At 37.8% G+C, this 365673-nt stretch carries 324 protein-coding genes, 6 tRNA genes and 2 pseudogenes (1 of these 332 cut by a window edge); 171 read left to right on the top strand and 161 right to left on the bottom strand.

Going from position 1 to position 365673, the window contains the following annotated elements; genetic code table 11:
* Window positions 1–247 (top strand): transposase (locus tag ACFFUE_RS05275; RefSeq protein WP_376833272.1); only part of this gene is annotated, 247 nt, incomplete at its 5' end.
* Window positions 248–721, top strand: coding sequence for an IS30 family transposase (locus tag ACFFUE_RS05270; protein WP_376833270.1), 474 nt, complete (start codon window positions 248–250; stop codon window positions 719–721). It begins immediately after the preceding gene.
* Between the two features lie 160 nt (window positions 722–881).
* Here the strand turns inward: ACFFUE_RS05270 and ACFFUE_RS05265 are convergent, their stop codons facing one another.
* On the bottom strand, window positions 882–1124 hold the full coding sequence (locus tag ACFFUE_RS05265; RefSeq protein ID WP_376833268.1) for a hypothetical protein: 243 nt from the start codon (window positions 1122–1124) through the stop codon (window positions 882–884).
* 263 nt (window positions 1125–1387) lie between these two features.
* Here ACFFUE_RS05265 and ACFFUE_RS05260 point away from each other — a divergent pair, with 263 nt between their 5' ends.
* From ACFFUE_RS05260 to hemE, 7 genes are all read left to right on the top strand, one after another.
* Window positions 1388–1645, top strand: coding sequence for a FeoA family protein (locus tag ACFFUE_RS05260; RefSeq protein WP_376833266.1), 258 nt, complete (start codon window positions 1388–1390; stop codon window positions 1643–1645).
* Window positions 1646–1664: 19 nt separating this feature from the next.
* On the top strand, window positions 1665–3674 hold the full coding sequence (gene feoB / locus ACFFUE_RS05255; protein ID WP_376833264.1) for a ferrous iron transport protein B: 2010 nt from the start codon (window positions 1665–1667) through the stop codon (window positions 3672–3674).
* A 21-nt stretch (window positions 3675–3695) separates the two neighbouring features.
* A complete protein-coding gene (locus ACFFUE_RS05250) occupies window positions 3696–3842 on the top strand; it encodes a hypothetical protein (RefSeq protein WP_327983618.1) in 147 nt (48 codons plus the stop codon).
* A 75-nt stretch (window positions 3843–3917) separates the two neighbouring features.
* A complete protein-coding gene (gene hemA, locus ACFFUE_RS05245; protein WP_376833260.1) occupies window positions 3918–5192 on the top strand; it encodes a glutamyl-tRNA reductase in 1275 nt (424 codons plus the stop codon).
* The gene (gene hemC / locus ACFFUE_RS05240; protein WP_376833258.1) at window positions 5179–6087 is read left to right on the top strand and encodes a hydroxymethylbilane synthase; all 909 of its coding nucleotides are present in this window, start codon (window positions 5179–5181) and stop codon (window positions 6085–6087) included. Before hemA ends, hemC begins: the two co-directional genes overlap by 14 nt.
* Before the next feature lie 32 nt (window positions 6088–6119).
* Window positions 6120–6806: a uroporphyrinogen-III synthase gene (locus tag ACFFUE_RS05235; protein ID WP_376833256.1), complete on the top strand. Its 687-nt coding sequence runs from the start codon at window positions 6120–6122 to the stop codon at window positions 6804–6806.
* 3 nt (window positions 6807–6809) lie between these two features.
* Window positions 6810–7835: a uroporphyrinogen decarboxylase gene (gene hemE, locus ACFFUE_RS05230; RefSeq protein ID WP_376833254.1), complete on the top strand. Its 1026-nt coding sequence runs from the start codon at window positions 6810–6812 to the stop codon at window positions 7833–7835.
* Between the two features lie 502 nt (window positions 7836–8337).
* Here hemE and ACFFUE_RS05225 read toward each other — a convergent pair.
* From ACFFUE_RS05225 to ACFFUE_RS05200, 6 genes are all read right to left on the bottom strand, one after another.
* A complete protein-coding gene (locus tag ACFFUE_RS05225) occupies window positions 8338–9615 on the bottom strand; it encodes a DUF6080 domain-containing protein (RefSeq protein WP_376833252.1) in 1278 nt (425 codons plus the stop codon).
* Between the two features lie 64 nt (window positions 9616–9679).
* A complete protein-coding gene (locus ACFFUE_RS05220) occupies window positions 9680–11221 on the bottom strand; it encodes a protein adenylyltransferase SelO (RefSeq protein ID WP_376833250.1) in 1542 nt (513 codons plus the stop codon).
* Between the two features lie 65 nt (window positions 11222–11286).
* Window positions 11287–13671 (bottom strand): penicillin-binding protein 1A, encoded by a 2385-nt coding sequence (locus tag ACFFUE_RS05215; RefSeq protein ID WP_376833248.1) that lies wholly within the window; start codon window positions 13669–13671, stop codon window positions 11287–11289.
* A complete protein-coding gene (locus tag ACFFUE_RS05210; protein WP_376833246.1) occupies window positions 13661–14137 on the bottom strand; it encodes a gliding motility lipoprotein GldH in 477 nt (158 codons plus the stop codon). The genes ACFFUE_RS05215 and ACFFUE_RS05210 overlap by 11 nt, the downstream gene beginning before the upstream one ends.
* Window positions 14130–15401, bottom strand: coding sequence for a PSP1 domain-containing protein (locus tag ACFFUE_RS05205; protein WP_376833244.1), 1272 nt, complete (start codon window positions 15399–15401; stop codon window positions 14130–14132). The genes ACFFUE_RS05210 and ACFFUE_RS05205 overlap by 8 nt, the downstream gene beginning before the upstream one ends.
* Window positions 15402–15586: 185 nt before the next feature.
* A complete protein-coding gene (locus tag ACFFUE_RS05200) occupies window positions 15587–16522 on the bottom strand; it encodes an IS30 family transposase (RefSeq protein ID WP_376833242.1) in 936 nt (311 codons plus the stop codon).
* Between the two features lie 182 nt (window positions 16523–16704).
* Here ACFFUE_RS05200 and ACFFUE_RS05195 point away from each other — a divergent pair, with 182 nt between their 5' ends.
* Window positions 16705–16983, top strand: a complete 279-nt coding sequence (locus ACFFUE_RS05195; protein ID WP_376833240.1) for a hypothetical protein — start codon at window positions 16705–16707, stop codon at window positions 16981–16983.
* A 158-nt stretch (window positions 16984–17141) separates the two neighbouring features.
* On the opposite strand, the gene ACFFUE_RS05190 is transcribed toward ACFFUE_RS05195, so the two are convergent.
* Window positions 17142–18029 (bottom strand): GLPGLI family protein, encoded by an 888-nt coding sequence (locus ACFFUE_RS05190; protein WP_376833238.1) that lies wholly within the window; start codon window positions 18027–18029, stop codon window positions 17142–17144.
* 62 nt (window positions 18030–18091) lie between these two features.
* A complete protein-coding gene (locus ACFFUE_RS05185; RefSeq protein ID WP_376833236.1) occupies window positions 18092–18847 on the bottom strand; it encodes a Rossmann-like and DUF2520 domain-containing protein in 756 nt (251 codons plus the stop codon).
* A 277-nt stretch (window positions 18848–19124) separates the two neighbouring features.
* On the opposite strand from ACFFUE_RS05185, the gene ACFFUE_RS05180 reads away from it, so the two are divergent.
* The 4 genes from ACFFUE_RS05180 (at window position 19125) to ACFFUE_RS05165 (ending at window position 22095) form a co-directional block, all read left to right on the top strand.
* Window positions 19125–20186: an endonuclease gene (locus ACFFUE_RS05180; protein WP_376833234.1), complete on the top strand. Its 1062-nt coding sequence runs from the start codon at window positions 19125–19127 to the stop codon at window positions 20184–20186.
* A 277-nt stretch (window positions 20187–20463) separates the two neighbouring features.
* Window positions 20464–21015, top strand: a complete 552-nt coding sequence (locus tag ACFFUE_RS05175; protein WP_376833232.1) for an RNA polymerase sigma factor — start codon at window positions 20464–20466, stop codon at window positions 21013–21015.
* Window positions 21016–21025: 10 nt separating this feature from the next.
* Window positions 21026–21577 (top strand): hypothetical protein, encoded by a 552-nt coding sequence (locus ACFFUE_RS05170; RefSeq protein ID WP_376833230.1) that lies wholly within the window; start codon window positions 21026–21028, stop codon window positions 21575–21577.
* A gap of 11 nt (window positions 21578–21588) precedes the next feature.
* Complete coding sequence (locus ACFFUE_RS05165) at window positions 21589–22095, top strand: hypothetical protein (protein WP_376833228.1); 507 nt, start codon at window positions 21589–21591, stop codon at window positions 22093–22095.
* A gap of 53 nt (window positions 22096–22148) precedes the next feature.
* Here the strand turns inward: ACFFUE_RS05165 and ftsZ are convergent, their stop codons facing one another.
* The 15 genes from ftsZ to mraZ form a co-directional block, all read right to left on the bottom strand.
* Window positions 22149–24008: a cell division protein FtsZ gene (ftsZ, locus tag ACFFUE_RS05160; RefSeq protein ID WP_376833226.1), complete on the bottom strand. Its 1860-nt coding sequence runs from the start codon at window positions 24006–24008 to the stop codon at window positions 22149–22151.
* 89 nt (window positions 24009–24097) lie between these two features.
* Complete coding sequence (gene ftsA, locus ACFFUE_RS05155; protein WP_376833224.1) at window positions 24098–25465, bottom strand: cell division protein FtsA; 1368 nt, start codon at window positions 25463–25465, stop codon at window positions 24098–24100.
* A gap of 49 nt (window positions 25466–25514) precedes the next feature.
* The gene (locus ACFFUE_RS05150; protein WP_376833222.1) at window positions 25515–26276 is read right to left on the bottom strand and encodes a POTRA-like domain-containing protein; all 762 of its coding nucleotides are present in this window, start codon (window positions 26274–26276) and stop codon (window positions 25515–25517) included.
* Window positions 26277–26321: 45 nt separating this feature from the next.
* Window positions 26322–27671 (bottom strand): UDP-N-acetylmuramate--L-alanine ligase, encoded by a 1350-nt coding sequence (gene murC, locus ACFFUE_RS05145; protein ID WP_376833220.1) that lies wholly within the window; start codon window positions 27669–27671, stop codon window positions 26322–26324.
* Entirely contained in the window at window positions 27668–28660 is a 993-nt protein-coding gene (locus ACFFUE_RS05140; protein WP_376833218.1) for a virulence RhuM family protein, read from the bottom strand. The genes murC and ACFFUE_RS05140 overlap by 4 nt, the downstream gene beginning before the upstream one ends.
* A 6-nt stretch (window positions 28661–28666) precedes the next feature.
* Window positions 28667–29773 carry an undecaprenyldiphospho-muramoylpentapeptide beta-N-acetylglucosaminyltransferase gene (gene murG / locus ACFFUE_RS05135; RefSeq protein ID WP_376833284.1) on the bottom strand — a complete coding sequence of 369 codons (1107 nt, stop codon included), beginning with the start codon at window positions 29771–29773 and terminating at the stop codon, window positions 28667–28669.
* A 240-nt stretch (window positions 29774–30013) separates the two neighbouring features.
* Entirely contained in the window at window positions 30014–31258 is a 1245-nt protein-coding gene (locus ACFFUE_RS05130; protein WP_376833216.1) for an FtsW/RodA/SpoVE family cell cycle protein, read from the bottom strand.
* Window positions 31259–31285: 27 nt separating this feature from the next.
* Window positions 31286–32617 (bottom strand): UDP-N-acetylmuramoyl-L-alanine--D-glutamate ligase, encoded by a 1332-nt coding sequence (gene murD / locus ACFFUE_RS05125; RefSeq protein ID WP_376833214.1) that lies wholly within the window; start codon window positions 32615–32617, stop codon window positions 31286–31288.
* Window positions 32618–32668: 51 nt separating this feature from the next.
* A complete protein-coding gene (gene mraY / locus ACFFUE_RS05120; RefSeq protein WP_376833211.1) occupies window positions 32669–33907 on the bottom strand; it encodes a phospho-N-acetylmuramoyl-pentapeptide-transferase in 1239 nt (412 codons plus the stop codon).
* A 45-nt stretch (window positions 33908–33952) separates the two neighbouring features.
* On the bottom strand, window positions 33953–34327 hold the full coding sequence (locus ACFFUE_RS05115) for a four helix bundle protein (protein ID WP_376833209.1): 375 nt from the start codon (window positions 34325–34327) through the stop codon (window positions 33953–33955).
* Window positions 34328–34395: 68 nt separating this feature from the next.
* Window positions 34396–35856 (bottom strand): UDP-N-acetylmuramoyl-L-alanyl-D-glutamate--2,6-diaminopimelate ligase, encoded by a 1461-nt coding sequence (locus tag ACFFUE_RS05110; RefSeq protein WP_376833207.1) that lies wholly within the window; start codon window positions 35854–35856, stop codon window positions 34396–34398.
* Window positions 35857–36184: 328 nt separating this feature from the next.
* Window positions 36185–38173 carry a PASTA domain-containing penicillin-binding protein gene (locus ACFFUE_RS05105; RefSeq protein ID WP_376833204.1) on the bottom strand — a complete coding sequence of 663 codons (1989 nt, stop codon included), beginning with the start codon at window positions 38171–38173 and terminating at the stop codon, window positions 36185–36187.
* Complete coding sequence (locus ACFFUE_RS05100; RefSeq protein WP_327983636.1) at window positions 38163–38525, bottom strand: FtsL-like putative cell division protein; 363 nt, start codon at window positions 38523–38525, stop codon at window positions 38163–38165. Before ACFFUE_RS05100 ends, ACFFUE_RS05105 begins: the two co-directional genes overlap by 11 nt.
* A 51-nt stretch (window positions 38526–38576) precedes the next feature.
* Window positions 38577–39473 carry a 16S rRNA (cytosine(1402)-N(4))-methyltransferase RsmH gene (gene rsmH / locus ACFFUE_RS05095; protein WP_376833201.1) on the bottom strand — a complete coding sequence of 299 codons (897 nt, stop codon included), beginning with the start codon at window positions 39471–39473 and terminating at the stop codon, window positions 38577–38579.
* Between the two features lie 49 nt (window positions 39474–39522).
* Window positions 39523–39978, bottom strand: coding sequence for a division/cell wall cluster transcriptional repressor MraZ (gene mraZ, locus ACFFUE_RS05090; RefSeq protein ID WP_376833199.1), 456 nt, complete (start codon window positions 39976–39978; stop codon window positions 39523–39525).
* Between the two features lie 251 nt (window positions 39979–40229).
* Here mraZ and ACFFUE_RS05085 point away from each other — a divergent pair, with 251 nt between their 5' ends.
* The 3 genes from ACFFUE_RS05085 to ACFFUE_RS05075 all read left to right on the top strand — a co-directional run bounded on the left by ACFFUE_RS05085 (window position 40230) and on the right by ACFFUE_RS05075 (window position 42132).
* On the top strand, window positions 40230–40991 hold the full coding sequence (locus tag ACFFUE_RS05085; protein ID WP_376833197.1) for an alpha/beta fold hydrolase: 762 nt from the start codon (window positions 40230–40232) through the stop codon (window positions 40989–40991).
* Window positions 40992–41060: 69 nt separating this feature from the next.
* Window positions 41061–41684 carry a ribosome biogenesis GTP-binding protein YihA/YsxC gene (gene yihA, locus ACFFUE_RS05080; protein ID WP_376833195.1) on the top strand — a complete coding sequence of 208 codons (624 nt, stop codon included), beginning with the start codon at window positions 41061–41063 and terminating at the stop codon, window positions 41682–41684.
* Window positions 41665–42132: a GNAT family N-acetyltransferase gene (locus tag ACFFUE_RS05075; protein WP_376833193.1), complete on the top strand. Its 468-nt coding sequence runs from the start codon at window positions 41665–41667 to the stop codon at window positions 42130–42132. Before yihA ends, ACFFUE_RS05075 begins: the two co-directional genes overlap by 20 nt.
* 27 nt (window positions 42133–42159) lie before the next feature.
* Here ACFFUE_RS05075 and msrA read toward each other — a convergent pair whose 3' ends face one another.
* The gene (gene msrA, locus ACFFUE_RS05070) at window positions 42160–42714 is read right to left on the bottom strand and encodes a peptide-methionine (S)-S-oxide reductase MsrA (RefSeq protein WP_376833191.1); all 555 of its coding nucleotides are present in this window, start codon (window positions 42712–42714) and stop codon (window positions 42160–42162) included.
* A 162-nt stretch (window positions 42715–42876) separates the two neighbouring features.
* Between msrA and ACFFUE_RS05065 the strand changes: the two genes are divergently transcribed.
* Both ACFFUE_RS05065 and ACFFUE_RS05060 read left to right on the top strand, forming a co-directional pair.
* Window positions 42877–43467, top strand: a complete 591-nt coding sequence (locus ACFFUE_RS05065; RefSeq protein ID WP_376833189.1) for a 50S ribosomal protein L25/general stress protein Ctc — start codon at window positions 42877–42879, stop codon at window positions 43465–43467.
* A 130-nt stretch (window positions 43468–43597) separates the two neighbouring features.
* Window positions 43598–44101, top strand: a complete 504-nt coding sequence (locus ACFFUE_RS05060) for a superoxide dismutase family protein (protein WP_376833187.1) — start codon at window positions 43598–43600, stop codon at window positions 44099–44101.
* 372 nt (window positions 44102–44473) lie between these two features.
* Here the strand turns inward: ACFFUE_RS05060 and ACFFUE_RS05055 are convergent, their stop codons facing one another.
* From ACFFUE_RS05055 to rpiB, 9 genes are all read right to left on the bottom strand, one after another.
* Window positions 44474–44845, bottom strand: a complete 372-nt coding sequence (locus ACFFUE_RS05055) for an HU family DNA-binding protein (RefSeq protein ID WP_376833185.1) — start codon at window positions 44843–44845, stop codon at window positions 44474–44476.
* A 12-nt stretch (window positions 44846–44857) separates the two neighbouring features.
* Entirely contained in the window at window positions 44858–46687 is a 1830-nt protein-coding gene (locus ACFFUE_RS05050) for an autotransporter outer membrane beta-barrel domain-containing protein (RefSeq protein ID WP_376833183.1), read from the bottom strand.
* Between the two features lie 887 nt (window positions 46688–47574).
* On the bottom strand, window positions 47575–47946 hold the full coding sequence (locus ACFFUE_RS05045) for a YraN family protein (protein WP_376833181.1): 372 nt from the start codon (window positions 47944–47946) through the stop codon (window positions 47575–47577).
* Between the two features lie 24 nt (window positions 47947–47970).
* On the bottom strand, window positions 47971–48912 hold the full coding sequence (locus ACFFUE_RS05040; RefSeq protein ID WP_376833179.1) for a S66 peptidase family protein: 942 nt from the start codon (window positions 48910–48912) through the stop codon (window positions 47971–47973).
* The gene (locus ACFFUE_RS05035) at window positions 48902–49597 is read right to left on the bottom strand and encodes a LysE family translocator (RefSeq protein ID WP_376833177.1); all 696 of its coding nucleotides are present in this window, start codon (window positions 49595–49597) and stop codon (window positions 48902–48904) included. Before ACFFUE_RS05035 ends, ACFFUE_RS05040 begins: the two co-directional genes overlap by 11 nt.
* A gap of 62 nt (window positions 49598–49659) precedes the next feature.
* Window positions 49660–49950: a type II toxin-antitoxin system RelE/ParE family toxin gene (locus ACFFUE_RS05030; RefSeq protein WP_376833175.1), complete on the bottom strand. Its 291-nt coding sequence runs from the start codon at window positions 49948–49950 to the stop codon at window positions 49660–49662.
* The gene (locus ACFFUE_RS05025) at window positions 49940–50173 is read right to left on the bottom strand and encodes an addiction module family protein (RefSeq protein ID WP_376833173.1); all 234 of its coding nucleotides are present in this window, start codon (window positions 50171–50173) and stop codon (window positions 49940–49942) included. The genes ACFFUE_RS05030 and ACFFUE_RS05025 overlap by 11 nt, the downstream gene beginning before the upstream one ends.
* A 107-nt stretch (window positions 50174–50280) precedes the next feature.
* Window positions 50281–52440, bottom strand: a complete 2160-nt coding sequence (gene rnr / locus ACFFUE_RS05020) for a ribonuclease R (RefSeq protein WP_376833171.1) — start codon at window positions 52438–52440, stop codon at window positions 50281–50283.
* Window positions 52441–52624: 184 nt separating this feature from the next.
* Window positions 52625–53056, bottom strand: a complete 432-nt coding sequence (gene rpiB, locus ACFFUE_RS05015; protein WP_376833169.1) for a ribose 5-phosphate isomerase B — start codon at window positions 53054–53056, stop codon at window positions 52625–52627.
* Between the two features lie 659 nt (window positions 53057–53715).
* On the opposite strand from rpiB, the gene ACFFUE_RS05010 reads away from it, so the two are divergent.
* Window positions 53716–54906: a phosphoglycerate kinase gene (locus ACFFUE_RS05010; RefSeq protein ID WP_376833167.1), complete on the top strand. Its 1191-nt coding sequence runs from the start codon at window positions 53716–53718 to the stop codon at window positions 54904–54906.
* Between the two features lie 71 nt (window positions 54907–54977).
* Here ACFFUE_RS05010 and ACFFUE_RS05005 read toward each other — a convergent pair whose 3' ends face one another.
* Both ACFFUE_RS05005 and rho read right to left on the bottom strand, forming a co-directional pair.
* Window positions 54978–55574: a superoxide dismutase gene (locus ACFFUE_RS05005; protein WP_376833165.1), complete on the bottom strand. Its 597-nt coding sequence runs from the start codon at window positions 55572–55574 to the stop codon at window positions 54978–54980.
* A gap of 84 nt (window positions 55575–55658) precedes the next feature.
* Complete coding sequence (gene rho / locus ACFFUE_RS05000; RefSeq protein ID WP_376833163.1) at window positions 55659–57467, bottom strand: transcription termination factor Rho; 1809 nt, start codon at window positions 57465–57467, stop codon at window positions 55659–55661.
* Between the two features lie 141 nt (window positions 57468–57608).
* Here rho and ACFFUE_RS04995 point away from each other — a divergent pair, with 141 nt between their 5' ends.
* Together ACFFUE_RS04995 and ACFFUE_RS04990 are read left to right on the top strand one after the other, a co-directional pair.
* Window positions 57609–57998, top strand: a complete 390-nt coding sequence (locus ACFFUE_RS04995; protein ID WP_376833161.1) for a DUF4293 domain-containing protein — start codon at window positions 57609–57611, stop codon at window positions 57996–57998.
* A gap of 135 nt (window positions 57999–58133) precedes the next feature.
* On the top strand, window positions 58134–59972 hold the full coding sequence (locus ACFFUE_RS04990) for an ABC transporter ATP-binding protein (RefSeq protein ID WP_376833159.1): 1839 nt from the start codon (window positions 58134–58136) through the stop codon (window positions 59970–59972).
* A gap of 62 nt (window positions 59973–60034) precedes the next feature.
* Here the strand turns inward: ACFFUE_RS04990 and ACFFUE_RS04985 are convergent, their stop codons facing one another.
* Window positions 60035–62494, bottom strand: a complete 2460-nt coding sequence (locus tag ACFFUE_RS04985; RefSeq protein ID WP_376833157.1) for a hypothetical protein — start codon at window positions 62492–62494, stop codon at window positions 60035–60037.
* 78 nt (window positions 62495–62572) lie between these two features.
* Window positions 62573–63367 carry a DUF2797 domain-containing protein gene (locus tag ACFFUE_RS04980; RefSeq protein WP_376833155.1) on the bottom strand — a complete coding sequence of 265 codons (795 nt, stop codon included), beginning with the start codon at window positions 63365–63367 and terminating at the stop codon, window positions 62573–62575.
* 215 nt (window positions 63368–63582) lie between these two features.
* On the opposite strand from ACFFUE_RS04980, the gene ACFFUE_RS04975 reads away from it, so the two are divergent.
* Window positions 63583–64413, top strand: coding sequence for a GLPGLI family protein (locus ACFFUE_RS04975; RefSeq protein ID WP_376833153.1), 831 nt, complete (start codon window positions 63583–63585; stop codon window positions 64411–64413).
* A gap of 302 nt (window positions 64414–64715) precedes the next feature.
* Here the strand turns inward: ACFFUE_RS04975 and ACFFUE_RS04970 are convergent, their stop codons facing one another.
* The 7 genes from ACFFUE_RS04970 to ACFFUE_RS04940 form a co-directional block, all read right to left on the bottom strand.
* Complete coding sequence (locus ACFFUE_RS04970; protein ID WP_376833151.1) at window positions 64716–65624, bottom strand: class I SAM-dependent methyltransferase; 909 nt, start codon at window positions 65622–65624, stop codon at window positions 64716–64718.
* On the bottom strand, window positions 65624–66256 hold the full coding sequence (locus tag ACFFUE_RS04965) for a YiiX/YebB-like N1pC/P60 family cysteine hydrolase (RefSeq protein ID WP_376833149.1): 633 nt from the start codon (window positions 66254–66256) through the stop codon (window positions 65624–65626). The genes ACFFUE_RS04970 and ACFFUE_RS04965 overlap by 1 nt, the downstream gene beginning before the upstream one ends.
* Window positions 66257–66339: 83 nt before the next feature.
* Window positions 66340–68202 carry a tRNA uridine-5-carboxymethylaminomethyl(34) synthesis enzyme MnmG gene (mnmG, locus tag ACFFUE_RS04960; RefSeq protein WP_376833147.1) on the bottom strand — a complete coding sequence of 621 codons (1863 nt, stop codon included), beginning with the start codon at window positions 68200–68202 and terminating at the stop codon, window positions 66340–66342.
* 60 nt (window positions 68203–68262) lie between these two features.
* On the bottom strand, window positions 68263–68850 hold the full coding sequence (locus ACFFUE_RS04955) for a Uma2 family endonuclease (RefSeq protein ID WP_376833145.1): 588 nt from the start codon (window positions 68848–68850) through the stop codon (window positions 68263–68265).
* Window positions 68851–68852: 2 nt separating this feature from the next.
* The gene (locus ACFFUE_RS04950) at window positions 68853–69479 is read right to left on the bottom strand and encodes a hypothetical protein (RefSeq protein WP_376833143.1); all 627 of its coding nucleotides are present in this window, start codon (window positions 69477–69479) and stop codon (window positions 68853–68855) included.
* Between the two features lie 6 nt (window positions 69480–69485).
* Entirely contained in the window at window positions 69486–70319 is an 834-nt protein-coding gene (gene dinD / locus ACFFUE_RS04945) for a DNA damage-inducible protein D (RefSeq protein WP_376833141.1), read from the bottom strand.
* A 13-nt stretch (window positions 70320–70332) separates the two neighbouring features.
* Window positions 70333–70701 (bottom strand): helix-turn-helix domain-containing protein, encoded by a 369-nt coding sequence (locus ACFFUE_RS04940; protein WP_376833139.1) that lies wholly within the window; start codon window positions 70699–70701, stop codon window positions 70333–70335.
* Between the two features lie 99 nt (window positions 70702–70800).
* Here ACFFUE_RS04940 and ACFFUE_RS04935 point away from each other — a divergent pair, with 99 nt between their 5' ends.
* The 17 genes from ACFFUE_RS04935 (at window position 70801) to ACFFUE_RS04855 (ending at window position 87636) form a co-directional block, all read left to right on the top strand.
* A complete protein-coding gene (locus ACFFUE_RS04935) occupies window positions 70801–71799 on the top strand; it encodes a hypothetical protein (RefSeq protein WP_376833137.1) in 999 nt (332 codons plus the stop codon).
* A gap of 378 nt (window positions 71800–72177) precedes the next feature.
* Window positions 72178–72849 carry a DUF6261 family protein gene (locus ACFFUE_RS04930; RefSeq protein ID WP_376833135.1) on the top strand — a complete coding sequence of 224 codons (672 nt, stop codon included), beginning with the start codon at window positions 72178–72180 and terminating at the stop codon, window positions 72847–72849.
* Window positions 72850–72958: 109 nt separating this feature from the next.
* Complete coding sequence (locus ACFFUE_RS04925) at window positions 72959–73984, top strand: GDP-mannose 4,6-dehydratase (protein ID WP_376833133.1); 1026 nt, start codon at window positions 72959–72961, stop codon at window positions 73982–73984.
* Window positions 73985–74141: 157 nt separating this feature from the next.
* On the top strand, window positions 74142–74363 hold the full coding sequence (locus ACFFUE_RS04920; RefSeq protein WP_002662059.1) for a DUF2795 domain-containing protein: 222 nt from the start codon (window positions 74142–74144) through the stop codon (window positions 74361–74363).
* A gap of 122 nt (window positions 74364–74485) precedes the next feature.
* A complete protein-coding gene (gene secA, locus ACFFUE_RS04915) occupies window positions 74486–77560 on the top strand; it encodes a preprotein translocase subunit SecA (protein ID WP_376833121.1) in 3075 nt (1024 codons plus the stop codon).
* 206 nt (window positions 77561–77766) lie between these two features.
* Window positions 77767–78732 (top strand): ROK family protein, encoded by a 966-nt coding sequence (locus ACFFUE_RS04910; protein WP_376833119.1) that lies wholly within the window; start codon window positions 77767–77769, stop codon window positions 78730–78732.
* A 40-nt stretch (window positions 78733–78772) separates the two neighbouring features.
* Complete coding sequence (gene ypfJ / locus ACFFUE_RS04905; protein WP_376833117.1) at window positions 78773–79627, top strand: KPN_02809 family neutral zinc metallopeptidase; 855 nt, start codon at window positions 78773–78775, stop codon at window positions 79625–79627.
* 80 nt (window positions 79628–79707) lie between these two features.
* Window positions 79708–80646, top strand: coding sequence for a ribose-phosphate pyrophosphokinase (locus ACFFUE_RS04900; protein WP_376833115.1), 939 nt, complete (start codon window positions 79708–79710; stop codon window positions 80644–80646).
* Between the two features lie 150 nt (window positions 80647–80796).
* Complete coding sequence (locus tag ACFFUE_RS04895; RefSeq protein ID WP_376833113.1) at window positions 80797–81174, top strand: DUF3127 domain-containing protein; 378 nt, start codon at window positions 80797–80799, stop codon at window positions 81172–81174.
* 65 nt (window positions 81175–81239) lie between these two features.
* Window positions 81240–81881 carry a leucyl/phenylalanyl-tRNA--protein transferase gene (gene aat, locus ACFFUE_RS04890; protein ID WP_376833111.1) on the top strand — a complete coding sequence of 214 codons (642 nt, stop codon included), beginning with the start codon at window positions 81240–81242 and terminating at the stop codon, window positions 81879–81881.
* A gap of 263 nt (window positions 81882–82144) precedes the next feature.
* Window positions 82145–83272 (top strand): hypothetical protein, encoded by a 1128-nt coding sequence (locus ACFFUE_RS04885; RefSeq protein WP_376833109.1) that lies wholly within the window; start codon window positions 82145–82147, stop codon window positions 83270–83272.
* A gap of 3 nt (window positions 83273–83275) precedes the next feature.
* Entirely contained in the window at window positions 83276–83812 is a 537-nt protein-coding gene (locus ACFFUE_RS04880; RefSeq protein ID WP_376833107.1) for an adenine phosphoribosyltransferase, read from the top strand.
* A gap of 137 nt (window positions 83813–83949) precedes the next feature.
* Window positions 83950–84651: a tetratricopeptide repeat protein gene (locus ACFFUE_RS04875; protein ID WP_376833105.1), complete on the top strand. Its 702-nt coding sequence runs from the start codon at window positions 83950–83952 to the stop codon at window positions 84649–84651.
* 3 nt (window positions 84652–84654) lie between these two features.
* Window positions 84655–85176: a 6,7-dimethyl-8-ribityllumazine synthase gene (gene ribH / locus ACFFUE_RS04870; RefSeq protein ID WP_376833103.1), complete on the top strand. Its 522-nt coding sequence runs from the start codon at window positions 84655–84657 to the stop codon at window positions 85174–85176.
* Window positions 85163–85633, top strand: a complete 471-nt coding sequence (locus ACFFUE_RS04865) for a YdeI/OmpD-associated family protein (protein WP_376833101.1) — start codon at window positions 85163–85165, stop codon at window positions 85631–85633. The genes ribH and ACFFUE_RS04865 overlap by 14 nt, the downstream gene beginning before the upstream one ends.
* Before the next feature lie 94 nt (window positions 85634–85727).
* Window positions 85728–86324, top strand: a complete 597-nt coding sequence (locus tag ACFFUE_RS04860; protein ID WP_376833099.1) for a SprT-like domain-containing protein — start codon at window positions 85728–85730, stop codon at window positions 86322–86324.
* Between the two features lie 91 nt (window positions 86325–86415).
* Complete coding sequence (locus ACFFUE_RS04855) at window positions 86416–87636, top strand: aminotransferase class V-fold PLP-dependent enzyme (RefSeq protein ID WP_376833097.1); 1221 nt, start codon at window positions 86416–86418, stop codon at window positions 87634–87636.
* Between the two features lie 251 nt (window positions 87637–87887).
* On the opposite strand, the gene ACFFUE_RS04850 is transcribed toward ACFFUE_RS04855, so the two are convergent.
* Together ACFFUE_RS04850 and ACFFUE_RS04845 are read right to left on the bottom strand one after the other, a co-directional pair.
* Complete coding sequence (locus tag ACFFUE_RS04850) at window positions 87888–88052, bottom strand: hypothetical protein (RefSeq protein WP_376833095.1); 165 nt, start codon at window positions 88050–88052, stop codon at window positions 87888–87890.
* Between the two features lie 14 nt (window positions 88053–88066).
* Window positions 88067–89587, bottom strand: a complete 1521-nt coding sequence (locus tag ACFFUE_RS04845; RefSeq protein ID WP_376833093.1) for a GH3 auxin-responsive promoter family protein — start codon at window positions 89585–89587, stop codon at window positions 88067–88069.
* 334 nt (window positions 89588–89921) lie between these two features.
* On the opposite strand from ACFFUE_RS04845, the gene ACFFUE_RS04840 reads away from it, so the two are divergent.
* The 4 genes from ACFFUE_RS04840 (at window position 89922) to ACFFUE_RS04825 (ending at window position 94701) form a co-directional block, all read left to right on the top strand.
* Window positions 89922–92048 carry an outer membrane beta-barrel protein gene (locus tag ACFFUE_RS04840; RefSeq protein ID WP_376833091.1) on the top strand — a complete coding sequence of 709 codons (2127 nt, stop codon included), beginning with the start codon at window positions 89922–89924 and terminating at the stop codon, window positions 92046–92048.
* A 12-nt stretch (window positions 92049–92060) separates the two neighbouring features.
* Window positions 92061–92888 carry a TraB/GumN family protein gene (locus tag ACFFUE_RS04835; RefSeq protein ID WP_376833089.1) on the top strand — a complete coding sequence of 276 codons (828 nt, stop codon included), beginning with the start codon at window positions 92061–92063 and terminating at the stop codon, window positions 92886–92888.
* Between the two features lie 440 nt (window positions 92889–93328).
* Entirely contained in the window at window positions 93329–94003 is a 675-nt protein-coding gene (locus ACFFUE_RS04830) for a sensor histidine kinase (protein ID WP_376833087.1), read from the top strand.
* Between the two features lie 2 nt (window positions 94004–94005).
* Window positions 94006–94701 carry a LytR/AlgR family response regulator transcription factor gene (locus tag ACFFUE_RS04825; RefSeq protein WP_376833085.1) on the top strand — a complete coding sequence of 232 codons (696 nt, stop codon included), beginning with the start codon at window positions 94006–94008 and terminating at the stop codon, window positions 94699–94701.
* 107 nt (window positions 94702–94808) lie between these two features.
* Here ACFFUE_RS04825 and ACFFUE_RS04820 read toward each other — a convergent pair whose 3' ends face one another.
* Window positions 94809–96209 carry a spore maturation protein gene (locus ACFFUE_RS04820; protein ID WP_376833083.1) on the bottom strand — a complete coding sequence of 467 codons (1401 nt, stop codon included), beginning with the start codon at window positions 96207–96209 and terminating at the stop codon, window positions 94809–94811.
* A gap of 183 nt (window positions 96210–96392) precedes the next feature.
* On the opposite strand from ACFFUE_RS04820, the gene ACFFUE_RS04815 reads away from it, so the two are divergent.
* Complete coding sequence (locus tag ACFFUE_RS04815) at window positions 96393–98516, top strand: elongation factor G (protein ID WP_376833081.1); 2124 nt, start codon at window positions 96393–96395, stop codon at window positions 98514–98516.
* Window positions 98517–98637: 121 nt separating this feature from the next.
* Here the strand turns inward: ACFFUE_RS04815 and ACFFUE_RS04810 are convergent, their stop codons facing one another.
* On the bottom strand, window positions 98638–99834 hold the full coding sequence (locus tag ACFFUE_RS04810) for an endonuclease/exonuclease/phosphatase family protein (protein WP_376833079.1): 1197 nt from the start codon (window positions 99832–99834) through the stop codon (window positions 98638–98640).
* A 215-nt stretch (window positions 99835–100049) separates the two neighbouring features.
* Between ACFFUE_RS04810 and ACFFUE_RS04805 the strand changes: the two genes are divergently transcribed.
* The 5 genes from ACFFUE_RS04805 (at window position 100050) to ACFFUE_RS04785 (ending at window position 108056) form a co-directional block, all read left to right on the top strand.
* Window positions 100050–102917, top strand: coding sequence for a carboxypeptidase regulatory-like domain-containing protein (locus tag ACFFUE_RS04805; protein ID WP_376833077.1), 2868 nt, complete (start codon window positions 100050–100052; stop codon window positions 102915–102917).
* A gap of 23 nt (window positions 102918–102940) precedes the next feature.
* The gene (locus tag ACFFUE_RS04800; protein WP_376833075.1) at window positions 102941–104314 is read left to right on the top strand and encodes a M949_1556 family lipoprotein; all 1374 of its coding nucleotides are present in this window, start codon (window positions 102941–102943) and stop codon (window positions 104312–104314) included.
* Between the two features lie 106 nt (window positions 104315–104420).
* On the top strand, window positions 104421–106217 hold the full coding sequence (gene lepA / locus ACFFUE_RS04795) for a translation elongation factor 4 (protein ID WP_376833073.1): 1797 nt from the start codon (window positions 104421–104423) through the stop codon (window positions 106215–106217).
* Window positions 106218–106252: 35 nt separating this feature from the next.
* A complete protein-coding gene (locus ACFFUE_RS04790; protein ID WP_376833071.1) occupies window positions 106253–107521 on the top strand; it encodes an AAA family ATPase in 1269 nt (422 codons plus the stop codon).
* Window positions 107511–108056: a hypothetical protein gene (locus tag ACFFUE_RS04785; RefSeq protein ID WP_376833069.1), complete on the top strand. Its 546-nt coding sequence runs from the start codon at window positions 107511–107513 to the stop codon at window positions 108054–108056. Before ACFFUE_RS04790 ends, ACFFUE_RS04785 begins: the two co-directional genes overlap by 11 nt.
* Window positions 108057–108532: 476 nt before the next feature.
* Here the strand turns inward: ACFFUE_RS04785 and rodA are convergent, their stop codons facing one another.
* The 6 genes from rodA to ACFFUE_RS04755 all read right to left on the bottom strand — a co-directional run bounded on the left by rodA (window position 108533) and on the right by ACFFUE_RS04755 (window position 114769).
* Window positions 108533–109762, bottom strand: coding sequence for a rod shape-determining protein RodA (gene rodA / locus ACFFUE_RS04780; protein WP_376833067.1), 1230 nt, complete (start codon window positions 109760–109762; stop codon window positions 108533–108535).
* A gap of 6 nt (window positions 109763–109768) precedes the next feature.
* Complete coding sequence (locus ACFFUE_RS04775) at window positions 109769–111829, bottom strand: peptidoglycan D,D-transpeptidase FtsI family protein (RefSeq protein WP_376833063.1); 2061 nt, start codon at window positions 111827–111829, stop codon at window positions 109769–109771.
* Window positions 111826–112332 (bottom strand): rod shape-determining protein MreD, encoded by a 507-nt coding sequence (locus ACFFUE_RS04770; protein ID WP_376833061.1) that lies wholly within the window; start codon window positions 112330–112332, stop codon window positions 111826–111828. Before ACFFUE_RS04770 ends, ACFFUE_RS04775 begins: the two co-directional genes overlap by 4 nt.
* Window positions 112325–113176 (bottom strand): rod shape-determining protein MreC, encoded by an 852-nt coding sequence (gene mreC, locus ACFFUE_RS04765; RefSeq protein ID WP_376833059.1) that lies wholly within the window; start codon window positions 113174–113176, stop codon window positions 112325–112327. The genes ACFFUE_RS04770 and mreC overlap by 8 nt, the downstream gene beginning before the upstream one ends.
* 28 nt (window positions 113177–113204) lie before the next feature.
* Window positions 113205–114230, bottom strand: a complete 1026-nt coding sequence (locus ACFFUE_RS04760) for a rod shape-determining protein (RefSeq protein WP_376833057.1) — start codon at window positions 114228–114230, stop codon at window positions 113205–113207.
* Between the two features lie 134 nt (window positions 114231–114364).
* The gene (locus ACFFUE_RS04755; RefSeq protein WP_376833055.1) at window positions 114365–114769 is read right to left on the bottom strand and encodes a hypothetical protein; all 405 of its coding nucleotides are present in this window, start codon (window positions 114767–114769) and stop codon (window positions 114365–114367) included.
* Between the two features lie 130 nt (window positions 114770–114899).
* On the opposite strand from ACFFUE_RS04755, the gene ACFFUE_RS04750 reads away from it, so the two are divergent.
* The gene (locus tag ACFFUE_RS04750; protein ID WP_376833053.1) at window positions 114900–116699 is read left to right on the top strand and encodes a DUF885 domain-containing protein; all 1800 of its coding nucleotides are present in this window, start codon (window positions 114900–114902) and stop codon (window positions 116697–116699) included.
* 244 nt (window positions 116700–116943) lie between these two features.
* Here ACFFUE_RS04750 and nth read toward each other — a convergent pair whose 3' ends face one another.
* Entirely contained in the window at window positions 116944–117558 is a 615-nt protein-coding gene (nth, locus tag ACFFUE_RS04745; protein WP_376833052.1) for an endonuclease III, read from the bottom strand.
* 33 nt (window positions 117559–117591) lie between these two features.
* Here nth and bcp point away from each other — a divergent pair, with 33 nt between their 5' ends.
* Both bcp and fabG read left to right on the top strand, forming a co-directional pair.
* Window positions 117592–118041 (top strand): thioredoxin-dependent thiol peroxidase, encoded by a 450-nt coding sequence (gene bcp, locus ACFFUE_RS04740; protein WP_376833051.1) that lies wholly within the window; start codon window positions 117592–117594, stop codon window positions 118039–118041.
* A 145-nt stretch (window positions 118042–118186) separates the two neighbouring features.
* Window positions 118187–118930 (top strand): 3-oxoacyl-[acyl-carrier-protein] reductase, encoded by a 744-nt coding sequence (gene fabG / locus ACFFUE_RS04735; RefSeq protein WP_376833050.1) that lies wholly within the window; start codon window positions 118187–118189, stop codon window positions 118928–118930.
* A gap of 83 nt (window positions 118931–119013) precedes the next feature.
* Here the strand turns inward: fabG and ACFFUE_RS04730 are convergent, their stop codons facing one another.
* The 3 genes from ACFFUE_RS04730 to rsfS all read right to left on the bottom strand — a co-directional run bounded on the left by ACFFUE_RS04730 (window position 119014) and on the right by rsfS (window position 122668).
* Window positions 119014–120210, bottom strand: a complete 1197-nt coding sequence (locus ACFFUE_RS04730) for a glycosyltransferase (RefSeq protein WP_376833049.1) — start codon at window positions 120208–120210, stop codon at window positions 119014–119016.
* A gap of 64 nt (window positions 120211–120274) precedes the next feature.
* On the bottom strand, window positions 120275–122278 hold the full coding sequence (ftsH, locus tag ACFFUE_RS04725; protein WP_376833048.1) for an ATP-dependent zinc metalloprotease FtsH: 2004 nt from the start codon (window positions 122276–122278) through the stop codon (window positions 120275–120277).
* A 21-nt stretch (window positions 122279–122299) separates the two neighbouring features.
* Entirely contained in the window at window positions 122300–122668 is a 369-nt protein-coding gene (gene rsfS / locus ACFFUE_RS04720) for a ribosome silencing factor (protein WP_376833047.1), read from the bottom strand.
* Window positions 122669–122758: 90 nt separating this feature from the next.
* On the opposite strand from rsfS, the gene ACFFUE_RS04715 reads away from it, so the two are divergent.
* On the top strand, window positions 122759–123472 hold the full coding sequence (locus ACFFUE_RS04715) for a biotin--[acetyl-CoA-carboxylase] ligase (protein ID WP_376833046.1): 714 nt from the start codon (window positions 122759–122761) through the stop codon (window positions 123470–123472).
* Here the strand turns inward: ACFFUE_RS04715 and ACFFUE_RS04710 are convergent.
* From ACFFUE_RS04710 to ACFFUE_RS04695, 4 genes are read right to left on the bottom strand one after another with little or no spacing between them, the layout of a single operon-like run.
* Complete coding sequence (locus ACFFUE_RS04710) at window positions 123466–124560, bottom strand: LptF/LptG family permease (RefSeq protein ID WP_376833045.1); 1095 nt, start codon at window positions 124558–124560, stop codon at window positions 123466–123468. The genes ACFFUE_RS04715 and ACFFUE_RS04710 overlap by 7 nt on opposite strands.
* A 52-nt stretch (window positions 124561–124612) precedes the next feature.
* Entirely contained in the window at window positions 124613–125749 is a 1137-nt protein-coding gene (tgt, locus tag ACFFUE_RS04705; RefSeq protein WP_376833044.1) for a tRNA guanosine(34) transglycosylase Tgt, read from the bottom strand.
* A gap of 4 nt (window positions 125750–125753) precedes the next feature.
* On the bottom strand, window positions 125754–126149 hold the full coding sequence (locus ACFFUE_RS04700; RefSeq protein ID WP_376833043.1) for a DUF4296 domain-containing protein: 396 nt from the start codon (window positions 126147–126149) through the stop codon (window positions 125754–125756).
* Complete coding sequence (locus ACFFUE_RS04695) at window positions 126146–126862, bottom strand: polyprenol monophosphomannose synthase (protein WP_376833042.1); 717 nt, start codon at window positions 126860–126862, stop codon at window positions 126146–126148. Before ACFFUE_RS04695 ends, ACFFUE_RS04700 begins: the two co-directional genes overlap by 4 nt.
* A 243-nt stretch (window positions 126863–127105) precedes the next feature.
* Here ACFFUE_RS04695 and ACFFUE_RS04690 point away from each other — a divergent pair, with 243 nt between their 5' ends.
* The 3 genes from ACFFUE_RS04690 (at window position 127106) to ACFFUE_RS04680 (ending at window position 130275) form a co-directional block, all read left to right on the top strand.
* Window positions 127106–128653 (top strand): sensor histidine kinase, encoded by a 1548-nt coding sequence (locus ACFFUE_RS04690; protein WP_376833041.1) that lies wholly within the window; start codon window positions 127106–127108, stop codon window positions 128651–128653.
* 35 nt (window positions 128654–128688) lie between these two features.
* Window positions 128689–129375, top strand: a complete 687-nt coding sequence (locus tag ACFFUE_RS04685) for a response regulator transcription factor (RefSeq protein WP_376833040.1) — start codon at window positions 128689–128691, stop codon at window positions 129373–129375.
* Between the two features lie 189 nt (window positions 129376–129564).
* Complete coding sequence (locus tag ACFFUE_RS04680; RefSeq protein ID WP_376833039.1) at window positions 129565–130275, top strand: helix-turn-helix domain-containing protein; 711 nt, start codon at window positions 129565–129567, stop codon at window positions 130273–130275.
* 51 nt (window positions 130276–130326) lie between these two features.
* Here the strand turns inward: ACFFUE_RS04680 and ACFFUE_RS04675 are convergent, their stop codons facing one another.
* A complete protein-coding gene (locus ACFFUE_RS04675) occupies window positions 130327–131553 on the bottom strand; it encodes a phage tail-like protein (RefSeq protein ID WP_376833038.1) in 1227 nt (408 codons plus the stop codon).
* A 307-nt stretch (window positions 131554–131860) separates the two neighbouring features.
* On the opposite strand from ACFFUE_RS04675, the gene ACFFUE_RS04670 reads away from it, so the two are divergent.
* The 3 genes from ACFFUE_RS04670 (at window position 131861) to ACFFUE_RS04660 (ending at window position 133664) form a co-directional block, all read left to right on the top strand.
* Window positions 131861–132562, top strand: coding sequence for a YczE/YyaS/YitT family protein (locus ACFFUE_RS04670; RefSeq protein ID WP_376833036.1), 702 nt, complete (start codon window positions 131861–131863; stop codon window positions 132560–132562).
* 8 nt (window positions 132563–132570) lie between these two features.
* Window positions 132571–133269 (top strand): 3'-5' exonuclease, encoded by a 699-nt coding sequence (locus ACFFUE_RS04665; RefSeq protein WP_376833035.1) that lies wholly within the window; start codon window positions 132571–132573, stop codon window positions 133267–133269.
* Window positions 133270–133334: 65 nt separating this feature from the next.
* Entirely contained in the window at window positions 133335–133664 is a 330-nt protein-coding gene (locus ACFFUE_RS04660) for an SUF system Fe-S cluster assembly protein (protein ID WP_376833034.1), read from the top strand.
* Between the two features lie 61 nt (window positions 133665–133725).
* Here the strand turns inward: ACFFUE_RS04660 and ACFFUE_RS04655 are convergent, their stop codons facing one another.
* A complete protein-coding gene (locus tag ACFFUE_RS04655) occupies window positions 133726–134574 on the bottom strand; it encodes a hydroxymethylglutaryl-CoA lyase (RefSeq protein WP_376833033.1) in 849 nt (282 codons plus the stop codon).
* Between the two features lie 215 nt (window positions 134575–134789).
* Here ACFFUE_RS04655 and pepT point away from each other — a divergent pair, with 215 nt between their 5' ends.
* Window positions 134790–136049, top strand: coding sequence for a peptidase T (gene pepT / locus ACFFUE_RS04650; RefSeq protein ID WP_376833032.1), 1260 nt, complete (start codon window positions 134790–134792; stop codon window positions 136047–136049).
* A 57-nt stretch (window positions 136050–136106) separates the two neighbouring features.
* Here pepT and bioB read toward each other — a convergent pair whose 3' ends face one another.
* On the bottom strand, window positions 136107–137195 hold the full coding sequence (bioB, locus tag ACFFUE_RS04645; RefSeq protein ID WP_376833031.1) for a biotin synthase BioB: 1089 nt from the start codon (window positions 137193–137195) through the stop codon (window positions 136107–136109).
* Between the two features lie 396 nt (window positions 137196–137591).
* Between bioB and ACFFUE_RS04640 the strand changes: the two genes are divergently transcribed.
* Window positions 137592–138449, top strand: coding sequence for a GLPGLI family protein (locus tag ACFFUE_RS04640; protein ID WP_376833030.1), 858 nt, complete (start codon window positions 137592–137594; stop codon window positions 138447–138449).
* A gap of 89 nt (window positions 138450–138538) precedes the next feature.
* On the opposite strand, the gene thiL is transcribed toward ACFFUE_RS04640, so the two are convergent.
* Window positions 138539–139591 (bottom strand): thiamine-phosphate kinase, encoded by a 1053-nt coding sequence (gene thiL, locus ACFFUE_RS04635; RefSeq protein ID WP_376833029.1) that lies wholly within the window; start codon window positions 139589–139591, stop codon window positions 138539–138541.
* Between the two features lie 2 nt (window positions 139592–139593).
* Window positions 139594–140121 (bottom strand): acyl-CoA thioesterase, encoded by a 528-nt coding sequence (locus ACFFUE_RS04630; protein ID WP_376833028.1) that lies wholly within the window; start codon window positions 140119–140121, stop codon window positions 139594–139596.
* A gap of 564 nt (window positions 140122–140685) precedes the next feature.
* Between ACFFUE_RS04630 and ACFFUE_RS04625 the strand changes: the two genes are divergently transcribed.
* Entirely contained in the window at window positions 140686–141096 is a 411-nt protein-coding gene (locus ACFFUE_RS04625; protein ID WP_327983591.1) for a BrxA/BrxB family bacilliredoxin, read from the top strand.
* A gap of 119 nt (window positions 141097–141215) precedes the next feature.
* Window positions 141216–141573: pseudogene (locus tag ACFFUE_RS04620) on the top strand (transposase); the annotation flags it as partial.
* Window positions 141574–141735: 162 nt separating this feature from the next.
* Here ACFFUE_RS04620 and ACFFUE_RS04615 read toward each other — a convergent pair.
* Entirely contained in the window at window positions 141736–142116 is a 381-nt protein-coding gene (locus tag ACFFUE_RS04615; protein ID WP_376833027.1) for a helix-turn-helix transcriptional regulator, read from the bottom strand.
* A gap of 123 nt (window positions 142117–142239) precedes the next feature.
* On the opposite strand from ACFFUE_RS04615, the gene ACFFUE_RS04610 reads away from it, so the two are divergent.
* Window positions 142240–142731 carry a hypothetical protein gene (locus ACFFUE_RS04610; RefSeq protein ID WP_376833025.1) on the top strand — a complete coding sequence of 164 codons (492 nt, stop codon included), beginning with the start codon at window positions 142240–142242 and terminating at the stop codon, window positions 142729–142731.
* A 148-nt stretch (window positions 142732–142879) separates the two neighbouring features.
* Window positions 142880–143173, top strand: a complete 294-nt coding sequence (locus tag ACFFUE_RS04605) for a hypothetical protein (RefSeq protein WP_376833024.1) — start codon at window positions 142880–142882, stop codon at window positions 143171–143173.
* A 45-nt stretch (window positions 143174–143218) separates the two neighbouring features.
* Here the strand turns inward: ACFFUE_RS04605 and rsmI are convergent, their stop codons facing one another.
* The 3 genes from rsmI to ACFFUE_RS04590 are packed head-to-tail and all read right to left on the bottom strand — an operon-like array spanning window position 143219 to window position 146446.
* Window positions 143219–143890, bottom strand: a complete 672-nt coding sequence (gene rsmI, locus ACFFUE_RS04600) for a 16S rRNA (cytidine(1402)-2'-O)-methyltransferase (RefSeq protein ID WP_376833023.1) — start codon at window positions 143888–143890, stop codon at window positions 143219–143221.
* A gap of 23 nt (window positions 143891–143913) precedes the next feature.
* A complete protein-coding gene (locus ACFFUE_RS04595) occupies window positions 143914–145290 on the bottom strand; it encodes a UDP-N-acetylmuramate--L-alanine ligase (RefSeq protein ID WP_376833022.1) in 1377 nt (458 codons plus the stop codon).
* Between the two features lie 34 nt (window positions 145291–145324).
* The gene (locus ACFFUE_RS04590; RefSeq protein ID WP_376833021.1) at window positions 145325–146446 is read right to left on the bottom strand and encodes a DUF8457 domain-containing protein; all 1122 of its coding nucleotides are present in this window, start codon (window positions 146444–146446) and stop codon (window positions 145325–145327) included.
* Window positions 146447–146507: 61 nt separating this feature from the next.
* On the opposite strand from ACFFUE_RS04590, the gene ACFFUE_RS04585 reads away from it, so the two are divergent.
* The 9 genes from ACFFUE_RS04585 (at window position 146508) to meaB (ending at window position 159684) form a co-directional block, all read left to right on the top strand.
* Complete coding sequence (locus ACFFUE_RS04585; RefSeq protein ID WP_376833020.1) at window positions 146508–147095, top strand: thymidine kinase; 588 nt, start codon at window positions 146508–146510, stop codon at window positions 147093–147095.
* Window positions 147096–147109: 14 nt separating this feature from the next.
* Window positions 147110–149554 (top strand): bifunctional UDP-N-acetylmuramoyl-tripeptide:D-alanyl-D-alanine ligase/alanine racemase, encoded by a 2445-nt coding sequence (locus ACFFUE_RS04580; RefSeq protein WP_376833019.1) that lies wholly within the window; start codon window positions 147110–147112, stop codon window positions 149552–149554.
* A 1-nt stretch (window position 149555) separates the two neighbouring features.
* Complete coding sequence (locus tag ACFFUE_RS04575; protein ID WP_376833018.1) at window positions 149556–151718, top strand: patatin-like phospholipase family protein; 2163 nt, start codon at window positions 149556–149558, stop codon at window positions 151716–151718.
* A gap of 142 nt (window positions 151719–151860) precedes the next feature.
* Complete coding sequence (locus ACFFUE_RS04570; protein ID WP_376833017.1) at window positions 151861–152133, top strand: hypothetical protein; 273 nt, start codon at window positions 151861–151863, stop codon at window positions 152131–152133.
* 161 nt (window positions 152134–152294) lie between these two features.
* Complete coding sequence (gene prfA / locus ACFFUE_RS04565; RefSeq protein ID WP_327983728.1) at window positions 152295–153380, top strand: peptide chain release factor 1; 1086 nt, start codon at window positions 152295–152297, stop codon at window positions 153378–153380.
* 163 nt (window positions 153381–153543) lie between these two features.
* Entirely contained in the window at window positions 153544–155109 is a 1566-nt protein-coding gene (locus ACFFUE_RS04560) for a carbohydrate-binding domain-containing protein (protein ID WP_376833016.1), read from the top strand.
* A gap of 156 nt (window positions 155110–155265) precedes the next feature.
* Window positions 155266–156405 (top strand): polyphosphate kinase 2, encoded by a 1140-nt coding sequence (gene ppk2 / locus ACFFUE_RS04555; RefSeq protein WP_376833015.1) that lies wholly within the window; start codon window positions 155266–155268, stop codon window positions 156403–156405.
* Between the two features lie 108 nt (window positions 156406–156513).
* On the top strand, window positions 156514–158637 hold the full coding sequence (gene scpA / locus ACFFUE_RS04550) for a methylmalonyl-CoA mutase (protein WP_376833014.1): 2124 nt from the start codon (window positions 156514–156516) through the stop codon (window positions 158635–158637).
* A gap of 57 nt (window positions 158638–158694) precedes the next feature.
* Complete coding sequence (gene meaB, locus ACFFUE_RS04545) at window positions 158695–159684, top strand: methylmalonyl Co-A mutase-associated GTPase MeaB (RefSeq protein WP_376833013.1); 990 nt, start codon at window positions 158695–158697, stop codon at window positions 159682–159684.
* Here meaB and ACFFUE_RS04540 read toward each other — a convergent pair.
* Complete coding sequence (locus tag ACFFUE_RS04540; RefSeq protein ID WP_327983725.1) at window positions 159677–160204, bottom strand: DUF4251 domain-containing protein; 528 nt, start codon at window positions 160202–160204, stop codon at window positions 159677–159679. The genes meaB and ACFFUE_RS04540 overlap by 8 nt on opposite strands.
* 117 nt (window positions 160205–160321) lie before the next feature.
* Here ACFFUE_RS04540 and ACFFUE_RS04535 point away from each other — a divergent pair, with 117 nt between their 5' ends.
* Window positions 160322–161128 (top strand): M48 family metallopeptidase, encoded by an 807-nt coding sequence (locus ACFFUE_RS04535; protein ID WP_376833012.1) that lies wholly within the window; start codon window positions 160322–160324, stop codon window positions 161126–161128.
* A gap of 78 nt (window positions 161129–161206) precedes the next feature.
* Window positions 161207–161512, top strand: coding sequence for a hypothetical protein (locus tag ACFFUE_RS04530; protein WP_376833011.1), 306 nt, complete (start codon window positions 161207–161209; stop codon window positions 161510–161512).
* A 72-nt stretch (window positions 161513–161584) separates the two neighbouring features.
* Here the strand turns inward: ACFFUE_RS04530 and ACFFUE_RS04525 are convergent, their stop codons facing one another.
* The 8 genes from ACFFUE_RS04525 to ACFFUE_RS04490 form a co-directional block, all read right to left on the bottom strand.
* Entirely contained in the window at window positions 161585–162241 is a 657-nt protein-coding gene (locus ACFFUE_RS04525; protein ID WP_376833010.1) for a phosphatidylserine decarboxylase family protein, read from the bottom strand.
* A 5-nt stretch (window positions 162242–162246) separates the two neighbouring features.
* Entirely contained in the window at window positions 162247–163113 is an 867-nt protein-coding gene (locus ACFFUE_RS04520; RefSeq protein ID WP_376833009.1) for a phosphatidate cytidylyltransferase, read from the bottom strand.
* A 22-nt stretch (window positions 163114–163135) separates the two neighbouring features.
* Window positions 163136–163717 (bottom strand): LUD domain-containing protein, encoded by a 582-nt coding sequence (locus ACFFUE_RS04515; RefSeq protein ID WP_327983723.1) that lies wholly within the window; start codon window positions 163715–163717, stop codon window positions 163136–163138.
* Between the two features lie 187 nt (window positions 163718–163904).
* Complete coding sequence (locus ACFFUE_RS04510) at window positions 163905–165230, bottom strand: 4Fe-4S dicluster domain-containing protein (protein WP_376833007.1); 1326 nt, start codon at window positions 165228–165230, stop codon at window positions 163905–163907.
* Window positions 165231–165258: 28 nt separating this feature from the next.
* Entirely contained in the window at window positions 165259–166206 is a 948-nt protein-coding gene (locus ACFFUE_RS04505) for an MlaD family protein (protein ID WP_376833006.1), read from the bottom strand.
* Between the two features lie 149 nt (window positions 166207–166355).
* Window positions 166356–166429: transfer RNA gene (locus tag ACFFUE_RS04500), tRNA-Asn, on the bottom strand.
* Between the two features lie 81 nt (window positions 166430–166510).
* Complete coding sequence (gene rseP, locus ACFFUE_RS04495; RefSeq protein WP_376833005.1) at window positions 166511–167992, bottom strand: RIP metalloprotease RseP; 1482 nt, start codon at window positions 167990–167992, stop codon at window positions 166511–166513.
* 117 nt (window positions 167993–168109) lie between these two features.
* Window positions 168110–168550: a DUF6646 family protein gene (locus ACFFUE_RS04490; RefSeq protein ID WP_376833004.1), complete on the bottom strand. Its 441-nt coding sequence runs from the start codon at window positions 168548–168550 to the stop codon at window positions 168110–168112.
* A gap of 108 nt (window positions 168551–168658) precedes the next feature.
* Here ACFFUE_RS04490 and ACFFUE_RS04485 point away from each other — a divergent pair, with 108 nt between their 5' ends.
* Window positions 168659–169411: an amidohydrolase gene (locus ACFFUE_RS04485; RefSeq protein ID WP_376833003.1), complete on the top strand. Its 753-nt coding sequence runs from the start codon at window positions 168659–168661 to the stop codon at window positions 169409–169411.
* 12 nt (window positions 169412–169423) lie between these two features.
* On the opposite strand, the gene ACFFUE_RS04480 is transcribed toward ACFFUE_RS04485, so the two are convergent.
* The 4 genes from ACFFUE_RS04480 to ACFFUE_RS04465 form a co-directional block, all read right to left on the bottom strand.
* On the bottom strand, window positions 169424–169795 hold the full coding sequence (locus tag ACFFUE_RS04480; protein ID WP_376833002.1) for a hypothetical protein: 372 nt from the start codon (window positions 169793–169795) through the stop codon (window positions 169424–169426).
* A gap of 72 nt (window positions 169796–169867) precedes the next feature.
* Window positions 169868–171940 carry a S9 family peptidase gene (locus ACFFUE_RS04475; protein ID WP_376833282.1) on the bottom strand — a complete coding sequence of 691 codons (2073 nt, stop codon included), beginning with the start codon at window positions 171938–171940 and terminating at the stop codon, window positions 169868–169870.
* An 83-nt stretch (window positions 171941–172023) separates the two neighbouring features.
* A complete protein-coding gene (locus tag ACFFUE_RS04470) occupies window positions 172024–172764 on the bottom strand; it encodes a uroporphyrinogen-III synthase (protein ID WP_376833001.1) in 741 nt (246 codons plus the stop codon).
* A gap of 11 nt (window positions 172765–172775) precedes the next feature.
* Window positions 172776–173417, bottom strand: coding sequence for a DUF4271 domain-containing protein (locus tag ACFFUE_RS04465; RefSeq protein WP_376833000.1), 642 nt, complete (start codon window positions 173415–173417; stop codon window positions 172776–172778).
* 113 nt (window positions 173418–173530) lie between these two features.
* On the opposite strand from ACFFUE_RS04465, the gene ACFFUE_RS04460 reads away from it, so the two are divergent.
* A complete protein-coding gene (locus ACFFUE_RS04460; RefSeq protein ID WP_376832999.1) occupies window positions 173531–174604 on the top strand; it encodes a calcium:cation antiporter in 1074 nt (357 codons plus the stop codon).
* A gap of 33 nt (window positions 174605–174637) precedes the next feature.
* On the opposite strand, the gene ACFFUE_RS04455 is transcribed toward ACFFUE_RS04460, so the two are convergent.
* From ACFFUE_RS04455 to glmM, 3 genes are all read right to left on the bottom strand, one after another.
* Window positions 174638–175015: a group III truncated hemoglobin gene (locus ACFFUE_RS04455; RefSeq protein ID WP_376832998.1), complete on the bottom strand. Its 378-nt coding sequence runs from the start codon at window positions 175013–175015 to the stop codon at window positions 174638–174640.
* Between the two features lie 21 nt (window positions 175016–175036).
* A complete protein-coding gene (locus ACFFUE_RS04450; protein WP_376832997.1) occupies window positions 175037–176407 on the bottom strand; it encodes a tetratricopeptide repeat protein in 1371 nt (456 codons plus the stop codon).
* Window positions 176408–176504: 97 nt separating this feature from the next.
* Entirely contained in the window at window positions 176505–177887 is a 1383-nt protein-coding gene (gene glmM / locus ACFFUE_RS04445) for a phosphoglucosamine mutase (RefSeq protein ID WP_376832996.1), read from the bottom strand.
* Between the two features lie 291 nt (window positions 177888–178178).
* On the opposite strand from glmM, the gene ACFFUE_RS04440 reads away from it, so the two are divergent.
* The 14 genes from ACFFUE_RS04440 to ACFFUE_RS04375 all read left to right on the top strand — a co-directional run bounded on the left by ACFFUE_RS04440 (window position 178179) and on the right by ACFFUE_RS04375 (window position 194032).
* A complete protein-coding gene (locus ACFFUE_RS04440; RefSeq protein ID WP_376832995.1) occupies window positions 178179–178994 on the top strand; it encodes a GLPGLI family protein in 816 nt (271 codons plus the stop codon).
* Window positions 178995–179104: 110 nt separating this feature from the next.
* On the top strand, window positions 179105–179290 hold the full coding sequence (locus ACFFUE_RS04435) for a hypothetical protein (protein WP_376832994.1): 186 nt from the start codon (window positions 179105–179107) through the stop codon (window positions 179288–179290).
* Window positions 179291–179366: 76 nt separating this feature from the next.
* Complete coding sequence (locus ACFFUE_RS04430; RefSeq protein WP_327983576.1) at window positions 179367–179828, top strand: hypothetical protein; 462 nt, start codon at window positions 179367–179369, stop codon at window positions 179826–179828.
* Window positions 179829–179952: 124 nt separating this feature from the next.
* Complete coding sequence (locus tag ACFFUE_RS04425; RefSeq protein WP_327983575.1) at window positions 179953–180414, top strand: hypothetical protein; 462 nt, start codon at window positions 179953–179955, stop codon at window positions 180412–180414.
* An 82-nt stretch (window positions 180415–180496) separates the two neighbouring features.
* The gene (locus tag ACFFUE_RS04420; RefSeq protein ID WP_327983574.1) at window positions 180497–181183 is read left to right on the top strand and encodes a MotA/TolQ/ExbB proton channel family protein; all 687 of its coding nucleotides are present in this window, start codon (window positions 180497–180499) and stop codon (window positions 181181–181183) included.
* Entirely contained in the window at window positions 181183–181581 is a 399-nt protein-coding gene (locus tag ACFFUE_RS04415; RefSeq protein ID WP_376832993.1) for an ExbD/TolR family protein, read from the top strand. The genes ACFFUE_RS04420 and ACFFUE_RS04415 overlap by 1 nt, the downstream gene beginning before the upstream one ends.
* The gene (locus ACFFUE_RS04410; protein WP_376832992.1) at window positions 181581–182495 is read left to right on the top strand and encodes a ferric siderophore ABC transporter substrate-binding protein; all 915 of its coding nucleotides are present in this window, start codon (window positions 181581–181583) and stop codon (window positions 182493–182495) included. Before ACFFUE_RS04415 ends, ACFFUE_RS04410 begins: the two co-directional genes overlap by 1 nt.
* 12 nt (window positions 182496–182507) lie before the next feature.
* Window positions 182508–183758, top strand: a complete 1251-nt coding sequence (locus ACFFUE_RS04405; protein WP_376832991.1) for a bifunctional folylpolyglutamate synthase/dihydrofolate synthase — start codon at window positions 182508–182510, stop codon at window positions 183756–183758.
* A gap of 46 nt (window positions 183759–183804) precedes the next feature.
* Window positions 183805–183882: transfer RNA gene (locus ACFFUE_RS04400), tRNA-Val, on the top strand.
* A 28-nt stretch (window positions 183883–183910) separates the two neighbouring features.
* Window positions 183911–183988, top strand: a tRNA-Val gene (locus ACFFUE_RS04395).
* Between the two features lie 115 nt (window positions 183989–184103).
* Entirely contained in the window at window positions 184104–189125 is a 5022-nt protein-coding gene (locus tag ACFFUE_RS04390; protein WP_376832990.1) for a translocation/assembly module TamB domain-containing protein, read from the top strand.
* 19 nt (window positions 189126–189144) lie between these two features.
* Complete coding sequence (gene tamL / locus ACFFUE_RS04385; RefSeq protein WP_376832989.1) at window positions 189145–191475, top strand: translocation and assembly module lipoprotein TamL; 2331 nt, start codon at window positions 189145–189147, stop codon at window positions 191473–191475.
* Between the two features lie 125 nt (window positions 191476–191600).
* Window positions 191601–192548, top strand: a complete 948-nt coding sequence (locus tag ACFFUE_RS04380; RefSeq protein ID WP_376832988.1) for a YihY/virulence factor BrkB family protein — start codon at window positions 191601–191603, stop codon at window positions 192546–192548.
* A gap of 272 nt (window positions 192549–192820) precedes the next feature.
* Window positions 192821–194032: a BaiN/RdsA family NAD(P)/FAD-dependent oxidoreductase gene (locus tag ACFFUE_RS04375; protein ID WP_376832987.1), complete on the top strand. Its 1212-nt coding sequence runs from the start codon at window positions 192821–192823 to the stop codon at window positions 194030–194032.
* Here ACFFUE_RS04375 and ACFFUE_RS04370 read toward each other — a convergent pair.
* The 3 genes from ACFFUE_RS04370 to mnmA all read right to left on the bottom strand — a co-directional run bounded on the left by ACFFUE_RS04370 (window position 194029) and on the right by mnmA (window position 196925).
* The gene (locus ACFFUE_RS04370; RefSeq protein ID WP_376832986.1) at window positions 194029–194355 is read right to left on the bottom strand and encodes a tRNA-binding protein; all 327 of its coding nucleotides are present in this window, start codon (window positions 194353–194355) and stop codon (window positions 194029–194031) included. The two genes, ACFFUE_RS04375 and ACFFUE_RS04370, sit on opposite strands and share 4 nt — an antisense overlap.
* Before the next feature lie 14 nt (window positions 194356–194369).
* Entirely contained in the window at window positions 194370–195635 is a 1266-nt protein-coding gene (locus ACFFUE_RS04365) for a M64 family metallopeptidase (protein WP_376832985.1), read from the bottom strand.
* Window positions 195636–195737: 102 nt separating this feature from the next.
* Window positions 195738–196925: a tRNA 2-thiouridine(34) synthase MnmA gene (gene mnmA, locus ACFFUE_RS04360; protein ID WP_376832984.1), complete on the bottom strand. Its 1188-nt coding sequence runs from the start codon at window positions 196923–196925 to the stop codon at window positions 195738–195740.
* Window positions 196926–197043: 118 nt separating this feature from the next.
* Here mnmA and ACFFUE_RS04355 point away from each other — a divergent pair, with 118 nt between their 5' ends.
* Window positions 197044–197592 (top strand): hypothetical protein, encoded by a 549-nt coding sequence (locus ACFFUE_RS04355; RefSeq protein WP_376832983.1) that lies wholly within the window; start codon window positions 197044–197046, stop codon window positions 197590–197592.
* A 37-nt stretch (window positions 197593–197629) separates the two neighbouring features.
* Here ACFFUE_RS04355 and ACFFUE_RS04350 read toward each other — a convergent pair whose 3' ends face one another.
* The gene (locus ACFFUE_RS04350; protein WP_376832982.1) at window positions 197630–197818 is read right to left on the bottom strand and encodes a hypothetical protein; all 189 of its coding nucleotides are present in this window, start codon (window positions 197816–197818) and stop codon (window positions 197630–197632) included.
* A gap of 105 nt (window positions 197819–197923) precedes the next feature.
* Between ACFFUE_RS04350 and ACFFUE_RS04345 the strand changes: the two genes are divergently transcribed.
* Complete coding sequence (locus ACFFUE_RS04345) at window positions 197924–200050, top strand: prolyl oligopeptidase family serine peptidase (protein WP_376832981.1); 2127 nt, start codon at window positions 197924–197926, stop codon at window positions 200048–200050.
* Between the two features lie 290 nt (window positions 200051–200340).
* Window positions 200341–200898 (top strand): hypothetical protein, encoded by a 558-nt coding sequence (locus tag ACFFUE_RS04340; protein WP_376832980.1) that lies wholly within the window; start codon window positions 200341–200343, stop codon window positions 200896–200898.
* A gap of 40 nt (window positions 200899–200938) precedes the next feature.
* On the opposite strand, the gene ACFFUE_RS04335 is transcribed toward ACFFUE_RS04340, so the two are convergent.
* Window positions 200939–201334 carry a helix-turn-helix domain-containing protein gene (locus ACFFUE_RS04335; RefSeq protein WP_376832979.1) on the bottom strand — a complete coding sequence of 132 codons (396 nt, stop codon included), beginning with the start codon at window positions 201332–201334 and terminating at the stop codon, window positions 200939–200941.
* Between the two features lie 288 nt (window positions 201335–201622).
* Between ACFFUE_RS04335 and ACFFUE_RS04330 the strand changes: the two genes are divergently transcribed.
* The 9 genes from ACFFUE_RS04330 to ACFFUE_RS04290 all read left to right on the top strand — a co-directional run bounded on the left by ACFFUE_RS04330 (window position 201623) and on the right by ACFFUE_RS04290 (window position 213566).
* Window positions 201623–202498, top strand: a complete 876-nt coding sequence (locus tag ACFFUE_RS04330; RefSeq protein ID WP_376832978.1) for an RHS repeat domain-containing protein — start codon at window positions 201623–201625, stop codon at window positions 202496–202498.
* Window positions 202499–202534: 36 nt separating this feature from the next.
* Entirely contained in the window at window positions 202535–204796 is a 2262-nt protein-coding gene (locus tag ACFFUE_RS04325) for a dynamin family protein (protein WP_376832977.1), read from the top strand.
* A 2-nt stretch (window positions 204797–204798) separates the two neighbouring features.
* Window positions 204799–205275 (top strand): hypothetical protein, encoded by a 477-nt coding sequence (locus tag ACFFUE_RS04320; protein ID WP_376832976.1) that lies wholly within the window; start codon window positions 204799–204801, stop codon window positions 205273–205275.
* On the top strand, window positions 205268–208222 hold the full coding sequence (locus tag ACFFUE_RS04315) for an ATP-binding protein (RefSeq protein ID WP_376832975.1): 2955 nt from the start codon (window positions 205268–205270) through the stop codon (window positions 208220–208222). The genes ACFFUE_RS04320 and ACFFUE_RS04315 overlap by 8 nt, the downstream gene beginning before the upstream one ends.
* Window positions 208223–208227: 5 nt before the next feature.
* The gene (locus ACFFUE_RS04310) at window positions 208228–208740 is read left to right on the top strand and encodes a hypothetical protein (RefSeq protein WP_376832974.1); all 513 of its coding nucleotides are present in this window, start codon (window positions 208228–208230) and stop codon (window positions 208738–208740) included.
* 6 nt (window positions 208741–208746) lie between these two features.
* Window positions 208747–209676 carry a hypothetical protein gene (locus tag ACFFUE_RS04305; RefSeq protein WP_376832973.1) on the top strand — a complete coding sequence of 310 codons (930 nt, stop codon included), beginning with the start codon at window positions 208747–208749 and terminating at the stop codon, window positions 209674–209676.
* Window positions 209677–209817: 141 nt separating this feature from the next.
* Window positions 209818–210342: a phospholipase D-like domain-containing protein gene (locus ACFFUE_RS04300; RefSeq protein ID WP_376832972.1), complete on the top strand. Its 525-nt coding sequence runs from the start codon at window positions 209818–209820 to the stop codon at window positions 210340–210342.
* An 83-nt stretch (window positions 210343–210425) separates the two neighbouring features.
* Entirely contained in the window at window positions 210426–211382 is a 957-nt protein-coding gene (locus tag ACFFUE_RS04295) for an AAA family ATPase (protein ID WP_376832971.1), read from the top strand.
* Window positions 211383–212024: 642 nt separating this feature from the next.
* Window positions 212025–213566, top strand: a complete 1542-nt coding sequence (locus ACFFUE_RS04290; protein WP_376832970.1) for a glycine--tRNA ligase — start codon at window positions 212025–212027, stop codon at window positions 213564–213566.
* 87 nt (window positions 213567–213653) lie between these two features.
* On the opposite strand, the gene ACFFUE_RS04285 is transcribed toward ACFFUE_RS04290, so the two are convergent.
* The 5 genes from ACFFUE_RS04285 to ACFFUE_RS04265 all read right to left on the bottom strand — a co-directional run bounded on the left by ACFFUE_RS04285 (window position 213654) and on the right by ACFFUE_RS04265 (window position 217117).
* Window positions 213654–214127, bottom strand: coding sequence for a DUF6702 family protein (locus tag ACFFUE_RS04285; protein ID WP_376832969.1), 474 nt, complete (start codon window positions 214125–214127; stop codon window positions 213654–213656).
* Window positions 214128–214191: 64 nt separating this feature from the next.
* Window positions 214192–214950, bottom strand: coding sequence for an LOG family protein (locus tag ACFFUE_RS04280; RefSeq protein WP_327983811.1), 759 nt, complete (start codon window positions 214948–214950; stop codon window positions 214192–214194).
* 22 nt (window positions 214951–214972) lie between these two features.
* Entirely contained in the window at window positions 214973–215686 is a 714-nt protein-coding gene (locus ACFFUE_RS04275) for a nucleotidyltransferase family protein (protein WP_376832968.1), read from the bottom strand.
* Between the two features lie 3 nt (window positions 215687–215689).
* The gene (locus tag ACFFUE_RS04270) at window positions 215690–216100 is read right to left on the bottom strand and encodes a RapZ C-terminal domain-containing protein (RefSeq protein ID WP_376832967.1); all 411 of its coding nucleotides are present in this window, start codon (window positions 216098–216100) and stop codon (window positions 215690–215692) included.
* A gap of 15 nt (window positions 216101–216115) precedes the next feature.
* The gene (locus ACFFUE_RS04265; protein ID WP_376833280.1) at window positions 216116–217117 is read right to left on the bottom strand and encodes an aminoglycoside phosphotransferase family protein; all 1002 of its coding nucleotides are present in this window, start codon (window positions 217115–217117) and stop codon (window positions 216116–216118) included.
* 54 nt (window positions 217118–217171) lie between these two features.
* Between ACFFUE_RS04265 and xrtF the strand changes: the two genes are divergently transcribed.
* The 9 genes from xrtF (at window position 217172) to ACFFUE_RS04220 (ending at window position 226941) form a co-directional block, all read left to right on the top strand.
* Window positions 217172–217696 carry an exosortase family protein XrtF gene (xrtF, locus tag ACFFUE_RS04260; RefSeq protein ID WP_376832966.1) on the top strand — a complete coding sequence of 175 codons (525 nt, stop codon included), beginning with the start codon at window positions 217172–217174 and terminating at the stop codon, window positions 217694–217696.
* A complete protein-coding gene (locus ACFFUE_RS04255) occupies window positions 217689–218135 on the top strand; it encodes an exosortase F system-associated membrane protein (RefSeq protein WP_376832965.1) in 447 nt (148 codons plus the stop codon). Before xrtF ends, ACFFUE_RS04255 begins: the two co-directional genes overlap by 8 nt.
* A 4-nt stretch (window positions 218136–218139) precedes the next feature.
* Window positions 218140–219756 (top strand): L-aspartate oxidase, encoded by a 1617-nt coding sequence (gene nadB, locus ACFFUE_RS04250; RefSeq protein ID WP_376832964.1) that lies wholly within the window; start codon window positions 218140–218142, stop codon window positions 219754–219756.
* Between the two features lie 51 nt (window positions 219757–219807).
* Window positions 219808–220683 carry a carboxylating nicotinate-nucleotide diphosphorylase gene (gene nadC, locus ACFFUE_RS04245; protein WP_376832963.1) on the top strand — a complete coding sequence of 292 codons (876 nt, stop codon included), beginning with the start codon at window positions 219808–219810 and terminating at the stop codon, window positions 220681–220683.
* A 193-nt stretch (window positions 220684–220876) separates the two neighbouring features.
* On the top strand, window positions 220877–223429 hold the full coding sequence (locus ACFFUE_RS04240; protein WP_376832962.1) for a TonB-dependent receptor: 2553 nt from the start codon (window positions 220877–220879) through the stop codon (window positions 223427–223429).
* Window positions 223430–223521: 92 nt separating this feature from the next.
* Complete coding sequence (locus ACFFUE_RS04235; protein ID WP_376832961.1) at window positions 223522–223965, top strand: hypothetical protein; 444 nt, start codon at window positions 223522–223524, stop codon at window positions 223963–223965.
* A gap of 162 nt (window positions 223966–224127) precedes the next feature.
* Entirely contained in the window at window positions 224128–225138 is a 1011-nt protein-coding gene (locus tag ACFFUE_RS04230; protein WP_376832960.1) for an aspartate-semialdehyde dehydrogenase, read from the top strand.
* A gap of 113 nt (window positions 225139–225251) precedes the next feature.
* Entirely contained in the window at window positions 225252–225848 is a 597-nt protein-coding gene (locus ACFFUE_RS04225) for a DUF3575 domain-containing protein (protein WP_376832959.1), read from the top strand.
* A 91-nt stretch (window positions 225849–225939) separates the two neighbouring features.
* Window positions 225940–226941, top strand: coding sequence for a cation diffusion facilitator family transporter (locus ACFFUE_RS04220; RefSeq protein ID WP_376832958.1), 1002 nt, complete (start codon window positions 225940–225942; stop codon window positions 226939–226941).
* Here the strand turns inward: ACFFUE_RS04220 and rnhA are convergent.
* From rnhA to ACFFUE_RS04185, 7 genes are all read right to left on the bottom strand, one after another.
* Window positions 226938–227420, bottom strand: a complete 483-nt coding sequence (gene rnhA, locus ACFFUE_RS04215; RefSeq protein WP_376832957.1) for a ribonuclease HI — start codon at window positions 227418–227420, stop codon at window positions 226938–226940. The genes ACFFUE_RS04220 and rnhA overlap by 4 nt on opposite strands.
* Before the next feature lie 119 nt (window positions 227421–227539).
* Entirely contained in the window at window positions 227540–229141 is a 1602-nt protein-coding gene (dnaB, locus tag ACFFUE_RS04210; protein WP_376832956.1) for a replicative DNA helicase, read from the bottom strand.
* Window positions 229142–229248: 107 nt separating this feature from the next.
* Complete coding sequence (locus ACFFUE_RS04205; RefSeq protein WP_376832955.1) at window positions 229249–229956, bottom strand: AAA family ATPase; 708 nt, start codon at window positions 229954–229956, stop codon at window positions 229249–229251.
* 131 nt (window positions 229957–230087) lie between these two features.
* Window positions 230088–231479, bottom strand: a complete 1392-nt coding sequence (locus ACFFUE_RS04200) for a T9SS type A sorting domain-containing protein (RefSeq protein ID WP_376832954.1) — start codon at window positions 231477–231479, stop codon at window positions 230088–230090.
* 27 nt (window positions 231480–231506) lie between these two features.
* The gene (locus tag ACFFUE_RS04195; protein ID WP_376832953.1) at window positions 231507–232058 is read right to left on the bottom strand and encodes a hypothetical protein; all 552 of its coding nucleotides are present in this window, start codon (window positions 232056–232058) and stop codon (window positions 231507–231509) included.
* 66 nt (window positions 232059–232124) lie between these two features.
* A complete protein-coding gene (locus ACFFUE_RS04190; protein ID WP_376832952.1) occupies window positions 232125–233627 on the bottom strand; it encodes a GH3 auxin-responsive promoter family protein in 1503 nt (500 codons plus the stop codon).
* A 108-nt stretch (window positions 233628–233735) separates the two neighbouring features.
* Entirely contained in the window at window positions 233736–234092 is a 357-nt protein-coding gene (locus ACFFUE_RS04185; RefSeq protein ID WP_327983828.1) for a hypothetical protein, read from the bottom strand.
* 172 nt (window positions 234093–234264) lie between these two features.
* Between ACFFUE_RS04185 and mfd the strand changes: the two genes are divergently transcribed.
* The 4 genes from mfd to ACFFUE_RS04165 all read left to right on the top strand — a co-directional run bounded on the left by mfd (window position 234265) and on the right by ACFFUE_RS04165 (window position 240306).
* Window positions 234265–237654, top strand: coding sequence for a transcription-repair coupling factor (mfd, locus tag ACFFUE_RS04180; protein ID WP_376832951.1), 3390 nt, complete (start codon window positions 234265–234267; stop codon window positions 237652–237654).
* Window positions 237655–237936: 282 nt separating this feature from the next.
* Window positions 237937–238500, top strand: a complete 564-nt coding sequence (gene pth / locus ACFFUE_RS04175) for an aminoacyl-tRNA hydrolase (RefSeq protein WP_376832950.1) — start codon at window positions 237937–237939, stop codon at window positions 238498–238500.
* Window positions 238501–238570: 70 nt separating this feature from the next.
* Window positions 238571–239332 (top strand): rhomboid family intramembrane serine protease, encoded by a 762-nt coding sequence (locus ACFFUE_RS04170; protein ID WP_376832949.1) that lies wholly within the window; start codon window positions 238571–238573, stop codon window positions 239330–239332.
* Window positions 239323–240306 (top strand): endonuclease/exonuclease/phosphatase family protein, encoded by a 984-nt coding sequence (locus tag ACFFUE_RS04165; protein ID WP_376832948.1) that lies wholly within the window; start codon window positions 239323–239325, stop codon window positions 240304–240306. The genes ACFFUE_RS04170 and ACFFUE_RS04165 overlap by 10 nt, the downstream gene beginning before the upstream one ends.
* Before the next feature lie 2 nt (window positions 240307–240308).
* On the opposite strand, the gene ACFFUE_RS04160 is transcribed toward ACFFUE_RS04165, so the two are convergent.
* The 3 genes from ACFFUE_RS04160 to ACFFUE_RS04150 form a co-directional block, all read right to left on the bottom strand.
* Window positions 240309–241295 (bottom strand): acyltransferase family protein, encoded by a 987-nt coding sequence (locus tag ACFFUE_RS04160; protein ID WP_376832947.1) that lies wholly within the window; start codon window positions 241293–241295, stop codon window positions 240309–240311.
* 145 nt (window positions 241296–241440) lie between these two features.
* Window positions 241441–241986, bottom strand: a complete 546-nt coding sequence (locus ACFFUE_RS04155) for an RNA methyltransferase (protein WP_376832946.1) — start codon at window positions 241984–241986, stop codon at window positions 241441–241443.
* A 4-nt stretch (window positions 241987–241990) separates the two neighbouring features.
* A complete protein-coding gene (locus tag ACFFUE_RS04150; protein ID WP_376832945.1) occupies window positions 241991–242863 on the bottom strand; it encodes a bestrophin family protein in 873 nt (290 codons plus the stop codon).
* Between the two features lie 97 nt (window positions 242864–242960).
* Between ACFFUE_RS04150 and mutS the strand changes: the two genes are divergently transcribed.
* Both mutS and ACFFUE_RS04140 read left to right on the top strand, forming a co-directional pair.
* A complete protein-coding gene (gene mutS, locus ACFFUE_RS04145) occupies window positions 242961–245546 on the top strand; it encodes a DNA mismatch repair protein MutS (RefSeq protein WP_376832944.1) in 2586 nt (861 codons plus the stop codon).
* 609 nt (window positions 245547–246155) lie between these two features.
* Complete coding sequence (locus ACFFUE_RS04140; RefSeq protein WP_376832943.1) at window positions 246156–246992, top strand: GLPGLI family protein; 837 nt, start codon at window positions 246156–246158, stop codon at window positions 246990–246992.
* 55 nt (window positions 246993–247047) lie between these two features.
* Here ACFFUE_RS04140 and ACFFUE_RS04135 read toward each other — a convergent pair whose 3' ends face one another.
* Complete coding sequence (locus ACFFUE_RS04135; protein ID WP_376832942.1) at window positions 247048–249183, bottom strand: S46 family peptidase; 2136 nt, start codon at window positions 249181–249183, stop codon at window positions 247048–247050.
* Window positions 249184–249497: 314 nt separating this feature from the next.
* Between ACFFUE_RS04135 and hflX the strand changes: the two genes are divergently transcribed.
* The 6 genes from hflX (at window position 249498) to ACFFUE_RS04105 (ending at window position 252234) form a co-directional block, all read left to right on the top strand.
* Window positions 249498–250715, top strand: a complete 1218-nt coding sequence (gene hflX / locus ACFFUE_RS04130) for a GTPase HflX (protein WP_376832941.1) — start codon at window positions 249498–249500, stop codon at window positions 250713–250715.
* A gap of 12 nt (window positions 250716–250727) precedes the next feature.
* Complete coding sequence (locus tag ACFFUE_RS04125; protein WP_376832940.1) at window positions 250728–251444, top strand: DNA alkylation repair protein; 717 nt, start codon at window positions 250728–250730, stop codon at window positions 251442–251444.
* Window positions 251444–251797 carry a DUF6122 family protein gene (locus ACFFUE_RS04120; RefSeq protein WP_376832939.1) on the top strand — a complete coding sequence of 118 codons (354 nt, stop codon included), beginning with the start codon at window positions 251444–251446 and terminating at the stop codon, window positions 251795–251797. The genes ACFFUE_RS04125 and ACFFUE_RS04120 overlap by 1 nt, the downstream gene beginning before the upstream one ends.
* Before the next feature lie 158 nt (window positions 251798–251955).
* A tRNA-Leu gene (locus ACFFUE_RS04115) sits at window positions 251956–252037 on the top strand.
* A 5-nt stretch (window positions 252038–252042) separates the two neighbouring features.
* Window positions 252043–252115 (top strand) — tRNA-Gly (locus tag ACFFUE_RS04110).
* Between the two features lie 35 nt (window positions 252116–252150).
* A tRNA-Leu gene (locus ACFFUE_RS04105) sits at window positions 252151–252234 on the top strand.
* A gap of 149 nt (window positions 252235–252383) precedes the next feature.
* Here the strand turns inward: ACFFUE_RS04105 and ACFFUE_RS04100 are convergent.
* Window positions 252384–252926, bottom strand: coding sequence for an SPOR domain-containing protein (locus tag ACFFUE_RS04100; protein WP_376832938.1), 543 nt, complete (start codon window positions 252924–252926; stop codon window positions 252384–252386).
* 188 nt (window positions 252927–253114) lie between these two features.
* Between ACFFUE_RS04100 and ACFFUE_RS04095 the strand changes: the two genes are divergently transcribed.
* The 12 genes from ACFFUE_RS04095 (at window position 253115) to ACFFUE_RS04040 (ending at window position 266398) form a co-directional block, all read left to right on the top strand.
* A complete protein-coding gene (locus ACFFUE_RS04095) occupies window positions 253115–254476 on the top strand; it encodes a c-type cytochrome (protein ID WP_376832937.1) in 1362 nt (453 codons plus the stop codon).
* Window positions 254477–254499: 23 nt separating this feature from the next.
* Window positions 254500–257613, top strand: a complete 3114-nt coding sequence (locus tag ACFFUE_RS04090) for a TAT-variant-translocated molybdopterin oxidoreductase (protein WP_376832936.1) — start codon at window positions 254500–254502, stop codon at window positions 257611–257613.
* Window positions 257614–257637: 24 nt separating this feature from the next.
* Window positions 257638–259032, top strand: a complete 1395-nt coding sequence (gene nrfD / locus ACFFUE_RS04085) for an NrfD/PsrC family molybdoenzyme membrane anchor subunit (protein WP_376832935.1) — start codon at window positions 257638–257640, stop codon at window positions 259030–259032.
* Complete coding sequence (locus ACFFUE_RS04080) at window positions 259019–259540, top strand: DUF3341 domain-containing protein (RefSeq protein WP_327983462.1); 522 nt, start codon at window positions 259019–259021, stop codon at window positions 259538–259540. Before nrfD ends, ACFFUE_RS04080 begins: the two co-directional genes overlap by 14 nt.
* Window positions 259533–260207, top strand: a complete 675-nt coding sequence (locus ACFFUE_RS04075) for a c-type cytochrome (RefSeq protein WP_376832934.1) — start codon at window positions 259533–259535, stop codon at window positions 260205–260207. Before ACFFUE_RS04080 ends, ACFFUE_RS04075 begins: the two co-directional genes overlap by 8 nt.
* Before the next feature lie 18 nt (window positions 260208–260225).
* Window positions 260226–261557 (top strand): quinol:cytochrome C oxidoreductase, encoded by a 1332-nt coding sequence (locus ACFFUE_RS04070; RefSeq protein WP_376832933.1) that lies wholly within the window; start codon window positions 260226–260228, stop codon window positions 261555–261557.
* Between the two features lie 97 nt (window positions 261558–261654).
* Window positions 261655–262356: an RluA family pseudouridine synthase gene (locus ACFFUE_RS04065; protein ID WP_376832932.1), complete on the top strand. Its 702-nt coding sequence runs from the start codon at window positions 261655–261657 to the stop codon at window positions 262354–262356.
* 127 nt (window positions 262357–262483) lie between these two features.
* A complete protein-coding gene (locus ACFFUE_RS04060) occupies window positions 262484–263371 on the top strand; it encodes an EamA family transporter (protein ID WP_376832931.1) in 888 nt (295 codons plus the stop codon).
* Window positions 263372–263575: 204 nt separating this feature from the next.
* On the top strand, window positions 263576–263833 hold the full coding sequence (locus tag ACFFUE_RS04055; RefSeq protein ID WP_376832930.1) for a hypothetical protein: 258 nt from the start codon (window positions 263576–263578) through the stop codon (window positions 263831–263833).
* A gap of 93 nt (window positions 263834–263926) precedes the next feature.
* Window positions 263927–264658, top strand: a complete 732-nt coding sequence (locus ACFFUE_RS04050) for a GLPGLI family protein (RefSeq protein WP_376832929.1) — start codon at window positions 263927–263929, stop codon at window positions 264656–264658.
* Window positions 264649–265437 carry a GLPGLI family protein gene (locus ACFFUE_RS04045; RefSeq protein WP_376832928.1) on the top strand — a complete coding sequence of 263 codons (789 nt, stop codon included), beginning with the start codon at window positions 264649–264651 and terminating at the stop codon, window positions 265435–265437. Before ACFFUE_RS04050 ends, ACFFUE_RS04045 begins: the two co-directional genes overlap by 10 nt.
* Before the next feature lie 112 nt (window positions 265438–265549).
* Complete coding sequence (locus ACFFUE_RS04040; RefSeq protein ID WP_376832927.1) at window positions 265550–266398, top strand: GLPGLI family protein; 849 nt, start codon at window positions 265550–265552, stop codon at window positions 266396–266398.
* A gap of 440 nt (window positions 266399–266838) precedes the next feature.
* Here the strand turns inward: ACFFUE_RS04040 and mutL are convergent, their stop codons facing one another.
* Window positions 266839–268614: a DNA mismatch repair endonuclease MutL gene (gene mutL, locus ACFFUE_RS04035; protein WP_376832926.1), complete on the bottom strand. Its 1776-nt coding sequence runs from the start codon at window positions 268612–268614 to the stop codon at window positions 266839–266841.
* A gap of 129 nt (window positions 268615–268743) precedes the next feature.
* Between mutL and ACFFUE_RS04030 the strand changes: the two genes are divergently transcribed.
* From ACFFUE_RS04030 to ACFFUE_RS04010, 5 genes are all read left to right on the top strand, one after another.
* Window positions 268744–269232 (top strand): YkgJ family cysteine cluster protein, encoded by a 489-nt coding sequence (locus tag ACFFUE_RS04030; protein ID WP_376832925.1) that lies wholly within the window; start codon window positions 268744–268746, stop codon window positions 269230–269232.
* Window positions 269233–269554: 322 nt separating this feature from the next.
* The gene (gene miaB, locus ACFFUE_RS04025; protein WP_376833278.1) at window positions 269555–270988 is read left to right on the top strand and encodes a tRNA (N6-isopentenyl adenosine(37)-C2)-methylthiotransferase MiaB; all 1434 of its coding nucleotides are present in this window, start codon (window positions 269555–269557) and stop codon (window positions 270986–270988) included.
* 34 nt (window positions 270989–271022) lie between these two features.
* Window positions 271023–272306, top strand: a complete 1284-nt coding sequence (locus ACFFUE_RS04020; RefSeq protein ID WP_376832924.1) for a sigma-54 interaction domain-containing protein — start codon at window positions 271023–271025, stop codon at window positions 272304–272306.
* Window positions 272307–272308: 2 nt separating this feature from the next.
* Window positions 272309–272872 carry an LPS assembly lipoprotein LptE gene (lptE, locus tag ACFFUE_RS04015; RefSeq protein ID WP_376832923.1) on the top strand — a complete coding sequence of 188 codons (564 nt, stop codon included), beginning with the start codon at window positions 272309–272311 and terminating at the stop codon, window positions 272870–272872.
* Window positions 272872–274479, top strand: a complete 1608-nt coding sequence (locus ACFFUE_RS04010) for a DUF8458 domain-containing protein (RefSeq protein WP_512699038.1) — start codon at window positions 272872–272874, stop codon at window positions 274477–274479. The genes lptE and ACFFUE_RS04010 overlap by 1 nt, the downstream gene beginning before the upstream one ends.
* A 75-nt stretch (window positions 274480–274554) precedes the next feature.
* Here ACFFUE_RS04010 and ACFFUE_RS04005 read toward each other — a convergent pair whose 3' ends face one another.
* From ACFFUE_RS04005 to ACFFUE_RS03995, 3 genes are all read right to left on the bottom strand, one after another.
* Window positions 274555–275469, bottom strand: coding sequence for a DUF3078 domain-containing protein (locus ACFFUE_RS04005; protein WP_376832921.1), 915 nt, complete (start codon window positions 275467–275469; stop codon window positions 274555–274557).
* Between the two features lie 120 nt (window positions 275470–275589).
* Complete coding sequence (locus ACFFUE_RS04000) at window positions 275590–277311, bottom strand: phage tail-like protein (RefSeq protein WP_376832920.1); 1722 nt, start codon at window positions 277309–277311, stop codon at window positions 275590–275592.
* 670 nt (window positions 277312–277981) lie between these two features.
* Window positions 277982–279097 (bottom strand): DUF3078 domain-containing protein, encoded by a 1116-nt coding sequence (locus ACFFUE_RS03995; RefSeq protein ID WP_376832919.1) that lies wholly within the window; start codon window positions 279095–279097, stop codon window positions 277982–277984.
* A gap of 160 nt (window positions 279098–279257) precedes the next feature.
* Here ACFFUE_RS03995 and ACFFUE_RS03990 point away from each other — a divergent pair, with 160 nt between their 5' ends.
* From ACFFUE_RS03990 to gdhA, 3 genes are all read left to right on the top strand, one after another.
* Window positions 279258–280031: a rhomboid family intramembrane serine protease gene (locus tag ACFFUE_RS03990; RefSeq protein WP_376832918.1), complete on the top strand. Its 774-nt coding sequence runs from the start codon at window positions 279258–279260 to the stop codon at window positions 280029–280031.
* A 26-nt stretch (window positions 280032–280057) separates the two neighbouring features.
* Window positions 280058–281170, top strand: coding sequence for a DNA-processing protein DprA (dprA, locus tag ACFFUE_RS03985; RefSeq protein WP_376832917.1), 1113 nt, complete (start codon window positions 280058–280060; stop codon window positions 281168–281170).
* Window positions 281171–281353: 183 nt separating this feature from the next.
* Window positions 281354–282712 carry an NADP-specific glutamate dehydrogenase gene (gene gdhA, locus ACFFUE_RS03980; RefSeq protein WP_376832916.1) on the top strand — a complete coding sequence of 453 codons (1359 nt, stop codon included), beginning with the start codon at window positions 281354–281356 and terminating at the stop codon, window positions 282710–282712.
* Window positions 282713–282838: 126 nt separating this feature from the next.
* Here gdhA and ACFFUE_RS03975 read toward each other — a convergent pair whose 3' ends face one another.
* From ACFFUE_RS03975 to ACFFUE_RS03835, 29 genes and pseudogenes are all read right to left on the bottom strand, one after another.
* A complete protein-coding gene (locus tag ACFFUE_RS03975; protein WP_376832915.1) occupies window positions 282839–283570 on the bottom strand; it encodes an energy transducer TonB in 732 nt (243 codons plus the stop codon).
* A gap of 31 nt (window positions 283571–283601) precedes the next feature.
* Window positions 283602–284801, bottom strand: a complete 1200-nt coding sequence (lysA, locus tag ACFFUE_RS03970) for a diaminopimelate decarboxylase (RefSeq protein ID WP_376832914.1) — start codon at window positions 284799–284801, stop codon at window positions 283602–283604.
* A gap of 210 nt (window positions 284802–285011) precedes the next feature.
* Window positions 285012–286238, bottom strand: a complete 1227-nt coding sequence (locus ACFFUE_RS03965; protein WP_376832913.1) for a 3'-5' exonuclease — start codon at window positions 286236–286238, stop codon at window positions 285012–285014.
* 14 nt (window positions 286239–286252) lie between these two features.
* Entirely contained in the window at window positions 286253–287791 is a 1539-nt protein-coding gene (locus ACFFUE_RS03960) for a helicase HerA-like domain-containing protein (protein WP_376832911.1), read from the bottom strand.
* Window positions 287792–287821: 30 nt separating this feature from the next.
* Window positions 287822–288082: pseudogene (locus ACFFUE_RS03955) on the bottom strand (IS30 family transposase); the annotation flags it as partial.
* 398 nt (window positions 288083–288480) lie between these two features.
* Complete coding sequence (locus ACFFUE_RS03950) at window positions 288481–289176, bottom strand: carbonic anhydrase (protein WP_376832910.1); 696 nt, start codon at window positions 289174–289176, stop codon at window positions 288481–288483.
* 49 nt (window positions 289177–289225) lie between these two features.
* Window positions 289226–290833: a SulP family inorganic anion transporter gene (locus tag ACFFUE_RS03945; protein WP_376832909.1), complete on the bottom strand. Its 1608-nt coding sequence runs from the start codon at window positions 290831–290833 to the stop codon at window positions 289226–289228.
* 135 nt (window positions 290834–290968) lie between these two features.
* Window positions 290969–291271 carry a hypothetical protein gene (locus tag ACFFUE_RS03940; RefSeq protein ID WP_376832908.1) on the bottom strand — a complete coding sequence of 101 codons (303 nt, stop codon included), beginning with the start codon at window positions 291269–291271 and terminating at the stop codon, window positions 290969–290971.
* 157 nt (window positions 291272–291428) lie between these two features.
* Window positions 291429–291977, bottom strand: a complete 549-nt coding sequence (locus ACFFUE_RS03935) for a serine acetyltransferase (protein ID WP_376832907.1) — start codon at window positions 291975–291977, stop codon at window positions 291429–291431.
* A 29-nt stretch (window positions 291978–292006) separates the two neighbouring features.
* The gene (locus ACFFUE_RS03930; protein ID WP_376832906.1) at window positions 292007–293083 is read right to left on the bottom strand and encodes a glycosyltransferase; all 1077 of its coding nucleotides are present in this window, start codon (window positions 293081–293083) and stop codon (window positions 292007–292009) included.
* A gap of 168 nt (window positions 293084–293251) precedes the next feature.
* Window positions 293252–294154 (bottom strand): glycosyltransferase family A protein, encoded by a 903-nt coding sequence (locus tag ACFFUE_RS03925; protein ID WP_376832905.1) that lies wholly within the window; start codon window positions 294152–294154, stop codon window positions 293252–293254.
* A 31-nt stretch (window positions 294155–294185) separates the two neighbouring features.
* Complete coding sequence (locus ACFFUE_RS03920) at window positions 294186–295349, bottom strand: glycosyltransferase (protein ID WP_376832904.1); 1164 nt, start codon at window positions 295347–295349, stop codon at window positions 294186–294188.
* Between the two features lie 8 nt (window positions 295350–295357).
* A complete protein-coding gene (locus tag ACFFUE_RS03915) occupies window positions 295358–296428 on the bottom strand; it encodes an acyltransferase family protein (protein ID WP_376832903.1) in 1071 nt (356 codons plus the stop codon).
* A complete protein-coding gene (locus ACFFUE_RS03910) occupies window positions 296418–297437 on the bottom strand; it encodes a glycosyltransferase family 2 protein (RefSeq protein WP_376832902.1) in 1020 nt (339 codons plus the stop codon). Before ACFFUE_RS03910 ends, ACFFUE_RS03915 begins: the two co-directional genes overlap by 11 nt.
* Window positions 297437–298255: a glycosyltransferase family 2 protein gene (locus ACFFUE_RS03905; protein ID WP_376832901.1), complete on the bottom strand. Its 819-nt coding sequence runs from the start codon at window positions 298253–298255 to the stop codon at window positions 297437–297439. The genes ACFFUE_RS03910 and ACFFUE_RS03905 overlap by 1 nt, the downstream gene beginning before the upstream one ends.
* A 156-nt stretch (window positions 298256–298411) precedes the next feature.
* Window positions 298412–298801: an HU family DNA-binding protein gene (locus ACFFUE_RS03900; RefSeq protein WP_376832900.1), complete on the bottom strand. Its 390-nt coding sequence runs from the start codon at window positions 298799–298801 to the stop codon at window positions 298412–298414.
* 46 nt (window positions 298802–298847) lie between these two features.
* Window positions 298848–299432: a Uma2 family endonuclease gene (locus ACFFUE_RS03895; protein WP_376832899.1), complete on the bottom strand. Its 585-nt coding sequence runs from the start codon at window positions 299430–299432 to the stop codon at window positions 298848–298850.
* A gap of 126 nt (window positions 299433–299558) precedes the next feature.
* Window positions 299559–300860 carry a nucleotide sugar dehydrogenase gene (locus ACFFUE_RS03890; RefSeq protein ID WP_376832898.1) on the bottom strand — a complete coding sequence of 434 codons (1302 nt, stop codon included), beginning with the start codon at window positions 300858–300860 and terminating at the stop codon, window positions 299559–299561.
* Window positions 300860–301540, bottom strand: coding sequence for an NAD-dependent epimerase/dehydratase family protein (locus ACFFUE_RS03885; protein WP_376832897.1), 681 nt, complete (start codon window positions 301538–301540; stop codon window positions 300860–300862). The genes ACFFUE_RS03890 and ACFFUE_RS03885 overlap by 1 nt, the downstream gene beginning before the upstream one ends.
* Before the next feature lie 12 nt (window positions 301541–301552).
* Complete coding sequence (locus ACFFUE_RS03880; RefSeq protein ID WP_376832896.1) at window positions 301553–302560, bottom strand: hypothetical protein; 1008 nt, start codon at window positions 302558–302560, stop codon at window positions 301553–301555.
* A 6-nt stretch (window positions 302561–302566) separates the two neighbouring features.
* Window positions 302567–303655, bottom strand: coding sequence for an acyltransferase family protein (locus ACFFUE_RS03875; RefSeq protein ID WP_376832895.1), 1089 nt, complete (start codon window positions 303653–303655; stop codon window positions 302567–302569).
* A 1-nt stretch (window position 303656) separates the two neighbouring features.
* Window positions 303657–304808 (bottom strand): glycosyltransferase family 4 protein, encoded by a 1152-nt coding sequence (locus ACFFUE_RS03870; RefSeq protein WP_376832894.1) that lies wholly within the window; start codon window positions 304806–304808, stop codon window positions 303657–303659.
* A gap of 71 nt (window positions 304809–304879) precedes the next feature.
* On the bottom strand, window positions 304880–305791 hold the full coding sequence (locus ACFFUE_RS03865) for a capsular polysaccharide synthesis protein (protein WP_376832893.1): 912 nt from the start codon (window positions 305789–305791) through the stop codon (window positions 304880–304882).
* Window positions 305781–306722 carry a glycosyltransferase family 2 protein gene (locus tag ACFFUE_RS03860; RefSeq protein WP_376832892.1) on the bottom strand — a complete coding sequence of 314 codons (942 nt, stop codon included), beginning with the start codon at window positions 306720–306722 and terminating at the stop codon, window positions 305781–305783. The genes ACFFUE_RS03865 and ACFFUE_RS03860 overlap by 11 nt, the downstream gene beginning before the upstream one ends.
* 18 nt (window positions 306723–306740) lie before the next feature.
* A complete protein-coding gene (locus ACFFUE_RS03855; RefSeq protein WP_376832891.1) occupies window positions 306741–307748 on the bottom strand; it encodes a glycosyltransferase family 2 protein in 1008 nt (335 codons plus the stop codon).
* Window positions 307741–308754, bottom strand: a complete 1014-nt coding sequence (locus ACFFUE_RS03850; RefSeq protein WP_376832890.1) for a WaaS/CpsH family glycosyltransferase — start codon at window positions 308752–308754, stop codon at window positions 307741–307743. Before ACFFUE_RS03850 ends, ACFFUE_RS03855 begins: the two co-directional genes overlap by 8 nt.
* Before the next feature lie 4 nt (window positions 308755–308758).
* The gene (gene glf, locus ACFFUE_RS03845; RefSeq protein WP_376832889.1) at window positions 308759–309865 is read right to left on the bottom strand and encodes a UDP-galactopyranose mutase; all 1107 of its coding nucleotides are present in this window, start codon (window positions 309863–309865) and stop codon (window positions 308759–308761) included.
* Window positions 309866–309966: 101 nt separating this feature from the next.
* Window positions 309967–311760 (bottom strand): ABC transporter ATP-binding protein, encoded by a 1794-nt coding sequence (locus tag ACFFUE_RS03840; RefSeq protein ID WP_376832888.1) that lies wholly within the window; start codon window positions 311758–311760, stop codon window positions 309967–309969.
* A 5-nt stretch (window positions 311761–311765) separates the two neighbouring features.
* A complete protein-coding gene (locus ACFFUE_RS03835; RefSeq protein ID WP_376832887.1) occupies window positions 311766–313085 on the bottom strand; it encodes a UDP-glucose dehydrogenase family protein in 1320 nt (439 codons plus the stop codon).
* 207 nt (window positions 313086–313292) lie between these two features.
* On the opposite strand from ACFFUE_RS03835, the gene rimP reads away from it, so the two are divergent.
* The 13 genes from rimP (at window position 313293) to ACFFUE_RS03770 (ending at window position 335245) form a co-directional block, all read left to right on the top strand.
* Window positions 313293–313760, top strand: a complete 468-nt coding sequence (rimP, locus tag ACFFUE_RS03830; protein ID WP_376832886.1) for a ribosome assembly cofactor RimP — start codon at window positions 313293–313295, stop codon at window positions 313758–313760.
* Between the two features lie 65 nt (window positions 313761–313825).
* On the top strand, window positions 313826–315061 hold the full coding sequence (nusA, locus tag ACFFUE_RS03825) for a transcription termination factor NusA (RefSeq protein WP_327983867.1): 1236 nt from the start codon (window positions 313826–313828) through the stop codon (window positions 315059–315061).
* Between the two features lie 65 nt (window positions 315062–315126).
* Window positions 315127–317955, top strand: coding sequence for a translation initiation factor IF-2 (gene infB / locus ACFFUE_RS03820; protein ID WP_376832885.1), 2829 nt, complete (start codon window positions 315127–315129; stop codon window positions 317953–317955).
* Between the two features lie 289 nt (window positions 317956–318244).
* On the top strand, window positions 318245–321199 hold the full coding sequence (locus ACFFUE_RS03815; protein ID WP_376832884.1) for a SusC/RagA family TonB-linked outer membrane protein: 2955 nt from the start codon (window positions 318245–318247) through the stop codon (window positions 321197–321199).
* A 32-nt stretch (window positions 321200–321231) separates the two neighbouring features.
* Window positions 321232–322659, top strand: coding sequence for a RagB/SusD family nutrient uptake outer membrane protein (locus ACFFUE_RS03810; RefSeq protein ID WP_376832883.1), 1428 nt, complete (start codon window positions 321232–321234; stop codon window positions 322657–322659).
* A 279-nt stretch (window positions 322660–322938) separates the two neighbouring features.
* Entirely contained in the window at window positions 322939–325797 is a 2859-nt protein-coding gene (locus ACFFUE_RS03805; protein WP_376832882.1) for a SusC/RagA family TonB-linked outer membrane protein, read from the top strand.
* A 23-nt stretch (window positions 325798–325820) separates the two neighbouring features.
* Entirely contained in the window at window positions 325821–327215 is a 1395-nt protein-coding gene (locus ACFFUE_RS03800) for a RagB/SusD family nutrient uptake outer membrane protein (protein WP_376832881.1), read from the top strand.
* A gap of 61 nt (window positions 327216–327276) precedes the next feature.
* Window positions 327277–329187, top strand: a complete 1911-nt coding sequence (locus tag ACFFUE_RS03795; RefSeq protein WP_376832880.1) for a putative porin — start codon at window positions 327277–327279, stop codon at window positions 329185–329187.
* Window positions 329188–329327: 140 nt separating this feature from the next.
* Entirely contained in the window at window positions 329328–330908 is a 1581-nt protein-coding gene (bshC, locus tag ACFFUE_RS03790; RefSeq protein WP_376832879.1) for a bacillithiol biosynthesis cysteine-adding enzyme BshC, read from the top strand.
* Window positions 330909–331526: 618 nt separating this feature from the next.
* Complete coding sequence (locus tag ACFFUE_RS03785) at window positions 331527–332486, top strand: hypothetical protein (protein ID WP_376832878.1); 960 nt, start codon at window positions 331527–331529, stop codon at window positions 332484–332486.
* 18 nt (window positions 332487–332504) lie between these two features.
* Window positions 332505–333659 (top strand): phage tail-like protein, encoded by a 1155-nt coding sequence (locus ACFFUE_RS03780; protein ID WP_376832877.1) that lies wholly within the window; start codon window positions 332505–332507, stop codon window positions 333657–333659.
* Between the two features lie 152 nt (window positions 333660–333811).
* On the top strand, window positions 333812–334330 hold the full coding sequence (locus ACFFUE_RS03775) for a hypothetical protein (RefSeq protein ID WP_376832876.1): 519 nt from the start codon (window positions 333812–333814) through the stop codon (window positions 334328–334330).
* A 201-nt stretch (window positions 334331–334531) separates the two neighbouring features.
* A complete protein-coding gene (locus tag ACFFUE_RS03770) occupies window positions 334532–335245 on the top strand; it encodes a DNA-binding domain-containing protein (RefSeq protein ID WP_376832875.1) in 714 nt (237 codons plus the stop codon).
* Window positions 335246–336119: 874 nt separating this feature from the next.
* Here ACFFUE_RS03770 and ACFFUE_RS03765 read toward each other — a convergent pair.
* On the bottom strand, window positions 336120–337034 hold the full coding sequence (locus ACFFUE_RS03765; RefSeq protein WP_327985238.1) for a dimethylarginine dimethylaminohydrolase family protein: 915 nt from the start codon (window positions 337032–337034) through the stop codon (window positions 336120–336122).
* Window positions 337035–337203: 169 nt separating this feature from the next.
* On the opposite strand from ACFFUE_RS03765, the gene eno reads away from it, so the two are divergent.
* The 3 genes from eno to ACFFUE_RS03750 all read left to right on the top strand — a co-directional run bounded on the left by eno (window position 337204) and on the right by ACFFUE_RS03750 (window position 340537).
* Entirely contained in the window at window positions 337204–338496 is a 1293-nt protein-coding gene (gene eno / locus ACFFUE_RS03760; protein WP_376832874.1) for a phosphopyruvate hydratase, read from the top strand.
* 222 nt (window positions 338497–338718) lie between these two features.
* Window positions 338719–340005, top strand: coding sequence for a citrate synthase (locus tag ACFFUE_RS03755; RefSeq protein ID WP_376832873.1), 1287 nt, complete (start codon window positions 338719–338721; stop codon window positions 340003–340005).
* 112 nt (window positions 340006–340117) lie between these two features.
* Window positions 340118–340537 (top strand): OsmC family protein, encoded by a 420-nt coding sequence (locus tag ACFFUE_RS03750; RefSeq protein ID WP_376832872.1) that lies wholly within the window; start codon window positions 340118–340120, stop codon window positions 340535–340537.
* Between the two features lie 63 nt (window positions 340538–340600).
* Here ACFFUE_RS03750 and ACFFUE_RS03745 read toward each other — a convergent pair whose 3' ends face one another.
* Window positions 340601–343210, bottom strand: a complete 2610-nt coding sequence (locus ACFFUE_RS03745) for an MGH1-like glycoside hydrolase domain-containing protein (RefSeq protein ID WP_376832871.1) — start codon at window positions 343208–343210, stop codon at window positions 340601–340603.
* Between the two features lie 135 nt (window positions 343211–343345).
* On the opposite strand from ACFFUE_RS03745, the gene ACFFUE_RS03740 reads away from it, so the two are divergent.
* Window positions 343346–343690 (top strand): hypothetical protein, encoded by a 345-nt coding sequence (locus tag ACFFUE_RS03740; RefSeq protein WP_376832870.1) that lies wholly within the window; start codon window positions 343346–343348, stop codon window positions 343688–343690.
* Between the two features lie 64 nt (window positions 343691–343754).
* On the opposite strand, the gene metK is transcribed toward ACFFUE_RS03740, so the two are convergent.
* Together metK and ACFFUE_RS03730 are read right to left on the bottom strand one after the other, a co-directional pair.
* The gene (gene metK / locus ACFFUE_RS03735) at window positions 343755–345035 is read right to left on the bottom strand and encodes a methionine adenosyltransferase (protein ID WP_376832869.1); all 1281 of its coding nucleotides are present in this window, start codon (window positions 345033–345035) and stop codon (window positions 343755–343757) included.
* A gap of 232 nt (window positions 345036–345267) precedes the next feature.
* Complete coding sequence (locus ACFFUE_RS03730; RefSeq protein ID WP_327985247.1) at window positions 345268–346215, bottom strand: hydrogen peroxide-inducible genes activator; 948 nt, start codon at window positions 346213–346215, stop codon at window positions 345268–345270.
* A gap of 87 nt (window positions 346216–346302) precedes the next feature.
* Between ACFFUE_RS03730 and ACFFUE_RS03725 the strand changes: the two genes are divergently transcribed.
* From ACFFUE_RS03725 to ACFFUE_RS03705, 5 genes are all read left to right on the top strand, one after another.
* The gene (locus ACFFUE_RS03725) at window positions 346303–347790 is read left to right on the top strand and encodes a catalase (protein ID WP_376832868.1); all 1488 of its coding nucleotides are present in this window, start codon (window positions 346303–346305) and stop codon (window positions 347788–347790) included.
* A 92-nt stretch (window positions 347791–347882) separates the two neighbouring features.
* A complete protein-coding gene (locus ACFFUE_RS03720) occupies window positions 347883–348644 on the top strand; it encodes an enoyl-CoA hydratase-related protein (RefSeq protein ID WP_376832867.1) in 762 nt (253 codons plus the stop codon).
* 7 nt (window positions 348645–348651) lie between these two features.
* Window positions 348652–349077 carry a deoxycytidylate deaminase gene (locus ACFFUE_RS03715; protein ID WP_376832866.1) on the top strand — a complete coding sequence of 142 codons (426 nt, stop codon included), beginning with the start codon at window positions 348652–348654 and terminating at the stop codon, window positions 349075–349077.
* Between the two features lie 37 nt (window positions 349078–349114).
* A complete protein-coding gene (xerD, locus tag ACFFUE_RS03710) occupies window positions 349115–350032 on the top strand; it encodes a site-specific tyrosine recombinase XerD (protein WP_376832865.1) in 918 nt (305 codons plus the stop codon).
* 121 nt (window positions 350033–350153) lie between these two features.
* Window positions 350154–350669, top strand: a complete 516-nt coding sequence (locus ACFFUE_RS03705; protein ID WP_376832864.1) for an NUDIX hydrolase — start codon at window positions 350154–350156, stop codon at window positions 350667–350669.
* Window positions 350670–350717: 48 nt separating this feature from the next.
* On the opposite strand, the gene ACFFUE_RS03700 is transcribed toward ACFFUE_RS03705, so the two are convergent.
* Entirely contained in the window at window positions 350718–351173 is a 456-nt protein-coding gene (locus ACFFUE_RS03700) for a heme-binding domain-containing protein (protein ID WP_376832863.1), read from the bottom strand.
* Window positions 351173–352831: an Ig-like domain-containing domain gene (locus ACFFUE_RS03695; protein ID WP_376832862.1), complete on the bottom strand. Its 1659-nt coding sequence runs from the start codon at window positions 352829–352831 to the stop codon at window positions 351173–351175. Before ACFFUE_RS03695 ends, ACFFUE_RS03700 begins: the two co-directional genes overlap by 1 nt.
* 132 nt (window positions 352832–352963) lie before the next feature.
* Between ACFFUE_RS03695 and ACFFUE_RS03690 the strand changes: the two genes are divergently transcribed.
* Window positions 352964–353458, top strand: coding sequence for a hypothetical protein (locus ACFFUE_RS03690; RefSeq protein WP_376832861.1), 495 nt, complete (start codon window positions 352964–352966; stop codon window positions 353456–353458).
* 40 nt (window positions 353459–353498) lie between these two features.
* On the opposite strand, the gene ACFFUE_RS03685 is transcribed toward ACFFUE_RS03690, so the two are convergent.
* The 4 genes from ACFFUE_RS03685 to ACFFUE_RS03670 all read right to left on the bottom strand — a co-directional run bounded on the left by ACFFUE_RS03685 (window position 353499) and on the right by ACFFUE_RS03670 (window position 357085).
* The gene (locus ACFFUE_RS03685; protein WP_376832860.1) at window positions 353499–354743 is read right to left on the bottom strand and encodes a serine hydrolase domain-containing protein; all 1245 of its coding nucleotides are present in this window, start codon (window positions 354741–354743) and stop codon (window positions 353499–353501) included.
* Between the two features lie 48 nt (window positions 354744–354791).
* On the bottom strand, window positions 354792–355730 hold the full coding sequence (locus ACFFUE_RS03680; RefSeq protein ID WP_376832859.1) for a 2-hydroxyacid dehydrogenase: 939 nt from the start codon (window positions 355728–355730) through the stop codon (window positions 354792–354794).
* Between the two features lie 96 nt (window positions 355731–355826).
* Entirely contained in the window at window positions 355827–356342 is a 516-nt protein-coding gene (locus ACFFUE_RS03675) for an acyl-CoA thioesterase (protein WP_327985259.1), read from the bottom strand.
* Complete coding sequence (locus tag ACFFUE_RS03670; RefSeq protein WP_376832858.1) at window positions 356303–357085, bottom strand: hypothetical protein; 783 nt, start codon at window positions 357083–357085, stop codon at window positions 356303–356305. The genes ACFFUE_RS03675 and ACFFUE_RS03670 overlap by 40 nt, the downstream gene beginning before the upstream one ends.
* Before the next feature lie 238 nt (window positions 357086–357323).
* Here ACFFUE_RS03670 and ACFFUE_RS03665 point away from each other — a divergent pair, with 238 nt between their 5' ends.
* Together ACFFUE_RS03665 and pncB are read left to right on the top strand one after the other, a co-directional pair.
* Window positions 357324–357800 (top strand): Dps family protein, encoded by a 477-nt coding sequence (locus ACFFUE_RS03665; RefSeq protein WP_376832857.1) that lies wholly within the window; start codon window positions 357324–357326, stop codon window positions 357798–357800.
* A gap of 100 nt (window positions 357801–357900) precedes the next feature.
* Window positions 357901–359079 carry a nicotinate phosphoribosyltransferase gene (gene pncB, locus ACFFUE_RS03660; protein WP_376832856.1) on the top strand — a complete coding sequence of 393 codons (1179 nt, stop codon included), beginning with the start codon at window positions 357901–357903 and terminating at the stop codon, window positions 359077–359079.
* Between the two features lie 176 nt (window positions 359080–359255).
* On the opposite strand, the gene ACFFUE_RS03655 is transcribed toward pncB, so the two are convergent.
* From ACFFUE_RS03655 to tsf, 8 genes are all read right to left on the bottom strand, one after another.
* Window positions 359256–360122 carry a pirin family protein gene (locus ACFFUE_RS03655; protein ID WP_376832855.1) on the bottom strand — a complete coding sequence of 289 codons (867 nt, stop codon included), beginning with the start codon at window positions 360120–360122 and terminating at the stop codon, window positions 359256–359258.
* A 49-nt stretch (window positions 360123–360171) separates the two neighbouring features.
* Complete coding sequence (locus ACFFUE_RS03650) at window positions 360172–360564, bottom strand: hypothetical protein (protein ID WP_376832854.1); 393 nt, start codon at window positions 360562–360564, stop codon at window positions 360172–360174.
* 176 nt (window positions 360565–360740) lie between these two features.
* Window positions 360741–360974, bottom strand: coding sequence for a (4Fe-4S)-binding protein (locus ACFFUE_RS03645; RefSeq protein WP_376832853.1), 234 nt, complete (start codon window positions 360972–360974; stop codon window positions 360741–360743).
* 40 nt (window positions 360975–361014) lie between these two features.
* Window positions 361015–361209, bottom strand: a complete 195-nt coding sequence (locus ACFFUE_RS03640) for a hypothetical protein (protein ID WP_376832852.1) — start codon at window positions 361207–361209, stop codon at window positions 361015–361017.
* Between the two features lie 40 nt (window positions 361210–361249).
* Window positions 361250–361930 (bottom strand): tRNA (guanosine(46)-N7)-methyltransferase TrmB, encoded by a 681-nt coding sequence (trmB, locus tag ACFFUE_RS03635; RefSeq protein ID WP_327985231.1) that lies wholly within the window; start codon window positions 361928–361930, stop codon window positions 361250–361252.
* A gap of 26 nt (window positions 361931–361956) precedes the next feature.
* On the bottom strand, window positions 361957–362763 hold the full coding sequence (locus ACFFUE_RS03630) for a hypothetical protein (RefSeq protein WP_376832851.1): 807 nt from the start codon (window positions 362761–362763) through the stop codon (window positions 361957–361959).
* A 105-nt stretch (window positions 362764–362868) separates the two neighbouring features.
* Window positions 362869–365517 (bottom strand): T9SS type B sorting domain-containing protein, encoded by a 2649-nt coding sequence (locus ACFFUE_RS03625; RefSeq protein WP_376832850.1) that lies wholly within the window; start codon window positions 365515–365517, stop codon window positions 362869–362871.
* Between the two features lie 96 nt (window positions 365518–365613).
* On the bottom strand, window positions 365614–365673 hold the 3' portion of the coding sequence (tsf, locus tag ACFFUE_RS03620) for a translation elongation factor Ts (protein WP_327985228.1). It continues 909 nt past the right edge of the window; the window shows 60 of its 969 coding nt (coding positions 910–969); its start codon lies off the right edge, out of view — the gene reads right to left on this strand; it ends in the stop codon at window positions 365614–365616.

Genomic DNA, 365673 nt, shown 5'->3' with positions numbered 1-365673 from the left:
CAAAGACTTCGATATTCCTCCCAATATTGCACTGATAAATATTCCACCATACAGTCCAGAATTGAATCCCGGTGAACAAGTTTGGCAATACATAAAAAAACGCTTTAAAAACAAGACTTTTGAAAATATGGAGCTTCTCAAAGAATGGCTCTATGAAACCTTAAACGTTATGGACAATCAAAAAGTAAAATCCATCACCTCTAATCATCATTATCTTAAAATATTTACGAGTATTTTTATGATTTAAGTGGTATTAAGCAATGAAGAATTTGGTCATTTTGAAGTAGATTTAATCATCGGGGCAGAACATAAAGAAGCGATTTTTACCATCGTAAAAAGAAAGACAAAATTTTTAATAATGAGGAAGTTAAGTAGTAAAAATGCCAAAAATTTAGCCCAAGCAATGGTAGAGGCTTTGCTTCCTTATAAAGATTTTGTAAGAACCATTACAAGCAATAATGGATTAGAGTTTTATGAACATCAGTGTATTAGTGAAAAATTAGAGTGTGATTTTTATTTTGCCCATCCTTATTGTTCTTGGGAGCGAGGCTTGAATGAAAATACCAATGGACTTATTCGGCAATACATTCCGAAAGGTACTTATTTTGAAAAAGTTAGTAAAGAAACGATAAAAGAAATTCAACATAAAATTAACCGTAGACCAAGATTAACATTAGATTTTGAGGAGCCTAAAAGTTTATTCTATAAATTTGTAATCTAAAAATTGCACTTGGGGGCTGAATCAGCCCTTGTTCGAGATTATTAATTTTTTATCAGAATTTTCAAAGGAAGATTTATATTTAAAATTTTCTATTTTTAGTTCTTTGTTTTCAGAATCTAATAATAGATAATTTTTTAAAATCTTATCAAAATCTTCAATATTAGTTTTTTTTTATTCTATTAAGTAATGCTTTGCACTCTCTTATAAAGTCAAAAACTCTATGAACATTTATTTTCTCTGAATCTTTTTGATTTGAATTATATTCATCAAGAAAGTGTTTATAATCTTCTGATTTTGAAATTATATCCTCTAAATAACTTGTAAATCCCATTTGCTTTAAATTACGACCAACGGAAAAAGCCTTACGAAGCACGAACTGCTTTATCCAATTTTCAAAAGGCAACCAAATCTGAGTTAAAACCTTTTTCGGTGCCTAAATTACAAAAAAATGGGAGCAAAAACTTTTTTTATAAAATTTTCAATGAATTTTCTAAAATATCTTTCAATCCTCAATCCCGCATTTAGAGGTGTTGCCAAATCATAATCAATAAGAGGGCGTAAGGAGTCGCACTTATTTTTTTATCAAACCTTGCTATTTATCAGTACTTATTTTTATTTAGATTTATTTTAAATAATGTATCTTTGCAGTTTACAAAAAATATTGCTTTGAAAAAAAATAACACCGATAAATTGTCTGGCTTTCCGCTCAATCAATTGGGAGAAATTGTAGCCTACGATGATGAGCAACTGGCAATGCCTCAGAAGATTATAGAAATGGGGTTATTGCCCAATACTTCTTTCAAAATTCTTTACAAAGCACCATTTGGAGGGCCTTTGTATATAGAGTTTGGGGCAGAAAAAAGACATATCGCCCTTAGGGTAGAAGAAGCTAATTACATTGAAGTGAAAGCTGTTACAGTTTAATTGTTCTTGGGAAATATTTATGCAAAATCATACACATTATAAACAAATTCTTCTGGTAGGTAACCCCAATGTAGGGAAATCTACCGCATTCAACGCATTATGCAATACCACGCAAAAGACTGGAAACTATGCGGGGGTAACGGTCGCTAGCCATTCGGGGAATTATACCTTCCAAAATGAGCAGGTAGAGGTGATAGATTTGCCAGGTTCGTACAGCATTTATCCCACTTCTGAAGATGAAAATGTTTTCATTAAATATTTGAAAGACAACCGAGAACGCTATGCTGGCGTGGTTTATATTTTAGATGCACTTAGTGTGAGGCGAGGGCTATTGCTTCTGAATCAGATTCAAGATTTGGGTATTCCTACTTTGCTGGTGATTAATCAGATGGATGAAGCTGAAAAACGAGGAGTTCACATAGATACAGCAGCATTACAGCAGCATTTGGGCGTAGATGTTATTACCATTAGTGCCAAAGAAAAGCAGGGAATAGATGCCTTAAAGCAAGCTATTTTTGAAAATCAATTTAAAACCTCTGAAACCCCTTTTTTTGAAATTCCATCGGAGCAGAAATCTTTGCTAGCAGAGTCAAATTACGAAGCGTGGGCATCACTTTTATTGGGTGAAACTAAAGCCCAAGGTATTGTTCCTAAAAGGTTTCAAACCCAAGAAACCATCAGACGCTATCAGAGTATTGATGCTTTGGTAACGAAGGTGGTGGTGCAAAAAGCTCAATTCAAGCAACTTTTAACGGAGCAATTGGACAAGATATTGGTGCATCCTGTATGGGGATATATTGTTTTTGGCGTTTTGATGCTCTTGATGTTCAATTGTATTTTTTTCTTGGCAGAATATCCTATGGTGTGGATAGAAACGGCTTTCTTGGGAGATGGTGAAGATTTTGCGGGCTTAGCAGGTTGGGTAGGAGAGCGGCTTCCTGAAGGTCCTCTCAATAGTCTAATGGTAGATGGTATCATCTCTGGGATAGCTGGTATTGTGGTATTTGCACCACAGATTTTCATTCTTTTTTATTTCTTATACATTTTGGAAGACTCTGGCTATATGGCAAGAGTGGTTTTTCTAATGGATAGATTTCTAAGACCTTTTGGGCTTAGTGGCAAGAGTGTAGTGCCTTTGGTTTCTGGGGCAGCCTGTGCGGTGCCTGCGGTAATGGGAGCGCGTAATATAGAAAATGCCAAAGAACGATTGCTTACCGTTTTGGTAACGCCGTTTATGACTTGCTCTGCAAGATTGCCTATTTATAGCATTCTCATTGCTCTGATTATTCCTAATGGGTATATTTTGGGAATTAATTATAAAGCATTAGCACTTTTAGGAATGTATCTTTTGGGGTTAATCGTAGCTTTGATGTCTTCTTTTGTTTTGAAAAATCTGATGAAAACCAAAGAGAAGTCTTACCTAGTGATGGATTTGCCTACTTACAAAATGCCATTATGGAAAAACGATGTTATGCTTACTCTGGATAAAGTATGGGACTTTGTTTCCAATGCAGGGAAAATCATTTTTGCCGTGAGTATTATTCTGTGGGCATTGTCTTACTTTGGACCAAAACAAGAAGCAGAGCAGTGGGTGGCAACAGATGTGGAGATGAAAGACTCTTATCTATCCATTGTAGGAGAGGCGATAGAGCCAGCAGTAGCACCCCTGGGCTATGATTGGAAAATGGGGGTAGGCATCATTACGAGTTTTGCAGCGAGAGAGGTTTTTGTGGGGACAATGGCGATTCTCTATGGCTTAGATGAAGAATTAGACCCAGAATCCGAAGAAGGCGAACGACAAATTTTGAGTAAAATGAGAGCTGATACCAAACCAAATGGAGAGAAGGTATTTAGTCTTGCTACGGGCGTTTCACTTTTGGTGTTTTACGCTTTTGCGATGCAGTGTATTGCCACCATTGCTACGGTGTATCGGGAAACCAGAAGTTGGCAGTGGACGCTAGGGCAACTGGTGGGGATGTCTGGATTGGCATATATTTTGGCATTTTTAGTAAATCAAATTCTGAAATAACCCTCTTTAAAGCAGATTAATATGGATTTTCTATTACAATACATTATCGTAGCCGTATTGGTATCGGTTGCTTGCTATTCTATTTTTAAAACACTGAAAAAGAACTTTTCTCCAAAGAAATTCAGCAGCAAGCGTACCCATTGCGATAAAGACTGCGGATGCTCTTAGAAGGATTCACTTGGGCTAAGCCATCTCATTTAGGTTTTAAAGTTTCCAATAAAAAGCTTAAATTTGCAGTTGCTTATGCCACAAAATTCCAACATACACCAGACTTCCAATTTTGCCGTGTTGAGTGTCAGCTATGAGAAAGCCGATGCAGAGACGCGTGGGAAGTTCAGCTTTTTTGAGGAACACATTAAGGACTTTGTCAGTCGTGTTCAATCCGAAAACTTAGGAGATGCTTTTGTGGTGTCCACTTGCAATCGTACGGAGATTTACACCACTACGCCCAATTATCTTCTCATTGCAGAAGAATTTTGTAAAACCGTGGGTGTTAATCTGATGGACTTTATGCAATACGCTAATATCCTGAAACAAGAAGAAGCACTCAACCACCTCTTTCGTGTATCTGCAGGATTGGAAAGCCAGATTATCGGTGATTTTGAAATCATTGGGCAGATAAAAAATGCCTACAATCGTTTCAAAAGAGAAAGAAAAAATGCCAATCCTTATTTGGAGAGAGCCATTAACTCTGCCATTCAGGTTTCCAAAAAAATAAAAACAGAAACCGCTATTTCCAATGGAGCCACTTCGGTAGCTTACGCTGCGGTTCATTATATTTTAAGCTCACAAAAACAGCTTTCGGATAAAAATATCCTTCTTTTAGGTGTAGGCGAAATAGGACAAAATACGGTAGAAAACTTGGTAAAACATCTTTATAACCCTAAGGTGAAAATTGCCAACAGAACTGCCGAGATAGCTGAAAAAATTGCAGAGAAATACAATATTCCATCTGTTCCGTTTGAGGATTTCCAAGAAGAACTAAAACACACAGATATCCTCATTGTGGCAACGGGAGCTCCAAAGCCCATCATCACGGCAGAGCATTTTACCGATGGCAAAGAACGCCTTGTGATAGACCTCTCCATTCCTAATAATGTGGATAAATCCGTAGGAGAAATTCCTAATATAGAGTTGGTAGATGTAGATGCTCTTTCGCAGCGTATCAATAGCACAATGGAGCAAAGAAAAAAAGAAATTCCCAAGGCAGAAGAAATCATTAAAGAAATGTCAAAAGATTTTGCAGATTGGGAAAAGAAAAGAAAATTTGCCCCTAATATCCATCATTTCAAAGCGGTACTGAAAAATATGGAACGCAACGAAATGCACAATATCTACAGAAAACACCGCTACATCAAAGTAGATGATATGGAGCTTTCGGATAAGATGATACAAAAAATTACCAATCGTTTTGCGAAATACATCATTGATAATCCTCTGAGAGCTGAGGAAGTGAGCAGACTGATGCACGAGATTTTAGTAGAACAACCCAATAAAGAGTTCAATGAAAAGCATTAAAATCGGAACCCGAAATTCCCCTCTTGCCCTTTGGCAAGCCGAAGAAGTAGCACAGCAATTACAGCAATTGGGACACGCTACAGAGATTATTCCTATTGTCTCTTCGGGGGACAAGCAGCTGAATCTTCCACTTTATGCTATGGGGATTACGGGCGTTTTCACAAGAGATTTGGATATTGCATTGCTCAATAAAGAGATTGATATTGCAGTCCATTCTCTTAAAGATGTGCCTACCCAAATGCCGCAAGGCATTGAGCTTATTGCTTACCTCGAAAGAGATTTTCCTAAAGATGTCTTGGTAAGAAGCCAATCTGCTAAGCATAAGGATTTGAAAGATTTAAAAATCGCTACCAGCAGCCTTAGGCGAAGAGCTTTTTGGCTAAAAGAATTTCCAAATGCGGAGTTTACCGACATCCGTGGTAATGTGCAGACCCGCCTTAGCAAATTAGAAAACGGCTTGGCAGATGCCACTATGTTTTCGCAGGCAGGCTTGGAACGCCTTAACCTCAATATCGAATTTGAAGAACTTCCAATGATGCTCTCTGCCCCATCTCAAGGCGTAGTGGTGGTAGCTGGATTGTCTGAAAATAAAGACATTAATGCCGCGGTGAAAGCCATCAACCATACCGCTACCCAGCAATGCGTAGAGATAGAACGGGATTTCTTGCAAACCTTAGAAGGCGGTTGTACGGCTCCTATTGGAGCTTTTGCAGAGATAATGGATGGCAGTATTCACTTTGTAGGGAGATTGTGCTCCTTAGATGGGAAAGAATGTATAGAAGTAGAGGAGACCATTGCTCTTCCTACCTCCGAATCTATTGGAAAAACGATAGCTGAAAAAGTTTTACAACAAGGAGGAAAGGCTCTGATGGCTTCCATCAAAGAACAATTGTAATACGCTTTCCCAAAAGCATAAAAAACAGTCCAATGAAAATTCTATTCACAAAAAAAAATATCGATAAAAAACTCATTTCTCAGCATTTTGGTGAGCAGATGAGCTATGACGCTTTGGATGTGATTAGAATACACCATTTGGAAATGTCGCCTTTTGATTTAAAAAACAAATCGCTGATTTTTACCAGCATCAATGGTGTAGAATCTTTTTTCAAAAATGGATTTAAACCCAATGAAAATTTTACGGAGGTTAATTACAATAAAATCTATTGCGTAGGACAAAAAACCAAACACGCCCTTAGGAAACACGGTTTTGGAACTTTCAAAGTGAAAAAACACGCCAAAGACTTGGCAGACTTCATTATCCAAAATTCTCAGGGTGAGAAGTTTTTGCATTTCTGTGGCAATCTCGCTTTGGATATATTAGACAAAACCCTGCCTTTGCAGAATATCAATTATAAGAAAGTGGTGGTCTATGAAACTGAGCTTACTTATCCCTCTCTCAATGCAGATAATTTTGATGCTTTGGTATTCTTTAGCCCAAGCGGCGTCAAGAGTTTTTCCAAATACAATTCTTTGGAAGGGAAGGTTTTATTTTCTATAGGACAAACCACTGAAAGCGAACTGAAAAAACATACTAAAAATAAAATATACACCAGCACAGAAAGCAATATGGATGATTTGCTAAGCCTTATCGTTCGTGTACTTTCTAAAAATTAAATTATGATTAAAAACGATTTATATTTACGAGCCTTAAAAGGAGAAACGGTGGAACGCCCACCCGTTTGGATGATGAGACAAGCGGGAAGATACCTCCCAGAGTTTATCGCCCTAAGAGACCAATACGATTTTTTCACACGATGCCAAACTCCTGAGCTGGCATCAGAAATCACGGTGCAACCCATTAGACGCTTTCCGCTAGATGCTGCCATCTTATTCTCGGATATTTTGGTGGTACCGCAGGCAATGGGGATTGATTTTAAAATGAAAGAATCCGTAGGGCCTTGGCTAGACCATCCCATCCGTACAGCGGAGCAAGTGGAAGCCATAGAGGTACCAGATGTTAACGATACTTTGGGCTATGTTTTTGATGCCATTGAAATGACTTTGGAAAAAGTAAATAATGACATTCCATTAATTGGTTTTGCAGGCTCCCCTTGGACTATTCTCTGCTATTGCGTAGAAGGGAAGGGTAGTAAAGCTTTTGATATTGCTAAATCGTTCTGTTTTACCCAGCCACAAGCCGCTCATCTTTTGCTCCAAAAGATTACAGATACCACCATTGCCTATCTGAAAAGAAAGGTGGAAAAAGGGGTATCTGCCGTTCAGGTGTTTGACTCTTGGGGCGGAATGCTCTCGCCAGAAGATTACAGAGCGTTCTCTTGGCAATACATCAATCAGATTGTGGAAGCCCTTAGCGAAGTAGCTCCTGTGGTGGTTTTTGGCAAAGGTTGTTGGTTTGCATTAGAAGAAATGGCACAGTCTAAAGCTGCTGCGTTGGGGGTAGATTGGACCATTACCCCAGAAATGGCAAGACAACTGACCCATAATAGCATTACCCTGCAAGGTAACTTTGACCCCGCTCGCTTACATTCTTCGCCAGAAACCATCAAAAAAATGGTAACGGAGATGATTAACCGCTTTGGGAAGGATAGATATATTGCCAATTTAGGGCACGGTATCTTACCTAATATCCCTGTGGAAAACGCCGAAGCCTTTGTACGAGCCGTGGTAGAATGGAAAGCGTAGAGATTTGATTTAAAACATTATATAAGAATCCCTTTCTCAGACCGAAGAAAGGGATTTTATTTGATATTATTATAACTGAAAATCAAAAGAAAGAGGGGGGAATCTTTACACAAAAATAAATTTTAGAGATTTTATCTTATCAAAGTTGATGGTCTATCCCTACTATTGCATTTTATTTCAAACAATTTGCGGGGCTTTACATTCGCTTGCATTTTATGACAAACATCATTGTTTGGGCTTTCCTGCAGTTGCATTTTGTTTCAAACAATTTGCGGGGCTTTACATTCGCTTGCATTTTATGACAAACATCATTGTTTGGGCTTTCTTGCAGTTGCATTTTGTTTCAAACATAATGCGTGAAACAAAATGCAATTGAAATTACTTTGAAATAACTTGATTTGTGATGATTTTACAATGTTTTTAAAGTTTAATATGCTGACTGTTTAATTTCGCGTTGTACATTAGCATTGATTCCGCTCAGGCTGACATCTCAAAGCTGGCTTTAAACACGATAATACCGCTCCAAAAACTCAAAAAACTCTTGCATTCTAATGCCATTATTAAAGCCTAAGTAAAGCGTTAGTAGCAATAAAATCCCTGAGAGGATGGATAGAGCAGTGCGGTGCTTTCGGTAGGCAAATACCAGCCACCCTATCAGTAAAGGATAGACATACACAAAATGCCCTCCGTAAATATAGGAAGTGTGTAAGCCGAATTTTAAAACACAATGGATGAGAATATCAAAAAAGAAAGAGAGTAAAAGAATCTTCACCAAAGGATTTTTAAAATTTTTAATCCCAGACCAAACGACTAATCCCAATACCATCGCTACAAAAACATAAGGTACCCAAGAGGAATATACATCCATAAATAACGCTTTGTATTCAAAGCCTTTCGGGCTTTTGTAATCCCTCGTGATGAAATTGGAAAACAAAATGTTACCCCCAAAAAACCAAGATGCAATCATATCCCAAAGTGGCGTTACTTTTGGCTGAGAAAACTTCTCGTATTGTTCTCCCGTTTTGGTGATGATTTTAGTATAGTCAAAATTTAATCTGTTGAGGAATAATAATACAAAAATGCCTACTGCCATAACGCTCCTTCCCAAAGCATTGAATAAGTTTTTAAAGCTTTTGAAAAGATTCTTTTCAAACAAAATAGGAATGAAAACCTTAGCCGCATTGGTGATGGTAAGTCCACCGATGGAAACCGTTGCCAAAGTAAGTGCTGTGGCAGGGATAGGCTGTTCTTTCTTTATTTTTATCGCTGCATAATGATTGAACAACATCAACAGAAACAAAGTATAGGTATAAGTCTCTGGCGTGAAAGACAATAGTATATTGGTAGAAAACAATGAAAAGAAGAGAATAATACCATAGCTCCAGCTCAAAGGCAAGGCAATGATGTTTCGGAGGTATTTGAATACCTGCACCATACTCATACTGATGACACTTGCACTCAATGCCGATAAAGCCCACCGAAATGAAGCATCCATTTTCCCTCCAGAATACCATAGTGCCAACGTCCTAATACCATCAAAAAAGTAATTGGACAAAGGGTGTCTTTCAAATCCGCCTCCTGTAAGGACAATGGCTCTATTATCAAAGCTGAAATAAGCATCCCAAGGGATTCTATTATCAAAAACAATGTGATAGTCCAATGCGATAATGTGGGCTAAGCTTCCGTATCCTAAAAGGAAAAATAAAAACAAAAACCACTCGTGTCCCGTAGATGGGAAAATGGTTTTCAGGGTATCTATTGCTTTCTGTTTAAACTTCAAAATCTTACTTTTTTAGAGTGCAAAAATAGTTTAAAATTAAGAGACTGAATAAAAATAGTCAATTCTAAGAGCTGCAAGAAAGAGAAGTGCAACCCCATTGCTCACCGTACTCAGATGGTCTTTTAACGCACAACTCTGGATAACGCATTTCATAAGGATGTTGTAGTGCGGAAAACAATTGGTTAAAAAGTTCCATTCTTCCATTTTCTACCTCCTGAATACATTGATAAAGCAAATAATTCCTTAGAATAAACTTAGGATTATGGCGGTTCATTTTATCCAGAGATGCCTCTTTGGAAATGGTATTTTGAGCCATTCTCTGGGTATAAGCGTTTAGCCAACGGTTGAGTAGCGTGGTATCCTCTTCGGTTATATTTTTGTAAGATACCGTTTTAAAGCTGTTGTTATCAGAGTGTTGCATCCAAGATGCCAACTGTGAGAAGAATAGCGTATAATCCATTTTCAGCTCTTGCATCAGATGTTGCCACTCTGTGAATAGTTCTACATCGCCATCTTTTAGAGCATCAAAGCCCATTTTATTGGCTAGCATTTCATCGTGCCACTTCCAAAACACATCACTGAATTGGTTGAGAACCTCTTGCAGAGCTTCACTATCGCCTATCAATGGGAATAGAGCATTGGCGAGTTGCCAAAGATTCCATTGGGCAATTTTTCCCTGTTCCCCGAAGGCATATCGCCGTCCGGGTAAGTCTGTGGTATTGGGAGTAAAGCTTAGGTCATATTCATCTAGCATAGAGAAGGGGCCGTAGTCTATGGTTTGTCCTAAGATGCTCATATTATCGGTATTCATTACCCCGTGGGTAAAGCCTACACGATACCATTCTACCATCAATTTTGCGGTGCGATGGGCGATATTCTGAAACCAATCCATATATTTTTGTTTTCCTTCAGAAGTTATTTCAGGGAAGTATTGGTCTATGGTAAAATCTGCCAACTGCTTCAGTAAATCATATTCTTTTTGAGCTGATATCAATTCAAAATGTCCAAATCTCAAAAAACTACTGGCGGTACGCATCATCACGGCACCAGACTCTGGCTGAGGATTTCCAGAATACTGAATATCCCGAAGTACGCTTTCTCCTGTAAAACTAAGGCTTAATGCTCTGGTGGTCGGGATATTCAGATGGTGCATAGCTTCGCTCATCAGGTATTCTCTGATGGTGGAACGCAATACGGCTCTTCCATCTGCTGTTCTAGAATAGGGCGTAGCACCTGCCCCTTTCCATTGCAATTCTGTAGTCATTCCCTCGGCATTAGAGATTTCTCCGGCAAAGATGGCGCGCCCATCTCCCAGCTGCCCTGCCCACTGTCCAAACTGATGTCCCGCATAAGCCGTAGCATAGGAGGTGATATGCTGGGGCAAGGCTGTGGCATTGAGGAAATCTTTATCTTCCGAAGTTTCTATTGTTCCTAATCCAATTTCTTTGGATAGCATTTCATTGAAGTGAATCAACCTCGCTTTTGGGAAACCAGCGATATCTACTAAAGCGGATAAAACCTTCGGCGTTATCCTTTGATAGGTGTTTTTACTGCTGTCGGTAGGGAAGAGGTGAAGGTATTTTTGGGTGATGTTATTAAGGTGCATTGTTTTAGTGTCATTAAATAGGTTCAATGAAAAAACCTCCCAGCCATTGGAAGGTTTTTAAAAAATTATTGATTAAAATCTACCTCCGAATCTTTATTCAGGTTCTCATTGAGATTTTCTTCTTTTCGTGTGGCATTATTTTGTTTATTGCCACTGCTTTCTTTCGGTTCGGCAGGCGTTGGATTTTTCAGTTCGTCCAGTGTTCTTAGTCCACCATCATCGCCGTAGCCACCGCCTAAGCCTTGCAGGTCAGAGCAATCACCCGTCCAGCCAGATGGTTTGATGAACTTGTCTTCTGGAGTAATTCCTAGCGTTTTATCAGCATAGACCTTCTTCATAAAGATAGCCCAAATAGGAAGTGCCATTTTCGCCCCTTGCCCTTCACCGGTACTCCAGAAGTGGGTGGCTCTGTCTTCCCATCCTACCCAAACGCCAGTGGCTAAGTTGGGCGTCATCCCGATAAACCAACCATCTGAGTTGTTTTGGGTAGTTCCTGTTTTGGCAGCAATTTCAGTTCCTTTCGGAATGCCTCTTCGTCCTAATTCCCCTGAAGCAGTACCATAATCTGCTACGCCTTTCATTATATCTATCATTGTATAGGCGTACATTTCGTTCATCACTTCTCGGGTTTCAGATTTTATTTCTTTGATTACTCTATTGTTAGCATCTTCAATACGCCAAATCATCTCGGGCTTGATGTAGTTCCCGAAGTTAGCAAAAGTACTATAAGCACCTAGCATTTCATAGATGGTAATATCTGAAGAACCTAAAGCCACAGGATAGTCATTCGGGATGTCTTCTGTTACTCCCAAATCTCTAGCCAGTTGGATAACTTTTTTAGGTCCAGTCATTTCTATCAAACGCACCGCCACGGGGTTTTTAGAATGTGCCAAAGCATCTCTCAGAGTAAGGTGTCCACCAGAGCCAGCTACGCTCCAAGACCCTTTGGTATAGGTGGCGTTGGAAATGGTAGAACAAGGCGTAAGCCCAAGGTTCATAATGGCTGCAGCATACACAAATGGCTTAAAGGTAGAGCCTACTTGTCTTTTTCCTTGCTTAATGTGATCGTATTTAAAGTGTTGCCAATTGATGCCTCCTACCCACGCTTTGATTTCGCCAGTTCCGGGTACCATAGACATTAGCCCTGCTTGTGCAATCTGCTTGTGGTATCGGATGGAATCATAAGGGGACATTTCCACTTCTTCCTCTCCATTCCAAGTAAACCTTGTGGTCTTGATGGGTGTTTGGAAATCCATCATAATGGAGTCTTCTGATACGCCCGCAGCTTTCAATTGCTTGTATCTTCCTGTACGCTTCATTGCCTGAAGCATAATGTTGTCTATTTGTTTCTGAGAAAGATGGTAGAATGGTCTTTGCTTTCTGCCTCGTTGCTCATTATCAAAACTTTTTTGAAGCGAAGTAAGGTGTTCTTTAATGGCTTCCTCTGCATATTTTTGCATTTTGGAGTCTAAGGTAACATAAATCTTCAATCCATCTTTGAATAGGTTGAGCGTTTTTCCTGTTTTCTTTTCGTACTCCTTAAGGTATTGGTCTATTTCTTTTCTTAGATAAAATTTATAGTAAGCAGAGTAACCTTCATCAATGGATTTGATAGGCTGATAATCAGTCTTAATAGGCGTGTCTATGGCTTGCTGATAGGTAGCCTCATCAATATAGCCATTATCTCTCATCAGCTGTAGAACAACATCTCTTCTGGATTTTGCTCTTTCTTTATTCCTTAGAGGGTTGTTTTTTGTTGGGTTTTCTAGCATTGCCACAAACATTGCCGATTCTGGCAAGGTCAGTTCGCTGGCTTTTTTGTTGAAATAGATTTTAGATGCCATCTGGATTCCATTGGCATTGTAGATAAAATCAAACTTATTGAAGTACAAAGTAATGATTTCTTCTTTGGTATAGCGTTTTTCCAAGCTTACGGCAACTACCCATTCTTTTAGCTTTTGGAAAGCTCTTTGGACTTTGTTTTGAGACGCCGTTCCTGTAAAGAGCAACTTGGCAAGCTGCTGGGTAATGGTAGACCCCCCTCCTCTCTCTCCACGGAACCAAATGGCTCTTCCTATAGATTTTAGGTCTATTCCAGAGTGTTCTTTGAAACGCTCATCTTCCTTTGCTTGAAGGGCATAGACCAGGTGTGGTGGCAATTGGCTATAGGTAACGGGGTCTGTTTTTTCTTTCTCGAATTTTCCAAGAAGAACACCATCAGAAGAATAAATCTCTGAGGCTACATAGATGTCTGGATTTTCAAGATCTTTCACATCTGGCATCTCTCCGAGAAAGCCTTGGGAAACGGCAAAAAATAATGTCGAAATACCAAGTACTAATGCGATGAGAGACATCCAAACAAGTCTAATCCAACGCTTTACTCCTTTGTTTTTTTTCTTTTTAGGAGGCAGCGGAAAAGTGCTTTTGGTGGTTGTTTTCTTATTTTCCATTGTAGGTTTTAGCTGGTTCTATTTTTATTCCCAAATCTTCTATTCCTTTCAGGGTATCTTGTCTCATCGCGTGTTGTATTTCTATGGTATAAGTTCCATTTTTCGGAAACTGATAATCCATTTTATACTGAAACAAGGTCTCCTTAGTATCTCCAAAACCGCTGCCTATCCACGCACCATTGGGCTGTGCAAGGATATAATTGAGCGTATCCACTATTGGATTTTTTTGGTTTTTCTCATACAATCGGCTGAAAAGACGCAGATTACTATAGGGATAATCGTTGTTATTTCTTACAACAAAGATAATATTTTTAGGATTTTGGACATCAGTGATTTCAAAATTAAATTTTTGAATAGCCTTCTGTTCCCAAACGCCATTGAGGGAATGGATGTACACATCTTCCTCTGTCAGCTGGCAGCTCACAAGCAAGCATAACGGCATCAGTAACGCTAATACTTTACTCATTATTGTTGGATTTAGGTTTTGGTTTCCGATAGTTTTTTCGGTTTTTCTGCTGTGGTTTTCCGCCTTCTGCGTTGGGTTTTCTGTCTTGTTTGGGTTTGGTATTTTTTTCAGGTTCGCTTTTTCGGGTATCTCCAGATTTTGCTTCCCGTTTAGGTTTCCTATTGTTCTTTTTCTTTTTATCAAACCTATTAGGATTGTTCTCCTGAATCAAATCTACCGTTTTTAGAACCGATGCGTTTTCGCTAACCAACTCTTCTAGGGAGGTGGTTTTTTGTCCTTTTTTATTTTTCTGAATTTCTTCTTTTACTTTCTGAATGTCAATACCGTGCCAAGCAATAGGGTTATCAGCATAAGCAAACCACATTTTCTTTTTGAAGACATCTATTTTTATACAGAAGGCTTTTCCTTTTTCGGTATCCAAAGTGGTATTGGAGGAAGGAAAATCCGCCAAAGTATCGAGATAGCTATCCAGCTCAAAATTGAGGCAACACTTGAGTTTGCCACATTGACCTGCCAGTTTCTGAGGGTTGATGCTGAGCTGCTGATATCTGGCAGCGTTGGTATTCACTGATCTGAAGTCTGTAAGCCAAGAGGAGCAACACAACTCTCTACCGCAAGAGCCAATACCGCCAATTTTCGCGGCTTCCTGCCTGAAACCAATTTGTTTCATATCAATCTTGGTACGAAAAATATTGGCAAATTCTTTGATTAGCAATCGGAAATCCACACGGCTATCTGCGGTATAATAAAAAGTGGCTTTTCCGCCATCGCCTTGGAACTCTACATCGGTAATTTTCATTTCTAACCCGAGTCTTTCCGCAATGGCTCTAGCATCTTTTTTTACGCTGTCTTCTCTTTTTCTGGCTTCTTGCCAAGTTTCAATGTCTTTTTGATTGGCAATTCTGTATATTTTCAAGGCTTGGTTTTCGGGAAAGTTTTTTTTCTTCATTTGGATTTTTACCAAACTTCCCGTAAGGCTTACTACGCCCACATCGTGCCCAGGGCTAGATTCTACCGTTACAATACTACCGATACCGAGGGAAAGCTTATTGGTATTCTTAAAGAAACACTTTCTCTCATTCTTAAATCTTACCTCTACATAATCTTCCTCGTTGCTTTTGGCAGGGCTTTTCACATTAGAAAGCCAGTCAAAAACGCTTAATTTATAGCTATTGCCACAGGTATCTACACTGCTGCATCCCGTGGCGGATTTAGTACCGCAAGAATGGGTAGAATCGCCGGATGTTTTGCATCCACAACTCATATTTATTTAATTTTTAAAAAAGTTTATTCCTGCAAATTTAATATAATTTTTTACAATACGCTTGGTAAGTGAGGTAATTGCTATGTGAGGCACATTCAACCCCCAAGTGCAATTTTTAGATTACAAATTTATAGAATAAACTTTTAGGCTCCTCAAAATCTAATGTTAATACTCACTTTTTATTGTTATTGAAATAAGGTGTTCGTGATGTGCTTCGCAGTTCTAGGTCTACGGTTAATTTTATGCTGTATTTCTTTTATTGTTTCTTTGTTAACTTTCTCAAAATAAGTACCTTTCGGGATATATTGCCGAATAAGTCCATTGGTATTTTCATTCAATCCTCGCTCCCAAGAGCAATAAGGATGTGCAAAATAAAAATCACACTCTAATTTTTTACTAATATACTGATGTTCATAAAACTCCAATCCATTATCGCTTGTAATGGTTTTGACAAAATCTTTATAAGGAAGCAAAGCCTCTACCATCGCTTGGGCTAAATTTTTGGCGTTTTTACTACTTAACTTCCTCATTATTAAAAATTTTGTCTTTCTTTCTACGATGGTCAAAATCGCTTCTTTATGTTCTGCCCCGACGATTAAATCTACTTCAAAATGCCCAAATTCTTCATTGCTTAAAACAATCTCTGGACGCAAATCAATGCTTTTTTTGTTTTTAATCACTTCGTGCTTGCCTGATACAGGGCGTTTTCTATGCTTGAGCTGATGGCGAAGATTTTGGTACAAATTCCCCCCTTCTTTCTTGTCTTTTCGGATGTATTGATAAATTCTTTCAATACTTACCATATTGATATTATGTCTTTTACAATACCCCACAATCTGCTCTGGCGACCATTGTTCCTGCCTTATTTTTTCTTCTACAAAAGCTTTTATTTTTGGGGTAAACTTTCGGTTTACGGCAAACCTCTCTTTACGAATGTTGGCTTGTTCTTGGGCTTTTTCTGCATTGTAACCTCCTCTTTTGAGTTTATTACGCCGAAGTTCCCTGCTGATGCAACTTTCGGACACCCCCAATTGCTCGGCAATAAATTTTTGAGATTTATTGCATTTCAGATAAGCTTTTATTTCATACCTTTGCTCCAAAGTTAAATGTTTGTATCCCATTGTTTTTTGTTGTTATTGAACTAAGATATAACATTTTCTTCAAGAGAGAAAGTTTTTCTACTTTCTCTCTTTTTCATTTCGACTACGCCTACATTCAAAAGAGAGAAAATCTATCCCAAAAATTGCACTTACTAATGGAATTTAGGATGAAATCAGGAATCTAAAAAGCGAAATCGCAAGTTATGAAGAAAAAAAACGAAGACATTCGTAAATTACAAGAAAACGAACATATAAATCGTAAAGAATTTGAGAGCATGATTGATAATAGATATAGAAACATATATCAAAATGAAATTAAAGAAGTTGAGAAAGAACTTTCAGATTTTAGATTTACAGTTTCTGAATGTTTAGACGAAATATCAAACATAATAGGACAACAATCCCTGAATAACGAACAAAATAGTAGGATGAAAACTTTAATAAAAAATTTAAAATCACAATGTAATCAAAATTACCAATAACACTAGTAGTATATGGTTTTCCTTTCTCAGCACTACCTTCAAAACAGAAAAAATATTCTTCTTTAAGCTTTGATGCTATCTCCAAAGCCCTCCAATAAAAAAAGAGACAGGAAACAATTTTCCCATCTCTTTCCATTTATAATTTATGAATATGAAATCTATTTTTTCCCTTTGCCTTTAGGAGAGGTACGCTCTACAGGATTGTTATTCTCATTGAGGTATTGTTTTAGCTTCGCTTCTTGGTCTTTCAATAGCTGAGCCATAGAAGTTCCATCTGGCATTTTAGCTTCCGCTGGAATCTGAGCAATCTGGCTTCTGATGCTTCCAAAAGGGTCCTTCTTGTAGTTTTCATACAACTGCTCAAAGCGTTCTCTGCTCACATTCAAGGCATTGCCTTTGCTTCCATAGAATTGCTTCATCATCTTCTCAGAGTAAGATTCTTCTTCATAGTTAGCCTCTTTTTTATTACCTTTCAACTCCCAAGAGTAGTGTTTTTCGCTATCTTCCACTTTTACGATAAGCCCTGGCAATCCGTGAAATTTATATGGCCCATCTTGAAACGGAATATCCGTAGAGAACCACGCCGTCCATTCTCTTCCTCCAAATGAAGTGGTAGCCTTTTGTGCCTTATACTCTCCTATCTGAGCTTTTTCTGGATTCACTTTCCAATCTAGTTTCAATTGCTCTTGATAAGACACTTTATCTTGTAGAATATTTTCGGTGTAAGTAACCTCCATATTAGGATAAGTCTTGGTAACTTTGTATGCAAATTTAGGCTGCTTGATGGTTTTAGAAAGGTCTTTGAAAGCTCCAGATTTCATCATCTGCTCCACCTCTGCTTTTAAAAGAGAATCTTGCGAAACCATTAGATAATCTTGGTAGATAGATTTATCTTTCACTACATCTAAGATGGTCATTGTTTTATGAATAGAATCAGATTCCTTACCAGGTTTATAAGTCAGTTCATAGAAGAATCTATTAGCCGTTGTTTGTGCATTAATAAGAAATGCCATAGCCAAAAAACAAGCTGCAAATATTTTTTTCATAACAGATTTTTCTCTATTAGTAGCTTGTAGTTTTACTTTGTTACACTTTTTTTGAAAAAAAATTATTCCAACCGATACATTTTCTGGATGGAGGCATTCAGCATTTGGTATAGTTCCAAGTATTCTGAATCTGCTAACAATACTTCGTGAAGTGATAGAACGCGTTTATCATTTCTTACTGCAGGTCCCGTTTGAGCCTCTTTAGGATGAAGATGATGGATTTTCTCCACCGTTTCATCAATCAATGGAAGAAAAAAATCAAAAGGAATCTGCTGGGAATCTGATATTTCCTTAGCGATGGAAAACAGATGATTTACAAAATTGCAAGAGAATACCGCTGTAAGATGGATGTATTTTCGCTTTTCATAGTTGGCTGCCATCACCTTCTCAGAAATACTCCTCCCTAACTTTTCCAATAGGTTGAAATCGGTTTCTGATTCGGTTTCAATGAAGAAAGGAATTTGGCTATAATCCAAATCTTTCGTTTTTGAAAAAGTCTGCAAAGGATAGAAAGACGCTTTACGATAGTTACCTTGTAGCACCTCTTTAGGCAAAGAGCCAGAAGTATGAGCCACAAGACAATCTTCTTGGGTAATATAGCGAGAAACTTCCTCTACCGAAGCATCGCTAACGGCAATAATATACAACGCCGCCGATTCTAACCTCTCGTGAGAAGAAGGAATTTGAAACTCTTGCGAAAACATTTCCAAAGCCTTTTCATTTCTTCCAAAGATTTGTTTTACAGGGATTTTATTTTGAATTAAAGCCTTGGTTAGATGATAGGCTACATTGCCCGTCCCGATGATGATGATTTCCATTCAGCAAAGATAGATAATAAAAATAGCTGGATAAATTTAGCTTTAAATACAATTCTTTCCAATATTAAACATTTTTACAAAATAATCATTTAATTATATTCTAAATAATTAAAAAACATTATCCCAATGTTAAATTTATAACAATCAATCAAATCATAATTTCATTAATCCTATTTCAGAATATGATTTTTAACCATTAATTAATATTTAGACGTTGGTTTTACCTCTAATTCTTAGATAATGTTTGTAAATTTGCCCATATAAAAACTTGAAAATTATGACCAGAAATTTATTATTTTTACTTTTCTTACCATTTTCATTATTGGCTCAGATTCCTCAGTATTATAACGAGGTAAACTTCCGAGAAAACAAAGAATTGATAAAACAACAGATTGCCTATCTTATTACTAGGACACATAATGAGATTGGTTATAAAAAAGTATGGGATGTATTAGACAGAGCAGATGAAGACCCAGAAAATCCTAAAAATGTTTTGCTGCTCTATGGCTATGAAACAGGTAATGAATCTTCTAAATTTAGTAGAACCAGAAGTAAAGAAAGTAAACATCGAGGAGGTTCCAGCAAAGGTAAATGGAACAGAGAACATGTCTATGCAAAATCATTGGGCACACCGAAATTGATAGGGGAAGGAGATAAAGTAGATGCAGGCTCAGATGCACATAATCTTAGAGCATCAGACGGCTCGTTCAACTCTACCCGCAGAGATAAAATCTTTGAAGATGCCCAAGGTATTGCCAGAAGCCTCTCTAATAACACTTGGTATCCAGGAGATGAGTGGAAAGGCGATGTGGCAAGAATCATTATGTATATGTATATGCGTTGGGGAACTAGAACAAAGGCTAACAATATTTCAGCAAGTGGAAACACAATCTACAAAGTACCAGATATGCCAGACCTTTTTCTAAAATGGAATATAGAAGACCCCGTATCTGATTTTGAAAGAAATAGAAATGAACAAATTTTTTATACCCAGACCAATAGAAATCCATTTATAGACAATCCTTATTTAGCAACTTTGATTTGGGGTGGAGATAAGGCAGAAGACACTTGGGGATTAGAACAAATACTTTCTACAAATGATATTTTTGCTAAGGAAGAGACATTGGCAATCTATCCATCGGTAGCGTTCCCAAGCGAAACGATTTCTATAAGCCAAAAGGTTAATCATATCGGTATTTTCAGTATGGAAGGGAAATTGGTTCATCAGGCAACTAATACTCAGCAATTTCCAGCACCATTGCAAAAAGGAGTTTATATTGTGAAAATGCTTTCAGCGGAGAACAATAAACCTATTACCAAAAAAATGATTGTAAAATAATTTACGAATAAAAAATCATTGAGATATCCTTGAAAAAGTTTTGTGAATCAGATTCATAAAACTTTTTTTCATTATCATTAGTTTGAATTAATCCACGATATTATTAATTCATACAAAAATATTTATAACTTTGTTTTACAAACCAAAGGCAATATTTGAATAACCTTTTTAATTTCACAAATCAAAATATTTTCTATTTCATTCATTTAGGTTAAATTTAAAGCGAATTTAATTTAACCTTAGTACAAAAATCTAATCCAACCAACGATAGCATCCTATGAAGGTAAAAGACGCAGAAATAATTGCAATGATGGCGGATGAACGAAGCAAAGAAAAAGGGCTTCGTGCAATGATGGATGCCTATCAGAGTAGATTGTATTGGCATATTAGGAGGCTTCTGGTGGTGCAAGATGTCTCGCAAGATGTGCTTCAGGAGACCTTTATCAAAGCGTACCAAAATTTTCATCAGTTCAAGCAAGACAGCCAGCTTTACACTTGGCTTTATAGAATCGCTACCAATGAAGCTCTGCAACAGCTTAACAAGATGAAAAAAATGCAAAAAAGCGATAAAGATGCAGCATATTATATGCAAAATTTGGTAGCAGATAATGCAATGGCAGATGCAGAGGATATTCAGATTTTATTGCAAAATGCCATACAAAGCCTTCCAGAAAAGCAGAAACTGGTCTTTACTATGCGGTATTATGATGAACTTCCTTATGAAGAAATGAGCCAAATATTGGATATGTCGGTAGGTACTCTGAAAACCAATTACCACTATGCCAAACAGAAGATAGAAGATTATATTAAACAAAATTATAAAGATTAATTTTTTGAAAATGAATCATTTTGATATAGAAAAATTAAATCGTAAAAACATTTATAAAACCCCTGAACAGCTTTTTGAAAAGGTGCAAGACAATGTACTGAAACAAACTGTTGATGCAGAGAAAACCACACACACTATTGGCGGTAATAGAACGCTGTGGTACGCTATAGCCGCCGCGGTAGTCTTACTTTTTGGTATAGGATTATTCATTACATCCATCAGTGATACTCTGCCCAACGATGCCTTGGCTCAAACAGAGGGTACCGATACTGCCTACAAAAGTAATGTAAAGCAACCCTATCACAAGATTTCCCCTGAAAATGATGCCAAAACCGAACTTTCGGAAATCAATCCTATTGTAGAGAATGAACCATATCTTGCTCAAAACGAAACCTCAACCAAGATACAGTCTCCAGTCACCAAAACAACCAATACAAAAAGAAATAACAACGCTACGAAAACAACGGAAAATGTAGAGCAGATTGTAGCGTCATTTACCTCAGCAGACATTACCGAACTATCCAAAGAAGCAGAGGTAGATGTTTATCTAGACCTTTACTAAAAATATACCATATGAAACAGATATCATTAGCCTTTATTTTCGTTTTGCTTTCATCTTCACTAATGAATGCCCAGTTTAGAAACGATTTTAATAATCCTAAAACAGATAAGGATACCAAAACCGTAAGAGAACTTCCTAATGAGGAGAGAAAAGCAATGATGAAACGCTTGCACGAAGAAGCCCTTTTGGAAAGCCTGAAAATCTCCGAAAGTAACAAAGAAGCATTCAAAGCTCTCTATGGAGAGTATTATGATGCCCAAAGCAAAATAAAATCAAACTTCAATAATAATTTTGACCCTGAAACTCTTAGTAACGATGAAGCTAAACGAAAGCTGGAGGAAAGCTTTAATTTGGGACAAAAATTAATGGATAATAGAAGGGAATATGCTAAAAAAATGCAAACCATTTTATCCCCTCAGCAAATCTTAAAACTCTTTCAAAACGAGGGTAAAATGCGACATAAGGTGCTAGACCGAAAGGTAGAAATGCACGGAAATAAACCTCCTCATAAAGAATAATGCAATAATAAAATAGCCGTCTTACAAAGTGTAAAACGGCCATTTTTTTAATATTAATCTACATCTTTATTCAAAAAACGATTTTCTCTCAGTTGTGTTCTTCCATCTTTTTCTGAAAGGAAAGTACTGATATTCTGTTCAGAAGCGTTAATATTATTGATTTCAATATTTTTTCTTCTGAAAGCAGGAATGGTTTCAAACTCATTGTTATCATCAAAGTTTTGATAACGAGAATTGAACTCCTTCAGCTTATTCCTTCTCTCGTTCACCTTTTCCATATTGGTAGGTTTGCTGATGAAAGTAAAGGTTTCCTTGGTTTCCTCCACCTTCACTTCTTTCACTTCTGGAATCTCTACAATGGCTTTAGGAGCTTCTATTTCCTCCTCTTTCACCTCTGGAGATTCTATTGTTTCCACCTTAAATTCAGGTGCTTTTTCTGTTTTGAAAAAAGGCAGATTTTCCTCTGGTTCATTAACCGCAAAGCTAAATTCAATTGGCTTTTCTTCTATCAAAGAAGATTTAGGGGTCTCCTCTACTATTGGTTTTTCAAACTCAAAAGAGAAAGATTGAGTATCTTGTTCTTCTTCAAAAGCTGCATAATTGAACAAATCTGGTTCTACAACCGATGTTTCTTCATAAGAAAACTCTGGCTCTCCATTGTCTTCATCCAAGTACATTACTTGGGTATCCACCTCCTCTACTATCTTGGCTTGTACAGGTATTACTGCTTTAAACTGCGGTGCCGCATCTTCCTCATCATCTAGTCTGAAGACATTTTTAGGCTTAAATTCACCTGCCGTGCTGTGCTCTCTTTCTTCCTTAGTAAGAAACGGCGAGCCTTTATGAGCGGGCTTTTTTTGAGAAGCATCTTGCAGATTGTAATTGATTTTTTCAGTAGTTCCACTATGGATAGGTGCTTCCTTTGCAAAACCTGTTGCAATCACCAATACTTTAATGGCATCTCCCAACTCTTCATCTGTTCCCACACCAAAGATAATATTGGCATTATTATTACCTCCAGCTTCAGTCTGTACATAATCGTTGATAAGTCCTATTTCATCCATTGTTGCTTCGTGAGCCTCATCTGAACCACTTAATATCAATAGAAGGACATCTTTAGCCCCCGTGATTTTATTATCGTTCAATAGTGGGGAGTCTAATGCTTTTCTTACCGCCTCTTCTGCTCTTTTCTCACCTGTAGCAATCCCTGTGGACATTAGGGCAGTACCAGAGTTTTGAAGCACAGATTTAGCATCTCGGAAGTCGATATTAATAGCAAACGGAGCGGTAATCACCTCTGCCATACCTTTGGCAGCATTGGTAAGCACTTCATCTGCTTTGGAGAAACCTTGCTTGAAACCAAGATTTCCAAATTGCTGTCTCAATTTATCATTATTGATAACAATAAGAGAATCTACATTGTTTCTTAGTTTTTCTAATCCGCTTTCGGCTTGCTCCAATCTTCTTTTGCCTTCAAAAGTGAATGGTACAGTAACGATACCCACGGTGAGGATGCCCATTTCCTTGGCTACTTTGGCTACTACAGGTGCAGCTCCCGTCCCAGTACCACCTCCCATTCCTGCGGTAATGAAAACCATTTTGGTATTTTGTCCCAAAGCAGCTTTGATGTCATCTATACTTTCAATTGCGGCTTTTTCTCCCACTTCTGGGTCTGCACCAGCACCAAGTCCCTCTGTAATGGAAACGCCAAGCTGCACTTTGTTGGATACGGGATTATTATTCAATGTTTGAGCATCGGTATTGCATATCACGAAGTCCACCCCGTGTATTCCTTTCTCATACATATGTTTCAGGGCATTATTACCACCGCCACCTACGCCGATAACTTTTATGATTGATGAATTACCCTTTGGTAAATCTAATGTAAATCCTTGCATTCCTATGTTGTCCATTTTATATATTTCGTTGAAAAATCTAAATTACTATTTTTTTTCGCTTTTTGATGAAAAATTTTGTGTTTTTTATTTTTTTAGAGCGATTTTTATTCTTCTACTTCCTCAAAAAATTTTTTTACTCTATCCAATAAGCCTTGTCCCAGAGTAAGTTTTTTTTGATTTTTAGCTTTTGCCACTTCCTCAATGGTAGGTTCTTCCTTTTGAATCGCCTCCTCTATTTCTGCATTTACTTTTTCTACTGCTGGTTGTTCTGGCGATATATTATCTTCCTCCTCCTGAGGGAGTTTTTTATCTCTAATTTTCAAACTCTCCATTAGAAGTCCTATACCTGTGGCATATTCTGGACCTCTAAGGTATTGATTTTTATCGTTAGAAATGTATTCATTAGCATAGCCTAGTCTGCTATCAAACCCTGTGATATAGTTGGTGAGCTGTCGGATATGCTTCAGGTTGGTTCCCCCTCCTGTGAGTACAATCCCCGCAATGAGTTTTTTCTTCTGCTCAAAAGCACCATAAGCCTTAAGCTCTGTATTAATCATCTCTAAAATCTCCTCTACTCTTGCCTTGATGATTTCTGCTAAAGTCTTCACAGAGATTTCTTTATCTGGTCTGCCGTGCAAGCCTGGAATGGTAACGAAGGTATTTTCTTTCTCCATCTCTGGCATTGCCGAGCCGAATCTCACTTTCAGTTGCTCTGCGTGCTTTTCTATGATGGAACATCCTTCCTTAATATCTTCTGTAATGATACCACCTCCATAAGGAATGACACAAGTATGGCGAATGATATTATCTTTAAAAATGGCAATATCTGTAGTACCGCCTCCAATATCTACAATAGCAACACCTGCTTCTTTTTCTTCTTTAGTAAGTACAGCTTCTGATGAGGCTAATGGTTCTAGAGTGAGGGCTTCCATCTCCAAGCCTGCTTCACGCACGCATCTTGCTATATTTCGGATGCTTCCCATCTGCCCCACTACCACGTGGAAGTTGGCTTCAAGGCGTTTACCGTGCATCCCAATGGGCTCGTGGATTTCCCCTTCAGAGTCTATTTTATATTCTTGAGGTAAGACGTGGATGATTTCTTCCCCAGGCAGCATCACCAATTTTTTCACTTGGTCTTTAAGGGCTTCTATATCATCTTCATCGATAAACTTGTCTGGATTTTCTCTCATAATGTAATCCGAATGTTGCAACGAGCGAATGTGCTTCCCTGCAATCCCTACCGTTACTTTGGTAATGGATACACCTGCACTTTTTTCGGCTTCGCTCACAGCGGTACGAATTGAAGCAATGGTCTGCGAGATATTATTGACAATACCTTTGTGCACACCAAGGCTTTTGGTTTTACCTACGCCCAACACTTCTATCTTCCCGTGGCTATTCCTACGCCCAACGATGGCTACAATCTTCGTTGTTCCGATATCTAACCCTACTGAATACTCCTGATGCTGCATAATCTGACTCTGATTTTAACTGATTATAATTCCTTAGTGTTTTTTTATATTAATTTTTAGATTCTTCTTTTTCTTCTTTTTGATAATGTGGATTGAGGGTTGTTACAATCTGATTATCAAATTTTACGGAAACTTTGATATATTTTTTTGGATTCTGATATATCAAAAATTTTTCAACAAATGCTTTAAATCCTTTTATTTTAAACTCGAGGTTTTCCAAACTTCCTATTTCCACATCAAAATTTCCATCGGTAGTAAGTAGATAATAGTCGTTTTTTATCTTTTTTATTCCAATAAAGAATTTTTTACTAAAATCATCTTGATGAATGATATTAACAAACGCTATCAAATCCTGATACTCGCTGCGTTTTACATCACCTACCACCAGCATTACAGGATGAGAATAGTTTTTAGAAATCCTAAACTCATTAGCCTTCTTATCTACATAGAAAGTTTCTCCATTTCTACTAAGTCTAAACGCTGGTATCTTCTGCGATATATCCACATTGAGATGTCCATTGAGATTAAGATAGACATTGGCACTATCCACAGACGGAAAGCCATTCACTTCTCTCTCTAGTTCTGGAATGTTGATATCTCCAATCTTTCCCGTAGGATTAGATTTTTTGATGAAATCTTTCACATCTTTTTCATCTATGAAATAGACTTTCTCCTCTGGAGTTGGGTAGAGCATATTGACTGATACGCTACTCAGTTCTGCCTCATTAAACCGTTGCAATGAAAAACTCAGTAAAAATCCGAAGATGATTACTGTACTTAATATTTTTAATATTCTGTATTTGTTTTTCATTAATTTATTTTATTCAAACGGTTTATCTTTCAATTATTTAAATCGTTACTTCTCTCCAAGCCATTCCACAATTGGGTCGTATAGGGTATCTATATTTCCCGCTCCTACGGTAAGGAGAATATCAAAATGTTTACTTTTAATTTTCCCAAATGCTTCCGAAAGGGTAGAAATTTCCTTATTCTGCAAAGTTACTTTTTTTAGCAACCAATCGGAAGTAATTCCTTCAAAATTTTCTTGTAATTCTCTTGCTGGGTAAATATCGAGCAAAATGAGTTCATCGGCTTGGGACAAACTCTCTGCAAAGCCCGCTGCAAAGTCTTTTGTTCTACTAAACAAATGTGGCTGAAAGGCAACCAAAAGTTTTTTATCTGGGTAAAAAGTTCGGATAGAGCCTATCACCGCATTGAGCTCCGTTGGATGGTGGGCATAGTCATCTATATAAACCTTTCCATTGGAAAATGTATGCTTGGTATAGCGTCTTTTAATGCCTTTAAAATTTGCCAATGCTTTTTTCAAAACTTCTATTTCTACACCCAAATTATGCAATATTGCCAAAGCTCCTGTGGCATTTTCTACATTGTGAATCCCCGGTATTTCCCAAGAAAAGCGATGAATTTCGCCATTGGGCAAATGAAAATCGAAGGAAATCTGGTCGCCCTCCATTTTGAGATTATCCGAAAAATAATCTGCCGCTTCATTCACCACATAGGTCTTTGCATTTCTGTGAATATCAATTCCTTTTCTTACAAAAAGTTGTTGGTCAGATGGTACTAAGTTTGCAAAATCATTAAATCCTTGCTCTATGGTAGAAGTATCTCCGTAGATGTCCAGATGGTCGGCATCGGTGGAAGTAATCAACGCCCAATCTGGAGAGAGATTGAGGAAACTTCTATCATACTCATCGGCTTCTAGGACGGAATATTCATTACCATTGAATAGGAAATTAGACCCAAAATTCTCTGAAATACCTCCTAAAAATGCTGAAAATGGTAAATTGGCTTCCTTACAAAGGTGAGCTACAAGGCTGGAAGTGGTGGTTTTGCCGTGTGTCCCTGCTACTGCAATACATTGAGTATTTTCAGTAATCATTCCCAAGACTTTGGCTCTTTTCAGAACTTCAAATCCTTGGTTTTGAAAATAATCCATTATGCCCAACTGCTTAATGGCAGGGGTAAAAATCACCAAAGTATCCTCTTTTTTTAGTTGTTTAATTTCATCGCTGATTTCATCTTCAAACGCTATGGCAATGCCTTCGGCTTGAAGTTTTTTGGTAAGTTTGGTTTCGGTTTTATCGTAGCCCAAAACTTTCTTCCCAAGAGAGTGGAAATATCTTGCTAATGCGGACATCCCAATCCCTCCGATACCGATGAAATAGAAATTATTATACTGTTTCATTTTTTAGTTTTTTTCATTTCTTTTTGTAAAGTGTTGATGACATTAAGATATTCTCTTTCTACATCTACAAGCATTTTTGCTTTGTATTTTTTATATTCCTTCACAGCCTTATCTTCTGCTTGCTTACTTGATATTCTTCCTGCATTATCTAATACTTTTCTACCAGCCGATGAAAGAATATTATCCAATTCTTTCACAAAATCTTCCATCTTCATTTCTCTTTCTTCAATAGCGTTGAGTTCTACCAAATCAAAATAAGCCGAAACTAAATTGTTCAATATCCTCAACTCTTGCTCTGTGAGATAGTTTTTTGCGATCATTGCTTCTGCTTGTGTAGGCTGATTTCCCTTAAAGTTGGTAAGTCCTGCAAAAGGTTTATCGCTATCAACTCTAAAATAAATTACTTCACTTGCGGTATTTCCGTGTGCTGCATAGTGTAATTTATTCTGAACCATCTTAAAAAAAATAAGACTTGTTTCACTTTTAGGATTATAATCCACAGCTGTTGTATATAACTCCAACACCTGTCTGTACATCACCTTTTCGCTTGACCGAATTTCTTTAATCCTCGCTAATAACTCCTTCCAATAGTTCCCTCCTCCCAGATTTTTCAATCGTTCATCATTTATCGTAAAACCCTTTACAAGATACTCTTTGAGTCTTTCTGTTGCCCAAATTCTAAATTTAGTCCCTTGAATAGATTTTACACGATAGCCCACTGAAATAATAACATCAAGATTATAATAATCTACTTGATAAGTTTTATTATCCGAAGCAGTTGTTGCAAAATTTGCAACAACTGAATCTTGTTGTAATTCTCCTTCTTCAAAAATATTTTTAATATGCCTAGAAATGGTTGATTTATCTCTACCAAAAAGTGTCGCCATTTGATCTACGGAAAGCCAAATACTCTCTTCTTCTAGCTTTACATCAATCTTTATAATGCCATCTTCGGTTTGATAAATCAATATTTTACTCTTGTAATCCATTTTCTTCTATATCCTTAGCTTAAAAATCTCATCTACAATTTCCTTTGTGGCATTTGGTCTGGCAAAATAACCTAAATTTTCGCCCATCTCTTTTCTCAACGTTTCGCTTTCGCAAATTTCCATCAAAGTTGCCCAAAATTTCTCTTTCATTTCTACATCTTTCACCATTTTGGCAGCGTTTTTATTCACCAGCGTTAGAGCATTCTGTGTCTGATGGTCTTCAGCTGCAAAAGGAAACGGTACCAGCAATATTGGCTTTTGAGCCACAGAGAGCTCCGAAATGGCAATGGCTCCTGCACGAGAGACAATAACATCCGCAGCAGAATACGCCAATGGCATATCTGAGATGAACTCACTAATTAGTTGATGGTTGATGGTTGATGGTTGATGGCTTATCTTCTCATTGCTCGGTGTTTCGCTTCCTTTAGAAGACAGAACACTCTGCTTCCCTGTTTGCCATATTAGCTGAATATCTTTTTCTGCTAACTGAGGAAGATGCCTACTCCAAGCGTCATTCAAAGTTTTTGAACCCAATGAACCACCTACAGAGAGGATGGTGAGCTTATCTTTATCTAAACCTAATTTTTCCTTCGCCAAAGCGGCATCTACTCTATCGGTAATGATGTTTTCACGGATGGGATTTCCCAGAAAAAAGGTCTTTGCTCCTGAGAAAAACTTCTCCATATCAGGATAGGCGGTGAAGACGGCTTTTGCTTTTTTAGCCAAGAAAAGATTGGTCTTCCCTGGCAAGGAATTTTGTTCTTGAATGAAAATAGGTACGCCCATCTGCGAAGCAACAAACAACGCTGGTCCACTGGCAAAACCTCCCGTTCCTACCGCAAAATCAGGTTTGAACTGCTTGATGATTCTCCTTGCTTTTAATAAACTGGAAACAATTTTGAAAGGAAGTTTAAAATTAGCGAAAAGATTTCCTCTATTAAATCCTGCAATGTTTAGCCCCTCTATTTTAAACCCTGCCTGAGGCACTTTTTCCATTTCCATTTTGCCATTGGCTCCTATGAATAGAAACTCGGCATTGGGAAATCTTTTTTTAATTTCCTGAGCAATCGCCACCGCTGGGAAGATATGCCCTCCCGTGCCGCCACCGCTCATCAGAACACGAAGACCAGCCTGTTGTCCTCCGAGATGGGAATGTTGATTAGAAGATGTTTTTATATCCGTTTGCATATTTTGTTTATACATTATTAAATCTTATTCTAAAAAAGCTCTAAAGGTTTTGGCAAAAAGCCCGCCACCTTTTTCAAAAAGCAGGCGAGGTTTTAAGCAAAAGCAGGCGGGCTTTTTTCTTCCTAGTAAAAATCTATTCCAACTTTAAACCTCGAGGAAAAATCATTACGCAATATCATTAATCTCTTCTATACTTTGCTTCTTCCCTATCCCTTCTTCATCTAATACTTGGATTCTAGAGCTTACATTGAGAACAATACCCAATTGTATATATGTTACCAACATAGAAGTTCCCCCATAGCTTATCAATGGTAAAGGTTGCCCCGTAACAGGGATGAGATTGACCGCTACGGCAATGTTTACCGATAACTGTACGAAAAACATTAATCCCATTGCTAATACCAGCAAAGAACCAAAGAAAGCAGGCATTTTACTGGCAATAATCACAATCCGAATAATCATTATGAAATAAGCCCCTATAAGGAACACCGCCCCTAGCAAACCGTATTCTTCTATAATAATGGCGAAAATAAAATCTGATGCCGACTGCGGAAGCATCTGTTTCAGGGCACTTTTACCTGGCCCTATGCCCGTAATACCTCCGTGAACAATGGCTGCTTTTGCCTGCATCACCTGATAATTTTTGGCTTTCATTACCTCGGTCTCTACTTCTGAAGTGGATTGTTTAGACGAAGTAAAGGTTTCTATACGACTCATCCAAGTATGCACACGGTTGCCTCCCAGCATATTGGTATTGAGTGCTATCAAGATAAACATTCCCCCTGCCATTACTGCTGTAGCAATAAACCCTGTAATGTATTTCCAATTGAGCTGGCCAAATGCTAAAACAGCAATGGAAACCGCCATAATCATAACGGCTGTGGAGCCATTGTCTTTTCCTACTAAAAGAAAAACCAACAATATAGGACCAAATATATACATTACATTCTCTATTGGTAACCTCTCTCTCTCTATTTTCTTGGTTAGATACCTGCATAGATAGATAATAAGTGTAAGAAAAGCAAAGGATGAAGGCTGGAAAGAAAATGGCGTTCCAGGAATCTTAAGCCAGCGGGAAGCACTAGCACCATCTATAGTCTGCCCAGAAAACATTGTGATAAGGAGGAATACAACAGAAATGAGAAGGAAAATGATACTAAACTTACCGATATACTCATACTTAATAATTCCAATGCCCCGTACCAAACCTAGCCCTAAGATGATGAAAAATATATGCTTGAACAAATGACCTATTGTAGTGCCATTGTTCACGATATACTCCAAATTGGAACTTGCCGAATATACAGGCATAATGGAAAATCCAGAGATGATGATAATCAAAATCCAGAGGACTTTATCTCCTTTTAGAAACTCATTTTTTTTATTTTCTTTTACTTGGATACCGCTCATTGTTGTGGTAATATTTTCTTTTGTTTTTTATATTGATTTCAGCACCTCTGCTTTAAATTTTCTGCCTCTATCCTCGTAGTTATCGAACAAATCAAAACTCGCACAGCACGGGGATAGCAATACCGCATCGCCTTTTTCGGCTACGGTTTTGGCTATTTTTACGCATTCTTCCAGAGTAGAAGTGTTATAAATCAGTTCTTTCTTATCTCGGAAAAATTCGATAATCTTATCATTGTCTAATCCTAAACAAACAATGGCTTTTACTTTTCGTTTTACCAAATCTTCTATCTCCGTATAATCGTTACCTTTATCCACGCCACCTACAATCCAAACCGTTGGGGTTTTCATACTTTCAAGAGCGTAATAAGTGGCATTTACATTGGTTGCCTTGCTATCATTGATGTATTTCACACCATCAATCTCTGCAAACTGCTCCAACCTATGCTCCACCGCCTGAAATGTCATCAAGGATTTTCTAATACTTTCATTACTGATATTGAGCAATTTACCCGCAATACTCGCTGCCAAACTATTGGCAACATTGTGTTTTCCTACAATGGATAGCTCCTCTATTTTCATAGAAAACTCCTCTTGTAACTTTACAAAAATCTTATCTTCTGTAGCATAAGCTCCTTCATCTAGTTTTTCATCTAATGAAAAAGGCAGTTTTTTGGCTTTAATTTCTATTTTTTCGAGAAGGCTTCGGCTCATTTCATCATCTTTATTATAGATGAAAAAATTATCATTTTCCTGATTTTCAGCAATTCTGAATTTGGCTAAAGCGTATTCCTCGTAGTTGTAATTGTATTGGTCTAGGTGGTCTGGCGAAAGATTGAGCAAAAGCGAGATATACGGACGGAAATTCTGAATATCATCTAACTGAAAGCTACTGACTTCCAATACATAATAATCATAATTTTCCTCTGCAACCTGCTTGGCAAAACTGGTACCGATGTTACCGCCTAAGCCAACATTCAATCCGTCATTTTTTAATATATGATAGATGAGCGATGTGGTGGTAGTTTTCCCATTACTTCCCGTGATGGCAATGATTTTGGCATCGGTAAACTCTGCTGCAAATTCTATCTCGGAAGATAAGCGAATGCCTTTTTGCTTGATTTTCTGAATCAAATCTGCCTTTTTAGGAATTCCAGGACTTTTGATGACCCAATCTGCAGAGAGAATGCGGGTTTCATCGTGAGAGCCTTCTTCAAATTCTATATCGTGCATTTGCAATAGCGTTTTGTACTGAGGGCGAATTTCTCCCTTGTCCGAAAGAAAGACTTCCAGACCTTTTTTCTTGGCTAAATAAGCTGCTCCAAATCCGCTTTCTCCACCGCCTAAAATTGCTATTTTCATTTTATTAAAATTTAATGATTGAAAATTTTTATTTCATCTTTAATAGACCCCTTACCTCACTTTCAAAGTTATCAAACAAATAATAGCCAGCATTACCCCGATGATAATCATTCTATTCACAATCTTACTCTCGTGATAACCACTTTTCTGATAGTGATGATGTAGAGGCGACATCTTAAATAGACGGTTGTTCTGAGCGTATTCCAAACCGTATTTTTTCTTTCTGTATTTGAAAACCGCTACTTGCAATACCACCGAAAGATTTTCTATCAAGAAAATACCACAAAGCACGGGGATTAGCAATTCTTTTCTCAGAATAATCGCCAAAACAGCAATCACTCCACCGAGCATTAAACTCCCCGTATCGCCCATAAATACTTGTGCTGGATAGGTATTGTACCAAAAGAACCCTATCACCGCTCCCACCATAGCCACTACGAAAATGGTGGTTTCTCCCATATTGGGAAGGAACATTATATTGAGATAATCTGCAAAGATGATGTTCCCCGAAACATACGCAAAGAACGCCAGCGTAAGCAATATTACGGCACTGGTTCCTGCTGCCAGACCATCTATACCATCGGTAATATTAGCTCCATTGGACACCGCCGTTACAATGAAAATAACGATCGGGATAAAGACCACCCACGCCCATTCTTCGGCTTCTTGCTCATCCATCCAAAAGAGGATTTTGCTGTAATCAAACTCATTGTTTTTCACAAAAGGAACGGTAGATATTACCGCCTTCTCTTCGGAAGAGAATTTTTGAACCGCCGTAGTCTGAGGTGTAGCATTATCCAGATACTCACGCTTAATGGTAACATCCTTGTGAAAGTACATTGTTACACCTACGATAAGCCCTAAACCTACCTGACCAATCACTTTAAACTTGCCACTCAAGCCATCTTTATTCTTCTTAATTTTCTTCAGATAATCGTCTATAAAGCCTATTGCTCCCATCCAAATTACGGAAACCACCAAGAGAATGATATAAATATTGGTGATTTTGGTGAATAATAAAACAGGAACCAATGTGGCAATGATGATGATAAGCCCTCCCATAGTAGGTGTACCTTCTTTTTGCTTTTGCCCATCAAGACCGAGGTCTCTTACCAGCTCTCCCATTTGTTTTCGTCTAAGGAAAGTGATGATTTTCTTACCATACACCAAGGCAATCCATAATGAAAATAGAACCGCCATCCCCGCACGAAATGAGATGTATCTCAATAAATTAAGCCCTGGAATATGGATTCCGTTAGCCGTTAAATATTCATATAGATAGTATAACATTTTTAATTTAACTTATTTAATGATTCAACTTATTTTTTTCAATTCTTATTTTTTTCTTTCCAAATTATCGCCTAAATATTTTATAAAGTTTGATAATTGTATCGATATTTTTATTGTTTCGTTTATAATGTTTTCTCGCAGTTCATTTTCTCCCCACTTTAGTCTTTTGCTAATTAGCATTAAGTTTCTTGCTTCTCCACAACTCCCTTTTGCTATCTTTAAAAATCTAATAAACTGACGATTATTGTTATATTCCGAGCCTTCTGCTATATTATTTGTAATAGATATCACTGCTCGTTTTAATTGATTAACAAATTCAAATTCTGTCTTAAAATCCGATTGATTTAAAAACTCAAATACCTTTTCTACCAAATCCATTGATTTCTGATAAACAGGAAAATCTTCAAAGTTTTTAGTCATAAGATTTCATTTTAAATTTCTAAAACAAAAGAATTTTAAATCTTTTAATTATTTAAATCATTCAATCATTACTTACTCATCGCTTTCCAAAGTTCCTCTATCACTTCCTTATCATCAAAATGGTGTCTTACACCGTTGATTTCCTGATAGGTTTCGTGACCTTTTCCTGCTACGAGGACAATGTCCCGAGGTTCGGCAAATTTTATTGCCATCTTTATCGCCTCCTTTCTATCGGGAATAGTGGTGTATTTGCTAAAATTCTGAGCTTCCACACCTGCTTCTATCTCCTTAATAATCACCGTTGAGTCTTCCGTTCTTGGATTATCGGAAGTGATAATGGCAAGGGTAGATTTCTGAGTGGCTACTTTTCCCATTTCGGGGCGTTTCTCACGGTCGCGGTCGCCACCACAACCAAATACCGTGATGAGCCTTTCGTTTTTGGTTCGGATTTCGTTGATGGAATCCAAAATATTTTCCAATGCGTCTGGCGTGTGGGCATAATCTACTACGAAGACAATACCTCCATCAGACTTAAAGGTTTCAAAGCGTCCATTTACGCGTTTTAATTTAGAAATAGCGGTAAGGATTTCCGTTTCTTCAAAGCCTAATTCTTGGGCTATCGCAAAAACCAAAAGCAAATTATAAACATTGAACTTCCCCGTAAGCGTTGTCCAAACTTCTTTTCCATTAAAGTTAAGGAGCATTCCGTTGAAATCCACTTCCAAAAGTTTCCCGTGGTAATCTGCCAAAGTTTTTTGGGCGTAGGTTTTCTTAGTGGCTTTAGTATTTTGCAACATTACCAGTCCGTTTTTATCATCAATATTGGTGATAGCAATGGCAGTTTCTGGCAAATCATCGAAGAATTTCTTTTTGGTATTGAGGTATTCCAAAAAGGTTTTATGGTAGTCGAGATGGTCGTGTGTGAGGTTGGTAAATCCTGCCACTTTGAAATTTAGCCCATTGATTCTCCCCTGATGGATGCCGTGCGAACTCACCTCCATAAAGGCATATTCACAACCTTTTTCCACCGCTTGAGCTAAGATTTTATTCAGTGTGATGATGTCTGGCGTGGTATGCGTGGAAGGCAAAACCTCATCTACGATGCGATATTCCACCGTGGAAATGAGTGCCGATGGATAGCCCAAATTTTTGAACACCTCAAACAACAGCGTGGATACAGAAGTCTTCCCATTAGTCCCTGTAACGCCTACCAAACTCAATTTCTCGGAAGGATTTCCGTAGAAATTACTGGCAATTTGCCCCAATGCGTGGTTGGAATCTTTCACTTGAATATATGTGATATTTTCCACCAAAACCTCGGGAAGCGTTTCGCAAACCACCACTTTGGCTCCGCTTTCTATTGCAGAAGAGATGAACTGATGCCCATCGGTTGCGGTGCCTTTCACAGCGATATAAAGCCCATCTGTGGTTATCTTTCGGCTATCAAAAGCGATGTTGGAAATTTCTATATCCAACAAGCCAATGACTTCCAGTAATGGTATTTTATTTAATATGATATTGAGGTTCATTTTTTTTATTTTAATTTTTTCAATACTTAATATGTATTGTACCTATTTCATTTTACATTGTACCGACACGATGTTGGTCTATACCTACTCTATTTTGCCTTATACCGAGGCGATTTCGCTCTGTACCTACTTCATTTTCTATTGTACCGACACGATGTTGGTCTGCACCTACCCTATTTTGTCTTGTCCCGAGTCGATTTTGCTCTGTACCTACTTCATTTTCTGTTGCACCAAAATGATTTTGGCTAAAGCCTTTTGTTTATTTCTCTTTTGTGAATGGGCTAAAGCCCAATCTTATTGATTCCACCAACAACCATCAAACCATTCATTAATTCTGTAATTTTAAATAAATTTTTTGGTCTTTCTTGATGACCGTTCCAGCCGATGGAAACTGCTCCATCACTCTTCCTACTCCTTTATAATCTACTCTATAGCCTGCATTTTCCAACTGAGGTACCACATCTCTCCCCACCAGTCCCATCACATTAGGCATTTTCCCATTATTCACTTTAATCTTCGGAGTAGCTTTGGTAAGGGCTGATAAATCCACCGATTTGTTTTTCAATAAATCTTTATCAATATTCTGAGGGGTTTTCAGGAAGGTTTTTCCTGCAATTTCCTTGAATACAGGGGCGGCTACAGTACCGCCATAAAAGCCTTTGTTGTTATCTGGCTGATTGACCATTACAATGCAGGTGTACTTAGGATTATCCGCTGGATAAAACCCTGCAAATGAAGCTTGATATTTCATAGGCCCTAGTTTCCAATATTCAAAACGGGCTGTACCTGTCTTCCCTGCCATTTTAAGATTGGGCGTAAAGATACTTCTTGCCGTTCCTTTTTCTACCGCTTTGGTAAGGGCATCTGTCATCATTTTAATAGCTTTATCCGATGCCATTTTCTTCACCATTACTTCTGGTTGGGCTTCGTAAGTGATTTTCCCATCTTTCATTATTTTATCAATGAAAAGTGGTTTTACCATCGTTCCTTTATTAGCAATACCATTATAGAATGTGGTGAGCTGCAATAGACTGATATTAGACGAGTAGCCGAATGATAATGATGCTAAGGTAGCCCTGTTCCATCTCTTACTTTCAGGAGTTTGAATTCTTGGTTTAGCAATACCTGGCAACTCTATATCCATTTTATCAAAGAGTTTCCACCTTCTCCAATGGTCAAGAAAAATCTGTGGTTTCTCACCATAGTATTTAGTAATGAGTTTTGCAGTTCCCACATTGCTAGATTTAGCCAAAACATCACTAATATCATAGGTGCCACCCCCGTGTCCATCGCTAATGGTTTGCTTGGCGTATGTCCAAGAGCCACCGCCTACATTCACCGTAGTATTTTCATCGATAAAACCATCATCCATTGCCGCCAATAGAGAAATGACTTTAATAGTAGAACCATTTTCTATGGCATCTTTTAGGGCATAGTTGTAGGCATCTACATATACACCTGGTTCGGTTCTGCGGAGATTAACCATTGCACGGACTTTGCCTGTTTCCACTTCCATCACAAGGACACTACCGTGGTCTGCATCAAAATTGATTAACTGTTTTTCCAATGCCGAATGGGCAATATCCTGAATTCTAAGGTCTAAAGTGGTATAAACATCTTGTCCATCTATAGGGTCTATATTATTCCAATAATCTATTGGTTTCCATTGAGAAGAGTTGACTCTTTGCTCTACCCTCATTCCATCAGTTCCTGTAAGGTATTTGGAGAAAGCAGCTTCTAGACCAGATTTTCCTCTTTCATCATCCATACCAATGGTACCTGCACCTATCTCTGTAGTGGAAAGCTCTCTGCGGTATTTTCTATCTACAATGAACCCTCCTTTGTTTTTTCCTCTCTCGAAGATAGGAAACTTTCGGATTCTATCGTATTGGTCAAAATCTAATCCTTTTATCAAGGAATAATATTGATTCTTTTTAGCTTTCTGAGCATCAAATTTTTGTCTGAAATAGCTGCGAGGCTTCCCAAACATTGCACTAAGAGAATCTGTAAGAGCCCCGATATTCTTATTATAAATAGTGTCTTTAATGACTTTAAAATCAATATAAATATCGTACCTCATCACAGTGGTTGCCAAGATGGAACCATCTGAAGCATAAAGATTTCCTCTAGCTGCTTTTAGAGTGGCTTCTCTATAATTTTTGCTGATATAATCTTCTTTAATGGTTTCTACATTGGTATTTTGCAAACGAACAATTTGAAGTATAAAAATACCAAATAAAATGAATGCTACCATAGTAAAACCTCTCCCCCACCATAAAGCTCTTTTTCTCTTGATATTGTATTCGTTATTTTGCATTGGTACTATCTAGTTTTATAAGCAATTTATGTGGGTGGCTTTCTAAGGTCATTAGAGAATCGGTTATCATTTCTTTACCTAATTCTGATTCCATTTTTACTTTAATCAATCGGCTTTGTGCAAAGGCATTTCTAGATTTATATTCTTCAAACTGTTCTTTCAAAGTATTGATTTTTACCATCTTCTGGCTTACAAGATGAGAACAGTAAATCATAACCATCAACCCGAATATGATTAATAAAAAAAACTTATAATGTGCCCGAATCTCATCTCTATACAAAAAATTTCCCTTTACGATGTCTTCTATCGTAAGTTTCTTTCTTTCAAATTGTGTTTTTTTTCTTTTCGCCATTATTTTAATAAGCTGTTATTATTTGTTAATGGTTTTATTCATCATTTTTAATCAACCCGCCTTAATACCCACTCTCATTTTTGCACTTCTGGCACGGGAGTTTTCTTTTATTTCCTCATCTGTAGGCACTGTTGCTTTACTTTTCACAAGTTCAAAAGCCTTTTGATAATTACCATAGATGTCTCGTTCTGGCTCTCCTTCAAACATTCCGTTTTTCAAAAAGCGTTTTACCAAACGGTCCTCCAAAGAATGATAAGAAATCACCACCAATCTTCCCTCTGGTTTCAAAATTCTATGGGCTTGCATCAGCATTTCTTTCAGCACTTCCAACTCCTGATTCACCTCTATTCTCACCGCCTGAAACACTTGAGCGAAGAATTTATTTTGCTTATGAGGTGGAATATAGGTAAAAAGCTGTTTCAGATCTTCGGTGGTCTCTATTCTTTTTGTTTTTCTATGGTGTACGATTTCTCTTGCCAATTTTCTTGCCTCGCGAAGCTCTCCATAATGGTAAAAAATATCGGCTAGCTCTTCTTCTTCATACTCGTTGATCACCTTCTTAGCATCCAAACTTTGAAGAACATTCATCCTCATATCCAGAGGAGCATTGCTTCTAATGGAAAACCCTCTGTCAGCCTCGTCAAACTGATGAGAAGACACACCCAAATCTGCTAAAACACCATCTACACCATCTACACCATACATCAGTAAAGAATTTTCTAAAAATCTGAAATTCTGATTAATCAGTGTAAACCGTTCATCTTCTATTGTATTATTCAAAGCGTCTAAATCCTGATCAAAACTATACAAACGCCCTTTCTCCGAAAGCCTACTGAGAATCTCTCTAGAGTGTCCACCTCCTCCAAAGGTACAATCTACATAAACACCATCTGGATTGATGACCAAATCATCTACGCTTTGTTTCAATAAAACAGGATTATGATACATTTTTTTTCGTTATAAATAATTAATGATTGATTTGATAGCAACAACCAGACTAGCCTTCGTTTTCCTTCATTACCTCCTCTGCAAGCTGAGCAAAACTATCTTCAGAGTCTGCTATCACGGTTTCATAGCTGTCTTTATCCCAAACTTCAAAAAGCTCACCAGCACTGGTAATAACGATTTCCTTCTCAAGTAATGCATACTGAATTAAATCTTTGGAAATCTGTATCCTACCCGCATTATCCAGTTCAATGGTTTTTACCCCAGCGGTAAAGACCCGTATAAAATCTACATTTTTCTTTTGGAAACGATTGAGCCCATTGATTTTTTCCATCAACCTATCCCAATGTTTAATGGGATAAACCTCCAAACACTTTTGGAACACGGAGCGTTTTACCACAAAAGCCTCGTCCCCAAAGTCCTCCATCTGCTTCGCTAAGGAAGCTGGCACTTTGATACGACCTTTGTCGTCCATTTTACACTCGTATGTTCCAATAAAATTTTTCATTTGAGGCAAAGTTATATAAATTAATTCTAAATTTTCCCACTTTCTCCCACTTTTAAACTTATTGTGAATAACTTTTTCCTTTTCAAGTTAAACAATTGATTTAAAAACAATTACCAAACACCTATCAGCACTGAGTTTTTATATAATTTTACCTCATCTTTTCAAAATTCAATTAATTTTCATTTTATAACCCATATTTAGTGTTTTGTAATTGTTTAATTTGTATTTTTGCGATTGCTATACGGCATTTTATGTTATTCAAATCCAAAAAAGAAAAAAAGTTTAAGTTCATTTCGGAAGGCGAAGGTCGTCCCATTGTCCTATTGCAAGGACTTATGGGAGGATTGAGTAACTTTACCAAGCTGATAAGTTTTTTTTCAAGCAAAGGGTATAAGGTTTACTTTCCAGAACTTCCGATATATGATTTATCGGTTCTCAATACCAATCTGACTTCTTTGGCAAAATTTGTAGCCAGATTTATAGAGGAAGAGGTAGGAGAGCCTGCCATTGTAGTAGGCAATTCTATGGGGGGACACATCGGGCTGATTCTTACCTTATCCAGACCTGAGCTGGTAACACATCTTGTCCTTACAGGAAGCTCTGGACTCTACGAACGCTCTTTTGGTGATAGCTTTCCAAGAAAAAACGACAGAGAATATATTAAGAAAAAAGCCCAAGAGGTTTTTTTTGACCCTAATGTGGCTACAGAAGAATTGGTAGATGAAGTTTTTTCTATTGTGAATGACCGAGGGAAAGGCATTAAAACCGTGATGCTAGCAAGAAGTGCCATTAAACATAATATGCAAAAGGAATTGCATAAAATAAAAGCACCTACCTGCATCATTTGGGGAAAACAAGATAATGTAACCCCTCCCGAGGTTGCCGTGGAAATGGATCGATTGATTCCTGATTCGGAGTTGTTCTGGATAGATGAATGTGGACACGCTGCAATGATGGAGAAACCAGATGAGTTTAATGACATCTTGCACCGCTGGCTAGAAACCAAACTATAATTCTTTAACAAAAATATTCTCGCTGGTAACATCCATCAGCGAGATTTTTAATATCAAAAACCTAACCTTATGCAAATCAAATCTGCCAACTTTGTTAAAAGTTCTCAGAAATGGCAAGATTGCCCAGAAGCCAACCTGCCAGAATATGCCTTTATAGGGCGTTCTAATGTGGGAAAATCATCGCTCATCAATGCAATGATGAATAAAAAAGACTTGGCAAAAACTTCCCAAACTCCTGGAAAAACTCAACTTATCAATCATTTTTTGGTAAATGAAGAATGGTATCTTACCGATTTGCCAGGCTATGGCTACGCCAAAGTCTCTAAAGTGCAACGCAAAGATTTTGAAAAACTGATTACCAACTACATTCTCAATAGAAAAAATTTGGTAAACCTTTTTGTATTGATTGATATAAGACATACGCCACAAAAAATTGATATTGAATTTATAGAATGGTGTGGTGAGCACGGCATCCCATTTTCTATTATATTCACAAAAGCAGATAAACTAAAACCCAATGCTGCCATTAAAAATGTGGAACATTACAAAAACGAATTGCTAAAAACTTGGGATGGACTGCCTGAAATCTATGTAACTTCGGCTGAAAAAAAAGAAGGTACAGAAGAAATTCTTGATTTCATCACCATTACCAATGATTTTCTAAAACAAAACAATGTACAATTCAATGAATAAAAATACCATCACTTGGACAGTGAAACCCTTTGAAAAACTCTCTACCAACGACCTCTACCGCATTGTCCAAGCAAGAGTGGAAATTTTTGTGATAGAACAAAATACACCTTATCAAGATTTGGATAATACCGACCAGAAAGCCCTGCATCTTTGGGCAGAACAAGATGGAAGAATCCTTGCCTACTGCCGATTGTTCAATAGAGGAATTAAATACAATGAAGCCTCTATTGGTAGGGTGTTAACTACAGAAGGGGCTAGAGGAACGGGGCTTGGAAAACAGCTGATTGCCCGTGCCATTGAAGTGATAGAAAAGGAATACCAAACCTCTGAAATTAGAATTTCTGCACAAGATTATCTCATTAAATTTTACTCTGATTTTGGGTTCCAAGACACAGGAAAAAAATATCTGGAAGATAATCTACCCCATACCGAAATGATTAGGCGATGAGTTTCAACCCATCGCCTTTATAATATCTTATTTAAGCCAACCTTTCTCCCCGAAATAAGCCTTGAATTTCTGTATTTTAGGTCCTACAACTGCAGAACAATAAGGCTGGGTAGGATTCTCCAAATAATAGCCTTGATGGTAATCCTCTGCTGCCCAAAATTTTTTAAATTCTGCTAACTCTGTTACATATTTACCATTCCACTTTCCAGAAGACTCAGACATTTGCAAAGCTTTCAATGCCTTAATCTTCTCTTCCTCACCATTATAGAAAATCACCGAGCGGTATTGGGTACCTATATCTTCTCCCTGTCTATTAAGCTGGGTAGGATCGTGAAGGAAAAAGAAAACTTCCATCAGCTGTTCATAGGAAATTACCGTGGCATCATAAATGATTTTCACCACCTCTGCGTGCCCTGTTTCACCAGTGCAAACTTCTTGATATGTAGGATAGTCTTTGTGCCCACCAGAATAACCAGAAATGGCTTTTTCTACGCCTTCTAGCATATTAAAACAACTTTCTACGCACCAAAAACATCCTCCACCAAAGACCAATTCTTTTAATTGTTTAGATTCTTTTTCCATTCTTTAATTGTGTGAAATACTAGACAAATTTAGAAATAAAAATGAAAAAAGAGACCTATCTAAACTTTTTCGGAGCCAATGCAGAGAAAAAATCATCCATTTATTTATCTATTCAATAAATAGTTGTATATTTGCCACCTCAAAAAATAAATATTTTATACAATGAAATCTATTACAATTCAAGGTACAAAAAGAGAAAGCGTGGGCAAAAAGTCTACAAAAGCTTTACGTGATGCTGATTTAGTTCCTTGTGTTGTTTATGGAGGAAAAGAACCTTTGAACTTCTCTGCAGAAGAGAAAGCTTTCAAAAACTTGGTTTACACTCCTGAAGCACACACGGTATCTATTGAAGTGGATGGTCAAACAATTCCTGCTGTTCTTCAGGATATCCAGTTTCACCCTATTACCGACAGAATTTTACACGTGGACTTCTACCAATTGGCTGATGATAAGCCAGTAATTATGGAAGTTCCTGTGAAGATTACAGGTCGTGCAAAAGGGGTTGTTGCTGGCGGGGTTTTGCGTCAATCTTTCAGAAAATTGAAATTGAAAGCTATCCCTGCTAATTTACCAGATGAAATCGTGGTGGATGTAACGCCATTGAGAATTGGTAACAAACTCTACATCGGTGATATCAAAAATGATGCATACACCTTTATGCACCCAGACAATGCAGTAGTAGCTGCTGTGAAGATGTCTAGAAATGCAATGAAGAACGGTGCTGCAGCTGTGGATGACGAAGATGAAGAATAAACCCTTTATCCAATGAATACTTAAAGAGACCTTTTTTGGTCTCTTTTTTTGTAAATATTATTTGAAATTTAATAACATCATAAGAGAAAAAGTCTTTAAATTTGAGCTATCATTTTTAATTGAATTTTCTATGAAAACAATTCTTTCTACTTTGGGAGTCGCTGCATTGGTGCTTGCCTCTTGTACCACTACCAAAACCTATGTGATTAAAGGAAAAAGCAATACCGAAACCCAAGGTACTGCTAAGTTTACCCAGAAAGGGAAAACGGTAGAACTGGATATGAATGTTTACAAACTAAAATCCTACGGATTGCACGCTGCTCATATCCACGAAAATGGAGACTGCTCCGCAGCTGATGGAAGCTCTGCAGGTGGACACTGGAATCCTACTCAAGAAAAGCACGGCAAATGGGGACACGGTGAGCATCACGCTGGAGACCTCGGTAACCTAAAAGCGGATAAAGATGGTGTGGCTAGAATGATAATGACAACCGATAAATGGTGCTTGGGCTGTAAAGATGAGAAGAAAAACATCATCGGAAAATCCATCATCATTCACGCTAAAGCAGATGATTTTAAAACCCAGCCTACTGGAGATGCTGGAGGAAGAATAGGATGTGTAGAGATAAAATAATACACTTAGGCTAAAATATTAATAACCAATATTTGGTTGTCGGTTGATAGTTGTCGGCTACCGTCTATTTCTTTCAATAGGGTCGGGTTTTAACCCGACTTTTAATATGTCTTATCCTAAAGGCTTTAGCCAAATTCTTAAATTTGGTTGACAGTTGTCGGTTGATGGTAAAAACTCAACACTTAAAATTGGTTGATAGTTGATAGTTGACAGTTGATAGTCTTTTCTCTTTTTTCTTTTCTCTTTTTTCAAAAAAAACTCAGCACTCAAAACTCAAAACTATAAAAAGAGCCAACCTCCGAAAAGATTGACTCAATTTTTGAAAAGATCGAGTCGATTTTTAAAAAGATTGACTCGATTTTTTTTTACGCTTTAGTCTCGCTCAAATTTTACCGTAGAAAGGGCGTTTTTGAAAAGCGTGCCTGGGGTAAATACCACCTTTACATTTTTTATCATCGCTGTGTTAAACTCCTTCTCCGTAGCGGCTCCTTCTGAGCTTAGTGTAAGGCGAAAGCTCCCAAAATCACCAAGTTTTACGCTCTTGCCTTTCAAAAGTTCTTTGGGGATTTCTTGCAAGAGGTTTTCTATCACATTGGCTATATCTCCCGTGGTAAGCGAGGATTTCTCTGCAATGTTACCTGCTATTTCTCTTTGCCCTACCGTACCTTGGTTTACGGCGTTGGCATACCATTTTTTGCTATCCCTATCTTGGGGATTGGCTTTTTCTATCAGTTTGTATTTCATATTTTTAGGATTTTAGTTTAGTTTAAGAATAGTAACTTTATTAATAAACCTAGTATTAGTATAATCTCCTACTTTTTTATAAAATTCAGGAGAAGGGTTACTTAAAGGATCATCCATAGAGGTAAATCCTATTAAGTCAAACCCTATACTATCATTAATATCCAAATTTAATAAGAATGATGTGTTTAGCCATTCTCCGTAATATGTAGTATAAACAATTGCACTATTAGATTTTCTTTTTACTCTAAACAAACAATATTCTGGACCATACACATCATGATTAATAAATACAAGATATTTACCTGCTGTAAGATTAATATATTGGTTGTTATAACTCAGTCCTATTTCATTCAATTCACTTGTTACAGTTGTGGCTATTTCATTGGTAAAAGGAAATGGAGTTTCAGAATGATAAGAAGCTGTATTAAAGCTTGCAGAATTATTTTGGAATGTAATCACACTTGTCTTGTTTCCAATGGATAAAGCTTGCCAACTCGCAACCCCATTGGCGTCAGAAGTAAGTACTCTACCCGCTTGTTGTGTGCCATCAGTTACTTTTAACTTTCCTGCTATATCTAACTTAGCTTGTGGAGCATTCGTTCCAATACCTACATTACCCGTTCCTGTAAATAATAGGTTGTTTCCATTCATATTTACCGTTCTTGCTCCTGTTAAGGTGCCATTATTAGCATAAATACTCGTATCTGCCGTATTAGCATCCGCCGCTGGTGCCCACGCTGTTCCGTTCCATTTTAATACTTGCCCATTGGTTGGGGCAGTATTGGCGACGGCTCTACCTTGTATCCTTGCTACGGTAGTGGCATTGCTATTGGCTGTAGCTGTTACATCTCCTGTTAATGCGGCTCTTTGGAAACTATTTCCACTTAAGGCAACAGAAGTAGAACCTGTGTAAGTGGTATTATCATTAGCATCCGCTGCGGGTGCCCACGCGCTACCATTCCATTTCAGTACCTGTCCATTGGTAGCTCCCATTTGGTTGAGATCGGCGGCTACTATAGACTTGTCTACAATCTTAGAAGAGTCCACTGAGTTTGCTGCTAAATCTGCTAAAGCCACTTGTCCATCGGCTATCTTCGCACTAGTAATCGCGTTATCTGCAATTGCCAAGGTGACATTTTTCAGCGTTGCGCCAGCACCGTTACCCACGGTAATACCCGTACCCGTAAGATTGCCTGCCCCACTAATGGAAGTCGCTGGTAATGTTCCTGCTTTCAATACCCCTGTAGCATCGGCTAATACTACTCTATCGCCCGTACCAGCTAAAGATGTTATTCTTGCTCCTCCTGCTACATGTAATTTTTCAGAAGGAACTCCTCTTGAACCTAATCCAATCCCTAAATTACCATTATCCGTCAATAGCATTTTAGAACCTAAGTTAGGTTGGGTAGTAGAGTAAGAATAGTTCCAAAAATGAAGACCTGGTGTATATGTTGTGCCAGCTTGCTTATCCGTCATATTATAAAGTCTCCATCTTGCTCCTTCTGTATCACCTGTTTTTAAAGTATTTTCTATATCTAAATAACCTCCTCCGTTACTACTTCCCGTAGATCTAATACCTCCTACTACATTCAGTTTTTCTGCTGGTGCATCTGTTCCAATTCCTACATTCCCATTATCCAATACAGTTACCATCTTGGTTCCATTGGCATTTTCCAATTCAAAATTTTTAGTAGTAGCATTTGTTCCTGTTAAAGATTTGATGTTGAGTGTAGCACTTGGCGTCATTGTATTAATCCCTACTCTGCCTTCATAAGGGTCATTGCTTTGGGCACTGGCAAAGCCTACTGCCAGCAGTCCTACTAAAATAAACTGTTTTTTCATTTGCGTTTACTATTTATTTGTTATACTTTTTAGTTTTGAGTTCTGAGGGTTGAGTTTTGAGTTGCTCACCACCAACCGACAACCAACAACTATCAACCTCTTTTAAGTGTTGAATTGTTCACCATCAACCAATAACCAACAACTGTCAACTATCAACTAATTTTCAGTTTTGAGTTTTGAATCAGCCCCCTGTCCCCCGAAAGGGGCAAAGACGCTAATACTATTATTTTTTTAGTTTGTTTATAATTGCCCATTAACAACTAATCAACAACCATCTATCCTCCTTAAAAAAAACTCTTCTGACTGGGTCTTATAACACACACTTTTTAGAATTTTAAGTAAGTTGCTTTTCTAGAAGATGAAAAAATCAAATGATTAATGATTTTAAAAGATTCAACTTACATCCCAGTACAGAAGAGTTAGATTGTTTTACCGCTCGCTCCCTCTTTGGGAGACAAGGGGAATAAAAAAAGCCCAATGCAGTTTTCAGAGAAAACCACATTGGGATAGCATAGTTGTCCAAAAAATATTTTTTGGACTTATTTTTTATTTCAAAATTATTTTTGTAAAATACGCACAGGCACGCGTCTATACTAAGGTATAGCGACGGTGAGTCTGTGTGTGTGTGTGTGTGTGTGTGTGTGTGTGTTTACACAATTATCCGAAACTACCAAATAATTGAGGTAGTTTTTTGCATTTTTTTGCTGTAATATGTGGATATTGTGCAACATAGAGTGGGGCAAAGGTAAGACTTTTTTGGAAATGAGCAAATTAAATTTTAGTTTTTAGTCATTGAAGAAAGAGGAAAGAACAAAGAGAAAAGACTTTTTTTCTAACCTCTAACTTTCTAACAATTTCACCATCAACCAGCAACTGTCAACCAAACTCTAGTTGGCATCAAAACTTTCAAAAGCGTTTTCTATATGCTGTATTTTGAGTTGATTTCCCTCTCCTCTAATGATGGAAACAATATCAAAACGCACTTCATTTTCATACGGATTTTCCCTCAAAAAAGCATCTGCTGCGGAGACAATCAGTTTTATTTTTCGCTTGTCCACCGCTTCGTATGGCTCTATGAATAAATTATTGGCTCTCGCCTTTACTTCAATGATGATAAGAAGATTTTCGTACTCTGCAATGATGTCAATCTCCGCTTTCTGATACCGAAAATTCTTTGCCACAATGCGATAACCTTTGCTTTCAAGGTACTCTACGGCGCACTGCTCTGCTTGCTTCCCAAAATCTGTATGCTCTGCCATTAGGGATAAAACTTAAAGGTTAATCTATGCTCTCTTCTGAATAAAAGAAACGCTTTTTCCTATATTGATTTCCGTTTCTGCTCCTATAATTATCGGCTGGTTTTCAAATATATGACCATTAGGAAATCCGAAGATTACAGGAAAGTTGTACCGCTCTATTCTATTATAAATCAGTTTATAAGCAAAATTATCAAAGCTGAATTCATAATCTTTGTTATCTTTTTCTTTTCCCATATTAATCATCCCGCCTACAACCAATCCAGCAATCTTCTTGAAAACACCTGCCATTTCCAGACTCATCAGCATCCTATCTAAGGCATAAAAGTTTTCTCCAATCTCTTCGATGAATAATATATTATCCTTAAAATCAAAAGAATATCGTGTTCCTAAAAGGGCATAAACCAACGCTAAATTTCCACCTACTAATCTACCTTTGGCTTTACCTTTTCTATTCAACGAATGAGGTTTTAAGGTGTGCTGAATGTCTTTTCCTTCGAGGAGATTGAAAATCATATCATAACCTTCTTCGCATACACCAAAGCTTGAAGTTTTGATGGTTTGTCCGTTCACAGAAGCCAATCCTTTTTTTAGTAGAAAGCTATTAATCACTGTGTTATCAGAATATCCTATATACCATTTTGGATATTTTTTAAAGTTTTTTAAGTTCAGATGTTCCAAAAGATGCTGGCAACCGTAGCCGCCTCGGGTTGCCCAGATGGCTTCTATTTCGGTATCGTTCAAAGCCCAATTAAGGTCTTCTGCTCTTTCTTTCTCGGTTCCTGAATACGGATAACCATAGTCAAACCTTCCCAAGGCATTTTTCCCCAAGATGGGGGTGTAACCTTTCTCTTCTATCAGTTTTAGGGTGGATTCTAGTTGAGAGGCTTCCACAGCTCCTGCGGGCGAAATAATGCCTATTTTCGCTCCTTTTTTTATGGCTGGGGGAATTATCAATTTATTTATCATTTATGTTTTTTTGGTACTTTATTTCTTGTTTTTCTGCCTCCTCTAATCTCTTGTCAAACTGATTAAACTTCTTAAAACTCTGCATAAAAATTCCCACACTGAAAAGGATAAGAACCACGCCTACCCCTCTTCGTATGGCATTGGCAAGGTTTTGTGTCAGTTTACAATGAAATTGCTTAGCCAAGAGAATTTTAGCAATATCAATGAGCAGATAAGTGGCAATTACTATTCCGAGGTAAAGGAAAAAGGAAGAATTATCGGGATACTGATTGCGAACGGAAATCACCGTAACCAGCCAAAAGAGAATAACGCCTACATTCAAAAGGTTGAACAAAAAGCCATTGAAAAAGGTTTTGAGATAATTTTGGCTGATGATTTTCTTCTCCCCTGCGATGTGCATTTTGGTTTTGGTGATTAACATAAAAATACCATAAACAAAAATAATAAATGCTGTAATTCTATAAAAACCAGGGTATTGGTCTATAAGATGTACAATATCTTTACTGGCATAATAAGCTACAACGATGCACAAAATATCTGCCAAAACTACGCCTATATCCAATGCCAATGCGTGGCGTGCTCCGCGAGAGAAACTAGTCTCTATGAGGAGAAAAAAGATAGGGCCTATAAACACCAAACTAAGCATAATGCCCAACCCTATGGCTGAAAATATCAGTTCTAACATTCTACAAATTTACAGAATATTTTACTTAGGTTAAGATGGGAGGTTAAGGCTCAATTTTAAAATTATCTTTGAAGTTTTGAAATATCTTCTTTTGCATTTAGAATTGCTAAAACCGTTATTATCTCTTCTTCAAATATATAATAAATTCCAAAGTGAAATCTTTTGGTAAAAATCCCCCTCACCTCTCCATAACGTTTTTGATAATGCAATGGATTTTCCTGAATTTTTTTTAGATAATTTTCAATTTCTAAGAAAACTTCATAACCTAAATTTTCTCTTTTAGCATTATATAAATCAATTTTACTTTCCCATTCTTGTTTTACCTTCGGTAATAAAACTAACTCAAAAGCCATATTTTTCCTTTATTGAATGGATAGTTTCTTCTAATGCTACACTCTGATTTTTATCTGTTCTATATTCAGTAATACGCTCATTTATAATACTTTTATGCTCATCAGAAAGTTGTTCCATTTCCTTCTCTTCGGAATGTATAATTGCCGAAAAAATTCTTAAAATCCTCTCATCTGCTCTATCTATAAAAGCGTGAATTTTATTTCTATCAATAGCGGTATCCATAGCGGTTACTTTTCTACAAATTTACAGAATATTGTTGAGATTAAAAGTCAATATCTATTTTTAAAATATCATTTCAAAATTCTAGCTTCTTAATTCTGTTATTCTCCCTATTCCACAATCTTGAAATCCAATTGTTTTTGAATCAAATTAGCCTTAGTAACTTTTATTTTTACAACATCACCCAGTTGGTATTGTTTGCCCGTTCTCATACCATATACCGCGTGGGTTTTAGCATCGTAGAGATAAGAATCATCGGTTAAATCTCGAAGTTTGATAAGTCCTTCTGCTCCATTTTCGGGGATTTGCACCCAAAATCCAAACTCTGCCACGCCAGAAATAACGCCTTCAAAAACTTCTCCAAGGTGTTTTTCCATAAATTTTACTTGCATAAACTTGATAGAGTCCCTCTCAGCATCGCTCGCTAAGCGTTCCCTTGCAGATGAATGCTTCGCCTGTTCTTCCACTTCCATTTTGTTGGGCGATTTGCCACCATCTAAATAATGCTGCAATAGACGATGAGCTATCACATCGGGATACCTTCGGATAGGCGATGTAAAGTGCGTATAATACTCAAAACCTAAACCATAATGCCCTATAGGCTCTGTGGAATAGACTGCCTTGCTCATAGAACGCATTGCCAAAGTTTCTATCATATTTTCCTCACCTTTTCCTTTTACATCTTTTAAGAGTTTATTCAAACTTTGTGTGGTTTGCTTCGTATTGGCAATATTCATTTTATATCCGAAAGTGCTTACAAACTCCTTTAAAGCTTCTAATTTTGCTGGATCTGGGTCTTCGTGAATTCTGTAAATAAAGGTATTATTGGTGCGTTCATTTTTCAGATTTAGAGAGATATATTCGGATACTTTTCTATTGGCAAGGAGCATAAATTCTTCTATCAAATGGTTGCTATCCTTACCTACCTTCATATAAACGCCAATGGGTTCATTGTTTTCATCGAGGTTAAAACGCACTTCCATTCTATCGAAAATAATTGCCCCATTATGGATTCTTTCCTCCCTCATAATTTTTGCCAATCGGTCTAAGACTAATATTTCTTCCGCCAAATCGCCTTCACCTGTTTCTATACGCTCTTGGGCTTCTTCGTAGGTGAATCTTCTGTCGGAATGCGTTACCGTCCTTCCAAACCATTGATTGATAATTTCCGCTTTATCATTCATCTCAAAAACTGCTGAAAAAGTGTATTTATCCTCATTAGGACGCAAGGAACAAACGCCATTACTCAGCACCTCTGGTAGCATTGGCACCACTCTATCCACCAAGTACACCGAGGTGGCTCTGGCATACGCCTCATCATCTAGCAGGGTGCCAGGTTTCACATAATGCGATACATCTGCAATGTGAACGCCCACTTCCCAATTGCCATTTTTCAATTTTCGAAGAGAAAGGGCATCATCAAAGTCTTTGGCATCTTTCGGGTCTATGGTAAAGGTGAGAATATCTCGCATATCTCTACGCTTTTTCACCTCTTCTTCGCGGATTTCGGTATCCAAGTTTTTTGTCTCTTGTTCTACCTCTTCTGGAAACTCGTATGGCAAACCATAATCTGCCAAGATGGAATGAATTTCGGTTTCGTGCTCACCTGGACTTCCGAGTACGCGGATAATTTCTCCCTCCGGATTTTTATCCCCTTTCTTCCATCCCAGCATTTTTACCACTACTTTGTCATTTGGTTTCGCTCCATTGAAGTTTTCTTTTTTAACGAAAATATCGGTGTTAAAGTTTTTCTTATCAGAAACCACAAAGCCAAATCCTTTGTGAGCGATATATTCTAAACTGCCTACAAATTCGGTTTTATTTCGTTCCAAAACTTGCACTACAGTACCTTCTATGTTTTTATTTTTGTAAGAATAGGTAATGATGAGGACTTTATCGCCCTGCATAGCATCTTTTACATTTTTAGAATGCACAAAGATATCATCTTCTCTACCTTCTACTTTCACATAGGCATTCCCTGCTTGGTTAAAATCTATAACCCCTGTGAATGTCCCTGAAATTTCTAGATTAACGGTATATTTTCCTTTTTCTACTTCTTTTATCTTGTCTTCGGCTTTCAGCTTGTGCAGAGCTTGTATCACTTGTTCTCTTTGGCGAGGATTTTTATATTCTATACCGTCTGCAATTTGTTTATAATTATATATTTTATTGGATTTTTCTTTCATAAATGCCAAAATAATACGCCCTATCTCGTTGAGTTTATGAGTATTTTTTTGACTGATATATTTACTTTTTTTCTTTTTTGCCATAATATTGATTTTTAAACGAATGAAACTCCGTTTCTTTTTTTATTTTCTAAAATTGTTTTATACCCACTAAATGTATCAAAAAAAGTTCCATTCTGCAAGTTAAATTATTGTTACGCCATTATTTTTCAAAAAAAATCTCCACCAAATAGGGTAGAGATTAATATTTTTTGGATGGTATATAAACCTACACGCAACCGATTTTATTTACACGACCTTCGTGTCTGCCTCCCTCAAATTCAGTAGTAAGAAACTTTTCTACAATTTCTAAAGCCAATTCTTTTGCGATAAAACGGGCAGGAATTGCTACCATATTACAATTATTATGCTGTCTTGCCAAGGCTCCTAGCTCTGGCATCCAACACAATGCACAACGCACCCCTTGGTGCTTATTGGCTGTAAGCTGTACCCCTTGCCCACTGCCGCAAATTAAAACTCCAAATTCATTTTCTCCGTTTTCCACAGAGGCTGCTGCAGGATGTACAAAATCTGGATAATCCACAGACTCTGTAGAGTGCGTTCCATAATCTGTCACCTCATAATGTGCTGAAAGTTGCTGTTTTAGATATTCTTTGTATTCAAAACCAGCGTGGTCGCAAGCGATAGCTATTTTTTTCATTTTTAGTTGATTATTGAGTTATTTCGGATACAAATTTAGGGTATTAATTTCACATAAATAGACTTATCCACAATAGCTTTTAAAAATTTTAATCGGTATATCCATTTTAATCTATTGAAAACTAAGAAATTGATTTTTTGATGAAATTCATTAACATTCTGATACAATGAAGATTATCATCATCACTAAAAAATGTGGATTTCCTAGATATTGTCTGTGGATAAATTATGTCAAATTTCTATAGTTTTATGTCTATAAAATGCTTATTGAGAAAAAAAACTGGAATAATAAAACGCATTTTGAAAAAACTTTACCATAGAAAATGGAGGGGTTTTCAAGAGTAAAGTTGTACAGAAAAGCATTCTGATGAGAATTATCCACATTTGTGGAAAAAAAATATAATACATTACATATCAAAATATTATAATATGAATAAGTATGAGGATAAAGCTTAGAGTAAATGTCTAAAAATAATCTAAAAATGTTATCCCCAAAATTCACAATACATAACAATATACAACACTACTTTTTTTTAATTAATAATAAAAATAATGATAACTGTTGTGAATGTGTTGTGGACATTTTTTGTGCCTGCAAATTTTTTTTACGGTTTTAAAATCTTAATTTTGTAGGAGATTATAACAAAAGAAATAAATCTTATGAAAACCATCAATGATTTTAATTTTAAAGGCAAAAAAGCCTTGGTAAGAGTCGATTTCAATGTACCACAAGATGCAGACAAAAAGGTGACAGATAATACCCGCATCGTAGCGGCAAAACCAACCATAGATAAAATACTTGCCGATGGCGGCTCGGTGATTGTAATGACCCATTTGGGCAGACCTAAAGGAACGGTAAATCCAGATTTTTCCCTTTCCAGCATTGTAGATGAAGTGGCTAAGGTATTGGGCGTAACGGTGAAGTTTGCAGAAGACTGCGTAGGTGAGGCTGCAGAAAAAGCCGTAGCCGATTTAAAGGAAGGAGAAGTATTACTTTTGGAAAATCTTAGATTCCACAAAGAGGAAGAAGCAGGGGATGTTGCTTTTGCAGAGCAATTGGCAAAATTAGGAGATGTTTATGTAAACGATGCCTTCGGAACGGCACACAGAGCCCACGCTTCTACAGCTGTTATTGCTCAATTTTTTCCTTCAACTAAATTTTTCGGTTTACTGATGGCTCAGGAATTACAAGCCATAGATAAGGTTCTGAATAGTGGTGAAAGACCTATAACAGCCATTCTTGGAGGGTCTAAAGTTTCTACTAAAATTACCATTATCGAAAATATTTTACCTGCAGTAGATAATTTGATTATTGGAGGAGGTATGGCATTTACTTTCATCAAAGCTCAAGGCGGACAAGTGGGAAGTTCCCTAGTAGAGGAAGATAAAATGGACTTGGCATTGGAAATTTTAGAAAAAGCAAAAGCTCAAAATGTGAAAGTCATTATCCCAGTAGATGTGGTGGCTGCTGATGCTTTTAACAACGATGCTGAACGCAAAGAAGTACCTGCTGATGAAATCCCTGAAGGATGGATGGGATTGGATGTAGGTGAAAGAACCAGAGACCTAAATCATGATGTGATAATGAACTCTCGTACCATTCTTTGGAACGGGCCGCTTGGAGTTTTTGAAATGTCTAACTTTGCTGATGGAACTAAATCTTTAGGAGATAGCATTGCTGAATCTACCAAATTGGGAGCATTCTCACTTGTAGGTGGAGGAGATTCTGTGGCATTTGTGAAGCAGTTTGGCTATGCAGATAAGGTTTCTTATGTTTCCACAGGCGGTGGAGCAATGTTGGAAAGCTTAGAAGGTCTAGAGCTTCCAGGCGTTGCAGCGATTAACAAGTAAAGTTTTAATAACATAGAAATAAAAAACTCGGCGAAAAGTTTCACCGAGTTTTTTTATTTGAAAAAAAGTTATTACTTATTGTAAAGCTCTTCTACTTTATCCCAATTGATTACTTCAAAGAAGGCAGAAACATAATCTGGTCTTCTGTTTTGATAATTAAGATAATAAGCGTGCTCCCATACATCAAGTCCTAAAATAGGTGTACCCTTGCAATCTGCCACAGGCATTAGAGGATTGTCCTGATTTGGAGTAGAACATACCGCCAATGAACCATCTTCTTTTTTGCAAAGCCAAGCCCAGCCAGAACCAAATCTGGTTTTAGCCGCCTCTGAAAAATCTGTTTTGAATTTTTCAAAACCACCAAATTTTTCAAGCTCTTCTTTTACTTTTCCTACAGGCTCTTTGCTTCCCCCTGGAGTAAGAATTTCCCAGAATAGAGTATGGTTAAAGTGACCTCCACCATTATTTCTCACCGCTGGTTTGTCAGAACCTGTTTTACAAACTTCTTCTATGGTTTTTCCTTCAAGTTCTGTGCCTTCAATGGCTTTGTTTAGATTATCTACATACGCCTGATGGTGCTTGCTGTGGTGGATTTCCATAGTTTTTGCATCAATAACAGGCTCTAATGCATCGTAGGCATAGCTGAGTTTAGGTAATTCAAATGACATAATATTTCGTTTTAATGTTTTCCAAAAATACTGTTTCTTCAGTATATTATTTATTAAAATTATTATAATTTTTATTTACAGAATCTATTTATTCATAGACATTAGAAATTCTTCGTTATTCAGAGTACCTCTAATGCTTTTCTCTACAAATTCCATTGCTTCTACGGCATTCATATCAGAGAGGTATTTGCGGAGAATCCACATTCTTTGCTGGGTAGTTTCATCGTGTAATAAGTCATCTCTACGCGTGCTAGAAGCAACAAGGTCTATTGCAGGATAGATACGCTTATTGGCGATTTTTCTATCCAATTGTAGCTCCATATTTCCTGTGCCTTTAAATTCTTCAAAAATCACTTCATCCATCTTAGAGCCAGTATCTATCAATGCTGTTGCAATGATGGTGAGAGAGCCTCCGCCTTCTATTTTTCTTGCAGAACCAAAGAATCTCTTCGGCTTGTGAAGTGCATTGGCATCTACCCCACCAGAAAGTATCTTTCCTGATGCTGGAGTCACAGTGTTGTAAGCCCTTGCTAAACGGGTAATGGAGTCTAAAAGAATTACAACATCGTGCCCACATTCTACCATTCTTTGAGCTTTTGCAAGAACCAGATTGGCAACTTTCACGTGTTTTTCTGCGGCTTCATCAAAGGTAGATGCGATGACCTCTGCATTTACGCTGCGTTCCATATCGGTAACTTCTTCAGGTCTTTCGTCTATGAGTAATACCATCATATAAGCTTCTGGATGGTTGGCAGATATGGCATTAGCAATATCTTTCAGCAGCATCGTTTTACCTGTTTTAGGCTGTGCCACAATCATTGCTCTTTGCCCTTTACCGATGGGTGCAAATAAATCTACAATTCTGGTAGAAATGGTAGATCCTTTTTCTGTAAGATTAAATTTTTCTTCGGGGAAAAGTGGTGTAAGATATTCAAATGCTACACGGTCTTTGATGAAATCTAAATCTCTGCCATTCACCTCTATTGGCTTTTGGAGGGAGAAATATTTTTCACCTTCTTTTGGTAATCTAACAATCCCTTTTACAGTATCACCCGTTTTTAAACCATAATTTCGGATTTGGGCTGTGGAAACATAGACATCATCTGGTGAAGAGATGTATGAGAAATCCGATGAGCGAAGGAAACCATAATTGTCTGGTAATATTTCTAATACGCCCTCTATGGTTACAATGCCATCAAAATTGAATTCTTTTTTAGGCTCTGGGGTTTCCTGTGGTGTAGGATTTTGATTTTTTTGCTGGACATTCTGATTTTGTCCGTTTTGTTTATTGTTTTGCCCTCTTTGGGTTTTCTTTTGTTTTTTAGAAGATTGTTGTTCTTCTTTAGAAGGTTCTTCAGCTGTCTCTATGTTATCCGTAGGAAATTCTATTTCTGTAGCTTCTTCAGCTGAAGTCTCTTCGTTGGTTATAGTTTTCGCAATTCTTTTTCTTTTTGCTCTGGTTGGTGTTTCGTCCTTTTGCTCTGGCGTTTCAGCCTCTTGCTCAGGAAGAGTTACCAGCTCAGTTTTTCTTTTTCTACCTCTTTTAGGGGTGTTATCTGCAATGTGTTCCGTTTTGCTATCTCCTGCATTGGTTTCTATCTCTGTTACAGTTTCGGCAGATTCTTTTTTAGGTTTCGGTCCACGCTTTGCCGCAGTTTTTCTTGTTGTTGCTTTTTTTTCTGTTTCGTCTTTTATGGGAGATTCTACAGTTTTAGTTTGCTCTGTGGCGTTAAAATAATCTTTTGCAATTTTAGGATTAGAAGCCTGAAAGTCAAGAATTGCAAAGATTTTATCATTGTCGGTACTGGTTCTTGGAACTTTAATACCAAACTCTTTGAGTATAAGATTCAATTCCTCTTGGGATTTTGATCTTAACATTTCAATGTTAAACATAAATTATGTATGTAAAAAGTATTTTTAAATGTTTGTGAATAAGAAAGTTGAGCAGGATGCTCTTTTCTTTGTTGGGTCATTTATGATGCAAATCTACATTATTTTTTGAGAAATGCAAAAAAAAATGGTAATTTTGCGGTTATGTTACAGAGGATACAAACAGTTTGGATGTTTTTGGCGGTATTAGCTCCCGTGTTTCTGTTTATTACCGCACAAGATGTGGAAGCTTTAGAAGGCTTTCCCATTGTGGATATTCTTTGTGTAGTTTTAATCCTTTTGGGAGGATTGGGTATCTTCAGTTTCAAAAATAGAAAAAGACAAATCTTGCTGAATACCATCAGCATTATGATAAACGCTTTGTTGATTGGTGTATTGGTGTATTGGTTACTAAATTTATCCGGAGGAATTGATTTTCCTGAGAAGGGTATTGAGCCGATTTTTCCATTGATTGCGATGATTAGTTTGCTGATAGCGAATGGATTCATCCGCAGAGATGAGAGGCTTGTAAAATCTGTGGACCGACTCCGATAGCCTTACAACGATTTTTTTTGAGTGTAAAACAGTCCTTTCTCTGAAGGGGCTGTTTTTCTTTTATGCTATGGATTTCATCAAAACTAATGGTGAACTGCGATAAATTCTTTATTTTTGCCTTTCAATTCATACTAAATGAAACCTTTACAACGCATTCTAAATTTTGCAAAACCCCATCAGAAATACCTCTACGGAAGTATAATTTTCAACATCTTATACTCTGCTCTTAATATTTTTTCCGTTGCCACAATGTTGCCTATTTTAGGGCTAATGTTTGGTACTATGGAACGGATAGATACCTCGAAGGAACCCGTATATAGTGGTAAATTTGCAGAGGTCTTTTCCTATGCCAAAGATTGGGCTTACTATGAAATCCAAAAAAGTATAGATGTCTATGGTGCTGCCAAAATATTGGCGATTCTCTGTGGTGTAACGGCTTTTGCTTTTTTGCTTCGCAATTTATTCCGCTATTTGGGAGCCTTCTTGCTGGTAAACTATCGTGTAGGTATTACCAAAGACCTCCGTACAGCAATGTATAATAAGTTCTTGAAACTCCCCGTTTCTTTCTTTACAGAAAAAAGAAAAGGCGATATGATGTCTCGTATTTCTAATGACATTGGAGCCGTAGAAAGTGGCATAATGGGAAGCTTGGTAGATGTAGTGAATGCCCCTTTTATGATTATTTCTTCACTTGTTACCCTGTTTCTACTCTCCCCAAAACTCACTTTGTTTTCACTATTGGTATTTCCTGTAATGGGTTGGCTTATTTCTGCTGTAGGAAAGAGCCTCAAACGCCACGCTACCTCTGCACAAGAAGAATTAGGCAATCTATTTTCTCTGGTAGATGAAACTTTAAAATCTTCCAAAGTCATCAAAATTTTTAACGCCGATAAAATCTTAAAAAACCGATTCAATAGCACAACAGACAACTGGAAACGCTATTCCATAGCGATGAGCCGCCGAAGAGAAATGGCATCTCCTATGAGTGAATTTTTAGGCTCCGTTACCATTCTACTAATCACTTGGTTTGCAGGGATACAGATTTTAAACGAAAAAACAATGGACCCAGAAACATTCTTGGTATTCATTGCAATGTTTTTCCAGATATTGGAACCTGCTAAAAAACTATCCAATGCCTTTTCTTCCATACAGGGCGGAATGGCGAGTTTAGACAGAGTTTCCGAAGTTTTAGATTATGATTTAAAAGTGGAAGAAATAGCCTATCCTAAAGCAATATCAGGATTGAATGATAAGATTGAATTTAAAAATATCGGGTTCTACTATGATAAAGATAATGTGATTTTAAAAGACTTTTCCCTTACCCTTCCCAAAGGGAAAACCATCGCCTTGGTAGGGCAGTCGGGGAGTGGTAAAACCACCATTGCCAACCTTCTTACCAGATTTTATGATGTTTCCGAAGGCGAAATCCTTGTAGATGGTGTGAATATCAAAGAACTTAGCTTAGAACAATACCGAAATCTTCTGGGAATGGTAACCCAAGAATCGGTTTTGTTTAATGATAGCGTGTATAACAATATCCTGATGGGTAAACCTGATGCCACCCGAGAAGAGGTAATCTCTGCTGCAAAAGTGGCCAATGCAGATGCTTTTATTTCTCAACTTCCAGAGGGCTATGATACCACCATAGGGGATGATGGTAACAAACTATCAGGCGGACAGAAACAACGCGTTTCCATCGCAAGAGCTGTACTGAAAAACCCTCCGATAATGATTCTAGATGAGGCTACCTCTGCACTAGATACAGAATCTGAACGCTTGGTACAACTTGCCTTAGAAAATATGATGGAAAATAGAACTTCTCTCATCATTGCGCATAGACTTTCCACCATACAAAAAGCTGATTTAATTGTCGTGATGGAACGCGGCAATATCGTAGAACAAGGCACACATCAAGAATTATTAGCCCAAAATGGCATCTATAAAAAACTGGTAGATTTGCAAAATTTTGGGTAAAAAGTAAGCAATAGTTTTGTATGCTAAGTTTTGATTTTTAGACCATTAATTACCAACTAATTCTAAATTAAACTCTTTTTTAATCCTGCCAAAATGCCATTCCAGAAGAAATTGAAAAACGATTTCGTATGGTCGCGTTCTACATTTTCTACCTTTATATCAGAATTGTTTGGTTTAGAATTACTCTTGATGAAAATATTGGCTACCGAAGATAAAAATTTGTTTTTCTCCCCATCTTGGCGAAGTATTTCCACCTTCAAATCTCTATGGTCCATTTTGAAATTGCCGTTTAAAAGGTTTTTATTTCCGCGAAAATCAAAAGCCAAATAATCGATATCTCCCTCGGTTTTTACCTTGAGATATGGCTCTGTAAAGGCGTTGATTTGCGGTGCAGGCAGGTTTTTGATATTACCTCGGATGTGGAAGGCATCGTCCATACTCGCCGTGTTGATATTCCAATCGACCTCCATAGGCGAAATTCCCATAAACAGGCACCGAATGGCAATCGGAATAGGGGTAGGTTTTCCTTTTATCTTGTTTGAATTAAGGTTTTTAGCATGCAACTGAAGATTTGTAAAAGTCAGTTTTCCAGGGCCTTGGCTTTTTTCTGTATCTTCTTCATATACCAAAGTAGCGTTTTGAATATTCGTATTTTGAATAACCATCGGAAACTTTACGGAGCGAAGCAATTCCGAATACATTGGCTTTCTGGTGAGGTCGTCAGTTGGCAATTTACTTCTGAAAATGTTGACATTAGCTCCCGTTATCGTCAGTTGATTGGCAAGAATGCTCGGGTTTGCCGAAAGCAACTGAAGATTGCCCTGCAATTGTAATTTATTGAAATAAATCGTGTATAAATCCTTTTCCGTAGGAATCATTCGGATGAATTGTGCTCTTGAAACAAGAGGTTTCAATGCAAACTGATGGACTTCTATGTTTTGGTTGCTCACCTTTAGATTTCCCGTGCTCAGTTTGTAAAAACGATTGATTTGCAAAGCGTAATTGTTTGCGGTAAAGGTGTAGTTTTCAGCCATAAACGGGAGATTTTCTTTGACCGTTTTTTCGTTAAACTCTATATTTTTAACTTTCAAGTTGAGCTGATTGATCTGATGTTGGGCAGTTCCTTTTTGGAATTTTAGATTTGAATGTTCTACGCGGAAATTTCTCACCAAAAGCGGAAATTGGATACCGTTCCACGAGTTTTTTTTCTTCGATGAAGGCTTTTCTGGAGCGTTAATACTTCCATTAAAATTCTGGATTGCTACACTTTCTGCATCTAATTGCAATCGGTTGTTTTTTAATGCCCATTGATTGATTTTTAGATTAATACGCTTTATAAAACCGTCAACTAATGTTTTTGAAGCCTTGCCTGCTGTTGGTTTTATTTGAAGATTGAGCAAGTCGGCAGTATGCGGATTTACGGCGATACTTGCTACTTTTATCTCTTGATGATCAGAATTGTATTGCAATTGCTTTCCTTTTAATAGAAATTTGTCATACTGAAAAGGAATGTTTCCTTTAGCGGTTTCTTCGTTCATAGCCAGTTTTTGGAGATTCATATCCAAAGATTGAGCAGAGAAGAGTGGATTGCCATTGGGTTTTAGAATTTGAATTTTAGCATCATTCATCATCACTTCTTCTAATTCTACCAAATATTTAAATGATTTTTCCTTTTCATTAGGTTTTGCAGAAGTAGTGTGCATTTTGATTTCGGGGGTATTAAAATCCACTTTAGACAAGGTGATTTTATGGTCTTTCAGTGCGATATCCTTAAAAGTAACTTCCTTTGCTTTTACCTCCAGAAGGTTTCTCTTCTTTGGAAATTTCTGTACAAACTCTTGATACGAAAGCAGTGGTTTTAGATGAAACTGAAGAATATTCATCTGCGTACCATCGGTTTGTATCTTGTTAGCATTCAATTCATAAACATCATCTGGGCGGAAGTAAAAATCTTCTCCATGAATGCTATATGCATCAAAAATCACGGGGAATTTTTTCTCCACATCTTTCTCGGTAAGTCTGAGATTGGCAACTTGCAGATAAAGTTTTTTCACTTCCAAAAAGCGTTCTTTGGTGTGTTTTAAGATACTGATATTGCCATTTCTGATGTGGATATTTTCAAATTCCAGAGGTTTAGATGCTTTTTTCTGGTCTTTAGGTTTAGCTAAAACAATGTTGAGATTAGGATTTCCCAGCGAAATTTTACTCGGACTGATGGTTTTATTCACGATGGCATCATAGATTCCCAATCGGTTGATTTTTAGCATATCGATGGTGCCATCGAGCCTTGTAATGTTTTCGTTTTCAGGTTTTAAACTGCTGATTTTAATCCCTGTAGAAAGGATGTTTCCCGTGCCCAAATCCACATTGAGGGTTTGGTAGGAGATTTTATAGTCGGTATTATTCTGTATATAGCGGGGGAGGTAAAAATGGAGAAGAAAGTTGATGGCGAGGTTGGCAATAATAATCAACGCCGCCAATATTCCTACTCCGATGAGGATTTTTTTCGTTATTTTATTCATTCACTTGCTTTTAAGATTGCAAAGATAGATGAAATTTTGAGGGCTATTTTATAAATTCTTTTCTTAATATTTCAAAATTTAGCCAATGCTAAGCTCTATTACATAGCCTTCGTGGCTGCGGACATTCATCATCTGTCCTCCTTCAAAGGCGAGGTATTGCCCTTTGATACCACAGAGCACTCCCTCAAACTCTGGTTGCTTTTCTAAGGTGAAAACCGACACTTTTTCAGGTTTTTGGTAGGGAAAATCCAGTTTTTGGATTTCGCCATCTAAGGTGTAAAACTGTTTCAACTCTTCGGGGAAGTATTGTTCTATTTCATTACGGAAAGTAGCCAAATCTACTTCGCCTTCAAAATCGTTTTCCAGCATTTTTTTATAATTGGTTTTGTCTGGAAGGTATTGTTTTAGAGCTACTTCTATCACGCCTGCCTCATAGCGGTTATTGGTTTTAGCGATGGGAAGGGCAAAGGTAGCTCCTTGGTCTATCCATCTGGTAGGCACTTGGTGTGCTCTGGTAACGCCCACTTTTACATCGCCCGTATAGGCAAGATAGACAATGTGTGGCACCAGTTGTATTTCTTTTTCTACCTCCAAATCTCTTTCTTCCTCGCCGAGGTGAGCACGGGAAAGCTCTGGGCGGATGATGCTTTCACTGGCATAGGGACTTTCAAAGAAGCATTTTTTGCAGAATCCCATTCGGAATAATTTTTCATCACTATCGCAATTGACGCATTGATAGCCAATGTGTTTTATTCTGATGGTTTTCCCTATCAGGGCATTGATGTGGAGCAAATCATTAGAAAGATTCAGATAATATTGTATAGGCTCTGCTAGTTGGGTAGACATTTTTAATAATTGTCCTCTGAAAGTCATTTTTCGTATTTTTTGTAAAAGTAGGGAATAAGATTGTAACTGCCAACAGCTTTCATTGAGTAAAAAAGCAAAAAAATATTGTATATATGATTTATTTCATATAATTTTATGCGATAAAAATCAATAATAGCATTAAGAATATCAAAAAATTCTCATCCATTGATAAAAACGTTTTATTAGAAAAATAAATTTTTAACCCAAATAAAATAAATTCAATGAAAACAAAGTTTCAATTTTCACTCGTATTAGTGTTTGTATTTGTTGCTTTTACATTTGCACAGACCCATCGTTTGTATTATTCTGTTTTTTCTAAACGGTATAAAGGGATGGAAGGTTATTACAAAGAGATGATTGTAACGGATATTAATAAAGACAATATAAAGTCTTATGCCGCAGATTATATTAAATATGATTCCATCAATAAAAACTCCAAAACGGGAGATGTGTTTTTTGCTACACCAAGGTTCGTAGAGCGGTTTTCAAAGGATTTAAAGTCGGGGATTACTACTAACTATGAAGCGAATCTAAATGATGTTTTCTCCTACGAAACACAAGATGAGATAAAATGGGAATTGCATCAAGAATCTAAAGAAATTAGTGGTTATAAAACTCAGAAGGCTACCACTACCTTTGGGGGAAGAAATTGGGTGGCTTGGTTTGCTAAAGATTTGGATATTCCCTATGGACCTTATAAATTCTACGGATTACCAGGGCTTATTTTGGAAATACAAGATGAGAACAAGGAGTATATTTTTCAGTTTTTACAGAATAAAGTCTTGGACGAGGTATATGATACCAGTAATTTTTTGGAAACTTACTATGGAAAAACACCAATAAAGCTTTCCATAAAGAATATTCATAAGCTGAAAACGAACTATTACTTAGACCCATTTAAGGAATTTAAGGCAGGAAAAAGACCCAACGAGCACTTGGGAGAGGTAGGGGAGAGGATTAATTATAATGCGGAAACGCTGGAAATTCAAAAAAGGCTAAGAGCAGAGAATCCCATAGACCTGAAAAACGCTGTGAAATACCCAGAGAAATGAAATGATACTAAAAAAGCACCAACTGAGATGGTGCTTTTTTGTTTTAAACTAAAAGTTTAGTTTTATTCATTAATATCTTCAAATGTTAATGTATTTTTGGTTTTGCTTATGGAAATTCTTCTGAAAGTAGGTGCCCAGCCTTCCCTGCACTGGGTTCAAAATATTCTCTAACAAAGTCAACTCTAAAAGTAAAAAAATAAAATTTCCATAGCTTTTGGTTTGTATTACAAATTTACTTTTTACCATAATTTTCAAAAATCACTCAAAAATCGACCTTCAGAAATGTGTCAAAAATCCATTTTCTAAATTTTTCCGACTGTATATATCAAACTGGAAAATTCGCCCGTTTTTAACGCTTTAAAATTAGAAATCGCTCCGTGAACTCCTCCAAAAAGCCAAAAAAGTGGATTTTTTCTGTATTTTTCACTCAGCATAGAGATATAATAGGAGTCGAGTAGGAGAGGGGCAATATTTTCTACTTGCCAATCTTTATTGTTCATCAGGCGGAGCATTCCCTCTCTAGAAAAATGAAAAATATGTCTTGGCACATCATACGCTGCCCAGAATGCTTTATACTTTTGCCCATCATACGAGGTATGGTTGGGCACAGCAATGATGAGTTTTCCATTAGGTTTTAGTTTCCGATGAAATACGGAAAGCATTTCTGATTGATTTTCTATATGTTCAAAAACATGCCAAAGGGTAATGAGGTCTAGACTTCCATCTTCTATTTCCGAAAGGGTAGGGGAGGAGAGGAAAGTGGTTTTAGGAGATTTTTGTTGGGCAAATTTTCGGGCATTTTCATTGGGTTCAAATCCGAAGGTTTTAAAATCTTCGGCAATAAACTTCACAAACTCTCCCGCACCACATCCGTAATCTAATACGAGCTTCTGTGTCCCCCCATCCCCCGAAGGGGGAATATTATTGTTATTCTCATCAATATGATGTTCTTTGGCGTTTTTACCCCCTTTGGGGGATAGGGGGAATGCTTTCTGTACAATATTTTTCTTATACTTCAAGTTGAATTTTTGAAGAAGTTTGTAGAGTTGTTCTTTAAGGCTTCCGCTATCTTGGTGGTGAGATATATAATCTTTGCTTTCGTAGTATTTCCCTATATTCTCCGGGATAGGATAGGTTTTTAGCACACCAGGAATGTTGGTTTCTTGGAGTTCAAATTCTTCTTGTGTAAGGAAATGGTCTTTTATTTTCATTACGGTTTTAGCATTTGTATTTTTTCTATTTTGTTAGATTGGGAAAGTCCGTTGGGATTGCAACCTAGTTCTCCTTCGGGAACTTTGAGGTGAAGTTCATCGTAAAATTTTTGCCAATAGTCATCGGTTTTCTGTGTTTTAGGGTTAATGAAAGTCATTGGCTGAAGTTCAAAAATCTTACAATCTCTAAAGGTTCTTTCCACAAAATCGGAGCAATAATACGCATTTTCATTTAAAATGTAAGCGGTATTATAAGGTTTTCCCAGCATTGTATTAGCTTTTTCAATGGCTGATGGGATGCAATGTTGATGGTTTTGTTTCAGGCGGTAAAGGCTTTGGGTTCTATTTTCTTTTTTATTGGCTTTGATAAAGCTTTTTAAAGGGATTTTCTCCGAACCATTTTCAGGGGCAGCGTGTAGGATGTATTTATTCTTGCCATCGGTTTCCACGAGTCCAAGATGGTCGTAGGATAATACATTATCGTTCTTGGCTGTAACACGGCTAATGGCTCCTGATAGTTTTTCTTTTTGAGCTTCTACGAAGATTAAATCTCCATTTTGAGCGTGTTTATAGAAAGATTGCGTGTTACAACTAAAGAGTGCTAATAGGAATAGTGGCGTTATTTTATTCATTGTAAAAGATGATGTTTCACGTGGAACATTTGGTTTGTTTTATAAAAGAGGTATAATGAAAATTCAAAATACCTCTTAATAGATTATCTTCCTAAGTATATCAATAAAACATTGATGTCTGCTGGGGAAACACCACTGATGCGTCCTGCTTGGGCAATGGTTTTAGGTTTTACCAAATTGAGTTTTTGTTTGGCTTCCGCAGATAAACTTGAGATTTTAGAGAAATCAAAATCTTTTGGAATTTTAATATTTTCCAATCTTTGGAGTTTGGCTACATTTTCTTTTTCTTTGTCGATATAACCTTTGTATTTAATGTTGATTTCCGCTTGTTCTCTCACTTCATCAGAGTATTTAGAACTTACTTCACTGATAATCTCTAATTTATCCAATTTACTTAAAGTAATATTTGGACGGGTGAGAAACTGAGATGCACGATAAGCCTGATCTACAGGGTTAGACTCTATTTCTTCTAAAATAGGATTGATTTGTTTTGGCTTTAAAGATGTTTCGCGGAGGAAATTTTCTAGCTCTTCGCTTTGTTTTATTTTTTCTTCTACTTTCCTCATTCTCTCATCGTTAGCTAGCCCTATTTGATGTGATTTCTCGGTTAATCGGATGTCAGCATTATCTTGTCTTAGTAAGAGTCTATACTCTGCTCTGGAAGTAAACATACGATAAGGTTCTTCGGTTCCTTTCGTGATGAGGTCGTCTATTAGTACACCGATATAGGCTTCATCTCTGCTGAGGATGAAAGGTTCTTTCCCGTGAACTTTATTGTGAGCGTTAATTCCCGCGATGAGACCTTGTCCTGCGGCTTCCTCGTATCCAGTGGTTCCATTGATTTGACCAGCGAAATAGAGGTTTTCTATTAGCTTGGTTTCTAAGGTATGGTTGAGTTGGGTAGGAGGGAAGTAGTCGTATTCAATAGCGTATCCTGGACGGAAAACTTTGGCGTTTTCAAACCCTGGGATTTGTCTCAAAGCTTTGATTTGAATATCTTCAGGTAGGGAAGAGCTGAATCCATTGATATAATATTCTATGGTTTTCCAGCCTTCTGGTTCCGCGAAAATCTGATGTCTGTTTCGTTCTGCAAAACGATTGATTTTATCCTCAATACTTGGGCAATATCTCGGGCCTAAACTTTGAATAGTTCCGTTGAACATTGGGCTTCTGTCGAAGCCTTCACGGAGAATTTCGTGTACCGTTTCGTTGGTATAGGTGATGTAGCAAGAACGCTGTTGGGTAAGTTTTGGTGTATCGAGGTAGGAGAATTTTTGTGGATTTTCATCGCCTTTTTGTTCTTCCATTTTAGAAAAATCAATACTTCTACCATCCACACGCACGGGTGTTCCAGTTTTCATTCTTCCAGCATCGAAGCCTAGAGATACCAGTTGTTCTGTAATTCCAAAGGCTCTAGGTTCGCCCATTCTACCACCGCCAAGTTGTTTTTCCCCGATATGGATAAGTCCATTAAGGAAAGTTCCATTGGTAAGCACAACGGATTTTGCTCGGAATTCTACTCCAATGGAGGTGATAACTCCCGCAACGCGATTGTTTTCTAGGATAAGGCTTTTTACCATATCTTGAAAAAAATCCAAATTAGGCGTGTTTTCTAATGCAAGACGCCATTCTTCAGCGAAGAGCATACGGTCGTTCTGGGTTCGTGGTGACCACATTGCTGGACCTTTGGAGAGGTTGAGCATTTTAAACTGAATGGCAGATTTATCCGCAATAATCCCTGAGTATCCTCCTAGGGCATCTATTTCTCTTACGATTTGTCCTTTGGCGATACCTCCCATTGCGGGATTGCAGCTCATTTTTCCGATGGTCTCCATATTCATCGTGATGAGGAGGGTTTTAGAACCGAGGTTAGCGGCTGCGGCCGCGGCTTCGTTTCCTGCGTGTCCTGCACCTACTACGATGACATCGTATGTTTCGTTTATCATTTTATAGTTAAAAAGTTTAATGTTAAAAGTTAATGTTTCACGTGAAACATCGTATTGGTTTTACACTTTAAAAACTTCATCGGTATGGATTTTTATCTCTGGAAAAATTTCCGAATGAATGTAATCATCTGTGATAGGAAATGCACCTTTGTATTTTCCGTTTTCCAAAGTATGGATATAAACCACCTCATCAAGAGGGTTTACAATCCAATATTCTCTTACACCAGATTCTTCATAAAGTTCAAATTTATTTTTGAGTTCTTTTTTAGAATTTCCAGGGGAGAGGATTTCCACAATCAAATCGGGGGCACCGATGCAACCTCTATCGTCCAATTTGTTTTCATCACAAATAATACAAAGGTCTGGCTGAACTACGGTATAGATAGTTTCGTTTTCGGTGGTTTCTTTTGGAAATCTTACATCAAATGGAGCATAGTATAATTTGCACGGCTGCCTATTGAATAAAGTGAAAAATTTTCTGTAAATATTTCCAGAAATATCCTGATGTTTCCTGCTGGGAGCGGGAGACATTCTGAAAATTTTGCCTTTTATGAGTTCTATTCTTTCCTCAAATTTCCAAAGGAGATAATCGGCATAGGAATAAACTTTATTTAAATCTAATTGGTTGATGTCTGTTATTTTTTCCATAATTAAAATGATTTTGATTGTAAAGATAAAATTTCTTCTAATAACTTTTGAGAATAATCTGTGATTTCAGGATTTTTATAAATTAAATTTCCTTCCTCAAAAATGAATTGCTCCTGCATTGCTGTAAATCCAAACTCTTTGGAATTATCCCAAATTGTAGCTTTTTTGAAATTCGGAAGATAGGTTATAAAATTTTTGAAAGATTGACGAAAGGATTTTTCAATGGATTTTCCTTGTGAAGAATGTCCTCCGAGAAGTTCCCGTTTATTGGCTCTATCTCTCAAAATTTTCAAGTCATTTACTGCAATGAAATGAGCTGCAAAATTAAACCTATTTTTATATTGATGAAAGTAGGCGTTGATTTGGCTCAATTGTTCATTAGTAAAATGAATCTGCATCATAAAATCCTTGTCATTCTCTAAACTATCTTTTATGGCATTATTCAGAGCGTGGCCAAGATTCAGGTCACTTATTTCTTTTTTATCAGGAGCGTAGAGGTGTATCATCAGTTTAGCTTGGTCGTGGTCGAAAAAATTGCACTGATGATGATTCCCATTATAGAGTTTCTTTTCCATAAAGGTGGTTTTGCCAGCTGCTATTGCTCCTACGACAAAAATAAATTTGCTCATTTTGCTTTATTTCTTCTTTCCTTTTGGGATAATTTTTTTCTCTTCACTTTTGTGTTTTCTTTCTACCTTTTTTACATCTTCGGCTGGAGGAAGGTTTTCAGGGATAATTCCTCTTTGCGTGAGCATATTTCTCACAGCTTTATTATTGTCAATGTGTTCTTTTTCTATTTTGGGTTGCCCAGATAAATCTTTGGATTGAACATTAAGTCCTGTCATTTCGGCGGCTAAATCTTTTGCTTTGATATTGATAGTGGGTAAGAAATCCGCAACGGGTCTTTTTTCAGGAACGCCCAGTTTTTTCTTTAATGCCAAAGTAGATAAATTAAACAACGCTTGGTCACCTTTGCTTCTAATGACGGCAAATCCTTTACTATCTATTCCTCTTTGGTACAAAATTCCCGAGAGTTGAGTTTCTGTTTGGCTGAGTTTTTCTCTTGCTTTTACGCGTTCGTATTCCAAAAGTCGCTCTTCTATAATTTCAGCTTTTCTTGTCTGAACTGCAAAATAATTCTGTGCAAACGAAATTTCAGGTTTTCGGCTATCGCCATTTTGTGCGATAAGGTAGCAAGCGTAGCGTGTGAGGAGAATATCATCTATTTCTTTTTCAGCACCTTTGGGCATTGCTATCGTTTTGCTGACGCCAGCAAAATGATAGGTTATTTCTTCTCCTGCATTTTCGCAAGCTGTTTTTGCTTTTTCTATGGCAGTTTCAAAATTTCTCCATTGAGAGTAGCCTAATAATTTCTGCAATTCTCTTGCACTCCAGCATTCCACATCTTCTATGGTAGAAGATGCGTTTTCAAATTGCTCAAAAAGCTGTTTTATTTCTTCTGTTTTCATTTTTCTGTGATTTTTATTGGTTATTCTTCAATCTTTCAATCTCTTCTTCTGCTTTGCTTAATAGTTTTTCTAATAGAGCAATTTTGTCTTCATACAATTTTCTAATAAGATTAATATCTTGGTCGTTATAATTTATGTTTCCGCTGTTGTTTCCTTTTACATTATTAATGCTATTTAAAACCTTTTTATTATCAAAATCGGTTATATCTTCTGGATTGACTTCTAAAACTTCTGCAATTTTATGGAGTTTATCCTGTGAGATTTTGGTAGTACCTTTCTCTAATTTGGAATAAGCCGCTTGGGAAATATCTAGTTTCTCTGCCATATACTCCTGTGTCAGATTTTTTAGCTCTCTGATGCTTTTTATTTTATATCCTATCATAAATTATAACTTTTTTATTATATATTATAACAGCAAAGGTAAGATATTTATTAATAATGAGAATACTTTTGCATCAAAATTTATATACAGGAAAAAATTATGAAAGTAACTTTAAAAATGAGTGTTTTGTCCCTTTTAGGCTTTGGTACAATGGCATACGCACAAGATTATGAGGGTAGAGTAGGGATAAATACAGAAACTCCTGCGGCGACTTTGGACATTAAATCTAAAACAGGAACAACTTCTGCTACCAAAAATTTGGAACTCCAAAATGCAAATGGAACCAAACTTTTAACAGTGTTAGATGATGGTAAAATAGGAATTTCTACTCCTGCGGAAAAAATAAGTGAAGCTTTACTGACACTAACAAGAACTTCTGAGAATATGGGAGGAGGTTCTATCATTCAAATGGTAGATAATAGATATGATATGACAGATAATGCTTTGACCAATTCTATTAGTTTTGTTGATAAAAATAAGAAGAGTTATGGAGTAATAGGAGAAACTTCTAGGTCTTCAAAAAGATTTGGTCTAAATACTTATGATGATTACGATGCATATTTAAGTACAGGTGCATTGAAGTATTCACCAAATGGTACAGCTACTGGATATACTTCATCAAGTTTTATATATTTAAGCAGTACAGATACTAAAGATAGAAGATTTAGAGTAGAAATTAATAATTATAATCCTACTCTTACTACGGAAGAATTCTTTATAAATTCTAAAGGAAATGTGTATATTGGAAAACAACTTGAAGTTGGAAAAGAAGTTCAAGAAAAATTAGAAGTAGTAGGAAATATAAAATCTACTAATCTTGCTGGTTCAGGCGATAGAGCCGTTTTCGCTGATGAAAATGGAGTGCTAAAAACAGGAACTTTCACTACAAAAGGTTCTACGCCAACGGATACAGAAACTTGCTCTACTACTAATGAGGGTACAATGTATTACAAACTGGTGGATAAAGATGGTAAGCAAGTCGGTTTGTTTGGGTTCTGCACTCGTGATGCTAATGGAGAATTTCTATGGGCTTATCAGTTAGGAGGAAACAATCTGTTTTCTGTATCAGGAAATCAGGCTTTTGGAACAGGGCTATAATTTTAAATGAATGTAAAAGAGCGGAGATTTTTCCGCTTTTTTCATTGTTAAAATTCTCCTTTCCGTTTTCGGGCGAAGGTCTATTTGTGTTAAAAAACTAATCTCCCACCACAATCAGAGGTTTCCCCCAAAGAAAATAAGACTTCTGACTGCAATCGGAAATCTTAACCTATCTAAATATAATCTCCGACTACAATCAGAGGTTTCCCCCAAGAAAATTAAGACTTCCGATTATAGTCGGAGGTTTGTTTTTTATTAAAATAGAATAAAATACTGAAAAATAATGCTTAATTTAATTAATTTTTTTATTTTTGGAAGGAAAATTTACGATAAATCCTTAAATAACTAAAAAAAGAAACCATAAAAACCATTCATAAAATGAAAATAAATATTGCAAGACTCAAAACCACCACGCTTGCTGCCCTTGCAGAGCGTGTAGTAGTGGCTTCCAAAAGTGGAAAATACACACTATCAGTAAGCGAGCATCCTCTTCTGAATGCCGTAGAGGTAGAAAAGAACAACTATAATCTACTCCTTAATAAGCAGGTTTATAGTGGAAAAGGCGAGAAAGTAGCAGAGCTAGACGAGGCAAGAGATAAGAGCTACAATGCAATGAAAACCTATCTAAAAAGCTATATAGGAATGCCTACATTGCCCAATTATGAAGATGCCGTAGCCTTGTATGATGTTTTTAAACAAAACAATCTGAGTTTAGACAAAAAATCCTATGCAGACCAGTCGGTACTTTTAGATAAGCTTATTGCGGATTTAGACAAAACTGAAAACAAAGAAAGGCTAACGAGATTGAACCTAGCAACTGCCTTCGCTGATTTGAAAACCAAGCAAGAGACCTTTTCGCATTTAATTTCTGAACAGACAGAAGCCAATGCAGAACTGAGATTGACCAAATCTGCCTCTGCTGTGCGAAAAGATTTGGAAAGGGTGATAAGGGATTATCTAGGGTTTATCACTGCAATGAAATCTCAACCCGATTGGAGTGCCCTCTACACCGAGCTAAGCGAGGTAGTAAAGGGAATAAGAAATTCATAACCAAAGGGCGAAAACACTCGCCCTTTTTCTTTTGATAGACAATATAAAAACCTCTCATTCCCTCACAAAAAACTGTATCTTTGCAAAGATTTTATTTAAAAGCTGAAAAATGACTTATCTTATCACAGGAGGAAGCGGTTTTATTGGGTCGCATTTGATAGAACAACTTCTGAAAAACGGACATTCTGTCATTAATATAGACAATTTTGACGACTTCTACGATTACAAAATCAAGATTAATAACACGCTGGAGTCCTTAGGACAAGAAAAACAAACCGTATTTTCAGATAAAGATACCGATATTAAAAACCTTATCCAATCCACAGAATCGGCTACTTATAGACTTTATTATCAGGATATAAGAGATAAAGAAGGTTTGGCAAATATCTTTAATAGTTATCAGATAGATATGGTGGTTCATTTGGCTGCTTTGGCAGGGGTACGCCCGTCTATAGAACGCCCAATGGACTATGCAGAGGTTAATATTCTCGGCTCTATGAATCTATGGGAACTTTGCAAGGATTTTGGTGTTAAAAAGTTTGTTTGTGCTTCTTCTTCAAGTGTTTATGGTAATAATGAGAAAGTGCCATTTTCTGAAGAAGATAATGTGGATAGACCTATTTCCCCATATGCTGCCACCAAAAAATGTGGTGAAATTTTAGGGCATACCTATCACCACCTTTACGATATCGATATGATTCAGCTGAGGTTTTTTACCGTTTATGGGCCTCGCCAAAGACCAGATTTAGCCATTCATAAGTTCACAAACCTTATTTCTGCGGACAAAGAAATTCCGTTTTATGGTGATGGTTCTACGGCAAGAGATTATACTTTTATAGAAGATATTATAGATGGTATTACCAAGTCTATCAGGTATTTAGAGGAAAATGACAAGGTCTATGAAATCATAAATCTGGGTGAAAATCAAGTGATTAATCTGAAAGAAATGCTTGCCACCATAGAAACCGAAATGGGAAAATCTTCCATCAAAAACCAACTGCCAATGCAGCCTGGCGATGTACAAAAAACCAACGCAGATATTACAAAAGCCAAATCACTTATAGGCTATCATCCTACCACCAACTTCCAAAATGGCATAAAAAAATTTGTGGAATGGTTTTTGAGAAAAGGGTAGAGGTAGTAGAAGTATTAACTTTATTTTAAATGCTGATTAAAGAAGTTTATCTTCGGAAATGATATTCCTACTTTTTAGTATTTAAATCATAAACTTTAAGCATTTAAGATTTTGATATTTCACTCAAATTTTTAAATTTGCAAAAAATACAAATATTATGTACTGGACATTAGAATTAGCGTCATATTTGAGCGATGCGCCTTGGCCAATGACAAAGGCTGAGTTGATAGATTATGCCATCAGAACAGGTGCCCCAATGGAAGTAGTAGAAAACCTACAAGCCATAGAGGACGAAGGTGAAATCTACGAATCCATAGAGGAAGTTTGGAGTGATTATCCTACGGATGAAGATTTCCTTTGGAACGAAGATGAATATTAAAATGCAACAGGCTTTAGGCATTATGCTGTAAGCCTTTTCTGTTTTTTAGTTATAATTTAAACAGCACTTTAGGTGCAAGTAGCTTTGGTACTGATAACCAAAAGCATAAAGCAAAAATATTTATGAGTTTTTTAGACAAGATTCTAAAAGGGTTCCTTGGTGATAAAAATGCCAAAGACCTGAAAGAAGTAAAAAAAGTAGTAGCAAAAATAAAAGCCGTTGAAGCCAGCATTCAGCAGCTTTCCGATGATGGATTGAGACAGAAAACCGCAGAGTTTAAAGAAAAACTAAAAACTGCTACTGCTGGTATCTCTTCCCAAGTAGAACAGCTGAAAGAGCAAATTAAAACCACGGCTAATATAGACGAGAAAGAAGCTCTTTTTGGGAAAATAGATGCCCTAAAAAAAGAATCCTATCAGATTGAAGAAAAAATCCTTGCTGAAGTTTTGCCAGAAGCTTTTGCCTTGGTGAAAGAAACGGGTAGAAGATGGGCAGAGAACGGAGAAATCCGTGTAACAGCTACCGACTGGGATAGACAGTTGGCAGCCGCAGGGAAGGATTTCGTATCCATAGAAGGAGAGCAAGCCGTTTGGAAGAACAGATGGAATGCCTTTGGGACAGATGTGGTTTGGGATATGGTTCATTACGATGTACAGTTCATCGGTGGGGTAGTACTTCATTCAGGGAAAATTGCAGAGATGCAAACTGGGGAAGGTAAAACCCTTGTAGGAACCTTGCCTATCTATCTTAATGCTCTTCCAGGAAGAGGGGTGCACGTGGTTACAGTGAATGATTACCTTGCGAGAAGGGACTCCGCGTGGATGGGACCACTCTATCAGTTCCACGGATTATCTATTGATTGTATTGATAATCATCAGCCTAACTCCGATGGAAGAAGAAAAGCCTACAACTCTGATATTACCTACGGAACCAATAACGAATTTGGTTTTGACTATTTGAGAGACAATATGGTTACTTCGCCATCAGAATTGGTACAGAGAGAACTCAATTTTGCTATTGTAGATGAGGTGGACTCTGTATTGGTAGATGATGCCAGAACGCCACTCATCATTTCTGGACCTGTACCACAAGGTGACCGCCAAGAGTTTGATGTGCTAAGACCTTCTGTGGATAGAATTGTAAATGTTCAGAAACAAACCGTTACGCAGATTTTTAACGAAGCCAAAAAACTCATCGCCGCAGGTAATACCAAGGAAGGTGGTTTTAAACTACTTCAGGCGTATAGAGGTTTGCCAAAATCTAGACAATTAATCAAATTCCTTTCAGAATCAGGAAATAGAGCTTTGCTGCAAAAGGTAGAAGCCCAATATATGCAAGATAACAATCGCGATATGCCAAAGGTAGATAAAGACCTTTACTTCGTGATTGATGAAAAAAATAATCAGATAGACCTTACCGATAAGGGGGTAGAGTATATGTCTGCAGGGAATGAAGATAAAGACTTCTTTGTGCTACAAGACATCGGGACAGAAATAGCCGAGCTAGAAGCTAAAAACCTTCCAAAAGAGGAGGAATTTGCAGCGAAAGAAGAACTTTTCAGAAGTTTTGCAGAAAAGTCTGAACGCGTGCATACCCTCAATCAGTTGCTCAAAGCCTATACCCTCTTTGAAAAAGATGATGAGTATGTGGTGATAGATGGAGAAGTGAAGATTGTAGATGAGCAGACAGGGCGTATTATGGAAGGACGCCGTTATTCTGACGGGTTACACCAAGCTATTGAAGCCAAAGAAAATGTAAAAATAGAGGCCGCTACCCAAACTTTTGCTACCATCACTTTGCAAAATTATTTCCGTATGTACAATAAGCTAGCGGGGATGACGGGTACAGCAGAGACCGAAGCGGGAGAACTTTGGGAAATTTATAAATTGGATGTGGTGGTCATCCCTACCAATAGACCTATCCAAAGACACGATAGACACGATTTGGTGTACAAAACCAACCGTGAGAAATACAATGCCGTGATAGAAGAAATAGGAAGGCTTACCGCAGCAGGAAGACCAGTATTGGTGGGGACTACATCGGTAGAGATTTCGCAGTTACTATCCAGAGCATTACAACTTAGAAAAATTCCACATCAGGTGCTCAATGCAAAACTTCACAAGAAGGAAGCCGAGATTGTAGCAGAAGCAGGAAGACCAGGGCAGGTAACTATTGCTACCAATATGGCAGGGCGTGGTACAGATATCAAGCTTTCCAAAGAGGTGAAAGAAGCAGGAGGTCTAGCAATTATCGGTACAGAAAGACACGATTCCCGAAGAGTGGATAGACAGCTCCGTGGGCGTGCCGGAAGACAAGGAGACCCAGGAAGTTCGCAGTTTTATGTGTCATTAGAAGATAATCTGATGAGGCTTTTCGGCTCTGAAAGAATTGCCAAAATGATGGATAGAATGGGGCATAAAGAAGGCGAAGTCATTCAGCATTCAATGATTACAAAATCTATTGAAAGAGCTCAGAAAAAAGTAGAAGAAAACAACTTCGGTATTCGTAAAAAACTCTTGGAATATGACGATGTGATGAATAAACAGCGTGATGTGATTTATAAGAGAAGAAAGAACGCTTTGTTCGGAGACCATCTGAAGTTTGATATTGCCAATATGATTTTTGATGTTTCTCACGCTATTGTGAGCGATGCCAAAGCTAGTGGAAACTTTAAGGATTTTGAATTTGAAATCATCAAAAACTTCACAATGGAGTCGCCTGTATCTGAGGTAGATTTCAAAAACAAACAAATCCCAGAGCTTACCAAGATTGTATTTGCAGCAGCACAAGAGGATTATAAAAACCGCATTGAACTGATGAAACAAAAGGCATTCCCTATCATAGAGAATGTTTACCAAAACCAAGGTTCGATGTTCAAAATGATTCAAGTGCCATTTACCGATGGACAAAAGACCATCACCATCGTTACGGATTTGAAGGAAGCTTATGAAACGCAATGCCAAAGCTTGGTAGATGATTTTGAAAAGAATATCTCCCTCAGCATCATTGATGAAAACTGGAAACTTCACCTTCGTGAAATGGATGATTTACGCCGCTCTTCTCAGGGTGCTGTTTATGAGCAGAAAGACCCATTGGTAATCTACAAACAAGAGTCTTTCCATCTCTTTAGCGAAATGGTGGATAAAGTAAATAAAGAAACCATTTCTTTCCTTTACAGAGGAGAAATACCAGCGTAAAACGCTTTTTAAAATAGAACTAAATTAGTAGCAGTTGCGGGCAAATCGTAGCTGCTATTTGTTTTTAGAGCTTATAGCTTACCGCCTAAAGCCAACTGCGTATTGTTAATTTCTATAAAATGACAAATGATAGCAAAAATAATCTTAAAATACCCAAGGAAATGATTAATTTAGACGACTGAAAAATATAAATAAACAATTGTGCTATGGCATTAGTAGATTTATCAAAGCAAGTGGCTTTGGGGATAGATATAGGCGGTACCAATACCAAATTTGGTCTAGTGAATCACCGTGGGGAAATTTTAGCGAAAGGTTCCATTAAAACCGCTACTCATCAGAATGTAGAGGATTTTGTGGACGAGCTTTATAGCGAGATTAAACCGTTGATAGACTTGCATTGTTCAGACAAGCAGTTTGAAGGGGTAGGAGTAGGGGCTCCCAATGCCAACTATTATACGGGAACCATTGAGCAAGCGCCCAACCTCCCTTGGAAAGGCTCTATACCATTTGCAGAACTGATGGAAAAAAAGTTTGGAAAGCCTTGTACTATGACCAATGACGCTAATGCAGCGGCGTTGGGCGAGATGCAATATGGTGCCGCAAAGGGAATGAAAAACTTCATTATGATTACCTTAGGAACAGGGGTAGGTAGTGGAATCGTTTGCGGAGGCAATTTGGTCTATGGGCACGATGGTAATGCTGGAGAACTAGGTCATACTATTGTAAAACCAGGAGGTAGAAAACATTGGAGTACAGGATCCGAAGGAAGCCTAGAAGCCTACGCATCTGCCACAGGAATTGCCATTACAGCAAAGAAAATGCGTGCAGAGTTTCCAGATTCTATGCTTAATGAATTTTCTGAGGAAGAAATCAATTCCAAAACGGTTCACGAATGTGCTCTAAAGGGTGATCCTACCGCAATAGAAGTTTTTAGATACACTGGGCAAAAGTTAGGAGAAGCGTTGGCAAACTTTGTGATGTTCTCTTCGCCACAAGCTATTCTGTTGTTTGGAGGGGTTATCAAGGCGGGAGATTTTATTTTAAAACCTGCAAAACTCCATATGGAACGCAATCTATTCCCTATTTTTAGAGGGAAAGTTCAGTTGGTATTCAGTGAGCTGAATGAAGCAGATGCTGCCATTCTAGGAGCTAGTGCTTTGGTTTGGGAATAATTATTGCATTTACAACGAAGTTTAAAAATCAATTGAGCCTATGAAATGGACTGAAAACAGAAGCGGTAATGTAGAAGATCGCCGTGGAAAAGGTGGCGGTGGTGGACTCTTGGGAGGTGGTTTAGTGAGTTTGATTATTGCAGCAGTTGTTTTCTTTTTAGGAGGTGATCCATCAGCCATATTATCCTCTGGGATAGGGGCTAATATCCCACAAACCGAACAAAGAGAACCGACTTCCGAGGAGCTGAAGACCAGAGAATTTATGGAAATGCTTACTGCTGAAAGTGAAATCACTTGGACGAAAATTTTTCAAGAAAATGGAATGCAATACCGCCCTGCCAAGGTGGTAATGTTTAGCGATGTTACCCAGTCGGGCTGCGGTACGGCACAGGCAGCAATGGGGCCATTTTATTGCCCAAGTGATGAAACCATTTATATGGATTTAAGTTTCTTTCAAGAGCTTCAATCTCGCTTCGGAGCAAGAGTTACCGAGTTTTCTGTGGCTTATGTTTTGGCTCACGAGATGGGACACCACGTGCAAAATATCTTGGGAACTTTACAGAAAACAGAGCAGCTAAGACGCAGTGGGAGATATTCCCAAGCACAGCTCAATAAAGTATCGGTAGCTACAGAGCTTCAAGCAGATTTTTATGCTGGACTTTGGGCAAGATATACCGATGATAGAGCTAGAATTTTGGAACCAGGAGATATAGATGCTGCCATTAGTGCAGCAGAGGCTGTTGGGGATGATAATATTATGAAGAGAAGTCAAGGTTATGTTAATCAAGAGGCTTTTACACACGGTAGCTCTGCACAAAGAAAAGAATGGTTTATGAGAGGGTTTAATTCTGGAGACATCAGGCAAGGGAACACTTTTGATGAACTTTTGAAATAATTAAGAGAAATACATTTTTTGGAATCCTTCACATATTGTGAGGGATTTTTTTTAAATTTGCAATCATTAAAAGAGTAAAGATGAGCCAACAATTAAGTTACCTATTTTCAACCAGAACCAGCAAAGATTTAGCAGAAAAAATTGCTCAGCACTATGGGCAAGAACTTGGAAAGATTAATTTTCAACAGTTTAGTGATGGTGAATTTGAACCTGTTTTAGACCAATCGGTAAGAGGTGGAAGGGTTTTCCTGATAGGTTCCACATTTCCGCCTGCGGACAATCTATTGGAACTTCTATTGATGATAGACGCTGCAAAAAGAGCTTCTGCAAAGAGCATTACAGTGGTTATTCCTTATTATGGTTTGGCAAGACAAGACAGAAAAGATAAACCAAGAGCACCTATAGGGGCTAAGTTGGTAGCCAACCTTCTTACAGCAGCAGGAGCTACTAGAGTGATGACAATGGATCTCCACGCGGATCAAATCCAAGGCTTCTTTGAAATCCCAGTAGATCATCTCTATGCTTCTACCATTTTCATAGAATATATTCAGTCTTTAAATCTTGATAATCTTACCATTGCATCACCAGATATGGGCGGTGCAAAAAGGGCTAAGAACTATGCGGGACACCTTGGTGCAGAGGTGGTGATTGCATACAAAGAGCGTAAAAAAGCTAATGTAGTAGAGGAAATGTTCCTCATTGGAGATGTGAAAGACAGAAATGTTATTCTTATAGATGATATGATAGACACCGCAGGAACGCTTTGCAAAGCAGCGGATATTCTGATGAAAAATGGAGCAAAATCTGTAAGAGCCATCGCTACACATCCCGTACTTTCTGGTAAGGCTTATGAGAATATAGAAAATTCTAATCTATTGGAAGTTATTGTTACAGATACCATCCCTGTGAAAACAGAGCTTTCTTCTAAGATAAAAGTGCTGTCTTGTGCTGCTCTTTTTGCAGATGTAATGCAGATGGTACACGAGCATAAATCTATTAGTGATAAATTTATTATCTAGTATCCCTTTCTAAGGGGAGAAAATCTAAAAAAATCCAATGGTGGTTGCCCTATATACCGCCGTTGGATTTTTTCATTTTACGGAAAACGACACTTTTTTTTTCAGTTTTTCAATTAGAATTACTATTTTTACAAAATCAATTTTTAGACTATGGAATTACAAGGTACAATAAAAAAGTTATTTGAAACCCAGACCTTTCCAAGCGGTTTTCAGAAAAGAGAAATGGTATTGCTTACCCAAGAGCAATATCCACAGCCAATAAGCATCGAGTTTTTATCCGAAAAAATCTCTCTTTTGGATAATGTTTCTGAAGGTGATGATGTAAAAATCGGAATTAATATCAGAGGTAGAGAATGGACTAATCCTCAAGGTGAGGTGAAATATTTTAACTCAATCACTGCGTGGAGATTGGAGAAAGTTACTGGTGGTAGTCAGTTTAATGAGCCTACCGAAGCTCCTGCAAGTAGCACGCCTGCTCCTGCGGATAACCCTTTCGCAGATGATGAGGAAGATGATTTACCATTCTAATGATTTTAGATTTTTTTTAATAGATAACCCTAAATGCAATCCTACTTTTAATGGTAGGATTTTTTATGATAGAATTACATCCTACAGAGCTATTTTTTCCAGATCCGAAGCATTACCATCCGCTATCGGGGTTGGTGGCGTGTGGAGGAGACTTATCTCCTGCCCGTTTGTCTTTAAGCTATGATTTAGGCATTTTCCCTTGGTATAATCCAGGAGAAGAAATCTTATGGTGGTGTCCAGACCCTAGATTTGTTTTATTCCCTGAACGGCTGAAGATATCAAAATCGATGAGAAAAATTCTTAAAGCCGAAACTTTTAGTTTTACGGAAAATCAATGTTTTGAAGGAGTGATGAGAAACTGTATGATGATACCTAGGCGAGAGCAAGATGGGACTTGGATTTCGGAGGAACTGATTGCAGGTTTCCTACAACTTCATAGAGAAGGGAAAGCAAAGAGCATTGAAGTGTGGCAAAGCGGAGCGTTGGTAGGTGGCTTTTACGGCGTTGAGGTGAATAAGGTATTCTGTGGAGAAAGTATGTTTTCTAAGGTGAGCAATGCTTCCAAAGCGGGATTTATCCACTTTGTGGAGCAATACAAAAACCATTTTACATTGATAGATTGCCAAGTATATTCTGAGCATTTAGAAAGTTTGGGAGCAGAGATGATTTCAAAAATGGACTATTTAGAGGTGCTATCAGATAAGTAGAATGCAGGCTTGGAGTATTTTGTTTCTTAGTGTAAAATAAAACCTAGCTTCCTTTTATCCAAAACCACGCTAGATTTTTTTGAATTGGAAGGCAAGAGTTTTTAAGTATCTTGTTATGTTTTGAAAACCAGTAGATTTCATCTTGTTTATGAGATTGTTTTTGGGATACAGGAATTTTAAATAGGACACCGTATTCCTAGCTTTTTAATCTCTAAATAATATGTAACATTTTTCTTATTTTTGTGAATCATATTTATTGAGCAATGAGAAACTTAATCTTATCCTTATTCGTTCTCCTGTTGGTCGCTACGAGTTGTAAAAAAGACGCCGTAGATGCTACCAATACCAAGACCTTCCAAGCCAGCATTAATGATATGGCATCTAGCCTCAATACTCTGGGGCAAGTAAAATTCAACGAAGCGCTTTATATCCTTAAAACCTTTGGTGTAGAAGGCGAAACGGAAGTGGAAAAATTGGCCGCTTTGGGTAAAAAACTACACGGACTGAAGGTACCACAGATTTTAGCATTGGCAGATGAGGTTGCCCAGAGCAATGGCATCGCTTGGACAAGTACAGGGCCGCCATCTTTGGGGGAGATGAATATCTTTGCCGTGGAAGAAGCCACCACTTTTGACCCCAACGACATCAAAGCCTCATCTCTTACCATTACCACCATTGAAGTGATGAAAGATTCTATTTTAGGTGCTAAAGGAATACAAGTGATTCCAAGGCTGGTAGATGCGTCTGGGAAACCAATAGAATTTTCTGGGGCAGCACTAGAAGCTGTAATGGAAGTGTATAGTGAAGGTACTAAAATCAGTACCACCAAAAATCTGATGTTAGATAATGATTTTAAAGGGTTTACCATTAAATTGGCTTCTATTCCAATGCAGAAAGTTCCCAATGGAAATATAGATGTTACCGTAACGGTGAATACCACTCATAAAAATTATAAAATGTCTAAAGTGGGCATTCCTGTGAATATTAATGCCTTGAAGCCAATGCCAGTACTGACTGGAACTGAAGAGCCTTCGGGGGCGGAAACACCTTCTGAAACAGGAGAGGCAACTGCTAAAAACGACCCTAAAACCACAGTAACCAGATTTTTGAATCATCTGGGGTCGCAAAATTTGAGAGGGGCATTTGAAGCTTCGGAAAATCCCAATTGGGGCTCTTACGAGCAGTTTTCTAATCCTACCTCTGGCTTCGGTGGTGTGAAAAACCTATCCGTTAAAAACATTTCTACCAATAGCACTAGTGATAATACAGCGAGTGTTAATGCCACTTATGATGTTACGGGGCAAGATGGTAAGGTAACCGCTCTGCAGGTAACTTTCGGATTGAAAAACATCAATGGAAATTGGAAAATAACCAGCTATAAAATCAATTAAGCAATGAACGATTACGCTCTAAAAAAACAGTTAGAAGCCACTATTGAAACCATTCCCAACTTTCCAAAAGAAGGGATACTGTTTAGAGATATTTCTCCTATTTTTCTCAATCCCAAGCTGTACGAAGCCGTTATTGCAGATTTCGTTCAGTTTAGCAAAGGGAAAATAGACGCTGTATGTGGCATAGAAAGCCGAGGATTTCTCTTTGGGATTGCCATTGCCACAGCTTTGGAAGTTCCTTTTATCTTGGTTCGTAAAAAAGGAAAATTACCACCACCCATTATCTCCGAAGCCTATGATTTGGAGTACGGTTCTGCTGTGATAGAAATGTGTGAAGGGCAGCTGAAGCCAGGGCAAAGAGTTTTGATACACGATGATTTATTGGCTACGGGTGGAACTACGGAAGCTGCTGCGAAGCTGGTAAAGAAACAAGGTGGTATTGTGTCGCAATTCAGTTTTTTAATTGGACTAAAGGATTTACAAGGAGAAGAGCGTCTTCGCTCGTTTGGTGCCGAGATTTATAATATTTTGGAATATTAGGAGGGGTAGGCTGTAGCGTTCATTTCTACGCACACTAAGGCTTATGGTCTAATATCTGAAAATTGAGTATATCATCTTTAAAAAATTTTGCAAATAATTCAGAAACAATTAAATTTGCAACTTATTCAGAAATAATTATGTCAAAGCAAAACAATAAAACAGAGATTGAAGGAAAAGAAACCGTAGAGTTTTTCAAGGAATTGGATAGAGAAGCATTGCAAACAGAGCGTTTCCTCGAAAGAAATGCAAAATTGCTATCCATTATCTTCATAAGTTTGGTAGTGGCTGTTTTAGCTTACTTTGCCTACAAGCAATTCATTGTAGCTCCTAAAAACGAAGAGGCAACCAAAGGTTATCTGTCTGCAATTGCCAATTTAGAAAATGGAAAAGATGCAGAAGCTTTGGGTGGTAAATCTGCTGCTAACCCAGGTTTTATGGGAACTTATAACAATTTCTCTAATACCGATGCCGGGAAACTCTCTGCATACAACGCAGGACTTTTGAAATTCAAGGAAGGGAAATACCAAGAAGCGTATGATTTGTTGGATAAATTTTCTTCTGATAACAAAGTGTTGATGGCTCTGAAATATGGTGCAATGTCTGATGCTTCAGCTAATTTGAACAAAGCAGAAGATGCTTTATCTCTTTTGGAAAAAGCCATTTCCGCATCAGATGACCCATACACCTCTTACTATTTTACAAGAAAAGCGGGGCTTATGGCATTGGCGTTAAAGAAAAATGCAGAAGCTAAAAAATATTTCACTACAATAGACGAACAGTATAAGGAGTATGACAACGGAATGTCTGACTCTTATATAGAAATGGTAAAATACTACTAAAATATGGCAACAATTAATCTTTCAGATTATAAGCCACTTCATATCACCAATGCCGATGAATACACCATCGGCATTGTGTTTTCTGAGTGGAATGATTTCGTTACTTACAACCTACGAGATGCAGCATTAGAAATCTTAGAAAAAGAAGGCGTGAAACCTTCTAATATTAAGCTATTTCCCGTACCAGGAGCATTTGAGCTATCTTTTGCAGCAATGCAACTATGCAAGAGTAAGCAGTACGATGCAGTCATCGCTATTGGCTGTGTCATTCGTGGGGAAACCCCTCACTTTGACTATGTCTGCTCGGCGGTAGCACAAGGCATCAAAGATTGTAATATCCTTACAGACATTCCTGCCATCTTCTGCGTTCTTACAGATGATACCAAAGAGCAATCCATCGCCAGAAGTGGCGGCAATCTAGGGAATAAAGGCGTAGAAGCTGCCGTTACCGCTTTGAAAATGATTGACTTCAAAAAGCAGGTAAGAAGACAAAATGAAGCTTTCGGTAAAGATGGAGGGAATTAAATTCACGGGGGTGATTACCCAAAATGGCACCCAAAATGCCGCTTATGTTGTGTTTCCGTTTTCCACTTTGGAACTGTTTGGGAAGAAAGGGCAGGTGAAGGTAAAAGCCCTCTTTGATGGGACGGTGGTGTACCGCGGTAGCCTTGCCAATATGGGGCAGGGCGTACCCGTATTGGGACTGACGCAGGCGGTAAGGAAAGCACTTGGAAAAGGCTTTGGCGATGAGGTCGCCGTAGAGCTTTGGGAAGACCGAGAGGAACGCATCGTGGAGATTCCAGAGGATGTAGCAACGCTATTCCAGCAGCATACCGCAGCCAAACAATTATTTGACGCAATGAGCTACACCCACCGCAAGGAATACATCCGATGGATAACCGAAGCTAAAAAAACCGAGACCCGAGAGCGGAGAAAGGAGAAAATGATAGAGATGATTCTAGCAGGGAAAAAGGGCATCTAAGGAATTTATCTTAAACGATAACGCAGGTATTATCATACCTCTGTACCATTGTGCCAATGCAATCCCTATACAACGCATACTATATATAGAACCAATGCCGGTAGAGTTACTACAAAAATATATGCCAGAAAGTGGCTTCTCATTTCTCAAAGACTGGTTTGGGAAGCATTACATCCATATCAAAATCACAAGGGAGCGAAGCAGCAAACTGGGGGACTACCGAAAGATGCCAGATGGTAGCCATCAGATCACGCTGAATGCCACTTTGCCGCCACAGCTTTTTTTCTTCGTCCTAACGCACGAGTTGGCTCATCTCATCGCCTTTGAAAAATACGGGCGTAGGATAGCACCCCACGGAGCCGAGTGGAAATACACTTTTGCCCAGATGATTTTGCAAAGCATTACCGTATATGAAGACGATTTGAAGCCCATTCTGCTGAGATTCGTTCGGGCACCGAAAGCCAACTTTATGGCGAGCCCAGAGCTGGTGAGGTACTTCCGATTAGAATCCCTACCAGAGCATCTTTCCTTTGTGGAAGATTTACCACTCAATACCGAGTTTATCTACCGAAAAGAACGCTATCTTTTGGTTTCCAAGCTTAAGAAAAATTACCTCTGTAAGCATCTGGACACAGGTAGAGACTATCGGTTTAGCAGTATGGTAAAGGTGGAGAGGGTGGTAGATAAGTAGGCAGCCCAGCTTCCTTCGGTGCCGAGAAAAAACTCAATCATTAGACAGTAGAAAATATTTCCTTAACTTTGAACCATTCTAAACAAAGCCTATGTTTGATTTACATAAAATCCGTTCACAATTTCCTATCCTTAGCCAAGAAATTAATGGTAAGCCCCTCGTTTATCTGGACAATGCTGCCACTTCGCAGAAACCTTTATCCGTGATTGAAGCGTGGGAATCCTACTATAAAACCCTCAATGCCAATGTGCATCGCGGTATCCATACGCTGAGCCAATTGGCAACGGAGGAGATGGAGCTCTCCCGAAAGAAAATCCAAGCGTTCATTAATGCTAAGCACGATTATGAAGTGATTTTTACCCGAGGGACTACCGAGGGCATCAATTTGATAGCCTATGCCATTACCCAGCAGATAAAGGCAGGCGATGAGATTATCATCTCGCATCTGGAGCATCACTCCAATATTGTACCGTGGCAATTGCTCTGCGAAAGAACGGGTGCTATACTGAAGGTGATTCCGATGGATGAGAACGGCGTATTGCAACTGGACTTTCTGGATGAAAACCTGAACGAAAAAACCAAGATAGTCTCTGTAAACCAAGTCTCTAATGCCTTAGGAGTGGTAAACCCTGTGGAAGAGATTGTAGCAAAAACGCGAAAGTTATCCTCCGCTCTTATTGTCATTGATGGGGCTCAGTCGGCTCCGCATTTCAAGATAGATGTACAGGCAATGGATTGTGATTTCTTCGTATGCTCTGGGCATAAGATGTACGCTCCAATGGGCGTGGGCATCCTATACGGCAAAGAAGCGGTGCTGAGAACCTTGCAACCTTTCCACGGTGGCGGTGAGATGATAGCGGTATGCTCTTTTGAGAAGACCACTTATGCTGATTTGCCATTTAAGTTTGAAGCAGGAACGCCCAATGTGGGTGGCAACATAGCCCTAGGGGCAGCCATAGATTTTATAGAAAGTGTAGGGCATCAGGCACTACAAGCCCACGAAAATGCTTTGCTCAATTACGCCCAACAGCAGCTCCTAACCATTGATGGGCTGAAAATCTATGGCGAGAAAGCTGAAAGGGCAGGGGTAGTTTCGTTCACTTTGGAGAATGCAGGGATTGCTTCGGATACGGGAATGATTTTGGATAAGATGGGCATCGCTGTTAGAACGGGGCACCATTGCACCCAGCCTATTATGGATTTCTATGGCATAGCGGGGACTGTGCGTGCTAGCTTTGCAGTGTACAATACTTTTGAAGAGATAGATGCTCTGGTGGAAGGCGTGAGAAAAGCCCAGCGAATGCTGATGTAGCGTAAAGTCTTAGGTGGTGTAGCCTAATGCGAATATCTATCCCTATTGAACTTGGTTTAATAGGGATTTTTGTTTCTTTCCGATGCAATGAAATGCTGAACAGTAGCGTAGTATTTACGCTGTAGGCGTGGAGAAAAATTTCCAGACCGACGGAAATTTATTTCCACGCCTATCGAAGAAAATTTCCATAGGGGCGGAAAAATATCTGCGTAAGGAGGGAGTGAAATAGATGCAGTTTTACAACTGTTTATTTACCTTCTTTTCCAATATAAGATACAAGCCCACGCCATTATAGCGGAATATAGAACACCGAATATGATGTCCGAAGTTTCGAGTGGGTCGTTTAGGAAACGAACGGCGGCGTTTATAGTCATTGAAATGATGAAGATAATGAGGAAAGTTTTGTTTTCAAACATTGCTGTTGCTGTTGTTATCCTTTCGCGTTAAGCTTTAATAGAGGGTCTATAAATTCTCGCTCGTTGCAGAGTCTTGGTACCTTATTCTGTCCGCCCAATTTTCCTCGCTGAGCCATCCAATCGTAGAAAAGGTTTTCTCTGGCGATGTGTACCAATGGGCGTTTTAGGGTCATATCGTTGTAGCGTTTGGCTTCATAGTCAGAGTTGATGGCTTTCAAAGTGTCATCAAAAACTTGGGTAAAGGTTGCCATATCATCGGGAACTCTACTGAACTCAAACAGCCATTCGTGCGAGCCGCTTTCGCCTTCTTTCATATACACGGGAGCTCCCGTATAGTCTTTTACCAAAGCATTGGTAGCGTGGCAAGCCTTTGCCAGTGCCGTCTCTACATTGTCTATCATCAGTTCTTCTCCAAAGGCATTGATGTAGTGCTTGGTTCTCCCTGAAATTTTGATTCTGAAAGGGTCTAATGAGGTGAACTGCACCGTGTCGCCAATGAGGTAACGCCATAGCCCGCCATTGGTGGTAATGACCAAAGCGTAGTTCTTTCCTATTTCCACCTCTTCTAAGGTGAGTACCCTAGGATTTGCGGAGCTGAAGTCTTCCATTGGGATAAACTCATAGAATATACCGTAGTCTAGCATCAGTAGCATCTCGCTACTATTACTGCGGTCTTGTATGCCGAAGAATCCTTCGGAGGCGTTATAAATCTCGTAGTAGTTGATATCCTTACCAATGAGCTGGCGGTATTGTTCCCGATACGGCTTGAAACTGATGCCCCCGTGGAAGAAGACTTCCAGATTGGGCCACAGCTCGGCGATGCTTCCCTTGCCCGTTTCTTGTAAGACTCTTTGCAGTAGTACCATCATCCAGCTTGGTACCCCCGTGATGCTGCCCACATCTTCGTTTTTCACTTCGGAGACAATGGCTTTCAGCTTAGATTCCCATTCGCTCATTAGGGAGATTTTCTTACTAGGCACGGTGGTAAGCTCTACCCAGAATGGGAGGTTTTCAATAAGGATAGCAGAGAGGTCGCCGTATTTGGTGTTAAAACTTTCATAGAGCTCTGCACTACCGCCCAACCGCAGGTTTTTGTTGGAGAATAGTTGGTTATCTGGGTGGTTATTGGCATAGATGGAGATGAGGTCTTTCCCTGCTTTGTAGTGGCAGTCTTCCAAGCTTTCGTTGGATATAGGGATAAATTTGCTTTTGGCGTTGGTAGTGCCAGATGATTTGGCGAAGTGTTTTATCGCACCACGCCAGATGATGTCTTTCTCTCCCTTTCTCGCTCGTTCTATATAAGGTTCAAAATCTTCGTAGGTAACGATGGGAACTTGATTTTGAAAGTCTTTAATAGAGGCGATGTCCTTAAAGCCAAACTGTTTCCCATAGAGGGTATTTTCAGCTTGATACAATTGTGAGAAAAGTACACCCCTTTGGGTATCAATGGGATACTTAATGAAATTCTTGATTTGGTCTATTCTCTGTTTGATAAACCAATTGACCACGGTGTTAAACAATGCCTTAGTTGCCATACCTAGCAAAAGTATGAAAAAAAACGGAAAAAGGCGAATGTTCTATTTGAGACTGTTGTTAGCTCTCGATAGGGTAGAGTATTTCAATCTCATCTTTAGGAAAAAAAATTCATCAAAAACGGAGAGGATGATATCGTTAAAGATAACAACAAAAATATGAGAATGCGTGGTCTTTACTGAGAATAATTCTTGAAAACGGTGCAAATTAGACCTATAAAAGATGATGAATATAACGGCAAAAATAGTTTTCATATAGAGAAAAAGAAGATACAAATAATATTTTTTTAGAAGATAAGATTTCATAGCAAATTTGCATCATCAAAAGCAAACAACTATGAACAAGTCTATAAAAGCATTAGTAATATTGAGTCTTTCTTTTGGAGCGGTTGCTATGGATGCTCAAGAAAAGGAAAAGCAGATTGAGGAAATTTCGTTGAAAGGAAAGAGCGAATATATTGTTCAAAAGGCGGATAAGATAAGTATTAATGTCGGACAAAATACAATAGCATCAAACAGCAATGCTTATGATATTTTACTTCAGTCGCCAGGTGTTGTGGAGCAAGGAGGAAACCTGACTTTTCGTTCAAAAACAGTAACGGTTTTAATCAACGGGAGATTATCTAATCTCAGTGGAGAAGAATTGAAAAGTATGCTTACTTCTATGCAAGGGAGTAATATAGATAAAGTGGAAATTTTGCAAAATCTATCATCTAAATATGATGCTAATGGAGGGGCTATTATCAATATAAAATTAGCAAAGAGTAAGAAAAGTGGTTTTAATGGTTCGGTGGCAATGAGGACTGCTTACGGAAATAATGTTAATACTTATCCATCATTAAGCTTTAACTATAAGAAAAAAGGGTTAAACATAACTTCAAATTATAGCTATGAAAGCTCTAATCAATATTACAGAACTGATATTGACCAAGATTTATCTTTGAATACAAAGTTGTTCCAAAATGAAAAAATGGATTTAAAGAAATCTAATCATTTGTATAACATAGGTGTAGATTATGATATCAATGAGAATAATGCAGTAGGAATGTTATTTAGAGGAATGAATAACGATAATAGAATTGAGTCAATAAATCATTTGGTGCTTAGAAATGGGGCAATATCAAATTTATCAGATGTTATAAGTAAAGGAAAAACACAGATAGAAAATCCATCAGTTAATGTTTATTATAAATCTGTGCTGGATTCTTTGAATAGAACATTGACTATTAATGCTGATTATTTTGATTATGATAAATACCAAAATCAAAGATTTGAAAGTGTAAATAGTGGATTATCAAAGTTTTTGAAAAATGAAATGGGAGGAAAAAACCGAGTGTATTCAGTATCAGCGGATATGGAGTATCCTACGAATATGGTAAAAATAGAATTCGGTTTGAAAGGACTATTCACAAAAACAGATAATAATGTTATTTGGAAAAATTATATAGCAAATGAGTGGCAAAATGATTTACAGAAAAGCAATCAGTTTATATATAAAGAAAACATATTGTCAGGATATGTGAATTATAATAAAGAACTGGGAGAGCATTGGCAAGTGAATTTAGGATTGAGAGGTGAACATACCAATAGCGAAGGTATATTGATAGGAGGAGAGGCTACAAATAGGAATTACTTTAATCTATTTCCCAATGTAAGTATTCAGTATTTGAAGAATATTAAAAACATATTTAATCTCAGTTATAGAAAGAGTATTCAGAGGTTTGGTTTTGAGGTTGTTAATCCTTTTATTAGATATCAAAGTGAATATTCATATTATCAAGGAAACCCGAATATCCGCCCACAAATAAATCATTCAATTGATTTGACTTATATGTATAACCAATCTTTAACGATAGGATTAAGTGAAACCCATTCCATAGATGCCCTGGGGCCGTTATATATAACAGATGGAAATACAACCATAAGCACATATACCAACTTTAAAAGTTCGGATTTTTATTACGCATATGTTAGTTGGAGAAAGAGATTTTTTAATGTTTGGACAAGCAATTTAATTGGGGGTATAGGCGGTTATAGGTTCAATACATCTACGGATAATTATCAGTCTGCTAAGGGTAATAATACTTGGGCGTATCAAGCACAAAGTATCAATCAATTTTCTTTCAAAAAGGGATGGTCGGCAGATTTTAATATGATGTATCAAAGTGATATAGCTTTTGGTATATTCAAACAAAAAGGATACTTATCTTCAAATGTAGGTGTTGCAAAAAACTTATTTGATAATAAAGCAACGATAAAACTATCAGTATCAGATATTTTTAATACAATTAAAATTAACAGAATCGTAGATTATAATGGAGTGGATTTGAAACATAACAGAAAACAAGAAACTAGATTCGTATCATTAGCTTTTTCATATAAATTCGGAGAAGGGACATCAAAGACAAGAAGCAAATCAAAGACAGCAAGTGAATTACAAAACAGAATGAAAGTTGAACAATAAATAAATTTAATTATGAAATTAATAACATTGGCGTTTTCGCTACTATCAGGAATGTTTTTCTCTCAATCATCAATGATTTTTAAGGTAGAAAAAGATAATGTAAAACCATCATATATCTACCTAAATAGTGTTACTTGTGGAGAGAGTAAGTACTTAAAAAAATTAGAGGAAAAAGTATTACCCAATATTGAAAGTATTTCAGTAGAAAGTAATGTGAATTCTGATAAAAACAGGGATATATTACAGAACTCAATAGGGGTTTCAGATAATGAGCAGAAAATGAAAAATGTTTTGTCGGCATCAGATTATCAAAAACTATTGGAATATGTAAAAGAAAAAATGGGAGTAAGTGAACAGATGCTCAATATGTTCAAGCCGTTTTATGTAAGTGCAGTTTTTACCTCTTTGGATAATCCTTGTGGAAGTGGTGTTAAAGGAGAAAATATCAATCTCGTATTAGAAAAATATGCTCATAAAAAAGGAGTGAAATATTCGGAATTATTATCCGTAGCTGAATATGTTGAACTTTTAGATAGATTACCCAAATCGTATTGGAAAACCAATATTTCCTATACTCTGAATAACCCTGATGAGTTGAAAATTGCAGTTAGGAAAAAAAATGCGGCGTATGAAAGTGGTAACATAGCAACACTGAAAAGTATTTATAATGAAGAGCCGTACTTTAAAGGTAAGAACATAGATGCTTTTGTTGAGATAGTTTTGCCAAAGATGGAACATCAGATGGAGCAAGCTTCAAGTTTATTTACGATAGGCGTAGAGTATATGGATATTATTAAGATGCTTGAAAATAAAGGATATACAATAACAGAGATAAAATAGAATAAGGATGGCATAGATATGAAATAATGAATATTTTTGCGTCTAAAAAATAAAATAGATTGAAAAGCAAATGCATAAATAATAAGGTTATACAGCATATTATTGGCTGGGCTGTATATGCGGGGTATATATATTTACTCAACTTACTCACGAATCACAATGTGAATATAATAGCTGTGATGATATATATACTCCCGTTTATAGGCTTGTTTTATGTGTTTTTATATTTTCTTAGAAAATATAGATTTAATAAGGTAAAAGGAGCATTAGCTATTCTATGTTTATTTGTAATATTTTCTTTTGTAGCGTATGTGCTGCTTACATATATAACACCTATTATTGGGATAAATATACTGAAAAGTAATTTTAAAGTACAGGGATTTTTACAAGAAATAATCAGGTACTTTATACAGTTTTTGGTGTATGCAATTTTATTTTTTATGGTAGAAGAACTTTTAGAGAAGGAAAGAAAAGTTTCAGAATTGGAAAAAGAAAAGCACAAATTAGAGTTAGAAAAAATCATATCTCAAAAAGAAAAGATACAATATCAATATGCTTTTTTAAGAGCTCAAATAAATCCTCATTTCTTGTATAATACTTTGAATGTCTTGTATTCTCAGGCACTTTCATTGTCTGAAAATATGGCAGAAAACATAATGAAAGTAAGTGAATTAATGAGATATTCTTTGGATAATTTAGAAATGGAGAATATGAAAATTCCTGTGCATAAAGAAATTAAGCATTTGGAAATTTTATTATCCATATACAGATTAAGATATGCAGACTCAATATATTATGAAATGGAAACATCAGGCATAGAAGAAGGACATTATATACCACCATTATCATTGATAACAGTCGTTGAGAATGTTTTTAAATATGGAGATTTATCAAGCCAAAATCACCCAATGTTATTAAGTATTGATTATCGAGAAGATTGTTTAGTTTTTATTTGTAAAAATAAGAAGAAAAAAAACTATACCAATGCCATATCTCACAATATAGGATTATCTAACTTGAAGCAGAGATTAGATTTTGCATTTCAAAACAAGTACCATATAGATATCCAAAACGATGATAATTTTTATATGTTTAAACTTAAAATATTCAAGTAGTTATGTTAAAATGTATTGTTATAGATGATGAGCAACCAGCCATTGACATAATGAAGCATCATATCAATAAAGTTTCAGAGTTAGAGTTGGTAGGAACATTTACCAATCCCATCGAAGCAATCCAATTCATTAAGAATCACAGGGTAGATCTCTTGTTTTTGGATATTCAAATGAATGAAATGACGGGTATCGATGTGATGAATATTGTCGATGAAAATATTAAAATAATATTATGCACTGCTTTTTCTGAATATGCCATAGATGGATTTAATAATAACGCTGTGGATTATTTATTAAAGCCAATATCTTTTGAAAGATTTACAAAGGCTATTAAAAAGGTAATGCCAAATGTATCAAAAGAGGACAAAGAACAAGATTATATTTATATAAAAACCGAACAAAAGGGTAAGTTCATAAAAGTGTATTATGATGAAATAGACTATGTAGAAGCAATGGGAAATTATATTTCCATACACAAAGGGAAGGAGAAAGTACTTGTGTACTCTACAATGAAAGATATGGAAAATGTTTTGCCTAGCAATTTATTTATGAGAGTTCATAAATCCTATATTATATCAATGGATAAAATATCAATGATAGAAAATGGATTTGTATTATTAAAAAGCGGAGCAAAGATATCTGTAGGAACTAATTACAAAGACAGTCTTATGCAAAAAATAAAACAAAATTTGTTATAAGCTCATTCCTTGAACGAAGAAAAAACGGAAAAAGGCGAATGTTCTAATCGCTAACCTCCAAATTCTAACTTCTAACCTCTAATATCTAAAATCTAAAACCTCCTCACCTACCCAAAGAATAGGTACGCCAAAATAATAGAAGTGATAACGCCCACCAAATCTGCCAAGAGCATTGCCCCTACGGTATATCTTGTATTTTTGATGGCAACAGAACCGAAATACACCGCTATCACATAGAAAGTAGTATCAGAGCTGCCTTGCAGCACTCCCGCTAAACGAGAAGGGAAACTATCTGCCCCGAAAGTAGCCATTGTATCCACCATCATTCCCCTCGCTCCCGAGCCCGAAAGCGGTTTAATGAGAGCCGTGGGCAGTCCATCTACAAATCTGGTATCAAGATGAGCGGCATTGGCTAAGAATTTCATTCCATCAATAATGATTTCAAAAACGCCCGAAGTTCTAAGCAGAGAAATAGCAATGAGCATTCCTACCAGATAAGGAATAATCTTCACCGAGGTAGAAAAACCCTCTTTAGCCCCATCAATAAAGGAACCGAAGACATCTATCTTTTTATAAATAGCTCCTAAAACAATCGCAAAGAAGATTAATAGAATGATGCCATTACTCAGGGCTTTAGAGAAGTCGCCCAATTCCTGTTGATTAAGCTGTACCAAAAACACCACCAAGGCGGCTATAATAGCAGAAATTCCCCCGATATATGCTAAAATTATCGGTTGAAAGAGATTGATTCTTTGCTTGATAGAGACAATAACCATTGCGGCCATAGTTGCGGCAAAGGTGGCAATAAGGCAAGGTAAAAATATATCCGTAGGATTCTCTGCCCCCATACTTGCACGGATGGCGATGATGGAAACAGGAATCAGCGTAAGCCCCGATGCGTGCAAACACAGAAACATAATCTGAGCATTGCTAGCGGTATCTTTGGATGGATTTAGCGTTTGTAGGCTTTCCATTGCTTTGAGACCAAAAGGAGTAGCGGCGTTGTCTAGTCCCAGAAGATTGGCACTAAAATTCAGCATCATATGTCCAAAAGAAGGGTGGTTTTTAGGCACTTCGGGAAATAGTTTTGAAAAGAAAGGTTGAATCAATCTTGAAAGTAAATTGATACCGCCTGCTTTCTCAGCAATACTCATAAATCCCATAAACAGCGTCATAATCCCGATAAGTCCCAAGCAAATTTTCACAGCCGTTTCTGAAGTTCCAATAACGCCATCGGTGGTCTGCACCCGATAGACGGATACTTCTTGTGTTTCATTCATTTTGTATCCCAATGCTCCATCGGTATAGTGGGAAGAGGCCAAAAGAGAGTCTTTCACCACGGGAGACATTGCTGTAAGGGGTTGTGTAGCAATGGCAATGGTATCTCCACCTTTGCCTACCACCATATCATTAAAGATGGCTTTGTAATTGGGAGAAAACAAATATTTAATACTAGCGACTACAATGGCTACAATGATGAATGCAGACCAAATTCTACTTAATACCATTCTTTGAAAAATTTGAGTAAAAGTAATGAAAACCGATGAAATGACCACAGTTTTTTTTAGAACCTATCATCGCAGAAAAATATTATGCCAAAAATCATTTGAAATAGTCTTTGTTTTCTCAATATTGAATGGAAATCTTTTGTAATTTTATTATCTCAAAATAACAATTAAAAATTATACACTATGAGTACGCATACTAAAGACCTAAGAAATGTAGTGATGCTTGGACACTCGGACAGTGGCAAAACTACTTTGGTGGAAACAATGTTATACGAAGGCGGGGCGATTAACCGCCGTGGTTCTATCCAAGGACAGAATATGGTGGGCGATTTTACAGACATAGAGCACGAGAAAGGTAAAACCATCTACTCTCATCAGATGTTTGTGAACTGGAAAAACAATAAAATCAACCTTATTGATACACCAGGGTTTGATGATTTTGTAGGTGAGGTGGTGTCTTCGCTCAAGGTAGCAGATACAGCCCTCATTGTGCTCAATGCCGCGGCGGGGGTAGAAGTAGGAACGGAGTTGGTATGGGAATATGTGGAAAAATATCAGACGCCTGCCATTTTTGTTATCAATCAGATGGATCATCCAAAGGCAGACTACGAGAAAACATTGGAGCAAGCAAAAGCCCGTTTTGGAAGTAAATTGCTCCCGTTGCAATATCCATTGAATTCGGGGGAGGGCTTTAATCAGATTGTAGATGTGTTGAGAATGGTGATGTACGAGTTTCCGAAAGAAGGAGGCAAGCCAGAGAAAAAGCCAATCCCTGAGTCTGAACTAGAAAGAGCTAATCAAATGCACAATGCTCTGGTGGAGATTGCAGCAGAGAATGAGGAGGGACTGATGGAAAAATACTTTGAAGAAGGGCAACTTTCCGAGGAAGAATTAGCCAAAGGAATTACTATCGCATTGGCTCATCAGCAGTTTTTCCCAGTCTTTATTGCTTCGGGGCTCAAAGATATGGGTAGTGGTAGAATTATGGGCTTTATAGATGATATCGCACCATCTCCATCGGATAGACCTAAAAGAGTAATGGTAGATGGCAGCGAGGTGGCCTATGATGCTAATGACAAGACTACGATTTTCATTTATAAAACAGCTTCTGAACCTCAGGTAGGTCTGATTTCTTACTTCAAAGTTTTAAGTGGTACACTGAAAGCGGGAGATGAGCTGGTAAATGCAGATAATGGCGAGGTGGAGAGAATATCTCAACTCTTCGTGGCAGAGGGCAAAGAGAGAATTCCTGTAGAGCAATTGGAGGCAGGAGATTTGGGGGTTACAGTGAAACTTAAATCGGCTCATACCAATAATACCCTTAATGCAAAAGGTTTGGACAGAAAAGTGCGACCAATGGAGTTCCCAGAGAGCAGAATAAGAAAAGCTGTAACTGCGGAAAGCAGTGCCGAAACAGAAAAACTATTTGCAGCTTTGCACAAAATCCAAGAAGAAGACCCTACTCTGAAAGTGGAAATAGATGCTGATACCCACGAGGCTATCTTGGGCGGACAAGGGCAACTTCATTTGGATTTGATAAAACAACGCTTAGAGAAAGAATTTGGCGTGAAGATGGAGATGAAGAATCCGCGTGTATCGTACAGAGAAACCATTACAGGAAAAGCAACCGCCGACTATCGTCATAAAAAACAATCTGGAGGAGCAGGGCAGTTTGGTGAAATTCATCTTCAGATAGACAACTATTATGAGGGAATGGAAGAGCCACAAGGTTTCAGCATCCGTCAGAAAGAGATAGAAGATTTACCTTGGGGCGGTAAGTTAGCGTTTTATTGGTGTATTGTAGGTGGTGCTATTGATAGCCGATATATAGGAGCCATTAGAAAAGGAATTATGGCACAGATGAAGAATGGTCCACTTACGGGAAGTCCTTGTCAAAACATTAGGGTAGTGGTGTTTGATGGAAAGATGCACAGCGTGGATAGTAATGATATTTCTTTCCAATTGGCGGCGTCAGGTGCTTTTAAAGAAGCGTTTCAAAATGCGAAACCTCAATTATTAGAACCGATGTACCGTGTAGAAATTCTTTGTCCAGATGAGGCTACGGGCGATGTGATGGGCGACCTACAAACCCGAAGAGCCATTATCTCTGGTATGGATACAGAGGGGCATTATCAGAAAATCATTGCAGATGTTCCTTTGGCAGAGCTAGATGATTATGGTTCTACGCTTCGTTCTATCACAGGAGGTAAAGCCAAGTTTACAATGGCATTTTCTGATTATCAATTGGTTCCTGGAAATGTTCAGCAAGAGTTGATAAAACACTATGCCGAGCAGGTGGAGGAGTAAATATTTGATAGAGATTGTGTAATGAAAAACGGCTGACTCTATGGAGTTGGTCGTTTTTTTGTTTTAAAAAAAGAAGCTGCCCAATAAGAACAGCTTCAGAAAAAAGTAAAGTAACTTTCTTTTACTCCAAATCTTTTGCTAAGATGGTAAATACAGGGAAGTGGTCGCTATAACCGCCAGTGAAAACATCACCATTCCAAGAGCGAAGCGGATACCCTTTGTAGTTTCCAGATTTGTTTACCAAATAGGGCGGAGAATAAATCTGGGTGGTAAAGATGGAATATTTCTTAGGGTCTTTATTTTCAATTAAATTTTTAGAAACGATGATTTGGTCAAAGAGGTTGGGAGCATCTCGGTATGCCAAGGTTGCAAATCCTTTTTTATAGAGCGGGAACATCAGGTTGAGATAAGGTGTTTGCTCAGAAAGCTCTTTTTCGCTGCCCACGGCTTTTAGATTTTGCTTAAAACTTGGGCTAATAGGGTCGTCATTAAAGTCACCCATTGCAATGAGTATTCTGTTGGGTTCTGCCGTTCTGATGCTGTCCATTTGTTCCCTTAGCATTGTAGCGGCGGCTTTTCTTTTAGGCATAGAAACTGCTTCACCTCCTCTTCTAGAAGGCCAGTGATTAACGAAAAATGCCACTTCCTCACCATCTAAAACCCCCGAAACCACCAAAATATCTCTGGTGTATTCTCTTCTTCCAGTTTCTACATCAAAGATTTTCACTTCTTTCTTGATGGTATTGGTAGGGGTGAATCTTCTTTTTTGATAAATTAAAGCCACATCTACACCTCTATAATCTAATGAATTGTAATGGGCAACACCAAAATCAAACCTTGCCAAAGCAGGTTGTTTTACGAGGTCTTCTACCACTTGGCGGTTTTCGATTTCCAAAAGACCTACCACCACAGGTACCGATTTGGTGTATTGGCTTCCCAATTCTGAAATCACTTTGGAGGCATTTTCCAGTTTTTTGTTGTAGATTTTTTCATTGTAGTTCTTGGCACTTTTCGGGGTAAACTCTGTTGCCGAGCCTTGGAAGCGTACGACCTTTTTACCCTTGATGGCTTCGGGTGTCCAAGGTCCTTTGAAAGAAGCATCGTACTCTAGGTATTGTAGAGAATCTACAGGAACACTTCGGTGGTATTTAGGGCTACTAGTAGGCAAGGTGCCATCTATATAATCTGCAGATTCGTGAATATCAAAAAGGTTTTCCACATTATAAAATCCAATGGTGGCTACGCGTTTTGGTTTCTGAGCCTGAAGTGCAGTAGAAGTAAGCAAACTGGCACAAAGGGCAAATATTATCTTTTTCATAATTGTTTAAAATTAACGATTACAAAGTTACATTTTTTAAGTTGATTGATGGGTGTATGTGGGAGAAAATCATTTTGTGGAATATGAACGGTATATTATATTTTGCTTTGTATGAAATACATCAGTAGAAAAAAAGGAATCTTTTTAAGAGAGTTGTTTTAAATTGTGCTAAATTTGTATCCCCAATTTTTTTTTAAAACTAAAATTTAGTAATTATGACCAAAAAGTTAACATTAATTCCCTTTTTAACGGTCTTATCTACTGCTGCTTTTTATGCTCAGACTACGGTGTTTGGGTATTTGAAAGATAGCAATGGAGCGATTGTGGAAAGAGCCGAAGTGGAGCTAAAGGGCGTTGGTGGTTCGCAAACGGCAGATAAAATAGGCTACTTCCAGTTTGTGGATGTGATGCCTGGGAACTATCAGCTTGTTATTACAAAACCCAACTATGAGACTAAAGTAATTGATTTCGCCGTGTCCGAAGATGAAAAAAGGAAAAACTTAGGCGTGGTTTCTCTATTGTCTTCGCTTTCTTCTGCGGATCTAGGTGTTGCCTTGCTGGACAATACAGTTACAGATGATGAGGCAACTACGCAATCTTCATTAAGCGTACTTCAATCTTCTAGAGATGTTTTCAGTAGCTTAGCATCGTATGATTTAGGCTTCTATTGGTTCCGCCCTCGTGGTATTGATGGAAGACTGAGTGAAACGATGATGAACGGAATATCAATGGCGAAGCAAACCAATGGTTTCATCGATTTTGGAAACTGGGGCGGTCTTAATGAGATTACCCGATATCCAGAGATTGCTGTGAACCACGCACCTTCAGAATACGCTTTCGGTGGAGTAGGTTCTGTGATTTACAAAAATACCAAAGCCAGTGAATACCGTAAAGGCAGCCAACTGACTTACTCGCTTACCAATAGAAACTATAGGAATCGTCTTTCTTATAGATTTTCCTCTGGAATGAGTAAAAGCGGCTGGGCATTTACAGGGATGATTGCCAGACGATGGGCGGAAGAAGGCATCCAAGAAGGTACATTCTATGATGCTTATGGTGCTTATCTAGGAGTAGAGAAGAGGGTGAATAGCAATAGAACGCTTACCTTTAATGTTATTGGAGCGCCTTACAGACGCTCTACCGCAAGTCCTAATACTCAGGAAGTGTATAACTATAGAGGTGTGCATTACAACTCTTATTGGGGATATCAGAATGGTGAGAAGCGAAGCGAAAGGGTAAGAGAAAACTTCCAACCGATGTTCCAGTTATCAGACTATTGGAAAATCAGTGATAAAACCAGCCTTTGGACCAGTGTTTCTTATCAGTTTGGTAAGAATAGAAGTTCTAGATTAGATTGGTTTAGAGTGCAAAATCCATCGCCTACCTATTACAGAAGATTACCAAGCTACTTCCTAAGTCAATTGGAAAATGTACAGACCGATAATCTTACAGATGCAGAGCTTCTCAATCTAAGAAGTGCTTATAATCAGGCGGTTGATGCTTGGTCTTCAGGAGATCCATCGGTAACGCAGATCAATTGGGATTTGCTTTATCAGAGAAACCAATTGCAGCCAGAAGGTGAGTACTACGGCGTTACAGGAAGAAGAGCTTTGTACTTTATGGTAGATGATGTAACCGATGATAAAATCTGGAATGTCAATACCCATTTAACCCACGATTTTAGTGATAGAACTAGATTCTTCCTTAATGTTGCTTATCAAAATTATTTCTCCAATCAGTATCGTGAAGTGAAAGACCTCTTGGGAGCAGATTTTGCCTTGAATATAGACCCTTTTGCAGCGACTAACAACCCAGGAACATCGGGACAGTTTAATGAAGGAGAAACCAATGTAACCAAACGCGTAGGCGATAGAATAGGCTACGATTACAACTACGGAAGACAAGAGGTGAGAGTGAATCCAGCGTTGAAGGTTAATCTCAATAAATTCGATGTATTTGTTTCTGGTTTATTTGGTTATTCTACTTCATACAGAGAAGGAAACTTCAAGCATTTCCTCTATCAAAGAAGTGGACAAAGAAGCAAAAACCACGAGTTTTTGGATTATGGTTTAAAAGGGCAAGTCACCTATAAAATAGACGGAAGAAACTTCCTTGTTTACAATGGTGCATATTTCTCCAAAGCTCCTTTCTTGGAAGACTTATTTATCAACCCACGATTGAGCAATACCACAGCACCGAACATCAAGAATACGGTAGTAAATGCCAATGACTTGAGCTATGTTTTAGCATCACCTTTCGTGAAAATGAGATTAACAGGGTTCCTTGTTGATACTCAGAATGATACCACAACACAAAGATTCTTTGCCGATGGTATTCAGCTGACCAATGTAGCGGAAGATGGTACTGCGGGAATAGTGCAGAGTGCCTTCGTTACCGAAGTGATGTCTAATGTAGAAAAACGCAATATGGGTGCAGAGCTTGGATTGGAAGTGAAAATTACACCTACGCTAACATTCCAAGGGTTGGCCAACTACGGGGAATACACTTATAGAAACAATCCTAATGTTTATTTCGTATCCGAAGCGGTGGCCAGATATAAAGATGGCTTGGCTTATGAAGAGTTTGGCAAGTCTTATCTTAAAGGTTACAGACAAGGTGGAACGCCACAGATGGCTTTCTCAGCAGGACTTCGCTATAATTCACCTAAATACTATTGGCTAGGTGTTAATTGGAATTATTTAGACCACAATTATCTAGATCCAGCGGCATTGCTTAGAACCGAGAACTTTGTAAACAGTGCCTATACAGGAACGCCTTACGCTAATATTACAGAGGCAGAGCTGAGAAGAGTGCTTGCACAGTATCAGTTGCCATCTGCACATTTTGTGAATGTTAATGCAGGTAAATCTTGGCTTATTGGCAAGTATTATGTATTGGTTTCCGCTACGGTAAATAATGTTTTGAATAATAAAAACTATATCACCAGTGGCTTTGAACAGACCAGAAATACAAGCTATCAAACTTATGTACAAGATTTTGACAGAGAGAACTCACTATTTGCACCTAAATTTTGGTACACTCAGGGGCGTTCTTATTTCGTGAATTTACAATTCAGATTTTAATTTAATTTTTAAAAACAATCAAAATGACAATATCTAAATTTTTAAAAACGGCATCAGTATTAGCATTATTTGCTGTTTCTACACAGTCTTGTGTGCAAGATAATGAATGGGATATCCCACCGATTGCTTGCGAGAATAAATTCAACGCTGCTACAATCACTTTAGCAGATTTTGTGAAAAAGGCTCCACTATTTGGTACTTATACCATCCCTGCCGATAGTGCAGAGGTTATCGTGGAAGGATATGTAGTTTCTTCAGATGAGCACGGTAATTTTTACAATACCATTTCTATCCAAGATAAACCAGAAAATCCAACAGTTGGTCTGCAGATAGAAACCAGAAAAGTGAACAATTACTCGGATATGCCGGTAGGAGCAAAGATTAGAATCCGTGCCAATGGATTGGTATTGGGTACAGATAGAGGTGTGAAAAAACTCGGTTCTGTGGATCCAAGCTATGCCATCGGAAGAATTCCAGACATTCAGTTCAGAAATTATGTATCTGGTGTATGTGAGAACGGAAAAATGGTAGTAGAACCTATAGTTCCGCTTCAGTTGCCTAGCCTTTCAGCAGCTCAGGATGTTAAGTATATCAATATGCTTGTTTCTGTGCCTAATGTACAGTTTGCTAATTCTGAAGTAGGTAAAACTTTTGTAGAACTCAACCCAGCTACGGATACAGACAGAGTAATAGAAGATATTACGGGAGGAACTAGCGTGCTGAGAAATTCAGGATATTCTACCTTTGGTGCTACAAAAATCCCAGAAGGCAATGGTACACTTACTTTTGTAGTGAGCAGATACAACACCAGCTGGCAAATGCTTATCAGAAGCTTAGATGATGTTCAGTTCACAGGAAATAGAGTTTTGATAAGGCTTTTGGGTGGAAGTAATCTAGAGTATAAAACCAGTTTTACGGAAAACTTTACATCTTATGATTTGGCAAATCTTAATAACCCTACTTACTATAATTATGCCGTAGAAGGCAATAGACATTGGGCGGTGAAGAGTTTCCAAAGTAATAAATACTTAGAACTATCTGCTTATCTTGCAACTTCTAATGTTATCACATATTTTGGTATTCCAGCAGAATTTACAGGAAGCTCTAAATTGTCTTTTAAAACTAAAGATGGCTTCAATAATGGTGATGTTTTGAAGGTTTATTATAGCACAAGTTATACACCAGGCAGTTTTGTAGATCCTTCTAAGTTTGTGGATATTACGGGTAAATTTACCATTGCAAAAGGCTCTACTGCTACCTACGCTAGTAGTTTCACAGATAGTGGTGAGTACACTATTCCTGCTACGGGTAAAGGTTTTATCTTCTTTGAATACAAAGGCAAAGGAAGTAGAACACTTACAACCACGATGCAGCTAGATGATATTAAGTTACAATAATCCCTAAAATTTAAAATATCCTAAAATGAGACTGTGTTTGCAGTCTCATTTTTTTATTATATTTTTCCATAAAAAAACTTAAATTTGCACACTATACGCAATTTCAATGAAAAACATACGCAATTTTTGCATTATCGCACATATCGACCACGGAAAATCTACCCTTGCGGATAGACTTTTGGAATATACCAATACCGTGAGCCAAAGAGAGTTGCAAGCACAAACTCTTGATGATATGGACCTAGAAAAGGAAAGAGGAATTACCATAAAATCTCACGCCATCCAAATGGACTATGAGTACAAGGGCGAAAAATATGTCCTCAACCTCATCGATACGCCTGGGCACGTGGATTTCTCCTATGAAGTTTCCCGTTCTATTGCAGCGTGCGAGGGAGCATTGCTCATCGTAGATGCTGCACAAAGCATTCAGGCACAGACCATTTCCAACCTTTATTTGGCATTGGAAAACGACTTGACGATTATTCCAATTTTGAATAAAATAGACCTTCCTTCTGCCAATCCAGAAGAAGTAACCGATGAGATTATGAACCTCCTCGGATGCGAGTACGAAGATGTTCTTCGCGTTTCTGGAAAAACAGGAGAGGGCGTTCACGAGCTTTTAGAACAAATCGTAGAGCGTATTCCTGCACCGAAAGGTAACCCAGATGGACCACTTCAAGCCTTGATTTTTGACTCCGTGTTCAATCCTTTTAGAGGAATTGAAGCCTACTTTAAGGTGGTGAATGGAAGCATCAAAAAAGGTGAAAAGGTGAAGTTTATGGCAACAGACAAAACCTATGAAGCCGATGAGGTAGGAACGCTTAAACTGAAACAAGCTCCTAAAAAAGAAATCACCTGTGGCGATGTGGGATACATTATTTCTGGGATTAAAGACGCCAGAGAGGTAAAAGTGGGCGATACCATTACCAGTGTAGAAAAACCTGCCGATGCTCCTATTGAAGGATTTGAAGAGGTGAAACCAATGGTTTTCGCGGGGATTTACCCTGTAGAGTCAGAAGATTTTGAAGAGCTGAGAACTTCTTTGGAAAAATTGAGATTGAACGATGCTTCTTTGGTCTTCGAGGCAGAAAGTTCTGCCGCCTTGGGCTTTGGTTTCCGATGTGGTTTCCTAGGGATGCTTCATATGGAAATCGTTCAGGAACGCTTGGACAGAGAGTTTAATATGAATGTCATCACCACCGTTCCCAATGTATCTTACCACGGCTATTCTAAGAAAGACCCAGAAACGCCTATTTTGATTAACAACCCATCGGAGATGATAGACCCTACGCTTTTGGATAGGGTAGAAGAGCCTTACATCAAAGCTTCTATCATTACAAAATCCGATTTTGTAGGAGCCGTAATGACGCTGTGTATCGAGAAACGAGGGGAAATTGTGAATCAATCTTACCTAACTTCCGACCGCGTGGAATTGATTTTCAATATGCCACTATCAGAGGTAGTATTTGATTTTTACGATAGGCTGAAATCCATTTCCAAAGGTTATGCCTCGTTTGATTATCACCCGATAGGTTTCCGTGCTTCCAAACTGGTGAAGATGGATATCCTCATCAATGGCGATATGGTAGATGCTCTTTCATCATTAATCCACGATAGTAATGCCTATAGCATTGGTAAAAAGATGTGTGAAAAGCTTCGTGAACTGATACCAAGACAGCAGTTTGATATTGCTGTACAGGCAGCTCTCGGAACGAAGGTTATCGCCAGAGAAACCATCAAAGCCCTAAGAAAAGATGTAACGGCAAAATGTTATGGTGGGGATATTTCTCGTAAACGAAAACTCCTCGAAAAGCAGAAAGAAGGAAAGAAAAAAATGAAGCAAATCGGGCGAGTAGAAGTACCGCAATCAGCATTTATGGCGGTGTTGAAACTGAATGATTAGAGCAGCCGGCAACCAATAAATATAAAATTTAAGCTATGTCTTCAAATGTAAGAATTAATATAGAAAATTTCCGTGCCATCCGTAAGGCGGAAATCAAAATAGATGGGATAACTCTTGTAGCAGGAGAAAACGGAAGTGGTAAGAGTACGCTTTCTAAATTATTATACTTTTTGTATAAAACGGTTTCTAATTATGAGTCTATAGTAGATAACCAGTTAATAGGTAAATTAAATTCTATATTACTTTATCTTGAAATTCTCATACAAGAAAGTAAACTACCCCAAAGAGATAGAAGAGAAATAAGAGAAGATATTAGAAAGATAAGAAGAAATACTTCATATCAAGATTGGGTGAGCTTAATTGATAAAATTGAGCACTTATTCACAGAGTATAATGTTCTAGATGTAGATAATCCTAGATGGAATAGAATAATCAAGATTACAGAAGATGTACTAGGAGATAATATATCTGAAGAAAAAGGGTTTGAAAAAATACAAGAATTTATTACAAATCAATTTAAGGAAGCTGATGGTAAAAAGCAATCTAGACCTATTTCTTTATTCATCAATGAACTTTCTAAGGAGTTTTCAGGCAGTAAATTACCTAGTCGGTTTGAGGTTCTTGAGTTTAATGATATTATCGTCTCTTTGAGTAAAAGTAATTTATCGATTCCTTATACTATAAGAAATTGTGTATATATAGATACACCTATGAGTATTACTGTGGAAGATAAAAATACACATTGGGATGATTTGAATATATTATTAAGTGATAGTAATAAAAATAATATTAGTGAAGATATAGAGGATATTTCTAAAATTATCAATGGAGATGTTTATATAGAGGATGATTTATTTGATGATGATTTCAAGTATAAAAGAATAGATGGAAAAACTTTTGACTTATTGGATGTAGCCACAGGGATTAAAGCCTTTTCTATTTTGCAATTATTATTGAAAGGGGGGCATCTCACTAAGAATACTTTGCTTATTATAGATGAACCAGAATCCAACCTGCACCCTCAATGGATTGTAGAATATGCAAGAATTATTGTAAAATTGAACAAACATTTGGGCGTGAAATTCGTTTTAGCAAGTCATAATCCTGATATGGTGAGTGCTATTCGCTATATCTCCGAAAAAGAAGGAATATTAGATAATGTTAATTTCTATCTTGCCGAAAGAGAAAAAGAGACATTTACTTATAATTATAAGGATTTAGGAAAGGAAATTGATCCTATTTTTGGCTCATTTAATATTGCATTAGATAGAATAAACCAATACGGAGGAGGAGATGAAGTATGATAAACAGAAAACAATAAATCATCCTGTTTCTACTACTTATCCTTGTTGTATTCAAGATTTTAATGAAGTAGTGAAGAATGAAGATAAATCTTTATCGCAAATACCTAATTTATTGAATGATGTAGATGTTTTGAATTTAGATTGTGCTAAGGATAAAAAATCAATAGAGGTAGGAGAAGAAAGACCAAAATCAATGGATATTACTTTTGCTATATCTGAGAATAATAATAGTGAAATGGTTTTGGTGGATTTCAAACTTAATTTCATAAATCCTGATAATTTAAGTAGAGAAAACTTAGTAAAAAAAGTAAATGATTCTATTGTTTTTTTAGGTAATTCAATTCCTATACATAATGAACATATTTTTGTATTTCAGCATAATAAAGTGCAACAAGCAATAAACAGATTGCAAAGAATGATTCCTAAAATACCTAACAACTATGTTGCAATGGATTTGCAAGACCTGATAAATAACTATTTTAAGAAATATCAAAGTACCACAATCAGCATTTATGGCGGTGTTGAAACTGAATGATTAGAGATTCATTACATTGATAAATTTAAAAAATCCATAGAAGTTTTTCTGTGGATTTTTTGTTTTCATTACTTATTTGTTTTCAAAAGGACGTTGTTCTAAATAAACCTTATGATTTAAGCTTTCCTGCAATTGCATTTTGTTTCAAACAAGTTGTGGGGCTATACATACGCTTGCATTTTATGACAAACATCATTGTTTGGGCTTTCTTGCGGCTGCATTTTATTTCAAACAAGTTGCGGGGCTTTACATACGCTTGCATTTTATGACAAACATCATTGTTTGGGCTTTCCTACAGTTGCATTTTGTTTCAAACATAATGTGTGGAATAAAATTCAATTGAAATTACTTTGAAATAATTTTATTTGTGATGATTTTTCAATATTTTACATTGTATATTGAATATTCATTGATTTATTAGAAATAATCAATATATAAATCTTGCTAAAAAGTGCACAATAAAAAATTACTCCTTTTTACACTAGGCTGTTTTTATCGGCGTAATTGAGCTTGAAGAAAATAGCCGTCATTATGGAAAATGCCAAAAGGGAACTTCCACCATAGCTGAAATACGGCAATGGAATCCCTACCGTAGGGAAAAGCCCCATCACCATCCCAATATTAATGGTAAAATGCAACAGTAAAATAGAAGCGAAAGAATAGCCAAACACCCTATTGAAAACGGTTTTTTGGGTTTCGGATAAATAATAAATCCTACCGATATAGATGGCATAGGCAATAATCAGGATAGTACTTCCTAAGAAGCCCCACTCTTCGCCCACGGTGCAAAAGATATAGTCGGTCTGTTGCTCTGGCACAAATTTCCCCTTCGTTACAGAGCCTTGCTGATAACCTTTTCCAAAGAAGCCACCAGAGCCTATCGCCGTTTTAGAATACAAAAGATTATACCCCGAAGTATCTCTAAACGCTTTTTCACCTTTATAAAGGACCTCTATTCTTTCTCGCTGATGTTTCGGAAGCTTTTCTAATACCGTAGGCGTAGCCAATGCCAAAGCAGATAGCACGCCCACTACCCCCACAATGGAAGATATGGTAATAATATTCCAACTGATTCTACTTTGATTGAATAAAATCAAAATTCCAACTAATGATACCATCCCTAAAATCACATACCACGGATTAATAGCAATGGAGGTAAGAAATACCGCTGCAAAAATGGCAACTACACCAAAGACCCAGCCACTCAATCCTTCGCGATATAAAGCAATAACAAACGCCCCAAAAACCAATAGAGAACCTACATCTGGAATGGCTAATACCACCACCGCAGGAATCCCAATGATGAGAATGGAGGTCCATAGTGATTTTTTATACTTTAAATTAAAATCTGGATTGGCAACATAGTTGGACAACATCAGGGCGGTACCTATCTTCGCAAACTCTACAGGCTGCATTGTAATACTCCCGAATTTATACCAGTTTTTCTGTCCAAGAATTTCAGTTCCGAAAGGAAATAAACCCACTAAAAGCAATACGCCACCAATGTAAAAAATTCCCGCAAGATTCTCAAAAAACTTAGTTCTCGTTACGAAAATAATGAACCCTACCACCAGAGAAATACAGAAAAATATCAATTGTTTTTTTCCGAGCTCTGCCTCCACACTGTAGATATTTGCAATCGCGAAGATGCAAATCATCATATACAGCCCAAGTCCCAATTTATCCAATCCTTGTGTCCAGTTCATTGTTTTTTATTGGCGTTTATTATTATTTTTGATTGGGGTTATCTTATTATTCTTCAGCAATATTTTTAGAGAATCTCTTCTTTTGATGAGGTTTTCTCTTTTCTTTTGGTCTGTTACCATTTTCAGGCTATCCTCTATGGAAACTATTTTTAGAGAGTCTTTGTTAGGTTCTTTATAAAGCCCCTTTCTCTTCTGGTCTGCAATCCATTGTCTGCGGTATTCAGGCATAAAGCTGGCATTCACCATTTTTTTATAAAGATGCTCACGCTTCAAGGTTCCCGTTAGATACTTTTCTGCAATTACCGTACTGGCAGGTCCCGCCCAAGTTGCTCCAAAACCAGCGTGTTCCATCAGTGCTACAACGACTATTTTAGGCTTATCCGCAGGAGCTATTAATACAAACACCGAGTTGTCTTTCCCTTGCGGCACTTGTGCTGTACCCGTCTTTGCCAATTGAGTAAACTCTGTGGAGCGAAGCCCCCTTGCGGTTCCTGCTAAGACCACTTGTTCCATTCCTTTCAATACAGATTCATAATGCTTGGCATCTACCAATGTTTTTTTCTTTTCTTTAAAGCGAGGGTCAGGATTTGGTTTTCCATCAATAGATTTCACTATGTGAGGCGTATAAAACCATCCTCTATTGGCAATAGCGGCCACGCCATTGGCTAACTGAAGTGGTGTAAGCATCACATCGCCTTGTCCCATTCCATTAAAAACAGCTCCTGTGGTGAGAGGATTCCATTTTTTAGGGTCTGCTTTTGAGCCACTTGCCTTATAGATGGCAGCCATTCTTTTTTCATAAAACTCCCCATTAGGGATTCTTCCCTTCACGCCCGTTGCAAGGTCGTTGTTCAAGTATGTTCCGAAGCCGAAACTTTCCATTATTTTTTTCCATTCATCCACACCTTTGGACGGATTGCCAGGGTATTTATTGACCATCGCCAAGAAGGCATATGAAAAGTAACAGTTGCTGGATACTTTAATGGCGGGTATCAGCGGGTCTGCACCACCGTGCCCTTTGATTCTAAGTCCTTGGTAATTAAATCCTCCACCGCAAGGGAAAATGGTTTTATCCGTCATTACACCCATTTGCATTCCTGCCAAAGCGGTAAACATTTTGAATGTAGAACCAGGCATATGGGCAGATTGTGTAGAGCGGTCAAACATTGGAGTATTAAAATCATCTCTCAGCAATTGATTGATATGTTTAGATTTATCTGGCCCTGCAAAGAGATTAGGGTCTATATCTGGTCCTGTTGCCAAAACAAGAATCTCCCCGTTATTAGGGTCTAATGCTACTATGGCTCCTCTTTTGTTCACCAGCATTTCCTCTGCCATCTTCTGCAAATCATAGTCTATGGTAAGGGTAATGTCTTTACCAGAAACCACTTCTCTATCCAATTCTCCATTTTTATAAGAGCCGATGCTTCTCAGTTTGATATCTTTCTGAACATACTTTACGCCTTTTATCCCTCTCAGTTCTTTTTCGTAGGATTTTTCCACCCCAGATTTCCCGATGTTATCACCAGGGAGGTAATAGAGGGAATCTTTTTTGATGTCATTTTCTCCCACTTCATTGGTATAGCCTAGTAGGTTTCCAGAGGTGGAAACTTCGTATTGTCTCTGAGGGCGTTCTACGATACTGAAGGCAGGATATTTAAAGATGATTTCTTGGATACGGGCAATCTCCTCTCGGGTGATGTTTTTCATAAAAGTCATCGGGGTGACGCGAGAGTAGTATTTTTCTTTTTTAATAGTCTTAATCCTTTGAATAAAATCCTCTTTGCTGATGTTCATCAGTTTACAAAAACCAATGGTATCAAAATCTGGTTTTAATAAAGCTTGGGTAAAGGATATTTCGTATGAAGGCATATTACTCACCAAGATTCTTCCATTTCTATCCAAAATAATCCCACGCTGTGGGATAGTGTACTCTATTTTGATGGAAGTATTGGCGGCATTCAGGGCATATCGGTCTGTGAACAGCTGTAAATAAGCAAGCCTTGCGATAAAGATTACAGCAAGGACGGATAAAACGATGGTAATTTTAAGATACTGAGATTTCACACTTTTTGCTTGATTTTAAATGCTAAGGCATAAACCAAAATAAACACAAATGATATAAGACTAGAGGCTAAAATATTGAAAAAGACTTCAAAAAATCGGCTAAGTTTAAAAAACTCAATATACTGTACAATCATTTGATGCAAAAAAATACTGGAAAGTATGAAAAATAAAAACTGAGACCATTGCAAAGTAAGAAAAGAGAAAAAATCTGTGGAGGTATCCGTAGATGTTCTGAAAATAATGGTTCTAAAATACGCAATGGCTGTGGTAGCAAAGGCGTTGATTCCCCAAGTTCCAAGAAAAGCATCAATGCTTAGCCCTAAAACAAAACTTAAACCTAAGAATACAAATCTATTTCTGAAAAAAGGGTAAAACATCACAAACGCAGGATAAAGCACGGGGGTGTACTTCCCAAATAGCGTAATTCTATTGAGAACAAATATCTGTAACGCTACCAAGACAGCGATTACCAATAGGTCGGTTGCAATATTTCTGCTAATCATTTTTCTTCAATGCGGCGTTTAGGGTATCTTGTATTTTATCAATCTCTTTTTTCTTTAGGTTTCTCACAACATAGACTTTGCTAAGGTTCCCCATAGACTCGCTCAGTTCCACCGAGATATCCCAAAACCCTGTCTTGCTATCCACCTGATAACCGGCTACTTTACCTATCATAATGCCTTGTGGAAAGATGGAAGACTTACCATCTGTAATCACAGTATCACCTACTTTTAGAGGAACATATTTGGGAATATCGGAAAGGTGCATCAATCGAGCATCATCTCCTCTCCAAGTGAGCGTCCCGAAATGCCCAGAGTTTTTCAGTGCGGCATTGATTTTTATCTTATTGGTACTTAGTATAGACTGTACCAAGGCATAGCGTTCTGTATGATTAACCACAATTCCTGCTATTCCCCTAGGAGAAATAACACCCATCTGAGGCCCTACACCGTGAAGTTTACCTCTGTTGATGGTGAAATAATTGTCCTTCCTATTGATACTGTTATAAACAATCTCTCCATCAATGATATTAAACACCTGTCCACCTCCTATAGTATCGTGCACATTTCTTATTACAGCTCTTCCTCCACCTTGTTTTCCATAGAGTTGCTCCATCAGCTCCTTATTCTGTACTACCAATTGTTCATTGATTTCCTTCAATTTCAGATAAGATGTTCCCTCATCTATATAGCCTGAAACGGTGGAATTGAACGCTGCCGTTTGCCCAGCCATCCAACTCTGCTGCATAGAATTTCTACTGAAAATGAGCAACAATGCTACAAGCTGTAAGAAGATGAAGAAAACAAACAATGCATTCTTTGAAAACAATCTCAACAGAAAACCCATCCCAAAAACCGTAAGCCGTTAAAAAAAATTATTTAATCAAGAAGTTGAATTTATCAATATTTTTAAGAGCAATACCCGTACCTCGTACTACCGCTCTTAGTGGGTCTTCCGCTACAAATACCGGTAAATCTGTTTTTCTGCGAAGCCTTTCATCCAAACCTCTTAGCAAGGCACCACCTCCTGCAAGATAAATCCCTGTTTTGTAGATATCTGCAGCCAGTTCTGGCGGTGTAGATGCCAATGTTCTCATCACAGCTTCTTCTATTCTGCTGATGGACTTATCTAATGCTTTGGCAATTTCTTTGTAGCCTATTGTGAGTTCTTTCGGTTTACCCGTAATCAAATCCCTACCTTGTACAGAGATGTCTTCCACTTCTATATCCAACTCGCTCATTGCAGAGCCTACTTCTATCTTGATTCTCTCCGCTGTTCGCTCTCCCACATAGAGGTTATGCTGCTCTCTAAGATAGTAGGCAATATCATCGGTAAATACATCTCCTGCAATTTTTACAGATTCATCACAAACAATACCACCCAAAGATACCACAGCAATCTCCGTAGTACCACCACCTATGTCAATAATCATATTTCCCTCTGGTTTTTGCACATCTATACCCACCCCAATAGCGGCTGCCATTGGCTCATAGATAAGACGCACCTCTTTGGCATTTACTTTTTGGGCGGAATCTCTTACTGCTCTCTTTTCCACCTCGGTAATTCCTGATGGAATACAAATCACGATACGAAGTGCAGGTTGAATCAATTTTCCTTTAATTCCTGGAATTTGTTTAATAAATTCCTTTATCATATGCTCCGAAGCGTGGAAGTCTGCAATCACTCCATCTTTCAGTGGGCGAATGGTTTTAATATCCTCGTGAGTCTTCCCTTGCATATGCTTTGCCTGCTCTCCTACTGCAATAGGCTTGCCTGTAGAACGCTCTATTGCCACAATAGAAGGCTGGTCTATAACGATTTTATTGTTGTGTATAATCAGTGTGTTAGCTGTCCCTAAGTCAATTGCAATCTCTTGCGTGAACATATCAAATAATCCCATTTTTGTTCGAAGTTTATTAAGTTTACAAAGATATAAATTTAGATTTTTCTGAAAAAACTATCTCCTAATATTTTTGGTTAAAATTTTTCCTTGTGGTAAAGATGTAGAAAAAATCCACTGAATTTTCAGTAGATTTATAAAAATTTTGTTAGTATATGTTTTTTCTGCTTTTGTAGTAGGAAAGTGCTTAATGTATTGAAGTTTTGTGAGTTGAATGTTACAGAATATAAGTCAGTCAATAAACTAAAAAAGTGTTCAGTCTTTTCTTTGGACTTGTCTTCCAAAATCATAAAGTCATAATCATATATTCTTTGACTACTTTTATCTTTTGAGTTGATTTTAATGGAATCGTGCTCAAATTGATTTTCAGAAATAAATAGCGTTTTATCTTTTTCTACCAGCAATACCATATTTTTCTTCACGAGTTGTTCGTTTGTAGAATCTCTCTTGTATTTCATAGTATAAACCATCTTGTGATTTTGACTAAATAAAATATTACAAATCAAAACCAAACTCATTAATAACAACTTTTGTTTCATAATTCCGTATTTTTAGATATTATAATGTTACTAAGTGCTTGTAAATATACTTATTTCTAAAATAACTCACAATCCAAGCACGGAAACTTTCCAAATTATCCTTATTTTCGCTTTTTAAAAATCTTTACCGATGAAAAATAAAACATTACTACACACATTGCTCTTGTTGCTGATGGCTTTACCCTTTGTATTGGGATGCAAAAAGAAAGATTACCCCATCACCAAAGCAACTCCTGTAGAGATAGACTCTATTGCAGCACATTACTACGAGCAATATCTGAAAATGTTCCCTTTGGAAGCTACCAATCAGGGAGATGCCCGATACAATGATTTGCTACCCATAGACATTGATAAAGATTTTATCTCGGGCGAAATAGCCTTCTACAATGATGTTTTGAACCAAATGAAAAATGTAGATTATGCCAGCCTTCCCGATGATAAAAAAGTAATCTACGATGTTCTAGAAAACACTCTGAAAGATAAGATAGAAAAATACAACCACCATCCAGAGTACATCCCCTTTACGCAGTTTGGAGGGTTGCCATTAGATTTTCCTCTGTTGGGAAGCGGCGAAGGTTCACAGCCTTTTAACAATGAGAAGGATTATGAAAACTGGCTCAAAAGAATGCAACAATTCCCCCTCTGGATGGATGCTGCAATAGAAAATTTCCGCGAAGGAATGAAAAACAACATCGTCCTTCCCAAGACACTTGTTGTAAAAATGATTCCACAGATGAGGGCTGAGGAAGTAACATCCAAAAACAGGGAGACCAATATTTTCTACGGTGCTATCAGAAAGTTTCCAAAATCAATATCTGCGGCATCTCAACAAAAATTAACCAATGAATACCGTGCCACTATTGAAGGGAAAATTATCCCCGCCTATCTCAAAATGGCAGACTTCTTGGAAAAAGAATATTTACCAAAAGGGAGAGAAACCTCTGGCTACAACGCCCTACCTAATGGGAATGATACTTACCGATACTATGTAAGAAGCTGGACCACCACCAAAAAATCTCCAGAGGAATTGCACCAAATAGGTTTATCTGAAGTTGCCAGAATCCGAAAAGAAATGGAAGCTGTAAAACAGACCTTAGGCTTTAAAGGTAGTTTGGAAGAGTTTTTAATTCACATCAAAACCGACCCCAAGGCAATGCCTTACATCTCTTCTAAAGAAGTATTAGACGCTTTCCAAGGGATTCTTGCTAAGATTTCGCCAAAGGTAAAAACAATGTTTACCAACCTGCCCAAAACCAGCTTTGAAATAAGACAAACCGAAAAGTTTCGTGAAGCCTCAGCAAGTGCAGAATACAAACCTGGAACTCCAGACGGTAAACGCTCAGGTATTTTCTACATCCCTTTGCCAGACCCTGCTAAATTTAACATCACTTCTGGTATGGAATCCCTCTTCCTGCACGAAGCCATTCCAGGGCATCATTATCAGGTTTCTTTGCAACAAGAAAATGAGGCGTTGCCTAAATTTATGAGATTTGGATGGATAGGAGCTTATGGCGAAGGCTGGGCATTGTACACAGAATCTTTAGGTAAAGAGCTGGGACTCTACAAAGACCCCTACCAAAAAATGGGAGCTTTGAGCGATGAAATGCTACGCTCTGTAAGGCTGGTGGTAGATACAGGATTGCACACAGGAGAGATGACAAGAGAAGAGGCAATAAAGTATTTCCTTAGCAATATTGCGTACGAAGAAAGTGCTGCCGTAGCGGAAATAGAACGCTATATGGCAATGCCAGGGCAAGCACTAAGCTACAAGACAGGTGCTATAAAAATACGAGAGCTGAGAACCCAATATGAAAAGTCATTAGGCTCTAAATTTAAACTATTCAGCTTTCACGATGAATTGCTCAACCAAGGTTGCTTGCCTCTAGAAGTACTAGAACGCAAAATGGCAAACTGGGCAAAGAAACAATAAAGCATATCGCTTAATGTTACAAACGAGGAATACCACAGAGTATTCCTCGTTTTTATTTCTTAATAACCTATTAGCCTCTTAATCTTTTAATCTCTTAGCTTTTCAATTGTCAATATAGTCGGGTTAAAACCCGACTTTTCCCAAAAGGCTTTAGCCAAATTAAAAAAATTGCAGGGTCTAGCACCATTCCAAGCGGGAAATAAAATCATTGTTTACAGCTTAAAGTCTATTATTGCGATTTGGATTAATCAAAAAGCATTGGTGTAATAAAATCATTTCCCTTCCCTCTTGCTGGGGAATATTCTCTGCCGTAGAAGATGATTTGAAGATGGAGTTTATTCCACGCTGCTTTGGGAAAGAGTTTTTTAGCATCTTTCTCAGTTTCCACTACATTCTTTCCAGAGGTCAGTTTCCATTGTGTCATCAGTCTATGGATATGCGTATCCACAGGGAATGCAGGAAATCCAAACGCTTGGCTCATTACTACAGAAGCCGTTTTATGCCCCACACCTGGCAACGCTTCCAAATCTTCGTAAGTCTGAGGAACAACTCCCTGATGCCGCTCCACCAAAAGCTCTGCCATAGCTTTTAGATTCTTAGCTTTGGAATTGGATAGTCCAATTTCCTTAATCAATTCTTTGATTTCAGCAGCATCTAATTTTGCCATTTTTTCTGGTGTATCTGCTACTTCAAAGAGCTTTGGTGTAATCTGGTTTACTTTCTTATCCGTACTCTGTGCAGATAGAGCCACGGCTACCAAAAGCGTATATGGGTCTTTATGATCCAATGGAATGGGAACCTCAGGGTAGAGTTTTTCCAGTTCCCGCATTACAATTTCCGCTCTTTGCTTTTTTGTCATAATAGATGTAAATTTGGACAAAAATACAGAAATATGATTAACATTGGAGATCAACTGCCAGATTTTGTAGCGAAAAATCAAGATGGAACAGAGGTAAAATCATCCTCTTTTTTAGGGGAAAAATTGGTGATTTTCTTTTACCCTCAGGCAAGTACCCCTACTTGTACCGTGGAGGCGTGCAATTTTAGAGATGGCTATGCAGAGCTTAGAGCGGCGGGGTATCAGATTTTGGGCATCTCTGCCGATGGAGAGAAAAAACAGAAAAACTTTCACGCCAAGCACGGCTTCCCATTTGATTTGATAGCCGATGAAAACAAAGAACTCGTGGAGCTATTTGGCGTATGGAAAGAAAAGAAGAACTTTGGTAAAACCTATATGGGGATTGTGAGAACCACTTTTGTTTTTGATGAGCAGGGCATTTGTGTTAGAATCATAGACAAAGTAAAATCCAAAGAAGCCACGGCACAGATTCTGGAAGGATAAAATATTTTGTTTCTTTATAGAAAAAAACTTCCCCAAAGAGCGTTTCTAACATTGCAAAAGGAACAAGCCTCCTTGAAAGGGAAAAAGTAAAAGATTATTTCCTTAAATTTGTAACCAATAGATACAATTAAAACAACAGTAATAAATGAAACTATTAGAAGGAAAAGTGGCCCTTGTTACCGGTGGAACTAGAGGCATCGGGAAAGGTATTGTGGAGGTTTTTGCAGCACAAGGGGCAAAGGTAGCATTCACTTATGCAGGGTCTGCGGACAAAGCAAAGGAAATAGAAAATGCTTTAAGTGGTATCACTCAAGTGAAGGCTTATCAGAGCGATGCATCAGATTTTGAAGCTTCTCAGAAATTGGTAGATGATGTCTTGGCAGAATTTGGTCAGATAGATATTTTGGTGAACAACGCTGGGATTACCAAAGATAATCTAATGCTCCGTATGTCCAAAGAAGATTGGGATACTATCATTAAGGTTAATTTGGATTCGGTGTTTAACCTAACCAAAGCAGTGATTAAGCCAATGATGAAGGCAAAAAGTGGTTCTATCATCAATATGACCTCTGTGGTAGGAGTGAAAGGTAACGCAGGGCAGGCCAACTATGCAGCCTCTAAAGCGGGGGTTATTGGTTTTACTAAGTCTATTGCGTTGGAGCTAGGTTCGCGAAATATCCGTTGCAATGCCATAGCACCAGGGTTCATAGAAACTGAAATGACAGCCGCATTAGATGAGAAAACCGTACAAGGATGGCGAGATGCGATTCCTCTAAAACGAGGTGGTCAACCAGAAGATGTAGCGAATGCGTGTGTATTCCTTGGTAGTGAGATGTCTTCATACATTTCGGGACAAGTCCTCAATGTAGATGGTGGAATGCTTACTTAAAGTTATTATAATATAGAAACGGAGATACTTTTTTGCATCTCCGTTTTTGTTTAAAATATAGCTAATGTTTTATTACCACTTATTTACACCTCATCTATAATTTGCATTATTTCTTTCACAGAATTGTTTAGCTCAAAAGGCATTTCATAGTTTTTCAGTTTTTCTTGATACACTTCAAAACTCTGTGGTTGTGTTAGAGCTTGTTTCATTCCTTGATAAATTCCTTGTTCGGAATTTTCTACAATGCATCCTAAATCTCCGTCTAACAACATTTCCCGAACGCCTGAAACATCGGTAGCGATGATGTTTTTCTTTAGTGTAATCGCCTCAAAAAGAACGGTAGGAAAACCCTCATATCGAGAGCTTAAAATATAGAAATCTGCTTTTTTGAAATAAGGATAAGGATTGTCTGTAAAGCCAAGCATTGTGGCGGTATCATCTACCCCCAGCTCGGATTTTAGTTTCTTAATATTCTCAAAATCATAACCATCGCCTGCGATAACTACCTTATGCGGAAAACCTTCATCTAAAAGCCTTTTGTGAACTTTCAGAAGCCTATCAAATCCCTTTTGTGGAAAAACAGTCCCTACAGAAAGGAAGGTTGGTTGAGGGTTGAGGGTTGAGGGTTGAGGGTTGGTAGAAAGTTCAGCATTTCGTTCTTCTTTTCCATCAGCGGACATCACCGATTTTTTCAAAATTTCATCGGTATCCAAAGGGTTATATATTCTTACAATGCGTTGTTTTTCATCTTCATTCTGAGCAAGGGTTTCAAAATCTTTTTGAATATGTTCAGAAATCACCATTACCCTATCGTATCCAAAGAATTTCCTTATTTCTTCATCGGTATAATTATGGAACTCTGTCTTTCTCAAGTCATTATGTATCCACACGATTTTTTTAGAGCTCTTCAATGGAGAATTGAGAATCTCATCTCGAAAACCGTGGATGGCAGCAAATTCTACATCGTATTGTTTTCCTTTTAGGATGCCATTATACAGTAGTTTGGGAAACTTTTTCAGCAAAGCTTGATAAAGCACCCGAAAGGCTTTTTTAGGAATATCCTGCGGTCTATTGGTGGTAATCATTTCCCCTTTGTTCAGGTAAAGAACATTCACCCACTTCGGAACTTCATTCAAATATTTTCCAGAATAGAGGTTGAGCAAAAGGTCTATATCATACTTCTCCGCAGGGAGGTTTTTCAAAAATGTCACCAAGACTTTCTCGGCACCTCCGTGTCTTAGAGAGCCTATTCTGATGAGTATTTTTTTCTTTATTGCCATTTTATTCTAAAAAAGAGACTTTTCAATACTGATAAAGAAAAGTCTCTTGTTTTTAATTATTCAATTATGAATTGTTGGTTTCGTTTGAAACATCTTCTTCTTTCGGTGCTGTTGCCATAGGCTCTTCGGGAGCATTCTCCTCTACCACCGTAGAAACTGGGGTTTCTGTCAGCTCTGGGTCCCAAGCTCTTTTTCCAAAAATTTCTTCCAAATCTTCTCTGAAAATCACCTCTTTTTCCAAAAGTTTATTCGCCAAAGCGTCTAATTTTTCACGGTGAGAAGATAGTATCTCTATCGCTCTTTGGTATTGCGTTTCGATGATTTTAGAGATTTCTTCATCTATGACTCTTGCCGTCTGTTCAGAGTATGGTTTTCCGAAGCTGTATTCGCTTTGTCCAGAGCTATCGTAGTAAGAGATATTCCCCAGCTTATCATTCAGACCATAGATGGTAACCATTGCCTGAGCTTGTTTGGTAACGCGTTCCAAATCTGACAATGCCCCTGTAGAGATATTTCCGAAGACCACTTGCTCTGCCGCTCGCCCTCCTAGTGTGGCACACATCTCATCTAGCATTTGCTCAGTAATGGTAAGCTGTCTTTCTTCTGGCAAATACCAAGCGGCTCCCAAGGAACGCCCTCTCGGTACGATAGTTACCTTCAAAAGTGGTGCTGCGTGCTCTACAAGCCAAGAGATGGTAGCGTGCCCCGCTTCGTGATAAGCCACTCTTTTCTTCTCCGAAGGTTTGATGGCTTTATTTTTCTTTTCTAGTCCACCGATGATTCTATCCACCGCATCCAAGAAATCTTGTTTGGTAACGCTTTCGTGTCCTTTTCTGGCTGCCACAAGCGCGGCTTCATTACACACATTGGCAATATCGGCACCACTAAAGCCAGGGGTTTGTTTCGCCAAAAATTCTCTATCTACAGAGTCATCCAATTTAATTTTGGATAAATGCACATCAAAGATTTGTTTTCTCTCGTGCAATTCTGGTAAATCTACATAAATGGAACGGTCAAAACGCCCTGCTCTCATCAAGGCTTTATCCAAAATATCGGCACGGTTGGTAGCCGCCATTACAATCACATTGGTATCTGTGCCAAAACCATCCATCTCGGTAAGAAGCTGATTGAGCGTATTTTCTCTCTCATCATTCCCCCCCGTGATATTGCCTTTTCCTCTGGCTCTACCAATGGCATCTATCTCATCAATGAAAATAATCGCTGGAGATTTTGCTTTAGCCTGAGCGAATAAATCTCTTACTCTAGACGCGCCTACCCCTACAAACATTTCCACAAAATCTGACCCTGATAGGGAGAAAAACGGCACTTTTGCCTCTCCTGCTACGGCTTTCGCCAGAAGGGTTTTACCCGTCCCCGGAGGCCCTACTAATAATACCCCTTTCGGAATTTTACCTCCCAGCTTGGTATATTTTTCAGAGTTTTTAAGGAAATCTACCACTTCTTGTACTTCTTCTTTTGCACCTTCTAGCCCTGCTACATCTTTAAAAGTAACTTGGATGTTATTTTTTTCATCAAAGAGTTTTGCTCTAGACTTTCCTACGCTAAAAACTCCGCCACCGCCAGAGCCACCTCCTGCCATTCTTCTGAAGAGGAAAAAGTAAAATAGACCTAACATCGCCACCCAAATGAAAATGGAAAAGAACATCTCTGTAAGAGGGTTTTTCTCTTGACCGAAGTCCATCTTAGTTGTGATATTAGGATTATTTTTTTTAATCTCGTTATAACGCTCCTGGAAAAGTTTCAAATCCCCGAAGCTAAGAGAATAATCTGCTGTAGCCTGAGCAAAATCTAACGCTTTGAATGGCGAATTGTCTTGCTTTGAGGCATTAACGGACTTACTTTTTGCTTCTTGGGTAAGGTAAACATCAGCCTTATCGGTGTCTTTGTACACCATTACTTCTTTCACACTGCCAGACTGTACCAACTCATAAAACTGGTCTTCATCTATCTTCTGTCCCTCCGAGCCAGATAACATCGGCTGCAAGAATAAAAACAGCACTACGATGATGGCTATCGGGAAGAACCAATTAAATCCTTTATTGTTCATTATTATTTAGTTCAAAATTAGTTATAATACATCTTCTATGGTGGTGATTTTAGCATCGCCCCACAGCTCTTCTATTTCGTAATAATCTCGGGTTTGTGTCTGGAAAATGTGTACCACTACGGAGACATAGTCCATCAGAATCCACAAGGCGTTATCGGTACCTTCTACGTGCCAAGGGCGTTCTTTGAGCTCGTTTCTTACTTTTTTTTCCACATTCCCCGCAATGGCATTCACCTGTGTATTGGAGTTTCCACTACAGATGATAAAGGTCTCTGCCACGGAGTTTTCAATGTTTGATAAATCAAAAATTTTGATATCTTCACCTTTAGTATCTTGTATCGCTTCCACGATTTTTTCTATCAGTGCTTGTTTCTGTAAATTGCTGTTCATTTAAAATTGAGTATAATTTGCAAATTTATTGTTTTTTTGTGTATTTATCGTTGTTATTTGTATCTTTAAAGTCTTAAAAATTTCTTAAAAATGTTTCCTATCCACCATCTTGAAAGCTGTACTTCTACCAATGATGAAATCATCCCTTTGGTTGCTGCATCCCAAAAGTCAATGGCTGTTTACACCTTTCATCAGACCCAAGGGCGTGGGCAATATGGCAATGTTTGGAAATCCTTTAAAAACCAAAACTTAGCATACAGTTTAGCTTTGGACATCGCATTTTTTCCACACTCGGGTAGTTTATTCAATTTTCATACCGCTTGCGTATTGCGAGATATTCTTGCCAATTTGACCCAATTTGAGATAGAAATTAAATGGCCCAATGATATGATTATCCTCGGAAAAAAGGTTTCTGGAATGCTCATTGAAAAACAGAAAATCGGAGAGCGTTACTATTATATCATTGGCATAGGCATCAATGTTTTACAAACCGACTTTTCAGATTTGCCAAAGGCAAGTTCTATAGCTGTGAAGACCCAAAAACATTATGACTTAAACCACTTTACCACAACATTTCATAAGGCTTTTTGTGAAGCGATTATAAAGCCTAAAAGCGAAAACGATATTTTGGAAAACTTTAATCATCACTTGTTCCGAAAAGGAATTATTTCTGTCTTTGAAACAAAAGAAATGCGACAAAATGGCATAATTCAATCCGCCAGTAGTGATGGTAAACTTTGGATAGAACTAGAACACGAGGGACTAAAATCCTTTGCAAACAAGGAAATCCAATTGCTCTACTGATTGGCTCTTTTGAAATATAAAACCGCTGCAATAGGAGCAAATACAATATTAGGCAACCACATTGCCAAAAGTGGGGAAATCACTTGGTTCTCTGCTACTACTTTGAGAGCCTCAAACGAAAACACAAAGACAAATGCCAAAGCAATCCCAATGGCAAGATTAGCCCCTAAGCCTCCTCTCTTTTTCTGGGAGGATAGCGATAGGGCTAATATCGTTAAAATAATGATAGACACTGGCATAGAAGTACGCTGATGGAGCTCACTAAGGAACATAGCAAGATTATGATTGCCTTTCGCTTTTTCTAGATTGATAAGATTCACCAGCTCTGGTGTGGTCTTGGTCTGTGCCAATAGCTGATCTGGAAACAATTCCTCTGGAGCGTGTCCAAAATCCATTTCCTTAACATCGCCATTAGATAGCACTTCTGTATCGTTTTTTGCCGTCTTTCTGTGCAGGTATCCCGTGAGGATAAATTTCTTTTTCTTGGCATCCCAAGACATTTCATTGGCTACAATTTGCTCTTGAAGTTTTCTATTTTTATCAAATTTTTGGTATTTGAAACTAGAGCCACGCTTTTCTTTTCTGTTGTAATTACTAATGAAGATAAACTCCGTAGGCGAAAGTTGTGTAGCAATTTCTGCATTTCCCAAAACCTTTTCCCTATCCACAGAATTATAGGTATAAACCTCTAATTTATTCTTCTGGATATTAGCCCAAGGCAAAACAAAATGATTGGTAGCCAACGCCATCACCGCAAGAATACCCGAAGCTAAAAAATAGGGACGGGCGAAACGGTGAAAACTAGCTCCACTGCTGATGATGGCTACAATCTCTGTATTATTAGCCATACGAGAGGTAAAGTAAATCACCGAAATAAACACCAAGATGGACATAAAGGTAATCACCAAATACACCATCCAAAATGGGTAAAAGTAAAGTAAAAAATATCCCACGGAAAAACCATTGCCTTCTATCCTCGGCGACTTTGCCTGCACATCTATCACTACTACAATGATGGAAAGTAGCAATAGCATAAAACTCAGCGTCCCGAGGAATTTTCTTATGATATATCTGTCAATGATTTTCATTAGCAACAGTGATATTATTTTTCTACCTAACTTTTTGTTCTTTTAACCTAAATCAAAGTCTTTGTTTCAATATAGGTACAATGCTGTTTTTCCATTCATAAAAATCGCCTGCTAAGATATGCTGCCTTGCCACTCTTACCAAATCTAAGTAAAATGCCAAGTTATGCACTGAAGCAATTTGCTTGCCCAGATATTCTTTTGCTACAAAAAGATGGCGTACATAGGCTTTGGAATATTCTTTATCTACAAAGCTAACCCCCGTTTCATCCAATGGAGAAAAATCATTTTTCCATTTTTCGTTCTTGATGTTCATCACCCCTTGCCAAGTGAAGAGCATTCCATTTCTGGCATTTCTGGTTGGCATTACGCAGTCCATCATATCCACCCCAAGCCCAATGCTTTCTAAGATATTCCAAGGCGTGCCTACCCCCATCAGATAACGCGGCTTCTCCACAGGTAAAACATCCGTTACCTCGTTGGTAATGCGGTACATTTCTTCTTCTGGCTCTCCCACAGATAAGCCACCAATAGCGTTTCCATCTGCATTTTGCTCTGAAATAAACTCTGCCGAAATCTTTCTCAAATCTGAATAAGTAGAACCTTGTACAATAGGAAATAAATGCTGCTTATGTCCGTAAATTTCAGGATTTTCCTCGCACCAATTGATGCAACGCTTCAGCCACCTGTGCGTCATTTCCATTGAAGCCTTCGCTTGATTGTACTCACAAGGGTAGGGCGTACATTCATCAAATGCCATAAAAATATCTGCTCCTATCTGCCTTTGGATTTCCATAGATTTTTCTGGGGAAATGAAATGATAACTGCCATCGATGTGAGATTTGAATTTTACACCTTCCTCTGTCATCTTTCTGCTATCCGATAGAGAAAACACCTGATAACCACCAGAATCCGTAAGGATTGGTCTATCCCAGTTCATAAATTTGTGCAGACCACCTGCCTCTTGCATCACTTCCATTTTAGGTCTTAGGTAAAGGTGATAAGTGTTTCCTAGGATAATCTGAGCTTTGATATCGTCTTTTAACTCTCTTTGATGCACTGTTTTCACGGAAGCCACAGTCCCCACAGGCATAAAAATAGGGGTTTCTATGGTACCGTGGTCAGTGGTAATTACCCCTGCTCTGGCTTTACTTTCGGTGGTTTTTACTATATTAAAAAATTGATTTTTCATTGATCTATTGCTTTAATAATGGTGCTGACTCCTCTGTCTTTTCATTTCGGGGCTTCAGCTGTTGTTCTATATATTGTTCCGCTCCTGGGTCTTTTTGCTTGATGATGTCTTGAGCCTCTTTCAAGATGCTTTCCAACTTTCTAGGGCTAGAAAGGTAATATTGGTAACTTTCTGAAAACTGCTGTGCCGTTACCTGATGTTGTTTCAAGATAAACCTTGTACTCTGCTCCATATTTCCCTTAGCATTGAGGGTATGTAGCTGGTCATTAACTGCAAATTCAGCAATGAGTGCTGCCATCTTATCTTGAGAAATCAATTGCTGAGGAGCATTGACAGGTTTGGACTCTCGGCAAGAGCCAAGCACCAACATTATAACCAGAAAAAAAGATATCAGTTTCATAATTTTCCGATGAGTGATTTCCATCTAAGATTTAATATTCCAAAAATAGCTTCACCTATGATACCGCCATTCATCTTGCTTTCGCCCAGCATTCGGTTGGTAAAAATAATAGGAACTTCCACTATTTTCAATCCTTTTTTGAAAACTCTATATTTCATCTCTACTTGAAAACCATAGCCTTTTAGTTTTATCTTATCCAATCCTATTTGTTCTAAAGTTTGTCTTTTAAAACAAACAAAACCAGCGGTAGTATCGTGTACGGGAATGCTCAAAATCAGCCTCACATATTTGGAAGCAAAGTAAGAGAGCAATACCCTACCCATAGGCCAATTGACCACATTAACCCCTTGTGAATACCGTGAGCCTACTGCCATATCCGCAAATTGACAAGCTTCAAAAAGGCGAGGTAAATCATTGGGATTGTGAGAAAAATCCGCATCCATCTCAAAGATATAATCATACTGATGCTCCAATGCCCATCGGAAACCGTGGAGGTATGCCTTGCCCAGACCATCTTTGACAGTTCTCACCGTAAGGTGCAAATTCTGAGAATAACGCTGTTGTAAGGCTCTTACAATATCCGCAGTGCCATCTGGCGAGGAATCATCTACCACTAAGATATGAAAATCTTGCTCCAATCCTAATACGGCGGAGATGATGGCTTCTATGTTTTCCCTTTCATTGTAAGTAGGAATGATAACGAGTTTCTTCATTTCGGGTGCAAAGATAGGATTTTAGATTGAGTTTTTATTTCTAAAAAACTTGACTCTCTTGGCTTTCACAAGATGTGAGACTTCCCTATACAATCATTTTACAAAACGCTTTTCACTTTGAATTAAAATTAATTTCTTAAAAAACATTCTTTTAAGAAAAACCGTATAATATTTTTATTCTTTTTTTGTTTTAATAATGTTAAAATAATTACTTTTGTTTCTTAAAAAAGAAAACAATTTACAATGAACCAGCGTTTTATTCCTATCATTTCTATTCTGATGTCCATTTCTGTAGTAGTCTTTGTCACACTGCAAATCAAATGGCTAAAGGAATATTATGGAGCATTAGATCAAGATTTTTCCAATAAAGTAAATATTGCTTTAGAACAATCTGTGAAACGCATAGGCGATATTGAAATCAATCAACTCCTGAATGAAACATATAAAAACTTCGGTAAAACCGTTGTTTCAAGCAATGATATGCCCAGCTCTACCGTGATCCAGCAGACCGAAGATTCTGCCACCAAGCGTACCATTACCTATCAAAAAAATATTATAGAGAGAGAAAATCTCCCGATTTCTAACACAGGTGATAGCATCAATAGAATCAAACTTTGGACGGATGAAAACCTCATCAAAATGCAACTGGACCCATCTAAACGCCAAACATTAACCTCTGCCCTCAATACTTCCATCAATACAGGAGAGTTCAGCCTTAGAGAATTTGTCCGAGTGGAAGGCAACCAAAGACCCATTGAAAAAAGAGTCTCCCCACAAACCATTGATTCTGTGGTAACAACCGCCTTGAAAAGCAATGGTATTACCAGCCCTTTTGGCTATGCGGTATTCAATAAAAACCAACTCCCAACTTCCATTATCAACGAAAATTATAAGAAACAAGAAGGCAATACAAAATACAACTATACCCTCTTCAAAGACAGTAAAGACCGCCCTCTTTACACCCTTTCTCTCGTATTTCCAAGAAAAAATTTCTCTTTGATAAAAAATAATCTCCCTATGCTTTTAGGAACATTTTTATCATTGCTCACCATCTTGGGTATCTACATCACTTCTATCAACTATATGATGCAACAAAAACGCATTGCCGATGTAAAAACAGATTTTATCAACAATATGTCCCACGAGTTCAAGACGCCATTAGCAACCATATCCGTGGCAACCGACTCCTTAGCCAATGATAAAATCGCTACCAATCCAGAAAAAGTAAAGTACTATTCGCAACTCATTAAGCAAGAAAACTTGCGTATGAAAAAACAAGTGGAAAATGTACTCAATATGTCCAAATTAGAACGCAATGAAGTACAGCTTTTCTTGAAGGAAACCAATATGAGGGAGCTGATAAACAGCATCACGCAATCTTTTCAGCTTATTGTAAATGAGAGAAATGGCACACTGTCTAAGGAGTTTACCGCAGAAAAATTCATTGTAAAAATAGATGAGTTCCACTTCTCCAATATGCTGATCAACCTTCTGGACAACGCCAATAAATACTCTCCCGAAACGCCAGAAATTAAAATAAAAACCAAGAATGAAGGCAATTGGTATGTGATTGCCATCTCTGATAAAGGCATTGGAATGGACGCCGCCAATAAAAATAAAATTTTTGAAAAATTCTTCCGCGAAGAAACAGGCAACATTCACAATGTAAAAGGACAAGGCCTAGGATTGTCCTATGTGAAAAAAATTGTAGAACTTCATAAAGGACAGATTTCCGTGGAATCCATCAAAGGACGCGGCTCCACTTTTGTCATCAAACTGCCAATGGCATAGATTTAATAGTAATTAATAACAAAAAAGACAACAATATGAGCAATAGAATATTATTAGTAGAAGACGACCAAAGTTTCGGTGCTGTACTAAAAGACTATCTGATGATTAACAACTTTGAAGTAACCCTCGCTACCGATGGTGAACAAGGTCTGAAAGAATTTACCGAAAATGAATTTGACATCTGCATTTTTGATGTGATGATGCCCAAAAAAGATGGGTTTACCCTAGCCGAAGAGGTGAAAAAAATTGATAAAAACATCCCCATCATCTTCCTTACTGCAAAAAACCTAAGAGAAGACATCCTAAAAGGCTATCAAATAGGAGCCGATGATTATATCACCAAACCATTTGATACCGAATTGCTTTTGTATAAAATCAAAGCCATTTTGCAGAGAAGTGCCACATTGGAAAACGAAGAGCAAGAGCAGTTTAAAATTAGTAATATCTTCTTTGATTCTTTGCTAAGACAACTCCGCGTAGGCGATAACGAGTACAAACTCTCTCCTAAGGAAAACGAACTCCTCAAGTTGCTATGCCTCCACCGAAATGATTTTATGCCGAGAGACTTAGCCCTAAGAAAAATCTGGAAAAAAGAAAACTATTTCACCGCAAGAAGTATGGATGTTTACATCGCCAAACTTCGCAAACTCTTGAAAGATGATGACGGATTAGAAATCATCAATGTACACGGCGAAGGGTTCAGGCTTTTGGTAAAAAACTAATTCTAATACACACATTATAGGCATCGGATTTTCGGTGCCTTTTTTACACATTACTCATCACTATAATCTCCCCCCTTCAAAAAAGCAATTTCCTTTTGCAATTGCTCTATCAGTTGGTCTTTTGCTTTGATGAGTTGCTCTGTGATATTATTAAACCTTTTTATTTCACTTATTTTCGTATATTTGTATATGGGAAGAAAGAGAGCATTTGAGATAAAAGAGAGCCTAGCAGAGCTTAAGAGTTACATACCTAAGATGAGAGGATACAAACCGTCTAAACGCTTAGAAAGTTTGATTCTTATCAAGTCAGACCAATATAAAAAATTGGAAGAAGTTGCCGCACACCTTGGTGTGACGAGAAAAACCCTGCTCAATTGGATTAAGGAATACAAACAAGGTGGTGTCGCTTTGCTGCTCTCCCCTGCGAAGCGTAACAGATCATCAAAACTGATTACTCCAGAAATACACGAGGAATTAGAGAAAAGATTTCTGAGCGATAAAAATCCCTTTTCAAGTTATGTGGAGGTGAAAGAGTGGCTTTTGAAGCAGTACGGCGTTGAGATAGAATACCAATGGCTGTGGAAATATATGCGAACGAAGTTCAAATCGGTCTTGAAGGTTCCTAGGAAAACCAATGTCAAGAAAAATTCAGACAAAGACTTCGATATTCCCCCCAATATTGCACTGATAAATATTCCACCATACAGTCCAGAATTGAATCCCTGTGAACAAGTTTGGCAATACATAAAAAAACGCTTTAAAAACAAGACTTTTGAAAATATGGAGCTTCTCAAAGAATGGCTCTACGAAACCTTAAACGCTATGGACAATCAAAAAGTAAAATCCATCACCTCTAATCATCATTACCTTAAAATAGTTACGAGTGTTTTTATGGTTTAAGTGGTATTAGAAGTTTATAAATTTCGTGCGTTTAGCCTAGTATGTATCTAATTAGTCTCCTATAGAATTAGTTTGGTTATTTAACTGTTGCCAGCCTTTTGAAGAAGTACAACCCCAGAAAGTATCATTTACATAAGTAATTGTCCCTGGGTTAGAGCAAGCACTTCCTATAGAAATAGTTTCATTGGCATAGTTAGTACCTCTTACTTTTATAGAGCCATTTACATCTAATGCTTCTGTAGGAGCTAATTGACCAGCATTGATGCCCGTTTTACCATCACGCATAATAACTAAAGCGTTAGAGGTAGTTTTAGAAGATGTTGTGTTCATTCCATTTCCTACAGAAAATAATTGAATATTACTATCTTGGTTATTAGCAGTAGTTGTAGATGAGGTTCCGACAGTGTGATTATTAAAACCAAAAGATGCTTCCCCTCCGCTTTGAGCCTTTGTGGAAACTCCTGCAGCAAAAGAAGAAACTCCTTGTGCGAGAGTTCTATTATTTATTGCAAAACTTTCGTTTCCATTAGCTTTTGTACTTTCACCAAATGCAGCGGAATAGCTTCCAAATGCAATAGAATTGTTATTTGCAGCAAAAGATTTATCTCCTGAAGCAGTGGTGCCATAGCCAGAGGCAAAAGAAGAGTCATTAGATGCGGTAGTGCTTCTACCAAAAGCAACTGAAGCTCTTTTGGAAGCAATAGTTTTATGACCAGCCGCAAAAGAAAATTGACCTGTTGCTCCATTAGTACTAGCAGCATCTTGGATACTAAAATCAATAGCTCTATCTCCTATATTTCCATAATTAGCGTCTGCAATGGTTCCATCTGTACCTAAAACTCTATATCCAGTATTAATTCCTTCGGTAACTTTATCAACAAATTCAGATTTTATTACATTGTCTGTACCAATGGTTTGGATACCAACTCCCGCAGTATAAACACTACTTGAATTTAGTTTTTGCCATAGAGTACCATCAAAATAATAATATCCTACTGCACTTACATTTATAGTAGAACTTGCCAAGGTGCCAGTAGAAATATCATTAATATATATTAAGGTAGATTCTAAAGGTTTTTCTGTTTGTGAATTCCCCATTGTTTGAGCGGCTAATCTGCTAATTCTTGGGATTAGAAGTCCTTCTATTTTGCTGCCATCTGTAGTGGTAGCAGAAATATCCAATGTGGCTTGTGGAGTAGAGGTATTAATACCAACTTTTTTGCTATAATCTGTAGTTTGGGCAATCGCTGTAAATCCTGATAGGATAGTAACAGACAAAAATATTTTTTTCATTTCTTAACTAAATTTCACAGAGCCGTATTCTACCAATAATTATGCCACAGGTATATCTCTGTAATTGTTTTCATGAATTGATTAATGTTTTTTGTATAATTAATTCATAATTAAATATTTATGATTAATATTAGCTAGATGAAAAAATGGGCAATAATAATATATTGTAAATTGGTGTGTTTTTTATAATGATGAACCTGTTGTGTTAAATACACAATAGATTATATGTTTGTTTGAGAAATGAAAATTTGCCTTTTTAGAAAACGCTAAATTTTAATATCTTTGTGACTGTATGAATTCTAAATTAGCAAACAATCTAATGGTGATTGCTGTGGGCGTTATAATGGCGTCCATTGCTACTTGTCTAATGATAAAGGCAGATATAGGCTTGGGAAGTGTAGATTCTATGCTACTCAATATTTCTAAAAAAATGAACATCCAGATGGGTACCATTACCGCTATCGTTTATATCTTAGCAGTGGGGACTCAAGTATTGATTTTAGGCAAAGGCTTTAAAATCCGTCAGTTGCTTCAGATTCCTATTGCCTTTATCATCGGGGTTGTTATCAATTTTGGTTTAGCTCTTTTAGAAGGTTATGAAGTATCTCAATATTGGCTACGGGTTGTTTTTCTACTTTCTGGGACGCTTTTAGCATCCATAGGCGTGGGGGCTATCTTAGCTTTGGGACTGGTACACCTTCCGATAGAAGGAGCCTGCTTGGCTTTATCCGAAAAAAAGAAATGGAACTTTGGTGTTATCCGCTGGACAATAGATATTTTCGCCATTGCCACCACATTGGTATTTTATTTTTTCTTTAATGGCTATCTTACCATCCGAGAAGGTACCATTCTCAATATGCTCATTTTTGCCCCTATTCTCAATTTCTTTTATAATTACTTTAAAAAGCATCCTTTCATTAAAAGCATTATGATTGAAAATTCGGCAGAGGAAATAGAGCATTACGAAGAAGAAATGAAAAATACCCATATTTAAGCTTTAAAATGATACATCAGATACCCATAGAACGCGTTTTATTTTTAGATATTGAAACCGTACCTCAATACGAACATTGGCAAGAGCTGTCTGATGCAGAAAAAAAACTTTGGGAAAAGAAGACCGCTTTTCAGCGAAAAGATGATGTGAGTGCCGAAGTATTCTATGGAGAGCGAGCGGGGATAATGGCAGAGTTTGGGAAAATCATCTGCATTTCTATTGGAATGATAGACAAAGCGGGAAAACTCCAAATCAAAAGCTTTGCAGGTGATGATGAGAAGACACTACTGTACGACTTCGGAACGCTCTTTAATCATCCCAAAATCAGTCAGGCAATTCTTTGTGCTCACAATGGGAAAGAGTTTGATTTCCCGTGGATAGCACGCCGATTTTTGATTAATGGAATGCAACCTCCCGTGCCGTTTCAGCTTTATGGTAAGAAGCCTTGGGAAATTCCTCACATTGATACAATGGAACTCTGGAAATTCGGGGATTATAAGAGTTTTATCTCCTTAGAACTGATGGCACATATCTTCGGTGTCCCCACACCTAAAGATGATATTGATGGTTCTATGGTGGCATCTATTTTTTATATAGAAAAAGATTTATTTAGAATCGTTAAATATTGTGAAAAAGATGTCTTAACTTTGGCAAATATTTTTAGAAGAATGAGGCAAGAAGAGTTTTTGGAAAGAAGTGGAGATTAGAATTTTGATTTTTAAGTCTTTACGCATCATTCTCTTCTTTAATGATTTAACTTAATTTTTTTTCAATGAAACTAACAGACGAACAAATAGCCCATATTGGCGATAACATTATCCAAGCTTTAAAAACGGTTTACGACCCAGAGATTCCTGTAGATATCTATGAACTGGGATTGGTCTATGATGTACAAATATCCGATGAAGGAAGTGTAAAAGTGGTGATGACGCTTACCACACCCAATTGCCCCGTAGCTGAATCGCTCCCCGCAGAAGTGAAAGAAAAAGTGGCAGGGGTAGAAGATGTGAAAGATGTGGACTTACAACTGACCTTTGAACCATCTTGGACAAAAGATATGATGAGCGAAGAAGCCAAATTTGAATTGGGAATATTGTTTTAGCTAAAAAAAAGACCTCTCCTTCGGAATGTTCCAAAGGAGAGGTTTTATTATAATCAAAATTTTAAAAATGAAAAATATCTTTTGCTTTGTTGTAAGCACTTTCAAAATGTAGCAAATTAAGCCTATGCTCTATTGGCTCCGAAGCCATAAAATTAATCACTTGTTCCGTAGGCATATTTCCCACCAAATCATCTTTTGCCATTGGACAACCACCAATTCCTTTGATGGCACTATCAAACCTACGGCAACCTTGGTCATAAGCAGCTTTTAGTTTGGCGTAAGATTCCTCGTATCGGTTATGAAAATGAGCTCCAAAATCTACTTCAGGATATTGATGAGGAATTTTATTAAATAATAAAGAAATGGTATCAGCAGTGGCTACACCAGTAGTATCCGAAAGCAAAATATGCTTTATGCCTATATCTGCAAAGCGTCTTGCCCAATAGTCTACATCTTCCCATTTCCAGCCTTCCCCGTAGGGATTCCCGAACGCCATAGAAAAATAAAGGTTCAGTTGTTTATCAGCCTCTTCCGTCATCTTCAATATTTCTTTGATTTGGCGGAACGCTTCCTCTTGGTTTTTATTGGTATTGCGAAACTGAAATGTTTCCGATATAGAAAAAGGAAATCCTAGAATATCTACTTTGCTATGGGCTATGGCACGCTCACTTCCTTTGATATTGGCTACAATTACAGATAGCTTGGTATCCGAAATGGTTTTATCAATACCATCCAGCACCTCTGCGGTATCAGCCATCTGTGGAATTGCCTTAGGGGAAACAAAACTGCCACAATCTAACACATCAAAGCCTACATACATTAGGGCATTAATGTAGTCTATTTTCTTCTGAGTAGGAATCATCTCCCCCCAGCCTTGCATTGCATCTCTTGGACATTCGGTAAGAAACATTTTACTTTTTTAGATTTTCGTAAAGATAAATATTTTTTAGTAGCAAACAAAATAAGCCTTATCATAGGTTTATAATGCTTATTATCAGATTGTTTTGATTTTAAAATATCTTTTTTATCATATTCTGAACAGTACTTTAATAGGTGATAAACATCAGTTTTAAGGCATAAATCTGTAAAATCCTTATCTTTGTTAAAAATCAAAACATTCATAAAATGCAGACAATAGAATTCAACCTTGAATGGAAATTGAAGCTACAAAACCGCTTCATTAATTATGCTAAAATATACTCCACCAGCGACCCAGAAAGTGAAAGCTGCCCATCTTCTCCACAGCAATGGAACATTGCAAAATACATTTTTGAAGAACTCCAATCTTTGGGGTTAGAAAATGTACAGCTGGACGAGAATGGCTACATCTACGCTTATATCCCTTCCAATCTGGAACAAGATGATGAGCCTACCGTTGGATTTATCGCCCATTATGACACTTCTCCAGATTTCAACGGAGAAAATGTAAAACCTCAGATTTGGGACGATTACAACGGTGGAGACTTAGTACTTAATAAAGAAACAGGTTTCACGCTTTCCCCTAACCGATTTGAAAGCCTAAAAGACTATGTAGGAAAAACCCTTATCACCACAGATGGTACTACGCTATTAGGAGCAGATGATAAAGCAGGTGTAGCAGAGATTGTAACTGCAGCAGAATACCTTTTGGCTCATCCAGAGATTAAGCACGGCAGAATCGCTATAGGATTTACACCTGATGAAGAAATAGGACGCGGGGCCCACAAGTTTGATGTGGAAAAATTCGGGGCAGAATGGGCGTACACTATGGATGGTGGCGAAGTAGGAGAATTGGAATACGAAAACTTTAATGCCGCTGGTGCTGTGGTGAAAATCCACGGCCTGAGCGTACACCCAGGTTACGCCTACGGAAAAATGGTGAACGCGGCTCTATTGGCTGCTGATTTTATCCAAGCCCTACCAGCTAACGAAACGCCTGCTACTACAAGAGGTTACGAAGGTTTTTTCCATCTAATGGAAACCACTGCAGATATTTCCGAAGCTAAACTTCAGTACATCATCCGCGACCACGATGAAGCTAAGTTTGAAGCAAGAAAACAATTGATGTTGGATACAGTGGATGCAATGAACCAAAAGTATGGTGCAGGGACTTTTGAAGTTGAAATCAAAGAGCAGTATCGCAATATGAAACAGCAGTTTGAAGGGAAAATGCACATTGTAGATATTGCAGCACAAGCAATGAAAGATGCTAATATAGAACCGAAAATAAAAGCCATCCGCGGTGGAACAGATGGGGCACAGCTTTCTTATATGGGCTTACCTTGTCCTAATATCTTTGCTGGTGGCATCAACTTCCACGGGCCTTATGAGTATGTGGCTTTAGAAAGTATGGAAAAAGCCGTGAAAGTTATCATCAATATCGCCAAAGCGGTGAAGAAGAGATAACCTTATTTCTATTAATAAAAACCAGATTCTAGCTTTTTAGAATCTGGTTTTTAAATTTTATTTCAAATCTTTAGATTTTTGTTTTGCAGCTTCATTTCTTGCGATGATATGCTGAGGTCTTGTCCATTTCGGGTTTTCGCCTAAGGGTTGGTATTGGGAATTTTCCTTTTCTACCACTTCTCGTTTGGCGTGTTTCTCAAAAGGAGCTTGCGGTACGATGCCTAATTGCTCAAACAGCTTGCGGTCTTCATTCACTTCTGGATTGGGGGTGGTGAGTAGTTTGTCCCCTGCAAAGATGGAATTAGCCCCTGCGAAGAAACACAAAGCCTGCCCCTCTGGCGATAGTCCCGTTCTTCCTGCTGAAAGTCTTACTTGGGTTTTAGGCAAAACGATACGGGCTGTAGCCACCATTCTCACAAATTCAAAAATGTTTACAGGTTTCTCATCTTCCAGAGGTGTTCCTTCTACAGCAACCAAAGCATTGATGGGAACACTTTCTGGTTGTGGGGTCATATTGGCTAAGGTTTTCAGCATTCCGCAGCGGTCTTCTATCTTTTCGCCCATTCCGATAATACCTCCTGAACAAAGGGTAATGGAGGTTTTTCTTACATTGCCAATCGTCTCTAATCTATCCTCAAATGCACGGGTAGAAATCACTTCTTTATAATACTCTTCGGAGCTGTCTATATTGTGATTGTAGGCATAAAGTCCTGCTTCTTCTAGTCGTTTGGCTTGGTTTTCGGTGAGCATTCCTAGCGTACAGCAGACTTCCATATCCATTTTGGTAACTTCTCTCACCATATCCAGCACTTGCTCAAACTCTGGGCCATCTTTTACATTACGCCACGCTGCCCCTAGACATACGCGGGAGATGCCATTTTCCTTAGCATTCATCGCTTGTTTTTTCACCTCATCTACGGGAAGCAAACCGTGGATTTTTACTTCGGTGTGGTACCTTGCGGCTTGTGGGCAATAGCCGCAGTCTTCTGGGCAACCGCCTGTTTTTACCGAAATAAGGGAAGATACTTGCACTTTATTAGGGTCGTGATGCTCGCGGTGTACGGTGGCAGCTCGGTAGAGGAGTTCCGAAAACGGTAGATTGTAGATGTCTAATATTTCTTGAGTAGTCCAGTTTTGTTTTATCATTTCTTTTTACTTTTTAGTGGGTATGTCGTTTTTACTATTTAATTCTTTGATTTTTTCATTGGCAAAAGATTTCCTGCTTTACAGAGCGAGCGTAAATTTACTTATTTTTTATTTAATGAAGGCAGAGAGGCGTGGATTATAAATATTTTTTACTGCTGATAAAGTAACCAAAGTAGATTTTAGTGTGATAATATTCAATATTGATTTTGCTAAGTACCTTTAAATTATAGTTTCATTCATTTAACCTAAAAAAAATATTTGGATATAAAAAATATTTTTATCTTAGCGGATAATTGAAAATAAGAAATTACGAAAAAATTATTGTTAGTGGTATAAACCATAAAAGCACTTACTGATATAATGAAGGGTGAGTGTTTTTTAAACAAATAAATAGTTATGAAAAAAGTGAAAAGAGTAATAATATTTTTAAGTTTAATTTTCTCCACATTATTATTGGCTCAAAAGCAGGAAAATTTATTAGAAGTAGAGTTTGCCTATCTTTCAAGAGCTAAATTGAATAAGACCAATTCCTTTATACACGAGGAAATTTTTCTTTTACAAGTATTAAAAGACAAGGCTTTCTTTTTTAGTGAAAATATGGCGAAATACGATTCTATATTCCGTTCCGAGATAAAGAGGGTATTTGAAGCTACTCCCAAAGGAAGTCCAATTCATATAACTCCGCCATCTAACCTCCCTAATACAAAATTTCACTATGTTATTGCTCAATCCAGCCAAAGCGTTGAGTATCTTGAAAAAATAGGAGGTGAACGATATTCTTATAGCGAGCCAGTTATTAAAGATTGGAAATTGATAAATGAAAGCCAAACCATTAATACTTTCAGTTGTAAAAAAGCAACGCTACGCTATAAGGGTAGAGATTGGATAGCTTGGTATACACCAGAGATTCCTTTGCCTTATGGACCTTATAAATTTACGGGCTTACCAGGTTTGGTTATAAAAATGGAAAGTGAGGATGGTGAATTTAGTTTTGAATTGATAAAGTCTATCCCCAAAGAAAAACTAAGGGATAAAATGCTTTCTTTGCGAGATTCACGATACAAAAAGGCTACTCCTGCCACCTTTGCAGAAATCCGAAAAATAAAAAAGAATAATATTGATAGGCTTGTAGCAGAGGCTTCAGAATTGGGTATCAATACATCTGCGGAAAATGTGAAAAACTTATTGGAAAGGCAAAAACAAAAACTCTATAATTTTGAAAATGAGAATCTAATAGAAAAAACAGAAAATTAAATTTCTCCTTATTTCAAAGGCTTGTACAAACTCGTACAAGCCTTTTCCAAAATAATATAAAAGTGCATTCAAGAAGGGAAATTGCCCTTTTACCTTTTCAAGAAAGCATCCCAGCCCTGTGCAGTGATGGGGGATAGTTCATTGCTTCCACGAAGCACCATATTGTTGCCCTGTTCCCAATCTGTGGCGTGACCTATGACTGTAAAATCGGGGTGATTTTTTATTTTATCATAATCCTCTGGGGCAATGGTAAACAGCAGCTCATAATCTTCTCCACCACTCAATGCACACATTGTAGGATTGAGGTTGAGCTCATCTGCGGTAGTGATGGTAAGGGTGTCCAGCGGAATTTTTTCCTCGTACAAACGGAATCCTACTTTGGATTGGTCTGAAAGGTGAAGAATCTCCGATGCCAATCCATCAGAAATATCAATCATAGCGGTAGGCAATAGGTTTAATTCTTCCAGTTTGCTCTTGATGTCGGTTCTAGCTTCAGGTTTCAGTTGGCGTTCAAGGATATAATCGTAACCTTCCATCTCGGGCTGCATATTCGGATTGGCAAGATATACCGCGTGTTCTCTTTCCAAAATCTGAAGACCAAGATAGGCTCCTCCCAAATCGCCCGTTACTACTAATAAATCATTAGGTTTTGCTCCTTTTCTGGAAACGATAGTCTCTGTCTTTTCCATTCCAATGGCGGTAATGCTCATCACCAATCCCGATGTAGAACTGGTAGTATCGCCACCCACTAAATCTACTTTATATCTTTCGCAAGCTAGGCGAATACCGCTATAAATCTCTTCCAATGCCTCCACAGGAAACCGATTAGAAACCGCCAAGGAAACTAATATCTGGGTGGGTAAAGCATTCATTGCTGCAAGGTCGCTTAGATTGACAACTACGGCTTTGTAGCCCAAATGTTTTAGTGGAACATAGCCTAAATTGAAATGAACGCCTTCGGCTAAAACATCGGTGGTTACTACTATTTTTTTACCCTCTGGGTTGATAACGGCGGCATCATCTCCTACTGAGATTTCAGAGGAAGGATTTTGTAAACTAAAGTTTTCGGTAAGGTGTTTTATTAGTCCAAATTCTCCCAACTGGGCAATTGGTGTAAGGTTTTGATTTCTGTTTTCTAACATTTTTAAGGTCTCAGATTAATTTTGGTCCATTTCTCTTCTTTGAAGGCATCAGCATTTAAGTTTTCTGGGCGAAATGGCAGGTTTTTAATATCTTCTTTGGTTAAAACTTGGGTATGTTCAGATTGGTATTGTTTCATCACCACCATAATGTCGTCTGGTGGCGTGGTAGATTTTCTCAGCATCATATCTATCCAAACGCCCGTAGCTTCGGCAGTAGCACAGTGTGTACCATCTGGCAGATAGAATTTGTGTACAAAACGGTAGATGCCACCATCTTCAGAAAAGCCATCGATTTCCAGACTTACATACACCTCTTGGTCCATATAGATTTCTTTGAAAAAAGAATAGCGTTCGTGCAGGATAACGGGACCTATTCCCCAGCGGTTGAGCTCGCGGAGTCCCATTTTATGCTTGGTCATAAACGCCATACGGGTTTGGGCACAATATTGCACATAAGATGAATTGGCAAGGTGTCTATTGGCATCAATATCATTCCATCTTACTTCAAATTTATGAAAGTATTTAGACATTATCTTTTTGGTTTAAATTTAGCGTTACAAATATAGGTTGTTTTTTGTTTTACCTTTACAATTGTTTATTTTTAGGTTACATCAGTGTATTTGCCATTTACATTTCTAAAAAACGGACTTACATCTTGAAAAAACGGGAAATATTTAGCTTTTTTATTGTTGCATTGCTATAAAACGGTGTTACATCAGCTTATTTTACCTTTACAATTGTTTATTTTTAGGTTGCATTAGTGTATTTACCATTTACATTTCTAAAAAACGGACTTACATCTTGAAAAAACGGGAAACATTTGGTTTTTTTTATTGTTGCATTGCTATAAAACGGTGTTACATCAGCTTATTTTACCTTTACAATTGTTTATTTTTAGGTTGCATTAGTGTATTTACCATTTACATTTCTAAAAAACGGACTTACATCTTGGAAAAACGGAAAATATTTGGCTTTTTTATTGTTGTCATTTTTGTAAAATGATACTTTCCTTGTTTGTTTTGTATTATTTATAAGGTTTTTCCCCAAATAAAATTTATATCTTTGCTCATTCAAATTTTAATAAAAATAATATTATGTATCCAGCAGAATTAGTAATGCCAATGAAGGCAGAGCTTACCAATAATGGTTTTGAAGACCTTACCACAGCAGAGCAAGTAAATGAAGCGTTGAAACAATCTGGAACTACTTTGGTGATGGTGAATTCCGTATGCGGATGTGCTGCAGGAGCAGCAAGACCAGGAGTGGTAGATTCTCTTTCGGGGGCGAAAAAGCCAGACCATTTGGTAACAGTATTTGCAGGTTTTGATACCGAAGCAGTAGCAGAGGCAAGAAAGCATTTTGCTCCATTTCCTCCAAGTTCGCCGTGTGTAGCGTTGTTCAAAGATGGGGAGTTGGTTCATATGCTTGAAAGACACCACATCGAAGGAAATCCAGCGATGGCTATTGCTGCAAATCTACAAGCAGCATATGATGAATATTGCTAAGAAGTGTTTTCATTATTTAATATTTTGAATTTGTGAGCGAAAGGCTGTCCGAAACTTTTCGGACAGCCTTTTTTTGGGGGGCAAATTTCGTATATTTGAGTGTTCAAAAAAAACAACCGATGGCGAAGTTAACATTTAAAAATCAACTTGGCAATACTCCCGAACTTTTCTCTATCAATGTTTTGATAAAATATCTGATAATCATCCCATTAGACTTGTGAATACCGTGGAGGATTCTTTGGATATTTCTGAAATTATAAAGAAATATAAAGGTGGTGGAAACTCTCCTTACCACCCTCGAATGATGATTAAAGTGCTATTCTACAGCTATTTATTCAATGTTTCTTGTGCCGAAAAATAGCCAAAGCACTCAATGAAAATATTCATTTTATGTATATTTCAGGAAATTTCACCCCTGATTTTCGGACAATTAATGATTTTCGGGGAAAAATCTTCCCCAACGAGCCGAAAAACATCGAAAAACGGTCAAAATTCTGCCGAAAAACAAAATTTTAATGTTTTTAGCCTCCATAGAAAAATTTTCACCAAAATATTTTTAGAAAAATCAGCCTACCAAAATTTAGCGGCATAAAAAAAGTTGCCCTTTTCGGACAGCTTCTCATTTTTTTTCTTTACACATTACTCACCACCAGTATAATTTCTCCCCTTCAAAAAAGCAATCTCCTTTTGCAATTGCTCTATCAGTTGGTCTTTTGCTTTGATGAGTTGCTCTGTGATTTCCTTATTTTCTTGGTAAAAATGCTCTATCTTTTGTTGATAGACGCCATTAGCATTATAATTATTCTGCTGTAAACTCACCTTGTCCAACTCTAAAATTTCGTTAATAGGTGTTTCCAAAATGGCAGAAATTCTAAACAATCGTTCCACGGTGAGTTTGGTTTCGCCTGTTTCTATCTTGCGATAAGCCGCAGGGGTAAGTTCCAATTCATCCGCCATATTCTCATAGGTAAATCCTTTTTTATTTCTGTATTGAGCAATTTTCTCTATGATTTTTTCCATTTCCATTTCTTAATGTTTTTACCAAAAGTATAAATTTTTATACTAATAGTAAAATATTTTTAACAAAAAAATTAAAGTTAAAATATGTTAAAATAATAACTTTGTGAAAAATCATTTATCCTTATGAGAAAATTATATTTATTATTTTCCGCAGGTATCCTACTTTCTTCCTGTGGAAGCTGGGTAAGAATTGGAGATTTAACTGCTATCAGCAATAGAAATGTAGATGATAGTAAGAAATATGTCCTCGTTGCACGAGATGTAGAAGCACAAGCTAATGCTGGTTCTGATGCAATGGAGCAAGCGATAGACAATTTGACGCAAAAACACCAAGGAGAATTTGTGAGAAACGCAAAAGTTTATGTTCGTAATAATGGTAAAAAAGTAAGAGTAATAGGTGATGTTTGGGCGATACAAAACACCCTTGCAAGTGTAAAAACTTATGCGGAAGCCGAAATAAAATTAAATGTGGGCGATAGAGTTTCTTTCAAAAAGGATGGAAAGTTTCAGGAAGGGATTATTATAGGTATCAATAATTCTAAACTTTTGATAGAATACAAAAAAGGCAAAAAAATTGAATTGACTTTTGATGCTGTTACAAAAATTACCAAATAACTTTATAACTATGATAATTATGAAGAAAATCATTTTTTTATTTACTTTATCTTTATTTCTTTTAAGCTGTGATCGCTCCGAAACAGTAACCACTGAAACATCGACAACAAGCTCCTCTACTACACAGACAACCACCACGTCTGTAAAAATGAATGTAATAAATAGCAATAGCGTTCCACAGGCTGGTGTTGTGGTAATGATGTTCCGAGAAAAGGTAACTTCTCAACAAGCCCTCCCAGTGATTGTAAAAGAAGCCACTTCTGACGCCAATGGATTAGCTTATTTTGATTTATCAACAACCTTAAACGCTGATGAAGAGGTGTTCTATTTTGAAGCATTTAGAAAAAATGGGAATAACTACACTTGGGTTAGTACCATTCATCCTGTTCTTACGATAAAAAAGAACACACAGAGAACCACTTCTATTATTGTTAAAAATTAAATTGAACGAAGGCTGTCTTGAAAGAAAGATAGCCTTATTTTTTCTTTACACATTACTCACCACCAGCACGATTTCTCCCTTTAAAGTTTTACTTTTAGAAAACTCTATTAGTTCACTGATGGTTCCGCGTTTAGTTTCTTCAAATTTCTTAGAAATCTCCCTGCTCAAGCTCACTTTAGTATCCTCCCCAAAAAATTCTTTGATTTGCTCCAAAGTGGTGTTAATTTTATGAGGACTTTCATAGAGAATAATGGTTTTTTTCTCTTCAGCGAGTTGTTTCAACTTGGTTTGGCGTCCTTTTTTTTGAGGTAGAAATCCTGCAAAATAAAAATCGTGATTCGGCAATCCCGATACCACCAAGGCAGGGACAAATGCCGTAGCACCGGGCAAACAAATCATTTCCACCTCGTTATCCGCACAAGCTTTCGCTAATAGATAGCCAGGGTCTGAGATGCCTGGCGTTCCCGCATCGGTAATGATGGCGATGTTTTGCCCATTTTTCAAATCTTGGATAACCCGTTCCGTAGCCTGATGCTCATTATGCAAATGGTACGATTTCAAAGGTTTAGAAATTTCATAATGTTTCAGCAAAATCCCTGAGGTTCGGGTATCTTCACAAAGGATATAATCTACCTCTTTCAAAACTTTTATCGCTCTGAAAGTCATATCTTCCAAATTGCCAATCGGTGTTGGCACAAAATACAATATACCTGACATTTTCTTTTTAGGTCTAGCTGAAACTACAATTCCTCGAATACACTTTTACAAAAATCTTCCAAACTAGGATCTCTAGCTCCCATCAAAAGCAATACCGTGTTTTCGTCCAAATGTGTCCGAATATTTTCCACCAAATTGGTTCGGTTTTCTACAAAATATGCCTTTTTATTTTCTTTTCTGATGCCCTCTATCAAGTCGTTGGCAGAAATGTCTTTCTCCACTGTACCACCTGCGTAGAAGATTTCACTCATCCAGATTTCATCTTGAGGTCTTAATGCCTGAGAAATTTCCTCCACAAAATCTGCTCTTAGAAACTTGGTAGGTTTATATCCGTGAGGCTGAAACCACGCTACCACTTTCTTTGCCAAAGGCTGGCACGCTCTGATGCTCGCAGCACATTTGGCGGGATTATGAGCATAGTCATCAATCACCCAAACGCCATTTTTCTTTCCTAAAATCTGGTGTCTTCGGTAGATGCCTTCGTATTGTTTTAGACTTCTTGAAGCTGTTTCCAAATCTACTCCAATCTGATGAGCCACGGCAATAGCCGCCACAGCATTTTCCACAGAATGCTGCCCTACTCCATTCATCTTAAAGGATTTACCTAAAACATCAAACGATATTTCAAATCCGTTTTGAACAAAATTTGTGGCGTTGTATTTGGTATTGTTATTTTCAAATCCAAAGTCAGATTCCCAATTATTAGATAGCGTTTTTGCTAATTTATTAGACTGATTGACAACAAATAAACCTTTCGTATTAGATTTAAAAGTGGCAAACAAATCCATCAGCTCATCAATTTCCTGATGGTCTTTATCCACATTCAGCAACAGGCCAATTTCTGGATGATACTGCACTACAGAACCATCGCTTTCATCCGCTTCTATGATAAGCCACTCTCCGCGTCCCACGGCAGCATTGCCTATTTTTCCTTCTTTGATAATCCTCGTGAGCCCTGCTCCAGAAATAATGCTCGGCTCCAATCCTGCATCTTCTAAAATCTGAAACAACATTGCAGAAGTTGTTGATTTTCCAGAAGTTCCTGCCACAGCGATTGTTTTTTTGCTCTCCGCAATCATTGCGAGTAATGCACTTCTTTTGATGATGGGGATATTGAGTTCTTTAGCTTTTTGAACCTCAAATACAGTATCTTCTATTGCGGTAGAGACCACAATAAGGTCCGTTTCTACTGTAATGCCACTGCCATCTTGGGAAAAACATTGGATGCCCTCCGCTTCTAGTTGAGCTTTAGTTTTATTATATTCTCCTTCTCGGAAATACCGGTCGCTGCCCGACACATTTTTGCCTATCCCTTGCAGATATTGGGCAATTGCACTCATCCCCGCACCTGCAACGCCGATGAAAAAGGGATTTTTAAAGTCTGAAATTTTTTTTATCATTGATTATAGAGGTCAGTTTTCTCTCTCAAGAAGGTTACATAAATTTATTCTCCACCAAAATCCAAAGTCTTTGGGCGTATTCATCTACTTTTTCCCAATCTTTTTCATAGTACATATCACTGAGAAATTCTTTAGCTTCATCTAATGTCTCGAAGTGATTAAGCTGATTCACCACTTCATTCAGTTCCATTTGGCTACCTCCGAATAACATTTTGCTGAAGGCAATCCTATCATTCAAATCCAACTTGAATGGAGTTTTAGATGGCTTAATATCTTGAGAAACCTCCGTTACGCTTGGTGTAGCAGGCTGTGCAGCAAGCACTTCATCATCAAACAGCGTTTGCACGGTTTTCAAACCTTTGATATGAGGAAGTTTAATTTTCTTTTCGTGATGCTGTTCCTCTTGTGAAATAGGATGCTCCTCCTCTGCCTGAATACCTTCAGATACCGAAATATTCTCTTCAATAGTGATGCTTTGCTCTTCAACAATTTCTTCTTCTTTTGGAACTAATTCATCCAAAGACATAGAGCTTGTAATATCTTTATTTTCAAAAGATAAACTCAAATTTTCTTCTTCCGAAATTTGTAAATTTTCCCCTGAAAATAAAACCACATTCTCTTCTTCGGAAGCTTCTATTTTTTCTGAAATGCTAGATTCTAATCCACCCAAACACACGGACTCTTCTCCATTTTCATAAGCGTCATCTGATGGGTTTTCATCTATTGGTTTAAAATCGTCTTCCGAAGCAATACGCTCTTCTTGCTCTGGCTCCCAACTTACTTGAGTGGTAAGTACCTCCTGAACAAATTCCTCTTCAACAGTTTCGTTTTCAACATCTTCTTCAGCGGAAGTACTATCGTTCTCCACTTCTACAAACAAAGTTTCTGATTCATCAATTTCTAAAACCTCATTGGATTCCACTGATGGTTCATTAAGAACGGAAACAGCCTCAGTCTCATCATTTTTTGGTTGAGTAGCATCAATCCACGCTCTATTGTTTTCCAAAAATTCTATATGAGACACCTTTTCCATCAGCAGGTGCAGTGTTTGTTTTTGAGCAATCAACACTTCTTTTGTTTCTATTTTTGCTAAATTTTCCAGTATGCTTTTGCATTCAGAAAAGAGATTAGCTTGAATTTCTTCCACTTTATTCATCCTAAAAACTATTAAATTTTTCCTTAATTTTGAGGTTTCAAAATCACGGCTAAATTAACAAATGTTTTTAGAAAATACAATTAATCACTCTAAACAGAGCGGATGGATGGAAGTCATCTGTGGCTCAATGTTTTCTGGAAAGACAGAAGAACTGATTCGCAGGCTAAGACGCGCAGAAATGGCGGGACAGAATGTGGAAATCTTCAAACCGAAAATTGATACGCGGTATGATGAGGAAGATGTGGTCTCTCACAATCAAAATAAAATACGAAGCACTCCCGTGGAAAGTTCCAATGAGATTTTACTCTTAGGCTCTACTTGCGATGTTATTGGGATAGATGAAGCTCAGTTTTTTGACGACGGCATTGTAGAAGTAGCTAATCAATTGGCAAACAATGGCGTAAGGGTAGTCATCGCAGGATTGGATATGGATTTCCGAGGACGACCTTTCGGGCCTATGCCCTATCTGATGGCTACAGCGGAGTATGTAACCAAAGTACACGCCATCTGCAAAAGAACGGGAAATCTTGCCAACTACTCTATGAGAACTTCCCAAGGCACAGAATTGGTAGAATTGGGAGAAACAGAAAGCTACGAAGCGGTAAGCCGAAGAGTTTTTGTAGATGAGTTTCTCAATACTAATAAATAGATTTTGCTTCACCAATGAATTACACCGCACAACAAATCGCTGAAATTACCCATTCTCAATTGATAGGAGATGGCACCCAACTCGTGAAAAATATCGCCTTCGATAGCCGAACGATATATTCCACGAAAGATACAGCGTTTATCGCCATTAAAACCCAGCAGAATAACGGCGAGAAATACATTGCTTCTGCGGTAGAAAAAGGAATATCTATCATTATTGCCGAAAAACAACTCTTTGAAAGCGACTCTATTGTATGGCTAATTACAGATAATACTATTGATTTTTTACAAAAATTGGCTCGCCACCACTTGCATCAGTTCAGTTTGCAGACCATAGGCATTGCGGGGAGCAACGGCAAAACCATTGTGAAAGAGTGGTTATACCAAAGTCTTTGCAATGATTTTAGCGTAGTGAAAAGTCCGAAAAGTTTTAATTCGCAAATAGGACTGCCACTCTCTCTTCTACAAATCAATGCTGAACATCAGATTGGTATTTTTGAAGCGGGGATTTCTCAGCCCAATGAAATGCACCGATTGGAACAGATTTTTAGCCCTAAAATTGGAATTTTAACCCATATCGGCTCTGCCCATCTTGCTAACTTTGAGAGCGAAGCACAATTGATTGATGAAAAACTTCAGCTTTTTTCCAAATCGGAAATTTTATTTTTCAATGGGGATAACGATTTGGTTTATCGTAAAATAAATGAAATTTATTCTACTAAAACTTTAATCTCATACGGCTTTGAACCCCACAATGATATTAAAATTACCAGCGATTGGAACGATAGGCAAGAGGACATCTCGGTGCAGTATTTTGATGAGGTCATTACATTTCCCGCCCAGCAAAGAGACGCTGCAACTCTATCTAATGCACTGGCAATCATTGCTATACTCAAACATTTCGGTTTTGAAAATGAAATCATTATTGAAAAACTGAACCAACTGAAAAGCGTGGAAATGCGGTTGGAAAGTGCCATTGGCGTAAGAAACAACCTTATTATCAATGATTCTTTCAATTTAGATTTAGATTCGCTAAAGATTGCGTTTCAATTCATTAAAGAATACAACAAACCTGAAAAAGTTCTGGTACTTACCGATTTTGTAGAAGGGAAAGACTTGGACACGCTCTACGATACGGTGGCACAACTTACTAATGAGCAAAATTTTGATAAAATCTTTCTTGTTGGACAAGAGATTACCAAACGGAGAAACCTATTTCATAGTGAAACTTTTACTTTCAGTACTACCAATGAACTTACTGATAGTCTGCACCTTAATAAAATAGAAAATTCACTCATTTTATTAAAAGGAGCAAGGAAATTTGAGATAGAGAAACTGAAAAGTCTGCTAGAACTTCAAAAACACGATACGGTGCTGGAAGTAAACCTCAATGCCGTTTTGCACAACATCAATGTGCATAAATCTTTCCTAAAGCCAGAAACCAAAATGATGGCAATGGTAAAGGCGTATTCATACGGCTTAGGTGGTTACGAAATCGCAGAGTTCTTACAACACCACCATATTGATTATCTGGGTGTTGCAGTAGCAGATGAAGGAGCAGACTTGAGAAAGAATGGCATCACCACGCCCATCATTGTGATGAATCCAGAGCAGCATAGTTATAATGCTGTAATTGAATACAATCTGGAACCAAACATCTACAGTTTCAGAGTTTTAGATTCATTTCACAAACAACTAAAACAAGCCAATTTTGTAGGCAATTTTCCTATTCACATCAAGATAGAAACAGGAATGCACCGTTTGGGTTTCAAAGAATTTGAAATCGATGAGCTGCTTCAAAAATTAAAAACGATGAATGTGAAAGTAGCGAGTATTTTCAGCCATCTTTCTAGTGCCGATGTTCCTGAGGAAAGAGATTATACACTTAATCAAATTGCTCATTTTCAAAAAGTTTCAGACCGATTGATGTCTGGATTAGGCTATACACCAATACGCCATATTCTCAATTCATCAGGAATTTTAAATTATCCTGAACATCAGTTTGATATGGTAAGAATTGGCATCGGAATGGTAGGGATTTCTTATAATGAGAAAATCAAACCTTTACTGCAATCGGCAGTTACTTTTAAATCGGTAATTTCCCAGATTTCCGATATTCAGAAAGGTGAGTCCATAGGCTATAGCCGAAAGTACATTGCAGAGGAGAATACGCGGGTGGCCACCATTCCTGTGGGCTATGCAGATGGTGTTCCTAGATTGCTGAGCAACAAAAATGGTTTTGTAGGCATCAAAGGGAAGAAAATGCCTATTGTGGGTAATGTCTGTATGGATATGATGATGGTAGAACTGAAAGATTTGAATGCTAAGGAGGGCGATGAGGTGGTTATTTTCAATGGAGAACCTTCTTTGGAAGAATTCGCTGTATATTGCAATACCATTCCTTATGAAGTTTTAACTTCGATTTCAAGACGCGTAAAACGGGTTTATATTAAGAATTAGTATGAAAAAATATTTTGCTTTTTTAGGATTTCTTATCCTTTTTTTGCCCTTTCAGTCTCAGGTAAAGGAAGGCTTTAGCGTTCCCCCTAAGCCGAAGATAGGATTGTCTTTAGCGGGTGGTGGTGCCAAGGGATTTGCCCATATAGGTGTACTCAAGGTGCTGGATTCTCTCGGTGTGAAGGTGGATTATATTGCGGGGACCAGTATGGGAGCCATCGTTGGTGGGCTTTACGCTTCTGGATATACTGCCAATGAGATTGAAAAAATAGTTTTAAACACAGATTTCTATTCCATTATTGCCAATGAAAAAACAAGGCAAGAGACCTCATTTTTCAGTAAAAACAATGACAAATACCTTCTTACGGTTCCGATAAAAGATGGTAAAATCAATGTGCTGCCCAAGGCTATTTCTACAGGGCAAAAAAACATTTATATGCTGAAAGAGTTATTCAAAAATGTATCCAATATAGATGATTTTTCCAAGTTGCCCATTCCCTTTATGTGCGTGGCGACCAATCTGGAAAGTGGAAAGATGGAAATCTTTGAGAAAGGCGATCTGGTGAGTGCCATTATGGCGAGCTCTGCTTTTCCTTCACTGATGGACCCCGTGAAGATAGGCGACAGCCTTTATATAGATGGAGCAATGACGGTAAACTATCCTTCCAAACCACTAAAAGAGAAAGGGATAGGCATTGTCATCGGGGTAGATTTGAATCAAGGTTTGGAGAAAAGAGAAAACCTCACCTCTCTTATTGCTATTCTCAACCAAGTCATTGATTTTAATATCCAGAAAGAAACCCATAGACAATATGAGTTTACAGACATCAATGTAAAGCCCAACCTTAAAGGTCTATCAGCTACTAGCTATGGCGATAAGGAAAAAATCCTAAAATCTGGCTACGAGGAAGCACAGAAATATGTAGAAGTCTTCAGCCAGCTTCCCCAACGCGAGCATCAAGCATTGCGAGCGCCTATCAACTCGGTTTTTTCTAATGTTTATAAAATAGACCGCTTTGAGGTAGAAAACAATTTTATTTTTGGAAAAAATTATATTCAGGGAAAAATGAATCTGGAACTTCCTTCCCTTCAGACCTATGGTTCCATCAATAAAATGATTGACAAGCTCTATGCTACTAATAACTTCACGCTCATCAATTATGATATCGTTCGGCAAGAGGAAGGCAATCTCCTCAAGCTCAATGTGACTGAAGATGAATCTCGATTTTTTCTAAAATTTGGATTGCATTATGATGAAATTTTCAAAACAGGTCTTTTGCTCAATGCTACAATAAAACGCTTATTCTTCCGTAACTCCATTATTTCTTTAGACCTAATCGTGGGAGATAAGCCTAGATATTATTTTAATTATTTTATAGATAATGGCTATATCCCAGGGTTTGGTGTTTATGCTTCGAGAATGTCTTTTGATTTGCTCAATAGAAGTGGCGAGATTAAAGAAAACTGGATTTGGCTAAGAAATGAAGCCTTTATACAATCTACTTGGCGAGACCGCTACGCCATAGGAGCGGGAATTAGCCACGATTATTTCAAAAGCAAAAGCCAAACGATAGACATTCCTAGCAGTAAAAATTTTATCAACCCTTATGCCTTTATCAAAAGTGATACACAAGATGATAAAAATTTCCCTACGAGAGGTGTTTTTCTCTATGCAGAAGGCAAACTGCTGGATTTACTTTCTAATAGCGATACGCAAAATACTGTACAAGTAAAGATAGAAACAGGGATTAATATGCCTATTTCCAATAGAATCACCAATAGACTGAGGGTTTCTGGTGGTGTTACTTTCGGGGAAGAGGTGAGTCCTTTTTACCTATATCATCTTGGTGGGATTTTTGAACAAAATTTACCCAATTTCACTCGATTTGCAGGTTATCATCTGGGGCAAGAGCGAGGGCGAAACATTGCAGAAGTTAGCAATCTGTTTCAGATTAGATTTATGAAAAACCTTTATGCGATTCCTTCTGTGCATTTTGCTACCATTTTTGAAAATCTAAACAATGAGGAGTTTGTAAAATACCGCTATTCCTCAGCTGGGCTTACGCTGGGCTACAAGTCGCCATTTGGGCAGGTAAAAATCAATTATAGCAAATCATTCAATAAAAATCCGGGAATTTTCAGTGTTATTTTAGGACATTGGTTTTAGTTTTTTTTGACTCTCAAAAGCAAAAAATCCTTTTAGATTCAATTTAAATTACAAAATACTGCACCTAAATCACAGAATACTGCGAGAAATTTTTTGTAGTATTACGAAAATATATTATTTTTGCTCTCAAAATAATTGAACAATGTTGACAGTATTAGCACTTTGGCCTTTTTACCAATTTCTATGGTTCGTATTCTTCTTAGTAATGTTCCTTGTAGGATTTTGGTGTATTTTTATGTTCTTTGGTGTAGTAATCCCTATGTGGCTTACGCAAGGGCTTGCTGAATATTACGGAAAAACCAAACCTTTTAATCCAGAAGATGTTCGTAGAAAAACACTTCCGGAGCAAGGTGTAGAGGTTATCTATAACAACCCTAAAGGCAACGGACCTTTCGTTCATCACGGTCATCACTAATTGTGGTGTCATTGCTTTCCCTCACGAATCCTTGGGAAAAGCAATCACAAAGCAAAACTATATATATCCCAACCACTCTATTTTTAGGGTGGTTTTTTGGGTAATTCCCTTTTCATCTTCTGATAAGTTTTCCCTATCTTTGCACCCTCAAAATTACGACAATGTCTAAATCTTTAATTCCTAAATTAGAAGCCATTAAGCAACGCTACAACGAAGTAGCAGACCTCATCATACAGCCCGATGTTATCTCTGACCAAAAAAAATACGGTCAGCTCAACAAAGAGTACAGCGACCTCGGAAAAATCGTAAAAGTGTATGATGAATACAAATCCGCTTTGGATACCATTACCGAATCCGACGAAATCATTGCCGATGGCTCGGATAAAGACTTGGTAGATTTGGCTAAAATGGAAAAACAGGAAGCTATTGATAAAATCCCTGCTCTGGAAGAGGATTTGAAAGTACTTTTGATTCCGAAAGACCCTGCAGATGACAAAAATGTCATTGTAGAACTCCGTGCAGGAACTGGTGGAGACGAAGCAGCCATCTTTGTGGAAGACATCTATAGAATGTACACAATGTACTTTAAAACCAAAGGCTGGCGACACGAGGTCACCGATTCCAACGAAGCATCAAAAGGCTATAAGGAACTCATTATGAAAGTAGAAGGCGATGGTGTGTATGGCATTATGAAATTTGAATCTGGCGTGCATCGTGTACAGCGTGTCCCTGAAACCGAATCTCAGGGGCGTGTTCATACCTCTGCCATTACCGTTGCCGTATTGCCAGAGGCAGAAGAGGTAGATGTGGAAATCAATCCTGCGGATATCGAAATGCAAACTTCTCGTTCAGGAGGTGCTGGAGGACAGAATGTAAACAAAGTAGAAACCAAAGTTCAGCTCACGCATAAACCTTCGGGAATTGTGGTAGTTTGCCAGCAAGCACGTTCTCAATTGGCAAACAGAGAACTAGCAATGGAAATGCTTCGTGCAAAGCTTTACGATATCAAGCTTCAGGAAGTGGTAGGCGATATTGCTGCTCAAAGAAAAACGATGGTCTCTACAGGAGACCGTTCAGCCAAGATTAAAACCTATAATTACCCACAAGGACGCGTTACCGACCATAGAATCAATAAATCCATTTACAACCTTGATGCCTATATGAATGGTGACATCCAAGAGATGATAGATGCGGTAATAATGGCTGAAAATGCTGAAAAAATGAAGGGCGAAGAGGAAAATTATTAATATTTAAAAAAAAATCAATATACCAAGGCGAAGTTTTAAAATTTGTTAAAATTTCGCTTTTTTTATTTTTATGACACATTTTATACCATCAAAAAACACTAAAAGGTAACATTTCCCGTTTCGATATCTTATATACACTTACTTAACAATTTAAAACAATAAGATGATGAGAAAAAATTCATTTTCCATTCAAGTTTTCCTAAGAAAAACAGTATTAGGAATGGCGGCTCTACCTTTGATATTCCTTACCAGCTGTAGAGATGATGATAGTACAACAACTACTTCTGGCACAGACACTACTACAAGTGGCGTTTCCATTACCAGTACTTCTGCTGCAAGTTCTGCCACAGTAGGACTTACAGCAACGGGAGCAGATACTACGGATAACATTGCAAACAATAGTTTCACCAATACCATCACCATTGCCTTTTCAGGAACAACAGCTACTGTGAGTGGTACGGTTTCAGGAGTTTCCACTTCTGTGAGCAACGGAACGGTTAATATCACTTCTTCGGCTTCAGGTGTTAATTATGTGGTATCAGGAACAACTACAAATGGGGCATTAAACATCGCTAGTGACAATCAGTTTAAGCTTACCCTCAATGGTGCTAATATCACCAATGCTAATGGGCCTGCCATCAATATCGCTTCAGCAGTGAAAGCTTTTGTAGATGTACCGAGTGGAACTACCAATACCTTAACCGATACAGTAAGCTCAGCAGCGGCTTTGTACAGTGCAGGAAGTTTGTTATTTTCGGGTTCTGGAACGCTTTCTGTTGCAGGCAAAGTTGCAGATGCTATTCAAGCCGCTGCAAAAGTGCGTGTTACAGATACAACGCTTAACATTACCGCTGCGGTAAATGATGGTATCCAAGCAGGAACTCTTTTCGTGATGGATGGCGGAACTTTGAACATCACTACCACTCCTACCACTTCTTATTCTAAAGGTGTTTCGGTATTAACGGGTTACCTCATCGTAAACGATGGAACAATTAATATCACCACATCTGGAAGTGCAGGAATGTCAAACCAATATGTTTCAGATTCACAGTCTAACACAACGGCATACAGTACTATCATTAACGGTGGTACCATCAATATCACAGCGTCCTCTTCTTCTGCCGAAACAGAGGGGATTGAATCCAACCACGGAACAGTGAACATCAATGGAGGAACTTTAACTTTAAATGTAACCGATGATGCCATCAATGGAGAATCTTCTGTAAACATTAATGGTGGTAAAACCTATGCTTATGTCACAGGAAACGATGCCGTGGATTCTAATGGTACAATGTACATTACGGGCGGTATTTTGGTTGCTGTGAGCACCGCAGCATCTCCAGAAACCAGCTTAGATTCTGATAGAAATACCTTTAATATCTCTGGCGGTATCGTGGTAGGCATCACTCCTGGTGCTACGCCTACTTCTCCATCTGCATCCACACAACCTGTGGTTTTATTAGGAAGTGGAAGTGCTAATCAGATTATCAATCTACAGGATAGCAACAGTAAAGAAGTGATTACCTTCTTAGCTCCAGCAGCTTATTCTAATATTTTGATTTCTACACCAAATCTGAGCAAGAGTACCACTTACAGCGTTTACAAAGGCGGTAGCGTAAGCAATGGCGAAAGCTTCAATGGCTTGTACACTTCTGGAACTTATAATGGTGGAACTCTTTCCAAAACATTCACCACAGGAAGTTCTTCTTATACGCAATCTACCAACTAAAAGATTTGTTTTAAACATACAAAAACTGTTGATTGTAAAATCAGCAGTTTTTTTTATCATAAAACTTCCAATAAACTGAACGCCTTATTTTTATCATACGCTTTCTTGGTGATTAATTAAAAAAAATATCGTATCTTCATACCAAATTTAAATCTAATGAGAAAAACCACTAATTCTAAAAAAACAGAAGTGAACGACAAGACAATCCTAGAAAACAAAGCTCCAAAACCAGTAAGTAAAGGCGATGTGATTTCTGGCAAAAACGAAGAGGAAACAAAAGCCAATACCGTGAACCGAAAGATTCGTGCTAAAATAGGTTCTGAATCAGCATCGTTGGATAGAAGACTGAAAGAAGGTAAAAATCTAAAACAAGTTGCCAAAGATTATCTAGAAAACTTCCCTGAAGAAGAAAAAGAATTGATTTTGGAACTTCTAAAACAGGAAATTGCAGAGAAACCAGCAAAAGTGCATCCCGATGATGAGCTGGTAGAAAATTGGCAAGATGGCGGTTATCCTTACAAAAATCTAATGTCTCGTAAAAACTACGAGAAACAAAAATACGATTTGCAAGTAGAACTTCTTAAACTCCAGGCTTGGGTAAAGGAAACTGGAGCACGCCTAGTGATTCTCTTCGAAGGGAGAGATGCCGCAGGAAAAGGAGGTACCATCAAAAGGGTAATGGAGCACCTCAATCCTCGTGGTGCAAGAGTGGTTGCCCTAGAAAAACCAACTGAAGAAGAAAAAGGACAATGGTATTTCCAACGCTATGTGAAACATTTGCCTACGAAAGGCGAAATCGTGCTATTTGATAGATCTTGGTACAACCGTGCAGGCGTAGAACGCGTGATGAATTTCTGTACAGAAGATGAATATTTAGAATTTATGAGACAAGCTCCAGAGTTTGAAAGAAACCTCGTAAGAAGTGGCATTACCCTGATTAAATTTTGGTTTTCTGTAAGCCAAGAAGAACAAAAAAGACGCTTTAAAGACAGAGAAACTCACCCATTAAAACAATGGAAACTCTCCCCAGTAGATAAAGCCTCCCTAGATAAATGGGACGATTATACTAAGGCAAAAGAAAAAATGTTCTTCTATACAGACACTTCAGATGCTCCTTGGACGGTAGTAAAATCCAATTGCAAGAAAAGAGCCCGTCTCAATGCAATGCGATACATTCTACACAAAGTGCCTTACCACAATAAGGATACAGATAAAATCAACAAAATAGACCCACTCATTGTAGGCCGTTCCAATGTCATCTACGAACAAGGAGAAGGCTTTATGTTCGAAGGATAAAACACCTCAGCCGCTTCAAGATTTTTGGAGCGGTTGTTTTTTTATCTTATCCGTTGATGTTTTTCTCTAAAAATCGTAACTTTACCCTTGCTAAAAATATCCAAGGTTATGCGTATAGAAATCAAAAATAAAAAACCAAATTTTAATATTTCGTCCAGCGAGGTAACCCCCTATTTCTTTGAAAAAGATGGGATAAACCTAAAATCTTCATACACCAAAGAGGACATTAAAAACGAAGAGATTGCAAACAGCAGTGCTGGCATCGCTCCATACCTTAGAGGCCCTTATTCTACAATGTATGTGCAAAAACCTTGGACCATCCGTCAGTATGCAGGATTTTCTACTGCCGAGGAATCCAATGCCTTTTACAGAAGAAATCTCGCCGCTGGACAAAAGGGACTTTCCGTAGCGTTTGACTTAGCCACACACAGAGGCTATGATTCTGACCACCCTCGTGTAGTAGGCGATGTGGGGAAAGCGGGCGTTGCCATTGATTCCGTAGAGGATATGAAAATTTTGTTCGATCAAATTCCTCTCGATCAAATTTCCGTATCTATGACAATGAACGGTGCAGTACTTCCTATTTTAGCCTTCTACATCGTTGCAGCAGAAGAGCAAGGCGTTGCTCAAAACCAACTTTCAGGCACCATTCAGAATGATATCCTAAAGGAGTTTATGGTGAGAAACACCTACATCTATCCGCCTACGCCATCAATGAAAATCATTGCCGATATTTTTGAGTACACTTCGCAAAACATTCCAAAATTCAACTCCATTTCCATCTCAGGATATCATATGCAAGAGGCAGGTGCTACGCCAGTTTTAGAGATGGCCTATACCCTTGCCGATGGGCTAGAATATGTCCGCACGGGCATCAAGGCAGGAATGAACATTGATGATTTCGCTCCAAGACTTTCATTTTTCTGGGCAATCGGGATGAATCACTTTATGGAAATTGCCAAAATGAGAGCTGCACGGTATATTTGGGCCAATCTTTTAACACAATTCAATCCGAAAAACCCTAAATCATTAGCTCTTAGAACCCATTCTCAAACTTCAGGCTGGTCGCTCACCGAGCAAGAGCCATTCAATAACATCACTAGAACCGCTATAGAAGCGTTATCTTCAGCCTTAGGCGGAACGCAATCCCTCCATACCAATGCCTTAGATGAAGCCATTGCCCTCCCAACCGACTACTCTGCAAAAATTGCCAGAAATACCCAAATCATCCTACAACAAGAAAGCGGTATTTGCAATGTGGTAGATCCTATGGGCGGTAGCTATTTGATAGAATCTCTGACCCAACAAATGATTGACGAAGCGATGAAATACATCGATGAAGTGGAAAAAGAAGGCGGTATGACTAAAGCTATAGAAGCTGGAATCCCGAAAATGAGGATAGAAGAAGCTGCCGCGAAAAAACAAGCCAAAATAGACAGCGGCGAGGAGTTCATCATCGGAGTTAATTCCTTTAAATCCAGCTTAAAACAACCTGATTTTGAGATTTTAGATATAGATAATACGGAGGTTCGCAGAAAACAAATAGAACGCTTAGAAAAAATAAAATCTGAAAGAGATGCTACAAAAGTGGAAGACATTCTTTCCCAAATCCGAGAATGTGCCAAAACAGGTAAAGGTAACTTATTAGCACTCTGTATAGAGGCCGCCAGAAGGAGAGTTACTTTAGGAGAAATGAGCGATGCTATGGAAGAATCTTTCGGACGATACAAAGCCAATATACGAACCATACAAGGAGTTTACGCTATGAATGCCAGCAAAAATGAATACTTCGCAAAAGCCACGGCAATGGCTCAGCAGTTTGAGGAAAACGAAGGTCGCCGACCGAGAATTATGGTGGCCAAAATGGGACAAGACGGACACGACCGCGGTGCGAAAGTAGTGGCAACAGCCTATGCGGATATCGGCTTTGATGTAGATGTAGCTCCTCTCTTCCAAACCCCCGAGGAAGTTGCTAAGCAAGCGGTGGAAAACGATGTGCATATCCTTGGCGTTTCCTCGTTAGCGGCAGGACATAAAACTTTAGTTCCCCAAGTAGTAGAAGAACTGAAAAAATTGGGAGCAGATGATATTATGATTGTAGTAGGGGGTGTTATTCCTCAGCAGGATTATGATTTTCTCTATGCCAACGGAGCAGATTTTATCTTCGGACCTGGCACCAATATCCCAAAATCCGTATGCGAAGTTTTGGAAGAGCTTTTGAGGAGAGGTTAGACATTAGAAGTTAGAAGTTAGAGGAAAAATATAGATGTTTCATTAAGAAAACGGATAATGAAATTTTCCACAGAGGAATTGATTAACGGTATTAGGACGGGCAACAAACGCTTGCTCGCCAAGGCGATTACTTTGGTTGAAAGTAAAAAACCAGAGCATAGAATACAAGCAGAGGAACTCCTCAAGTCCGTAATGCCTTACACAGGCAGCTCTGTGCGTGTGGGTGTAACGGGTGTGCCTGGTGCTGGGAAATCCACCTTCATAGAAAGTTTTGGAAAACTTGCCATCTCACAAGGTAAAAAAGTTGCGGTTTTAGCTATTGACCCCAGCTCATCTCTTAGCAAAGGCTCTATTCTAGGAGACAAAACCCGAATGGAAGAATTGGCAAAAGAGGACAATGCCTTCATCCGCCCTTCCCCTAGTTCTGGCTTTTTAGGCGGCGTTGCCAATACTACTTTTGAGACAATGCTCATTTGTGAAGCCGCAGGCTATGATTATATCTTGATAGAAACGGTAGGCGTAGGGCAAAGCGAAACCCTAGTAGCAGATATCTCCGATGTATTTCTCTTCCTAAAAATCATTGGTGGAGGAGATGAGCTACAAGGCATTAAAAGAGGTATTATGGAAATGGTAGATGCGGTTTTCATCAATAAAGTAAATGACGAAAACCTGCACAAAGCCAAAGCCACACGGCAAGAGCTACTGCGTGCTTTACACTTTATGCCAGAGAAAGAAAAACATTGGAAAATCCCCATTCTCCTAGGTTCTGCGTTAGAATATCGGGGATTGGAAGAAGTGTATCAGGCGATAGAGGATTTTATATCTCTCAAAAAGAGTAATCAAACCTTTGAAAAGACAAGACAACTACAGGCTCAGAAACGCTTTGACTATTGGGTACAAGAATACATTTTGCAGCAAACCAAAGCCGATACTACCACAGAGCAATCCTACGAAGTTCATAGAAAAAACGCTTCCGAACTGAAATCTAACCCAAGTACGGAAGCCAAGAAATTTGTGGAACAACTTTTAGGAAAAACGGTTATTTAGCCGTTTCATTTTTCGTGATATACCCGCTATAAGAGATAGGTTGGCGGTCATTAGCATCTATAGAAAGGTAAGCTTTTCCATTAGGAAACACCTCCAAAACCATCTTTTGTACTTCACCCACATCTTTTGGGGTAATCTTAAAAACTTTTGCCTTCTTTCGGTTGGCTGTTTCCTCTACACCGAAATTTTTAGAGGTAAAACGGAAACTATTTTTATCCCGATTCATTGTTGCATTAAACATCCTTCCAAAGTAGGGCAACTCTACCGCCAGCTCATCACCTTTCATCACCACAGTATATCCATAGTCTAGCTCTGCCATTCTAGCGGCGTTGTAATTGGGCAACGCATTGGCAATATTGATGACATCTGGATTATAAATGTGCACTCGCTCTGCTACAAAGGTAAACGATTGCTCTGCCAGCAATTGAGTTCCAACTTCTTTAGACCAATCATTACGCGAGGCACAAGACTGCATCAGCAGCAAAAATACTCCTATAAAAGAGGATAATAGCCGTTTCATATTTTCAGTGTTTTCTTAATCCTTACAAAATTAATGCAAAATGCCATTCATCACATCATAAAATATCCATTTGGAATAAAAATTGATTATAAGAGAGCAATTAAATATTTTTGCATTATGAAAATCAAAAATTTATTAGGCATCAGTGTGCTTGCTGTGGCAACAACAGCTTGTGTTACCAATCCCATTACGGGTAGAAAATCTATACAGGTAATGGGTAATCAGCAAATTGCTACAATGGCTACAGAACAGTATAATCAAACTTTGACGAAAGCTAAAGTTATCAAAGGAACCAAAGAGGCTACTCAAGTAAGAAATGTAGGCGTAAGGTTGCAGAATGCGGCTCACAATTATTATAAAAGCATTGGAAGACAGAATGATTTGAGTTCTTTCCAATGGGAATTTAACCTCCTTGAGGACAAAGCTGTCAATGCGTGGTGTATGCCAGGCGGAAAAGTGGCAGTATATACGGGAATTTTACCTGTAACTAAAGATGACAATGGTATGGCGGTGGTTCTAGGACACGAAATTTCTCACGCCTTAGCAGGACACGGCAATGAGAGAATTTCCCAAGCTTCCATTGCTCAATATGGTGGTGCTATTTTGGGCGGTGCTATTTCCAGCTCACAGTGGTCTCAGATTTTTGCCCAAGCGTATCCTATAGGTGCCCAAGCGGTTCTTTTGAAATACGGTAGAAAACAAGAATTGGAAGCGGATGAAATGGGACTTTATATTATGGCAATGGCGGGCTATGACCCAAGAGGGGCTGTGCCTTTCTGGGAAAGAATGGCTTCTATATCTGGACAAAACCGACAGCCAGATTTTCTGTCTACACACCCTAACCCAGAAAATAGAAGAGCAGACTTACAGAGAAATATGCCGCGTGCATTAGAATATTATAAAGCGGCTGGCGGAAAACTTTAATTCAAAGAAAGTAAAAAAATATAGCCTTTCCAATTTTTATGATTAAATTTGGAAAGGTTTTTATATAATAATTTAAGTATGAAAAATTTATCTTTAGTAGGTGTTATCCTTTTAGGTTTAGCCTTTTTGCTTTATTATATGATTCCAGAGTTTTCATTCATCAGGTTGTTTGAGCCCATTAGCTTAATGGGTATTCTTGCTGGGATAGGCATCGGATTGATTATTGGTGGTATTGTGGGTTATGTAAGCAAAGGAACAGCCATCAAAGAAGCACAAAAAAGGCAAGCCTACCTTCAATTGCAAAAGGAAAAAACAGAACTGGAAAAACAAGCTGCCGAATTGGCAAAGCAAAATAGTAGCGATAATACGCCTTCTGCTTTTTAAGCTATTTCCTTACTGAAAATAAAAACTCCCCGAATGCTATATACGCTATCTGGGGAGTTTTTATGTTTTGAATTATGCATTTTTAAGCTTCGCAATCACATCCAATCCGCCTTGGGTTTTATCGCCTATTTTGCAAAGAATTTCGGTGTCCAATGGTAGGAATACATCCATTCTAGAGCCAAATTTTATGAAACCATATTCGTGTCCAGCTTTTGCGGTATCGTTTTCATTGCAATAGAAAACAATACGCCTTGCCACATACCCTGCAATCTGTCTGAATACCACTTTATGATGGGTGAATGTTTCTACAGCAACGGTAGTTCTTTCGTTTTCGGTAGAAGATTTTTCGTGCCAAGCAACAAGGTATTTACCTGGGTGGTATTTTTTATAAACCACTTTTCCCGAAACAGGATAACGGCAAATATGCACATTGAGAGGCGACATAAAAATAGAAACCTGAATGGCTTTTCCGTTCAAAAACTCGTTTTCTTCTACTTCTTTTATCATCACCACCTTACCATCTACGGGAGCAATGACATTTTCCTTGTGGTCTAAAATGGTTCTATTAGGCACTCGGAAAAACCAGAATACTAAGCCATAGATGACTAATAATGGAATGATAATGAGTAGCGACCATTCCTCGAGAAAGCGAATGGCTAAAAACGAAATGAGAGCAAAAGCAATACTCGCAACAATAATAGTTCCTTTGGATTCCTTGTGAAGTTTCATATCAATTAAAATAGTTTGTCTAATAAAAAGTATAAATAGATTACGGGAGCACAGATGATAAAGCTGTCTAGGCGGTCTAATATCCCTCCGTGCCCAGGGATAATATTGCCACTATCTTTCACACCGAAGCTTCTTTTCAGTTGGCTCTCTACCAAATCTCCCAATGGAGCAAATACTGACACTAAAAAACCTACCAACATCCAATTGCCTCTAAGCTCAGGATAATATTGTTCTATGAAAAAACCTAAAATTAAAGTTAGTACAACCCCACCCGCGAAGCCTTCCCAAGTTTTTTTAGGAGAAATTTTTGGTGCCATTTTATGCTTTCCAAATAGCCTTCCCGTGAAATAAGCAAAGGAATCACTGCTCCATATCAAGATAAATAGCATCAAAACTTCTAATGAAAAATCACCAGAGTAGTCATAACTAGGTAATCCTAATGAAAAACCAAAGGTAAGGGCAACATAAATCACCGTGAAAATCAACTTACCACTATCGAAATACAATTCATCTTTGAACCTGAAAAGCGTGATGGAAGCAATAAGAATCAAAGAAAGAGCTAAAATTTCGGAAAGGTTAAAATTGAAATAAAAGCTGTGTTCAAAATACCGTTTGGCAAAAATATAAAAAACATAAAATGATAAAGGAGCCACCACGAAGCGTTCCCAGCCTTTCCCAAACTTCATAATACGCATACACTCCCAAGTGCCCACCACCATAAAGAATGTAATCATCCCAAAATAAAGATAATATTGCTTGATGCCAGGAATGATTTTACCCAAATATTCTGCTCCTAAAGGCGTGGTGCAAAGAATGATGACAAGTCCGTAGAAAAATCCCGAAATGAGGCGTTGTAGTAAATTTTTATCCAAAACTTTTCGTATTAAGATAGCATTAGTCCTCCAGCAATAGCAAGAAGAGTTTGGTATTAACTTTATTCGGTGTGTCTAGTTTAGATTGGCTCCCACTGATGGAAGTCAGATTTTTGAGTGAGCCTCTTCTTTTTACCTTCATCATTGCATCGCCAAGGTTGGTAACAATCTGCGATACATTCGCCATAATGATAATTTTCTCTGGCAATCTTGAAGAATGGTAATGTAAAATATTATTATGAGAAAGCATAATTCTGCCATCGTAGGCAATGAGGTATTCACAGGTGATAAATGCAGCGTCATTAAAGAGTTCTAACTCTTTGGAATAAGGCACTTTCACCACATCTAAAAAGTTCTTCAGGTCTTCATCGCAACAAAACACAGATTGAATGCCTTCAATTTTAATAATTTGATTTAGCGTTTGCAAAGCTTCCGCTTCATCTTGACAATAATTGAAGTATCCACCAGAAAGGGTAAACAATTGGGCAAACTTATAGTCCAAATCTGCGTTCTTCAGCTGATCGCTAAGTTTTACCAAATCCTTTTCTTCTTCCTCTTCTGGCTGATTAAGTATTTTCTTTATTATGTTTTTAAAAAGACTCAAAGTATAATAATAATGGACAAAAATAATAAATATTTATATACTACAAGCTATCTTAAAACAAAAAACGAAAGAAAAGTCATTTTATTTCATCTACATTTCATTGGTTTTAGAATTGCAATTACCAAGATTTGTCTCTAAAATTCTCAATAAAAAATCCTGCGAAGTGCTTTGCAGGATTTTAAATGTTTTAATTGCTAGCCCAATTGAGCCTATCAGCTTGGTTGTATTGCCAAGGGGCAGCATTGTTTTCAATATTGGTATTCATCAAGTTCCATTCTTGTGGTGCAGAGCTTTCTTCCATAATGAGGTATCTTCTCATTTCTAGGATGATGGATAGAGGGTCTATCAGTACAGGGCAGGCTTCTACACAAGCATTACAAGAGGTACAAGCTCTAAGCTCTTCGCGAGAGATATAATCGTCTAAGAGTTTTTTACCATCTTCTACAAATTTTCCATTTTTATTGATATTTCTACCCACTTCTTCCAATCGGTCTCTCGTATCCATCATTATTTTTCTTGGAGAGAGTTTTTTTCCTGTGAGATTGGCAGGGCAATTGGCGGTACATCTTCCACATTCGGTGCAGGTGTAGGCGTTGAGCAATTGCACTTGGTTCAGGTCAAAAATATCGCTGGCACCAAATTTCTCTGGAACGGCATTGGAGTCTGCAGCTGCATAAGGGTCTGCATTGGGATCCATCATCAGCTTGATTTCTTTGGTTACAGATTCTAAGTTATTAAATTTTCCTTTCGCTTCTAGATTGGCAAACCAAGTATTAGGAAATGCAAAGATGATGTGAAGATGCTTTGAGTAGTAGAGGTAGTTCATAAAAAATAAAATCCCTACAAAATGAAACCACCACGCTACCCTTTCTACAAAGATAAGGAAGCCATCTCCGAAGCTAAACCAATCCATTAATGGAGCGAAAAGGGCTGCACTCACAGGGAAATAGCCGTGCTGGGCATAGATGCCCGCTTGCTGCAAAAGGAGGTCTGAGGAATTCATCTTGAAGAAAGCCATCATCAATGCAAACTCTATCACCAAAATCCAATTGGCATCATTTTTTGGCCATCCGAATAGCTCTTTCATATTCAAGCGTTTTACGCCATAAAAATTCCTTCGGATAAAGAAAGCTACTACAGCTATCAATACCAAAAGTGCCATCACCTCTAGCGTAGCGGTAAAGCCTTTGTATAATGTTTCTCCCAATACCGATGCTAGAAAGCGGTGGGTGCCAAAGAGTCCATCAATGATGATTTCGATTAGTTCTATATTAATGATAATAAAACCAACATACACTAATATATGCAGAAAGCCCGCCACAGGTCTTGCTCCCATTTTGCTTTGTCCTAAGGCTACATTTGCCATTGTTGCCCAGCGTTCTGCCTTTCTATCGGAGCGATTGATTTGTTTTCCTAACGTTATATTTCGGTAAATTTCTTTTAATCCCTTTACAAATAACCCGATGCCTGCCACCAGCAAGGCAGCGAATAGGATGTTGTCAATATACTGCATAATGTTATTGTTTTTTTTTATGGTTTTATTACTTTCCGCTTTTTCCAAACACGGAGATGTTGAGATACCTTTTAGGATTTTCTTTTAAATCTTCTACCAATTTATTAAGGTTGGAGGATGCGTTATTCAGATTTCGGTAAAGCTCTTCATCTTTTGCCAATTTTCCTAATGAGCCATTACCATTTTGGATACCTGTAATCACTTGGTTCAGCTGGTCAGAAGTTTGGCTCAGCTTATCAATAGTAGCATTAAGTTTTTGTACATTCACTTCCTCTGCTACTCTACCATACTTGTCTATCGCTGTTTTAGCACTCAGAGTTGCGAGATTAGCATTGTCCAATACCTTTTGAAGGCGCGGGTCGCTATTGGCGAGCAATAGGTTGGTCTGGCGAGATGTTGCTTCAAAAGAAGCTACCGTTCTATTGAGGCTGCTTAGGAGGGCTTTTATTTCCGCTTGATTCTGAGCATCGGTAAGGGCGTTAGCATTGAGCATTAATGAATCAGCGTGTTTTAATACACTCTGCAATTGGTCTTTTACAGGCCCTATCTGAGAGGAAATATTACTCATCATAGATAGTTTGAACTCACCAGATAAAGTATCGCCACTTTTAGCGGTTTCGCCACCGTATTGAAGATTAATTCGGGCTTCTTTTCCAGACATTAGCCCTGGCTCAAAGATTTCGATGGTAGATTTTTTAGAGAATTCAAAATCATCACTTACCAAAAGTTTAATAACGAAATGTATTTTTCCATCATTTCCTTTAATAGGAACTATCTGGTCTACTTGCCCTACCTTTAGTCCATTGATGGACACAGGACTAGAGGCGGCGAGACCTTCTACATTATCAAATTCTGCATAGAAAACATTATCTGTGGTGAAGATGTTTTTCCCTTTCATAAATTGGAACAAAATTACGAAACCTACAATGGCGAGTACAGCAATGGCTCCTGCCTTTATTTCTTTAGATAATTTCACTTTGATTTTAGTTTAGTATATAATATTATTTTAATCGACAAATATAAGAATTTTGTGTAAAATCAGAGATTGTGCCAAAAATGAAGATTTCAGAAGAAATACAAGAAGAAATGATATAAAAAAAGACTTACATCACTGTAAGTCTTTTGCTCCTCCTGCTGGGCTCGAACCAGCGACCCTCTGATTAACAGTCAGATGCTCTAACCAACTGAGCTAAGGAGGAATGTCCTTTTGTTTTACGAGTGCAAATATAGGACGAATATTTTTACTGTGCAAATTTTTGTGAAAATATTTTTTATTTTTTTTACAAATTCCCTGTAATAGCCTTTATAATGTCGTTTCCAAAGATAAGCACCATCAAGCTAAGAAGGAAAATCACCCCGATCATCTGGGCATTTTCAAGCACTTTTTGAGGGACTGGCTTCCCTGTAATGACTTCCCAAAGGGTAAACATCACGTGTCCTCCATCTAATCCTGGAATTGGTAAAAGATTTAAGAAGGCTAACCAAACGGAGAACATTGCGGTGAATGTCCAGAAATAAGTCCAGTCTATGGATAGGGCTCCCTCTTTATCCTTAGCGATAGACATTTGGTTGATAATGCCGATAGGGCCAGACACTTTCTTGTAGCCTTGCACTTTTCTATTGAATACCAATTTGAATTGTTTAATCTGATAGGTTAATGCTTCAATAGAGCGGGTTAATCCTCTGCTAAAGGCTTGTGGAAAGGTGAAAGATTTTTCTGAAATAAATTTTTCGTACTGCTTATAAGAGCTGATTCCTATTTTGCCTTCTGCTGAAACAGGAATGCTAAGCGGTATGATTTGCTGATTTCTACTAACTTCCATTGTTACTTTTTTCCCAGCGAAAGGGATTAAAGCTGTAGGCACCTCATCATAAAACGCTATCTTTTTCCCACCAATAGAAAGGATTTCATCACCAGATTTGAGACCTGCCTCCACCGTGGAAGGGGTTACTATGGTATCCACTACAGGCTTAATTCTAGGGGTGAGGAAGCTTTTCACGGTTCTCTCTTGGAAAACCATTGCTTTCCCTTCGTCGCTGGTAGGGAAGGTAACTTCTGAGCCATTTCTCAAGACGGTAACATTATCACTTAGAAGTACATCTAGAGCGAGTTTGTCCATATCATTCTGCACTTTTCCATCTACTTTTAATATTTTATCCCCGTCTTTAAAGCCCATTTTTTTAGCAGGCTCACCGTAGCTGATGGCAATATCCCCTTTTGTAGCATCAAAGGTTTTTTCTCCATTGAAAAACGATAAGCAAGAGTAAATAAACCAAGCCAAAAAGAAATTTACCGTAACCCCTCCTAGCATAATAATCAGTCTTTGCCAAGCGGGTTTGCTACGGAATTCCCACGGCTGTGCAGGTTTTTTCAATTGTTCGGTATCCATACTCTCATCTACCATTCCTGCTATCTTTACATAGCCTCCCATTGGCAACCACCCGATACCCCATTTGGTGTTTTCAGGGTATTTTCTCCAGTCGCCTTCTGGTAGGGTATCTGTATCTATTGGGATTTCTATTTTTTTGCCATCTTTTTCTATTACTTGAGTATCGGGCAAGTTTTTAGAAAAGAATTTGAATCGCCATTTTCCATTGATTTTTTTCATCGAAAAGAGAGAAAACCAAGGGTCGAAGAAAAGGAAAAATTTCTCCGCACGGGTTTTGAACCATTTGGCTGGTAAGAAGTGTCCCAGCTCGTGCAGGAAAACTAAGATTGAAATACTGAGTATGAATTGAAAAATCTTAAGTGAAAGTTCCATTAATAAAATTTTGATTTTTAAATAAAAAGTTTTGCAAATGTACTAATTAATCAAAAGTATGCCAAAAGAAAAAGACTCTCGAAATAGAGAGTCTTTATAACTGTATAAATAATTGATTTAGAAATTAAATGAAACCCCAAGGCTACCATTATTTCCAAATTCTCCGTAGATACCCACTTTGTTGTTAAAGAAATATCTTACGCCCAAATGAGCTCCGATACCGAAGTCGCTACCTAAAAGACCTAAATTAACCCCTGGATAGATATCCCACTGAGAAGGTAAGTTTAGAGGCTCTTGTAAGTGGAATCCCACTCTACCAAATACGAAAAAGTTATTATCCTTGTTGTTATCTTTATAACTATCAAAATAAATATTCGCCCCAGCACCTACGGATACTATTTTACCCAATCCATAGTCATAAGACCCCGTAATACCAGTACCATATCCCCAGCCATTAAGACCTACTTGTACCTTTTGGTCGCCTTTACCGTTCCACGCTTGTGCAGATGCAGTACCTATTGCAAATAGCATTGAAAATGCAAGAATGAGTTTTTTCATAAGATTTATAATTTATATTTATTGTGGAACGAAGAGAAATGATTTTTTATTGCAGAGGAGTTGCTATTTTTGTACGGATATATAAACTTGATAAGAATGGAGGGCAAAATGAAAATTTTAGGACTCAATTACAATATTAAATGGAAAGATAAAGTATTTAATTTCAATAAAATAGAACAAAAACTATCAGGAACGAAAGCTGATTTATTTCTCTTACCTGAAATGTTTGCTACGGGATTCTGTATGGAACCTCACGAGATAGCAGATAGAAATATGGAAACTTTACAGTGGATGCAGTCCTTTGCTAAGCAGAATAATGCTGCCGTATGTGGGAGCGCATCGGTAATGGAAGATGGAAAGTTCTACAATAGAATGTATTTTGTAAAACCCGATGGAAGTTTTCATCAATACGATAAAAGACATTTGTTTTCCTTCTCGGGGGAAGATAAGGTCTATGAACAAGGCGATGAAAGAGTTGTAGTAGAGTATCTGGGGGTAAACATCTTACTGCAAATATGCTATGACCTGAGGTTTCCCGTATTCTCCCGAAACCGAAATGATTACGATATAGCGTTATATGTTGCCAATTGGCCAGATAAAAGAGTGACCGCTTGGGAGCATCTCCTCAAAGCACGGGCAATAGAAAATCAAGCTGCTGTGTTTGGATTAAACCGAATAGGGCAAGATGGCAATGGGCTTCATTACACAGAAAGCTCTCATTGTTTTTTCGCTGATGGTTCGGTGATTTCGGAAAAACAAAATGATTTTGTCATAGCGGAAGTGGATATGGAACGGCTTACTCTATTCCGAACGCATTACCAATTTTTGAGTGATGCCGATGATTTTACATTGAAAGTATAAAACTTCCTCCCTCTAATCGCAGAGCATCTGCAAGGTTGCTTCATCAAATAAACTTTCATCTATAAAGTATTGTATGATAGCCTTCTTCATTAAAAGCGTTTGTTCGTTAGGTCTTAGCTCGGGGAGTGACTCTCGTTCGGTAAAGTGCGGGTAGCCGTCTTCATCGTAATGAGAAAAATCGTAGAAACCAAAAGGCTGTAGCAATCGACATACCGCAATGTGTATCAGATTGACCTTATCATCTTTGCTGTATTGTTGTTTTCCGCTGCCTAATTCTTGTATCCCAATAAGGTACAAAATAGTCTCTATGGCAATATTAGGTTCTGCATCAAAATGTTCTACAAAAAACTGTTCTACCTTTTTCCAAAGTTCTGCTTCTGTCATTATTTTCAATTGTTAATTATTCCTTTTTTGACTAAAATACATTATAAAAGAATATTTCAATCTAAAAAAGTATTAAACCAAATTTTTTCCGATACTATCTTTTTCGATGGCATTTTCGCATTTTAGCAAAAAAGCATATTCTAAAGCATCTTCTTTCAAAGCTTCAAATCTACCACTAGCACCGCCGTGTCCCGAACTCATATCGGTTTTGAAAAGAAGCAGGTTGTTGTTGGTTTTCAAAGCTCTTAGCTTGGCTGTCCATTTAGCAGGCTCCCAATACTGCACTTGGGAATCGTGGAAGCCTGTAGTGATTAGAATATTAGGATACGCTTGCATCTTCACATTATCATAAGGTGAGTAAGATTTCATATAGTCATAATACACCTTATCGTTGGGATTGCCCCATTCATCATACTCGCCTGTGGTGAGGGGAATGGACTCGTCTAGCATAGTGGTAACCACATCCACAAAAGGAACTTGGGCAATAATTCCATTGAACAACGCTGGTTCTATATTGATAACGGCACCCATCAGCAGTCCTCCTGCGCTACCTCCCATAGCATAAAGGTGTTGGGAAGAAGTGTATTGCTCCTTTACGAGGAATTGGGCGGCATCTATAAAATCATAAAATGTATTTTTCTTTTGAAGCATTTTCCCTTCTTCATACCATTCTCTACCCAGATACTCTCCACCGCGGATATGGGCAATAGCATAGATGAAACCACGGTCTAATAATGATAGCCTGACATTGGAAAAACTAGCATCTATCGTATGTCCATAGCTGCCATAGCCGTAGAGCAATAGTGGTGTATCTTTAGACTTCGGGGTATCTTTATGATAGACCAAAGAAATGGGTACAGCTTTGCCATCTCGGGTGGGTGCCCAGATGCGTTCAGAAATATAATTGAAAGCTAAAAACTTACCTCCTAAAACCTCTTGCTGTTTCAGTAATGTGGAAGTTTTGGTTTCCATATTGTATTCCAAAGTAGAACTAGGCTTGGTGAGTGATGTATAACCGTAGCGTAACAATGGGGTGTCAAATTCTAAATTTAAGCCGATATAAGCCGTATAAGTAGGGTCTGAAAATGGTAAATAATGACTCTCGCCATTTTTAGTATTGATGATTTTCAGTTGCAATAAGCCCTCTTGCCTTTCTTCTAAAACCAAGTGATTTTTAAAAATTTCAAACCCTTCCAATAGCACCGCTTCACGGTGTGGGATAAGGTCTTCCCAGTGCTCTATGCCACATTGATTAACTTTGGTTTTTACAAGTTTAAAATTGGTAGCCTCATTGGCATTAGTTATGATGTAGAATTCGTCTTCATAATGTTCTACAGCGTATTCCAAATCTTCGGTTCTAGGATGGATGATTTGCCACTTCGCAAAGACATCATTGGCGGGAATAAACCGATGTTCATCTGAAATTGTACTAGAACTAGCAATGAAAATATAATCTAAAGATTTGGTTTTGTAAACATTAACATCAAAAGTGTCATCTTCCTCGTGAAAGACCAAAACATCTTCTTCTGCGGAGGTGCCTACCTTATGGCGATACACCTGATAGGCACGGAGGTTCTTATCTTTTCTGATGTAGAAAAAATGTTCGTTATCATTCGCCCAGACGGCTTTCCCCGTGGTGTTAGGAATGGTGTCACTTAGGATTTCACCTGTTTTTAGGTTCTTAATCTGGATGGTATAGATTCTTCTGCCCACATTGTCTGAAGAATAGGTGGCAAGTTCATTATTAGGGCTTACCGCTACACTTCCTACTTCAAAGAAAGCAAAACCATCGGCTAACCGATTGACATCAAAGAGGATTTCCTCCGTGTGTTCCAAAGTCTGATGTTTTCTACAGAAAATAGGATATTCTTTCCCTTTTTCGTATCGGATGATGTACCAATATTCATTGAAAAAGTAAGGCAAGGAAGCGTCATCTTTTTTGTATCGAGACTTCATTTCCTCGTAGAGGTGATTTTGAAAATCCTCGGTATCCTTCATCATAAAATCACAGTAGGCATTTTCCTCTTCCAGATACTGAATAACCTCAGGGTTTTCTCTTTCGTTCATCCAGAAATAATCATCTGTACGGAGGTCGCCGTGTTTTTCTAAGACTTTATGTATTTTTTTAGCTTGAGGTGCTTGCATCATTTTTGTATTTAAATAAAACAAAAAACCATCTCATCCAATGGGTAAAGGAAAAGACGGTTAGTGATAAGATTCAAAATCAATTATTTTTCGTTTTTAATGAATTTTTCTATTGCCATCGTCATAGATGGGTTTTCCTTAGTAGGTGCCATCAAGTTTACGGTAAGACCAGATTCTTCGGCAGCATTCTGGGTTGTTGCTCCAAAGACCGCTACTTTGGTATCGCCTTGTTCAAAGTCTTTGAAGTTTTCGTGTAGAGACTTAATCCCTTGTGGGCTGAAGAACACCAGCATATCATAATCTTTGATAGAAATATCAGATAGGTCAGAGCAAACCGTTCGGTACATAATGGCTCTTGTCCAGTCGATTCCTGCTTTGTCTAGCACCGCTGGGATATCAGAATTCATCACATCTGATGCAGGAAGCAGGTATTTCTCATCTGGAAATTTCTTGAAAATAGGCAATAAGTCTGCAAATGTCTTTTCTCCAAAACTGATTTTTCTTTTTCTATAAACAATGTGTTTTTGAAGATAATTGGCAATCGCTTCAGACTGGCAAACATATCTCATAGAGTCTGGAACAGCAAAACGCATTTCCTCTGCCAATCTGAAATAATGGTCTATCGCATTTTTACTTGTGAAAATGACCCCTGTATATTGTGACAAATCAATTTTTTGGGTTCTCAAATCCTTAGCATCTACACCTTCCACATGGATAAATGGGCGGAAATCTATTTTAATTTTTTCCTTTCTTGCAATTTCCAAATATGGTGAAGATTCTGGTGGATTTGGTTGAGAAACGAGGATAGATTTTATTTTTGCCATCGATTTTATTTTTAAGGAAATAGCAATTTCCACAGTGCTAAAAGCGGTGCAAATTGCAGCGTGCAAATATACAAAAATTTATAATACCACTCATTGGGCAAAACAGAATTCCTATTGAAGAAAAAATAGAAGATTTTGAACACCGCCGCAACACCGAATAACACTAGGCAAATCTGAAAAAGCATAAGATTATCTGTAGGGATAAAGTACGCCATATAGTTAGCAACTATCAGAACTATTGATGCCCCAAAATAGAACTTAGAGCTTACAAAATACAATTTCCCCCATTTTTTATCTTGTCCAATGGAGGAATAAAATAGAAAGGTAAAAATAAATTTAATGAAATAAAATGCACAAAAACAAAGAAGGGCAAAACCAAAATTGTTTAAAGAATAACCCAAAAGGTTCAGTTGTGCAATTTTTTTCGGCAAAATAGGAATGAACTTAGCCGTTAAAGAAGATAGCAGCGTAATATGCACCAAAGAAATCAATAGCCAAGATGGAAAAATATTGCCAGAATCCACAAAAGGTTGTAGAAAAAAATCCTTCACACCAGACTCCCGTTGCAAATATTGCAATACAATGATAAACACCAATATCGCCCCTAATAGGACAAATACAACCCAGTCATTATTTTCTACTAATCTTATCAAAAGTATATTTTTTGCAAAAGTAAGAATATTTAGCATAGATTAAATTACAAAATACCGATTTTGGATTTAATGATTTTTTTTCGTATTTTGGGCGAAACACTTATACAAAAGATATGAAACTGAAATTTCTATTACATTGGACGATTATACTGCCCATGATTGCCAGTATTTTTTATTTAGGCGGTTTTTTGGATGATGGCGTTGCTCCCAATGTTGCGGGAGCGATATTGCTTTTCGGGAGTGTTTTGGCAGCAGTGCATCACGCCGAAGTGGTGGCACATAAGGTGGGTGAGCCTTATGGCACCATTATCTTGGCTATTTGTATTACCATTTTAGAGGTAGGGCTCATTATTTCCTTTATGCTTTCTGGGAGCGAAGGAGCTCTTACCTACGCGAGAGATACAGTATTTGCAGCGGTGATGCTGATTCTCAACGGAATTTTAGGCATCTGTATTTTAGTGGGAGGAGTGCGTTATCGTGAGCAATTCTTTGCCCGAAGTTCTGCTACAACCTATTTGGTAAGTTTAGTTGCAATTTTAGTACTCACACTTGTATTGCCCAATTATACCTCTTCTGTGGCAGGACCTTTTTATACGAATAGTCAATTGGCTTTTGTTTCTATCGCTTGCTTGATTATTTACAGTACTTTTCTGATGGTACAAACGGTAAGGCATAGAAACTACTTTGTAGATGATAGAGATGGTAATGAGGAACACGATGAGAAACCTTCCCTTATTGCTACAATAGTCAGTTTGGTGATGCTCATCGTATGTCTTGCGGTGGTGATTTTTATGGCAAAAGGACTATCGCCTGTGATAGAAGGTTTTGTGAAGGCAATGGGAGCTCCTAAAGCTTTGGTAGGCGTAATTATTGCATCAGTAGTATTATTACCAGAGGGGCTGGCAGCTGTAAGAGCAGCGAGGAATAATCAGATTCAGTCTTCGGTGAACTTGGCATTGGGCTCTGCATTGGCGAGTATAGGGCTTACAATCCCTGCCATCTCTGCCGTTTGTATAATGTTTGACATTCCATTTACTTTGGGGATAGACCATAAGTCTATTATCCTTCTGGCACTATCGGTTTTTACTGTCGTTATTTCTTTGAGCAGAGGAAAAACCAATGTTTTGTATGGGGCGGTTCTATTGGTTAATCTCGCGGCGTATATCTTTACAGTAGTATTTCCTTAGATTTTTGAATTTAGTAAAAAAAAATGGCAAGATTTATCGTCTTGCCATTTCCATTTTATATGCCATCAATTGGGATATGTTTTTTGCTTTGTAGATTGCCATTTCGGCTTTGGTACCTGTGAACAACTCTTCCACGGTTGCTGTCCAAACTTTCAGCCAGTGGTCAAAATGGTGTTTTTCCATTGCTTTGATTTCATTAATGGGAAAGTGAGCCGCCATAGGATTGCCTTTGTAGGAAACTTGCCCGAACAAGAGTGTTTCCCAAAACTGATACATCTTAGGCAAATGCTCGTTCCAATTTACTTTTGCAATATCGTTGAAGAAAAATCCTATGACTTCATCTTTCTTGATTTTATCATAGAATGTATTTACCAGAATTTCAATATCTTCTCTTGTTTCTAATAGTTTCATAGGTAGATTTTGTGAGGTGATTTATTTTTTATAAGATTTCACTTTTTTCACTTCTTCTTTTATGTAGGGATATTTTTGTTGCATATCTTCTACTAGCGAAGCGTCTAGCTTTACTGCAAGCGATAGGGCTTCCAATCCTTTTTCTTCATCGTTTAGATGATAATAGCAGTTGCTAAGCTGATAATAAAGCTCTGCTCTTCTGTGGATTAAGATGCTCTTTAGCAAAACAGCGACGGCTTTTTCGTAATCTTCCAAAAGCATCAGGACTTCTGCATAAGCATACCAATTGTAAAAACGATGAGATTCTACATCTACCAATGTTTTTAGGCAAGATAAGCTTTCTTCAAATCTTCCTGAATCAATGTACAAAAACGCCAATCTTTTTTGATAATCAAGGTTGCCTTCATTGAGCAAAGTGGCAGCTTTGGCAAAGTAAAGGGCTTCGTTTTTCTTGCCCATTTCTTCATAGAGGTAGCTTTGTTCCATCATTGCAAGGTAAAACTGAGGGTCTTCTATCAAAGATTTTTGAAAATAAGAGAGGGCGTTGACCCATTGTTTCATTGCCTTGTAGCAAAGTCCAATTTTATAGTAAGTAAAAGCCTTGGTGTATTCTAGCTCCAAAGTTTCTTGGTAGGTTTCTATAGCTTTATCGTATTGTTTCAGAGCTTCATAGCACGCAGCTTTATTAGCATAGACATTGATGGAGGCTGGGTTAATGGCAAGCAGATAGTCAAACGCTTTGATGGCTTCTGGATAATTTTTTCTTGCGAAATAAAATTGCCCCAACTCATACCACGCTGTTTCCGAGAAAGAGAATTGATCCAAATAATCATTGATAAATGCTAAGGCTTCATCGCTTTTATTCAAATCGCTGAAACAACGCATAATGTTTTCCAAAGCATAATCATCATTAGGGTCGTCTTGCAACGCTTGCTTGTAATAATGTAGTGCTTTGAAAGGGTCGCCCAGATTCACATATTCATCGGCAATAAAATTGCTAAGGAAGTTGATTTCTTCCCCAAGTTTTAGGGCTTTCTTACAATATTCTATAGATTTGGTAGGATTGCTAAGATTAGAGTAATATTTTGCACAGCAAATGAGAAAATCTGCATTGTCCATAGAGGAAGATTGCAGCTCTTCTATCAATGCTCTGGCTTGTTTGTAATCCTCTAATTCTAAGAGAACTTCTAATTTTTTTATTTTAATCTCAAAGGAATTAGGGTGTAGTTTTAGTCCGAAATTAACGGCCAATTCTGCATAGATAATATCGCCTAGTTCGAGGTAGTGTATGATGATTTGCTCCAGCTCTTCGGAGTCGAAGTAATATTCATCTTGGTTTTCTATCATTTCCTCGAATCGCTTGGCGAGTTCGTTGTCAAAAAAATCTTCCAATAGTGTTGTTTAATTTACAATTGGTGTAAATTCTAGTTTTGTTAGTTAAGCCCTTTTCAAAGCGTTAATCTCTGAAAAGGGTTGAGTTTTATTTTAATTATATCAAACTTTTGATTTTCTCTATCATTCTATCTGCCAGTTCGTCTGCTTCTTGCTGAGATTGAGCCTCGGTATAGATGCGGATAATAGGTTCTGTATTAGATTTTCTCAGATGCACCCAGTTTTCAGGGAAATCGATTTTCACGCCATCCACAGTAGAAATCTCTTCGTTTTGATATTCTTTTTCCATCAAAGTTAAAAGATGATCCACATCAATTTCTGGCGTTAATTCAATTTTCTTTTTACCCATAAAATACGCAGGATAAGTGACTCTAAGCTCCGAAACTGTTTTGTTTTCTTTAGCTAAATGTGTCAAAAACAATGCCACGCCCACTAAAGAATCTCTTCCATAATGTAAATCTGGATAGATAATTCCACCATTGCCTTCCCCTCCAATTACGGCATTTTTTTCTTTCATCAGGGTTACCACATTTACTTCACCTACCGCACTTGCAAAATATTCAGAATTGTGAGATTGAGCAACATCTCTTAAAGCCCTACTTGAAGATAAATTGGAAATAGCAGCTCCTTTTTTGTGTTTCAAAAGATAATCGGCAACGGCAACCAAAGTATATTCTTCGCCGAACATTTCGCCAGTTTCATCAATTAGTGCCAATCTGTCCACATCGGGATCTACCACGATGCCTAAATCGGCGTTTTCCTGCTTTACCAATTCGCAAATATCGGTAAGGTGTTCCTTCAAAGGCTCTGGATTGTGTGGGAAATGCCCGTTGGGTTCGCAGTAGAGTTTTACCACTTCGCAACCCAATTGTTCCAAAAGTGGCGGCAGGGAAATACCGCCCGTAGAGTTTACAGCATCTAGCACCACTTTGAATTTTTTGGCTTTGATAGCATCAGTATCTACCATTGGCAAGTCAAAAATCTTTTGAATATGAATGTCAAATCCATCATTTCGGGTTTCGTATTTGCCTAGGTTGTCCACTTCGGCATAGTTAAAATCTTCACTTTCAGCAATGGCTAAAACTTCGGCACCATCTTGTCCGTTAATGAATTCTCCCTTATCATTGAGGAGTTTTAGGGCGTTCCATTGTTTTGGATTGTGCGAAGCGGTGAGGATGATGCCACCATCTGCATTCAGTTCAGGAACTATCACTTCTACGGTAGGTGTGGTGGAAAGTCCTAAGTCTATCACATTGATTCCCAAACCTTGAAGCGTTGCCGTAACCAAGGAAGAAACCATTTGTCCAGAAATTCTAGCATCTCGCCCAATGACGAGGGTGAGGTCTTTTTTATTTTTATTATTTTGAAGCCAAGTTCCGAACGCAGAGGTGAATTTCACTACATCTAGAGGAGTTAGATTGTCATCTACTTTTCCTCCGATAGTCCCACGAATGCCCGAAATTGATTTGATTAATGCCATATTTATTACAATTATTTTTTAAAATTTTACTTTACAAAAGTAAGGAAAAAATATAATTCTTTGGATTGTTGTGTTTCTTTAGTAGGTTAAACGTACGAAATTTATAATCCGTTAATAACTAACGATTTGTATTTTAGTTACTTTCTGTAAAAGTGATTGAAGCTTAATTGTAACGCGCTGATATTCAATGCGTGTATTTGGAAAGTTTCCGTGCTTGGATTGTGAGTTATTTTAGAAATAAGTATATTTACAAGCACTTAGTAACATTATAATATCTAAAAATACGGAATTATGAAACAAAAGTTGTTATTAATGAGTTTGGTTTTGATTTGTAATATTTTATTTAGTCAAAATCACAAGATGGTTTATACTATGAAATACAAGAGAGATTCTACAAACGAACAACTTGTGAAGAAAAATATGGTATTGTTGGTAGAAAAAGATAAAACGCTATTTATTTCTGAAAATCAATTCGAGCACGATTCCATTAAAATTAACTCAAATGATAAAAGTAGTCAAAGAATATATGATTATGACTTTATGATTTTGGAAGACAAGTCCAAAGAAAAGACTGAACACTTTTTTAGTTTATTGACTGACTTATATTCTCTAAAAGACAAAACTATAAAACTACAATGGATACCCACCAATGTAACCAAGAAAATCCACCACTATAATACTCGAAAAGCTACTCTAAAACACTCTGGAAGAGAATGGGAAGCTTGGTTCGCAGAGGAAATTCCCATCAATGAAGGACCTCATATTTTCAGAGGGTTGCCAGGTCTTATTATAGAAATAAAAGATACTCAAAATAACTATATTTTTGAATTAGTATCTATTGCTAAAATTGAAAACATCAGTATCGATAAACTTATTCCTAACAATATTGCTGTAACAAGAGAACAGTTTAAAAAAGTCAAACTAAACTATTATAACGACCCTTATAGTGATGCTCGACTTGGTAAAATGAAAGTTCGTTGGGTAGATGAAAACGGCAAAGAGTTTACCCCAAATTATAGAGAGCTAACATTGGAGGAGCAAAGGAGTATCAGAAAATATAATAATCCTATTGAACTTTCAAATGCGATAGTCTATCCAGAAAAGTAATGAGTTATTTCAGGTGAATGTCCTCAAAATACTGCCTATTGTGATTTGAATCACACTATTAATATGCTTTATATTATAATTTTGTCTTTAAATAAAAATTTTTATAAATTATGAAAAAACTAGAATCTTTAAAAAACAAAAAATTTGACAAAATCAATCTTTCTCTTATTAGAGGAGGTCAAGGGAATGAGTCGAGTATCTCTGATTGTACAACTCTAAATTTGACAAAAGTAAGAGCAACAGGGGAAATTAAAAGAGAAGCTGATACCGATGATTCAGATTGGGCATCATATTAGAACTATAGGAGGATTGTTCCTAATCCTTCTATTATGTTTGTTTTGTCGTTGTGCTCCAGTTATCAATAGAAATGTTATGATAGAAAATGTGTCTGGGGCTTTTCATAAAAAAATATCTTTTCAGAGGTATGGACTAATTGTTTTAACAGTAGGCATCAAATCATTCAATAAAAAGGAAAGAAAATATATAAATCTTTACTCTAAAGATAAGACTTTATTGTTCGTTGCAAAAAATGAAACAGGAGGAAATCTTATTTTTGAAAATATATCTGTAATGAAAAATTACAATAATTACTTAAACCAAACTAACCATATCCCGTTTAATGAAAAAACATTTACTTTATTTAATGAGAAAAAAATAAAAGTTTTAGAAAAAAATTATGTAGTAAAAAATAAAATTTTAATAAAAGATATTATTTTTAATCATAAGGATAATGTTTTATTGTATCAAATTCAAGTACATAAGACTTCTAATACTGTTAGATATAATTTTGATAGATATATAGAACAAATATTTGAGGGTATAAATTTAGAATAATGATTCTTATAATTTCAAATTCAAAATTTGAATCTGCCTAACCTAATATTTTTCAGAAAAATGCCTCTTCATACAATCTTTATTTTATCTTTGCCGTTGCAAATTATTTTATCCTTAATAAAAAATGAAAGGGATTTTAAAAATTTATCATCCAGAAGAGACTTTGAAATACCATATCAAAAGCTCTTATTGCAAAGCTATTTACAGCAATAGTCAGCACTTTTTGGAGGTGGAAATCGTAACAGATGAAGGCTTAGACCACATAGAAGATGACTCTCTGCAATATCATTTTCCACAAATATCTTTCAGTATTTTTGATTTTCCGATAACGCATTCCCAACTTAATGGAATGACATTTGCGGTGAATGACAACCAAGATGAAACCTTTACCGAAGTTAATCTGTTTTGCGATGAAGAAGCTTACCTCTACGAGAATGAATTGAGCTTTAGCGAAAATGCCCAAGGCGATATGGAGGTTACTTGGAAAGGAATGATAGAAGATTTCTACACCAATGCAGAGGAGCTCATTCCGTTTAAGTTAAAATGCCACTTCGGAGAAGAGATATTGGAAATAGACGAAGAATAAATAAACCCACAAAATAGCCCTCTCTAAACCATAATATTTATGGGCTTTTTGCGTTCATACTAACATTAAAAATACAATTAAGATGCAAGATAGTACTGTAGCTACAACCACCACCGTGCAATTAACCCCCGAGCAGCATACCTTTTCGCTTTGGGAAATTCTTACCAGCGGTGGCGTGATGGGAAACATCATTATGGCACTCATTTTTTTATTAGGCGTGTTGTCCCTATACATTTTCTTAGAAAGATACTTTTTCCTCAAAAGGGCAGGAAAAAACACACCCAACTTTCTTGAAAACATTAAAGATTTCGTGAGCGATGGCAAAATAGACACCGCCATAGATTATTGTAAAACCATAGACTCTCCTGAAGCCAGAATGATAGAAAAAGGCCTAGCAAGAGTAGGAAGACCCATTTCTGATATTTCTAATGCTATGCAAAACCAAGGGCAACTGGAAGTGTCAAAATTGGAGAAAAACCTCAATATTCTAGCCTCTGCATCTGGTGCTGCCCCTATGCTGGGGTTCTTAGGAACCGTTATCGGGATGATTATGGCATTTTTTGAAATTTCCAATGTTACAGGTGCTGTAAGTCCTAAGCTATTGGCTTCGGGGATTTATACCGCTATGGCAACCACCGCCGCAGGATTGGCTGTGGGAATACCAGCTTATTTCTTCTATAATATTTTGGTAACGAAAGTGGACCGTTTGGTACTGAAAATCCAAACCCATATCAACGAATTTTTAGACACTTTAAATAAACCTATCTAATGGAACTGAAACGAAAAAATAGAGTAAGTGCCGAGTTTAGTATGGCATCAATGACGGATATTATCTTCCTACTGCTCATTTTCTTTATGATTACCAGTTCTGCCATTAGCCAAAGTGCTATAGAGGTAAAACTACCCGAAACCAGTGCCTCTAACCCAAGTACACAAGACCCAACCGCTGTTACTATAAAAGAAGATGGAACCTACTATGTAGGTGATGAAAATATTCAGAAAGAACAATTGGAACAGTATTTGGTAGAAACCTTGAAAGGGCAAGAAAACCCTACCTTCACCATTAGAGCCGACCAAAATACCAAACACGGCGATGTGGTGTTTGCGATGGAAATTGCCGAGAAACACAAATTTAATATCGCCATTGCAACGATACAAAACAATTAATGAACTACGCTGTAAAACATAAAAGAAACGAACGAAAAGACCGCCGAAAAAGTGCAATCATCACTATTTTGGTGTCTTTACTATTGTTATTGGGACTTTATTTTTACACCTTTACCAAATACATTCCTAAAACCGAGGTGGTTACCACGATGCTCATCAACTTTGGGGATAAGCAAGATGGTTCTGGTACAGAAGAACCTACACCACAAGAAGGCTCAGCTGCCGCCATTGTAGAACCACAGCCTCAGCCTGAATCTGAACCTTTACCAAAACCCGAGCCCAAGCCTCAACCCATAGAATCAGAGAAGGTGATTACAGGAAAAAACACCAAGGTTGCTACCCCCAAAGTGGAAAAAAACAAGAAAACAGAAACGAAAGAAAAAACGGAGAAAACGGAGAAAAAAAACTCTGAAACCACTACTAAAAAGGAAGTGAAAAAAGAAACTTCCTCCAAAACGAGCAATAAAACGGCTGCTACCTCCACAAAAAGCACTGAAACCAGCAAAAAACAAGGAGATGCTCAAGGCAATGCTGCCATCGGAAATTTAATTAAAGCCCGAGGAACAGCACAAGGTTCACAAGGGAATAGTGCCAATAATACAGGAAACTCTGGCGATCCATTGGGAGGCAATAGCAATGGAGAAAGCAAAATAGGCACCGATAGGAAACTGATTGCCTACATCCCTGGTACAATGGGGCGAGGGGGCGCTAAACCCGAAAGCCAATGTTCTGCATCTGGGCAGATTGTTATTGCCTACACCGTAGATAGAGCAGGGAATGTAACCTCTGCAAGGAGAAGCAGTGGTATATCAGATAACTGTGTGGTTTCCACGGCAATCGCTTGGGTGAAACAATATGTAAAAGCCGAAAAAGCCAATACTTCTTCCACAGGAACTTATAGAATCACTTTCTAATAACCAATGCTAATGCAAGATTTTGAAAACCAATACCAAGAAGCCCTCGAATGGCTTTTTGTACAGATGCCTAACTATCAAATTGATGGACAAAAGGCTTATAAACCAGGATTAGGCAACATTACCAAACTATGCGATGTTTTCGGAAATCCTCAGGATAAAATTAAAACCATACACATTGGAGGAACCAATGGAAAAGGCTCTACCAGCAATATGCTGGCCTCCATTTTACAAGAAGCGGGATATAAAGTAGGGCTTTACAATTCACCTCACTTGGTAGATTTTACGGAGCGTATCAAAGTTAATGGAGAGAATGCCAATCGTACTTTTGTATTTGATTTTATCCAAAAACTAAAGCATTTACCCGAAGATATTCAGCCTTCGTTTTTTGAGTTTACCACCATTATGGCATTTGAATATTTTCATCAGCAGAAGGTGGATTTCGCCATTATTGAAGTGGGTTTAGGAGGAAGATTAGACTCTACCAATATTATTTCGCCTATGATTTCCGCCATTACCAATGTGGCATTAGACCACCAAAATATTTTGGGAAACACTATTGAGGACATTGCGAAGGAAAAAGCAGGCATCATAAAACATCAAACGCCCATCATTTCAGGGGATGAAAATTCTATAGTAAAAGCCATCATTCAGGAAAAAGCAAAAGAAAATGAGGCTATATTTATAGATGCCACAACGCTTTCTACACCTTATGAAACGGATTTGAAAGGGAAATATCAGCGAAAAAATCAACGCGTGGTATTGGCTTTGGTGGAAGCATTGCGAGAACAGCAGATTTTAATTCCTGAAGAAGCGGTAAAGGCGGGATTGCTTAATGTTCAGCAGAATACCAATTTCCTCGGCAGGTGGTTTGAGTTTTCACAGCATCCACTTACCATTTGTGATACGGGGCACAACCAAGCAGGATTGGAAGAAGTTTTTGCACAGCTCAATGAGATGCCACAGTTTAAACACATTGTTTTGGGCTTTGTGAATGATAAGAAAATAGACGAAGTTCTCCGTATTTTACCTCCCAATGCACAATATTATTTTGTAAAACCGAGCATCCACAGAGGGCGACATCCTCAGGATTATGAAAATCTATTGCAAGAAGCCAATATCAGCTATCAGATTTTTGATGAGGTTAATAAAGGCTATAACGCTGCAAGACAGCATTGTAGAGAAAATGAAATGATATTTATTGGCGGGAGTAATTTTGTAATTGGAGATTTTTTAGAAAAAAATTTGGAGAGAAAGAAATAAGTTGTATATTTGCACCACTCAAAACGAGTGAACGATTTACAAAATCGGGTTCTTAGCTCAGTTGGTTCAGAGCATCTGGTTTACACCCAGAGGGTCGGGGGTTCGAATCCCTCAGAACCCACCAAAAGGAACGATACCTTTCAAAAAAAATCGGGTTCTTAGCTCAGTTGGTTCAGAGCATCTGGTTTACACCCAGAGGGTCGGGGGTTCGAATCCCTCAGAACCCACCAAAAATCCTGAAATCTTTAGGTTTCAGGATTTTTTTTATTCTTCAAATCCATTGTGAAAAAATGTAACTTCATTTCATAATTATGAAAAAGCAATTGTTTCAAAATACTTATTTTTGTGGACATCATAAAAACTCGTATTTTGAAACTCAAAGGAAAGATTCTTTTAAAATATACGCTTGTTTCGTTGGCTTCGCTATTGGTTTTACTCACGCTGCTCATCTTCAGTTTGCGTTTACCTGCTGTTCAAAATTATCTAAAAGGACATCTGGTAACTTATCTTGAAGATAAAATAAAAACTAAAGTAAGCCTAGACCGTGTGTTTATAGGTTTTCCCAATAGCTTGGAAATAGAAAACCTCTACCTTCAGGGGCAAAAAGTGGATACACTGCTTGCCGCAGAAAAATTTCGTGTGGATTTGGATATGTGGCAACTGCTTAATTCCAAGGCAGATATTACCGCTATTGACGCGGAAGGCATCAATGCCAATGTGGTAAGAAATGCTGATGGAAGTTTCAATTTTGATTATATCATAGATGCCTTTGCCAGCAACGAGAAAGAGAAGGAAAGCAAGCCTTTTGTACTATCGTTAGATAAAATTGACTTGAAAAAGATTAGAGTTTCTTTCATTGATGAACAATCTAAAAACAATATCGCACTGCGTTTTAATCGCTTTAATACTCGGGTAAAAACCTTTGACCTTGATAAAAACGCCTACGCTATTGGCGACCTCAAAATGGATGGATTGAAACTAAAACTCCATCAGGGTTTTCTAGAGGAAGTTTCTGAAAATGTGGAGGAAACCGTAGATTCTCTTCGCCAGAAAAGCCCATTAAAAGTAGGCTTGGAAAGCATTAAACTCACCAACTTTGATATTGACTATGGGGATGAAAATTCAAAGACTTTTGCCAAAATATTATTCCAAGAACTCAATACAAAGGTAAAACATCTGGACATTGAAAATAGCCAATTTGATGTTAATCATTTAAAATTAATTGGAGCCGATATTAGGGCAAAACTGCACCTTGCAGGCACAAAAACAAAACCTCAAGCTTCCCAATCTGAACCTCAGCAGCCAATGAGCTTGCTTTTAGGGCAATTGGTCTTGGATAATGTTAAAGTCGCGTATGATAATACTGCAGCGAAATCTACACATCAAGGAATTGATTTTAACCATCTTAATTTCAGTCAATTAAATGCTGAAATAAGAAATTTTAAGATGGTCAATGGTACATTGGAAGGAAAAGTCAACTCTGCGGAAATCCGAGAAAAAAGTGGACTGAACATACAGAAATTCCATACCGATTTTGTTTACCAAGAAAAACAAGCGTATCTGAAACGCCTGCATTTGCAGACCCCATACACTACCTTGAGAGATGAATTGGTGCTTAATTACAACACCATTGAGCAACTGTCTTCCAATCCGGGAGCTGTAAAAATCTCCGCAAACATCCGCCAAAGTAAAATAGGATTTCGGGATATTTTGCTCTTCGCACCAGACCTGCGAAAGACCTCTCCTTTTAGCCAATATCCTAATGCCATACTCCACCTCAATACCCGATTGCGTGGCACTATCAACGATTTGGAAATTGCCACTTTGCAAATGTCTGGCTTGGGCGATATCAAGGCTTCCCTTTCTGGAAAAATCAAAAATGCTACCCAGCCAGAACGCTTGTTTTATGATATAAAACTGCAAAACTTCGGGGCATCGGCTAAAACCATTTTAAATATCACTCCTAAAGGTAGCATTCCGTCTAATATCTCGTTGCCTTCTCACTTTGCCATTTCAGGAACAGCAAAGGGAACTACACAGGTCATAGATACGCGGCTGAAAATGATTTCCTCATTAGGCAACGCCGATGTGGATGCCTTTCTAGATTTACGCCAAAAGAACAATGAGAAATATGATGTAAATGCCAATCTGGCTCAGCTTCAAATTGGGAAAATCATTCAGAATAAAGACCTTGGGATGGTAACAGGTCATCTGGTTGCTCAGGGACAAGGTTTTGATTTTGCCAAAGGTAATGCTTCGGTAAAAGGACATCTCACGGCTTTTGATTACAACCAATACCGATACAGAAATGTTAATCTAAACGCCAAACTCAACCGAGGTGCCTATCAAGTTCATCTCAATTCCAAAGACCCTAATGCCCAGCTTAATCTTTTAGCATCAGGCGTTTATAACGAACACCAGCCTACGGTAAACCTTAGCGGTAGCATCATAAAGCTAGATGTTCACAAGCTTGGTCTCTATGCAGAACCGCTGATTCTCGCAGGGAATATCGATGGGGCATTTACCAACCTCAATCCAGATTTTCTCAATGGCTATCTTCAGCTGGACAACTTTGCCATCTCGGATACCAAAGAGGTTGTTCCAATTCAGAACATTAGGCTTCAAGCCTCGTCTAATGAGCAAGAAAATACCCTTTCCCTTCAATCGCAGATTGCCGATTTGGAGATGAAGGGGCAATACCGCTTAACGCAAATCTTTGGTGCCCTACAAAGCACCTTGAACCAATATTATCAGTTTCAAAAACCATCGGCGTTACCTAAAATTCAAGCGGGACAATACTTTACGCTGGATGCCCGAGTGAAAGATGATGATTTGATTCGGAAATTTGTTCCCGATTTAAAATCCTTTGAAACCATTACCCTCCACGGTAATTACGATGCCGATAGCCGAAGCATCAGTTTAGAAGCATTGATACCAAGCGTTCAGTATGCTGAAAACACAATAGAAAATGCTACTTTCAAACTTTCTAATAATGCAGATGCCTTGCTCTATGATTTGAATGTAGGAAAAATCAATACCTCGCAAATTGCATTAAATCAAGTGGCTGCCACAGGAACTATTGCCGAGAATACCATCACCTACCATATCTCTACCAAAGATGATAAGAGCGTGGAGCAGTTCCTCATTGCAGGAAGTTTACAATCTGCTGATGAGGTGATGCAGATTTCCCTCAACCCTGATGGGCTGAAGCTCAACTATGACACTTGGGCGGTGGCTCCAGAAAATCAGATTAAATTTGGAAATGGGGGCATCTGGGCAAATCAATTCATCCTTAGTAATGAGGGTAGTCAGATAGCAATACAATCTGAACACCAAAGAATGAACGCTCCCCTCAATGTGGAGATTTCCAATTTCCAAATAGAAACCCTTACCGAAATGGTGAAAAAAGACACACTTTTGGCAAAGGGAACCATCAATGGGAATGTGAAATTGTTGGATTTTAAAAACCTTAATTTCAATTCAGATTTGAATATCAGCGAACTGCAAATATTCAATAATCCTATTGGTGATATTTCTGCGAAGGTCAATACCAAATCTGCACAGGTTCTGGATACCAATATCGCCCTCACGGGGTATGATAATGATGTGAGAATTACAGGCGATTATAATATTGCCCAGTCGGCTTTTGATTTAAAATTAGCCCTCAATCGGTTTCAGATGAAATCTCTCCAAGGCTTCACAATGGGGAACATCACCAATGCCGAAGGCTACATTTCTGGTGCAATGGACATCCAAGGGACACCCTCTAAGCCTAGCATTTTAGGGAAAATTCAATTCAACAATGTAGGGATGGAAATTGCCAAAACGGGTAGTGATTTTAGAAATATCAATGATGATATCTTATTCGTATCAGATGGTATCCGCTTCAATCAATTTAAACTGAATGATACTGATGGTAATGCCTTGATTTTTGATGGTAACATTTTTACGCCCAATTATCAGGATTTCGATTTTGATATGACCTTGAAAGCAAGGGATTTCAAAGCGGTAAATTCCAAGGAAGATAATGATAAAATGATGTACGGCGTTTTAGCCATCAATGCAGACCTCAACATCAAAGGCGATTTGGATTTACCAAAAGTAGATGGCAGATTAGCCGTTACAGACCAAACGGATTTCACCTTTGTGGTGCCACAGTCTTCCCCTACCAAGCAGGATAGAGATGGCATTGTAGAGTTTGTGGACCAAGACCAAATAGTGCTCAACCAAACCTTGAAAGCCGATAGCATCGATTCCCAAAGCGATATCCGCGGAATGGATGTGAATGTTAATATTTCTATGATCAAGGAGGCTAAACTTTCTCTCATCATAGACAAAGCATCGGGCGATTTTGTAAAACTGCAAGGCGAGGCAGACCTTACAGGAGGCATAGACCCATCGGGGAAAACCTCATTGGTGGGCGTTTATCAGGTGGAAAAAGGAGCTTATGAAATGTCTTTTAGTATGATTAAAAGAAAATTTGAAGTTCAAAAAGGCAGCACCATCACTTGGACGGGTGAGCCAATGCTCGCCCAGCTGGATATGACCGCCATCTATACCACCAATGCCGCTCCAATTGACCTGCTCCAAAACCAGCTCACCTCAGATGAACTGAACTACTACAAACAGCGCATCCCATTCAATACCCTTTTGATTTTGAAAGGTGAACTGATGAAACCTCAGCTTTCGTTTGATATTACCACAGCGGAAAACAATAATGCCGTTTCGCAGGAAGTGCTTGCCACTACCATCGCCAAACTGGAACAGCTGAGGGTAGATGAAAACGAGATGAATAAGCAGGTATTTGCCCTACTGATACTCAACCGCTTCATTGGAGAAAACCCTTTCCAGTCCGAAAGTGGATTGTCTGCCGGTACAATGGCGAAACAAAGCGTGAGCCAGATTCTTTCTCAACAACTGAATAACATTGCCTCTGACCTCATTGCAGGGGTAGATATCACTTTTGATTTTGATTCCTACGAAGATTATTCCACAGGAAGCAGAAACGAGCGTACCGACCTGAATGTGAACCTCAGCAAAAGACTCTTGGACGACCGCCTAAAAATCTCCGTGGGAAGTAATTTCGGACTGGAAGGAGAAGCCAGACAAGGCGAGCAGATGACCAATATCGCAGGGAATATCACCGCAGATTATATGCTATCTAAAGACGGAAGATACACCCTAAGAGCCTACCGAAAAAATGATTATCAGGTGGCGTTGCAAGGGCAAATCATCGAAACAGGTGTGGGCTTCATCATCACCCTAGATTATGATGAGTTCCGAAACATCTTCCGCCGCGTGAGAAAAAATCGTGATGCTAATAAACATCTGAGAACAATAAGAAAAGAAGTAGAATTTGTAAAATAACGCCAACTACTAAAAAGCAATGAATCTCTCTAAAATAACATACCAAAGTGTCTTGGGGCTAGCCATAGCTTCCCTCATTATATCTTGCAATACCCGATATCTGAAAGAGGGCGAGTTTCTCTATACAGGGGCAAAACTCCATATTGAAAATGATACCTTATCTAAAAACAATAAAAAGGAATTGAAAGAAGGGCTAGAGAAAAACCTTACACCAAAACCCAATTCTTCTTTCCTAGGATTGCGTCCCAAACTTTGGATTTACAACATCACGCCAGAACCTAAAAAGGAAAAAGGAATAGTCTATTGGCTCAAAAACAAAGTGGGAGAAAAACCCGTACTCCTTGGGCAGGTAGATAGAGCGTTCAATAAAGAGATTATAGAAAACCATTCCGAAAACAAAGGCTACTTCAACGCGAAAGCCCGCTATGACACCATTACCAACGGAAAAAAAGCCCAAGTGGAATACCGCGTAAAAACAGGTGCTAGATACCACATTAGTGATGTAAAGTTTCCTGAAGATACAGCAAAAATAAGCCAAGAAATACAAGCTGTAAAAGAAAAAAGCCTCCTGAAAAAAGGACAACCATTTGATTTGGATGTGATAAAATCCGAAAGAGAACGCATTGATGCCAGAATGAAAGAACACGGTTTCTATTATTTCCATCCAGATAACCTTATCGTACAAGCCGATAGCACCATCTCCCAGAGCCCAGAGGTGGAGCTAAGGGTAAAACTGAAAGAAAACACACCAGAGCTTGCCGTGAAGCAATTCACGATAGACAAAATCATTATATTCCCAGATTATAACCTTGCCGAAGTCAAGGAAAACAAATACCAAGTCCCAATGAATCTGGATTCTATAGAAGTCTATAAAGATTTTTATATCATAGACCCTAAGAAAAAATTTAAACCTCATATTTTTGATAGAGCTCTCTATTTTCATAAAGGAGATATTTATAATAGAGCCGACCATAACCTCACCCTCAACCGATTGATAGGTTTAGGCGTTTTCAAATTCGTGAAAAATCAATTTGTCATTTCGGATAGCACCCGCAATAAGTTTGACGCCTACTACCTCCTTACCCCAAGGGATTTCCAATCGCTCCGCACAGAGTTCTTAGGGAAAACCAATTCTGCCAACTACGCTGGCTCGGAGGTGAATGTCAACTGGACGCACCGCAACCTCTTCCGTGGAGCAGAGCAACTGAAAGTCTCAGCATTTGGAGGATTTGATATGCAGGTAGGAGGGGCTAAATCTCAGGAAAGAAACGAGGGAAATCTCTTCCGTCTAGGGGGAAATGCCCAGCTCTCTATCCCGAGAATCATCGCTCCGTTTAAATTTTCCTCTTCCAGTGGTTTTGTTCCTCGCACCAATGCTGCTATAGGATATGAGTTTGTAAACCGTACCAAATGGTATCAGCTGCACAATTTCAACGCTTCCTTTGGCTACACTTGGCGAGAAAACATCCGCAAAGAACACGATTTAAAAGTCTTTGATGCTACTTTGGTTTACCCTCGTAATGTTACCGATGCGTACAATGCCTACATTGTGGATAAGTCTTATCTGCAGAGAGCGATAGAGCAACAACTCATTTTTGGACCTACCTATGCCTATACTTATACCAATACGATGTTGCCAATGGCGAATACCATCTACTATCGCGGTTTTGTAGATTTAGCAGGGAATTTATCAGGCTTGCTCACAGGAGCTAATGTTAAGAATGGTAATCAAAAAACACTATCGGGCGTACCATTTAGCCAATATGCGAAAATGGAGCACGATTTCCGCTATTATCATCAGATTTCATCTAAGCAAAAAATTGCTACACGCCTTATTGCAGGGGTGGCTTACCCTTATGGTAACTCGGCATTTATCCCTTTTTCTCGTCAGTTTTTCTCAGGCGGGAGCAACAGCGTAAGGGCATTTCGTGCCAGAGCTTTAGGGCCGGGCAGCTATGATCCACGATTGCCAGATGGCTCACAATACCGCTTTGACCAAGCTGGTGATATTAAATTAGAACTCAATGCAGAGTATAGAGCCAATCTGTACCGCTTTTTGAATGTTGCCTTGTTTGCCGATGCAGGCAATGTATGGCTTGTCAATGAAGATAGCTCTCGCCCTGGTGCTAAGTTTTCCAAAGATTGGCTTAGTGAGATTGCCGTAGGGGCTGGACTGGGCTTGCGTTTGGATTTTAATATTTTGCTCTTCCGTTTAGATGTTGCAATGCCCATCAGAGTGCCGTATTATGAGAAGGACAACCGCTGGATGTTTAACAAAATTGATTTCGGAAACAGTACTTGGCGTCGGGATAATCTGATGCTGAATATCGCCATAGGCTATCCTTTCTAAAAATGGGAGGGTAGAAGTTAGAGGGTAGAGATTAGAGATTAGAAGTTAGAGATTAGAGGGTTAGGAGGTGAGAAATTTCTACCGAGGGAAAATGATGAAATTTAACTTTAATGATTAAGTAAACAATGAAGAAAACATTAAATTTTTATTGGAATATATTAAAAAAAACCACACAGCATTGGAATGATTCTTCTGCAATGAAGGACTCTGCCAGTCTGGCTTACTACGCTATCTTTTCCATCCCCGGTCTTTTGATTATTGTCATTTGGCTGGCGGGTTATTTCTTTGGAGAAGAAGCCGTGAAGGGGGAAATCAATAGACAGATAGGCTATGCAATGGGAGAAGACACCGCGAAAAGCATAGAAGGTATTATTAAAAGTTCTCTAATAGATAAGGAGGGTTGGTTTATGAAAATCGTAGGTGTTTTTTCTATGGTCTTTGGTGCCACCACTATTTTTTTTCAGCTTCAGAAATCTCTGAATGCCCTATGGGATGTAGAACCCGCTCCTAGAAAGGCTATTGTTGCCTTTTTGCTTGATAGAGCCAATTCCCTTGGTATGGTACTGATTATTGGCTTTCTGATGATGATTACAATGGTGCTTTCCACTGTTGTTGCGTATTTTGGTAACCTAATGTCTCTATACTTCGGTACGGAAGTTTATCTTCTTGCTCAGGGGCTTAATTTTGGCGTGGGCTTCTTGGTGGTGATGGTACTGTTTGCTTTAATCTTCAAAGTATTGCCCGATGCCAATGTCCAATGGAAAGGCGTATGGTCTGGTGCTTTTTTCACTGCTATACTCTTCACCATCGGTAAGTTTCTATTGAGTTATTATTTTGCCACAGCAAATCCCACCTCGGCATTTGGAACGGCGGGAACTATCATTCTGGTGATGATGTGGATTAATTACACCTGTATGTTGCTGTTCTTCGGAGCAGAATTTACCAAAATCTATTCTGAAGAAAAAGGCTTTGCCATCAAACCTTCTAAACACGCCAAATGGAGTGCAGAGAAACGCTATACCCAAGCTCTGGAACAGATACAAGCCAATGACAGAGATGCCCAAAGCATCTAACACCTATCATTCCACTTGGGAAGTGACTAACCCCATCTATGTCTAACATCATTCCGCTTGGGAAATGCCTAACCCCATCTAGGTCTAGCATCATTCCGCTTGGGAAATGCCTAACCCCATCTAGGTCTAGCATCATTCCGCTTGGGAAGTGACTAACCCCATCTGGGTCTAGCACCATTCCGCTTGGGAAAAGACTTCCCCTCCTAACCTCTTAGCCTTCTAACCTTTTACTCGTTTTTCTTTATTTTTGCAAGATTAAATACCATTAAGCCTTGAACAAGAAACAGATTATCATCATAGGAGGTGGTGCCGCTGGATTTTTCTGTGCCGCCAATATAGACCCTGCAAAATATAGCGTTACCATTCTGGAACAAAATAGCGATGTGCTACAAAAAGTGAAAATCTCAGGTGGCGGTAGATGCAATGTAAGCCACGCCTGTTTTGACCCAAGGGAACTGGTAAAGTTTTATCCGCGTGGCAATAAGGAACTGATAAGTGTTTTCAGTAAATTTCAACCTGGTGATACAATGGAGTGGTTCGAAAGCCGTGGCGTCCCCCTGAAAATAGAAGATGATAATAGGATATTCCCCGTTTCTAATGCTTCGCAATCTATTATAAACTGCCTGAAAAAGGAAGTTGCACAAAATGGCTTTCAGGTGCATACCAAAACCACAGTAAAAGAGATAAAAAAAGAAAATAACACTTACCTCATCGGTACTAATAATGGTAATTTCTCTGCGGATATCATCATCTATACTACAGGAAGCTCGCCCAAATCTGTTCAGCTATTAGAGCATCTTGGGCATCAGTTGGTAGCCCCTGTGCCTTCGCTTTTTACCTTTAATATTAAAGATGAACTGCTCACCCATTTACCTGGTACTAGTTTTCCCTATGCAGAAGTGAGCATTCCACAGCTTAAAACAGAAGAAACAGGAGCCTTGCTCATCACCCATTGGGGACTTTCGGGGCCTGCCATTTTAAAACTTTCGGCGTGGAAAGCCAGAGAGCTATCAGAGGTGAACTATCAGTTTGAAATAGAAGTGAACTTCATCGGCAAAACGCTCTATGAAGCCGAAGCCTTGTTTTTAGAATTTAAACAACAGCACCCTAAAAAGCAAATCGGGCAAAGCAAAATCTTTGACCTCACCCATCGCTTTTGGAATCAGCTTTTGGACAGCGTACACATTCACCCAGAAAAGCAAATGGCAAATATCTCTGGCAAGGAAATGAGAATACTCCTTGAAAATCTGTGCAGAAAATCTTTCAAAGTAAATGGAAAATCCACCTTTAAAGATGAATTTGTAACGGCGGGTGGCGTAGCTCTGAAAGAAATCAATTTTAAAAATATGGCATCAAAAAAATTAGAAAACTTCTACATTGCGGGAGAAGTTCTCAATATAGATGCCATCACAGGCGGGTTTAATTTTCAAGCCTGCTGGAGCGAGGCGTGGCTTATAGCACAGGAACTGAATGGCTTTCCTTAGCAAATGCGTAGTCCGTTTTCGGTATCCGCTTGGGTTGTTAAAAGAACAACGCCCGTATTGGTATGAACGCCTAATACTAAGCATTCTGACCAGAAATTGGCAATTTTTTTAGGAGGAAAATTTACAACCCCCAAAACTGTCATTCCTATAAGAGACTGAGGAGTATACAAGGTAGTAATCTGTGCAGAACTCCGTTTGATGCCTATTTCCCCAAAATCGATGGTAAGTTTATAAGCAGGTTTTATCGCTTGTGGAAACTCTTCTACACCAATGATGGTGCCTGTACGGATGTCTATTTTTTCAAAATCATTCCAAGTAATCATTATCGTAGATTTTTCTATTTCTCAGAAACATAGAAATTAATGGTTTCTTCTATGGCATTACTGCATACGGGGCAAAAGCCTTTCGCCTCATTGGTTTTCATACGGCAGTCTTGCACGGGGCTGTATATCCCTTTGGCAACATAGCCTCCCCCTTCAAATACACCTAAAGTATTTTTATACTTAGCGGTGCGTGGGGTAGGAATAGGCGTTTTCTTGTGTAGCATTGTTTTCCATTTTTTATCAAAATCTACCAGCGTGGTAATGTTGGGCTCCCAAGGTTCTATCTCAAGGTTGTAGATAGAGTCAAAGGCGGTATCAGAAGAATAATACTCATCTGCAAGACCTACAAACCCGTGTCCAAACTCGTGCACGAAGACCTCTAGAGAAGAAGGGTGGTCGGCAGTTCCTACATTCAGGTGGTTGTAGAAGCCAGCACCACCATATTGGGCTGTATTGGCAAGTACAAAAATTTGGTCGTAGGGTACGAGGGAGGCAATATCTGCAATGGTACTCACATTGTGCGGCGTGAGATAGCGTTCCATATCAAAAGTGTAGAAGCTGCTATTGAGAATGGTATTTTTATAAATGTTTTTCCCAGGGATATCCGTTCCAGATTCTTCGGAAAAGGCACCAATAGCATAGATATTAAAATGATTTTTAAACCGATTGTAAGGCGGAATGGTAAAGAGATAATCGATCATTCTTTGGGTATCTGCATAGAATTTTTCTAGTTCAGATGCGGTATAGCCTTCCGCTATCACGGCAATATCCACTTTGTGTGTGGCATCGCCATTGTATAATATTTTTTTAATAGGGTAGGGCGTTGTTTTTTCTTTTTTAATGAAATAATTATCGGGCGAAATCTTTTCAGAATGCACCATTTTAAACTGCCCATCTCTTTGTCTTTGGCTAATGCTTAGCGTGAGTTCCTTCAATGGGAAAGGAGTTTGTATAGCGTGGTAAAAGAGTTGCTTTTCGTTTGGTTTTCTGCTGTATAGCCATTCTCCATACAAAGAATTGAATCCTTTGGAAAATACCACTTGGCTTGTTTCTGGGTCAGAAAGTTGAAACAGAAAATCACCGTATAGGGGCATAATATGTTGGGTTTTAGAACCACCATAGAAAGGCTCTTCCTTCATCTGAATAGGGAAAACAAAGGTCTGATGCTCATCACCTGTTAGCTGAAAATCATAGCGAAAACTTCTATTATAATCAAAATACTGAGCCCAAAGCATTGGCGAAGCCAGCCATAATACGATGATGGAAAAAAGATATTTCATTTTTTACTTATTGTTGTTGGTTGAATAGGTTGAGGTTAGAGATTAGAAGTTAGGAAAAGCTAGAAGATTTAGATGTCCTTTCTCTTTCTTCTTTTATCTCAATTAGCTTATCACACCGCTGCCTATCAGTTCTTCATCAAGGTACCACGCGGCAAACTGACCTTCGGCGATGGCAGATTGCGGATTTTCAAACTCGATGAAAAAGCCTTCCTCAAACTGATAGAGTATGGCTTTCTCCAAGGGTTGTCGGTATCTTATTCTCGCCATCACTTCCATAGACTCGCCATTTTTTAATTTTAAATCTTCACGAATCCAGTGGACATCATCGTTTTCAATCTTCAAAGCCTTGCGAAATAAGCCAGGGAAGTTTCTTCCTTCGCCTACGAAGATGATATTATGCTCCATATCTCGGGAGATGATGAAGCAGCTTTCCTTATGTCCACCAATGCCCAAGCCTTTGCTTTGCCCAATAGTATAATACTGAGCCCCTTGATGCTTGCCAATGACTTTACCATCGGTTTTGTGGTATTTTATTTTGGAAGAAAGGTATTGCAACTCTTCCAGTTTAGAAGAAAAGGCAGGGGGCTGTTGAGAAAAGCCATCAAAATCTGAAAAAATCTCTACAATTTCTCCTTCTTTGGGCTGAAGTTGTTGTTTCAAAAATTCGGGTAAACTCACTTTCCCAATGAAGCATAGCCCTTGGGAGTCTTTTTTATCTGCTGTTACTAAGCCGAGTTCTTTGGCAATTTCTCTCACTTCAGGCTTGGTAAGCTCACCAATGGGAAAAAGAGCCTTAGAAAGTTGTTTTTGACTTAGCTGGCAAAGAAAATAGCTTTGGTCTTTATTATGATCCTTACCTGCGAGCAGCTGATAGATTTCCTCGCCATCCTCATTGGTAAAGGAATTCAATCTGGCATAATGTCCCGTAGCCACCTTATCTGCCCCGAGGGAAAGAGCGGTTTCTAAAAAAACATCAAATTTTACCTCCCTATTGCAGAGTACATCAGGATTAGGGGTGCGGCCTTTTTCATATTCATTGAACATATAGTCCACGATACGCTCCTTGTAGAGGTCGCTCATATCAATAACCTGAAAAGGAATTCCTAGTTTCTGGGCTACCATCAGAGCATCGTTGCTATCTTCTATCCACGGGCATTCGTCTTCCAGAGTAACGGAAGCATCGTTCCAATTTCGCATAAATAAACCTACCACTTCGTGCCCTTGCTGCTGCAGAAGATAAGCCGCCACAGAGGAATCTACCCCTCCTGAAAGTCCCACTACAATTTTCATAAATATCAGAACATTAAAAATTTTTCCTTGGCAAAGTTACAATAATATAAGTGAAGTTGAGCGTAGGTTTCATTTATGGTATGAAATTGGTTGATAGATAAATTTTGAAATTAAGACAATGAAAAAAATATTATGTTCTTTGGCTATTGCATCATTGACGATGGCATCGGCTCAGATTGGAGCTCAATTTCCAACGACAAAAATCGGGGATAACGATTCTAAATGGACCTTCGGTGGTTATGCTGGTCTTGGTGGTGCTTTTGGAAACAGCTACAGCGGTACTTCTTTTTATATCTCGCCGAGAGCAGGGTATAAGGTAACCGAAAATTTAGAAGTAGGACTTTCTGGAAACTTCACATTGCAAAATTCCAAATATTTTAGCTCTAATATGTTTGGGGTAGGACCTTTTGCTAATTATTACTTTGGAAGAAGCTTTTACCTATCGGGGATGTTTCAGGAGTTTTTTTACTCTCAGAAGAATAAGGTGTATGATGTGAAATACAATGGAGAAGAATCTGTTTTGTACCTTGGAGGGGGCTATATGCAACGCATTGGCAATAGAGCCTATATGCAAATAGGTGCAATGTACAATGTGCTTTACAATGAGAACAAATCTGTCTTTGGAGGAGGTTTTGTTCCCAATGTAGGGATTGTTTACGGATTATAAAATCAACAAGCCGTCTCGGGGAAATTCGAGGCGGTTTTTATCTTACAGAAAAATATTCCACACCGTGATGCTCTTCCTGAGCATTGGTAGAGATGAGATTTCTGTGATAGTCTTGATAGGTTGTTTTGTAGGCTTTGTTTTTAAGTGTTCTTCGCAACCAAAAGACACTCAAGACGCCTAATAAACCTATGGCACCCGCCATCAAAACGCTAGCTTCTTTATTCATAATATCCATTTTGAGAAAGGTAGTATTCAAATAGTATTCCTTTTTGGAGTTTATAATTTTAAATTTTGTTAAAAAATCATTACTTTTGGAGCAAATCTATTTGTTATGAATTTTAAATCGGTAATGCTTACAACGGGAGTGCTATTTTTAGCCTCTTGTCAATCTCAAAAAGTAATGACAAAGAACGAAAGTGGAAACATCAGTTATCCAGAAAGTAAAAAAGTAGCTCATACAGATACCTATTTTGGTGAGAAAGTAGAAGACCCTTACCGTTGGCTAGAAGATGATATGGCTGCGGACACCAAAGATTGGGTACAGAAGCAGGCGGCTTTTACAGAGAATTATTTAAAGAATATTACCTTCAGAGACAAGCTCCGCCAGGAGCTGAAAGAGCTTTGGAACTATGAAAGGGTAAGTGCCCCTTGGAAGGAAGGCGACTATACTTATTTTTCTAAAAACGATGGATTGCAGGCACAGTCTATCATCTACAGAACAGATAAAAACGGTAAAACAGAGGTTTTCTTAGACCCTAATAAATTCTCTGCCGATGGTACCACCTCATTATCTCAATTGAGATTCAATAAAAAAGGAACTTTGGCAGCGTATGCCATTTCTGAAGGGGGAAGCGATTGGAATAAAATCATCATCATCGATGCTATTACCAAAAAAGTGATAGATGAAACCATTGAAGATGCTAAATTTGGTGTGATTTCTTGGCTAGGAGATGAAGGTTTCTTCTACTCTAGCTACGATAAGCCAGAAGGAAGTGCCCTTTCGGCTAAAACCGATACACACAAGGTTTATTTCCACAAATTAGGAACCAAACAAAAAGAAGACAAACTCATCAAAGGTGGGGAAGATTTCAAAAGAAGATACCTCACAGCTACGGTGTCTGATGATGGCAGATATCTTATCCTTAGTGGAGCCAATGCAACAAGTGGTAATGATTTGTACATTAAAGACTTAACTAAAAATACAGACTTTATCCCAGTTCAGACAGGCTTTGATAATAATACCCACTTTGTAGATTCTAAAGGCGATGTTATCTATCTGATGACCGATAAAAACGCTCCAAATAAAAGGTTGGTGAAAACCCATATCAGTAACCCAACACAATGGACAGATGTGGTGCCAGAAACCGAAAATGTACTATCTATATCTACAGGAGGTGGTTTCCTTTTCGCAAAATATATGAAAGATGCCGTGTCTTATGTGAAGCAGTTGGATTATGATGGTAAATTGGTAAGGGAAATTCAGCTTCCAGGGAAAGGAACGGCAGGCGGCTTCGGTGGCGAAGCAGAAGATAAAGAATTGTATTATTCTTTCAGCAACTATGTTACACCAGGCACTATTTATAAATATGATATCGCCTCTGGGAAATCAGAAGTGTATTATAAACCTAATGTGAAATTCAATCCAGACGACTATGTTTCGGAGCAGGTATTTTTCACTTCAAAAGATGGAACCAAAGTACCAATGATGATTTCCTATAAAAAAGGACTGAAGAAAGATGGTAAAAACCCTACCATTCTTTATTCTTACGGAGGGTTTAACATCAGTTTGACACCAGCATTTTCCGTTGCCAATGCCGTTTGGATGAACAATGGAGGGGTCTATGCGGTACCGAACATCAGAGGAGGTGGCGAGTATGGAAGAAAGTGGCATATCGCAGGAACCAAACTTCAGAAGAAAAATGTATTTAATGATTTCATTGCAGCGGGCGAGTATTTGCAGAAGAATGGCTATACCTCACCAGATTATATGGCAATTTCTGGAGGTTCCAACGGAGGCCTTTTGGTAGGAGCTACAATGACGATGCGTCCAGATCTAGCCAAAGTGGCACTGCCAGCGGTAGGAGTATTGGATATGCTGAGGTATAATAAGTTTACCGCAGGGGCAGGTTGGGCGTTTGATTATGGTACTGCCGAAGATAGCAAAGAAATGTACCAATATTTGAAATCCTATTCCCCATTGCACAATGTGAAAAAAGGCGTATGCTATCCATCTACTATGGTGACTACGGGCGACCACGATGATAGAGTAGTCCCTGCCCATTCTTTCAAGTTTGGAGCAGAACTACAAGCCAAGCAAAGCTGTGCTAATCCAACCCTTCTAAGGATAGAAACCAAAGGAGGGCACGGAGCGGGTAAATCTACCGACCAGCTCATCAATGAAAATGCCGATAAAATGAGCTTTACGCTTTATGAAATGGGCATTAGAGCGTTGAAATAAAATAGTTGAACAATTGAATAACAAGTGGTACTGATGTTTTTATCAGTGCCACTTTTGTTTTGTGGGGCAATGGATTTGCTGTATTGTCAGTTTTTTAGAAATACGCCATTTTGGCATATTGTTTGATGCGGATAATGATAACTTACCAATAGGTGTTGGGATTTTAGCCATAGTCTGTGCAGAATTTGTTTTTTGCCAAACTATAGATGAATATTTTAAACATTATAGTTAGAGTAGGCGTTCTTTATGATTAATTTAAACTATAAATTTTAATTTAAATCCTTTAAGCTATGGCAAAGACCATAAACAATAGCATTACCCACGGGGTAAGCGGTAAGTTCGGCGAGCAGATTGTATTTCGCCAGGTTAATGGGCAAACACTAATGTGTAAAAGTCCCATCAGCAGAGGAAAGACCTCTGCTAAGCAAGAACAGCAACAGGAGAAGTTCAAAAAAGCTTCTCAGTATGCTAAACGAGCTCTAGAAGACCCAGTGCTCAGTGCAGGATATGCATTGGAAGCCAAGCGGAGGAAGGGGCAATCGGCGTACAATGTTGCAGTGGCCGATTATCTTATATCGCCTACTATTGATAAAGTAGATGTTTCTGCCTACACAGGAAATGTAGGAGAAAAAATCAAGATTCAAGCGTATGATGATTATAAGGTGGAGGCCGTTAAGGTTTATATCCATACCAGTTCCTCTCTTGTAGAGGAAGGGGAAGCTATCCTGCAAGGTATAGAATGGATATACACCATACAGACTGAAAATACTAATCTATCAGGCTCGAAAATCACTGTGAAAGTGATAGACACAGCCGGTAATGAATCCGAACAGGAGGTAGTGGTCTAAATATTAAACACCCCATAGGCTTAGCCTATGAGGTGTTTTTTTATTTCCCAAGTTTGTCTAATAGCTTTTGCGACTGCTCTTTTAGATAATTATTTTCTTTTACTAGCTGGTCTATATAGAGTTCATATCCAGCGGCTAATTCTTGCCCTACGAGTTTATGGTTTCCACTTTGGCTATTATGTTGTGTAAGCTGAAAAATATTTGCCACTTCCAAAGAAAAAGCCTGTTGTAGCGTAATTTGGTAGTGGTTGCATAGTTTTACCAATAGCCCAAGTTGTAGGCTTTCATATCTACCATTTTCTATTTTACTAATGATAGGGTGAGTTACTCCTATTTCAGTAGCTACGGCTTGTAGTGTTTCTTTCCGTGCATTGCGTATCGTGTGGAGGTTTTGCCCAATGATATTAAGTAACGAATGTATATCTATATTTTTCATAATGATAAGAATTTTAATCAAGCAAATTTACAAAATGTAATCTATAAGCACAAAATGTAAAGTGGGAATAATACTTTACTTATAAGTATATGCTAATTTCGCCCGTATAGGTAAAATCCAAACAAGCCCCATAGAGTGGTGAGGAATTTAATATACTTCGAGGTCTTTTGGAGAGTGGAAATAGTAGCCCTCATCATTAAAAAAGTGAAATAAAAGCATAAAAAATATTTTTCAAAACGACCTGTTTTGGCGTAGTGGGGTTTTAATTTTGCAGAAAAATAAAACAAAATGTGGAGAATAAAAGAGTTTTTGGATTTTGATAGAAATCCTCGCGTACCTTGTCATCAAGAAGACCTAAAACTAAAAGGTAAAGTAAAATCTGTGGAATACAGAGTATATACAGCGTATGCAAAGGGAGAAGCCCTCATCAAAGGAAGAACCAAAGAGCACCTGCTTACCCACTTTGATACACTCGGGAGATATACCCAAGTCATTGATTTCTGCGATGCTACTAAGTCCTTGTATTACTACAACGAAGATAATACACTCGCCAAAATAGAAGAATGCAATGAACACGGGGAATGTTACTTACTAGAAACTTTCCGATATGATGAAAAAGGCAATATGGTAGAGCATAAAGAAGCCTTTCCAGATGGTGGCCTATGGGGGCGTATGCTATACCGATACAATAGACAAGGACAATTAGTTGCTAGTGATGATGTAGAAGAAAAATCTAAAAAACCTTTTATCAAAAAACGATACATCTACAAAGGAAATACTGTATTGCAACGCAGTGGCGGAAAGATATTGAAAGGCGAAGGAGAAACCTATACCTATAATGAAAATCAACAGCTTATAAAAGTAGGGTGGAGACATTATAAGTATTTTGATTTCACCTATGATGAAAGAGGAAATCTATTGGAATATAAAGAGAAATACGAGGGGAATAATGAAGTAAATGAAGTCTTCAAATTCCAATACGATGAGCATAACAACATCATAGAAAAATATCACGATAAGAGATATATAAAAAAGAAATTAGGTAAAGAACACACCACCTATCAGTATGAATATGATGCACACGGCAACTGGACGAAAAAAATGGTCTTCTGTAATGGCGATATAGAGGATGTAATCCTAAGAAATATAGAATGTTTTGATTAAATTTGTGGAATCTAAAAATATAATAAAAAATAAAAAATGATAGCAATTACTATTAATTACAATCCCATTACTTGGGAATCAGAGATACGATTTAATGATGAACAAGTTAAATCAAATCTTAGCAACTTTATAGCAGAAAACAAAGAAAAGGATATTGTTCTTTGGATAGATGCTTTTGTGAAAAAAGTATTGGAAGAAACCAATGATGAGGCATTTCAATTAGAAATTGACAAATGTTTCAGTATAGATAAAAAAATCATTGAAAGTAAGCTTAAAAATAATGATAAGGTTGATCTTAGCATTATTAGCATTGATGCAGAAGAAGAATATAAAAAAGTAGATATCGCAATAGACGCTATTTTATCTGAAGATGGAACTTTTTTCCAAGATGCAATAGATGCAAGAAAAGAGAATATGGAAACGCTAAAAAGCACTATTATAGAAATTCCTGTAATTGCTACAATGAGTTCAGGGAAGTCTACCGTGCTTAATGCTTTGATTGGACAAGATTTACTTCCATCTCTTAATCAGGCAACTACGGCGACTACTTGTAGAATTATTGTAAATAATGATTTACAATCTTTTAGAGGTAGGGTGATGAAAGATGGGGAGATAATCATAGAGGAAGATAATATTGATAAAAGCTTTGTAAAAGAGCATAACGAACGGGCAAATGAAGAGGACTTGGATATTATCATAGAAGGCCCTGTACCTCAATTAGATACCAATGGATTTGAAATTCATTTTATAGATACGCCTGGGCCTAATAACTCTCAAAGTGAGAAACATACAGAAAGTACTTATGAGTATTTGGAAGATAATCAAGATTTACCAATAATACTATATGTTCTCAATGCAACTCAGTTGAAAGTAGAAGATGATAAAAATTTATTAAAAAAAGTAAGTGAAATTTTTGAAAATAATAAGGAAAATTTAGATAGAATTATATTTCTAGTTAATAAAATTGATAATTTTGATTTACAACAAGAGAATGTTATCTCTTGTATAGATAAAGTGAAAAAATATTTGGAAGAAAATATTATTAGAAGCGAAAAGATATTTCCTATATGTGCGGAGTATGCAAGGTTGGCTCAATTAGATAGTGAGAAAAAGACAAGAAAAGAAAAGTCCGATTTTAGAACATTTAGAGAAAATTTTTTAGACTTTGATGAAGACTACAAAGGTTATGAGCTTGTAGAACATAGCCCTTTAAGAGAAGAGCAAAAGGAATATCTTTTTGCCCAAGCAGAAAAAGATGAAACTACTAAGGACCTCGTGTATTCTGGGCTATCGGCAATACAGTTATATATAGATGAGTATATAAAAAGTCATCATAAGAAAAATGTATATAAAGAGCTGGGGAAAATCGTTCGTGAGATTTCAGAGGCTTCATCAGCCCATATAGAGCTGGAAAAGAAAAATCTATACGAGAAAACAGAAGTAGAAAAAAAAAGAATAGAAGAAGAAAAAGAGGCTAAAACTAAAAAAATAGAAAAAGATAAAGAAAGCCTTGAAAAGAAAATCCACGAACTAAAAGTAGATAAAAAAAGATTTCAGAAAGAAAAAGAAAGATTAGATGCTCGGGCTAATGAATTGAACGTCGAGGCAAGCCGTAAAAATAATATTTTGCCCATAGAAGCAAAAAAACTACAAGAAAAGTTCAATAAAGCGATTTCTGAGACTCATATCAGTGTTGAGTCTGCAATCAATTCTGCTGGAAAAGATATTTTTCTCAATCATTTAAACCAATTGAAAAGTCTAACCAAGGAAATTTTAATAGAGGATAAAGATAATCAAAGCATAGAAGAAGTTTCTTTTAATGCGATGCTTAATAATAATATAGGCTCTATATCGGGTATTTCGCTATCAAAATACACAACCAAAAGAGTAGAAACCAAAACTAGGGTAGTGAAGAAACGGGTTAAGAATGAGAAAGGTTTTTTTGGTAAATTATTTTCTTGGGATTGGGACGAGTATAAAGTAAAGGAAGTTCAAGAAACTTATAACGAGTATTATCAAGAGGTATCTATGTCAGAATTTTATGCAAAGGAAATAAGACCTGTTTTGGATCAAATTGATAAAAGTATAAATGAAGCAGAAAAATATTTGGATACTGAAATAGAAAATTTAAATAAAAATTATCTACAAAAGATAGATGATGTTATCCAGCAAGGGTTCGATGAAATTTATACAGAATTTCAGCAAGATATTGTTCGTAGCCAAGAAGAAATAGAAAAAATAAAACAAGAATTAGATAAAAGAATAGAAAAAATTAACCATATTAAAAATACCCTATAAAAATGAGAAAATACACAGATAATTCCGTACTACAAGAGTTTATTGAAACCAATAATGTTTCAGAAATAAAAAAGGAACTTATCAATAGCATTATCTTTCTTTTAGGTAATCGGGAAGAGATTTATAAAGCCATAGCAGAAGCAGAAACCAAAACCGATTTCGCCTTTGAAGAACATCAGGATATTACCTATGATAATAAGGAATCTACTGAGTTGTTGTATTCTGAAATAAAGCATACACTACTGAGAGAAAACTATTCCAGAGAACGCTTTGAGGAACTTATTGATACTTATCACAAAGCTTATAGTAATATTTCTGAAAAAGTACAAGAAGAAGAAAAAACTACACAATATTTTAGAGAACCTATAAAAGAACGCGATACAGAAGAAAAAATTAATCTTGTGCATATTATAGGAGGTGCTATCGTTGCTGTTATAACAGGTTATATCATCTATAAAATCATTAAATATTATGAGTAAAGAATTAAATCTATATAATCCTAACATAGAAATTAATAATATAAAGTTTGACTTTCAAAAACTGTATCTCAATGAGGAATTTTCTATTGTTCCCTCAGGTTTATCATTGTCGATAACAGATAATGAATTGAGAAATATTCGTTTTTTTCATTCGACCAAGTTTGTATATGAAAAAGACATCAAAATCTCGTATAAGCTGAGTTCTGTATTCACAGCATTGCACTCCGTAGAAGCATCACTAATTGTGAAACTTATTTCCGATGGAAAAAAGTGTGACATTTTAGTAGGTGTAAAATCAGATACCCGTATTACGGACAAGCAGAAAGTTTTGGCAGGAGCCATTACAGGGAATTTCCCAGGGAGTAGTTTTTCCAATAAAGAAAAACCGCTTTCTAATGATGAGGTAAAAAGAAATAATAAAAAAGTATTTGGCAATTGCAAGGAAATCACCGCAGTGGTAGGAATTCCCTCCATTAAAAACAAGGAAGAAGAACATTTCATACAAGGCATTGAAAACCTAATTTTAGGAATGAATGGAAAGGCTTTTTCGGCTTTATTCATTGCAGACCCTGTGCATTCTACGGTTGTAGAAACCACTATTGATGCCTATGAAAAAGTGTACAGTGTGCTATCCAGCGAGCAGGAGTTTGTAACCACAGATGGCACAAATGAATCTACTTCTACCTCTACAAGTCTTTCTACAAGTGCTTCGGAAAGTAAAACCATAGGAACATCTATGAGTAATACTAAGGGGAAATCTGAAAGCACATCGGAAAGTAATACCACAGGAGAAAATAAATCAACAAATATTACTAAACAACCTTGGATTGGGAAGAAAAAATGGTTGGCTATTGTAGGAGGGATAACAAGGGGTACTTCAACAAGTACATCATCTTCTACTACAACAGGAAAAACCTTTGGAACCAATACATCAGAAACTTTCGGTACCAATGAATCTGAAACAAAAGGAACTTCAAAATCTACTTCTGAAAGCAACAGCAATACCCAAGGCACTTCTACCTCTTTACAAAAAACATTTACCAATAAGAAAATGGTAAACTTTTTAGAAGATTTAGAACTCCAAATCAAACGCCTAAAACAAGGAAAAGGCACAGGATTTTGGAATATAGGGGCTTACTTTATATCGGAGGAAGAACAGAATAGTGTTATTGCTGCAAATATCTATAATGGCGTTATCAAAGGAAGCGAGTCTAATTTTGAAACCAATGCCATTAAGACCTACAATGCTCTAAATAAAGAAGAAAGAGAAAAAGTAGTACAATATCTTACCCATTATGAAATCCCACAGATAGAAGACTATGGCTATCTTGCACAGGCTGTTACCACAGATGAGATGACCATACAGATTAATTTCCCGCACAAGTCTGTTATAGGATTAGATGTGGTAGAGGTTACTCCTTTTGGCAATAACCCTTACTATAACGATGAGAAAAGCATAAAAGTAGGAAATCTATACAATTATGACCAAGAATATTCTATTCCTATTACTTTGGATTATAATAAATTCACCAGCCATATTTTTGTAACAGGGAGTACAGGCTCTGGAAAATCCAATGTTACTTATAATCTCATAGATAAGCTACTTAAACAAAACATTACTTTTCTTGTAATAGAACCTGCCAAAGGCGAGTATAAAGATGAATTTGGGGGTAGAAAAGATGTATCCGTATATGGAACAAATTCCAATTATACAGAATTACTGAAAATCAATCCGTTCCAATTCCCTGATGGCATACATATTTATGAGCATATTTCTCGTTTCATAGAAATTCTAAATGCTTGTTGGCCTATGGAAGCCGCAATGCCTAATTTGCTAAAAGAAGCGGTAGAAGACGCTTATATTACCAAAGGTTGGATATTAGATGAATCCCGCTGTATTTACGGGAAACAATTTCCTACATTTTCAGATTTATTAAAATCTTTGGAGAGAATTATTCAGCAAAGTAAATTTTCACAAGAGATTAAAAGCAATTACGAAGGAGCATTGGTTACTCGGGTGCGTAGTATGACTAACGGAATCAATCGTCTGATTTTTACGGAAAAAGGACTATCAGATGAAGAATTGTTTGATAAAAATGTGATTGTAGATTTGTCTCGTGTGGCATCTTCGGAAGAGAAAGCTCTTTTTATGGGGCTTATCTTTATGAAACTCAACCAATATCGTATTGCTACAAAACAAGGCAATAATAGTGATTTAAAGCATATTACCATAATAGAAGAGGCTCATAATCTATTAAAAAGAACCTCTACCGAACAAAGTAATGATGGGGCTAACCTTGCAGGAAAATCAGTAGAGATGATTTCTAATGCCATTGCAGAAATGCGTACTTATGGTGAGGGTTTCATCATTGCAGACCAAGCACCAGGGCTTTTGGATATGTCTGTCATACGAAATACGAATACTAAAATCTGCCTTCGTCTTCCTGATTTTGAAGATAGAAAATTGGTGGGAAATGCAATGAATCTATCCGATGAACAAATCAAAGAATTGGCAAGCCTTGAAAGAGGAGTTGCCGCCATTTATCAAAACGATTGGCAAGAAGCTATTCTCTGTAAGTTTGATAAATACGAATCTAATAACAAAGAGTTTATACATCATCCTAATCAAAATGAAAGGTCTGAAAGCATACAACATTGTATTTCATTATTGGATTCTGTAACAGAGTATGATGATAGCAAATTAAAGAAAATAAATGATACGCTTCTATTTGATTTCTTTTCTAAACATTTGATTTTAATAGTGAATAAGGAATCATATTCTGATAATTTGAAAAAGAATGAACTTATCAAAATCTTGAAATCAGCTCTACAAATCAATGATGAGCAATCCAAAAAAGTACTCCAATATTTCTTAATCCAAATATTAGGTGCAGAAGAAGATACGAGTAGTAAGGAAATAATAAGAAAAATAATGACTAAAATTTAATTATTATGGTAGAAACACTAGCATTAAAATTAGCATTAAAAGTAGCCGAAGCAGCTTCAAAAGTAGCCGAAGTTGCAAATCAGGTAGGGGAAAAAGCAGTAGAATCTGTAAAAAATGGCGAAGGATTACAAAAGTTTATGGAAAATGGTAAGACAGAGATGAATTCTCCATCGGAAGGCTTGAATGAAAGCCTTTCCCCAGAGCAATCTTCAAAGTTCTCCGAAAATACCAACAAGTTAGATGAACTACAAAATAAAATAGAGCAATCTCCAGAGGAAGTTTCTAATAATATAGAAGACTTTTCTTCGGAATTCAATGAAGCAAAAACCAATTTATCTGAGGTGATGAATTCCGTAGATAGTCAATCTATATCTACGGAACAAAGAAATACTTTTTCAGATGTCATTAAGCAAATAAATGAAATAGGAAAAGCTCTTAACAAGCTCCCTATTTCAGAGGCAAATGAGACAGGTACAGGAGAGGATAATGAGAATACAGATAATAACGAAAGTGAATAACATACTATGAATTTTGAGAAAACAAATACTTCCGCCACAGAAGTAAAAGGAAAAGAAATCACAGGAAATTCTATGGAAGGGGTTAGCTCCAAGCTTTCCCCTGAAAATTCTGAAAAATTAGAGGGAATTCAGAATAAAATAGACAAATTGCAAGACAAAATAGAGCAAGATCCCAATAAAGTTGTAGCAGAAAAAGATAATTTTATTTCTGAACTTAAAGATGTTGAAAAAAGTTATGATGTTATTAAAGATGAATTAGCACAAGGAGAAAATCCTTCATCCATAGAATCTATTCCTCAGTTGAAAGAAATTTCTATGCAATTAAAGGAGGTGAAAGACAAACTTAATCAACTAGAAACTGAACAAATTGAAAAACCGATTTTCCTACCTGTTGTAGGAGATAAATACAACGAAGGAATTAATGGTAAAAAAGTTATGATCCTTGCAGATAGTCATTATTTGGGAAAAGAAGATATGGAAATCTATCATAAGGATAAAACCGATGTTCGTATTTCTGGGATAACGAAAAATGTAGTTGAACAGTACACAAACTATATTGATGGAAATGGAGAACACCACTCTTGGATGAACACTTATACCAAAGGATATAAAGTTTTGGGTAATCAGGATATGAGTAAAAGTGAGATAAAGGATATAATAGACAGAACCACTTTCTATAACTATGTTCAAACTCCTATGGGTGGACCACGAGAAGCACCTTCTCTGATTGATTACAAAAACGCGGAACAACCTCTTAGAAATGTTCTCAAAGAGTCACAGCCAGATGTTGTAGTTGTATGGGGAAATAGGTCTTGGGATTCTTTACCAGAAGATTTAAAAAATAATAAAAACATTTCATTTGTTCAGATAACCCATCCATCGGCGTCTTCTTTTAACTATCAGAAAGAATATGAAAAATTAAAGGACATTTTATAGATTTTTATCAAGGTGTAGTTTTACAGAGAAATTCAGAAGTATATTCAAAAAATTAAAAAATAATTTCTTAACAGCCGTACTTTGTCGTTGTAGAGACGCAATGCATTGCGTTTCAATGATAAAAAAATAAAATGGATTAAAATGATACAATACATTGCCAATGAAGAGCATTATTCCAAGGTTTTAGAAAAAGCCAAAAAGGTAAAGAAAAGCCTATGGATAGGCACTGCGGATATAAAAGATGTATATGTAAAGGCTGGGATAGAGAGTACCCAGCCTTTTCTCTCGGTGTTATCTACGCTGATAAAAAACGGCGTAGAGGTTCGTATGCTTTTTGCCAAAGAGCCTGGGCAAAATTTCCGTAAGGATTTTGATAAATATCCCTTGCTTATCCAGTATTTGGAAACTGCCATTTGCCCAAGGGTTCATTTCAAGTTTTTTGTTTTTGATGAGAAGGAAGTTTATCTCGGCTCTGCTAACCTCACAGGGGCAGGAATAGGAATGAAAAGCAAGAACAATCGCAATTTTGAGGCAGGGATACTCACCACAAACCCCGAGATAGTAGAAAAGGTAATGAATCAGTTTGATGAGGTATGGAACGGAAGCCAATGCCCAAAATGTGGCAGAAAAAAATACTGCCCAATGCCCATAGATAAAATAATTTAATTTTTTTGAATTTATTCTCCATACGGACGCATTTTGGCGGTATTAGGTTCTAATTTTGTACCATAATTAAAAAAAGCAAAATTATGGTTTATTTAGAAAATTTTAGGTTTCCTAGTATAGGGTCAGAGGAAACGGAATTGCAAAGATTTGTTACATCAAGAGAAAATAAGGCTCTTAAAGGAGAAAGAAACTATGGGGTTGATTTTTATATGAGAAGCGTATATCCTTTTGGATTAATGTCTGGCATAGGATTACATTCCTTAGATTTTGAACCAATTACCATTCTCTACGGAGGCAATGGGTCTGGTAAATCCACAGCACTGAACATCATTTCCAACAAGTTACAAATCCCAAGAACTGCCCCTTACAATACCACAAAATGGATGAAAGAGTATTTGAGGTTATGTAAGTATAAAACAGACCTTAGCTGGACAGGAGAGGAATATGATATGACGGGTAAGAAACAAGGCAAATACAATATTTCTGAAATCTCTAAAATGATTACTAGCGATGATATTTTTAAGTATATGCTAGAAAAACGCTGCCAAACCGAACAAAAAATCTTCAAAAGTCAAGCCTTAGTTTCCCAATTTATTAATTATACACCACCTCAAAAAATGAACTTTGATACAGGAGAAGGAGTAGATGAGTATATAGAATATAATAAAGTGAGAAAACTATCTGCTTCCAAATTCTTAGAAGAAAAAATAGGCAAAATAGAAGACGGCTTTTCTAATGGTGAAACCGCTCTAATGTACCTCTTTGAGCAGATTGCAGAGCGAGGGCTTTACATTCTAGACGAACCAGAAAATAGTATGTCCTGTGAGTATCAGATGAAATTGGCAGAATATTTATCTCTTGTCGCAATGGGAGGTTCCCAACTCATTATCGCTACACACTCGCCGTTTTTATTGTCCATTCCCAATGCCAAGATTTATAACCTAGATGCCGCTCCTGCCACATTATCCAAATGGAACGAACTAGAAAATATGAAACATTATTTCAACCTTTTTGAAAAACACAGAGATGAATTTTTATAAAATCTCGTATTGAACGAGAAAAAACAACCCTACGAGGTTGCTTTTTTTTATAATAAGAGCTTCACAAAATCAGAAGAAAGCAATAACATACACCAATTCCCCCTCTTTTCTCCCTTCCTTCGGAGGGGTTGGGGGAGGAAGGGGTGCCGTAGGCGGGGTGTTAAAAATGTAGGGGCTTATTGCGTACGCTCACTATACTAGCCTACAACGCTATATAGGCAGTAGGATAGTAGGAGCAAATCGCAATCTACCCAAAACAATCCCACTCCCCCTCCAAAAAAAATCATCCCATCTCCCCATCCTCCCATTACCTCATTTCCAAATTTTCAAATTTCTAAATCCCCAAATTTCCAAAATCTTCAAATATTCTTTAAAAATCTCTCAAAACCACCTACCTTGAACAAACCTTGGAGCTACCTTGGAAGAACCTTGGAGAAAGATAATAAAAATCTCGTTTTTAAATTTGTAATAAAAGCGTTGTAAAATAATCAAAAACGCAATCAGCAATAAGGTAAAATACGCCTTTCTACCATCATATCGCCATCTCATCTCATCGGTTCTGTTGTTATAACCTAAATATCTAATCTCTGACCTCTGTTTTCAATTTTTATTCATTATTTTTGCATCTCAAATCAATATTTTATGGCAAAGCAGGAAGATGTTTTCAAAAATGTGGTTTCCCACGCAAAGGAGTATGGTTTTATATTTCCAAGTTCAGAGATATATGATGGGCTTTCGGCGGTTTATGATTATGGTCAGAACGGTGTAGAGCTCAAAAATAACATCAAGCAATATTGGTGGAAAGCAATGGTGCAGCTCAATGAAAATATCGTAGGGATAGACTCTGCGATACTGATGCACCCTACCACTTGGAAGGCATCGGGGCACGTGGATGCTTTTAATGACCCTTTGATTGATAATAAGGATTCTAAAAAACGCTTTCGTGCCGATGTGCTGATAGAAGATTACTGTGCAAAGCTGGAAGATAAAGCCCAAAAAGAGATAGATAAGGCGGCGAAGCGATTTGGTGAAGCGTTTGATAAAGCCCAATTTGAAAGCACCAACCCAAGGGTTTTGGAGTATAGAGAAAAGCAAAAAACAATTCTTGAAAGAATGGCGAGATCTTTGGAAAACGAAGATTTGGCAGATGTAAAAACCTTGATAGAAGAACTGGGAATAGCTGACCCAGAAACGGGATCTAAAAACTGGACGGATGTAAGACAGTTTAATTTGATGTTCGGGACAAAATTGGGGGCTTCCGCAGAGAATGCAATGGATCTCTACCTAAGACCAGAAACGGCACAAGGGATTTTTGTAAACTTTCTCAATGTACAGAAAACCTCCCGTCATAAACTTCCTTTTGGGATTGCGCAGATAGGAAAAGCATTCAGAAATGAAATTGTGGCAAGGCAATTTATTTTCAGAATGAGAGAATTTGAACAGATGGAAATGCAATTTTTTGTAGCTCCAGGAACAGAGTTGAAATTCTATGAAGAATGGAAGCAAAAACGCCTCAATTGGCATTTGGCTCTTGGGCTTGGTGAGGAAAACTATAAATTTCACAATCACGAAAAGCTGGCTCATTATGCCAATGCAGCAGCAGATATTGAATTCAAATTCCCATTTGGATTTAAAGAATTAGAAGGTATCCACTCGCGTACTGATTTTGACTTGAAAGCCCACGAAGCTCATTCTGGTAGAAAACTTCAGTTCTTCGACCCAGAAAGAAACGAAAGCTATGTGCCTTATGTGGTGGAAACCTCCATTGGATTGGATAGAATGTTCCTAGCATTGCTATCCCATTGCTTGAAAAACGAGACTTTGGAAGATGGCTCAGAGAGAACTGTATTATCGCTACCGCCAGCGTTAGCTCCGGTGAAAGCGGCTATTTTACCTCTGATGAAGAAAGATGGTTTGGGAGAATATGCAGAGAAGATTTTCAATGATTTGAAGTATGATTTCAACTTGATTTACGAAGAGAAAGACAGTATTGGTAAGCGTTATAGAAGAAATGATGCCCTTGGAACGCCATTGTGTATTACTGTGGACCACGATTCTCTTACCGACCATACCGTAACGCTAAGGGATAGAGATACAATGCAACAAGAGCGTGTGCCAGTCTCTGAGCTTAGAAGAATCATCGATGAAAAAGTCAACTTTAGAACGCTATTGTCTAAAATTTAGATAGAAGCAGAATATAACAAAAACCACCTCGGAAATATCTCTAAGGTGGTTTTTTGATTATGAAAAGATTAAAGTATTTGTTTTGTTTTAGAATGTTACCGTGTTGGTTTCTTTTCCTTTGGTGAAGTTCATTGTTTTTTGTTTGCCTTTGTAGGCGATGTTTACCACATTAAATTGTTTAGGGTAAGCATCAAACAAGATGGAATTTCTAATTTTCAATGAAGAAATTTCTCCTACGCCAGAAGCTTCAAAATAGACCCAAACCGACTCGCCATTCACTTGGCTTCCTGTAAAGGTGATGTTTTTAGGAGCGTCATTCACTGCAACATCAAAGTTTCTATTGATGTATTTTTTTACTTCGGCTTCAAATGCTGCCGTCTCTGGTCTGATGCCAATGGCATTAGAAATGTGAGAGGTATTCAGCTTGGTGGTAAATTTTAATGTCTTATTGCCTTCGGAATAATCTACCTTCGTCATAGACGAGAAAAAGTCTGCACTGTAAAAGCTCATCACTAGAGCTGTTAAAATCACTAGTGGAAAGATGTATAATAATTTTTTCATTTTTTTTCTGTTTTTATCCGACTTAAAAAAGTCTTATCTCATTGGGGTCAAATAATATGCCAAGTTAGAAATTAACATTGATGGTGTACTTCTCATAAAACGCCTTGATGTGAGCTACAGCCTCATCTGCAGTATCTACGATACGATAAAGATTAAGGTCGTCCTCTGCAATTAATCCATTTTTTACCAAAGCATTGCGGAACCAATCCAGAAGTCCACTCCAAAACTCTGAACCTACCAATACGATAGGGAATTTTGCAATTTTATGGGTTTGAATCAATGTTAAAGCTTCTGAAAGTTCATCTAAAGTTCCAAAGCCACCGGGCATTACGATAAAGCCTTGGGAATATTTCATAAACATTACTTTTCTCACGAAAAAATAATTGAAATCTAAAGAGTAGTCTTTATCTATATAAGGGTTAAAATGTTGCTCAAAAGGCAATTCTATATTAAGGCCGATGGATTTGCCACCTGCTTGATAGGCTCCTCTATTCCCTGCTTCCATAATACCAGGCCCACCTCCAGTGATGATGCCAAATCCTAAGGCTGTGATTTTTTCAGCAATCTCCACCGCCATTTTGTAATATGGGTCTTCTTCCTTCAGTCTTGCTGAACCAAAGATGGAAACGCAAGGTCCTATTTTTGCCATTTTCTCGTAGCCATCTACAAATTCGGACATAATTTTGAAAACCATCCAGCTGTCTTTGGTAATGGTTTCGTCCCAAGTTTTTTCTTTGAAATGGCTCTGAACGCGTTGGTCTATTTCTTGCTCATTTCCTGCAACGGCTTTTGTAAGTCCTTTTCCTCTTTTTATTTTTGACATATTGGTTGTTTTATCATTTTGATTATTTAAAATATTGTTCTGCTTCTGCTATGGATTCTGGCTTTCCCACATCTATTAAAGTAGCATTATGCTGATAGCCTTTTAGCTGATAATCCTTCATTAAATCAAGGTATTCTTCCATAATGGAAAATTTTCCCGTTCGGCTCATTGCTTTTAAAAGATTGGTATTGATGCAATGTACTCCGCTGAAAGCGAGGGGTTTTAGGTTTTTATCTGTGTTGTTCAAAATGGTTTCTCCTGTGGTTTCATTTCGCCAACCTTGGAGAGCCATTCCATCATCAAAAAGCAATTTTCTGGAACTTTTCCTATCGGAAACCGCTAATGAAACGAAATTTTCAGAGCTCAAGTGAAAGTTAATGAAATCGTGTATATTCAAATCAGTAAGAATATCGGCGTTCATTATCAGAAGATGCTCTTCTTGTTGAATGTACTCTTTGGCAAATACCAAGGCACCTCCCGTTTCTAAAAGCTCTCTGCTCTCATCAGAGATTTCAATATTAGCGTTGAAATTTTTATTTTCTTCTAAAAATTCCACAATCTGTTCGCCAAAATGATGGATATTAATGATAAAATCATTAATGCCGAACGATTGCAAATATCTGATGTTTCTTTCCAAAAGAGCCACGCCATTCACTTTTGCCAAAGCCTTGGGGTGCTGGTCTGTAAAGGGTTTTAGGCGAGTGCCTTTTCCTGCTGCGAAGATAAAAGCTTTCATCGGCTATGGGTTCAATTGTGGCTGTTCATCGTGAGTTACTGTTACATTGGCTTGCGGGTATTTTTCTTTTAGGTATTCGCCCATTTTTATCGCTGAATAAACACTGCGATGCTGTCCGCCCGTGCAACCGAAGGAGACCTGTAAGTTTTCAAACCCCCGTGAGAGGTAGTTGTCAACGGAGATGCTTACAATGCTCTTTGCTGAAGCTAAGAAATCTGGCATTTGGGTGTTTTGTTCAAGATATTCTTGTACGGGAGCATCATTACCCGTTTGGCTTTTGTACTCCTCTATTCTACCAGGGTTTAAGATGCCTCGGCAATCAAAAACGAAGCCGCCGCCGTTATCGGTATTATCTTTGGGAATGCCTCCTTTTTTGTATGAAAAACTATGAATATCTATGTTTAAAATGCTCATTTGTATATAATTAGTTTAAATATTAATATGAGGTTGAACTTTTTTTAATGCCTTAATCACTTTTGTTAGCTCTGGAAACTCGTGGGCATTGTCCCAATGTGTCATCAGGTGATAAATATTTTCAATGCCTTGTTCTATGCTGTTGAGAAAGTGTTTTTTCTTCTGAACCAAGCCTCTGAAACCGTAAGCCCCGAGCACTTGGAGGTACCGCATCAGTTGAATCCAAGCAATGGAATCGCGGAGTTTTTGCAGGGTACTTTCATCATCATAAAGGGAAATATAATAGTCTATCATTTCCTTTTTGAATGCTTCGGGAAAATTGGCTTTTGCTTGAAATAGAAAGGAAACCACATCGTACATTGCCACGCCTTCCATTGCAGATTGATAATCGATAAATCCGATTTGATTTTGGGCATTTATCATAATGTTTCTGGCTTGGAAATCTCTTATCATCAGGGTTTTAGGTTCTAGGGTTTCAACTTTTTCCGCGATTTTATAAAACTCTTTCAGTAGCGAGGTTTTATGATAAGGTAGCTCCAATACATCTACCATAAAATTTTTGAAATAATACAAATCGTGAATGATGGGGATATGGTCATATCGTTCATATTCAGAGGTTTGTGTGTAGTCAATTTGATTTTTAGTGGCGGTTTGTAGTAGGTATAATCGGTTAAGTGTTTCTTTCACCAGAGCTTTTACATTATCAGAAAGACCTTCTTCTTCAATGGTTTGTGATAAGGTTTTTTCACCCAAAAATTCTTGGATATAGATGGTTTTATCTTCCGAGATGGCAAAAATTTGGGGTGTATTTAGTTTCAGCTTTGAAAAAACTTCGGTAAAGTAAAAAAAGCTTTGGTTCTCTCTTATGTTTTGGTTCTGCGTTACGACATAAGTGACATCGCTGGTCTTGGCGATATAATTCTTACGAGACGAACCACTTTGTGGTAAAGTGGTTAGTTCAAATGGTTGGTTGTCAATAAATTGTTTAAAAAAATCTTTAATCTCTTCCAAAGCAATGCTGTTATCGCTACAAATATAAACAATTGAAACGGATTTCCTATCTTTGCAACTATGTTTGATGACTTTAAGCCTGTTTTAAAAATCCTATTACGTTTCCTTGTGATATATCTTATGTTATTGGGAAGCTACCAGTTGTATCTCAATGATTTTGAGGTTCAGGGATTGGATCCTATTTCTAGGAAAATAGCAGATAATGTTGTGGTGGTTCAGAATTTTTTAGGATATCCATCGGGGCTCTATGATATGGTGAAGGAAAAATCAGTATATTTTTATATTTCAGGGCAATATCCTACAAAAATGGTAGAGGGCTGCAATGCGGTGTCTATTATGATTTTGTTTTTATCATTTATTTTTGCGTTTTACAAGGGTTGGAAGACTTTTGTTTTTTCTGTAATAGGACTGGCGATATTGTACATTCTGAATGTTTTGAGAATTGCGGGGCTCAATGTGATCTATGTAGAAAATGAAGCTTGGGGTAATGCTGCTCACGATTATGCTTTTCCTGCAATTATTTATGGTGGGGTGGTGATTTTATGGCTGGTATGGATTAAATTTTATGTTTTGAAAAATGAATAAATGGCTTCGTTGGATATTGGTGGTTGTGGGAATTGCAGGGCTGATTGCTGTGCGAGTGGTAGAAGATGAATGGTTCTACGACCCGTTTATTCAGTATTTTAAAGGCGATTATCGCAATGGTGCTTTCCCTGATTTTAATTGGTTTCAACTGATTTTGGGGCATTGTTTTCGTTTTGTATTAAACTTGCTATTTTCTGCGATGGTTCTTCATTTTTTGTTTTTAAATCGACAATGGACATTGCAAGGCATTCTGCTGATGGTACTTGTTTTTGCCATTACATTTCCTATTTATTTATTTTGCATCTATACCAAATTTGAAATGGGATATCTTTTCTCGTTTTATGTGAGGCGATTTGTAATACAACCTTTAATTTTATTATTGATTATTCCAATGTTTTATTATAGAAAGCATCTTTTGGAGCATCAAAAAAAGAATTAACATAATGATAACTTCTACTTCATCAAAAATTACTACCGATGTTTTGGTCATTGGCTCTGGAATATCAGGACTTTCTTATGCCATTAAGATAGCAGAGCAATTGCCCGAAACGAAAATAACCATTGTAACCAAATCTGATGAAGATGAAAGTAATACCAAGTACGCCCAAGGGGGTCTGGCGGTGGTGACGGATTTCAATAAAGATAATTTTGAAAAACATATTGAAGATACAATGCGGGCGGGCGATGGCGAAAACAAAAGAGCGGTGGTAGAGATGGTCATCAAAGAAGGACCTGCACGCTTCAGAGAATTGGTAGATTGGGGTACTCGCTTTGATAAAGAACAAGATGGAGATTACAAACTGGGACGCGAAGGAGGGCACACCGAAAACCGCATTGTACACCATAAAGACATTACAGGCTTTGAGATTGAAAGAGCCCTTTTGGCAACGGCTAAAAACTCACCTAATATCACCATTCTTAGCCATCATTATGTGGTAGATCTCATTACTGAGCATCAGATTCCTGATAAAGAACTCAATTTAGAAGCCATTACCTGCTATGGTACCTATATCTTGGACGAAAAAAATAATACTACCAAGAGGATTACCGCCAAAATTACGCTGGTTGCCACAGGGGGAGCTGGGCACGTCTATAAAAACACCACCAATCCCATTATTGCTACAGGAGATGGTATTGCCTTCGTGCATCGTGCCAGAGGGAAGGTATCCAATATGCAATACTATCAGTTTCATCCCACAGCGATGTATTCTAAGAGAGATGGAATGCTCTTTTTGATTTCAGAAGCAGTGCGAGGTGATGGTGCCAAACTGAAAACCAAGGATGGAAAACCTTTTATGCACAAGTATGATGAGCGTGAAGAATTGGCATCGCGAGACATTGTCGCACGGGCAATAGATAACGAGTTGATTATTAGTGGGGATGATTATGTGGGGCTAGATTGTACGCAGATGGATAGGGAGAAATTTATAGAACATTTCCCTAATATTTACCAAAAATGTTTAGATGAAGGCATAGACCCGTTTAAGCAGCTGATTCCCGTAGTGCCAGCCTGCCATTACCTGATGGGAGGAATTGATATTGATATGGATGGGCAAAGCTCCATAAAAAACCTATTTGCGGTAGGAGAATGTACTAATTCTGGATTGCACGGTGCCAATCGTTTAGCATCTAATTCTTTATTGGAAGGCTTGGTGTTTGGGCATAATGCTGCAATGAAATCTATAGAGTATCTGAAAAAAGATGATTTCAATTATCAAGACTTAGCCAATGTTCCAGAATGGAATGAGGAGGGAATGAAAATTATAGATGAAATGGTGATGGTAAGCTATCTTAGAAAGCAACTGCAGGAATTGATGAGCGACTTGGTGGCTATTGTGAGAAGCCATCAGCGTTTGGAGTTGGCAAAGAAAAAACAACGCGAAATCTATGAAGCCGTAACGGAATTGTACAATTATTCCAAGCTATCGCCGCAGCTTTCAGAGCTGAGAAACCTAGTCAATGTGTCTTATCTCATCATCAAACATTCTCTTCAGATGAAAGAAAACAAAGGTTCGTTTTACAACAAAGATTTGGCATCAAAATCCATTTATGTAGATTGAAAAATAAAAATAAAGCACCAAAACTGAATACTAAACCCTAAAAATCATCCAATGAAAAGACCTCATTACGCCAATGATGAAGCATTGAAACAATTCATTAAAACCGCTTTAGAAGAAGATATCCAAGATGGAGATCACTCCACGCTATCCACTATACCGAAAGATTTAGTTCAGAAAGCCCAATGTATTATAAAAGAAGATTGCATTGTGGCGGGAGTGGAATTGGCAGAAATTATTTTTAAAACATTTGATGCTACAATGCAGATGGAGGTTTTTATAAAAGATGGTGAAAATGCTAGAAAAGGGGATGTTGCCTTTGTTGTAACGGGTAAAGCCCAAAGCATTTTACAGACAGAACGCTTGGTGCTGAACTGTATGCAGAGAATGAGTGGTATAGCAACGCTCACCCACGAATGGGATGCTCGCTTGGTAGGGACTAAAACAAAACTTTTGGATACCCGAAAGACAACTCCCAATTTCAGAATTTGCGAGAAATGGGCAGTTGCCATAGGTGGAGGTACCAACCACCGCTATGGGCTTTATGATATGATAATGCTGAAAGATAACCATATTGATTACAATGGCAGTATTACCAATGCTGTGAAAATGGTAAAAGAGTATCTAGAAAAACATAAGAAAAACCTTAAGATAGAGGTGGAAACCCGAAATCTGGATGAGGTGAAAGAAGCATTGGCAGCAGATGTGGATAGAATAATGCTGGATAATATGGATATTGCCACAATGCGAGAGGCTGTGAAACTCATTAATAAACAATGCGAGACGGAGGCGTCTGGTGGCATTACCCGAGAGGTGCTGAGGGAGGTAGCCTCTACGGGTGTAGATTATATCTCTGCGGGGGCACTTACGCATTCTGCTAAGAATATTGACATCAGCCTAAAGGCAATCAAAAAATTAATTTTAGGATGAAAATAAAGGGGAAATTGATGACGATTTCCCTTTTGTTTTAAACGGATGTTAAAGTGTAAAGATTTGATTTACATCTGGTAATTTGAAAATTTTAACAAATTGGCATTAATTAACATTCCGTTAACATTGGCTAATTTATTTAGGGTTATTTTTGCACCGTGAAATTTAAATTTATTTATATTACAATAAGATTATGAAGATTAATTCTTTGAGGAAGAGAATGGCGTTGACTTCTATTGTCACTCTTTCTACTGCAAGTATGTATTTTGCACAAAGTACAAATGATTCTTTAACCAAGTCTAAGGATATTGATGAAGTGGTGATTACGGGGGTGGTAGATATCGCGAAAGACAGAAAAACACCAGTAGCTGTTTCTAGTGTAAAGTCTGCTCAGATTATTGAGAGATTAGGAAACTTAGAACTTCCTGAAATCTTAAACACTACACCATCTGTGTACGCTACAAAATCTGGAGGTGGTTTCGGAGATGGGGGTATTACAATGCGTGGTTTTGAATCTAGAAACATCGCGGTATTGGTGAACGGTATGCCAGTAAATGATATGGAATCTGGAACTGTTTATTTCTCTAACTGGACAGGTCTTTCTGATGTTACAAGCACAATTCAAGTACAGAGAGGTTTAGGGTCTTCTAAGTTGGCTATTGCTTCTGTAGGAGGTACTATGAACTTTATTACGCGTTCTGCGGATATGAAAAAAGGAGGGGTTATTAGATTAGGCGTTGGTAATAATGACTATCTAAAGACCTCTTTCTCATATAATACAGGGAAGTCTTCTAATGGCTGGTCTTCATCTTTCTTAATGGGACGTCAGACTGGTTCTACTTATATCGATAATACGGAATACGAGGCTTACACTTACTATTTTGCGTTAGGTTTTGAGCCAAACAAAAAGCATAACTTCCAGTTTTCAATCACTTCAGCACCTCAATGGCACGACCAGCGTTCTTACGCCCCTACGATTGCTAACTATATCAAATTTAACCCAGATAACGACGGCTCTCCTTATAGAAGATATAATTCTGACTTCGGATATTACACTGATGAGAATGGAAGAAGAATCGCACTAGCCAACAGAGGTAACTTCTACGCTAAACCAGTGATGATGTTTAATTGGGATTGGAATATTTCTCAAAAATCTAAATTAAGCTCTGTATTCTATGCTTCTAATGGTAGAGGTGGAGGATTAGGTGACTTGGGTAGAGTAGGTGGAAAATCAGCAACAGGGTTCTACGATGCTCAAGGGCAAATTAACTACGATGCGATTTTTGATGCTAATGCCGCGGTAGATGCTAATACTGCTAATGCAGGAGCAACATTGGTAAGAAGAGCAAGCATTAACTCGCACAACTGGTATGGTGCTTTGATTAACTTCCAACATAAAGTTAATGATAATTGGAGCTTATCTATCGGTTCTGATGATAGATATTATTACGGATACCACTATCAAGTGCTTACCCACTTATACGGTTCCAATGGATATAAAAACAGAACAAATCTTAATGTATCTCCTTATGTAGTGTCTAATCTAATGGATTACAAAAAACTAACTTGGAATCCATTCGGAGGAAAAACAACGCCACTTTCAGAGCAAGTAGGGTATAGTAATGATGGTGAAGTATTGTGGTCAAGTCTTTTCGGGCAAGTAGAATATTCTAAGAATAACTTCTCTGCTTTTGTACAAGGTTCGGCTTCTATTCAATCTTACCAAAGAATTGATAACTTCGTAATAGATGGTGTTACCAAACAACAAGGGCAGGTTGTTAATAGAAAAACAGGATTTAAGGATTTATTCGGTTACAATGTGAAAGGGGGTGCTAACTATAACATCGACCTTAACAATAATGTCTTTGCCAATATTGGATATTATAGCAAGCAACCTTTTATGAATGCCGTTTATCCAAGCAACCAGCAAGTGGTAAATCCTACATTAACTAATGAAAAAATCTTCTCAGCAGAATTAGGATACGGATACCGTTCCGCAAAACTTAATGCTAATGTCAACCTTTATAGAACAGAGTGGAAAGATAGATGGATGAGAAGAACTATGGATTTCACTTTGGCAGATGGTTCTGCATTGAGAGGTTATGCAGAGATTAGCGGTATTACACAGGTTCATACTGGGGTAGAAGTAGATGCTACTTATAAGCCTTTTAGTTTCTTAGAGCTACAAGGGATGTTCTCACTAGGAGATTATAGATACAAAGGAAACCCTACGGGAACGGCTTTTGATGAGAATAATAATGCAGTAGAAATTGCTAATGGGGCTAATACTTCTACACTTTATCTAGACAATGTAAAAGTAGGAGGCTCTGGTAGTAATAGTATCCCTCAGCTTACAGCATCTTTGGGAGCTACAATCAAGCCAGTGAAAGATCTTAGCGTTTATGGAACTTGGAGATATGTTGGTAAGTTATACTCTTCTGTGGACATCAGTACATTTGCAGTTCAGGCTAATCAAGAGAGAGGAGTATTGCAGTTGCCAGATTATAACTTGCTAGACCTAGGAGCATCTTATAAGATTAGACTGAAAAACACAGCTCAATACTTTACTGTAGGTGCCAATGTGAATAACGTATTAGATACCACTTACATTGCAGATGGAGCTACAAGTATCTTTGCAGGAGATAAGAATGCTACAGGAGTTCAGTACAAAGGGATAGATACTGCAAACAGAGTATTCTTCGGATTTGGAAGAACTTGGTCTGCTACATTATCTTTCAATTTCTAAAAAATTAACTTAGTTAAAATATTTTTAGACCCAAATCCCGACCCAAAAAGTCGGGATTTTTTTTATCTTTGTTCAAAATAAAATTTTATTCAATGGAAACAGGAATTTTACACGCTCACAGAGGTTTTGCGTACCTTATTTTACTTTTAGTAGCCGTATTCGTGGTGGCTTTGCTTACGGCAATGTTTGGTTATTCTGGTAAGAATAGCAAGTTCTTAAGAAAATCCACCCTCTTTACAATGATTTTCTTTCACCTACAGTTTTTGGTAGGCTTAGCAATGCTATTCACCTCCAAAGGATTCCAAGCTATTTTGGATAGCGGTGCCGTAATGAAAAGCCTAATGAGTGATGCTTACAATAGATTTACCTTTGTAGAACACCCTACCTCTATGCTCATCGCTGCCGTGCTGATGACCATTGTTAACAAAAAGGTGAAGACCAATGATACGCTCAATTTCGGAATCGTGATACTCAGTGCTATTGCATTAGCCCTATTCTTCTATGCGTTTCCTTTCGCTAAATTATTTGGAAAGTAATTAACTATAAATATATATGATTAAAAGGCTTGTATCTACAAAAGATATAAGCCTTTTGTGTGCTTAGAAACTTCCAAATAATCCAATTTTTCTGGTGGATATTTTGCTAAAAACAATAACTTTGCACGAGATTAATATAACGCATAACCCAATAGATAGATAATGAAAGTAGCCGTGGTAGGTGCTACCGGTATGGTAGGACAAGTGATGCTAAAAGTTTTAGAAGAGAGAAATTTCCCCGTTACAGAGCTGATTCCCGTAGCGTCTGAGCGTTCCGTAGGGAAAATCATCGCCTATAAAGGAAAAGAGTTCCCTGTGGTTTCTTTACCTACTGCCGTAGAGATGAGACCAGATATTGCCCTGTTTTCTGCAGGGGGAGGTACTTCCCTAGAGTGGGCACCTAAGTTTGCAGAGGTGGGTACTACTGTGGTAGATAATTCTTCCGCTTGGCGGATGGACGCCACCAAGAAGTTGGTAGTTCCTGAAATCAATGCTTCTGTGCTTACAAAAGAAGATAAAATCATTGCCAATCCCAACTGCTCTACCATTCAGCTGGTAATGGTGCTGAATCCTCTGCACAAAAAGTATAAAATAAAACGCGTGGTAGTCTCTACCTATCAGTCGGTTACAGGGACAGGGAAGGCTGCCGTAGACCAACTGAATGCAGAGACCGAAAATGCAGTAAAGGGCAATAGCAACGAAAGTGTAGAGAAAGTTTATCCTTACGAAATATTCAAAAACGCCCTTCCTCAGTGTGATGTTTTTGATGAAGGCGATTATACCAAAGAAGAGCTGAAACTGATGAGAGAGCCTCTTAAAATAATGGGGGATCATTCTTTTCAGCTAACGGCTACTGCTGTGCGTGTTCCTGTACAAGGTGGGCATTCTGAAAGCGTGAACATCGAGTTTGAAAATGATTTTGACCTAGATGAAGTAAAGACAATTCTTTCTGAAACTTCAGGCGTGGTATTACAAGACGATGTCGCGAATAAGGTATATCCTATGTGTCTTTATTCTGAAGGGAAAGATGAGGTGTTTGTAGGAAGAATCCGCAGAGACCCATCGCAGCCCAATACACTCAATTGCTGGATTGTAGCAGATAACCTAAGAAAAGGAGCTGCCACCAATACCATTCAGATTGCAGAATATCTGGTGGAAAAAGGGTTGGTATAGTTAGAAAGAGGTAAGAATAGGGATATTTTGGTTGATAGCCTCTGTTTTTAAAAAGATATGTTGTGAGATTGATTTTTTACTATTATTTTTACCAAAACAAAAATCTTATAACAATGAAAAGAATCTTAACTACATTTTCAGTATTGGCGACGATGTTTTTTGCCAAAGCTCAAACGGAGGAAACCACTACAACTACCACCGTAACCACCACTACTACCACTGTTCAAAATAATGGTGAGAGAAGAAACGATGTGATGGTGAATCCCATTGCATTGGTGCTAGGGCTGGTGAATGTTTCTTATGAACATCATCTGAATAAAGACTCTGGGATTGGGGTAACAACCGCTCTAATATTAGATGATTATGTGGTAGGGGAAGATGCCTCTTATTTTCACATATTACCACACTATCGCTACTATTTCGGTAAGAAATGGGCAAGAGGTTTCTTTTTAGAAGGATTTACGGGAATCACAAGCAGAAAGTATGATGATATAATTGGTTGGTATACTTCACCAGATGGATGGGGCGTCTATCCAAGAACGGAGAAAAAAAGAGAAACTAACTTTACTATGGGTGTAGGCTTTGGTGGTAAATGGGATTTGAAAGGAAATGTTCTCTTAGAAGCCTCGGTAGGAATTGGTAGAGCCTTCGGTTCAGACTATGAGCCTACAATAGCCAAAGGAATGCTGGGAATAGGTTATAGATTTTAATGATAATAACGCCTTTACATACAAGCAAAAAGTCTCGGTAGAAGAGACTTTTTTTATTGGTTAGAGTAATGAAACATTTATATTGAAAATAATGAAAGTTACGGAACAGCAGGATAAAACTAAATTCACTTTTCAGCGAAATGTTGCCATCGTTGGGATAGTTCTCTTTGTAGGGAAGCTCATCGCTTGGCACCTTACCAATTCTGATGCGGTGTTTTCAGACGCTATGGAAAGTACCGTAAACATCATAGCGGCTTTTATGGGGCTCTATTCTCTCTATCTTTCAGCAAAGCCAAAGGATATCAATCACCCTTATGGGCACGGTAAAGTGGAGTTTGTTACCTCAGGGATAGAAGGGGCTCTCATCATCTTTGCGGGAGTGATGATTATTGTAGAATCGGTGGACTCGTTGCTTCACGGCAATACATTGCAGAAATTGGATTGGGGAATCTTCATTATAGCGGCTACGGCTGCCGTTAATTACCTTCTAGGTTATATCTCCTATCAAAAGGGAGTGAAGGAAAATTCGCTGGTGTTGCAGAGTTCTGGGAAGCATCTTCAGAGTGATACCATCACCACAGTAGGGGTGGTGGTGAGTTTAATTTTGGTGTATTTTACGGGGCTCAATTGGCTAGATTCTGTAGTGGCTTTGGTTTTCGGGGGGTACATTATGTTTGTAGGCTATGGGATTATTAGAAAATCGCTTGGGGGCATTATGGATGAAACCGATACCGAACTGATGGAGCATCTTGTAGTATTGCTCAATAGGTTCCGAAAAAAAGAGTGGATAGATGTGCACAATGTTCGCATCCAGCAGCACGGAAGTGGATTGCATATTGATGGACATTTAACATTGCCTTATTACCTAGAACTGAGAGAAGCTCATAATCAGATGGAGGAACTGATGGTTTGCATTGCAGAGCACACCGATAGAAGAATTGAGTTTAATTTTCATTTAGACGACTGCAAACCTTTCTCCTGCGAGGTTTGTCAGTTAACGGATTGCCCTGTTCGTGCTTTACCTTTCGTTAAAAAGATTGATTGGAATCTTGCTACCGTTACGCAGGTAAGCAAGCACAATAAAGAAAGCTAAAACAATCCCTCTTGGTTAGGCATTTCAAAGCCGTGGTCGGTTTCTAAGTTGGGTTGTTGGCAGGCTTTTACGGCGAGCTGGTCGCAGATTTCATTTTCAGGGTGTCCTGCGTGTCCTTTTATCCAATGGAAAGTAGGGCGATGGGCATTGAACAATGGCACGAACCTCCGCCACAAGTCGGGGTTTTTCACATTCTTAAATCCTTTTTTTATCCATCCCAAAAGCCATTTTTGATTGATGGCATCGGCTACATATTTACTATCGGTGTAGATATGCACTTCATTGTCGTTGGTTTTTAGCTTTTCCAAAGCTTCTATCACAGCCAGTAGTTCCATTCGGTTGTTGGTTGTTTTTTTAAAACCTTTGGAAAATCGTTTTTCGTAGTTTTCGTTGGGGATTCGCATTAGGATACCGTAGCCACCCTTGCCAGGATTGCCACTGCACGCACCATCGGTATAAATGTTAATTTTAAATCCCAATTTTTTTTGTTTTTTTTAATGTCAAACACAAACAACGAATCAGTATAGATATCTAATACCCAATCTCTAACCTCTAAAATCTAATATCCAACCTCTAACTTCTAAAATCTAACCTCTAATTAAAACGGAAACTCATTATCTTCATCCTCGTAGTCATTCATAGAAGAGCCAGATAAGTTAGAATAGTCCATACCATCTGAGATGCCAAAAGCATCTGAAAGAGGAGCGGTAGTGGTAATTTTACCCATTCCTGAAGACTCTTCCATTGAATTGAGATTATGATTTTGATAGCCATAGCTGCCCTGCAACGCTTCCAAATCTGCAAATTTCCCAAGATTCTTGATGAACGCCAACCTTACATCTGCCGTAGCACCATTTCTATGCTTCGCGATGATAAGCTCCGCTTGGTTTTCCGTGGAAGTTTGTTCCCCCTCTGGGTCATTGTCCCAAGTATCAATTTTATAATACTCTGGACGGAAGATAAACGACACAATATCCGCATCTTGCTCTATGGCACCCGATTCCCTAAGGTCGGAAAGCTGCGGGCGTTTCCCTGGTCTGGTTTCCACCGTTCTGGAAAGCTGTGAAAGGGCAATCACAGGGACATTCAATTCCTTGGCGATGGCCTTCAAGGAACGAGAGATGGTGGCAATTTCCTGCTCACGATTTCCTGCGTTTTTCCCTCCGCTATTGGCGGTCATCAGCTGGAGATAATCCACCATAATGATTTTTACCCCGTGCTGCATTACCAATCTTCGGCATTTGGCTCTAAAATCAAAAACAGAAAGAGAAGGTGTTTCATCAATGTAGAGCGGAGCATTTTCCAATTCGGAAACATTGGTGAATAGTCTTTGCCATTCTTCATCAGACATTTGCCCTTTTCTCAATTTCTCAGAGGAAATCCCCGTTTCGGAGGAAATCATTCTGGTAATAAGCTGTACAGATGCCATCTCTAGAGAGAACAAAGCCAAGGGTACTTTGTGCTGTACGCAGATGTTTCTTGCCATCGAGAGGAGAAAGGCGGTTTTCCCCATTGCGGGTCTTGCTGCAATGATGATAAGGTCTGAGTTTTGCCAGCCTCCAGTTTCTTGGTCTAATTTTGTAAACCCTGAAGGAACGCCAGATAGACCTTCCTTATCTCTTAGGGCTTTGATGGATTCTACGGCTTGTTTCACGAGGGAATTAGCGGTGTCAAATCCTTTTTTGATGGTACCATTGGTAATTTCAAAGAACGATTGCTCGGCTTTGTCCAAAAGTTCAAATACATCGGTAGATTCTTTATAAGAATTGTCAATTACATTAGCAGAAACATTGATGAGGCTTCGCAGAATGTATTTCTCCAAAATAACACGTACGTGGTACTCTATATGGGCTGATGAGCTCACGCCAAGCGTTAGTTCGATAATGTATTGGTCGCCTCCAGCAAGGGAGAGTTTGCCTTCTTTTTTCAACTCTTGAATCACGGTCATTAGATCTACGGGGTGGTTGCTTTCGTAGAGCTTTAAGATAGCGGCAAAAATCACCTGATGTCTTGGGTCGTAGAAGACATCGGGTTTTAGCAGGTCTATGGAGTAGTCTAGCCCTTTTTTGTCAATCAAAAAAGTACCAATAACCAGTTTTTCAAAATCTACCGCATTGGGTGGCATTTTTCCCTCGGAAATGGAAAGTTCCTTGGCAAAATTACCGTGAGTAAGAGATGATAATGTTTCCTTTTGTACCATATTGCAAAGATAGTTTATTTACAAGTGTTGCGGTTGGTTTTTAATTCACAATTGGAAACGATTGGTTTTAATATTTTGATTTTTAGAGATTTGTATTGTGGATAAAATTATTTTTCTTTTTCTAAGTTTTCTATGATGCGTTGTTTCATCAGGGTATGGGTATGGTCTTTGGCTTCGGCGTAGGAGATGTGATATTTTCGCTCGATGTTTTGGAGTGCTTTGGGGAAAGGTTCCAGAAGAGCGTTGTAATAAGTATCAAGCTGAGCTTCTGTGGGCATTTCAAATTTTAGTTTGAGCTGAAACCTTCTTTTGATGGCAAGGTCTATCAGCTCTGGGTGATTGGTAGCGGCGATGAGCAGGGCTTTTTCTGGGAAATAATCTATCAGCTGAATGAGGGTGTTTACAAGGCGTCTCATCTCGCCCACATCTTTATCATCATTGCCTCTCATTTTCCCGATTTGGTCAAATTCGTCTAGGAACAAAACGGCTTTTTCTCTAGCCGCTTTTTCAAAAACGGCTTTTAGGTTTTTGCCAGTATCGCCTATCCTTGCGGAGATAAAATTGGTAAGGTCAAGTATCAAGATGCTTTTGTTGAGGGCTTTGGCAATTGCTTTAGCAGTAGAGGTTTTACCACATCCAGAATGCCCGTAGAGTAAAATCTTGTTATCTACTTTCAGCCCGTACTTTTGGAGTTCGTCTAAGTATTGATGTTCTTTGATGATTTGCTCTAATCGGGTTTTATTTTCTGAGCTGAAGACCATTTGGTCTAATGCTAAGGCTTCTTTATCGTTAATCAGTAATTCAAATGTGGACATAGGTTTTTGATATGAGAGGTGAAGATAAAAAACTTAATGGTTAAGTAGAATAAATGAACATTATTTTTATAAAAAAAATGAGGCTTAAAGAAAAAAGTTTTTTAAGCCTCTTAATGATTGAAAAAAGTTTTTTATTGGTTTTGTTTGATAATCTTGTATGTTTGGCTATCGTTTAGCAAGATATAGTAAACTCCACTAGGGAGAGTTTCAATATTGTAAGCGGTTTGATTTCCGAAAGTTTTTATAAGTCTCCCTGAAAGGTTAAGAATTTTGACATTGTTAACTTTTTGCTCAGATTGGATGTGGAAAACCGTAGTTACAATAGAAGGATACAAAGTGATTTTATTGTTTTTTAGAGTTTCTACACTTAGTGTTTTCTTCTTCAAAGTCCAATATTGTGAATGAGATTCTTTTATGTTTTCTACTATGTAATCACTGTTTTTTATGATTATGGAAGGGTTACCGCTTTCTGATGAGATAAGTTTTTCTCCTAAAAGTCTTTCATAGTCTGCAACATTCCAAGTGATAAGTTCTAAAGTTGTTTCGTTACTGATATTGTGGTTTACAGAAAAAAATTCTTTAGATAGAGGTAGTGTAATGATGCCATTTCCCATAACACCATCAACGGAGATGGGAACAGTATTGTTATCCAGAAAGAAACTTCCATCGGTGATAGATAGAATTCCAGTTAATCCTTTAAAATTAGATGTTGTGCTTATTTTGGATTTTGAAATAACAAGGTCTTTGATGTTTTGTAGCGTAACATTGTATAGATTAATATCTGATATGCTGACCTTAGTTTGTGGTGAATTTCCGTTATTAGTGAAGACTTTGGTGCTACCAGACGACAAAACTTCCACAGGAGCATTTACGGGTAAGTCTTGCCCTCCAGAAAGTTCTATTCCTTCATCTATTTTGGTGTTACTATCCAAAATAATTGTGGTAGGCGTATTCTTTATGGATGTTTCATTGCCAGCAAAAATTTTTCTAAATCGACTTTGAAAAGAAGCATTCACGAAAGTGATTTGAGCGTGATTGCTCCCCTGTTTCCCTCTATAAGTCCCTGCAATGATGGTAGGTCTTTCAGAATCTTGCTGAACGGATAATTGAGTATTTACATTATCGAAAGTAACACTATAATCGGAGATGTAGATTTTAGTTATATTGCTACCGTCTGGGAGCATTCTTAGACCTATATTCTTAAAGGTTACATTGCCTGCGAGCTCTAAGTGCATTCCTCTGAATAAGATTCCAAATTGGTTAGTTCCATCTATGGTGATGTTTTTATTGATGAGGAAAGGCAAGGCGTCATTTCTATGTACAAAATTGCTTAAAAGATAGATGGTATCTCCATTTTCAGCGTTATCTACCGCTACAGAGAGTTCTCTATAAGGATTGGTTTTTGTACCATCGCCCATCGTGCCATCATTCAGATCTTGTAGATAAATGTCTTTTGCGGAGGTAAAGAAGAAGCATAGAAGAGATGCTAAAAGACTCCAAATAAATCTAGATTTTAAATTCATAGTATTAAAAAAAAGTTAAAAATATTTTTAAAAATCATAGCCCACTTTAAAGCTTAGGTCCATAGAAGTGCCAGAGGTGTTGTTTGGGCTTCCAAAGGTAAAGCCGTAGCCTATCCCTGCTCTAAATTCATAATTGAAGTTTCCGCCAAAATTTCTTCTGATGCCATAGGTAGGGATAAAATGCATCTGATGATTGAGATTCAAATTCTTTTCATTGGAAATCACAAACCAATTGGGAATATAGTTTACTTGAAGTCCGAAGTAATTTCCTGCATTGTTTTTTGTGTTTTTGCCTTTCTCTGCTCTTTTATCGATGTTGTAGTAATATTTAGGCAGTACGACAAGACTTGGGGAAAATGCAAACCCTGTTTTAGCGTACATATCCCCGCCCCATACTCCTGCCAATAGTCCGAATTCTGCTCTTAGGGTAGTCTTGTTTGCAATTTTGGTTTCATTGTAAAGGTCAAGACCGAAAAGTCCTACTTGCACTCCCGAGATGCTTTTTTCTACATCGGCAGTCTGTGCTTTTCCCCCAATGGCAATGAGAGATAAAGCCAAAAAAGATAATGTTTTTCTCACAAAATTTTCAAAATATGTTATTGTAGTTTCTTTTGGTTTTATTGGGTTGCTAATATAAGATTTTTTTTAATTTTTATACTTTTCCAGAATTTTAGCTATTTTTCTATCATTTGCCAATCTTGGAATTTTGTTTTGTCCGCCTAGTTTGCCTTCGGATTTGGCGTATTCCTGAAACGCATTTTTCTCTAAGCGTGAAATTTTCAGAGGTTGAAGCACATTGCCTGTAATCAAATCATCGTAATAGACATTGCGTTCTCGCATAGCGTTATCCAATGTTTCACGGAAGGCTTCCATATTTTCTGGCTCTTTTTCAAATTCAATGAACCATTCGTGGTATGGGAGTTCCCCATTATGGGGCGTTACTTGTGGAGCGAGGTGGAACTCTGTAATCTGTGCAGGATGTTGGCTCACGGTGGCTTTCATCGCTTCCTCTACTTCAAATGCAATGACGTGTTCTCCGAAAGCAGAGGTATAATGTTTGGTTCTGCCGCTTACCAAAATTCGGTGTGGGTTTTTCGAGATGAAGCGTACCACATCACCAATGCTGTATGCCCAAAGCCCAGAATTGGTGGTGAGAATCAGAGCGTAATCTTTGTTTAGCTCTATATCTTTCAAGGTTAAACGCGGGGCGTTGGGTTTTCCAAATTCTTCCAATGGAACAAACTCATAGAAAATACCGTGATGGGTTTGCAAGAGAAGTCCCTCTTGGGTATAATCATCTTGAAACGCAAAAAAACCTTCGCTGGCGGGGAATGTCTGGATAATATCCACTTTACCACCGAGCAGTTCCTCCATTTTTTCACGATAAGGCTCGTAGTTGACACCGCCTGTGATGATGAGCTGAAGGTGGGGGAAGAGTTGTTTTATTTTCTTGCCATTTCGTTCAATCAATTTTTCAAAATACATAATGAGCCAAGGAGGAATGCCAGAGATGAGCGTCATATTCTCGCGTTCGGTTTCCTCTACTATTTTATCTACCTTGGTTTCCCAATCTTCTATGCAGTTGGTCTCATAGCTTGGGAGTCTATTTTTTTGAAGATAATTAGGGATATGATGAGCTACAATTCCCGATAGTCGCCCTATTTTAATTCCGAAAGATTCCTCTAGCTCTGGCGAACCTTGCAAGAAAATCATTTTACCATTCACGAAATCAGCGTTGTTTTTCTTTACCATATAATGGAATATGGCGGACTGTGCTGCTGCGATTTGGTAGGGCATTCCTTCCTTGGAGATGGGGATATACTTTGCTCCAGAAGTGGTACCTGAAGTTTTGGCAAAATATTCGGGCGTTCCTGTCCAGAGGATATTGGCTTGTCCGCGTTTTACTTTTTCTATATAAGGTTTTAGGTCTTCATAATCGGCGATGGGCACGCGTTGCTGAAAATCTTCCACGGAGTGAATTTCTTCAAACTGATGCACTCGCCCGAAGAGCGTTTTTTCTGCTGTTTTCACAAGGGAGAGAAGCAGCTGCTCTTGCTGGGCAACGGCGTTGTCTTTAAACTCTTGTGCCGATTGGATATGGCGTTTTGCCCAAAGTAGGGCAATGGTTTTTTTGATGAATTTTAGCATAATGCAAATGTACAAAGATTAATGCGAAGAAATCAGACTTGGAAGCCGAGAAATAGGATAGGGAATAATAAAACCCCTTCTGATAGGAAGGGGCATAGCATTGTGATTTTATTTATTCTCTTTATAACGCTTATCAGGCGTGCCATCTTTTTTTAATTTTTGATTTTCCTTGTAGCGTTTGTCTGGTGTTCCATCTTTTTTCAGTTTGGTAGTGGTGCTAGTTGTTTGGGTTTTAGCTTTCTGTTCAGCCGCTTTTGCTTTTTGCTCGGCAGTTTTAGCCTTTTGTTCAGATGCTTTGGCTTTAGTTTCAGCGGCTTTAGCCTGTTGTTTTGCTTTTTGGGCTTCTTGTTTTGCAGCCTTAGCTTGTTGTTCTACTTTTTTAGCTTCCTGCTTTGTGGCAGTAGTTTGTGCCGTAGCGAAAGTCAATCCGAATGCTAATAATAGCATAGTTGCTAATTGTTTCATTGCTCTAAATTTTTAAGATTATGAAGGGATAACGTCAAATTTAAGGCTAAATTGTTTCATTTTGAAATTTTAACTAAAATTATGATTATAGAAAATAGATTATCTTTGCGGGGTGTAAACGATTTCGGAAAGTCCCGAAGTCGCTTTTGTGCGTATTTAGATTAAGACATCAATGAGTTTAAAAAATATACAGCAAAGCCTTCTGCCAGAATTGTTAAAGTCCAATTTTGGACAAGAAGCTTTCAATCTTTCAGAGCAACATCAGCATATTTCAGTAAAGGGAATGGCAGGCTCTTCTGCTTCGCTTTTGGTGGCAAAATTGTTTCTGGCAACCCAGCGAAGCATTTTATTCATCACCCAAGATAAGGAAGATGCCCACTACATCACTACCGAGATGGAAGAGCTACTCGGCGAAGAAAAGGTGCTTTACTTCCCAGCGACTTATCTTGAGCCTTATCAAGTGGAGCGGACGAAAAATGCCAATTTGGTATTAAGAACCGAAGTGCTCAATCGTTTAGATGGTGATACAAAGCCTAAAATCATTGTGGCACACCATTCTGCTATGTACGAAAAGGTTTTGAAAAAGGAAGATTTTAGAGCCATTTCTCATCATATCCGCGTGGGCGACCGCCTAGATTTTGATTTTACCGAAGAACTGCTCAATCAGTTTAGCTTTACCCTTACCGATTTTGTCTCAGAACCAGGGGAGTTTGCCGTGCGTGGTGGTATAGTAGATGTGTTCTCTTATGCTTATGAAAAACCGTTCCGCATCACATTTTTCGGGAATGAAATAGAAAGCATTAAAACTTTTGACATTGAAACCCAACTATCCATAGAAAAAGTAGATGAGCTGAAATTGGTCTCTAATATGAATTTTTCTGCACAAGGCAGTAAAGTCTCATTCTTAGAGTTGCTTCCAAAAGATACTTTGATTGTCTCCAAAAATCTAAGCCTTTCGTTAGATGGTATTGAAAATTTCTACACCAAAGCAGAAACAAAATATCCCACACTTAGCGATGCGATTAAGCACCGAAAGCCAGAGGAACTTTTTATTTCCAAAGAGGTTTTTCTGAAAGATTATCAGACTTTTAGAACGATAGACCTTACGCACAACCCGAGTTCCGATATTCTACAAGATTGGGCAATGCTTCCACAGCCATCGTTTCACAAAAATTTTGAAATGCTGATGGAAGATTTGGAGCAGAAACAGCAAGAGGGCTACAAAGTATGGATTTCCTTTTCTTCTGAAAAACAACAGGAGCGATTAGAAGATATTTTTAAATCCATTACAAGCTCCTCCATAGAGGATGGTATTGGGAATGTTCTCCCCCTTGGGGGAAAGGGGGCGTCTTTTCTCTCCTCGCTACACGCTGGTTTTATTGATAATGAAAACAAAATAGCCGTTTATACAGACCATCAGATTTTTGACCGATACCAAAGATTTAAGGCTAAAAATGCCTTTGCAAAATCAGAGCAGCTGACTTTAAAAGATTTGATGTCCTTAAAGATAGGAGATTATATCACGCATATAGACCACGGCATTGGGAAATTTATGGGATTGGTAAAAGTGAATAACGATGGTAAAACCCAAGAGTGCTTTAAGCTAACCTATAAAAATGGTGATTTGCTCTATGTGAGCATTCATTCTTTGCATAAAATCTCTAAATACAACGGGCCGGAAGGTAAGGAAATTGCCCTTTCTAAACTTGGTTCGCCAGCGTGGAAAAACCTAAAAAATAAGACCAAAGCCAAAGTAAAACAAATCGCATTTGATTTGATAAAATTATACGCCCAAAGAAAAACCGCTAAAGGATTTGCCTATTCACCAGACTCTTACCTTCAAAATGAATTGGAAGCCAGTTTCCTCTACGAGGATACCCCAGACCAAGAAAAAGCCACCTATGATGTAAAAAAAGATATGGAGGCAGATACCATTATGGATAGATTGGTGTGCGGTGATGTAGGATTTGGCAAGACGGAGGTTGCCATCAGGGCAGCCTTCAAAGCGGCAACAGATGGGAAGCAAGTGGCGGTTTTGGTACCTACAACCATTTTGGCATTTCAGCATTTTCGAAGTTTTAAAGAACGATTGAAAGATTTCCCTGTGAATATCTCTTATCTCAATAGATTCCGAACTACAAAACAAAAAAACGAAACCCTGAAACAATTGGAAGCAGGTCAATTAGATATTATTATTGGCACCCATCAGTTGGTTTCAGATAAGGTTAAATTTAAAGATTTGGGGCTGTTAATCATTGATGAAGAGCATAAATTCGGCGTTTCTGTAAAGGACAAACTTAAAACTTTGAAAGCCAATATAGACACACTAACGCTTACCGCTACTCCTATCCCTAGAACCTTGCAGTTTTCGCTAATGGCAGCCAGAGATTTGAGTGTTATTAAAACACCACCGCCTAACCGACAGCCCGTGGATACTCAGCTTATTGGTTTTAATGAAGAGATTTTGCGAGATGCTATTTCTTATGAACTTCAAAGAGATGGGCAGGTCTATTTCATTAATAATAGAATTGAAAACTTACAAGAAATTGCAGGGCTGATTCAACGCTTGGTGCCAGATGCCAGAGTGATTACAGGACACGGACAGATGGATGGTAAGGAGTTGGAAAATAGAATCTTGGATTTTATGGAAGGGAAATACGATGTATTGGTATCCACCACCATTGTAGAAAGTGGCGTAGATGTGCCGAATGCCAATACCATTTTCATTAATGATGCTCAGCGTTTTGGAATGGCAGACCTCCACCAGATGCGAGGGCGTGTGGGAAGAAGTAACCGAAAAGCATTTTGCTATCTCATTACACCGCCTTATGATATGATGACCAGCGACGCCCGAAAGCGTCTGGAAGCGATAGAACAGTTTTCAGATTTGGGAAGTGGATTTCAGATTGCAATGAAGGATTTGGAAATCCGTGGAGCAGGGGATTTATTAGGCGGAGAGCAAAGTGGTTTTATCAATGAAATGGGCTTTGAAGCTTACCAGAAAATAATGCAAGAAGCCTTAGAAGAGCTTCAAAACGAAACGGAGTTTGAACATCTTTTTGACAATGAAGAAGACCGCAAAAAGCTCTTTAAATCTACCAAAGAGGTGAATATTGATACCGATTGGGAACTGATGCTCCCAGACCACTATGTACAAAGCACCGAAGAAAGATTGAATCTTTACCAAAAATTAGCCGAAATCACCGATAAAGAAGTATTAAAACGCTTTGGCGATGAATTAGAAGACCGCTTTGGAAAACTACCCGAAGAAGCCATCAATCTCCTTAAATCCGTGGAGCTGAAATGGCTCGCTGCCGATATTGGTTTTGAAAAAATCGTGATGAAAAACGGTGTTTTCCTCGGCTATTTCCCAAGCAATCCACAGGATAAATTTTACCAAAGTGATAAGTTTAGAGCGATCATTGCCTACCTTACCCAGCATCCTAAAGATGCTCAGCTCAAAGAAAAAGCCAGTAAAGATGGCAACCAACTGATGATGCGGAAAGATAATGTGAAAAATGTAGAAGAGATGAATCATCTTCTTAAATTGATAATGGGATAATTTGGTATTAAAATTATCATTATATCTGTGTTACTAAATAGTAAGTTACTAAACGGTAAGTTACCAAATGGTAAGCTATTAAAATGTTTTTATTATGGAAGAATTATCACCATTTTTGTTTCGGTATATTATCGGCTTTCAAGTTCTTACTAAGAATGAAGAATTCAAAGGCTAAAATACTTGTCAGTGCGTTAATACCATTATTATTTCACTGGAAAAAAGAATGATTTTTCTATTGATAATAAAAAAATCAAAATATATTTGTAAATAATACATAAAAATATGAAATATTTAATTGTAGGATTGGGAAATAAAGGCGATGAATACACAGAAACTCGCCATAACATCGGTTTTAAAATAGCAGATCAATTAGCTGAACTGATGGAAGTCAAATTCCAATCGGCTAATTTTGGTTGGCTTGCAGAAGGAAAACATAAAGGTAGAAAAGTCTTGGTATTAAAACCAGATACCTATATGAATCTTTCAGGGAAAGCCGTCAAGTTTTGGATGCAAAAAGAGAATATTCCATTGGAAAATGTGCTGATTATCACCGATGATTTGGCGTTACCTTTTGGAACTTTGAGAATGAAAGGGAAAGGCTCTGATGCAGGGCATAACGGACTGAAAAACATTCAGGAAATGCTTCAAACTCAAAATTACCCTAGATTGAGATTTGGGATTTCGGCAGAATTTTCCAAAGGTCAGCAGATAGACTATGTCTTGGGAGAATGGGCTGATGAAGAAAAGGAAAAACTCCCAGAAAGAATCAGAACATTTGCAGAAGCTTCCCTTTCGTTTGTTTTTGCAGGGATTACCAATACAATGAATGCCTTTAATGGGAAATGATAAAAGTACAAAGAAAGGCTGTTCGAAAAGTTTTGGACAGTTTCTTTTAATTGTTTGAATTTTAAAAAATATGTTTAGAACCTTGCCTCCTATTACCAAAAATATTATCATCATTAATGTGGTGATGTATCTCATTGCTAATTTATTATTGAGCGATGCTCTATATAGATTATTACCAGCGTATTATCCCTTTTCGCCTAATTTCAGATCGTGGCAGGTGATAACGCATATTTTTATGCACGCTCCCCTCGGAAGTGGCTCTGGGATTACCCATATCTTGTTTAATATGTTCACGCTATGGAGCTTTGGCCCTGTGCTAGAGCAGGTGCTGGGCGGAAGACGGTTTCTGTGGTTGTATTTTCTAAGCGGGATAGGCGCATTTTTACTCTTCAATGTTTGGAACTTTTACGAGGTTTATCAGCTTACCACAGAACTGACAGAGCTGAATGTAGATGTTGCAGAGATTTTTAGGAAGTCAGATTTTAATTATACGGGAGATTTATCCATTTCTGCATCATCAAAAGAGGCGGTGGCGTTGTCTCAAGAGCTTTTTGCGGCACTTCAAGTGCCAATGGTAGGGGCATCGGGAGCGATATTTGGTGTAGTAGCCGCGTTTTCTACAATGTTCCCAAATGCTAAACTGATGTTCCTCTTCATTCCATTTCCTATCAAAGCAAAGTATCTTTTCCCTTTGATTATTATTGTTTCCTTGTACCTTGGTTTTAGCAATCAGATGGGGGATATAGCTCACTTTGCCCATATTGGTGGGGCGTTGGTAGGTTTTCTAATGGCGTTGAACTTTCGTAAAAAACATTTTCAACGATGGGATTAGTCCGTGTAATATTACTTTTGGGGCACCTTGCGGTAGTGGTACTCTTGGGAGCTACATTCCTGAATGCTTGGCTTCCTCCTAAGTTTTTGGGATCTCTTAATTTATTATCATTGGCTTTTCCTTTTTTGGTGATTTTACACGGTATTTTTACCCTATGCTGGTTGCTGATGTGGAAGAAGCGAGGGATTGTCTTTCTTGTGTTTTCATTATTACTATTGAACCCTGTAAGGCGATGGGTCAACTACAATGCGGAAAGCCCTCGTAAGGCTAACCTGAAAGTAGTTACCTTTAATTCTCACAGTGGAGACTATGCCAAGACATTGAAGGGGAAAGAGAGTGTAGAGCAGTTTATCCGTGAGCAGCAAGCAGATTTTATTTTGTTTCAAGAGCAACGGAAAAGAGAACTTCAGAATCCAAATTATCATTCTCAAGGTATTATAGGGATTTATACCCCGCATAAGATTCTGAAAACAGAATCATTGATTTCGGAGGAGTATAATGCTTATTCCTTCTATGCTGATGTGGAAGTAGAGGGGCGAATCATAAGGGTGATTAATGTGTATCTCCAACCTTTTGAGCTGGAGAAATCTATGGTGAAACCTACTCAAAATATGGAGGTTAATAAAGAAAAAGGGAAGAAACTGTTGTTCCGTCTGATACCCACTTTTAAAGACCATCAGGTGCAGGTGGAGATGGTGAGAAAGGCGGTAGAAGCTTCTCCTTACCCCGTGATTTTAGCTGGAGATTTTAATGCCGTGCCCAATTCTTGGGAGTATTACCATCTGGGAAAAGATTTAGTAGATGCCTTTATGGAAGTAGGGAAGGGAAGTGCCACCAGTTTTCATTCGTTTAAATTTCCTATTCGGATTGATTATATCTTCACATCGCCATCCATCAAGCCCGTGTCTTATCGGGTAGATAGAGGGATAACATTATCAGACCACTTTCCTGTAATAGCCACTTTCGAGTGGTGATATTACTTCCTTTTGATAAAGGACTTTTCCAAGATGTTCCAACTGAAATAGGCTAGTCCTATAGTGATGATTAGCACAAGGATGAATGCTAAAATGGGGTACTGCTGGGTGATTTCCCAATGGGCAAAAAGTTGTATGATGGGGAAATGGAATAAAAATATACCGTAGCTCAAATCTGCTTTCAAAAAAGAAATATCGATGGTTCTAAGTGAGAAACTTAACCAAAATACAAGGATGGCAAGGCTAATCGGAAATAGAACATAAATGGGGGTAAGCCATAGGTGTAAGACAATAATTACCACGGCAGGAAGAGTGAATAACTTAATATTGTTGCGTAAAAAATGGTAGTTTCTGTACAGTAGCATCCCACTTGCAAAGTACATCATAGCACCAGGTAGCTGCTTCGCATATAGGTAATTGTCTTTTATTTCTGCTAAATAATAGAAGTATAGGCAGGCTAAAAGGTAAATACTAATTAAAATAATATTTTGAGTTTTATAGCGGTATGATTTTAAAATCCAATACATTATCGGTAAGAGCAAATAAAAACCTACTTCTATTTTCAATGTCCAGAGGGAGCCGTTTATAGCACAAATGGCATTATTAGAAAAAACATCGTTGATGCAGGGCTGGAGGAAATTAAGAAAAGCCAAATTGCTAATAAGATATCTGATATAATCTCCTGAAAAATAATCGGAAAAGCCAAGTTGGCTTACGGAAACTAAGATGATAGAAAAGAATACAATGACAAAAGCATAAGCAGGATATATCCTTAGAAATCTTTTTTTGAAATATGTTTTTATCTCTGGGTTTTTCTCAAAACTTGCAAAGACCAGCATTCCACTAAGGATGAAAAAGATAAAAATGGAAAAAGATAAAAACCGAATTCCACTTTCTATCGTTTCGCCATTGAGAACTATAAAGTGCCTTATCATCACAATGATAGCGAGTATTAATCGGAGGAAAGGGATATTATTGGCTCTGTTCATTATTTTTTTTCGATAAAACTATTGCATTGTATTAAAATAGTATGTATATTTGCACCCTTTCATTTTTACTTTTTATTAGATTTATTTCAAACTGCATTGTCCATCAGGATTTTGCGGTTTTTTCTTTTTTAGAGGGAATACTTTTTTACGACTTAGGTTTTAAGTGTCTAAAAAACTCCCACATTACGATTCCCCCGCACACGGATACATTCAAAGAATGTTTGGTTCCCATCTGTGGGATTTCTAGAAAAGTATCGTAGTGGGGTAATGCCTCGTCTGATAGTCCATCTACTTCATTGCCTAATACCAAAGCATATTTTTGAGAAGCATCTATGGTGAAGTTTTCAATATTCTGGCTGTTGGAGGTTTGCTCTATGCCAATGATTTGAAAATCATTGTGTTTTAGATTCTGAATGGCGGTTGTAATATCTTTTTCATAAACCCAATCCACACTTTCTGTAGCACCAAGGGCAGCCTTGTGTATCTCGCGATGAGGGGGCTGAGGGGTAATGCCACACAGGACAATCTGACTGATAATAAAGGCATCTGCAGTTCTAAAAATAGCACCTACATTGTGCATACTTCTCACATTATCCAAGACCACTACCAATGGGATTTTTTCAGAGTTTTTGAAAGTTTCTATATCTATTCTGCCCAGTTCTTCTAGTTTTAATTTTTTAGTTGAAGTCATTTTTTTAGAGAATTAAGTGAATGTTTCTTTCGATGTTTTGAGCTATTTTTTCAGTTGGCAAATCGTTTTCATCATTATTAAAAGGGTCTTCTATTTCCTCGGCAATGGTTTCCAAACTCATCAGCACATAGAAAATAAAAACCGTAAGCGGTATCATTATCCAGCCCATTTGCACCACATACGCTACGGGAAGCATCAGAACATAAATCATAATAAACTTCTTTACGAAAGAGGAATAAGATAAAGGAATTGGGGTGTTCTTGATGCGTTCGCAGCCACCGCAGACATCCAGAAAACCACTCATTTGCCTATCCAACAGCAACATCTGCTCGCCAGAGAGGGTGCCTTCTCTATGGAGTTCTGCTATCTTGGTATTCATTGCATTGATGATTTCCAATGGGGCGTGCGTTTGGAGGTTGTTTTCCAAGGAAGAATAATCACTGTCCAAAACCTTGCGGGTAGATTCTTTGGTGAGATGTGTGCTAAGAGCGTGTGGAAAAAATGATAAGTGGGTGCGAAAAAAAGTTCGGTTGTCAAAATCATCTGCTGGCAAAAGGGCATTGATTTTTGTAGCGATGTTTCGGGAGTCGTTTACCAATTGCCCCCAAAGCTTTCGTCCTTCCCACCATCTATCGTAGGCAGAGTTGGTACGGAAAACCAAGAGCATTGATAGTACAAATCCCAATAGGGTGTTAAAGAGGCTGAGGTTTTTGATGGTAGAACGCTCTGTAAGTTTAAGGTATTCTATTTCTAGAAAATAAACCATTGAAGCATAGCATAGCATTGCAAGCATTGCAGGAGCTAAGGTCTTCAGGGTATCACTTTTATGAAGACTGAAAAGGATTTTAAAGAAATTCTTCGTGTTATAATAGTGCATTTTGAGTTTTTAGTTGGTGCAAAAATAGGAATTATTAATTTTTCAAGTTCATTCAATATTTGTAATTTTACCGCTCATTTTTTTTGAATAACATCCTATGGCAAAAGCAAAGAAAGAAACCCCTCTAATGGCTCAGTACAATAGCATCAAGGCAAAATATCCCGATGCTCTTTTATTATTCAGAGTGGGAGATTTTTATGAAACTTTCGGTGCCGATGCCATCAAGGCTTCGCAGGTCTTAGGGATTGTCCTTACCAAAAGGAATAATGGCGATTCTCATATGGAATTGGCGGGTTTTCCTCATCATTCCATAGATTCTTATCTTCCTAAGTTGGTGAGAGCGGGGCTTCGTGTAGCCATCTGCGACCAGCTAGAAGACCCTAAAATGGTAAAAGGTATCGTAAAGCGTGGTGTTACAGAGCTGGTAACGCCAGGGGTAACCTTTAATGACCAAGTGCTCAATGCTAAGAAAAATAACTTCCTACTCTCTGTGCATAAAGAAAAAGAAAAGTATGGAATGGCGTTGGTGGATGTTTCCACAGGAGAGTTTCTGGTATCAGAGGGCAATTGGGAAAAGCTCCTTCATATTGTGAATACCTTTGAGCCGAGTGAAATCATCCATCAGAGAGCTAAAGAGCTGCCCACGCAGCTGAAGGGGCGTAATTATTTTAAATTAGAAGACTGGGCATATCAGTATTCTTATGCTTTGGATAAGCTTACCAGCCATTTTAAAACCAACTCCCTAAAAGGCTTTGGTGTGGAGCAAATGCCTCTGGGCATTACGGCAGCAGGAGCGATATTAGCGTATTTGGTAGAAGATACCCATCACGATTTGCTGGCTCACATTACGAAAATCCAAACCATTCCGCAGGAAGACTATCTGCAAATGGACCAGTTTACATTGAGAAATTTGGAGGTGGTGTTTCCATCCAATAAAGATGGGAAAAGCCTTTTGGATATTATCGATAAAACCTCTACGCCTATGGGGGGAAGACTGCTTAGACGAAGGTTGATTTTACCACTTAAAAATGTTAATGAAATCAATAGGAGGCTGTCTTTGATAGAGTTTTTCAATAAGGAAGATGATTTAAAATTTGAAATTCAATCGCATTTAAAATCCATTTCGGATTTGGATAGGCTGATGGGGAAATTGGCAGCGGAGAAACTTTCACCTAAAGAATTAGGTTATCTTCGTCAGAGTTTGGTTGCCATCAAGTCCATCAAAGAAAAACTACACCCGCACCACGAGGTTTTGGCGTGGCTCAATCCTTTCAATGATTTAACGGAATTGATTTCGTTTTTAGACCAACATCTTAACGAGGAGCTTCCTGTTAGTTTAGCCAAAGGTAATGTCATAAGAGAAGGGGTAGATGAGGAGCTGGATAGACTTCGTTCTTTGCAAAGTTCAGGGAAGGCGTTTCTAGATGAGATGTGCCAGCGGGAGATAGAAAATACAGGCATCGCATCACTGAAAATAGATTTTAACAATGTCTTTGGGTATTATATAGAAGTAAGAAATACCCATAAGGATAAAGTACCTGCCGACTGGATACGGAAGCAAACCTTGGTAAGTGCAGAGCGATACATCACCGAAGAGCTGAAAGAATATGAAACGCAGATTTTAGGAGCAGAAGAAAAAATTGCTGCTTTGGAGCATAGGCTGTACCGTGTGGTTTGTGAAAATGTGATGAATTATATAGATGCCATTCAGGAGAACGCCCAGCTCATCGCCCAGTTGGATATTGCCGTAGGACTTTCGGAGTTGGCAATTTCGGAGGGCTATACCAAGCCCGTTTTGAATGAAGGCTATGCCATAGATTTAAAAGAAGCCCGCCATCCCATCATAGAAAAAGCATTGCCTTTGGGCGAAAAATATATCCCGAATGATATTTACTTAGACAAAGAATCTCAGCAAATCATTATGGTAACGGGGCCTAATATGTCGGGTAAATCTGCCATCTTGCGTCAGACGGCATTGGTATGTCTCCTTGCACAGATGGGAAGTTTTGTCCCAGCAAAATATGCAGAGATAGGGCTGTTAGACAAAATCTTTACTCGGGTAGGGGCTACGGATAATATCTCCGCAGGAGAATCTACCTTTATGGTGGAGATGAACGAAGCAGCGAATATCCTCAATAATGTCTCAGAGCGAAGCCTGATTTTGTTAGATGAAATTGGGCGGGGAACTTCCACTTACGATGGCGTTTCTATTGCGTGGGCTATTGCAGAATACCTCCATCAGCATCCTACACAGGCTAAAACCTTGTTTGCAACCCATTACCACGAGCTGAATGAGATGACTCTCAGTTTCGAGAGAATCAAAAATTTCCACGTGAGCATTCAGGAGAATAAAGGGAACATTGTTTTTCTAAGAAAACTAATGCAGGGCGGTAGTGAGCATAGCTTCGGTATTCACGTGGCTAAGCTAGCGGGGATGCCTGCTAAGGTAGTGAATAGAGCCTCGGAAATCCTAAAAACTTTGGAAGCCAACCGTACGCAAGGGGAGGTGAAAGAGAAGATGAAAAAAGTGGTGGATGAGCAGGTGCAATTGTCTTTTTTCCAATTGGATGACCCTGTTTTAGAAAATATCCGTGAGGAACTTACCAAAATTAACATCGATACCCTTACTCCAATAGAAGCCCTAATGAAGCTGAACGCTATTAAAAGAATGATAGGGCAGTAGATTGGCTTTTCTCAAATCAGAATGTTCTCTCTTAGTCGGAAGTCTTAATTTATCAGATTAGAACCTTTGTACTCAGTCGGAAGTCTTAATTTATCAGATTAGAACCTTTGTACTCAGTCGGAAGTCTTGATTTATCAGATTAGAACCTCCGTACTCCGTCGGAAGTCTTGATTTATCAGATTAGAACCTTTGTACTCAGTCGGAAGTCTTGATTTATCAGATTAGAATCTTTGTACTCAGTCGGAAGTCTTAATTTATCAGATTAGAACCTCCGTACTCCGTCGGAAGTCTTAATTTATCAGATTAGAACCTCTGTACTCAGTCGGAAGTCTTAATTTATCAGATTAGAACCTCTGTACTCAGTCGGAAGTCTTGATTTACCAGATTAGAACCTTTGTACTCAGTCGGAAGTCTTAATTTGTCAGATTAGAATCTCTGTACTCAGTCGGAAGTCTTGATTTATCAGATTGAAGGGGTAGGGGATGTCTTCTGATGAAGATGTGTAACGATAATCAAATAAGCTGACTGTATACAGTAGTCGTTTTTTTTGGTGTTTATAATGTTTTTTTTTATAAATTTGGAGAGATTCAAATGTATAATTAAAATGTTATGAGAAAATTATTGTTATTATTAGGCGTATTGGCGTGTTTCTTTAATGCGTACGCCCAGACCTATCGGTACATTTATGAATGTGTTATCAAAGAGAATGGAAAGCCTCAAAGCTATTATTTGGTATTAGATGTGAATGATAAAGAGACGAAATTCTATGATTATAAATTTTTGGAAATGGATTCTTTGAATACCAAAAATAAACATAATAATCATAAATTTAGAACCAACTCGGTTACAGAGCAAGTATTAAAAAGACAAAGAAATACGCACGAAAACGAGCAGTATTTTACCAATAATGCAGGGGATTATTTCGTGATGAAGTCTAAGGATAATATCAAATGGACTTTGCATTCGGATAAAAAAGAACGAGATGGGTATCGTCTTCAGAAAGCTACTACTAAGTTTGGTGGGAGACATTGGGAGGCTTGGTTTTCACCCGATACAGGAATTAATGAAGGACCGTATAAATTTTCTGGACTTCCAGGGCTTGTCTTTGAGGTAAAAGACACGGCAGGAGATTTTGAGTATAAATTGGTGAAAAACCATAATCTGCCTACCCTCTATGATACTACAGATTTTTTGGAGAGCTACTATGGTACTACGCCTATCCCTGTGGATTATAAACAAATGGTGAAGATTAAGCTGAATGATTTTAATGACCCAATGGCTAATCTGATAAAAGTCTTCAAAGATGGTGGAAAGATTAATATGAATGGAGAAGATATTACCAGTTTGGAACAGCTGAACCAGAAAAGAAAATGGGTACAAGAGGATATATTAAAACATTATACCCCTATTGAATTGGATAAAGCGATTCCTTATAAAATCAAGTAAAAAAAACCTCCCACTCGGTACCGAGTGGGAGGTTTGGTATTTATGGGGGATTGTATTATTTCACGATGGTCATTTCATCTAGTAGATGCCCTGCACCAGAGTAAACATCTATTACCCAAAGTACAAATCTAGAATCTACATTGATGGTTTTTTGCCATTCTTTCTCGAAAACAATATCTCCAGAAAGGGCTTCTGAATTTCCATCAAATGCTAGCCCGATAAGCTCTCCGTTGCCATTAAGGATAGGCGAACCAGAGTTTCCTCCTGTAATATCGTTATCAGAAAGGAAATTGACAGGCAAATAACCCGCAGGGTCTGCATACTGACCGTATTCTTTTTTAGCAGCCAAATCTAATAGACGCTGTGGAAGGTCAAACTCCTCATCGCCTTTTTTGTACTTAGCTACCATTCCATCAAGGTCTGTATAGAAGTTGTTTTTCACACCGTTGTAGTTTCTATCTTGTCTGAAAGGTAATGTGGAAACCTTTCCGTAGGTCATTCTCATTGTAGAGTTAGCATCTGGATAGAAAGCTTTTTTCGGGTGAGATTTTCTTAAACCATCAAAGAACAGACGGTTGTTTTTGCTGAAAGCATTGTCTTTCTCGGTATATTTTTCAGCCGTTGCACGGGAATCGGCTAAGTAGCCATTGGCAAGTTTGTAGAGTGCATCGTTTTCTAGCTGAGCTGCATTGGGCTGAGCGATGAATGCCAATACGCTTTCTTTATTTGCGAAGATAGAGTTTTGGGCAACATTGCCAAGCTGAGACGCATTGGTGTTTTTCAAAGTAGGCGAAGCCACATCGCTACCCACTCGATTCTGATAAAGGGCTACCATAGTTTGTAGCATCTCTTGCTCCAATGCAGGGTTGAATTTTTCGTACATTGCGTTGGTTCTAGCAACGATGGATTTTTTCAGTTCTTCTTTTTTAGCTGCATCGGTTTCAGCGGTGTAGTTTTTCAGTAGAGTTCCTAAGTTGAGGGCATAAGAAATGTATTTTGCATTTCTGGTCATCTGTGCCGCATAGTTTCTTTCTACATTTTTAGAAGAGATGGCTTGGTAATAAGCTTTCATCTCTGCCAATACATTACCATACAATGCTTTGTTGGCTTTTTTATTAGCCCATTTTTGGAATACTTTTTCAGTTTTCTCTTTATCTTGGATGGTTCCATTTTTCTTTACAGATTCTATGGTACCTTGTCTGTTTTTCCAATAGTTGGCTACAGCTGCAAACTGAGAGGCGTAGTTAAGCTTTGTAGCGTGGTCGGCATCCATATATTTTTTCATAACATCCATTGCGGTTTTAGAAGCTTCTACCCACGCTGGATAATCGCGGTTTACCAATTGGTCTATACCATAGGAAGTCATAAATCTATTGGTTCTACCAGGGAAACCAATAATCATAGCATAGTCCCCAGGTTTGATAGGCTTCAATGAAATAGGCAGGTGATGTTTTGGTTTTAGAGGAACATTGTTTGGAGAATATTCCGCAGGATTTCCATTAGCATCAGCATAAACTCTGAATACGGAGAAATCACCGGTATGTCTTGGCCACTCCCAATTATCGGTATCGCCACCATATTTTCCAATGGCATTAGGAGGTGTTCCTACCAATCTTACATCTTTAAAATCTTGATAAACGAAGTAGTAAAACTCATTGCCATTGAAAAAGTCTCTTACTACAACGGTGTATTTTCCATTGGCATTGTTTTCTTTTTCTATGGCTTTGTATTCTGCATCGATGATTTTTCTTCTCTCATCGGCAGACATATTATTGTTGAGCTTAGCATTGATACGCTCTGTAGCATCTCCCATTCTTACCAAAGACCTTACCCAAAGACCTTTTGCAGGGATTTCTTCGCTGCGTTTCATTGCCCAGAATCCATTGGTGAGATAATCGTGCTCTGGGGTAGAGAGTGCCGCAATCTTATCGTAGCCACAGTGGTGGTTGGTAAAGAGCAATCCTTCTTTGGAAACCATCTCCGCGGTACAGCCACCATCAAACTGAACGATAGCATCTTTCAAGCTAGAATTGTTCACAGAGTAGATTTCTTCGGCGGTAAGTTTTAGCCCTTTTTTCTGTAAATCTTGCCCTTTAAGTCGCTTAATGAGCATCATTAGCCACATTCCTTCATCGGCTTTTACCTGAAGGAAACTCATCATAAATGTGAGTAATAAAAATAATCGCTTCATATTGTAAAATAAAATTTTTCGCAATTTACAGATTTTGGTGCATTTTCGAAATGATAAAATGGAAAAAGTGTTGATTTTGGTTTGTTTTCCCTCCGCAAATGACTTTTGTGCCATTAAAATAAGTGTCCTACCAAGTAAAATGCCTATCTTACGATTAAAATAAGTATCCTACCAAGTAAAATACCCATCCTACGATTAAAATAAGTGTCCTACCATAGGGATTCCGAGCATAATGTCTTCGGCGAATAGCCTCTGCGATTTAGTTGAAAATGCTTACTTTTGTGGAAATTGTAAATCAAACGATTTAGAAATCTATGCTTGAAAAAAAAGAACATTTATACGAGAAAACCGTTTTAGTAGGGCTTATTACTAAAAATCAAGATGAAGAAAAACTCCGCGAATATATGGATGAACTGGAGTTTTTGGCATATACGGCTGGGGCAACCGTGGAAAAACGCTTTACGCAAAAAATGGCTCAGCCAGATTCCAAAACCTTTGTAGGAAAAGGAAAGATGGAGGAAATCCGAGATTTTGTGAAGGAAAATGAAATCGGAACGGTAATTTTTGATGATGAATTATCGCCCTCTCAGTTGAAAAACTTGGAACGGGAAATGGAAGTGAAAATCTTGGATAGAACCAATTTGATTCTGGATATTTTTGCCCAAAGAGCACAGACCTCCTATGCCCGTACACAAGTAGAACTGGCACAGTATGAGTATCTCTTACCTCGCCTTACAAGGATGTGGACGCACCTTGAAAGACAACGGGGTGGGATTGGGATGAGAGGTCCTGGGGAAACGGAGATAGAAACCGACCGCCGTATCATCCGAGATAGAATTACCCTACTGAAAGAAAAACTGAAAACCATAGATAAACAAATGGCAACCCAACGCAATAACCGTGGCAAAATGGTGCGTGTGGCGTTGGTAGGCTATACCAATGTGGGGAAATCTACGCTGATGAACGCACTCTCTAAGTCTGATGTCTTTGCGGAGAATAAGCTGTTTGCCACTCTGGACACTACCGTTCGCAAGGTGGTTATTGGGAATTTGCCTTTTCTGCTGACGGATACGGTGGGGTTCATTAGAAAATTGCCTACACAGTTGGTAGAAAGTTTTAAATCTACTTTGGATGAAGTAAGAGAGGCAGATTTGCTGATTCACACGGTGGACATCTCCCACGAGAGTTTTGAGGACCATATAGAGTCGGTTAATCAGATTCTTCAGGAGATAGATGCTCACAGAAAGCCAATGGTAATGGTTTTTAATAAAATAGATGATTTCTCTTACGAGAAAAAAGACGAGGACGATTTAACGCCTGCCACCAAAAAGAATATTTCCCTTGAAGAGTGGAAGAAAACTTGGATGGCAAAGTCAAAATTTCCTACGGTATTCATCTCTGCACTTACCAAGGAAAACTTTCCAGAGATGAAAAAACTGATTTATGATGAGGTTCTGAAAATTCATATCTCCCGTTTCCCTTACAATGACTTCTTGTTTGAATATTATGATGATGAGGAATTAGAGGCTTAAAATAATACGGAGATGATTTATTATAATGATATAGTCCAAGCCCTCAATGACCTTTCTATTCAAGAGAAAAAGGCGTTTTATCCTCGGTTTTTCAAAACAGGAAAGGGTGAATATGCAGAGGGAGATGAGTTTATTGGCGTAACGGTGCCAGACCAGAGAAAAGTGGCTAAAGCCTTTTGGAAAGAGATTTCTTTGGAGGAGCTCTCCTTGTTGCTAAGTTCTAAGATACACGAGCATCGGCATTGTGCATTGCTGATGTTGGTGGCGAAATATGAGAAATCAAAATCGGAGCAAGAGAAACAAAATCTTGTGGATTTCTATCTGCAACATTTAGAATTTGTGAATAATTGGGATTTGGTGGATAACTCGTGCTATAAAATACTGGGGAAACATTGTTATGATACCCAAAATGATGAAATTCTGTGGACACTCTCAAACTCTGAAAATATGTGGCATAAGAGGATGGCTATTGTGGGGACAATGTATCATATTAAACAAGGGCATTTTGAACTCACCAAAGCGTTGGCGGTGAACAACCTGAATCATCCACACGATTTGATGCACAAAGCCAATGGCTGGCTATTGCGAGAAATGGGCAACCAAAATGAAGAAGAATTAATCACATTTTTAGATGTCTATTATGCTCAGATGCCTAGAACATCATTGCGATACGCTATTGAGAAGCTGGATGAACCACTGCGACAAGATTATTTGAAAGGAAGACGCTGATGAACGATTGGGAGTTTTTAAAAACTTTTATACACTACTTTTTGCATCTGGTTTTTCCTGTTTTTATAGCATTAATATTTTTCAGGAAAGAATGGAAGAAGGCTTATGGGCTGATGTTGGCTACAATGCTGATAGATTTGGATCATCTTTTCGCGAGTCCTATTTTTGAAGCAGGAAGAAACAGTATTGGCTTTCATCCTTTGCACAGCTATCCTATGATAGGGGCTTATGTTTTGGGATGTATTTTGCTTAAAGGAAATTATAAAATCATTGCTATAGGATTGCTGTTTCATATTTTTACGGACTTCCAAGACTATTACTTTTGGAATTTTTTACACAATATGATAAAATAATTTTTGACTACAGTTGTTTGATTTTTAATTAGATGAGGTTGATTTTAAATAATAATGGTTAGAATAAACTAAAAAAAGTGGATTGAAATTTTGGAAGTAAAGAAAAAATATCTATCTTTGCAACCACAAATAAGGAAGAGAAGTTCATTATTACAATTGCGGATGTGGTGTAATTGGTAGCCACGCCAGACTTAGGATCTGGTGCCGTGAGGCGTGGGGGTTCGAGTCCCTTCATCCGCACAATTGCGAAAATAGCTCAGTTGGTAGAGCGCAACCTTGCCAAGGTTGAGGTCGCGGGTTCGAACCCCGTTTTTCGCTCAGGGAGAAGTTTTTTTAAGCTTCTCTTTTTTATCGCCCTGGTGGTGGAATTGGTAGACACGCAGGACTTAAAATCCTGTGTCCGCAAGGACGTACGGGTTCAAGTCCCGTCTGGGGTACTTAAATCGGTTAGGAGTTTTTTTTCTTAACCGATTTTTTTGTTGGTTGAAAACAAGAAAGTTTTTTTTTTTTTTTTTTTTTTTTGAATGATAAAGGCTGCTCTTTTCGAACAGCCTCTTTTTTATTTGAAATGTGAAAAATGAATAATCTATTTTGCTTCCACGCAGAATACACGGTATTGTATAGTTGTGGCAGACTTGAAATATTCTCTAATTCTTGCCAAATCTGAAGCGGCACTTTGTTTATTAAAATAACTTCCCGCTAAGATTTTGTAATTAGGGCGTAGGGAAGCATCGGTCTCTACTTTAATATTGGGGAATCTTCTCCTGAAATAAGCTTTGACTTCGTTGGCTTCATCGTTACTTTTTACTACTGCGATTTGGATTTTCACCCCTAAAATTCTTGGGTTATTTTTACAAATTTCACTGGTGGTCAAGGCTCTGCTTGCAACCACTTTGGTGCTAGGTTTGGAGGTTGTTTTTTCCTCATCAGAGGAAATGGCATTTTTTCTAATCGTTTTTTTTGTGTCACAGTATTCTTCCAAGTCTTCCATTAGGGATAAAACCTTGCGGTCTGCAGTGATGGAAAGCGGAGTTCCTTGCAAGGTATCGGTTTTTGTAACCTGCTGGGCTTCAATTTTATTAAAAATGAATAAAGGAAGCAAAAGGCTGTATTTTAAAATATTTTTCATCAGTTGAAATTTTGGACAAAAATAAGATAAATAAAAAAAATATACCAAAAACATTATTTAGAATAATTCCAAATTAATAAAAAATGAAAATAGTAATAATATTGGGGTTGTTAAATTCGTGTTAAAAAGCTTACTTTTGCACAACTGAATGTAAACTCATTTAATTTTACTAACCCAAGATTTTATAAATGATTAGTTGGAGAAAGCATTACAAAAGGAGCTTGATAGCAATAGGATTGTTGTTATCAGCTACCGCTTCAGTCCACGCTCAAAGCGGAGATCCAAAGAATGGTGAGAAGCTTTTCAAGGCAAACTGTACAGCTTGTCACGCTTTAGATAAGCAGATGGTAGGTCCTGCTTTGGGAGGAGTTGTGGAGCGATTGCAAACCGAGCAAAACTTAGGTGAAGATTGGTTGCACAAATGGATTAAGGACAATAAGGCACTTCGTGAATCTGGCGACAAGTACGCCATAGAAGTGTATGAGAAGTTTAACAAGGTGGAGATGACGGCGTTCCCGAATCTTTCGGATACGGATATCAATGATATCTTAGCCTATACTACCAATCCACCAGCTCCAGAGCCAGCAGCAGAGGCTGCAAGTGATGAGAATACCATTGCTGCTATTGAAAAAGAAAGAAAGGAAAGTGCTAATTCCAAAATTCTTTTGATTTCTTTATTGGCTATTGCAGGGCTTCTATTATGGTTGTTGCTTAGATTGAGACAGTTGGTAAAACTGAATCAAACGGAAGAATTGGCAGAGCTTAATGCAACCAGAGTTCAGTCCTTTGGGGAGTTATATCAAAAGTATAATCTCGTAGGAAAGGCTTTACTAGGACTCTTGGCGGTGTTTGCCTTGTATGGTGTGTGGAATTTCCTTATGGGAATAGGGGTTTACAAAGGATATAAGCCAGAGCAACCTATCTATTTCTCCCACAAAATCCACGCTGGCGATAATAAAATAGATTGCCAAATGTGTCACTCTTCTGCTAAGTATGGAAAAGTTTCTGAAATTCCATCTGTTAATGTATGTATGAATTGCCATAGGTCAATCTCTGAATACAATGGTAAATATATGGAGCCAGGTAAAGATAAGGCTTTCTATGATGGAGAAATTCAGAAAATTTACCAAGCAGCAGGTTGGGATCCAGCAACGCAATCTTATACTGGCAAAACTCAACCAATTGAGTGGGTGAGAATTCACAATATGCCAGATTTCGTTTACTTCAACCACGCACAGCACGTTGTAGCAGGAGAGCAATCCATCATCAGTGCTCATAATAAGAAAAATCCAAACGATCAGATAGATGTGGTATGTAAAGCTTGTCACGGAAAAGTAGATACAATGAATGTGGTGGCAATGGCGAATGACTTCACGATGGGATGGTGTATCGACTGTCACAGAACTACAGAAGTAGATATGAACAATGGATATAACCAAGCGTATTTCAAAAATCTTCACGATAAATTGAAAAAACAATATCCTAAGTCTGAAGGTAAGATTACGGTAGATGCTATCGGTGGTCTTGAGTGTGGTAAATGTCACTATTAATTAATAAAAAATTAGAAGTATCAATGGCTTCAAATAAAATACAATTCAGAAGTATTCACGAACTGAAAGATCCAACACTTAATAATAGGTTGGCTCAGAAAGAGTTTCAAAATGAAATTCCTGTAGAGGAGTTCTTGGGAGATTCGGAAAAAATGAACAATTCTGGAACTTCAAGAAGAGATTTTCTTAAATTGTTAGGGTTTTCTACCGCAGCGGTAACTTTAGCAGCGTGTGAAGCTCCTGTTATCAAAACCATTCCTTATGTTGTAAAACCTCACGATATTATTCCAGGGGTGCCTAATTACTATGCAACATCTTACTTTGATGGAGCTGATTTTGCTAGTGTATTGGTGAAAACACGAGAAGGAAGACCTATTAAAATAGAACCAAATCCTGCGGCTAACGAGTTGGGTAAAACCAGTGCGAGAGTTCAGGCAGGGGTGTTGTCACTTTATGATAATGATAAAGTAAAGCAACCTGCTCTTAATGGTAAAGATGAGACTTTTGATAAAGTAGATGATTATGTACTAAAAGCTTTGGCAGATGCTCAGGCTGCTGGTAAGAAAATCGTTCTTTTGTCTCACTCTTATCCTTCTCCAACATTCAAGAAGTTATTTGCAGAGTTTAAGGCTAAATATCCAACAGCAGAATTAGTAACCTATGATGCTGTACCACACGCTTCTGCATTAGATGCAGCAGAGGAGGTATTTGGGCAAAGAGTGCTTCCTGTCTATGACCTTTCTACCACAGAATTGGTGGTGTCTTTCCAAGCTGATTTCTTGGGAGACTATAACGGTGGTAGCTTGGAAACTTCTTATGCCGTAGCTAAAAAACCAGGAGCTAATATGTTGAGACATATCCAAGTGGAATCTAATATGTCTTTAACGGGAGCTAATGCCGATGAAAGAATCCGTCTAAAACCAAGTGCTACTTACAAACTTTTAGCAGAGGTTTATAATGGATTGAACGGAGTTTCTGTATCTGGAGATGCTGCTAAAATTGTAAAAGAATTACATGAAAAAGGAAATAAAGCAGTTGTTTTTGCAGAAGGTTCAAAAGCGGCTTATGTATTAGCACATTTAATCAATCAAAAATTAGGCTCTAATGCTTTCACGGGAAGAGCAAATCTTCTGAAAGAATTTAACGGAGCTAGATATAACGAATTCTTGTCTTGGATGAATGCAGGGCAAGTAGGCGTACTCATTAGTAATAATGTAAACCCAATCTATTCTTCTAATAAAGGAGAGGATTTCAAAAAATTATTGGCTAAAGTACCACATTTGGTAGCAGTAGTTGATAAGAAAAATGAAATGTATCAAGCGGCTAAGGTGGTCATTCCAGTAGCACATTGGCTAGAGTCTTGGGCAGACCTTACGCCACAATCTGGGGTGTATTCTTTGATGCAACCTACGATTACTAAGGTTTATAAACCAAGACAAATAGAAGAATCTCTTTTGGTTTGGATCAACGGAAAGAATAGCGAAAATAATAATTACTACAATTACCTTAAAGCAAGTGCGGCTAGCTTCTTAGGTGGTGTGAGCTTTAATAAAGCATTGTACAACGGTATCAATGGAGCTGTTGCACAAGAAGTGTCTACTACCGAGGAGGGTGCAGAGGCAGAAGCTCCAGTAGTGCGTAGAGGTGGAAACCTTAGCTATGCAGGTGGAAATGCGGCACAAGCCCTTGCAGATTTAGGTGCTTTCAAAGCATCAGATTTAGAATTGGTACTTTATACCAATACAGCTGTAGGTGATGGTACGCAAGCCAATAATCCTTGGTTGCAAGAGTTGCCAGATCCAATCACCAGATTATCTTGGGATAATTATCTTACCATTTCTCCTAAAGATGCAGAGAAGTTCGGTATTGAAAATACATTAAATGCAAGAATGCAGCTGGATGGTTCCAGAGTAAACCTTACAGTAAATGGGGTTACATTGAAAGATGTGCCTGTATTTATTCAGCCAGGGCAAGCAGATGGAACTGTTGGTTTAGCATTAGGATACGGTAAAAAAGATTCTGGAAAAGTAGCTGAGACAGGGGTGAATGCTTATCCTTTGTTTGATGGTTACAACTTGGCAGTTGCTAATGCGAAAATCGAAAAAGTATCTGGTATGCACGAGTTTGCAGGAATGCAGCTTCAAAATACCTTGATGGGTCGTTATGATATTGCTAAAGAAGTTCCATTGGAAACTTTCTTGAATGTTAAATTTGATGACCGTACCATTGTAAACGGACAGCCAAAAGGGTGGAATATACCATTGGAATATCACACACTTACAGATTCTACTCCAGCAGGGAAAATTTCTCTATGGGACGAGTTTGATGATACTGATGGTCCTCACTTCAACCTTTCTATCGACTTGAACTCTTGTACAGGTTGTGGAGCTTGTATCATCGCTTGTCAAGCTGAAAACAATGTGCCAGTAGTCGGTAAGGAGGAGATTAGAATGTCCAGAGATATGTACTGGTTGAGAATTGACCGTTACTATTCAGCTAAAGAAAAAATCACTACCAAAGAACAATTGGATAGAGGATTAGATGTGCCAGGGGTTTATGATATTTTGATTGACCCAGCAGAAAATCCAGATGTAATCTTCCAGCCAGTAATGTGTCAGCACTGTAACCACGCACCTTGTGAAACAGTATGTCCTGTGGCAGCTACATCACACGGTAAGCAAGGTCAGAACCAGATGGCATATAACAGATGTATCGGTACTAGATATTGTGCTAACAACTGTCCTTATAAAGTAAGAAGATTTAACTGGTTTACTTATAATCTAAACGATAAGTTTGATTATAATATGAACAACGATTTGGGTCGTATGGTATTGAACCCAGATGTGGTAGTGAGAACCAGAGGGGTAATGGAAAAATGCTCTATGTGTATCCAAATGACACAGGCTACCATCCTTGAAGCGAAGAAAGAGGGTAGAACCATTAAAGATGGAGAATTCCAAACAGCTTGTTCCAAAGCTTGTTCTACTGGTGCTATGACTTTTGGAGATATGAATGACAAGTCTTCTAAAGTAAGAGAACTTTACAATAGTGATAGAAGATATACACTATTGGAAGAGATTGGTACGAAGCCGAATGTCTTCTATCATACAAAAGTGAGAAATAGAAAAGAAAAATAAGTTTAAATAATAATAAGGTAAAAAATGTCACATTACGAAGCCCCGATAAGGGAACCTTTAATTATTGGTCACAAAACCTATCACGATATCACAGAAGATATCGCTAGACCTATCGAAGAAAGAGCAGGAAAACTGTGGTGGATTTCATTTTGGGCCTCTTTAGTTTTATTCATCTATGGTTTTGGATGTATTGCTTACACCATTGGTACAGGTATTGGTGCTTGGGGACTTAACAGAACTATCAACTGGGGTTGGGATATTACCAACTTCGTATGGTGGGTAGGGATTGGTCACGCAGGTACTTTGATTTCCGCAGTACTATTATTATTTAGACAAAGATGGAGAATGTCTGTAAACCGTTCAGCGGAAGCAATGACCATCTTCGCCGTTGTACAGGCTGCCATCTTCCCTGTAATCCATATGGGTAGAGTATGGGTTGGTTATTGGGTATTTCCAATTCCTAACCAGTTTGGTTCTCTTTGGACTAACTTTAACTCTCCACTCCTTTGGGATGTATTTGCAATTTCTACGTACTTCTCAGTTTCTACAGTATTCTGGTTTGTAGGGCTAATTCCAGACTTTGCAATGATTAGAGATAGAGCTAAAACACCTTGGACTAAGAAAATCTACACATTCTTAGCATTCGGATGGGGAGGTAAGGCAAAACATTGGCAGAGATTTGAAGAGGTATCTTTGGTATTGGCAGGTTTGGCTACGCCATTGGTATTCTCAGTGCACACTACGGTATCGTTTGACTTCGCCACTTCCGTAATCAAAGGTTGGCACTCTACCATCTATCCTCCTTACTTCGTAGCAGGAGCTATTTTCTCAGGATTTGCTATGGTACAGACACTATTGCTTGTTGCAAGAAAAGTTTGTAACCTAGAGGAATATATCACAATGTACCACATAGAGATTATGAACATCGTAATCATTGTAACGGGTGGTATGGTAACAGTGGCTTACGCTGTAGAGTACTTCATCGCTTGGTATTCTGGTACTAGATTTGAAGACTTTGCTTACCTTACTCCGGGTGCTGCTACAGGACCTTATTGGTGGGCATTCTGGGCGTTGATTATCTGTAACTTGGTAGTGCCTGCATTGTTCTGGTTCAAGAAGGTTAGAACCAATATCATTGCAACATTCCTTATTGCTTTGGTAATTAACATCGGTATGTGGTTTGAGCGTTTTGACATCATCGTTATCAACTTGTCTAGAGACTACCTACCTGGTTCTTGGACAATGTTTAAGCCAACCATCATTGATGTAGGCGTTTATTTAGGAACAATAGGTTTCTTCGGCGTATTATTCCTACTTTACGCAAGAACATTCCCTGTGATTGCACAGGCTGAATTGAAGTCTATTTTGAAAATTTCTGGTGAAACTTATAAAGCAAAAGAAGGAGATGAGCACCACTAAAATTATATATGGTCTTTACGCTGATGATGACGATTTAATGAACGGCGTAAAAGCTTTCAGAGAGAAAGGAATTGAAATCAACGAGGTTTATACTCCATTCCCTGTGCACGGATTAGATAAAGCATTAGGCTTGAAGAAAACAAGAATTTCTGATGCAGCATTCATCTACGCTTGTTATGGTGTATCCATCGGAGCATTGGTGACTTGGTACACGATGAATCACGATTGGCCACAGAACATTGGTGGTAAGCCAGCCTTTGATTGGGCTCACAATATGCCTGCTTTCGTAGTCCCTATGTTTGAGCTAATGGTATTCTGTGCTGCTCACTTGATGTCCCTTACATTCTTTGTTAGAAATAAAATGTATCCAGGAGCTCCAGCTCAAAACCCAGATCCTCGTACTACCGATGATAAGTTTATGATGGAGTTCGTAAGTGATGATGTGGATAAAATAAAACAACTCCTTATAGAAACAGGAGCTGAAGAAATAACCGTAAAAGATGCTTAATATGAAAAGAAATATTTTAAAAATTACAGCAGTCTTAGGTTTTGCAAGCTTGGTACTTTCTTCTTGTGGAAATGGTAACCCACCTTTGGTATGGTTTCCAGATATGTACTTTCCAGTAGCGTATGATCCTTTGCAAAAAGCTGAAGATGCTTACTCTAAGCACGATAATGAAATCCCTGCATTTGTAAAGCAAAATGGTGCTACAGGACTGACTCCAGTAGAAGGAACTGTTCCGCAGGATAAAGATGGTATTTTTGCAGAAGCATTGTTGCCTAAAAATGTAGATGAGTATAATGCAGGATATGAAGCTTCTAAAAGCGTTACCGTTTCTCCTCTAAATGCAACCAACTTAGAGAAAGATTTGGAGAGAGGAAAGCTATTGTATGAGAAAACTTGTGCTGCTTGCCACGGTACTGCTGGAGATGGGCAAGGTTCTATCGTACAATCTGGTGCTTATTCTGGTGTTCCAAACTATGCAGATAGACAAGTAACTTTAGGAAGCGTTCACTATGTGATTGTGAATGGTAGAAACGCAATGGGCTCGTATGCAGGGCAACTGAGTCCAGGGGATAGATGGAGAGTCGCAATGTATGTGATGAACGAGTTTAAGGGAGGTACAGCCTCTGCTGCTACAGCTGTAGCAAGTGATTCTACTGCAACTAAATAAATTTAAAAGACAGAAAAAATGTATAATTTTTCACCTAAATTAAGATTATTATCTTTCGTATTTATCATCGCAGGATTGGTTCTTTTTGCTACTGGATATTTCATCAACAAAGGATACGATAGCACTGCGGTAGAACATATGATGGAGGCAGTACACGCTTCTGGGCATACTGCTCCTACCCACTCTAGCGAATTGGTAGGCCCGCAAGATCATCAGGCTCATCTAGAGCACGCTACGCATCAGGTACACAATGCTCCTTTGGCATCTTTGCACTTTGTGGCGGTATTTTTCTTTGCTGCTTCTTGCTGTGTGCTATTTTTCTACTCTATTCAGCACGTGGCTCACGCAGGATGGTCTATTATTGTAACAAGAGTAATGGAGGCTATCGCTTCTTTTATTCCTTGGGCTGGGATATTTTGCATCATCGTGATGATTCTCAATGTAATGCATATAGGGCATCTATTCCATTGGATGGATCCTACTTTGGTAGATCCTAATCACCCTAATTTTGATGTGATTACGCTTGAGAAAAGCAAGTTCTTGAATACCAATTGGTATGTGATTAGAAATATTTTCTATGTAGCAGGAGCGTCTTTCTTTGCTTGGAAATTGAGAAGCCAATCTAAAAAAGTAGATGAAACTAAGTCTCTAAGAGAATATCAAATGCTTTACAGATGGTCTGTAGGATATATTGCATTCTTCGGTTTTGCTTCTGTAGGTTGGGCTTGGGATTGGCTAATGTCTATAGACCACCACTGGTATTCTACAATGTATGTATGGTATGCTATGGTAAGCTGCTTGGCTACAGCGGTAGCACTTATCATCATCGTAAGTGTTTATCTTAAAAAGAAAGGCTTTTTGCCAGAGTTTAATGACAACCACTTGCACGATTTAGGAAAATTCCTTTTTGCTACTTCTATGCTTTGGACTTATACTTGGTTCTGTCAGTTTATGCTATATTGGTATGCGAATGTTCCAGAAGAGGTTAATTACTTCTTCGGCAGATTTGAGCACTATGCACCTACATTCCTTCCAATGCTGATTCTTAACTTCTTGGTACCGTTATTGGTATTGGTGAGTTCAAGCATCAAGAGAAACTACAAGGTGGTAACTTCTATGGCGGTATTGGTAGTGATAGGACATATTGTAGATTACTTCAATATGGTAATGCCAGGAACTGTAGGACCTTATTGGAATAACATCGCTGTTCTTCTTTTAGTGATAGGAGCGGTAGTGTTCTTCGTAGGATTGTTCACATTCGCTGTGATGACAATGCTTACCAAACTGAAATTAATCCCTACAGGAAACCCATTTGTACACGAGTCTAAAATTTATGAATATCCATTCTAATGTTTTAGAAGTTTTATAATAAAAAATCCCACGCAGTTTTGTGTGGGATTCTTTGTTTTATTTCAGTTAATAATCTGCTATCTTTGCACCTTTAAAAATGGAAGTTATGACACACGATATCGCCTCACAAATCATCTATGAAGACAATCACCTCCTTGTCATTAATAAAAAGGTAGGACAGCTTGTGCAAGGCGATAAAACGGGTGATGCCTCGCTGTTGGAACTGATTAAAGCTTTTATTAAAAAGCGAGATGAAAAGCCAGGCAATGTTTTTCTTGGGCTGGTACATCGCATTGATAGACCTACTTCTGGTTTGGTAATCTATGCTAAGACATCTAAGGCTCTTTCCCGATTGACACAGATGGTGAAAAACCGAGAAATAGAGAAAACCTATTGGGCAATTGTGGCAAAAGAGATGCTTCCTCAAAGCCAAAGGCTGGTGCATTATCTCAAAAAGAACGAAAAAAATAATAAAGCCATTGTTTTTCCAAAACCTACCGATGGGGCTAAAGAAGCCATTTTATCGTATCATCTCATCAAAGTTTTAGATAATTATCAATTGTTAGAAATAGACCTTGAAACAGGGCGGCATCACCAGATTCGGGCACAGCTTTCCAAAATAGGCGTTCCCATTAAGGGGGATTTAAAGTACGGCTCACCGCGTTCTAATCCAGATGGGGGAATATCGCTTCACGCCAGAAGATTACAATTCGTACATCCCGTAACGAAAGAAAAAATGGATATTACAGCTCCCGTACCCCAAAATGATGCGGTGTGGCGTGCTGCTGAAGAAAAATAAGATTACAGAAAGAAAAAAGAGGAAAGAAGAAAGAGAAAAGACTCTAGCATCTAACCTCCAACCTCTAACTTCTAACTTCTAATTTCTAACTTCTAACTTCTAACTTCTAACCTCTAATTCTATACTTTTGAAACTCAACCGATATTATTTTTTTGCATTGTTGTCCTATTTCCTATGGGGATTTTTCAGTTTGGCATTGAAACCCATTGCCCACGAATCTTCATTGGATATTTTGTTTTTTAGGATATTATTATCCGTAGTTATCATCTTAATGATTGCGGTAACTATAAAAAGAGATACTATAAAAATAGCGTTGAAACGCTTCCGAAATTTTACAATTAAAGAGAAAAAACAAGCTTTGGGTTGGAACCTTTTGGGAGGAGGTCTGTTGGGGTTTAATTGGTTTTTGTTTATCTATGTGGTCAATCAGGTGAATGTACAGACGGCATCTTATGCGTATTTAATTTGTCCTATTATCACCTCAATGCTTTCGTTTGTACTACTGAGGGAAAACGCCAGTTGGGACCAGCTTATTGCGATGTTGCTTTGTTTGGTAGGCTGTGCCTTGTACTATATTTCAGACCCCAATAATCTTCTTTTTGCTTTTCTTATCGCTTTAAGCTATGCTTTGTTTTTGATTTCTCAGAAGAAAAATCAGTTTTTTGATAAATTTACCACGCTCATTATCCAGCTGATAACGGTGTTTATTTTGGCGGTTCCGTATTATATTTTTAAGGGTTTTCATTTTCCTACCGATGCAGCGTTTTATCTTTTTACAGGGATTATTGCTTTGTTTTTTACCATTATTCCGTTGTATATGAATCTGTATGCTTTGCAGGGCGTAGCGGCATCTACCGTAGGCATTCTCATTTATATCAATCCCATTATTTCCTTTTTACTCTCGGTGTATTACTTTAATGAACCTATCCATTGGATACAGATATTAGCTTACATTTTGATTGCGATTTCTATTCTTGTTTTTAATATTAAGACTTTAATGAAAGTCGGAAGGTAATATTGCTATTAAACGGATATTTTTTTGTAAATAAAAATTTTCATTTGAACTTAGACTATAGGAGAATATTTATTTAGAATCAATATAAATTTTTAACATTCTGTGATTTTTGTCATATAAAATTTGCATAGTTTTAGTTTTAGTTTTAGTTTTAGTTTTGAACCACTAACATTAAACCCCGTTAGTTGATTTATTATGAGAAAAGTGTTATTAGTGGCAGCTCTTGGAGTTGCTGGTGTAATGAGTGCTATGACAGGTGATAAAGCACAAGTCGAGAAACAAATGCAAACTACTCAATCTATTTCTACTGAAGTAAAAATGATAGGAGGTTGGTGTGAAATTAGTATATATAGAAATAATGTGTTGGTAGATTACTCTTTTACCTATGAAGCATCAGAAACTGCATGTAAGGCAAAAGCACTAGCAATGCAATTTGAGGCTCAAATAGCAGATTTACGCTAACTTAATTAAATGATAGCCATAAAAACAATGTGAACTTAAAAATAAGAATTACTATTTTTCAAGTGCTTGTTTTTGTGGCTATATTTTTTTAATATGAAACATATACTAATCATTTTAATTGCGTTATTCTCAGGTTTAAAGGCACAGACTTATGAGTTGGTTTATGCTCTGACCGTGATAGAATACCCTTCCGAAAGAACACTGAAAGATACTGGTAAGTTGCTGGTAGATACCCAATCTAAAGAGATGCTCTATACCGTGGCGTTTGGTTCGCAAGATGTGGATAATGAGGTGAGAAATTTGAATGGTGGTGCTATGGCTCTTCCGCGGACGCCTTATAACTATACGCTTTTTACCAATGCAGAACAGAAATTCTTGATTAAAGATTTTATACAAGGAAAATATTATGAATTGGAAGACCAAGCGAACATCCATTGGAAACCATCCAATGAAACCAAAATGAAAAATAATATTAAACTGAAAAAAGCCACTGCTGATTTTCGTGGTAGAACTTATACAGCTTGGTATGATGATTCGGCTAAATTTAATGCCAATCCTTGGAAGTTCGTAGGCTTGAAAGGTATCGTTTATGAAGTGCAAGATGATAATGGAAGACACACTTGGGAATTGATAAAATATGAGAAAACCAATGCTTCTCTGAAAAATCCTTTTGACCCTGCCGCGACAATGGTTTCGTATCGCCAATATCCAAAACTGCGTTATGCTTTGTCTGAAAAATTGGAAAAAGCATTGAGCCAAAATCCGAATAGAACCATCTTTGAGCAACCAAGAGTAGATTTAGAAATAAAATTTGAATGGGAATAATGAAGCGTTTGATGTTCAGATTCACTTTGATGGCTTGTGTGCTGCTCTCTGTGGTTGCCTTTGGTCAAAATCTTTTGGTGTCTTATCTGGTGGATTATCAGCCACAGAAAAACGATTCCCATCGTGAGGTAGATGAATGGGTTTTAAACTACGATTCAGAAAAACACGAATCTTTATTTTTACCTAAGAATACCGAGCCTAAAGATAGATTTAATACTTTGGTCTTTAAGAAAATATCTAAAAACCAATGGGCGATTTTGCAACCTGTTTTTAATAGATATTACCGAACGCCTTACGCAGAACAACCTGCTTGGATTTTGCATACTGAGAAAAAGGAAATCTTGGGCTATGTGGTGCACCGTGCTACCACGCATTTGGGCGGTAGAAAATGGGAAGCGTGGTTTTGTAGAGAGTTACCCTTTGCTGATGGACCATATAAATTCTCGGGTTTGCCAGGTTTGGTATTGGAGGTTTCTTCTGAGGATAAGGAATATAAATTTACTGCAAACGGTATAGAGCAATCTAAACAGAATATCGTAATGCTAAACTTTACTTTTATCAATAATGAGGATTTTACGATGCTGAAAAACAAAAGCTTTAACGACCCATCTGGGCAGATGACTTCTATAATGAAAGCCAGCAATCTGAATGTATCCGTGAGTTTTAATGGTAATGAAATTAGTAGCCAAAGACTTAATGAATCTCTGAACGAGACTTATAGACAATGGGCAGAGAAACACAATAATCCCATAGAGATAGGTGATATTTGGTTTTATTGATGGAAGTTTCATCACCAAGCGATACAATATTAATTTTCTTTAACGCCATTGTGGGGTTGGAATCATTTAACTATATTCGTTGTGTTAAAATAAATTCTTAAAGGAAAGTATTGTGAAAAAGTTGTCTATTTTATTCCTTTTTTCTCTGATGAGTTTTATGGCGTACTCTCAAAACACGGTTAGAGTATATTATCAATTGGAAAGCAAAACCAATCTAAAGCCAGAAACGCCATCTATGGTAGATGTGTATATACTTGAAATTGACACCAAAAAACAGACTTCAAAATTTTTTAATGCGACTTACAAATCTATTGATTCTGTATATTCAAGATTGGCTGAACTTTCAAGTTTGAATGGAAGTGTATCCTTTGATGCAAGAAAATTAAGATTTCCTAAGTTTAATATAGGCGTGGTGGATGATGGTAAGGGATATGATGTTTTTAGAATATTTGATGGAGATATTTATAAATATTCTGAGAAAAAAAATACCCAATGGAGCATTGGGGGTATTGCTGAAAAAATAGATGGTTATGAAACCAAAAAGGCTACGGCAAAAATCAATGGCAGAGAATGGGAGGTTTATTTTGCTACAGAACTTCCGCTTTCTTTCGGACCTTATGTATTAGGGCAACTTCCGGGGTTGGTATTATTGGCAAAGGATCGTACGGGGTCGTACTCTTTTAGAATGATAGGTTTAGAAAAAAATGTAGAAGACAATGATTTTCTGCCATCGCCTTTCGGAAGAGCTATAAAAACGACAAAGGCAAAATATAAAAAGGCTTTTGAAAACTTTAAAAAAGACCCAGCAAGAAAATTGAGAGAGAATATTGCAACCCAGCCTGATGGCGATTATATGAAGCTTGCTAATCCCCTCCCAGCGGACTATATTAAGAGAAAGGAAGAGGAATGGAAACAATACTATAAGGATAATGATAACGATATTGACAAGGAGAAGTTTTAATTTACCAGATTAGAATCTCCGTACTCAGTAGGAGGTCTTATATCAATTAAACCATAAAAACACTCGTAAATATTTTAAGGTAATGATGATTAGAGGTGATGGATTTTACTTTTTGATTGTCCATAGCGTTTAAGGTTTCGTGGAGCCATTATTTGAGAAGCTCCATATTTTCAAAAGTCTTGTTTTTAAAGCGTTTTTTTATGTATTGCCAAACTTGTTCACAGGGATTCAATATCCGAATAGAATCATCCACCTCGCCTTGTATATTTAGCTCTATGCCATAAACAGACCATCAACAGAATCTTCAAAAATGGTATCTTTATCAATGTTTTCAACCCGCCATTTGCCCACTCCTTGCTGACCACAAGAAGATAGTAACACTAATTATGTTTATTTTTCCGCCAAGATACAAAAACAACTAAGTGCAACAAAAAAAGATTTTAAAATTTATTCTTCAGTTCATCTAATGGGAGTTCTATAAAACATTTTTTACCATCGGGGGTGTAATTTGGGAAGCCAATCTTGGTATAATCCTTCAGCAAAGATTCTACATCGTGCTTGTAGATGAAGTCAAAACGAGATTTAGACTGAAACTTATTCCATTGGGCATCATAGAAACTCATAAAATCTTCTTCAGTTCTATAATCTAAAACTTCAAAAACGGTTTCCAAAAATTTTATCGCTTGGCTTTCCTTTAGCCCCTCAGGAAGAGCCTCTATACGCAGTACATTATCCTGAGCCAAAGTCATTTCAAAACCAAGACCAGGCAGATACTTTTTTATGGATTTGTATTTATTTTTCTCCATTTCATTCAGATGGTATTCCAAAGAAAACAGCAGAGATTGGCGTTCCACACTGCGTTTTTTATCTTTATTTTTCTCCGCAATCAAAACCCGATGCATCCTACCTAAATCCAACATCAGTGTTTTATCCCCTTGATTGAAAATCCAATATCCATTGGGCAATCGCATCAAATCTTCATCAAACTCCTCATCCTCAAATAGATTGATTTTAGAAGGCTCCGCCGAAATATTTTGTGCAAACATCTCTTGCAGATTTATCACCTCTTCTTTTGATGGTACTGCATTACCCTCACTTTTGAATGGGTTAAAACCCCTACTAACCGATACTGAGCTTGGCTTAAAATTCATTGCACTCTCTGCTGGCTTAGCATTAAGAAAAGCATCCATCTGCGGGTCTTTATCAAAATCCAAACTCGGAGCCACATTGTAAATCCCCAATGCTTTTTTCACTGTAGAGCGGATAAGGGCAAAAATTAGATTTTCATCTTCAAACTTCACTTCCGTTTTCTGAGGATGGATGTTCACATCTATTCGCTCTGGTTCCACTTCCAAAAAGAGAAAAAACGAAGGTACATAGCCTGGCTGAAGCAATCCCTCAAAAGCATCTTGAACCGCACGATTGAGGTAAGGACTTTTAAAAAATCTATGATTTACGAAAAAAAATTGTTCACCGCGGGTTTTCTTAGCTCCTTCAGGCTTTGCCACATAGCCATTCAGTTTTATCCAATCCAAATCCTCTTTGATAGGCACCAACAGCGGTTGCAGTTTCCTTCCAAAAACCTCCACAATGCGTTGCATAGGCGTTCCCCTTCTCAGGCGAAACACCGCTTCATCATTATGAAACAAATCAAACTCAATATTAGGATGTGCCAATGCCACCCTCTGAAATTCATCTATAATATGCCTAAACTCTACATTATCATTTTTTAAAAACTTCCTACGAGCTGGCACATTATAAAACAAATTTTTCACCGAAAAACTAGAACCTTCCACCGTCTGTACAGGCTCCTGAAACTGCAACATTCCTCCTTCTATATAAACATTGGTTCCCGTTACAGCATCTTGCTTTTTAGTTTTTAGCTCCACCTGTGCTACTGCAGCAATAGACGCCAATGCCTCACCACGAAACCCTTTAGAAGTAATATTAAAAATATCATCTGTGGAACGAATTTTAGAAGTAGCGTGCCTTTCAAACGCCATCCGAGCATCGGTTTCAGACATTCCTATTCCATTATCTACCACTTGCACCAGATTTTTTCCAGCATCTCGCACAATGAGTTCCACCTTAGTTGCTTGTGCGTCTATGGCATTCTCCAAAAGCTCCTTCACTATAGATGCAGGCCTCTGCGCCACTTCCCCAGCAGCAATCTGATTGGCAACGTGGTCTGGCAATAGTTGTATAATATCTGACATTGACATAATATTTCGCCTGCAAAAATAATCATTTGAAATGGGAATTTTTCCACCTCATCGGAAAAGATTTCCCCAGAGTTTTCCGCAAAAAAAATCTATTTTTATACCTTTGCTAAAAATATTTCTACCTTGGATATAGCGTTCTACCATAATCAGGCAAAGCAAAAACAAAAGGAACACAAGAAGTTTCTAGACACCCTTAAAAAACACCCGCCTAAAAACCTAGATTACCTCTCCCAAGACACTCACGAAGCGGTTTTTGAAACCATCGATTGCCTGCAATGTGCCAACTGCTGCAAAACCACAGGGCCTCTCTACACTGAGAAAGACATCCTACGCATAGCCAAACATCTCAAAATAAAACCCGCTGATTTTGAACACCAATACCTAAAAACCGATGAGGACAACGATAAAGTTTTACAACAACTCCCTTGCCCTTTTTTAAACGAGGATAACACCTGCTATATCTACGAGGTTCGCCCGAAAGCCTGCCGAGAATTCCCCCATACCGATAGACAAAAAGTATATCAAATCAACCACCTAACCATCAAAAACACCCTCATCTGCCCCGCCGCCTACACTTGGGTAGAAAAAATGAAACAACAGTTGCAGAGATAGAACAGACTCAAACTTAGCCTGGTTAGTGATAAGCAGTAAGTTTTAACCAAATCACGCAACAAACTTTTATCCAACAGGAAACACACTTTATCTCCCATATCATAAATAATTATCAACCAATCCATTCACCTTTCGGTTGATATAAAGAAAATCAAAAGATAAAGTTTCTACACCAACTGCCATTTTGGCATAAAATTCCGTATCTTTGCAGACTAATCCTTATTCAAGGTTTAATGTTTTTTTATTCAAGGGAAATGGTTGTTTTCATTCCATCTACCCTGAACTTTAAATATTGAACTTTGAACATAAAAACATTTCAATCGTGCAAGAAAAATACATAGACGAAAATAAACAGGGCGAAGCCTATGCTATCGCCGATAAAGAAGGAAATACCAAAAAACTATTTTTGGAAAGCTATGGCTGCCAGATGAACTTTTCTGATAGCGAAATCGTAGCTTCCATCCTCAACGAACAAGGCTACAACACCACCCTAAAAGTGGAAGAAGCTGATTTGATTCTGCTCAACACCTGCTCCATTCGCGAGAAAGCGGAGCAAACCGTTCGCAACCGATTGTCCACCTTCAAAAACCTGAAAAAAGACAAGCCCTCACTTACCGTAGGGGTTCTCGGCTGTATGGCAGAACGCTTAAAATCTAAATTTTTAGAAGAAGAACATTTGGTAGATTTGGTGGTTGGTCCAGATGCTTACCGCGATTTGCCTAACCTCTTGAAAGAAACTGAAAGTGGAAAAGACGCCATCAATGTGATTCTTTCCAAAGAAGAAACCTATGCAGATATTTCTCCCGTTCGCTTGGGAGGCAATGGCGTTACGGCCTTCGTTACCATTACCCGCGGTTGTGATAATATGTGTACCTTCTGCGTGGTTCCTTTCACCAGAGGGCGAGAGCGAAGCCGAGACCCACACTCCATTTTGGAAGAGTGCAAAGACCTTTGGAACAATGGCTACAAGGAAGTAACCCTTTTGGGGCAAAATGTGGATTCTTACCTTTGGTATGGTGGTGGTCCGAAAAAAGATTTTGATAAAGCCTCCGAAATGCAAAAGGCAACAGCCGTTCGTTTCGCCCAACTTTTAGAAATGGTTGCCAAAGAACTACCCGAAATGAGAATTCGTTTTGCGACTTCCAACCCACAAGATATGAGCCTTGATGTGTTCCGAATGATGGCAAAATATCCTAATATTTGCAAATATGTACATCTTCCCGTACAAAGTGGAAGCAATAATATGCTAAAAGCAATGAACCGACAGCATACGCGTGAAGAGTATTTAGAGTTGATTCGCGAAGCCAAAAAAATCGTTCCAGAGATTGCCTTCTCCCAAGATATGATTGTAGGCTTCTGTGGCGAAACAGAAGAAGACCACCAAGATACGCTATCGCTAATGCAAGAGGTAGAGTACGACTATGGCTATATGTTTGCCTACTCCGAAAGACCTGGAACGCCCGCTCACAAGAAAATGGAAGACAATGTTCCTGCAGAGGTAAAACAACGCCGTTTGTCCGAAGTTATCGCATTACAAGGGCAACTCTCTAAACAAAGAATGGCATCCTATGTAGGACGCACCCACGAAATCTTGATAGAAGGAACCTCCAAAAAGAATGAAAACCAATGGAAGGGAAGAAATTCTCAAAATGCCGTTTGTGTTTTTGATAAACAAGAAGGACAAAAAGTGGGCGATTTGGTCAATGTTTTCGTGTATGATAATACGCAGGGAACATTGATAGGGAGAGTGGAATAACGATAAAAGCCATCATTACAAAATATATAATTAAATGACTGATTTACAAAATATAAAAAATCGTTTTGGAATTATTGGAAATTACCCCGTACTCAATAGAGCGATAGAAAAAGCCATACAAGTAGCCCCCACGGACATTTCCGTTTTGGTTATCGGGGAATCTGGAGTAGGAAAAGAGCATATCCCGAAAATCATTCACGCGGAATCTCGACGAAAGCACCAGCCCTACATTGTGGTCAATTGTGGTGCGATTCCCGAGGGAACCATAGATTCTGAACTTTTCGGGCACGAAAAAGGAGCCTTCACAGGGGCTACCTCCACCAGAAAAGGCTACTTTGAGGTAGCAGATGGAGGAACCATTTTCTTAGATGAAGTGGGCGAATTGCCATTGCAAACCCAAGTGCGTTTGCTTCGCGTTTTGGAAAGTGGAGAATTTATGAAAGTAGGATCTTCCCAAGTGCAGAAAACCAATGTGAGAATTGTAGCGGCTACCAATGTCAATATGATGAAAGCCATCCAAGACGGGCGTTTCAGAGAAGACCTTTATTATAGACTCAATACGGTGCAGATTGATATGCCACCTTTGAGAGAAAGAAAAGGCGACATCCATCTTTTGTTTAGAAAATTTGCAATTGATTTTGCAGAAAAATACCGTATGCCCGAATTGCGACTGACCGATGATGCGGTGCAATATTTGGAGCAATACCCCTTCCCAGGCAACATTCGCCAGCTGAGAAATCTGGTAGAGCAAATGACCGTAGTGGAACAAAACCGAGAGGTGAATGCCGTTCGTTTATCAGAGTATATTCCTATGGAAGCCCGGCTACCTGCCGTAGTGCAGAAAGGTGGAGGCACTTCTGGGTCAGATTTCAATTCCGAAAGGGAGATTATGTACAAAATCCTTTTCGATATGCGTAATGATATCAATGATTTAAAATCCTTAACTTTGGAGCTGATAAAGAACCGTGGCAATGCCGAGTTTAGCAGTTCGGAAAAAGGATTGATTAACCGAATTTACGCAACTGAAAACCAAGTGAGTAACCCTAATTCTTTATTGTATTTTGAAAACCCTGCGGCTGGCAATGTGGTCAACCCTACCATTATTTCCCAACCGAATGAGGAAGATTTTGAAGACATTGAAGAGATAGAAGTAGAAGAAACCCAACCAGAAACGCTTTCGCTTCAAAACAACGAAAAAGAACTGATTATAAAAGCGTTAGAAAAACACAAAGGACGAAGAAATAAAGCCGCAGACGAACTGGGAATTTCCCAAAGGACGCTTTATAGAAAAATAAAACAGTACAATTTAGAAGATTAAAAATGAAACGATTTCAGACATCATACTATGGAGTTCAGAAAAACTTGAAAAGGCTTTTCGTTTTTTCTCTTTTCTCTCTTCTCCTTTCTCTACAAGGCTGTTACAGTTTCACAGGGTCGTCATTGAGTCCAGAGATGAAAACCATTCAGATTAAAGACTTTATGAATACCGCAGCATTGGTCAATCCTTCGTTAGCACAACAACTGACGATAGATGTCACCAATCGTTTTTTACAAAGAACCACCCTGAAAGGCACCACCGAAAACCCTCATCTTTTGATAGAAGGCGAAATTACAGACTATAGCATTACCCCAACTACCATTTCCTCTTCCGTCACTACCCAATCGGGGGCTCAGTTGCAAGCGGCACAAAACAAACTGACCATTTCCGTAAAAATTCATTACGAAAATGCCATAGACCCATCAAAAGGATTTGATAGAACTTATACCGATGAAGCCGTTTTTAGTAGCGATTTGGATATCAATCAAATAGAAGCTTCACAGGTAAGAATTGTAAATGAAAGAATCATCAATAAAATTTTCAACGATATTATAGCAGATTGGTAATGAATACTCGAGTTTTAGAATTGATAAAAAATCCTCAGACAATCCAGGTTGAAGATTTAAAAACATTGGAAACAGAAATCCATCAGTTTCCTTATATTCAGAATATTAGAGCGTTGTATTTGTATGGGGTTCACCTTTTTGATGTAGATAATTATCAGAAAGAATTATCCAAAACCGCAGCTTATACTACGGATAAAAAGATATTGTATCAACTGATTAATCAGTCTAATAAAGCAGAAACTTCCACCATAGAAACAGAGGTAATACCACCACAAGGGGAAAAGGAAACGCCTATGGAAGTGCAAGAGCCACAGGAAGAATGCAGCATTAACCCAAGCACCGAAACCTTGCGTGCAGAGGTTATAGATGCTGTATATGGCGTAAGAAACAGAATCCTATTTGAAGGTGAAGAAAATTTTTGGAAAGAAATTACCGCCTCAAAAGAAAGCATTGAAGAAGTTGAGACATCTGAAAACGCCAATCACAAGCTATCATCTGAAAGTGAAATCGTACAAAATAATTCAGAAACCTCTGAAATAAAAGAAGAGCCATCGCCGATAAAAGCAACTCCAGATTCCACCGAAGACCACGCGTCTGAACTTAGCTTTCACGGCGTAGATACTTTCCTTCCTGATGTTCATATTCCTGTAGAACGCAAAGTGGAAACCTATCAGCCTAAGCCTACCCTCAACAAGCACGAAGAGGAAATGAAGCGTCTTGTAGCGGAAGTAGAAGCCAAAATAAAAGCGAAAAAAGAAGCTCAGAAGCAACAGCAAAAAGAAGAAACGCACGAAGGGGAAGATGCCCACAATGGTGAAATCAATTTTGCAGAAACGCAAAGTTTTGAAGTAGTGCCTAAATCTGAAGCATCTGAGCCAGAAGCGATAGAAGATGCACAACAATCAATTTCCAAATTTCCAAAAGAGAAAAAAGCCGAGGATATAGTGGCGACAACAAAGGATTCTTGGAAACCAATGGCTTTAGAACCCAACCAACCCGATGCTTTATTGGGAAGAGCTCAGACCATAGAGGAAACAACACCTCAGCAACCAACAACCAGCGAGCCTGAAGAACAGAGTGAAACACCTCAAGAAGAAAGACCTGTTTTCAATGTTTCATTTTTCTCTTCTGATACGGTAACCAAAATTGAAGAAGAAGTTTTAGAAGAAAGCGAAGACAGCAATGTCCCTATGTTCATCAACACTTGGCAAAAATGGCTGAAAATAGATAGAAATGAGCCTAAGGAAACTGAATCAAGTGAAGACCTACAGCCTGAAATCATCAATGAACCTGCCGAAAAAGAAACCGAAACCCTAACCTCAACCATAGAGGATATCAAGGAAAAAGCCATTGAGAACTTCATTGAAAACGAGCCTAAAATTTCAAAATTAAAAAAGGAAGAAACTCAATTGATAACAAAAGAAAAAACAGACGACATCTCACATCTGATGACCGAGACTCTAGCGAATCTTTATGTGGAACAAAGGCTCTATACCAAAGCCATCGAAGCCTATCAGGTATTGCAAGAAAAATATCCTGAAAAGACAGAGGCTTACGCTGCCATTATAGAGGATATCAATCAACAGAAAAACAGCCATCGCTTCTAGCATTAAAAGTCGTACAAAACAAAAATCCTTCTCGAGATTTCGAGAAGGATTTTGCTTTTATATCTTGCTGAAAGATTAGTTTTTCCAGCTTTGGTTATGCTTATTATCAGAGCGTTTTGCCCCTTTATTGATGTTATACGCGAAGCCAACACCAAGGGTTTGTTTTAGCTGAGTTTTCTGAATCTGATTATGGTCATACATCAAGTCTAGCGTAATGATAGAAGACACATATTTATTAATCTTCATATTTAAGATTCCTCCATAAGAAAGCACCAATCTTTCTGGATGGTCAAGGTAGTTGGAAAACACAGACGCCGAATTGATGAGTGTAATATTTTCCATCAATTTCACTTTGTAAACCGCTGTTCCCAAGAAACCAAATTGGAATAACGAAGAATCTCCATTGTTTTTCAAGCCATAGTTGCCCGCCACTTGCAAGTCTTTATCCAAAACGAAAGTCCATCTTGCATTGGCAGGGCGAAGTGTCATTGTAAAATTATCATTAGGTCTGTAAGTAAAACCAGCTCCTAAATTAAGATACCCTGGTGCCATAAAGCTAGACAACTTAGCCGCTTGCGGATTGTTTCCATCTGCGTATCCTGGAGCAAACTGAGTAAGCAAGCTGGCTCCCGCAGAAGCATACCAGTTGTTAGAAATTTTTCTACCATAGTTAGTAGAAAGATTGATGATATCCTGCGTTTTACGATTTCCTAAACCTTTGGTGTTATTTTGTCCATAGCTCAAGATTACGATATTTTCCCAAAGGTCTTTATCTTTTTCGTAGGTCATATTGTAGTTGGTACCAGCAATCCACCCGATGTTATTAGCACCACCACCTACCCAATTGGAGAAGGCCGCTTGGTTTAGTGTAAGGGTATTAATCCCCGTAATAGACCAATGTTTTGTAGAATCAGAAACAGGAACCTCTGCTTCTTGAGCAATGGTAGACACACTCATTCCCACTGCTAATGCGAATAATACTTTTTTCATAATTTGAAATTTTTAAAGCGGTAAAAATATGAAAATATACGGATATATCTTAATGAGACCAGCTAAAAAATATAAACAAAACCCCTCCCAGAACTCTGAGAGGGAGCTTTTACCTGTCTACTATTTTAACAGCTTTTCTAATTTCTCTAAACGAGATTTTAATTCTTCGTTTTCTTTTTTAAGCTCAATCGTGTGCAAGTAAAGTTCCTCAATTTTCTCTACATTGGTCAATTGCGTTTCCATTAAATCTACATAACCTTGAGCCTTGATAGCCGCTGCAGATTTATAACCTGGCAAGTGTCCGTTGGTTTTCACGAAATCTTCTACTTGGCTTAAAGACTTGAATGTATAGTCTGCTTTGATGGAAGAGTTACCTGTGTAATACTTTTGGAATACATAGTCTGGGAAGATGGTTGCTCCGTTAGTACCTCTAAAAGATGAACCTAAAACCATTCCTCCATCTGTAATACTTACAGCATTAGTGCGTGTAGTACCATCGGAATTAACAGCCAACTTGATAGAGTTAGTAGCTATATCTTCTACCCAAAGTGCAGCATTATTTGCTATCGTGGTAGTTTTAGCTTTCAAAACACCATTCTCATCTACATAAACCTCTCTATTGCCTGTACCAGCTAAATCTCCGAAACGAACTTGGCCAGCATTGGTATAGATAGAGTAGTTTTTATCCGTAGCATTCAATATATCTGTAATGTATAAGCCATAAAGATTAGTAACTTTAAGAGGATTGTTTAATGGAACTTGAATATTCGTATAGGTTCCCATCATATTCGTTATAGCTCCTCCAGTTATGTTATCTGCTAGCAAATTAGCCACATTATGTGTCAAATAAACATTATCAACCGTAGACTTAAAATCTGCTCCAATGAAAGGTTCCAGTCCTTCTATAAACAATTGATTTTGAGACCCTATAGCAGTAGTAATTGCCCCACTTCCTCTAAGACTTACTCCATTTTGTGCGCCAATAGCCTTATATACATTACCCGTTGTACTTAAAACAGCTTCATTAAAACCTCCTGAAACTTCATTAGCAGAACCATTATAAATAGAACTTGCAAAGTATCCTCCTATCATTCTTGCTACATGACCAGAACCATAATGGGTTGAAAAACCTATCTGTGAATAGAGAGCATGAAAATTTCTTGTCGTATTTTGATTGGTTTGGACTTTTGTAAAATTAGAGTAATACCTACTAAATGAAGAGGTTTCATTCTCATCTATAACAAACATATCTTCATTTAAGGATTTGTAAGGCCACTGGCTACTAGTACTAGCCCCTGTTACTAAATCAGAAAACGACAATCTCCAATTATATATACTAGCTCCATCTACATTTAACATTGCATCTTGAATTACACCAGATGGATGCGATGTAACAGGTCTCATTGTTCTCGGAAAATGTCTATAACCTCCATTTTGTAAATATTCTACTTTGTCTTTTATAGCTTTATCAATATAAGCTCTTGTTCCATCGTATTTCCATACTTGCTCTTCTAAATCATTTCCGCTTTTCACCCACTCTGTACCGTTGTAGAAATAGTAACCTTTTTCGGTGATTTTGGCTACTTTAACATCACTACCCGCATAAGTAGCATCAGTAGCATATACCAAAGTTCCCTCTACAGGAGTTGCAATGGCTGCTATTCTCTCCTTAGATAATTTAGGAGCAATAATACCCTCATTAGTCGTTCCTGTGAGGTTAGCTGTGCTAGGCTGAACCTCCAATGTTGCTTTTGGATGCATTGTGTTAATCCCTACTGTCCCCTCTTGGGCGTGTGCCAATACACTTGCCAACACGAAGCTAAATGTAATGATCTTTTTCATCTCTTTTTTTGTTTTTAAAAATTAATAATTAAGTTATGATGTTGTTGTTTGTTAATCTCTTTATTCTTGTAAAATCAATCCCACATAGACATCTCTGCACACAACTTTTATTAAACATTTTAAACACGAACGAAAAATCAGATTTTTCCTTCTCGAAATGTCCATCAGTGTGGGATTGATTAGTTTTGAAAAGAGAAATATTTCTCCGTTTATATTCCGTAAAAAATAGAAATCCTAACTCCTCTAGTCCTTTTATCATATTGTTTCCTAAAAGGAAACAATATGATAAAAGGAAACAAAAAAATCCCAATGCAGTTTTCAGAGAAAACCACATTGGGATAGCATAGTTGTCCAAAAAATATTTTTTGGACTTATTTGTTATTTCAAAATTATTTTTGTAAAATACGCACAGGCACGCGTTTATACTAAGGTATAGCGGCGGTGAGCTTGTGTGTGTGTGTGTGTGTGTGTGTGTGTGTGTGTGTGTGTGTGTGTGTTTACACAATTATCCGAAACTACCAAATTATTTGGGTAGTTTTTTGCATTTTTTTGTTGTAATATGTGGATATTGTGTGTCATAAGAATGGGGGCAAAGATAGGTGTTTTTTTGAAATACCAAATTTTTTAGGAAGAAAAATTTATTTCAGACATATCCTTTAGTCTCATCTTATCAATTCACAAACGGCTTTATCGCTCTTTTACTTTGAGGTTTCGGTTTATTATCCGCACCTATATTGTACACCAAACCTACACCTAAAGTTTGTTTTCGCTGAAGATTGGTCACTTGATCGTGGTCATAAAGCAAATCCAAACTCAGCACGGCGGTAATCAGTTTATTAAATTTCATATTGAGCGTCCCACTGTAATTAATATCCACTCGCTCAGGATGATTGATATAATTGGAGAAGAAATTGAGCTGATTGGTCACAAAAATATTTTCATATAATTTCAATCGGTATAAGACATTCAGCATTGCCCCAAGCTCTGACCTGATGGATTGCCCATCGTGCTCCAGACCGTACCTTCCCGCCTTCTGAAGGTGAGGGTCTAAAACAAATGTAAACTTTCCATTGGCAGGACGAAAAATCACTTGAAAATTCTCTTTCGGATTGTAAGAAATACCAAGACCCGCATTCAGATACCCTGGTGCCATAAACCTGGAAACGCGGTCAGACTTCTGTGGGTCGGGCGTTGCGGCATAATTATACCCATAGGTAAACTGAGAAAGAAACTGATATCCCGTAGAGAGGTAAAAGTTGTCCCCAATTTCATAGCCGTAGTTGGTGGCAATATTAATATAGTCTTCCGTCTTTCTGGTGCTTTGCCCCTTTGCCGCCACTAGACCATAGCCCAACTGAATCAGATTTTCCAGATAATGCCTATCTTTTTTATAACTAAGGTTATAGTTTACTTTCGCAATGATACCGATGTTATCATTCCCCCCTGCATTCCAATTAGAAAAAGAAGCCTGATTAAATGTAACGGTATTTTGCCCAAAGAAAAACCATCTTTTTTCACCTTCTTGCCTAATGAGCCTAAAAGGCGTTACAGGGATTTCTTCGTGCGAATGCACCGCCAAGCCCCCTTCATTTACAACAATGCTATCCATCTTGATTTTGGAAATCTCCTCAATAGAAGGATTGGCAAGGCTATCCAGATTAAGAAGTGTCTTATTCCAACGGCTCTGGGCAATGGAATCTATTTGCTTTCTAACGCCTTTAATCTGGGCATTAGACCAATGAAAAATAAAAATCAATATCGTGAAAATAAATATCTTCCGTTTCATAAGCATTTTTATTGATACAAAATTAAGCGTTAAAAATAAACTTCAAAACTGAAAATGGCAAATCTTTGAGATTTATTGTCTTAAAAAAAATCAGTCAGAGAAAATTTCAGCCAAAATTACCTACTTTTTCTACTGGCAATTATTTTGTAAATCATTACCAATGTTAAAACAAATAAACTTTTCTTTGAAAGCCATCATATACCCATTGCTAATGTTATCAGCAATGTGGAGTATTTTCTTATTACAAAGCTTTGGTCTATTTTCTAATTGCAGTGGTGCCATCATCCCATTAACCGCAGAAGGGCTCAAAGGCGTATTCTTCAGCCCCTTTCTACACGGTAATCTGGAGCATATTATTGGCAATTCTCTGCCCATAGCCGTACTTATTTTTCTATTATACCAGTTTTATCCTCGCATTGCCAATACCATTTTAGGATTAGGCTGGGTCGCTACAGGCTTTTTAGTTTGGCTACTTCCTCCTATTGATATTTTCACGGGCGAGTTCTACTACAGTTGCATCATTGGGGCAAGTGGTATTATTTATATGCTTGCATTTTTCCTATTTTTCAGTGGGATATTCAGATGGAATTTAAAACTGCTCGCCGTTACGCTTATTGTAGGGTTTTATTACGGCAGTTTGGTTTGGGGTGTTTTTCCAGAAGAGCTATTCTACCACTTAGATGAGCCTAGTAAAATATCTTGGCAATCTCATCTTTCGGGGGCAGTCATTGGCGTTATCCTAGCCTTTATCTACAGAGGCGTGGGCGAGAAAAGGCAAAAATACATCTGGGAGTTTCCCAATTATTACAGCGAGAAAGATGATAAACTCTGGAGGGAATATAGGGAAAAGCACCCGCAAGATTTCCAAGAATTGCCACAGAAAAAAGAAGATTCCGTATGGAAATATTTAGATGAAATCCGAAAAAAAGAGTAATTTTAGGGCAATATTTCCCTAATAAGATGATTACCGAAGAGCATTTATACGCTATTGCCCTTAGACGATGTAGCTTTATAGGCGATACCACATTCAAAAAACTGATGGATGCGGAAGGCTCTGCCGAGCAAATTTGGAAGCTTCCCCGCCAAAAGATGATTGCCATCTTTGGCATCGGAGACAAAAAAGCTGCTGAAATAGGAGATTCTGAGCATTTAAAATTTGCAGAGCGAGAGCTTGAATTTTGCCAAAAGAATAACATTACCATCCATCTGCGGCATCGGGGAGATTTGCCCTTCTTGCTATCGGAGTGCGATGACGCCCCTGCCATCTTGTATCAAAAAGGAAAACTCCCAGAAGGAAAACACCCGATAAGCATTGTTGGCACTCGGAATATGACCCTCTATGGCAAGCAATTCATCCACGAGTTTTTAGACCAAATAAAAGCCCAAAACATCATTACCATCAGCGGGCTGGCATTGGGCGTAGATGGTGAAGTGCATTCGAAATCAATAGAAAACAACATTCCTACCGTAGGCGTATTGGCTCACGGCTTTCACACACTTTATCCTGCTAAACATCGCAAGCTTTCCGAAAGAATTTTGGAAGAGGGCGGAGCATTGCTCACGGAATTTAACAGCTCACAAAAACCCGATAGAGAGCATTTCATCCAAAGAAATCGCATTGTAGCAGGCATTTCCCCTGCCACTATTGTAGTAGAAACCGCTTTTGGTGGAGGCTCCATAAGCACCGTAGGCTTTGCCAATGACTACAACCGAGAAGTATATGCCGTACCTGGCCGATTGACAGATAAATACAGCCAAGGCTGCAACCTCATCATCTCTCAAAATAAAGCCGCTGCCATTGCTTCCATCAAAAGTTTAGTAAAAGATTTGAAATTGAAAGAAGCCAAAGAAAAAATCGGAGAACTATTCACCCCTTCAGAGCCTTATTTTCAATTAACTGAAAGTCAAAAAGAAATATACCATATCATCAAAGAAAACCCTTTAATTTCTTTAGATGAAATTTCTGAAAAATTAGAGACTCCTACCTTCAAAATTTTACCTATTTTATTAGAAATGGAGATTTTGGGTTGCGTGAAGACCTATTCTGGACGACAATTTCAAGTAACTCAGTAAAACATTGTTTTTTAATTATTCATCAAATAATTATTAACGCAATATTATTTACAAGCCAACATATTTAGTTGTAAATTTAATAAAAATTTAACCTAACAAAAATAAATTTTTATCAATTTTAAAAATATTATTTGCAAGTTTTAAGAAAAAAGTTAAATTTGGTGGCAATAATAATTAAACCTTATGGAGCATTTTAATGTAGAACAAAAGATACAAGATTTTATTGCTAAGGTTGAGGCAAGAAATCCTAATGAACCTGAATTCCTTCAGGCAGTGAAAGAAGTAGCGGTAACGGTGATTCCTTTTATCGCAACGAAAAAAGAGTACAGCGGAATGAAATTGCTTGAAAGAATGACGGAAGCTGAAAGAGTGGTGATTTTCCGTGTGCCGTGGGTAGATGACAAAGGTGAAATCCAAGTGAACAGAGGATACAGAATCCAGATGAACTCTGCCATTGGTCCATACAAAGGAGGGATTCGTTTCCATCCTACAGTAAACCTTTCGGTTCTTAAATTCTTAGCTTTTGAGCAAGTATTCAAAAACTCTCTTACTACGCTTCCTATGGGCGGTGGTAAAGGTGGTGCAGATTTTGACCCACAAGGAAAATCTGATATGGAGATTATGCGTTTCTGTCAAGCGTTTATGACGGAGCTTTGCAAGCATATCGGTCCTGAAACCGATGTCCCTGCAGGAGATATTGGCGTTGGAGCAAGAGAAATTGGTTATCTTTTTGGTCAATACAAGAAAATCAGAAATGAATTTACAGGGGTGCTTACGGGTAAAGGCTTAGCTTACGGAGGTTCCCTTATCCGTCCAGAGGCTACAGGCTATGGGGTGGTTTATTTCTGCGAGCAAATGCTAAAAACCCAAGGAGAAGAGATTAAAGGAAAAATATTCACCGTATCTGGTTTCGGAAATGTAGCTTGGGGTGTAGTGAAGAAGGTTAATGAACTAGGTGGAAAAGTGGTTACCATCTCTGGACCTGATGGATATGTTTATGATGAAGCGGGTATCAGTGGCGATAAAATCGATTTCTTATTGGAATTGAGAGCTTCTGGTAACAACAGAGCAGAAGATTATGTGAAGAAATATCCAGAAGCGAAATTCTTCGCAGGTAAGAGACCTTGGGAAGTGAAGTGTGATGTAGCTATCCCTGCTGCAACTCAAAACGAATTGGACTTTGAAGATGCAAAAACTTTGGTAGCCAATGGCGTGAAGTGCGTAACGGAAGCTGCTAATATGCCATCTACCTTGGAAGCTATCAATCACTTCTTAGAAAACAAAGTGTTGTTTAGCCCAGGTAAAGCATCTAACGCTGGTGGTGTAGCAACCTCTGGTCTTGAAATGACACAAAACTCTATCCGTCTCAACTGGACTTCTGAGGAAGTAGATGCAAGATTGAAGGAAATTATGGTAGGTATCCACAAGGCTTGTCGTGATTTCGGAAAAGAAGAAGACGGCTATGTAAACTATGTAAAAGGAGCAAACATCGCTGGCTTCGTGAAAGTAGCAGAAGCAATGTTGGCACAAGGTGTTGTATAAAAACAAATGAAAGCTCGGCTAAAGCCGGGCTTTTTTAGTTTGAAATAAATCCGAACCATTCGGTAAAAGTAAAAAGAAGAAAAGAGAAAAAGCATTGGAAACCAATGCTTTTTTTTGTATTAAATCCTATTCAAAATTGAATGTCAATGGAAGTCTAAAACGAAACTTCGTAGGTACATTACCATTTATCATTGCTGGCTCCCACCCCTTTCTAGATGCCCAAAGAATAGAATTGATAACCATTTTATCAAACTCTTCATTATAAGAACTCTCCTCCATCTCAACATTCTGCACACTTCCATCTTTTTCCACAGTAAATGTAACCGCCACTCTCACCTTTCCTGTCCCTATAAAAGGTCTCACATTTATGTTACTATAAACTTTTCTTCGAAACGCATCTATTCCTCCTTTAAATTCAGCTTTCTTAATATCAAGTACATATCCTTCTTTATAATTGTCAAACATATCATTAGGATACACCATAAAACTTGTAGATGCAATCACTTTCTGACCATTAATTACCGCTGGCTTCCACCCATCCATATACTTAAAGGCCTCTCTCATCATCTTAAAAGTACATTGATTATCCTCTACTTCTTTTTCATCATCTGGCTTAATGAACTTGATACTAGCATCTGGATAAACCAATACCCTCATCGTATAAACTTCCGCTTTATTTTCGCAGGGTTTTAAATTTTGCTCCAACAAAACTTTCTGAAAGTCTTTATAAAATTGCTTTTCGCCACCGTGATAATTCTCTTGACCTTTAGGATACTGCTCCACAACTTGTTGACCACTTACTAAAGAAGCTACCAATAACATTGGCAATAGTGAGATTTTAGATTTTAGAAAATTCATATTATTTCGTTTTCGCAAATCTAACCATTTTTTACAACACTTCAATTTGATTTTTCAATAAATCCTCAAACTCATCTCGCTTACGAATCAAATAAGGTTTTCCATCTAAAAACAAAACTTCCGCGGGTTTCAATCTGGAATTAAAATTAGAGCTCATCTCAAAACCATAGGCTCCTGCATTGCGAAACACCAAAACATCGCCTTCCCTCACTTCAGTGATTTTCCTATCCCACGCAAAGGTATCGGTCTCGCAGATATTCCCCACCACGGTATAGATACGCTCTGCTCCTTGCGGATTAGACAAGTTTTCTATAATGTGATACGAATCATAAAACATAGGACGAATCAAATGATTGAATCCTGAATTAACTCCCACAAAAACCGTTGCCGTGGTCTGCTTAATCACATTGGCTTTTACCAAAAAATGTCCTGATTTTGAGACCAAATATTTCCCTGGCTCAAACCATAGCTCCAATGCCTTTCCACTCTCTTGCTTAAAACCCTCGAACACTTTTTCTACTTTTTTTCCGAGAGATTTCACATCGGTTTCCATATCGCCATCTTGATAAGGCACCTTAAAACCACTTCCCATATCTATGTATTTCAAATCTGGAAACTGCTCCGAAAGTTCAAACATTATTTCCAAACCTTGAAGAAAAACATCAGCATCCTTTATCTCACTTCCCGTGTGCATATGCAACCCTTCCACTAAAAGATTAGTGGATTTCATAATCCTCTCTATATGACGCATCTGATGGATAGAAATTCCAAATTTAGAATCGATGTGACCTGTGGAAATCTTGTGATTGCCACCTGCGTAGATATGCGGATTGATTCTGATAAAAATAGGATAGCTATTGCCATATTTATTCCCAAACTGTTCCAAAATGGAGATATTATCAATATTAATATGTACCCCAAAGCTCATTGCCTCTTCAATTTCAGCTAAGTCCACACAATTGGGCGTAAAAAGAATGCGTTCTGGAGTAAAACCTGCCTTTAAACCTAGTTTCACCTCATTGATGGAAACACAATCTAGATTGGCTCCCAACTGCTGAATATACTTTAAAATATTAATATTGGTAAGGGCTTTGCACGCATAAAAAAATCGGGTAGAGTCACTAAACGAAGTTTTTAGTTTTTCATATTGCACTTGTATAGAGTTTGCATCATAAACATACACAGGCGTTCCAAATTCATTGGCAATATCTAGCAATTGCTGATTTTTCATATCTTAAATTATTTTAAATTCAAAAAAAAAGCAGACCCAAAGAGAGCCTGCCAAAATAGTTGCATTATTTAAAGATAACGGCTCACACGAAAGCTTGAGAGAATTTCTTCTCCCCCTTTACTTTCTTCTTTGATGTGAATCCGCTATACATTGTATCAATAAAAATTTTGTCAAAAGTAGTGGTTAATCTCCAATTTCACAAGAAAAATTTTATTTCTGTGATAATGGTTGTATTTTCAGCTCTCCTTTCAGCAATACCATTTTCAGCTCGTTGGTAAAATCTTCCGTAGTTATTTTCACGGGAATTTTAAGGTGATTGAGCTTAGACAAAGTCTGTATTTGCGTATGAAGTTCATAGAAGCCATACGCCTCCACCACTCCATTGTTCAGAATCAAAAATGCTCGTTCTCCCATCGTTCTACCCGCAATAAGCCATAGCTCTGAGCGATGTTTCAATTCCATCAAAGCTTTAAATTGCTCACTATCATTAAACTCCTCACGAGATTTGATGTAATTCAACGCCTTTAAACCCTGCGTAAACGATTTGAACTTCAACAATGGTTTTTCTGTTTTACGGAGTGTATTTTTCTCCACAAAGTATTTTCCATTGCGGTGATACAGCCCAAATGGCAAAACACCTTTTCTCCGAATACCCTTGGACGCCATCAGCAACTGAGCCACGAGGGAATTTCCTGAAATTTCATAATGCACCTGCTCGGTATTCTCCTGAACAGCCAGAAATTTTTTAGCCTTAGAATTGAAAATTTTCTTCGCAAACCGATTGATATCATCCACAAAATCTGAAAAGAGAATCTTCCCTTCCCCATCTTGAAAATAGACAATCCCTTGCTCATTGGGCAAATCCTGTGTCAACTCTCGGATTTTATTCACATAAGTCTTGGCGTTGGTTTCTTCGTATTGTTTTTGAATAATCTCATTATCAACATCCTTAGTTATCAACAATTTAAACAAATCCAAAGTTGCCCTTGCATCGCCTCCTGCACGATGATGTTCCACTAAGGGAATCCCCAATGATTTTACTAATTTTCCCAACGAGTAGCTCTCTGCTTCGGGAATTAATTTTTGAGCCAAAGGAATGGTATCCAAAGTCTGAATTTTAAAATCATACCCCAACCTTTTAAACGATTGGCGAAGCATCCGATAATCAAAATCGATATTATGCCCCACCAGCGTTGTTCCTTCTGTAATTTCCACCACGCGTCTGGCTATTTCGTGAAATTTCGGAGCGGTTTTCACCATTTTAGGCGTAATTCCCGTTAGTTTTTGCACAAAGGGTGTAATGTCGCTTTCTGGATTCACCAAAGATATGAATTGATCCACCACCTCGTGTCCATCGTATTTAAAAATGGCAATGTCTATGATGCTCTCTTTTCTAAAAGCTCCACCATTGCCTTCTATGTCTATTATTGTGTACATTTACCAAAGTTCCTTTACCTCCTCTTTCTTCCTCCCAATCCCAGCATTCCTAGTACAAACTTAGCCCCTTCTCTTGCCAAGGTGGTTGTAAAAGTGCGTCCCATCTTACTGCCCATCACGCTTTCCAATAAGTTAGGCTCTGGCTTCTCTGTAGTTTTTCTCGTGGTGGTTTTGGTTTCAGGAGTTTGTGACACCGCATGTTCCATTCTTTGGGTAAGCAGTTCGTACGCCGATGCCTTGTTCACCGTTTGGCTATACTTCGCCACCAAATCAGATTGAGCGGTTAAAGTTTTTATCTCACTATCCTCTAGGACATCCATACGAGATTCTGGAGAAATCAGATAAGTATGCACCAAAGGCGTAGGAATCCCCTTTTCATCTAATGCCGTAACAAAGGCTTCTCCAATTCCCAAATTCTGAATCAGCTGACTGGTTTCGTAATACTCCGTCAGCGGATAGTTTTGCACCGCTTTATCAATTTCTTTTCGGTCTTTTGCTGTAAAACCACGGAGGGCGTGCTGGATTTTCAAGCCCAATTGTGATAAAACATTCTCTGGCACATCGCCTGGAATTTGGGTAATGAAATAAATGCCCACACCCTTAGAACGGATAAGCTTCACCATTGTTTCAATCTGCGAAAGCAAAGCCTTGGAAGCCTCCTTGAATATCAAATGAGCTTCATCGATGAAAAGAACCAACTTCGGTTTCCCAGCATCGCCCACCTCTGGAAAAGTCATATAAATCTCCGCAAACAATGATAGCATAAAGGTAGAGAACAACTGCGGTTGAGTAGGAATATCAGACACACGAAAAACATTCACCACACCTTTACCATCGCGTTGCTGCAAAAGGTCTTCCACATCAAAGCTTGGTTCTCCGAAAAACTGCGTAGCTCCCTGCTGTTCCAACGCCACAATGGAACGCAAAATAGCTCCCAAAGATGCTGGAGAGATAGAACCATAATCTTTAGCCAACTCGGCTTTACCTTGTGGATTTTCGGTAACATATTGAAGGACTTTTTTCAAATCGTCTAAATCGATAAGCGGCAGCCCTTTGTCATCACAATATTTGAATACGATAGACATAATGCTGGATTGCGTATCGTTCAGCTCCAATATTTTAGAAAGTAAAACAGGTCCAAATTCCGTTACCGTAGCCCGAAGTTTCACCCCATCTTTACCTGAAATGGACATCAGCTCCACAGGAAAACCTTGAGCTTGCCAGTTGAGTTGGGTTTTAGCATAGCGGTCTTTGATGATATCGTTCTCCTTCCCTGGCATTGCAATTCCAGAAAAATCACCTTTGATATCCATCACCAAAGAAGGAATCCCCGCGTGTGACAGTTGCTCTACAAACACCTGAACGGTTTTGGTTTTTCCCGTTCCTGTAGCTCCTGCTATAAGCCCGTGTCTATTAATGGTTTTCAGTGGCAGAGCCACGCCTACTTCTGGAATTACCTCCCCATCTAAAATTCCTTTTCCTAAAATAATACTCTCTCCTTTTGCGGTATATCTCGCATTGAGCTCTTCTATAAATTTTGCTTTATCAGCCATACTTTCAAAATTAAAAAACTTAGATTCTACTTATAAAAGTAACTTTCCGTTATTATTAATAGTTTTCAAATATACTTGTTTTGGACTTAAAAATCCAAACCTTTTCCCTGGCCTGGTATTTAAAATTTCTTGAACTTCCTTTAATCGTTCTTGTGTTATCTGGCTAAAATCATAACCTTTTGGGAAATAATGCCTTAACAATCTATTATAGTTCTCATTTGAGCCTCGTTCCCAGCTGTGGTAGGGATGAGCAAAGTAATAATCAAAATTCAAACGCTCTGAAAGCTCCTTGTGCTTTGCGAATTAATTCGATATTTTATATGGCACATTCAACTCACAAAGGTAACTTTTTAGAGAGGGCAAATAAAAAAGGGAAGCCGAAACTTCCCTTGGGTTAAATGAAATTTTTTCTCATATTTGCTCTCGACCAAAAGTAACTAAATATGAGTCATTTAACATTGGAACAAAGATGCAAAATTCAAGCGTATTTGCAACAAGGGGCAGATTCAGCTTATAAAAGTAACTTTTCCGTTGTTATTAATTGTTTGCAAATATACTTGTTTAGGACTCCCAAAATTTAAAAACTATATTTATTTTCGTTTCGGTTTTTGGGGAAGATTAGACATAAAAAAACTGCCCTTTTCGGACAGCTTCTTTGCTTATGAAAAATAAATTGAATAAAGTTGGGATTATTTTGTGGTGTTTTCCACCAAGTTTTTATTTTCACGCTTACTCATATTCCAATCGGAATCGGTAAGGTTGTAGATTTTTTGGATATCGTGGAGGATTTTCTCAAAATCAATTTCCAAATCTTTTAGTTTTCCCGTTTTCAAGTCAAACACCCATCCGTGTACAATTGGATAATGCTCATCAATGTAACGCTCTTGTACACACGCCATTTTAATCACATTGATGGCTTGTTCCTGTACATTCAGTTCAATCAATCTGTTGTATCTTTCATCTTCGTTTTCTATGGCGTCCAATTCAGATTGATGCAGTCTATATACATCACGGATGTTTCTTAGCCAAGGGTTGAGCAGTCCAAGATTTTGAGGTGTCATAGCTGCCTTTACCCCACCACAGCCATAATGACCGCATACAATGATGTGTTTCACTTTGAGGTGGCTCACGGCGTATTCTATCACTGCAGTAGAGCTCATATCCAAGGTATTCACCACATTGGCAATATTTCTGTGCACAAATACCTCTCCTGGTCTTAGTCCCATCAATTCTTCTGCCGTAGCACGAGAATCGGAGCAACCAATATAAAGATATTCTGGAGATTGTCCTTCGGATAAGCGGTTGAAGAAATCTGCGTCTTCGTTAAGTCTTTCTTGAATCCACTTTTGGTTGTTTTCAAATATGGTTTTGTAAGATACTGACATAATCGTATTTTTTTAGTTATTAATGGTGTTTAAATTTAAGATTTAATTTTTACATTGCACTTCTATGCCCGATGATAATGTGAGAATGTTGGTCATTTTCATAATCTTTGTACGAGGTTCGGAAGCCAATCAGTTCCACTTCTATATTTTCCTCTTGAGCACGGATGTTGGCAAAATCTTGTATCAGTTCTATCACATCAGAAGTGATATAGGATGTGGTAGAGGCATCAATAATCACTTTGGAATTTGGTTTAATGTTTTTCAAAGTCTTTTTGATTGCTGCCTTGTTCAAGAAAGAAACTTCTTCTGCTAGTTTTAGTTTCACCTCATCGGCATCTTCCAGCTCTTCTCGGCTGTAGTAATAAGCCCGTTTCATATTCCCTTGTAGGATGTAGAAGATAGCAATTGCCATACCGATGCCCACCCCTTTCAGAAGGTCGGTGGCTACTACGGCTATAATGGTAGCAATGAACGGAATAAACTGATACTTTCCTTTGTGCCAGAAGTGCATAATGGTAGCAGGCTTAGCCAATTTGTATCCCACTAAAATAAGCACAGCAGCCAATGTTGCCAAAGGAACTTTGTTGAGCAATGCAGGAATGCTTAGCACACAAAGCAGCAATAAAACACCGTGAATGATGGCGGAAACTTTGGAGGTGGCTCCAGAGTTGGCATTCGCTGATGAACGAACCACTACGGAAGTCATTGGGAGTCCACCAATAAAAGAACTTACTAAGTTTCCAATACCTTGGGCTCTTAGCTCTAGGTTGGTATCGGTAATTCTTCTTTTTTTGTCCATTCTATCGGCTGCTTCTATACAGAGTAGCGTTTCAATAGAAGCCACTACCGCGATGGTAGCACCTGCCACCCAAACGGCGGGGTTCATAAAGCCTTCTACTGCTGGGAAGGTTACCATATCTTTTAAATCGTCTATTGATTTTGGGACAGGTAGTTTTACCAAATTAGCCTCTCCAATGGCTAAAGAGCTCCCTGTACTGATGAAGAATTGATTGATTAAAATTCCTAAAATTACGGCTACTAAGGCACCAGGGAGAAGTTTTAGCTTCTTCAAAGCTGGGATGTGGTCCCAAGCTAAAAGCACTGCCATAGAAACTAATGTAACAATCACTACACCAGGCTGAATAGAACTGAATAGCGTGGTAAAGTAGGTGCTGATGGCTTCCAAGCTGTATCCATTGCTGAATAAGGTTTCATTGCCTTCAAAATCAGCATCGTAACCTAAGGCGTGAGGGATTTGTTTCAGAATGATAATTACCCCGATACCGGCAAGCATTCCTTCGATAACATTATTCGGAAAATAGTTGGAGATGCTTCCTGCTCTCATAAAGCCGAGAGCCAATTGGATAAGCCCAGCGATAACGCCCGCACAAAGAAAGAGTTCAAAGCTTCCCAACTCTGTTACGGCAGCAAAGATAATTGCCGTAAGACCTGCCGCAGGACCAGATACTGAAATATGAGAATTACTGATATATCCCACCACAATACCACCTATAACTCCTGCAATAATCCCCGCCAATGGAGGTGCTCCAGATGCTAACGCAATCCCTAGACATAAGGGTAATGCTACTAAGAATACAACTAAACCTGAAGGGAAATTCTCCTTAATTTGCCCCATTAAATTTTTTGAATTTTTCATTTTGAAAATAAGTACATTTCGTGATATAAGGTTATACCACTATTATTAAGTTTTAAATCATTTGCTTTTTACAAAGCGTTACAGCAATGCTTATCTCTCTAAAAATAGGGGATAAACAAAAAATAAAAGTAATGATTAAAACTCTGGGGGCGGAGAAACAATGGATAAATAGGGGGATAGATTGGTGGTTTCTACCCATTCTGGAAATGAAATATTGGCAATTTCTACTGCTGGAAAAAACTTCAAAAACTCGTGAACATTCAGTGTTTTTGGGATGTTTTTTTCAAATAGGGAAGTTGCCGAAGAGTGAGATTCTTCCTCTTCTGTGAATACCATATTGGTCTGCGGTAGTTCAAAATCTAGCACCTTAGCAATACTAGGTAATGCTAAAAAATTGATGAATATCAATGCAGCTAATATGTTTAAAACCTTTTTCACAGAGTATGAAAATCCCTTTGACGCCACAAATATAAGCGATAAAAAATAAATGAAGCGTCATAATTATAGATTGTATCTTAATTTTAACAAAATTTAATATTAAAAATCTATAATGTAGAATGCGCTGATGAAGGAGAGCTATCAAATATCGAGTCAATCAGATTTTGTGATTGATATAGCCCTCGGTAGCGTATTCTTTGGGGATAATGGTGGCTGGGTTGCCCATCACTACAGAGTGGCTAGGGACATCGGTGTTCACATACGCATTGGGAGCAATGAGTACATCATCGCCAATATGAATGCCCCCTACAACTACAGCATTGGCCCCAATCCAAACTTCATTACCAATGGTAGGAACGCCAATATTTTTACCTCTATTGGCTTGCCCAATGGTAACTCCCTGAGCAATATTGCAGTTTCTGCCAATTTTAGTTTTGGGATTAATGACTAAAGCTCCCCAATGTCCTAAATAAAAGCCTTCTCCAATTTCTGTCTCGGGGTAAATCTGAAAACCATATTTGATTTGGTAATGCCGAAGTATCAATTTCCAAAACACTCCTAAGATAGGTGTCTGGTGGTGTTTTTGACACTTCCTGAAAAGATAGATAAAATGCAGATTGGGACTGAAACACTTTTTCCATATCTGAAATATAGAAAGCCATTGACCACTTTCTCGGTAAAAATCTTTTTGAATGATGGTATGCATTGTCTTTTCTTTAGGTTAAAACAAAGTTATCAAATCGAACTCAATACATCAATGTACTGATTCATAATAATATCTTTTGACAATCTACTGTGTATAGAATTGATAATCTGTTGTTTATTGTGATTTTTTGATAAAGCTTCTTTGATTTTTAGGGCGAAGGCTTCACTTTGGTTGATATCTGCCACTTCGCCATTGATGCCCTCTTGGATAATTTCTCGGATGCCCCCTTTGCAATCGTTTGCTAAAGCAAAAACACCACAGGCTCCAGCTTCCAAAAGCACATTGGGAAACCCTTCATAGCGAGATGAAAGCACAAACAAATCGGCGTGTTTTAAGTATTGGTAAGGATTGCTCTGCCTGCCGTGGAAGATGACCTTTTCTAAGCCTAAATTTTGTTTGAGCTCTTGTAGTAGGTTTTTATCCCTTCCATCTCCTAAGATGTGAAGCCAGATATTGTCATTTTTCAGATGGGCAAAACTTTTTAAAAGTAAGTCTATGCCTTTGCGATGGGATAGGTTACCGATGGCAACAATATGTTGGGCGTTTTCCACAAATGATTTGGGGCGTTCGGAGGTGTGTAGCTTTTCATTGATGAAATCAAAATCTACGGGATTGTTGATTTTAATGATTTTGTCTTTCTTCAGATTGAAATTCTGGAGTAAATCTTCCACCATATCATCACTTTGGCAGATGATTTTATGAAAGTTATTGTAAAATCGATAGAAAAAACGGATTTCGGGTCTTGTAACGTGCTGCGATACAATGTTGGTTTCTCTAGCGATGAATTTTATCTTTGGAAATAACTTGATGAATATAGAAAGGTAAGCATTCACTTCCCCCAATCCAGAAAATACGATGTCTGGTTTTTGCTTTCGAAGTTCTCGCAGAATGGGAAAAATACTGTTTCTGATGCGTTGTACTTTCAGGTCTATGATTTCCACATCGTTTTTTAGCAGGCTGAGGTAGCCACCTTCTTTGCGGAGGAGCATAATCTTGGGTGTGAATATTTCCCGAGGCAAGTGGTTGGCAATGGTAGTCACGATGCGTTCGGCACCGCCTGTTTCCAAATCTGGTAGGATGAAAATGATAGACTTTTTTTGAGGCATTTTTTTAATCGTATATTTCGGTAATGGGTGAGTCTTTTGTTTTATTTTTGTTATTATTGGTTGTAAATTAGTTTTTATATTATAGGTGTTTCTTTATTTTCCCAAAGTTTCATAATCTATCTCCTTCATTTCTAAGGTGAGATATTTTGTGGTATTATATTTATTCTATTATTTCATTTTATGGTAGATAAAACTTAACGGAAATAGTAATAAGCCTAATGTTTTAATGCTAATGTTTTTAGGCTGAGAAATAATTTCAGAAATACTGTTTTTATTTTTAAAGGAATAAAATTGATAACCAATAAGATTTCTCAATACTGGTTTAGGGTAGGATAAAAGCCTATCACCATAGCAGTTAATAAATGAGAGATGTCCATCTTTTAGACCTAAGAAGGAAGAGGGTTTAACTCTGTCTTGGGACATAGAGTTACTATCCTCCAAATCCTGATGATAGATGCGTACCCCTTTGTTTATAAACTTAGAAAGCTCCCCATTGGCATCATATATATTGAAGAAAATTTTCTGTGGTGCATATTTGTTTTTGTACTTCTGATAGTCAAACGCTTTCAGATATTTTAAGTATTTTTTTGTAAAAAAAATGGTATGTTTATCTCCTTTCACTTTATACTTATAGCGCATTTCTAATATTGAACCTGAAAAATTCTCAGGAAAAGGAGTTCCTACCAGCTTACCTTCTGGAGTGATGGAATTAAAAGTTGCTGAAATGTATTTGTCTTCAGATAATTGGCTGATTTCATTAAACATAATTGCCAAGGCGTCTTCTGTATAAGCATCATCAGAATCTAATATAGTAAAAAACGGCGATGTTACTTTTTCAATCCCTTTAAAAACAGTATAGAATTTTTTAGAATTCGGATTAGCATAATATTCAATAGGGAATACATTTTCCTCTTGAAATTTAGCAACTAATGAACTTGTATTATCCGTAGAGCCATCATCCATAATGAGCCATTTGAAATCTTTAAAAGTTTGATTCTTCAAAGATTCAAATACGCGAGGCAAAGTATGAGCTCTATTATAGGTAGGGGTGATGATTGTTATCTGTTCCATTTTTTTCTTTATTAAATAATGCGACATTGTTTTATTTGCTATCTTTTACAAGATTAGTAAACACCTCCGTTACTTGCTGATATATCTTCTGTTCATCAAACTTTTCATCTGCATTGTAGGTGCCTTGTTGTATTTTAGCTACAAATTCTGGATTGGTAAGAAATTTTTTCATTGCTTGGAAAATTTCCTCTTCATCATAATTTACCAAAACTCCATCTACACCATCGTCTATCATTTCTGGAATGCCCCCCACATTGGTGGAGATAATAGGCTTATGAAGTCCCATTACTTCTCCTATGGTGAGAGGGTAACTTTCTGATTGCGATGGCAGCACAAAGTAATCTGAAGCCTTGATATATGGCCAAGGGTTTTTCTGACTATCTAACAGTAGAAAAGTTTTTTCAATGCCTAATTCTTTCGCTTGATTTTGAAGATTTTGCATTTCATTTCCACCTCCAATTACAGCAATTGAATGATTTAATCCCTCGTCTAAAAGTCTTTTATGTACTTTCGCCAAAGTATGATAGCCTTTTCTACTATGAAGTCTTCCCATAGAAGAAAATACAGGACGAGTCTCGTAATTTACAGGGAAAGCATCTGCTTTACTACGAGATTCTGAAAGTTTTATCACATTATAAATCACCGAACTATTAGGATAGGTTACGCCATATAAATCCTTGATGATTTGACGAGTCTGAGCCGCTCCAAAAATCATCCAATCAAACTGTTTCATTAGTTGGATGCGTTTCATTACTCGGTTTTGGTCTTTATCATAGCTTACATCTGTATGAAACCAACCGACTTTTTTGGAAGTCTTGTTAGGAGAGTTTAGTACCATTTCAAATTCTGCATAGCCAGGGGAAACCTCTATATCATATTTTTCTTTTACTTTTAAATAATAAAGTAAAGAAGGAAATAAATCATAAATTTCTAGTCTTAATCTTCTCAATCCTAATTGAATTTTTTGGATAAAAGAGTTTTTAGACATTTGCTCTCTCCCTTTTTCTATCACAATCAGTTTAATATCTTTTGGGATTTCTGAAACCAATTCTCCTTGATAAAGGTTGAGCATTAAGGTTAAGTCAAACTTATCTTTTGGTAAATTTCTTAATAAATCTAAAACAACGCGAGGTACGCCGCCCATTTCTAAAGACCGAAGTCTGAAAAGGATTTTTATTTTTTTGGGTGTGTTCATTGTGTTTTTTATTTTGAAAATCGTTTTCTAATCCAGTGATTAGCTGGTTCTTCTATGTATTTGAATAAAATAATTGAAATAATGTTGAGTGAAATAAATAAAAATGCCTTATTACTCCAAATATGTTCATCTATGAAAATAGAGATAACTCCTTTGTGAATCAAGTAGAAAATATAAGAAGCTTTCCCTAAAAGTATCATTATGGGAAGAGAAAGGATTTTAGAAACAATCGTTTTTTCGTGGATAAGTCCCCAGAAAAGCGGAGCGATTCCTAATATAGAAAGTAACCCCATTTCGATAAATCTACCTATATCTGATTTTAGACTGAAACTACTTCTTAAATCTGAAATAGTCAAACAGTAGAGTGAAATGAAAAAGATTCCGATATAAGTAATACCTTTTAAATTGGGTTTGAAATTAGATTTTAACATTAATAAAGCTAAGCCTATTCCAGTGAAAAACTCAATAATATAGGTTGAAATATTTTTATTTAAAAAACCTCCTAAATTTTCAAAATTCTCAAAAATGGTTTTTAAACTAGTTCCAAAAATGAAAATTAGAAAGGGAAGAAGATAAAGCCACCATTTGTTTTTCCTAATTAAAATAAAGTAAAATGGAGCGGTAAGATAGAACATTTCTTCCAAAGTAAGCGTCCATCCTTGCGATATTCCTGCTGAAAAATAATCAGAGAATAAGGCTTTTGTCATTGTGAAACTTAAGATGGCTTCTATGGTATTTTGTGTTGTCCAAAAGCCAGCCTGATAGGTTCTTACAATAAATACCAATACGGTGATAAGGAAATACATAGGATAGATCCTTGCAACGCGGTTGGTCATATATTTTTTGAAATCAATAGGATGATCATCAAAATAGCGGTAGGTAATGAGAAATCCACTCAAAACAAAAAACATATCTACTCCGATATGAAATTCCCAAACCACATCTGCTATCCATTCGGGATAGGAGTGGTTAACATTTTTGAAAGGAAAAAAATGATAGACAAAAATTATCCAAGCAGCAATTGCTCGGAAGCCTGTTAATGCAGGGAAAAATTGTTTTGTAGTATTTTTATTCAACATCACAACCTAAGTTTCTATATTGATTTTTAAATTGATTAACCCATTTTTTGAACTCCTCTACATTGATTTTCCCATCGATAAAAGGCGTGAAATAATCCAAAGAAAAATCCTTTGGGAAGTTTTGCATTGCATCAAAGTCTCCTTTCAGCCAAGCTTCATTGATGAGGTGGTTAAATAAATTGACATCAAACTCAAAACCATACTCGTGGTAGGAGTTGGTAGCAGACGATTGAAAGGTGGTCTGCATAGCTTCGTCTTTTAGTCTTGCAATGAAATTTGGATTGTTTTTGTGATTTCTGTAGTAAATTGCAGCGTTTCTTAACTGCTGTTTTTCATCTACTTTTCCATAAGCATCTTTCCATACATAGAGCCAATAATCCTTTTGCCAAAAGCCCATTAGGATAGAGTTTAATGCCCAATATTTCAGTTTGGTATAATTGTCAAATATTTTTAGTTTATAACTAATAGTAAAAAATTTATACTTATTATAAAAGAACCAATCCATTATCATAGGTGAAGCTAGGAAAAGATCTTTGGGTTGTACAGCTGTCAGTTGCTCATCAATAGGGGAGAGGTTTACCCATTGGTCGTCTTTATAATTATTGAGCCAACCGAGTTTCAGTAGAGAGATGTTATTACTTTTCGCTTTTTGGGACAATTCATCTACATTGATTTCTTCCGTAAACCAAACATCATCTTCTGTAATGATGAAGTATTCCGAAGCATTTTTCACCGCGTCTATCCAAAGGTCTGTAGGGATACCGAGGCTATCAATGGGTTTTCCTGAGCAGATGTTTTCTTCTACGCCTTGGGCTTTTTGGCGGTATTGCTTAGAGCGGCGTATTTCTATCTTCGGGTAGCGTTCTTGTAGCTTATCTAAATAGGGAGCCGGTGTACCATCATCTAATATAACAATGCGATATGCTCCCTTTACCATCGTATAGATGGAGGAGATGCAACGGTCAAGATAAAAAGCTCGGTTATATGATTTTATAAATATATCGGTCATCAGAGTTCTTTTAATTTTCTTGAAATTCTTTTCCAGATAGTATTTTGGTTGTTATAGATAAAAGTTGGTAAGTCTTTTATTTCGTTTATTTTTTTTCCATACAAAGTATTAATGCCTCTTCTTTGTAGCGTAGTAAATAACACCTTTGTCCAGTCTTTCTTTTTTTGTTCTATTTTTCTTATATCTATGTCTTGAGATAAACCTTGAGAGTGTCTTCTATAAAGGTACAATGGAGTTTTGACAAACTTAAAATTCCCCACTTCATAAAGTTTTAAATATAAATCTTGGTCTTCTGCTACCTTTAGGGATTCATCTATTCCTAATGTTTTTAGGTATGCATCTTTTCTAAAAGTGAAAAAATGATTGACTTCAAAGAAAATATTAAAAAAAAGAGGATTATTATTTTTTATTGAGGTGTTAGATTGGAGAACAAATAAATGATTCATTTTTTCATCACAGAAGGAGCATTGGGAATACACGGCTACCAAAGAATTATCTGTGTAGCATCTAACGCAGGTCTCCAATGCTAAACTAGCAAGTGCATCATCTGGGTCAAGGAAACCGCAGATTTCTCCGTTGGCGAGTTCTATGCACTTTTTTTTAGTATAGCCTACTCCTTTATTTTCTTCATTTTGGAAGATTTTGAATCGGGAATCTTCTTTTATCCAATCTTTTACTTTTTCAAAAGAACCATCAGTAGAGCAATCATCTACGATAATGACTTCAAAATCTTGAAAAGTTTGTTGGATAATACTTGTATAACAATCTTTAAAATATTCAAAATTGTTATAATGTGCAATGAGGATGGAGAATTTCATTATTTATTAAACGATTTTTACTAAATGAAGCATTACTAAAATTCATTTCTGAAAAGTAGGCGAGCAACTTCTAAAAAGCCCGCCTGCTTTTGTATAAAAGCTCGCCTGCTTTCTGTAAATGCAGGCGGGCTTTTTAGAAAAACATTTAGAGCTTTTTTATTTACTCACTTTCTCGTATTTCAAAACTGCAAGCACTTCTTTTAAATCTGAACCTGGGCGAAAAGCAATTTTTCCTCCTTTGATGAGCGAGCTATTGAACTTCTCTTCCGTTTCTGCTCCCTCACTGCTAAGGGTAATCTGGAATGAGCCAAAGTCTCCAAATCTTACAATTTTTCCTTCGGAGAGGTGCTTTCCAAGGAGTTTATTCAGCTCATTCAGTACAGCAAGCACATCGGTATCGCTCACGGTGGTAGAGCTTCCCGCAATCTCTTTGCTCAAAGATTTGAAACTTACCTCACCAGAGGCTTTTGCATTAGCGTAGAATTTTTTAGGAGCCTCAGGGTTTGAGGGGTTTCCTTTCTGTGTTAAGGTGTATTGCACTGGCATAATGAAAAAATTTAAAAGGTTAAACAATTATTATGGTACTAATAAATTATTTTTTTTGTTCAAAAATCTCATCGGTATGGATTTTTAGTTCTGGGAAGATTCTAGAGGTTACCCAGTCATCTACTATCGGGTTTTGGGTATGGTAGCCACCATCTTCCAGTACATTGATGAGTACCATCTCATCTAGCGGATATACCATCCAATATTCCCTTACGCCTGCTTCTTGATATATCTCAAACTTATCTTTCATTTCCTTTTTAGAGTTTCCAGGGGAAAGTATCTCTACGATGAGGTCTGGGGCACCTAGGCAACCGCGTTCGTCTAATTTGCTTTCATCACAAACCACGCATAGGTCTGGCTGCACCACGGTGTAGATTTCGGTCTCTCCCTTTTTAGGGAGCCTTACATCAAAAGGGGCAAAATACATATTACACTGCTGCTGATAGAAATAAGCATCAAAACGCCTATTGATAATTCTTAGAATTTCCTGATGTTTTCTACTGGGAGCAGGAGACATTTTTAGGATTCTTCCTTTTAGGAGCTCTATTTTTTCGCTGAACTTCCAGAGAAGATAGTCGGTATAGGTATAGACTTTATTGAGGTCTAGCTGGTTGATATTGGTAATTTCCATATTAAGCGTGTTTATGATGGGTAAAATTAATAATAATTATTAAAAGTGATGTGTAAATGATATGAAAGTTTTCTTTTTATCATAAATTTCTGCAAAGATACTGAAAAACTAATTTGATTCTATAGCTTAATACAGACTTATACCGTTATAATTGAGCGATGTTTTTTGTTTTTTCAAAATACCCTTTACATCATACACCACGGTATTTTCTTTGGTTAAAGTATTCAAATCCAAATCTTGAAATGCTTGATGTGCCACGCCTAAAACTACTGCATCGTATGTTTCATTAGGCAATTGTGTGGTACTTTCTACGCCATACTCGTGTTTTACTTCCTCGGGATTTGCCCAAGGGTCATAAGTAGTTACCTTTACGCCGAAATCTTCCAACGCTGCAATCACATCTACAATTTTGGTATTGCGTACATCGGGGCAATTTTCCTTAAAGGTAATCCCTAGCATCAATACTTCTGCACCATTGACATTGATGTTTTTCTTTATCATTGCCTTCACCACTTGCTCTGCTACATACTTGCCCATTGAATCATTGAGGCGTCTTCCTGCCAAGATGATTTCTGGGTGGTAGCCATATTCTTGAGCTTTTTGTGCAAGGTAATAAGGGTCAACCCCGATGCAATGCCCGCCTACCAATCCTGGTTTGAACGGGAGAAAATTCCACTTGGTGCCAGCAGCTTCCAAAACGGCGTGGGTATCAATGTCCATCAGGTTGAAAATCTTTGCCAATTCGTTTACAAAGGCAATATTGATGTCCCTTTGCGAGTTTTCAATAACTTTTGCCGCCTCTGCTACTTTGATGGTAGGAGCCAAATGCGTTCCTGCTGTAATCACAGATTTATAGATGCCATCTACCACCTGTCCAATTTCTGGTGTAGAGCCTGAGGTAACTTTCATAATTTTTTCTACCGTATGCTCTTTGTCCCCAGCATTAATACGCTCTGGCGAATATCCCGCAAAGAAATCTTGGTTGAATTTTAATCCTGAAATGCGTTCTACCACGGGGATACAATCTTCTTCCGTAGCACCAGGATAAACCGTAGATTCATAAATAATAATATCTCCTTTTTTGATGATTTTTCCTACCATTTCACTTGCCTTTACCAAAGGTGTGAGGTCTGGTCGGTTGTTTCTATCCACGGGTGTTGGTACCGTGATGATGTAAACATTACAATCTTTAATTTTATCGAGATTGCTGGTGCATTCAAATCCGTTGGCAAGGGCAGATTGCAAAAGAGCATCATCTACTTCTAGGGTAGTATCGTGCCCTTTCATCAGTTCCTCTACACGAGATTGATTGATGTCAAAACCTATGGTTTGATATTTTGTGGAAAATAATCTAGCCAATGGCAAGCCTACATATCCCAGCCCTATTACGGCGATTTTATACAGATTAAAATCATTAACAGAATTCATTATGCGTAATATTTCTCTAATATCCTACAAAGATAGGTTTCTTTGTTGGTTAGTTGATGTTCTATGAAATAATTTTCAATATCAGAGATGCTAATGTCGTAGCCTGAGCCTGCCTTGATGAGGTTGAGATTAATCTTAAGGTTGAAAAATTTTTCTATGATTTGCAAGATTTCAATAATAGAATAATTTTCCAAATATGCTAGATTGACGATTTTATTCAGTTCTTGTTTCTCCAAAAGCAAAAGGGTAATGTTTTTAATGTCTTCGGTATCAATGAGGTTGCGGGTTGCTTTGGTGTGAACATTGATGTTTTCTCCACTTTTTACAGAACGAATGAGATAGTTCATCAGCAGATTGGGATTTCCCCCTTTGCCAACGGCATTGCTTACTCTCAAGATAAGATATTGTGGACATAGTTCTGCAATGATTTGCTCCATTTTTAACTTGTGAAGAACATATTGGCTCTCGGTTTTAGAAGAGTCGTAAATGCTACAAGTAGAGAAGTAGATAAAGATTTTATTAGGATTTTCCTTGATGGTGGTTCTAATAAGGTTTTCTTCACGAAGGAATTCATTGTCTCTGGTTTCTAAAGAGTTGGATACTCCTGATGCAAAGAAAATGACATTTTCTCTATCGTGTTCCGTGAAAAGTGATGCGATAAGCCCGTTACCGATGATCATTTTTAATAGTATTTATGATTCTTTATGCATTTCTATAAAACCTTCCGTCCACTTTTTCCACTTATCTGCAAATTCTTTATTCTTATTTTCTAATAAAATGCTATAAATATAATCCACAGAGAAGTCGCTAGGGTAGTTTTCATATTCGTCAAACTTTCCATCTAACCAAAGTTCATTTAGCAGATGATTGAATTCTATAAGATCAAAATGTTCTTTGATGTTAAAAGAATTGAAAGAAGCTGAGGAACGATAAGAAGTGGTCATTATGCGTTTATTCATCAGTGTGTATTTGGTTTTTCCTTTGTGTTTGAAAGCCCAATCTACAGCATTTTTTAGTTGAAGTTGCTCAATTACCCGCTTGTATTTATCCTTCCAGAGGAATTGTAAATAGTCTCTGCGATACATAGCCATAGGAATGTCATACATTACCCAGAGTTGCATTATCCATCTTTGAGGTAAAATATTGTATTTTTCTAATAGAGTTTTAATGTTAAATTTGTTCTTCAGAAGGATGTGATAAAACTTTTTAGATTTAATAAAAAAATTAGGATTGTGGTAAGATATGGAATCTGTTAACGGATAATGGGGTATAATGTCAGAATCTTTCTCTAATATTCTTCCTAATTTTAGGATGTGGATGTTGTGGTTTTTCATTTCTTTGCAATACTTTTTAGTATCAAAATTTTCAATAAACCAAACATCGTCTTCGGTCATTATCAGATATTCTGATGCTTCTGAAATCGCATCATACCACAATTCAGTTGGAATCCTTACATCATAATATTGCTTATTTCCATTGAGATGTTCAGAAATTGCTTTTATTTTTTCCTCTCTATATTGGGAAAACTTAAAAGAAACTTCAGGATATTTTTCTTTTATTTTATCCAAATATTTCTGAGGAGTGCCATCATCTAAAATGGTAATTTTTATCTGTTGTATGTCTCTTACTCGCTCGTAGATGCTTCGTAAACAGCGGTCTAATAGATGAGGACGATAATAGCTTTTTATGAGGATATCCATAATTGTTTATTTTGAAAGCGTATTTTTAATTTTATTTTTACAAGGAATTTCAATATATTTATATGCGAAATGGGAAGCGATGATTAAGATAACTAAAAATGTAAAAAATAGTATATATGGATTGGTTACTTTTAGTGTTTTAAAAATTTTCTCTACCATACTATATATAGGAGCTTGTAATAAATATATTGCAAAACTTATTTCTCCTAAATAAATCAAAAATTTTCTTCTGAATAATTTGGTAATAATACCCTCGTTTGCCGAAATTAAGCCTATTAGAATTGCAAAATTAATGGCTAACAGACCATTATGTATAAAAAAATCTTTTAAGAAATATATCATAACTAAAGTGATAAATGATACTATCAAAATAGGTATATCATATGTTCCTTTTATTTTCTTATAATACATTATAAAATATTTTCCGAATAATAAACCAATGATAAATTGATTTAGATGTAGAAGAGGATTAAAGTAAAGAAATGTATGCTGTAGGGATAGATTGTTACCAGGTAGAGGAACTTCTGTATAATATGGAGATATATAATACAAATTAAGCAATATTTGGCAAATAATCCAAAATAATAATGAAATGATACTTATTGCTTTTAGGTTATATTTTTTGAGAAAATAATTAAACAAAAAAGGAAAACATAAATAAAAAAAAATTTCAACTGAAATTGACCAAGAAGGAAAGTTTAAAGATAGAGCATTTTGAGGTACCCAAGCCTGTATTAAAAAAATATGTTCTAATAGTATGGATGTGTTTGGAAAGTGATAATACTCTAGATATTTTATTGAAACTAAGATGGAAACAATAATAAATAGTACAGATGCTAAAAAGTGTAGCGGATAAATTCTTGCAAATCTGTTAATATAATACTCTTTCGGTTGTACAAAAGACTTATATCCATAGGCTAGCATCATAACAAACCCCGATAATACATAGAAATAACTCACTCCCAAATTGAGGTTAGATTTTAATATTTCTATAAAATCTGAATTGGTTTTAAAAATAATATCATTATGATAATGGAAAAAAACAATAGCAACAGCTGCTATAAAACGGGTAAATGTTAATTGTGAGGTATTCATTCTATTTCAAATTATTAAATAAACTTTCCCACATTTTCATAATGCGGTCTATTTGGTATCTTTCTGAAACTTTTAATGCTTCTTGAGAGATTTCTTTTCTTAGGTTAGTATTTTCCATTAGCCGTATCAATTTTTCTGCAAAGCTATTGATATTATAAGGCTCTACCAAAAAGTCTTTTAGTTTAGAATCTCCCATCATTTGTTTGGGACCATTTTTACATTCAAAGGAGACGGGGGCTAATCCAGAGGCAAGTGCCTCTATCAGAACTAAAGGGAAGCCTTCAAACCGAGAGCTTAATGCAAAAATAGAATGCTGTGAGAAGACTTTGTTAATATCTTTATCAGGTGGATACAGATGGATGCTATTCTCTAATCCTAAGTTTTTTATTTGTTGTTTTCGCTCTTCTTCCAACTCACCGTGTCCGTAGATGTCCAGCTGCCAATGCGGAAATGTTTTATTCACGATAGCCCAAGCTTCTACCAGATAATCAAATCCTTTTTGGCTGGTATGTCTGCCTACTGCTAAGACTTTCTCTATTGTAGGGTCTGCTGTAATGGGCTCAATGGTGATGGGGTTGGGAATATTGGTAACATTATCAAAATAGACACTCCACTCTTTCTCATCCTCTTCTGTAAGCACTACTATTTTGTCATACCGATTGAGAGTTCGTTGAAATAGCCAAGTTTGGATTTTCATTTTAAGGTTTCTGAGTGTCCATTTGGCTTTTAGCTTTTTGCTCAGTGGTGTAATATCAAAATGAAAATGGTATTCTAATATCTTTTTGCTTCCATCTTTTATCAAAGGTAAGAATTTATGCTCTGCTCCGAAGTACATAGAAATAGCGATGTCCGTAGGATTATGATATAGATATTCCTCTACCTTTTTTCGGTAGCTTTGCATAAATGTTTTATACAGTTTTCTTTTTTTCCAATAGTTTAATCCCTTCAAATCTTGTGTAGGGTCTGGAATATTCAGGTGGATGATTCTAATTTTATCACTAAACTGAAAAAAAATAGGGTCTTCATATTGGCGGTAGGTGATAATGGTTACCTTATAGCCCAATACATCTGCCATATAGTTGGCTTTTATATTGAGCATTCTTTCTGTGCCAGCAGCGTCCTTTAGTGTAGGAAAAAAATAGACGATGTTCATTTTTTTTAGGGAGATGATTTTTTTGATGATAGTTTAGCGTATTCTTACTTTGAAGGAGGAAGTAATTATATTTACCTATAATCCTTTAACACAGGTAATAATTTTTTGTAGTGAGCAATGTGTTTATGATATTTTAACTGTAATGGATGGATGATCTGCCCCAATAGATGAAAATATGGGATAGGGTAACCTTTATCCTTTTCTGGATATTTCATATCGTAGTAGATAAAGGTATTTTCTTCTTCTTCATTAAATTTTTTGAGGCTGTCATAGGCTATATCCATTCTTTTGTGGAGTTCATCATACCATTCTTTCGTAATAGGGGTATTGGGTTTACAGATGAAAGAGCAACTTCCTATAAGCAAAGGAGTATGTTTTTCTAAATCTTTAAAAACTTTTTCTTCTGAATCTTTCTTTTGCTCATAGTCTATATAAACTGATTTGTCTGGGAGAAAAGAATGATTCACAGGGGTAATCCCTCCATATAATAATTCTGGATAGCCAATGATGTATTTATTTTTATGTTTATTTAGCTTTTCAAAAGCAGGTTTCCAAGAGTGCTCAAAAGGTTTCACATCTGCATAGCCACCACCATAGTGATGCATAAAATAGCATCTCAAATAATCTGAACGATGTATATAGCTAAGAAACTTATAGCCCTTGTGCAGTGGAAAATCTGGCTTAATATATTCCGATAAATTTTGAGGTGTGATGAGTTTTACAGGAATACCAGCTGTTTTTTCCAACGTTTCTAATCCTTTCTTTCTGTTTTCTGTGAGAGGATTATCACCTGTCCAAAAGCAATAGATTACCTCTGGAGCTTTTTCCCCCTTATAAGTAGAGGGTGGTGTATTGGCTAAAAAGCTATAAGGGTATTTATCTTTAGAAAAAACATATTTATACCTACCTTGTTTTACATTGAGTAAAATTTGGTAAGCATTAGGAAATAGTTTTCGGATTTTTAAAGCAATTTTATTGAACATAGTTTTTATTTTTTTTAGCGTTCATTATTCTTATTGCCAATATTTTTGTTAGCTTTTCGCTTAAAGGTAAATAAATGAGATATTTTGGAAAGTAGCTGGGAACTATTGTGTTTACATACTCTATTCTACTCTTTATGTTTGTGAGAATATTTCTTTTTTCATCTTCTCTCAGTATATGCCTTCGTATCCAAAGATTCATATATTTACTATAATTTACTCCATATTGTATAAGTCTTGGTTTTAGAATTTCTATAAATTCTATAATTTCTTTCATACATCTTCTATCAATGGAACTGAGAGAATTTTCTACGATTCTACAATATACTGTAAAATCTTTCATTCCATAGAAGATAGCGTTGTTTAGTAGCATTTCAAGCCAGCAATATAAATCTTCTGCATTTTTATCCCAATTAAAATTTCCAATATTTTGCAAAATTTCCTTTTTGCAAAGGACAGTGGATGTAGCAATACTATTATTGTTTAAGAAAGTTTCTATACCTTTTATTCCTTTTATCTCCCCTGTATCTATTGAGCGAAATGCTTCTGTGATATATTCTCTCCCTTTAATGGCATAAGCATAGGAATAAACCAAATCTACATTTTTATTTAATAAAGTTGATAATCTGATTTCTAAGCTATCAGGAATAAGAACATCATCTCCATCTAAAAAGGCAATATAACTTCCTACTGAATTTTCTATTCCGAAATTTCGCGTATCAGTAACTCCAGAATTATTTTTGTAAAAATATTTGAATCTACTATCTTCTTTACACCATTTTCTGATAATTTCTTCGCTATTATCCGTAGAACCATCATTTATTATAATGCATTCCCAATTTTGATGAGTTTGATTTAATACAGATTGCAAGCATTCATCCAAATACGGAGCTTGATTATAGCAAGGGACTATTACTGATATTAATGTTTCCATTATGATGATTGATTTTAATTATTTATTCCACAAAAACGAAGTATATCTAAACACTCTATACGGTAGTAAGTTATAATACTTCCACATTTTACTGCTGGTAAAATACTTATGGTATGGCGTATTTTTTATGTATTGGTTCCATTCTGCGAGTTCCTTTTTAGCATCTGAGAACGGAAGGTGGTGTAGTATTCTAAAGTATAGCTCCATATAGCTTTTCAGACTGCTAAGAATATACTCATTTTTCTTCTGTGAAAGCTCATCTTTGTGTTCTAGATACTTATCATAGAGGTATTGAGTTACTTGCTGTGTTTGTTTTCTGTTTTTTCTGATGGTAGCAGGGTTGATGGTTTGCCCATCTCTCCCGATGAAATAGCGATAAACTCTCAGGTTGGTGTAATATAAATCTTTGGCAAAAAACATCGGAATCGTTGCGAAAAGTGTATCCGTGTAAGAGATTTTCGTAGGGAAACTGATGTTGGCTTTTCTCACTATTTCCGTTTTGTATGCCAATCTGTGCATCATAAAAATATCGCCTTGGAGCTGGAGAATATCTTTGTCCAAATCGTATCTGTGATTGTTTTTCAAGAGTGGTAAAGACATCAGTTCTTGACGGTTTTCAAAGACATACTCTCTCACATAGTCGGTTGCAATGATGTCGTAATCGCTCGTTTGAAGAAGTTGCACGAGTTGCTCAAAATCTGCTGTATCATACCAATCATCAGAATCTAAAACTTTGCAGTATTTTCCGCTTGCGTCTTGTATTCCGCGTTGTAAAACAGAGCCGTAGCCGCCATTTTCCTTATCAACTACCACAAAAGTTTGCGGATATTTTTCAGCATATTTTTGTGCAATTTCTATGGAGTTGTCAGGGCTTCCATCTATGATGAGCAAAACCTCTACCTGTGGCATTAGATTCTCATTGATGATGAGAGAATCTAAGCATTTTGGTAAAAATTCCTGCGTATTGTATATCGGAACGATAATGGTAAGTAGTTTATTCATTTGAATAGCATAAATTTTATCCATTAGTAATTTTTTGATAAGGAGGTGTGTCTAGAAGGTAGCGAGACCAATTAGGAAAACCATATTTGTCTACAATTTTTGGGTCTATTTCAGTATACGGTTTTTCTAAAAACTCTTCTATTCCGTCTAAATTTTCAAAATCCGTGATAAAAATATTATTATCGTGATAGAAATCATAGTTTTTTACGGTTGCATTATTAGTGATAAGTTTTCGTTTATAATATAATGCTTCGAAAAATCGGAAAGAAAGTCCATTATGATAACTAAATTTAATGTCTATTATGCACTTTGATTTTTTAACGAAATCAATATTTTCATTGTATTGAAACGATCCATTTTTAAGATAGATTCCTCCGCCTTCGTTGTCGGTTAAAATGTTTTCTTCTTCTTTATATTCAGGGATATGCATCAATGCTTTTAATATATATTTCCCCTTTAGTCGGTTATGGATATTTTTAAGGTAAGAAAACCTAGTGTTGTTCCAACCTCCAAGATAGAATAAGTCGACACTAGGAGTATCTTTTGGATTCTCTTCCGTAAAGTAGCAGTTAGTTAATGGTAACGCCTTATCTCCATATTTTGCTAAATCATCATTGTCAAAAAAGAAAACTCTATCAAAATAATCTCGGTATTTTACAATGTCGTGGCATAGTTCCCAGCCATCGACCTGATAAGAAATAAGTTTTTTAGATTTTTTTCTTAGTAATTTAATTATCCTTTCGGAGTAGTAATGAGCACTAAATACGATGGCGTAATCTATGGGAGTTTCTATGTTCTTTATTCTATTATAGACTTCTTTTTCAAGGTTTTTATGAAATAACTTTTTGAAAAAAGAATTATCTTTTAAAACAACACGATAAAAAATGTTTGTTAACTTCGTTCTCCAATTTCTTTTACACACAATGGGTTTTTCTAAAATAGGAAAAACATCATATCCTTCCTTTATAAAGGATTTTGTAAAAGAATCATTTAATGCGGTATCATTAATAAGAATAAGTTTCTTTTTCATTATTCTATTTTTGAGTTTTCACTATCTCCAGAGCCTTTTCTACCACTTGGTGCATATCATAGTATTTGTATTCTGCCAATCTTCCTCCAAAAATTACATTAGGTAACTGGTCTGCTAACTCTTTGTATTTCTGATAAACCGCTTGGTTTTTATCATCGTTAATAGGGTAGTAGGCTTCTTCCCCTTCTTTCATATCCTGAGGGTATTCTCTAGTGATGATGGTTTTCGGTTGTGTACCAAACTCGAAGTGCTTGTGTTCAATGATTCTTGTAAATGGAATTTCTCTCTCGGTATAATTAACCACGGCATTTCCCTGATAGTTGGGCAAGTCTAGGATTTCATTTTCAAATTTTAGACTACGATAGTCTAAGTGTCCAAATTGGAAATCAAAAAATTCATCTATCTTACCTGTATATACCACTTTTTCTGCTAGAGAATTCCAATATGCTGTATCTGAAAAATAATCGGTGTTGGTTTTTACTTCAATGCCTTCCAGCATTTTTTCAATCAGAGTGGTATAGCCACCAATTGGGATTCCTTGGTAGGTATCATTAAAGTAATTGTTATCAAAAGTAAACCTGAAAGGTAATCTTCTAATGATGAAAGCAGGAATTTCTGTAGCAGGTCTTCCCCATTGTTTTTCAGTGTAACCTTTTATGAGTTTTTCGTAAATATCTTTTCCTCCCAAAACCAAAGCTTGTTCTTCTAAGTTTTTAGGCTCGGTGATATGCTGATACGCAGCTTTTTGTTCTTCTATTTTTGCCTGAGCCTCTTGTGGTGTTTTTACGCCCCACAGTTGGTAGAAGGTGTTCATATTAAAAGGTAAGTTGTAGAAAGCACCTTTGTAGTTGGCTATTGGTGCATTGGTGAAGCGGTTGAACTCCACAAAGGAATTCACATAATCCCAAACTTCTTTATTGCTGGTATGAAAAATATGAGCACCATATTTATGCACATTGATGCCTTCTACCTTTTCGGTGTAGATATTTCCTGCGATGTGGTTTCGGCGTTCTATTACGAGGCATTTTTTACCTTGCTTGGTCATCTCGTGGGCAAAAATGGAACCGAACAGCCCACTGCCTACTATTAAATAATCGTATTGTGTTTTCATTTTTTTGTTCAAAAGTTAATAAAGAGAAAGTAAAATGAATAGTTAGAAGCTACCGAATGGTCATAATCTAAGTTTTGAGATTTACAGTTTTTTAGACTTTTTTACAAGTTTTGTAATTCTACCATTTTTCTAAATCTTTCCGATGTTTGTACAAGTTCACTAAATGCTCCACTACCTGTAATTTCTCCTTTATCAAGAAGGTAAACGGTATCTACATTTTTGATAGTGGAAAGCCTATGTGCAATAATAATCATCGTGAATTTTCCGTGTAACATATCAATATTATCTTTGATATATTTTTCTGTTTCAGAGTCTAGGGCGGAAGTTGCTTCATCCATTATCAAGAGTTCTACATCTTTATAAAGTTCTCGTGCGATAGAAATCCGTTGTTTCTGCCCACCTGATACCAAAACGCCGTTGTTTCCAAGAGTGGAATCTTCTTTATTTTCAAGATTTTCTATGAAGTTTTTCATAGAAACCATATCCATTACTTTGTAGAATTTCTCTAAAGTTGCAGGTGTTTTTTCAGCCCAGAAAGTTACATTATTGAATATGGAATCATTGAATATTACAGGTTCTTGAGTAATATACCCAATTTTAGAACGATAAGTGTTGAGGTCTGATTCATATAGAGATTGGCCATCTACTACTACCTTTCCATTGTGTGGAATTTGTAATCCACAAATCACATTGGCGAGAGTGGTTTTTCCTGCTCCACTTTCTCCTACAAATGCTATAGAAGTTCTTTGTGGAATATTCATATTGATGTCTCTGAGAATAGGGGTATTCCCAAAAGTGATACTGAGATTTTTTACTTCAATATCTTTTATTCTGTTAACAGGTGTTGAGTTTTGAGGCTCTTCATTTTCTTTAAATTCTTCTAGTATAGTATCAATAGACTCTATCGCAGTGGAGTTTTGTATAAACTGAGCCCAAGCACCTTGTAAATTAGTGAGGTAACCTAAGCAACGATAGAATAATAATAAACTAATGAGAATGGAGGCTAGATTTCCTCCGAGTAGTTTGATTTGAAGAATGACAACAATAGCAATAATGGTGATGATAATAGGTTCTCTAGCATTTACCATTATGGAGTTGAGCTTGGTAATATTGTACGAATAATTATCATTAAGGTGTATGTTGTTTTTTAGTCTTTTGTTATAATTTGTAAAATAGTTGGTCGCTTTTAAATATTTAAAGTAATTAATGGATTGAATTAAAACTTCATTAAAATCATTTCCAAGATTTACCTGTTTTCTAGAATAATCACGGATAAGATTAGAAAGGTATTTATAGAGGAAATCTGCAAAGTATCCCCCAGCAGCAACCATAATAGCAAATTGCCAGTTGGAAATAACAGCCAAAATCATATATGTGATTACCATTGTGGCAAATTGCATAGCATTCATATAACGCTCCATAGCATTTATGAGCCTTGCAGCTTCTCCATAGATATGGTTTTGTATTCTTCCAACGCTCATTTTGGTAAAGCCTTGATAAGATAAATTGCCCAATCCGTGGATGAGTTTGAATCTGAGATTGCGAGTGGCTTGTATATTTATTTTGGATATGTATATGGTTTTTAGGTAATTAATAAGCCCTTTGGTAGAGAATAATAATACCATTAGTATGAGAATGTTCACTATATTGAATTCAATACCAATGTTTTTCAAAAAATCTATTACAATTTTTAGTTTTCCAAGAGATTCGTTGGCATTACTGCTATCTGTAGCTACAGATAGCAGGGGGATGAACATTGTTAAACCAATACCATCTAAAAGTCCTACCAATGAGTTTAATAGGATGAATACATAAATATGATTACCCAAAATATTTTTGAAATATTTGAAATATCCTAAAAAATTATATTTTTCAGTTTTAATTTCCTTATTCATAAAGTTTAAAAATTTCTAGTGATAACTTTTCTACCAATAGATTTATAATAGAACCCAGTGTTTTCCACCTGTTCTAGGGCAAACATATTTCTGCCATCAAAGATGGCTTTATGGTTCATCTTCTCTGCCATTAGCTCAAAGTTTGGATTTTTAAACTCGGGCCATTCTGTAGCAATGAGCAAAGCATCTGCACCTTCCAAGGCAGAGTACATATCTTTGGCATACGCTATACTATCGCCCAAAATACCTCTTACATTATCTTCTGCAATGGTATCATAGGCGGTAATCTGAACGCCTTTTTCTAGAAGCAAGCGGATGTTGTCTAGAGAAGACGCTTCGCGAATATCATCGGTATTGGCTTTGAATGCGAGTCCCCAAAGAGCAATTTTCTTACCATTAAGATTGTTATTGAAATATTTTTCTATTTCGGAGACTAAAATCACTTTTTGGTTTTTATTCACCGCTTCTGTAGCTTCCAAAATTTGGAAATTAAAATCCTCTTCTTTTCCAGACTTTACCAAGGCTTTTACATCTTTAGGGAAGCAACTTCCACCGTAGCCAATGCCCGGGAATAAAAATCGGTGTCCAATTCTATCATCGCTACCCATACCAAGGCGAACTTTATCCACATCGGCACCTACTTTTTCGCAGAAATTGGCAATTTCATTCATAAAGGTGATTTTCACAGCAAGGAAAGAATTGGCAGCATATTTCGTGAGCTCCGAAGATTTCTCATCCATAAAGATAATTGGCACCCCTGTATTCGTGAAAGGCTGGTATATTTTTGCCATAATATCTTTTGCTCTTTCAGAGCTACATCCTACCACTACGCGGGCTGGGTTCATAGAATCTTTTACAGCAAAACCTTCACGCAGGAATTCTGGATTAGAGACCACATCAAAGGGGATATCAGTTTTAGCAGCAATTACGGCTCTTACTTTATCTGCCGTGCCTACAGGGACGGTAGATTTATTCACCACTACTTTGTAATCCGTCATCAGTTCCCCAATTTGGTTGGCAACGCTGATGACATACGATAGGTCTGCAGAGCCATCTTCACCCGGAGGAGTAGGGAGAGCCAAATAAATTACTTCGGATTGATCCAACGCTTCTTTCAGTTCGGTAGTAAAGAAAAGACGCTGAGCTTGGATATTTCGGTGGAACATTTCTTCCAAGCCTGGTTCGTAGATGGGCACGATGCCGTTTTTCATTTTTTCTACTTTCTTAGCATCTACATCCACGCAATACACGGTGTTACCAAGCTCTGCAAGGGTAGTACCAGTTACTAAACCTACATAACCAGTACCCACAATGGTAATATTCATTTATGTTTTATTTTGTTTTAAAATTAAAACGCAAAGATACTAAAAAATCATCATTCCAAACTTTCAGATTTCTAAAGGTGTTGATTTTCAAAACTAAAAGATTTGTGAGTGTGATAAAAAATACTTACCTTTGCAGGAGATTTTAGAATTATAGATGAAAAGGCCTTCGGAAAGAAAGCCTTTTTTCGTAGCAATAATTGGTGTTTTATGGAATTGAAAACTAGAGTAGAGGAGCTATTACAGGCGTTTCTGCAAACCAGACCAGATTTGTTTTTGGTAGATTTAAAGGTCTCTGTGGCAAGTGATATTACAATTATTCTAGATGGAGACCAAGGGGTTTCTATACAAGATTGTTTGGATGCGAGTAGAGCCATAGAATTTAATATCGATAGAGAAGAGCAAGATTTTAGCCTTCAGGTGATGTCGGCGGGGTTGAGCGAGCCTCTTACGATGCCACGCCAATTTCAGAAAAATCTAGGAAGGGATTTGGAAATTTTGCTTGAAGATACTACCAAGGTTCAAGGAGAATTGGCAAGTGTGGATGATGAAAAAATAACACTTATCCTTAGATATAGAAAACCGAAAGACATAGGCAAAGGTAAAGTAGATGTGGAAGAGGAAAGGGAAATTCCTTATTCGGAGATTAAAAAAGCCTTGGTCGTAATAAAATTTTAAAGATTAGAGAACTTTCTGTAGGAAAGGTTCGTGATTAGAATAGATAATTAACAACTAAAATATTTATGAATAATTTAGCTTTAATTGAAGCGTTTGGTGATTTTAAAGATGAAAAAAGTATCAGCAAGATAGACCTGATGGCAATTATTGAAGATGCTTTGAAAACCCTTTTGAGAAAAAGATACGATTCTGACGACCACTTTGATGTGATTGTGAATCCAGATAAAGGAGATTTTGAAATCTTCTTGAATATGACCATTGTGGAAGATGGAATGTCAGAAGATGATGACTTGGAAATTGAAATTTCTGAAGCTAAGAAAATAGACCCAACCTTTGAAGTGGGAGAGGAATATACTAAAGAAATTCCCGTAGCTCAGTTGGGAAGAAGAAGTATTCTAACTTTGAAACAAATCTTGGCAACGAAACTTCAGGAGCATAATAATGCGATGCTTTATGAGCAGTTCCGCGATAGAATAGGAGAAATTGTAGTGGGAGAAGTACATCATATTCGTCATAAGCACGTGATTTTGCTAGACGATGAAGGTAATGAGTTTATTTTGCCAAAAGAAAATCAAATCCCATCAGATTTCTTCAAGAAAGGAGAGAATGTGAGAGCAATAGTGGAAAGTGTAGATTTTAAAGGTTCTAAACCACAAATCATCGTTTCCAGAACCGCTCCAAAATTCTTGGAAAAACTATTAGAGCTTGAAATTCCTGAAATCCAAGATGGAACCATTATGCTTAGAAAAGTGGTGAGAATCCCAGGTGAAAAGGCAAAGATTGCTGTGGACGCATTAGATGATAGAATAGACCCTGTGGGGGCTTGCGTTGGGGTAAAAGGTTCTAGAATCCACGGCGTGGTTCGTGAGTTGAAAAACGAAAATATCGATGTGATTCAATGGTCTAAAAATCCAGAAGTTTTGGTAAAAAGAGCATTGGGAAATGTAACCATCAATAAGATAGATATCAACGAAGAGGAATCTTACGCATTGGTGTACACGCCAGTGGAGGAGATTTCTAAAATTATTGGTAAGCAAGGCCAAAATATCAAATTGGCATCTTGGCTCAGTGGTTATGAGATTGATGTATATAGAGAAACTTCTGAAGATGATGATGTGGAATTGGATGAGTTCTCTGATGATATCGAACAATGGATTTTGGACGAGTTCAAAAAAGTGGGGCTTACCACTGCCAAATCTGTGTTGGATAAAGACACCGTGAGTCTTCTTAATATGACCGACTTGGAGGAGGAAACCATCGAGGAGGTGAAAGCTATTCTGAAAGAAGAATTTGAAGACTAAGATTAAAATAATTTCAAAAAAATAAATCATAAAAAGCTATAAATAGCGAAAGATAAAATAATTATATGCCAAAAATTAGATTAAATAAAGCAGTCAAGGAACTTAATATTTCTGTTTCAAGAGCCGTAGAATTTCTACAAAGCAAAGGGATAGAAGTAGAGAGTAATCCGAATGCAATATTAGAAGAACAGGCATTTGCTGCGTTGGAGGCGGAGTTTCGCAAAGATGGAGAGCAACGCAAGGCTTCCCACGAAGTGGTGATTACTAAAGTGCCAGAAGAAAAATTGGCACTGGAAGAAGAGAAAAAGCCAGAAGTAATCAAGGCAAAAGCAACTCAAAAATTGGAGCCTAAAGTAGTAGGTAAAATAGACCTTGAGCCGAAAAAAGAAGAGGAAAAAGAAGCGGTGAAAGAGGAGCAAAAAACACCTGAAAAAGTAGAAGAGGCACCTAAAGAAGAGCCTGTTAAAACTTCTGAAACAGGACTGAATGTTTTAGGTAAAATAGACCTCTCTACCATAGATAACTCTACAAAACCAAAGAAAAAAGAAAAAACTCAACCTAAAAAAGAGGAGAAAAAACCTGTGGTAGAGTCAAAGCCAAAACAAGAGGTGGAACCGAAGAAGGAGGAACCGAAAGTAGAGGTGAAAAAGGAAGAGCCTAAAAAAGAGGAGCCTGTGATTCAAGAACCTCAGAAGATAGAAACCCAATATCAGAAGTTGGACGGCTTGAAAATCCTTGAAGAAAAAGTGGATTTGTCTCAGTTTCAGACCAAGCCAAAAGAAGGTGCGGGCAAGCAGAAGAAAAAAAGGAAAAGAATAGAAAAACCTGCTCAGGGGCAATCTAATGCTCAAAATACAAATCAGGGCAATCGTCCACAAGGGCAGCAAGGCAATCGCTCGCAAGGTGCTGGTGGTAACAACCAAGGAGGCAACAGAGGTGGCAGCCGTAGAGGTGGCAAGAAGAATGAGCGTGTAATGCCAGTGGAATTGACTGATGAGCAAGTAAAGAATCAAATCAAAGAAACTTTAGAAAAGCTTACCAATAAAGGGGGGAAATCTAAAGCGGCTAAATACAGAAAGGAAAAAAGAACTTTCCGTAGAGAGCAAGATGAACTTCAGCAGGAAAGAGAAGCTCAAGATAGAACGCTGAAGGTAACAGAATATATTACCGTAGGAGAATTGGCAGCCTTGATGGATGTAAGTGCCACTGAGGTGATTTCTACTTGTTTCTCACTTGGGGTAATGGTAACTATGAACCAGCGTTTAGAAGCGGATATCCTTCAATTAGTGGCAGATGAGTTTGGATATGATATTCAGTTCTCCGATGCAGATTTGGAAGAATCTTCAGATGAGGAAGAAGTGGATAGTCCAGAAGACTTGCTACCAAGAGCACCTATTGTTACAGTAATGGGGCATGTGGACCACGGTAAAACCTCTTTGTTGGATTATATCCGTAAGACCAATGTAATCGCAGGGGAATCTGGAGGTATCACGCAGCACATTGGGGCGTATAGCGTGAAGTTGGAAAATGACCATCGCATTACATTCTTGGATACTCCGGGTCACGAAGCCTTTACGGCGATGAGAGCCAGAGGAGCACAGGTAACGGATATCGCTATTATTGTGATAGCTGCCGATGATGATGTGATGCCACAGACCAAGGAAGCGATTTCACACGCTCAGGCAGCAGGCGTTCCTATGATTATTGCCATCAACAAAGTGGATAAACCTAACGCTAACCCAGATAGAATCCGCGAACAGCTTTCAGCAATGAATATCTTAGTGGAAGAATGGGGAGGTAATGTTCAGTCTCAGGAAATCTCTGCTAAGTTTGGTAACAATGTGGATTTGTTATTAGAAAAGGTGTTGCTTCAAGCGGAACTTTTGGAATTGAAAGCCAATCCAGATAAACGTGCTCAAGGGGTGGTGATAGAGGCCTCTTTAGATAAAGGGAGAGGGTATGTTTCTACGCTATTGGTACAGTCGGGAACTTTGAAAATAGGAGATTATCTTTTAGCAGGTAAAAATCACGGTAAGGTAAAAGCGATGCTAGATGAGCGTGGCAAGCCTATGAAAGAAGCAGGACCATCTAAGCCAGTAACGGTTTTAGGTCTTGATGGAGCACCTACTGCGGGGGATAAATTCCGTGTGTATGAAGATGAAAGAGAAGCTAAAACGATTGCCAATAAGCGTGAGCAATTGCAAAGAGAACAATCCATTAGAACTAAGAAGCACTTAACGCTTGATGAAATCGGACGAAGAATTGCATTGGGCGATTTCAAAGAGTTGAACATTATCTTGAAAGGAGATGTGGATGGTTCGGTAGAAGCGTTATCAGACCAGTTGCAAAGACTTTCCACAGAGGAAATTCAGGTGAATATTCTTCATAAAGGAGTGGGGCAGATTACGGAATCTGATATTCTATTAGCAACTGCATCTGATGCCATCGTTATCGGCTTTAATGTAAGAGCAGGAGCTAATGCGAAAGAATTGGCAGATAGGGAAGAGATAGAAATCCGAACTTATTCTGTAATTTACGCGGCGATAGATGAAGTGAAGGAAGCGATGGAAGGAATGCTTTCGCCAGAAATCAAAGAACAAGTCATTGGTAATGTGGAAATCCGTGAAGTTTTCAAGATTTCTAAGGTAGGAAGCATTGCAGGATGTATGGTGCTTTCTGGTAAGGTAACCCGAAATTCTAAGATTAGACTGCTTCGCGATGGTATTGTGAAGTTTGATGGAGAGCTAGAAAGCTTGAAGCGTTTCAAGGACGATGTGAAGGAAGTAACCAAAGGCTACGAGTGTGGTCTCAACCTGAAAGGTTACAACGATATAGAAGTAGGTGATATTTTGGAGGTTTATGAAGAGGTAGCCGTGAAGAAAAAGCTGAAATAGCACCTAAAATTATTTAGAATTATTATAAATTAAAGTCAATTTCCGAGAGGAAATTGACTTTTGTCATATTTTTCAATTTTCAATGCTTTTTGTTTGTGAATGAAAATATATTTGTTTTGTAGTTGTATTTTTATTTCATTTTTATCTATTTTTCATTATTCTATTTTGTTTTGGCATTTAATTAAACGATTGTTTGTTTTTTTTAGTGAAATGTTTTTTTGTGATAAACTTGTGTGTTTTAAGAAAAATTAACACATTTGTAACAGTGAAAATATTAAAATTTGTTAATATGAATGTGAATTTAAAAGTGTTAGGTGTTGGAGCGTTGTTCTTCCTTGGTGGAGCGGCGGTTACAGCACAAAAGAAAGACACAGTTATCAAAACGAAAGATATAGAAGAGGTAACTGTTGTTGTTGCTTATGGTAAGCAGACTAAGGAGTCTTTAACAGGGTCTGTTGCTCAGGTAAAATCAGATGTGTTGAAACAGGTAGCTTCTGCTAACGTGGTTCAAGGGTTAACGGGGAAAGTAGCTGGGGTTCAGATTACAACTAATAATGGTTTGCCAGGTACAGAGCCAACGGTTAGATTTAGAGGTATAGGTTCTATTAATGGTTCATCTGCCCCTCTTTATGTAGTGGATGGAGTGCCTTTTAATGGAGATATTGCTGCAATTAACAATGCGGATATAGAGAGTATGTCTTTCTTGAAAGATGCTTCTGCTGCAGCTTTATATGGTAATAGAGGAGCTAATGGGGTTATAATTATTACAACTAAAAAGGGAAGAAAAGGAAAAACCAGATATAATCTAGATGTTAAGTCTGGTATTGCAATGAGAGGTATTCCTGAATATGATATTATTACATCTCCAAAAGAGTATTATGAAGCATATCATAGAATGTTGAAAAATGGATATATTAACGCAGGAGAAGCTGTAGATGTAGCTCATACATCTGCTTCAAATGAGTTGGTTTCCTTGAATAATACTGGTTTGGGATATAATGTTACTAATGTTGCGGGCGATCAGATTATAGGTGCAGATGGTAAATTTAATCCTAATGCCTCTATTTTATATCAAGAAAGTTGGGCGGATAGATTGTTTAAAAAAGGTTTTTATACGAATACTTATTTTAGTGCAGCTGGAGGAACTGATAATACTTCATTCTTCTATTCATTAGGATATGAATCTAATGATACCTATATGATCAACTCTAAGTTTGAAAAAATAACAGCACGTACTAAAGTTGATTCTAAGATAGGTGAAAAGATAAAGGTGGGAGCGAATCTTGCTTATTCTAATATATTGCAGAATGCTCCAGATGGTTTTAATGGTAGTACATCTTATTCAAATCCTTTTCAGTGGTCTAGAAGTATAGCACCAATTTATCCCGTATATGCATATACGGCTTCTGGGGCACCTGTTTATTTGCCAAATGGAGAAAGAGCTTATGACGATGGAACGGGAATTTATAATGGAGGTATGGTGAGACCATATGGTTCGCTTCAGAATCCATTAGCTACAGCTATTCACGATGTTAAGAAAAATGTAACTAATCAAGTTTTTGCAGGTGGATATGCTACGTTAAACTTGTTTAGAGGGCTTGATTTTACTTATAATGTAACAGGAGAGTTTTCTAATTTGCGACAGCATAGTATGGATACTATGTTGTATGGAGATGCTGTGGGAGTTGGAGGTAGATTGTATAATTATAATACCAATATAGCTTCTCTTACTCAGCAACAGATATTGACATATGAGAGAAAATTTGGAGGTTTAGGTGTTCAAGCTATGGTGGGACATGAAACAATGAATAGAAATATTGATTATATCAGTGTTAATTTTCAACGAGGGATTTTGACAAGTAGTTTGGCTTCCAACCACTATCTTACACTTAATGGGGCTCAGGGTAGAATTTCTCCTTATGCAACAGAAGGCTTCTTTGGAAGATTGAACTTTGACTATGATGGGAAGTATTTTATTAATGCGAATGCGAGAAGAGATGGGTCTTCAAGATTCCACAAAGACAATAGATGGGGTAACTTCTTCGGGCTTGGAGCAGCTTGGGTTGTTTCTAAAGAAAATTTCTTGAAGAATTCAACGTGGTTGAATAATTTGAAGTTGAAGGCATCTTATGGAGAGCAAGGTAATGATAATTTGGGAATTACCTATGAATATTATTATTATAACTTCCCATATGTAGATCAGTTCGAAGTGGTTCAAACAACGAATGCTGCGGAAACTACTATTTCACTATCTCAGACTTATAAAGGGAATAAGAATATCACTTGGGAGAAAAATGCTAACTTGAATGCAGGTTTGGAGTTAGGACTATTTAATAATAGATTGACTTTGGATGCAGAATATTTTAGCAGAAAAAGTACTGATATGTTGTTTTTAAAACCATTGCCGTTGTCTCAAGGTTTTGAAAGTATGCCAGAGAACATTGGTGATATGGTGAATCGTGGTGTAGAGGTTACTGCTAATGTAGCGGTAGTTAGAACATCTGATTTTGAATTTAATATCAATGCGAATGCTACATATCTCAAAAATGAAATTTTGAGATTGTCAGAACCAGAAATTCTTAATGGAAGTTATGTTTTGAAGCCAGGTAATAGTATGTATACTTGGAGGTTGCGTGAGTTTGCAGGAGTAAATCCAACGAATGGAGCAGCTTTATTTACCGTGGTGAATGCTACTACTGGAGAAAAAACATTGACAGAAACTTATTCTGAAGCAACATTATTGGATACAGGAAAATCGGCTGTACCTAAGTACTATGGAGGCTTTGGTGCAGATGCTAAATATAAGAACTTCGATTTTGCAATAAGTTTTGCATATCAATTCGGAGGATGGGGACAAGATACAATGTGGCTTAATAGGTTTTCTGGAGATGCTGGAGCTAATTTTCATAAGGATTATGCTAATACTTGGACTAAATCTAACACTACTGCTTCTTTACCAGTATTGCTTCCAGGTAACTCAAAGCAGTATTACGGATCTTCTACTATGGCGTTGATTAAGAGTGATTATATCAGTCTCCAAAATGTGAGCTTTGGATATACTTTTGATAGAGATATGATGGGGAATCTTGGAATTGATAGCTTGAGAGTTTATGCTGTAGCGGATAATGTAGCAGTATGGTCTAAGAGAAAAGGATATGATCCTAGAATGTCTGTACGAGGTATTTCATCAAGTAGTTATTCACCGATTAGAACAATATCTTTAGGTTTTAATGTTGGCTTTTAGTGGAAAATAGTTAAAAAAAATAAATTAAGAAAATGAAAAAAATAATAATATCTGCATTGGCTTCTATAGCTTTATTAACGAGTTGTAGAGAGGAGGGATTATTGGATAAAACTCCAGGGAATACGGTGTCACAAGATCAGTTGGATGATATGATTGCATCGTTCCCTGAAAGAGCTTTTGTTGTGACCCAAGGGTTTGAAGCTGGGAATAATAAGTATCTGATCCAATCTAATACAAATGGCTTCTCTGCCCACGATGATTTTGGTTATATGTCTATTTTGCTAGCAACGGAGCATATGACAAATGATTTTGTAATGGCTAGAAATCATTGGTTTAGTACTTATTATATGTTTTTAGCACGAAATGTAGAAAACTCCCGTACTAGAATGGTGTGGAACTTTTATTACAAAGTAGTGTATAATATGAATAATATTCTCAAGTTTACAACTGGAGATTTAGATGATCAAACCCGTTGGCTAAAAGGGCGTTCGCTTGCAATGAGAGGGTTGGCTTATATGGATTTGGTAAGATTGTACGGTGTTGGAGATCAGGGGATACCATATTATTCTCAGACGATAAATGAGACAGGGAGAGTAGCTACATCTACTGTTCTTCAGTATGTAGAGAATGATTTGTTGGAGGCATATGATTTGCTAGAGGGTTATCAGAGAGGAGATAAACAATCTATCAATAGAAATGTAGTAGCAGGATTTTTGGCGAGACTATATATGACGAAAGGGGAATATGCGAAGGCAGCTAAGTACGCTAATATGGCAAGACAGGGATACACTCCGATGCCAGCAACTAGATTGATGGATGGTTTTGATGAGATTTCCAACCCTGAGTGGATGTGGGGTGCTGATATTGATGGAGCAACAACTACTATTTATGCTTCTTTCTTCTCGCACATTGGTAATAAAAATAAAGGTTATGCGGGACTTTTGGGAGTTTATAGAAATATAGATAGTAGACTTTATGATAAAATTGCTGATACAGATTTAAGAAAACAGTGGTTTTTAGGGCAAGCTACGGATGGATTGCCAAAGTATGCTAATGTTAAGTTTGTAGACGCTACATTCTTCTTAGGTGATTATGTGTTTATGAGAGCGGGAGAAATGTATTTTATTGAAGCTGAAGCGTTGGCGAGAAGTGGAAATGAGGCAGGAGCTAGAGCGGTATTGGCAGAGATAATGTCAGTAAGAGATACGGCGTATGTAGCATCGATAAATTCAGGAGAGGCTTTGTTAGAAGAGATTAATGTCAATAAGAGAATAGAGCTTTGGGGAGAGGGACAGAATTTTTACGATATGAAGAGATTGGGGCAAGATCTTGCTAGAGATTATACAGGGTCTAACCATTCTTCAATAGGAAAATTCAATATCTCAGCGAGTGATAAGAGGTTGATATTCCAGATTCCACAGGCTGAGTTGGATGCTAACTCTAATGTTTCTAATCCTTAAAACTATTTGAATTGGAAAAATGAATCTGCCCTACATTAGGGCAGATTTTTTTTGTGTGAAAGTTCATTGAGGTTCTTATCTAAAAAGGTTTTGTAAATGATGATAATTAGTTAAAATTTTATTTTTTAACACTTTATTCTTAAAATATTAGGTTATTGTTATGTATTTAATATTGTGAAAGTCCTTTAAAAATATTTTTTTATCAAAAAAGTTAAACAAATGTTTGTTTATGTTAATATTATTTAACACCTTTGCATCGATTTTATAAAATATGACTATATGAATGTTAATTTAAAGGTGTTAGGTGTTGGTGCTTTATTTTTCCTTGGGGGAGGAGTAGTGCTGGCACAAAAGAAAGACACAGCAACCAAAACTAAAGACATCGAAGAGGTGGTGGTAGTGGGTTTTGGTCAGAAAAAAGTAATTTCTGAATTAACGGGTTCCGTTGGTAAAGTAGGAAAAGAAATTGCAGACGTATCTATGGGATCTGTGGATAAAGCCCTATCTGGAAGGGTGGCAGGTGTGCAAACGGGGATGTCCACAGGGCAGCCTGGGGGTGCAGCGTCCATCCGTATCAGAGGTATGGCTTCTGTAAATGGTAGAAATAATCCTATTATCATCATTGATGGGGTAAGAGTCGCTCAAGGGGATCTTACAAATAATTCAACAACGGCGAATATCTTAGCGAATCTTAACGAAGCGGATATTGAGAGCCTCACTGTTCTTAAAGATGCTGTATCTACAGCGGTATATGGAGCGGATGCTGGAGCAGGGGTTGTCATTATAACAACCAAATCTGGAAAAAAGGGGAAAGCACAGTTTAATATTAATGCAGAAACAGGGGTTTCTTTTAGAGCAGTTGAAGGTTATAGAGGACTTAATGCTAATCAGCATAGGCAGTTGCTATCTCAGAGTTTGGCTAATCGTTATAATGTTTCTACTACTGTGGCGGCTCAAAATGCAGCAGCAGGCACTTATGGTGCTACCCTAAGAAGCATCTTTAATAGTACGAATGATACAGACTGGAGAAATGAAACAGAAAACACGGGAGGGGCATCACTGCAAAAAGTGAATGCATCAGTTTCTGGTGGAAATGATAGATTAACCTATTTTGCGTCTCTTGGTTATTTTGATCAAGAAGGAATTGTGAAGAGTTCGTCTTTCCAGAGAACTTCTTTTGCTACAAAGGTGAACTATAAGGCGACGGATAAATTAACAATATCTACGGATATTCAAGGTTCTTATGGTAAGATTAGAACATTGTCTGATGGAGGTACTTTTGCAAACCCTATTATGGGGCAATACTTCCTAAGACCGACAGATCCTGTGAGAAATGCTGATGGATCTTATTACCTAGGAGGTAGTGGCGGAAGAATGTCTAATGGTTTGTTTAATGTTGCAGCACTTCAGAGTTTAAATTATAAGCAAGGTAATACAGCAAGAATTTTTGGTAACTTGCAAGCAGAGTATAAAATCTTGAAAAACTTGACTTATAGATTCGTATTCGCACCAGAATATATCACGATAGAAGAAGATGAATATAGATCCCCATTGCATGGAGATGGTTATGCTCTAGGAGGATCAATGTATGGCTACTCTACAAGATATTTCAACTTCAATGTTCAGAATATTTTGAGCTATAACTGGAAACTTGGTGATCGTAACAATTTTAATGCGAGTGTGATACAAGAAGCATATAGAGATGACTCAAGATTTATTGGAGGGAACTCTAATGTGGTAGGTTCTACCAATCTTAAAACGCTAGATAGCTTTATTATACCGAGAACGGTAAGAGGGAGAAAGGTTGTAAACTCAAGAGGTGGATATGCGGTAACTTTCCACTATGATTATGATAAATTATTCTTGTTGGATTTATCAGGAAGACAAGATAGAGTATCTAACTTCTGGACGGATAATAAGACAGGATACTTCTGGTCTGCAGGGATAGGTGTAGATTTAGCAAGATTAGAAGCTATTAAAAATATCGATGCGATTTCTCAAATGAAGTTCTCCGCATCTTATGGTGCAGTAGGAAATATGCCATCTAATGATGTAATACCATACTCTACATATAGATATTCATTAAACTATGGTGATAAAGCGGGAGCTTATCCTGTAGGAGTGGATAACTCAGATTTGAGATGGGAAACCGTTAATCCGTTGAATATTGGATTAGATTTGGCGTTTTTTAATAACAGATTGACATTCGGAGCAGCGTATTATCATAAGAAAACTTCGGATATGATCTTTGATACGCCATTGTCTCCTGCCCAAGCAGGGTACACTTTGATTGGTGGAGCGGCTTACGCAAGAAAATATGTGAATGTAGGATCTATGGTAAACTCTGGGTTTGAATTTACAATCGGTGGAGACATCGTTAAAAATGAGAACTTTAAATGGAGTTTAGGTGCTAACTTGAGTACACTTAAAAATGAAGTTACAGAGTTGCCAGAAGGAAAAGATGTGGTAACAGGAACTCGAATTTTAAGAGAAGGAGAAGTGGCTAATGCATTCTATATGAGAAAATGGGCAGGTGTAAATGCTGCAGATGGAAAACCACTTTGGTATATCAATGGAAAAGATGGTGCTACCACATCTAACTACAATGAAGCACAATTGGCGGTACAAGGAAGTCCTTACGCTACTTTGTTTGGAGGGGTAGATACGCAGATAGAGTATAAGAACTTTGCTATTGATGCTCAATTGAGCTATGGTTTTGGAAACAAAATCTATGGTGGACTTATGAACTATATGTTTAGTGATGGACAGTATGTGGCAACATACCCTGGTTTTGCAGATCAGTTAGATTATTGGACGGCTGAGAATCCTAACGCGTTGAACCCTGCACCAATCTATGGTACGGGTAACTCTAATGCCAATGCAGCTTCGTCTAGATACTTATACAAAGGAGATTATTTAAGATTGAGAACATTGAAAGTGTCTTATACCTTTAATAGAAATCTTTTAAATGGTACGGGGCTGTCTAGTGCTCAGATCTACTTGGTAGGAAATAACATCTGGACACACGTATTTGACGAAAACTTGAAGTTTGACCCAGATTTCCAAGTAGGAGGAACCAGCTCTATGGCATTGCCACCTCTTAAAACTTATAGTTTAGGAGTTAATCTAACTTTTTAAAAAAAACATAAATTTATAAAACAATGAAAAAAGTAATATATAGTTTATCAATTGCTGTTGCAGCTTCTTCTTTCGTGCTTACCTCGTGTAGCAGAGAGTTTACTGAAACTCAGTTTTTTCAAGAAGAAATTGCTACACCTGTTACAACAGTAGAGCAGTTAGAGTCTTTTGTGAGAGGTTCGTATGCTAAAATGCGTTCTACCAATTATTTGGGTTCTTTGTATAGAGGTTACGCTCAGATTCATACAGATGAAACATATTGTACACAATATAGTGGGCGTAATGTACAATGGGCTACTTATACCTTTACATCATTAAGTGGAGATCCAGAAAATACTTGGTATTCTATCTACCAAACTGTGGGGAATGCTAATATCGTTATCAACTCCTCGGACAATCTTACATTAGCGGGGCAAAGTGGTACAGCGGCGATAGCTAATAGAATTAAGGATTTAAAAGGACAAGCTTATGCTGTAAGAGCTTTGGCATTCTTTGATCTTCTTAGATTATACGGACAAGAGTATTCAGGAGGGACTGTAGGGGTTGTGTTACCTACAATATATAATCCTAATGCTAAAATGGGAAGAGCAACTGTTGCAGAAACAAGAGCTCAAATTGAATCTGATTTTGCAAATGCTCTAGCTAATATTGGTACTTCAGCTTCTACTGGAAGTACGAGCATCAATGTTAATGCAGTGAAGGCATTAATGTCAAGATACTATCTTTATACGGGAGATTATACCAAAGCAGCAGCTTATGCAGAAGAGGTGATTTCAAGTGGAACTTATTCCGTAGTGCCATCAGGAGATTTTGCAACATCTTTTACTAAAGCTGGAGGGGTTAATAGTATCTTTGAATTGGCATTAGGGCTTAATGGAGCTTTAGGAACCACTTCTTATGATTATCTGATGAACCCTAGAGGGTATGCTAATATTGCGGTGCTTCCTTCTTTGGTATCATCTTATGCAGATGCAGATGTTAGGAAGAATGTTATTGTACAAGATGATGAGTATTATTTAGCAGGGAAGTTCTCAGACTTAACGGGAGCTACCAATATTAAGTTAATAAGATATGAAGAAGTGCTTCTAAATGCAGCAGAGGCGTATTTATCTACTAATCCTACAAAATCTTTAGAGTATTATAACCAAATAGTAACCAATAGAGGGCTTTCTGCAGTATCGGTGGTAACGCTTGATATGATTAAAGAAGAGAGAAAGAAAGAATTGGCAGGTGAAGGATTTAGATATTGGGATCTTTTGAGATGGGGAGAAACTATTCCTTACTATACTAGTGCAGGAGTAAGAGATTCTTCTAAAGATAAGAAGATAGGAGATAAATTATTAACATTTCCTATTCCTCAATCTGAAACTAATGTATCAGGTTCTTTAGTGGTATCTAACCCTGGATATGATAACTAATTATGTTAGAATAATTTTTAGGAAAGATAATTTCCTTACATTTGTACCTCATAATCTTTTTATGAGGTACATTTTTTTTATATTAATGACGGTAGCGTGGTGCAAGGCACAATCTACCAGATTGATGGGGAATCAGTCGGATACTATTGTGATAGATAATGGTAATCAAGACTCGGCTAAAATCTTTAAACCTACCATTGCAGATTATAAATACCGTACACAATGGGGAACAGCGAAAGTGTTTGATACCACCTTCGCCGTAAACCATTCCTATCAATATACCCAATACAATAATCGGGATAACTTTGGGAAAATACAGTTTGCTAATATAGGAGCAGGATTTCAAGATTTGGTTTACTCTCCCAATGCAGAACAAGCACTCTCATTGTTGCCTACCAATAAATCTCACTTTATTCTTGGCATCAATGATGTGAAATATTACGATGTGAAAACTCCTACCACATCATTCATCTACCATTCGGCAATGAGAAATGGAGCGGCGTTGCAGTCCACTTACACGCAAAACATTGGCAAAAATTTCAATTTTGCGTTAGAATATATGGGGCTACGGTCTCAGGGATTTTATACCAATAGTCTTTCTGCTAACAATAATGTGGTGCTTTCTGCTCATTTCAAAACGCCCAATCAGAAGTACGAAGCCTATGCCCATTTTATTCATCAGAATGTCAATAGCCAAGAAAATGGTGGTATCCAAGATCTTGATGTCTTTCTAAGTGGCGATTCCAGATTTAGCAATAGACAAAATATTCCCGTTAATCTCACGGGGTCAGACTCCCGATTTTCTTACAGAAGATATTATTATAGCCATAGTTTTGCACCGTTTGATGTGGCAAAATATCCTTTCAAAGTAAAGCACACCCTCTTTCATCAGGGAAATAAATATTACTTTAATTTAGGTAGTAATGATTTGGCATTCTTTGAAGCGGTGGACGCAACAAGGGCACTATCTTCGCGGAAATACTATGATAATCTGAGCAATACTGTAAGCTTGGTATGGGATAATGAAAAATTTAAATTGGATGCAGGGCTGAGGCATCAAAACATAGTTTTAGGAGCCGAAAACGGAATCTTAGGAACTGGATACTTAGCAGGATATAAAACAACGGAAAACCGATTGGGAGCTGTAGGGAGCATAGAGGTGAATCTATGGAATCGCTTTGCCCTTCATTCCTTTTTAGAATATTCTAATGGCAATGCTTTTGGAAATTTTCTCTCTTCAAAAAATCAAGTGAAATTTGAGCCGATAAAAGATTATTTTATTGATGCAAAACTTAATTTCCAAAGTGCTGCACCCAGTTTTAATTATCTGATGAATGCTTCACCTATTCTCAATTACAATCATCATTTTACCAATTTTAAAAATGAAAATATTGTAGAACTAGGCGGAAGTTTAGGTGTGAAGTGGTTCAATGCCCAGTTGCAGGCACAATATTTCAGAATAGACAATTTTGCGTACTTTGATGCTCAGGGGCAACCACAGCAGAGTGCTACTTCCTTTAATGTTTCGCAGATTGGTAGTAAGGCTCATTTTAATTATAGAAAATGGCATTTGGATACTCAGCTATTGTTTCAGGCTAATTTGACGCATAAGGAATTGCTTCCAATGCCTAATTTTATCGGGCGGGCTAATGTGTATTGGCAAAGCAAAGCTTTTAAAAATGCTGCTGAGATTATGACGGGGCTCAAAGGCTATTTCTTTACTCAGTTTGATTCCCGAATGTTTTCTCCTGCCATTAATGAATTTCTGCTGCCAGGAACTTCTGGCTATGCTATTGGTGGACAACCGATTTTAGATGTGTATTTCAATCTAAGGGTAAAAACAATGCAAATCTATGTAGAAGCTCAGAATTTTACCACCACCTTGATGCAGAATAAATCCTACACGGTGCCTTACTATCCGCTTTATGATTTTAGGCTAAATATCGGCATTGTTTGGAGATTATTCCATTAATGAAATACCATTTATGATGCAGATGATTAGTGAATTTCATATCGAAAATTTTAGTTTTGAATCTTATATATTGCTCTTTTCTCCCCTTTGGGGGAAAGGGGGCTTGTAAACCTTAAACCTTAAACCTTGAACCTTAAATCTTGAACACCTCCATTTCTTTTCAGAATATAGATTCTATTCCGCAGATGATAAAGGACTTTCTAAATCAGACTTTAGAAGGAATGGAACTTTATACCTTTAATCTTAAAAATATTGAAAATCATATAGTTGCTAAACAAAAAACTTTTGCTTTGGAGCAAAGGCAGGTGCTATGTCAAGTATTAGAGCGACAGATGAAGGGCGTCAATGTCTCGGAACTGCAAAATGAAAACCTCATAAAGCTAGCGAAAGAAAATACTTTTACCATTACCACAGGGCATCAGCTCAACCTTTTTACAGGGCCTGTATTTTTCATTTATAAAATTTTGCAAACCATAAAAACCGCCGTGTTTCTGAAGGAAAAATTTCCACAATACCATTTCGTTCCAATATTTTGGATGGCAACCGAGGACCACGATTTTGAGGAAATCCACCACTTCAAAACCCCCAATCGCTATTATGAGATGCGAGGGCAAGCGGGAGGTGCTGTGGGGAGAATCCCAGTGGAAGAACAGGCTTTTATTGCTCAGTTTGAGGAAGCGTTTCAAGATACCATCTACGGGACAGAGCTTCTCCGTTGGATGAAAGATGCCTATCAGAAAGGGAAAACCTTGGCAGAAGCCACAAGGCTACTGGTGAATTATCTGTTTTCAGAATATGGACTGCTGATTTTAGATGGCGATGATAGAGATTTGAAACAAAGAATGATTCCTATTTTTAAGGAAGAATTACTTCATCAGTCTCTTTTTAAAACTACCCAACCTCAGATAGAAATCTTGCAAAACCGCTATGGAAAAGTGCAGGTAAACCCTCGGGATATCAATCTGTTTTATCTTTCTGAAACCCGAAATAGGATAGAGTACGATGCTGGAAGGTACAAAACAGTAGAAGCCTCTTTCCAATGGACAGAGGAAGCGTTGGTGCAAGAGTTAGAGGCTTACCCAGAGCGTTTTAGTCCCAATGCATTGATGCGTCCAGTGTATCAAGAATGGGTGTTGCCCAACTTGGCATATATCGGGGGCAATGCAGAGATTATGTATTGGATAGAGCTGAAAGATTATTTTAAGTATTTAAACCTGGCGTTTCCTATCCTCATTCCGAGAAATTCAATGTTATTTTTGAATGAAAAAACATTTAGGAAAATGGAAAAATTGGGTCTTAGTGTAGAGGATTTTTTTAGAAATTTCGCCAAGGTGATAGAAGAACGGCTATTGAGCAATAGCGACATCTCCCCATTGCTTGCTGATAAAGAGCAGGAGTTGAAACAGATTTTTACAGAGATACAAACCGCTTCGGAGCAAACGGATGTTACTTTTAGAAATTTAGTAAAAGCCGAAGAAGTTCGACAGCTGAAAGCTTTTCAGCGAATGAAAAAACGCTTGCTAAGAGCCGAAAAAAGAAAGCATCAGGAAGAAATAGAGCGAATAGAACATTTATTCAATGAAATATATCCCAATAAAAACTGGCAAGAGCGAGTGTATAATTTCAGTACATTTTATGCGGACTACGGCAAAAGCTGGCTTCAAAGTTGCTATAATGCTATTGATGTTGAAAAATCGGAGCTGAATATCCAAAAGCTTTGATATTATTTTTTTGCCTATTACAAAAAACTTTTTATCTTTGCCCCATTCTTATGACACACAACATCCACACATTACAGCAAAAAAATGCAAAAAACTACCTCAATAATTTGGTAGTTTCGGATAATTGTGTAAACACACACACACACACACACACACACACAGACTCACCGTCGCTACACCTTAGTATAGACGCGTGCCTGTGCGTATTTTACAAAAATAATTTTGAAATAAAAAATAAGTCCAAAAAATATTTTTTGGGCTATTCTACTATCCTAATGTGGTTTTCTCTGAAAACTGCATTGGGCTTTTTTTGTTTCCTTTTTGCTTCAGCCTTCTGTTTCCTAAAAGGAAACAATATGATAAAAGGGTTAGAGGTGTTAGGACTTCTATTTTTTACGGAATATAAACGGGGAAATATTTCTCTTTTCAAAATTAATCAATCCCACACTAATAGACATTTCGAGAAGGAAAAATCTGATTTTTCGTTCGTGTTTAAAATGTTTAATAAAAGTTGTGTGCAGAGATGTCTATGTGGGATTGATTTTACAAAAATAAAGAAAAAGATTAACAAACAACAACATAATAACTTAATTATTAATTTTTTAAAACAAAAAAGAGATGAAAAAAGAATTTATTTTAGCGGGACTGCTGGCAGTAGGATTTGCCAGTGCCCAAACGACAGACCCTTATGCAGGAAGGGTAGGGATTAATACAGAAACACCAAGTGCAACACTGAATGTTAAATCTAAAACAGGGACAACATCTGCTACTAAAAATTTTGAATTAGAAAATGCTAGTGGTACCAAGATGTTAACTGTGTTGGATAATGGATATGTGGGAGTAAATACTACTGAACCAGCAGAGAGATTTCATATTAGAAATACAAGTATGAGAATAGAAGGAACTTCTAGTATTGGAGGTTTTTTAACGCTTGCTAATACATCTAAACCATTAGCTACAGAGGGAAGTATGCCTATGTGGAGAATTTATAATATGTCAGGTACTTATGGTAACACACTACAATTTTGGGGGTATCCTAATTTAACAGGCAGTAGTGCAGGTGCTATGCAGTCGGTTTTGGTATTGAGTGATACAGGAAAAATTGGTATGTCCGTTTCTGCTCCTACTGAAAAATTGGATGTAAATGGGAACGCAAGATTGAGAACACTACCTAATGTGGCAGGATCGGATACTGATAAAGTAGTAGTGGCAGATGCAGGTGGAGTATTAAAAACAGTAGAGCGTTCAAATTTTGCGAGTGCTACACAGGGAGGAGCAACTTTAGATGCTATTACAGGGGTAATTAGAACTGTTAATGCTATTACAATAGCATCATGGGCAGAAAAAGTAGATGGAAAGCCAATTTTTGCTCAAGTACAGACTTCTTCAGAGGCTATTCAATTACCTGCACCGAATGATTATAAATACAGAATTATTTCTGTGAACAATCAAGCAGGAACAAGTCTTAATTATGCAGGGACAAACTCACCAGCTAATTCTTCAACACTTACAGCAGGAAAAGGACATTTATTGATGTCTGATGGGAATCGTTGGTTTATTATAGGAGGAAGTTATTAATTTTAAATTTATAAAAAGATGAAGAAACAATTTATTTTAGCGGGGCTACTGGCAGTAGGATTTGCCAGTGCCCAAACGGACAAGGCTCATTTAGGCAAAGTAGGGATTAATATAATGACGCCGCAGGCGACCATAGACATCCGTCCCAATGACGACAATAGCCAAGAAACAGCGACGACCAACGAGGGGATTCTCATCCCTAAACTATCCAAAACCAGAGTAGCGAACATAGAAGACACTTTGCTTGTAGAGGGAACATTGGTCTATGTAACGGATGATGCTTCTAGCACCATTGCTTCCTATGCAGGCAACAATGCTAAAGTAACCAAGATTACAGAGAAAGGTTACTATTACTATGATGGTACAGAATGGGTGAAAGCAAAGAATACCCCTCAAGACCAAGAGTGGGTATACGATTTGGCTACTAACAGAATTACCCTAAAGAGAAGTGGAGGAGATTTATTTGGAAATCAAATATTTTATAATCGTAAAGGAGGATTTATTAATCAAAACATGATAAGTTATGATTACTTAAATGCATCTGCAAATTTGACTCCGTCAGGATATCCTACGGGAACTTTAGTAACAGAGACATTAGATATTGATGCCACGCCTTACAATGCTCATTATAAGAAAATTGATGCATCTACTTATACGCCGACTATATTAGGAGCTCCTCGTCATATTTTAAATAGAGGAATTTTATATGCTACAGACACTTCGGTAGATAATACTTCTTTTTTAATAGGTGATGATATTCAAGTAGCAACATCTCCTTCAAATACAAAGAATTATATGTTTCAGATGGCAACATATTCTGTAGCAAGACATGATGGTCAAGGAGATTCCAAATATATGGTAGGAACTTATTCAGATGCAAGATTAAGTTCGGGAAAATCTACAGGATATGTTGTTGGAGGTAGATTTACGGCGGCGTATAATTCTAATCAGAGTTCTAATCAACAAATAGGAGTGGTTTCTAATAACCAACTTCTTGTTAATGCAACAGGGGAGATTTCTCATTTATCAAACTTTGCGGGTACTAATAATTTCTTAAGTCAAAATTCATTATCGATTGTTGCTCTAAGAGGTGTAGAAGTATCAAATAAAATGAAAAATATGAAAGGAACATTGAGTATTACTGATTCAAGAGGTTTTTTTATGAAGGGTTAAATGTTTCGGGAACGGTTCATTCTGTACAAAATAATTATGGTCTTTACATAGGTAATATAGCGGGAGGGACAGAATTCAATCGAGCTATCCACACAGAAGCAGGAAAAATTCGTTTTGGAGATTTAGCGGATGCTACAGCTACTACAGATAGAGTGGTAACAGTAGATGCAGATGGTGTGTTAAAAGTAGGGACGTCTACTACTGCTTCAACATTCTTTAAATGGGTAGAAGATGCTACAAATGCATCAGTGAAATTGGCAGTAAATTCAGCAGGAACAGACCGTACAACAGCACCTGTATCTATCACAGACACAGGTATGGTAAAAGCAACTTCGTTTCAAGGTACCAACGGTGCAACCATTTTCCCAGATTACGTATTCCAAAAGTATTATACAGGTAACTCTTCTATCAAGGCAGATTATACTTTCAAAACTCTAAGCCAAGTAGAAGATTTCGTAAAAGCTAACGGACATTTGCCTGGTTATAAATCCGCAGAAGCTATCAAGGCTCAAGGTTATGTAGATTTAATGGAAACTCAATTAACCAATGTAGAGAAAATTGAGGAGCTTTACTTGCACACAATTGAGCTTAAAAAAGAAAACGAGGAGTTGAAATCTAAAAACAAAGAATTAGAATCTCGTTTAGAGAAATTAGAAAAACTTTTGAAATAAAAGGAGAAGCCGTCTCACAGCTATTGTGAAAGACGGCTTTTTTGCTTACTTGATAAAAATATCTCGTATTAGAGCATGATGTATCATTTTACATAGTATAAAAGTATAAAGTACAAAGTATAAAGAATCATAGTACATTTTACATTTTACATCGTACATTGTACATTGTACAAAAGTATAAAGTATATTAAAACAAAAAAAATGAGCAAACTCAATGCGTGGTTAAGACCCAACCTCTTAACCGAAGACCAAAGTGATTTTGTGGCAACGCCCGTAGTGGTGGGTAGTGTAGGCGTTGCAGAGATAGTAGCCGCCCTCATCAAAGAGGGTATGGAGATAAAAGCAGAGACCGCTATAGACATCATCTCTCGCTTCAATCGCAAGACCGCAGAGATGGTAGCCAGTGGGTATAGCATTAATACAGGTTTGGTCTTGATGCGGCCTGCCATCAAGGGTGTGTTTCATAGCAAATCTTGGGACGCAGAGAAGCACTCGGTGTACATCAATATCAACCAAGGTGCCCTGCTAAGGAAGGAGATTGCTCAGCTCAAAGTAGAAATTCTCGGTGAGCAATCTAGCCCAATGAGTTTGTTCAGCATCACAGATAAATCTACGGGTAAGAGCGATGGTACGCTTACGGTGGGCAAAAATGCAGAGATACGAGGGACTTACATCAAGATTTCAGGCGACCACGCAGAGAATGGCATCTACTTCACCAATGTAGAAACCCAAGCCAAGGTAAAAGTAGAGGCAAGTGATATCGTGCTGAATGAGCCTTCGCGTTTGCTTATTTTGGTACCAGAGCTTTCGGCGGGCACCTATGAGCTGAGCGTTACTACGCAAGGAAGCAGTGGGAATACTCCTTTGAAAGAACCACGAACCGCTAGTTTGGAGAGTAATATCAGCATATTATAATCTGTTACAAATAATGTAGAGACGCTATATATAGCGTCTCTACTTGTGTCCTCATATAGGGATACGGTAATGTCAGGGTGTTCTACATTAGCGTGTCAGTCGCTCCGACATTATAATGTAGGTCGTTCTGATATTATAATATCGAATGGTAGGACACTACAATGTCGGGTAAACAATGTAGGGGCGAATTGCATTCGCCCTATTATGATGGAATGATGCCCCCTGCAAATACAATAGGCGTATGCGATACACCCCTACAAATTTCCCCTATTACCATCAACCGTCAACCGACAACCATCAACTGTCAACCAATTTTAGTGTTGAGTGCTGAGTTTTGAGTTTTGAGTTCACCATCAACCGACAACTATCAACAGTCAACTGTCAACCAATTTGAGTTAGTTTACCATTAACAATTAATAATTAACCATTAACAATCAACCGTCAACCATCAACCAAACTCAAGTTTTGAATCAGCCCCCGAAGGGGGCAAAGACGCTAATACTATTTGCTTTAGTTTTGAGCTGGTTTACAATTAACCATTAACCATTAACAATCAGCCATCAGCCATCAACCATCAACCAAACTCAAGTTTTAAGTGCTGAGTGCTGAGTTTTTTTTGAAAAAAGAGAAAAGAAGAAAGAGAAAAGACTTTCTTCTAACCTCTAACCTCTAACTTTCTAGATTCTTAGCAAATAACCGACAACTATCAACCAATTTTAAGTGCTGAGTTTTGAGTTTTTGATGAAAGAGCAAAGAAAAAAGACTATTAACTTTCTAACCTCTAACCTCTGACATCTAACTTCTAACCTCTCAACATTAAACCTTAAATTAAAAAAGAGGCTGTCCGAAACTTTTCGGACGAGCCTCAAGTATTTTATTCCCTCACTAATGGCATTGTAGAACACCTGAGAAGTCCTCCCATTTTAGAAATTTCTCTATACGGTATTTCTTCCACAGTCATTCCCCATTGCTCACGCAAGTGCTGGTTCATCCTTCCAAACGCCTTGTCTGAAACCACTACCTCTGGTGAAATGGAAAATATATTGGGATTCATATCAAACATTTCTTCTTTGGTGATATGAAAGCAATTTTCTTCTCCGAAAATATCCAAGATTAAACGATAATCGCTTTCATCTACAAAACCATCTTTATAGATGATACACTTATCTTTCCCTACGGGATTAAAGGTGCAATCCAAATGCAATATCCCCTCATAAGGCACGGTATCATTCTTCTTCAGCTCCAAATCTATGATTCTCTTCTTAGGGAAATACTCCTTGAGGATTTCGATGGCGTATTCATTGGTTCTGGCTGTTTTAAAATTTCTATAATCTTCACTGAAACAAGTACCAATGAAAAGAAAATCATTCCACACAATCACATCGCCACCCTCTACATGGGCAGACTCTGGCAGATTGATAATATCACGCCACGCCACTCGTTCAAAGATTTTGCTATATGCTTCTTGTTCATCGGCACGGTCTGGGATAAGGTTGCTAAGAATCATTTTATCTTCTATAACAAAGGCTACATCCCTCGCAAACACTTGGTTGTAATCCTGAATCACATCGGGGCGAAGGACTTCTACATCATATTTTTTCAGCACTTTTTCAAAGGCGTCCATTTCAGACACTATATCCTCCTCTGTGGGATAGACATCGTGAGCGATGGTGTAGTAGGATTTGGCATCATAGCTTTCTTCTAAAGTAGGCACAGCCCCATTAGATTTTGGCTGCCCCAATACCACTGATTTTAATCTTGCAGTTTCGTTTTTGATGTTCAGTTTCATAAAATAATGCTTACTCGCAAATATAAGCAAAGGATTTGTAAGAGGGAAATTTATTTTTTGAGAAAGAAAAACAAGTCAAGACATTTATCATAAAAAAGTATCATCATTTTTCCTTAACTTTGCGAGAGTTATGACCTATTAAAATCAAAACATTTTAAAATATAAAACAATGAGTTACATTTCTTACATCGAAGCAAGACAAATTTTAGATTCAAGAGGAAATCCTACCGTAGAGGTAGATGTATTTACCGATAGTGGCGTGATGGGGCGTGCTGCTGTGCCATCGGGTGCCTCTACGGGAGAGCACGAAGCCGTAGAACTAAGAGACGGCGGCGATGAATACCTTGGAAAAGGGGTGCTGAAAGCAGTAGAAAATGTAAGGGAAGTAATCGCTCCAGAATTGATGGGGCTTCCACTTTTAGAGCAAAACCTTATCGATCAAATTATGATAGATTTGGATGGTACCAGCAATAAAGGAAAACTAGGTGCTAATGCCATTCTTGGGGTTTCATTAGCCGTAGCTAAGGCAGCAGCAGCTGAGCTTAAAATGCCTCTTTACAAATATGTAGGTGGGGCTAATGCCAATACGCTTCCTGTTCCTATGATGAATGTTATCAATGGAGGGTCTCACTCCGATGCTCCTATTGCATTCCAAGAGTTTATGATTATGCCTGTAAAAGCAGACTCTTTCTCTCACGCATTGAGAAAAGGAACTGAGGTTTTCCATAATCTAAAATCTATCCTTAAAGGCAGAGGACTTTCTACAGCTGTAGGTGATGAAGGTGGTTTTGCCCCTACATTCAACGGAACGGAAGATGCCCTAGATACGCTTCTCCAAGCAATAGAAAAAGCAGGCTACAAACCAGGTGATGATTTTATGCTGGCTCTAGACTGTGCTTCTTCTGAATTCTACAAAGACGGCATCTATGATTATACCAAATTTGAAGGTGCAAAAGGTGCCGTAAGAACAAGAGAAGAGCAAGTATCTTACTTGGCAGAATTATGTGCTAAATACCCTATCATTTCCATAGAAGATGGTATGCAAGAAGATGATTGGGAAGGATGGAAACTCCTTACTGATAAGATTGGCGATAGAGTACAACTCGTAGGGGACGATTTATTCGTAACCAATGTAGAAAGACTTTCTAGAGGTATCCAAGAAGGCGTTGCCAACTCTATCCTAGTGAAAGTAAACCAAATTGGTTCTCTTTCTGAAACAATGGCTGCCGTACAGATGGCTCAGCACAACAGATATACATCTGTAATGTCTCACCGTTCGGGAGAAACAGAAGATGCTACCATCGCAGATCTTGCCGTAGCAATGAACTGTGGGCAGATTAAAACAGGTTCTGCTTCTCGCTCTGATAGAATGGCAAAATACAACCAACTATTAAGAATAGAAGAAGCACTTGGCAGCACTGCCATCTTCCCAGGTTTAGATGCCTTTAAAGTGAAGAGATAATATTTAACAAAAATTTCACAATGCAAAGCATCGGTTTTTTCCGATGCTTTTTTATTTACCTTAACAATCTGATTATGCTACATTTAAAAACAAAATCAATCAAAAATAAGGATTGAAATAAATTATCAATCTTTTGTATAGATAAAAATTATAACTCATATCCGTACAAACATTTGACTGATATTTTTTTTTTGCTTACATTTAGCCAAAATTTTAATTAAAATGGCAGATAACAAAGTAATATTAAATTATGATGGGAACTCTTTTGAGTATCCTATCGTGGAAAGCACCATCGGAGATAGAGGGATTGATATTTCAAAACTAAGAGACCAAACAGGTCTGATTACCTTAGACTTAGGTTATAAAAACACAGGAGCTACCAAGAGTGAAATTACTTACTTGGATGGCGATCAAGGAGAATTGTTCTACAGAGGTTATCCAATAGAGCAGATTGCAGAGCAGTCTAATTTTACAGAAGTAATGTACCTTTTGCTTCACGGTGAACTTCCAAATAAAGAGGAATTTTCAGCATTTGAAAAAAATATTAAAGAGTACAATTTTGTAGCTGAAGAAATGAAGAAGATTTTGGACGCATTCCCAAGATCTGCCCACCCAATGGGGGTATTATCTTCACTTACATCCGCACTCACGGCATTCAACCCCAAAGCGGTAGATGTGAAATCTAAAGAAGACCTAGACCACGCTGCGGAAATGCTCATTGCAAAATTTGCTCACCTTTGTGCTTGGACTTACAGAAAGATGAACGGATTGCCACTAAACCACGGTGATGATTCTCTAAACTATGTGGAAAATTTCTACAGAATGATGTTCCGCAGACCTAACAAAGATTTTGAGATTGACCCAATTGTAGTAAATGCTTTGGATAAACTCCTTATCCTCCACGCAGACCACGAGCAAAACTGCTCTACTTCTACAGTGAGAATGGTGGGCTCTGCTCATACTGGGCTTTTCGCGTCTATCTCTGCAGGGGTTTCTGCACTTTGGGGGCCATTGCACGGCGGTGCCAACCAAGCAGTGATTGAAATGCTTGAACTTATAGAAAAAGATGGTGGTGATGTAGCAAAATATGTAGCAAAAGCTAAAGATAAGGAAGATAGCTTCCGTCTAATGGGCTTCGGGCATAGAGTGTACAAAAACTTTGACCCAAGAGCTAAAATCATTAAAAAGGCAGCAGATGATATTCTTAACGCATTAGGCATCCAAGATAAAGCATTGGATATTGCAATGCAACTGGAAAGAGTAGCTTTGGAAGACGAATACTTCGTAGAAAGAAAGCTTTATCCAAATGTAGATTTCTACTCTGGTATTATCTACAGAGCTTTGGGAATCCCTACAGAAATGTTCACCGTAATGTTTGCTTTGGGAAGATTACCTGGTTGGATTTCTCAATGGAAAGAAATGAGACTAATGGGCGACCCTATCGGAAGACCTAGACAAGTTTATCAAGGGGCTCAGAAAAGAGATTATGTAGCCATAGATAAAAGATAATCAACAAAAGATTAGTTCAATTTAAGCTTAACCATAAAAGACTCCACCGTAGCAGATTGTTACCCAAAGAGAATTTTATGGTTAATCTTTTTTATTAAAACCTTTAGACAATATGAAAATCAGACTTAACAGAATCAATGATGACTTCTTATTTGAATGTACCAACTCGGCAGGTAATTCTATCCTTCTAGACAACACTTCTCAGCCAGATGCCAAAGGGGTTTCACCGATGGAAAGCGTCCTAATGGCTGTAGCGGGCTGTAGCGGAATAGATGTGGTAGCCATCCTAAAAAAACAAAGACAAAATATCACAAAATTCTCTGCAGAGGTGGAAGGTGAAAGAGTTCCCATAGATGAGGCTAAACCTTTTAAAACAATGAAGGTAACCTTTTTCATAGAAGGAGAAGTGGAGCCTAAAAAAGCCCTAAAAGCTGCGGAACTTTCTTTTGGAAAATATTGCTCGGTCTCCAAAACATTAGAACCAAATGTAGAGGTGAGCTATGAAGTGTTTGTAAATGGTGAGAAAATATAAAAAACATCCATTCTCTATAATAAAAATCCCTTCCAGCGTAATAAACTGGAAGGGATTTTTGTATTATTTCAATCTCGGCTGTATAAGTTTAGCAATGGTTGCCGTCCACCCTGTTTGATGGGAAGCACCTAAACCTTTGCCTGTATCCCCATTAAAGTACTCGTAAAACATTATATAGTCTTTAAAATACGCATCGCGATTCATCTGCTCATTTTCCCCGTTGAATGGGCGATTGCCCTCTGTATCTCTCGTGAAAATAGATTTAAGGCGATGGATAAGGTTTTCTGCAATATCATCTAAATGATGAACCTTGCCACTCCCCGTAGGAAATTCTACTTCCAAACTATCATCATAGTAATAATGAAAGCGTTGTAAACTTTCTACAATGAGGAAATTAATGGGAAACCAGATAGGACCTCGCCAATTGCTATTCCCTCCAAACATTCTACTATCGCTCTCCGCAGGAAGGTATTGCACCCTATATTGGGTATCATTAATCTCGAAAACAAATGGCTGCTCCTGATAAATTTTAGACATCGAACGAATCCCATAATCCGATAAAAATTCTTTTTCATCTAACATTTTCTCCAAGATGCGTTTAAGTCTGGTTTTTCTAAGGATGCTCATCAGATGTTTTCTTCCTTTACCTTCGGTTTCCCAATGAGAGACCAGCTTCGCCAGTTCGGGTCTGTGTTTCAGTATCCAATTCATCCTTTTCTGGAAGTTGGGCAATTGCTCTATCATCTTGTGCTCTACCACTTCCACCGCAAACATTGGAATAAGCCCTACAATACTTCTCAATTTTAATGCCTTAGAATCCCCATTTTTCAGTTGCAATACATCGTAGAAAAAGCCATCTTCTTCATTCCAAAGCCCATCTTTCTCTCCTATGGTTTCCATTGCCTGAGCGATGTATAAATAATGTTCAAAAAACTTGATTGCCATATCTTCGTACACAGGGTTGTACAGTGCCAGCTCCATTGCTATCCGCATCATATTGAGGGCAAACATTGCCATCCAACTGGTGCCATCGGCTTGCTCCAGATACTCACCGTTTTTGAACTCCATGTTCCTGTCAAATGCTCCTATATTATCCAATCCAAGGAAACCACCACCGAAAATATTCTTTCCTCTCTTATCCTTCTGATTGACCCACCAAGTAAAATTGAGCGATAGCTTTTGAAAAACGCTTTCTAAGAATGCAATATCGGCTTTACCTGTGTTTTTTTCATCGATTTTAAAAACCCTGAAAGTTGCCCACGCGTGTACCGGTGGATTAACATCGCTAAAATCCCATTCATAGGCTGGCAATTGCCCATTAGGATGAATGTACCACTCTTTGGTAAGCAATTGTAGCTGTTTTTTCGCAAAATGACCATCTAATAAGGCAAATGGCACACAGTGAAACGCCAAATCCCAAGTGGCAAACCAAGGGTACTCCCATTTATCTGGCATTGATAGGATGTCTTTCGCCAGCATATGTTCCCATTCGGTATTTCTCACATAGTGCTCAAAGTTTCTAGGAGCATTCAGATTGGGGTCTCCTTTCAGCCATTTAGAAAGGTTATAATGGTAAAACTGCTTATTCCATAGCAATCCAGCGTAGGCTTGCCTTTGTATATTGATTTCGTCTTCGTTCTCCACTCCTTCTTGTAATTCACCATAGAATGCATCAGCTTCTTCTTTTCTGAGTTGGAAAATATAATCAAAGTCATAAAACGCATTTTCCATATCGTGAGGACTAAGCCTAAAATCAAAGGTTTGGCTTTCGCCTGCTTCTATTTCAGTTTCTACCAAGAAAGCGGCTTTGGTTCCTTTACGATTGGGGTTGATGGTATCCAAACCTTTGGTAACATAATCATTAATGCCATCTTTGAAAAAGCCATCGTTCTCAGATTCCGTTCCGTATAGTTTTTTACTATTGGTTTCATTATCACAGAAAAGCACTTCCGTATCAGCGTGTCTTGCATAGAGATGCCTCATTGCTACTTTCTCGTGATTGATGTTAATCTTTCCATTGCAGGAAGCACTCATTTTGGGTTTTAGCACATCGTAGCCCCAGCTCCAATCATTTCTAAACCACAGCGTAGGCAATATAACCAGCGGTGCCTTCTCTTGGCTTCTATTGGTTACCTTTACCCTTATCAGGAAATCATCGTGGTGTATTTTAGCGTATTCTATTTCAATATCAAAATAGGCATTATCGGCGAAAATCCCCGTATCCATCAGTTCATACTCTGGGACATCTTTGCCTCGGCTTCGGTTTTCGTTCAGAAGTTTTTCATACGGAAAGGCATTAATGGGATATTTGTACACCATCTTCATATAAGAATGGGTAGGCGTATTGTCTAGATAATAAAACAATTCTTTGATATCTTCCCCGTGATTGCCATCGTGATTGCTCAACCCGAAAAAGCGTTCTTTGATAAAAGCGTCTTTTCTATTCCAAAAAGCAAAAGCAAAACAGAGGTGCTGCTTATCATCACAAATCCCAGCAATACCATCTTCATTCCATCTATAAGCTCTGCTAAGTGCTTGTTCATACGAAGTATAGCCCCAAGCATTACCATCATTGCTATAATCTTCTCTTACCGTTCCCCATTGTCTGTTGCTCACATAGGGACCCCAGACTTTCCACTGCTCATCTTTCAAGCGTTCCTTTTCTGCATTCATTTTATAAAAATTAAAAATATTAAATAGAGATTTTCATCAAAAATAATGAAATTTTTACCGCTGGTTAGTAACAATAATCAGTCCAATTTTGTTTAAATTTGTCTTAAAATAAGTCTAACCATATAATTTATGATTATGAAAAAAATAATATTCGCCTTGAGTATCGGGATTTTAATGCTGAACTGCAAAGATGGCGGCAACAAAGGCGTTGTAGCTCAGGAGAACACCATTACCGAAGAGAAATTTCGCTATGTAGCGGAAGATGGCTCCAATACCCACATCACTTTCATCAATGATAATGGGAATGAAAAAATAAAAATATTCAGCAACAATAAAACCATTACCCTTCCCAAAACCAATACAACCACAGAAGGTAACCTATATGCGGAACACGATATTGAAGTAAGAACTTATGGCGATAGTCTTAGCATCACACAGGGCAACGCTATTATTCTGCTAAAAAAGGCGAGAGGACAATAATATTGTAATAAACAAAACCAACCGATTCCAAATGAATCGGTTGGTTTATTATTGTGATGAAAAATTAAATTTCAAATTCAGCTTTAATGGCTTCTACTTTGTCTAGTTTTTCCCAAGTGAAAAACTCTAGATTATCTATTCTTAGCTCATTCTTTTTTCCAGCATTGAACACCTTGCTGCCTACATAGCTTTCTCTTCCCATATGACCATAGGCGGCAGTTTCTTGGTAAATTGGATTACGGAGTTTTAGATTTTTTTCAATAGCATAAGGGCGAAGGTCAAAAATTTTCAACACCTTCTGAGCGATTTCACCATCAGATAAATCTACCTTTGCTGTGCCGTAGGTATTGATGTACAAGCCACAAGGTTCTGCCACCCCAATAGCATAAGACACCTGAACCAATACTTCATCTGCTACCCCAGCAGCCACTAGATTTTTAGCAATGTGTCTTGTAGCATACGCAGCACTTCTATCCACTTTTGAAGGGTCTTTACCAGAAAAAGCACCACCGCCGTGGGCACCTTTACCGCCGTAGGTATCTACAATGATTTTTCTCCCCGTAAGCCCTGTATCTCCGTGAGGCCCTCCAATCACAAATTTTCCTGTAGGATTGATGTGGTATTTAATCTCATCATTAAAAAGGTCTTGGATTTCCTTTTTTTGTTGGGCTTTCACTCTCGGGATTAAAATTTCCGTAATATCTTTTCTAATTTTAGCCAGCATTACTTCATCACTTGCAAACTCATCGTGCTGAGTAGATACCACAATAGAATCTATTCTAATAGGCTTGTGATCATCAGAATATTCAATGGTTACTTGGGCTTTAGAGTCTGGACGCAAGTATTGTATCTCAGTGTTTTCCCTCCTCAGAGCTGCCAATTCCTTCAAAATAGCGTGAGCCAAATCTAATGCCAGTGGCATATAGTTATCGGTCTCATTGGTAGCATAGCCAAACATCATTCCTTGGTCGCCCGCTCCCTGAGCATTGGCTTTGGCTTCAAAATCATCTTCCTCTGCTGCTCTGTCCACCCCTTGGTTGATGTCTGGTGATTGGTCGTGTATTGCAGAGATTACGCCACAAGAATCTCCATCAAACATATACTCCCCTTTGGTATATCCTATTTTTTTGATAACCTCTCTTGCAATGGTTTGCACATCCAGATAGGTTTCAGATTTTACTTCCCCAGCCAGCACCACTTGTCCTGTGGTTACCAAGGTTTCACAAGCTACTTTAGAATTGGCATCATACGCCAAAAAATGATCTATAAGAGCATCAGAAATCTGATCTGCAACTTTATCCGGATGTCCTTCTGAAACGGATTCAGATGTAAATAAATAAGGCATAATTATCTCTTTTATTAAGGGTTTAAAACTCGGAAAAAAGCGAAAGATTGATATTCAACCAAAAGAGACTAAAAAAGAATATTCTGTTTTAGCATTTTTTAATGAGGTTGCAATCAGTCAAATTTTTCCTCTGTGATTATTTCGGTGCAAATTTAAGGACTATTTTCTAAATACAAAAAAATCGCTTAAAAAATTAATTTTAAGCGAGTCTTGTTTTTAGCTTAATTTCGTTCTATTGCGGTTTTACACTTACGAAATCTTCGGGGTTCTGATAGTAGTTTAGCTGTTGCTCCAAAGAATTTTTGATATGAGCCGCAAGCTCATCTATAATCTTCTGTTTGTAAGTCGGTTTATAGTAGATGATGCTGATTTCACGATACGGAAAAGGCTTTCTAAATCTTGATATTTTCTGATGTTGCCCTTCCGAAAGCTGCGTCTGTGCCAGCTCTGGAATGATGGAAACCCCGCCAATCTTATCCACCATCTGTACCAATGTACCAATGTTAGATGCTTTAAACTCTAGGTTTTTCGGTTTTAGAGAATTTTCCTTCAGTTGACAAATGTTTTCAAACTGCGTTCTTAGGCAGTTGCCTTCTTCCAAAAGCCATACCCTATTCATATCTATTTCCTCTGGTACCACAAAGGTGTCTATGGCTAAGTTGGCTTCGTTGGAATAAATCATCAGTTCTTCGTTAAAGAGAAACTCTTGGTAAAATTCGCTTGCCTCAGAATACGGTGTGGAGATAATCCCAGCATCAATTTCTCCAGATTTCAAACCTTTAATGATGTTTTCTGTTGTGTTTTCTTTAATCACCATTTCCACTTTTGGATTTTTTTCTAGAAAACTAAAAATTTCGGTTGGCAAAATATAAGTGGAAACGGTAGGGATAATCCCAATGTTGATTTTCCCTCCCAACACATTGTTTAGTAGGTCTGCCGTATTTCTCAGTTCGTTTACAGAATCGATCACTTTATGAGCCTGAGCAATAATCTGTGCTCCAATATCAGTGGTTCTTATGGGGTGGGTGGTTCTATCAAAAATTTTTACATCCAGCTCATCTTCTATCTTTTGAATCATTGCACTTAATGTAGGCTGGGTGATAAAGCAGGCTTGTGCAGCCTTTCCAAAATGTTTATAACGATCTACGGCGATGAGGTATTCTAATTGCTGGATGTTCATAAATCAAAAATTTTCAATTACAAAGATATTGGTTTTTCAAGGTAAAAAAAAATAGATTAACTTTGGTAGCGTAAAAATCTTATCCTTATGAAGAAGAAAAAGCTTACCAATGCTTCGGGAATCCCGTATTATGAACATCAAAATTCACAGACGGTAGGGGCAAGAGGCCCTGTATTGCTTCAAGATTTTATGTTGCAAGAGAATCTTGCTCATTTTGTGAGAGAAAGAATCCCAGAACGCGTAGTACACGCCAAAGGCTCTGGGGCGTATGGTACTTTTACTGTTACTAATGACATTACAAGATATACCCGTGCAAAGCTGTTTTCTAAGGTAGGCAACTCCTGCAAGGTTTTCGCTAGATTTTCTACCGTAGGTGGGGAGCGAGGCAGTGCCGATACCGAACGAGACCCAAGAGGCTTTGCCTTGAAATTCTATACCGAAGATGGCAATTGGGATTTGGTAGGCAATAATACGCCCGTATTCTTCATTAAAGACGCAAAGAAGTTTCCAGATTTTATCCATACTCAGAAACGCCATCCTAAAACCAACCTAAAGAGCCATACAATGATGTGGGACTTCTGGTCGCTAAACCCAGAAAGTTTGCACCAAGTGATGATTCTGATGTCTGATAGAGGAACCCCCTACGGCTACCGCCATATGCACGGATTTGGCTCTCATACCTTTTCTATGATTAATGCCAACTGGGAACGCGTGTGGGTGAAGTTTCACTTCAAAACTCAGCAAGGCATCAAAAACTTTACCGATGTGGAAGCCACTCAAATGAAAGGTGAAAACCCTGATTTTGCACAAGAAGATTTGGTAAACGCCATAGAAAAAGGCAATTTTCCTAAATGGACACTTTACATCCAAGTAATGACCGAGGAGCAAGCAAAAGAATTTCGATGGAATCCTTTTGATGTAACCAAAGTTTGGTTTCACGAAGATTTTCCATTGATAGAAGTGGGTGAACTAGAACTCAATACCTTGCCACCCAACTATTTTACACACGTGGAGCAAGCCGCTTTTTCGCCGAGCAATCTCATAGATGGCATCAGCTTTTCGCCAGATAGAATGCTGCAAGGTAGGTTGTTTTCTTATCCTGATGCCCACCGATACAGAATAGGTGTTAATGCTCATCAGTTGGAGGTCAATAGATGTCCTTTTGGCGTGAATAATTTCCAAAGAGATGGAGCAATGGCAAATTCTCAAGATTATGAAGATGCACCTAACTATTTTCCTAATAGCTTTGGTGATATTCAACCTGATGAAAACTACCGCAATTATGAGTACGAAATAGACAGCAATCAGGTGGCTCATTTTGATAGAAACGAAGAGGATAACGACCACTATACGCAGCCAGGATTACTCTACACCAAAGCAATGAACGATGAAGAACGCCAACATCTCGTGAGCAATATTGTGGCTCATATGAAAAAGATAGATGGCGATAGGAAAGATGAAATTATCAACCGACAACTGTGCCATTTCTTCCGTGCGAATATTGATTTGGGAATGAAAATCGCCATCGGGCTTGGCGTAACCATTGATGCCAGCACTTTTGTGCATACAAAATAGATATTAGATGCTAGAGATTAGATTTTAGATATTAGAGATTAGATTTTAGAATAGCTTACTTTCAATCATTATTTTTTTAATTATACAATAAAATGGAAAACATTATCATTGACCGAGACCATAAAACTGCTATCATCACCATTAATAGACCTCAAAGCTTGAATGCCCTGAATGCTAAAACAATACAGGAACTTAGCGAAGCCATAGATGCTTTGAATGCCGACCAAGACTGCCGTGTGATTATCCTTACAGGAAGTGGTGAAAAATCTTTCGTAGCAGGAGCAGACATCAAGGAGTTTAGTGATTTTAATACAGAACAAGCGGAAGCCCTTGCCCGAAACGGACAAAACTCCCTATTCAACAAGTTGGAAAATTCTAAAAAACCAACCATCGCAGCCATTAATGGTTTTGCGTTGGGTGGTGGTCTAGAATTGGCGATGAGTTGTCACATCCGCTATGCTTCCGATAATGCTAAGCTAGGGCTTCCAGAGGTTACCTTGGGACTTATCCCGGGCTATGGTGGTACCCAGCGTTTGCCCAAGCTGGTAGGAAAAGGGATTGCCAACGAGATGATTTTTTCAGCCAAAATGATTTCAGCCACCAAGGCTAAAGAAATAGGTCTAGTGAATGAAGTTTGTACCCAAGAAGAGCTTTTAGATAAAACCAAAGAATTGGCGGCTCAAATTGCTAAAAATTCACCTATGGGCATTGAAAAAGCAATTGAGGTTATCAACCTTTCAGATACACCAGAAGGTTATGAAGCTGAAATAAAAGCCTTTGGAGCATTATTTGAAATGCAAGACAAGCAAGAAGGTGTTACGGCATTTTTGGAAAAAAGAAAACCTAATTTCTAAATAAACAATGCACAATAAATTTGATATTGCCTACCTCAAAATGGCTTTGGAGTGGGCAAAACTTTCCTATTGTAAACGGAAACAGGTGGGAGCCTTAGTGGTAAAAGACCGTATGATTATCTCCGATGGGTACAATGGAACGCCCTCTGGCTCGGACAACCAATGCGAAGATGAAGACGGCAAAACCCAATGGTATGTATTGCACGCAGAAGCCAATGCCATCTTAAAACTAGCAAGTTCTACACAATCTGCCAAAGATGCCACGCTATACATCACCCTATCTCCGTGTAAGGAATGCAGCAAACTGATTTTACAATCGGGGATTAGTCGTGTGGTTTATATTCACGAATATTCTGATAATGAGGGGGTAGATTTCCTGAAACAACACAAGATAGAAGTGCTGAAAATCCCATTGGAAGAGTTGAGTCTTTAAATCTAACCTTTAATAGAGTAAGAACGGAACACCATCAATGAGCTGGGAAGAACACCTTTCTGATTTTAAAAATTTTCTAAAATTTGAACGCCATCTATCGGACAATACTTTAGATGCCTATCTGCGAGACCTTCAAAAACTGCAAGCCTATGCCGAAAATGAGTTAGAGGGCGTATCGCCAGTGGATATTTCTTATCTTCAGTTGCAAGAATATCTTTATATATTGTCCAAAGATGCTTTCAGTGAACGCACTCAGGCTCGGTGGATTTCTTCTATGAAAACATTTTTCAAATATCTGCTAGAAGACGAAATCCGAGAGGATAATCCTGCTGCACTTTTAGAAACGCCTAAATTAGGCTTGTATCTTCCCGATACTTTAAGTCTTAAAGAGATAGAACAGCTGGTATCTGCCATAGACCAAAGCACCGATTTGGGCAGAAGGAACCATTGCATCATAGAAGTATTGTACGGCTGTGGGTTGCGTGTTTCGGAGTTGGTAGCATTAAAGATATCGGATATTAATTTCAAGGAACACTTTGTACGCATAGAAGGGAAAGGCAGTAAAGTAAGATGGGTACCTCTGGCAAAGTACACCGCCCAGCTGATAACGGGCTATATCAATGAAGTGCGTGCCAAAGGGAAAATTAATCCTAAAAGTGAAGATCATCTTTTCCTCAATAGTAGAGGTAATGCCCTATCGAGAGTGATGGTTTTCATCATCATCAAGGAGTTGGCAGTGCAAGCCAATATCCCAAAGAGCATTTCACCCCATACATTTCGCCATTCTTTTGCGACCCATTTACTGCAAAACGGTGCCGACTTGCGGTTTATCCAAGAAATGCTAGGGCATAGTAGCATTACCACCACAGAAATATATACCCATCTGGATACTGAAGAACTGAGAGAAACCATCCTAAAACACCATCCAAGAAATAATATGAGAGAACCATTGTAGTTTTGTACTATGCAAAATGTAATAAGATGTAAGCACTATGATTTTTTGTTTTATACTTTTATCTTACTTTTGTACATACATCTATCATTGTACATATTACATTATACATAATACACCAACAATGAATCATTTAAAATACTGCCCAGAATGCGGACAAGCTTCCTTACGATGGGACAACGCAAATAAACTATCTTGTAGCCAATGCCAGTTTGTAATGTATCAAAACTGTGCCGCTGCCGTTGCCGTTATCATTAGATGTGGCAAGGAGCTGATGTTTACCCAAAGAAACCAAGAGCCCCAAAAAGGAAAACTAGACTTGGCGGGTGGTTTTGTAGACCCGAAAGAAAGTGCGGAAGAGGCTTGCAAAAGAGAACTTTGGGAAGAGCTGAAGTATGAGATAGACCTTCAAAAACTAAAACTATTGGCTACCCAACCCAATGTTTACCATTATAAAAATATAGATTACAATACATTAGACCTCTTCTTCGAGTACGAAGTTGCCGAAAAATTCACCGCACAGTTGGCATTAGATGAGATAGACCGCATTGTATGGGTAGAAGCCCACACCATTCAGCTGGAAGACTTAGCGTTTGACTCCCAAAAAAGATTTTTGAAGGGGTATATTGGTTCGTTGTAGTTTGTTTTTGCGTTATTAGCGGAGAGAATCAGGAATACTACCTTTATTTTATTTCAACGAATCCAATACTTTTTGAAAGTAATCTATCAATAGTTTTTTCTGAGCTTTGGTAAGGCGAGCTTCGGGATGCTGTGCAACATAGCCTGCAAGGGGCATTCGGTTTTCCTCTAGGTCGCCAATGCCATTTTTCAGCATTCCTTCTTTCAGTTCTCGGTTGTAGGTTCCCCATTCTGAAAAATTGAGGTGTCGCCTACCTTTATTGATGTGATGTTTTACCGACCAAGAGATTGGAGCTACATAAGCGTAAGATGGATATACCGTCTCGTTAGAATGGCAATCATAACAAGAAGTTTTCAGCAATTGGCGTACCTCTGTGGGGGTATTCATAACCTCTACAAAGTTGTGCTTACCCTCTAAAGGAGGATTGGTTCTGTCAATGGGAATCAACTGAATTAGAGCGAATAATAATACCGCCCATCCGAAGATTTTCAATACTTTTTTCATTACTCGTTGTTAGATTTTAGTGGTGGTGTTTCTGTGGAATTGGTCCCGAGGTGCCAAGATTCTTTATTTTCCCAAAGAGGGCGAATTTCTATGGATTTCGGGAAGAGGTACACACGCTCTGCAAAAGTAAGCGTTGCTAAATCTGAAGCATCCCAAATGCCATTGCCATTATCATCTACTAAAATTCTCAACTGATATTTACCTGGCTTGATGGTCTTGAAATGATGCACCGCTTCTTGGGTATATTTTGAAAGTTTTACATCGCCTTTTTCATCTAAAAACTGAATCCAAAATGGAGCATCAGGCTTGCCCTCAATAGTTAGTGCAAAGCTACCATAGTTTTCTTCTTTATCAATTTCAAAATTGAACTGATGGGTTTTTGCCAAAGTGGTATAAAAAGAGGATAAGGTTTCCTTCGGTACCGTTAATGAATACTTTTTCCCGATTTCAAACGGAGCTGCTATCAAGACTTTAGAAGGGGTTTTCTCGGAGATTTTAGCTGTGAAAGGTACCGTAGTAGTGCTATCCGATTTCAAAGACCATTGGTTGGTTTCTAAGGTATCTATAGGATAGTTTGCTGTCAGTTCCAGATTTTTATTAGGCGGAATGGCATTGCCCATCTGGTTGTTCAGCGTTAATTCATTTTTAGGATTGAGGCGGTAGAAGATAGAGGCCTCGCCTTGTTTTTCATCAGCTTGATATTTCAGTTTGATATTTTCGCTTTGGGTAATCCCGATGTTTTCTTGCTTGGCATCAAACCAAATATTGACACTATCAGAATGCGGGCGATGGGTTACACGGTAGTTTTTTATCTTGTCATCTACAGGAGTTACCTCCACCTTTTGTGGATTTCCTTCGAAGAGCATCAGAATACCACCCGTAGCTTCTTTGGTTTCTACCAATTTTATATTTTTCTTAGATGGAAATAAGGAAAATGGCATCCCAGAAATATTATTCTCTACCGTAATCGCTTCTTGGCGAAATGCCACATTTTCCTTTCCTGCATCGTAAATAGAGTTTTGATTGCTATCATCAAATGCCAAGATTCGGTATTGCCCTTTGGAAAGGTAATTCAGTTCAAAATAGCCATCATCATCTACTTTGGTGATGTAGTACGGCTTCTTTGCATAGTCTATCGTGTCTTTCTCCTGATAGAGTCCCACCACATAGTTTTTCTTATTATTGGAAGAAGTGGAAGGCGTCTCTAGCGATAGCCCATCTTTTACCTCACCACTGATGTAAAGGTTATCCAACTTCTCACCTGTGGAAAAAGCAAAATTATAATACGGTAAAACATTGCCCTCGTTTAGGTCCGTGATGGCGTTTCCAAAATTGAAACTATAAGTGGTGCTTTCTGCCAAAGGCTCTTCCCATTCTATCAAGATGTATTTGTTTCCTAAGTTGGTAGGCAATATTTTTTTTACCTTGATGGGTGGAGAAATGATGAGGTTTTTCTGCACATCTTTCAGCACCACATATTCATCAAAATAAAGGCGTAGTTCTTTAGTGTCCACGGGAATATTTACCCTTGAAGTATCAATATTGGCTCCTAAAAATTTCGGAGGGATGGTGTCTTTACTTCCCCCTACGGGCGAGCCTACTCTGGCACAAGACAACCACAAAAGACTGAAAATGATAAGCAAAAAAAACTTCTTCATTGATGGATTTTCTGCAAATTTAAACTATTTTCGTTATTTCATCCTAAGGCGATAACGATGTTGGTGTTTCCTAATAACTTTTCATATATTTGAAGCAGAAAATAATTTCATAATTACTAACATATTGTCGTAATGAAATATTTATCATTCATTCTTTGTTTAGCTTTTGGAGCATCATTCTTGTTTGCTCAGAATAATGTCAATCCCATCAAAGCCAGTGATGTTGATAGTATTTTAGCTCATCAAGATAGGGATTATAAATTAATAATGTTTTGGGTACCGAAATGCGAAAGCATTGAAACACAATACCAAGATGTTAGTTCGCTAAAAAATGCTCTTACTTCACAATTGACCATCTTGCCCGTTGCAGTAGTGAGTACCCGTCATTATGAAAATGATTTTCATAATCTTTTCTACAAAGAGAATAATCTGGGAAACAGCCTTGAAGTTCAGAAAATAATGGACAATCCTTATGAGAATTTTGAGGCATTTAAAAAAGATTTCTTAGCTAAATATAGTGGAAAAAGTATAGATTCTTTCTATTTCCTTTTCAATTCAGAAAATAAACTGATAAAAGAATGGGAAAACCTTCCAACCAAAGAAGAACTACAAAATATTTTTAAATAAAACCATCATCAGCCGATAACTCTTCGTTATCGGCTTTAAGCTACTCTTCATATCCTTCTCCATTGGTGGCATTGGGTGCCATCACTTTATATAGTTTTTCGGTTTCGTAAGGGAAATTTTCAAATAATGAGGACAGAGCCAAAGTAGAATAAACCCGCTGAGAATATTTATTCCCAATCGCAATGATGGTAACTTTGGAATCCAGCAAATGCCCAAATACAGAATTGGAGCCGTGCCACCAACCATTGTGGTAGGTCAGTTTACTATGGTCATCAAAAATTTTCATCCTAAATCCTAATCCATAATTATTAATCCCAGGTTTCTCATTGCTGTATGGCTCAAAAACCATTGCCATCAAATCTTTTGGGAGGAAATTGTCTGCAAACATCGCTCGGGAAAAATTAAACAAATCCCTTGGTGTAGTATAAATATTTTTATCCCCATAGATAAGGTCTAGGCGGTCATAGGGATGCACTTTTGCCCCTTTTTGGTAGAACGACTTTGCCGCAGTAGAGATATCCTTCTCCTGAAAAACATAGGTATGTTTCATTTTCAATGGCTTAAACACCATTTGCTGCATCGCTTCGGGAAATGGCGTAGCGGTAACTTTCTCCACGATGAGGGCAAGGAGGGCATAGTTGGTATTGCAGTACATAAACCCCGTATCTGGAGCTCTGGCAGCTTCTGGTTTGTATTGAATAAGAAGATTGAGAACATCCTGATTGGTCAGAAATTTTTTGGATAATTCCGCAGGTTGAGGTTGGATTTTATCAATGAAATGCTCGTATTTCGGAAGTCCACTTCTTTGGTTGAGCAACATCTTAACGGTAATCCCTTGATAAGGAAATTTTGGAAAAAATTGAGTAAGCTCATCATCTAATTTCAGCAGTCCTGCTTCTACCAATTTCAGAATCGCCATTGCGGTAATAGGCTTGCTTACAGAGGCTATATGCAAAGCTGTCGTTTTATCCACGGGTGCTTGTGCATTATCTTGAGAGAAGCCTCGGTATTTTTCAAATAAAATTTTATCACCTTTCGCTATCAGCACACCACCCCATAGGTCGCCCTGTTCCCAGACGGTTTCGTAGTATTGGTCTATGATTTCTACTACAGAATCTCTATCTTGCATCTTGCCATCTCTTCTGCTAAAAACATCATCTATCTCTACATTAGAAAAATTGGGTAGCGATGTTGCTTCGCCGTTCTCTGTACCCAATCCCTTTTGGCACGAAAAAAGACTTAGTCCCAATAATAGTATAAGCAATGGCTGTAAATGGATTTTCATTTTCTAGAATTTTAATTTTAACGAAACAGACACTTTCTCTCTACTTTTTTAATCTCTTAGTTCAAAAGTTTCCAATATCTTATCCACAATCACTTGGGCAAGTTTGGTTTTGCTTTCGTGTGTCCATCCTGCAATGTGTGGCGTAATGAGGACTTTATCCGAATTTAAAAGAAATTGCAAATCGGTATTTTGGGTTTCTAATTGCTCAAAAGAAGCTTTTTCAAATTCTAAAACATCTAAAGCCGCACCTTTGATTTTCCCCGATTGAATGCCCTCAACTAAGCTTTTCGTTTTTACATTTTTCCCTCGAGCGGTATTGATGAGGTAAAATGGCTTTTTCATTTGAGCAATGAAATGCTCATCCACCAAGTGATAGGTATCAGGGGTTTCTGGGATGTGCAAACTTATAATATCTGACTCGTTTTGAAGTTCCTGTAAAGAAACTTGTTTTGCATACGCGTCTTCCAAATCGGGGAGAATATCATAGAATATCACCTTCATCCCAAACCCAGAAAGCCGTTTAGCAGTTGCCTTGCCCATATTACCATAGCCAATAATCCCGAAGGTTTTTCCCAGCAATTCCATTCCGCGGTTTTCTTCTCTTTTCCAAATGCCATTTTTCACCTCTTGCGATGCAATGAACAATCGGTTGGTTAAGACCAATAGCATTCCTACCACTTGCTCTGCTACGGCATCTCGGTTGCCTTCAGGCGAATTGATAAGGGCAATGCCCAATGCTCTGGCAGTTGTGGTGTCTATATTTTCCATTCCTGCTCCTACGCGGGCTATGAATTTCAGATTCTTAGCGTGCTGAAGAAAGTTTTTGTCAATGGGGATTCTACTGCGAATAATCATACCATCATAGAGGTGGATTTTCTCCAAAACTTGGTCATAAGAAGATTGATAATCTTCCTCTAAAACCCACCCTTTTGCCGATAGTTGTTCTGTGATGAGCGGGTGATTTTTATCTAATAATAAAACTTTCATTGGTAGTGTCTTTAACGAAAAAACTTCGGTAACAGCATTTTATTCATTGAAAAAACAAAAAGCCCAACCGAAGTTAATCTATTGAGTAAAGGTTATTTAATCCTGAAACAGTTTTTTCAGTTCCACAGAATCCTTAGGTTTCATTCTTCCTGATAAGATAAGGGAAAGCTCTCGGCGTCTGAATGCAGCGGCATAGCGTTCTTTTTCCAAATCGGTTTCGGGTTCCATTTGTGGAATAGGCACAGGCTTATTGTACTCATCTACGGCAACAAAGGTGTAAATCCCTTCGTTGGTATGGATTTTTTTATTGGCAATAGGGTCGTCTAGCCATACATCTACATAGATTTCCATAGAAGTGGAAAAAGCTCTAGATACTTTGGCTTCCAAAACCACAATCCCTCCTTCGGGAATGGGATGATTAAACGATACGTGATTCACCGATGCGGTTACCACCCTTCTGGCACAGTGTCTTGCCGCAGCAATAGCCGCACAGCGGTCCATTTTCGCCAGCAATTCTCCCCCAAAGAGATTCCTCAGAGAGTTGGTTTCGTTTGGGAGAACAATATTGGTCATTATCGTGAGCGATTCGCTCGCTTTTTTGAGTTTTTCCATTGCGTTTTTTTATAAAATTTGGAAGTTTTTTTAGGATTAGAGGTTGCCACCACAGGTAACCCCGATTGGCGGATGGAATCTTGTAGAATGCTATCTCGCCTGATGCTGTCTTGTTTCAAGACTTCTTGCTCTGCCTTTATTTTCGCAGAATCTACCGTGATGCGGTGGGTGGATGTCTTCACAGAAACCTCAGCAAAAGATGCTTTCCCGAATAACCTCTCCCGCTGTGTGAAGGCTAACACAAGTAGCCCCGCAGTAGGAAGCAAGATGAGAAACCACCAAAGGATGGAACGGTTTAAGCGATAATCTCCACCTAGATAGGTTTTCTTTTTCAGCTCCTGAAGATTAATTTCTTCCAAGCCATAGAAATCAGAATTTTCGGTATAGATTCTTTCCCCTTGAAAAGTTAGCTGGTCTTCCACAATGGTCATTGTACCAATGCCTTTCAGTAGGACGTTGTTGCCTTGCTCCAAAGAAGTTTTCCAAAAATTGGTGTAGCTGAGAAGCTCTTGCTGAGCCTTTTCTACAGAGGTGTTTTGTTCCTTTGCAAGCCAAGGGATAAAGCCCCCATCTGCCGTATGATAATCGCTATGGAAGGTGATTTTCTGCGATGGAGGTAAGATTTTACCAGACGCCTCATCCAACTGAGCTTCCGCATTTTCTAACGAGAAAATGCCAAACCCAGCAACTTCCACTAAGCCTTTGCGTAGTAAGTATTTTAGTATTAATTGTTCGGTATTCACATCGGCAAATTTATAGTTTTTTGGGGAGATATTAAAAAAACCTTATCAATCTCAATGATGATAAGGTTTTCTATACTTTCTTCTGCCTTTTTCGTTTACTTTGGAATAAACAACTTTTCCTAAACAGAATAACATTACACTTCATCTAAAAATCCTCATTGCCTTATTGTTTATTTCTATCAAAAATGTAAGATGGGTTGGTGAGGGACTTTCTATCTTTGCATTAAAATTAAACGATATGAAAAATACACAGATACTAGGGCTTCAGGAGGAAAGCTCTAAACTTATCGCTGAAAAGCTAAATGTACTTTTAGCCAACTACTCGGTGTTTTACCAAAATACCAGAGGGGCTCATTGGAACATCAAAGGGGAGCAATTTTTTACCCTTCACCCAAAATTTGAAGAGCTTTATGATTCTTTGGTTTTGAAAATAGATGAAATTGCAGAGCGTATCCTTACGCTGGGTGCTACGCCTTGCCATAATTACTCGGATTACCTCAAGGTATCTATCATCCAAGAAAGCCAAGAGGTGAGCGATGCTACCAAATGCGTAGAGCAGATTTTGGAAGCTTTCAAAACGGTGATTAACCTGCAAAGAGAAATCTTAGAAATAGCAGGTGAAGCGGGTGATGAGGCTACCAACTCCCAAATGGGAGACTACATCACAGAGCAAGAAAAAGAAGTCTGGATGTACAACGCCTACCTCGGGAAATAATAAGTTTCTATCAATATTTTAATTACTGCAAATTGCCTCAATTTATTGGGGCAATTGTTGTTTTTATTCTTACATTTGCTTTCATTAAAATTTTGAAAATATGCCAATAGTGCAGTTTAAGTCTATCCTAGACAATGATTTCTATAAATTCACGATGCAATGTGCCGTAGTGAAATTGTTCCCTAATGAGAAAGTAAAGTATCAGTTCATCAACCGAGGAAAACATTTCTTCCCCGAAGGTTTTGCAGAGATGCTCCGCAAATGTGTGGATAAAATGGCAGATTTACAGCTTACCAAAGCCGAAAAACAATTCTTACAAGAAACCTGCCCTTATCTAGATTTGCCCTATATAGATTTCTTGGAAGGCTACCGCTACAATCCCGATGAGGTGAAGATTACCCAAACGGAAAACGATATAGAGGTGTCTGTAGAGGGGCTATGGTACCGTACCATCCTTTGGGAAGTGCCACTTTTGGCTTTGATTTCGGAATTGCATTATGAGATGAACCATCTGGAACGAAACTCCAATGAAGCTGTCATCCAAAATACACTAAACAAAGCCGAAAAACTCAGTCAGTTGGGCGTAAACTTTGCCGAGTTTGGAACCCGAAGAAGACACTCCTACAAGGTGCACGATTTGGTAGTGGAAGCACTACTGAAAAACAATAATTCCAAATTCATAGGGACTTCTAATGTGCATTTTGCCCATAAATACGGTATTAAACCCATCGGCACCCACGCCCACGAGTGGTTTATGTTCCACGCTGCAGAATATGGTTTTAAGATGGCTAATGAACTCGCCTTAGAGCATTGGGTAGATGTCTATCGTGGCGATTTGGGTGTTGCTCTTTCAGATACTTATACTACGGAGGTGTTCTTCCAGCAATTTGATAAAAAATTTGCCAAGCTCTTTGATGGCGTAAGACACGATAGTGGCGACCCACTAGACTTTGCAGATAAAACCATTGCCCACTATGAAAAACACGGCATCAATCCGCTGTTCAAATACATCATCTTCTCCGATGGACTCAATCTGGAAAAAGTGGAAGAAATCTACAACTATTGCAAAGGGAAGATTGGGCTGTCCTTCGGTATCGGAACCAACCTGACCAATGATGTGGGACTGAAACCAATGAACATTGTGATGAAACTCATAGGCGTACAAGCTAATAACGGTGATTGGATACCAACGGTAAAGCTCTCGGATGAACGCGGTAAATATACTGGTGAACCGAAAATGATAGAACTTGCTAAAGCGTTTTTGAGGATTAAAGATTAGAGGTTTGAAGTTAGAAGGTAGAGGTTAGAGGTTAGAAGTTAGAGGGGGAGAGGTTGTCTGCGAGTTTACTTAAACGATTGAAATTGAAAAAAAACGCCATTCACTGCTGAAGTGAATGGCGTTTTGGTTTAAAACATCTTCTTTTCCCTTCAAAGGGGGAATGGTTTCGGTGAATTTTATTCTAAATGTCCGAATTTTCCGTTGTTGAAATCTTCAAACGCTTGAATTAATTCATCGCGGGTATTCATCACAAACGGGCCATAAGCCGCAATAGGTTCGTTTATAGGTTCCCCGCTTAAAAGCAATACTTTCGCATCTTCGGTAGCGGTGATTTCTATGGTTTCTCCTTCGTTTTTAAACAATACGAAATGGTCGGTTGGCACCGCTTCGCCATTGGCTGTGATGGTACCTTCTATCACCAATAGAGAAGTGTTGTAATGGGCTGGGAAATCTACCGCTGTGCTGGCATCTTTGCTCAAATTGAGATTAAAAAGGTGGATAGGCGTAAAGGTAGAAGCCGCTCCTTGGGTTCCGTTAAAATCTCCTGCAATGATTTCCATCTCGCCTTTGCCCTCTGCCACCGCAATGCGTGGAATGTCTTGGTTTTTGATGGATTGATACTTAGCAGGTGTACTTTTATCCTTTGCTGGAAGGTTTACCCATAGCTGTACCATTTGGAACTCGCCACCGTTTTTGCTCCATTCGGTTTCGTGAAACTCTTTGTGAAGAACCCCATTGCCAGCCGTCATCCATTGTACATCACCCTCACCGATAACGCCACCACCGCCAGAGCTATCGCCGTGCTCCACTCGCCCTTTGTAAGCGATGGTAACGGTTTCAAAACCTTTATGCGGATGTACGCCTACCCCTTTCGGAATTTGACTTGGTGGGAAAGTGTACTTGGAGTTGTAATCTAGCATAATGAAAGGACTATTGCGTTCCATAGAGCTGATTCCTGGGATAAAATTGTGTACTCTAAAACCGTCTCCTACAAAGTGTGGCATTGCAGGGCGTATGACTCTTTCTATGACTTTATTATTCATTGTTTTATTTTTTTTATATGTTAGTAAAATGGGTTGTTTATCTTGATTTTTAGCTCAAGGAGCATTGGGTTCTGTTCATATTCAGAAATGGATTGTTGAGGTTGGGGTTGTCTTCAAACTCGTATTTCTTCATATTCTGTTTTACTACGGCTCTTTTCAGCTCTTGCACCGTTTCCGAAAAGCGTTCAGCATTAAGGAAATCGGCAGTTGCTATTGGCAATCCTTCGTGAAGCACTTTTCCTATTTTATTGATTTTTTCTTGCTCTTCCAAAGGTAATTCTTGGTCTAAAAGGATGGCTCTTATAGGCAACTGATGAAGTTTTTCTATTGCCGTTTCCACTTCGTTTACAAATTCGTAGTGGGTATTTCTGTCTTTTTGCACCACTTGAGTTGCGATGTTATTGTTTCTTGTCACAACATTTAAAATTACATTCTTTTTCATCTTATTCTCTCATTTTGTAGTGCAAAGGTACGCTAAGGAATACCGCCACTGCATTGATGTAGGATAAGAAAGAAAGAGGAAGGAATGAGTGTAAAATCTGAAAACAAAGCCATAAAAAAACTCTACCCAATCCATCAGATGGGCAGAGTAGATGTTCGCAGAAGTGGGCTATATCTTTATGAGCGTTTCTTTTTATTTTTCTTGATGCTCAACGCTCGTGATGGGCATAGTGCCACCTGTGCTATCAATTCTTCGGAGGTTGCGTTTTCTATGATCATCCAAGGTTTTTCCTTAGGGCGATAGACCTGTGGCAGGGTTTTCACACATATCCCTGAGTGCTGGCATAGCTCTGGTCGCCACACGATGGTGATTTCATCATTAGTATAGTAATGTTCTCGTTTAGCGTTCATTGTGTTTTTTTTGATGTTTTTTATTGCAACATTCGTTCCTCTACAATATTCCTCTTGCTTTGATTTGTAGGTATTGGTTAATCACTTCTATATTCAGGTTTTCTGGAGCGGTATAAACGGAGTAGATGCCGTATTTTCTCAGTTCTTGAATGATGAGTTTTTTCTCCATTTCAAACTTCTCTGCGATAATACTATCATAGACTTCTTGGATATTTTCTGGGTTGGAGGTCATCATTTTTTGCAGTTCCGAATTTTTAAAGAAAAGATATATTCAACTATTTAATCCTAAATTTAATATAAGTAATGGTTTTTCCTTTGGCAGAAAATAAGCCTTCGTAATAGGTCTGGATATCCTTTAGTAGTGGTGTATCAGGGCTATATTCTGGAGCGCCGTAGATATCGTGGTGGGCAGTAAGAATCTCGTATCCCATACCTTGTAATAAGCCCAAAGTATAACCGTGGAGAAATTCTGAGTCGGTTTTCAGATGGATGATGCCATCCTTTTTCAATATTTTCTTATAGCGATTAAGGAAATCTGGGTGCGTCAGTCGGTGTTTGGTACGGCGGTATTTAATCTGCGGGTCTGGAAAGGTAATCCAGATTTCATCTACTTCATTTTCCTCAAAAAAGCAATCTACCAATTCTATTTGAGTTCTAAGGAAGCAAGCGTTGCTAAGGTTTTTGGCGATAGCATCTTTGGCACCAAACCAAAACCTAGCCCCTTTAATGTCTATTCCGATAAAGTTTTTATCAGGAAAAGCTTCTGCCAGTCCCACAGTGTATTCTCCCTTGCCACAGCCCAATTCTAATACAATAGGATTTTCGTTTTTGAAAATGCGTTCTCTCCATTGTCCTTTGAGCTCAAAACCGCTAAGGGCTTCTTCTCTGGTAGGCTGGATGACATTGGGTAATATTTTATTTTCGGCAAAGCGAGCGAGTTTATTTTTCTTTCCCATTAGATTGTTATTACAAAGCCACAAATTTAAGGGTTTTTATTGACATCTTCTCCTAGTCCCATCATATTAGATTGTCGCAATCGTTTGAGGTAAATAGGTAGGTATTTTTCAATATAAACTTGGGTAGCTTCCATATTTTTGCCTTCTACTAATGCCAAAATATTATCTGAAGAATAGACGAATTGAAGAAAATTATCTATCATATTCTTCGGGATTTTAAGCTTTACGAAATAGTCTTCTCCAAAATAGTTTTTAATTTTTTTGGTTACAGACATCATTTTTTCGTATTCATAGAGGCGTTGTTTTTTCTTTCGTTCTCCAGAGATAAGGTCGTAGATGCCATCAATGCTCAGAGAAAAGCCGCCATTCTGAAACCCTGCAATAGGTTCGGTGGGAGAGGTGCCATCACCTTTGGGAGCTGGAAGTCCAATGATGCTGGCTATTTCCATTTTTCTTTTGCTATCCTTCAGGGTGGTAACATCGCGTCTCAGATTGCCCGTTGGTCGCCAGCCGATGATGACCTCTTGTATCTCGTGGTAGGCAGGTTTCAGCTCTATGAAATTCATTGTATTTTCCAGAAGCTTTTCGGTAATTTTTACATCGGTGCGTTCTGTGATGATGGAGGTAAAGCGTATCACATCGCCCACTTTCGCGTGAATTTTAAACTCTCCATTGTAGTTGGACAATACTGTTTTTTGTGTGGTAATATTGGTAACAAACAATTGGTTGAGATGGAGCGTGGTATTTTCACGCATAAATACTTGCCCAGAAAAAACCTGTGCCTTCACCATTGTAATGGAAAATCCCAAAATTAAAATAAAAATTAACCTCATAAGATTTACAAAAGTAGGCATTAATTATAGTAATGCCTACGGTTTAGATGTGGGAAAGAGGTTAAAGTTTTATTAAAAATCGCCAATTTTTTTTAAAAAAAGAGATTATTGATTTTTCACTACAATCCAGCTTTGATATTGCTTCGCCTCTTGCGTATCAGGCTCTATCCAGCTGAGGAGATACCAATAGGTTCCCGTGGAAACTACTCTGCCGTTGCTCTTCCCATCCCAAGTGAGTTGTCCTTCTCGGTTGGTGAAAACAAGTTTGCCATAGCGGTCAAAGACTTGAATTTTCACAGCTTTTTTAATGTTTAACTGGGAATAGTCTAAAATTTCATTAATGCCATCGCCGTTAGGGGTAATGGTATTGATAAGATTAAGATTGATAAATTCTTTTGAAACAATCGTACAGCCATTAGCATCTGCAACATACGCTGTAAAAACACCTAAAGGAATGTTAGAAAAAGTATTGTATTCTACGAAACTACCGTTGAGTCCCGACCACGAATATTGATATGGTGGCGTACCTCCAGAGGCGGTGATGGTAAGGGTAGAGTGGGAAACTATTGCACTAGTAATGGTTGGAGTCTCTATAGTTTTGAGTACAATCTCTGCTATGGCGTAGCAAGAGAAAGCATCTTCTATTCTGGCATAGACCGTTTTAGGAGCTGTATGATAAGTACTAAAATTGAGTATTGCATTGATATTTAATCTAGCATTTTCTAAACTCTCAAAATAAGAGATGGTTACATTAGTATCGGTAGAAACATTTACAGAAGAAAGGTCATAAAGTCCCATTCCATCATCATCTGCACAGGCTAAAATTTCCACATTAGACCTATTGATATCCTTTATGGAGAGATTTACCGTAATGTATTCTTTATCTGGAAAGTCTGCGTGAATTCCTTCTATATAATATATAAAGGAATCTGTAGTAACGGTATTAGAAGATGGGGTGTAAACAATATTTCCAGAAGAATCTATAATAACAGTTCCATTGCTAGGAGGTGTGGATATTGTAATAGAGGCAGGATTGACCTGCTGGGTAGAACTAGAAAAAGCCGGTGTAATGGTAGTACCACACTCTCCAATTTCAAGGCTAATGGAAGAGTCAATAGGACAAGAATCTACCTTGAAGATAGGAGACTGGTATTCATCATTGCAAGAAGTGGAATTTTTTTTGATGATAACGTAATAATAGCCCACGCTATTAGGTGTGATTTTGTAGGTGTTAGCTCCTTCACCGGTATATTCTGTATAGATGCCGTTTTCAGTTGAACTGATATACCATTGGTAGTCATCATAGCTATCATCTACTTCTAAGGTTACGGTGCCATCTTCGCAAGTTCCTCCTTTAGCTATTACGGGGTTAGAATTGAACCCCGCAAAGTAACCTCCATACCCTACGGCTTGGTTTCCAGCGGCAATTCCCGCAGTTACTGCTTTTGTGGATTCTATGGTAATATTTCCAGCAATGTTTGGGTACACATAAAACTCCCAATCACTATTACCTTGTACCGCAAATGGACCATAGCTGCTTCCTAATGTATTTCCATTGATTTTTACAGTAGCTCCTTTTTCGGTGATGATGTTCATTCTGGTATTGAAGGTGTTGCCACCGATTTCGTTGACATAAGCAAATTCATTGATGCTATTGGGTAAAAGGCATAATAGAGGTGGGAGGATATTCATTCCTCCAGAAGCATAAGAGTATAGACCAGTGCCATCATCTGTCCCTGTAAGGAGTTGGTAAGTGTAGATTTTTTGATCGGAGTTTATAAATATGCTGTACGCATCTGAAGAGGCACTAGCCTGATGGTAATATGCACTCTCTATAACGTAAGTTTCGCCTTTTTTAGCAATATTGATGGGACTAGCACTGCCATTAATGTAAATATTGGTATTATCTTCTGTAGCCATTACAGCAACACGTTCCATTTCTGCGACTAAGCCTCCATTTCCCTTTACGGCAATGTATTGATGTCCTAACCTTTCAATGGGAATTGCTTGGTCCATAAAAACATCTACATTACTCCCATTAAGGGCAACATTGTAATAGGAACCATTGGAAATTGAAATGGCTTTATCAGAGGTGATTCTTGCACCACTAATCCCTTGCAAGGAGGAACTTCCTAAACATTCTAAAACATAGGATTCACCTCGGTTGAGTGTAATGCTAAAAGCAGTAGAGGTGGTGAAGCTACTCCCATTGGTGAATCTTCCAGAATTCTGAAAATTATCAATGGTAATGGTGGTATTGTTTTCTGTGGCAATGATACCTACCGTAGAGTTGGCAATATCATTGTCTCCTCTGGTGCGGGCGGTGTTCTCAGGAGTATATACAAAGAACTCTGTCCCCAATCCTGCCTTGCCTTTAGAGGTGACAATCTCGGCTTGACTGGTCATTACAAAGCGATAGTGTGCAAAAAATTTGTGGTCAGCCACCAGATGTAGTCCTTTCTTGCCTACGACAGATTTTTCAGAATTTGAAATAGCAGTCATTAATGCCTCATCAATATAGACAATGCCAGGATTCCCTTTGCTGATGAAGATTTGGTTGATTAGGGTATTATTGTTGTAGATATTTACTGTAAAAGGAGTAGTTGTATCAGTAGATAAATAGAGATACTGAGCTTCACCAGAAGTATCAGCGGAAGATGATTTTGCAAAAGGAGCTAGCCAATGCTCTGTATCCATCTGAGCAAAAGACCATAGCGAAATGATGTAGAGAAGTATAGATAGAATGCGTTTCATACAAGATGGGTTAAATCTATGCAAATGTAGAGAATATAAAAAATAAAAACGCCATCTTTCGACAGCGTTTTTTATAGTATGTTTTAATATTACTAATTACAAAGAAACTCTTACAAATTTCACTACTTCCAATTCTGGGTTTACAGATTTCACATA

Source organism: Bergeyella porcorum (assembly GCF_042427575.1).
Lineage (GTDB): Bacteria > Bacteroidota > Bacteroidia > Flavobacteriales > Weeksellaceae > Bergeyella > Bergeyella porcorum.
The sequence above is the reverse complement of the archived record's forward strand: the minus strand, read 5'-3'. Positions and strand labels throughout refer to the sequence as shown.

Excerpts from the sequence above, each read along its gene's own strand:
- feoB (WP_376833264.1), top strand. The coding sequence starts at position 1,665 with ATGCAAAATCATACACATTATAAACAAATTCTTCTGGTAGGTAACCCC.
- ACFFUE_RS05250 (WP_327983618.1), top strand. The coding sequence starts at position 3,696 with ATGGATTTTCTATTACAATACATTATCGTAGCCGTATTGGTATCGGTT.
- hemA (WP_376833260.1), top strand. The coding sequence starts at position 3,918 with ATGCCACAAAATTCCAACATACACCAGACTTCCAATTTTGCCGTGTTG.
- hemC (WP_376833258.1), top strand. The coding sequence starts at position 5,179 with ATGAAAAGCATTAAAATCGGAACCCGAAATTCCCCTCTTGCCCTTTGG.
- ACFFUE_RS05235 (WP_376833256.1), top strand. The coding sequence starts at position 6,120 with ATGAAAATTCTATTCACAAAAAAAAATATCGATAAAAAACTCATTTCT.
- hemE (WP_376833254.1), top strand. The coding sequence starts at position 6,810 with ATGATTAAAAACGATTTATATTTACGAGCCTTAAAAGGAGAAACGGTG.
- ACFFUE_RS05220 (WP_376833250.1), bottom strand. The coding sequence starts at position 11,221 with ATGCACCTTAATAACATCACCCAAAAATACCTTCACCTCTTCCCTACC.
- ACFFUE_RS05215 (WP_376833248.1), bottom strand. The coding sequence starts at position 13,671 with ATGGAAAATAAGAAAACAACCACCAAAAGCACTTTTCCGCTGCCTCCT.
- ACFFUE_RS05210 (WP_376833246.1), bottom strand. The coding sequence starts at position 14,137 with ATGAGTAAAGTATTAGCGTTACTGATGCCGTTATGCTTGCTTGTGAGC.
- ACFFUE_RS05205 (WP_376833244.1), bottom strand. The coding sequence starts at position 15,401 with ATGAGTTGTGGATGCAAAACATCCGGCGATTCTACCCATTCTTGCGGT.
- ACFFUE_RS05200 (WP_376833242.1), bottom strand. The coding sequence starts at position 16,522 with ATGGGATACAAACATTTAACTTTGGAGCAAAGGTATGAAATAAAAGCT.
- ACFFUE_RS05195 (WP_376833240.1), top strand. The coding sequence starts at position 16,705 with ATGAAGAAAAAAAACGAAGACATTCGTAAATTACAAGAAAACGAACAT.
- ACFFUE_RS05190 (WP_376833238.1), bottom strand. The coding sequence starts at position 18,029 with ATGAAAAAAATATTTGCAGCTTGTTTTTTGGCTATGGCATTTCTTATT.
- ACFFUE_RS05185 (WP_376833236.1), bottom strand. The coding sequence starts at position 18,847 with ATGGAAATCATCATCATCGGGACGGGCAATGTAGCCTATCATCTAACC.
- ACFFUE_RS05180 (WP_376833234.1), top strand. The coding sequence starts at position 19,125 with ATGACCAGAAATTTATTATTTTTACTTTTCTTACCATTTTCATTATTG.
- ACFFUE_RS05175 (WP_376833232.1), top strand. The coding sequence starts at position 20,464 with ATGAAGGTAAAAGACGCAGAAATAATTGCAATGATGGCGGATGAACGA.
- ACFFUE_RS05170 (WP_376833230.1), top strand. The coding sequence starts at position 21,026 with ATGAATCATTTTGATATAGAAAAATTAAATCGTAAAAACATTTATAAA.
- ACFFUE_RS05165 (WP_376833228.1), top strand. The coding sequence starts at position 21,589 with ATGAAACAGATATCATTAGCCTTTATTTTCGTTTTGCTTTCATCTTCA.
- ftsZ (WP_376833226.1), bottom strand. The coding sequence starts at position 24,008 with ATGGACAACATAGGAATGCAAGGATTTACATTAGATTTACCAAAGGGT.
- ftsA (WP_376833224.1), bottom strand. The coding sequence starts at position 25,465 with ATGCAGCATCAGGAGTATTCAGTAGGGTTAGATATCGGAACAACGAAG.
- ACFFUE_RS05150 (WP_376833222.1), bottom strand. The coding sequence starts at position 26,276 with ATGAAAAACAAATACAGAATATTAAAAATATTAAGTACAGTAATCATC.
- murC (WP_376833220.1), bottom strand. The coding sequence starts at position 27,671 with ATGAAACAGTATAATAATTTCTATTTCATCGGTATCGGAGGGATTGGG.
- ACFFUE_RS05140 (WP_376833218.1), bottom strand. The coding sequence starts at position 28,660 with ATGGATTACAAGAGTAAAATATTGATTTATCAAACCGAAGATGGCATT.
- murG (WP_376833284.1), bottom strand. The coding sequence starts at position 29,773 with ATGAGCGGTGGCGGCACGGGAGGGCATATCTTCCCAGCGGTGGCGATT.
- ACFFUE_RS05130 (WP_376833216.1), bottom strand. The coding sequence starts at position 31,258 with ATGAGCGGTATCCAAGTAAAAGAAAATAAAAAAAATGAGTTTCTAAAA.
- murD (WP_376833214.1), bottom strand. The coding sequence starts at position 32,617 with ATGAAAATAGCAATTTTAGGCGGTGGAGAAAGCGGATTTGGAGCAGCT.
- mraY (WP_376833211.1), bottom strand. The coding sequence starts at position 33,907 with ATGTTATACTATCTATATGAATATTTAACGGCTAACGGAATCCATATT.
- ACFFUE_RS05115 (WP_376833209.1), bottom strand. The coding sequence starts at position 34,327 with ATGACTAAAAACTTTGAAGATTTTCCTGTTTATCAGAAATCAATGGAT.
- ACFFUE_RS05110 (WP_376833207.1), bottom strand. The coding sequence starts at position 35,856 with ATGAACCTCAATATCATATTAAATAAAATACCATTACTGGAAGTCATT.
- ACFFUE_RS05105 (WP_376833204.1), bottom strand. The coding sequence starts at position 38,173 with ATGCAAAATAACGAATACAATATCAAGAGAAAAAGAGCTTTATGGTGG.
- ACFFUE_RS05100 (WP_327983636.1), bottom strand. The coding sequence starts at position 38,525 with ATGGCGAAAAGAAAAAAAACACAATTTGAAAGAAAGAAACTTACGATA.
- rsmH (WP_376833201.1), bottom strand. The coding sequence starts at position 39,473 with ATGTATCATAATCCTGTTTTATTGAAACAAAGCGTAGATGATTTGGTC.
- mraZ (WP_376833199.1), bottom strand. The coding sequence starts at position 39,978 with ATGAAAAATTTTATTGGAACATACGAGTGTAAAATGGACGACAAAGGT.
- ACFFUE_RS05085 (WP_376833197.1), top strand. The coding sequence starts at position 40,230 with ATGTTATTCAAATCCAAAAAAGAAAAAAAGTTTAAGTTCATTTCGGAA.
- yihA (WP_376833195.1), top strand. The coding sequence starts at position 41,061 with ATGCAAATCAAATCTGCCAACTTTGTTAAAAGTTCTCAGAAATGGCAA.
- ACFFUE_RS05075 (WP_376833193.1), top strand. The coding sequence starts at position 41,665 with ATGTACAATTCAATGAATAAAAATACCATCACTTGGACAGTGAAACCC.
- msrA (WP_376833191.1), bottom strand. The coding sequence starts at position 42,714 with ATGGAAAAAGAATCTAAACAATTAAAAGAATTGGTCTTTGGTGGAGGA.
- ACFFUE_RS05065 (WP_376833189.1), top strand. The coding sequence starts at position 42,877 with ATGAAATCTATTACAATTCAAGGTACAAAAAGAGAAAGCGTGGGCAAA.
- ACFFUE_RS05060 (WP_376833187.1), top strand. The coding sequence starts at position 43,598 with ATGAAAACAATTCTTTCTACTTTGGGAGTCGCTGCATTGGTGCTTGCC.
- ACFFUE_RS05055 (WP_376833185.1), bottom strand. The coding sequence starts at position 44,845 with ATGAAATACAAACTGATAGAAAAAGCCAATCCCCAAGATAGGGATAGC.
- ACFFUE_RS05050 (WP_376833183.1), bottom strand. The coding sequence starts at position 46,687 with ATGAAAAAACAGTTTATTTTAGTAGGACTGCTGGCAGTAGGCTTTGCC.
- ACFFUE_RS05045 (WP_376833181.1), bottom strand. The coding sequence starts at position 47,946 with ATGGCAGAGCATACAGATTTTGGGAAGCAAGCAGAGCAGTGCGCCGTA.
- ACFFUE_RS05040 (WP_376833179.1), bottom strand. The coding sequence starts at position 48,912 with ATGATAAATAAATTGATAATTCCCCCAGCCATAAAAAAAGGAGCGAAA.
- ACFFUE_RS05035 (WP_376833177.1), bottom strand. The coding sequence starts at position 49,597 with ATGTTAGAACTGATATTTTCAGCCATAGGGTTGGGCATTATGCTTAGT.
- ACFFUE_RS05030 (WP_376833175.1), bottom strand. The coding sequence starts at position 49,950 with ATGGCTTTTGAGTTAGTTTTATTACCGAAGGTAAAACAAGAATGGGAA.
- ACFFUE_RS05025 (WP_376833173.1), bottom strand. The coding sequence starts at position 50,173 with ATGGATACCGCTATTGATAGAAATAAAATTCACGCTTTTATAGATAGA.
- rnr (WP_376833171.1), bottom strand. The coding sequence starts at position 52,440 with ATGGCAAAAAAGAAAAAAAGTAAATATATCAGTCAAAAAAATACTCAT.
- rpiB (WP_376833169.1), bottom strand. The coding sequence starts at position 53,056 with ATGAAAAAAATAGCTATCGCTTGCGACCACGCTGGTTTTGAATACAAA.
- ACFFUE_RS05010 (WP_376833167.1), top strand. The coding sequence starts at position 53,716 with ATGAAAACCATCAATGATTTTAATTTTAAAGGCAAAAAAGCCTTGGTA.
- ACFFUE_RS05005 (WP_376833165.1), bottom strand. The coding sequence starts at position 55,574 with ATGTCATTTGAATTACCTAAACTCAGCTATGCCTACGATGCATTAGAG.
- rho (WP_376833163.1), bottom strand. The coding sequence starts at position 57,467 with ATGTTTAACATTGAAATGTTAAGATCAAAATCCCAAGAGGAATTGAAT.
- ACFFUE_RS04995 (WP_376833161.1), top strand. The coding sequence starts at position 57,609 with ATGTTACAGAGGATACAAACAGTTTGGATGTTTTTGGCGGTATTAGCT.
- ACFFUE_RS04990 (WP_376833159.1), top strand. The coding sequence starts at position 58,134 with ATGAAACCTTTACAACGCATTCTAAATTTTGCAAAACCCCATCAGAAA.
- ACFFUE_RS04985 (WP_376833157.1), bottom strand. The coding sequence starts at position 62,494 with ATGAATAAAATAACGAAAAAAATCCTCATCGGAGTAGGAATATTGGCG.
- ACFFUE_RS04980 (WP_376833155.1), bottom strand. The coding sequence starts at position 63,367 with ATGACTTTCAGAGGACAATTATTAAAAATGTCTACCCAACTAGCAGAG.
- ACFFUE_RS04975 (WP_376833153.1), top strand. The coding sequence starts at position 63,583 with ATGAAAACAAAGTTTCAATTTTCACTCGTATTAGTGTTTGTATTTGTT.
- ACFFUE_RS04970 (WP_376833151.1), bottom strand. The coding sequence starts at position 65,624 with ATGAAAATAAAAGACCATTTCCTTACACAAGAAGAATTTGAACTCCAA.
- ACFFUE_RS04965 (WP_376833149.1), bottom strand. The coding sequence starts at position 66,256 with ATGAATAAAATAACGCCACTATTCCTATTAGCACTCTTTAGTTGTAAC.
- mnmG (WP_376833147.1), bottom strand. The coding sequence starts at position 68,202 with ATGATAAACGAAACATACGATGTCATCGTAGTAGGTGCAGGACACGCA.
- ACFFUE_RS04955 (WP_376833145.1), bottom strand. The coding sequence starts at position 68,850 with ATGGAAAAAATAACAGACATCAACCAATTAGATTTAAATAAAGTTTAT.
- ACFFUE_RS04950 (WP_376833143.1), bottom strand. The coding sequence starts at position 69,479 with ATGAGCAAATTTATTTTTGTCGTAGGAGCAATAGCAGCTGGCAAAACC.
- dinD (WP_376833141.1), bottom strand. The coding sequence starts at position 70,319 with ATGAAAACAGAAGAAATAAAACAGCTTTTTGAGCAATTTGAAAACGCA.
- ACFFUE_RS04940 (WP_376833139.1), bottom strand. The coding sequence starts at position 70,701 with ATGATAGGATATAAAATAAAAAGCATCAGAGAGCTAAAAAATCTGACA.
- ACFFUE_RS04935 (WP_376833137.1), top strand. The coding sequence starts at position 70,801 with ATGAAAGTAACTTTAAAAATGAGTGTTTTGTCCCTTTTAGGCTTTGGT.
- ACFFUE_RS04930 (WP_376833135.1), top strand. The coding sequence starts at position 72,178 with ATGAAAATAAATATTGCAAGACTCAAAACCACCACGCTTGCTGCCCTT.
- ACFFUE_RS04925 (WP_376833133.1), top strand. The coding sequence starts at position 72,959 with ATGACTTATCTTATCACAGGAGGAAGCGGTTTTATTGGGTCGCATTTG.
- ACFFUE_RS04920 (WP_002662059.1), top strand. The coding sequence starts at position 74,142 with ATGTACTGGACATTAGAATTAGCGTCATATTTGAGCGATGCGCCTTGG.
- secA (WP_376833121.1), top strand. The coding sequence starts at position 74,486 with ATGAGTTTTTTAGACAAGATTCTAAAAGGGTTCCTTGGTGATAAAAAT.
- ACFFUE_RS04910 (WP_376833119.1), top strand. The coding sequence starts at position 77,767 with ATGGCATTAGTAGATTTATCAAAGCAAGTGGCTTTGGGGATAGATATA.
- ypfJ (WP_376833117.1), top strand. The coding sequence starts at position 78,773 with ATGAAATGGACTGAAAACAGAAGCGGTAATGTAGAAGATCGCCGTGGA.
- ACFFUE_RS04900 (WP_376833115.1), top strand. The coding sequence starts at position 79,708 with ATGAGCCAACAATTAAGTTACCTATTTTCAACCAGAACCAGCAAAGAT.
- ACFFUE_RS04895 (WP_376833113.1), top strand. The coding sequence starts at position 80,797 with ATGGAATTACAAGGTACAATAAAAAAGTTATTTGAAACCCAGACCTTT.
- aat (WP_376833111.1), top strand. The coding sequence starts at position 81,240 with ATGATAGAATTACATCCTACAGAGCTATTTTTTCCAGATCCGAAGCAT.
- ACFFUE_RS04885 (WP_376833109.1), top strand. The coding sequence starts at position 82,145 with ATGAGAAACTTAATCTTATCCTTATTCGTTCTCCTGTTGGTCGCTACG.
- ACFFUE_RS04880 (WP_376833107.1), top strand. The coding sequence starts at position 83,276 with ATGAACGATTACGCTCTAAAAAAACAGTTAGAAGCCACTATTGAAACC.
- ACFFUE_RS04875 (WP_376833105.1), top strand. The coding sequence starts at position 83,950 with ATGTCAAAGCAAAACAATAAAACAGAGATTGAAGGAAAAGAAACCGTA.
- ribH (WP_376833103.1), top strand. The coding sequence starts at position 84,655 with ATGGCAACAATTAATCTTTCAGATTATAAGCCACTTCATATCACCAAT.
- ACFFUE_RS04865 (WP_376833101.1), top strand. The coding sequence starts at position 85,163 with ATGGAGGGAATTAAATTCACGGGGGTGATTACCCAAAATGGCACCCAA.
- ACFFUE_RS04860 (WP_376833099.1), top strand. The coding sequence starts at position 85,728 with ATGCCGGTAGAGTTACTACAAAAATATATGCCAGAAAGTGGCTTCTCA.
- ACFFUE_RS04855 (WP_376833097.1), top strand. The coding sequence starts at position 86,416 with ATGTTTGATTTACATAAAATCCGTTCACAATTTCCTATCCTTAGCCAA.
- ACFFUE_RS04850 (WP_376833095.1), bottom strand. The coding sequence starts at position 88,052 with ATGTTTGAAAACAAAACTTTCCTCATTATCTTCATCATTTCAATGACT.
- ACFFUE_RS04845 (WP_376833093.1), bottom strand. The coding sequence starts at position 89,587 with ATGGCAACTAAGGCATTGTTTAACACCGTGGTCAATTGGTTTATCAAA.
- ACFFUE_RS04840 (WP_376833091.1), top strand. The coding sequence starts at position 89,922 with ATGAACAAGTCTATAAAAGCATTAGTAATATTGAGTCTTTCTTTTGGA.
- ACFFUE_RS04835 (WP_376833089.1), top strand. The coding sequence starts at position 92,061 with ATGAAATTAATAACATTGGCGTTTTCGCTACTATCAGGAATGTTTTTC.
- ACFFUE_RS04830 (WP_376833087.1), top strand. The coding sequence starts at position 93,329 with ATGGTAGAAGAACTTTTAGAGAAGGAAAGAAAAGTTTCAGAATTGGAA.
- ACFFUE_RS04825 (WP_376833085.1), top strand. The coding sequence starts at position 94,006 with ATGTTAAAATGTATTGTTATAGATGATGAGCAACCAGCCATTGACATA.
- ACFFUE_RS04820 (WP_376833083.1), bottom strand. The coding sequence starts at position 96,209 with ATGGTATTAAGTAGAATTTGGTCTGCATTCATCATTGTAGCCATTGTA.
- ACFFUE_RS04815 (WP_376833081.1), top strand. The coding sequence starts at position 96,393 with ATGAGTACGCATACTAAAGACCTAAGAAATGTAGTGATGCTTGGACAC.
- ACFFUE_RS04810 (WP_376833079.1), bottom strand. The coding sequence starts at position 99,834 with ATGAAAAAGATAATATTTGCCCTTTGTGCCAGTTTGCTTACTTCTACT.
- ACFFUE_RS04805 (WP_376833077.1), top strand. The coding sequence starts at position 100,050 with ATGACCAAAAAGTTAACATTAATTCCCTTTTTAACGGTCTTATCTACT.
- ACFFUE_RS04800 (WP_376833075.1), top strand. The coding sequence starts at position 102,941 with ATGACAATATCTAAATTTTTAAAAACGGCATCAGTATTAGCATTATTT.
- lepA (WP_376833073.1), top strand. The coding sequence starts at position 104,421 with ATGAAAAACATACGCAATTTTTGCATTATCGCACATATCGACCACGGA.
- ACFFUE_RS04790 (WP_376833071.1), top strand. The coding sequence starts at position 106,253 with ATGTCTTCAAATGTAAGAATTAATATAGAAAATTTCCGTGCCATCCGT.
- ACFFUE_RS04785 (WP_376833069.1), top strand. The coding sequence starts at position 107,511 with ATGAAGTATGATAAACAGAAAACAATAAATCATCCTGTTTCTACTACT.
- rodA (WP_376833067.1), bottom strand. The coding sequence starts at position 109,762 with ATGAACTGGACACAAGGATTGGATAAATTGGGACTTGGGCTGTATATG.
- ACFFUE_RS04770 (WP_376833061.1), bottom strand. The coding sequence starts at position 112,332 with ATGATTAGCAGAAATATTGCAACCGACCTATTGGTAATCGCTGTCTTG.
- mreC (WP_376833059.1), bottom strand. The coding sequence starts at position 113,176 with ATGGGTTTTCTGTTGAGATTGTTTTCAAAGAATGCATTGTTTGTTTTC.
- ACFFUE_RS04760 (WP_376833057.1), bottom strand. The coding sequence starts at position 114,230 with ATGGGATTATTTGATATGTTCACGCAAGAGATTGCAATTGACTTAGGG.
- ACFFUE_RS04755 (WP_376833055.1), bottom strand. The coding sequence starts at position 114,769 with ATGAAACAAAAGTTGTTATTAATGAGTTTGGTTTTGATTTGTAATATT.
- ACFFUE_RS04750 (WP_376833053.1), top strand. The coding sequence starts at position 114,900 with ATGAAAAATAAAACATTACTACACACATTGCTCTTGTTGCTGATGGCT.
- nth (WP_376833052.1), bottom strand. The coding sequence starts at position 117,558 with ATGACAAAAAAGCAAAGAGCGGAAATTGTAATGCGGGAACTGGAAAAA.
- bcp (WP_376833051.1), top strand. The coding sequence starts at position 117,592 with ATGATTAACATTGGAGATCAACTGCCAGATTTTGTAGCGAAAAATCAA.
- fabG (WP_376833050.1), top strand. The coding sequence starts at position 118,187 with ATGAAACTATTAGAAGGAAAAGTGGCCCTTGTTACCGGTGGAACTAGA.
- ACFFUE_RS04730 (WP_376833049.1), bottom strand. The coding sequence starts at position 120,210 with ATGGCAATAAAGAAAAAAATACTCATCAGAATAGGCTCTCTAAGACAC.
- ftsH (WP_376833048.1), bottom strand. The coding sequence starts at position 122,278 with ATGAACAATAAAGGATTTAATTGGTTCTTCCCGATAGCCATCATCGTA.
- rsfS (WP_376833047.1), bottom strand. The coding sequence starts at position 122,668 with ATGAACAGCAATTTACAGAAACAAGCACTGATAGAAAAAATCGTGGAA.
- ACFFUE_RS04715 (WP_376833046.1), top strand. The coding sequence starts at position 122,759 with ATGTTTCCTATCCACCATCTTGAAAGCTGTACTTCTACCAATGATGAA.
- ACFFUE_RS04710 (WP_376833045.1), bottom strand. The coding sequence starts at position 124,560 with ATGAAAATCATTGACAGATATATCATAAGAAAATTCCTCGGGACGCTG.
- tgt (WP_376833044.1), bottom strand. The coding sequence starts at position 125,749 with ATGAAAAATCAATTTTTTAATATAGTAAAAACCACCGAAAGTAAAGCC.
- ACFFUE_RS04700 (WP_376833043.1), bottom strand. The coding sequence starts at position 126,149 with ATGAAACTGATATCTTTTTTTCTGGTTATAATGTTGGTGCTTGGCTCT.
- ACFFUE_RS04695 (WP_376833042.1), bottom strand. The coding sequence starts at position 126,862 with ATGAAGAAACTCGTTATCATTCCTACTTACAATGAAAGGGAAAACATA.
- ACFFUE_RS04690 (WP_376833041.1), top strand. The coding sequence starts at position 127,106 with ATGAACCAGCGTTTTATTCCTATCATTTCTATTCTGATGTCCATTTCT.
- ACFFUE_RS04685 (WP_376833040.1), top strand. The coding sequence starts at position 128,689 with ATGAGCAATAGAATATTATTAGTAGAAGACGACCAAAGTTTCGGTGCT.
- ACFFUE_RS04680 (WP_376833039.1), top strand. The coding sequence starts at position 129,565 with ATGGGAAGAAAGAGAGCATTTGAGATAAAAGAGAGCCTAGCAGAGCTT.
- ACFFUE_RS04670 (WP_376833036.1), top strand. The coding sequence starts at position 131,861 with ATGAATTCTAAATTAGCAAACAATCTAATGGTGATTGCTGTGGGCGTT.
- ACFFUE_RS04665 (WP_376833035.1), top strand. The coding sequence starts at position 132,571 with ATGATACATCAGATACCCATAGAACGCGTTTTATTTTTAGATATTGAA.
- ACFFUE_RS04660 (WP_376833034.1), top strand. The coding sequence starts at position 133,335 with ATGAAACTAACAGACGAACAAATAGCCCATATTGGCGATAACATTATC.
- ACFFUE_RS04655 (WP_376833033.1), bottom strand. The coding sequence starts at position 134,574 with ATGTTTCTTACCGAATGTCCAAGAGATGCAATGCAAGGCTGGGGGGAG.
- pepT (WP_376833032.1), top strand. The coding sequence starts at position 134,790 with ATGCAGACAATAGAATTCAACCTTGAATGGAAATTGAAGCTACAAAAC.
- bioB (WP_376833031.1), bottom strand. The coding sequence starts at position 137,195 with ATGATAAAACAAAACTGGACTACTCAAGAAATATTAGACATCTACAAT.
- ACFFUE_RS04640 (WP_376833030.1), top strand. The coding sequence starts at position 137,592 with ATGAAAAAAGTGAAAAGAGTAATAATATTTTTAAGTTTAATTTTCTCC.
- thiL (WP_376833029.1), bottom strand. The coding sequence starts at position 139,591 with ATGTTAGAAAACAGAAATCAAAACCTTACACCAATTGCCCAGTTGGGA.
- ACFFUE_RS04630 (WP_376833028.1), bottom strand. The coding sequence starts at position 140,121 with ATGTCTAAATACTTTCATAAATTTGAAGTAAGATGGAATGATATTGAT.
- ACFFUE_RS04625 (WP_327983591.1), top strand. The coding sequence starts at position 140,686 with ATGTATCCAGCAGAATTAGTAATGCCAATGAAGGCAGAGCTTACCAAT.
- ACFFUE_RS04615 (WP_376833027.1), bottom strand. The coding sequence starts at position 142,116 with ATGGAAAAAATCATAGAGAAAATTGCTCAATACAGAAATAAAAAAGGA.
- ACFFUE_RS04610 (WP_376833025.1), top strand. The coding sequence starts at position 142,240 with ATGAGAAAATTATATTTATTATTTTCCGCAGGTATCCTACTTTCTTCC.
- ACFFUE_RS04605 (WP_376833024.1), top strand. The coding sequence starts at position 142,880 with ATGAATGTAATAAATAGCAATAGCGTTCCACAGGCTGGTGTTGTGGTA.
- rsmI (WP_376833023.1), bottom strand. The coding sequence starts at position 143,890 with ATGTCAGGTATATTGTATTTTGTGCCAACACCGATTGGCAATTTGGAA.
- ACFFUE_RS04595 (WP_376833022.1), bottom strand. The coding sequence starts at position 145,290 with ATGATAAAAAAAATTTCAGACTTTAAAAATCCCTTTTTCATCGGCGTT.
- ACFFUE_RS04590 (WP_376833021.1), bottom strand. The coding sequence starts at position 146,446 with ATGAATAAAGTGGAAGAAATTCAAGCTAATCTCTTTTCTGAATGCAAA.
- ACFFUE_RS04585 (WP_376833020.1), top strand. The coding sequence starts at position 146,508 with ATGTTTTTAGAAAATACAATTAATCACTCTAAACAGAGCGGATGGATG.
- ACFFUE_RS04580 (WP_376833019.1), top strand. The coding sequence starts at position 147,110 with ATGAATTACACCGCACAACAAATCGCTGAAATTACCCATTCTCAATTG.
- ACFFUE_RS04575 (WP_376833018.1), top strand. The coding sequence starts at position 149,556 with ATGAAAAAATATTTTGCTTTTTTAGGATTTCTTATCCTTTTTTTGCCC.
- ACFFUE_RS04570 (WP_376833017.1), top strand. The coding sequence starts at position 151,861 with ATGTTGACAGTATTAGCACTTTGGCCTTTTTACCAATTTCTATGGTTC.
- prfA (WP_327983728.1), top strand. The coding sequence starts at position 152,295 with ATGTCTAAATCTTTAATTCCTAAATTAGAAGCCATTAAGCAACGCTAC.
- ACFFUE_RS04560 (WP_376833016.1), top strand. The coding sequence starts at position 153,544 with ATGATGAGAAAAAATTCATTTTCCATTCAAGTTTTCCTAAGAAAAACA.
- ppk2 (WP_376833015.1), top strand. The coding sequence starts at position 155,266 with ATGAGAAAAACCACTAATTCTAAAAAAACAGAAGTGAACGACAAGACA.
- scpA (WP_376833014.1), top strand. The coding sequence starts at position 156,514 with ATGCGTATAGAAATCAAAAATAAAAAACCAAATTTTAATATTTCGTCC.
- meaB (WP_376833013.1), top strand. The coding sequence starts at position 158,695 with ATGAAATTTTCCACAGAGGAATTGATTAACGGTATTAGGACGGGCAAC.
- ACFFUE_RS04540 (WP_327983725.1), bottom strand. The coding sequence starts at position 160,204 with ATGAAACGGCTATTATCCTCTTTTATAGGAGTATTTTTGCTGCTGATG.
- ACFFUE_RS04535 (WP_376833012.1), top strand. The coding sequence starts at position 160,322 with ATGAAAATCAAAAATTTATTAGGCATCAGTGTGCTTGCTGTGGCAACA.
- ACFFUE_RS04530 (WP_376833011.1), top strand. The coding sequence starts at position 161,207 with ATGAAAAATTTATCTTTAGTAGGTGTTATCCTTTTAGGTTTAGCCTTT.
- ACFFUE_RS04525 (WP_376833010.1), bottom strand. The coding sequence starts at position 162,241 with ATGAAACTTCACAAGGAATCCAAAGGAACTATTATTGTTGCGAGTATT.
- ACFFUE_RS04510 (WP_376833007.1), bottom strand. The coding sequence starts at position 165,230 with ATGCAGTATATTGACAACATCCTATTCGCTGCCTTGCTGGTGGCAGGC.
- rseP (WP_376833005.1), bottom strand. The coding sequence starts at position 167,992 with ATGGAACTTTCACTTAAGATTTTTCAATTCATACTCAGTATTTCAATC.
- ACFFUE_RS04490 (WP_376833004.1), bottom strand. The coding sequence starts at position 168,550 with ATGAAAAAACTCATTCTTGCATTTTCAATGCTATTTGCAATAGGTACT.
- ACFFUE_RS04485 (WP_376833003.1), top strand. The coding sequence starts at position 168,659 with ATGAAAATTTTAGGACTCAATTACAATATTAAATGGAAAGATAAAGTA.
- ACFFUE_RS04480 (WP_376833002.1), bottom strand. The coding sequence starts at position 169,795 with ATGACAGAAGCAGAACTTTGGAAAAAGGTAGAACAGTTTTTTGTAGAA.
- ACFFUE_RS04475 (WP_376833282.1), bottom strand. The coding sequence starts at position 171,940 with ATGCAAGCACCTCAAGCTAAAAAAATACATAAAGTCTTAGAAAAACAC.
- ACFFUE_RS04470 (WP_376833001.1), bottom strand. The coding sequence starts at position 172,764 with ATGGCAAAAATAAAATCTATCCTCGTTTCTCAACCAAATCCACCAGAA.
- ACFFUE_RS04460 (WP_376832999.1), top strand. The coding sequence starts at position 173,531 with ATGAAACTGAAATTTCTATTACATTGGACGATTATACTGCCCATGATT.
- ACFFUE_RS04455 (WP_376832998.1), bottom strand. The coding sequence starts at position 175,015 with ATGAAACTATTAGAAACAAGAGAAGATATTGAAATTCTGGTAAATACA.
- glmM (WP_376832996.1), bottom strand. The coding sequence starts at position 177,887 with ATGGCATTAATCAAATCAATTTCGGGCATTCGTGGGACTATCGGAGGA.
- ACFFUE_RS04440 (WP_376832995.1), top strand. The coding sequence starts at position 178,179 with ATGAAACAAAAGTTGTTATTAATGAGTTTGGTTTTGATTTGTAATATT.
- ACFFUE_RS04435 (WP_376832994.1), top strand. The coding sequence starts at position 179,105 with ATGAAAAAACTAGAATCTTTAAAAAACAAAAAATTTGACAAAATCAAT.
- ACFFUE_RS04430 (WP_327983576.1), top strand. The coding sequence starts at position 179,367 with ATGATAGAAAATGTGTCTGGGGCTTTTCATAAAAAAATATCTTTTCAG.
- ACFFUE_RS04425 (WP_327983575.1), top strand. The coding sequence starts at position 179,953 with ATGAAAGGGATTTTAAAAATTTATCATCCAGAAGAGACTTTGAAATAC.
- ACFFUE_RS04420 (WP_327983574.1), top strand. The coding sequence starts at position 180,497 with ATGCAAGATAGTACTGTAGCTACAACCACCACCGTGCAATTAACCCCC.
- ACFFUE_RS04415 (WP_376832993.1), top strand. The coding sequence starts at position 181,183 with ATGGAACTGAAACGAAAAAATAGAGTAAGTGCCGAGTTTAGTATGGCA.
- ACFFUE_RS04410 (WP_376832992.1), top strand. The coding sequence starts at position 181,581 with ATGAACTACGCTGTAAAACATAAAAGAAACGAACGAAAAGACCGCCGA.
- ACFFUE_RS04405 (WP_376832991.1), top strand. The coding sequence starts at position 182,508 with ATGCAAGATTTTGAAAACCAATACCAAGAAGCCCTCGAATGGCTTTTT.
- tamL (WP_376832989.1), top strand. The coding sequence starts at position 189,145 with ATGAATCTCTCTAAAATAACATACCAAAGTGTCTTGGGGCTAGCCATA.
- ACFFUE_RS04380 (WP_376832988.1), top strand. The coding sequence starts at position 191,601 with ATGAAGAAAACATTAAATTTTTATTGGAATATATTAAAAAAAACCACA.
- ACFFUE_RS04370 (WP_376832986.1), bottom strand. The coding sequence starts at position 194,355 with ATGATTACTTGGAATGATTTTGAAAAAATAGACATCCGTACAGGCACC.
- ACFFUE_RS04365 (WP_376832985.1), bottom strand. The coding sequence starts at position 195,635 with ATGAAATATCTTTTTTCCATCATCGTATTATGGCTGGCTTCGCCAATG.
- mnmA (WP_376832984.1), bottom strand. The coding sequence starts at position 196,925 with ATGAAAATTGTAGTGGGACTTTCAGGAGGGGTAGATTCCTCTGTGGCG.
- ACFFUE_RS04355 (WP_376832983.1), top strand. The coding sequence starts at position 197,044 with ATGAAAAAAATATTATGTTCTTTGGCTATTGCATCATTGACGATGGCA.
- ACFFUE_RS04350 (WP_376832982.1), bottom strand. The coding sequence starts at position 197,818 with ATGAATAAAGAAGCTAGCGTTTTGATGGCGGGTGCCATAGGTTTATTA.
- ACFFUE_RS04345 (WP_376832981.1), top strand. The coding sequence starts at position 197,924 with ATGAATTTTAAATCGGTAATGCTTACAACGGGAGTGCTATTTTTAGCC.
- ACFFUE_RS04340 (WP_376832980.1), top strand. The coding sequence starts at position 200,341 with ATGGCAAAGACCATAAACAATAGCATTACCCACGGGGTAAGCGGTAAG.
- ACFFUE_RS04335 (WP_376832979.1), bottom strand. The coding sequence starts at position 201,334 with ATGAAAAATATAGATATACATTCGTTACTTAATATCATTGGGCAAAAC.
- ACFFUE_RS04330 (WP_376832978.1), top strand. The coding sequence starts at position 201,623 with ATGTGGAGAATAAAAGAGTTTTTGGATTTTGATAGAAATCCTCGCGTA.
- ACFFUE_RS04325 (WP_376832977.1), top strand. The coding sequence starts at position 202,535 with ATGATAGCAATTACTATTAATTACAATCCCATTACTTGGGAATCAGAG.
- ACFFUE_RS04320 (WP_376832976.1), top strand. The coding sequence starts at position 204,799 with ATGAGAAAATACACAGATAATTCCGTACTACAAGAGTTTATTGAAACC.
- ACFFUE_RS04315 (WP_376832975.1), top strand. The coding sequence starts at position 205,268 with ATGAGTAAAGAATTAAATCTATATAATCCTAACATAGAAATTAATAAT.
- ACFFUE_RS04310 (WP_376832974.1), top strand. The coding sequence starts at position 208,228 with ATGGTAGAAACACTAGCATTAAAATTAGCATTAAAAGTAGCCGAAGCA.
- ACFFUE_RS04305 (WP_376832973.1), top strand. The coding sequence starts at position 208,747 with ATGAATTTTGAGAAAACAAATACTTCCGCCACAGAAGTAAAAGGAAAA.
- ACFFUE_RS04300 (WP_376832972.1), top strand. The coding sequence starts at position 209,818 with ATGATACAATACATTGCCAATGAAGAGCATTATTCCAAGGTTTTAGAA.
- ACFFUE_RS04295 (WP_376832971.1), top strand. The coding sequence starts at position 210,426 with ATGGTTTATTTAGAAAATTTTAGGTTTCCTAGTATAGGGTCAGAGGAA.
- ACFFUE_RS04290 (WP_376832970.1), top strand. The coding sequence starts at position 212,025 with ATGGCAAAGCAGGAAGATGTTTTCAAAAATGTGGTTTCCCACGCAAAG.
- ACFFUE_RS04285 (WP_376832969.1), bottom strand. The coding sequence starts at position 214,127 with ATGAAAAAATTATTATACATCTTTCCACTAGTGATTTTAACAGCTCTA.
- ACFFUE_RS04280 (WP_327983811.1), bottom strand. The coding sequence starts at position 214,950 with ATGTCAAAAATAAAAAGAGGAAAAGGACTTACAAAAGCCGTTGCAGGA.
- ACFFUE_RS04275 (WP_376832968.1), bottom strand. The coding sequence starts at position 215,686 with ATGAAAGCTTTTATCTTCGCAGCAGGAAAAGGCACTCGCCTAAAACCC.
- ACFFUE_RS04270 (WP_376832967.1), bottom strand. The coding sequence starts at position 216,100 with ATGAGCATTTTAAACATAGATATTCATAGTTTTTCATACAAAAAAGGA.
- xrtF (WP_376832966.1), top strand. The coding sequence starts at position 217,172 with ATGTTTGATGACTTTAAGCCTGTTTTAAAAATCCTATTACGTTTCCTT.
- ACFFUE_RS04255 (WP_376832965.1), top strand. The coding sequence starts at position 217,689 with ATGAATAAATGGCTTCGTTGGATATTGGTGGTTGTGGGAATTGCAGGG.
- nadB (WP_376832964.1), top strand. The coding sequence starts at position 218,140 with ATGATAACTTCTACTTCATCAAAAATTACTACCGATGTTTTGGTCATT.
- nadC (WP_376832963.1), top strand. The coding sequence starts at position 219,808 with ATGAAAAGACCTCATTACGCCAATGATGAAGCATTGAAACAATTCATT.
- ACFFUE_RS04240 (WP_376832962.1), top strand. The coding sequence starts at position 220,877 with ATGAAGATTAATTCTTTGAGGAAGAGAATGGCGTTGACTTCTATTGTC.
- ACFFUE_RS04235 (WP_376832961.1), top strand. The coding sequence starts at position 223,522 with ATGGAAACAGGAATTTTACACGCTCACAGAGGTTTTGCGTACCTTATT.
- ACFFUE_RS04230 (WP_376832960.1), top strand. The coding sequence starts at position 224,128 with ATGAAAGTAGCCGTGGTAGGTGCTACCGGTATGGTAGGACAAGTGATG.
- ACFFUE_RS04225 (WP_376832959.1), top strand. The coding sequence starts at position 225,252 with ATGAAAAGAATCTTAACTACATTTTCAGTATTGGCGACGATGTTTTTT.
- ACFFUE_RS04220 (WP_376832958.1), top strand. The coding sequence starts at position 225,940 with ATGAAAGTTACGGAACAGCAGGATAAAACTAAATTCACTTTTCAGCGA.
- dnaB (WP_376832956.1), bottom strand. The coding sequence starts at position 229,141 with ATGGTACAAAAGGAAACATTATCATCTCTTACTCACGGTAATTTTGCC.
- ACFFUE_RS04205 (WP_376832955.1), bottom strand. The coding sequence starts at position 229,956 with ATGTCCACATTTGAATTACTGATTAACGATAAAGAAGCCTTAGCATTA.
- ACFFUE_RS04200 (WP_376832954.1), bottom strand. The coding sequence starts at position 231,479 with ATGAATTTAAAATCTAGATTTATTTGGAGTCTTTTAGCATCTCTTCTA.
- ACFFUE_RS04190 (WP_376832952.1), bottom strand. The coding sequence starts at position 233,627 with ATGCTAAAATTCATCAAAAAAACCATTGCCCTACTTTGGGCAAAACGC.
- ACFFUE_RS04185 (WP_327983828.1), bottom strand. The coding sequence starts at position 234,092 with ATGAAACAATTAGCAACTATGCTATTATTAGCATTCGGATTGACTTTC.
- mfd (WP_376832951.1), top strand. The coding sequence starts at position 234,265 with ATGAGTTTAAAAAATATACAGCAAAGCCTTCTGCCAGAATTGTTAAAG.
- pth (WP_376832950.1), top strand. The coding sequence starts at position 237,937 with ATGAAATATTTAATTGTAGGATTGGGAAATAAAGGCGATGAATACACA.
- ACFFUE_RS04170 (WP_376832949.1), top strand. The coding sequence starts at position 238,571 with ATGTTTAGAACCTTGCCTCCTATTACCAAAAATATTATCATCATTAAT.
- ACFFUE_RS04165 (WP_376832948.1), top strand. The coding sequence starts at position 239,323 with ATGGGATTAGTCCGTGTAATATTACTTTTGGGGCACCTTGCGGTAGTG.
- ACFFUE_RS04160 (WP_376832947.1), bottom strand. The coding sequence starts at position 241,295 with ATGAACAGAGCCAATAATATCCCTTTCCTCCGATTAATACTCGCTATC.
- ACFFUE_RS04155 (WP_376832946.1), bottom strand. The coding sequence starts at position 241,986 with ATGACTTCAACTAAAAAATTAAAACTAGAAGAACTGGGCAGAATAGAT.
- ACFFUE_RS04150 (WP_376832945.1), bottom strand. The coding sequence starts at position 242,863 with ATGCACTATTATAACACGAAGAATTTCTTTAAAATCCTTTTCAGTCTT.
- mutS (WP_376832944.1), top strand. The coding sequence starts at position 242,961 with ATGGCAAAAGCAAAGAAAGAAACCCCTCTAATGGCTCAGTACAATAGC.
- ACFFUE_RS04140 (WP_376832943.1), top strand. The coding sequence starts at position 246,156 with ATGAGAAAATTATTGTTATTATTAGGCGTATTGGCGTGTTTCTTTAAT.
- ACFFUE_RS04135 (WP_376832942.1), bottom strand. The coding sequence starts at position 249,183 with ATGAAGCGATTATTTTTATTACTCACATTTATGATGAGTTTCCTTCAG.
- hflX (WP_376832941.1), top strand. The coding sequence starts at position 249,498 with ATGCTTGAAAAAAAAGAACATTTATACGAGAAAACCGTTTTAGTAGGG.
- ACFFUE_RS04125 (WP_376832940.1), top strand. The coding sequence starts at position 250,728 with ATGATTTATTATAATGATATAGTCCAAGCCCTCAATGACCTTTCTATT.
- ACFFUE_RS04120 (WP_376832939.1), top strand. The coding sequence starts at position 251,444 with ATGAACGATTGGGAGTTTTTAAAAACTTTTATACACTACTTTTTGCAT.
- ACFFUE_RS04100 (WP_376832938.1), bottom strand. The coding sequence starts at position 252,926 with ATGAAAAATATTTTAAAATACAGCCTTTTGCTTCCTTTATTCATTTTT.
- ACFFUE_RS04095 (WP_376832937.1), top strand. The coding sequence starts at position 253,115 with ATGATTAGTTGGAGAAAGCATTACAAAAGGAGCTTGATAGCAATAGGA.
- ACFFUE_RS04090 (WP_376832936.1), top strand. The coding sequence starts at position 254,500 with ATGGCTTCAAATAAAATACAATTCAGAAGTATTCACGAACTGAAAGAT.
- nrfD (WP_376832935.1), top strand. The coding sequence starts at position 257,638 with ATGTCACATTACGAAGCCCCGATAAGGGAACCTTTAATTATTGGTCAC.
- ACFFUE_RS04080 (WP_327983462.1), top strand. The coding sequence starts at position 259,019 with ATGAGCACCACTAAAATTATATATGGTCTTTACGCTGATGATGACGAT.
- ACFFUE_RS04075 (WP_376832934.1), top strand. The coding sequence starts at position 259,533 with ATGCTTAATATGAAAAGAAATATTTTAAAAATTACAGCAGTCTTAGGT.
- ACFFUE_RS04070 (WP_376832933.1), top strand. The coding sequence starts at position 260,226 with ATGTATAATTTTTCACCTAAATTAAGATTATTATCTTTCGTATTTATC.
- ACFFUE_RS04065 (WP_376832932.1), top strand. The coding sequence starts at position 261,655 with ATGGAAGTTATGACACACGATATCGCCTCACAAATCATCTATGAAGAC.
- ACFFUE_RS04050 (WP_376832929.1), top strand. The coding sequence starts at position 263,927 with ATGAAACATATACTAATCATTTTAATTGCGTTATTCTCAGGTTTAAAG.
- ACFFUE_RS04045 (WP_376832928.1), top strand. The coding sequence starts at position 264,649 with ATGGGAATAATGAAGCGTTTGATGTTCAGATTCACTTTGATGGCTTGT.
- mutL (WP_376832926.1), bottom strand. The coding sequence starts at position 268,614 with ATGTCAGATATTATACAACTATTGCCAGACCACGTTGCCAATCAGATT.
- ACFFUE_RS04020 (WP_376832924.1), top strand. The coding sequence starts at position 271,023 with ATGACTGATTTACAAAATATAAAAAATCGTTTTGGAATTATTGGAAAT.
- lptE (WP_376832923.1), top strand. The coding sequence starts at position 272,309 with ATGAAACGATTTCAGACATCATACTATGGAGTTCAGAAAAACTTGAAA.
- ACFFUE_RS04010 (WP_512699038.1), top strand. The coding sequence starts at position 272,872 with ATGAATACTCGAGTTTTAGAATTGATAAAAAATCCTCAGACAATCCAG.
- ACFFUE_RS04005 (WP_376832921.1), bottom strand. The coding sequence starts at position 275,469 with ATGAAAAAAGTATTATTCGCATTAGCAGTGGGAATGAGTGTGTCTACC.
- ACFFUE_RS04000 (WP_376832920.1), bottom strand. The coding sequence starts at position 277,311 with ATGAAAAAGATCATTACATTTAGCTTCGTGTTGGCAAGTGTATTGGCA.
- ACFFUE_RS03995 (WP_376832919.1), bottom strand. The coding sequence starts at position 279,097 with ATGAAACGGAAGATATTTATTTTCACGATATTGATTTTTATTTTTCAT.
- ACFFUE_RS03990 (WP_376832918.1), top strand. The coding sequence starts at position 279,258 with ATGTTAAAACAAATAAACTTTTCTTTGAAAGCCATCATATACCCATTG.
- dprA (WP_376832917.1), top strand. The coding sequence starts at position 280,058 with ATGATTACCGAAGAGCATTTATACGCTATTGCCCTTAGACGATGTAGC.
- gdhA (WP_376832916.1), top strand. The coding sequence starts at position 281,354 with ATGGAGCATTTTAATGTAGAACAAAAGATACAAGATTTTATTGCTAAG.
- ACFFUE_RS03975 (WP_376832915.1), bottom strand. The coding sequence starts at position 283,570 with ATGAATTTTCTAAAATCTAAAATCTCACTATTGCCAATGTTATTGGTA.
- lysA (WP_376832914.1), bottom strand. The coding sequence starts at position 284,801 with ATGAAAAATCAGCAATTGCTAGATATTGCCAATGAATTTGGAACGCCT.
- ACFFUE_RS03965 (WP_376832913.1), bottom strand. The coding sequence starts at position 286,238 with ATGTACACAATAATAGACATAGAAGGCAATGGTGGAGCTTTTAGAAAA.
- ACFFUE_RS03960 (WP_376832911.1), bottom strand. The coding sequence starts at position 287,791 with ATGGCTGATAAAGCAAAATTTATAGAAGAGCTCAATGCGAGATATACC.
- ACFFUE_RS03950 (WP_376832910.1), bottom strand. The coding sequence starts at position 289,176 with ATGTCAGTATCTTACAAAACCATATTTGAAAACAACCAAAAGTGGATT.
- ACFFUE_RS03945 (WP_376832909.1), bottom strand. The coding sequence starts at position 290,833 with ATGAAAAATTCAAAAAATTTAATGGGGCAAATTAAGGAGAATTTCCCT.
- ACFFUE_RS03935 (WP_376832907.1), bottom strand. The coding sequence starts at position 291,977 with ATGCATACCATCATTCAAAAAGATTTTTACCGAGAAAGTGGTCAATGG.
- ACFFUE_RS03930 (WP_376832906.1), bottom strand. The coding sequence starts at position 293,083 with ATGCCTCAAAAAAAGTCTATCATTTTCATCCTACCAGATTTGGAAACA.
- ACFFUE_RS03925 (WP_376832905.1), bottom strand. The coding sequence starts at position 294,154 with ATGGAACAGATAACAATCATCACCCCTACCTATAATAGAGCTCATACT.
- ACFFUE_RS03920 (WP_376832904.1), bottom strand. The coding sequence starts at position 295,349 with ATGAACACACCCAAAAAAATAAAAATCCTTTTCAGACTTCGGTCTTTA.
- ACFFUE_RS03915 (WP_376832903.1), bottom strand. The coding sequence starts at position 296,428 with ATGTTGAATAAAAATACTACAAAACAATTTTTCCCTGCATTAACAGGC.
- ACFFUE_RS03910 (WP_376832902.1), bottom strand. The coding sequence starts at position 297,437 with ATGACCGATATATTTATAAAATCATATAACCGAGCTTTTTATCTTGAC.
- ACFFUE_RS03905 (WP_376832901.1), bottom strand. The coding sequence starts at position 298,255 with ATGAAATTCTCCATCCTCATTGCACATTATAACAATTTTGAATATTTT.
- ACFFUE_RS03900 (WP_376832900.1), bottom strand. The coding sequence starts at position 298,801 with ATGCCAGTGCAATACACCTTAACACAGAAAGGAAACCCCTCAAACCCT.
- ACFFUE_RS03895 (WP_376832899.1), bottom strand. The coding sequence starts at position 299,432 with ATGGAAATTACCAATATCAACCAGCTAGACCTCAATAAAGTCTATACC.
- ACFFUE_RS03890 (WP_376832898.1), bottom strand. The coding sequence starts at position 300,860 with ATGAATTCTGTTAATGATTTTAATCTGTATAAAATCGCCGTAATAGGG.
- ACFFUE_RS03885 (WP_376832897.1), bottom strand. The coding sequence starts at position 301,540 with ATGATCATCGGTAACGGGCTTATCGCATCACTTTTCACGGAACACGAT.
- ACFFUE_RS03880 (WP_376832896.1), bottom strand. The coding sequence starts at position 302,560 with ATGGATATCCTCATAAAAAGCTATTATCGTCCTCATCTATTAGACCGC.
- ACFFUE_RS03875 (WP_376832895.1), bottom strand. The coding sequence starts at position 303,655 with ATGAATACCTCACAATTAACATTTACCCGTTTTATAGCAGCTGTTGCT.
- ACFFUE_RS03870 (WP_376832894.1), bottom strand. The coding sequence starts at position 304,808 with ATGAACATCGTCTATTTTTTTCCTACACTAAAGGACGCTGCTGGCACA.
- ACFFUE_RS03865 (WP_376832893.1), bottom strand. The coding sequence starts at position 305,791 with ATGTTCAATAAAATTGCTTTAAAAATCCGAAAACTATTTCCTAATGCT.
- ACFFUE_RS03860 (WP_376832892.1), bottom strand. The coding sequence starts at position 306,722 with ATGGAAACATTAATATCAGTAATAGTCCCTTGCTATAATCAAGCTCCG.
- ACFFUE_RS03855 (WP_376832891.1), bottom strand. The coding sequence starts at position 307,748 with ATGGATAAAATTTATGCTATTCAAATGAATAAACTACTTACCATTATC.
- ACFFUE_RS03850 (WP_376832890.1), bottom strand. The coding sequence starts at position 308,754 with ATGAAAAAGAAACTTATTCTTATTAATGATACCGCATTAAATGATTCT.
- glf (WP_376832889.1), bottom strand. The coding sequence starts at position 309,865 with ATGAAAACACAATACGATTATTTAATAGTAGGCAGTGGGCTGTTCGGT.
- ACFFUE_RS03840 (WP_376832888.1), bottom strand. The coding sequence starts at position 311,760 with ATGAATAAGGAAATTAAAACTGAAAAATATAATTTTTTAGGATATTTC.
- ACFFUE_RS03835 (WP_376832887.1), bottom strand. The coding sequence starts at position 313,085 with ATGAATATTACCATTGTGGGTACTGGTTATGTAGGTTTAGTAACTGGT.
- rimP (WP_376832886.1), top strand. The coding sequence starts at position 313,293 with ATGGAATTGAAAACTAGAGTAGAGGAGCTATTACAGGCGTTTCTGCAA.
- nusA (WP_327983867.1), top strand. The coding sequence starts at position 313,826 with ATGAATAATTTAGCTTTAATTGAAGCGTTTGGTGATTTTAAAGATGAA.
- infB (WP_376832885.1), top strand. The coding sequence starts at position 315,127 with ATGCCAAAAATTAGATTAAATAAAGCAGTCAAGGAACTTAATATTTCT.
- ACFFUE_RS03815 (WP_376832884.1), top strand. The coding sequence starts at position 318,245 with ATGAATGTGAATTTAAAAGTGTTAGGTGTTGGAGCGTTGTTCTTCCTT.
- ACFFUE_RS03810 (WP_376832883.1), top strand. The coding sequence starts at position 321,232 with ATGAAAAAAATAATAATATCTGCATTGGCTTCTATAGCTTTATTAACG.
- ACFFUE_RS03805 (WP_376832882.1), top strand. The coding sequence starts at position 322,939 with ATGAATGTTAATTTAAAGGTGTTAGGTGTTGGTGCTTTATTTTTCCTT.
- ACFFUE_RS03800 (WP_376832881.1), top strand. The coding sequence starts at position 325,821 with ATGAAAAAAGTAATATATAGTTTATCAATTGCTGTTGCAGCTTCTTCT.
- ACFFUE_RS03795 (WP_376832880.1), top strand. The coding sequence starts at position 327,277 with ATGAGGTACATTTTTTTTATATTAATGACGGTAGCGTGGTGCAAGGCA.
- ACFFUE_RS03785 (WP_376832878.1), top strand. The coding sequence starts at position 331,527 with ATGAAAAAAGAATTTATTTTAGCGGGACTGCTGGCAGTAGGATTTGCC.
- ACFFUE_RS03780 (WP_376832877.1), top strand. The coding sequence starts at position 332,505 with ATGAAGAAACAATTTATTTTAGCGGGGCTACTGGCAGTAGGATTTGCC.
- ACFFUE_RS03770 (WP_376832875.1), top strand. The coding sequence starts at position 334,532 with ATGAGCAAACTCAATGCGTGGTTAAGACCCAACCTCTTAACCGAAGAC.
- ACFFUE_RS03765 (WP_327985238.1), bottom strand. The coding sequence starts at position 337,034 with ATGAAACTGAACATCAAAAACGAAACTGCAAGATTAAAATCAGTGGTA.
- eno (WP_376832874.1), top strand. The coding sequence starts at position 337,204 with ATGAGTTACATTTCTTACATCGAAGCAAGACAAATTTTAGATTCAAGA.
- ACFFUE_RS03755 (WP_376832873.1), top strand. The coding sequence starts at position 338,719 with ATGGCAGATAACAAAGTAATATTAAATTATGATGGGAACTCTTTTGAG.
- ACFFUE_RS03750 (WP_376832872.1), top strand. The coding sequence starts at position 340,118 with ATGAAAATCAGACTTAACAGAATCAATGATGACTTCTTATTTGAATGT.
- ACFFUE_RS03745 (WP_376832871.1), bottom strand. The coding sequence starts at position 343,210 with ATGAATGCAGAAAAGGAACGCTTGAAAGATGAGCAGTGGAAAGTCTGG.
- ACFFUE_RS03740 (WP_376832870.1), top strand. The coding sequence starts at position 343,346 with ATGAAAAAAATAATATTCGCCTTGAGTATCGGGATTTTAATGCTGAAC.
- metK (WP_376832869.1), bottom strand. The coding sequence starts at position 345,035 with ATGCCTTATTTATTTACATCTGAATCCGTTTCAGAAGGACATCCGGAT.
- ACFFUE_RS03730 (WP_327985247.1), bottom strand. The coding sequence starts at position 346,215 with ATGAACATCCAGCAATTAGAATACCTCATCGCCGTAGATCGTTATAAA.
- ACFFUE_RS03725 (WP_376832868.1), top strand. The coding sequence starts at position 346,303 with ATGAAGAAGAAAAAGCTTACCAATGCTTCGGGAATCCCGTATTATGAA.
- ACFFUE_RS03720 (WP_376832867.1), top strand. The coding sequence starts at position 347,883 with ATGGAAAACATTATCATTGACCGAGACCATAAAACTGCTATCATCACC.
- ACFFUE_RS03715 (WP_376832866.1), top strand. The coding sequence starts at position 348,652 with ATGCACAATAAATTTGATATTGCCTACCTCAAAATGGCTTTGGAGTGG.
- xerD (WP_376832865.1), top strand. The coding sequence starts at position 349,115 with ATGAGCTGGGAAGAACACCTTTCTGATTTTAAAAATTTTCTAAAATTT.
- ACFFUE_RS03705 (WP_376832864.1), top strand. The coding sequence starts at position 350,154 with ATGAATCATTTAAAATACTGCCCAGAATGCGGACAAGCTTCCTTACGA.
- ACFFUE_RS03700 (WP_376832863.1), bottom strand. The coding sequence starts at position 351,173 with ATGAAAAAAGTATTGAAAATCTTCGGATGGGCGGTATTATTATTCGCT.
- ACFFUE_RS03695 (WP_376832862.1), bottom strand. The coding sequence starts at position 352,831 with ATGAAGAAGTTTTTTTTGCTTATCATTTTCAGTCTTTTGTGGTTGTCT.
- ACFFUE_RS03690 (WP_376832861.1), top strand. The coding sequence starts at position 352,964 with ATGAAATATTTATCATTCATTCTTTGTTTAGCTTTTGGAGCATCATTC.
- ACFFUE_RS03685 (WP_376832860.1), bottom strand. The coding sequence starts at position 354,743 with ATGAAAATCCATTTACAGCCATTGCTTATACTATTATTGGGACTAAGT.
- ACFFUE_RS03680 (WP_376832859.1), bottom strand. The coding sequence starts at position 355,730 with ATGAAAGTTTTATTATTAGATAAAAATCACCCGCTCATCACAGAACAA.
- ACFFUE_RS03675 (WP_327985259.1), bottom strand. The coding sequence starts at position 356,342 with ATGGAAAAACTCAAAAAAGCGAGCGAATCGCTCACGATAATGACCAAT.
- ACFFUE_RS03665 (WP_376832857.1), top strand. The coding sequence starts at position 357,324 with ATGAAAAATACACAGATACTAGGGCTTCAGGAGGAAAGCTCTAAACTT.
- pncB (WP_376832856.1), top strand. The coding sequence starts at position 357,901 with ATGCCAATAGTGCAGTTTAAGTCTATCCTAGACAATGATTTCTATAAA.
- ACFFUE_RS03655 (WP_376832855.1), bottom strand. The coding sequence starts at position 360,122 with ATGAATAATAAAGTCATAGAAAGAGTCATACGCCCTGCAATGCCACAC.
- ACFFUE_RS03650 (WP_376832854.1), bottom strand. The coding sequence starts at position 360,564 with ATGAAAAAGAATGTAATTTTAAATGTTGTGACAAGAAACAATAACATC.
- ACFFUE_RS03645 (WP_376832853.1), bottom strand. The coding sequence starts at position 360,974 with ATGAACGCTAAACGAGAACATTACTATACTAATGATGAAATCACCATC.
- ACFFUE_RS03640 (WP_376832852.1), bottom strand. The coding sequence starts at position 361,209 with ATGATGACCTCCAACCCAGAAAATATCCAAGAAGTCTATGATAGTATT.
- trmB (WP_327985231.1), bottom strand. The coding sequence starts at position 361,930 with ATGGGAAAGAAAAATAAACTCGCTCGCTTTGCCGAAAATAAAATATTA.
- ACFFUE_RS03630 (WP_376832851.1), bottom strand. The coding sequence starts at position 362,763 with ATGAGGTTAATTTTTATTTTAATTTTGGGATTTTCCATTACAATGGTG.
- ACFFUE_RS03625 (WP_376832850.1), bottom strand. The coding sequence starts at position 365,517 with ATGAAACGCATTCTATCTATACTTCTCTACATCATTTCGCTATGGTCT.